We start from the raw sequence: 378917 nt of genomic DNA, 5'->3' as shown, positions 1-378917 counted from the left end.
GGTCGGCACCACAAGATAAGAAATAGCCGTTGGGAGTGGAAGGGGAGTTTAAAAAAAAGGATTGGGCATCCCCGGCTCGATGACCAATGAAGTGGAGCGCTGTGGGGTGGGGGTGTTGGTTTAAGCTATGAAATGTATAGCAAAGGCTTTCTTTTTAGCCATTGTTTATTTTCTGTTCAAATTCTTCGATTGTTATAAGTCCCACTCGGCTTAAAGCCATTGAAAAGTATGGCTCATACTGATTCCATTTTTCTTGTTTTTTCATATCAGTCAGCATCGGAGTCAAATCGGGATGCTTTTTGAAGTGATGTATTCTCTTCAGTGCAGCGAAATTTACGTTTTTGTCTTGATCGTAGAGAATGGAAAACTGAAGCAACTTAAAAACTTTTCGGTCTCCTGTGTCGCCCAATATCATAACGTCTTTTATTCTCATGTCAGCTGACTTTGCAGAGAATAGTTCAATTTGTCTTTTTTCTGAATCGGTCAATTCCAAGTCGATTTGAGTCCAATCAATTCCTTTCGGTTTTCTTCTAAAGAGTCGGTTCAGCATTCTTTTTATTTTGGTTCCAATAATAGAATAAAACACACTACCGCGCATTTACTCACTTTTGCCAAGGAGCATTCGCTCGTTGAGACGAAGTCCAAATAGATGAACGTCATTGCAATGGTATTGTACACTTCGCAGCAGATAGTGGAACTCCATAGGTATCTCTTGAAATAGGGCAGAGGGCAAATCTGTTGAGCATAGGGTCTTTTGCAGTCATCATGTAATGGTCAAAAAGCAGGAGCTCGCAGAAAGGGCTGTGGTGTTATTCTGCTTCTGCAACTTCTAAAATTGTTTCACAAATATGGCGAAATGCCGTTCCTCTTTCAGGACTCCACCTTACGGCTATGAAGTAATCTCTTTTGACGGGGTTATGGGCCAAAGGGTCAAAAGCCTCCAGCCAATAGTGCCCGCCGTCAAGTCCTTTGCGGTCTATTTTTACGGGCATGGTCCAAAAGCAACTTGAATCGAAAGCCTTTTCTATAGTACTCCATTCGTCAGAAGTTAACGTTCTGATTAGTGTTGTGTCGTTCACCCCTTCAGACTCTTTGTACGCTTTGGTGTAAGTTTTTTTGAGGGTAAGTAATCCGCCTTCCGATTGCTTTTCAAAACGGTAAGACCATATTTTTTTCTCCCAACTGAAGGAATTCATCAGGCGATATGTTTTTGTGCTGCACCGATTCATGTCAGGTTCATCAACCGCATACAGGTAGTTCTCGTAACTTTCCTTAAAGCCTTCTCGAGCCAATAGACTGTCATTGACCAAGAGGATTTGATCATCTATGCTGCACTCGTATGGATTGTGGTTCTGACAAGCGTACAACAGGCCCGTGGCCAAAAAGAGTATGGTATATTTCATATGATGACGGAGTGATTATATAGACGTAGACTTAGGCGACAGAAAGCATACCGAAGAGAATGGGGGGTAGCCGTCTTTAGCGGTTCTTCTGTTGAGGTCCTAAATACTTTGTCCAAATGTCAATAGGTTATTGTCAGGGTCAAGCAAGGCAAATTCTTTTTGTCCCCATGGTTTGATTTGCAATGCGCCGTTCGGATGAATTTTAGTTTTACTATCCAGCATCGATTGATAAACGCCGTCAATGTTGTCGGTTCTAACATAGACTTGACCATAATTCTCCTTGGGGTCTAGCTCTTTAAATTCAAAGAAGTGGATTTCCACATGATCCTTTCGAACCATTAAATACCCTTCATAGTCGCCTATTTCTTTAAAACCCAATTGGCTGATGTAGAAATGTCTGGTAGCAGACTTATCGCGCATAGGTAGTTTTGGGTTGATGTCGGTTAGCATGGTTCTGTTTTTGGTTTTAACCCTCACTTAGGTCGGGATCACGATTGGCCTAAGATACCAAATCGACCTTTTATGAACTAACCGTTGCTATCGGCTTTTTTCTTTCCAATCAGTACCAATGAGTCTCCATCTTCAAATTCTGCATATTCTTCAATCAAAAGAATTTCAAAGTTGTTCTCAAAGAGATCCTTCAATGATTTCTTAGTGTGATAGTTCACGAAGAGTCCTTTGAAAATTTCTGAACCTTCTCCTTTCCAGAAAGAATGACAGATGATTCCGTTGGTATTTAAAACATCAAACTGTCTTTGTATGGAATCCTTGAGTTCGTCATCGTGCAAATGATGCATTACCTTGTTAGAATAAATACCGTCAAACTTTTCTTCTAATCTCAGTGTGGTAGCATCTAATTCAATGAATCTGCCTTTAGGATTAGCAGAAACGAGATGACATAGAAATTCGGCTGAATTATCAGAACCTACGACTTCATAATCAAGGTTGAGGATGTTCCAGTCAGTTCCCGGGCCTGTGCCGATTTCAAGTAAGGAAGAATTTAATGGTAGGAAATTCTTTAGCTTATTAATCAGTTCCCCTCCATTAACACCCTTTGCTAATCTGATGTATTCTTCAACCGACTCTTTAGTTTTGTAGAACGTTCCACTCATAATTTTATTCTATGCATCGCAATAGCATGGCTATGTGCATTGTCCCGGAGGGCATTATGTCTGGGAAATGTTGTTCTCAATTTTTCTTTTTTTTCTTCCCATGATAAAAATAGCGACCTGTAATTATTCCACATGGACCTATTACGCTATTTAATTTATCAAACTCTTCTTCCGATATTCTTTGGCCCTCAAAGTCGTAATATTTCGTTGATATTAAGTCTCCATGTCCAAACGTTTCAGTCTTGTAGTATCCATTTTCAAGGTAAGAGGTTCTGTCTCCATGATAGACGATACTATCAAGCCGTATTTCGGTCTTGAATACATTTCCAAGAATACTGTATTTCGGCCGCTCTTGCACTATAGGAAGGAGAAAGGCTTGAGCGTGTTCGCTTAAACTTGAGTCAGAATAAGCCTTGTATTCCACCAATGTCTTATCAACAATCTGCTTAAGCGTGTCTATCTCAGTCCAAGTCGATTGATCTTGAGCAAATACAACCCGCACCATCAAAGTTAAAATCGCTATAGAGAGGAATCTTTTCATTTTTTAATTTGGCACTCCGCATAGAATAAAGATACTCTGTTTTCACTTTGGCTTTATTTCTTGTAGAAGCAGGTTACTAATCCACTATTTGAGATGTTGTTTGAGCTGATCGATCAGTGATTTTTCAAAACTGGGTCTATACGCGTCTCTTTCCAAGATTTGTCCACTTGGGTCGATCACAAGATATCTCGGAATTGCGAAGCTTTTCCCATTATTTAGTTCACTTTGCATTGATTCCAGCAGTTGTTTGTTTACCATATAGTGATCACCCTCCAAAGAATAGAATCTAATGATCTTAGCACAATCTTCGATTTTTGTAGGGTCATCAATGGAGATATAGATTCTTTGGATTCCCGATTCTTGAAAGAATTGGTTGAGCTCAGAGCTTTGATTTTCAAATTCCTCTTTGCATGGACCACACCAGCTAGCCCATATATCTAAATACAATAGTTTGTTCGGATATTTTTTCGTCAGTTCATTCAAGTCTGCAAATTCTTCGCTTTCAAAAACTGATGGAAGACTTGTATTCAAATCTTGAAACTTCACTATCTCGGCAAATTCAACTTCTAACTCCGGTAAAAATGGACTGTCCGGATAATCTGATCGAAACCTGATAAATTGGTCTTGCACTGAAGCTGAAAATTTGTTCTTTATTCCATTGCTCTTTATCGTGTATGCCAGATGTTGTTCTTTCACCTTACCGGTAAAATACGTAGAGACCAGTTCATAAACTAAGCTGTCTTTTTTATCAGGATCACAGTTTCTAATTGTGGTCAAGGCATCTTCAAAATACATAGGCCATGTGGCGTTCTTGTACTCATTGTACCGGTACGAGCCTAAAGCTGTAGAATTGTCGATTTCAGTATTCGTAAAAACGTTTTCCAGCTGCTCGTTCCATTGACGAACGATACTTATATCCGTTTCTTCATCTAATGTGAGGTTATTTACGTTCCAGGCAATGAAAAACAATTGGGCATGGTAATACCTGATGTCCTCTCTCAGAATTGACAAGAACTGTTTTTTCAAAGCATGTTTCTTCTCATACGCTAGTATTATTTCTAGTTCTTCCTTCTCCATTATTTGAAGTGTGTCAAATAAGGCGACTGCATCTTTGCCATGCATTAAAGATTGTAGGAATTTGGAATCGCCCCAATAGTCAACAGTATATCTTTTAAGCGCACTTAATAGTTCGTTTTCAGCGACATGGTCCCCTTTGAACATAAGCGATTCAAACTCCCTGTTTTTTTCGAGAGTTATGTCAATTTGATCGCCTGGCTGTGCAAAGAATTGAATGCAATTGCTTCTACCGATCCAAGGGAGATAATTGAGCCAAATTTGACAGAAACCTGCACTGTCCAGTGATAGCGTAACGTCTAGTTTACCCTTATTATCTGTTTTCAGTTTTGCCCATTTCCCAACGAAAAAGCTGCCACTTATGGGAGTAGATATGTTAACAGATGCACTGAATCCGTTTATTAAATTCAGTTTAATGTGAATGGAATCTTGATTTGTCTTATCGCCAGCAGTGGAATGCTGAGCGATTAAGATTACAGGGCAAAGCAGAAGTAGGATAAAAAATGGTTTCACTTCGTTTATTCAATTTACCACAGCAAATAGGGTGGCACGCACTAGTGTGCCTTATTTCGCTTGTGGAATTACCTCAGCCCGAATAGCACAAGCAGCTTTTTCGATTTTGCCCTGCTCTATAATTCGGCAGTACCACCGTTGTATATTCCCAAAACCAAACAGAAAAACCTAACCCTTTCTAATTCAGCCTTTGGTCGGCATCACAAGATAAGAAATAGCCGTTGGGAGAGAAGCGGGTACTGTTAAGCATGGAAAGTTTGCTACCGGCTAGATGACAAACCTCCCAAGGCAGATGCTTTGCAGGCATGCGAGTTATCCAGCCTTAATACCCGAAAGGGACTACTTCTTCCGTCTCAACGGTATCCTTTGGAATGGGGCGTTCTTTCGTGTATTCGTTTAGGGTGAGCTCGGTAATCTTTGAATCTCTGTCAGCACCGTATTGGACGTCAAACCCGAAAATATGATTGGTATCATCAATGTCGGTCAGGTGTATCCGGAAATGTCCCGTTTCTCGCATAATGGCTATGACCTCTAAGGAACCTGTCCAGCGCAACTCTTGTAAGTTGCTTCGTTCTGAATGGAGTAGGGGTTCTATGGTGCCCCAAAAAGCCGGGGCGATATAATCCTGCAGCTCTTGGGTGCTGTCTGCCAGCATCAGGTCGCGCATGAAGTTATGCAGCTCTACAAAGCGTTTATGCTTCAGCTTATCGTCTATGTATTTCACATTCTCGACTGCAAATAGACGATTGTAATCGGGACAGAGTAGAGAGAGGTAGAGATTGACATACCCGTCGTAGGCAAAGCCTTCAATGCCTTTTGCCTCGAGTTTTTTCATATGGTACATCCCTGCACTGGCCGCTTCCAAGCCTTGGCCTTGCTTTGCTCGCAACGTGCCTGCCCCCCTCGCTGTTAAGGATTCTATCGGGATCTCACTCTCTGCAATTCGTAAGCAGATATATTCGGCCTCCACGTTGAGATATTCATCGGGCCCCGTTTGGGCATCTTGGGCATGGAGTGATCCGAACAGTAATGAAAGCAAAAAGAGGGTTTTCATATGTCTATTTTAAGCGCTGATCATCCGACTTCCAAAATTTACGCCACTTCGGCTAAACAAACCTCAACTTGTACTTCCCGCATATCTCACTCACCTTTTGCATATCGGGTGGTCCTGCAGGGAGCGCAGCCAATTCACCAAACATTCCTTCCAATCCGGCAGGAAAAATACTTAGCATAGCTCGGGCCTTTTCTTTTCCCACTACTTTCCAAGAATGGGGCACTCCTTTCGGGCAAAATATCAGATCGCCCGGATGGAGCGTCGTCAGTTGATCGCCAATGCTCATCTCTACTTCCCCTTCCAGGACTTGAAACACTTCGTCCTCATTTTCGTGAACGTGGGGCGGAATTCCGATACCCGGATCGTTGTACTGTTCTATCAAGGTGTATTGCCCGTCGGTGTCTTCACCAGTCAATTTGATGTTTTGATGGTCGCCCAAAACATTGAGCATTTTCCCTTGGTCGCTTTTGACAATCTTGGGTTCGGTATTTTCTCCACTTTTTGTTTTAACAGTATTCGACATGCTATTGCTAGGTATTTTGGTTTATCGGCAATGCAAGATAGAAAATAGCGCATACTGCGTAAAGAAAAGTTTGCTAACCACAATTCCTTAAGGGAAATTGAGATATTACTGCCTCATTTTGTTTGGATGTGTTGATCGTGTTCCTTTTAATCAATCGGGATCCATCAAAGCTCCGACCACTTTATTGACCATATACGACTCGTCCCAATCGTCAGGCCTTTCGCCAATGCGCACCAGCACAAGCTCAAATTCAGGTACAATGTATACCACCTGGTGGTGTGTTCCATCTATCGCGGCGTTTTTGGCTAGAAAAGGCGTGGTTCGTTCCTTCTCGCGGGCCCCGCCGTCTTCGTAATTCAACCAGATTTGGTAGCCATAATCTTTTTCTAAAGAACTTTGGGTCAGCATTTTATTGATCCAGCTTTCAGAGACTACTTGTTGCCCGTTCCACGATCCCTTCTGTAAGAATAACTGCCCTAGGATCATCCAATCCTCTGCTTGGGCAAAGTAGCAGCAAAAAGTCCTGGGCATGCCTCCTTCGCGATCGAGCCACCATCCCGCATTAGCCGCTCCTATGGGTTTCCATAGTTTTGACGAAGCATAGCTTTCTACAGATTGTCCCGTGGCCCGTTCCAGTATGATTCCTAATAGTTGTGTATTGGCATTATTGTACTCAAAGACGGTGGCAGGCTCTTTTTCCAGGGGTATGTTGAGGGCGGTTTTCTCTACTTCCGTACCCATATACAAGCTGACGATATCTGAAAATAAATTCTCCGTATTGTCGTCGTTTAGCAAACCCGATTGCATCAACAAAAGGTCTTCGATGGTAATGTTCTTTCTTTCATCATTTGCCCACTCGGAAAGATACGCAGAGGCGGGTTCTGTTTCACTCTTCATATGACCTTCGTCTATGGCTATTCCAATTAGAAGGGCCGTAATTGTTTTTGCCATCGACATGGAATTCGACGTAGATTCTTTGGTCGTTTCATTCCAGTAGTGTTCCAATTGCAATTGGCCCTTGTGTAGTACCAGCAATGCGTTACTATTTCGGGTTTCAGCGTAATGGCTGATGTCTTCCAAAACGGATGGATCAATACTCAAACTATCTGTCAATACGTAATTTGTGGCATCGTTGCCCTCGATGATCCCTTTAGGTGTATACCATTCGCTATTCGAAATCTCATTGGTAGCAGGGTAGGTGGCACCCCTTTTTAATAGCGTATAGTTGAACGCAATAAAGATTCCCAGAAGTACGAGTATTAGCAATACTGCACCTCCAATGTACTTGAGTATTTTTTTCATTTTGGGTCTTTTGGTTGCGTTGCTGCAAAGGGTCGCTTCCACCGTTTAAAAGTGCTTTTGCATCTCTTCTGGCTTACACGCCACATCCCTTGGTCGGTAGCGCAAGATAGAGTTTCGCACGTCACGGGCAATCTCTATCATTACTTGAAATAGACGTTGAATTGTGGTTTGCGTCCACAACCATGGTCTCTGCTCATGCCGTGGTCATGTCTGCCTACTGATACAAAACATACCTAGGTGGCTTGATTCCATTGAGCCGCAGGTAAACAAGCATTTGTCCTCTGTGATGGGTGATGTGATCGGCGAGCAGTAGGAAAATTTGTCTTTTCGTGCGATCCAAGCCCAGATAGTTCAGCCTGTCGTTGAAGGTGGTCGTATCAAATGCGGAGATGAGTTTGATGGTTTCATCGAAAGCATGGTCAACCGCCGCAATCATTTCCTTTTTGGATTTATGGTCCACTTTCAATGTGGTGTCTGTTTCCCAATCTCTTGCAGGGCGATCGCCAAGCAAAGTTTGACTGTGCCAATCCATGGCCCAGGCTATGTGCATCAAGTTTTCGGCAAAGCTCATCGACTCTGGTGTGGCCTTAAAGGAGAACTCGTCTTCCGGCATTTTTTCCGCCACCAGAATCATATACTCCCGTGAGTTTTCCAACCGCTCCAAATAGTCTTTTATAAAGTCATTTTGCTGCGCCAATGCAGGCGAAGAGCCAAAGCAGAAGAGAAGAGCTAAGGTGAGAATGAAGGTCGGTTTCGCGGCTTTATCTCTAAACTGTATGATTCGTTCCATTGAGTTCTCCTTCCTCTTTTATAGGAAGGTATCGCAAGGTACCAAATAGCCCTCGGGCTCAATTCAGTCTCTGTTAAGATTAGATAAAAGCGCACAAGTTTTTAGGCTCCTGCTCAGAGCAAAGCGAAAATAGAAAGGTCGAGTATACCTATGCCGTCAAACGATATGGCTCATACCACGGTATAGCCTTGGCTTCTTTGCGAATAAACATATACTCGTGCAATTCGGGAATGGAAAGAATCATACTTCCTTTGGTACCATTGCACCTGCGGCAAAGAATCTGTCCGTTGCTATTGCAATCAGGACCACCCTTGCTTTTAGGGTATACATGATCAAAAGTGAGTTGCTTGTCCGTACCGCAGCAAAGGGAGTAAGGTGGATGTCCGTTGTCGATGAGTACTTCTACTCTAGGAGGTATTCTGCACACGATTACTAGTTAAGGGGTTAAGTAACATACGTGTGAGACAAACTTGGGTTTCATTTACTGTTTTCGAATGAACAAAGCTTCGTCTTGGCGCGATGCAGGATAGGTCGAACTCGGGTTGTACCCTTTGACTTTTTGCCTTAATCTGGCACTATCCTACTGAATTCAATATTGTTGGCACCGCCTGAGTCTAGAAGAAATCCAGTTGCTTCTTTGTTTTCTACACGGAATTTCAACACCGGAGTGCGACCGGATAGCTGCAAGCTATTGATATGGTAGAGTGGTGCCTTGGCCGTAGTTTTATCGATCCACGAGAGTTCCATCTCATCTAAATTGCCTGCATTCAGCATCAGGCTATTATTGTCATCAAGCGATAGGAAGTAAGTGGCGTCGATGGTCTCGCTGTAGTATGTTCCTACGAAAGCCGCCAGCTTTTTCGATCTCTTGTATTTGGACGGGCTATTAATCAGTGATTCGGGATAAATGCTTTCTCGATGCTCGGTCTTTTCATTGTTTTGTGAGGACGGCCTGCTCGCAATCTCTTTTTTGAAGATCATAGAAGAAATAGCGAGAAGAGATGCCTTGCGATCCAACTCTGGATTGTTTTTGAAAAAAACGTAAGTGAGATTGTATTCGGGAAATCTAGCATAAAAAGATTCATAGCCCCAGTCATAATCGAGGCCGCCGTGGCTTTCTTCTCTAATACCCTCATACTCGCCCAATACTTGGCCATAGGCATAACTGGTTTCGGCGCCGTTTCGCAATGCATACGAGGTTTGCAAAAGTTTGTGATGCTCAGCCGTCAAAATGGTCTCGTTTTGCATAGCCTGATCCCATTTCTGGAAATCATCAACCGTCGTGTAAACTCCCACAGGGCCCAAGTGAGTGACTTGGCTGTTCCTCTTTTCAAATTCGCCATCGTGGTTGTAGACATAGCCAGAGGCCATGTTGGCAATGGGCTTATTCGGATCGGGTCGATAAAAAGTATTGGACATGCCGAGCTTAGAGAAGAGTTCCGCTTCCGCAAAATCAGGAAGGGACTGTCCGCTCACTCGACTTACAAGTTCACCTGCCAGCCTAAAAGAGGTGTTGGAGTATCGAAAGTAATGACCCGGTTCGTATTCCAAATGGCCATGGTCGACAAGCCACCCAAGCGGCGATTTTTCAAATTTATAAATGCGGTATCCCCTCATGGTAGCAGCAGAAGGCCAGCTCGCAATTCCACTCGTATGATTTAGTAGATCTTTAATCAACACTCCATGAGCGTATGATTCGAGTTCGGGGAAATACTCAACCAATTCGTCATCGAGTTTCAAGCGTCCTTCTTCGACCAATTTCAACACACATATGGCTGTCATGTGCTTCGTCATGGAGGAGATTGGGAATAGCGTGCCTGTAGTAAATTGCTGTTGCGTTTCAATATCGGCATAGCCGAATCCCCTGGAATAGATGGTCTCCTCACCCTTGAAAATGGCTAGGTATCCTCCGGGACTGTCAGGCTCATCCCACGACATAATCAAACTGTCCAGACCCTTTATATCGATCTCTTGTCCAGCCAAGGAAAGACCGTAAAGAAGCTGGAATAAGAAGACAAAGGAACGAAGCAGATATATTCTCATTAATGCAAGGATTTTATCAAATGAAATGTCGGTTCAGATCAATGTTAGAATAATCCGATCAAAATACGGTTAGTAATTTAATAATGAGTTTATTAAATAAAAAAAAAATCAAGTTGTGAATTTATCAATCAGGTGGCTGATTAGCCACTCTCAATATGAATTGATCTTAGTCAACTGCTTCAATCTTGAGAGCGCTGTCTTTAATCTTCTCAAGCGTTTTCTTTAATCTACCCACCAATTCTTCGATTTCAAATTCATTATGAGCAGCAAAACCAACCCGAATGGCATTGTGTCCTATGTTGGCACTGTCGTAGCGCTGCCATTGCCCTATTTCGAGCTTCTGCTTTCGAGCGATTTCAGCAACATCATCCCAAGAGTATTTTGAATGCAATTTTACCCAAACGGCCATGCCTCCTTTTGGTATTTCAAATTCAAAGAAATCACTCAGTTGATCTTTCAGCAGTGCACAGAATAGATCCCGACGTTGCTTGTAAATCTTCATCACCCTGCGGATATGCCTGTCCAAATCACCTGATTTGATGAAATCGGCAAAGGTTAGTTCCAACAAGGCATCTCCTTGCCGATCTATTAAGCCTCTTAGCTTCGAGGCCTCATCTACAAACTCTTTTGGGGCAATCAAATACCCAATTCTAAAAACGGGTGCCACGGTTTTACAAATCGATCCGATGTAAATGACATTTCCATTAGCATCGTGACTTGCCAGCGGTAGGATCGGAGCGTGGTTGTAATGGAAATCGTAATCGTAGTCGTCCTCGATAATAGCAAAATTGTGCTGCTTCGCAAGATTTAAAAGGTGGAGCCTTCTTTTTGCCGAAAGTGTTACTGTGGTGGGGTGGTGGTGATGAGATGTGACGTAAACCGCTTTGACTTTTTGCTTTTTACAAAGCTTCTCAATCTCATCAGTGACCAATCCATCTTCATCTACCGAAACCCGCTTTAGATTGGCGCCATGGTGTAAAAACGTAGTGTCTGCAGAGCCGTAATTGGTATTTCCTACAACAATATTTTCCCCTTTGTGTAGGACGATCTGAGATGAAATCCAGATACCCATCTGGCTTCCGCGGGTGATCAAAATACTGTCTTTGGTGATGTGCAATCCTCTCGTCGCATTGAGATACTTGACCAAGACATCCCGAAGCGTATCATTTCCATAGGTAGAGCCATAGGAGAGGTGGTCATACACATTTTTTCGAGCTGAAATTCTTCGGTACGTCCGTGCGATTTCTTCGATCGGTGTGAGCCTTCCATCTGAAACCCCATCATCGATGTATATGAAGTCTTCTTTGTCTCTTTTTAGTTTTTCGTTGAGCAAAGAGTTCTTATCAAAGTGAAACCCCGCATTTGCCTTGAGTTGAAGACAACCCTCGTCACTAATTTTCTGTGTACTCAGTTCTGGGAGATCTCTTTTAATAAAAGTTCCTTTTTTGGGAATGCTTTCAATCCAGCCTTGCTGCAGTAAATCCTCATAACAGGCGACAATAGTTTTTCGATGTAGATTCAGTTGTTCAGCAAGCGTTCGGCTACCTGGGAGCTTCGTTTCAGGTGGCAAGGTTCGGTCTTTAATTAAGTCTATAAATTGATTGGACAATTGAAGATACAGTGGCTGTTTACTCGCTCTGTCAAGCCGAATACTTGTTTTATAAGGGAACATCTGGACTACTGGTTATATTAATTCTGGGTTATTGGAGACATCCAGCAATGTAGTAATTTCGAATTGGATAATCAGGATTTTTACTTCTTGTAGGAGGAGTTTTCTCAGTAAATGAGATCTCTTTTTCAAAGCTGAAATCATTGATTTATCACCTACTTTTCGAAAAACCAGATCAATTATGAATGCGATTATAATAGATGTAATAGGGTACTTCGGTCTGGCGCTCAATCTTTACTCTATGTCTACCAAAGGCGAGTTTAAACTGCGGGCGGTCTCATTAATCGCAAACGTGATTTACATTTTTTACGGATCATTAATTAGTGCGACACCCATCATTGTAGGATGCACCATAGCCGTATTTCTTCATGGCTACCATCTACGGAGGTTGCGGTTAAAAAAGGAGGAATGATAAAGATCAGATCTGCCACAGAAGAGGATATTGAGATTTTAGCACTCCTTGGACGAATCACTTATTCAGAGTCTCACGGTGCTTTTATTCACGATAGAAACGATTTATTAGAATACAACAAAAAGGCTTTTGCAGTTTCGAAAATTAAAGAGGATCTGAGAAATAAAAAGAATCTTTTTTATATCGCTTATGCAGATGATTTTCCTGTCGCATTTGCGAAGTTGATTTTAAATGAATTCCACGAAAGTGTTGATTCTAAAAACACATGTTTACTCGATAAAATTTATGTTTTGAATGAATTTATTCCTTTAAAAATCGGCCAAGTTTTGTTTGATTTTCTCGAAGGAGAAATAAGGCGTTTTGATTGCGATACCATTTGGCTCGATGTTTATCTTCAGAACTATCGAGCAATTCGATTTTATCAAAAAAACGCTTTTGTTCCCACGGGTAGGCAGGACTTTTTAGTCAATGGCACCCCTTATGAAACCATCGTTTTCTCAAAAAGAATACTGCTATGAGAGATTATCCAAAATCGAAATTGAACAGAGTAAAACGAGGCCAAAAAAGAGCCACTTACGATGTAGAGAGCATCAATGGCATTCTGGATGCTGGTTTTATTGGCCACGTGGCATACGTCTATGAAGGAAGAGCTCTTAACTTGCCAATGGCGTATGGACGGTCAGAAAACAAAATCTACTTGCACGGTTCTCAAGGCAATAGAATGTTTTCGGCCCTTCTCGAATCCCAAGAGATGAGTATGACAGTAATGCACCTTGATGCCTTGGTTTTGGCACGGTCGGGACTGCACCATTCTGTAAATTACCGTTCGGCTACCTTGTTTGGTAGTGTCAAGAAAATTGAGTCCGATGAAGAGAAGGAGTCAGCACTAAAATGTTTTATGGATCATATGATGAAGGGTCGCTGGGAAGGAATCAGATCCATGCATAAGGCGGAACTCGATAGAACTTTGGTGGTAGAAATGACCATTGAAACTGCCTCAGCTAAAATTCGAGACGTGGGCGTTGCCGATGAGCCTGAAGATTACGATTTAGATGTTTGGGCGGGGTTGGTTCCCTTAAAGCAGGTAGCTCAATACCCTATTGCTGATGATGGTTTACCAAAGAATATGGATATTCCGAATCATGTTTTGGACTATTATCACGAACGCAAATACGGAGAGACATCATGAAGAAGCATCATTACACGAATTCACTCGAGTGGACTGGAAATGAAGGTGAGGGCACGAAGAGCTATCGTTCATACAATAGAAATCACGTGATTTGTATTGACGGAAAGCAGCATCCAATAATGGGTTCTTCCGATCCTTCATTTTCGGGAGATCGGTCTCGATACAACCCTGAGGAATTGTTTCTCTCCTCCATTTCCTCATGTCACATGCTTTGGTATTTGCATTTGTGCTCAGTTCATAAAATCATCGTTACTGAGTATTTAGATCAGGCGACAGGAATAATGGAAGAAGACGAGCGTGGAAGTGGCCAATTTATGGAAGTGACACTCTACCCCAAAGTGAAAGTAGCGGAATCGGGAATGATCCATAAAGCTCAGGAACTTCATAAAGAAGCCAACAAAATGTGTTTTATTGCCAATTCCTGCAATTTCAAAATTGGTCACAAGCCAAAGACATTGGTTAACTAAAGCGAATCATGGAAATCAAGAAAGTCAATCTTTCCGAAAAACTAAGCACCTTCACCGATCATTGGTCGCCAAAAATCATTGGAGAACTCAACAACCAGCATGTAAAAGTGGCCAAGTTTAAGGGCAATTTTACCATGCATCATCATGAACATGAGGATGAACTCTTTTATGTGATCGGGGGGGAACTATTTATTGAGCTCGAGAACAAAACGCTGCACTTGAGAACGGGAGAGTTTGTAATCATTCCCAAAGGAATGGCGCACAAGCCATACGCTCCAGAAGAAGTCCACGTCATGCTTTTCGAGCCTGCATCGACGCTCAATACAGGGAATATTGAAAATGAGAAGACCCAACGAGCTCTAGATAGACTGTAAAATCAATGATACGATTTGCCCATACCAACATCGTCAGCAGCGACTGGAAGAAGCTTGCCGACTTCTACATAAAAACCTTCGGTTGTAAGCTCGTCCCTCCTGTTCGAAATCAGTCAGGTGACTGGCTCGATAAAGGCACCGGGCTGCGAAATGCTCATATAGAAGGTGCTCATTTACGCCTTCCTGGTCATGGTGAGAATGGCCCCACTTTGGAGATTTATCAGTACCAACATATGGAAAGCCAAGAGTTCGTTTCTCCAAATAAACGCGGCTTTGGACACATTGCCTTTGAGGTAAGTGATGTAGAAATGATGCTTGAAAAGTTGATCAAAAATGGAGGCCAGACTATTGGCGAAATCGTGAAAAGAGAAGTAAATGGAGTGGGGGAACTCACCTTTGTTTATGCTCGAGATTCAGAAGGAAATAGTATTGAATTGCAGCAATGGAACTAAGAGAGAAAAGCTTACGGAATATGAATGTACACCTCTATAAATGCAATGAGTAAGAAAATAGAAACCTATATCGTCGACTCTTTTACCGATCAAGCCTTCAAAGGAAATCCTGCGGGAGTTTGTGTATTAGATACGCCTCTGTCGGATGAAAAAATGCAAACCATTGCTAGGGAATTGGGCCTTTCCGAAACGGCTTTCGTAAAACCCATCACAGGAAAAGAGGCATTTTCGATTCGCTATTTTTCTCCTAAGATGGAAATTCCACTCTGTGGTCATGCAACCTTGGCTTCGGCAAAAGTGCTCTTTGAGATTGAATCCGAGATGGACAGAATCCACTTTCAAAATCTGGATGGTTTAGACTTGTTGATAGTGAAGGATCGAGAAATCATTGAAATGGAATTTCCCGTTTATTCTACGAGCCCTCAAGGGGCTCCAGATGAACTGCTGAGAGCCTTGGGGATCAAAGTCCTTGTAAATTCTGCCTTCAATAGAGAAACAAATATCCTTTTATTGGAAATTGAGAGCAGCTCGGTCTTAGAGGGGTTGGCACCTGATTTTGAGAAGCTAAAACGCGCTCATGATTCTATAAATGGAGTTTTGGTTACCGCTCCTTCGCAAAGAACGGATTATGATTTTGAGTCGAGATACTTTTGGCCGTGGAGCGGCACCAACGAAGATCCTGTAACGGGTGGAACCCATACTTTCTTGGCGAAGTACTGGGGAGAGCGATTAAACAAGTACAAAATGAGGTCATACCAATGTTCGGCAAGATCGGGATTTATGGAAGTAGAACTGGTTAGTGGATCCAAACTACTGATCAGGAGTGAAGCTCAAATCGTTCTCAAAGGCGAAATGCGGGTGTGAATAGTTTGCAATAGTGAAATGGAACCTCACAAGAGTAGGGCACATAATTAAGACAAGAATGAATTACGACGGAAAAAAATTCAGGCCAGTACAGAATACCGAAAATGGAGAGACTTCAGCAGAAACCACTTTTGAGTATCGGCAGATAGGTAATATTCTGACTTCTGAATACAGTGGTGGTCAAATTTTAAAAGGTCATCTTATTGGCTTAGTGGCTGAAGACGGCAGCATTGATATGCGGTATCATCAGGTAAACACAAAAGGAAATTTGATGACTGGGAGGTGTTATTCAAGACCAGAAAGGATGACTGATGGAAGAATTAGACTTCACGAAAACTGGGAATGGACATCGGGCGATAAATCTAAAGGGATGTCGGTTCTGGAAGAAATACAAACTGAAATCAAATGAAAGTATGTCTCGTCCAATCGCAATCACGACCAGGAGAAATAGATTTTAACATTCAGAATCACATAAATCTTATCCAAGTTGCTCTTCAGTCAAAGCCCGATTTGATTGTGTTTCCAGAACTTTCTCTCACTGGATACGAACCTCAAATGGCAGAAGAGCTAGCTTTTGGCGTGGAAGATCAACGGCTAAAACCATTTCAAGACATAGCAGATTTTCACAAAGTGATCGTTTCGATAGGATTGCCCATACGTCAGTTCGAAGAAGTACATATCAGTGCGGTTTTCTTCCTACCTGGGAAAGACCGATTACTCTATTTAAAGACACTGCTCCATGAAGATGAACTTGGCTTTTTTTCAGAAGGTAAAAATCAGCCTCTTCTTTTGGACATTGCTAAAAAGGCCGCTTTTGGGATCTGCTACGAGAGCTTAAAAAGAGCCTTCTATGAAAAAGTGTTGGAGAATCATGCCGAAATGTACATAGCGAGCGTCGCTAAATCAATCGAAGGGGTCGAATGCGCGTATGCCCAGTTCCCAGAAATTGCTCGAGTTTACAATGTACCCGTGTTGATGTCAAATTGTGTTGGTAATTCCGATGATTTTGTGAGCTCAGGCCAATCGGCTGTTTGGAATCAGCAAGGTGACCTCATGGGACAGCTCGATGGGGAAAGTCAAGGGTTATTGTTCTACGACATGCAAACGGAAGAAGTGAAAATAATCCAAGATTTATAAAAAACAGGAAATAGGATGGAGATTAGACTCAATTGTGAAAACTGTGATAAACCGCTTCTCAATGATAGCACGGAAGCGATGATTTGTTCGTTCGACTGCACTTTTTGTCAGGAGTGTGTTGAGGACATTCTACAGAATGTTTGCCCCAATTGTGGAGGCGGATTTGAAAAAAGACCCACAAGGCCTCGAGCATTCCTCAAAGCTCATCCACCTTCAGCGAAGAAGGTATTGAAACCTGTAAGAATGGAAGTTTTTCAAACCATGCTTGTAGAGTATGAGAACGTTCACCCCTCCGAGAGATAGGTCTCACTTAATTATTCACCACATGAAAATTGAAAATAGCACACTTGAAGACATCCCTAGAATATTCGAATTCTACCGAATAGCCACTGCATACATGAAATCAAAAAATCAAGTGCATTGGCCCGAATTCTCAATCGATTTAATCATGCATGAGATCAATGAGCATAGGCAGTGGAAATTAGTAATGGATCAAGAGATTGCCTGTATATGGGCCACTACACTAGAAGACGAACTAATTTGGGGGCATAATTCCAAGGATCCTGCGCTTTACATCCATCGAATAGCTGTGAATCCAGATTTTAGAGGCAAGAACTTGGTTAATGAACTTGCAAGATGGGCCAATGATTTTGGACATAGCCTAGACTTAAAGTATATCCGTATAGACACAGTAGGTTATAACCAAGCCTTGATTAGCCATTACGAAAAAGTAGGTTTTGAATTTTTAGGTATGAGAAAGCTCGCAAATAACGCAGGTCTTCTCGATCATTACAAAGAAGGAGAGGTGTGCTATTTTCAAAAGGAAATCCGCAACCAATCTAATGCCATGCGCGAGTCTTAGCGAGTTGATTAACAATAGGTGTGAAGATTCAAAAATCAGTTTGCAAACGGAGAAAAGTCATATTTCGAGTACAACGATACATTTTGTTTCTACACCAGCCTCAACTCATCTTGATAAATCCATCCTTGAGCGCCGCTGCCAATCTCCACTTCATACCATTCGCCTTCTTGGCTCAAGATTTCAACTTTGGTGCCTGCGTGTAAAACAAATACATTGACACTACCGCCGCGTGGCTCGCTCTTCACGTCTACCTTATCGGTAAATACGATCGCCGATTTTTCTGCATAGCGATAGTTCTCAGCCGATACGGCCAAAGTGTAAGTCAGCACCAAGAAGATAAAGGTCAGTATACTGCCAAAGAACCCAAAGCGGCGAAGACCGGTGGAATGACTGAAGTAGTAGAGTAAAAAGAGCAGAACGGATACAAAGGCCAATGCAATGCAAATCTCTGCCCATCCATCAGGGCCCAGACTGTAGCGGAAAGTCTTCCACCAAATCTGCAGCTTGCTTTTTGGCAATACCTCGATCTTGTCGGCAATCATGTCATTGGCTATGCTCAGATTGTACTGCACATCCTCATTGGACGGATCAAACCGCAAAGCACGTTCATAATGAAGGATGCTCTCGGGTATTTCGCCTAATTTGAAATAGGCGTTACCGAGGTTGTAGTTGATGGCTAATCCTTCGGTACTAGGCTCTGCTTCCAGAAAGTGATTCAAAGCGGTTTCGTAATCACCTTTCATGTAGGCTTCGTTACCCAGCGTGAATTGATCGCGGGCATAATCCAAGCTTTGGCCTTTGCCTGTTGCCGCTAAAATCAAGACTGAAAAGAAAAGGATGAGCTTTTTCATTTTAATCTTCCCTCCAAGTTTTCAATGAGTTCTGCCGTACGCTTGTAAAATACTTCGTCGCTTGTTTCTGTTACCGGAGCAAAACGAGCCATTTCGCACGTGTCAATCACATAAGTCACATCATTTACAGTGGCCTCTTTGACCCCGTTGCGCTGAAGCTCAGAGAGGATCTTTTGACGCGATAAAGCCCCGATTGGGATGCCTAGCTTATCGCCAAGGTAACCGTAAAGCGCTTTGAAAATTTCTTGATAGAAAACAGGGGAGTCTCCGCTTTTAAGAGCGGCCTCAGCTGCTTTTAGTCGCTTATGTGCCATCCGGCTTGCACCTCGTTTCTTTCTACCTCTTACATCTTTGTCCAAGGCTTCTTTTCTTCTTCGGTAAATCAAGAAGATAAGCAGCAGCGCAAAAGGACCTGCCGTACCTGACCAGAAAAGAGGAGTGCCGAAAAACTGACTCCGTGTGGCAGAAAGCAAATTCTCGTCTGTAATGATGTAGCGTACATCCAATCCCGATAGCTCTACGATATTCTTTGCCCTTGGCACACCCGCTGTTGGTACATTACCGTCATCATCAGAAATCGTGAAATCGAAAGGACCTGCCGTTGCCGTTTGGAATTTACCCGTGTTCGTATTGAAGAAAGAGAATTCCAATTGGGGAATGCTATACTCGCCGGGATACCGCGGAATGATGAGATACTGAAAGCTTCGAGAACCTCTCACACCACCTGTCGAGACGGAAACACGGTCATCGGTTTCAGGGTCGTAAACTTCAAAATCCTCGGGGAATTTAAATTGAGGCTCGTCTATCAATCTCAGGTTTCCCGCTCCCGTTACTTTCACTTTGAGGTTGATGGGCTCATTGGCCTTCGCTTCTGACTTGTCTACCGTAGCCGTGAAGTCAAAAGTCCCTACGGCGCCATTAAATGATTTAGGTGCCCCATCGGGCAGTTCCTTTACCGTTATGGTAGGTGAGTTACTTCTTACGGTTATGTTTTCACCCGGATTAAAGAAAGAGCGATTCACATTGGCCGAAAGGGTCAAGGGTTCTATTTGGAGTCTTCCGGTCCTTTGAGGGAAAATAACTTGCTGCTTGAGAATGGCTTTTCGGTATTGGACTCCGTTGATGATCTCTAAATTGGGCTCCCAGGAAGTTTGTCGCTCGGGGAAATCCTCGGTCCAAAATCCGTTAAGAGTTGGAAAGTCCATTTCTCCCAGATCAATATTGTTGTAGCGGCTAAGCAGAACAAATGAAATCACGACTTGCTCACCTTTGTAAACCGTGCTTTTGGAGAGTTGGGTTTTTACCAAAAGGTTCTGATTGGTACTAGGCGTTTGGGTAGATTGTGTGCTTCCTCTTTGATTCTGTCCCGATGAAGATGAAGTGCTGGCGCCCTTCACCACCTGAATCTTAATGGGAGAGGAGGTGAGTACTTTTCCGTCTACATTGGCTTTGGCCACGCCTATTTCAAAAGTTCCCGTTTCCTTAGGCTTTAAAGTGTACGAAAAAGTGATGGAACTCGACTGCTGCCCGTTCACGATGCGGTAGCTTGACGAACGCGATGGTCCGAATACTACTCTGAAGTCGTTCAAGTCAGGTGATTCGATATTTCCCTTCCCATTGGTGAGGGTTATTTTCAACGTGAAGACATCGCTAACGGAGACGGGGTTTTTGTCAACGGTAGCTACTAACGAAGCCGTCTGCCCCCATGAAAATAGCGGGAGGAGAAACAATGAAAGTAATACGACCCAATTATATCTACCAGTCCTTTTCAATTTTTACCCTTTGCGCTTTTTGTTTTTTCTTCTTTTTCAAATCCTCTTGCAAGTCTTTTTCCTGTTTCATCAGAGCTTGGAGCAATTGCTCGGCCTCTTCTTTTGAGAGCTGCTGAGGCTGCTGTTGCTCTTGTTGTTCCTGCTGATCCTGTTTTTGTTGCTCCTGATTCTGCTCTTGTTCCTTTTTCTCTTGATCTTGCTGTTGGTCCTGCTTCTGATCTTGTTGCTGCTGTTGTTGCTGCTGCTCTTGCTGTTTCTTCAAATGTTGTGCGTAAGCCAGATTGTAGCGTGCATCATCGTCGCTCGGCACCTTTCTCAGCGCTTCTTTGTAAGCCTCAATGCTCGCTTCGAGTTCTCCGCTCATTAGGCGAGAGTTACCCAAATTGTACTGTGCTTTGTTAATCTCCTCATTGGTTTTCGCCATTTTGGCTACAGAGGCAAATTGTGAAGCAGCCTTGTCGCTGGCCGTTTTGGCACCTTCCATGAGTTTCTTCTTTTCTTCTTCCGACTGAGTATTTTGAGCTTGCTCCTGAAGACGTCTCGACATTTGCTGCAATGCGTTGCCCGTATTGAACAGCGCCTCCATGTATTCGGGATCATTTTCCAATGCCTCAGTGTAGTCCTGAATGGCTTCTTCGTAGCGTCCACTCGCGTAATCTTCGTTTCCCTCTTTGGTGTTGATCTTCTCCTTTTGGCTCCAAGCCGAAAAGGGAAGAAGAAGGCAAATCAATATGCTCAGTTTTATCCTCATCTGTCGAATAGTTTTAAGCGTTTGGCCACTCTTCCTTTTTGATTGCCCAAGAAAAATTCCAAAATCAGACAAGCCAAAGCTAAGGCCAGAAAGATCTGAAAGCGATCTTCGTATTCGGCGTAAGCTACTGTGCCCATATCGGTTTTCTCGATCTGATTAAGTTCGGCGAGCAGTGGCTCAAGGCCAACTTCGGCATTCGATGCACGGATATAAGCGCCATTTCCTGCTTTTGCGATTTCACGCAGCATTTGCTCGTTGAGCTTAGTAACTACGATATTTCCTTCTTGGTCTTTTTTGAATCCGGTTCTGGTCTTTCCATTGTACTGCGGAATAGGCGTACCGTCGGGAGAACCCATTCCAATGGTAAACACGCGAATCCCTTCCTTGGCTGCTTCTTGGGCGGCCACTACAGCATCAGCCTCGTGATTCTCTCCGTCGGTGATGACTACGATGGCTTTCTGTGCAGGGCTGTCATCGCTGAAGCTCTTCATCGATAGGTCAATGGCCGCGCCAATATCAGTTCCCTGAACGGGTACCACATCGGTATCAATGGTTGAGAGAAACAGCTTTCCTGCTGAATAATCGCTGGTGATAGGCAATTGCACAAAGGCTTGGCCTGCAAAGACGATGATACCAACGCGATCTCCCTGAAGCTTCTCGAGCATTTTAGAAATGGCTCTATTGGCGGCTACCAGTCGGTTGGGGCTAAGATCTTCGGCCATCATACTATTGCTCACGTCAAGTGCTACGATGATGTCTATTCCCTTCACCTTGGCTTCAGCCATCTTTGAGCCGAGTTGTGGATTGATTAAAGCCAGCACCAGAAAGCCTGCCGCCAATCGCCATAAGATGTACTTAATTCCTGTGTTGACGCTGGATAATTCTGTCACCAAAGAACTCAGCAAGCTGCTGTCACCAAAGCGGTCAAGTCTTCGGTTCTTGGACCAAATCGAGATCCAAAAGAAGAGAAACATCACGGGGCCCAGTAAAAATAGCCACCATAGTTCAGGTCGGCCGATGCGCAATCCGGGTACGGCGTCCATTACCACCAAATACACCACACCAAAGATCAGCCAGAACACAACTTCTAAAATAGAAGCGGCAATCAGGATTCCCGTGAGGTTGTATTTTGCTGTGTTTTTCAACTATGGTAGCATTTGTAAAATAGTTTTTCTAAAAAAGAATTCAGACAATAAGAGTAGGCTGCCAATGAGAGCGATAAAGTAGTACTCTTCAGCTTTGCGGCTATGCTCAGTAACGTTAATTTTTGTTTTCTCCAGTCGGTCAATTTGTGCGTAGATCTTTGCCAAAGCTTTTTCATCCGTGGCACGGAAGTAAGCGCCGTCGGTCATCTTGGCGATTTCTTTCAATGTGGGTTCGTCAATTTTGACTTCTACATAATCATATTTGTATCGCCCGTCTGGGTATACAGCAACAGGGGAGAGGGCTCGACCTTCCGAGCCGACACCTATGGTGTATACTCGGATTCCAAAGCTCTTCGCAATTTCTGCAGCGGTAAGCGGGGCGATTGAGCCCGCATTATTGTCTCCATCAGTAAGTAGTATGATGACCTTGCTCTTGGCATCGCTGTCGCGAAGACGGTTAACAGCTGTGGCCAAACCCATTCCAATAGCGGTACCACCTTGCACCATTCCCGTTTTGATATCCTTAAAAAGATTGACCAACACTCGGTGATCAGTGGTAAGTGGACTTTGCGTAAAACTCTCTCCTTCGTAAACGACCAATCCCATGCGGTCGTTTGGTCGTGCTTCGATAAAGTCGATGGCTACTTGTTTTGAACTCTCGAGTCGATTGGGCTTAAAATCCTGAGCCAGCATCGAAGCCGAAATGTCCATGGCCACTACGATATCAATTCCCTCGGTGCTGGTGTTTTGCCAGCTCAAACTGGATTGTGGTCTTGCTAAAGCAATAATTACCATGGCTAGCCCCAAGCTTCTTAACAGCAGTGGTGTATGAATTAATAATTCATTCGTGAAAGCTCCGTCTGTCGGGAACTGACTCAAGGACGAAAGTGTGACTTTGGGCGATTTCCCCGGAAGGGAGAATACGTGATAAAAGCCAAGTACGGGAATGATTAAAAGTAACCAGAACACAATAGGAAAGGCGTAAGTATACTCTCCGCGGAAGTAAAACCATAGCGCTCCTGCGCCGATTGTAGACAGCACGGCGAATACCAACCCTATTTGCTGACTTCTATTCATTGATCTCTTTGTCCATTAACATTCTGGCAGCAGTGGTAGTTACGAAGCTTAATGCTTGTGCTGCTGCTTCCTCATTCTCATTATTATCGGGGCGATCCTTGGCAAACTTTACCATATCAGCTCGGTTCAAGACTACTCGCAATTGCAGCGATTCCTGATCTGTAAGGCCCACGTACTTCAGCCTGGTCAAGATCTCATTGGAGGTGAGCTCATGAGCAGGGATTTCATAAATAATCTCCAAGTAGTCGCGAAGTACATCGGTAATCTCCGTATGGTACTGTTTGATTTTACCCTTTTGATAAATCTTTTCGCTTTGAATAGCGAGCAATGCTTCTTTCGCGAGCTCGTCTGCAGGCCTTGTGGGCTCAGACTTCTCGATCACGGGTCTTGCCAATCTCTTTTTGCGTTGAGCCCGAACCAATAGAATGACTGCCACCAAGAGGCCAGCCAATGCTAAAGCACCGGCAGGGTAATACCAGTAAGCCTGTGCGTAGTCCTGCCAACCAACTTCTACTTCGTAAATTTCAGCGGGTGGTTTAATACCTGCGGTGGTATCAATTTCTACTGTCTTCACTGTGAGCAGAAAAGCCTCGGTACTTTGCTTCTCGCCGTTGATGGTGATCTCGACAGGCGGAATGGCATAGAATCCTGTATCCCAAGAGGTGAGGTAGAGTTTCTTCTCCAGTCGCGTTTCAGTTACGTCATCCGCCGTAGCTAGTGTATCCACATCCGTTGCGCGAACAATCTCCACATTAGTGATCAGGGTATCTCCAAAAAGCGGAAATACCACTTGAGGCATTTGATCTTTCTGATAGCTCACGCTGAGGGTCATTACCGCCTGCTCTCCGATTAGGATTTCTTTTGGCGTAAGGGTGGCATCAGCCTTTTGAGCCTTAAGCCCGATGGCCATCAGAGTGGCCAGCATTAAAATCGATATGTGTTTGAATCGCAACACTATGATCGTTTGCTAAAAAGGTTTCTTAAGGGTTGAATGTATGATTCGTCAGTAGCAATGGCTGCGGTGTCTATTCCTGCTCTACGCAGCGCATTGTCGGCTTTTGATTCGCGGTTCAAAGCCGCTTGGTGGTATGCTTCACGAACTTTTCGGGAGGAGGTATTCACCCATCTCACTTCACCCGTTTCAGGATCAGTGAACTGAGCCATGCCGACATTGGGCATTTCGGCTTCTCGCTTGTCATGAATGCGAAGGGCGACCATGTCGTGCTTCTTATTTGCCAACTTTAATGCGTCTTCGTATTCCGTATCCATGAAGTCGGAGATGAGGAAAGCGATGCTTCGTTTTTTTACGACATTATTCAAATAGCGCAGCGCCTCACTGATATTGGTTCCACTCTCCTCAGGCTTGAACTCAATCAATTCCCGAATGATCCGAAGGATATGAGATTTCCCTTTTTTCGGCGTGATGAATTTCTCCACCTTATTGCTGAAAAAGATGACTCCGATCTTATCGTTATTGGTTATTGCCGAAAAGGCCAAAACCGCGCAGATCTCGGTAATGAGAGATTTCTTGATTTGAGAAGTGCTTCCAAAGCTATCACTGGCCGATACGTCTACCACTAAGATTACCGTGAGCTCCCGTTCTTCTTCAAAAATTTTGACGTAGGGATGACCGAAGCGAGCAGTTACGTTCCAATCGATGGTTCGTACTTCATCGCCCACAGCGTATTCACGCACTTCGCTAAAAGCCATTCCTCGTCCTTTAAACGCCGAGTGGTACTCTCCTGAGAATATCTGATTGGAGAGACCTTTGGTCTTCAGCTCGATGCGCCTAACTTTTTTAAGAAGCTCTGCGGTATCTGTGGCCATCTACGGTACTTCTACTGTGTTCAGTACTTGTTGAATAACTTCGTCTACACTCACGTTTTCGGCTTCAGCCTCATAGGTGAGTCCGATGCGGTGGCGCATCACGTCCGGCGCTACGGCGCGGACATCCTCAGGAATTACAAATCCACGTTGGTTCATGAAAGCAAACGCTTTAGCCGCCATTGCCATGCTGATGCTGGCGCGTGGTGAAGCTCCGAATCCGATCAGTTCTTTAAGGTTCTTCAAATTGTAGTCTTCCGGGTTTCGCGTAGCGTAAACCAAGTCTACAATGTATCTCTCGATTTTCTCGTCCATATAGACTTCCCTAACGATATTCCTTGCTCGAATGATTTGATCGGGGTTTACCACATTCTTGGTTTTCGGGAAAGGTGCTAGCGAAACGTTGTTTCGAATGATCATGCTTTCCTCTTCCTTTTTCGGGTAATCCAATACCACCTTAAGCATGAATCGGTCTACCTGCGCCTCAGGGAGAGGGTAGGTACCTTCTTGCTCAATCGGGTTTTGTGTGGCCAATACCAAGAATGGCTCGGGCAATTTAAACGTTTCGCCACCAATGGTGACCTGGCGCTCCTGCATGGCTTCAAGTAAGGCACTCTGTACTTTAGCAGGGGCTCGGTTGATTTCATCTGCCAAAACGAAGTTGGCGAAGACAGGCCCTTTCTTTACACTGAAGCCTTGATCTTTTGGGCTGTAAACCATAGTCCCAACTACATCGGCAGGAAGAAGGTCTGGTGTAAACTGAACGCGACTAAAGTCAACGTTTATACAACCCGCCAAGGCTTTGATGGCAAGTGTTTTTGCTAGTCCGGGCACTCCTTCCAGTAGAATGTGGCCATCAGCCAATAGTGCGATCAGTAGCTTGTCTACCATATCGTGCTGACCGATAATGACTTTTTCCATTTCGAGAGTAACTAACTTGACAAAGGCACTCTCTCTTTGGATCTTTTCGTTCAACGCTTTAATGTCAACTGTCCCTGTGGTAGCTCCTTGATTTAAAGGAGTCTCAGTAGTGTCGTTCATTTCTTCGGTGTTCATACCGCGAATTTAAGTTTCAGCAATGAAAATTTAGGTTTTCCGCCGCAAAGTTAAGAAGCGACTTTTGAACAACGCAAAAATGAGAGTAATGCCTTTCTTGGAGCAAGATACCGCAGTTAAAAGATGTTAAGCATTCTAGTATTGACGGGGCTTTGAGCAAAAATAGATAGTTATCCACATGGAGTAAAATGGAATGGGTGAATTTATATTTTCGTGAAAACGAGTTGATATGACCCTAAACGATGCCATAGAGAAGGTGCGTGAATTCCACGATGCCTTCGGAATTAAGAACGCCGAGAAGCCAACTGCTCAACTTTCTGAATTGGATATCATTCTGCGCTACAAGTTGATGCGTGAAGAAAATGAAGAATACCTTGAAGCGGCAGAGCAAGGGGATTTAGTTGAGATTGCTGATGCCTTGGGCGATATGCTCTACATTCTTTGCGGAACGATTCTTTCTCACGGTCTTGAAGGAAAGATAGCTGAAGTCTTTGAAGAGATTCAGCGAAGCAATATGAGCAAGCTCGACAAGGATGGAAAGCCTATATACCGAGAAGATGGAAAGGTGCTCAAAAGCGATTTGTACTTTAAGCCTGACTTGGAGTCAATATTAGGGAATTGAGAGAGGGTTGCTAATATTTTAGGAAAAGATTTTCTGTAGTCATTAGAGAACACGTCATGCACTGTATAAAATCAATACAAGTGCTATGTAAAAGTGCCAACCTTCTCACATACCAAATAAATAAATGGGAAATCTACTCGTTCTCGTCCGTAAAAGACTTAGACAACTGACTTTTCAAATACGCCATCTTCACTGCGGCAATAGCTGATTCCACTCCCTTGTTGCCGTGCTTACCACCGCTACGAGCTTTGGCTTGTGCTACAGTGTCATCAGTCAGAACACAGAAGATAACGGGAACACCTGTTTGTAGGCTAACGTCTTTGATACCTTGGGCCACTGCTTGGCAAACAAATTCAAAATGACGCGTTTCTCCTTGGATTACCGATCCGATGGCGATTACCGCATCGTATTGTGCGGATTCGATCAATAGCTTGGCAGCGATAGGCAATTCGAAACTACCGGGCACTTTTTTCACATCTACGTGGTAACGTCGCGCTCCGAGTTCAATAAGCGTTTCGCCTGCGCCTTGAGTCAAAGGGTCTGTAATCTCGGCATTCCATTCTGCCGAAACTATACCAAAACGAAAAGGAGCCGCTGAGGGCGTGCTCCTTTTATCTAATTCAGAAAGATTTTTACCAGCTGTGGCCATAACTATCCGCCGTATTTGGCGATGTATGAATCTATGGTACGCGCCTCAGAGCTGCTTGGGAAGTCTTCTTTGATTCGCTCAAATTTGGCCAAGGCATCTTTAAAATCTCCTTTTTCAATTTGAACCAAAGCTGCCTTTTTCAAGTAGATCGGTGTAGTGAGTAAGTTAGCAGAAGTCTCAATAGCATCTTCATAATAATTCAAGGCGTCACCGATGTTTCCCAATTCTACGTAGCAGTCTCCTATGGCCCCTTTGGCCACAGCCGACGTAAGGTCATCATCCAAGTCAGCATCCTTCAAGAATTCAATGGCTAGACCAAAATCTCCTTGATTCATATAAATAATGCCTGTGTAGTAAGACGCAAGTTCTCCGGCTTGTGTTCCGTCGTACTCATCAGCCAGGTATTCGAAACCGTAGTAAGACTCGTTTCCTACGAGTGCTTTATCCAATGAATCGATTTCATACCAATACTCAGCTTTCCAGAGCAGGTTCATTCCCTCCTCGTTTTTAGGCATGAGGTAGAGACGGGTAAATGCAAAATATCCCGCAAACAATGCCACTAAAAGGGCGGCAACGATGATGATCGTGTTGCGGTTTTCGTCGACGTATCGCTCTGTTTTAGAGTATACTTCTTGTACGTCTACTATCGTTTCTTCGCTTTGATTTTTCTTCTTCGCCATTACGGGCTTTTTTTATTGCAGGTGCAAAAATAGACTTTTTTAATTGCCAATGCATATGCCCCCCAAGGAATTGGTAATTTTGGGGGTTCAATATGACGTTAGACCAGCTAAGTGTACTGAATTTCAAGAACTACGGAGAAGCAACCATTTATCCCGATCCGCATGTCAATATCTTCACAGGATTGAACGGACAGGGAAAAACCAATCTTCTCGACGCGATTCATTACCTCTCTTTTTGCAAGAGCTATTTCAATCCCATTGACAGTCAGAATATCCGACATGGTGAAGACTTCTTTGTGGTAGAAGGTGTTTTCGCCCAACACGGCGATAAGGATAAGATTTACTGCGGTGTTAAGAAAGGGCAGAAGAAGACCTTCAAGAAAAACAAAACAGAGTACGAGCGATTGGCAGAGCATATTGGTCAGTTTCCTTCGGTGGTGATTTCGCCTTACGATAAGGACTTAATAAGCGAAGGGAGTGAGGTGCGCCGAAAGTTTATGGATAGCATTATATCCCAATACAATCGACCTTACCTCGATGACTTGATTTCGTACAACCAGGTTTTGCGTCAGCGCAATAGTCTGCTCAAGTATTTTTGGGAAAACCGAACTTTCGATGCCGATAATCTGGAGGTGTGGAGTATGCAATTAGCTGAACTGGCTAGTCGTATTTTCGCTGAAAGGAAAAAGTTTGTCGAGTCCTTTGAGCCAATATTCCAAGAACATTACGCCGCTATCAGCGGAAAAGCTGAGGAGGTGGATATTCGGTACCGATCGCATTTGAGCGAAGGTGATTTCACGGAAGTGCTAAAAGAAAGCCTTGATAAAGATCGACGTTCGCACTACACCAACGTGGGTGCACACAAAGACGATTTGAAATTTGGTATCGGTGGGGGACACCCTCTGAAAAAATTTGGATCTCAAGGTCAGCAGAAGACATTCTTGATTGCGCTGAAGCTGGCCCAATTCGACTTGGTAAAAGAGGTGACGAATAAAGTCCCGGTGCTCTTACTCGACGATATCTTCGATAAGATAGACGATGTGCGCGTACAACACTTGATGCAATTGGTAAGCGATCACAACTTCGGACAGATTTTCATAACGGATACTCACTCGGAGCGGATAGAGCGTATATTTGAAGAAATCACCGATAGCGTTAAAGTATTTCACATCGAAAAAGGGGAAGTCAATGCGTAGAGACAAAAACGAGGAAGAACTGGGTGACGTAATCAACCGACTGCTGAAGGCTTACGGACTGGAAGAAGGCTACTACACCGCCGCCGTCACGACCTATTGGGAAAAGCTGATGGGCCCTGCTGTGGCTCGCCATACTGGAAAAATCAAGATTGAAAAGGGGATATTAAAAGTGCAGGTGACCTCGGCTGCATTACGTCAGGAGTTGAGTTACGACAAGGAGAATATCGTACGGACCATCAACAAGGAGATTGGACATCGATTGATTACCGGGGTGGAGATTCATTGAGATGCTACGGGGTAGTGGGAATTGAGATTTGTAGAGAACAGCTAATTCCCTTGTAATACAAACCGCTTGGTTAAGGTTCCCTTTTCAAATTCCATTCTTAACAGGTATGTGCCTTCTGGCAATTCGGAGGTATCGACTTGATTGATCGAGATTCCTCCGATTATTGACATCACCGTTCTTCCTGTCAAATCAAGAATCTCTATAGCAATTGGAGAGTCTAAGTCTGATTTTGAGTCCCAATTCAAAAGGCCATTAGACGGATTCGGGTATAAGGCTATTTCTGACTCGTCCATGACATTCGAAGTAGAGAGAACCAATTGTGTTCCCCATTCTTCGCCAGTTTCAGATTTATAGAAATAAACTAAACTACTACTGATATCATCATAGACCAGACCGTAGTTTTCATAGTTGATATATTTCGGGGCGCCTAACCCTAGAACATACTCGGCTTTATTCAAGCTAGTTAGTTCACCATCTTCCGATATAGTAGAATCGTAAAGCAAATGAATTGTCTTTCCTAAATATCTTTCAGGATCAATATACGTGCTGTCAGCTCCAAGAATATAATCGTCTAGATTGGTAGAGTAGAATGTTTCGTTAATCTCGTTGAGGAGAACTTCTTCTGTAGATTCATTAAGCTTGAGTCCTTCCCTGTGATAAAAGACTGTATCACCGTCAGCTGAGAATGTCTTTGATACAATGGTGAATTTACGTGAGGTGAAGACATAATATTGTGACCCGTACCAATTAGTAGCAAGATATGAACCAGTGTAGTGAAATTCATCACCAACATCAAAATTGAACGCTTCTCCATAGGTAATGCTGGTTTGGGCAAAAGAAAAATTGATAAAAGCACAGAAGAACAAGAATAGTATCAGTTTCATAGCCATAAGCTTTAGTATTCTCAAATATAATCAACAAATCTTCGAATATGCTTTCGCTGTTTTTAACTATTTGATATTCTTGAAAGCACAGTCTGTCCTAAAGCAAAAAAAGCCACCCGATCTCTCAAGTGGCTTTTATTAGCTCCTAGTCGATAGAAGCTGGTATCTAGAATGCTACAAATAATAGCTAGCGACTAAAGACTAGCTGCTATTTACTAACCCACCATCTCTCTTCCGGAGAAGTGGAAGTTGCTTTCTATTTCTGCGTTTTCGTCGCTGTCAGAACCGTGAACGGCATTCTTTGCTTTAGATTCTGCGTATTTCTTACGGATCGTTCCTTCTTCAGCTTCAGTAGGGTCAGTAGCTCCGATCAATTTGCGGAAGTCGGCTACGGCATTGTCTTTTTCCAAGATAGCAGCGATGATAGGACCACTTGTCATATACTCTACCAATTCGCCGTAAAACGGACGCTCGCTGTGAACCGCGTAGAATTCTTTCGCCTCGCTTTCGTTGAGGTGAGTCAATTTCATTGCTTTGATTTCGAATCCTGCTTCGATGATCATGTCGATGATTTTACCTGTGTTTTTCGCTTCAACCGCATCGGGCTTAAGCATTGTAAATGTTCTATTCGTTGCCATTTTTCGAGGTCTTTATTGTGATTTCTTTGAAAATTCGGCGCGAAGGTAGGGATTTGAAGGATTGTATGAAGTATTAAGTACAAAGTATTAAGCCTTGTACATCTTCTTAATACTGCCGTCTTAATAATTTAGCGGTATTAATTACAAAGTATTAAGAACTCGTAAATCCTCTTAGTACTTAATACTACCGTCTTAATACTTGATACTTCTGTCTTAATACTACTTCACCGGATACCTCCACTGGAGCATCTTTTGAAAAACTTCGGTGGGGAGAACACGATTCAATGAGATGGAAAGCCTTTGTACGAAAGTGGCAGCGGGATAACGCATCTTGGGCGAATCGGACTTGATGATCTTCTCTACGATTTTGGCTACGATGATCGGATCTTTAGCGGTAGCAACCTCTTCGCTGATTTGTTTGTAGAGTTTGGAGAAAATCTTGTGATATGGAGAATCTTCAGAGTGGCTCTTGGCGGCAGTAATTCGGGTATTGTTAATATTGGTTTTGATGTCGCCCGGCTGAATAGTGCTCACGTAAATATTCCAAGGGCTCAATTCCATTCGCAGGGTTTCTGAGAATCGATCCAAGGCGCTTTTGGCCGCTGAGTATATTCCCCGAAAGGGTAGGCCAAATTCACCACCAATACTGGATATGTTGATAATTTTCCCCGAACTATTTTTTCTCATTGTTGGGATTACTGCTCTCGAAACATCGAGGGCACCGAACACGATCAATCTGAAAATGTAGTCTATTTCTTCGGTCGTAGCATCTTCTACGGCACCTGCCATACCTGTACCGGCGTTATTGACCAAGACATCAATAGTGTCTTCTTTTTCTAGAATAAAATCTATGGCTGTTTGGATTGAGGTGCGGTCGGTGATTTCCATCTGAACCATGTCGAAACCGTGGGGACGATCACCGTTAGTTACCTTTCTACTGGTTCCGTATACCGTGAATCCTTGGTGGGAGAGATGTTTGCAGATGGAGAGCCCTATTCCCGATGAGCCTCCCGTGACGAGTACTACTTTTCGATTCATGGCAAAAAAAAGTGGGCAAGCTACTCATGTCGCACCGCTACGACCACGTACCCTTGCTCCCTTCCGGGCCTGGGGGAGTTCCGCAGGAGCTGGTCGCATGAGACTTGCCCGCCGCAAATGTATAAAACAAAATTGCTTCACCATAAAAAACTTAATTTTCCTGTGCGTTTCTATATTTGTCGAGAACTAAACTAAACAGATCATGAATAAAAATGCGCTTAACCTAGGGATTACAATGGGAGTACTTGGCATACTCCTCTTCTTGTTAATGGTAGTTTTAGAGCCTGGAATGGTTGTTCTTTCAATCATCGGCATCGTAGGATTTCTGATTGCCATAATTCTTCCTGTTATTTTTATTCGAAAAGAGAGAGAAGGCAACGGTGGATTTATCACTTTTGGAGAGGCATTCAAGCTGAGCTTCGTTGGGTTGTTAATTGGTGGTGCAATTGGAGTGATTTTTCAGTTGCTTTACATTCAGGTTATCGACACTGAATTTCCTGAGAGAATGACTGCTCAAACGCTTGAAATGACCAATAACTTTATGGGAGGGATGGATGATGAAATGCGTGAACAGGTTTTGCGTGATGCAGAAGCTGATTCACTTGAGAGATACACAGTTTTGGGTCAAATCAAGAGTTTTGGTATCGCTTTGATTTTTTACGCGGTGATTAGTCTCATATTGTCAGCCATTCTAAAGCGCAACCCCGAAGGAGGCGCAGAAACACTTGACGGATAGGTATTGAAGAAAATTTCCATTTGTATTCCGCTTCTAAATGAAGCCGAGTCCCTGCCTGAGTTGGTGAGTTGGATAGATCGGGTTTTTAAAGAAAATTCGCTCGAAGGGGAAATTATTTTGCTTGATGATGGCAGTACCGACGAGAGTTGGGAGGTCATCCTGAAACTTTCGGAACAATTTCCTGAAGTTAGAGGCATTCGCTTTGCGCGGAACTACGGTAAAGCCGCAGGCCTCCAGACAGCTTTTCAAGCCGCCACCGGAGATGTGGTCATCACCATGGATGCTGACCTTCAGGATTCTCCTGATGAGATTCCAGAGTTGGTGCGCATGATTCGGGAAGATGATTACGATCTGGTATCGGGATGGAAAAAGAAACGCTACGATCCCATTACCAAGACCGTTCCTACGAAGCTTTACAATTGGGCTACCCGCAAGATGTCGGGTATTTACCTTCATGATTTCAATTGTGGACTGAAAGCCTATAAAAAGAAGGTGGTCAAAAACGTGGAGCTCTACGGCGATATGCACCGCTACATTCCCGTATTGGCGAAAAGAGCAGGCTACACCAAAATAGGAGAGAAGGTGGTCGAACACCGCGCTCGTCAATACGGAACGACCAAATTCGGGATCTCCCGTTTTATCAATGGCCCGCTCGATTTGCTCACCGTCAGTTTTGTTTCCCGCTACGGAAAAAGGCCCATGCACCTTTTCGGAACTTATGGCGCATTGATGTTCTTGATTGGATTTGGCGTATTCGCTTATCTGGGCGCCTACAAGCTTTGGGCTTTGTCGCAGGGTATTCTCGCCAGAAACATTGCCGACATGTCACTATTCTACGTCGCCTTAACGGCAATGATCATTGGGACTCAGCTTTTCATAGGAGGCTTTTTGGCGGAATTGACCAGAAGTATTTCACCTGATCGAAATCGGTATGTGGTAGAAGAGAAGGTAGGTTTTACGCAATAACTCCCGAGCCAATCAGCTCCTCACCCTCATACCACGCCACAAACTGTCCCGGAGCTACACCTCGTTGGGCGTCTTTGAAAATAACCCGCATCTCGTCAGCAGTCTGAATTAGGGTGGCTTCTTCCAACGCTTGTCGGTAGCGGATTCTAGCCAAATACATTCGCTCTTCTCCCTTTGTCATTTTGAGATCTTCCCGTATCCAGTGAACCTCGTCATTCTTAATAGAAAGTCCCTTTCGGTAAAGTCCTGGATGGTCATCTCCTTGGCCTGTATAGATGCGATTGCTTTCCACATCGGTGCCAATTACAAATAGTGGTTTCGGTGTGCCGCCCACCTTCAAGCCTCTGCGCTGACCTACTGTGAAGTAGTGCGCTCCGCTGTGCTCACCGACTACCTTACCCATTTCCGGCTTAAATTCATGGGGAGCAATCATTGCCTCAACGGTAGCCGAACCATTGGTTTGGTGCACAGCTTCCGAAGGAATCTCGACAATCTCTCCGGTTTTCGGCTCTAACTGTTGCTGAAGGAAGTCAGGGAGTTTTACTTTCCCGATAAAGCATAGCCCCTGAGAATCTTTCTTTTCGGCGGTAGCCAACCCTTGCTCAGCCGCGATCTTGCGCACCTCCGATTTCTCCATTTCGCCAATAGGGAAGAGGGCTTTCGCCAATTGATCTTGCGATACCTGGCAGAGAAAATAGCTTTGGTCTTTGTTGTCATCTTTCCCCGCAAGAAGTCGGTACACAGGCTTTCCGTCCACTTCTGTTTCGGCCTTTCGGCAATAGTGACCCGTTGCGACATAGTCTGCTCCAAGACTCAAAGCCGTTTTTAGAAACACGTCAAATTTTATTTCTCTGTTGCAGAGCACATCAGGATTTGGTGTGCGTCCTGCCTGATACTCGGCAAACATGTAGTCGACGATCCGCTCTTTGTATTGCTCGCTTAGGTCAATTACCTGAAAGGGAATACCCAGCGATTGTGCCACCAGCATGGCGTCGTTGCTGTCCTCAATCCACGGGCACTCATTGGCTATGATAACTGATTCGTCGTGCCAATTCTTCATGAAAAGCCCCACCACATCGTAGCCCTGCTCTTTAAGCAAGTATGCCGTAACACTGGAATCAACACCGCCCGAAAGGCCTACAACTACTCTTTTCATAGTGAATAAAATGGACGGGCAAAGGTATGGATTTTCTATCCTAAAAACCCCGGATAAAGAGTATGTCCAAGAATCAATTCGCTAAGTCGGGGCTGTTTTCTAATTATTCTCTATTTGAATTTTTTGGGTAGCCGATTTACCGGATTCCGTACTGATTTGGAGAATGTACATTCCTGCCGGAGCATTCAAATGGTATGAAATTATTTCCGAGTGGGAGTTCATGCTTTTCGAATCAATTAATCTTCCCGTTATATCGTAAACCCTGATCTCGCTAATGGACTCTTCACCCAATTCGATATTGAATGCGCCCATAGTCGGATTTGGAAAGACATGAAAATTCAATATTGGCTCAGTAGAGCTTGAACTAAGAAATTCAAAAGGATCAAAACGAACTAGGGCTCCCGCCGAAGGTGGAAAGTCCAGACCTTCCAGCTGACCCGCGACGTAGAGCATTCCGTTCTCATCTTCGAAAATAGCATTTGCCTCTGAATTATTGTTCGTGTACCGAATCTCAGAACCAAGCAATAATCCATTTGGATCAAAGACGGCCACCATAATACCTCTTGACCATGTAATGACGTCTACCGTATCTGAGATAACGCCTCCGACTGCGATGTTACCGTCTGCTAATCTAGTCACGGCAAAAAATGCTTCGCGCTCAGTTGGAGAGATGGAGCCCAAAACAAAACCATCATCGCCAAAATCTTCAATGATCTCTCCATCATTGTCAACCCTGAATATAGTGTGCTTTGCTGCACCTTCTACAGTTTGGAAACCTGCGATAAGAAGCTCTGCTTCTTCGGGAACCATATCAAATTGTGGTGCCATTTGACCCTCGAATACTATGGATGATACTCCGTCAGTGCCAAAATCGGTTATTAGTTGACCTTGAGCATCTATCCTTGTTAGTTTGAAATCAGTGAAAACGTAAAACGCCAAAGAAATGTCTCCATTCGGATGCAAAGTAGCGTTCATGAAATTATCATTGTCGAAATGGTCAATTGTGACAACACCACCTTCACCATACTCATCGGCCAAGGTTCCGTCTGGATTCAACTTTACAACGAAGAGATCACTAAAATCTCCACCTGCCAAGAATATTTCCCCATCGTCGTTTAACAGCATTTTTTCGATCGTCATAAAGTCGGTAGCTGCGTCGATGAAGACTTTTCCATTTTCTCCAAACGAAGGGTTTAACCCACTTCCATCCGCCAAGACCTCGTAAACTATACCAGCCGTACCGTCATTGAAAGAAGTCTGGGCAGCCATCAAGTAATTCCCATCACTCGTCATAGCTATGCCTTTAGGGGCGAAGCTTTCATCTCCTTCGATCATGAAAATTCCGTCATCCCCGAAATTCGTATTTCTGGTTCCATCCAAGTTGTATATGACAATTCCGGGATCATTCACTGCAGGCTCGAAAGAGAGTTGATGAATCGCTGTCACAATATCATTACCAAGTATCAACCGGGCTTCTGTAGTTTCCGTGGAAAAGACTCCCAACGCAGTGAGGACAACATCATCACCTTCAAAAGAGTCGACTGTCTCCTCCTCAAAATCCATATTGTTTCGAGGTAATAATTTATGATTTGAAAATGATTCACTTAGAATACCTTGAACAAAGTCAAAAGAATCGCCTGCATTGACTACTATGGGATCTACTTGCATTTGCCCTGAATTGTTAAACCAAAGCTCATCGTTCACATAGGAAACGTTGAGTGAGGATAGCAATGAGGATGTCACCCTACCCGAAAGCACGCGACAACCTTCTTGAGGATTATCCAATGAGCGACCTACGCGCCACTCTCCAAAATTGGAACTTCCATCTGCATTTTGTTCGGTAACCAAGAGTGGGTCGGGTAAGTTTTGAAAGACCACTACCATGCCCTCGTATTGTTCTGCTTCATAATTCCAACTTTCAAAAATTGCAGGGTCTGGATATTGAGGATTTACGAAGTGTGAAGCATCTTCCGAAAGAACTTCAATATTGGATACAGATTCTAAAACAGTTTCACCATCTACCTCACTTACCATTCCGTCAACACGAATAGAGTCGCCTATATTCAGTGCCTCCAAACCCTCACCACTAAACAAACGTAATCCGCCCCATGCAGCTGCAAATGCTTGTTGAATATAAACTGCTCCCAAATTGTCCCCGCCTATTGTTGAGGTAACAATACCGCTGGTTGTGACAGTCTGGCCCAGAAGAGTGGATGCATCTCCGCCACCTTCTGGTACAGTTTGAATTTGAATAATGGTTACGTTCTGTGCAAGAAGCGCATGGGCGAAGAGCATCAAGAGTGCTAAGTATAGGTACCTCATAATTCATGTTTACATGAATATCGAAAAAAAATCAAAAAGGTGAACAGCAAAATCTAAAAGGTTGCTTATTCAAGTTAACTGTCCTTTTGCGCTTTTAGATCTTAGCGGCCTTGCTATCAAGCTCCATGCTTTCGGAAAGATTGATTACTTTTCACTGACCGTTAAACTGAACCAATCATGAAAAAACTGCTGGCTATTCTCTTTCTGCTGAATCTCACTGTTTCAGCCCAAACTATTTTCGAAAAATCATGGAATTCTCCATATTCATTGACCGTCAGTGATGTGGCTACGGATGGCATGAGTAATAGTTATTTTGCCTGTTCCGGCAACAATATGTTCATTGACTCCACAATGTCGGTGGTCGTTAAAGTAAATGCTGACTTTGAGGTAGCCTGGGCAAATTGGTACCGCACGCTTCGAAGAGATGATTTGGGAAGCATTGAAGTGCTCGCCGATGGAAATATTCTCCTTGGCGGGACGATGCGGCAAGAATTTGCCTTTGATGTTGGAGGAGGCCTAATCAAGATCGATCCTGACGGTGCTGTAATTTGGCAAAAGATGTACAATGGATCTTTTGATGAACGGATTTTCACACATCAGAAATGGCTTCAGGCAATATTGTCTCTGTGATTCGCTATGGCGTTTCTAGTCAACCATCCTCAGTATTGGTAACCGATTCAGAGGGAAGTCTCCAAGCCCGCTATGAGCTTTTTGACGATGGGACAGGAGTTCAAATAGAAGATGTAGTCAAATCCGACAGCGATACCTTCTATGCCACCGGTGAAATATTCGATAATTCAGTTAGCAGAAATGTACCGTTCATTTTGGCCTTTACAGAAACGGAAGCGTTGTGGTTCAAGAAATACGACGTCGGAGAAACGAGTGCGGCTTATTCGATTTCTGTAAATGAGAATAGCGACATATCTATTGCCGGGACCAGGTTTGATCCTGAATCTTCAGGAAAGAGTGTCAACGGTCTGATTTTAAGAACTGATGTCGACGGTGTTGTTTACGATGCAGTTAGAATTTACCGAGAAGGGAATGGATTCAACGAGAGTACTTCTGGAATAGAAATAAGGGACAACGGAAGTGTAGTAGTGGGATTAAACTTTTTATCTGAAAATGGCTTTCTTCCTATTCTTGCAGAAATCAACCTTGACGCAATACTCAATTGGTCGTCAGCGATTGAAAGTGGAGGAGGAACATCGTTTTCCTTTCGGTTGACGTTGGAAGACAACAGATTACTAACGGTTGGTCGCAACTTAATTGGTCAAGTAAGGTTGAATGCCCGTGCCAGTGATGGACAAGCTCCTTGCAATGAAGTGTCCGTGGATATAGATTTGGAGGAAATCACTCCAATGGTAATAAACAGTCCCTTAGAGTTTGACTTGGTCAAGGCATTTACAACCGAACTGCCCATCGAGGTGATACCATGGGAAATCGACGAATCAGAGATCTGCTCCGAGGTCGTTTCCACAAAAGAATATGTTGAGATTCCAGTCGAAGTATTCCCGAATCCAGCGCAGGATAGGGTTCAATTGATCATTCCATCGGGTTACGACAAGTTGGAAATCTATTCGATCGATGGGAAGAAAATCGATCAAGTGAATGTAAGCATAGGCATGAATCAGCTTGATATTGCCGATTTTCCATCTGGGATGTACATCCTCCTTTTTTCTGGTGATTCAGGAATGGTCAGCACAAAGATTTCCAAGCTATAAGAGAGAAGTCTTTTGCTATGAGCTGTTAAAAATGACCAAGGCTAAACGGCTCACTCGCAAATTATCAATACATTTCTCGATATAACGTAGAATTTAACCCAACACTCAAGCTATGACCTTTGCTCTAACCTGTCTAAGAAGCGGTTTCATTTTATTTCTTTCGTTTTTGGTATTGGCTGTTTCGGCCCAGTCCGACAATACGGTGGCCATTGGGGAAAGGATTAGCATCAACTCAGAGGTACTCGGTGAAGAAAGATTCCTGTGGATTCACACACCAATGGGAATGGCTGAAAATTCAGAGATTCCCGTAGTCTATTTGCTAGATGGGTCTGCGCATTTTCAGTCGGTAAGCGCACTAGTAGATTATATGGCTGGCAATGATTTGTGTCCACCTATGATCGTTGTGGGAATAGAAAACACCGATAGAAGTAGAGATTTGAGTCCGACCAAGGCAGATACCACACATCCTTATTCAGCCGGTGGCCGTTTTGCTACAGCAGGTGGGGGGCCTGCTTTCATGAAGTTTATTGAGACAGAATTGTTTCCTTACATCGAAAGCAATTATCCTACAGCGCCTTATCGCATGTTTATTGGTCACTCATTGGGTGGCTTAACCACCATGGATGCATTGCTCCATTACACGGATCTGTTCGACGCATTTATTTCAATAGACCCGTCGATGTGGTGGAGTGATCAATCTCTTCTCAAGGAATTGGAAGCTCAAAACAAAAAGGGCATGTACAAGGGGAAGTCGATGTATTTGGGAATAGCCAATACCCTAAGTCGTGGAACTTCCATTGAATCTGCCAAGGCCGATACATCTATGGATAGCGGACACATTCGAGCGATTATCGCAACCGATGAATTCTTTAAAGCACACCCCGAGAATGACTTGAAGTATGGCAGTAAATACTATCCTCAAGAAGACCATGGATCAGTACCCTTGATCACTGAATACGATGCCTTTCGTTTCATCTTTGATTTTTATCGATTCTATCCGTCAGAATTTAATGATTCTACGCTTGAGAATTTCATCGTGCACAACAAGGTCGTTTCGAAAAACATGGGGTATGACGTAACGCCTTCCGAAGTAATGATAAACGGAATGGGATACGGTTACCTGCAGGAGGAGAAGTTTGAACTGGCTGAGACCGCGTTTCTTCTCAATGTAAAAAATTACCCGAAAAGCGGGAATGTATATGACTCATTAGGCGATTATTATTCGGCTGTCGGCAAAAATGAAAAGGCCATTGAAAGCTTTCAAAAAGCACTGGACATAGAAGAGGCAGCGCATACACGCGAAAAGCTTGAGAGCTTGAAAAATCCTGAGTGATTTCGCTTTCAGATTTCATTTGTCAACCCAATGTTCTTTTGATTCCTTAGTGCATTCCCCCTATTGTAGGCAGCAATCGAGATCAAAATCGCATTATATTCGCCACGATGAATGCTACCGTGATTTCTAAAACGCTCAACTTAGCTGAGCGAAACGTTGCCAGAACACTTACTTTATTGGAAGGTGGTGCGACCATTCCTTTTATTTCGCGGTACCGAAAGGAAATGACGGGAGGGCTGGATGAAGTTCAAATCGAAGCCATTCAGAAATCAAACAGCCAATTGGTCGAGTTTGAGAAGCGCAAGAAAACCATCCTTGAAGCTATTGCGGATCAAGGAAAACTCACCGATGAATTAAAGGAGAGTATTGCCCGAGCAAGAGATCTGAATGCGCTCGAAGATATCTACCTTCCCTTTAAGCAAAAGCGAAAAACCAAGGCCAGCGAAGCGAGGGAAAAGGGACTTGAAGTCTTAGCTGCCGTTATCATGAAGCAGGATGTCAATGACGTTGAATCGACGGCTAGGCGTTTCGTCAAAGGCCAAGTGAAGAATACCGAAGAAGCGCTGGAAGGAGCGCGCTACATCATGGCTGAGTGGATGAACGAGCGCCCGCGAGCCAGAAACGCTATTAGAATTCTATTTGCCAAAAAGGCTGAGATCAGATCAAAGTTGATTAAGGGTAGAGAAGAAGAGGCTCAGAAGTACCGAGACTATTTTGCTTTCTCTGAATTGTTGAGACGCATTCCTGGCCATAGATTGCTGGCCATACGTCGGGCCGAGACCGAGGGCTTCTTACGCGTCTCGATCGAGCCATCAAAAGAGGAAGCAATGGAATCGCTTGAACGAATTTTCGTAAAAGGGACGAGTGAGTCTTCCGCTCAGGTAGCCTTGGCTGTGAAAGATGCCTACAAGCGACTGATCAAGCCGTCAATCGAAACCGAGTTCAAAAATAACAGTAAGGAAAAAGCGGATGACGAGGCCATTCGAATATTTGTCGAGAACCTGCGCCAGCTTCTGCTAACGCCACCAGTAGGGCAGAAGCGAACCTTGGGAATTGATCCTGGATTTAAAAGTGGCTGCAAGACGGTATGCCTCGATGAGCAAGGAACACTGCTTCACAACGAAAACATTTATCCCCATCCACCGCAAAACGATAAGGCAAAGGCCGCAGCTAAGATTGGTCAATTGGTAGAATCTTATCGAATCGACGCTATCGCCATTGGCAACGGTACGGCTGGGAGAGAAACGGAGGACTTCATCAAGAGTCGGGTGCGATTTCGGAAGGATGTAGAAGTGTATGTAGTCAATGAGGCAGGTGCTTCCATCTATTCAGCCTCTTCGGTGGCGCGGAAGGAGTTTCCCGATTACGACGTAACGGTTAGAGGTGCGGTGAGTATTGGAAGGAGATTGATGGATCCTTTGGCCGAATTGGTGAAGATTGACCCAAAGAGCATTGGCGTAGGTCAGTACCAGCACGATGTGGATCAGAATAAACTCAAGGAGGCGCTGGACAGAACAGTGGAAAGTGTGGTGAATCGGGTAGGAGTTGAGCTCAACACGGCCAGTGAGCATTTACTGGCTTATGTATCGGGGCTCGGGCCTAAGCTAGCCGAAAACATCATTGAGTATCGAAGTCAAAACGGTGCCTTTTCCAGTAGGACTGACTTGAAAAATGTGAAAGGAATGGGTCCAAAGGCATTTGAGCAAGCTGCGGGCTTTTTAAGAATAGGAGACGCGAAGAATCCGCTTGACAATTCCGCCGTGCATCCCGAGAGTTATCACGTAGTAAAACGAATCGCCAAGGATCTCGGTCAGCCCGTTTCCGCTTTGGTGGGAGCAAGGGAGGTGCTCAACAGCCTTGATCCGAAAAAATACACCGATGAGAAAGCAGGTCTTCCGACCGTTACCTCCATTATCGAAGAGCTCGGTAAAATAGGTCGAGACCCAAGGGGCAAGCCGAAGATGTTTCAGTTTGATCCGAGGTTGCGGAAGATTGAAGATCTGGAAGTTGGTATGAAAGTGCCCGGTATCGTTACCAACATCGCCAAGTTCGGCGCATTTGTGGATGTGGGTGTGAAGCAAGATGGGCTGATCCATGTGAGTCAAATGGCCGATCGATTTATCAGCGATCCGAATGAGATCGTCAAGCTGCAGCAGCAGCTTGAAGTGAAGGTGGTAGAAGTGGATGTGAAAAGGAAGAGGATTCAGTTGTCGCTAAAGTTTTAACATAGCCAACTGATGATAAGAAATCAGCTCTCTTCCCTGAAGTAGACCTTGTAAAACTTCCCGTTTTCATCCTCATCTCGGGTAATTAGGTTCGGATTTCCGTGAACGTAAATGTGGAAGTTCTTGTCGAGTTTGATGATACTCTTGAAGTTCTTCGTTGACTTTTTAACCGCACGTGGCGAAATATCAAAATCATCTTCAAAGCTGAGTCCTCTTTCTTCAGCTGCTTTGTTTCTAAAGGAGTTAAACTCTTCGATCACCTCGGGCTGAGCGATCACTTCTTCGCTGAAATTGTTCACGTTGAAATTGTCGTTCGTCTTGAAGAATTTCATCGAGTTGGCGAGTAGTTCTGCTTGTTCGGCCTTTGAAACTTCAAACTCCCGATTCATTCCTTCCTTGATGAAGTTCTGGCAGAGATCCATCGCATTCTTGGTCTGGTGGAACTCATCTTTTCGCTCTTTGAGTTGTAAGAAATCATCCATCCAGTATCGAGCTTCCGTGTTTTTATTGGTATTGTCTACCACCGAAACGACATATCCCTCTTCGCGCTCCATATTGTAGATCATGCAGCCTTTGTCGAGCTTATTGATATTCACGCCTTCTTGGCTCTCGATCACAAAACTACCCGCATGTCTTTTTACTTTGATAAACTTGTCCTTGCTCTCTGATTTGAAAAGGCCTACAGCGTCTATTACATTACCTTCTACTTGGCAATTCGTAAAGTAAACCACGTAGAATTCGCCGCTCTTTATCTTGGGGTGTTCACTGATATCATAGAGATGCTTTGCGAGCTTTACCGATTGTTCTTGAAGCGAATCGGAGTTCTCAAATATCTTCGTAACGTATTGGTAAACCTCATTCATCTCCAGCTCATTCACATGACTCAAACGGTGAAAATCCCTTTCGCCGAAAGGCTTAGTGAAATATACTGTTAAACTTTCCAGTGCTTCTTCTGAAACATCAAGTACCTTATCCGAAAGGGTAAGTTCTTCTTCTTTGTACTTATTGCCGACTTGGTGAACGGTGATTCTTTGAATGTCCATTTACAGTGAATGATTTGCTAAGTGAGTAACACTCGTTTTGATTTAGCTGGTCAGCCAAAAGTAGACAATCACAGGACGTTCATTGAAGAAAAAAAGCTGAAAAATGTGGTTTAAACCACCGAGTTGGATTGGGCAGCGGAATGGTTTTGACGAAATCGTTTTCGAATAGCTGTCTCTACTTCGATAGGCAGAACCGGTAAGTTCAAAACATCCCATACACATCGAGCCATAGCCAAACGTACAATACCGGAAACGCTCGAAGCGTCATCAATCAATACAACAGAGTTCCGAGAACTGCGTCTGAAATCTTGATCGAGTAATCGAACAAATTTATTGGCTTCCACTGAAGAGCAGGTGCTATCCAGATAGATCTGCAGAGTGTCTGGTTTTATTCCAATTTGATTCAATAACAAAATGGCCTCACGAACATTGCTCGTGTGATGGACTTTGATATTGCTACCAATTGACGCTACTGCTTGTGATACAGAACGGAATAGACTTTTATTGGGAGAAATAACGAGTACTGAGATTTCATGTTTCATAAGCATTGGTTTTTGGTTAAGGGCATTTTATAGACAATCTTCGCTTTGATTTCCCTTCTTTCGTTTTCACTAGCGGAGTGATTATGTATAAGAGCTTTGGAAAGCTAAGGGCATGCTCAAAACATGTAAGTGCTCTATATCAAAGCGATATCTGCTAATTTGAATTTATTCGAAAAAATAAAAACCAGATAGAAAGCAGTTTTCAGACAACCACTAATGTAAATGCGACGTTACTCTCACAGATAAAGAATTGTTTTTGGTTAATAGTTCAATTTATCTGGCAAATCAAGAGGTTTTGGTTAGCCACATAGGTGCCTGAGTATCCTGTAATCTTGAGATGCAAAAGCCTCGCCTTCCGGTGAGGTTTTTTCTTTTTCCTACTTTGTTTTATAGACTATAAGTAGATTCCCTATCTTCGGGAGATGAGACAACCGCGGGTATTTTCTCTTTTCTTTTTTTTAGTTCTCGCTATACTCGTCTTAGGGTGCACCGAAAAGGTAGATTCTTCAAAGACCGAAAATAAAAAGCACTCTTCTAAGAAGCCTGTTGCTGATTTGTCTGAGATTAAGAATCGCGGCGTGCTGAGAGCAATGACTACTTATAGCGCGACCAGTTATTTCCTATACCGAGGAGAGCCAATGGGATATGAGTATGAGCTTCTGGAGCGATTTGCCGACTACTTGGAGGTGGACTTGGAAATCGTGGTAAGTGACAATATTGACTCGATGTTTTACCATCTTAACAATGGTGAGATAGATCTGATAGCTCACGGACTCACGATTACTCAAGAACGGAAGGAAGATGTGAGCTTTAGCGATTACCTCTATTTGGTGAATCAAGTCTTGGTTCAGCGAAAGCCCGAAAACTGGCGAAAAATGAGGTGGAGCAGAATCGAACGTGATTTGATCAAAGATCCGATAGAATTGATTGAAGATACCGTTTCAGTTAGAAAAAACACCTCCTATTTCGCTCGAATTAAAAATCTATCAGATGAGATTGGTGGAGAGATTCACATTGACACATTGCCGGGAAGACTATCTACGGATGAAATAATTCAGATGGTCGTAAACGGGGACATTGAATATACCATTGCAGACAATAACATCGCGGCTATAAATGCATCATATTACCCCATCCTCGATATCACTGTACCTATAAGCTTTTCACAACGAATTGCTTGGGCTGTCGATAAAAATTCGGATGAGTTATTGACCTCTATGAATGAATGGATCGGTGAAATGAAAAAAGAAACCGACTACTACGTGATCTACGACAAGTATTTCAAGAATAAGCGAGATTTCCGGCGACGGGTGAAGAGCGAGTTTTACAGCATCAATAACAACCGAATCAGCGAGTACGATCCTTTAATTCAAAAGTATGCAAACGAGATAGGTTGGGACTGGAGGCTACTGGCTTCACTGGTCTACCAAGAATCCAGATTTAAACCCGAAGCATCCTCATGGGCTGAAGCTGAAGGATTGATGCAAATCATGCCTTCCACAGCGGAAGAATTGGGAATAGACGATCGATCAGATCCTGAGCAAAGTATAAGTGGAGGTACGAGGTATTTGTACCAGCTGTATTCAAATTTTGAAGAAGTGCCTGATTCTTTGGAGCGAATCAAGTTTACAATGGCTTCATTTAATGCAGGTTTGGGCCATGTGGAAGATGCAAGAAGATTGGCCGAGAAAAGGGGTTTAAACCCGAATGTTTGGGAACGAAATGTGGCAGAGATGATTCTCGCCTTGAGTTACCCTAAAAGTTTCAATGATCCCGTTGTGAGGCACGGTTATTTGCGAGGTATTGAACCGTATACCTATATTTCTCAGATAATGGAGCGCTATAGGCATTACGTCCAATTCATTAATCAAGACGTGGAAAGTTCTCTTGCCTTCATTGAATAACAATAATACACCATATGCTCCCTAAAAAAGTAATCGCTCTGCTCACTTTGGTTTTCGTGAGTGGCCTAATGTCGGGATGTTCATCAGATTGGAAAATTGCTGAAGGTTCTGTTCCTGCAAGTGAATCGTTTGATAAATACATTGACGGAAGTCCTATTTCTGTTGAGTCAAACCATAAGTATTATTCAAACATTCCTTACGGAAATGAGGAGCGAAATGTGTTGGATTTGTGGGTGTCTGAATCAGATGAGCAGAGACCCTTGATTGTCTATATTCATGGAGGGGGATTCCAAGGCGGCGATAAAAGTTCTGCTTGGAACCAACCTTCGAAATATGGGATTGGCCCCGAACAGATCAACGACTTTCTGGAACAAGGCTTCTCTTTTGCTTCGATTAATTATCGCCTCCTCCAGAAGACAGATAAGGAGGGAGTTCTGAAATGCCTGAACGACAGCAAACGAGCCATTCAATTTTTACGGTATCATTCTTCCGAGTTGAATATTAATGCTGAATCAATTGGGTTGGTCGGAACATCGGCGGGAGCTGGAACGGCTTTGTGGATTGGCTTTCATGATGAAATGGCTGAAGCGGGAAGCGATGATCCCGTTACTCAACAATCGAGCCGAGTACAGGCTATAGCAGCGCAAGAAACCCAGAGCACTTATGATATCTTGAGATGGTCGGAAGATGTTTTTCCGAATGGAATATTCACAATGGATAAAATCAGAGGAACAGCTTTGGGAAATCGATTGATGGTGTTTTACGGCGTTGACGATTTTAATCAACTGGAAAGTGACCAAATTGTGAAATACCGAAAAGAGGTGGACATGCTTTCAATGGTCGATTCCGGAGATCCTCCTGTTTACATCTTGAACAAGAAAGACTTCAAGCCCGACAATGGAAATCGAGTGGGGAATCTACTTCACTCGCCTTATCATGCGGTAGCTCTCAGAAAGGTTCTGACAGAAGCGGGCGTATCTCGTCAGATATTTATCCCTGCGGAAGGCAATAAACCGAATCAATCAGCCGCTGATTTTCTTATTGAGCAGTTATCTGCAAAGTGAAATTGCTTCGGGAAGGTTAAATACACTTGAAATAGTCGAAAGTCTCTAAGCAATCATCGCAGCGATAAAGCGCCTTACACGCCGTACTTCCAAACTGAGAAATCAATGACGTTTCTTCGCTTTTGCAGCGCGGACAGCGCACTACTTTTGCTTTAGCGAATAAAGACGCTTTATCCGCAGTAGTTTCCGCAGGGGGTGCGATGCCATAATCTTCAAGCTTTTGTCGCCCTTCTTCCGTCATCCAGTCTGTAGTCCAAGCGGGCGAAATCTTGGTAATGACTTCCACATCAAGTCCTTCTCCGATCAGTTTTTCCTTGACTTCTCTTTCGATTGTATCCATGGCCGGACAACCTGAATAAGTAGGAGTAATGGTCACGGCTACTTTGCCTTCCGGAGAAATGGTAACATCTCTAAGTATTCCTAAATCTCGAACTGAAAGAACGGGAATTTCAGGATCTTTCACATCTTCTAGAAGTGTGTAGATATTTTCTATGGTTCGTTCAACTGGCATTGATTACCACTTTGCGTCGGGCATCATTCGTGGGTAGTATTGCATTTCTGCCAAGATGTACCCCAAGTATTCTGTGTGATTTCCTTTCCGACTTCCGGAAGCCATATATCCTTTGGTGTCGGGAATAGACAGTGTCGCCTTTTCTAATGCGGCAATCATGTCTTTTTCCCAAAGCGCTTTTATTTCATTCAGGTCGGGAACCATTCCTTCCGCCATCAGAATCTCGTCAGCTTCTGTCATTTCAAATAGCTCACCTGTGTATTCCCACAAGAGGTCAACGGCATTTTGCATTTTATCATGACTTACTTCCGTGCCGTCTCCAAGTCTTACCACAAAGTCGGCGCTCAGCTCCCGATGATACGTCACTTCTTTAATGCTCTTCAGAGCAAAGGCTTGCAGGAATTCGCTTTTGCTTGTCTTTAGAGCCTGCAGCAGGTGATAGTAGAACCCATCAAAAAAGAACTGCCGAGTGATAGTTTGTGCGAAATCGCCATTCGCCATTTCTACCAAAAGGTTGTTTCTGAAATCAAACTCATTTCTGTGAAAAGCGAGATCATCTTCCGTTCTGCCTTTTCCTTCTACAACTCCCGCTTCGGTGAGCAGCATTCGCGCTTGTCCGATTAAATCCAATGAAACATTGGTCATGGCTATATCGCTTTCCAATTGGTGAGCGTGTCCGCACCATTCTCCCAAGCGCTGACCCAAAATCAGGGCGTTGTCGCCCAATCGGATCAGGTATTCGTATAAAGCTTCTTCTTTAGTCATCTTACAAATATTTCACTCCTTCAGGAATGGTGTAGAAAGTAGGATGTCGATAGGCTTTGTCATCGGCAGGATCAAAGAATGATTCCGCCTCTTCTTCAGTCGTGGCGTGAATCATGTTGGAAGGAACTACCCAAAGGCTGACGCCTTCTCTTCTACGTGTGTAGACGTCTCGAGCTGCTTTCAATGCCATTTCTGCATCGTGCGCATGAACGCTTCCTGCGTGCTTGTGTGGTATTCCCGGTTTTGATTGAATAAAGACTTCCCAAAGGATGCCTTGTTCGCTTTGATTCGTTTGTTCTTCAGACATGGTGTTAGAGTAGTAGGTAGTTGATGGTATGTTGGTTAAGCCGCAGTTGATTTGCGTGCTTTTTGTTTTTCAGCATAAGCTTTCATGGCATCTCTCACCCACTTACCTTCTCCTTCTGCCTTTTTTCTGGCTTCCATTCTTTTGTGGTTGCAAGGGCCATTTCCTTTTATTACTTGGAAAAATTCTTCCCATTCGATTTCTCCTATTTCCCAGTGTTGTGTTTCCTCATTGAATTTCAAATCTGGATCGGGAATAGTCAAACCTGCGGCTTCTGCCTGTGGAACCGTGCGATCAATGAAGCGCTGACGAATGGTGTCATTGCTCTCCACTTTAATGTTCCACTTCATGGTTTCGGCGCTGTTTTTCGACTGTGCATCAGATGGACCCAGCATTTGAATGGAAGGCCACCACCAGCGGTTCAAGGCGTCTTGAGCCATTTTTTTCTGCTCTGCTGTTCCATTGGCCAGTTGGTATATGATTTCATACCCTTGTCTGTTGTGGAAACTTTCTTCTTTGCAGATACGAACCATCGCACGCGAGTAGGGTCCGTAGGAACCTCGTGCAAGCATGGTCTGGTTTACAATGGCTGCTCCGTCTACCAACCAACCGATGGCGCCAATGTCGGCCCAGGAAAGGGTGGGGTAGTTGAAAATACTGGAGTACTTTGCTTTTCCCGAGAGCAATTGATCGATCATTGTTTGACGATCCACTCCCAACGTTTCAGCGGCACTGTATAGGTAGAGGCCATGACCGGCTTCGTCTTGGACCTTGGCCAGTAGTACTGCCTTTCGGCGAAGGCTTGGGGCGCGTGTTATCCAGTTTCCTTCAGGGAGCATCCCCACAATCTCACTGTGGGCGTGCTGGGAAATCATCCGGATAAGTTGCTTTCGGTAGTTTTCGGGCATCCACTCTTTTGCTTCAATCTTCTGCCCTTTGTCGATCTTCTCTTGAAACAATTCTTCGCGTTCTGCTAAATTCATAATATCAGTTTGATGGTGGCGTAAAAATAACGCATTACACATTCATAACAAAGAAAGCAGACCGTTGTTGGCGCAAGGACTTAGCGAGAGAGTACCAGCTTTTTTGTAGCGGTGTCTCCTGAGGCAGTAGTCAGGCTAATGCTGTAGATACCTGCAGGTAATTGGCTCAAATCAAAAGAGCTATTTTTGGCGCTACCTTGATTCGTGTTTGCAAATACCATTCTTCCCATTTGGTCAAATACGCGGATTGCTTCGATAGGCGATGACCCTTTTGAGCTCACCTGCACTAAACCTTTACTGGGGTTGGGGTAAACTGAAAAGATGTTTGCATCTGAGTTATTCAGACCATCAGAAAGGGTAGTGGTCGAGGGATCAAATCCAAACCCAACAGGCAGGTGATCAGAAACGTTACTGTCATATCCATTGAACCCGCCTGGAAATAAATCATCGATTTGTATGGTAGTAATTTGTGATTCGGGATCCTCCAAAGCAGCAAAGAGTTCATCACTTACCAAAATATGATCGAGGTGAGAAGGCCAGCTTGGGTAAGACCATTGAGATGGGCTAGCCATAGCTATATCCATATCTGCAAAGCGATAATTGGTAGGATCATCAATGTATACCTGAAAAACATTGTTTTGCGGTGCATCGGTCAAGAGATCATTCAAGTCACCTAACATTATTAGGTTTTCCTCACCAAAATGGAAGTCCATATAATCCTTAAGCAATTCCGAAGCATAAGCTCTTCGGGTTTCTTCGTCCCAAAAATCATCGGGATCCAAAATTGTATTGCCGCAACATTTAAAGTGATTATTGATAACCACAAAATCATGCTCACCCATAAACGTCAATTCCATGACCAAAGGTGGGCGAGGAAATGGATTGCCATAGCTACCGTTATCGAAAATCTCGTATTGCTCGTTTACCGTTACGGATTGGGTGTTGTATATAAATCCTAGTCGGGCGTATTCACCGTCTTGGTAATAGCCGTCGTAACCTTGCAGAAGACTCAGGAGATATTCAAATTGTTCCGGCTCATCTATTTCCTGAATGGCGATGACGTCTAATTCGAGCTCTTCGATGATTTCAACCACATATTCAATGGTCGTTTCTCCGTTTTTTGGAAACCATTCAATATTCCAGGTGGCAACATCAAAATGGTTTACCGTTCCAAACTCCAAGTCAATCAAGTCATTGGATTGAGCATTGGAAATGAAACAAGTAAAAAATAAAAAGAAACTGAGGCTTGCAGCACGTATCATAGTAGTCATCAACACATATTTTAGAACGCAAATATGCAATATTTCTCTTCTTAGCGGTAAACAGAAAGTCCAACTGAATAAGACTCTTAAATCAACAAAAGATGTAAACTATCCCTTTAAGGACATCAGATTCGGACAAGTCAATATTGAATTAAAGTAATGACCTGACTAGTCTGGTTATATCAAGTGATTTTGAATAATAGAGGTTCTATTTTAATAAGTATCAAATCACGGGACGAGCTTATTCCTTTAGAATTCCCGGTTTTCGACGAACAAGACAAACACAAAATTGATGTCTGCTTAACATTCCAATGATTGCTCATTTTGTAGTTTCTTTTACTTGCAGTCAAAGCTCAGGTAAGTCTAAAAAGATAAGAGAAACTTATGATCAGAAAAGGCTCAAGAAAATGGGTAGGGTATAAAATCTCGAAAGCCCTTCACGTTTGAAGGGCTTTCGAGGCTATGAAACAGAAAAACTATCTTGGAACACCGTGAGACGATTTAGAGTGAGACGATGAAAGAATGATATCCCACAGTGCTGTTTTCCAAGCATGATGCTAAGGTAGTAATATCTCTTGCATTTATGCAAGGAGAACAAGAAAAAAATCCTAAAAGTGGGAATCGGAAGGTTTTGCAGTTAAAATTGGTCTAGGTGATTTTAAAGAGAATGAAGATATTTCGATTCGAGATAAGCAATATCAATCATCACAATTGGCATTTCTTGATATTAATTGATGTGAATCTTATAGGATTGAGTCATTAATTCAAATCAGATTGCTCGATATATAAAACTTACTTATGTCTTCGTGGGTGGGAACTTTCTAAAGTAGAAATTCAAGAAAGACTCGTTTCATGTCTAAAAAAAGAATGTCGATTCCTAGAGATCAATAATTAAGATGATGCTTCTACACCATCAGTTGTTAAAAAGCGGTAAAGCTGGAACTAAGTTAACAGAGGCATTATTTTTCAATCTATATTTCCGCTTAATACCCGTACGCTGGTTTTCCGAAATCCGGATTCTCGAGTTGGTTTAAATCCAGATAAATTGAAAATTACTGCTTCTTACAATTGCAATGTCTTTTTGTTAATTCTTGGACTTGTTTTGAGTCAACTTTGTTCGGGACAGAATGATACCATTCCTTTTCGGTTGACGAACCACAATAATATTTTGGTTGAGGCGATAGTAAATACTGAAGATTCTCTAACGCTAATGTTTCATACTGCCGGGGGCTCCGTCTCTTTAACGAAGGAGGGAGCTTCAAAACTAAAGTCCATTGCATGGACCTCCGATCAAGAGGTATATAGCTGGGGTGGGCAGAGTCAATCTCGAGTCAGTGAGAACAATTCATTCACAATCGGTGCGATGGTTGTTGATAGTCTCCACCTAAGGGAAACGACAAATTCAGGTCCTGAGTCAGATGGTAAGGTCGGTTTGGATTTTTTTTTCGGGAAAGCGGTCGAGATAAATTTCACGAAGCAGATTCTGGTCATACATCCCGTCACACCTACTTTGCCTCAAGGGTATACCAAAATACCGACAGATTATGTAGATGGGATGATATTTTTGACAGCTTCTGCCGTATTGAACCATCAAGTGTATCAAAATCAATTTTTAATTCATTCGGGTTATGGAGGAGCCATTCTTTTCGATGATGGTTTTGCTAAGGACAACGACCTAAGCAGTCGAATTGAAATTACCTCCGAGCAAAAGCTACAGGATTCTTATGGAAATACTCTGTTGACTAAGAAAGGAAGTCTACCCGAATTTAGGCTTGGGGAGGTGTCTTTTAAAAATATTCCGGTTGGTTTTTTTGAAGGATCCCTTGATCAGCAAAAAGTAAGCTTGATGGGAGGAGATTTAATCAAGAGATTCGACATAATTATAGATACCGATAGGGAGTACTTATATCTCAAATCGAATGAGAAGAAGGATGAGGCGTACACCATTTTTTATTAAGTAAAGCTAGAGCACTCTGGCCTTCAATAACGGCCCACTAATAATTCGCATCCTTCTTATTCCATAAAACTGTTATTCTGATCCGTTCGGGTGACAGCTGTAACAAGCGTTACTTTCGTAGACATAGCCGGACACTTCATCGTGATCATCCGCTAAGTCGCCCGGGTTATCGTGTTCGTGGCATTGGATGCAGCTGAAAAGACTGTAATTGCCAGGTGTGGTGTGGCATTCGTCGCAGGTGTTCCATTCTTCATCGTGTTTCCCGGAGAAAATAGGGAAGTACATCCCATCGTGTTGGTCGAAAATAGCCGACTCCCAATTATTGGTGGTGTGGCACTCGAGGCAGTTTGTGCCGAAACCCGCATCTATGTGATCCGGAGAATCTACATTGTTAAAGTCGTCCTCGTGACACGAGATGCATTCCGGCGAAGCCGCAGCATAATCATTTCCATCGTGACATTGATTGCAATCCTGAATATCGTGTCCTCCTTCTAGCGGGAAGAATAAGTGGAAGCTTTCAGATCCCCAGTTCTCAGCGGTCGGGCTGTGGCATTCGAGACAATCCGTTGAGAAACCTGCAGCTTCATGGTCAGGTTCGTCGGTGGATTGAAAATCGTCAAGGTGGCATGATACACATTCCGGTGAGGCCGCAGCATAGTCAGTACCCTCGTGGCATTCATTGCAATCCTGGATATCGTGGCCCCCTTCGAGCGGAAAGAACATATGAAAATCACCGGTTCCGCCCCAACCCGGTGTAAAGGGATCATGGCATTGCGCGCAGTCAGTTGAGAAACCGGCATCTTGATGATTGGGCTCAGAGGTAGCGTCAAAGTCATCTTGGTGGCAAGACACGCACTCGGGTGATGTATTGGCGTAATTGTCGTCCAGGTGGCATGCGGCACAGTCGTCAATATCGTGACCTCCTTCCAGCGGGAAGAAAACGTGGAAATCATCGACCATCCAGTCTTGTGCCAAGGGTGCATGACATTCGGTGCACTCGGTCGAGAATCCCGCCAATTGGTGGTTGGGCTCCAAAGCAGCCATGTAGTCTTCCATGTGACAAGACACGCATTCGTTGCCTATTCGACTCCATTCGAGTTCACTCTCATCGAGGTGGCAGTCCGTGCAGTCGGCTACCCGGTGTTGTCCCAAAAGCGGGAAACCATTTTGCTCATGCAATTCGGGTATGTTATTGACCAACCAACTTTCTGAATCGTGGCAGCGTACGCAATCATTTCCTACCGACATGTTGTGGATATCGGTGTGACAGTCCACACAATCATTGCCAACTTCGTCGAATACCAAGGTGGTATGGCAGTCTTTGCAGGTAATTTCTTCGTGACGACCTTCCAGCTCAAAACCAACCGAGTCGTGTGAAAAGGTCATAGTCTCTAAATCCACAGACCAACCGCCCGGGTTATGGCAGTCTTTACAGTCTACGATAAAATCATTACCGTGAGGGTTCTGCGCCGAAACAGAACCTGCGACCACTAAAACTAGGAGTGCTATGAATGATAGTCTTAGCATTCGAATTTTTCACATTTGTAATTTATTTGCACCATGTTGTTTTCAAACTTTTTCGACCAAAGGTGTAAACGGCAATCATCAAGGTAATATTTCTCACTGATAATTCCATCGTGAATGTCTTCGTGGCAATTTTTGAAGAGAATAAAACCTGAACCCGATAAATCTCAAGCCCGAATGAATCCTGTCAATTCTCTTTGCATTAGCATACATTTTAAGTACTGCCTTCATTCTTAGTAATAGAACAATAGACCTCATGCCCCAACAGCTTTTTTGCGCCAATAGGCGAAAGCGCTAATTACCGCCACGATCGTTACGGCTAAGTATACCCAGTCGGGAATCGGAACGGGATCTCCCGCGGCATACGAGTGCAATCCCGAGAGGTAGTAGTTTACCCCGAAGTAGGTCATAATGACCGAGGACAAACCGAAAAGCGTGGCGAAATTATAAGCGAAAAGACTCTTCAATCCGGGAATCAGCCGCATGTGCAAAATGAATGCATAGACCAGAATCGAAACGAGAGCCCAGGTTTCTTTGGCGTCCCAGCCCCAATAGCGTCCCCATGATTCGTTGGCCCACACTCCACCGAGATAAGTTCCCACACTAAGCATTACAATGCCTCCGATCAGGGTCATTTCGCTGATATAAGACATTTCTTTAATCATGCGAAGTATTCGCTTTTTGCTGGCTTTACGCATTACCGCGTAAAGCATCAGGTTGATCAATCCGATAATGGCTCCGAGCATGAGGAACCCATAGCTACCCGCCTCCAGGCTCACGTGAATGGTAAGCCAGTACGAGCGTAGAACGGGAACCAATGGGGTGATTTCTGGGTCGAGGTAACTTAAAAGCGCTATTAGCAAAACAGTTCCTGACAGCACCAAGGTAGCTGCCATTCCGCCCAATGAACGTCGGGTGAATAACAATCCTGCCAAGGTGGCCGTCCAGCCAATGTAGATCATGGACTCGTATCCGTTGCTCCACGGTGCTCGTCCCGAAACATACCAGCGCAAGCCTAATCCTGCGGTGTGAGCCACAAAACCAATGACCACCAGCGCGAGGAAAATATTCTGCATGCGTGAAATGCCCGAGTTCGGACGGAAAACCGTGTAAAAAAGCAATACGAGGAATAGGAGACCCAGAGAAAAGTAATAAAGCGCTAGGCGATTAAAGACCTTCGATTTATTCAGGATGATCTCTGTTTTCAATTTTGCAGATGAAGGTATTACGGCTTTACCATAGGTGTTTTGATAATCTTTCAATTCTGCAAGGATCTGATTGGGATAGTTGTAATTGCCTTCATGAAGAGCCGAATGCAGGGATTGACGGTATTCTTTAAAGAATTTGGTTGCTACGGAACGATCCTGTTCTTGATGGCCCTGGAAGCGTTCTGATACCCACGTGTTATTGGGATCATTTTCCAACGGGATGACTCGAAAGAAGCTACCTGAAAAAACCATGGTGACAATATTCAATCGCTCGTCAACCTTTATGATTTGTTTTTCAAATATCCCGCGCTCCGCGGGTTTCGTATTGTTTGCTTCTTGGACTGCATTTCCCAGCTTATACTTGCCATCCCGACTAAAGAAATCGCGGTAAGCTGCCTTCTCTCCGTCTTTTATACCGATCAATTCACTCACTCCATTGTGGGCACCTATTGAAATTAGAGGTACGGCATACCAAGATGTTTTGTCGGCATACATCGACAGAACCACTTGATCGGCGTTAAAGCCCCTGTAACTTTCACTTCCTGAAATTTTTCTGAGCAGCTCACGGTTAAGCGTATGCAAAGGCTTCATCCTGCCTCGAAAGTCTTGCACCACAATTCGACTTGCCAATTCTGCATGACTGGCGTCAACGACCTTCAATTGAGGCGCAACTGCTTGTTGAGCGTTTAAATCTGCAGAAGTCAGACCCATGAAAAGGAACAGTGGAAGTAAAACGGCAGCACCTCTTAGTTTCTTAATATTTTGCGTTAATTGATGAAAACGCGTGTTTTTGCTGAAGAATACCAGCACCAAGCCAAGCGTCAGTAGGATGTATCCAATGTAGGTCACCACCGTTCCGGGCGCGTCGTAGTTTACACTCAGGTAGGAGCCTAGCTCATCGCGGTCGTAAGATGATTGAAAGAAGCGATAGCCCGCATAGTCCAAGACATTATTCATGTAAATACGGTAATCCTCCTCAAGACCGGCGCGAGAATCTGTCAGTGTGACTTCTGATGCAAAGGAAGCAGGGCTATTGGTTCCGGGGTAGCGATCAATGATGAAGTCGTTTAAATAAATACTAAACGGCAGCTCGATTATCCTGGAGCCATAAGAAACCGATAGAAGCAAGCCTTCACCGGCAAATACTTCCGGTCGACCGAGTGTTCCCTTTGATCCCATTACGTAACGCTCAAAGTTTTGATCGCCAATCGATACTTTCAATAAAATGGCTATCGTGCTCGAGTTTTCGATCTTTTGGTCTCCCGCTTTCATTTGAACCTTCGCCGCGGGCAGAAAATCGCCGAATACGAAAGCTTGAGAACCATTGTTATAAAGCGACCTCAGTTTAAGCGGATGGCGGACGAAGGCCGCAAGTGTATCAACGCTGCGATCTGCCATAACCATCTGCACCAAATCGCGGTCAGTTTGTAAAGAGAGTTGACCATCAATCAATCGAATATTAACAGCACCGGGAATGTCTTCTTCCGTAAAGTTGAATTTCACTCCTTGCAGCTGTTGTTTGTCGCCCGGATGTAAAAAGTATTCCTCGCGGCCCATCTCACTCCCGAAAACTACCTTCAAGGTTGCCGGCCCTTTCGGGTCAGACACCATTGACTGAACGGGATTGGGAATCACTTCTCTTACGACTACGTTTACCTTCTGGTCTCCGACGAGGTAAGTTTCATCCATTTCATTGTCACCTATAGACGCGAAAAGGACAGATTCATAAAATTGAAAATCCTGCCCTTTGTATTGAGCCTTGTAATTCAGGTAGGTGTCATTTGAATAGATCACATTGGAGGACTCGGTCTCTCGAATGTGCATCACACCCTCATAACCGAAATACCTCGTGATACCGGCTCCAATAATGATCACAACCATAGCCGAATGGAATATCAACAAAGCCCATTTGCGTCTTTGAACGAACCTGAATTGAATCACATTGACGATTAGGGTAATGCAGAACAACACCAACAAAACCTCAAACCACGTAGATTGATAAATCAGTTTTTGTGCAGCAGAAGTGCCAAAGTCGTTTTCGATAAAGGTGGCCGTTCCTATAGCTGCTGCAAAAATAATGAGATAGGCTCCCGCAGCCTTTGTGTTGAAGAGCGTCAACAAAATTTTGGAAAAGGAACTTTTTGCTTTTGCCATTTAGGGTTGCGGTTGAGCGTTTTCCATGATGAGGTCGTAAACATAGCCGGCACCAAAGTCGCGGCTTAGCGATATGGTTCCTTCAAATATCATGGAGTGACCGACAGGAACGGATGTTTGAGAGGTGAGCACAAAATCGAATTCATCGGCTGTCCCATCCTTTATGTGCAGCCAATTGCGGTCCATGATATTGGCGTTGACTTTTACCACTTCCCCATAAACTTTAATCTTTTGGTCCTTGTATTTCTCGGGATCATTTACCACTTCAGCAAGATCTACGATATCTTCCTGATCGGGCTTCTTAAATTGATTTCCAACTGTTTTAGGAGCTTCATCAGCGCTCTTGGTCAAAGGGACTGCCTGCCCGTCGAGTAGTCTGATCTTCGAGACAAGGTAGAGCCTATCAAAGACGCGGTCGTATTCCGTACTTTTAAAATTGGTCTTTAAAAGGCCTCCTTCGTAAATGATTTTCTGACCTTCTTGAAATTCTGATTTCATCGATGCGATCCAATAAGGTTCTTCTTCGCCTTTCCGCACGCGCAAGTAGGAGTACTTCGAGGTTTTCAAAACTTCCACGATCTCTACCTCGTGGATGTTGTTATTGGACAATTCATCAGGTGTGATGGCTCCATTTCCGGGAGAGTCACCAAAGATGCCGGTCGATGAAGATCCGCTGCTACTTTTGTTTTCTGGTTCTACCCTTTGTTCCCCCGAGCAAGCAGCTAAAAACATCAGGAGAATGAAAGAATGACGAATGAGTGAAGTGTGTTTCATTATTAGAATCTCTTAATCAAGTTTGTGTTGAATCGATGGTATATAAAATCGCCTCTTTGCGAATATTCGTAATCAGCTCCGATACTCAGGTTTTTCGCAATGTCGTAATCCAAATCCAGAGAGAGGTATGTCTGATTGAAGGCAGCCCCATCGAAGTTGATGTAGTTGTAAGAGACAAGTCTGGCGTTAGGGGATACCGATAGTTTCCCTTTGAAAAAATCCCGGGTATACCGAGTAGAAAATGAGTTGTATGTGTAGTAAGTGTTCTGATTTGTGGTAAAAACATTCGACCAGCGTCCACCAATGATTGGAATTCTTGCAAAGCTTAAAAACACGTTGATGCTGGTAAAAGTGTTGTGGTTGTCGCTTTGTGTGCGCTGACTAAAACCTGCTCCTGTATAAATGCTGCGAGAAAGATTGTAATTCACTCGAAGCCGATAACCATTTCGATACGGGTCATTAGTGATCAGGCGGTTGAGGCTTTCAGAATAGGATGCGTACAAGATTCGGTTTCGACGCATATCGTAAGAAGCTGTAATACGCAGTTTGCGTGATACCCTGTAATTGGCCATGACGTAAAAAGAGGTAGGTCTAACTCCGCTTTCCTCGTTACCGATAACGTCTGTTTTGTAAATGTCCATCTCAGCGGTAGCAAATAAATTGATATTATCGCCAATTCGGTTGCGGTGCTGGGCAAAAACATAGCGACGGTCGGTGGCTCCCGTGTTGCGTTGGTCGATTACTCCGAAGGTTGTGCTACTTATCTTTTTCTTGTCGTGGTAGAGGCCGACGTATGCACCGTATTGAAATAAGTCCGGGTTGACGCCATAGGTCCTGGGATCCGTTCGGGAACCTACCACTGCGCCGACATAGGAGTTGCGAAATCGCTTTTCTGCGTTCAGGCCATCCATTGCACCTACCGATAACATTCGGTTATTGATCTGTCTACCGATACTTACCGTCAGACTGGAGTCAGCATCGTACTGCAGGGCCAACTCGTAAATACTCATACGGCTGTCATTACTCCGGAGGCCGTTGCGTTCAATTTTATTGTAGCGAAAGCGTGAATAGCTGTAAAACGAAAACTTCGATCCGCCGATATTTTCTGCATCCAGAGCTAGTCGACCCAACGTGCGGCTATTGAGATCGCCGTTTCCCGCAGTAGTATTGTTTGCCAAAGAAATTCGCCCGTCGATATGATCTGTAAGGACTTTTTTAGGAGGGGCATTCACCTTCACGGAGTTCGTATCCACTGCTAGAGAATCTTTGACAAAGTCCGAGGCTTGCTCGATTTCTTCTTTATCGTCCTTCTTCACGGAAGGAGTATAGAAATACACCACTTTATCGCCTTTTTCAAATTTACAGTCTGAAATAGGCTCAGCAATGCAAGAAACAGATGATTTCTGCTTTAGTACGAGGCAAGGCTGATTCTTTCCTCCTACATTTTGATAGATGGTGTCGTTGAGTTGAAGTAGGTCTGTATTGTCAAAGCGCAAATAGACATTTTGTGAAGTAATGAAACTCACGGTACCATAAAGCGCTTCCTCCTGTGCGATCAATTCCGCACTAGGAAACATCAAAACTGTGGTCAGCAATGTTGCTATCCGAATCCAGTGTTCGTTAAGACCTATTCGCTTCATTCATTTTCATTTAGACTAATCTGAGCCGGTTGGATGACAATCAATACAACTAAAAAACCATAATTCTCAGGCGTCGCATGGCAGTCTTTACATTCCAAAATCATCCCTTCACCATGCGGATTTTGCGCCGATGCCGAACCTACATAAACCAGTAGGAGCACGATTATGAATGACAGTCTATACATTCAAATTTTTCAATCTTATAATCAGTTCGCTCTACATTGTCTTCAAATATTTTTGCCTTGTGGCAAGCCTTACAGTCAATTTCAAGATGCTTTCCTTCCAAGGGGAAACGCGTACTGCTGTGATCGAATCCATCAGCGTTCCACGTTTTTGCTACCGTATGGCAACGCGTGCAATCGGTTACACCATCCACTTCGAACTGCGAACCGTGCACGTTTTCGTGGCAAGTGATGCATGCATTATCCAATCCACTAAACTCTTGATTTAACAGCTCTCCTGATTCGGAAAAATCGAGGTGACACGCGCGGCAGGAAATCTCGTTGTGCCTGCCCTCCAACTCGTAATTCGTTGTGCCGTGATCAAAGATTACTTCTTTCCACGTGTCCGAATTGTGGCATTGGGTACAGTCATCATCAGGGTAATACTTCTCGCTGATAACTCCATCGTGTATATCGTCGTGGCAATCGACGCAGCTTTCGCCAATTCCTTCAAATTCCCATCGGTCTTCGCTCACATGGCAGGCAAAGCAAGGGGTCGCAATGTGTGCACCTTCCAGAAGAAAAGAAGATTCTTGGTGCTCAGAGAGGCCGTAAAGGGTATATGAAAACGGAGATTCCAGTGTATGGCAGTCTTGACAATCGGCAGTGGGATTGTCATCCGTCAATTGTCCACGGTGATAATCTTTGTGGCAACTCTTGCACTTGCTGTGATCAATGTTCTTCGTGTATGAGCCCGATGTGTGGCACTTACGGCAATCTAAACTGACATGCATTCCTTCCAGAGGGTAATCGGTGAGGTTGTGGTCAAACTTAATCCCCGATTTAAGCACATGCCAGTCGTTTTCGCCATGGCAATCGGTGCATTTGGCACCGAAACTACCGTCGTGCGGATCGTTATGACAGTCGGTGCAATTGGCGAATTCCAGATCCGTGAACTCTTGGAATTCCTTTCCGTTGCGGGTTGTTTCCTTGTGACATTCTATGCAATCTACTTCGCGGTGAGCCCCTTTTAGCTTAAAGTCTGCCTGATCGTGGTCAAATCCTGATGCAGGCCGCCATTTATCGAAGTCGTGACATTGAGCACAATCTTTTTCGAGGGTACCTTGGTGAAAATCGTCGTGGCAATTCAAACAGGCCTTCTCGAGTCCTAAAAAAGTGCCATCGCGCTTCCGCAAATCGGCAATGGTAATGTTATCAGGCTTATGGCAATCGCGACAGTCGATCACTTCGTGTTTGCCTTCGAGCAGATAACCCGTGAGCTGGTGGTCAAAAGCGTCTTGGTCAAATCGATCCATTTCGAACTTACGGCCGTGGTGTTCGCTGTGGCAATCGATACAAGTTTTAGCCTGCACTTCTTTCGACGCATGATAGCCGCGGTCTGCGGAGATCAGCGTTTGAACTTCTTTGTGGCAGTCGAGGCATTTTTGATCGGGCACCTTTTTGCCGATGGAGTGGCACTCCGTGCAGTTGCTAATTCCCTCGAGGTGCTTGTGTGCCTCCGACAGATCGCCCGGTGAAAGTTGCGCCACTGCAAGGTGGGCCACTAACACACAACAAACTGATATGAAGATGTTCTTCATCAAGGGCTAACGATATTTCTTAACTATTTTCCCAAACTTCTTCTCCACTTCGATTCCTGCACTCTTCAAAAACTGAATCGGCAGCTCACCTCCCGCAAATATGTAAACGCGATTATTCGGTATTTCTATGTCTTGGCGATCATCATTAAATGACATTGTCACGGTTTCATTTTTGATCTCCAGCACGTTAGAGTCGTACATCACTTCAATGTGACCATCGGCGATGGCGGCATCGATCTTTTCTCGGTTTTTGGGCTTGATCCGAGAAAATTGATCCTTACGGTAAGAAATGATCACGTCGTTATCGTCCATCAACAGCATGGCCGACTCAACAGCCGAATCACCTCCACCGACAACTAATACCTTTTCTCCTGAGATGCGCTCGGGCTCGAGCAAGCGGTAAGCCACTTTCGTCGACTCTTCGCCTGGGACATTCAGCTTGCGCGGTGAACCCCGACGACCTATGGCTATTAATACGTTTTGCGCGATGACTTCCTCGCCGTTGGCAATCTTTAATCTGAAATCCCCATTTTCTAAGGGTTCAACCTCCTCAACTTTTGCGTGCTCCTTTATGATGATGTTGTTCTCTTTCAGCACACCTTGCCATATTCCCAGCAATTCTTGTTTACTGGTATCGCGAAGTTTGATTTTGCCGTGTAATGGCAGATCCATTGGCTGGGTCATCACAACCTTATCACGAGGAAAGGTAAAAACGGTACCACCGAGTGAGTCTTGCTCGAGTACCTTAAAATTCAGTTTGTTCTTCTTTGCGCTAAGCGCCGCAGTGATACCGGCAGGCCCTGCGCCGATAATGGCTACGTCGAGAATACCTTCCTTTCCGACCTTTTTGCTTTTCATGATACTGTCGATGGCTTGCTTTCCTTGCTCGGCACTGTTCTTTATAAGCCCCATGCCTCCGAGTTCACCGGCGATATAAATACCGTGAACATTGGTCTCGTAGTTGGGCTTTACGTGAGGTAAGTCTACCCCGCGTTTCTCGGTGCCAATGCGCAGACTGATGGCTTCTACAGGGCAGGCGTGGAAACAAGCACCGTGGCCCACACAGCTTGTAGCATTGATGACGGTGGCAATACCGTTGACAATACCTAGAATATCTTTCTCGGGGCAGGCTTTTATGCAGGCGCCGCTGCCAATGCAAAGGTTTACATCGATGTAAGGGTGAAGTGATACGGGTTCAAACCGACCTTCTTCTTTGGCGGTAGCTACTTTTTCGGCTATGGCGCTTGACTTTTTCTTTTCGCTGCGGATGTAAAACACCACGGCAGCGATGCAGAAGAGCCCCGTAATTCCGTAAATCAGTATTTCTTCCCAGAGCACTCCCATCAGAAAATCCATTTGTAGCCTAGGGCTAGGGTTACAATGACGTGGACTATTACTACCACGAGCATTATTAGGGCAAAGGGTTTATGTGCTACGTGCCAATAGCCAAATAATTTCTGCATTTGGTTCAAGTTGCGAATCCTGCGGTTGAGCGTGCGCTCGTCTTTCATCACTTTTAAGACTTTTTTTCGCTGATCCCTCGCGGCGGATTTTTCGCTTAGCATTTTCTTGGCACCCTTGACTCTGGCATTGCCCTTTTCAGGAATCTTGAACAAGGCGTCCAACTCTTCTTGCGAAAACAATTCTGCCTTACGGAGACCTTTAACCATCTCAGCACGCATTTCCAAAAGTTGGTCGCGGCCGAGCTCTTTACCTTGAATATTGCGCGGGATCTGATTGTAAATGAACCGTCCGACAACGCCGCTGGCCACTACGGCCACCATACTCCAGAAAGCTATGCTCACAATCCCTCCAAACTTAAAGGAGGTGTGAAACAGCACTAATATTGGTCCTAGCGTGCAAAGGAAAATGTGGAATTCCAAGAGGTATTTGATACGGATAAATCGCTCCATGAAGCCATGGTTCTTTCGAGCAATGTAAATGACCACGCCGAAGAGAATCATTAATGTGCCCACTATGCCGAGGCAGTGGCCAAATGCTCCGGACGGTTTAAACCAATCGTACTGAGGGTGGTAAAAACGCTCCTCAATCGGTAATTCATAATAAGAATAGCCAACGTAAGACAAATACGCGGTCACCGCCACCACTATAGTAGCCATGGTGCCGATGTATATTCCGTGTACGGTTTTTGTCATTTAGTCTGGTCGGGTGAGTAATAGACAAGGGGAAGTTAGCCATTCAAAAGGAGCATGACACAATTATCAAACATGATTCTTATCAGTTTTTGACCCATTTGCATCGTCAAATATTTCGCGTAGAAATCATGAGTAAATGCCTGTTTTATAGGTGAAGGGAATAAATGAGCCTTTAACTAAATCAGCTAAATGTTGGATATACTTTTATCGGCTATCATATATTAACAACTACCTTTAAATATGCCTGCAAATCACGTTAACATAGAAGGCCTGAGCAGCAAGGAGGTCATTCACGCAAGGGAAAAATTTGGCTCCAATACATTAGATTACAAGAAAGAAAATACCTTCTTAGATACCGTGGTACGGATTGCCCGGGATCCGATGATCATTCTGTTGTTGGTGGCTGCGTCCATTTACTTTATCAGTGGTCAGGTAGGCGACGGAATTTTCCTGGTTGCTGCCATCGTTTTAATAGCTTCCATTTCACTGTATCAAGATTCCAGAAGCAAGAATGCACTGGAAAAGCTGAAAGAATACTCTCAGCCCAAGTGCAAAGTCATTCGAAACGGAGAAGAGGGAGAGATCAAAAGCGAAGATTTGGTGGTGGGCGACAGCCTGATGGTAGAGGAAGGGAAAGCAATTACTGCAGATGGTGTGATCGTTCACTCGAATGATTTTTCGGTAAACGAATCCATTCTCACGGGCGAATCGCTTTCCCTTTACAAGGATAAAACCAAGGAAGATAAATTCATTTACAGCGGCACAACTGTGAACAGTGGATTGGCCATTGCGACCATAACGGCTGTCGGCAATGAAACCAAGCTCGGGAAGATCGGAACGAGCTTGGAAGGCATCAGCGAAGAGAAAACACCTCTGGAAAAACAGATTGCCAACTTCGTGAAGAAGATGGCCATAGCAGGGGCGGTGGTCTTTGCCATTGTCTGGGCCATTAATTATTGGCAATCGCACGATGTGTTGAAAAGTCTACTGCAATCCCTCACCTTGGCCATGAGTATTCTTCCCGAAGAAATACCCGTGGCTTTTACCACATTTATGGCCTTGGGAGCTTGGCGCCTGATGAAAATGCGAATTGTGGTGAAGCAAATGAAAACGGTGGAGACCTTGGGAAGTGCAACCGTAATCTGCACCGACAAAACAGGAACAATTACGGAGAATAGAATGAGTTTGGCCAAGCTGTTTTTGCTTTCGGCAGATAAAATTTACCCGCCGAAAGATTCCCAATCCGAAGAAGAAAAAGAGCTCATCAAATTGGCGATGTGGGCCAGTGAGCCCATACCGTTTGACCCCATGGAAGTAGCCTTGCACCAAAGTTATAAGGAGGTTATTCAAGAGGACGAAAGACCCGATTATAAGATGGTTCACGAATACCCTTTAGGCGGTAAGCCTCCCATGATGACCCATGTTTTTGAAAACTCGGAAGGCGATAGGATTCTCGCCGCCAAAGGTGCTCCCGAAGCCTTGATCAATGCCTCGAATCTGACGGAAAGCGAAAAGCAAAAAGTACATGCAGCCATCGAAGTCTTGGCTACTGACGGTTACCGGGTGTTGGGAGTGGGGATGGCTGACTTCACAGGGAGCGACTACCCCGAAGAACAAGAGGATTTGCCTTTTAAATTCAAAGGCATTGTCGCTTTTTACGACCCGCCGAAAGAGAATATCCAAAAGGTCTTGGAAGACTTTTATACCGCGGGTATTGCTGTAAAGATTATCACAGGCGACAATGCAGCAACCACTACGTCTATCGCCAAACAAATTGAATTCAGAGGTTACGAGAAAAGCATTTCGGGTGACGAATTGATGGAGTTGAGTGAGGACGAATTAAAAACTTGTGTGATGGACACGGCAATTTTCACGCGGATGTTTCCGGATGCCAAATTGAAAATAATCAATGCCCTGAAGGCAAACCACCAAATTGTGGCCATGACGGGCGATGGCATGAATGACGGGCCCGCCTTAAAGGCTGCGCACATCGGCATTGCCATGGGACAGAAAGGAACGGAGATAGCCAAGCAAGCGGCCTCCTTGATTTTATTGGAAGATGATTTGTCCAAAATGGTCGATGCCGTTGGGATGGGGCGAAAGATTTACACCAATCTGAAAAAAGCCATTCAATACATCATATCCATTCACATCCCGATCATCTTGACGGTGTTTATTCCGCTGGCCTTGGGTTTGATTTACTCCAATATATTTTCACCCATTCATATTATATTTTTAGAATTAATTATGGGTCCTACCTGTTCCATTATTTATGAAAATGAACCGATGGAACCCAACACAATGTCGAAAAAACCCAAACCGTTGACCAATACTTTTTTCAATTGGAAGGAGCTATCGGTAAGTATCGTGCAAGGATTGGTAATCACCGCAGGAACGCTTTTTGTTTACCAATATGCCGTGATGAATGGTTATGGAGAGGCGCTCACGAGGACGATGACTTTTTCGGTGCTGATCGCGGCTAATATCTTTCTAACCCTGATCAACCGATCTTTTTACTATTCCATACTCACCACTTTGAAGTACAAGAACAATATGGTTTTGTACATCATTCTGATCACCGTGGCTATCGTGGGATTGATTCTCTACATCAAACCGCTGACTTCATTTTTTGAATTTGAAGGCTTGGATTTATTCCAATTGGGAATCTGTGTAGGAATTGGGTTTGTTTCAGTAATCTGGTTTGAAGTGGTAAAAGTGATTAAGAGAATGAATAAACCATTGAGTGATACGTAATCAATGAAAAAGCATATCTTCAACATTTATAAGTATTATTTTTGAAAACGGATCGTTTGCATCTTGTTTTGACGATTTATTAGCCATTTCATATGGCGGTATTTTAGATGCTAAACCGAAGAAGTCAATTTCGACTGATTTGTTTTACTTTTCCCATCCAAGAAACGGCAATTTATGGCAAGGAAGAAATTAAGCTTTTTAGACAAAAATCTCACGCTGTGGATCTTTGTGGCCATGGCCATCGGAGTGGGGATCGGTTACTTCATTCCTAGTTTTCCCGATACGATCAATTCCATGAGCAAGGGAACGACGAATATCCCCATTGCCATTGGTTTGATAATGATGATGTACCCTCCTTTGGCAAAGGTGAACTATGCGCTGTTGCCCAAAGTGTTTAAAAACACCAAGATTCTTTCTATTTCGCTCGTCCTGAATTGGATTATCGGCCCGGTTTTAATGTTTCTGCTGGCCATCACCTTTTTGCGGGATTACCCCGAGTACATGGTCGGACTTATTTTGATCGGTTTGGCGCGGTGCATTGCCATGGTTTTGGTTTGGAATGACTTGGCTGAAGGAAGCAGCGAATACGGGGCTGGCTTGGTGGCCCTCAATAGTATTTTTCAAGTCTTTGCTTATAGCTTTTACGCCTGGATTTTCATCACTATTCTACCGCCATACTTCGGCTTCGAAGGGGCTATCGTAGATATTTCCATTGCCACCATTGCCGAAAGTGTGGCCATTTACTTGGGTATTCCATTCTTGATGGGGATTTTAAGCCGTTTGATTTTGGTCAAACTAAAAGGGGAGGAGTGGTACAACAACAAATTCATCCCGACCATTTCGCCGTTGACCTTGATGGCTCTCTTGTTTACCATCGTGGTGATGTTTTCACTGAAGGGAGAGTTGATTGTCGAAATTCCATTGGATGTCGCGATCATCGCGGTTCCATTGCTGATCTATTTCACCCTGATGTTCCTCATCGGCTTTTTCATTACCAGAGCCATGGGCGCGTCTTACGACAAGACGGCTTCGGTGGCCTTTACCGCGGCGGGCAATAACTTCGAATTGGCAATAGCCGTGGCCATCGCGGTTTTCGGATTGAATTCGGGCCAAGCCTTTGCCGGAGTTATCGGTCCTTTGGTTGAGGTCCCCGCTTTGATTTTACTGGTTAGGGTTTCCTTTTGGTTGAGGAAGAAGTATTTTGTTGGTGTGGTGGATTGAAGGAATTGTAAAAAAATACACAAATAGTAATGAATACTTCCTTGGGAAAGGGATTCGATATGTCCGTACTAGACTCATCTTCAGAATTTTTCCGATTATTGTCTAACCAGCAGATTAAAAATCTTCGAATGGAATGAAAGAAACCATAAAGCCATGGATCGAACGTGGGTATAAAGTGTTTGCCTATGGTGGCCCTCAGGATTTGAAAGTAGAAGCATTAAGCAAAGATGTAGGCAAGAATAAGTCTTCCTTTTACCACCACTTTGCTGATACGGAGGTCTTCGTGACCATGTTGCTGGAAGAGCACTTGCGGCAGAACTACCTTATTGCCGAGAAGGAAGCACAGTGCGAATCGTTGGAGGAGTTGATTGATGTCATCGTAGAACACAGGGTGGACTTGTTATTTAGCCGTCAATTGCGAATTCACCGAGAGAACAAAGAGTTTGCACAATGCTTCCAAAAATCAAATGAGATCACCGCCGAAGCAATAGCGGGAGTGTGGGCTGCATCTTTGGGATTGACCGATCAATCTTATCTGGCGGGACTGGTTCTCAAACTCAGCTTGGAGAATTTCTTTCTTCAGATTACCGACGAAACGCTGAACAAAAAATGGCTTCAGAATTATTTCAACGAGATCAAGGCCTTGATCGCTGCATTTAAAAGCGGAGTTGCAATCCCCAAATTGGACGGTAGCGTCTAAAATTCACCACTGAGCCTGTCTATCATTGTATCGAAAAATCGAAGCAATGGTAGAGTCAACCACAGAGATACCGAAGTACAGAACCCAAGTATTTCATAAATTCTGGCTGAAGATAACTGCCATTGTGGTGGGTTCTTTTGGCCCCGTTTTCTTTTTGGGTACGATGGTCGAAACAATCGAGCCTCCGAGATTTACCCTTGACCTCTTGAGTTGGCCAATCGATGGAAACATCACCTACGCCTCTCCCGATACGCGTTTTCTTTCCGCCCTTTCAGGAGGCTTCCTATTTGGTTGGGGTGTTCTGATCTGGTGTTTATCCTCGATGGTTTACGACAAGGCTCCCGACTTTGTAAGAAAGAGCGTGCTTATTGGTCTTTTTGCCTGGTTTATTCTGGATAGCTCGGGATCAATTGCCTCAGGAAACCCTTCCAATGCCTTGTTCAATCTCATCATTTTATTGATGGCCGTTGGCCCTATGTGGCTTCCTGCCAAAGACTAAACTAAATCTTGCGCTATGTCTATCGAAACAAAGAACCAAACACCACTTAAAGTCCTTCTTGCACTTTTAACTTTTGGCGTACTTGTTTACACAGTCATTGCCATTCAAAACGACGGGACAGACTTTTTTAACAAAGCCGTTGACTTTGTGACCTCCCTTACTTGGATGGGGCAATTTGCCCTTGACTTCAGTGCTTACCTCTTGCTATCGGCACTTTGGATTATGTGGAGAGGAAAGTTTTCAGTTGGATCAATCGCATTCGGATTGGTGGCGATGGTCATGGGAATCGTCGTTTTTGCTCCTTATTTGATTTACTTAATCGCAATAGAGAAAGGTGATTTGAAGAGAGTACTTTGTGGGTCAAATCTTACAGAATACACTTAATCCTTTTCCGGTAACCTAGTCTAATGTCAAATCAGGACACAAAACTTTTGACCAAGTGGTAAACCTCCTTTTCAAAAATGGCATATGTGCTGCCATTAAAAACCACTTATCATGAGTACAAAAAAACAAATACCTGCAACGTCCACTGCTCATGCAAAAGAGCAGAGCTTATTTCCTTAGTATACTTTCTCACCAAGACTCTTTATTTTGAAGTTTATTAGCATATTGCAGACTGACCCGAATCAATACTAAACTACTAATGAACATTCAAACCATATTTAAGAATAATGAGGACTGGGTGAAGCAGAAGCTAAGCCTTGACCCTAAATACTTTTCAGACCTCTCAAAAGGACAAAATCCCGAGATCCTATACATAGGTTGTTCAGATAGCCGCGTAACGGCAGAAGAACTCATGGGCGGGCAGCCGGGTGATGTATTCGTGCATAGAAACATTGCCAACCTGGTTCCCAACACTGACCTCAGCGCGATGTCCGTCATCGAATATGCCGTGGGAACGCTGGAGGTGAAGCACATTGTGGTATGTGGCCATTACTATTGTGGTGGAGTGAAGGCAGCCATGCAAGCGGCGGATTTGGGATTGCTAAACTCCTGGTTGAGAAACATACGCGACGTGTATCGTATTCACAAAACCGAGCTGAATGCCATAGCTGATGAAGAGCAAAAGTACAAGAGGCTAGTTGAACTCAATGTGCAGGAACAGTGCATCAATGTTTTAAAAACAGCCAAAGTGCAAAAGGCCTATATCGATAGGGGATTGACTGTTCACGGCTGGGTATTTGATATCCACTCGGGCAAATTGGTTGATTTGAAAATCAACTTTCGCGAGATTCTTTCCGAGATTCAAGAAATCTACCGCCTGAGTTGATCACCTTCGAAAGGTCGAAGTGTTTGTTTCATTCTGTTTTTCTCCAACAATCAACCGCTTTAATCATCAATCATGGCCGCAACCACTCGAGTACTTAGGGTAGCCGAATTCAATCCCAAAATAAGAACGTACCAATTCATTATGGTGGCGTTCCTTCTTACTATCTCATTTATTGGTATCCCTTTACTCATTTTTTGGTTCTTGGGCTTTGGTCAATATTATTCGCGCAGGCACTACAAAGGCCTTATGTGTCAATTGACTGATAGAAATTTGGAGTTCAAAAAAGGTGTGTTGTTTAGGGTAGAAAAGACGATTCCTCTTGAGAATATTCAAGACCTTACTTTCATTGACAATCCTATATTGCGTTGGTTAGACCTGCGCATACTCAAAATAGAAACAGCCGGCCAGAGCAATCCGCAGGGTAGTGATATGAAGCTAGTGGGTATCATTGATACCAATGATTTTAAAGAAGCTGTTTTGGAACAGCGAGAAGTTATTCGCGCTGAAAAGAATTATGGTCATCAGCCTGCACAATCAGACAGTAATGAGCTTATGGATGTTCTCAAAGACATCAAGGGATTGCTCGAGGAGATTAAGAATAAATAGAGATGAATAGGAAGGTGAATAAATCGTTAGCTCTATTTGTTTTAGCCATAATACTTTTTGGCTGTAAAGGCGAAAATGAAAATAAGGCCGATTCTGTCAATGGCCTTGGAGCTTTTATGGGGATGATCAAGACCTCCACTCCCAAACTCCTCAACCCGGATTTAATTGCGAGTCCCCTTGATGAATACAATGGAACGTTCTCTCCTGACGGCGATGAGTTTTATTTTACTACTTATTCTCCTGGTTTGGGAATTATTTCCTACACCGAAATGGATGAATCAGGTAATTGGTCGCAACCAAGAGTGGCAGAATTTTCCGGAGAATACTCTGAATACGATCCACTCTTTTCGCCTGACGGCAATCGACTTTATTTCTCCTCTGAAAGGCCTATCTCCAGTGGCGCTGAAGAGGGAAAGACCAATATCTGGTACATCGAACGAACTGATTCTTCATGGAGTGCGCCAAATCTCGTTTGGCTCGACTCAAGGAGTACATATTACAGTTCAATGACTAGCAATGGATTGATGTACTTCAATATTTGGGATACAGGCGATATGTACAAAGCCATACCCAATAAGAATGAACATGACGTAGTTCTTTTGGATAGCCTTTTGAATACGAGCAATGGAGAAGGAGATCCATTCATTTCTCCGGATGAAAGCTACCTGATTTACCGAGGGTACAATAATTCGCTTGGGCGGGGTGACTTGTACATTAGTTTTAATATTGACGGTGAGTGGACGGCGCCTGAGAATTTGGGCGCGCCGATCAACTCCGACGCACATGAGATGTGTCCTTATGTTACTACGGACGGAGATTTTTTCATTTTCGCCAGTGCCAGGATGAGTCGCGAATTTGAATCAAGTTCAGGAGCGGGACTAGCTGAAGTCCGCGAAAAATTCAATTCGTATGACAACGGACAATTGAATATCTTTTATATGTCCGCTGATTTCATCGATGAGATGAGAAAGAAGTATCAGTAAGTGCATAACTGCCAACTCTCTTTGACATTTTCGGCCGCGCGCGATGTCCGGAAATGGAGTCTTATATTTGACTCTGCCATTCTTAATCAACCGTTTTAGATGATCACCCGCAAAAGGTCTCGAGTTTGTCCGATGGTGCTGTTGAGTTCTGTTGTTCTGATTTTTTGCTTTTTGGCAAATTCTATGGCATTAGCTCAAGGCTCAACCATTGCAGCTATTGAGCAGGAACAAAAGCACCTTTACGGCCTAGACAAGCTGAAAGCGCTGAATACACTGGCGCAATACTACTTTGATTTGGATGAATCCAAGGCATACAAATATGCCAAGCAGGCAGCGCCACTTGGCGATCAAATTTTTGTAGAAAGCAATACCGTCGTCGATCAAAATCAGCGCTATGAACAAGTGAGCGCTCACTTGCTTCTGGGGAAAATTTTATACCGTCGAGAGGATTTTTTCGATTCTCGAGAAAGTCTCCTCAAGGCGAAATCCATTGCCATCGAAATCAATCATATGGCTTATAAAAATGAAGCAGATGATTATTTAATCCAAATTCAAGAATTAATTGACTCGGGTGAAATTAAGGAATCGCTCTTTTCCAAAACGTTTGGGGATATAAAAGTGGGCCGAGTGATCGACTATACAGCTAATAATATAGCCATTCAGACTGAAGTCAAAAAAGCCGAACTCAAAGAGAACAAAGGGGATTATCAAGGAGCCATTGACAACTACAAGCAGGTAATCAACCTACTCAGAAACGAAGGCGATTCGGAAAGAATCAAACTCTTTCAACTCAAAATAGCCGCCCTTTTAGATTCATTGGACGAGCACGTGGAAGCTCAAAAATTCTTGAACGATGCCATTCTGGAAATCGAGATTCAAGATCAATTCGATTCAAGTCAAAAGGCGTCCGTATCCACACTAAGTACAATGGATTCGGAGACGATTTCTGAAGATAGCCTTAATGCTATGCGCCAAAGTAGGTCAGAACTCAAAAGGATGGCTGGTGAACTTACTTCCAAAGAGCAGTACGATGAGGCTCTTATATACGAAAAGATGTACCACGAGCTTTCTCGAAAAATTGAAACGGATAGTCTGAAACTAGAGGTCGAGAAAACCAAGACAAATAATGAAATAATCCTCCTGAAGCAGCAAAAGCGTATAGCTGATCTCAATGTAAATGAGATTGAGCGGGAAAAAGAGAAGCAAAAGCGTTTTAAAAATATCTTATTGATGATCGCACTACTGATTTTCGGAAGCGCCGTCGTGATTTACTATTTCTACTCTGCTAAGCGAAAGGAGCACCAAAAATTGACAATCACATACAATGAGTTGGACCATACGAAGAGCAAGTTGGTCTCTGCTGAAAAAAAGATCACCAATCTTTTAAAAGAGCAACTTTCAGGTGATATCGCTACAGAGCTCATGCAGCACGGTACTGATGGAGTGGGGAAGAAGCGCTTCGTATGCATCATGTTCTTGGATATCCGAGGCTTTACGCCTATAGCCGAAAAGATGAGTCCCGAGAAGCTTATCAGTTTTCAGAATACTGTTTTCGGTCCCATGATCGAAGCCGTCGAGCAGAATCACGGGAACATCAATCAGCTGCTGGGCGATGGCTTTATGGCCACTTTCGGTGCTCCGATATCTCATGGCAATGATTGCCAAAATGCCCTTCTCACTGCCAAGCAGATTCTCACTGATTTGGCCGATAGAATTAAAAAGGGACTCATCCCGGAAATTAAAATCGGGATTGGGCTCCATGCGGGTGATGTAGTTACAGGTAATGTTGGAAGTAAAACCAGAAGGCAGTACTCCGTTACGGGAAACCCTGTTATCATCGCCAGTCGAGTAGAGCAGCTTAACAAAGAGTACGGCAGTCAGCTCATTTTCACCGAAGAGGTTTACACCCAATTAGAGAGTTTTAAAGTTCCTGAGGAGGGATTTGCTGAAGTCTTTGTCAAGGGTAGATCCGAACCAATCAAAATTTTGAAGTTTAAAAGTGCAGATGAGATGGTTTAGTAAAGAGAACGGTATAATTAAGCTTGGAAAAAGAGTTTAGGGTTAATTGAGATTCATGAAAAAAGAAGTCAAAGTATTCTTTGTCGCATTCTTCGTTTCAGGTGGTCTTTAGGCTGCACTGATGTCTATTTGGAAGTTCCGGGATGTGGGAGAGTTCTCGCTAGGTGAGTTTTTGTTGACCTTCTTACTTTGGGGAATGTTTCAGGGTTTTTTGTTCGTCTGGATATTTAGAAGAAGAGGTAAAATGGACTTGAACCAAAAGGACGAAGAAAAAATTGAACCGAAATAGTCATTGGCTAGTGCCGATATTTAAGTCATTCCTAATTGCAAATTCTTAATTCTTAATTGAACATTCTGAATTGCTAATTCCTAATTGTACATTGTTCATTCATCACTGATATCTGAATAATGTCCAAGTATATTTTATCCCTAGATCAAGGAACCACCAGCTCTCGAGCCATTGTGGTAGATCACTCCGGAGAAATTGTCGCAATAGCCCAAAAGGAGTTTAAACAATACTTTCCTCAATCGGGTTGGGTAGAACACGATCCTGTTGAAATCTGGTCATCTCAAAAATCAGTGGTCACAGAGGCCACGGCAAAATTGGGAATAGACATTTCCGACATTGCTGCTATTGGAATAACAAATCAAAGGGAAACGACTGTTCTTTGGGATCGGAAAACTGGCAAACCCGTTCACAACGCCATAGTATGGCAAGATCGGCGTACATCCGAATTCTGCGATGAGCTTCGCGACAGAGGCCACGCCGAATTGATTCAGTCAAAAACGGGATTGGTGATCGATTCCTATTTCTCAGGTACCAAGCTCAAGTGGATACTTGACAACGTGAAAGGAGCTCGCGAAAGAGCCGAAGCAGGGGAGTTGGCTTTCGGTACTGTTGACTCCTGGCTGATTTGGAAGCTCACCAAGGGAAAGCTGCACATCACTGATGTGTCGAATGCCAGCCGTACCATGCTTTACAACATTCATACATTACAATGGGATGATGAGCTGTTGGAACTTCTGGACATTCCCAACAGTCTACTTCCTGTGGTGAAGTCAAGCAGTGAAGTTTATGGCGACAGCAGCTTTGGAATACCCATTGCCGGTATAGCCGGCGATCAACAAGCTAGCCTTTTCGGGCAAATGGCATTGGATCCGGGAATGGTCAAAAACACATACGGCACAGGCTGCTTCCTGATGGCCAATACCGGCGAAAAACCTGTTGCTTCCAAAAACAACTTATTGACGACCATCGCCTGGCAAATAGGCGGAAAGACTATTTATGCCCTGGAAGGCAGCATTTTTATCGCAGGGGCAGTAGTGCAGTGGATGCGTGATGAAATGGACTTTATCCGAACTTCGGAAGACATTGAGAAGCTCGCGAAATCCGTCCCCGACAATGGTGGGGTGTTTATGGTGCCTGCTTTTGCAGGACTGGGCGCTCCGCACTGGAATCAGTATGCTCGAGGAATCATCGCGGGAATATCCAGAGGAACGAAAAAGGGCCATATTGCGAGAGCAGCTCTGGAAGCCATTTGTTACCAATCAAAAGACGTAATGGAAGCGATGCAAGGTGATGCTGAGATTCCCATAAAAGAAGTTAGAGTGGATGGTGGCGCAGCCGTAAATGATGCCTTGATGCAATTTCAAGCGGATATTCTCGACATTAATGTGGTGAGACCACAAATGCACGAAACAACTGCACTAGGGGCCGCGTATTTAGCAGGTTTAGCAGTAAACTTCTGGACGCTCAACGAGCTTAAGAGCCAATGGCAAGAAGATAAAGTATTTAAACCAAATATGGACGTGAGCGAACGCAAGGCAAAATATTCCAGATGGCTAAAGGCTGTGGAGTTATCAAAGGACTGGCTTTAAACAGATCATAAACGGAGACGAAGATGAAGAGAGAAGAGATGATCAAACAACTCGGTGCTCACCAAGGTAAGTCTTGGGATGTGTTGGTTATTGGTGGTGGTGCCTCAGGATTGGGAGCAGCACTAGAGGCAGCGAGCCGCGGATTTAAAACTCTTTTGCTTGAACAAGCTGATTTTGCCAAAGGCACCTCTAGTCGCAGCACCAAGTTGATACACGGAGGTGTGCGTTACTTGGCTCAAGGCGATATTGCACTCGTTTTTGAAGCCCTCCATGAACGAGGTTTGCTGATGAAAAATGCTCCTCACTTGGTCAGCAACCAAACTTTCGTCATTCCCAATTACGATTGGTGGGAAGGCCCATACTACACCCTCGGCTTAAAGGTCTACGATATGATGGCGGGAAAGCTCGGTCTCGGTCCATCAGTGAGCATCAGCAAAGAAGAAACCAAGAAGGCCATTCCCAATATAAGAGAAGAAGGACTGAGAGGAGGAGTGATTTACCAAGATGGTCAATTTGACGATTCACGATTAGCCATCAACCTGGCCCAGACCATAGCAGATTTGGAAGGGACTGTTTTGAATCACATGAAAGTAACGGGTTTGCTCAAAAATGCGGAAATTGTCAATGGAGTGACCGCTGTAGACCAAGAAACGCGTCAAGAGTATAGTGTTGAGGCAAAAGTGGTTATTAATGCAACGGGGGTTTTCGTTGATGATATTCTGCGAATGGACGATGCCCAATCTCGCAAAACCATCGTTCCTAGTCAGGGTGTTCATATCGTATTGGAAAAAGAATTTTTACAGGGTGACTCTGCCATCCTTATCCCCAAAACTGATGATGGGCGAGTACTCTTTGCCGTGCCGTGGTGTGGAAAAGTAGTGGTCGGAACCACCGATACCATGGTGAAAGAGCCGTCCCTGGAGCCAAGAGCATTCGATGAAGAAGTTGAGTTTATTCTCAAAACGGCCGGTGATTATTTGACTAGGGTACCCTCTCGAAAAGATGTGCTCTCGGTATTTGCCGGCTTGAGGCCTTTAGCAGCTCCAAAGGAAGATAGCGCCAAAACCAAGGAGATTTCTCGGGGACATAAGATCATTGTTTCCCTATCGGGTTTAATCACCATGACAGGAGGAAAATGGACGACTTATCGAAAAATGGGAGAGGATGCTATTGACCAGGCCATCATCGTGGCAGATCTGGATGAGAGGAGTTCGTCGACCAAATTTATGCCCATTCATGGTCACGATGAAGAAATTGTCGATGGCGAACAATTGCGCTTTTACGGAAGTGATCGACATAAAATTCTTAAGCTGATTGAAAAAGACCCGTCGTTGGGAGAAAAGCTTCATCCCAAACTGGACTTTATCAAGGCAGAGGTGGTTTGGGCGGTGCGTGAAGAAATGGCTCATACCATTGAGGACGTTTTGGCTAGAAGAGTTAGAGCACTATTCCTAGATGCTCGAGCCAGCATGGAAATGGCCGAAGAAGTTGCAGAACTCATGGCCCCTCACTTGGGTTGGGACGAGCAGAGAATTATCAAAGAAATTGTGAAGTATAAGTCACTTGCCGAGGGGTATGTTCTCTGATCTCCATCAATGACCTTAAGCGTAAGCCGATCTTTTTTCCCATATTCACCAGCTAAATGACAGCCTATCTATTCGAATTTATCGGTACTGCCATTCTGATTCTTTTTGGGAATGGCGTAGTGGCCAACCTGGTGCTGAAAGGTACTAAAGGATCTGATCTGGGCTGGGTAGGAATAGCTACAGCTTGGGGTATCGCAGTCTTTGTAGCGGTTTATGTCAGCGCAGGAAAAAGTGGAGCACATATCAATCCTGCTGTAACCATTGGATTGGCCACGGCTGGAAAATTTGATTGGCAATTGGTACCAGGTTATATGCTTGCTCAAGTTCTGGGAGCTATGTTTGGAAACACCCTGGTATGGTTGACCTACAAAAAGCAATATGACGCCACGGAAGATCAAGAAGCTTTGAGGGCCACCTTTTGCACTTCACCAGCAATCCGCAATCCGTTTTGGAATTTTGCTACGGAGTTCATCGGGACGTTTGCTTTGGTTTTCGGTGTGTTTTTTATCGCAGGAGGAAACTTCTCAGGTGAAGCAGTTTCACTGGGATCATTGGATGCATTGCCGGTCGCACTATTGGTAGTTGGTATTGGCTTCAGCCTGGGCGGACCTACAGGCTACGCTATCAATCCCGCTCGTGATTTCGGTCCGCGCATCATGCACGCCATACTTCCTCTAAAGAATAAGGGAAAAAGCGATTGGTCATACTCCTGGATTCCGATTATTGCTCCGCTCACAGGAGGTGTTTTAGCAGCTTTGGCCTATGCGTTCGTAGAAGCCATATAAGCTGCTAAGGTCTAATGTTATCAAGTCTTTCTTAAAGTTTTACAAACGGTTTACATCCTTTTACAGGGATTCGAATCTTTCGCAATTCATCTGCGATACATTTGGTTCAAACATTAAACAAGACGAATATGAAAAAGCATCTTCTCATTATTAGTACACTCGCATTTGCGGCAGGATTAACTGCTTTTGGATTTATAAAAGACAACGAATTGAACCAAAAGGTGGTAGAAAGTCCTTGCGAACCCATTGAAGAATCGGTAAAATCTGTCTCGAAAGCTTCCTGTCAAGCTGTATTTTCATCTACCAATTCCATCACCGAAATCACAAAGCCCAAAACATTAACCGATTTCTTCTACGACTTCGGTACTAGATTCAACCCCATTACCAAAGAAGATTTATCAAAGGCCAGAAATGTCTCAGATTTCATTGATAGAAAAGAGATTAAACTATACGACGGTGTTGGTTCGACAACTTTAATAATAATTGAGGATGATGTTCAAACGGAGGATAGATTTTATGGAGAGGGTGAGAAATTATCGAAAGAGCAATTGAAAATAATGAAGTCCATGGATTACTCTTCTCATTTTTTGCTAAGAGCAGAATTGAAGACAGATGACAAGGAAATGATTGCAAGAGAAGAAAATATTTATCGCCCGCATATGACTATTGTTCCAAAAATACAGGCATCGTATGAGGGAGGAAAAGATGGTTTACTGTCCTATATAAGACAAGAGAATGAAAAGAATATTTACAATCTAGACGAAAAGAAATTGCAACTGGCAAAGCTTTCATTCACCGTAACTAAGGATGGAATTGTTGAAGATGCATTACTTGACCGAACGTCTGGTTATTCAAGAATTGATGAAGCCATCATCAGCTTGGTAAGTAACCTTCCGGGAAAATGGGAGCCGGCTGAAAACGCCAATGGTGAAAAGATTGATCAGGTATTGGTATTATCTTTTGGAATGGTGGGTTGTTAAAAACACATTCAGCTCGAGATTACAAAGGCTTCCATACTGCAATATGGAAGCCTTTGTCTGTTTTGATTCATATGAATTAACCATTTCTGGCAAACGGACTAATCATAAACCAATAAACATAGGATTACCATAAAACTTTAACAATCCTATACATGTCATAAACACGACAAAGCTTTTCGTGTTATTCGTTGGTACATGGGCTATCTTTCGGCTCGCGAAAAACTTGTAACGAATGAAAATATCTACTTTGGCTTCTGCCATTATTGCAGCCGTATTGTCGTTAAGTGCTGTTGGTCAAAACGATAATATCGAAAAAATCTCAAGACAACTTCAAACTGTTTATCCTGATCTGAAAGCTTCAGATGTTATTGGATTATATGTCGACGCGAGTCATGTATCCTCGACAAGCGGTGTTGAGCATGTTTATTTGAACCAAACGATAAATGGAATTCGAATTAAGAATTCTACGATTAATGCGGCTTTTAATGTTGATAACGAATTGGTTAACCTAGTTGGGAAGCCAATAGGCAATATTGCTTCAAGAGCTGAGAGTTCACAACCAAGTATTTCATTAGCACAGGCTATTGAAAGCACCGTGGCGAAGTTGGGAATCCAAGGTTCTGTTTCTGTTCAACAGTTGGATGGAACTAATTATTCTACAGTAATCGATGCCGGCAATTATCTCCACGAAACAACGGCTGAATTGGTTTACTGGTATACCAATGAAGAAGAGTTAAAGCTGGTATGGAACTTTAATGTTGACCTGCCTGACGAGACTCATTGGTTTGATTTTATGATTAGCGCCCAAACGGGAGAAGAGTTAGAACGAATTGATTGGCAAGTATCATGTACACATAATGGAAGTCATTCTCATGATGTTAATGGGTGCAACAACTTTGAAGATGAGAATACGCTTACCACCGTGAAAAGAACCACTTTGGATGGTTCAGTGTACAACGTATTTCCATTTCCGGTGGAAAGCCCGAATCACGGTAGTAGAGAATTATTGTCTGAGCCCGCAGAGTCAATAGCTTCGCCATTTGGATGGCATGATAATGATGGAATTCCTGGAGGAGATTTTACCATCACCAGAGGGAATAATGTACACGCTTATGAAGATGCATCTGATATTAATTCAGGGCAAAGTGCTGATGGAGGAGATGAGTTGAATTTTGATTTTCCATTGAATATTTCGAACAATCCTGATACATATCAAGATGCCGCTATTACCAATCTGTTTTACGCAAACAATGTCATTCACGACATTTTGTATGCATATGGTTTTGATGAAGCTTCGGGAAACTTCCAAGATAATAATTATGGAAATGGCGGGAATTCAAACGATGAAGTTCGAGCAGAAGCTCAAGATGGGGGAGGAACTAACAATGCCAATATGGCAACGCCTGGAGATGGCTCCAATCCTCGCATGCAAATGTACTTATGGAACACGGGAACAGCTTCGGGAAGTTTCACAGTAAATGCGCCTTCTTCTATTGCGGCTACATATCCTTCATCTGCCGCAGCAACTTTTGGTCCTGCCTTTCCCGCTGAAGGGCTAACCGGAAATTTGATCTTAGTAGAAGATGCCGATAATCCGATTAATAATGGTTGCTCGGAAATCACAAACCCCGACGCAGTCAATGGCAACATTGCTATTCTATATCGAGGTGGGTGCAGTTTCGTAGAAAAAGCAATATTTGCCCAAGAGGCAGGTGCAACAGCCATGATCATTATTAATAATGTGTTGGGAGAGGATCCATTCACACCAGGTGGTACTTCTGATGAAGTAACCATTCCTTCTTTGATGGTCTCGTTTGAGGTAGCTGAAATCCTGTTAGATGCTCTCGATGAAGGCGAAGAGGTAAATGTTACTCTGGAAGACTCCGATGGAAGCACACAGAAAGACGGAAGCTTTGATAACGGGATTATCGTACACGAATATGTTCACGGTCTGTCTAATAGACTGACGGGAGGTGGAAATAATTCCGGTTGTTTATTTGGTGATGAGCAAATGGGAGAAGGTTGGAGCGACTACTACGCCATCATGTTGACAATGGATTTGAGTGTGGATAATCCTGTCTACAGACCAATGGGAACTTTCGCTAGTGGAGACCCTATCGATGGAAATGGAATTCGACCTGTACCTTATGACACTTCTTTCGCTGTAAACGCTTTCACGTATGCTTCGGTACCTAACCAAGGTTTGACTATTCCTCACGGAGTAGGATTTGTGTGGTGTACCATGCTTTGGGACATGACTTGGGATCTCATAGACGTTTACGGTTATGACCCTGATTTAATTAATGGAACGGCCGGTAACAACATCGCCTTAAACTTGGTGACAGAAGGTATGAAATTACAGCCTTGCGGCCCCGGGTTTGTAGATGGTAGAGATGCTATTCTGTTGGCTGATGAACTTCTTTACGATGGTGCTAACCAATGCCTTATTTGGAATGCATTTGCTAAAAGAGGTCTTGGCTTTAGCGCAGATCAGGGCTCTGCTCAGAGCCGCACAGACGGAACAGCGGCTTTCGATGTACCACCAATTTGCCAAGAAGTATTTGTTCCGCCAACGGCTGCTTTCTCTGTTTCTTCTGAAACAGTTTGTACGGGAATTGTAGAGTTCTTCGACGAAAGTACGGATATACCACAGTCTTGGTTTTGGGATTTTGGCGATGGCAATTCCAGTGAAGAACAAAACCCAATACACCAGTACGAGGAACAAGGTTCTTACTCAGTTTCACTAACCGTTACCAATACCTTGGGTGAAGATGAAATTTTGCAATCTAATTTGATCAACTACACATTTCCTGAAGAACCAGAAGCTTTCGGAGCTTCAGGTTGCGCCGGAGAGACTGTAGAATTAACGTCGTCATCTCCCGATGGAAATCAAATCAGATGGTTGAATGCTGACTTAGAGCAGGTAGGACTGGGTGATAGTTTTGAGGCAACTATCGGGTCGGAAAATGAATCGTATTTCGCTCAAAATTACTCTGAGTTGCCACTTCTCGACTTTGTCGGCCCCGACGATAATGATTTTGGAACAGGAGGGAATCACGGTTCTGCCTTTGTAGGTACGATCATATTCGAAGTGTTCGAACCAATAACCATAGAATCGGCATTGGTTTACAGCGGCGGAGTTGGAAGCAGACCGATATCACTATTTGAGGGTGCTTCAAATGAAGGTGCGCCAATTCAAACATTGAGTGTCGATGTAGATTTTACAGGAGAGGGAAGAATAGATTTAGGTTTTGTAATTGATGAGCCTGGTATTTACAGCATGGGGCTTGATCAAGCAGATCTATACCGAAATGATGCAGGTGCCAACTATCCGTATGATATTGATGGTGTAATGTCCATCATTGGCAGTCCTGCGGGTCCTGATTTTTATTACTATTTCTACGATGTTGAAGTTTCTACCAATGGCTGTGTTAGCGATTTAGTAGAAGTTGTCGCAGAAGTTACGGGAGAAGCGACTTTCAGCTTTGAAGAGAGTGATTTGTCGATTACGTTTGTTGATGAGTCAGCAGATGCGACTTCTTGGTCATGGGATTTTGGAGATGGAAACTCATCTGATGAGCAAAATCCTACCCATACCTATCAAAACGCGGGAACTTACATGGTCACTCTTACCATAAATGATGGCTGTTCAATGACAATGGAGATATCTGTCGGTACAAACTCAACGAGTGATATCGGTGCTGCAAAAGGTTTTGCAGTTTACCCGAATCCTTCATCAGGAATGGTATTCTTGGACAATCAGGAATTTGGTAGCGATCGCTTAACGTTGCGTCTGCATGACGTGAGTGGAAAGGAAGTCATAAACAGAGATTTTGTCGGGGAGCGAATTGAATTAAACCTTGAAGGGTTGAATTCAGGCCTATACTTTATTTCTGTTAGCGAAAGAGGGGAGAACAACATTCTCTTCCGAGATAAGCTGACTATTGCAGAATAGTCTTATTTTTCCCCTATGAAAAACCAAATTTCCAAAGCTTTTGGGGTGTTCGTCTTTATGATGTGCACCCCTTTTTTTTCAATGGCAGCGCATATCACGGGTGGTGATTTTACCGTAAGGCATATTGAAGGAAACACATTTGAAGCAACCTTGACTCTTTACCGAGACTGTGCCTCGGGTGGTGCCGATTTTGACCCTGTTGTGGAGATTACTGTCTTCGACGCATTAACAAATGAGCATCTCACTGCTTTGGATTTTGTTTTTGACGGGTTTGAAACAGTCGTTCCTGAACTTGGTAATTCTTGTTTTGTACCTGACGTTTGTTTAGAAATCGGGATTTATCAAACTCAATTTGAATTGCCCGACAATCCGAATGGATATTACCTATCGAAGGAGAGATGTTGCAGAAATAATCTCAGTTTGAATCTTGATGGAAATGATCTTGGTTTTGTATTCACAGTAGATGTTCCCGACCCTGTATTGCAAAACTCAACTCCCGAATTCGGAGAGTATCCTTCAGAAGCTTACCTCTGCGTAAATGGTGAAAACATTATTGACTTTGGAGCTACAGACACCGATGGTGATTCTTTGGTTTACTCATTTACTGAGCCATTCAATGGAGAGTCGAGCTTTTTTGCGCCGAACCCGCCCGTTGCGAGTTCAAAGCCATATTCTACCATATTTTGGGCTCCGGGTTTTTCTACCGATGACCAAGTCGGGGGTGCAACACCAATTACCATAAACCCTGAGACCGGCTTAATTATCGCTCAACCTGATCAGGTCGGTGTATTTACAGTTGCAGTTCAGGTTCAGGAATTTCGAGATGGAGTGTTAATCGGTACCGTGAGAAGAGAGCTGCAGCTCACATCAACTGTTTGTGTTCTAGACTTACCGTCTGTAATTAACACCCCGAATGGTGATACCATTTTTGATGTCTTAGCCAATACGGAAATTTGTGTACCAATCGTTGTTACCGATCCAAATCTAGGAGACACTTTGTTCCTGCAAGGAGAGGGGAGTATCCTCGATGGTACAGTAATTCCTCAGGCCAATTTCCCTGATGCAAATGGCTTTTCTACTATCGAGCAAGACTTCTGTTGGTCCCCTGTTTGTGAAAACCTGCAGGACGATCTTTATATGGTCACACTCACGGCTTTTTCCCTTGGATGCGCAAACGAGGTATTAATTACAGAGCAAAACATCTATTTCAACGTCATTTTGGAGGATGATGAGTCTACCTTGCTCGAAGAGCCACTGGAAGGTGAAGTGACCATAGATCTTTATGATCCCTCCACTCACTGCTTCAACTTTGTCTTTGTTGACCCCAACGAAGCCGATACATTAATTGTCAATCCTAGCTCAGAGATTTTTGATTTATCAAATGTGACGGAACTGGAACCTGAAATTGATCAAAGTGACGTTACACTGCCTTTTTGCTGGAACGTGATATGCGAAGATGTCAGTGACGAACCTTATTTTATTGATTTTGAAGTAATCGCCACCAACTGTGAAGTTCAGGACACGGTTAATTTTTCAGTTCCTATTGAAGTCGTTGTCCCTCCCGATGAGCCCGCCACATTTGTTCAACCCTTTGACACGATTTTCTGGGAGTTTTACTCTACGGATACCTTCTGTATGCCCGTCACTTTTGTTGACCCCAATTTCTTTGATACACTCGAGGTGACGGCGACATCTGAGATTTTCAACCTTCCTGACAACCCTGCTTCACTTGATACGCTTGAAGGGCTGATACAGCTTAACGGAAACTTGTGCTGGGCTCCGAAATGCTCAGATGTTCGACCTGAGCCTTACCTGATCAATTTCACAGGGACGTCTGAAAGCTGTAAGACCAACGAAGTCGTTGAGAAGACAGTGGTGCTTTATCTTAGCCTACCTCCTGAGTCCCCACCTGTATTCGAGCTGCCGCTTTTTGGATTCGAAGTGGATCATAGCGTGGGTGATGAGCCAATTGATTTCAGTGTGTCAGTAACAGATGTAAATCCATACGATACATTGACTTTAACGGCTCAAGGGTCTGTCTTCACAGAGGTCACTAATTTGGCATTGTTTGAGGGTTTTTTGGTAAACACTGAAGCCGTATTTGGTCAATTCACTTGGGTGCCAGATTGTCCCGATGTAGAGGTTGATCCTTACTTGGTTACTTTTACCGTAGTGTCTAGTAGTTGTCAGAAGTCCGTTACCAGAACGTTTGAAGTCCCTATATCCGTGACAACACCTACTATGGGCATCATCGAACCCATTCAAAATATTTATACGCCAAACGGCGATGGACTCAACGATGTTTGGACCATTGAAAATAAAGACGATCCATGTCTTCTCAATTTCAATAGCGTAGTATATGATCGTTGGGGGAAAGAAGTTTTTCAGACCAATGATCCCGCATTTATCTGGGAAGGGGATTATGGAAATGGAAATGATGCCGGTGAGGGTCAATATTTCCACACCATAGAGTTTTTCTACAAAGATTCGGGTCAGAGCTACAATGGTACAATTACCCTTAGTCGATAAAAACAGCCTATCGGTAGAATGAAACAATATATCGGGCGAGCCGTAAGATGCTCAGAGCAACTAAGTCTCTCCCTTTAGCATCATATTTTTGATGCTTACCATCATGGATAGCGCGACAGGTATTTCATATTTGTCGCGTTTTTCATTTATTGCCTCTCTCTTTGAGTCTTGTCCATGTTTCAGTTCTGCCCAGGAGCCCGAATGAATCCAAGCTTCCGCGAAGGTTGAGTGTATCGTGATCCTCCATCTCCATAGATCCGTGATACGTCTTTCCAATTTCTGCATCGTAAACCGTTCCGTCTACCCATTCGTCCTCTTCAAAAACAAAACCACTAACTACCTCCATTTCGAGAATGGGCTCCCCATTAGGGTCGGTAATGGGTTTACCGTTTTCGTCATATGGCTCTTCTAGCCATGTTACTCGCCCAAAGTACTTTCCGTCCTTTTTGAAGATGCGCACATAAGCATCTTTGTCTTGAACCAACCAAAGACCTAAAACATCATCCGCACTTTGAGCGAATAGGGTAGAGAAAGCAAAGGCAAAAACGAGACTCAATAATGATTTCATCGTGAGAAAAAGTTGTTAAGATTTTAGATCACAAAATTAACTCGGTGAATTTAAATCGAGGATGTTTTACTATATTGATTGAAATCAACCTTTTAAAGCCATGGTCAAAAGTTTTACCGGAGTACGTAAAGCTCCAAAAAAGGAAATCCAACAAATTAAAGCCGAAGACTTTATGACGGCAAAACTAGTTACGTTTCATCCTGATCAGCATATGGGTGAGGTTTTTAAGAAACTATTGGATAAGAATATTTCCGGTGGCCCCGTACTTGATGATAACGGGAATCTCGTTGGAATCATATCCGAAGGTGACTGCCTGAAAGAAGTTGTAAAAGGGAAATACAACAATTCGCCAAATAAAGTCGGTACAGTAGGGGACTTGATGGCGAAAGAAGTTCATACCATTCCGCCTGATATGCCGATCTTGGATGTAGCTAATAAATTTTTAACGCTTAAGGTTAGGCGGTTTCCAATTATGAGTGACGGGAAATTAGTAGGCCAAATCAGCCAAAGAGATGTAATGCGTGCCGTAAGCGAATTGAAAAACGAAACTTGGTAAGAAATCTGTTTGAAAATGAACTTTTTCGGCTTTCCTTTGTCAGTTCATTGAGAAATGCTATTTTCATTGTGAGTCTGAACAATTTGGACTCTTAACACCAAATATTATTAATGGGTAGATCACACGAATCCTTCAGCAAGAGGGAAAAAGAAAAAAAGAAACAGAAGCGAAAAGAAGACAAGCTAAAGCGTAAAGAAGAGCGCAAAGAAGAAGGAGCGACTAGTTTTGACGACATGATTGCGTATGTAGACGAAAACGGAAGAATCGTAGATACGCCACCGGATCCGGCAGAGAAGGAAGAAATCGAAGCCGAAGATATCGTTCTCGGTATTCCGAAAAAGAGCGAAAGTGATGAAGTAATGGTCAATGAAGGAACTGTATCGTTCTTTGATGAGTCTAAAGGATTTGGATTTATTAAAGTCAAAGGTTCTCAAGAAAGCCTCTTCACACACGTATCCAGACACGAAGACGAAATCAAAGAAGGAAACAAAGTTTCATTTGACGTTGAACCGGGAGACAGAGGTCCCGTAGCGGTCAATGTTCGAATTATGAAATAAGTGATCCTCACAGATATTATAAATCCATCTCTTTTGGGATGGATTTTTTTGTTTTAGTTGAGATCATTTATTGAGTCATGTGGTTTTACACCGACAGTCAGAACCAGAGGAGGAATTTGCTGTTTAAAGGGTAAAGAAATGGTAATGGAGAATACAAAAAAGGTATACCTGGCAGGTGGTTGTTTCTGGGGAGTAGAAGATCTCTTTAGAGTTCGTCCCGGTATAATCGATACCGAAGTGGGTTACCTAGGTGGTAGCAACGATCATCCCACCTACAGAAATCATCCTGGGCATGCCGAGGGGATAGAAATTGTATACGACCCCACTGTGACTGATTACGAAGCAATCCTAGATTATTTCTTTCGTATTCATGATCCTACGACGGTTGATCGCCAGGGGAATGACCGTGGCTCAAGCTACCGATCAGCTGTATTCTTCCAAAATGAAGAAGAGAAAAAGACTGCTGATGATTTCATTCAAGTAGTAAACGAGTCAAACAGGTGGCCTTCAAAAGTGGTTACTACATTAGAGCCTTTTACCAAGTTTTGGCCTGCCGAGCCAGAGCATCAGGACTATCTGGTACGTATTCCCAATGGTTATACCTGTCATTTCGAACGATTTGGCCCTTATGAAAGGGCTTTATAATGAGCCCAATCATTGGGCTAGGAGGGAGCTGTCATTGGTGTACGGAAGGGATTTTCGGTTCAGTTATCGGGGTCGAAAAGGTCCGGCAAGGCTGGATATCAGCAGCTGCACCGCATAATTCATTTTCAGAAGCGATCTTATTTGAGTTCGATCCTCAACGAATTTCATTGCCTAATTTGATAGCCATTCATTTGCACTCGCATAGCTGTACCAGTGCGCACTGTATGCGAAAAAAATACCGATCGGCAATTTATGTGTTCAGTGCTGATCAGGAATTGTCATGCCTTCAAGCGCTGAAAAATCTTCAAGCCGAATTTGACGAAAAGATTATTACCGAAGTGCTGTATTTCAAAGATTTCAGATTGAATTCAGAGGAGTATCGGGATTATTACCACAACAATCCAGAGAAGCCTTTTTGCCAAAAGTTTATCGAACCGAAGTTGAATAGATTGTTGGAAAAATATTCGAGTAGCTTTAAGAGAAAAAGAACAGCTCAGTTAGATAGTAGTTCTATATATCAAAGGCCGTAAAATGTAAATGAATAAATGCAATCCGGAATGACTCATAATTTATATTATGTTAAGTAGGGTTTACGCTGCGCAGAGTAGCCTATTTATTCATAATACTATCTCTTTTCGCGTAAAGCTCCCCTAGTACTTTCTCTTGGTTTCTTAGATTGACTTCAGCATCTCGTATGATGACTCGCTTCTCGTTGATGTCATTTCGGATTTTATCTTTCATTCCTTCACTATTCGCCTTGTCAATATTTCCTTCCATAATATTGATCATACGCTCTTGGTCTTCGATGATCTTATATTCGGCTTGCTGACGATCTTCTATAGCCGTTATAGCGCGTTCCAAATCTTTAATCGTCTGCTCACCATTTTCTCCATTGCCATTTCCACAGCCTACAGCTAAAAAAATAATAATTGGAAGTATGTACCTCATAATTACCTTGTTCATATTGCATAAATAAACCCATCACAAAGGCGATGGGTTTACTTAACATAATATATTTCGACCTGTTTCCTTATTCAGCTTTCGCCGATTCAAGCTTTGTTTTCATCTCTTGGTACTTGTCGGTCATTTCCAAGAGAGCGTACAATTGTTGTAAAGAAGCCATAGCACCTACATCAGTCGGGTCCAATTGATGAGCCTTCTCTAAATGCGGTAGACCTTTTTCAAATTCCGCTTTAGCCTCTGCTCTCTTCGCTTCGTAAGCCTTATTGTCTTCAATTTCGTTTGCGGCATTGTTCATTTCTACACCATTGTTGAAGTAGAAAGCGCCCAAGTTGTAAACTGCATCAAAGTATTCAGGATCGATTTCAATAGCCTTTTTATAAGCTTTCACTGCTTCTTCGGTATTTCCAAGCTCCTGGTAAACCACACCAAGTGAGAAATACAACTGCTTATTATCCGGCTCTTTTTCGATGGCCAAAAGCAGGTTGTTCTTCGCTTCGTCAAACTTCTTACTCTGCAGATAATAATTCAATTCGTAAACGATCAAGTCGGCATCTTCCGGATACGCTTTCCTCCCTTCCTGAATTATGGCGAGGTAACCATCCGTATCCTCTTGACGCTGGTACAAGTTCGCCATGTAGAGATACATTTTTGCTCCTAAATAATTGATTTCCGTGGCCTTGCGATACTGAGTCAAAGCCATTTCAAAATTACCTGCTTGTTCTGCTGCCAATCCTGCATTGTATAAAGCGAGAGTATCTACTACCCCTAGATTTGCTGCAGCTTCCTCCCCCACCAAAAAGAGATTAGCGGACTTTTCGAATTCAGAGGCATTGTAAGCAGCGATTCCCATGTTCACGGCAAGGTTTTGTGCTTGTGCCAAACCGGAAAGGTTTTCCTGCTTCCATTTGTTCTTTACATCAAGTTCCATCGCCTTTTCAAAAGACTCAATGGCTGTTTTGATGGCGTCTGCCTTGTCAATTCCCTCGTAATCGTTTTGAGCTAAACCGGTATAAATCTGACCTCGGTATCTCCAAGTCTTGTCGTCTACACCTGTCTTGGAATCAGTAATGGCTTCATCGATGGGCTCCTTAGCTTTTAAGAATTCACCATCAGACATATAGTTGTAAGCTGATACTCTTTTTGCGCTTTGAGCGAATGTGGTGGCCGCCGCCAAAACAAGAGTAAATAATATCAAAATGCGTTTCATGGATTTCGTTTTTTTATTTGTGGGCTTATTGACAAAGTGCGTGCCAAGTAAAAATCTCTCTACTTAACCAGGGCAAAAATAAGGGTTTAGAGTCCTTCTCCAAAGATTTCTTAAATTACTATGCGAAGCGCAATTCCAATTGGTATTTCTTGCACATTTCGAATCTAATTAACCACTATTAAATATATCATGAAAATCAAGATCTTTATTTTCTTAACAGGTTTAATCTTAGTCAAATCTGCAAGTGCTCAGATTGATTTAATTGGTGAATACCAAGCAGATCAGTCCCAACTGGTCCTCGTAGATGATAACCTTCTCAAAGTATTTACTTCCAATTATGATGAAGGATCATTTACACTATACAACTTGGACAATACGATTTACCGCGAAATCGACATTCCACAAGTGGGTATCTCAGGTACTCACTTTGTCTATTTTATCTCTAGAAGTCTTTTCGATTGTGACACAACAACAGTCGAGTATGTCCTATACAATGCTGACATGAGCCCCATGGGTGGGGTCGACAACAGGTGGGTAAGAGTGTATCGAGAAGATGGAACTGAATTGCTTTATGTCGCAGATGCTACCATAGCAGGAACCCCTACCTCATACTCTGTGGTGAATACGGGGTGGATTCAGAATAGTGAAATGGGGGCAGTTTTAAAAATCGGTTTGGTAAGTGATTTTAATCCCTTGCCCGAAACTCATCAGTACTATCAGCTCTGCGGAAGCGTACCTATCATGAATCGGTCTGCGGTGATGGGCGAACTGACGGGATTATGGGAAGCAGGTTCTGGATCTGATGACAGATTTGTGATATATCCTAATCCTACAGAATCTGATATTATTCAATTTGAGCTGGATGAGTATTCGAAGGGACAAGATGGTGTCATCCGATTTTTCAATATGAACGGTCAGCTGGTCAAAGAAGAACAGATTTATTTCCTTGACTCGCTCCAAAGCATAGATGTCTCTGACCTGTCATTTGGAACCTATCTCCTCAACGTGCAACTAGTCGATGGAACCATCGTCAATGAAAAGCTAGTTAAGCTCTAATAAAAACCATTTCCAATTCAACCTAAGCCCGCTTCGTATTCGAAGCGGGCTTTCCTTTTAGAAAGCATTTGGATTCGCCTTTTTCATTAGATTTATCCGATCAAAATTTGTGCATTTCAAGGTTGAATTAGCGTATCTTTGCGGCCGCAAAAAATCACCCTATTCAAATGGAATCTATTACCGGCTTTGCCATTCTGGCCTTTACTTCATTCTTTACGCTCATCAATCCACTGGGTACCATGCCCGTATTTATGACCATGACTGCTGGTCTCGATAAACACGGAAAAAAACAAACGGCATTGAAAGCTGTGTTGGTTGCCTTCGGTGCACTGCTCTTTTTTGCATTTACAGGTCATCTTCTCTTCAAGTTCTTCGGGATTTCGGTAGATAGTTTTCGCGTCGTGGGTGGAATCATCTTCTTCATGATGGGCTATGATATGCTGCAAGCTCGACTTTCTTCGGTGAAAGTGCGCAAAGAGGATAAGAAGTCTTACGTAACCGATATTTCTGTGACGCCTTTAGGCATACCAATGATTTGCGGACCCGGCTCAATCACAAACATGATCGTTTTGATGGATCTCGCCGAAGGTCCTGCTCAAAAAGCAACCTTGATAGCAACTGTAGCGCTGGTTCTTATATTGACGCTTTTAATTCTTGTGAGCTCTTCAAAAATCAGCGAGAAGCTGGGTGAAACCGGCAATAAGGTTTTGATGCGAATGATGGGGCTAATTGTGATGGTGATAGCAGTAGAATTCCTTTTCAGCGGACTTCGACCTATTCTCGTACGGATCATTCAGGAAGGAATTGCGGCTTAGCGATCCAGCCATTGCTTAAACTCTCTTGTTTTTTCTCGACTTAACACGATATCTTGATCATCCCAATCGTGAAGAGTCACCTTGAGTCGACTATTGGAATAACTGAGCATTTCATCCACAGCTTCAAAACGGGCGATGTACTTTCGGTTTAACCGAAAGAACTCCGCCGGATCGAGCATAGCTTCAACCTGCTCAAGAGTGTAGTCCACCAAATAGTTTTTTCCTTCTTTGCTACGGAGATAGGTCCCTTTGTTCTCGCTGTAAGCGAAATTAGCATCACTCACCTCCAAGGTTTGCAACCGATCCCCTACTCTTGTTACAAATCGTTTTTTGTACTTGTTTTGGTAGTCGCTCTTGATTTGTTCTGGCCAGTCATTTCCAAAAACCTTGACGGGATGGTTGAGAAAATGCATTTGGAATTTTTCGATGGCGCCCGAAAGATCATCTTCGCCGATTGGCTTTAGCAAATAATCGACCGAATTGAGCTTGAAAGCTCGAATAGCATATTGATCGTAAGCTGTGGTGAAGATGATGGGACAAGAAACTTTGACCTTCTCTCCTATTTCAAAGCTCAATCCATCGGCCAAGTGGATATCGAAAAAAGCCAGGTCGGGTTTTGGATTTTCAGAAAACCATTGAACGGCTTCTTTAACGGATTCACAAGGTCCGTGAATAAAGGCCTTAGGCACCAGCGCGGAAATTAGTCGCTTCAAGCGCTTAGCAGCTTGCTCTTCATCTTCGATAATGAGAAAATTCATCACGACAGCGTTTTGGTTAGCAGTGGTATGTTGACTTCAAATAGCGCTTCATTCTGATCGATCACCACCTCCCGATTTGAAAGGAAACTATAGCGCTCTTTGATGTTTTTTAATCCGATTCCTGACTCTTCAGGCTCAGTAGTCCTTGGGTTAAATGTATTGGTCACCTTCAATTGGTCGTCTTCCTGAATGATGGAAATAATAAGTGGCTTATCCTTGGTAGCCGCATTGTGCTTAACGGCATTTTCCAATAGCAGCTGGAGGGTAAGCGGCGGAATAGCGTATTTCACCGAGTCATTAACTCTAATGACATAACTGATTTTGCTGCCAAAGCGTAGCTCCTGTAGTTCGAGGTAGTTTTTGGCGAAAGCCAACTCTTGATCCAATTCTACCAGCTCCTCATATTGTACGTCGAGTACATACCGATAAATCTTCGATAGCTTTTCGATAAAGGCATTGGCCTGATCGGCATCCTCGTAAACGAGATTACTCAAAACATTGAGAGAATTGAAGAGAAAATGAGGGTTCAACTGATCTTTCAAGCTTTGATACTTCCAAGCCAGACGCTCGGTTCTCATTTGCTCAGCATCGATAGCCGCTTGCCTCCACTCCATCAAAAAACTTCTACTGGTCAGAATTAATGTAATGCTCAATGCAATGATGATGGGCATTTTCGTAGAGTTCACCATTCCTTCCCAACCGACTTCATCCAATTTAAAGTAATCCCATACGTAAACGGAAAAGATAGTTGCCAGACAAAGACTAACTACAAAAGTGTAAGTAGTCACCACCAAAATATCGAAAACCAACCTGCTGAATGGAGCATCCAGCCAGGGGAAGTATTTATCGGCCTTCTCAATAATAAACCCAATACCACCGCTGAGGAAACAAGACAAGAGGAAAGAGTAGACAAAGTCATCTATATTCTTCAGAAAAATTCCTGCATCTGTAAAGCAGGATGGGCAAAAGCTGAGTTGGATCCCTGCAGCCAGAGCGAGATTGATCAGGAGAAATCGACCGATTTTCTTTGTACGAAATGGATTCTGACTATTCACGATGGCTAATTTATGGTTGTTTGTGAGATCCGTCATGATTTTCTTTCCAGAGTTATTCATAAGACGCTGAGAACATTGAGGCCATTAAAATTTAAAGCTCAGAATAAAGAGATAACAGATGAACGCAAGCATTCAAATGAGAATCACACGAAAAAGTGTCTAAATTCACTTTTCACTCATCGCGACGGTGTACTCTTACTTTTCAGAAAATCCTGATTCATCATAAGGACTGTTAGTTCGGAAAAAACCCTTTTCTCTTCAGTTTTCGCTGCCGTTTAGGACTCGATTAGAGCCCTAAATGTGATGCTTAATTCAATATTTCGATCTTGTTGAATCTGTAAGATTCCATCGTTCAAAAAGCATTCGTAGTAGATATTGAAATTGTCTGTGTTTGTGAATATGCCTTTCACATTAACATTTTGTAGATTTCCATTAAAACTCGCTTCAGAAAGTTTTTCTGGTCCAACTGAAGAAATGAATAGCGCATTTTCTGGAATTCCGTATTCGGCAGTTTCATCTAGGTTTCTCGAGGCCATATGTATAGCTAAACTATCGAGGTAAGAAAACGTTGATACATCCGAAGATCTGATAGCTAAGTTCACAATTTCGAGTCTTACTAAAGAAGCGTTGTCATGCTCCTTGAGCTCGGTATTGATAGCATAGTTAATTCCCGAATCAATGTCCTCTTCCCATATTATGGTATCTCCGGGAATAAAGGAGAAAGGCACTGTAAAAGACAGATCGGCTGCATGGTCAATATTACCGCTATACCCTCCCTCTTTTTTACAAGAAAAAGTAAGTATGCAGATAGTTACAAGTGTAATTGCTTTGATAAAATTAATATATATGAATTTCATTTTTGAAGCTTTTGATGTGTTATATGTTCGGGTCAATGAGAACATGAAAAATTGAGCTATTGGATTTCATTTCTGCAATGATTTAATAGGTCCTACCAAGAATCTATGGTCTTTTGCAAGATCAGACATAATGAAGTTTTTAATAATGCTGCCAACGCTTAATCCACTGGTAGCAGGTATTGAATGAATTAGTGATTACATCCCTCTAAGATCTCCTGAGCAGAATCCATACCCCAAGAAGGTTGTAGCTCATCAGAAGGCTTTTCGTTTTTCAGCAATTCAGCACTTTGACGTGCCAATTCACAAGCTCTCGGACTATCCGTTCCCATAAATTGAGCCGTTCCCTTTTCCATTTGAGCCATCATCACTTTCGCGCGTGGATTCTCAGGATTCATCGCCATCGCCTTTCCAAAGCTTTGCATGATTTGAGGGCTGTAAGATTGCGCGCGGTTCATAGGGTCTACGGTCATCTTGGCCATAAGAGCATATCCGTATAGAACTTCCACTTCATCATTATTTGGTGAAATGGCTTGTGCCTTTTTTACTTGCTCCATGGCACGTTCGATAACTTCATCGCGCTTGGCAGGGTCCTGCAATGTCCAATTGTAGTTGAGGAGATTTAAAGCGGCATAGTAGCTTGGCAAGTATTCGTCAGTTGCTTTTTGACCAATGCGCTCAAATGTATTCGCTGCAGCCAACATAGCATCGGGTGATTGGGCATCTTCCATTTCAGTCAGTGCTTTTTTCATGGCTCTTTCATAGGCTCCGTCTTGTGCAGAGAGTGAAAATACTGTTACCATAATTAGGATAATTGTTGTTGTTAGAGTTTTCATAATAAATTGATTTTTAGAGTTTATAAGTTGTTTAGTTGATTTGCTGATTTATCTGATGAAAGAGTCCAAAACACACCAATGAAAGCAAAGAATGGAGCGGCTTGACCATTGGGTTCTCGTTCGTAAAACCCGTTTTCATTGGGCTCATTCGCGTAGCGATATCCGAAGACATTTTCGCGCCCCGTTACGTTACTCACTGAAGCGTGTATGATCAAATTCTGTCGAAAGAGGTAGCTCCAATTCAATGAAAGCGAAGCATAGTCTGGAGAAAGTGACTCCATCTCCCCTGCTCTGTTCGGGCTGTCGTAAGGGTGCCCGCTATTCCAGCTAAAAGTTCCTCCTACTTGTGATTTCAAGTCTGCAATCCAATACTTCATCACAGCGCTGAAGTTGTGTTGTGGAGCGTAGTTTGGTCTTACCTGGGTCTCAAAACCGTTGAAGCGTCGCTTGCTATCCACATAACTGTAAGTCAACCAGAAGTCGGCATTCTTGATCAGTGATTGCTCGCGGTAAAAGAGATCAAAACCTCTGGCGTATCCATCTCCTGCGGCTTGAATGCCTTCAGCTTCGATGGTGGCGAAATCGTTGTAATCCTTGTAGTAAGCTTCAGCGCGCAATGTTCTCTTTTGAGTAGCGTGCTGGAAGCTCAATTGAATATGATCCGCCTTTGACGGGTCGATGCCCGGAGCCATCACACGATTGCTACTGGCTTGTGGCTGACTGAACCTTCCCGCTGCTATCGATATGGTTCCATGTTCATATGGCTGATAGGCAGCTGCCAATCTTGGTTCTACTCGACTTATATCGCTTTCGCTGAAATTTGATCCGCGTAGTCCACCCCTCACGGTCCAGTTAGGGTTGATGTACCACTCAGCTTCAGTCCATGCTGAAGAGCGTAACTCCTCAAAACCTCTTTCGGCATTGAGTTCTACGATGGTCTCGGCATATTCAAGAAAGAAAACTTCGGCACCGATTTTCACCTTAAAAGATTCAGTGAGGTAATGTGTAGCCTTCTGCTTTACATGCAATAAGTTGTTGTCTATATCAAATGAGGCCGTATCCAAATCATAGTGATCTCTATTGAGGCTAAGCGATGTTCCTCCTTCAAGGAGCCATTTGTCATTGAGCGGCAGCTCATACGTTGCATTTCCGAAGCCGAAGGTGTTCTCCACTCCCAGCCTGTTCCCTTGGTCTTCAGATCCGACTTTTTGCTGATAAAGCGCCATTTCGCTTTTCGATCCCATTACAAAACCCTTGATGATTCCGTCTTTCCCGAGATCGTGTCGATAAATCACCTGACCATCTATCGTCTCAGGAGCCTTGTCCCAATCGAAGTTTTGCTCCACCACGTTTTGGTATGGAGCCAAGTTGATATAGCCTCCCTGTGCGGTAACCGATTGCTTCTCTCCCACAAAAGTGGACGAGGCAGTCGCTCCGACACTCATAAACGAAAAGTCGCTCTGGTTTCTAACCGGTCGATCAACCGTTTCCAGTGCCAATACCGATGAAAGTGCGTCGCCAAACTCAGCCGAGTAGCCACCAGTGCTGAAGAAAGTTCCTTTAAATAGTACGGGGCTGAATCGGTTTCTAGTTGGCACATTTCCCGTGGTTGAGCCATAGGCGTTTCCAACTCGAAGCCCGTCAAAAAAGATAGCTGTTTCGGAGGCGTCTCCCCCTCTTACGAAAAGTCTCCCGTCATTTCCCACAGTAGCTGTCCCGGGCAATGTCGCTAAGGCGCCCGTGATATCGCCAAGTGCTCCTGCGGTGGTAAGAATATCGAGAGGTTTCATCACAACCGATGTCGCTTTTTCATTTACTTCAATGGTACCGGCTGTAATGGATACAGCATTTAGTTCGTTCACCAAAGTTTTTAAAGTGATGGTCAAATTGGTTGTCTCCTTGAGCGTGATTTCAGTTTGGTGAAAACCAACGGATGAAAGTATGAGAACAAGGCTATCAGCCGCTTCCGTTTCGAACGAGAACTCTCCAACGGCATTGGTTGAGGCACCGTCGAAAGAATCTTTGATCCAAACGTTCACCCCGGGAATGCTTTCGCTTTTGGAGTCGCGTACTGTTCCCGAAACCTGTATCTGTGCCCAAGTTGGGAGAGCTATAAAAACGAATATGATGGAAAGCAGTCGCATGGTCGTTGGCATTAAATCCGATACGAATATGCCGCGAACCAAGGGGCAATGAAAAAGAGACTGACCGAATCTACTTATTCAATCGATGAATCTACGTGAGGGGTTTAGAGCAGTCGGTAAAGGGGAATAAGAAGAAAGGAAACAATACTTTGATAAGCGTCTCAACGAACGTTTAATTGACTTTTTGCTTGATTCATTTTTTCTGAAATCACCTTTTTGAGCTTCAGGTGTTTTTTCGTGGAATAGGTTTCCATTCCTAAGCGGGCCAATCCCATAGCGATGATGGGGATTCGATAGTCGAGTTGATAAAGAGCAGACGAAAAAAGACCTACTGCGATCACTCCCAGCACCGTGAGTGTCTGCAGCCTGAATTCTCGATCCAGAAACTCCATTTGTTTTATCTTCTCCATTTGCAAGACTTCCGCCAAAAGCGCTGCAAGCACGCCAATGAAAGTGAATGATATCGGGATAAAATTATCGATGAAAGGCTCCAAGGGATTGACATTTGCCTCTTGACCTCTAATGGGTTCAGGGATTTCTTCAACAGCGACTCCCAGATAGTAGGCTATGATACAGAATAGAAAAACGAAAAGTGCACCTCCTGGAATATTGAGCATATGAGTAATATAGTTGCCATCATGTCTCATTTTATAAAAAGTGAAAACCAAGATGATTGCTGCAAATTCGGCGGTGAGGTAGGCCACCATCAAATAGGTCAAAGGCTCAGTTCCTAAAAGAAATCCAAGCTGAGCGAAATAGACAAGAAATATTATTCGGTTCTTCGTGAGCATAACCAACCTCAAAAATGAGTATTTTTCTGCATCTATTGAAGCTATGAGTACAAGTGACGACATCGCAACGCTAGCCGCCAGGTTTATCAACTCTACCTCTCAGCATGTATTCCTTACGGGAAAAGCAGGGACGGGAAAGACAACTTTCCTCAAAAGTCTTAGTGAAAAAACACATAAGCGCTTTATTGTAGTAGCTCCTACGGGCATTGCCGCGCTAAATGCAGGCGGTGTTACCATTCACTCGCAGTTTCTGCTGCCGCTTGGCTCCTACGTACCTGATGAGACTGTCCAAGCAGATTGGGGAGCGTTCTTTAATAACTCTATCCTCGCTAGAAAAAACCCGCTTAATTCGGATCGGAAGAAAGTCCTTCGCGAGATTGATTTATTGGTTATTGACGAGGTGAGCATGCTACGAGCCGATATTCTCGACGCACTGGACTACAGACTCAGAGCGGCGAGAGGTAATTATAGAAAACCATTTGGTGGAGTTCAGCTACTACTGATTGGTGATCTTTTCCAGCTTCCGCCAATTGTGCGTGACAGGGAATGGAGTGTCCTACAGAAGTTCTACTCTTCAATTCACTTCTTTGAATCTACTGCTTTGAAAAAGTCAGGCTTCGTTTATCTGGAGTTGGACAAGGTTTTTCGACAAGAGGATCAATCATTTATTGAGATTCTGAATAGACTCCGAACCAACAAAAGTACTGAAGCTGATATCGCTGCCTTGAATCGGCACTACGGGAAAGAGCCGCCCGAAAAGGCAATCACGCTTTGTACGCATAACGCCCAAGCTGATAAAATCAACCAAGGCGAACTCGAATCACTCAAGGGGAAGTCATTTGTTTATGAAGCAGAGATTGAAAAGGATTTTCCCGAAAAGCTTTACCCCATTGCCGAAAAGATGGAACTCAAAGTGGGTGCACGGGTCATGTTTATCAAAAATGATAACGTCAGCAATCTCTTCTACAACGGGAAGTTAGCAACGGTGACAGAATTGACAAACGACTCGATCAAAGTAGATCTTGACGATGAAGACCGCGAGATCGAAGTGGAACGAATGAGCTGGACGAACTCGAAATTTACGGTCAATTCCGACAACGAACTTCAGGAAGAAGTTTTGGGTAATTTCTCACATTTCCCGCTGAAATACGCCTGGGCGGTAACGGTACACAAGAGCCAAGGATTGACCTTTGATCAAGCCGTTATCGACGTAGGGCGAGCATTCGCACCTGGTCAGGTATACGTGGCCTTATCGCGTTTAAGAAGTTTGGAGGGACTGTTTTTGCGAACGAAGATTCATTCAGGAGCTATATCGGGAGATCATCAAGTGACCCGATTCGCTGAGCGAAAAGAAGCACAAGCACCACCGGAAGAAATTCTCGAAAGAGGTCGTCAAGTCTATCTCATCGAAAGTTTGGATGAGACTTTTAATTTTGATGAGATTCCAAAACGAGTAGATTATGTCTTGAACAAGGCTGGCGATAAAGGTCGGTTTTCCGATCCCGAGATGAACACCACACTTGTCAGTATCAAGCGCGCTGTTGAAGCCGAAAAAGAGAATACCATTAAGTTCAGGCGGCAATTGCACCAATTGGTGACTGCAGGTGATAATGAGAAGCTACTCGACCGTATTGAGAAAGGTACTCAATACTACCGCAATAAGCTGTTTGACGAGTTGGAGAATCTCTTGAAGCATTTGGAGTTTGTAAGAGGTCTGTCAAAGACGGTTACCTACCTGAGACTGGCAGAAGAGATTGATCACACTTTGATGAATCAGATCACCAAGCTTTGGCTTGCCAAGCCCATCGCTGAAGGGATTTTGCAAAATCAAATGTCGCTGGATACAGAAAAGTACGATGCCCTGAAGAAAGCGCGCAGAGAGAAAATTTTGGAAAAGGTGAAGCTTGAGTTGGGAAAGAACCCCATTAAAGATGCTTCCCGAAAGGAAAAAAAGAAACCTGCAAAAAAGGGTGCAACCTATCAGGAAACTTATCGCTTGCTAAAAGATGGATTGACACCTGCGCAAATTGCCATTAAGCGATCGTTGGCTGAATCAACCATCTGGACACACGTGGCGAATGGAATTAAAGAAGGTGTGCTCAAACTGGATAAATACATGGGAACTGAGGATATTGCCAAAATTCGTGAGGCTTTGATCGAATACGGCTCAGGCGGAACCTCTGCGGTACATCGCGCTCTTGACGGGGAGTACCAGTACCACCATATCAGAATGGTGGTCAATTCGCTCCAGATAGAGAAAAGTGAAGATTGAATAGTCCTTTATAAGCCCTCAATGAATGTAAGATTTCAGTCTTTCGCTTTCACGATAAACGTCCCAACTCAGTATAAGATTGAAATGAGCCTGTTACACAGGTCAGTACTCTTCGGTGCCGGTCAGTCTTTTTCGAATGGCTTTTTCCAAATAAACGATGATGAAAAGCCCCACTCCGGCGGCCATTATTCTTAACCAAGAGTCCAGACTAATGGGAGCTGAATAGAATAATGCATTCATAAACGGTGCATGAATGAAAATGAGCTGTAGACCCAGCATGGCGAACGCCCCATAGTACACCCACATGTTTGAAAACAAACCGATTTCTCTAACCGACCTACGCAAAGAGCGGCAATTGAACAGGTAAAATGTTTCCATGGCAACAAATACCGTGGCAGCAACCGTTTGCGCTTCTGCAAATTCAGACCCTATCATAAGTTCATATTGAAACAAGAGAAAGGCAGCCAAAGTGATCAAGGAGCCTACGAGGAGCGTCCGCATTATCAAAGGAAAGGAAAGAATGGGTCTCCGAGATGGAACAGGAGGCCTATCCATTATGCCCGGCTCCTTGGGTTCAAAGGCCAACATCAAGCCCAATAAAACTGCAGTGGTCATATTGATCCACAAAATCTGAACAGGAGCCAGTGGTAGTCTGGTGGAAAATATTATGCTGGCGAGGATGACCAGTGCTTCGCCCAAATTGGTTGGGAGGGTCCAAACAATGAACTTTGTCAGGTTATCCAGAACTCCCCGCCCCTCCTCCACTGCGGCTTCGATAGATGCGAAATTGTCATCTGTCAAAACCATATCTGAAGCATCTTTTGCTACTTCCGTGCCCATGATTCCCATGGCTACCCCGATGTCTGCTTGCTTCAGAGCGGGGCCATCGTTTACACCGTCGCCCGTCATGGCTACCACCTTATCGGTGGCCTGGAGGGCTTTTACCAATCTTAGTTTTTGGTCAGGACTCACTCTGGCGAATACTGAAAAATCATTGGCCATTTTCTCCATTTCATTTTCCGAAAGTTTCCCGAGTTCCACCCCGGTCAAGGCTTGCAGCTTGCCACCTTTCTTTTTTCCTTCAACCCCCAATTGATCTGCGATAGTAGCTGCGGTCAAAGCATGGTCGCCGGTGATCATCTTGACGTGAATGCCCGCTTGTTGACAAAGCGCTACAGCTTCAATAGCCTCCTTTCTCGGCGGGTCGATCATTCCTTGAAGACCGATAAAAACCATTTCCTCAGCTACATCTTCGTGGTCTACATCTTCTTTTTCGGAATCAAAGGTCTTGTATGCAAATGCCAAAACTCGTAGACCCTCAGCAGCCCATTGCTCAGCTTTTTTTCGCAATATGGGCTCATCAATTTTTATATGATGCCCTTCAGGATCCATCATGTAGTCGGAAGAGCGCAAGATTGCTTCCACGGAACCTTTCATGAAAAGGAGATTCTCATCGTGCCGATGCAAAGTGGCCATATACTGGTATTCCGATTGAAAGGGAATCTCGTCGATCAATGGGAAATATCGGTCGATGTAGTGGTCTTTGATACCCGTTTTTTCCGCGGCGCTAATCAGAGCTGCCTCCGTAGGATCTCCTTCAGCAACCCATCTGCCATTCTCTTCCACAATACGGCTGTGATTGCATAATACACTGGCCCTCAGTAAAAGATGAATGGCGGGTTTTTTTGAAAGGGTAACTTCCTCACCTTCAAAAAGAACTTTTCCTTCTGGCTTGTACCCTATTCCTGTTACATCAAAATGGTCGCCTCCCGCCAATATCTTTTGAACCGTCATTTGATTTTCGGTGAGGGTTCCCGTTTTGTCAGAACAGATGACGTTGGTACTCCCCAAGGTTTCTACAGCTACGAGTTTGCGAATTATTGCTTGCTTTTTCGCCATTTTACCCACACCGATGGCGAGCATAATGGTCACTGCAGCGGGAAGACCTTCAGGTATAGCCCCCACCATCAACGCCACCGCAACCATAAAAGCTTCGGCCAAATCTTCACCGCGCAAATACGCTACCGCAAGGATAATAAAGGCAAGACTCAAAATTATCCACAACAAAGTATGGCTGAAGTTTTTGATTTTCAGGGTTAATGGAGTATCGAGCTCTTTGGTCGAGGCGATGGTTTTGTTTATCTCTCCGACCTCAGTGCGATCACCCGTGCTGATCACAATGCCTCTACCTGTGCCATAAGTAACAACTGTTGTAGCGAAACCCATATTAAGACGATCACCGAGAATGGCATCCTCAGCGACTGTTTCAATACTCTTTTCCGTGGCTACCGATTCGCCCGTAAGCGCAGATTCATCGACCTGTAAGTTTTTGATCGATACCAAGCGCAGGTCAGCAGGCATTTTATCTCCGGGTTGCACCTTCACGATATCTCCCGGAACCAAATTTATACTGTTCACTACGGATGATTTCCCATCTCGGACTACCGTAGCTGTGGTACTCATGCTCTTTGAAAGGGAGTCGATAGCCTTCAATGCTCGGGTTTCTTGGATGTAGCCAATAATGGAGTTGACCAGGACCACGGCAAAGATGACGGCTGCATCCGGATATTCTTTCAGCAAAAGCGTAACCAAAGTTGCACCTAAAAGGATATAAATCAACGGTTGATTGAACTGCAGTATAAAACGGACCAAATCGCTTTGTCGTTTTTTGGTGGTTATGCGATTTTCACCGTATTGTTCGAGGCGAGATTTGGCTTCCTCCTTGGAAAGACCATTACTCAAATCAGTCTTCAGGTGGTCTGCAATTTCCTTACTAGCAAGAGTGTGCCAGTTCAAACTGCGTACTTTGTGATTTGTATTCAATTTCACCATCGATTTTCTTTTCTCTTTTTTTCTCTTCCTGAATTGAATTTTATCAATGAATGGTTATTCCGAAATTTAGGAAATAAGAAGCAAAGCCGATCCTTGATCAAATAGTTAGAACAACATACCCGATCTTTTTTCAAAAAAATGATCACGGCAAGACCACCAACTTTACCTCTATGAAAACGACTATACTTTTATTTTCACTTTTATTGATTTTCGATCTTTCAGCCCAAAACCCGAACTACGATGCCGATCTTGCGAAGCAACTCGGTGCCGACGATTACGGGATGAAAATGTATAGTTTGGTAATCCTCAAAACAGGCACAAATCAGGTAACTGATAAAGACTCTTAGGCAGTTTTGATGCGTGGTCATCTCGATAATATTACTCGACTGGCGGAACAAAATATGCTCTCAGTTGCAGGTCCTTTTGGAGAAAACGACTTGAAATACCGCGGTCTGTTTATCCTAAATGCTGCTACTACGGAAGAAGCAGAAGAACTACTAAGCACTGACCCGTCCATTGCAGCAGGAGTCTTCGAAACGGAAATTATTCCTTGGTACGGTTCGGCGGCACTCCCCACCTATCTTGAAAATTACGAAAAAATTGAGAAAACCAGACCTTAAAATTAGTCTCTAAACAAGGTCAAATTTCCCTGCTGCTCAAAAGCTCGCCCTTCAAAATCATTTACTCGAATGATGTAGAAGTAAACTCCTTCGGAGCAGAGTTCTCCTGACTTGTCATTCGTGCCGTCCCAATAAGTCGTAAAGTCTTTACTCTCGTAAACGATTCTTCCCCAGCGGTTGTAAACGACCACCTCAAAAAACAAGGGCTGATCAAGTCCGATGATCCATTCATCGTTTAATCCGTCGCCATTGGGTGTAATTACATTAGGAATTTGGATGGTGCAATCGGCAAATTGAATAATGATAATATCAACCGATCGACAACCGTTGAAATCCGTAGCGACTAAGCTTACCATCAGTGACGATTCGAGCTCCGGATTGTAAATAGAATCATTGGTACCATCAGACCACTGGTAGCTATCAAAGAGGGTATCGGGAGCGACGATGAAATCGGGTCGATAACACAATGACGTATCAGGAGGAAGATTGACTTGTCGCGTTTCAAACAGGCTGACATCGATCCCTGCGGTATCACTAATGCAGTCTTCCAGATTGGCGTAAGCCAGGTACTCCCCTTCTTGATCCAATGCTGATATGCTGTAAGAAACTATATCGCCTTGCAAGACGTCACCCGTTGGTGTAAGCCAGACGTAATCTACGCCGCCAGCCGCATTGAGCACTTCGAGGGATAAGCTTTCTCCGGTACAAACGGGTGCGTCAGTTGCTATGATTGGTTCTTCGGGAAATGGCTTTGGTCCAACGGTAATTGAGTCAATTGGTCCATCACAAAGTTCCGTATTGAGGTATACGTAAAAGGTGGTATCACTTAAAAATTCGGAGATGAAAACGGTGCTTTCATTTGAGATGATCTCTCCATCAGCGCTTTCCAAAAAGTTGATTTGAAGATTTGAATTCACTTCTATCGTAAAAGGCTCTCCTTCACAAACAGGTGTAAAGTCGAAGGTGGGCAATGGTGGAACTTCTTCAAAATTGATTTCGATTTGATTCGAAGCCAATTCACATCCGTATTCGTCTATGCCCACAACGAAAACAGTTCCATTTTCGGTAAACCACTCCTCCTCTTCGCTCCCTTCGGGAAACCACTGGTAGGTTTCCAGACCAGGTGTAGCGGCTATCAGAATACTATCGCCGTCGCAGGTCGGTTCAGGGTCTATCACTTCAATATCTACGCTGTATTCCGTTAATTCTACTTCTATGAAAAGTTCAATCTCCACATCACATCCCGTCACTATTACAGAGTAGATTCCAGGTTCTGTGACCGTCTGTACGGTATCACTTCCCGAAAAGGGCGCTTGCCACTCGATGGCATCTAATGAGGAACTAACAATACTTATATCGACTTCGCCACCTGGGCAAAGAACCGCATTGGATCCATCCAAAAAGGGAGTGGCAAATTCAGATACCTCAATGGTATTGGACACAAGTCCGCATCCTTCATAAAATTCAACTTCTGCGAAATAGAGTCCTGGTTCTTGCACATAAATGTCTGACTGCCCTTCGAAGGTTCCTGATGGGCCTTGCCATGTAATAGACCCCGGACTAGTAGTTATTATCTGAACGCTATCGCCGGGGCAAACTACGGCCTCTTCGGGATTGGTGAATATTTCGGGCGTTTGAACTTCTTGAACCAATATAAAATCTGTTGCCAAATCAGAACATCCGAATTCATTTGTCGCGGTTGCAGTGATTTGATAAAACCCGGGAGCAGCAACATAAATACTATCTCCAAAATTTTCTACAGGTTCAAAATCTTCGAAAGTTAAAAGCCCGTCATATTCGAGAAAGAACACCAATGTATCTCCCGGGCAGAAGAACTCGGGCCCCATGATTTCAATGGAGGCCTCAGGAACCGGAACAACTTCCACATAGATCGAATCTGAGGTAAATTGGGTGAGTATCTCATCTGTACAAGGATTCTCCTGAGAGATTAACTCAACAGTTACCACATACCAGCCTGCCTCTTCAGGAGTAACAGTGGCTGACCCTGATGTACCGATAATCGTACCCGGCGTCACGGACCATGTTATTTGGTATTGTTGAGTTGGATAAGGATCAGCGGTAAGGGAATCTAAGAGGTTAACAGGAAAGGAGCCTCCATCGCAAAGCTGAATGGTATCATTTGAAAGAGGAAATGCAATCAAGGGGGGAGTGTCTACAGGAATATCGTAGAATATAACGCTGATCACATTAAACGTGCTGCAACCGTCAGGAGTAGTAACAGAGATGAAGTATGCGCCTTCTTCGGTGACTGAAATTTCTTCAGTAAAAACAGGGTTGGCCCCAAACTGTCCACCCGACCATTGAAAAGAGTAGTCGTCAGGAAATTCGGCAGAAATGACAACAGTCTCTCCAGGGCACACAAAAACAGGTGTTGTCAACGATGCCGAGTTATTCACTCCTTCACTATCTGTTATTAAAGGTAGCACAGGCTCGGGGTAAACATCTACTTCAATATCAGCTGAAACAGAGTAACATCCGTCTTGGGAAGTAATGGTCACACTTTCGCTGGCCGCTGAAGTTACCAAAGACACAACTCCCGTGGAACCTGAGAAGCTCCATTGGTAATTTTCGGCGAAAGTGATTCCCGTTAATGAGTAGTTTGAAGCTGTGATGGCATATGGCGGACACGCTATTGTGCTTTCAGGACATGGCTCGGGAACAGACGGTGAGGAATTCAGATAAATACACGCGTCAGGAATGGTCAGGTCGCACCCACCACCCGAACGCTGATAGAAATCCATTGGTCTTCTCGAAGGGTCTATAGCCTTGAGAACAAAACCATCCAAACCTCCTGAACCCTCCAATGAGCGGTAGTTTCCGTAGTTCGAATCTCCGCAATAATTTATTCCTGAATTCTCATTATCGATCAAATCGGACATTCCGTTTACCGGAGCGTTTGTTACGGGAACGATTAATCCGCTGCCTCCATTAGATCCTGCTACTACCACGAAACCATCGGGCAAGAGAGTTATCGAATTGCATTGCTCATCAGATCCCGCGCCAAAGTTTCGGGCCCATTGGAATGATCCCGACGACGAATAAATGGCCGCAAATGCATCTTTTGATCCGAGAGAATTAAATGCAGCTTCGCCATATTCGTCGCTGTAAGAATCGAAAGTGCATTCGAACCATCCCGCTATGGCGATATTTCCCGATGAGAAATCGATTCCGCGTGAAGAAACATTGCTATTGCTACCCGCAGCCTCACCCCAAGAGAAACCTCCCGATCCTGAAATACTCAATAGAAATACGGAACTGGAAAATCCCGAAGTGAGGGTAACTGTAGATCCGGTTCCGAAAAAGTTCAAAGTTGTACCGAAATCTCCCGTTAGAAAAACCGAATTTCCATCTGAGGCAATGTCGTAGGAAATACTTTCCTCGCTTCCCCCACCCCATCGAAACCATTCTTCATTCCCGGCTGAGGAATACTTGATGAGAAAAATGGCATTTTGAATGGTATTGGAGTAGCTATTATCAAAGCTGATGTCGCCACTGAATTGTCCCGTTGCATACACAGCCCCTGAATTGTCAGTGGTTATTCCCAAGCCTCGATCGAGTGCTTCACCTGTGCCTTGCTTTGCCCACTGCTCATTTCCGTTGCTATCGTACTTAAGGATAAAGGCATCATTGGTACCATCAGTGGCATCGAGCGTGAATGCACCAAAATCGGCAGCCCCAGAAAACTGTCCTGTGATGATTACGTTTCCCGAACCATCTACTGCTACAGCGTTGGCTCTGTCCGAGTTGCCTGAGCTTCCTCCTGTTCTAGCCCAAATGGCATTTCCGTTGGCATCGAGCTTTAATACAAACGCATCTTGCCCACCATTGGAAGTTAAAGAAACGCCATTGCCAAAATTAATGCTACCGGTGTAGAAACCGCAAACCAATACATTACCAACTCCATCGACTGCTACCCCTAACCCCCGATCTGATTGGCTTCCGCCAAAGGACTCGGACCAAAGATTGACACCATTTGAAGAGACTTTTGTTACGAATATATCTGTAAGTCCCTGAACCGAATAAGTTGTTTCGTTGATCTGAGCTGAAGAGCTGAAATAGCCCGTTGAATAAGAGTTTCCTAGTCCGTCGCTTGCAATATCCAAGGTCTCGTCTACATTTCCGCCTGCCTGTTTTTTTGCCCAAAAAGACTGGGAAAAAGCCCCCTGAAAGGAAAGCGTGAAGATGATTAGAACGATTAGGTTTTTCACTAGGGTTTAGGGATTAGGACTCTTTTGAATTTGCATCATGAACAACTCATTTAACTGCATTTCTTCAATTCTATTGAATTTTCGGCAAGATAAGTATCGGTCGTAATAGTCAATTATTGATTGGCTCAATTCTCAAAGCTAAGACGTTCCTTTTCGTAAATAGTTGAAGAAAAGAACCTTGTTTCGGTCTAATCTCTCAAAATTGTCAGACTTCCTTGCTCTTCTATTAGTCTACCTTCAAAATCATTTACTTGTAACACATAGAAATATGTCCCTTCGGGGCAAGGCTCTCCTGAGTGTGAGTTTGTACCATCCCAGCCTGCTGTGGGATCGTTTCCTTGATACACTTTTCTCCCTGAACGGTTATAGACGATGACCTGATAGAATTGTGGTTGATCCAGCTCAATGATCCATAAGTCATTTATCCCATCTCCGTTTGGCGTGATAATATTGGGTACAACCACTAAGCAATTAATGAAATTCACCGTTACAAAGTCTACCGATTCACAACCATTAAAATCGGTAGCAACAAGAAATATTTGACCCGGATTATCTTCGGATGGGTAGAAAATAGAATCAGTGCTATTGTCTGACCACAAGTATGAGGCGAAGATTGTGTCGGCCTCAATAAAGAAATCTTCTATGAAACACAGCGAAGTATCAGGCGGAAGGTCCACCTGTCTGGTTTCAAAAAGATTCACATCGATTCCAACCGTATCGCTCAAACAGCCTTCTAAATCGGCGTATGCCAGATATGCGCCCTCTTGGGAGAGATCGTAAATTCCATATGTTATTAACTCTCCTCCTTGGAGCATATCTCCGTTTGGCGTAAGCCACGTATATATAACATCTGCCTCAGCATTTAATACTTCCAAAGTAAGATCTGTTCCCGTACAAACAGGAGCATCTGTCAATGGAATCGGCTCATCCGGATAAGGCTTGGGGGAAAGGTCTAAAGCTACTGTGTCTCCATTGCAATAAGGTGAAGCTAGAAAGACGTATAAGGTGGTATCGTTCCATAGCTGCTCTATCTCTTGTATGGAGTCATTTGAAATGACAAAACCTCCGAGGTCATTTAGCACATTGACTTCGAGGTCAGACGACACAAGGATTTCCATGGGCTCTCCTTCACAAGGCAGTTCGAATTGAAACGTCGGATCAGGTGGAATTGGTTCGAATGTTAGTTCAAGCGTGTTGGAAACAGCTTGACAGCCCTCATCGGTGAAAGCAGTAACAAAAACAGAACCTTCATCTTCAAACCATTGAGACTGTTCTTGTCCCACAGGGCTCCATTCATACTCTTCAAAACCTTCAGTTGCAGATACCAGAATACTATCGCCTGTGCATACCGGAGTAGAATCGGCGAGAGCAATGAATACTTCGGGTTCTAAAGATTCGATTTCAATACTGATATCGGTAGTAATATCGCAACCCGTCACAGTGACTGAATAAATCCCAGGATCAAATACTGTGACGATACTATCCCCACCAGATAATGGAGGAAGCCATTCTATTGTTTCTAAGCTATTCGAAAAAACCCAGATATCGGTACTACCACCCATGCAAACAGTCTCGTCTTCAGCATAGAGAAAAGGAGTTGCATATTCTGTGAGTTGTAAGGTGTTGGATACCAACACACATCCTTCATACAGCGTGACTTCTGCAAAGTACAGCCCTGACTCTTCTACCCACAAGCTATTCTCGCCATCAATTGACCCAAGCGGTCCTTGCCAAAGAAAGGAGCCTTCGTTGTCAGATAAAATCTGCACACTATCGCCCGGACAGATTACAGCGTTCGGAGGATCTGTAAATATTTGTGGACTTGAAATAAATGAAACCTGTTGGTTTGTGCTAGCACTACCCGTGCAGCCATTTGGAGCAATGGAGTCTGTCCAGAATGAATAGAATCCGGGAGAGTCAATGTAGACACTGTCGGTGAAATTCTCTGCAACCAAATTAGTAATACCTACAGTCCCTGTATAATCCAATTGTAAAACGATTGTATCCCCTGGACATAATTCAGACGGGCCTGAAACGGAAATAGAAACTTCGGGACTGGGAAGGACTTCTACATAAATAGAATCAATATCAGTGTATAAGAATGGAAACTCGTTGCATTGATTCAGAATAGGTTGGACTGAATGAGTGACTATGTGCCAACCATCTTGAATCGGACCAATGTTAGTATTCGAACTACCTGAACCAATACTCGCACCTAAATTCACCGTCCAATTTTGAATATATCCATCGTCAGGATGCAAATCATCTGTCCCTTCGATAAGAGCCATTGCCGCTATACTACCAAAGGTCTCGCCGTCACAAATACTAACCGTATCAGATTCATAAGGGAAAAAGATATCTACACCTAATTCCTCCACCACAGGTATTACCTCTACTTCCACTTGGTTTAAAGATGAACATCCAAATTCATTGGTTACGATAAGGTTGAATAGATCATCAGCAAAAACGGTCAGTGTGTCTTCTTCTTCAATATTGTCTAGACTCCAAGCAGTCCAAGTACCCGAGAGTGTATCGGGATATGTAGCCCAAATCAGGACGCTATCCCCCTCACAAAATTCAATAAGTTCAGTATCCAATGCCTCATTATTAACCACAATGTCGTCTGATATCAATCCGGCTTCAACAGCAGGAGCAAGCGTTACATAGATTTCATCCATATACGTGTAGCAACCATCTTCACTCTCGATTTCCAACGAAAACACTCCTTCACTGGTTACCTGACTATTGGACAAGCCATTAGGGTTGTTCCAATTATAGTCGTAATCGAATGCTATTTCATTGGAGTATGTCAGTGATGAGAAGCCCAGCGATTTTTCGGGGCATACCGTAATGGTATCCTGACAGTTAAAAACATCATTATTGGGAGAAGTTAATTCAAAAATACATGGGTTCATTACTGTGGGGTCGCAGACTGTAGATGGCTCACGTAGAAAAAAGTCGTACGGGGACCTGTTTTCGGTGAGCACTTTTACCAGAAATCCATCTTGCTCTGAATTTCCACTAAGTCTGTAAAATGACCCATAAGACAGATCTCCACATATTTCTTGATTCGAAATATTTCCCACCTGGCTGAGGTTGGTTCCAAAAATAAAGCCCGCCGAGGGCAATACCAGAGCATCTTTGAAAACGCCACCTACAACTTCATAACCATCCGTTAAAATTGAAACAGCAAGCGCTTGCTCGTCACTCTGCGAACCAAAATTTCTCGACCATAAAAAATCACCGTTCTCAGATGAGTAGCGAGCTGTAAATGCATCTTCAAAGCCTATGGAATTGAACGTTCCGGATCCATATTCTTGGCTGTAAGATTCAAACGTGCAACGGTAATAACCTGCGATACTCAGTTCACCATCGCGTTGTGATATAGCCCTGGACGAAACCAAGCTTTCGCTGCCAGCCGAAGCAGACCACAAGTGATCCCCTTGAGGTGAGAAAGCCATTATAAAGACTGACTCTGAAAATCCTGACTCAATAGTAATAGGTATCCCATTTCCCAGAATGCTAATGCTTTCTCCATAATCTCCCGTTACATATACGTTTTCTCCGTCCGAAGTAATGCCATAACCCACAGACTCTTCAGTCCCTCCCGCCATTCGAAACCACTGCTCAACTCCTTCAGCCGAGTGCTTTATCAGGAAGACTGCATTCAGAACATTGTTGTCATAGGTATTATCAAAATTAATGTCACCGCTAAATTGTCCCGTTGTGTAAACCGCACCTTCACTATCGGTGGCTATTCCCATTCCTCTGTCAAGACTCTCACCAGTGCCTTGTTTTGCCCATATTTCATTTCCGTCTGCATCATATTTAACAATGAATGCGTCTATTGAACCGTCGATGGTATTGAGGTTGAAGGAATCAAAAATGGCTTCTCCTGAGAATTGACCGGTGATTAGTACATTTCCCAGAGAATCAGCAGCAACTGCATTTGCGCGATCTGAATTTTGATTGCTTCCGCCGCCTTTGGCCCAAAGAACTTCTCCGTTTTGATCCAGCTTTAAGACAAAAGCATCTTGTCCGCCATTGGAAGTTAGAGTTACACCATTCCCGAAGTCTATATTCCCCGTATAAAACCCGCAAACGAGGATGTTGCCTAATTTATCCACAGCTATACCAAGGCCTCTGTCTGACTGGTTTCCCCCAAATGATACAGACCATTCGGTAAATCCACCTAGTGAAACCTTGGATACAAATACATCGGTGAGACCCTGAACATTCAGGTTTTCTCCATTTATATCTGCGGTTGTGCTGAAATAGCCTGTTGAATATGAGTTGCCTTCATTATCACTGGCTACTCCGAGTGTTTCATCTACATTTCCACCCGCTTGCCTTTTTGCCCAGAAGGTTTGACTAAAGGTTGATTGACAAAGGAAGAGGGTAACAAGGGTTAGTACAATTGGTCTCACTATTGGTCGTTTTGGTGCTTTGAAGCTAAGAAATTATCATAAACAAAGCGGCCTCATAGCACAGTCATTTTGTCCGAATCATTGGCTTCCTACTGCCATTTTTTCCGCTTTTATGAGAAAAATCGAAACGGCTCAAGATTTGACGACAAGAAAACATAATTAATCAGTTATGGACTTTCAAAAAATGACAATCAAGTCCCAGCAAGCCATCCAAGATGCTCAGCAACTTGTGACGGAAAAGGGACAGCAAAGCATCGAAACTGCACACCTATTAAGGGTGATGCTCGATGCAGATAAAAACGTAATCCCTTATTTACTTAAGAAACTTTCAGTTAATACAGACCTTTTAGAACAGGCGCTGGACAAACAAATTGAATCATTTCCAAAAGTGAGTGGCGGACAAGTTCAGTTGAGTCGATCGGCTACTGAAGCAGTGAATCGCTCCTTTACATACCTTAAGGAATTCGGAGACGAATTCGTTTCGTTGGAACACCTATTACTTGCCATTCTCGATGGTAAGGACTCGACGGCTCAAATGCTCAAGGATATGGGCATTACAAGAAAGGCTTTGAAACAAGGCATTCTTGAACTCCGAAAAGGTGAAAAGGTAACGTCAGCGAGTCAGGAAGACACATACAATTCTTTGGATAAATACGCCAAGAATCTGAACGATTTGGTTCAAAATGGTAAGCTCGACCCTGTAATCGGTAGAGATGAAGAGATACGTCGGGTGTTGCAAATTTTGACCAGGCGGACCAAAAACAATCCTATATTAGTAGGTGAGCCAGGAACGGGTAAAACAGCCATCGTAGAAGGAATCGCCCACCGAATTGTGAGTGGCGATGTACCTGAAAACTTGAAGGACAAAATTGTTTATAGCTTGGACATGGCTGCACTAATAGCGGGTGCGAAATACAAGGGGGAATTTGAAGAGAGACTCAAAGCTGTGGTGAATGAAGTCACCAAGGCCGAAGGACAAATTATCCTTTTCATTGATGAGATTCACACCCTTGTAGGTGCCGGAGGTGGCGAAGGTGCAATGGATGCTGCAAACATTTTGAAGCCTGCTTTGGCCCGTGGAGAGCTGAGAGCGGTGGGTGCGACTACGCTTAATGAGTACCAGAAGTTCTTTGAAAAAGACAAAGCCTTGGAGCGACGGTTCCAAAAAGTAATCGTGAATGAACCTGATCGTGAATCGGCGATTTCGATATTACGAGGGATCAAAGAAAAGTACGAGGCGCATCATAAAGTGCGGATCAAAGATTCTGCAATCATATCAGCCGTAGAGCTTTCGCAGCGCTACATTACTGATCGATTCTTGCCGGATAAAGCCATCGACTTGATTGACGAGGCTGCTTCAAAGCTCAGAATGGAGATCAATTCCAAGCCTGAAGAGCTCGATGAGATCGAAAGAAGAATCATGCAGCTCGAAATTGAACGAGAAGCGATAAAAAGAGAGAAAGATCAATTTAAGCTGAAAGGCTTAGGCGAAGAATTGGCCAATCTTAATGAGAAACGAGACCAGCTCAAAGCCAAATGGGAAGCTGAGAAAGGATTGGTGGAAGCCATACAACAGGAGAAGGAAAATATTGAGCAACTTAAGTTTGAGGCCGAGAGAGCGGAGCGAGAAGGTAATTACGGAGAGGTAGCCGAAATTCGATACGGAAAGCTGAAAGAAGCCGAAGAGAGGCTGGAAGAATCGAGAAAGCTATTGATCGATGAACAGTCCAATTCTAAGATGATCAAGGAGGAAGTAGACGAAGAAGAAATTGCTGACGTGGTGAGCCGCTGGACGGGAATTCCCGTGACAAAGATGCTTGAAAGCGAACGCGAGAAGCTGCTGAATCTCGAAGACCATTTGCACGAAAGAGTTGTTGGTCAGGAAGAAGCGGTAGAAGCCGTCTCCGATGCAGTTAGAAGGTCTCGCTCGGGACTGCAAGATGAGAAGCGCCCTATTGGATCCTTTATTTTTATGGGAACAACCGGTGTTGGTAAAACCGAATTGGCAAAAGCCTTAAGCGAATACCTCTTTAACGACGAGCATGCCATGACGCGAATCGATATGAGCGAATACCAAGAGCGGCACAGCGTGAGTCGATTGGTGGGAGCTCCTCCGGGATATGTAGGGTACGATGAGGGCGGACAGCTTACCGAAGCGGTTAGAAGAAAACCCTACAGTGTAGTACTTCTAGATGAGATTGAGAAAGCTCACCCCGATGTGTTTAACGTGCTGCTACAAGTATTGGATGATGGTGTATTGACCGATAACAAAGGAAGAAAGGTGAACTTTAAGAACACCATCATCATTATGACTTCTAATACGGGATCTGATATCATTCAGCAGCGATTTGACGAAGCAAAAGGAAAAATGGATGAGAAGACGCAAGAAAAGACCAAGATGGAGGTTTTTGAAATGCTCAAGGCTTCCATGCGACCTGAGTTCTTAAACAGAATAGATGAGATAATTATGTTCAAGCCACTCAACAGGAAGGATATTTTGGAGATCGTTAAGCTTCAAATTGATCTTCTCTCGGCAAAAATGGAGCATATGGGAATCGATCTCACGGCCTCAAAAGAAGCTATGGAGTATATCGCGGAAAAAGGTTTTGACCCTCAGTTTGGAGCTAGACCTGTGAAGCGACTTATTCAGAAAGAGGTATTGAACACTTTGAGCAAGCAACTCTTGGCTGGTACGATTGATCGGGAAGAACCAATTGTGATGGATGTATTCGACGGAGAGGTCGTCTTTCGGAAACCACTGAAAGAAGAATTGGAAAAACTGATTTCATAATTAATACCAACAAGCAATCGAAAGTCGGCTCGTGAATTAAATCATAGGCCGGCTTTCGTATTTTTGGGAATATGAAAACCATCTACTTCAACCGTCACGCAAAGTCCGACTGGTCCAATGAGGGACTTAGTGATTATGATCGTCCTTTAAATACTCGCGGTTTACGCGATGCACCAAAAATGGGCAAACGTCTGACAGTTCGAGAAGAAAACATAGAACTCTTCGTCAGTAGTCCTGCCAATCGAGCCATTAGCACGGCGCGAATCATGTCAAAGGAATTTGGTTATGATTTGGAAAACATCGTCGAAGTAGACAGGCTATATCTCCCTTCTGTTCGAGACTTTTTGCATTCTATTTCAGAAACAGACAACAGTTACGGCTCCATTATTCTCTTTGCTCACAATCCAGGAATTACCGATGTCGTGGAGTACTTGACGAATGAATCTCTTGGAAACATTCCTACTTGTGGAATTGCGAAAGTTGAATTTTCTAATGCAGACTCTTGGGAAGAAATCTCTAAAGGAACAGGTCAGTTGGTCTTTTTCGATTATCCCAAAAAGGAATTTTAGCAACTAGATATCCTGATTTTCTTAAAAAAAGCGCCCCGATTTCTCAGGGCGCTTTTTGCATTCGAGTTGTAGGTGGTACTATGATAATTCGATCATCCATTCGTGCGGATCGTCAATTCTGAATTTTTTAAGATCTACGAAGTATTTCATCAGTCGATTAGACAATTTACGGTCTTCAACTTTAGGCAACTGATATACTTTGTCTCCATCAGCAATTGCTTCGATATGTGCTATGGTCGCGGCTGTTCCACATCCAAAAGCTTCTTCTAATGTATCGCTTTTCATGGCTTCTTGAAGTTCCGCTACAGAGACTCTTCTCTCCTCTACTTCCACTCCCCAATCTCTTGCCAATTGCAAAGCACTTCGGCGTGTTACCCCGTCAAGAATTGTTTCTCCAAGCTCAGGTGTGATCAATTTCCCATCAATAACGAACATAACGTTCATCGTGCCGCTTTCTTCAATGTAAGCGTGCTCTTTTGCGTCTGTCCATAGGAGTTGGTCGTAGCCTTGATCGTTGGCCAATTTTGCAGGGTATAAAGAGCCTGCATAATTTCCTGCAGTCTTAGCGTAGCCGGTTCCTCCTTTAGCAGCGCGAGTAAATTCCCTTTCAATTTTGATTCTTACGGGCTTTACATAGTATGCATTTACCGGTGCTGCCAAAATCATAAAGCGGTAGCTCTGACTAGCCTTGACGCCAATGTATTCATCGATGGCAAAAAGCACCGGGCGCAAGTATAGAGAAGAAAGCTCCAATGTCGGTATCCATTCGTTCTCTAGTCGGACAAGCTCATTCAGAGCGTCCATAAAAATATTCTCAGGAATCTCAGGCATACACATTCGCACCGCTGATTTGTTCATCCTTTTGATATTCAAGTCAGGGCGGAATAGTCCGTAGCGCCCATCTTCATTCTTGAAAGCTTTCAGCCCTTCAAAAATGCTCTGACCGTAGTGAATCACCAAAGAAGCGGGCGACATGGTCATATTCTGAAAAGGCATGATGGTAGGCTGTTGCCATTTTCCGTCTACATAATCCATCACAAACATGTGATCTGAAAATGTTTGACCGAATTTTAAGTTCTTAAAATCTGTGGTATCTAGTTTACTCTGAGTAGTTTTCTGAATTTTTATGGTCTGTGTATCGATCATTTTATGTCTTCAATTGGACTGCAAAAATAGCTATTTTCAAGGTGTGTTCAAAGCAGAAACGATTAACAATCAGCAAAGTGTGTCTTCGACACTTTAAGCTTCTGCCCACTGTTTGCTTTGAACCTAAGCACGTTAATCTTATCATAGGGTCGAAAGATTAATCGCGTTCCAAACGTCAATATTTGTTATTTTGTTTTCCGGAGAAGAATAGATTTGGAAAAGGAAATACTCTACATACTAAAGAAATACTGGGGACATCAAAGCTTCAGACCTCTACAAGAGGAAATTATCCAATCTATATACAGTGGCGAGGATACATTGGCTTTGCTACCAACTGGTGGAGGCAAGTCCATTTGCTTTCAAGTACCCGCCATGGCTATGGAAGGAGTTTGCCTCGTCATCTCCCCGCTTATTGCTTTGATGCGGGATCAGGTTCAAAATCTCCGAAAAAGAGGGATTACTGCGGCCGCGCTTACCAGCGCTCAATCTCCAAGAGAAATCGATATCACCATGGATAATGCCGTTCATGGCGGACTAAAGTTTCTCTACCTCTCTCCCGAAAGGCTAAAGACGGATCTGTTCCTAGCTCGGCTCCAAAAAATGAAGGTGTCAATGGTAGCCATTGATGAGGCGCATTGCATCTCTGAATGGGGGCATGATTTTCGACCACCTTATCGGGAAATAGCCCAAATTCGAGAGCTATTACCTAAAAACACCCCATTCATAGCACTTACAGCTACTGCTACTGCAGAGGTCATTTCTGATATTGCCGAGAAGCTCGAATTGAGAAGTCCGGCGGTATTCAAAAAGAGTTTTGTCAGAGATAACCTTGTTTATGTGGTTCTGGAGGAGAATCATAAACTCAACCGAATGATCGGAGCCATTAAGAACCTTGGTGGCAGCGGTATAGTTTACGTTGGTACTCGACGAGAAACTGTGCGGCAATCTCATTTGCTGAGGGCCAATGGTATCGGAGCATTACCCTACCATGGCGGATTATCGAGTAAAGAGCGTCAAGACACCCAAGATCTTTGGATCGCCAATAAGGCTCAAGTAGTTGTTGCCACCAATGCCTTTGGTATGGGAATCGATAAGCCTGATGTACGATTTGTGATTCACCTCGACTTACCGCCAGGGCTAGAGGCTTATTTTCAGGAGGCAGGTCGCGCCGGACGCGATGGGAACCAGGCGTATGCCATTTGTTTGGTCAATGAAAACGATCGTCAAGTTTTGCAGGAAAGAGTTGAGTCTCAAATTCCAAAAAAGGAAGACGTTAAACAAGTTTATCGTGCTTTGGTAAACTTCTTCCAATTGGCCGCAGGATCCGTCATGTCGGACAATGTTCCTTTTGACTTAAAGGCTTTCGCCAAAAGATACGACCTCTCTCCCGCCAAAACTCTGCACTGCCTGAAAATCCTCGAATACGAGGAGCGAATCACTTTGTCTGATGCGGTTTACAATCCCTCCAAAGTTCAGTTTATTCAGAATACGAAGGAGCTCTACAGCTTCGAAATCGGGCATCCCAAGTTTGAGCCGATCATTCGAGTTTTGTTACGCTCATATGAAGGTCTGTTCGACCATCCGGTCCGAATTGATGAATTGGCTTTGGCCAAAAGGACAAAATCTAACTACGGAGATGTTCGAAAAATGATCGAGTATCTTGCGGAAATGAAGGTTTTGACCTATCAGCCCCACACAGACCTGCCATTTATCACTTTTCCCAAAGAACGCCCCAAAGTTGATCAACTGAATCTCGATGAAGTTCGGCTCAAGAAGCACAAGCAGAGGCTCGAAGACAAAATGAGGGCTGTCTTACGTTACACGGAAAATGATGTAATCTGCCGCAGCAGACAATTGGTGGCATATTTCGACGATTATACCGCCACAGATTGCGGTCAATGCGATGTGTGTCTGGCAAAAAAGAAGGCATTCGATCTGGTTGGAGCAAACTCTTCTATATACCTCAAATTGAAAAAAGAAATCATTGAAGAGCCCCGATCACTGGCCTATCTTTCTCGGCTTCCGGGGTTAAAATCCATTGACGTTTCCAATACCTTGCGCTGGATGTCTGATAACCGTGAAATCGATATTAATCACGAGAATGTCGTGACGCTGCTTTCGCAATAATCCAATTACCTTTGCCGGCAATGAATTATACCGTTCTTCAACTCAAAGACAAAAGCTTGAAAAGCATCCACCGACGGCACCCTTGGGTGTTTTCCGGTGGCATATTTACCGATACTCACAAACTTGTGGAAGGTGACAAAGTGCAGATTTCTGATCGTTCAGGAAAAATCCTCGGGACAGGGCATTTCGGTGATCGCAGCATAGCCGTAAGACTCTTGAGCTTTGACAACTCCGAAATCAATACAGCGTTCTACAAAGAAAAGCTTCAAAACGCTCTAGATATGCGTCTGTCCATCTGTTTACCTTCTGCCGAAACCGATGCTTTCAGATTGGTGCATGGGGAGGGTGACGGATTGCCCGGGCTCATCATAGACATCTATCGCAAGTCAGCAGTCGTTCAAACCCACAGCGGTGGGATGTCTCGTGATATTGGCCTGATTCAAGACGCTCTTTTGGGCTTATCGGGATTACAAATCGATGAAACGATCCACATTTCGGCGGAGACAAAAAGCCAAGGCAGTTGGGATACCGAAAAATCAGAAGGCAGCAAATTCTTGGAAAACGGACATCGTTTCTACGCAAACTGGAAGGACGGTCAGAAAACAGGGTTTTTCATCGATCAACGTGAGAATAGAGCATTGTTGGGATCGCTTTCGAAAGACAAAAAAGTCTTGAACGCTTTCAGCTATACGGGAGGTTTTTCGGTCTACGCGTTGAACGCCGGGGCCGAAATGGTGCATAGCTTGGACAGTTCGCGTGGAGCTTTAGATCTTGGGGAAGAGCATCTAAAAATGAATGACTTAAGTAATTCATGTCATGAAAGTATTCAAGCTGATGCACTCGAGTTTTTCAGCAAAGGAGATATTGCCGAATACGACATCATTGTATTGGATCCTCCTGCTTTCGCAAAGCATCGATCCGCGAGACATCGAGCGGTACAGGCTTATAAAAGACTGAATGCGATGGCCATGAAGAAAGCCAAGAAAGGAAGTTTACTTTTCACTTTCAGTTGTAGCCAAGTGGTCACGCCCGACCTCTTTGCTCATACTGTAGCTGCCGCAGCGATGGAAACAGGGAGAAGTATGCGAATTCTTCGCCACTTGCATCAGCCACCCGACCACCCGGTAGGAATCTATCATCCTGAAGGCGAATATTTGAAAGGACTACTTATAAGAATCGATTAAAAAGAACTACCCGAATGAAGATTGTTTTCATGGGAACCCCTGATTTTGCAGTGCCATCTATGCGTAAGCTAGCCGCTGAGCATGAGATTGCAGGTGTGATCACCGCTCCCGATAAACCTGCTGGCCGTGGGAAGAAACTTCGTGAATCGGCCGTGAAAGAAGCGGCGAATCAACTCGGGCTTCATGTGCTACAGCCTACCAATCTCAAAGACGAGGAATTTATAGAAGAGCTTAAGAGTCTTGAAGCCGACCTTTTTGTTGTGGTTGCATTCCGCATGCTCCCAACCCAAGTTTGGTCGATTCCACCAAAAGGGACGATCAATCTTCATGGCTCTCTCCTGCCCGATTACCGAGGCGCAGCTCCGATTAATCGTGCCATCATGAATGGTGAAAAGCAAACAGGGTTAACCACCTTCTTTATTAATGAGAATATCGACACGGGAGCAATCATTGATAATGTGGTTTCACCGATTGGTGAAAACGAGACCGCAGGCGAGCTTCACGATCAGATGATGGAGTTGGGTGCCAACCTACTTTTAGAAACGGTAGGAAAGATTGAAACCGGAACGGCAATTTCGAAGCCTCAGCCACAATCAGGTGAGCAAAAGGCCGCCCCGAAGATCTTTAAGGAAGATTGCCAGATTAATTGGGGGCAGACGGCACAAGTCGTTCATGACCATATAAGAGGTTTGAGCCCTTATCCCGCGGCTTACACATTGGTCACAGGTGCAGATTACGAGCGAATGAAAATATTCGAATCTCGAGTGAGCGAGCTACGAGCCTCTCTTCCCCCGGGAACGGTAGAAGCATCGAAACACAAGATGTTTGTTCATACGATCGATCACCTTATCGAAATCGAGGATGTTCAGGTGCCAGGCAAGAAAAGAATGTCCATTGAGGCATTTCTAAATGGATACCAGCCTGATGATTCCTTTAAATTCCAGTCATGAAGTTTATCGTAACTCTTTTAGTCTCTGCTCTTATTTGGACAGGAGCTTTTTGCCAAACAGATATTTCCAATTGGTCAAAAGAGACTAGCGACAATATATCGGTCGAAAGACTGGCTGGTGATAGCCTTACCACCTCATTCTTGATTCAAATCAAAGAGGAAGTCCCTTGCACTACCACGCCTATCATAGTGAACACGTTTATATTCTAGCGGGTGCAGGCGAGTTTGTTTTAAATGATGATACCACCATGGTTTCAGAGGGAATGTATTTGTTTATTCCATCCGAAAGCCAGCATTATGTTAAAGTAACTTCAGACATTCCAATGAGGGTTTTAAGCATCCAGTGTCCTGAATTCACAGGAAAGGATAGAATCAAAGTTCCTTAAAGGCCTCTACATTGCAAGGATTCAAGTGATTTGGGCCGTACTTTTCAACAAATGACCCATTTTATTAACAAACGCCCCTCCAGCGGCCGCAATCGCTTGTCCCGCTTGGTTATTCGTGTAAATTTGCTCCAATTCAACGATATTTTTGTTTAATCTAAATTACTTATTCAAATGAACAAAGCAGAATTGGTAGAAGCAATGGCAGCAGATGCCGGCCTATCTAAAGCAGATGCTAAAAAAGCACTAGACGGATTCATTAACACTACAACTTCGGCCCTTAAGAAAGGTGACAGAGTTGCATTGGTAGGATTCGGTTCTTTCTCAGTTAGCACTCGTGCGGCTCGTAAAGGACGTAACCCGCAAACTGGAAAAGAAATTAACATCAAAGCTAAAAAGGTAGTTAAGTTCAAGGCAGGTGCTGACTTGTCTGACAAAGTGAAGTAATTCACCCTTTTATCTTACTTTAAAGTCTCTTCCTCAGGAAGAGACTTTTTTGTTTTCTAACCTATGCAAAAAGACCTACGTGATCATTTAATGGAAATGATCTCTCCGAATCGCCAAGAACTCTTTCTGGAGCTGGTTGATAAAAGAACCAAAAAGATAGCGATGGTTCTCGAAGACATTTTTCAGTCGCACAATGCTGCTGCTGTCCTTCGCTCATGCGACTGCTTTGGAATACAAGATGTCCATATTATCGAAAACCGCAATCAGTTTAAACCACATAAGGACATAGAACTTGGAAGTTCCAAATGGTTGAACATATCTCGGTACGGGGAAAAAGAACAGAATACGGAGGATTGCTTAAAAGAACTTAAGGCCAATGGGTATGCGATTGCAGCCACTACTCCTCATACGCATATGACCATTGATGAATTGCCCACTGATCAGCCAATCGCTTTGGTCTTGGGAACTGAAAAACAAGGAATTTCACAAACGGTAATTGACCATGCCGATCATCTCGTTCGAATACCGATGTACGGCTTTACCGAAAGTTTTAATATCAGCGTAGCTGCGGCCGTTAGTTTGCATTCGCTCCGCAGCAAGTTTATTCGCGACTCGCAAGACTTATCTATGACAGAAGCTGAAAAAATAGAAGTACTAATCGGATGGTGCCGCAATACCATCAAGCGCGGCAATAAAGTAATTGAAGAGTACAACAGGCGAAGTCAAGACAATTAGATTTGTATATTTGGATTTCATCTTAAATTAAATAGAACAATGGGAAAAGGAGATAGAAAATCCAAAAAAGGAAAACGATTTATGGGATCTTACGGAAAACGCCGACAACGAGGGTCTCAATCCGCATTCATTCCCGAACAACCGAAACCGAAAAAGGCTAAAACTGTAGAAGAAGTAGCCGAGGAACCGAAAGCAAAAAAAGCAGCTCCTAAGAAGGCAGCGACTAAAAAAGCTCCTGCAAAAAAGGCTGCGCCAAAAAAAGCTACAGCTAAAAAAGAAGTAGCAGAAAAAGCTCCTAAAGCTGAGGCTAAAGCCGAAAAAGCTGCTGAGACAGCTGAAAAAACTGAAGAGAAAAAAGACGAGTAATACTTAACGTTTATTTTGCTTTAGTGAAAAGCAAAGAAACAACCATAAAAGCCCCGTTTTAGTCGGGGTTTTTTTATGTCAAAATTCTCACTGATACGGGCGACTCTCCTCTATCCAGTTTTCTGAAAACTTCGAGTAGCTCATCAATAGAGCCAATATCATCCACATTTGGGTAACCGATATTTCTGAGAAGATCCAAAGCGGCAAGTTCCACCCTCACATTGGGGTGCGTATTATCTCGAACAAAATGCACGAACTTCAATACCATAAAAGCATTGAACCATCGGAAAAAGCGCTTTTCAAAACTGTGGAGTCCTTTGCTGTTTTTAGCAATTTCCAGAATACGATCATCAAAGAAGTAGCTGCTGAGAAAATCTATCATGACGTAGGGCACTTGTCCGCCAAGTGTTACCAGCTCTGGTTTTGTAATGTAAAACTCGGGGATATTCTTAAAGAATCCGGCCAAGTATTTAAATGCCTGTAGATTATAAGTGTAATAGCCGGTATTTGGATTTTTAAGGAAGGAATTGATGGCTTTTCCTGTGCCAAAAGGTACCCGATCTGAGGGGCGTGGTGATGGATAGACAATTGTGGAATTCAATTCCGTAAACTCTCCCAATTCGATGATCTTGTGCAAAAAATAGAAGTCCTCCCCTGCCTTGCGGCGGTTCATTCCACCTTGTTTTTGATAAGCAGATGATAGCACCGCCATCGATGAGCCAACCGTATGGTAAGCGTATGGCACGCCTGTCGCTTTCATAGCTTGATTGTAATACCTCAAGTGAAGCTCATAATAAGTGACGGCTAAATAAGTCTTTGGCTCAAACTCGCTACCAAAGGTGGGATGCTCGTATCTAATGGAGCAACCAGGTGTCCCGGGGTTTTTCTTGAAGTGTTTGTAGAGTTCAGTCAAATAATCAGATCGGCAGCTACTATCGGCATCAAAGCAAGCGATGATCCCATCTTCTTTTCCTGTTGTTTGAAATCTCCTGACCGCCTCATCCATTCCGATTTTTCTCGCAAAACCAACACCTGCGTGCTTTTTGGGAAGCTCTTTTTCAAGAATGGCAAAGACGCTGAAACCCGGATCTCCCGATCCAATCGTTCGCTCCTCCCATTTCTTCACCTCCTCAAAAGTCCGATAATTGATCGCTGAGATTTCCTCATTCTCAACCTCACTTTGATTCACCACTACAATGACTTCTACCTCACAAGGAGGTCGTGAGCAGCTTTGCAGGGAAAGTAGCGCGTAATTGATAGATGGCTCGGCATATGACGGTATAACCACTACTATGCCCAAACCCTCAGGTGGGTCGGTTTGAATCAACCGTGGCCGAAATGAATACTTCTCGAGATAGTCTTTCAATGTCAAGGAGATAAGCGCTGCTTAACCCAATCTCCGTCACTGTTTCGGGTATAAAGAATTCTGTCGTGGAGTCGGCTTTCTCTTCCTTGCCAAAATTCGACGCGCTCTGGTTTGATCAAATAGCCACCCCAATGTTCCGGACGAGGAACATCCTCGCCTTCGAATTTTTTCGTTAACGATTCGATTTTGTCAAGCAATTCTTGACGATTTTTCAATTTTGAACTTTGGTCGCTAGCCCAAGCACCTATTTGACTGCCCCGAGGACGCGAATTAAAATAGGCATCAGACTCTTCTGTAGTGAGCTTTTCGGCCACTCCTGAAAATCTAATCTGTCGTTCCAATTCCATCCAAAAGATATTAGCCGTGCACTTCGGATTCTCCAACAAATCACTTCCCTTATCACTGTCGTAATTGGTGAAAAAGGAAATGCCGCGCTTGGTGACATCACGCATATATACTACGCGAGCCGAGGGGTAACCATTCTTATTTGCTGTAGCTAAAGTAAATGCATATGGCTCCTGAATTTCCGATTTCAGCGCCTGCTCAAACCATTTTTCGAATTGATCGAATGGATTTTCTGCCATGTTTGACTCCTCGAGAGTTTCATTTTTAAAATCTCTCCTGTCTTGTTGAACGAATGAGCGAAGTTCCTCTTTCATGGGGCTTAGTTGTTTGGAGGCACAAAAATACAAAGCCCAAGTGCGTTCCCAAAGCCTCTTGAACTCTTTGTTAAATGTTATTTTTGCACCAAAACAAAACAATTTGAAGCTTTCTTTAGACCTCGCATATAAAACTCCACCCGAATGGGCAGAACAAGTCATGACCGATTTTGACAGCTTTCTGCAAGATCATGCAGATTGCGAGCGCAAGGCATCTTCAATGGCTATGAGCTTTGTAGCAAAATGTCCTGATAAAGTTGAAATCATTCCCGAGTTAATCGACACGGCTTTAGAAGAGCTTGAGCATTTTCAATCAGTGTATCAGTTAATGGAAAAGCGTGGTATTCGTCTACCCGACCGCATGCCTAAGGATACCTACGTAGATCGGTTGATCAAGCTGTGCCGTTCATCTGTTGAAGAACGGTTGATGGATCGATTGCTGATCGCTTCTATCTTGGAGTGCAGAGGGGCTGAGCGGTTTAAACTAGTCGCTGATGCAGCCGAGGATGAAGAGATTAAAAAGTTCTACAAAAAGCTTTGGACTTCCGAAGCGAAGCATGGACACATTTTTGTTAAGTTTGCTTTGAACTACTGGCCTGAAAACGAAGTTTATGAACGTCTTAATTTCCTCAATGACGAGGAAGGTAAGATTTGTAAGTCAACACCTTGGAGAGCCGCACTGCACTAGAATTTGGATTTCAAACCAGAAAATATCGAAAGCCCCGCAAAGGGTAAGCTGCTGATCTCTGATCCGTTTATGGGAGATCCCTATTTCAATCGTTTGGTGATTTTGCTTTGTGAGCACAATAAAGAAGGCTCCTTTGGTTTTATCCTGAACAAGTACATTGAGATGGACTTAACCGACGTGATGGAGGATGTTCCCGAAATATCCAATCGCGTAAGCATTGGAGGGCCTGTTGAAAATGATCAGCTCTATTTTCTTCATACTCTCGGCGACCGTCTGCCCGGGAGTGCTGAAGTTGCTTCGGGGCTATATTTTGGTGGAGACTTTGAAATACTCAGAAGCTTACTAGCCACAAAGTCGATTGGTGAAGATGAAGTACGCTTTTTTGTGGGTTACAGTGGCTGGAGCGAAGGCCAGCTCCTTGAAGAAATGAAAGAAGAGAGTTGGTACGTGAGCGATATCAATGATTTGCCTTTGATGGATACATCACGAGATGACCTTTGGTCTTTGGCGTTCAAGAAGATGGGAGGATCTTTTTCTGTTCTGGCCAACTTTCCATCTGACCCGAGTTTGAATTAGACCTCTACCCCGCTTTTTACCCGCTCATTCAGAGCATCTACCAGGAAGTCACTCAGTTTGTGATAGAAGCGCTTATGTCTAAAACTACCAACCCATTGGACTCCGATAATAGCATTGGAGAAGAAGACTTCCTCAGCAGCTAGAATATCAGTTTCATCCAAATCTGATTCGTACACAGGTATTCCTTCTTGGAGGCAAACATTGATTAAGGCCATTCGCATGACACCGGCCACGCCACCTTCTTTTAAGCCAGGGGTTCTTACTTTGCCTCCTTTCACCGTGAAGATATTCCCTGAAGTCGTTTCAGCAATACGACCTGAATCGTTCAGAATAAGAGCCTCTGAGAATTTCTCGGCCTTAGCCCACGCCGCTGCCTGAAGGGAATAGTGGTTTCCCATCAATTTGAATTTCGACAGTTTTCCCGGAGTCTTCTGAAGATCAGTAAAGGTTCCTAAGGATGCCCCTCGATCAGGAACAACAAAGCGATTTGGGAAATAAGAAACTACTTCTGCCACATATCCGGCTCGGTTGGAATCAGAGGTGTATGCACCTCCACCTTCTCTGAAAACGGTTATTCTCAGGCGACCGCCTTCACGTATTTGTTGGGCTGAAATCAATTCTTGCAACGACTTGCGAAGAAACTTGGATTCAAACACAGGTGACATCTCCATTCGCAGGGCTTTACAGGTAGCCGAAAGCCTCTTGTAATGCGCATCCCAAAACGGAATATGACCATCGACGACTCGGATCGTTTCAAAGAAACCATCGCCCAAGCGAAAAGCTCTATTGCGACTCAGAAAGTCACTTTCAGCTCCTTCGCTCAAATAGCCGTTAATCAAATATTTAGGTTGCGTTAAGCTCATGAATTTTCAAAAGTTCGGCAAATTTAAGAGAGACCAATGAAGGAACCAATCAATTCTAGAAATCGAAGACCGAAATAGGGTTTTATAATAAGTAGCAAGGCCAAACCATACACAGCTCCAAAATAATGGGCATCATGTGCGATGCGCCCTTGACTATTCTTGCTCATATAGTACTCGTAACCAAGGTATGCTCCCCCGACGATAAATGCGGGAATACCAATCGGGATGAAGAATATGTAAATATCCATCGTAGGCAATAATAGTATAGCAGCAAGAACCACGGCCGACACAGCTCCTGAAGCTCCCAGTGAATTGTAATGAGGGTTATCCCCATGCTTTTTCAAAGAAGGAAGTGTGGCGAAGACAATTCCGCCTAAATAGAGTAAAAGGTAATAAAGGTAGCCTGTAGACGTTCCCCAAAACTCCAACTCAGGAAAATAGAAGCTGAAAGCACTAGGGTTGGTGAAAATGGTTTCAATCAAGCCTCCAAAGCTCCAGAGCACGTACATATTGAAGAATAAATGCATGAAATCACCGTGGATAAATGCGTGAGTGATCACTCGATAGTATTCCTTTCTATGCTTTACCTGATAGGCATTAAACATCAATTTCGACATCAAATCCTGATTTTGAAAAGCAAGCAGCGAAACCACTACGTTGATGATGACAATGATGGTATTGAGCGATAATTCCATTTAACTAGTATGATCGTGTATGATTTTCCATTCCCCGTTTACCTTTTCCCAAATCAACGTGAAATAACCTGAAGGATTGTCAGATTCTCTTTGTAGCGACCATTCACCAATTATATATGCTGAACTCGATGAAAGCTGATGAAATTCCAATACGTTAAAATTCAGAGATCCCATCTTTTCAGGAGTATCGTAATTATTCAGGTATCGATCTAAGACCTGTTGATGTCCTTTAGTCACTCCACTCGCTCCTGCAAAAGTCAACCCTTCACTCTTCAAGTAGTGATTCATGAAACCATTCACATCACCCTGATTCCATGATTCTTGCTGAAGTTTAAGAACGTTAACGATTTCTTCTTCTGCTGTTGGTTCCATAATACAAGAGTAGCACATCAAAAAGGCGAAAAGGAAAAGTAAATAGGCTCTCATTTAAAGTTGAATTTTTTTAATTCGATCATCGGATAGCATATTGCGAATTACTGCTCGCGCCGCAGGGCTGTCGGGAGCGGCTTCAAGTTGATTTTCGAAATACTCGATATTCGACTCCGTTTTTCCTTTTATCTTCCCATAACCACGATAGCGTCCATCTTTGATTAACGCATAACGTTTAGCGGTAGATTCAATTAAAGCAAAGGAGCGACTTTTTTCATTAAAACACCTTTGAACAAAAGCTTCGAAAGCATCTGACTCATCTTGACCATCGAACATTTCAAAATCTTCAGAAAGTGGCAATCCTGCTCTTCGTGGATTAATCCCGAACTCCATGAATGCTTTGTATACCCAGCTTTTGGCGGAGTGAAGTGAATTGAACCAAGCCAATACATCGGGCTCTGCACCGGGCTTATTGACGAAAGCAAGCCGACTTACTCCAGCTCTGTCAGTGTATGGCACTACTCCTATCGCTCCTGTTTTCTCTTTCTGAGCACGATTGTAGCGAGGCCAATGCTTCTTTATCTCAGCGTCTTCCAGCAGCAAGGCATGATATTCGCTATCAGTCTCGCGATACTCCAGCCTATGCACTTGCCTTTGAAATAGCTGTTTCCTTCGCGTTGATCCCGAAGAGGTAAAATGACTTATCACCCTTTTTTTCAGCGATTTGGCCTTTCCGATATAAATGGGTTTAGCTCCAATACCGTACATGTAATACACCCCCGGCCTATCCGGGAGGCTTAAAACTTCCTGTTCATCCAAATTGGCTGGTAAAACCAAATGGTGTTCTCCTCTTCCCAACAGTTTTTTAAGTGTTGAAGCATTGTTATCCTTCTCGAGCAATTGAAGCAAGAGTTGAGCGGTGGCCATAGCATCTCCATGAGCTCGGTGCTGCGCTTCATTTACGATTCCTAATCGATCGCAGAGCTCTCCAAGTCGGTGGGTAGTAAATTCTGGAAATATCTTCCTGGCATACCTCAAAGTACACAGCCGCTTGTGCCGAAAAGGCTTATTATTCTTATCGAAAACCGACTTGAGAAACTGATAATCAAAATTGACATTGTGCGCGACAAAGACTTTCTCATTTAGAATGTCGGCCAACTCGTCTATCGAATCCTCGATCGGCAATGCCTCGGATACCATCTTGGTATTGATGCCGGTTATCGCCTCAATAGATGCAGGTACATCTCTGCCCGGATTGAAAAGCCTGTGATAAAGCGGTTTAATCTTTCCTTCCTCGACCAAGACCACAGATACTTCTGTAATGCCATGTCCTTGATGGAATAGCCCTGTGGTTTCGATATCTACTACAGCGAATTGCAAGTGTGGATAGGAGTTTAGCCAAAGATGGGAATAAAAAAAGAGAGGCGAAAACCTCTCTTTTTTATTTGTAGCGAGATCGAGATTTGAACTCGAGACCTCACGATTATGAGTCGTGCGCTCTAACCAACTGAGCTACCTCGCCATAAGAAATTGCGGGCGCAAATATATAATTTTGACGGGATGACACAAAGCTGAAATGAAAGAGTTTGTGAAAATGATGCATCCTGCATTTTTGGTGAGTCAGAGATTTTATAATTCATATATTGTCCCTCCCGAATTTAAACAGATTAATTGCCCATGTCTGAGAGACAAAAAGTTGAACTTGAATACCTTCTAAAGACTTCTCCGAAGATCTTATATACAATGATATCAACCCCTAGCGGGTTATCTGAGTGGTTTGCAGATAATGTAAACATACGTGACAACGTTATGACCTTTTTCTGGGATGGCTCCGAAGAAAAAGCGAAGGTTTTGTCGAAGGTGAAAGACCAATTCATTCGTTTTCAATGGGAGTACGACGAAGGAGAAGACGTTTACTTCGAATTGAGAATTAAAATCGACGCGATTACACGCGAGGTAGCCTTGATTGTGACTGATTTCCCTGATGCCGGTGATGATGAAGATAGCGTTTCGGGACTTTGGGAAAGCCAAGTCGATGACTTGCGCCGAGTACTTGGAGCATAGGCTTGCCGGAAGGCATGGTTTTTGTCAACTTTGCCCTCTTATATGAAGAAGCTTCACCTTCTAATTATTAAGTCCTACATAGGGCCTTTCATAATGACTTTTTTCATCGTGATGTTCATACTGCTTATGCAGTTTGTATGGACATATATTGATGATTTTGTCGGTAAGGGTTTGGAGTGGTACGTTATCGCAGAATTGCTAGTTTATGCTTCAGCAAACTTGGTGACTATGGCCCTTCCCTTGGCCGTGCTTTTGAGTAGTATCATGACTTTTGGTGGTATGGCGGAGCACTATGAGCTGGTAGCCATGAAGTCAAGTGGCCTATCACTCATTCGGATCATGCTTCCGCTCATAGTTTTTACCGGATTACTGTCATTGGGTGCTTTTTACTTTTCCAATACGATTTCGCCACATGCCACTTTGAAATTCAAATCACTGCTGTGGGACGTTAGAAAGAAGAAGCCAACACTGGATTTACGGGAAGATGTTTTTTACAATGGTCTTGAAGGCTACTCCATTCGTGTAAGCGATAAAGATGAAGAAACGGGAATGCTCAACGATTTGATCATTTACCGTCATGATAGATCTCAGCCTGGAAACCGTCATGTGATTCGCGCTAAGCAAGGCAAAATGCTCAAGTCAGAAAGCGGTCGGTACTTAACGCTAGAACTCACTGATGGGGTAAGCTACGATGAAGCGGGAAATCGACGAAGAGACGAAGGAGTGCCGCACATTACCAGCGAATTTGAAAAAGACTTAATTCTATTGGATTTGTCGGCATTTGACTTGCAGAGAACCGACGAAGATCTTTGGAAAAACCATATGAAGATGCTCTCGTTAGAACAACTTCAAGTGGCTATCGATTCTTTGGAAAATCAAAAAGAATCCAGACAGGAAGACTTATTGAATTACATGGATCGCTCTGTCTCGCTGAGCGACAGTATGAAAACTGATTTGAGAATTGGTGAGCTTCAGTCCGCTTCATTTGATTCTCTTGAAATTCTGGAGAAAAGGAGGGTAGTCAATGTAGCCATCAATATGACGCGAAACTCCAAGAACTTCATGAACCGCACCAAGGAAGAGATGAAGGGACGAGTTGAGTACATCGATAAGCACAAGATCGAATGGCACCGCAAGCTCACTTTATCCATCGCCTGTCTCCTACTCTTCTTTATTGGAGCTCCATTGGGTGCGATCATCAAAAAAGGCGGACTCGGTCTGCCCGTAATTTTTTCGGTAGTCTTTTTCTTGATTTGGCATATTTCTTCGATTTCGGGAGAAAAGATGATAGAATCAGGAGTACTTACCGCTGCTGAAGGCATGTGGATGAGCTCATTGATATTGCTACCTATTTCTCTCTTTCTAACCTACAAGGCTGCAAAAGATGCTGCTCTCTTTGATCGGGATACCTACACGAAGTTTGCAGATCGTGTAAAGGCATATTTTGAGAGTAAACGTAGAAAGTCGGTCCAATAAAAGATCGCCAAAAAGGGTTTACCTTTGCGGCCAAATGAAGCTTCTAGTCATCCTAAGCCGATTGCCCTACCCACTTGAAAAGGGCGATAAACTGAGAGCCTACCACCAGTTGCGTGAGTTGAACAAGAAGAATGAGGTGATTTTATGTTGCCTCACCACTGAGGACAGTGAAGAAAGGCATATGGCCGAAGTGAGAAAAGTTTGCAGCGAACTGCATGTATTTAAGCTTTCGACATGGAGAATCTATCTTAACTTATTTTTCGCATTCTTTTCGCGAAAGCCCTTCCAAGTTCACTACTTCTATCAAAGATCCATTCATAAGTCCATACGGAAGATCATAGCCGAATCAGAGCCTGATCATATATTCTGTCAGTTGCTGCGCACCGCTGAGTATGCAAAGGATGAGCACAATTACCGAAAGACCATCGACTATCAAGATGCTTTTTCGAAAGGCATGGAACGGCGAGCAGATCGCGCAAGTTTTCCTTTTCGGGAGATTTTTAACCTGGAGAGAAAGCGCTTAGTAGCCTATGAAAACATCATATTCGAATACTTCGAAACCAAAGTGATCATTTCCGACGAGGATCGGAAGTACATCTATCATCCCGAAAGACAGTACATTCATATCATAACCAATGGTATTGATACTGATTTTTTCCATCCGGGGGCAAATAGGAATGAAGAATTCGATCTGGTTTTTGTAGGAAACATGTCCTACCCTCCTAATATTGAAACAGCCGAATTTATAGTAGAAAAAGTGCTGCCCCTTTTAAAGCCGGATTTTCCAAACATCAAACTTCTTTTGGCAGGAGCTGACCCTGCGAAGAGAGTTCAATTATTGGCAAACCAAAAGGGAGTTGAATTAAAAGCAGGTCTTGAAGATATTCGAGAAGCTTACGGTTCGGGTAAGATCTTCTTCGCACCGATGCTGATAGGCACGGGACTACAAAATAAACTTCTCGAAGCCATGGCTATGGAAAATCCGTGCGTAACTTCTGATCTGGCCAATAAGGCACTTATGGCTACTCATCGCGAGAATATTTTGGTTGGAGAAACACCCGAAGACTATGCCAAACTTATTTCCGAACTCATGGGAAACCCCGATCTTTGTAAAAGATTAGGAGAAAACGGAAGAAAATATGTCCGAGAAAACTTTTCTTGGGAATCATCAACTCATGAACTTGCAGAACTAATGTTCGCACAATCTGAAGAATTGGTTGTTTAAATTACACAAAGACTAACATGGCCGAAAACAAAATAGCTTTAGACACCATTGAGGAAGCAATTGCCGATATCAAAGATGGTAAAGTAGTAATCGTTGTAGACGACGAAGACCGCGAAAATGAAGGGGACTTTCTGGCCGCGGCTCGATGTGTAACTCCCGAAATGATCAACTTCATGGCTACTCATGGTCGAGGCTTAATCTGCACTCCCTTGATAGAAAGCCGATGCGAAGAGTTGGGTCTCGAATTAATGGTTCAAAGCAACAACGCTCTACACGAAACCCCTTTCACCGTTTCTGTGGACCTGCTTGGGCACGGTTGCACCACGGGCATTTCAGCAGCTGATCGAGCTAAGACCGTACAGGCATTGATCGACCCGGACGTTGATCCGAACGATTTGGGAAAGCCCGGGCATATTTTCCCTCTGAAAGCGAGAAGCGGTGGAGTGCTTCGACGTGCCGGTCATACTGAAGCAGCTATAGACCTGGCAAGACTAGCGGGTTTTGAACCCGCAGGTGTGATCGTAGAAATCATGAATGAAGACGGCACCATGGCGCGACTCCCTGAGTTGCGCAAAATTGCTGATCGCTTTAGTTTGAAATTGGTTTCCATTCAAGATTTGATCTCATATCGACTAAAACACGAGTCGTTGATTTCAAAAGATATAGCGGTAGAAATGCCGACTGAATGGGGCGATTTCCAACTCCACCTTTACACCCAAAAAACCACCGGAGAAAAGCATATTGCTCTTGTTAAGGGAGAATGGAATGAGGATGAGCCCGTTTTGGTACGTGTGCACAGCAGTTGTGTCACGGGAGATATATTTGGCTCTTGCCGTTGCGATTGTGGGCCTCAACTCACTAGTGCTATGCAGAAAGTGGAGGAAGAGGGAAAAGGCATCGTCGTTTATATGAATCAAGAAGGTCGAGGAATCGGTTTATTGAATAAGTTGAAAGCTTATAAGCTTCAAGAGCAAGGGTTTGATACGGTAGAAGCTAACTTAAAATTGGGTTTCAAAATGGACGAAAGAGACTATGGAGTTGGTGCACAAATTCTACGTGACCTAGGTGTCAAAAAGATGAGATTGATGACCAATAATCCGAAGAAGCGCACAGGATTGGTGGGTTACGGATTGGAGATTACCGAAATATGTCCTTTAGAGATCAAGGCCAACAAGCACAACCGCAAGTACTTGGAAACTAAGAGAGACAAAATGGGTCATTCTCTTAACTTGGATGAGGACACACGAACAGCCTGATGAAGTTTAGGGGATCATTGAAGTTTTTAATTTAGGCTCAAATAAAAGCATCTGATTGAAATGACCTTCGCTGAAAAACAACGTTTCACCCATTGGTGGCTTTGGGCCATACTCCTGTCCTTGGCAGTAGTAGCAACCTTGGGTTTGTATCAGCAGCTTTATAGAGGAGAACCTTTTGGCGACAACCCAATGTCCGATACCGGATTGATAGTTTTCGCAGTTTCCATGTACACTTTTCCCGTTCTATTTGGAATCCTTCGTTTAGATACAACAATTGATAGTGAGAGTATCAGCTTCCATTTTGTTCCTTTTTTAAAAAAGTCTTTCAAATGGACCAATGTTGAATCTGCCAAAGTCTTAGAGTACGGAACCGAGGGCGGCTGGGGAATCAAGCACAGCTCGAAGTACGGTACAGTTTATTCAACGGGTGGAGACTACGGAATGGCAGTCAAAATGAAGGATGGTCGCAAATTCGTCATCGGAACTCAAAAAGAAGAAGAGTTAAAAGGCTTTCTAGAAAAGTCAGCACATCTTGTTCAGTCCTGAGTTAGATTTATCAAATGATTTAAGGAACCTCCTCAGCTTTATCGTCTTTGAACAACTCCCCTACTTTTCGGAAGAATTCATCAATGGTATCAAAGTCTTCTTGATAAATTAAACCGACTCCTTGGGTGTACATAGAGGTAGAAGTTGAGAAGACTTCGTACGGATTGGTTTCGTTGAATACTTTTAGTCTGATTTTTCCATCCTTTGTTAGCATGTATTCAAGCAGGAAGTCTCCTAGTATTCCGCTTTGACCTTGGGATATTTGAGCGTCGGTGGCTTGGGTAACGCCAAAACTCCCGCTGACCAAAAGTCGTTCATCAAAAAGTTGAGTGCTCAAGGCCACGGCAATTTCTTGATTGGTAATAACATCGCCTGAACGATAGTTCAATCCTATATCAAATTCGTTGCTAATCTCGCTCAGCCATCCGCTCAATTGATTGCTGATAAATTCAGATGTACTTGTATTGGTAAAAGCAGCTACACCTGAAACAACTCCTGTTCCTGCCTGATCTTGAGCTGCTATGGGGATAAACTTGTTTAGAATCAAAAGCGAGAATACTTGCTGATTCAACTGGTTAACGGTACTCACAGCACTTGCCAACTGCGTCCGCTCATTCTCAGTTGCTTGAGGTAATTCTATTTCAAAACCGATGGAAGGCGTAAGAAGCTTACCTGTAAGAGCCATCGAAACATTTACCAGTTCTCGAGAACGATAAATGTTTTGATCTTCAATCATAATGGGTTGAAGAGGAGTTCGAATGGCGTACACTGCCGACAAATCCAAATCGGCATTATAAGGATCACCATACCAACCGATAGTTCCACCAGCTCTCAAATTAAATCTTTTACTAATCAGGCTTTTAAGTGTGAAATTGTAATCTCCATTGAAAATCTCGTACCGCCCGAACATATTGAACTCGCCTGACTCTGTGGTTTCCAGAGAAATTTTTCCAGCACCCCTTCCTTGGAGGATATCTCCTGACTTCTCGTCAAATATGATTCGGAATAAAGCGTCAGGAGTGGCATCTACATTCAAGCGCATACTCACACCCGAAAGGTCAACTTCACGCTCGGTATCAAGTTCTCTGTCTTCATTTACAAAGTGCACAAAATTCTCGAGGGCAACTTCTTCATTTTCATCCAGTGGTAAATTGATCGTTGTACCTTTTTCGGTTGTAGCATCGATATTGACTTCCAGCTTACCCTCATATCCACCCAGCTGCACGGAACCTGTAGCAAAAGCTTGACCGAAATAGAGTTTATTTTCTTCTCGTGTAGTATTCAGAATGTAGAAATTATTGACATCAGCACTGATATCATATGACCAATTTGCGAAGTCCTCGTGAAAGGCAGAAGCTACCACAAAACCTTTGTTTCCCTTTGAATCAAGAAGCGGCTTATAATCTATACCAAAGAAATCAGGTTCAACCCTGACGCGATCATCAAAGACAAAATACGTATTGAGGTAATCGATCTTGAACAGGGCCTTATCAAAATCAATATGGCCCTTTAGTTGAGGTTTTGCGAGTACACCCTCAACTTGAATCTGTCCATCAGCTCTACCTGAAAAATCTGAGACTTGGGGTATTCCAAGCTCATTCAAAATATCTAAGTTAAAATCATCGAGAATTAAGTCACCATGCATCTCGTCGTCTCCTTTTGTGTTGTACACTCCATCGAAAGTTACGAGCTTTCTACCCTCGTTAACCAGAGTAGCGTTAATTTTCAAATCTTCCGAATCACCTTGATACGCGCTCGAGAAGATTAAATTGCCAATACTCCGTTTTCCAAACACAAAATTTTCAACATCACCCTCTGCTTCAATAGCAGTTGACTCGTAGAAATTTGATACAGCTCCTTTAAGATTAACAAGTCCCGCTATGTCCTTCTGCATTCCGAGGCCCATCGAATCCAGAGAAGCCAAATCGAAGTTTTCAATATTAAAATGGATGGTGTCTAATCGACTCAGGCCTATTTTTCCGTCCAAGATTACCGTTTGCTCTCCTGAATGAATTAAAAAGGAATCGAAAATCATGGATGTACTATCTTTCTCAAAAATGGCTCTTTCATCAATATCCCATCTCAAATCTCTGATGTTGAAATATCCGGGTTCAAGCTCCACTATAAAGTGGTCCTTACTGAAGAAGTCCGCATGCAATTCGAGCTCTGCAGAGTTATTTCCAGTCGCCGCAAACCAGCCTGTTTTAAGTTCTATAAAATCATTGTAGGCTTCTATGTCTACATCGGGATTTCCAAAGTTGAGACTGTCTATGAAAAAATTATTGGCGAATATTCTGCCCTTAAAGATTTCACCATTCTTGCCCATATCAGCTGAAATGTTTTCAACCGAAAACTTGCCGTAGTCAACTCCCGGACTTAAAAAGGATAGCTCAAGCTTTCTCTGCTCCGAATCGAAACTTCCGTAAAGCGAGGTGTTTGCATCGATTTTCAAGCCCGGAATCAGCAAAGATGTAATAGCATTATCAGTAGAATAATTGATACTAAACTGAAAGACTTCTTTTGCGTCTAGAAGGACTGGCTCTGCTAAAGAGGGCATCACCTCGGCAACAAGGTTTCTAAAGGCATCAGGAAGTTCTAATGGATTGAAAACTCCTGTGATGGATATATCAACTATGTCACTATCGAAACTCACTTTTCGGTTTATCGAATCTCCATATATGGTAAATACCAGATCATTCATTGCTACAGAACTATCTCCATAGCAAAGAAGACTTTGGGTGGCTACGAGTTTCCCCGCAGCATTATCTATGCTACTTCCACGACCATCAAGAGATAGATTGGTCATGACACTCAACTCTTGTTTTAAATTGACCATATTTAGGGCCGTGAGATTTAGATTGAAAATCTCAGCATCAAAGTCATAGTATGGAACAGCTTGAGAAAGATCTACCAGGCCTTTGAAGTTCAACGCTACATTCGGGTCATCAGATCTGATCGAACCTGAAAACCGCTGTTTCGATAATTTACCATCCAATGTAATGTCCTGATAGTTGTAATCTCGATAGCCAAACTCAGTAATGGTTCCTTGGATATCTGCAAATTCAAATGTCTCTTGCGAAAAGGCCTTCACAGTGAAGTCACCTGATACCAACCCAAGGCTGTCCACATCAAATAAAAAGCCTGCATTAACAGCATTCGCTTGTAGCGCCCCTACATATTTTAGCCCATCCTTAATCGTATCACGCTCCAAGTTAAGGTCAAGTCCAAAAGAGCCCGCTTCGGTTTGAAGGGTTCCGAATGTCACAAAATCCTGAGGGAATCCGGTAAAAAAACCATTGTACATAAGATCTCCGGCTCGATCAACTTCGATGGGCAACACCTCTGCCAATGACTCCTCTATGGGTAGAGCCCTCCCAATATTGAGAAGATCTTGATAATCTGTTCTGAGCTCTCCGATTCTGAAATCAATGAAGGTATTTTCAAAATCGGGTAAGCCCGTTAGATCGATATCTCCGCGCAACACTGTTCGATCACCTGCAAGGATAAGCATGCGCCGTCCATTGAGGTTGGATATGGGCCCATTGATCAATCCATGAACAATCAAATCCACATCAACACCATATAAACCACTGGTGAAGTATCCTATATCCTGCAGATCGACCTGACTTGCAGAAAATTCAGCATCCCATTCAATGGAAGTCATAAACTCAGAATAGTCAGGAAGGGAATCGTGAAGAAGGCCTATTCTACCTTGAATATTGCTATTGGCTGTTTTCAATGACAATTGATGGGCATAGATCCCTGTAGAGTCTATTTTCAGATTTGATTGAAAGTCTTTGACGCCAAAACCTGATTGCTCTTCGAAAATCAGTTGATTTATATCTACTTTCAACGAATCTCCTTCTGCTCTGAAAGCACTGAATTGAGCATTAATTGAAACTATTTTCAGGTTGTTGAAGTCAATGCCGTTCTCGGCGTTCTGCCCGAAGAGATTTTCATAAACGAATTGGGAGCCTTTTATATTCAGCGATTCGGCAAAGAGAGAAACTGATCCGCTCTTGTCCTTTGTCGGTTCTTCAGTTCGGAAGTAATCCGTTAGAAAATCCAAATTTGTAGTACCTGCGGAATCAATACGGTAAAGGAAAAATTTGGCATTCGTAAGATTCAGTTCCTCGAACGAAAAAACTCCTTTTTTGAAATCCAGTTTTTCAATTTCTGTTTCAAGCGTTTCCGCAAAGAGCAAGGTGTCTGATCTTTGGTCCTTGACCAGGAAGCCCTTTAACGTAAAACCGTTGAATGGCCTGAAATCCAATTTCTCTACTTGAACCTCGGCATTGAGTTGCCCCGAAAGATAAATAGCTGCTCCCCGTGCGAGTCTCGTTTGAACAAAGCTCGACTTCAGGGCTAGTGCCAAAAAAAGCGTGACCAAGAGAATCATGATCCCTAATGCGATCGCTATTTTTTTGAGTTTCTTAATTGTCGTAACCTTGTAGTTTTGCGAAATTAACACAACGCAACCACCTTTGAACGAGAGAGAGCCTTTTATTGTATTGGGAATCGAATCTTCTTGCGACGATACTTCCGCTTCGGTGATCAAGAATGACAGAATTCTTGCCAACGTTGTTGCCACCCAAACCATTCACGAAGCATATGGAGGCGTAGTTCCCGAACTCGCATCTCGGGCTCATCAAAAGAGTATTATTCCAGTTGTCGACGCTGCTTTGAAAGAGGCAGGTATTCACGCTAAAGAGCTGTCAGCCATTGCGTACACAAGAGGTCCGGGTTTGCTAGGATCACTTTTAGTCGGCAGCTCATTTGCCAAGAGCATGGCTCAGTCATTGGGTATTCCCGCGCTACCGATACATCATATGAAGGCCCATGTTTTAGCGCACTTCATCAATGACGGAAGTGCTACTCCACCTTTTCCATTTTTATGCCTTACTGTAAGTGGTGGACATACTCAGCTGATCAAAGTACAAAACGCCGATTCATTCATCATTTTGGGAGAGACTATGGATGACGCAGCGGGAGAAGCATTTGACAAAGCCGCAAAAATGATGGGCTTGCCATATCCGGGAGGGCCTGAGGTTGATCAGTTAGCAGAGAAGGGCGATCCGCTGTCCCATATATTTTCGTGGCCCAAGGTTAACGGTCACAATTTCAGTTTCAGCGGATTGAAAACAAATATCCTCAACTATCTCGAAAAAAACAGACGACGGGACCCTGATTTCGTAAAAATGAATCTGGAAGATTTGTGCGCTTCCGTTAGGTATACCATCGTCGAAATCCTGATGAAAGAGCTGGTAGAAGTAGCGCGAGAACAAGGTCTTAAACACATTGCGCTTGCCGGAGGCGTATCGGCAAACCGAGGATTGAGAAAAGCTCTTGAAGAGAAAGCTGTAGAATTAGGTTGGACCACTTATGTTCCGAAGATGGAATACTGCACTGACAATGGCGCTATGATCGCAATTGCAGGGTATTATAAACTAATTGCCGGTGAGACCGGCCAGATGGATGTAGCTGCAACAGCTCGCTGGAAAATGGATTAACCTGCAATAAAATCAATCGTGTGATCTGCTAATGCCTTCAATTTTGTAGGAAGCGTTTCTTCTTTCCATGGATGGGTCCCCCCGAATGTGTGACCGGCTTTCTGGATAATCAGAAATTTTGCGTCCTGATTCAAAGACTTGAGATAGTCTGCATTTGATAAACAAACAGCTTCGTCACTTTGACCATGTGCAATAAGCCAAGGAATCTTGACCTTTTTTGCTGCAACGGGAATATCCAATTCATTCCGATGTTCAATAAAATCGGTATAAAAAGAGAAGTTATGAGGAAGCATTTGTCCTGTGCGACTATTCTTTACATGTGCAACTCCGTCAGATTTCCACTTATCCAAGTTGAAATTAAAGCGTTTGCTAAAGTCCGAAACTGCTGCCCAAGTTATGAGTTTGTCAATTTGAACATACTTAGTGGCTGCCAGAATTGCCATACCTCCTCCTCTACTATGGCCGATTAAATGAATTTGATCATATTTTCTCAACTCACCATTTACTTGAAAACCTCCTTCAACTCTATTAAGGATGTATCCGATGTCTTCCAATTCTTTAGAATAAGTGTTTTTTGCGAACGCTTCAGTATCGGGGAAATCAATCGAATCTTCAACGGTTCCGCCATTGTGCGAAAAATTGAATTTTAGAAAATCATAGCCTGATGAAGCAAATTGCTGTGCGACCAAATTCCAAGGCCCCCAGTCCTTAAACCCCTTATAACCATGGCAGAAGATAACTAAATCTTGATTTTTCCGTATAGGAGAATAAGTCATATCAAAAGTTGACCGCCTTCCTGAGGCGCCGACGAAGAGTGATTTAAACTTCATTAGCCATGATTAGCTCTTGAATTTCGTAAAAATTGCCTCAATAAAATAAAATAAGTCACCCAAATGTTCTCACCCCGCTCGATTTTTCTAGTTCTCTTTCTGCTGATCTATACTCAAAGCCAGAGTCAAACACATTACGATTTTCACCAGATGGCGAAGTTATCGAAGCAACAACTTGACTATCAGGGCGCCATAAAAATGATGAATAAAGCCATAGAGCTTGCACCCGATCAGTGCGAATATTATGTGGAGAGAGGACATGTCTACCTAGGTTTAGAGAAAAACAAAAAAGCATATCAAGACTTTAAGGTGGCCATGAGTATTGATTCGATGAATGTAGAACCTTGGATTGGAAAGAGCCTTTGCCACATGTACAATGAAGAATTGGATTCTGCCTTAATGGTTGCACACATCGCCTACATTTTGGCAGAAAGTCAATACGAACAAGCACGCGCAGGTTCTTTATTAGGTGAAGTCTTTTTGAGTAAACATCAAGAGGTCAAAGCCTTTGAATACTTTTCTGAAAGTCTCCAACTGGACACCACAAACAATAGAGGATTTAAGAAAGCAGCTCTCATTGCAATGGGACAAGGAGATTTTAAACAGGCCGAAGTTCTTTTATTGAAAGCTCTGACTAATGATTCAAGAGATTTGGAGGTTTTAATCAATCTAGCTTATACCTATAATAACCTCGAGTACTATCGTCAATCTGTTGAATATTGCAATATGGCACTGACTTTTGATCCGGCCGAGCCCCTCGCAAGGAGCAATAGGGCATTAGCATATTTTCAACTAGGAGAGACAGACAGAGCTCTTGAGGACATAAACCAGTCCATTCGAAGTGATAGAACTAACCCTCTGGCGTACAAGTGTAAAGGTGAAATTCTTCTCGCTATGGAAGAAGAAACGAGTAAAGCTTGTAAGTGCTTTGACAAAGCAATTAACCTAGGCTATGATCAAGCAAGCGAAAGTGCCCTGGCTGCTCTTGTCGCTGTCCATTGCCCTGAAATGCTAGAAGACTAAAATAGCGTAGCCTGTCCTCCACTCGAATCGTCTGAATTTTCTGATTCTGTGTTTTCAGAGGCTTGATCGGATTTCAATCCTTCTTTGTTTTCTTCAATATCAGGTTCTTCTGTAGGCATTTCAGGTTCAATCCTGTCAATCGCTTTCACCTTATTCGGTGTAAGTCGATTTCCCATTGCTGAAATACCTTTTACCGAAATGAATTCGGCTAGCTCAACTTCCTCATCTTCGAGGTCTGCACTTCGTTTATCAAATTGAATTTTCGCAATGGGCGCCGGATGAGTAGTCGCAAACTCCAACCTTGAATTTTCGTGTTCAGTAATAAACTCAACAGGCTTCTGCGAAAGCTCGGGGTTGAAGCGCTTTACATTATACTGCTCCTTCTCTCCCTCCCAATAAACGGCTGTAACAACCATTTCAGGATCAAATTTTTCAATCAGAATCAAGTCTTCGTCAAAACGGGTGCTGAGATCATATCCGCTGATTCGGTAGTAACCGCCTTGATAAACCGATAGTATTTTATTGTCTCCTTTAAACGAACCTAAGAATGTTCCTCTGCCGTCGGGATTAAGACGCTGGACGACATCATCAAACCAAATTTTTCGTGGAGCCAAGGTACTTGCTCCCTCTTCCTTCATTTCTACCTTTCTGATCAGATGCTTCGAAAGTGTATTCCCCTTTGCACCTCGACCTTTTATCGCTAAATCGGCAAAGTCGTAATCAAATTTTGCCTTTCGCAAATTGGCCTTCGGGCGCAAAAGAACTTGCACGACCTCTGCTTCACCATTTGGGTTTGCTGTAAAATAGAGAAGCTTCGATCCTTTATTACCTGCAGTGAGGTCGTATTCTTTATCACGCGTAATGCTGTTTACAGGAAACCGCTTTACATAGGCAGCACCTTTTGGTCCGTCTTGGTAGACCATATTGTAAATGGTGCGTTTGTCCCCTTTTTTCCAGACACCTACATGCACAATATCCTTTCCCACAAATTTCTTCGTGTCCACTTTTGTCACCATCATGGTGCCGTCATTGCGGAAAACGATGATATCGTCAATGTCAGAACAGTCGCAGACAAACTCATCTTTACGCAATCCGTATCCGATAAAGCCTTCTTCACGATTAACGTACAGCTTCTTATTGGCCACGACTACTTTAGCGGCTTCAATGCTGTCGAAAATTTTAATCTCTGTTTTTCGGTCTCGACCTTCTCCGTACTTCTTTTTGAGTTTTTTGTAATAGTCGATGGCATAGTCGACCAAGTTATCAAGGTAATTCTGAACCTCCTCAAGTTCAGCTTCCAATCCAGCGATTTTTTCGTCGGCCTTGAATTTATCAAATTTGGAAATACGCTTGATTCTGATTTCAGTAAGGCGAACAATATCATCTTCAGTTACAGCTCTTTTAAGATGTTTGATATGTGGCTTTAAACCTTCATCAATATTGCCAATCACTTCTTCCCAAGTCTCAGCTTCCTCTATATCACGGTATATTCGGTTTTCGATGAAAATTTTCTCGAGCGATGAAAAATGCCATTGTTCCTCAAGTTCGCTTTTGCGTATATCCAGCTCTTGCTTGAGCAATTCAACTGTTTGTTCGGTATTGATTTTGAGAATTTCGTTTACCCCGACAAATCGAGGCTTCTCGTTTTCGATAACACAGGAGTTAGGAGAAATACTCACTTCACAATCCGTGAAAGCATAAAGCGCATCCATGGTTTTGTCAGGTGAGATATTCGGCGGAAGGTGAACTATGATTTCGGCTTTGTCAGAAGTATTGTCCTCGATCTTCTTGATCTTAATCTTCCCTTTGTCATTGGCTTTGATGATACTTTCGATCAACGAGCCCGTCGTTGTTCCATGGGGAATCTCGTCGATGATTAAGGTCTTCTTGTCTTGCTGACGCATTTTAGCTCGAATTCGAACTTTGCCACCTCGAAGACCATCATTGTAATTGGTGAAATCAGCCATTCCGCCATTTGGAAAATCAGGCAGGATATTGGGCTTCTTTCCCCTGAGGATGCCAATACTTGCATCAATGAGCTCATTGAAGTTGTGCGGAAGAATCTTACACGCAAGCCCCACAGCAATGCCCTCAGCACCTTGAGCGAGTAGCAACGGAAACTTTACAGGGAGGAAAAAAGGCTCTTTGTTTCGACCATCATAAGACAAGCCCCACTTAGTGGTCTTATGGTTGAAGACCACTTCCAGCGCAAACTTGGATAGGCGTGCTTCGATGTACCGCGGTGCAGCCGAACCATCACCCGTTAAAGTATTTCCCCAGTTTCCCTGGGTATCGATCAGCAGATCTTTTTGTCCTAGTTGAACCAGAGCGTCTCCGATGGAGGCATCACCGTGAGGGTGATATTTCATTGTATGACCGATGATGTTGGCTACCTTGTTGTAGCGCCCATCATCCAAATCCTTCATGGCATGAAGGATACGGCGCTGAACAGGCTTCAAGCCATCGTTTACGGCAGGTACAGCTCTTTCTAGAATAACATAAGATGCGTAATCCAGAAACCAGTTTTTATACAGCCCTTTTACCTGTATTACCTCCTCGTCAGTACGAGCGTCCAAAAAGCCCTCAGGTTCTTGTCCGTTTAAATCTTCTTTTTCTTCTTCAGCCATTTAGTGCTTAAGCATTTACTTCTTCAATTAATTCCTCTACTTCTTCAACTGAATCCTTCTCCACACGTAGATTTTCGATAATAAATTCTTGCCTTTCCTGGGTATTCTTTCCCATATAGAATCTCAATAGCTCAGCCAACTGAGAATCTTTATTGAGAACTACAGGCTCTAACCGGATATCGTCTCCAATGAAATTTTTAAACTCATCCGGAGAAATCTCACCTAGCCCTTTAAATCGGGTTATCTCAGCAGATTTCCCGATATGCTCAATTGCATTTACCCTCTCAACTTCTGAATAGCAATAAATCGTTTCTTTCTTGTTTCTCACGCGAAACAGCGGCGTTTGCAAAATGTAAAGGTGGTTATTCTTCACCAGGTCAGGGAAAAACTGCAGGAAGAATGTCATCAGCAATAGTCGTATGTGCATGCCATCAACATCAGCATCCGTGGCTATCACGATTTTGTTGTACCGTAATCCTTCTAAACCATCTTCGATATTCAAAGCTGCTTGAACCAAGTTAAACTCTTCGTTTTCGTAAACGATCTTTTTCGTTAGTCCATAGCTGTTTAACGGCTTTCCCTTTAAGGAAAAAACCGCTTGAGTATTGACATCTCGCGACTTGGTAATGGAACCTGATGCCGAATCTCCCTCTGTGATGAAGAGCATCGTTTCTTTTCCTTTCTCACCGCTTTTCGCATCATTGTAATGTTGGCGGCAATCGCGTAACTTCTTGTTGTGAAGATTGGCCTTCTTAGCGCGCTCCTTGGCAAGCTTTCTAATTCCCGCTAAGTCTTTTCTTTCCTTCTCGTTTGCTTTTATCTTCTTTTCGATGATCTCAGCCACATCAGGATTCTTATGCAAGAAATTGTCGAGCTTCTCCTTCAAGAAGTCACCGATAAAGGCGCGCATGCTCTTACCTCCGGGCTCTATTTCGTGAGAACCGAGTTTGGTTTTGGTCTGAGACTCAAAAACAGGCTCAATCACTTTTACGGCTATAGCAGCCGAAACACTAGAACGAATGTCGGTAGGCTCGTAATTCTTACCATAGAAATCCTTGATCACTCTGGCGAATGCTTCACGAAACGCTCCCTGATGGGTACCTCCTTGTGTGGTGTGCTGACCATTCACAAAACTGTAATACTCCTCTCCATAAGACCCGGAGTGTGTAAATGCCACCTCGATATCATCGCCTTTGAGGTGCACTATCGGGTACAAAGGCTCGTCAGACGACTTCTCTTCCAGAAGGTCTTTCAGCCCATTCTTTGAATGAAATCTAGTTCCATTGAACCAAATGCTAAGCCCCGTATTAAGGTAGCAGTAGTTCCAAAGTAGCCTTTCAATATATTCAGACTTGAACTTGTAACTCTTAAATACTTCAGCATCCGGACGAAAGTAAACTCGAGTTCCGTTTCTCTCATCGGGCGCTTTGAAGCTTTCTTCTGAAATAAGTACTCCCCTTTCAAAAATGGCTTTTTTCCCTTCTCCTTCTCGGAACGAGTCAATCTCGAAGTAGTCAGATAAAGCATTAACTGCTTTGGTTCCTACACCGTTCAGACCTACAGATTTCTTAAATGCTTTGCTGTCGTATTTGGCTCCGGTATTGATTTTACTAACTACATCTACCAACTTGCCCAGGGGAATACCTCGGCCGTAGTCACGCACCAATACATGGCCGTCTTTTACCGTGATATCGATTTTCTTTCCATTCCCCATAACGAATTCGTCGATGGAGTTGTCCAGAACTTCCTTGATCAGAATGTATATCCCGTCATCGTATGCACTCCCGTTTCCGAGCTTACCAATGTACATTCCGGGCCTGAGGCGAATGTGCTCCTTCCAGTCCAGGGATTTAATATCATCTTCAGTATAATCAGTGGTTTCCGCCATGCAATTCGATCAAGATTTTAAATCAGAAAAAGGGAGAGAATTTCGACCTTCTAAAATACCGCGTTTGGAGGTAGCTCTGAGCGAGTTTTATCAACAATCGCGGCTACTTATCCACGAAAGAGCGGAAAACAGTCCTAATACGTCGGATGTGCACGTACTAATGGCGGTGAAGGATAGAAAAGGTGGAATTGGTTAGCGCGGTAATAGCGTGGAGGAAATTGAAAAATGTTGAAGTAGAAAGTTAAAAAATCATGAGGTCTGAGAGAATCGCAGTCGCGATTGAAGGAGAAGCAAAACTAAATAGCTTCGTCCAGCTCATAAGCGTGCTTGCACGCCTCTGTGTACTCAGTGCACAGATAGCAAATCTCAAAATAAGGCTCTAGTGTTTGAGTTCTCTTCTTATACGTTGAAACGGAAGTGCATAATGTCGCCATCTTCCACAACGTATTCTTTTCCCTCGACTCCGAGCTTCCCTGCCTCTTTAACCGCGGGCTCCGAACCTAGGGAGATGTAATCATTGTACTTGATCACCTCCGCACGGATAAAACCTTTTTCGAAATCGCTGTGGATTACACCAGCAGCCTGCGGAGCCGTAAATCCATTATTAATAGTCCAAGCTCTCACTTCTTTAACTCCTGCTGTAAAATAGGTTCTTAAATTGAGTAAGTGGTATGCGGCTTTGATAAGCTTACTCACACCGGGTTGATCCAATCCGAGATCGGATAGAAACTCCTGACGTTCCTCATAAGTCTCCAATTCAGCAATGTCTGCTTCGATTGCCGCTCCGATGATAAGGATCTCGGCATTCTCATCCTTTACAGCTTCACGCACCTGATCCACATACTGATTTCCGTCGGCTACTGACCCCTCATCTACATTGCAGACGTATAGAATTGGCTTATTCGTCAGTAATTGTAACTCTTTTGAAAACGGTAAGTCTGTATCATCAACCTCCACTGTTCTGGCAGATTTACCCGCCTCCAATGCCTGAGAATAACGTTCCAAAAGGGCTAATTGCTTTTGAGCGACCTTATCTCCTGCCTTTGCAGCTCTGGCTGATGCTTCCGCTCTTTTCTGCACAGTCTCAAGATCTTTTAGCTGTAATTCAATATCGATGATTTCTTTATCACGGACCGGATTAACAGAACCATCCACATGGGTGACGTTATCATCGTCAAAGCATCGCAAAACGTGGATTATTGCATCAGTCTCTCGAATATTTCCTAAGAATTTGTTTCCGAGACCTTCACCTTTGCTGGCTCCTTTTACCAGACCCGCGATATCAACAATTTCAATCGTTGTTGGAACAATTCTCTCAGGGTTAACCAACTCGCTGAGTTTATTCAGGCGCTCATCAGGAACAGTTATTGTTCCCACATTTGGCTCAATGGTACAAAAAGGAAAGTTTGCCGACTGAGCTTTCGCATTGGACAAACAGTTAAAGAGAGTCGATTTTCCAACATTGGGTAATCCAACGATTCCGCACTTAAGAGCCATAAAAAGAAATTTGGGCGCAAAAGTAGGTGTTTTTGACTGTATTAAATGCGTTATCCTTTCTCTAAAATCAGGATCGACCTTCGCGTAAGTTTTACAAGTGTGGAAAATGCAGGGAAATTCTTAATAAGTAAGCGCAAATCACTCCCTCAAAATTTAGTCTTTATTCTACTTTTGCAGCCAAAGCGCACTGTTAATCTCTTTCCATGAGCAATATTGAAAACCTTAAATCCCTCGCCAACCAAGTGCGACGGGACATCGTTCGTATGGTACACGCCGTAAACTCAGGGCATCCTGGTGGAAGCCTTGGTTGTACCGACTATTTCGTGGCTCTCTACGGCGAAATCATGAAATATGACCCCAATAACTTTAGCATGGACGGAAAAGGTGAGGACCTTTTCTTTCTCTCCAATGGACACATATCACCTGTATGGTACAGCGTCCTAGCGCGAAACGGCTTTTTCGAAGTAGACGAGCTCAACACGTTTAGAAAACTCAATACTCGCCTTCAGGGCCACCCAACTACTCACGAAGGTTTACCTGGTGTTCGGGTGGCTTCCGGCTCACTAGGGCAAGGACTTTCTGTAGCCTTAGGTGCTGCGATGGCAAAGAAATTAAACGGAGATGACAGAATTGTTTACAGCCTTCACGGTGATGGCGAATTGCAAGAAGGTCAGATTTGGGAAGCGGCTATGTTTGGCGCCCACAATAAGGTGGACAATATCATTTCAACTATTGATTTCAACAATAGACAAATAGACGGTGACGTTTCTGATGTACTCAGTCTGGGCGACCTAAATGCAAAATGGTCCGCTTTTGGATGGGACGTGCTTGAAATGAACGGCAACCATATGGAGGAAGTCATCTCAAAGCTCAAGGAAGCCAAGGCCAGAACGGGAAAAGGAAAGCCCGTGATGATTATCATGAAAACCGAAATGGGTGCTGGTGTTGACTTTATGATGGGAACGCATAAGTGGCACGGTGTTGCTCCCAATGATGAGCAGCTGAAAGACGCCCTTTCCCAACTTCCCGAAACTATGGGAGACTACTAAATTTAATGAAGCGTATTTTATTTGCCATAGCGATTCTATTACTCAGCTTTTCTTTTGAGTCATATGCTCAAGGTGAACAGCTGACGCGATTGCTCTTTGTCTTTGACGCGAGCAACAGCATGAATGCAACTTGGCAAAGCGATCGTAAAATAACCGTAGCAAGAAGACTATTGTCTGAATCCGTTCGCGAATTGGATGGCAATCCAAATGTGGAAATGGGACTTCGCGTATATGGGCATCAAGTAGCCATTGCTCCGGGCAAGCAAGATTGTGAGGATACCAAACTTGAAGTGTCGTTCAGACCGAATAATGGTCTTCTGATCGAGAAGACCTTGGACCGAATTAGTTGTAAGGGTACCACACCTATTGCGCGATCGCTGGAAAAAGCCGCAGGAGATTTTCCAGAGTGCCCGGATTGTAGAAACATTATCATTCTCATCACCGATGGTATTGAAGCTTGTGATGGAGATCCTTGTGCCATTTCCAGAGCGTTGCAACGGCGAGGGGTGATCCTAAAGCCGTTCGTGATCGGAGTTGGCTTGGAAGATGAATTCAAAGACACCTTTAACTGTGTGGGGAATTACTACGATGCTACCAACGAAGAGACTTTTGAAAATATTCTGGACATCGTAGTTACACAAGCCCTGAATAACACTACTGCACAAGTTAATCTAATCGACGATTTTGGAAAGCCTTCTGAGTCGAATGTAACGGTAAATCTCTTCGACGAGAACACTGAAGAGCTGGCATATGGATTTGTACACACCCTCAACCACAAGGGGAACCCTGACACGCTGAGTCTGGATCCTATCATTACCTACCGAGTGGAAGCGCACACCATTCCTACACTCACAAAGGAACATGTTAAAATCACCGCAGGTCAGCACAACATTATTGCTCTCGATGCCGGTCAGGGCGATTTGGTCATAAAGGTTGGCGGAAATCTCGCCAAGGATGTGCCTATTATCGTAAGGAAAAAAGGTAAGGCGGAAACGGCACACGTGATGTCTACCAATGTCAAAGAAAGACTCTTGACCGATTTCTATGATCTGGAAATTTTGACGCTTCCACGAACTAAGATTCCTAACATTGAAGTGAATCAGAATAAGACTACTACCATTACCATTGCCGAGCCAGGCGTTTTGAATCTCTCACTGGCATCTGCAGGATATGGTAGCATCGCCTTGGAAAATGGAAGTGATTTGGAATGGGTCATTAATATCGACAACTCGAATCTTCAGCAGCAATTCCAACTTCAACCGGGGAAGTACAAACTGACCTACAGGTCAAAAAATAGCAAACAAGTCATTTACACCATAGAAAGAGCTTTTACTATAACGTCAGGCTCTTCTACCAATTTAAAACTCTGATGAAAGAATTTACCGTTCAGAACACTCAAGATACAAGAAGCGGCTTTGGCGCCGGGCTTTTAGAATTAGGAAGAACAAACCCTAATGTGGTTGGACTTTGTGCTGATTTGATCGGCTCATTAAAAATGGGCGATTTCAAAAAAGAATTCCCGGATAGATTTATTCAGTGTGGTGTAGCTGAAGCCAATATGATGGGTGTGGCAGCTGGACTTACTGTCGGAGGCAAGATTCCCTTCACGGGAACCTTCGCTAATTTTTCGACCGGGAGAGTTTACGATCAAATTCGTCAATCTATCGCCTATTCAGATAAGAACGTGAAGATTTGTGCTTCTCATGCGGGGTTGACTTTGGGTGAAGACGGCGCCACACACCAGATCTTGGAAGACTTGGGAATGATGAAGATGCTTCCCGGAATGACGGTAATCAATCCTTGTGACTACAACCAAACGAAGGCAGCGACGATTGCGATTGCCGATCATGTAGGCCCTGTTTACCTTAGGTTTGGTCGACCGAAAGTGGCCAACTTCACACCCGTAGATCAGGATTTTCAAATTGGTAAAGCACTGATGCTTTCAGAAGGAACGGATGTTTCCATCTTTGCTACGGGCCATTTGGTATGGAAAGCCATTGAGGCAGGCCATATTCTCGCAGAACAAGGAATAAGTGCGGAAATAATAAATATCCACACGATTAAACCTTTGGATGTTGAGGCAGTCATAAATTCGGTGAAGAAAACGGGATGTGTCGTTTCGGCGGAGGAACATATGGTTCTTGGCGGTCTAGGCGAAAGCATCGCTTCGGTATTGTCGAGAAACTATCCGGCTCCAATGGAAATTGTAGCTGTGAATGACAGCTTTGGCGAAAGCGGCACACCGGAAGAGCTCATGACAAAATATGGCATTGATACTCCGAATGTTGTTGAGGCAGCTAAGAAGGCTATCTCACGCAAATAACACTTCCTCTCCCGTTCACCGGAACTGAAGATGAAGTCCGAAGAACGGGAAATACTTAAGGGTCTCCGAAACAAGCGAACCAAGGAGGCAGCCTTTGTACAAATGATGAATTTGTACAAAAAGCCTCTCTATGCTCATCTTCGATCGATGACGGGCAATCATCCTGACGCTGACGACTCTCTCCAAAATGCTTTTGTGAAGGTGTGGAAACACATCGATGGATTCAAAGGCGACTCAGCACTTTATACTTGGCTTTACCGCATAGCTACGAATGAGGCCTTAACTCTATTGAGCAAGCGTAATAAAATGCACGCTGTAGATATGGAAGAAAGTTACCACAGTGGCGGACAGACTGACGGACCTGACGGTGACGAAATCAGAATGAAGCTGGATGAGGCGGTTCTGAGCTTACCCGAGAAACAACAGCGGGTTTTTCAAATGAAGTACTTCTCTGAAATGAAATACGAGGAAATATCGAAAATTACGGGGACAAGTGTGGGAGCTCTTAAAGCAAGTTATTTTCATGCTGTGCGCAAAATTGAAGCATTTCTAACAGGAGATTAAACCATTTGACAAAGGAATAGTCATAGAAACAGAGCTACACGATTACGCTCAAAAGAATTGAATACTGAAAAATGTCAGAACAGGATAAAAAAGAAAAGAACTACCTAAAAGAGCTAGCGCCTCGCTTATTCTCAAAAGAAATGGATGAGATGCGTGAGATTCCGGAGGACTACTTTGATTCTCTGGAAGATCAAGTTATAGCAAAGATCAAGAAAGTATCTGAACATAAGCCCTCAGGCAAAGTTCGCTCTTTGATTAATTTCAGGAATCTTTCCGTTGCAGCCGGATTGGCTCTTCTGCTCGCGCTTGTTCCACTTTTGAAGGATAATAATGTCCAGAATTCCTCAGAATTGATGGTTTCTTTTGACCATCAATTAAATGCTATTTCTGAAGACGCGGCTTCCTTGTATTTGGCTGAAGAATACGATCTCGAAGCGATTGCTGCAGACATTGAATTGGATGAAGCTGAAGTCTCGTCAAATGAAGATCTTACTGAAGAAGAAATTTTGAATTACCTACTTGACTCCGAAATATCTGAGTCTGTTTTATACGAATCACTTTAGAACAACTGATATGAAAAACGCAATAATCACTCTACTAGTTCTGCTTCCCGCAATAGTCTGGGGGCAAATGGGACACCCTTCTGAACTCTCTCCTGAAAAAAGAAAAGAGATCGAAGGAATGAAAGTGGCTTACCTCACTTCGCAAATGGATTTGTCGCCTGAAGAAGCGCAAGTCTTTTGGCCTGTTTACAATCAATTCCGCGATGAGATGGATGCACATAGAAGTGAGGGAAGAAAGAAGTACCAACTATTTAAGATCAATGAATCCGAACTGTCTGACGAGGAATTGATCGAGCAGATGGAATCGAGGTTTGATCACGAACGAGAACGCATTGCCATTGAGGAAAAGTACTTCAAGCAGTTTGTCGAGATTCTCTCACCGCAGAAAGTTTTGGCAATGATGGAGGCCGAGGAAGGTTTTAAGCGGGAATTGTTACGGAAAGTCAGAGGGGAAAGGCCTGAGAGAGGCAGTGGCGGAAGGTGATCTCGACTTTTTTATTCCAGGAGTTAAAGAATTAGATTAATTATATCTCCAAAGATTGTTGAAGCTTACCTTTGCCCCAATGAATCTTCGAGATGATTTCTTCGCGCTCCAAGCCCAAACTTCACCTTTCCCCATCGGGATAGAGGTAAGCCACGCTGCGGGTTGCTACATCTACGATACCGCAGGCAAGAGCTTCCTCGATATGATTTCAGGGATTGCCGTGACGAATGTCGGACATCGACACCCGACCGTGGTGAAGGCAATCAAAGATCAAGTAGATCGCTACCTCCACGTGATGCCTTACGGCGAATTTATTCAAGGTCCGCAGGTAGAGTTGGCTCGAAAGCTTACTTCCCTCCTGCCCGATTCACTCAATGCCTGTTACTTTGTGAACAGCGGTACCGAAGCCATCGAAGCTGCCCTAAAACTGGCCAAACGGTTTACGGGTAGACGGAAAATCGTCTCTTGCCACAAGGCCTACCACGGGTCTACGCATGGCTCGCTCAGTGTTTCTGGAAATGAAAAAAAGAAATACGCCTTTCGCCCCTTACTACCCGAGGTCTACTTTATGCGGTACGGTGAATTGAACGACTTGAGTTTAATCGATGAGTCCACCGCATGTGTCATCATCGAGACGGTGCAAGGTGATGCTGGTGTGAGAATACCTTCGAAGGCATTTATGCTGGCTCTCCGCGCCCGCTGCACGGAGGTTGGTGCTTTGCTCATATTGGATGAAATCCAAACGGGCTTTGGCCGAACGGGTAAACTATTTGCCTTTGAACATTTTGGAATTACTCCCGACATTTTAACCATCGCCAAAAGCATGGCAGGCGGAATGGCTATGGGTGCTTTTGTGAGTGATCGAGAGATTATGGCCTGCCTGAAAGAAGATCCCATTCTGGGGCACATCACCACTTTTGGTGGTCACCCCGTTTGCTGCGCCGCGGCATTGGGAAATATCCAAGCCATTGAAGAAGGCAACTTGATAGAAACTGCCGAAGAAAAAGGTGAACTATTGGAATCACTTCTCGATCATCCTGCAATTGTTGAAGTGAGACGAATTGGGATGATGTTTGCCGTAGAGTTTGAATCAGCCGATTTGGTATATAAAATCGTTGAGAAGTGTTTGGAAAAGGGAGTGATCACCTTTTATTTCTTGTCTTGTCCTGAGAGCTTTAGGTTGGCTCCTCCCCTCACCATTTCCGATGAAGAAATTCGCTTAGCGGCGAAGGCGATTAATGAGGCGATTCAGGAGGCTGTTCCAGACCTTCTTTGAAATGAGCTTTTCTCATTCCACTTTTTCTTGATAAAAAGTGGAGCAAAAATCAAGGACGTCGAAAGGCAATTTTTGCGCTATGAAAGTCCTTGTATTAGAACAATTTGGGTGAGCGCAAAACCCCAGTTAAAAACGGACGCACGCAGTTGCACAGTTAAACTATTCCGATGGATAAGAATTACTACCATGTTTAGCTTGTCTCTAATCCCTTTTTACTGGTATTGCTGGACGACGTCCAATCTATGGTTAAGGGACAATTCCGCCTTAGGGTCTAAAAAGTGTGCGGGCTTGAGCCGAAAAAGCTGGCCAGCAAAGACTGAATGGAAGATCCCATAAGAATCCAATAAAGGGGGTTGTCTTTTTGTTTAATTAATCGACTATATGGAAAATCAGATCACTAAAGTAATTAAAAGTTGACTTAGTAATTCCCCATAGAAAGGAGAACGAGCGTGCAAGCCTCCTCTACTTCAATTCCTTCTTTTGTCAGCTCTTCTTGAAAGGCATCATTTTCCGTTCCCGGATTAAAGATGACCCTATTTGGCTTCAAAGATTTGATGTACTCTTTCCAGTGCTCCTGATTTCGCGGACCAACATACAGTGTTACCGTATCCACATTAGGAAATGGTTTGAGCTCTGTGGATATAGAAACGCCTGAAATTTCTCCTTGACGAAGACCGACGGCCTCAACAGGGTGATCAGCTGACTTGAGCATCTCTACAGCGCGATAAGCGTATCGCATGGGGTTTGGACTGGCGCCGATTACAACGGTATTCTTTTTTTCCATTTATCCTCTTAACAAAAAGCCCCGATCAAAGTTGATCAGGGCTTCACTTTGGGGTTTCTAATATTTATTCGGCGCTATCGCTGTCGTTTTCACCGCTAGGTGCAGCTCCTAAGTCATCTGAATTTCCGCCTTCCTCATTCAGGTCATCTGTCATGTCTTCATCATCCTCAGAAACCACCACTTTGGCCACAGCCGCAATCGCGTCATTTCCCTTGAGGTTGATCAATCGAACTCCCTGAGTTGCTCTACCCATCACACGAAGATCTGCAACGCTCATTCGGATGGTTAGGCCGCTCCTGTTGATGATCATCAAGTCATCATCGTCAGTAACAGATTTGATGGAAATCAAAGCTCCCGTCTTTTCCGTTACGTTCAGGGTTTTTACACCTTTTCCTCCACGGTTGGTAATGCGGTATTCCTCAACATCACTTCGCTTGCCGTAGCCTTTTTCGGAAACAACCAGAACATTGGTTGAAGTATCGCTGATACAAATCATACCAATTACCTCGTCATCTTTACTTTCAAGGGTAACACCCTTTACTCCTTGCGAAGTACGACCTACAGCTCTAACCTTTTCTTCGTTGAAACGAATGGCTTTACCGCTCTTCTTTGCAAGTATGATTTCGCTACTTCCGTTGGTTAGCTTTGCTTCCAGTAGTTGGTCACCATCCTTAATAGTAATGGCGTTGATTCCATTTTGACGCGGACGAGAGTATGCTTCGAGCGATGTCTTCTTAACTACACCATTCTTTGTTGCCATAATCACATTGTGGCTATTGATGTAATCCTCGTCTCTTAAGTCTTGCGTATTAATGTAAGCCATGATCTTATCGTCTTGTTCGATGTTGATCAGGTTTTGAATGGCTCTTCCTTTAGATGTTTTAGACCCTTCGGGAATTTCAAAAATTCGCATCCAGTAGCACTTCCCTTTCTCTGTAAAGATCAAGAGATAATTGTGGTTGGTCGCTACGAACAGGTGCTCCAAGAAATCTTCATCTCTTGTTTTGCTTCCACGAGAACCAACTCCACCCCTTGCTTGAGTCTTGTATTCATTCAAAGAAGTACGCTTGATATAGCCCAAGTGAGAGATGGTAATTACCACATCTTCATCGGGAATCAAATCCTCAATACTCATTTCACTAGCAGAGTACTCGATTCGTGAACGACGCTCATCACCGTATTTGTCCTTGATCTCAATGAGTTCATCCTTGATAATCTGCATTCTCAACCCTTCATCACTAAGAATCTGTCTTAAGTGATCAATCAATTTCATCAAGTCGGCATGCTCTTCTCGAATCTTTTCGCTTTCCAAACCGGTAAGCTTTTGTAGACGCATATCGAGGATAGCTCTGGCTTGAAGCTCAGAAAGAGCAAACTTCTCCATCAAACCGTTGCGGGCTTCTTCAGGGTTCTGGCTTGCACGAATTAAAGCAATCACCTCGTCAATATTGTCAAGGGCGATTAGCAATCCTTCTAAAATATGGGCTCTTTCTTCCGCTTTACGCAGTTCGTATGTTGTACGGCGAACCACCACATCGTGACGGTGCTCTACGAAATTGAAGATCATATCCTTGAGATTCAACATCTCTGGACGCCCCTTCACTAGCGCGATATTGTTTACTGAAAATGAGGTCTGTAGAGCGGTATACTTATACAGCTTATTTAGCACTACATTCGGAATGGAATCACGCTTCAACTCATAAACGATTCGCATCCCTTTACGGTCGGACTCATCCCGAATATCACTGATGCCTTCAATCTTTTTGTCGACAACCAAATCGGCTGTCTTGCGGATCATTTCCGCTTTATTCACCTGATAGGGGATTTCGGTAACGATGATTGCTTCGCGACCCTCACGGATTTCTTCAATATTTGCTTTAGCTCGCATTACAACACGACCACGGCCTGTCTCAAATGCTTGCTTTACACCTTCGTAACCGTAAATAATACCACCTGTTGGAAAATCAGGAGCTTTAATGTGCTCCATGAGCCCCGCGATGTCTATATCTCTATTATCAATAAAAGCTATGGTTCCATCAATCACCTCAGAGAGGTTGTGTGGAGGCATATTTGTTGCCATACCCACAGCGATACCGCTGGCGCCATTGGCCAAAAGGTTCGGAATTCGGGTAGGCAAAACAGTTGGCTCCTTTAAAGAATCGTCAAAGTTGAGCTGGTAGTCAACGGTTTCTTTGTCGATATCCGAGAGCATTTCTTCTGCAATCTTTTGCAGACGTGCCTCAGTATAACGCATTGCCGCAGGGCTGTCACCATCTACCGAACCGAAGTTTCCTTGCCCATCTACAAGCATGTAGCGCATAGACCAAGGCTGAGCCATACGCACCATAGTGTCGTAGACTGAGCTATCTCCGTGTGGGTGAAATTTACCCAATACCTCCCCGACAATACGGGCAGATTTCTTGTAGGATCTGTTAGAATAGACACCTAACTCCATCATTCCGTAGAGAACACGGCGATGAACAGGTTTCAAACCGTCCCTTACATCAGGGAGGGCTCTGGAAACGATAACCGACATCGAGTAATCGATGTAGGCCGACTGCATTTCATCTTCAATATTGATCGGTATGATCTTTTCTCCTTCTGCCATTTTATAATGTCAATTGAAAAATTGTACGGTTTTTGCACTACGCAAAGCCAATTGCCGAAAGTAGTGATATAACAAGGTTTGTCTGCGGTTTTAAAGGGTGTTTTATCAACAAAAATCTGTGAAATAATCTACCCCTAAATGACAGCTTGTCAGAATCGACAGACTTATATTTGAAAATACTCATTATCGGTGTAACTTTAGAACAACCTTTGCCTGAAACGAGTTATAATGAGAGAGTGCAAAGTTAATTAGAAAGGAAGGATTTCATGGAAGCAAAATTTTCTCCCAGAGTAAAAGACGTAATCAGCTATAGCAGGGAAGAAGCCCTAAGACTAGGGCATGATTTTATAGGTGTTGAACACTTACTGCTGGGCATCATCCGAGAGGGTGAAGGCACGGCGATTCAAATAATGAAAAATTTAGGGATTGATCTGAAAGAACTGCGACGAGCTGTTGAATCAAGTACGCGCTCGGCTTCTGCCAAGTCAGGTAACTTGGGTAATATACCTTTGGTTAAACAGGCCGAAAAAGTTTTGAAGATCACGTACCTCGAAGCAAAGCTCTTCAAAAGCCCAACTATAGGCACTGAGCATCTTCTACTGAGTATACTCAAGGATGAAGACAATGTCGCAACTAGAGCTTTATCGAAATTCAGAGTCGAGTACGATACAGTACGAGACGAACTAGAAACGATGGGCACTGGCGATGAATTATCAGGCAGCAGCATGAATAGTCCGCGAGCTGAGTTCCCTAGCGCATCTGATGATGACGATGATGATATGGGTGGTGGTTTCTCAGGTGGATCCGGTGGCGGCGGAGCTCGTCGCGTTTCAGATTCTAAATCGAAGACTCCGGTCCTAGACAACTTTGGTCGCGATCTCACGAAAATGGCTGAAGACAACAAGCTAGACCCGATTGTGGGCCGTGAAAAAGAAATAGAGCGGGTGTCTCAAGTACTTTCAAGAAGAAAGAAAAATAACCCTGTATTAATAGGTGAGCCTGGTGTGGGTAAATCTGCGATTGCGGAAGGCCTTGCACTCAGAATTGTTCAGCGCAAGGTATCACGAGTATTATTTGACAAAAGAATTGTTTCGCTTGACGTAGCTTCATTGGTGGCAGGTACCAAGTACCGTGGCCAGTTTGAAGAACGGATGAAAGCGGTGATGAACGAATTGGAAAAGTCTCCTGAGGTCATTCTCTTTATCGATGAGATTCACACTATTGTCGGAGCCGGGGGAGCGAGTGGCTCTTTGGATGCATCCAATATGTTTAAGCCCGCCCTCGCTCGAGGCGAAATACAATGCATCGGTGCCACAACATTGGATGAATACCGACAATACATTGAAAAAGATGGAGCTCTGGAACGTCGATTCCAAAAGGTAATGGTAGAACCTACCAATGAAGAAGAGACCATTCAGATTCTCAATAACATTAAGGAAAAATATGAGGAGCACCACAGTGTAAACTACACTGACGATGCCATTAAAGCTTGTGTTACCCTCACTAGCAGATATATTTCTGACAGACACCTTCCGGACAAAGCGATTGATGCTTTGGATGAAGTAGGTTCACGCGTGCACATCACGAATATCAAGGTGCCAAAAGAGATTATCGAAGCGGAGAAGGCGATTGAAGAAATTAAGGAAGAAAAGAATCGAGTAGTTCGAAGTCAGAAGTATGAAGAGGCGGCGAAATTACGTGATAAAGAGCGAAGCTTGATTGAAGAGCTCGAAACGGCGAAGGCTAAGTGGGAAGCAGAAGCCAAGAATCACCGTGTTACGGTAACAGTAGACCATGTAGAGGAAGTCGTTGCAATGATGACGGGGATTCCGATGCAAAGAATTGCTGAAAAAGAAAGTGGTCGACTGGCCAAGATGAACGAAGAGCTTCACGACTCTGTAATCGGACAATCAGGTGCTGTAGGTAAAGTGGTAAAGGCTATTCAGAGAAACAGAGCGGGATTGAAAGATCCCAATAAGCCGATCGGATCCTTTATATTTTTAGGACCTACTGGAGTTGGTAAAACTCAATTGGCAAAAGAACTATCCAAGTATTTATTTCACTCGGAAGACTCACTTATAAGAATCGACATGAGCGAGTACATGGAGAAATTTGCCATCAGCCGATTGATCGGAGCACCTCCTGGCTATATTGGTTACGAAGAAGGTGGTCAGCTTACAGAAAAAGTGAGAAGACACCCCTACTCGATCATTTTGCTTGATGAGATCGAAAAGGCGCACCCTGACGTTTTCAACTTATTGCTACAAGCGTTGGATGATGGCCAACTTACAGATAGTTTGGGTCGTAAAATAGACTTCAGAAATACAATTCTTATTATGACTTCTAATATTGGAGCTAGACAACTCTCTGATTTTGGAACGGGCGTAGGATTTGGTACCAGAGCGCGTATTGAAAATGAAAACTCTGCTCAAGCGGCAGTGATTCAAAATGCCTTGAAAAAGGCGTTTGCACCTGAATTCTTAAACAGAATTGACGATGTGGTCATCTTCAACTCTTTATCGAAAGAAGATATCCATAAGATCATCGACATCGAACTGGGCAAACTTTACAAGAGAATAAACTCTTTGGGTTACGAGGTGAAGTTGAGTGAAGCCGCAAAAGATTTCATTGCAGAGAAAGGATATGACGAAAAGTTTGGCGCTCGTCCGTTAAAGAGAGCTATACAGAAATACGTCGAAGATCCGATGGCAGAGGAAATCATTAATTCCAATCTGGAAGAAGGCGATACCATTCATATCGGAAAGAAAAAGGACTCAGATGAAATAAACATTCGCATCACTAAAGGCAAGAAGCCTAAGAAGGAGGAAAACTGATACTCAATAATCTATAAAATAGAAAGCCATCGGAAAATATCTGATGGCTTTTTTATGTTCTAACGCTTGACAAAAACGAAAACAACGCTATTCTTAGGATAACTACTTTAGCTCAATTTCAATCGCACTCTCGCTGTCTACCTGAAAAGCGACATCCGTCCAATGTGGAGGCTTTATTAATGGCCTAAAGTTGTTCGAGAAACCAAAAGGCTCAGAAGGGTAAGCGAAAAAATTTCGATCTAAATCGCCATTCTTATTCTTGTCTTGAAATACAGCAATGGCGTATTCACCTTTAGCCAGTTTGAATTCCACTTCCGTTTCTGTAAAATTCTTTACTGCGATTACTTCTTGCCTATGCATGTCCTCCGTCAAAAAGGTATCATAGCTTCTGAAGACAGCTATCATGATATTCGAATCTTCATTTTCTACATTCTTAATTCTGACCTTGAGCGAGATCAGCTCTTCAGAACCGTTGGAGGCAGAAAAGAAGCCCATGAGGGCTATACAAAGGCTTAAAATAATTTTCATGTAGGTTTAATTACTCCTGTTAGTACAAAGAGGGCATTGTGATTCCCTAATGAAGACAAATTTAATCTAAACTCTAAGCTATTCATAGACAACACAATAATCGATGAATTATTTTTTTTCATCGATGGAGGGCAACCATTCCAAGATGGCCCGTCTTAAAAGCAACCAATGATTTTGATTACGAAATCAAGATGCTAACTTACACTTGCTCCGCCTAACCAGCGGAGCTTTTTTGTTTTGGGGCTTTATTGACATCGTATAGTGTACAAGCACTATTTAAACAAGATTCGTGTTCAATCGTTAAAGCTACATTCGAACCCAAAATAAATATACCATGAAAAGAGTATTGAGCGTTACATTAAGCCTTACGTTAGGATTATTTTTGTTTTCCTGCGGAGGAGGAGCTACTGAGGAATCTACCGGAACGGAAGACACTTCAATGAATGAAGAAACAACAGAAACTGAAGGTCCATCAGGGGCTTATTCGCTTTCTCAGGATGAGAGTCAAATGATTTGGGCAGGTAACATGCTTAAGGTCGGAGGTGTGAGTCTATACGGCCATACCGGAACTATCGATTTCCAAAAAGGAATGATGACAATGACTGACGGTAAAATTACTGATGGTACTTTCGTTATTGACATGAGTACAATTACTCCTACTGATGACTCATATAAACCCGAGGAAGGCAGTACACCTGAAAAATTAGTTGGGCATCTTTCTTCACCTGACTTTTTTGCCGTTGACTCATTTCCTACAGCTACTTTCAAGGTTACGGGAATGGAAGATGGAAAAATTATGGGAGATATGACCATCCGCGGAATCACAAACGCCGAAACGATCGAAGGAGTGGTTATGGAAACAATGAACGGAAAGGTGAAAGCCACGGGTTCTATGACATTGGATCGTCAGAAGTACAATGTTGCTTTTGATATGGGAGCTGAAGACAAAATCCTTTCTGATGATCTAGATTTGGAATTTACAATTGTTGCAACAGCCGATGCTGCCATGTAAGTATTGATAACAATCTTATTTCAAAACCCTGATCAAATGATCAGGGTTTTTTATTTTTGGATATGCCCAAGCAAACCGCCTTCGGTGGAGATAACAACTTTCAGGATTTCAAGTCTGAAGGTGTCAGAATCGTAAATGAAGCTGACACAGAAAAGCTGATGGAATGGTTGGATAAACTAAGATCAGACGAGTCGATCGAGGTTCAACAAGCCGCAGCTGTGTGTCATGCGATTAGCGATGTTTCTCCTACTCTCTTTGAGCAATTTCAAAAGGAACTAATTGAAGTCATAAGAAAGAATGTCCACACGGCCGGGCCGAGGTTCACTTATCGAGTGCTTGCAGAGATTCTTATCGATGAAGAAAATCTTGGAGAGGTAATAGATCTCTCTTTTGAGTCCCTTAAGGACTCCCATTCACCCATTGCAATTCAGGTATTTTCAATGACGGTAATAGCCAATCAAATGAAGCGATACCCCGAGCTAGGCGTAGAGCTTGAAGCCGCTATTCAATTCAGGTTTAACACAGGTTCTGCAGGATTCAAAAACAGAGCATTGAAAATCGCCAAAGCATACGGGCTTAAGATTGAGGAAAATATGTAAATTCCGCATTCTTCTTATAATAAATGAACAGACTGATTACAACCATTGTCGCAGGAATTATAGCCTTGTCAACCATCTATGGTAGCGTAGGTCTTAGGTTTGATGAAAAAATCAATTCTGCTCTAATGGATTGTGCGGAAGAATCGGAGAGTGAAATTGAATCGGTTGATCTCCGTTTATCGATGATCCAGGTGATAGCTCAGGATTGCTTAGATCGTTCAATAGACGATGATACAGTCGCTTATTCTGAGAACTTAATCTTCATCAACTTTCCTGAGGTCCCTATTCCACCCCCCAAAGTGTAAGTACAGCACCCCCAAATTCTTTCACCGACTTCACTCACTCTTCACCCGTTTGTTTTATGATTTTTTCTCACATTAAGCGAGATTTCGCTTCATCCATTGTAGTTTTTTTAGTCGCTCTCCCACTCTGTTTGGGAATTGCCTTGGCATCTGGCGTCCCTCTTTTTTCAGGATTAATTTCAGGTATCATTGGTGGAATAATCATTGGCTCCTTGAGTCAATCTTCTACCAGTGTTAGTGGACCCGCAGCAGGACTAGTTGTGATCGTTTTAAATGCCCTCGATACGCTTGGAACAATAGAAGGGTTTATGCTTGCCGTAGTTATAGCGGGAGTTTTACAGTTGATTTTAGGCTTCGCAAAGGCAGGTGTTATCGGACTATATTTCCCTTCTGCAGTGATCAAGGGCATGCTTGCCGCCATCGGTCTCATACTGATTCTCAAGCAAATTCCTCACCTGATCGGATTTGATAATGACGCTTTCGGGGAAATGGAGTTCTTACAGCGCGATGGTAGCAATACGTTCACAGGGATACTCGACGCCATCGATAATATGCAAGTAGGGAGTGCCATCATCGGCTTTGTTTCCTTGGCGCTTATGTTTATCTGGGCCACTCCTACTTTGAAAAAGATTCCCGTTCTAAAGGATATTCCCGGTGGTGTATTGGTAGTGGTTATTGGCGTTTTTGTCAATTTGTTATTCGAAAGTTTCATTCCCGAACTAGCCATTGATGCAACACATCTGGTCTCATTACCAATAATCAATGATTTTACCGAGCTAAAGAGTGAAATGATCCATCCCGATTGGTCTATGTTTACCAATCTCGATGTCTATATCGTTGCAGTCACTCTGGCTATTGTAGCTAGTTTGGAAACACTCTTGAGTTTGGAAGCGGCTGATAGATTAGATCCTGAAAAAAGACATTCACCTCAAAACAGCGAATTGAAAGCTCAAGGTATAGGTAATATATTAAGTGGACTGATCGGTGGGCTCCCAATTACGGCTGTAATAGTTAGGAGTTCTACCAACATTGAAGCCGGAGCAAAAACGAAGCTCTCTGCCATATTACACGGAATATTTCTTTTAGTGGCAGTAGCACTCATCCCGGGAGTGATGGAGATGATACCACTTGCTTCACTGGCAGGGATATTAATCTACGTCGGATTTAAATTGACGAAACCATCCATTTACAAGAGTTATCTCAAAATGGGTAATAAGCAGTTTATTCCTTTTATCGTTACTGTAGTTTCCATCATGTTTACAGATCTCTTGATCGGAATTCTAATCGGGATGAGCATTGGAATATTTTACATTATACGCAGCAATTACCATACACCGTACACTTATATGGACGAAACCGGTAAAGACGGCAAAACTGATCAAATAAGAATAGGGCTGAGTGAACACGTATCCTTCTTAAACAAAGCGGATTTGAGAACAACTCTGGACAGGATTCCCGATAACAGTATTGTAGTTTTGGATGGATCCAGAACGAAGCAAATAGATCATGATGCGCTTGAAGTCATCCATGAATTTATTGACACTGCTCCAAAGCGAGAAATAATGGTGGAGAGCATTGATATTCCTTTGCTAGAATGATTGTACTTAAGCGGTATTGAAGAGATAGAAGGTTATCCATCCAGCACCGCTACTTTGCTAAACCAAAAAGCACTGAAATCGTTACTTTTATGCATTAAATAAGTGTAGTATGGATAAGATGCTGTTGTTTTTTGAAACGATGCCGACTTGGCAAAAGCTGGCTTGGGTAATCGGTTGTATCGGTGTATGTTGGCTCGCTGAAGGAGTTTACCCGCTTGTTTCGCACGGCTACAAAAAATGGAAGCATGCTAAGGTTAATCTCATTTTCCTTTCCACTACTTTGGTCATCAACGTGCTTTTCGGTATTTTGACTGTTGGTGTCTTTAGCTGGACACAGCAACACGAGTTCGGCCTTCTGTTTCTATTTGATTTTCCGCTTTGGGTCAACCTTATTATTTCCTTGTTGGCGTTTGACTTAGTTGCTCAATATTTTGTTCATTTCCTTCTTCACAAAGTCAGTTTCATGTGGCGGTTTCACATGGTACACCATAGTGATACGGAGGTGGATGTAACGAGCGGCACGCGTCATCACCCGGGAGACTATATGTTCAGGGAGTTGTTTTCACTACTTGCGGCCTTAATCATAGGCGCACCCCTCTCCTTTTACCTGATGTACAGGATCATCACAGTGTTTTTCACCTACACAACTCATGCCAATATCACGGTTCCTTCGTGGGTGGATAATACAATTGGGTTGGTCTTTGTAACTCCTAACATGCACAAGTTTCATCATCATTTTGAGCGCCCTTGGACCGATAGCAATTATGGCAATATCTTTTCTATTTGGGACCGAATATTTGGCACATTGGTTATCGGAGATCCAAAGCAAGTAAAGTATGGTCTCGATGTATTAGACGATTCTACTTCGGGCGATTTAGGGTATCAATTTAAGGTGCCTTTTAATAAGAAGATCAAGACCGATTACTAAGGAACAATGAAGTTCGACTCATTATCCTTAATGTTAAAGTGAGCTCGAATATGCCCTTCACGACTTAATTGAAGCGCCTCCATTTCCATTACGTTGCATTCCAATACGCAGAATTCACTGTCGTCAAACTTCTCTTTTAACTCTGAGTAGGGATTTTTCTCTGCGTTGATTGCGGAGCCAGGTGCTTTAACCGTATTGTAGGATTCTCTTCCTCTCTCTCCTATTGAATGGTAATGTTGAGCTGCCATTTTATCGTTTTGGTGAATGACCACCTTGGTTTTCAGCTTGAGCTGAAATTTGGAAGTTGGATGCCAAAACAGGAATGAAGCATGCGGGTTGGCTTTCAGTTCAGCAATTTTACCTGATCGATTATCCGTGTAAACCAATATTGACAATGGATCTTGCTTCAGTTTTCTCAAAATCACCATTCGGATATTCGGCACACCATCCACCGTAGCCATTGCCACCTCTCGAAATGGATGGTTTTTCTTTTGGACGCCTCTCGCCAGCTGTCCGATGCAGAGCCTGCGTACCGTTTCTAAGTCGTGGTGGGCTTCAATTACCTTTCCCATGAGGATAAAACAAATAAGGCGCAGCTAAAGTTTGAACTGATCTACTTCTTTTACTTCCCCTACCTGAAGACCTTTGAGCCATGTGGATCCTATTCTTATTCGAACCAAACGCAATGTTGGGAAACCCACGGCAGCGGTCATCTTGCGTACCTGCCTGAACTTGCCTTCAGTAAGTGTGACAGAAATCCAAGAGGTAGGCCCGTGCCGATCATCGCGCACATGATTGGATTCGCCTAGAAATGAGGGTATTTCTTTCAATATTCTCGCTTCACAAGGTGTGGTAACGTATGGCTCCTTCTTAACTGTGATCTTCACTCCTACTTTTAAACGGTCAACTGCCGTTTGATCAATTACCCCATCCACCTGCACGTAATACTCTTTCTCAAACTTGTTGCTACTAATCAGCTTACTCACCTTGCCATTCGTGGTGAGAAGCAATAGTCCCTCCGACTTTTCGTCGAGCCTGCCAATGGACATTGTGCCGGGTGGAAAATCGAATAGCTCTCCTAATAAGCGTTTGTTTTTCCTGCGTTCTTGGTTATTGATCAATTGAGACAAATAGCCATGAGGTTTGTGCAAAACGAAATGACGGAATTGACCTGCCGAGCCTGAGTCTGCTTTTAGTGAATCCGTCAAAACTAAAGGAGATCTAATTCTTTGGCGAAAGCCAGGCCCTCTGATGAATGGCTGATCAATCGAACATTTACGTCTTGGTTCGCCTCTATCAAGGCTTTGACTCTTCTCATGCGCTTCTTGTGTTTTACCGTTCGGATGAAAATACTGTGGATTTGATCGGGGTATTCTCGTGCTAGCTGCAGGTAGATATCCGTATCCGCTTCCGCAGAATCGCCTGAAAGGACAAACTTCATGTCGGGAAAGGCATCGATGATTTCTCTTACTCTGCCATATTTACCACCGTGTTCGGTGTGTTCCATCGGCTTTACACCGATATCCCGAAGGATGAGCGGGCCTTTCGGAAATGCGTGATAATTCAGAAAAGTATTGAGGTAGCCGAACAAATTCCAAGGGCTATTTGAAACGTAGAATACCGGGTTCGTTGGCTTACCTGACTTCCCTTCGTGGAGAGCCTGGTAGAAATCGCGAACGCCTAGCAAGGGTCTTCGAATAAATGGGTTCTTCACCAGGGAGTTCACCAAAAGTCGCCACTTCAGTCGCGAGGCCACGCCGGTGTGGATGATCGTGTCGTCTATGTCGGAGATCAATGCAAACTCTGCCGATTTCCCTGGCTGTAATATTTTAGTTGAAAACGGATGATCAGCTTGCTCATCGCTTAACTTAAATTCCAAATCAAGCCAATCATTTGATGATGGTAAGCTGCCCAATCCGTGCGCTGCATTGAGATTGATATACCCTTCTCTGTCTGACACAAGCTCCTTGTGCCCACCGTTCCAGCTTACTTCTACCTGCATTCCCTTCTTCTCATCGCTACCCATTCTCTTGTAGAAGTTCCTGAGCGTTCTCAGCATTCCATCAGTTTCCAAATGCTCTATTCCCTTGTCTTCGAGTACTCTCGCTTTCGCGAAAAATCGAGCATCATTGGCGTAACCTCCGTAAGGACGAATAACAATGGGGTTGCTCTTTTTAGAAAATAAAAACACAGATCGGGATAACTAGAAGACGATTTTACAAAAGAAAAATTGACTTTTCCTGCTAAAGGCGCTGAATCTCGAATCAATCCAAGAAATGACATGTACCCGACTATTTCTAAATGTGATAAGCATCTGACCTCGCGTACTTCTTTTATCTTCGCGGCACAAACCAAAAAAAACCACAACTCATGATCCATAAAGTGTGTAAGACAATCGCCCTATCTGCTATAGCTATTGCGGTAATGAGTTGTGGAACTGAACAAAAAGAACAAAGCGCCGAAAAGGAAATGAAAGCACCGATAGCCAAAAAAGTAGCAGAAGAATTGACGACCCACGGCGACACTCGAATTGACAACTATTTCTGGATGCGTTTGAGTGATGAGCAGAAAGAAGCAGAAACGCCGGATGCCCAAACTCAGGATGTGTTGGACTACCTGAATGAGGAGAATGCTTATACCAAAGCGATGCTCAAGCATACCGAGCCACTTCAGGACAAGCTCTTCAATGAAATCAAATCCAGAATAAAAGAAGACGATCAGTCTGTCCCTGTTTCCACGAATGGCTACAGCTACTACTCCCGCTACGAATTAGGTGGCGACTATGCGCTTTATTGCCGAAAGGCCTTAACCGAAGGAGCTGAAGAAGAGATCTTGCTCAACGGAAACGAAATGGGCAAGGACAAAAGCTACTTTGCCATAGGCGGATATGAAGTGAGCGAAGACAATAAGATGATGGCTTACAGCACTGATTATGTATCACGAAGAGAATACACGATACACATCAAAAATCTCGAGACAGGTGAAATCCTTTCGGACGAAATAGCCGAAACCACTGGCGGAATCACTTGGGCGAATGACAATAAGACCATTTTCTACACGAAGCAAGACCCGGTAACGCTGCGTTCTTATCGGATTTACAAACACAAATTAGGTACCGACATCTCCGAAGACGAGCTGGTTTACGAGGAGAAAGATGACACCTTTGGAACGTTTATCTACAAGACCAAATCAAGGAAATACCTTATCATAGGATCTTATCAAACGATGAGCAATGAGTACCGTTTCCTCGATGCCGATACTCCCGATGGGGAGTGGACTATGATTCAACCACGAGTTCGTGGATTGGAATACGGTGTGGATCATTTTGGGGACGACTTCTACATTGTATGCAACGAGAATGCGAAGAACTTCAAGCTTGTAAAAGCACCTGTTTCAAACCCGGGCAAAGAGAATTGGAAAGATATCATCCCTCATCGAGCGGATGTTTTGCTCGAGGGAATCGACATTTTCAAGAACCACCTTGTGGTGACCGAGCGCAAGCAAGGGTTGATCAACCTTCGGGTGATGCCTTGGAACGGAAGTGAAGAGCACTACATCGAATTCAACGATCCGACTTATACCGCTTACACCACCGGAAACCCTGAGTTTGAAACGGAAACACTTCGTTTTGGCTACACCTCCATGACCACTCCGAGAACGACCTACGATTACAATATGGTGACCAAGGAGAGGGAAATCTTGAAACAACAAGAAGTTCTGGGCGGTGAGTTTGATGCCGCGAACTACGTTTCTGAAAGATTGATGGCGCCTGCTCGCGATGGCAAAATGGTTCCAATCTCAGTAGTTTACAAGAAAGGATACGAGAAAAACGGCAAGGCTCCTCTCCTGCTTTATGCTTACGGATCATACGGTGCCACAATGGATCCAACGTTCAGTTCCGTGCGCCTTAGTTTGCTCGATCGCGGATTTGCTTTTGCCATCGCGCACATTCGCGGAGGCCAAGATTTAGGTCGCGAGTGGTACGAAGACGGAAAACTTCTGAACAAGAAGAACACATTCACGGATTTCATTGACTGCGGACAATTCTTAATTGATGAGCAGTTCACCAATGCTGATCACCTCTACGCGCAAGGTGGAAGTGCAGGAGGATTGCTGATGGGTGCCATCGCTAACATGGCTCCCGATATGTGGAATGGTGTGATTGCTCAAGTTCCTTTCGTCGATGTGATTTCTACTATGCTTGATGAGTCTATTCCTCTAACTACAGGAGAATTTGACGAATGGGGAAATCCAAAAGATGCCGAGTATTATACCTACATCAAGTCTTATTCTCCTTACGATAATGTAGAAGCAAAGGATTATCCAAACATGCTGGTAACGACCGGATATTGGGACAGCCAAGTGCAGTATTGGGAACCCGCAAAATGGGTAGCCAAGCTAAGAGAGCTAAAAACGGATGACAATCTTCTCGTCATGGACTGCAACATGAAAGTAGGACATGGCGGAGCTTCAGGACGATTTGATCGCTACAAAGAAATCGCTTTGGAGTATGCTTTCGTTTTGGATCTGGAAGGGCTTAAGGAGTAATCGAGTCTTAAAAGATTGAGGCATGGTTTGTGGTATTTGGGAGGGAAAATAAATCCAACTCCCATGAAACACCTTGCCTTAACACTGTCCATTCTAAGTATTGGACTATCTGGTTTTTCCCAGACAAAACTTATTGCGCACAAGAGTCACAGCGGAACGGCTGAGAATTTTCAGCTTGCCTTGAACAGCGATGATTTCAATCCAATTGAATCAAACTTTGGTGAAGCACCCGATCGCTATGTGATAAATGCTCAGCTCGACAGCGTGATCTATGTCGATGAACACCGGGTGATATTGGTCACAAGCTACTTTAACGAGGAAATAAAGACGAAGAAAAGCAAGAAGGACAAATCTAGCTGGAAGCCAGATCGGGAGTATGTGTATAACCATCCGCTTTTTTCGCGACAGCATTCGCTTGATAGCATCAAGATGGTAGTAAAGCGAGACTATCACTTCAAAAACGACATTGATAAGGTAGTATTCGTGGGCTACGACAATGAAGAAAAGGCAACTGACGAGAACGAGATCATTCCCTTTTCAACCTTTCCTCCGCGTGGCAATACTCCACTCATACTGCTATTGGTTCTAGCTTTGACAGGTATCGCTTATTCCGTAAGCGCTAAATCATGGGCGGCAGCGAAGATTTGAAATCGCGACTATTCAAGCATCTTTGGCAAGCCGGATTATTCTATTCGGCTCTTGCCATTGTTTTAATTCCCGGGCCACTAGATTTCCTTGGTTGGCAAAAATCCCTGGCAGATGCACTTTTATTACCACTGCTAAAGTTCGCGGGTGGATTCTTTTACCAAACAGAGAATTGGATTCAAGAGATTTCTTCAGACAGTAGCTTTATGTGGCTGCTGCTAGCTCTGGTTGTACCATTTTCAATGATTTTGGGCTTTCGCCAAAAGCACAATAGTCGATTGATGGCTTCGGTTCAAATCGTGCTGACTTATTTCTTAGCATTCGTTTTACTGAATTATGGAGTGGACAAAGTCTTTAAAGCGCAGTTTTATCTTCCGGAGCCCAATATTCTATTTACTCCCTTTGGGATGCTCGACAAGGACATCTTGTACTGGAGCACGATGGGCATTTCATATGAATACAATCTCTTTTTGGGTTGGGCCGAAGTGCTGGCTGCTATGCTTTTACTCGTTCGGAAGACGCGCGTCATTGGTCTTATTCTGGCACTCGGCATTCTGGTGAATGTGGTCGCAGTGAACTTTAGTTTTGATATTTCGGTGAAAGCCCTTTCGCTTTTACTGCTGCTGATATCTGTAGTTCTCTTGGCTCCATTCGCACGTAGTTTTTTGGCGGTTTTCTCTTATCAAGAAAACGCAAAGCTCACCGAATTACCTACGCTTCCCTCCGATTGGAATTCTTCCAAGATTCAGGTAATCGCGAAGGTGATCATCATTGGAATCGCTCTGATCCAATCAATCCTACCCTTTTGGCAAAATGGAGTTTACAACGACGATCTTGCCGAAAGGCCTTTTCTCCATGGAGCTTATGAAGTGACGGATTCTTCAGACCCAAATTTGAAAATGATCTTCATCCATCGAGATGGTTATTTGATTTTTCAAGACAATGACTTCAGGATGAAAGATTACAAACTGGAGATCGATCCGATTGAGAAATCCATGAACTTAATTGATTACAACAGAGAAGAGAATATTCTCCATTACACATACAACGGGACCACGGGAGAGCTGAGGATCGCTAATGGATCGAACAGTTTTTATGCAATATCTGAGTCGGTCAATTGGCGAGAATTACCCGCCTTAAAGCCACAAATGCACCTTAGCATAGATTGATCTTAGGCCTTCCGCACAAACTCGGACTTCAGTCCCATCGCTCCAAATCCATCGATCTTACAAGCGATATTGTGGTCGCCCTCTACCAGTTTGATGTTCTTGACCTTGGTTCCAACTTTGATTGGCGAAGAAGAGCCTTTTACCGGCAGTTGTTTAATTACAATGACAGAATCACCGTCGTTGAGAACATTTCCATTGGAATCTTTCACCAAACTTTCCTCGGCTAGTTCTTCAGGGTTCCACTCATGACCGCATTCCGGGCAAGCCATAAGGCCTGTTCCAGTAGGGTAACCATAGGGTGATTTACATTCTGGGCAAGGGATCGATTCGTCGGACATACGACCAAAGTAAATAAAGTTGTCGATTCTACTGTCCTTGGATTTCTTCTACTCTTCTTTTGAGTGCAATATTCATTTCTTCGAAACCAGTTTTGATTTTCCCATCTAGACTTTTCGCGAAAAGCGGAACGAGTATGCCACCGAACTTTTCGCTTTGCTCAAAGCATACACCGTCTTTGTTTTCAGTTAAAAGGAAGCGGTGCTCCCCGTCAAAGAGTCCTTTGATCCAAAGGTGTCCGAGCCATTTGAGCTCTATATTCTCTTCGAAAACGAGCACTTCGGGTTTGAAAGTCGTTCCGGCAACCTTGGCCGTTATCCTTTTTCCTGCCGCGACTTCTCCTTTAAGTGAGGTGATCAATGGGTTCCATTCGGGATACTTGTCAAAATCAGTTAATACTTTCCAAACCAGCTCCTTGCTGGCTTTGATTTGAATCGATGTGAATAGTTCTTTTGCCATGTTTTGTTGTTTGCTGTGGCAAAGTTGGAGTATACCGTTTGCTATTCACTTGATCTATATCAAGAAACCTTTTTGGCGCGTATTCTACTGAATGTTTCGGGCGTCATTCCCAGCATCGAAGCGAGATATTGCTGTGGGACATGCTGAAACAAGTCCTTATTGAAGGTGTAAAGCTGATCATAGCGTTCCTCTGCGCTAAGAGAAAGATGATTGAAAACTCTGTTTTCCAAGGTGATAAAACAGGACGAAATAAACTGCTTTTCCATAGCAGGCCAGTTGGGAACTACGGTAGCCAGGTTTTTGTAGTCTTCTCCTTCTATGGTGAACAATTCTACATCAGTTATGGCTTGAATGTTCCACCGCGATTGAGTCCCAAAAATCAAACTAGAAAGATCGGCAATAAAATAGCCTTTGGAAGATATCCATTGCGTGACCTCTTTTGAATCGGTATAAGCAAAAACGCGAACGAATCCGGACTGGACAAAACTAAGGCGCTCACAACGTTCGCCAATTCGGGCAAAGTATTGCCCCTTTTCTAATTTGGAAGGTTTGAAAAGGGAAGCGGCCTTAGCTACATCGCATTGCGCTATGCCCAGATGTGAGTTGATGTATTTTTCAAGTTCTGTCAATGCTTGTCGCGTTCAGTGCGGACATCAAATTTACTATTTGTTCAGGATAGATATCTGCCGCAAAATTGGATTCGATCTATCTTATTAGCCAATTTTTAGCAGCTGCCACTGCCAAATCACTAGGTAAACTAGCTGCAGGGACGAATCGAATTTCTTCATCCACATCAACATTGGTGGTATAGACTTTTCCACTTCGATCTTTGTAATAACTCACCGAAATACTCATCACAGTCGACTTATCTATAGGATGATAATCCGTTGCGGTGATCATGCCATAGCTGTTGTTTCCGAAAAAACGGGTATCAGGACGTCCTTTCAAAATAACCGCTAGGGCTTCTCCTGAACTTGCTGTATAGCTGCTCGTCAAAACCGCGATTTTTGGTAGCTCTTCCAGCGGACATCTATTGTCAATTGCTACATTTTGTTCGTCGTAGTAGAAATCTCCATCTTCAATTTTCCAGACAGAGCTTTCCTCTTCAGTGACACCCTTGGTGCCACCTACTGGCCCATCACCGATTATCGAGGTGAGACCTTCTACCATCGGAAACATATTGCCACCGCCATTGTATCGCAAATCGATGATCCATTTGGTAGCGCCATTTTTAATTATCTCACAAACAGCATCTTGGATATCATTTGACATTTTTTGATTGTCGCCCATGGGCAGACCGACGATACGTACATATCCAATTTCGTTCTCTAGATTCTCGGCGATAAATGGATAGACCTGAGCAGATTGAATGTCCGTGTATACATCCCAGTCAAAACCGTCGGGCCTCGATGGTCGATTGCCTGTGTGATAAGCCAGGTATTGGTTGTTGTGAAAAACACGACCATGGGTGTCGTTGAGTTCGTTGAGCATTAATTCCAACGCTGGTTTTAATTGCGAAATTGAGTCGGCTTCTTCCGCTAAAGCATACATTTCCTGCTTGACAGAATTCCAGTCTACACCATCGCGGTAAAGCGATGACTCTTCAGCATGGGAAATTATTTCGTCTAGTATAGATTTGACTTCCTTTGATTTTTGAGCGAGGCAATCGAACGGTGAGCATTGGAATAGAAATACGAAGGCGACTGACCAAAAAAAAGTAGAATATATTAACTGACTTTTCATTCTCTCAAATTACTATTTCGGGGAGACTTCGAGAAAGTTAATTCTTTATCCCGTAAAACCTGGCAATTTCATTTCTCTTTTCGACCGTAGCCAAATCTACGTTCATTCCCGCCTGAGAACCAAAAACTTGATAGCCATGGGCTAAAGCATAGTAGCGATCTATGGTCATTTTTAACATGGCTTCACCCATATCTCCGCGAGCTAACGATTCTTTCATGACAGGGAGGTATTTCTTCATCATAGCCTCATTGGAGTGTTGGATAACAGCCCACATCACAGATTCAAACTTGGGTCCGACCATGCTTTTGCCAAGGTACTTTTCGTGCACCGCGAATAGCGAATCGATGTTCCGTTGGTTTTCCATATCCAGTAGTCGCTGATCGTCTTTATGGTTATCGAAATCTCCTTTTCGGTATAGCTTATCTTTCGTATCGACCTCTGAAATTAACATCACAAGTTTCGAGTCTAATTTGTACTCTAAACAGTAGTTATCCAACTCAAAGCTAGCCTTGGGAGTATCATCGCGTTTGCATTCCGCAATCTTTGCCTCAAAACTCTTACGGATGGTTTGAAATGATTCCTTAGCTAGCAGTTCGTCTCCAAAACTTAAGAAATATTCACACGATCCATCCGAATTACTCAGTTTGGCGAAGGCCAAATCAATATTCTCTTTTGATTCCTTTAATGCCAAAAAAGCCGTAAGGACATTCATGTAGTCAGCCCGATTGAATCCCTCTTCGTCCCCTCTTACTACCAGCTTAGTCTCACGAATAACCATTGAAGCGAAGTTGAAATCCTTATCAGAGACATTTTGCCTCTGTTTCGGTTCGTAGTTCATTACCACCTCTTCAAAATTTGTTGCTGTCATATCCGACTGCGCGCAGAGAGAGTTTACAATGATAAAACCACTTAGAAAGAATGAGATTTGAATGCAGCGCTTTGTCATATCCTCAGTAATTTATTTCCAAACTTAAGGCTCAGACTACGGCAAAAACGCAACGCGCAATTAAATAATGAATTCTTAACACTCTTCGTGCATGATTTCCAGCTTTATTCCACTGGGATCTTTGAAGAACAAGGCATAGTATTTCTCCCCATGTTGAGGATAGTATTGAGGCGGTTCTACGATGTTTGCCCCTGCCTCAACGACTTTTGGATAAAGCCGATCAATTTCTTCTGTAGATTCAGCTCGAAAGGCCAAGTGGTGCAAGGATCCTGGTTTGCGGCGATGCACATCATCATCTTTGAACTGCTCTCGAGGAGAGTTAATCCCCAAGGTTATGTTGGGGTGAACATATTCGATCACATCAAAATCGTGGGCCTCTACTCTACCCTTTCCTTTTTTGCTTAGATCAAAACCAAGAAGCGGTAAAAATGCATCGTAGAATGCCTCCGCTTTTTCGAGATTTTTAACGGTAATCTGGATGTGGTCAATAATTGGTTCCATGGCCGATGAGATTGGGCTTTTCGATCTATCAATAATAAGTTATCTGATTCTCTTGTTGAAATTTTCTTCACTTTTTGTTGGCCCAAAAAGTAAACAAAAAAGGCCCCGAAAAATCCAAATTCGAGCTTGACCTTTACACGCAGCCTTCCCGTAGGCTGGTCAACTCGAACTTCGCACATTTTTCGTCTAACCACCGCACGGTCTCTGATCTCTAACTTCTAGGTCAGGTGATTTTCGTGACTTTTCTTTTTCAAGCAACCTTCATTGCCGAGATTTCCAAACTACTGGTATGCTTCTGGGGAATCACTATAAGTTAAATCGATCTTATAGCTTTGTGCCATGGCAAAACAAATTCTCTTAGTCAGCACATCTACGGTACACGGAAGCCCATACTTGAGCTACGTTATGCCCGATGTGGTTCGCTTTTTTTCAGGATGCACGAATCTACTTTTCATTCCCTACGCCAGGCCAGGTGGAATCAGTATCGAAGAATACTCCAATGCCGCTTCGAAAGCATTTGCAGATGCAGGAATATCGATAAAGGGAATTCACAATTGGAACACTCCTCAAAAAGCGATTGATGAATGCGATGGGATTTTCACCGGTGGTGGAAATACTTTTTTACTCTTAAAGACTCTTCAAGAGAATGGCTTAGTCGAACCGCTTCGAGATAAGGTATTGTCAGGAACCCCATACATGGGAACCAGCGCGGGCTCAAACATTGCTGGAAAAACGATCAACAACACCAACGATATGCCGATTGTTTACCCCCAGTCTTTTGAAGCATTGGGGTTGGTTCCTTTCAATCTCAACCCCCACTTCCTCGATCCCGACCCTACCAGCAAACACATGGGCGAAACACGAGAAACCCGCATCAAAGAATTTCACACTCAAAGCGATATTCCCGTCTTTGGCATTCGAGAAGGGTCGGCGATTGAGATTCAAGATGAAGAATGGAAGATTATCGGAGAGCACACGGTTCGAGTTTTCACCAAGGGGAAAGAGCCTTTTGAAACATTCGAAGTTCAAGATCTGAAAGATTCCCTTTAAGAGAATCGAGACTATTGTGTTAGAGAATACTGCTATTGATCAAATAGATATCCATTGGATGCGGCGTGCTCTTCAATAGAGTCAAGACCTATTTCAGACCTTCGCTCATTTACATTCTTCACATCGCGAATCGGCTGAATCACATTTTTCTTAAGCTCATCATCCCACAATGCCTGGGTGCCATAAACTTGCTTTTCTCCCTTCCTGACTGAAACGCGATCTTGGAGGTAGGCCAACTGCCAGCCTTCCGATTCACCTTCTCGAACAGAAGCGATCAAAAGGGGCAGATATTTTTCTTGTGTTGGAAGTGACGCATGTTGGATGATTAGCCAAATGGCCTGATTGGCCTCGGGTCCAACTCTGCTTTTGCCGACCCATCCTTCATCTTCCAAAATAGTCAGTAGCTTCTTGGTACAGATACTGTCTTGTTGATCGATCAATGCCCACATGTGTTTATACTCTCTGGAGTCACGTCCAAAAAGCTCTTCAGTCTCAGGAAGAAGTTTTCTGAGCATCTGATCCTGAATACCCAGCATTTCCAATTCTTCAGCTAAAAGGCTGTCGGGATTGAGATTTTCTTTCAGAATCAACTCTATTCCAGCATCGAGCACTTCGTCAGTTGAAAGGCTCGTTTGTGAAACATAATTCACAGGCACATATGATTCTCTGATAGTACCGTTGATATGAAATAGCTTGGCAGTAGAGATTTTGTATCCGTATGATTGGTGCTTAAAGCCAAAGTTGTACACCTCACCTGCCAAGCGCCTCATTTCGCTCCCGACAACTTTGGCTCTACCCATCCCTTCAAAACCGATAGCCATCCCTTCACCCATGCTTCCCGTCCAGCGGCCAACTAAAATCACGACAGGTTTTTTGTATTGAATACCTCTGGGGGTAACATATTCTATGAAGTAGCGCTCCACCGCTGGAGTGGTTTCTCCTGTTTCGAAAAAAGAATGACGCTGGTAAGGACTGGGTTCGTCAACAAAACGACTCATAATGCCACGAGCCTCGTAGGTATCTCCTCCGGAGAGTGTATTTCTCAAGTCGATAATCAACCCTTTGGTATCCCAAAGCGAATCCAACGCTGCATCGAAAGCATTGATCACTTCATCCCTTCCTAGGGAATTATTTATTCGGATGATACCAATGTCTTCTTTGATGGTATGGCTTAATAAGTTTTTATCCTCATTGAATTTCACACGATCCAAATCAAAGTAGAATATGGTTCCATCAGACATTTTAAGGGTTAGTATTCTAGGCTTATTGTACCTCCCTGAAATGATTTTATTGACTATCCATTCGCGCACTTCAGGATCATCCTTGTCTTGGCAATGCGTTGGGAAATCAATAATCTGTTGATCGAGAGTAACCCCGTTAAATGCCACGAGTTCCGCTCCCAAAAGCTCTTGCACAAAACCACTGCTTTGAGAGAGCCATAAACTCGATACCACGGCGCGATCATTCTGCATCGAGAGATAAATCGGTGCAAAAAGGCGATATGACGAACTCCTGTTGGTCATCAACATCAAATGATTGTCATAAAACTCGTCCAGGAGGTACTCAAAGAACAAGACGGTTTCTTCTTCAGACTTAATTCTTTCAATCTGCGAAAAGTAAAATGCCTTTATACATTCCAAATCCACCTTCTTGTCTTGCAGATAGATGTAATTCTGCTCGATGTCATTGAGTATTTCTGAGAGGTCTTCTCGAATCTCTTGGTGATTGGGTTGAGCCAGACAGACTAGGCTAGAGAAAATGGAAAAGACAAATAAGAGGACGATTGTAGATTTCGTTCGTAAATTTGTTGTGGAGCTCATGGTGCTAAAGATGCAGTCTTTATTGGTACTTGGCCAATCCACTTAACAAACTTTATTTTCAAACTATTAAAATCGAGATTGTAAGAGTTTTGCTTGAATTTTCAGATTTAAGCTATCTCGCAGATCATTTTATGTGATTCTCGTAATACACAGAAAGTGAGGCTGGATCCTTCCCCATCAGCGCTTTCAGGTGAATAACCGCAAAGTGAAAGTATAGTCTCATAGTTCCATTCTCCTGAAATCGGCGGCTCGATGTAACCACATAATCATTAAGAATTTCAAAGTCATGCTTTCTCTTAATGCGGTTGATAAACTCCACATCTTCATAGATTTTGTAACGCTCATCAAAACCTCCGAGAGACTCAAACACTTCTCTTTCGATGAATAGTGACTGATCTCCACCCCTAAATAAGAACGAGTCAAATTTTGTAAACCAAGGAGCCAGTCTAAGCCAGAGAGAATTGGCTGGATCAAACCTGAGTCTGAAGCATCCCGATTCGGCTTTGGACTGCACAATCATTTGCTCAAACCCTTTGGGTGGAAATGAATCGGCGTGAAGAAAATACAGGATCTCACCTTTCGCAATAGCAGCACCCGCGTTCAATTGCAGCGCTCTGCCTTTTTCGGATTGTACAACAACCACCCCACCTATTTTACGCATCATCTCGAGAGAACCATCCGTGCTACCGCCATCTACCAGAATAATCTCCGCAACCATCTCCTGTAGTACTACTTCGAAAAGGAATTTGACAATCTTCTCAATGGTTGAGGCCTCATTGAGCACGGGAATGATAATTGAGATTTGCGCTTGGTTCATTCGGAAGTATTGCAACTACAAATTTACTCGCTACCGAATTGGGAGAATTTTCCAATAAGATATGCACCTCCAAAGCCATTCCAACGGCCCGAATTTGAACCGACTCAACCACCACTTGCTTATGATTATTTGCAAGGAGAAAATCACAATAACGATCAGCACGCATTCTGCAATACTCAATGTATCATATCTATTAAACGTCCTCATGATAAAATAGCCCAGAAGACTTTGGAGAATGTAATTGGAAAGCGCCATTCGCCCCACATTTGCCAGCGGTTGAAGGAGCTTTCGTGGAAAAGGATGTTGGAGGACAAGAGCTAAGAACCATAAATAGCAAAGGGAGATAATCAGGTCTGCCAAATAATAAATGGTCATTAAAAAAGTGGCCAAACCTGAACCAGGTGTGACGTCAAAATTGGGTTTGACGTAATAGAGAAGAATGAGGCGGTAGGCCAGAAAGAAAACAAAGGCAGCAGGCATGATAATCCTGCCCTTTCGAACCCACATTGTCAAATTGTTTAGCATTCCTTTTTTCACGAAAGCTCCACCCAACAGCATCATGGCAAGAGCAGCAGGAATCATAGCGGCATAAACGTAGATCATCACAAAGGAGTATTCCTTCAACCGCAATGAAATGCCACTGAGGTAGGATCCATTGTGCTTCAGCTCTGCCAGTTGCTCTCTTGAAAAATCAGCCAAAGGTGCCATGTGATCAAACCCCAACTGATTATTGATCAACCACTCAACGAGTTGGAAATAAAATGGAAAGAGGAAGATTATCGAAGCAATCCAAATAAGACTCTTTGCCTTGAGCCTGAAAAATGCGAGAAGGAGAAACCCCAAAGCACCATAGATGTGGAGAATATCGCCCGACCAAATAAAAAGGATGTGCGCTACCCCAAATACAAAAAGACTGAAAAATCTCCTGACGAAAAATAAATTTGAAAAGCTTCCTTTTTCCTTGGCTTTAGAAATCTGAAGGGCCACGCCTGCTCCGAATAGGAAAGAGAAAATGGTAAAGAACTTGCCAAAGAAAAGCTCTTCCAAAATGAACCTTGGAATGTCTTGAATCCAACCTGTTTGTTCTGTCACCCATTCACCGCGATAGACAAATGAGATATCCATCACCAAAATATTCACCATGAAAATCCCGAATATGGCAAAGCCTCGGAAGATGTCGAGTTCTTGGATTCTGTTTTGTCGAGAGGTTGGATTAATCAAACTATTATTTGCCAAAATTCGTGGATGTTTTTTCGCTACGAAGCTACTTTTTTGTGAATTTAAATCAGTCAATGGTGCAAAGAATCAATCAATAAGGCAATGAACCTTTGCGCCGACATTTTTTTTTCACCTGAATGGAATGTCTTACACAAGTGATGACACGAATTCATTTTAGACTCTCAAAGGTCGATTAAGCGCAATTATTCTGAGTTTAGATTTATATCTAGAGTTTTTTGTGTTTATATATGGATCATTCTCTGAACCATACTGCTCATTCACTTGTCGTAAGGGTAGTATTTTCACTAAGTTTAGCCAATAGTTACAATTAGCCTTATTAGAATGCCTCTTATCCCAAAGAAACCAATTCGCACCAACGTTTGCGGTATCACACTGTTCTTCATATTACTCCAAAGTTGTGGGAATAGTCCTGAGCCGGTAAAAGCCGATGTAGTAGTAAAATCGAAGATTGTAAAAGTACAGGGTGTGCATCCTGTGATGAATCTATCCGGAGAAATCACGGCCTCTTCTCAGCACGAGCTTTCCTTTTTAGTGCCCGGCAAGATTTCCGATATTCTGGTAAAAGAAGGGGATGAAATAAAGGAAGGGCAAAATTTAGCAAAGCTAAATCCCATTGACTATGATCAGGCGCTAAGCATTGCCAAGTCAAAGCTTGACGAAGCAAATGATCAATATGATCGACTGTCGAATATGTATGCTTCAGGAAGCTTACCGGAAGCAGAATATGAAAAAATCAAACTATTAAGAGCTGAGGCACAGGCCAACTACAAGCTTTATCAAAACAAGAGATCCTACACTGAAATAAAGTCGCCGATTGACGGTATAGTACAACGCATATGGGCCCGCAAAGGCAGCGGGGTTGAGCAAGGGCAGCCTGTGATTTCCGTAATCAATGCCGAATCTGTCTATGCTAAGGTGGGAATCCCTGAAAAGAGCATTTACTTGGTTGACCTCAATGATTCATGCACCATTGAGATCCCTGCAATTCGAGACACCTTGTATGGAACGATTTATAAGATTAGCCCATCTGCCTCAAGGCTTACGAGAACCTACGAAGCCTCTGTTGCCATAATCAATCAAGACCTGAAATTGAAAGACGGCATGCTTTGTAACGTACAAGTCAAGGAGCACGCAACGGATTCCGTGATTCAAGTTCCTGTTTCCAATGTAAAGTCAGATCCCAACGGGTTGAAATTTGTATTTGTAAACCGCGACGGAATTGCCAGAAAGCAAAGAGTGGTGCCAGAGAGGATTGTTGGTGATAACGCTATTCTGGCTACTGGCTTAAACCCGGGAGATGAACTTATAGTCAACCCTCCCATTGATTTATTGGATGGTACACCCATAAAAGTTGAATAGATGTCTTTTATCAAAAATGCACTCGACAACAAACAGGTTGTACTGAGTATTACATTCCTCATTTTTGCTTTCGGGATATACGCCTTGCTTACAATGCCAAGGCGAGAAGACCCTAAGTTCAATATTCGACAAGGCCTCATTGTTGCCGCCTATCCCGGAGCATCTGCTTCGCAAATGGATAATGAGGTGACAGAAGAAATTGAGCGAATTCTATTTTCATACGAAGAGGTACGAAAAGAAAAAACCTACGCAAATTCCAGACAAGGTGTGCTCTACATCGTTGTAGAGCTTGAGTCTTTCGTAACCAATGCTGATCTCTTTTGGTCCAAACTCCAACATAGACTCAATCTGTTGAAACTAACTGAACTTCCGATTGGACTGGTGGGCCCGATTGTCGAATCAGATTTTGGCGACACCATTGCGCTGTTGATTAGCTTCCAAAGCGACAAGAGAGATAGCCGCGAATTAGAAACATATCTGGAAGAACTCGGTGATCGGTTGAGGGCCATAAGATCACTTTCAAAGATCAAAAAGATAGGCGCCGAAAAGGAATGTTTCTTCGTCAATATTGACAACCAAAAATTGAGTGAGTATAAAATCTTTTTACCGCAAGTATTAGCAGCTATCAAGGGAGACAATACCGTGTTTCCTTCCGGCAAAGTGACTTCGGACGGCATGACCTTAAATGTTAGAAATCCTAATCGCTTTGAGAATATTGAGGATTTAAGGAACCAAATTATTGGAGTGAATCCACTCGGCGGTGCGATTAATTTGGCTTCTGTCGCGACCATTGAACGCGGATATGAAGAACCGAAACAATTCATCAGAGTCAATGGCACCTCAAGCGTACTGATGTCGCTCGAAATGCAGAATGGTTTCAACATAGTGGATTTTGGGAAAGAGGTCGAGAGTGTAATTGATGGTTTTAAATCAGAGATCCCAGATGATGTAGAGATCGTAGAAATTGTAAACCAACCACAGAATGTTTCTGAGAGTATCAATGATTTTATACGTGAGTTTTTCATAGCGATCATAGCCGTGGTGGTAGTGATTCTCTTATTGCTACCGTTCCGTGTGGCAATAATTGCTGCAGCTGCCATTCCAGTGACGGTGGCCTTAACTTTTACCATTCTGGACGGAGTGGGAATTCAGCTTCAACAAGTTTCTCTCGCGTCGCTCATTGTAGTGCTGGGAATGCTGGTGGACGACGCAGTCGTGATTGCCGATAATTACGTTGAGAAACTAGATGAAGGCATGGATAATTATTCAGCGGCATGGAAATCAGCAGATCAGCTTAAGATCCCCATGTTTACAGCAGGACTTACGATCGTTGGTGCCTTCGCTCCTCTCCTGTTTCTTACCGGTTACGTGGGCGAATTCATACAGTCCTTACCAATTACGGTGGCGATTGCGATAAATGCCTCATTTGTAGTGGCCATGTTTCTCACGCCCTATCTATGCTATACGTTCATCAAGGGTGGCCTGAAGAAAAAAGCCAGCAGTCGAAAGAGCTTTCTGGATTATCTTCAGATTGGATTTGACAAAGCGCTCGACTTCTCCTTTAGAAAACCTGGTTTGATTTTCGGTTTTGCTTTGATCTCAGTCATTGCAGGTGGGGGTGTATTTCTGCTCCTCAATCAAAAGCTATTCCCTGCGGCGGAAAGAGATCAATTCGTTCTTGAATTACGTGCGATTGAAGGGACATCTATCAATCAAATGGATGGTTACGTCAAAAAGGTTGAAAATTACATTAAAGATGATGAACGGATTGAAGACTACGCATCTTTCGTAGGAACATCAGCACCTCGGTTCTATTATAACTATGCCGCCAAATTCCCACAGTCAAATCAGGCTCAAATCTTAATAAATACGCATAGTATAGACGATACCGAGTCTATGGTTCTCGACCTAGAGGAGTCAATTGGAGCTCAGTTTCCTGAAATGGATGTTATCGTTAAGAAAATGCAACAGGGATCAACGGTAGGAGCACCGGTAGAATTGAGGCTTTCAGGCCCCGACCTACTTACCCTGCAAGCCATAGGGGATAGCTTGAAATCAATCCTTTCCAATGCGACCAATTCATCTCATGTCGTTTCTGATTTTTATGAAAACAGACCAACGATTCGGGTTGAGACGAATCGGTCTGCTGCGAACCAGCTAGGTTTTTCGGATGGTGCCATTTCGCGCGAATTAGCGGTAGCCTATCAAGGACTGCCGGTTGGAGAGATCTATGAAGGAGACAATCCTTTGAGCATCATCATTCAAGATGGTGTGGCACAGTCAAAGTCTATAGACGGTATGCGCAACTTTTACTTAACCTCGCCCATCAGCGGAGCAAGCGTACCCTTAAGTGAGCTAGCTGAAATTGAAACAGAATGGGAAGCATCCAATATTCTAAGAAGAAACGGTGTGCACACGCTAACCGTTCAGTCACAAGCGGCAAGCACTGTTCTGCCCTCAACTATTCTCAGTTCAATCGACGATAAGCTTTCAGCGTTTGAACTTCCTGCGGGGTATACTATGAGTGTAGGAGGAGAAGACGAGAGCCAAAGAGAGACCTTTGCTGAGATGAATCAGGTTATTCTTTACAGCGTTTTCATCATCTTCATTGTCATTCTTATTCAGTTCAAATACTTGAATCAAGTATTCATTGTTCTGGCCGCCATTCCACTGAGTATTTTCGGAGCCTTCTTCGGTCTTTACATTACGGGATATCCTTTCGGATTCACGGCTTTTGTAGGTTTGGCAAGCCTTATCGGAGTCTCGGTGAGAAACTCCATCATACTGGTAGATTATGCAAATGAATTGGTAAAAACCCAAAACATGGACATGAAAACTGCCGCAATAAATGCGGGCAAGAGACGAATCAGACCAATCTTCTTAACAACAATGGCCGCAGCGATTGGGGTAACCCCCATGATCATTTCAGGCTCACCATTGTGGGCTCCTTTGGCCACTGTCCTTGCAGTTGGGCTCATATTCTCAATGGTAATGACACTACTGGTTATTCCAGTGCTGTATTGGAAATTCGGTAAGGTTTCCAAAGGTATTTCAGCAAAAGTCGTGGCAACAACTGTCCTACTTTTTGTTGTTTCTATTCCAGCCAAGGCTCAGGAAATTAGTATAGAAGAATGCATCCTAATTGCACAGGAAGAAGACAAGGACTTGCAATTGCTTCAGATGGAAATCGAAAAAAAGCAAATCGAAATCGATCAGGTCCGAACCAATTTTTTACCCAAGGTTAATTTAGACGGTGGCTATTTTTGGTACTACAATTCTGAAAGAACCACCGACGTGGAAATATCCATAACCGATCTACCACTGATTGGAGGTATTTCGCCCATTGGCTTGGGAACGGAGTTTACTATCCCCGAGAGCAACCGTTTTATTGGGATGGCCAATCTGGGTATCTATCAGCCTATCACACAAATTTTTAAAGTCAATGCTGCGTCAGATGTAAAAGAAGACGAAAAGTCAATTCTCGAAAATCAATACAACGAGGTTTCGAGTAAGATCAAAGAAGCCGTCGCCAAGCTATACGCAGGGATGGTCATTGAATCCATGAAAATTGAGAACATGACGGCTCAGTCTGATTTGGTCTCAGAACAACTGAGGCAAGCAGAAAGTGCCATTAAAGAAGGTGAAGTTTTAAAGCTCTATGAACTAGGGCTTACTGCAGACTTATTGGATAAGAAAACGCAAATAGAACAGGCCAAGATTGATCGAGCGACTTACCTTATGAAGCTCAATCAAATACTTAGTTTCAAAAGCGACTCCATATGGTCAGCTACGGATATTCCAATTGATACCGTTGCTATTCAGAACCTCTTGTTTCTAGCTGCTGATGACAGTTTGGTGCTCAATAATTATCAGTTTAAAAATGCCCAGCTTACCGAGAGACTGGCGCAGAGTGGTGTGAGCTACTACAAGAACCAGCTTATCCCTGATTTGACTTTTACAGCCCAAGGATTCTACTTGGAGAATTTACCCATCGTTCCGAGAAACAATGTTTTCGTTGGAGCAACCTTGAGCTGGCCTATTCTTCAGTGGGGTAAACAACAAATGGATGTAAAACAGGCCGATATTCAGCTCAAGCAGGCTGGCCTGCAGCTTGAGCAGTCAAAGCAATCAGCCGAAATTGATATCCAAACGAAAGTTTTAGAATTAAGAAATTCTCTTAATCTTCTGAATACTGCAAATCGTGCCTACGACTTTCGCCAGGAAGAACTACGCATAAAAACGGATGCGTTTAAAAATGGATTATTGGCTTACAATGACTACTCTGAAGTTCAAAAGAAAAACCTCGAAAGTCTTACCACTCTTACTCGCGCCAAGGCCAATATTATTATCAAGCAATTTGAATTAAAAGCACTGCTAGGTCTTAACGAATGAGATTTTCGAAATTGACGTCAGCATTGCATTCATCCAAAAAAATGGATTCTACAATTCAGCTCACATCGTATGATGTCTTAGGATAACGCAAATACTACTATGTCCAATCCAAAAAATAGAATAAGCGTTTTCTCTGCTGCAGCTCTGGGTGTAGGCTCAATGATAGGCGCAGGAATTTTTACACTGCTAGGCGAAGCAGGTGCAATGGCGGGTTCGGCCACTTACCTATCGTTTTTAATCGCTGGGGTTATCGCCCTTCTTTCGGGCTATTCTTATGGCAAGATTGGTGCTCGTTTTCCCAGTTCGGGAGGTATCATTGAATACTTACACAGAGGTTTGGGAAACAATTCAAAGTCGGCTACGGCCTCCATGCTGTTTATGGTTTCCATGTTGATCGGATTAGCGATGGTAGCCAAAACCTTTGGGAATTATGCGGTTTCTGTTTTCCATCTGGAAGGGAGCGTCTACGCAGCTGATGCATTAACCGTCGGGGTAATCTGCATTTTCATATTCCTAAACTTTATAGGAAGCAGTGTGGTAAGTAAAGCAGAAGGGATCATCGTCGTAATCAAAGTAATTATCCTCACCGTGTTTATGATCGCCGGGCTCACTTATGCCGATTGGTATAGCTTCGCACCTGCCACTTATCCAGGCTCACAGAGTATTTTCGGGAGCCTTGCCATCACTTATTTTGCTTTTACGGGATTCGCGGTAATCACTACCACAGCGGGAGACATGGCCAATCCGAAGAAGGATTTGATGAAGGCTATTTTATTGGCAATTGGTTTCACCACAGTACTCTATGTTGGTTTAGCCTTAGTTGTATTTGGAAATATGACTCCCGACGAGGTCATGGTTTCTAAAGAAACGGCCCTGGCACAAGCAGCCTTACCCGCCTTCGGTAAGATAGGATTTTCAATTATGGCTATCACTGCCCTCCTCTCCACCTCTAGCGCAATCAATGCCAATATCTTTGCATTGCTCCGTATGTCGGAAGATGAATCAGCCTATGGCGATTTGACCAAAACCTTCGTAAAGCGAATCTGGAAGCAAGGAACCGACGGATTGGTGATCATTGCTGTTCTCACTATTGCTCTGGCTCTTTTTGTGGATCTAACGACTATTGCCATTCTTGGAAGTATCGCCAACCTAATCGTCACTACTGCCATCCATATTGGTCATTTCCGTATTCGAAAAACGACCGAGGCTAAAACAGTTCCTCTTCTTGCGGCTGTATTGCTAAACATGGGAATAGTACTACTCTTCTTCTACTCTGCCGACGAAGCTGAGCGTTCTCGCCTCCTTATAGGGGTTGCAATTATGATCCTGTTAAGTACTGTCTTAGAATTTGTAATTCATAAGATCAACAAAAGTAGAAAAGACACAGCCCTAGAAAATTCATCGAAAGATGAATAAGTTTTCGCCCAATCTTCGATGGTGCCAGCTAAATCTCTCTCGGAAAAAGTCTTCTTAAGCCTGTTGAAGTTCAAATATGGTAATCTCTGGCCTTACATTAAAACGTACTTGCCGCAAATGACCCAGCGCGCGATTGATATAAAGTCTGCGCCCATCGTGCAAGTCAATTTCACCAGCAGTGTAGCGATCATTTCTTACAGGAATTATGGGTGGATCGAGAAATGGTGGTTTGCATTGACCGCCGTGGGTATGTCCTGACAAAATCCAGCCTTGATGATCTTTCCAAACATCCAGATCGCATACGTCGGGATTGTGACACAAGACAATATTCGCTTTTGAAGAGTCGTATTGGTTCATCACTTCGTATGGCGCGAAATTGAGCGACCAGTAGTCATCGAATCCAATGATGTTAAGTCCACCCACTTTCGCTTGATCATTGCTCAAGATTTCAACACCCGCTCCTTCCATTATGGCAGTGATTTCGTTTGCCACGGGTTGCTCCGACCACTTCTCTCCGTAATCGTGATTTCCCAGAACACCAAAGGTGCCAGTACTTCCACGAACTGCATGTTCCATCACAGTTTTCAACTGAGTAAACTGCTCTTCGTTTTCATAGCTCACATAATCGCCTGTGTACACCACATAATCGGGACTCATGGCTTGTGCTTTCTTAAATGAATCTATGAGGTAGTTGTAATCGAATCGATTGCCCACGTGAATGTCACTAATCTGAAGCAGTGTTTTACCGACTAGCTGATCGGGTAAATTGGTTATCGGCATCCTCACCTTCACAAACTCCAGCCAAAACGGCTCGACTTGCCATGTGTACATTCCGCCGAGGAAGCCCACTCCTACTGCTCCTATTGCCGATCTTTTGAGAAATTTCCTCCTGTTCATCTTTCCGATTTAAAAAATGAACGCCGAGCTTCAACTCAAGTTGCAATGGGTGAAACCAAATTCTGTTAATAGAGAGAATCGAAACTAACTCATCTTGGTGATGCCTTTCCCCAGCAACCAAATAACACCCATCCCTGCTACCATCACTCCGAGCAATCCTGCTGAGTTGATCAAAACCTGATTGAAGCCTAGTTCACCAACGTTTAGGAACGGATAGGGATAAAACCCTGAAAGACCTCCTCGCCAGATCACAAAGGAGATGTAGACCAAAGGATAGATCAGCCAGAGCAGCATTGACTTAAATCGACACGGTATTGTGCTTTGAAAAAGAGCCAATAGATAAGTGTGCCCAGCGGCACAATCGTATGGTGGATTTCGCTGAGAACCATTGTGAAACCTTTAGGATTCCATATTGGCTTCAAGGCAATATGATAAACCACTCCTACGATCAAAATAAATACTGTCAGCGAAAAAATGGTCGACTGCTGCTTAAATAGCCCGATGCCTTTCCCTTTTACAAGCTCATTGGTAAAGTAGATGGTGACCAGTAAATTGGTCAGAATCGTAAAATAGCTGAAGTATTGTATGAATGATTCGATCGGCTCTACTTCTTCCGTTTGCAAGCGAAGTACAAGTCTAATGAAGAAGGTAGACCAACCGATAATGGTAAGGGAAATAGCCAGAAGTTTTCTCATTTTCAAAAAATCTCTTGCAAATAAAGAAAAACTTCAAAGTGCTAAATTGTTTTAGTTGAAGAAGTTTACGCTGGAATCGGCAGCCAATACTTGCACCTTATCGGTAAACTCAGCGTGAATGACCATGGCATTTTTATGATGATGCTCCAACTCTGCCAATTTTGTTCGATCGAGCATGATTACGCTAGAACGGCCACGGTTGTCATTCTTATCCAAAACAGTTGTCTTGTTGAAATCGCATTGCCAATGTGTTCCTCGTGTTTCTTGAGAATATGAAAGTTCCACCGTGGGAACTTGGTAGTAATGATGCTCACCGATGTTTTCAAAATCAAAAACAATTCGCGCAAAACCACCATCAAAATTTAGGTCTTCATCCTTAAGACCTAATTCGGTAAATGAAATTTTACCTGCGGCGGGTTCATTAAAAAAGACTTTTACTTCTCCGGGATTGACTTCGGTTTTAAAATTCATATTGTTCAATTGATTAGGTTGGAGTTGATATTGAATTTGAGATTTGGATTATTGTTTTCTCAGGTGGAAAGATAAGTGAAAAGTGATTTTTCATCTAATGGAATCACCTGATTTATATCAGTATTCGAGCTTTTACAATTCGTTTACATGGTTTTACCATCTATTCTAGTCAGTACGGAATGAAATCGTCAAATTCGTTGCAGTTAACGATAAAACGCGAAACAAAATGACTGCTTCTAAAATCGTCATCTTCTCACTTTTATGTCTCTGCCTTCAGGCGAAAGCACAAAACTCTTGGACGGATTTTATCCCGCCAAAGGCTGAAGTACTCTACACTAATTACGCGGCCATACTTTTTGAAGGAGTGCCATTGTGGGATGGTGAATCAAAAAAGAACCCGTTGAAGGTCTTACAACTCAGAGGTAAGGTGACAGTAAATGCCGTAGACCGTAAAACCAATAAACCGATCGAGGGCAAAGCACTGGGTTTTATGATTGGACTAAAAGATTACGACACCAATACCGTCTGGATGCTTTCGGAGAAAGTGTATCACGAAATTGATTTGGAGGAACTGCAGGGAAAGTTCGATTATGGCGACGTGTTGCTGATTATGACCGTTGACAGAGCCTATCGACTTCCTCGCCATGAGTTGATTCTTGAGGGAGGTTGCTAAATATTTTGGATTAAAATCTTTGTTCGATGAGCTACAGAGGCTAGGCAGTATCCTTAAGCTTATCGAACATACCCATTTGGTACATTACAGCTGCCATAATAACTGTGGCAACGACAAATAGCAGAAGCATGATGAGTAAAAAAAGCAACGTTCTCAAGAAAATCTGCATCACCGTTAGCCCATAGACTCGCTTGAGTGCATAAACGAAATATCCAAACTGAAACAACAAAACCAACATTCCATAGCCGGTGAACGAAATAAAATCAATTAAGCCGATTAAGGGAAGTAAAAGCACTGAGGCTATCGAAATATGAGCTTGGGTGTAGAGAAAAACGACTAGGAGCTCAGTGTAATTGAACTTCTTGTATTTCCGAAATATCAACTTTGCGAGTAAAGCATAGAATGGAATATACATCATCATTACCAAGGATTGATAATCAGAAGTATACTTGTAAATGGCTTCTGTAAATGCTTGCTGCTGCTTTCCAACTTCTGTGCTGGTATCCCATGCGCTTGACATGTCAATATCCAGCCGTGACAATACGAATAATTGAAGTCCTGAAAGCGTTATTGCCAAAGCAAAGTATGCCACGACATCAACATACTTTTTGCGCGTGCCGTCGATGTATCCTACTATCACATCTTCGGGCTTTGTGAATAGACCTAAGAATGTACGTAGCAACTTATTGTCGAAATTGAAAAATGTCTCGTTGATATGGTGAAAGAGACTTTTCAGCGTCAAGCGATTTCTAATAACTCGGCCACCGCAGTGGCTGCAGTAGTCATCAGATTCTTCGAGTGAGGTTTGACAGTTTTTACAATTCATTCTTGGATCGGATGAAATTTTGGCGAGGATTTTTGCTCTTGTACTCTGTTTAACGTGTTATTCCAGACAATTTAAATGACAATCAAGTAGATAAGCAAATAATCGATAATACATTTCTGTTTAATTTCAAAAAATAACCGAATTTCAGGCTAGAATAATCAATGAGGTGGAAAAAAAGCCCTGAAGAGATGTTCTTCAGGGCTTGCTTTCACTTTAAGATTCTAAGATCTAGAAACGGAGGGAGCTTGGGTAGTTAAATAACTCGGGCAACACTTCAATCGAAAGAATAAAAGTAGATAAGGCAATATAAACCAATGCTACCAATACTATCGGAATTGCAAATAATAGCTTCAATGAGAATGTTAACTTGTCTATTATCGCCAAGACGATGGCAACATAGAGTACCACCAATACTGAAAATCCTATGTAAGACAATAGATATTGCTCGGTAAGGCAAGATGTAATTGAGAGCGGTAGAAGAAGAACTCCCAGTCCTTCCAGCAGAAAGGCTAAGCCCAATACATTCTTAAAGGTAAGTGTACGATACCATCTCCAATACCGCATATTTCTTTCAAAATTTCCTTGAATCATGGTTCTCAATTCTTTATTTGGTCGCTACTGTCCTTTGGTACCAATTAATATTCCTGGTGAAGTACATCGTTAATCCTAAGATTACACTAAGTCCGATGCTTCCCAAGAGCAAAGCGTAGTCAGACAATTGTAATGTCACGAATAAGAAGCCATAGAGAGCCGTTAAGATGGTGAACAAGACAGCAGAAAGTTTTATCTTTTTGAAAACACTAATGGAGTAAAGTGAGATCATCCCTACAATGCCGATGGTTGAAATTCCATAGGCCAGATTGAAATCAATATGCTCGGAAATAGAAACGAGGAGAACATAAAACAGACACAAGGCTAAACCTACCAGAGCATATTGAAATGGGTGAATTCGTTGCTTATTAGTGACCTCCACGAGGAAGAAGAGAAGGAATGTAAGCGAGATAACCAACACAGCATATTTGGCCGATCTAAACGATTTCTGATAGTCGTCCAAAGGGAGAATAAAATCGACCCCAAAAGCGGATTCATTGAAAAGCCCGAAGTTTCCTGATCCTATCCACGATTGAGGGAAATTTCGATTGAGCTCCAGAACTGTCCATGATGCCTCAAAACCGTCATCAGTCACTTCTCGAGTGGTGGGTAGGAAACTTCCTTGAAACGAAGGAGCTGACCATGGAGAACTGACTTGAACTTCAGTCCTGCTTCCAAGCGGAACAAAAGATAGGTTGCCACTGCCTTGAAGCGCCAAATCAAAGTCAAAATCGTACGACTTCTGCTCCTCTTTGTTTATCTCGGGTAAATAAACAGTGATACCGGAATTTGTCATCTCCGACACTTTAGAACCTGGATCTGTGTCGAGCTTACGCCCATTCCAGTTTACCTTTATGTCGTTTTTAACTCCTCGCAAATCATTTATTCCTACCGTAAGAAAGGCTTTATCGTATTGTATCTCCTTTAGATGATTGGGATCAGGCTTACTGCCTAAATCAAATCTTCCTGATAGTTCAAGTGCCGATTTATAGACAACAACTTCATAAATACCTCGCTTCAATGTTTCAGGACTTACATCTCCGTTTATCCTTAACTCTTCGGGGAGAATATGCCAGTACTTAGTTGTCTCCGCCGTATCCTTGCCTATTTTTTGCGCGTAGATCAATGGAATGGTGAGCACGGGCCCCTCTACCCTTTGCTGCTTTGCCCATATCGCACTTACTTCATTCGTTGCGGTTTGATTTAATCGCTCTCTTTCCTGAATTATGGATTTGACCATCGATGTTGGAATCAAAAGAAGTAGCATCAATACGGTGACCACAATTAGTTTCACGGTTATTGACCCTTTAATCATGTTTCCTACTCTGTCGATGTTGGTGTTGTTGTTGTTCGTGTTTTCAGTTGTCATTGGATTTCAGATTTAAAAGTACTTTGTATTTCAAAGTGAATGAATAAAAAAATTATTTCAGGAGTTGTTCTATTGCTGCTATATGCTGTTTAAAGGCCACTTCACCTTTTTTAGTAACCATGTATTTAGTATTGGGCTTGCGCCCGAGAAAGTCTTTTCTAAACTCGGTGTAGCCACTTTTTTCGAGCGACTTTAGGTGACTGGCTAGATTCCCATCAGTAACGCCTAATAAGTCCTTAAGTGCGTTAAAGTCCAAGTGATCATTGACCATCAAAGCCGACATGATCCCAAGTCTTACCTTGTTCTCAAATGCCTTATCCAATTTATTTAAGATGCTTTTCACGACTTGTATTTCAAGTGCATTGATACACCATAAATTATATGAAGTGCCCCGAATCCAATAGCCCAGAAAAGGAGTCCATAGCCAATAAAATAGGTAGCAAATAGCCCTAAAATAACTTCAAGCATACCGAGACTTCTAACTTCAGGCAAGGTGTATTTACTGGCATTCACTAGTGCCAAACCGTAAAAAATCAGCGTGAGCGGTGCAATCACTCCGACGTATCCTTTTACCAGTAAAATCAAGCAAAGTATCCCACCCGTTATCATCGGGATGGCGAAATTTATTAGAAGTCGTTTTGTTTGAGCATCCCATATTTTCTCGTTCCGCTTTTTAGATTCTCGAGTGGTAAAGTAAATTCCTGAACCAATTCCAAGAGTGATGGTGACAAGAGCAATGATTAGCAGTTGAAAAATCACATTCCAAGACAGCAAGGCAACACGATAACCCATGTAGTCTTGACCATCATACACGGTAACGTATGCCCAGTACGCTCCGATTAGTGCGAAAATTCCAGCTGATATGCCCGACAAGCCGCTAAGGGAAATAAACCGTGATGATCGGTTCATGATCTCCTTGATGTCTTTGAGATCTTGTAGATAGGATTCCTTCATTTAAAAGTACTTTGAAATACAAAGTAAATTGAATAATCCGATCTAACTAAATTATTCATTCCCAAATAATGCAAATTGATGAAGTGGCTTATCTGACTAGCACCACAGTGGCAAACCCCTCTTTCAAGACATTCTCACCAAAATCGATAGAGTAGCGAACGGCATAAACACCTGCCGGGCAGTAAAACTCATTATTTTGAAAGCTTCCGTTCCAACCTTCATTAGGATCGTTAGATTCAAAAACCAATTCTCCGTTTCGGTTATAAATCAGCAGTTCATAAGTCAGGAAATTGTCTATCACAGGTTTGTACAAATCATTCAAACCGTCGCCATCTGGAGTAAAGGCATTCGGCAAAAAGAAGAGGTCAAAGCACTCCTCTTCCCCTACTTGGAACGATCGTGAGGTAGTTCCGCATTCGTTAGTCAATTCGACCGTGATTGTTCCCAACTCTTTGATTCTAGCCGTGCCACCTGATGACCCATCGCTCCATTCAAGATTGATATCGTCGCTCGATTCGGCACTTACCAAAATAAACTCCTCTTCTTGACACCTTAGTAAATCCTCGATGGGATCAATTCTCGGCAAACTCAATCCTGAAATGAAAATCGTTTTTTGTGTGCTACACTCATCTTCATTACTTGCAAGGACCGAATAAAGTCCAGGCTGGGTAACGACTATTTCTGCTTCTGAATCCCCTGTTGACCAAACGATTGGTGCATTACTGACAGCAGTCAGTAGTCCTTCTTCTCCGGGGCACAGACTCTCAATGCCTGACAGCTCCAAGCTCGGAACAGGCGAAGTGGTCACCAGCAGCGTATCTGAGAAAGTACATCCGTTGTTATTGGCCAAAGCCCAATAGATGCCCGCTTCACTAACGGAAATATTAGTTCCCGAACTGCCATCACTCCAAGTGATCTCTGCATCAGGAGCATCCGCAATGACCACCACCGAAGTTTCTTCGCAGATGTTTAAATCAGGACCCAATTCAAACTCTGGAATGAGGGTCACATCAACTTCTACTTGAAAATCGGTAGTACACTCGCCATCAATCAATTCAAATGGATAAACTCCGGTTTGATCAAAAACCCGAGTTTCGTCTTCTGCGCCATCAAACCAAAGAATGTCATAATTGGCTGCTCCCAAGTCAAATGTGAATTCTTCGCCCTCACAAATATCAGCGTCGGTTTCACCATTAAAAACAGGTGTGGCATTAAACAATACTTCGACAGTATCAGACGCTTCGCAATTACCCGTGAAGACATCTGCCCAGTAAGTTCCTGTTTCAGTCACAGCTAAATTATTCGATTGACTATTGTCAGACCAAACAATATCTTCGAAAGCTGTTCCCGATGCAGTGAGAATTACATTGCCTCCCTGGCACTCAGTTATGTCAGGGCCGAGATTAAAGCCTGAAAGATCCGTTACCTCAATTTCCAACTCGTAATCAGCGGAACAGCCCCCTTGAGACAAAACGAAGGGATAGGTACCGGCTTGATCAAAAGATCGAGTTTCGTCATCGGCACCATCAAACCATTCGATATCTGAAGAGCCTGGAGCTATTTCAAAGACATACTCCTCCCCTTCACATAGTTCGATATTCGTTTCTTCGACATAAGTAGGAGAAGAATTGATCTCGACCTCTACGGTATCTGACGCTTGGCAAACACCTAACACCACATCGGCCCAATAAGTGCCTGAATCATTAATGTCGAGCGTATTCTCATTACTATCGTCAGACCAACTTATATCATCGAAGTCTCCCATTGCAGTAATGATAATTTCATCTCCTTCGCACCCTGAAATATCAGCGCCCAGATCAATCGATGGATCGCTCACGACAACCATCGTTTCCTGAGTCTGAACATTTCCGCAGAGGTCTTCAAATGTCAGCGTAAACTCAGTATCCTCATCCACAGTGGCGATAGGGCTAAATGAAGTCGGATCGTCCAAAAACTCTGCAGGCTCCCATGAAACTGTTCCAAAACCAGCAGGCGGAGCTTCCAATTGAACGGGTTCATTCACACAACCTTCAAAAGTCTCGGGCAAACCCAAAATGAAGGGATCAAGGCAAATTCGTTGTTCGTTGAACTCCCCACCCGTCGCACCTGTAAAGCCCCAAAATACTTCTGGATTACCTGGAAACACAGCAAATTGAAGACTTATATTTACTTGTAGGCGAATCTCACAATTGACAGAAACAGTAAACTGATTTAAGGAAGGTTCCCAAGAAATGTCAATAATGTATTCCTGTCCATCCTCCACATTGCCACTAGTTGGAGAAATAGGAACAGGCCCTGCGAGATTTCCGGGAAGATTGTGATTGGGATTACCATTGGTAGATATGGCCATATGATCGAAGACAGGATCTCCAAAACCGACGTTTTGAAAAGAGTCAAACTCTACTCCCAAAGAAGGTGAAAAACCCTCAAATCCCATTCCACCGCCAGGCACACCGATAACGTCATTCCCGACTTGCTGCATTACGAAAACCATTCCGTCAGCTCCAGCCGCGTCTAATGTTCCAAAGCTCGCCGTAAATTGCAAATTGAAAGGCTCAGTTATGTTTATCGCCTCATCATACCAAATAGCTCCGTTCTGCCAAGGAGTTGGTTGAGTCAGAATAAAACAATCGCCGGCAGCCTGAGTGCTATTTCCAACTAAGTTGTAACCCTGCCCGAGGGAAACAAAGGACAAGAGCATTACTGCCACAAGTGAAAAAACGTATTTCAAGGTGTCAAACATACACTTATACAAAGCTATACAATTTCGCTTGAGCTTATCACCCCGCACACTTTAGAATTGGTTCAATTAATACTTCTTTAATACATCAAAACGACATTTCCCCTTTTTCGACCTGAATCGACATACTCATGAGCTGATGATAAATCTTTGAAGTGATATGAACGATCTATGTAAGGAACGAAACGCCCCAGCTCCAAGAGTTGTTTTAGAAGTAGCAAATCCTTCTTTTTATCTTTTGGATTCCTAAGACCCGTTGCCGCAACTCTAGCCTTCTTTCCTCCTCCGAAAGCAGTCCTGAGAACGGAACCAAACGTTTTCACCCCAACAGCCGCTTCGAGGAATACACCATTCTCATTTAGGTTTGACTTTGTCCTGCCGAAGTTGAGGTTTCCCACGGTATCGAAAATGATATCATAGGTCTCGTCTGTTTTGGTAAAGTCATTCGTCGTGTAATCAATGACGTGATCAGCTCCTAGCCCCATCACTATCGCTCGGTTTCTTCCGCTACAGACTCCGGTTACTTGCGCACCGAAGAATTTTGCGATTTGAACAGCAGCGGATCCAACGCTACCTGATGCCCCATTGATCAATATCGATTGTCCTTTTTGAATTTCACCGGTATCCCGAAGAAACGGTAGCGCAGTCATAAATCCATCTACAGCTGCGACTGCCTCATCGAATGTCATACTGCTTGGCTTGTGCGCGAGAACTCCCTTTTTTCCAATTAAAGCATATTCGCCATTGGCACCGAAGTCAGGGCCTGCTATTCCAAATACGGAATCTCCTTTCTTAAATTCTTTGTGATCGGGCCCTACCTCCTCAACTATACCAGCTACCATCTCTCCTAGCCTCTTTAATTTAGGACTTCTCAGCCCCGTAAAAAGTCTGGTGAAATAGGGCTCACCTTTTCGGAAAGTCACTTCAGTGGCAGTAACTGTCGAAGCTTTCATCTTTACCAAAACTTCATCTTTCTTAGGTTTTGGTATTTCGACGTCGATCATCTTAAGAACTTCAGGAGATCCGTAATTTTCGTATTCAAATGCTTTCATGAGATTAGTATTTGTTGGTTTGTGAAGCAAAACTATCTCAGCAAAAGCGCGCCAACGTTCGGAATTTGTCCGAGGAGGTTCACTTTTGCAAATCCGAACAAACTAAATCGATGGGGTACTGAAATCTATTGAAGCGATTTGAGGTAGCCTCTTGGCGTTAAGCCCATGTGCTTTTTAAAGAAGGTATTGAATACGGTCTTTGAATTGAACCCACTCTCGTAGGCCAAGCCTTCGATGGTGAGATGACTATTCTCCTTGTTTGCAGCTATTTCTTTGAATGCTTCCAAACGGAGCGAGTTGATAAACTCGTTGTAGTTACTTCCCATTTTTTGGTTGAGCACCCATGAAAGCTGATTGGAATGCACTTGCAGCCTTTCGGCTAGCTTCCTCAGTGATAGATCAGGATCAAGGTATATCTTCTCTTCACGGATGAGATGAGAAAGCTTCTGTTCTATTTGGTCCGCTAAGTCTCGATCTACTCCGGCAGAATTAATGGTTTTGACTTTTTCGGTTTCGGCAGTACCATAAATCTTTTCGTGCAAGATATTGTATCGCTTATCGTTCCTGAAATTTTTAGCCAGAGGATCGGTATAACGCAACAGCAGTAAGGAGGATTTTTTCTCAAGGGCCTGTTCTACCCATTCAAATGCTTTGTCGTTATCGCCTTGAATGGCATAAACAAAAAACAAAAGTGAATCACCGGCAAACCCTTCAGGCTTTTGTGCCAGGGCGTGAAGGGATTCTAAATGTCGCGTACTCTCTTCCTGATGTCCACCCAAGATATGACCAAGCGTTATAAGCCCAAGCTTTTCGCCATCAGGCATGGTATTGTCCGGCACTTTATCGAGAAATGAAAAGAACTCTACTACTTTGCCTTGAGCGAGGAGGACTTGCGATTTAATGGAAGTGGCGGGAATATTCTTGGGATTCTTTTCGAGAATACCATTGAGTATGCCTAAGGCAACTTCGTACTCCTCAATCATGTAATGCAAGTAGGCTTTGAAAAAACGCGTCTCATCGGAAAGTGGATTGATCCCGACCGCCTGCTCGACTTCATCGAAAGCACCCTCCTTATCTCCTTTAAGAATCAAAAGGAAAGACAAGAATTCCCGAGCAGTGGCATTGTTGGGGTTCAGCTCGACGGCTTTATTCATCTCTGAGAGTGACTTCTCAAAATCTGACTCTATGAAAAAAGCGAGATTAGACAATTGATAGTGAATTCCCGAAAGGTTGCCGTTCAAGTGCAGCGCTTGCTGTGTGTACTCTGCTGTTTTCTGCCAACCCTCTTCATATGAGAGGACACCTGTTGTGCCCAAGAACCCATAGCTATTGGCTAGCCCCAAGAATGCATCGGCATAATTCGGATCTACCTCCAACGCTTTTCTGTAGAGTTTGATGGCGGCTTGCATATCAACGGGGTTCCACTTGTTTTCCAAATATCTGGCACGTAGAAAACAATCGTAGGCCGTAACGCTTTCCGTTTCCTTCTCTACCAAGTGGTCTTTGATAACCAGGTGACCGAATTGCTCCCTGATTTTTTCAGCTATTAAGAGGCTTATTTCGTCCTGAATATCGAAGAGGTCTTCCATGCTTCTATCCCAGGTTTCTGACCAGAAATGGAAATCATCTTCCACTTGAATGAGCTGCGCGGTGATTCTCAACTTAGTTCCCGAAAGGCGCACACTACCTTCCAAAATACTCGCCACACCCAGCTGACGACCGATTTCTTTGATGGGTAAGTTCTTGTCTTTGAAGAAAAAAGAAGAAGTACGTGAAGTCACCTTCAGTCCATCGATCTTCGCCAAGGCATTGATAATCTCTTCGGAAATCCCATCACTGAAATAAGCATTTTCCTTATCGGAACTCATATTTACAAAGGGAAGAACGGCTATAGACTTGTCTTTCCTGCCTTCATCGGTTGAAAAAGATGGCAAGACAATACCCTCGTTACTGATAGCGAAGACTTCAACAGGATTCACGATATTTTTGAACTGGTATACTCCTATTGATTGGGTACTAATGTCCTTTTGATTCTGCAGTTCCTCGTTGAGTCTTCCCGATACCAAAATCGATCCGGCAGTTGCGATGTTTTCAATACGAGAGGCCAAATTCACGCCGTCCCCATAAACTTCCTGATCTGAATGAACCACATCTCCGAGGTGAATTCCAATTCGCAGATCGACCTTTGGTGATCTGTCTCTCAGGCTTTTTTGAATTTTAATGGCACAGGCTACCGCATCTACTGCGCTGCTGAATACACTTAAGGTGCCATCGCCGTAGTACTGTAGAATGTCACCATTAAAATCGCTGTGGCTCTGATTGAATACTTCTCGATGTCGAGCCCTCACTTCCACGGCTCGCTCTTCATCCGCCTGCATCAAGGCTGTATACCCTACGATATCGGTGAACATGATGGCGGTGAGCTTTCGAGACTTTTTCATTGAGCGATAAATATACGGGTAGTCGCTATCGAATTGCAAAGTAAATGGAATCCTTTTCCCTACACACTTACGCCAAACAAATAACCCACGAGTGCGGTGAGTCCCATGGCGATAGTACCCCAGAAGGTGATTCTCATAACAGCCGTAGAAATGCGGGAACCTCCAGCCTTAGCGGAAAAACTCCCCAACAAGATCAGAAAGAACAAAGCCGAACCATAGAGGGTATACACCATGAATTGAAGTGGAAAAAAAAGGGCTACCAAAAATGGCAGAGCTCCTCCAACGGTAAATGCCGATCCCGATGAAAAGGCCGCTTGTATGGGGTTTGCCTTGTTCATTTCATTGATACCCAATTCATCGCGAACGTGGGCGCCGAGCGCATCGTGTTCGGTGAGTTCTTTGGCTACGAGCAGGGCGGTTTCTTTCTTGAGTCCTCTTGTTTCGTAGATATGTGTGAGTCTTTGCAGTTCCAATTCAGGCGTATCCCTGAGCTCTTGGCGCTCTCTTTCAATGTCGGCATCCTCCACATCTGTTTGAGAGCTGACTGATACATACTCGCCTGCTGCCATGGAAAGAGCCCCGGCCACCAATCCCGCCAAACTTGCTAGAACAATCGGTTCCCTCCCGTCACTAGCTGCTGCCACACCTATCGCGATGGAAGCAGTTGAGAGAATCCCATCATTCGCCCCAAGTACAGCGGCTCTAAGCCAATTGCTCTTGTGGATGTAGTGGTTCTCAATGTGGGCTTCTAATTCTTCTTCGGGGTTCTTCATTTGAAGCTAAAGCTTAATTAATACCGAAAGGTAATTGATTCAAGTCAACGTTTCCTCCCGTGATGATAATACCAATTTTCTGATGTTGGAATTGCTCCTTTTCTTTGATCAAGGCAGCCAGTGGAACGGCGCAGGAAGGCTCGCAGACTATTTTCAATCTTGTCCAAATGAGGCGCATGGCATCCACGATTTCGACTTCGGATACCCGAATGATACGCTCTACTCCTTTCTGAATAATGGGAAAGTTTTGATCTCCCAGATTCGTTCTCAATCCGTCGGCAATGGTATTGGCCGTTTCGTTGGTTTCAATTTTTCCGCTTTGAAGCGAACGGAAGGCATCATCGGCCTCCATGGGCTCGCCACCGTATACTTTACAATCAGTACCGAAGAACTCAGCGGCCAATGCTGTGCCTGCTATCAGTCCGCCTCCACCTATCGGGGCGAAAATCGCGTTAAGCTGAGGGTATTCCTCTAACAATTCTTTGGCCGAGGTACCTTGACCAATAATTACTTCCAAATCATTGGAAGGATGGATGAAGGTGGCCCCCTTCTCGCTGGTGATTTTAGCGGCAGCCGCTTCACGCGCTTCCAATGTAGCTTCGCATTCGGTGATGATTCCGCCGTATCCGCTTACGGCATCCTTCTTCACCTGCGGCGCATTCGCAGGCATTACGATGTAGGCTTTTACACCAATACTTCTTGCGGCCAAGGCCAGCGCTTGACCGTGATTTCCCGATGAATGGGTCACCACTCCCCTGCTTCGCTGCTCATCGGTAAGCTGTAAAACGGCATTTGTGGCTCCGCGCATTTTAAAGGCACCCATCTTTTGGAAGTTCTCGCATTTGAAGAAAACTTCGGCCCCAACCAACTCGTTGATCAGTGTAGAAGTGAGCACGGGTGTATGATGAATAAAGGGACGAATTCTATCGTGAGCAGCGAGTAGTCGATTGCGGTTCATAAGGCAAAGCTATAAAATGAGGAGCTGCTTTTGCCCTAGGCTTCGATTGCCAATTGCCTGCCTTCTTCGGCAGCCTTCTTGTCCTTCTGAGTTCCAACCGCCATTCCAAATGGTATTCCTATGGGCAGGCCAATTGCAAACATTCCCATATTACCTGCTCCTCCTGCGATGGCCATGCCAATAGGAAGACCGAAAATGACCATCCCGAGTGCCATCCATAAATTGCGGTAGTGATTCTTGGCAACCAGCTTTTCCTTCTTTTCCAGTACCTGAAGGATATTGTAGCGTTTCTTTTGCAGTTGTGATTTCAGCTTCTTCGAATCTTCTACCTCATTTACCAATGCGGTATTCTTGTTGATCTCATCGATTGTCTCCGGCTTCAGATCCTTGTTTTCGATAGCGCTGAGAACTTCCACAAAACGATCGTATGCTGTCTTCAGACCTTTTTCAGGATCTGAAACAGCAAGGGGGCTTAAGCTTATCAAACTCATAGTAACGTTGAGGCTAGGTTTTTTAGAGAACTGCGAAAATACAATTTATCGCGGTGACCTCCGAGAAACCAATGTTCTCCTTAAACCTGAACTAATGGATCAATAGAGTTCTCTCTTCGGGAACTACTCGACCATCAGCTTTAGCGCACCCACCTTACTGACAGTGGATATCTGCGCGACGTATAGTCCGCTTGGCAGAGCAGACACATCCATCGATACATTCTGATTGTTTGGCTGCAACGCCAAAACTTCTCTTCCTTGAATATCAAATAGGATGATGGTGTTGATCTGCTCGCTATCTGAAGAGATCGTTACCTGATTCTTAGCAGGATTCGGGTAGCTGCGCACTCCATCGAGCTTGGAGAATTCAAATAAGCTATTCGGACCTGATTGCTGGATATCATCGAAGTAAAAAGTAGCAGTTGGCGAAGCATCGTTGGGCGTGCTGTATCCCAGCATCAAGGTGAGCACATTGTAAACAGGTGGATCTCCGGCGAAGTCCCAGTAGTAGGTCGCCCATTCGCCTGAAACAGTTGTGAAAACATCGCGCTCATTGGCAAATTCGTTGTTGGGAGCCTGTACTTTGAACTTCAGCAAAGTTCCTACCGGTGCGTCAGTGTAGACTTTCATGGAAATAGAAGTCAAGGTAGAAAAGTCAATAAAGCCGGTTAGGTTAAGTCGGCTCTGTGCCCATGGTGCTCCTCCGCTTCTTACGAAACGACCCACGGTAGCGCTGGGGTTTTCATCGGTTACAAACGGATTGGCGATAACATCCGTTACGGCACCAAACTCATTGGTAAAGTCGGAAGTAACGACGCTCTCTTCAAAATCTACGGGAAAGGTAGTGGCCACCGGATCGGGAATAGCGGGTCCTACAACCAGCTCCCAATCGTCAAATAGGAATGTCGAAGTGGCTGAGCCATCACCTACATTTCCAAAATCAAAACTGAGGTTTATCTCGTTGAACGGCAAAGTCTGCCCGTCAAAATTCCAAGTGGCTATTTCCCATTCACCGGACACGGTGGTGAGGTAATCCAGATTGTACAATCCTTCGGGACCTTGCAGTTCCATTTTGATGCGCGTACCAACGGGAGCGCTGGTAAAGACCTTCATGGACATTACCCAAGAGGTTGAGAGATCAAGGTTATCGGCAAGTAGTAGCTTACTACCCGCCCAGAACTGACCGCCATCTTTTACCACTTCGCAAACTGTATTACTCGTGTTGATTCCTCCTACTTCAGGATTTGGGATAACTGCTGCAACGGCGCCCGCGTAATTCAGAAAATCGCTGCTTACCACATCTCCTTCAAAATCGATGGGCAAAGTAGCCGGTATCGGTGCCGGAGGTCCTGCGATTTGCTCCACATCGTCAAAGTAGAACGTTGACGCTTCCGAACCATCACCTACATTTCCGAAGTCAAACATGAATACTACTTCGTTTAAGGTGTTGGGCGTTCCCGCGAAAACCCATTCGATGGTTTCCCACTCGCCCGAAACCGTAGTAGGCATATCTACTTCGGCAAAACCGTTGGCGCTTTCTAGCTTGAATTTAACGATCGTTCCAACAGGAGCAGTCGTGTAGACCTTCATGGAAAGAACTGTATTCACTGAAAAGTCCAGGTTATCGTCCAAGATAATTTTGCTTCCGCCAAAAATGTCGCCTCCGTCTCTTACGATTTGAGCTACCGTAGCGCTCGTATTGATTCCCGTGGCAGATGGATTGGCCAAAACAGTGGCTACACCTCCATCGAAGTCAACAAAGTCAGAAGTCGTAATGTCTCCTTCAAAATCGAAGGGTAGGCTTTGTGAAAAAACAAAGGAAGATGTGAAGAGGCCAAGAATGAGGGCGATTTTTTTCATGATGACAAGCTAAAAAGTGATGGGATAGAAACGTGTTGATAGATTTAAGACCGTCTTCTCAATAAAGGAATAGTCATGACCAATTTTAGTCAGGGACGAAGCTAAATAAAATAGTTATTGTCCAATGGACATTAACCCCATAGAAAAAGGGTTTTAAAGAAATGATGTAGTGAAGATGTGATTGATGTAGGTGTGAGGTTTGTATTGCGTAGTCCGTAATGATCAGTAGTTTGTCTTTAGTACTACTGAAAATCCATACAAGCAGGGAAAAGTATGGCCGAAAGGATTTAGTCTTTATCTACTATTGTCATTGTTCTGGAGTAGCCATCGTGCATGCCGTAGGCCCCAACCCAATAAGAGAGCACATCGAAATGGAAAAATCTACAAAGAGATCTAACCGCAATATTCTTAGACTTCGGTGGCTCTCCATCCAGATCTACAACCTTCGTGTTGGTCATCATTTTGCCAATTGTCTTTTGATACTTCAACTCGAGGATGTAGTAGTAGAAAAACGAAAAGAAGAAATAGGACAACACCTCGTAGACATTGCTTGTAACAAAATCATAAATTGACGTTATCACTACAACAATAAACGTGTCAACCATCAGATTGATAACCCGATATGGCTTATCTGCCTGCGTCAAGTCTTACCTATTCTGCCGGTACAGGAAATCCTCGGTCGCGCATCAATGCATCGATCTTGGCATCGCGGCCTCTGAACAAGCGGTATGCTTCTGCAGGATCCATGGCATTCCGAGGAGCGAAGAGATACTTCACCATTTTGTCGGCTAGTTCCTCGTCGTAAAATCCTCCCGGTGCTTCGGCAAATGCTTCTACTGCATCGGAAGTAAGCACATCGGCCCACATGTATCCATAGTAAGCGGTGGCATAGCCCTCACCTGAGAATACGTGACCAAACTGCGGTGTGCGGTGACGCATCGGCAATTCAGATGGCATGTTGAGGTCTGCAAGCGTTTCGCGTTCAAACTTGTCGATATCGATATTCTCGGGATCAGCCAGGTGAAGTTTCATATCCATCAAGGCGGAAGCCAAGTACTCAGTTGTTGAGAACCCTTGATTGAATGTCGATGCTTTCTTGATTTTCGCGACTAGCTCGGCTGGCATCGGTTCGCCTGTTTCGCTGCTAACCAAGTAATTGTCGATGACTTCGTCAGTGGCTAGCCAGCGCTCTAGCAGCTGCGACTGGAACTCAGTGTAGTCGCGCACTCCGCCGTTAAGTGTAGGGTACTTTACATTGGCAGAAAAGAAGTGCAACGCGTGGCCAAACTCGTGGAAGAAGGTAGTGGCATCATCCCACGATACCAAGAGCGCTTCGCCCGGAGCGGGCTTTACAAAATTGGAGTTATTGGAGGCGAGTACATTCTTCTCTCCGTCAAAATTGGAATAGCTGCGGTACGTGGTAGCCCAAGCTCCTGATCGTTTTCCTTCACGGGCATATGGGTCAAGGTACCAAAGTCCTACATTCTCTCCGGTGGTCTTGTCGTTTACTTCCCACACTTTAACGTCTTCGTGGAAAACGGGAACCGTACCTTCGGGAACGGGTGTAAATGAATAATTGAACAGTCTGCCCGCCACGTAGTGCATGGCTTCCGTCAGGTTATCCAACTGAAGGTATTTCTTCACCTCGTCCGAATCGAGGTCGTATTTCTCCTGACGAACTTTTTCCGCGTAATAGCGGTAGTCCCAAGGTTCGATGGTGATGTCGGCGCCATTCTGATCGGCTACGGCTTGCATATCGGCTACCTCTTCTGCTACGCGCGCAATGGCGGCGGGCCAAACGGCTTCCATCAGTCCCATGGCGTTTTCAGGAGTTTTGGCCATACGGTCTTGGAGGCGCCACTCGGCGTAGTTTTCGTAACCCAAGAGTTCTACGCGCTCTCTGCGCAACTTGAGCATCTCGGCAATCAGGGCATTGTTGTCGTATTCATCTCCATTGTCCCCGCGGGAGTAGTAGTTTTCCCATACCTGTCTGCGCAATCCGCGCTCGGTAGAATAGGTAAGAAAAGGATCCATCGACGAACGTGTGTTGGTAATGGCGTACTTCCCTTCTTGTCCTTTGTCGGTGGCAATTCTGGCAGCCGATTTGACAAATCCATCAGACAATCCACCCAATTGATCTTCGGTCAGGTAAGTCACGTAGTTTTCCTCGTCGTGCAATACATTGTTGGAGAACTTGGTGTACAAGCTCGATAGCTCTTTGTTGATCTCCGCATAGCGTTCTTTCTTGGCTTCATCAAGCTCTGCACCGTTCATTTCAAACTGCTTGTAAGTCAAGTCGACCACCCGTTGCTGATCGGCGGGCAGTGGCGTAGTTTGCGAAGCATCATAAACAGCTTTGATGCGCTGAAAAAGCTTTTCGTTTTGCGAAATCTTTGAACGAAACTCCGAGAATAGCGGTGCTAACTCAGATTGAATTTCCCGAAACTCAGGGCTGGACATATTGCTGCTCCAGATTCCGTAGTAGGTGGAAGCGAGGTTGAGCTCCTCTCCCGCTCTTTCCATCGCCACAATGGTATTCTCAAAGGTGGGAGGCTCAGGATTATTGGCAATGGCCTCGATATCTTCCAAGTTCATTTCCATTCCTTTCAGCATCGCGGGCTTAACATCCGCTACATTCATTTGGTCAAATGCTGGAACACCTCCGTAAGGTCCCGTCCATTCTTTGAGGAGAATATTGTCGACTGTTGTTTCGGTGGTTTCTTCGTTTGATGTAGTCGGTTCTTGCGTACAGCTAGCCATGGCCATGATGCTTAGTGAAAGGAAAAATAAGGGTATGGGTCTTGAACGAAATATCATGATGGAAATTTTGCCCGCAAGGTAACGAGAAAATTGGGGGTGAGAAGGTAGCACCGCGCAAAAACCATTCGGCTGAGGCGAAAGAAGATTCTAGTCTTTCATTGGAATTGACGAGGGTGGATGAATTAGTGTGATCAGTCCACCTCCGACCTTTTTTTCGTGCCTCAAAAAAGCCCACCTGAGTCACTTGCTGCGCTGCGTGAGAGCGCTTCGATTAGCTCTCCGAAGAGGGTAATAGCCCAGATTTTAGCAAATATTCAGTTTGCTCATTAAATTGACCTTTTGTCTTCCTTTTGTCTTGATACAAAAGGAACAAAAAATCAGAACCGAAAAATGCTTCTGCCCGCTTTTCGGTTCGGGCCTGCGCACTGTTAGATCGAGGCAGTGAATCAATATTACATCAATAAAAAGCCTCATTTCGCTGTGCCTTAATACTTTTAACTGGTCTGGATTCGGAAACTCAAGTCAAAGAATAAAATGATAGAAAAGGCGAAAGGCTTTTTTGCATTTGTGTGGGTCGTCAGACTCCAAAGGAGGACAGGTGCCCAACGTGATTTTTGGTATAGTTAAAATCTGGATTAAGATAGAAATTAGATTAAAAATAGGTACGCGGTGCTTGTCTCCCTTTGGACCTGTCTGCCTCATGCGTGAGGGAGTGGATTTGACGGAGCTTGCGGAGGAGAAGTCGAGGGTGGATAAAATTTCGTGTGTTCTCACTTCAAACTTAGCAAGGAAAGAACAATCTCAGCTAGCGCATAACTGTGTGTAAGGAGTAACTCCAGAAATGTTGATTAAAATTATTTATTGGAATTGACGAAGGTGGAAACATCCCACCAGTGCATTATGGATAGGCCGTTCCTTTGTTATAGATCACAGGCATCTGTCCTTTCCACTTGTTCCAAGTATCCGCATCTGTAATAAGGTCGGCCATAAAGTGGCCCACGTTGATTCGACTGACTTCGCCATCGTCAACGATACTTCTGGTCGGCGAGGGATACACTTCTATTTCAGATGCCTTGTCGGCATCAATCAATGATGATGGGCGAACGGCAACCCATTCGATGGCTTTATCGTTTTGACCAATCACCGTTCTTAGGTGTTCTGCTGCTTTTTCATTGTCCACTTGCGGAGGAAGCACAATTCTCAGAAATCCGATCAAACACTTTTGGGCAAATGGAACAGATTCATGGAGATCTCGATTGCGGTTGGCCACCGTATTCATCAGGACGTATTTGGTCGGGACTTCGGATGGACTGGCCTTGATAGCAGCACACAACCGCTGAGTAGCCTCCGTGACAAGTCGGCGCGGTTTGCCAAAAATTCCCTTTAAGGTTATGTTGTGCCCAAGGCAAGAAGCTACTGCGCCGCATCCTGAGACATGTTGTTGCATCTCTGCATCCGATAGTTCAAGAATACTTGCACGGATGATGGTCAAGCCCTCGTGATTCTTTACCGTATCCGGAAGCTTTTCAGGAGACCGCACGATCACCTTGACATGCTGATTGCGGTTGAGCAATTCTTCTACTAACCTTGTACCGGTTGCGCCGCTCGCTCCTACTACCATGGTGTTTAGTTCTTTCATGTTATCTCTTTATTTCGAGCTTTTTAATTAGGGTGATATGTCCCTTTTATTATCTCGTGGCATCAGGCCAAGTGTTCTCTACGCTACGAAAGAACCTGCCGGCAGGCAGGCGAACTCACCAAAGATAAACTCAAAGGAGCAGGTGACTTTCTCTACGGTCTTTTTCTTTCGTTATTCTTTTAGTTCGTGTTGATAGACATTCAAATCATCAATCAAGAGATCAATTCCTTCCGAGGCCTGTTTGAATCGACTATTTAGGCGAAGTATCCCATCTCTATAAACCTCTAAGTAAGAAATATACTCTATGCTGTTATCTTTTATTAGCAAATGGATTTCCTCCGTGCTCAAGCTACTGTCGGCAAGCCCGTTTGGTATGAGAAAATCAAACTTAAATTGAGTGGAATATTCCGTTATTTTCTCATAAGCTGCTTTCAGTCCGGTGAAATTACCTCTGTAAACATCATCCACTTGTTTTAACAAACTATCGGGCAATCGCTCCCATAGGTCAGAGTTTGTTAAACTCTCTAGTGCGGGTGATTTTTCAATGAAAAACGCTCCATCACCACTAAGGATAAAAATTGAGCGTTTTAGATTCAGCGTATCAATACTTTTATACTTAGCCCAATGATCAATTATGATATCGGTTTGGCTAATCAAGGATTTTCCATATTCAAAATCAGAAATGATTTCTTCATCCTTCGCCTTTAGATCAGATATTAATGCTCTGATTGATTGATAATCTGACTTTTTTTCTACTCTGCCATTGTTCCAGTTGTTAATCTGCAGTGCAATCAATATCCCGATAACTACAAGAATAATTTCTCCAATAGCATATTTCAAATATTTACCTGTTTTTCCTTCCATGAATAGTTGCTGCCTGATTTGTCTGAATACTTTAATCATTGATTCATGTTTGGTTCGATGAAGACTCTATATTTAAAACACGCACAGCTGTGCAAGCTATTCAGTTATTAGAAATGCCTTTCTTGACAATCACCACATTGCTGCAATCCCCCAAATATCTAAATAATCCGCTGCGCTGGGCTTAAGTCGCCCATAAGGTGAGCCCATAGATGATAAATCGGTAGAATAAATTCACCAACAGAATGGAGAGCATCACGCCAAAGCCAGCGGGTATGGACCAGTACCAGCGAATGGCCATAAATCGTTTGATGCTAAGCGTGGCGTAAATCAGCGGGATCACGAGTATAAAGAATGTACTGGGCAAAACGGAGTAAAGGAAGGTACTGACGTCTTCCGGGAAAAGATCAAACAGGTCGTAAACCCAATCAAGCAGCACCAAACTGAATAGAAACAGAGAGAAAAAGTGGAAGGTAAAAATCAGGCTATCGTAATAAAACCGACGCTTCTTAAAGGCCACCAAGTAAACAAAAAATGCAACCAAGGGAACATTGATAATCAGGATGGACTTGGAAATGGTGTCGCTCATCTTTTGATAAGATACTGCATAGGTATTCCCGTCCAGACCTTCATTCTGGATTTTGGCAATGGCCCATTCTTTCGTCCATTCGCTGTAGGGTTGTGAATAAATCTGATCATACAACGACAACGAGTAATCTGATAGTGGATTGACCAAGAAATACACCAAGTTGAACAGCAGGAACAAACTGATAGGCGAGATAAACTTCTTGCGTTTTCCCGCCAAAAACTCTACGGTCATCTGTCCTGGCTTGGCAAAAGAATACCAGAGACTGATCAAAAGGCGGTTGTCTAAAAAGAAGATGCTACTGAAAAACTCGCCAAATAGCCGACCAACCGAACGATCGGAATTATCGCGCATGCTCTGCCCACAGTTGCTGCAGAAGTTTCCTTCTATGGAAGCGCCGCAGTTTAAGCAGGTGGTTGGTACAATGTCTTGGCCGTTCTCCATTTGATTGCGCTAAAAGTAATAAAGTGGAGGGTAGTTTGGGGGGGATGAATATTGTGCAGAACAAATGGCGCCACCGCTTTTTGATGTTGTCAACCGAGGAACTACCTTGGTAGAAACCTGCAGACATCAGGTTAAATCTTGTTGGAAAACCGATTTGGTTTTACTCTAGAATACAGGGCGAATACACGCTTTTGCACAAAAAAAACCCTCACCAATACGGCAAGGGTTTTTTCGTTTTCAGATGGCTTTCCTGTTTCATAGCTCATCATCAGTGGCACACGCGTCTCACTACGCGGCCATTATAAGTGCTACATCGCTGTAGGCACTTTGCTTTTGACCGTTTATGGCCTTTACGCGGAAGCGGTATTGAGTACCCATATTCAAATCGGTAACCAAGGCGCGACTTTGCGAGGTAACCACTCCCGGTGTCCATACGGCTGCGGGATTGGCGGGGTCATCACTCGTGTATTCTACTTGGTAAGCCTTGGCATACGGCACTACTTTCCAATCCAGATTGATCTCACCTGCCTTATCGCTGCGTTTGGCTATCAGGTCAATGGGTTGTGAAAGGTTTCCGGATGGTTCGGGTAGTTTTTGCACTTCGAAGCCCGAGCTTAGGATAACGTCCTTATCGCCCTTGGCGGTGAAGCTTACATAAGCGGATAGTTCTTTGAGCAACTCGCGCAGCTGATCTGCTGCCTGGTCGCGTCGGCTGATGGCGCGTCTATCGCCAAAGGCCGATTTCTCGTTCCACTCTTTGAGTACATTCGACGCGGCCAGTACATCGGCCAGATCGGGCTCGGGAGTGGGGAAACTCGCGTTTCCATTCATGTTTACCATGATCAACTCGGCTTTATCAACCAGTTGACTTGAATTGAGGCCTGTCAGGCCCATCTTTAGTCTCCTTTTCATAGCGTTATTAATTTGGAGGGTTTATAAAATTCTTTCATGTTATGTCCTTCTCACGTGACAATAATTTCTACCAAAAGCCGAAAAAAAAGGTTGCAAAAAAATCAAGAAAAATACAGAAATTAGTTTACTTGAGCTTTTAAAGTGCAGATAATCAGTAGGTCGAGAAGGTTAAAAAAATAAAGAAAATTGTCTCACACTTCATTTTTTTTGATTCCTGCAACTGTTTTCTGGTACCAAGATTTACTTTTTTGATACCAAGATTTGCTTTTTTGATACCATGATTTGGTTTCTCGGTACCGAGATTTAATTTTTTGGTACCGAGATCGCGGCTATTGATGTCACTGACGGGACGATAAGTACTGAAATTGCCGCAACTGATATCGAAAATGCCTCGGTGCATGCCGATGCCGCCTCAATAGCTAGTAGAAAGTTGGTGACCACGATAATGGCGGGTAGATTAGTGCAGGGTGGTATACCCTACGCAGCGGATTTTCTTATTTTTGAGGATGACCAAAGCCGATTGGATGAAGTGGGATCTCGACAGGAATGTTTTGGTAGTGGACTACCGCAGGGTTACAAACCCAGCGGAGCAGGGTAGGTCAAATCCTATAATTAAGTACAACGCCATGGCTATGCTCAGTGTCCCGAAGGGCATTGCGTATAGGCGATGTTGTGCTTAGTTATTCAATTTTCTGTTCCATAGTATTCATCACATTCCGAACAAACTCCATTAGCGTTATCTAATTCCAATTCTTTATCACAGCGTGCACAATTATTTTTTCTGTGAATTTTTTTGTCTCTTATTTCCAAATGGTCTAAAATCACAGAATCGGATATTTCAAGTTTACAAAATTGACATTTTAGTTTTTTAACCTCGAATCCAATTATAATCTCATCTTTCTCAAAAGGGTTATATTCTTTAATAGGTTTTAAATAGATAACTGCACTGTTTTCGCAAGAAGGACATTTTGTTGTTTCTTTGAATGAAGTACTCAAGATGTTTTTAGTAACTTCTTCTTTGTCAGATATGAACCCATCGTTTCCTTTTAATGATAACCAGGTTTCTTGTTGTGCCTCAAGGATGAGTTTTAATTTCTTTTCTAAATCAGTTTGTAAAGTGCTTGATAGTTTTGAAAGTTTAATGTGTGAACCATCAAAGAAATGTCCCTTTTTTATAGATAATTCAGTTGAAATCTCCTTTAAGAAAGGATAAAAATCTCTCTGAAGAATTTCTTTCAAAGAGTTAATATCTAGTCGATTGAGTTCGTGGTGCACAATTATATCTCTGGCATTCGAAATATTGAATAGGAGATTTTTATTGTCATAACAAACTTTTGAAATGTGTTGAGCTCTTAACAGGCTATTGCGGAACGTTATTACATCTTCATTTGGGTTGGCTGCTAGTTCCTTTGATGTTTTACTTTCCGCAATGATTTTTTCTTCGTAAAGGCATTGCAAAGAATGTTTGAAATCTGGTTCAATTAATATATAAATTGGATTGATGTCATATAAAATACCCTTCAATAATCTTTCTAAACCCAAAGCAAAATTTAAAGTCAACTGAATTACTTGAAAATCATCCAAATTCTTTTGGATTCCGATTGAAACCAATTTAAAAAACTTTCCAGAGTCAGAGAGATATGTATTCATTCAATTCATTTTTTCTAATTGCCCACAACGGTTGTATATTAGCAGTAGCGTCAAGCAGGGCGCTATTGCTTCGGTTTTGTTGTGCATAGTCTTTTATTTCTTCCAATTATAAGTGAGCTCACCCTTTTTGCAACTTACTTGTTTAGCTCCTTCATCATAATATCGAAGTGAAACAGGTGAACTACATACATTACAATTAAACAACTTCTCGAAGTCAAGCACATCTTGCCAAAAAGCCTTCATATCCCCAAAAGATGGGTCTGTGGTGCTGTCATGTGAATCCTTATTGCCGATGAACAATGAGCCTAACAACCTACCAATAACTGGTTCTGTCTGCAACTCGGTACATTTCCGCTTGGCGATAGTCCCTGTGAGTTCTGTTAACATTTCAAACGCCATGCGGTCTTCATTGACGTCATTAAACCTGTAAGATACCTTAACTTCTAAGTTAAAAGCAATATGCTTAAGGAGATGTTCTAAGTATTTTCTAGTATCATTTCCCAGTCCGTATTCATCACGGTCGGATATTTTCTTTTCTATTCTCTCCCTGAGTGACTGCGGAGATTCGTCCATATAGGTTCCTTTGACCTCATTGTGCTTGATTGTCTTTACTTCCCAGTTCTTGTTACGTACTAGGTTCTTGACTATATCGAACCACGTCTTTTCGTGGGTTAGTAGAATAATTTGGTAGTCACCATACTTTTCAATGAGAAGATCCGCAAATCTTTTCCTATGATTTGCATCGAAACTGGAAATAACATCATCCAGTATCATGAACTTATTTTCTTTGTTAAAGGCCTCTACTGAAGTAAGAAAAAATGCTAGCCCCAAGCAGTTTATATGCGATTCACTTAAAAACTTGTGGGGTGGAGTAACATCTTTATTATCGAGAAAATCAAATTGAATAGTAATACCCGAAAGCTCGTTGTTCTTTTCGAGGGGAATCAGCTTAATATTCTCAACCTTTTCACCTGGATTCAGGAATTGATATATCTCATCTATTTTTTCAGAAAAGTTGTCTAAAAAGGCATCCAATGCTTCCTTCTGCTTGTTCAGAAATCTGCGATAAACTACTTCCAAGGTATCACGCTGTTTTTCGTAGGCATTTTTCTCTTTTCGCAAACGAAGGATTTGAGCGAATGCACGGGATGCGGTATAAATTTTCCCATAAGCTTCCCACTTAGGGTCTTTTTTTCTCGATTTCTTTATTTCTTCTAACTGAGCTTTGCAATCACTTGATAAGGTGTCAATAGGTTTCCTTCGCACTATCAAGTCAGCTTCGCTCTCGAGTTTGCTTTCACTGCCCACCTTGACTTTCACTGACCCTTGGTACTTATTAATTGCCTTGATAAGTGTCTCAATGTTAGATTTGAGGGCGGAATTTCCTGTTTCCCCGATGAGTTTGTCGTCCAATAAAGATTGTAATGGTCTTAAGGTATTTCTTATCTGTTGTTGGAATGATGTATTTGCATCATTTAGCTCCTTTGTCTCTTTTTTAATTTCTTCCAGCTCGGCTATCCTCGCTTCAATTTCATTGAGCAGAGCTTCTTTATCTTTATCCTGCTCACAGAGCGGACAGATGTTTTCGATATAGCTCTCTTTAGATACTAATTCCTTACCAGTAGTCAGAAGTTGTTCAATAGTTAGCTTCCGCAATTTGTCGATGTCAGAAACGATTGCATCGAACTTGGATTTGTAATCATTATACTGAGTTTCTACTTCTTCGAGATTAGTAGGAAGATTCACTAGGCTTTCTTCAATTTTTAGTAGAAAGGCTTCCTGCTTAACCACCTTACTATCGTCTGGCTTTTTAATTTTCTTAAGTACTTCGTTAATGTCTTTCAATACCTTGATTTCAATACCAAGATTAAAAGGTTCGACTATTTCATTTACAACTCCGATGAACTGTTCTGCCGTTGTTACATTTTGTCCAAACTGCTCGATGATTTGACTTTGCTGATGATTTATCAAATTGTCAAACCCTTTTGTTTTTATCTCCTTAGATAATCTATTGTAAACACCTCTTAGTGCATCTCTTGTGTCAGTTACTTTTGAATACCCAATTATCTCTGACAATGCGCGCAGTTTGTCAGTTTTTGAAGAAAGTACAAATGTCACCAACTCCTTATATCGAAGTGTGAGATTTTCTTCATGGGAATTTCTGAGATACGTTGCAAACTCATCTGAATCATTCGATAAAGTGGATTTTAGGCTCCCGTTCTTCAACTCAATAGTCTTTGCGCTATCTAATTGATATTTACTAAATTTCAATTCTAGTGTGCCAGGTTCCTCTTCATTTAAGAAAATATTTCGCAGTGCTTCGTATCCCTTACGCCCAATTTCTTCTCCCGCTAAGTGATCTATACGGTCGTAGAAGAACCAATCGAGGACGTCCGACAGAGAACTCTTTCCAGAACCATTATCACCATATAGCAAGGCCGACTTTCCGTTTAAATAAATTGAAAGGTCATTGCGAACACCACGCAGTCCTTTAACGCCTATGTTATTTAGTTTTACCATTTTCTTTCTTCTCCCTTAGCTCGGCAAGAGCATTGGTTAAATTACGGTCAGTAAGCTTCCCAGTTTCGTATAAGTTGATGATTGTTTCAGATGTTTCTTGATTGAGTTCCTCGTCCGCCTTTAAGTCCTCGAAAAACTCATCCAAAATTTCTTTTCCGCTTTTAATTTGAGTGTTCATTATTCAAAGTATTTCCAATCTACTGTAAGGACACTGTTTAAATCACTTTGTAGAATGTGATGGCCAGATTTGTTGTTGCAAATCGGATATACACCATAACGTTTAACAAAGTCTAGGATGAAGTAACTCTCCAAGTTCTCAATACTCAACGGCCACATTCTTTTAAGCATCTCAAAATTGATATAAGTGAAGTATAGGCTATTGACCTTACCATAACTAACAATTCCTTCATTACCAGATGTGCCTTCCAAATGTCCCTGTAGGCGTTTACCAATGCTATTTGTCTTTTTCTCACTCATCCCTATATATATCAACCTTGATTTATCGAAGGGGTAATGAACCTTAATCTCATTATTGAATATGAAGTAAAGGCCAGCAATCCCAACTAAGGGTTTGATGTTGCGAGGTTCAAATTTTTGTCCTTCATCAAAAAATATTTTAATCTCGGTCACTTGATTAGATTAAGCACAACGGTTTGCATATGGCTTGTGGCGGTTTAGAAGCACTTTCCTGTGCACCGAAACCAAAGCTGGCAACAGAGCGAAAACCTTGCTGTGGCCGTTCACCCGCCATAGGCTATATGCGTTGTTGTGTGTAGTTTTTTTTAAATTTTCTGTATGTCAATTTTATATCCTTTGGTCGCCATTTCTTTAGCCAAAGTAAGTCCTGCTTCCGCAACATTATCTTTAAAAGAAATGTAAATCAATCCTTGTATGTCAGATGGTCTTTCCATTTCGGTTTGACTTTTCAAGAGAATAGCAACTCTGTCCCTACCTAATTTTGATAAGAGCATTCCCATTTCGAGTACTACATTTTGTCTCGCTCTGAAAGCTTTTTCGTCAGGATGTTCTTTTCTAAAACCTTCATCATCTGGTGTTGCTAATACTATTCCGAATTCACCGCGTTCTGTGTAGTTTTCTAACTTTTCAATTATAGTCTGTCCTTCTGAAGGTAGTTGGTCAAGAATTAGCGGCTCAAGTCCCCAACGTCTCAACATTGCTTCTAATTGGTCTCTCGCTTCTTTATCGTGTCCGTAGACTACAAATACCTCATTGGATTTTTTTCCTTGTGGTTCAGCGGTAATCTTAACTTCTGCTTTTGGATTTGATAGTCCTATTACGGATTCAATTTCCGATTTTATTGCCGCCTTACCTTGAACTTGAATTTTACCTTTATCAAAACAAGTCACGGTCGCACCGTTGGTCAATTTTAATTGTCGCCCGTATGGAATTTCTTTCTCTGTGTTTATAGCGTAACCTTTTTCAGAAAGGAGCTTTTTTAATTCTTCTATTGTCATTTCTATGTGGTTCTTTTAATTACACACAACAATCAAATAACAAGCACTAGTGCACTAATATTCCCTAAATCTGCGGATAACACGCACTCGCGTGTGTGTTATTCAGCTTCCGGAGGCACCTACTTGTTCAATCCCAAAGTTACCAAACCTTCCCCGCCTACCCCACAGGAAAAACCCTGTACTTTTTCAGGTTTTTACCCCCCTAATGGTTGCGGGTTTCCCTATTTGGGTGTCCTTCTCCCAACCTTTCGTTTCATTAGTCAAGTGTTGATCGTACGTTCACACAACAAATCAGCTTAGGACACTTGCACTATCAATCGGGGTACATGCTATAGGATCATGGCTTAATGGATGTATATCCTTAGGCTGCCCGTTGCATAAAAGTATGTTGCATTCTGTAATGGGCTAGGTCGCTTTTTGTAAAAGGGTAAGTCAACTGCTTCGCTGTGTCTGCATCCCTGCGGAACTAGAATAAATACCGCTGGGTCACAGACTCGGCGGAGCGGGTATTGTTGTGGTGTCGTATTTCTTCTTTATTTAAAATCAGGCTTTCCATTTTTCCTGTACTTATCTAAAGCTTCGTTCCAATAATGAACCATTGAACTGTCGGCAGGTATTACCAATGCAGGATTTAACCTTTTGACAGGTTCGCATGCGCTTAAAATATCTGACAATTCAAATGCACCACCTGATAAATCATAGTGTTCTTTCAGGAAATAGAACATGGTCCAGAAACCGTCCTCACTCGAAATTTGCTTGTCTTCAAATTTAGTTCCCATATTATTCAATTCAATTTTTTAAATAGTCCATACAAGTTTGGTCAAAATTGCTTCTATCAGCACATTCATTGTATGTTAGTGTTGTTTGGGTATCATCTTTTATCTTTCCCCATAAATTAGCTCAAAAATTGAATCACATTTTTCATCTGGCCGCACTGTCAGACTCGCACTACCTGTACTCAAAATGTATTCATGGTCTATTCCAAGACAAGATTTAGACATGATTTTAGCCGTGTCATTCGTGTTATAAGCATGCCTGATGAAACTTCTGACTAATGATTGTGCGGCTGTTGTAGAATCTGGCTGAATCAAAAATTCCGTTCTATTATCACTTAGTTCAAAATAAAAAACGTCTTCTCCATATCCCGCAAGACCGCCGTAGAAATTTCTCTGAATTTTCAAGTGATCAGATTCTAAAAGACGTTCCAATTTTTCTTGCTCAGTCAGAGGAGAGCAAGCGCAAAGCAGAATTAGTGTAAAGAGTATTATCAGTCTCATTTCTTTATGCACCACAACGTTCCGTATAAGCGGTCGTTTTATTGCCGCTTATACATTGTTGTGTGCAGTTTCAATTTGTTTAAAAATTATTTCTCCAGGAAATGATTCATTTTCATTAACAGGAGGAACAAAATATATACCTGAAGCTAACACTTCTAAAAGCGAATCTAATTTGGGGTTTTCGTCATCTTCTTTTCCTCCAAAATTTGTATTGCCAAGCCAAGTGGGTTGGGTCAACATTCGTTGGATTCTTTCAGGGGTATCTTGAAATGAAATGAAATTCAATCCAGCCGAAAACCCAGGATATTCATCAATATGTTCTAAAAACTCATACCCCTGTCTGAATACTCTGAGAGAGTCGCGACTGGATGAAGGTGAACGATGCTGATTAGCTCTTTGTACATGGCTTAACCTTGTTTCTAAATCAACGGTTACAGGTGGCTCAAAAAAGGATTTGTTAACATACTTACCATTAATTTTATCAGTTATTGAATTTGTACCAGTGAACGGACACCCTAAGCTTGGGAACGCTACACTATCTTTAATTTTCTCTACTGGACAACCTGTAAGTTTCATCCTTCCAACTGCAATTTCTTGTTCTTTTAATGACAGGTATCTCCATTCCTTTAAATTTACTGATAGCCTTATAAAAGTTAAATAAGTTCCAAGCTCTGTCCAATTGTCCAGGCCAGTAGAAGGTTTAATTGAAATAGCATCGAATCTTTCATCTCCACTTTTCATATTAGAGATTCCATCATGAAAATCAATCCAACTACGATGGTCTTCTCTTTGAAACCCTTTATAGAATTTAGATAATTCAATATCATTATCTGTATCAGAAATAAACTTCCAAATTTCTACTACAGGTCTGCTGACAGACAACTCTGTATCACCTATAAATTGCAAGACAATGTCTTCCGTTGCAACATTTTTGTATACTTTATTAGAATATGATAGACCTGACCCTATCAATAATTTACCACCTCCATTTGCTTTTGGTTTGCGAAAACTTCCAAATTGGTTCAAATCAGAAGGGATAGTTTTGTTCAAACCATCTATTGAGAAAATATTTTTACCATAGCCGATTAAAATGGATAGGCTTTCTATTGGTAAGTCTACGCCAGGTAAGTCCTTAATTCGACCTTTTTTTAATTCATGGCAAATCTTCCAAAGTCCTTCTATATCTTGACGAATATTTTCTGTACTTTTATCCTTGTTTAAACGGAGAAATATTAGGGACAGATGTTTACCTGGTGTTGTCCCTTTTTGATAATATATTCCTTCCTGTAACATTAGACAATTTGTCGATTTAATCTATTGTCTATCTTATTTTTTGAGTTGGAATACTCTGAATACAGGCGTTGCATAAGGTTGCATATGTTGGCTTCAGAACAATTAATTCCATCAAGGTTTTCATTAATTAAAACGTAATCTGAATCTGACATTGGTTTTGGTTCTCCGATATGAACATAAGGTCCAACTTCAACATTTTTAACAATCTGATATCCACCAGTAACAGGTACATCATTACCACCTTCTGCTAATATTATATCGTCTAGAAAGATATCCTCATTGTCAGATGGCCCAAATTCTAACCTCTGATACATACCTTCTTCACCTCTACTAAATTTTATCCACGCAGACGGAATTTCATTGTCATTATACAAATATCTGTTACTTGCAAAAGAATGAATATACATACCTAGGTTTTTAGTAAACGCAACCTTTTGACCATTGAAAGCTGCACCATGTGCACCCATTGCTGCTGCGGGGTCAGCATGTCGACAAGCTAGCTGAGTAACGTTGAACTGTTTGAATATTGATTCCTTGTCTGCAGGAATAATACTCCCGTCTTTTTGTATCGCGTATGGTTGTGCTCCAAAAAGTACAATGTAGATTAAATCATCAAGACCATTTATAGGATGAGTCATAAATAGTGCGTTTTCTCGATTAATATCACCTTCTGGTTGACTGGGTACACCTATATCCGCTAAAGACCTATCATTGCCATGACCTGCTACAATTCTTGAAAATTTAACTTCACGTTCCCTTAAACTTAACGAAGTTGGGTCAGTGATTCCGTAAAGTTCTAAAAACGAAACTTCACGATTCAAAACTTGGCTCGCTATTTCAGCTAATTTATTGGGTGAGTGCATTGCTAATGTTACCCAATATTCTCTTAGTTCAGTTGTAACTTGAATCCTTTTTGGACGCTTTTTACCGAGTGAATCGAATCCGTAGATTATTGAATACTCACAATATTCATTATGAGTATTGTGTCTTCCTTTTATACCCCAATCTGAAAGTTTTTGAGCAATATCTTTACTTAAACAAAACGCAGGTTCTGCTGGGTCGCCAAACCATTTAATTGAAACTGTTGATGCATTATTAATATCGGCAGGAGCAAATTCAAAGTATTCGGATGGATAACTTCTAATTAGGCTGTCGTAGTTATTCTTAATTACTTGATTCCATTTCTGAAGTAGTTCCTTACTCAGATTATCAGCGTTTCCAGGTGTAGTAAAAATGTTATTCATAATTCTTGCTTTTTATTTATTGCTCTAACCTCTTCATAAATTTAGCGAGCACTCCCTTTTAAATTGAATTAAATGTTATTTATCTCACTAGAATTTGCTTATCGGTTAGATTTCTCATTGAGATTATCTCCTAATTAGTGGGTTTTATGTTATCAGTATATTTCCACCTTGATTAAACCCAGAGCCAAGGTTTCCGTTTTCCTTAATCATTTCTAAAACAGCACTACTCACAGATTCGGGTAAATGAAATTTTACAGATTTTTCTTGGGTGTGGTATTCTCCCTTGACGAGAGTCAGTAAGTCCTGACTTGATATTTCAAGTGCCTTCTTAAACTCTCCTGTAATCTCTTCCAAAGCCCAACTTACAAGTGAAACAGAGTCGTATGTTGTAACTGGGTCTAGACATCTTTGAATCTGTTGACCATTTTCAACAATACATACAGCCATTTGGTGTGGTTCACATACGACTTTTCCACCAGGTGGGTTAGGGCATTCACATACGTTATTCATTGTTCCGTTTTTTCGATTTTATAAAGATCCTCTAGTTGAGTTACTGAGTACGGTGGGATTGATGGATTTAGATACTTAAGTTTTTTAATGCCTTCCAGTGCAGACTTGCCATTAACTTGCCTACTCTCAAGGGGAAGCTGTAAATCTTCTTCACTAAATCCAGTGAATTCAGCAAAACCATTTACTGATTTTGCAATTGTGCTGATAGTTGAGCCAAATAATTGATTTTCACCAACCGAGTAGTTAAATGCATTTCTAATGGTTTGTGTGTATTCAGGGAAATAGAACCAAACAGTGAAAAATAAAGCAACTCCACTTGTTCCAGAAATTGCAAATTTGAACCCATTCGCTAGTGTTCCATCAAGGCTAAATATTGCTGTCCCTGCTAAAAATCCACCAGAAAATCCAGCGCTTAAAGCAATAAGAAATTTCAGTATTGCGTACTGTTGTCGACTGATTTCATTCTTAAAAAAAAATGCTAACATCAGAAAGATTACAAGAGTAATAAGGAAGCCAAGTCCTATCCATAAAGTTGCTGTCATAGTTATTCGAGATAAGGTTTATCTGGGTTTGACCGATCATTTTTTATTTGATTTAAAGCTTTTTGAACTGTTTTTGGTAAAGAGAATGAGACTTTCGTTCCACCAATAGTAGTCAAGTTACCAGCTTCAAGTCTTTTGATGTATTTCTTAATAGTCCTTTTACTTCTGGGTTTGAATTCTCTATCCAAAATTCGATTGAGAGTCCAATTAATAATCACGTATGGATTCATTGAATCAACTGGGTCAAGACATCTTTGAATAGCCTTCCCGTCTTTAACATGACAAATTGCAAGCTGGTCGGGTTCACAAATTACTGTGCCACCAGGAGGATTAGGACATTCACATACATTATTTGACATATTCTAAAATACCTAATTTGTTATATACTTCAACGGATGGCTCGTACATATTGCACACAACAATCAAATAACAAGCACTAGTGCACTAATATTCCCTAAATCTGCGGATAACACGCACTCGCGTGTGTGTTATTCAGCTTATGAGCTTCATCTTGTTCTTGAAACATTTTCATTCCATGTTTTTTACTCTGTTCTGCTATGGCGTCAAAAGTTTCTGCATGGAATTCTTGGTTACATGCTCCCCCTAATTGTTTGCAGGTCATGGTTTTCATAATTGTCAGTTTAGTTGATTAGCTAATTATTCTCATTTTTTAGTACTTAAACTTTCGAGACAAAGTACATATCGATTTCTCCCTTTCCTTTCACCTTAATTTTACCACGACTTTCAAACTCAAATCGGGAGTCATTCTTCAGTATTTCATAGGTTGACTGGCTGATGTTTACTTTACCCACTTCGCCCGAGCTTTCCATTCGGCTGGCAGTATTCACGGTATCTCCCCATATATCGTACTGGAATTTCTTAACGCCTACGATCCCAGCTACCACAGGTCCTGTATGAATACCTATTCTGATTTCAAAGTACGGTTGTTTGGCTTCGATCTTCTTTGCCTTTCCTGCCCTTATGAAGTCGCGCATTTCAAAGGCTGCTCGCACCACGTTTTCGGCGTGGAGTGCATCGGGCAATGGCAAGCCTCCCGCAGCCATGTATGAGTCTCCGATGGTTTTAATCTTCTCGATGCCATACTTGTCCATGATCGCATCAAAAGCCGAAAAACAATCATTAAGATCTCTCACCAATTCTTTCGGGCTGAGCTTTTCGCTTATGGCCGTAAAGCCCTTGAAGTCGCTGAACAGCACCGTCGCGTGGTCAATCAACTGTGCTTCGGCTTCCCCTTTTTCTTTGAGCTCCTCAGCCACTTCCTTCGGGAGGATGTTGAGAAGCAAGGTTTCACTTCGATCACGCTCTTTTTGGATGATACCACGAGAATTTCGCATGAACGCCAGTCGATTCCACAGTCCAAAAGCAAAGGCTACCAGCAGCACCGCCAGCACAACCAAGAGAATTTTAATAAGCCGATCTCTCTGATGAGCCTGCATCTCGAGTTCAGCCTTTTTCTCCAAGCTGGCGATTTGCTCTTCTTTCTTCTCGGTCTCGTATTGGGTTCTGAGTTCTGAGAGTGTGTGATCCTTCTGTGTCGTAAATATGCTATCCTTGGTAGTATTGTACTTGCGGTACCACTTCAGTGATTTCTCAAACTGCCCCAATTCCTCGTAGGCCTTGGATATGTGCATGTAGTTCTCAACGATGTTCAACCTGTTGTCCGAGGCTTCCATCATCTCTACGGCCGTGAATAGATAGGGCAATGACTTTTCGTATTCTTCCATCAAAATATACACATGGCCAATGTTTGCGGTCGGTGCCATAATGCCGAGTTCGGAGCCCTGTGCTTTCGATATCTCCAGACATCTCATGTAATCTGCCAGCGCATTGTCGTAGTCTCCCATGTGCTTGTACACATTGCCTCTGCCATTTATGGCACTGCCGATGCTTAATGGCGAACTTCCGATGGCCGTTCGGATATCTAGGGTGCGATTCATATACGTCAGTGCGGTGTCGAGATCGCCCAGTATCAAATAGCTATATCCGATCTCGAGGTAAGCATCAGCCACACTTTCCCGATCGTTGGTTTGTTTTAAAAACTCCAAGGCCTTCATCCCATATTCTATGGAGCCTTCATAGTTCTTTTGTTGGTACAGAATGGCGGACAGCTTTACATAAGCATCGGCAATTCCTACCGAGTCTTTGAGCTTTTCTGATATTCTCAACGCTTCAAAGGCATATTCCATGGCCTCAGTATACCGTGCCGAAATTTCAGCGGTATAGGCTTTTCGGAGCAAGACAGTTGCCACGCCCGAACTATCATTCAGCTCTTGATACGTTGCTATAGACATATCGAAATAAGCGTATGCAGAATCATACTTCCCTAAGTCGATATAGAGACTTGCCTTATCAATAAAGCTTTTTGCCAACTGATCTTTTGCTCCGATTTCTGTAAACAGCTCCATGCTTCTATCGAAATATTCAGAAGCTTGGGTGTACTCGCCCTTGAGGTTGAGCGCACGTGCTTGTAGAAGCAATGCCTCACCTTTTTGCATTTGAAGATCTGCGCTGTGGGCAAACTCATATTGAAGACCCGCTAAATAAAATGCCGAATCGGGATCTGAGTTGAGGTATTTGTTTCGGATATATTCATGAAAGGCATGGAGCCGATCAGGCTCAGCTTGGTTCTTATCCTGCCAAACAGAGTAGAGCGAATCAAGATTGGTTTGGGCATCCAGCGTCGATCCGAAGCAAATAAGGAGAAGTACGAGTACTGATGTTCTCATGGGTACTTGGGTTAGCTGGTCTTACCTCAACCACGTCCCGAGAGAACATGGTTAGTAAATTGAATTGCTTTAAATGTAGGATTTTTCGAGGAGGGGCCAACGTATAGGCCATGCTGTGATAGCAGAAGGTAAGAAACGATGTATTCTTATGCACTGTTGTGATTGGTTTAATCTCTTAATTGATACTTATTCAAGTAGATAAGTCCAAGAATTATCAAAGAGCCCCATCTGGCTACACCAATCCACATGTGCATCCATCCGTAAAACTCTAAAAGCTCGGAAGCGCTTCCAGTTAATCGAACAGGGCCAAATTCGCCGAACAGACCGCTTAATCTATTCGTTATTGGATTTAATACAACCCCTGCAATCAATAAGGTTATGAATAACCGTTTAGGAAATTCAGTCAACAGAATGCCACTCACGGAGGAGTCTATTTTAAATTTTTTCAGAAGCAATACAATTGCTAGCAGATAGAAAGATACAGTGACAGCGGGTAACAGGAAATTCAAAATTGAATATGACATCCCAATGGATAAGGTTGCGAAATAAACCAGATGTATAGCGAGATACAGCAATGAGTCCACCGCTTGGATAAACACAAACCCAAAAATTATCCAAAGAATTAACAATGTTCTTTCCTTGTTCATCTTACCTGATTGAATTATGCATTTATTCTTTTTCTTTTTTAATTGTAAACAGCCTCATCGAAAAGGTTAAGTTTCCACGGTCGATCGGCTCATAATCCCTATTTGTGATGCGGATATGTGGGTTTATGGAAATTCGGAACCTGTATGAGCCAAAGCCTATCATCGGAATGATTCTAAATGTCCCTTCTTCGAAATCAGTGAAATAGGCCATATCAATTCCTGTAAAAAAAGGACCGTAAGAGAACTGTCCCCCTACTACCGGGCTAACCAAAAACTTGTCCGTGTTTATTCCGACCATGAGTCCTGCACTCAGGTTACCGAAATGCCCATGGTGACCGCCATATCTCTGTTTTTGAATTCGCGCCTCAATGAGATGATAGTTGCGCGAATTAGGCTCAGCAAAACTGTAGTCGTATCCGATTGAGATTGACAACTCTTCGTAAAAACCTTTATCGAGAAACAACGTGTCCTGCCCAACGCAAACAGCCTGCAATATAAGCGCAACAACAAAAGTGTAAAGATGTCTCCTTTTCATGCTCTGTAACAATGTGGTAGCACGCAATCAAATAGTTTATTATGGGTAGTTCTTAATTTTTGTCATAGTTGTATCTCGTATATATAGCACTCGCCGGTCAAGGTGTCTCGAAAATATCGAGAGCCTTGGTCAAAGTCCTCACCACCGCCATACCGTATAGAGTGATCGGACGGCCTGAACCACGTTGGAGCGTCGCCGGGTTTTGTCCATTCATCTGTGTCAGGAGATATTAAGTTTTGATTTAGAAACGCATCCCACCATTCGTCAGTCGGTTCTAGTTTGAGATAGAGGACGTATTCCTTTGTCCAATGCGCCGATTGCCAATATTGTCCATTCACTATTTTCAGGTCATCGGGTGGTTTAGCCCCTGCCCAATACTTGTATGAATCCAACGGGTCTGTTGTGTTCACCTCCGTGCAACTTATTAGTAGTAATGCCGTGAGAAGCAACATTGCCGGTTTCCTCATTGTCTTTTTAGAATTGCCTTCGGTTTGCATATTGCTTATGGCGGTTTCGGAGCCCATTGATGTCTAATTGCTACTAGCGCTGCTTACTAAGTTGTGGTATGCGACTAGAGGGAATTATGCCTTTCACCGAATGTTGGCCAATGTTTATCTCTTTTTATCTAAGCTCAAAATGAATGTAATCCTGAATTATGTATGGAGTTTTCTCATCTTGTCCATTCACGAGGATTCGCCACTTTCCTTCAGTATTTTTGAATTTCTCACTAACTATACTGTCAAGGCGGTGATCTATTCCACGCATTATTTTGAAATCTGAAATTTGTCCCACAGTGTCAATAACCGCCTCAATATAAATGCGTCCGACAATTCCTTCTGGTTTTATTTCTGAAGGGTAATAAATCTGATTCCTAAAGTCTCTTTGATAACCTTTAAAGCCGTCTTTGTATAATGAATCTATTTGTTCATTTCTACCTGAGAGTTTAGTAGTTGATTGTCCATTTGAGGATAAAGCCAACGCAAAGAGTATAATTGTCGCTATATTTTTCATTTTAAATAGTTGCCAACATTCTGGTTAAAGCTAGTGGGGCTTTCCGTAAATTCCTACATAACTGAGATCGCGATGGTCAAGCGCGAATGAAGTGCTATCAGTTTTTATTTCTTCCTACCCGAAAGGTCATTGACTATCCTTTTTCTGAAGTCACTTTAAGACGTACTCACCAAGCTGTTCTGCGTTAAAGAAAAATCAGTCCTTTCAATTACCTTTCTCGAAGACCACCTCTCCCCTGCGTATGGACTTTAATACCGTGATCTGATTGATTTCTATCGGATCAATTTTTATCGGGTTTCTTTCCAGAATCACAAAATCGGCATATTTCCCAACCTCAAGAGTCCCTTTGGTTTCTTCCTCGAAATATTGGTAAGCCGCCCAATCGGTAAGTGTCTTCAAACCCTCGTAAGGAGTCAGTTTTTGATCGGGGCCCAGCACTTTTCCGCTGCGGGTTGTGCGATTGACTGTAGCGTCCAGAACCCGCATCGATTTCGGAAAGGTAACGGGAGCATCGTGATGAGAAGTGATGTTTAAGCCCGCGTTTAAGGCATCGCGACAGGGAGAAATATAATCGGCCCGAGGGTGACCGAGTACTGACTCCACATGCCAATCGCCCCAGTAGAAGGTATGCATGGGAAAGAGTGAGGCGTCCACGCCCATCGATGCGGCTCTTTCGATTTGATCTTCGCGAATGGTTTGTCCGTGAATGATAACCGTTCTATGATCGGGATAGGCATATTGAGCTTGAGCCTTTTCGATGGCATTCAGGTATTGCTGTATGGCCGCATCTCCATTCGTGTGACAGAGGATTTGCCATTGATTCTTAAAGGCATCTTCCACATATTGATTTGCCATGGAATCGCTCATAATCGGATAACCATGGTAATCGGGATCTTCGCCTGCGGGAGGCACGTGGTAGTGTTTAGATAGCCAGGCAGTTTTTCCTTGAGGAGAACCATCGAGTGTGAGTTTTACTCCCCCTACCCTAAAATTGTTTGAATAGCTGTGATCATCGTCGTGTCCGCCGTTAGAAAGCAGATCGTAAGCTCCCTCCATTCTCATATCCGGATAGGATACAATGTCGATATAGAGATCTCCATTGGCAGCAGCTCTCTCCAAAGACTTTACCTGCTCGGGAGTAGACCTTCCCTCTTGGGCAGTTAAATAGCCGTTTTGGGCATATTGCTCTTGGCCGAGTTTAATGGCCTTGGCTTCTACTTCAGGATCCAATTTGTTTAATACCGCAAATAGAACCGTGAAGAAAGCGTTTTCTTCGAGCACTCCGTTTGGTGTACCATCAGCATTTCTGCGGAGTTTCCCTTCTTCAGGATTTGGTGTTTCAGCAGCTGTCCAACCCATTAATTCCAATCCTTTGCTATTGATCGAACCCAAATGGCCTGACTGATGCATGATGAGCACGGGCAGCTCTGTGCTTATCTTATCCAAGTCCGTTGACTTAGGGTGATCTTTCTCCGTAAGTTGAGAATCATCGTATCCATTGCCGATAATCCACTTGAACTTTTCTGAGGCCCATTGTCCATCTTCGCTGCTATTAAATTCAGTCATTGTTTGCACAATACTATTGAAGTCGGCGCCGGGTCCATCGGGAGGTGGCAGTAAATTGGCAAATAAAGAAACGACACCAGTGAAGTAGACATGGCCGTGTCCATCAAGAAAGGCAGGCAACATGGTGGCACCATTGAGGTCAACTTTGTTAGCTATTCCATAATTCTTTTGTGCCTCGCTCAGAGTGCCCACAAAAACAATGTTTCCTTCTTGCTCGACAACGGCCTCTACGTATTCCGCCTGATCTCCAACCATGGTGATAATGTCTCCATTGTGGTAAAGGGTTGAGGGTTCATCGATGTTTTTGTCCAGAGTTTGAGGTTTCTGATCGGTGCATGCGACCAGAATCAAAAACAGAAATAATATGGATCTAGAACTATTTTGTAACATATCTGCTGAAATTTGTATTCTAAAAAGTCTCATTTACGTTCAAGTAAAACCCTTGAGCTCCGTAGGCGCCCCAGGCATAATCTAGCGTTAAATTGGTGCGTGCGTTTTTGTCCAACATGATTCGCAGCCCCAGCCCCACTCCGGGGTCTACATACTCGAACAAGTCAATATTCCCATTTCGATTGGAAGCTGTGGTTCCATTGGCAAAGACTACCCCACCAAAAGTCTCTTTTTCTTTTTGCAGAGGGAATCGGTACTCTACTTCTGAATAGAGGATGTCTTCTCCTCTAAACCTTCCTTGTGGATAGGCTCTTCCGGATCTTCCAAATTGATCCCAACCGACTGCAGGCAAATCCAGATAAGGAACACTACCTGAGGTAACGAAGTTTCCATAAGCCCAGAAACCAATCAAATGCCGCGGTCTGTTTTCATCAAGATTAAAATAATCGCGGTATTCCAACCAGAGCATAGACGACGATTGGGAGCTCCCTAAAAACTCAGGATTGATGCGCAAGTTTGCGAAGGCATACCTCCCTGAATATGGATTGATGGCATTGTCTCGACTGTCGTAGAGCGCATTGATCGAAACACCTGAAGCAGTGTACTCTTCGGGATTAAATCCTTCAACTATTGAATGGCCGTAGTGAGAGGTAATGGTCGGTGGGACTGAATCCAGATCCAACAAGGGGTCTTCAATCTTGGAGTGGATATCCAAATGATAACCGACCCCCACAAAAAAGCGTGTGTCTTCGATTCGCTTCAGCGCCGACTGATGAAACCGAAAATAGTTGAACTCCATCATTTGGGCTTCGTCAATTCCGTTTGTAAAATTGCCATCATCGTACTCTATCCCTTGAGAAACCAGCTTGGAAGTCTGAGGCCCCGTCCCTAGGCCAAAGGTTGGTTGTGAAGTAATGAAATAGCGCCAGTCACCCAAAAGATTCCATTTATCATCTTTGGTAAAAACATTGGATTTCATGGTAATGAGCAGCTGATTCATGGTCGTGTAGACTACCGAGCCCACAAAAGAAGAACGATGTGTCATTTCTGTGGGGCCCATCATCCAGCTACCCGAAGGTGCTACGCCATACATAAATCCTACGGCAGGATTGGCAGCTAAAACAGGGAGCGGAATAAATTTGAATTCTTGAATAAACGCCGAGGTATCCCGATCTTCTTGGCCAAACGAAATACTTGACAGTCCAAGAGAACATAACAATAACAGAATCGCCTTTTTCATAGGAATCGTTTTGTCGATCGGCCCTTAGCGGGTAGTGAAAAGACTCAATCCAATTGGAAGTTTGATTAGGAAAACAAAATAAGAATTTTGACTTGCTCGTCAATGGGGAATTGTGAATACTTTAATCAGTTCAAATCCAGCAGATCATCCAGATCATAATACAATTCTTCTTGTTGACGCTCTATGGCAGCCTTAGCATCATAAACACCTTTGTTGTATATATCAGCTCCTGCCTTGTCCAAAAAGAAATTGAGGATTTGTTCGGCGGCTAGGACTCCGATTTTTTCGTCACGCTCGTTAGTAAAGAACGAGACGATCTCATCGATCAATTCTTGCCTTTTCTCGTCAGAGATTTTATCTCCTTTCCGATTGACTCGTGCCATGCCGACTAAGCTAAAATGATTTCTACAGATCGCAATGCCCGGTGCACAAAATTATCGCCTTCTGCCCGAGTAGGTCATCGCCTCTCCTTTTCCGAAACCATAGCTGATGCCCAAGGTGTAGAAAGTGCCGCGCTGCGAAAAGTCGTATGCGGTAAAGTCGGCTTGGCGCGTAAAAGTTTCGCGAATACGTGAGGAAAAAATGTCTCGGATCGCAAAATTAGCTACGATCTTTCCATTGAGGAATTTCTTGCGCAAGCCCATATTGGCAAAAGCAAATCCCGATTGGGATCCCTGGATGGTTTCAAATCCTGATTGGTAATTTCCCGTTACCTCAAAGTCGATATCATTGGTGAATTTGAACTTGGCCGTCACCTCCGTTGTCCACTGATCGTCGGCAAAGTCGAAGCTCTGCCCTTCAAATTCACCATCTCGATTGAAGTATCCCCAGTTGAAATCCCAGTTCAAAGTGAGCCAATCTACTGCACTGTACTTTCCGTTTAGCTCCAACCCTACTTTGTCTTGCGTGCCAATGTTAAGCGGCTTGGTGATGTTTCGGTTGTCTTCCGAAAAAGTCACCCGTTCGATCTTCTCGGTGGTGTACAGGTAGTAAATACTAGAATTGAAAGACACCGTACCCAAAAGCAAAATTCCTGTGATTTCATACGAATCCGAATACTCCGGCAAGAGCTCAGGATTTCCCTGACGAATATTGAAGTTGTTTCGAATATTGAAGAAGGGATTCAAGTCCCAAAGTCTCGGTCGGTAGATTCTGCGCGAATACCCCGTTTGCAACGAGAACTTTTCGCTCCACTTATACGAGGCGTGCAAGGACGGAAATAAATCGGTGAAGTTTTGCACATTGCGCTCATCGGTATTGGTGAGGAATGTTTGCAAATCCGTATTTTCCACGCGAAGTCCCCCTTTTACGCCCCAACCATTGGCTTCGTAGCCCAGAGTTCCATAGACTCCCAATACTTTCTGATTGTATTCAAAATTATTGGTAAAGCTGGAATCAGGAATAAACTCGCCATCGACCTCATTGAACACGGCAAAGTCGTTTCCTACGTTTTTAATTTCATAAAGCGTTCCCGCTTCCAAGCTCCAACGTTCTTTGATGGGCTTGGCATAGTCAAGCTTGAAAAGAAACCGTCGCTCGAAGAAGTCGGTCTGTGTCTTTTGATTCGGTTCTACCTCTGCATCCAGCAGAGAAGTATTCTCAAAAGAGGAGAAACTCTCCTTCCCAAAAAAGTTTCCCAAAGAACTAAACTGCAGGGTATGGTCTTCCGAATCGGCAAATTCTCTCTTGTAGTTGAAATCGTATTGGTATTTCGGATTGTCGGCTTCGGTGGTTTCTTCCCTCAACCATTTGGACTCAAGCAGGCCGTTTTCGCCAAAAAAGGAGAATTCCGTTTCGCTGGGCTGGTCTTCATCCTCAAAGGCAAAACTTCCCGAAAGGGTAATGACATCGCGCTCAGACAGATAGTAATCGGTCCCTAGGGTAATATTGTAGAACGCCTCGTTGCGGTATTCCGTTCCATCGGATTTTAGAAGATTTCCTGTAGTAAGATCAAGGTTCTCGCTTTCGCGGAAACGCGGTAATGAACGATAGCCCGCACCAAACTGAGTGAAGAAGTTGAAATTCTCAGTTCTGAGATTCATACTTCCGCCAAGGCTGTGGTTATCGGGAATACCGGTATTGGCCGAGATGGAGCCATTTAGCCCTTTCTTCTCGTCTTTCTTCAAAATAATGTTGATGATACCCGCTGTTCCCTCAGCCTCGTACTTAGCCCCGGGATTGGTAATGACCTCCACCTGCTCAATCATATCGGCAGTGATGGATCCCAGTGCATTTCCTTCGGGATCGGCAAGAACCGAAGGCTTTCCATTTATCAGAATTTGAACACCCGAGTTCCCCCTTAAGCTCACCTGCCCTTCAATGTCTACATTCACTGATGGAACATTATCAAGCAATTCCATTGCACCCATCCCTGTAGAACTAATGTCTTGGCCCACGTTGAATACGCGCTTGTCAAGTTTGAATTCCATCTGGGACTTTTCGGCTACAATCTCTACTTCATCTAGGCCTGTGGCCGATGATTCAATGGTGATCATTCCGAAGTCCAATTTTCCGCCTGCTACAGCAGGAGCATCAATTATTCTATCCTCATACCCAATAAAGGTGATTTGGATTTTGACATTGGATGAGGCCGCTTTCAATTCAAACTTACCCTCTACATCGGTAGTCGTTCCGGATAAGATTTCATTGGATGGCGATTGCAGCAATGCCACAGTGGCAAAAGGAATGGGCTCATTGTTGTCCCCATCTACTACCGTACCTTGCACAGTAAGATCCTGGGCATAAAGACCCAAGCCCGAAAAAAGGGCTGATAAAAGAAGAAGAACTCTTATTAAACGCATATCGGATGACGCTTCTTGGCAGATTAAAGAGATAAGACAAAAGTAAGACAGAGAAGTTTAATCTAAGAGTAAGAAATTTTGAGATGTGACTTTCAACAAGCACTTATTTAAGACATGATTTCAGTTGATCACCGACTCGCAATGCCCTCCATTTGTCAATGTTTTTTTGAGCAATCGCGAGACTAAGAGGTGTTGTTATTTGACAAAGGTGTGTCTAAAGACCTTAAACAAAAGAACTCTAGCTCACTGAACACGAAGTTCTTTACGTACATTTTCAAACACGTATTTCATCTCAGTAGCGATTTGAAGACTCCTTTCGGCGTACTTTTCTGCTTGCTGCGGTTTGTCGTCATAGCGCTTCGGGTCTTCATATGTCACGGGAATGCGCACCTCGGCACCTGCAATAAAGGGACAAGCTTCATCAGCTTGGGAGCAGGTGAGTATTGCAGCAAACTCTGATTGCGGATTGAAATCGTGATCCCATTTTTTTGAAAAGCCAATAACAGGTGGCTCATTTCTCGAATACTTCATGGCATAGATGGGATTCTGACTTTCGGAAATGGTTTCTATCTGAAAACCCTGTTTACGCAATGTCTCCGCTACCATTGGGTAAAGCGCCGTGCTTTCCGTTCCTCCTGAATAAGAAAACACATTTCCAAAACCGCAGCGATAAGCTATGGCTTGCGCCCAAATCTGCGAAAGATGACTTCTGCGAGAGTTATGGGTACAGATGAAGTTGAGGCGTGCAGATAGGCCTTTGATCACCTGCTCTCGAATGTAATACACAAGAGGCTGCAAGATTTTTCTACGCTCGAGAGGTACTGTCGCCAAATCAATCTTCGATACCGTTTCTTCAATTTGTGGATACAAAGCCATACCAATGGGAATAATGGTTAAATGATTTAGCAGCATCCGCCGCCGGGAACACAATCATTGGACTCTGTTACCATCATTTTCTCTTCAGGAATACCACAATTGTCCTTTGCCAGGCAATCGGTCTGCTTGGTGGTGAGTAGAAAGTTGGTTCCGTCAAAATCTAAACCGAATTTGCCGATGGTCTCTGCTTGGTATTCTACCTCGATATCGAGATCGCCTATGGCCAGCTTATCTTGCGAGAGTTCGATGATCTTCAGCAACTTTTCGGGGTGCAAACGGTGGTCATAGTCGTTGGCATTCCAAAGCTGGAAGTTTACGACTTCCTCGTTTCTCACCGTTCCACCACAGTCGATAAAGTGCTTGGTGATTTTCCCCACTTCCGTTACGTGGAAGTGCGAAGGCACCAACTCGCCATTGGGTAGTTGGAATGCGATTTTATCCAATTGATTCAGGGCAGATTTAACTTGTGATAATTTCATTTTCTTTTTTTTAGTTCGATTAAAGCCGTCTTAGCAGCAAGATTCATTTATTATGTCTTGATCCAAAAACCGAAGCATCACTCCTTTCATGGCGGTCCATTTCTCGTTATCGATGCAGTAGCAAACACTTGTGCCTTCAACATTTCCTTTAATCAACCCAAGGCTTTTCAGTTCCTTGAGGTGCTGTGAAATGGTGGGTTGTGCGAGCCCTATCTCATTAACCAAATCGCCACAAACACAAGTGTTGATTTTAAAAAGGTGCTCGAGAATGGCCACTCTGGCGGGATGTCCAAATGCCTTTGCAAATAAGGCAACCTCATTTTGTACTTCGGAAAACATCTCTGTTTTGGCGAGACCCATATTATCTTTATTTGTTCATTGCAATATTACGATGAATTAGAATCGAATACTACATATTTTAAAAAAACTTTTGAGAAGATTAGAGGCTTTGTTTCGTATTCTGCTGTTCCACTTACTTTACTAATGCTTTCCTAAGCGGTCTGAAAACCAAAACCAATGAAGCAATCATCAGTAATGCTCCAACAGCGAATGGTGCTCCTGGAAAATCGGCTATCGCATTCTCTCCCGTGAAGATGTAAAAGGTGTAGGTCATCAATGGCGGACCGAGAATGGAAGTCAAGCTCATGATACTTGTGAGAATTCCTTGGAGGCGGCCTTGCATGGTGTCAGGCACCAAATTAGACATGATTCCCTGCAAAGTAGGTCCTGCCACACCACCCAAACAATACGGCAAGATATAAGCAAACATCATCCATTCGCGATTGGCGGAAGCAAAGAGAATTAAGCCCAAAGACCAAAGTGACATACCGATGATGACGGTAAGCTTTTCTCCTATGGCTCTTACAACATGTTTTACCAATCCTCCTTGAACAATGGCGACAATTATTCCCACCACTGCCAAAGAGTAACCAACAGTAGCTTCGTCCCAATCGAATCGGTACATGGTGTAAAAGGTCCAAGTCGATTGCACCGAATGACCCGCTATATAGATTAGGAAAAAAGGAATCATAAACCCAATGAGCGCAGGAAATGCTTTGAAGTTTTTGAAGGTTGAGAAAGGATTGGCTTTGCGCCAATTGATCTCGGTGATGCGCTTTTCGGGAGGCAATGACTCTGGCAAAACAAAGAAGCCGTAGAGGAAATTTACCAAGCTGAGACCTGCTGCTACCAAGAAGGGAACACGAACACCATACTCCGCTGTAACTCCACCTATAACGGGGCCTAGAATAAAGCCCAACCCAAATGCCGCCCCAACCAAACCAAAGTTCTGTGCTTTTTTCTCGGGGGTGCTGATATCAGCGATGTAAGCCGTGGCAACCGTAAAACTAGCCCCTGTAACTCCTGCCAGCAAACGACCTACGAATAACCAAGTGATGGTAGGTGCCCATGCATGAAAGATATAGTCGATTCCCAACCCGAGCAGCGCAATCAAAATGATGGGGCGACGGCCGTAGCGATCGCTCAACGCTCCCAAAACAGGTGCGAAAAAGAATTGCATCAAAGCGTAAGCGCCGAGCAGCCACCCTCCTATTCGTGAGGCTTCGCTAAGTCCCTCACCTGACAACTCTGTGAGGAGAGATGGCAAGACAGGAATGATCACCCCCACACCGATCACATCAATCAAGATGGTAATGAAGATAAAAACCAATGATGCTTGTGAACCTTTGCGCGCCAACCTGATAAAGAATTAAAAAAGCTACAATTCGGAATGTGAGATGACTTAAAAGTCAATTCCTAGTGAATTGTTTGCAGAAACCCTTGTAAGGGTCAGGCGGCAAAAGTAGTTTTTCTACAAATCACTTAATGTTAATCCTCTAGACAATTGATAGCAGTCTTAATTTATAATAGTTCAATAAAAGACTCTTTCACCATAATAGCTCCCTTTGAATTAGGCGTATTCCCCAAGGAGAAATGCCCCGCCAGGAGTAACTCATCTCATGAAAAACGGCTAACACCTTAAGAATTAATACTCAGTAATCGGATGCACGGCTTTTTCGCCAAGACTTTCAATGAGAATCTTGTTCAGCGCTTCATCACTTCCTTGCGCATCACCGTGCATTTGGTCCAATGTCTCAGCGATATGTGGCATACCCAACTCCAAAGCATAGGTTCGACAAGTACGGTATCCGGAAATGTCATGGTGCTTGATGTGCTGCACTGCCACGGCTATTCCCACGTCGATAATTTCTTCGTCAACGGAGCGGCTTATGACCTCCATGGCTTCATGGATCAGTGCCTGAGTCCCCTCACAGGTTTCACCTTCGGCACTGCGTTCTATCGCATCAAAAATCTCAGGGAGCTCTTTGAGGTGCTCACGATTATTGAGCACAATGGTAGAAATGATATTCTTGAGTTCATGATCCGTGATACGGTTAATCAGCTTCGGTAAGAATTGATCTTGTTGCTTGGCAGCATCGAATCGATCGCGGAGTTGCTCTGTAAATAAGTCTCTTAGGTTGACTATGGTGGATCCTTTTTCCATGATACTAGTTTTAGGTGGTTTAGTACTACCTAAATGTAGGAATTGTGACTCAACTAAAACCTGACAAAAGTCAACCCTTGGTTCGGTAGAGGTCTTTAAGCTTAGCGTATTTCAAAAAGACTGAGTGTGCGGAATTTCTCGCGATAACGTATCCGTAAAATCCGTCGCGAAATCCACCTTTGATCACCATATCGCGAAAGAAACGGAATGCGGGATTTACAATGAAGTTGTACCAATGGGCTTTCTTGCCTCGCTCATACATGACTTGCGCCTTTATGGACGAAAACTTATTGATGGTGTCTAAGTGCTGATCGATTGTATAAAAGGAGTAATGCAAAAGGTCACCGTTTAAGTGCGCTCTCATGCTTCCTTGGTCCAACTCGCAGCGATCATGTGGGTTACGTCCAGCCCAACGTGCTTTTCGTTTATCAAAGAGACGCAACTTCTTATCGGGATACCATCCAGTATGTCGAATCCACTTCCCGCAGTAGTTTGTGAGGCGGTTCATCTCGTAACCCGTTGCTATGAAATTGGTTTTCGCCTGCAGAACTGATTCCCTTAATTCAGGTGACAAAGCCTCATCGGCGTCCATAGAAAGTACATGGTCATACTTCGATTTCGTCAGAGCATAATTCTTCTGCTCGATATATCCGCCAAACGGGTGCTGAACGAATCTTACACCCTTCTCTCTGCAAATGGCCTCGGTTTTATCGGTCGAGAAACTATCGACTACGACAATGTCTTCTGCCACTCCTTCCAAGCTATCAAGGCATCGGCCAATGTTCTTTTCCTCGTTGAATGTTATGATTACCGCTGAGATCGGAGTCATATTTTGTTTTAGTTATTGCTTCAATGTTTCGTCTAACCATCGAAAGAATTCGCTTTGCCAAACGATTCCGTTTTGAGGGGAAAGCACCCAGTGGTTTTCTTCCGGAAGGTAAAGCAAACGGCTTTTGATTCCTTGCTGCTGAGCCGCTGTAAAGGCCTCAAGGCCTTGTCCGATAGGTACTCTATAGTCCTTTCCACCTTGGATAATCAGGATGGGCGTATCCCAATTGTCGACAAAATTGACCGGATTAAATTCCTCGTAGGTTTTTTGTGCAGCTGCATTTTCTTTTTCCCAATATGGGCCGCCTGCATCCCAGTTCACAAAGAAAAGTTCTTCGGTGGTTCCGTACATACTTTCGAGGTTGAAAACCCCATCATGAGCAATGAAAGACTTAAATCGGCCCTCGTGAATTCCTGCCAGGAAGAATGCCGAATAACCGCCGTAGCTCGCTCCTACGCAACCCAAACGAGCTTTGTCTACATAGGATTCTTTGGCTACATCATCGATAGCCGATAAGTAGTCGTCCATCACTTGACCACCCCAGTCTTTGGAGATGGCTTCGTTCCACTCCACGCCGTGCCCGGGCATTCCGCGACGGTTTGGCGCTACTACGATGTAGCCCTGCGACGCCATGATTTGAAAATTCCAGCGGAAGCTGTAAAACTGACTCAATGCTGATTGCGGCCCGCCTTGCGTGTAAAGCAGTGTTGGGTATTTTTTTGCGGGATCAAAATCGGGTGGAAAAATCACCCAAGTCGTCATTTCCTTTCCGTCGGTGGTCGCTACCATGCGCTTTTCCACTTTAGGCAGTTTCATGCTCGCATAAGTTTCTGTATTGACTTTCGTCAAGGGGCGCATTGTTCCTTTCTTTAGGTTAATTGCATAGTACTCACGGGCGTGATTCATGTCGTTTCGTCCACAAATCAACTCTTTGCCCACTTGTCCGACGATACCCGACACGTCAAACTGACCTTCGGTAATCTGAGTTACGGCAGTTTTGCCTTCCACTTTTGCAGGAACGGTTAAGCGAAACAACTGAACTGTTCCTCCTGTAGCAGCCGTGAAGTATATCTCTTTGGAATCATCGCTCCAAACAAACTCTCTTACGGTCCCATCCCAATACTCAGTAAGATTAATTGGTGTTCCATCGTAAAGCACTTTTATGTCGTTCTTATCGGCTTCGTACCCGTCTCTCTCCATTGACAGATAAGCCAGTCTACCGTCTCTTGAAAAGACAGGACTCGTATCGTACCCCTTATTGCTTTCGGTGAGATTGGTTGTTTCGGCTGAAGCCAAATCGTATTGATAAAGATCGGTGTTCGTGCTATTTACGTACTCCGTTCCAAACAATTTCTTGCAGACATAAACTACTGCACTTCCATCGGCATTCCACGTATAATCTTCCGGTCCTCCGAAGGGAACAGTGGGTGTATGGTAAGGCATTCCTTCGAGCAAATCCGTTTTGTCTCCTGTCTCGACGTTTTTGATGATTACATGGTTGTAGTCTCCATAATCCCAAGCATCCCAATGACGGATGTGGAGATCATCGTAAATCATAGCGTCACTCTTCTCTAGCTGAGGATAGATATCGGAAGACCGCACATCTCTCACTTGAACTCTTTCGTCCATCAATACGTATTTGCCATCTGGCGAAAGCTTAGAATCTACAAGAAGAGAAGCAGGATTTTTAAGGTCTGCCATTTCGCCTGTTTTGATATCAACAGCGTAGGTTTCTTTGTTGAAAGTATTGCCCGCCACATCGGGAATGGTAACGGAGTAGACGAGGTACTTCCCGTCTTCGGTAATGCCTTTGGCACCTACCCTTCCGAGTTCCCATAGTTTTTCGGGTGTCATGACTTGGGCCGCCACTGCGAAGGGCAAAAGGAAGAAAATAAGGATTGAAGTCTTTTTCATGGTTAAAGCCATTTTTTACGGTAAAAGAAATAAAGCATGAGACATGCTATTGAAATGAGTAAAGTCCAAAAAATCGGATAGGAATATTTATATTCCAGCTCGGGAAAGTACTTAAAGTTGGTGCCATAAACGCCTGACAAAAAACTCAGCGGGATAAAAATAACCGAGAAAACGGTGAGAACGCGCATGGTATCGTTCAATCGATTGCTCATAGAGGTATGGTAGAACGAGAGTTCGTCATTGAGCAATTCCTTATAAATCTCAATGGCTTCAGTGGCTTGAACCACGTGGTCTTGTAAGTCTTTTATAAAAGGAATCGTCTTAGAGTCGAGATGAGGTGACTCGCTCTTTTCGTATTGAAAAACAATCTCTAAAACAGGCCTGACGATTCGACGAAGGGAGCTGATTTCTCTCTTATATGTATTTATCCTCGGTAGTATTTCAGGTTCTATCCTTACCAGCATTTCGGCCTCTAAGTTTTCAATCTCATTACCAAAGTACTCAATACTAACAATGTAGTTATCCACAATGGCATCGAGCATGGCAAAAGCGAGGTAGTCACTATCTCGCTCCCTGATTTTCGTGGTTTGATTTAGAATTCTCTGCCGAATGCTTTCGAATACATCACCTTTTACCTCTTGAAAGCAAAGGAGGTAATTTTTTCCGGCGACGATGGAGACCTGCTCGGTGAGCACTGCCGAGTGATCACGATCAACCGATAGCATCTTTAAAATGAAGGTGTTGTGCTCCGAATACTCCTCATATTTGGGGCGTTGCTCAGTGTTGAGCACATCCTCCTGAAGGAGCGGATGCATGTTGAATTTATCTCCAAAGGCTTGAATCACGTCGGGATCGTGAAGACCGAAAACGTCAATCCAAGTTAAACTACCCTCCTGCACTATACCACCTATTTCCTCGAGCTTTGCATCAGGAAATGACTCGTAACTCTCCGCATTGTAGCGAATAGCATGGATTGATACTACATCAGACCTTTTATTTCCCACGAAAATCAGAGAACCGGGCGCTGTGCCTATCTTCTTTGCTTCGTGTTTAAGGAATCTAGCCATTGTTTTTCAACTTGATGTTCTGCGCAGGAACAGGGATTTCAATGCCTTCTCTGCGAAAGCGTTCGGATATCGACTTGTAAAGATCAGTTTTTAACTCGAATCCACTAATGTGATCTTTGCTCCAAACCTGTGCCCTTAATTCGAAGTAATAATCTCGCCAGCCTAGCACGCGCACATCAATTTTTGGTTCTCCCGCTTTTTTCTGCTCATCAGTTCTTGGATCAGTCAGAACAGGGTGTTTCTCTGCCTCCTCCCTGATCAACCGGATTACCTGATCTAAGTCTGCATCAAAATTGGCGTGGATGTAAAGGAAGTTGCCGATTTCCTCTTCCATGATGGCCGAATTGTGAATTACTTCCGAGTCGATCATGGAATTTGGAATGACATATCGTTTGTTCTCAAAGTCTTTAATTATGGTGTGCCTCAATGTAATGTCTTCTACGATGCCCAACATGTCATTTTTTACCGTGACCACATCGCCTACCCGAAAAGGTTTGAACACCACCAAGAAGACACCTGATACAATATTTGAAAAAGCGGCTTGCGAAGCAAAACCGATAATGGCAGCGACTATTCCAGCTCCTGCAAAGAGCGACAAGCCCAACTCTTTCAACTCAGGAATAGTATATAAAATGACGATGAGAGCCGTTAAAACAATCAGAAAACGCAAGGCATTTTTCAGAAAAACGTAGTGGGTTGGGTCGTTTCTCATTTGCCTCGACGATTCGTTTAAGTAACGTGATAATATTGCCCGTAAAATCCTGTGGACTAGAAACGAAACGAGCAGTACTATAAAGATAAACAGGGCGTAATCGGCGAATTTAACACCAATCAAATCGAGCATAAATACAGTTTTGGCGAATAAGTTAACAAAAGGAATGGTAGCCGAAAGAAACTATGAGATCTCCACGATTTAATTGACATTAGAGACTCTAATCGGTCTGCGAACCGTTTGATTCGGAAAGGTGACTTTAAGCTCGTATGAACCCGATGGTAACGATGAAACATCAAAAGCCATGATATGGATGCCTTGCTGAATTTCCTGATCAAACGCTATGAGAAGTCGTTCATCAGATTCGCTGTACACTTCAGCTCTCACCTGAGAGGCATAGGGCATATCGAACTTTAGCAACTCCTCTCCTGATAAAACTTCGTGTTCAAGGGGAAATACATACGGAAAAGGATCATTGATGTCCTTTCTTCTGAGGTACTTCATTAGCCATTTGTAGAAAACGATTACGAACAGCACAATGGCGGATACGAGTAAAAATCGTTGAAGTGTCTCCATAATTCTATAGAGCTATTAAGCCCTCAATATTGTAGGCCTTCTTGTAGCAATTGATCACCTCTTCGGCGCTTGTCATCACCTCACGAGCTGTCACGCTGGTGTAGTTCCCATTTTTGGATTGCCTCAATCTAATCTCGGCCGTTTCAGCATTAAACAGGGCTTCTACTTGAGCCACTCTCTGGTTGTCACTGGGAACGATGAATTTAAAAAGATACATGCTCGGCCAGTCGTGGACTTGATCGAGTGCAATTTTAAGCTTTACGAGTTTTGAATTGTCCATTGACGGCAAAGGTAACGATGAGATTTCAGAGTATTGTTTATCTCTTTACTGATTTCGGCATTAATCAAACTAATACCTGACTTTCTTAACTTCGAAAACTCATTTTGAACGCATTGGACTTTTGCGTGTACAGTAAATTAAAAACCATGAAGTCAGTATTGTTAGCGCTTTTATTTATTTCATCGTTGGCTGTAGGCCAAAACGCCGCCATTCCTTTTGAATTGGAGCGCTTTAAGGAGTACCCGATGATTGACAAAGAAGTCTCAGATAATCTGGAAGATATGACTGCAGGCGAATTGCTCCTTGTTTTTCATGCTGAATACAAGAGGATTAGGGCAAAGAAACCTTCACATTACTTTCCCGAATTATCAGATCTTCAAAAAGAAATCAAAGACCTGATTGAATCAAAGTATCCGGATCATGAAGCCAATGCCTTGGTTCAATTTCTCGAATCGGGTTGTATAAAGGAGAATTTACAGAACCTGATTTCTCACCCCGCTGAAATCAAGGTACTTCTACCCTATCAGTTCATGGCGGCCTTTGCGCTTGAGGAGACAAAAATGGAAAAAACGTACATCGACGCCATGCTCCGAGAAGGAATGTTTTCAGATGTATTAAAGACGTGGGGAGAATTGGCCGTTAAGAGCTCCGATGGGCTTGAATCTATTATGACCAACGGAATGCAAGATCTGCTAGCCGTACGTTATGCTCAACAGATCAAGAACATTAGTCCCGATATGATGGTGGCAAACAAATTCGTTCAAAAATGCGGATTGTCAGAAGAGGCTTCTGCTTTCGGGAGATTGTGGTTCGCCCCTACTTTGGAGAAAAACGTAATCTCTCCTTTTTCAGCGAGACTCAAAGTGGTCGGTATCGGATTTGCTTTCGAGAGCCCTGCCGGTAGTAATCTGATGAAACAAACCGCCATTCGGATTTTACAAGGCTCAGTATCTCAAACTCCTGCCGACCAAGGCTTGGTTAGCAGCTATGGCTACTTGCAAAAGGCATTGGCGGAAGCGGGAATAATAACAGAAGCAGAACAACTGAAAAAATACATCGATAAAGAAGGCATGTAGCCTATGAGCAACGGCGAACTGACGGATGAAGATTTAATGATTCGTGCGGCGAAAGGAGATCGTCGTGCCTTCGAAGGGATTTATGATCGCTACGCCGGCAGGCTGTACAATTACTTTTTAAAGATGCTCTATCAAGACGAAGAACGAGCCAAAGACCAAACTCAAGAGCTCTTTATGAAGCTTGTAGAAAAAGGCCATCAATACGATGGAAGACGAGCTTTTAAAACATGGGTCTTCAGCATTGCCAATAACATGTGCAAGAACATTTACCGAAGTGAAGAAGTGAAAAAAAGGGCAAATACCGAATTGAAAATAGAGTCTGAAATGGCTGAGCCGCAGAAGATGGAAAACATCGATCGCAAGGCATTCAAAACCGCATTGTCTGAGGAATTGGAAAAGTTTGACGCTGAACGGAAAAGCATTTTTATTTTGCGGTTTAAGCACCAACTAAGCATCAAAGAAATCGCGGAAACTACAGGGGTTGCCGAGGGAACGGTAAAATCGAAGCTGTTCTACACTCTCAAAAAACTTTCCACCCAATTGGTTTCATTTAATCCGAAGTGATGAACGAAAACGAAGAAAAGATATACGACCTGATTAGCTCGAAGTCCTTCGCGGAACTCACTGAAGAAGAGAGGGCATTGGTTCTTGGCTCTTTAGGTTCAGCAGAACTTTATGAGAAAATGCGGGAGGCCAATTTGGCCGCAGAAAAAGCACTTTCGGATGATCTCATTCCTCCTGCAGAGATAAAGGCATCCGTGATGGCCGCGTTTGACGAGAAAGACGAGAAGCGCGGAATAATATGGTGGAAGTACGCGGCAGCTGTGGCCATTCTGGTTGTTGGCGCGTTTGTATTCTGGCCTTCGGGAAATTTGGAGAGAGAGCCCATTGCCGAAAACGCGGAGAGGAAGGACAGCACAGAACAGAAAAAAGAAAGTCAGCATGAAACCAAAAAGGCAGATGATATTGTAATTGAAAATGAAGAACCAGAAGAGAAAATTGAACCTCAAACAGAAACACCAGAAGCACCAACCATTACTTCAACTGAATCATCTGAAGTATCTGATGAAATGATAGTTGTCAAAATTGATGACATTGAACTAGAAGACACCGAGGAGGAGATCGAGATGGATTTTCCTAATGAATCAGCTGAAAATTATAGTGCTCCTGAAGAAGATAAACAACCCATGCCGACCTTAGCTCAAGATGGTGCGTCAAAGAAAACAACCCATGAGCCGCCTCTCCCTGAAATTTCAAAGGACTCCAAGATAGTGGACTCTTCCATCGTTAGGAACCAAGATTATGCCACTCCGAATATGAACGTTGTAGCTGCTCGCTCGGCAAAAACCAGTATGACTCATGGTTTGACCGATCAGGACACCTCTTTCGAAGGCATTACACTAGAAAGTATTGGTGGCTCTGATAAAAAAGCTTATGTGGCCTATTAACTTTGCGAAACAATCCGAAAAGATCCGAGTTAATACTCTCGAACTTAGACCATGAAAAACTACTTACCTCTGATCTTCTTCATTGCCATTCTATTGGTAATTGATCTATACGCCTTTAAGTCGCTAAGGCTAATTTCATCAGGCTGGACGAAAGCCGTCTGGAGAAATAGCGCTCAAATGGCCTATTGGGTTTCCTCAGTAACAGCCTATGGCATATTGATCTATGCCATTTTAACCTACAGGGAAGCTCAAGCCAAAATGGACTACTACCTGTTCTTCATGGGTTTTGGCGTATTGATGTTGATTTTCATCCCTAAGATGGTGGCCGCTATTTTCCATCTCACTGACGATATTATCCATATTTTCCGACGTATTACGGCTTATTTCGTGCGAACCTTCGAACCGACTGAAACAGCCATATCCTCCACTTCAGGAATCAGCAGATGGCAATTTATTACGCGCATCGGATGGGTAGCAGCTGCTATTCCATTTTTCAGCATTCTCTACGGTATCGGTCGAGGCCGCTATCGCTTTCGCACCGAAAAGGTAAGTCTCTCTTTCGATCACCTCCCTGAGTCGTTCCGAGGATTTAAGATTGTACACATCTCAGACATCCACATAGGTAGCTTCTTCAATAATTACGATGCCGTGCAGCACGGAGTCGACATGGTAAACGCTCTGGAGCCCGATCTCATCCTTTTCACCGGTGATATGGTGAATAACTACGCCGATGAAGTAGCGGGTTGGGAAGAAGTGCTGGGCGGACTTAAAGCCAAACACGGAAAGTTTAGCGTCTTTGGAAACCACGATTACGGTGACTATGTTCAGTGGGAAAGCGATGCAGCCAAGAAAGCCAACCTCGAAAAGCTCGCGGACTATCACGGAAAAATGGGGTTTAAACTGTTAACCAATGAATGGACGGAGTTTCGTTCTGCTGAAGGAGAAGCTATCGAAATTATCGGGATGGAAAATTGGGGCCTTGGTGGTTTTAGTAAATACGGCGATCTCTCCAAAGCGATGGACGGCACGAACCCCGATCGTTTTCAAATCTTAATGTCTCATGACCCGTCTCATTGGGATGCCGAGGTGATGAACAAGACGAAGATTGACTTGGCACTGGCAGGACATACTCATGGAATGCAGTTTGGTGTAGAAATCCCAGGCTGGATCAAATGGAGTCCTGTAAAGTACCGATATCCGCGTTGGGGCGGACTCTACACCGAAGGAAAGCAGCACCTGTATGTGAACCGCGGCTTCGGTTACATCGGTTTCCCCGGAAGAGTGGGAATGCCTCCTGAGATTACGCTGATTGAGCTAAGCTAAGTGTCTTTTTAAATCCGCTCAATGATCTAAAGAGGAAACACATCAGCTGCCGCGAGAAGAGCCTGATCGACCTTCGCTTGATTTACCCCCGTTGTTACTTCTCTTTCATCAAAATAACTCAGCATCTTCTCCATCGGCATATTTCCGGTTAAGTCATCTTTAGCCATCGGGCATCCGCCGTAGCCTTTTAAAGCCCCGTCAAATCGACGGCAACCTGCCTGATAGGCAGCATCGACTTTCTCGCGCCAAGTTTCAGGAGTAGTGTGTAAATGAGCTCCGAAATTAACGTCGGGCAACTCAGGGATCAAGGCATTAAACAAGCGATCAATGCTCCCTCGACTAGAAGTCCCGATGGTATCGCTCAAGGCTAAAATTTCAATTCCGAATTCGCGGTGAAGGCGCTCCGCCCATCTGATCACATTATCAGGGTTCCACTCTTCACCATAAGGGTTTCCAAAGGCCATGGATAAGTAAACCACCATTTCTTTATTGGCCCTATCAGCAATGGCCTTGATCTCTCCAACTCTGGCCACAGACTCCTCTAGCGTCGCATTAGTATTTCTCTTCTGAAACTCTTCAGAGACAGAGAACGGGTAACCTAAATAGGTAATCTCGTCAAATTGAGAAGCGTCCTGTGCTCCTCGCTTATTGGCGATGATGGCCAAGAGTTTTGTTTTATCGTTGAGCTTTAGCCCTTTCAGCACCTCGGCCGTATCTGCCATTTGGGGTATCGCCTTGGGACTCACGAATGAGCCAAAATCGATGGTATGAAAACCCGCCTCAATCAGCAGATTGATGTATTCAATCTTCTTATGAGTCGGAATAAATTCCTTGATGCCCTGCATCGCATCACGCGGACATTCAATGAGTTCGAGCATCTTCGATAATTTTTTGGTTGATTTTTTTCACCAGCCCGGGACCTTCGTAAACAAAGCCAGTGTAGAGCTGCACCAATGAAGCTCCGGCTGCAAGCTTCTCAAGCGCGTCTTCGGCGGTGTGAATCCCCCCGACGCCAACGATTGGAATGGAACCATTTGACTTTTGGTGAATGTAGCGAATTACTTCGGTAGAACGATTGGTTAAGGGTTTACCGCTCAGTCCGCCAGCTCCGATTTCTTCTACTTCCATTTCGGATGTTTTCAATCCAGATCGGTCGATAGTTGTGTTGGTAGCGATGATTCCATCTACTTTGGTTTCGGATACAATCTCAACAATATCGTCGAGTTGCGAATCGGTAAGATCGGGAGCAATCTTGAGCAAGATGGGCTTATTGACAGGCTTTGCAGCAGCTTCTTCTTTGAGCGCTCTTAAAAGCTTGGTGAGTGGCTCCTTTTCTTGGAGCTCCCTCAAGCCAGGCGTATTTGGTGAGGAGACATTTACCGTAAAGTAATCTACCACATCATACAATTCATTGAGGAGGAACAGGTAATCGTCTAAAGCATTTTCGTTTGGAGTGACTTTGTTCTTCCCTATATTACCGCCAATGATCACAGTGCTGTAGCGGGTTTTAAGTCGACGGACAATCTTTTTTACCCCATCATTGTTGAAGCCCATTCGATTGATCAATCCTTGATCTTCCGGCAATCGGAAGAGCCTTGGTTTTGGATTTCCTGCCTGAGGTTTTGGGGTAACCGTACCGATTTCCACAAAACCGAATCCCATGAAAGAAAACTCATTGAAGAGCTTGGCATTCTTGTCGAAACCAGCTGCCAGCCCCACAGGGTTTTTGAATTTAATTCCGAACACTTCGCGCTCCAGCGATGGGTGATTGACATTGAAAGCCCCGTAAAACAGGCTTTTCACCATCGGCAATTGAAAGATGACTTTCAGAAATCCGAATGAAAAATTGTGCGCCTGCTCGGCACTCAGTTTAAAAAGAGTCTTTCGAAGAATAGATTTGTACATCGCGGCAAAAGTACGCTGTAAATTCTCATATTCAACTTCAGAGAGCTATCTGATTTCATTCTAATTACTCTTAGTCAAAATTCAATGCAATTCATGCTTTGATAGTCAATCCATGGAATTGAGTCTATCGCTCAATAAGCACACTCTATCCGAAAAATGAGGTCTTTCCAGGAACTAATTCTACTTTTGACTGTTCAATTACAAACCTAAAAAAATACAACACATGTCATTTCAATTACCTGATTTACCATACGCTTTTGATGCACTCGAACCGCACATTGATGCACGCACTATGGAAATCCACCACGATAAACACCATGCCGGATATACTTCAAAATTGAATGCAGCTATTGAAGGTACTGAACACGCAAACAAAACCATTGAGGAATTATTGGCCCATGCCGACAAGCTAGGTGCGGGAATCAGAAATAACGGAGGGGGATTTTATAACCATTCCCTTTTCTGGAAAGTTATGAGCCCTGATGGCGGAGGAAATCCGACAGGATCATTGGCCAGTGCAATAGACACTGACCTCGGTGGAATGGATAAACTTAAAGAGTCTTTTAACAATGCTGCTGCCACGCAGTTTGGTTCCGGCTGGGCATGGGTAATCTTTGGTGAAGACGGAAAGCTTCACGTGACGCACACTCCAAATCAAGACAACAACTTGATGCCTGTAACGGACAAGAAGGGTACGCCTATTCTCGGACTTGACGTTTGGGAGCACGCCTATTACCTGAATTACCAAAACAGACGACCTGACTATATTTCAGCTTTTTGGAATGTAATCAACTGGAAGCAAGTAGCCGAAAACTACGAAGCACTCAAAGGATAATAAAATACCGCAAACGAAAAGTCGTCCTCTCTATTGGGAGGGCGGCTTTTTTATTTGGCTTAAATTTGCAGCATGGCTTCACCCAAAGAAGTAAACATTAAAAATAAAAAAGCGAGCTACGAGTACGAGCTTATCGACAAGTACGATGCAGGAATTCAACTCACGGGTCCCGAAATAAAAAGCGTTCGTGCGGGTAAAGCCAGTATTTCTGAAGCCTACTGTTTTCTGCGGAAGCATGAGCTATGGATCAAGTCCATGCACATTTCTCCTTACGAACCGGCGAGCTACAACAATCCGATATCCCCTACTCGCGATAGAAAACTCTTACTGAACAAGAAAGAAATTGAAAAACTGGAAAAGGCGATGAAAAACAAAGGGTTGACCATTGTACCGCTGAAAGTTTTTATTGCAGGTTCGGGATATGCCAAGGTGAAGATATCTTTGGCAAGAGGTAAAAAACAGCACGATAAGCGGCACGACCTCAAAGACAAACAAGACAAACGCGCTATGGATCGAGCGCTGAAAGTCTAGTTTTTTAGCTTGATTAATCGAGCACACTCCATACTAATCAATTGCTTCTTCTGCTCTTGAGAGGAATTTCTGTACTCCACGAAAATAGGCGCCTCAGTAAGCCTCACGCCGAGAGTATCCTTTTGGGGTATCTCGCAAAAAGAAATAAACCTTTCCGTGTAGGCTTTAAACAAATGAACCCAAGACTCATAAAGATTTATAGCTTCAGCAGAGCTTGAAGTATTTGCCAGACCCAACTTAATTTGAGTTTCACTTTGATTGTATGCTTCCAAGACTTCTTGATGACCTTTGACTGAGCTAAAGTCAATGAGGATGGAATGATCCTTTTCCCTCACATCTAGGCCAAGTGATTTCGAGGCAAGATCAATCTTCTCTAGCCTCGCTATACGGGCCTTCGCCAGCTTCGGAATGAAAACCCGACGCATAAAAAAGGAAGCCTGTTCGAAAACGGCTTCCTCATATGCTTCTACAATGTCTTCTTTATCTGCGGATGTCTTCACACCCAAGACCATTCGAGCTTCGCTCTCTGTCATTGTTTGATCAGGCGTTTTGTAATAGATGAACCATTTACTCTAATCTCAACCAGGTAAACTCCTTGATTCAGATTACTGATGTCTAGTTTGATCTTCTGGGTTGGATCATTGTATTCCCCTTCAAATATCGTTTGGCCGATAATATTGATAACCTTGATCTCCACCGAATTACCAGTTATGTCTTTTAGCTGAACAAATACCTGATCAATAGCAGGAACGGGATAGAGATTAATGTTCTTGTCGCTTAATTCAATGCCCGCACTCAAATCGAAGGCATATGAAAACTCTGCAAAGAAGGCATCTTCAAAACCCTCGGCATCTATCACCTCTCCTTCTACCAAACCCAAAGATGAGCTAAACTGACCAACGATTACCATTCCTTCAGCTCCGGCAAAAAAAGCGTCGTTTGCTCGCTCTCCTCCAACACCACCAAATGTTTCAGCATCAACAAAATCTCCGGACTCAGCTTCATAAACGGATACAAAAACGTCAGATGCTCCGTTCGATGGGATTTGCGTACCAAAATCGCCTGGAACAAACGTTGCCAATACATCAAATGAACCTGCCAGAAAAACTACACCGTTGTTCTCATGAACTCCTGCGCAATGATCAGCCGTAGAGCTTGACTCAACATATTTGGCCCACGCCAGACTTCCATCTGCCGTAGAGTGCTTTGAAATAAATGGGTCTGCAAAAAGGGGGGAAATGATTTCTTCATTTACTGAAGGGTCAAAGTCCGTATCTTCCTGAATACGACCTCCCAAGTAAATGTTTGCTTCATCTTCAGAAAAGGAAATGTGGGATATGGCGTTTGCTTGACCCTGATTTTGGAAATCATAAGACCATTGTTCCGTCCCGTCTGAGTTAAGAACCCCGGCGAGCATGCTTTGCACAGGGATACCCGTTGTGACTCCTTTTACCAATGCTCCCATAGCAACATCGCCATTGGCATTGACCGCCAAAGCTGATACCGCTTCATTGTTTACATCCGGAGCAACCAGGTATGACCAATCAAAATTTCCGTCAGCATCCAACTTTACTACTGCAGCGTCCAGCCCACCAACAGGAGTGACCAAATTTTCACCTTCTTCGGATGGATCAAGATCAATTTCACCTCCAAATCGAACACCAATCAGTTTGTTGTCCTGATCATCAATTGCCATAGCTGAAATCAAATCAGAACCTGTACCACCAAACTGCTTTACCCAAACAAGCTGAGCCATAGGATCATATTTGGCAACGAATCCATCCTGCCCTTGAACTGCAGTCAAGTTGCTAGTAAGTGTAGAAGGGTCAAAATCTACTGTAAGCGAAAAACCACCTGATATGATCACATTATTCTCAGAATCTACTCCCAACCCATGAGCCGTCATACCATCGTTCAATCCTATACGACCAAGGTTAAAAGCCCAATTTAAGCTTCCGTCAGCGCTATAAGAGGCCAGAAAAATATCGGGAGAACCAAGCGGTTCAACAATGAATTCCGTAACTCCCTGGTCGAAGTCAATCTCTTCACTAAAAGTCCCATAAACGATTCGATTTCCTTCAGAGTCGATAACAGTATGCACTGCATTATCAATCAAGGTACTGCCAATTGCAGACTGGCTCCCTACGGAAACCAAAGGATCTTGACTAAAACCAGAATTCAATAGAAAAGTAAAAAAGACTGCGAGGAGTAAATATTTTTTCATGATACAAGTTGATCTAATGAATTTTACCTTACGTTAAGTAGTAGAGAATGTTTGACAAAATTCGTGCAAATTTGGGTAATATGAAATCCCCTAGTGATGGGGTTATCAGAAAAATACCAACAGTACTATTCAGTAATCACCAAAACTCCTTTACTAACAGGTGTTTACAAGACAGATGACTCATTGGTATTACAAATCAATAATTTCAACTGACATCTAACTCCAGATAAAATGATAGAAAGATAATTGTCACATGATATCGGGAAAAGCACTTTTCAGGATGCGATTACGGTTGTGATTCAAGGAAAAACCAACTATTGTGAAATCATCATTCTTGTCGGGTTGACAACAAATATGCTTGATGACAAAACCAAAAGCCCCCTCTCAAGCGTTAATAATTCAAAGCAAAAAAATGAAACACTATTTCATCATCATTAGCTCACTCCTTTTTGCGCTTACAGCTTGCAGCCAAAATGCAGAGACTACAGAATCTGAGCATGAACACTATGAAGTATCCAAAACGGACGAAGAGTGGAAGGAACTGCTGACTCCTCAAGAGTATGAGGTTCTTCGTCAAAAAGGAACAGAACGAGCGTTTACGGGAGATTTATTGGACAACAAAGAAGAAGGAACTTATATCTGCGCCGCCTGTGCATTCCCACTTTTTGATTCAAAGACAAAATTTAAATCAGGTACCGGATGGCCAAGCTTTTACACCTTTGTCGGAGACACAAACGTTGTTGAGATTGCAGATCGAAGCTACGGGATGGTTCGAACTGAGGTTGTTTGTGGGCAGTGTGGAGGACATTTGGGCCATGTCTTCGAAGATGGGCCAAAACCCACGGGATTACGTTATTGCATTAACTCGGTAAGTCTGGACTTTAAAAAGGACTGATATTTAAGTTCATCAATTGTTCAAAATTTTCTCCCTTCATAGAAATTCGTCGTATGGCGAACTCAGCGAATAGCTCCTCCTTATACCAATTTCTTTCCCTTGTTTTCTTTACTACTTCTGCGTGGGGAGTATTTGTGTAGGCCGTTTCTTTCAAGCTCTTCAGGTTCTCCCATATGCTAAACGTTGCCTGCATGAAAATGGGGTATTCACCTATTCCAATTTGATGAAGTGCAGGTGCGGAATGCATGAATGACGAAACTTTCGGAACGTTTCTCCAGAAATCGGGCAAGGCCTTTGTGCGAATGGTAGCTCTTGTAATGACCGCCAGAGGCTCTGAATCAGTGAGTACACTGTTGTCATAATCGAAGGGCACTTCCCCCGCCCAAGATCCATGTCCCTTGAATGGAATCAAAAGAGCCTGCATGTGCTGGTCAGCACTGGACAAATACCAATTGTATTTCTGATTTTCGATCAAAAAGTCCTTTGCGCTTTGCTCTGATTCGAAAAAAGACAAGATCGCATACCGCTTAAAATTGGGCCAAATGCTAAATCCTTTGCCACTACCCGTCCCCATCATTTTTGTTTGCAAAAGGCCTGGAGCTGAAAAAAGGTCTGAGCCTCGGCCAATATTCTTGAAAGCCTCAAAAGCTTTGGACGAGGATTGAAAAAGAAATTCGCTATAGAGGAGGTATCGCACTGCTGTGAATGTACAACGCTAGTTTGAGAGCTTTGTTAAATCTATCGTTTGCAATGATTGATTGACATCTATCTTAATCCCTTTGACACCAGCTCCTTCCGCAGCTTCAAGATCACGCCATTTATCTCCGATCATCAAGGATTGATCAGGGTTAACACCATATCTCGCAATGGCCTTTTCAATCATTCCCGAGTGAGGCTTGCGGCAAAGACAGTGGCTAATAGCATCATGATGAGGGCAGAAATAAGTATCCAGGTATGCGACACCTGCCTCCAAAAATTTCGCTTGCATGTACTCATCTATCTCATAGAAATCCTCTAAGGTATAGCGCTCCTTGGCAATTCCGCCTTGATTGGTTATCACAATGATGACATAGCCTTGGTCAGACCATTTCACTAGAGTAGGTATTACATCTGGTAGAATAGTGAATTCAGTAATTGAGGTGGTATAATCTCCCGGGTCGTGGTTGATTACTCCGTCGCGGTCTAAAAAAATGGCCTTTTTCATTGAGAACTGGGATTGTAAGTCTCAAAGGTATGGTCTGAGTAAAATATGACAATCTTTTCGATGGATCTTTCTTTGGATGAATTGGAATTTAATGCTTCTAAAACAGGATTTGATGGCTTCCCCCCCTCCTTTGGCGCTTGACTCATTTGAGTTGAGGGTTTCTCCGGCGATTTCCCTGTCAACAGCCAGCCGGCATCTACCCGCGGAAAGGCTTCAACTACTTTCAGAAGAAAGTCCATCGATGGTCGATTACGACCATTGAGAATGTGAGAAACGCCCGACCGCTGGACACCAATCTTATCAGCAAATGACGAAGTGGTTAAATTGTTAACCGTGATTATTGTCTTAATTCTATCAGCTAAATTCATTTGTACATCTGTATCATTTTTTTTACCCATAACGCAAATGACCCCTTACCATTCTTGGCACCATTACAGTATTTTGTTTAAATATAATTTTAAATAGAACGCACATTAATGTCTAGTAATCAGTAATATATAAAACCGATCAAAAGCCTTCGAAAACTTGTTACAACTTCACACAAAAATAGGCATGAAATCAACAACTTCGTACACATATGTAATCAATCTCTGCTCAGACTTGTTACATATGTATCGCTGAACATTTGACATAAGCGGATGTTGTGGTTGGTAATGAATTTAGCGCAAGCAAAAGAAGTTTTAAGTCAACATCTCCACCCCTATTTCCACCATAAGAAATACATGGAGAAGCAACCTCTCGTTTACGAGAGACAAACCCGTTTTGGCAGTTCCGTATTTGTAGCCACCATTTCGGGAGACGAAAAAATGGCTTATGTCAAATTCTTCGTTGGTCTTAGACATGATTTGATAGAACTTACTTTGACCAATACCTTCGGTTTAGAAGATTATTTTCGAAATTCTAGTTACTCGCTCCTTTTGAATTGGAATCAGCTCGATTCTCGGTTAGCCTCTTCTCTTCCGTCTAAGGAATTGAATGATATGACAACGATAGGCGATATGGCCATTGATTTCATGGATCACAAGGGATTTGACTTCCTCAATCATTACAAGCACTTGGCTAACCTTGATAGGTTGTACAATGATCACCCTACCAAGGCAGCTAAGTGGAACAATCACAGCTACTTGCACCGATTCAGGGCGATGGCCATAGCCAAGTTGGTTGGTCGTCAAGACTATGATCGCCTCTTAAGAGTTCATCGCGAATATCTCGAGAGTCGCGGATTGACAGGCCCTATCATTGCAAAATTTGACACTACCTTTGCCCATCTGAAGAAACTATCATTTAATTGATGTCACAAGACAATAGCCAAAAAGACTTCGTCAATCCGATTGACCCTGATAAGATCACCGAAAATCCCGGATTGATTCCTTATCCGCATCATGTAGGTAGCCCTGCCTTCACCCCTACCGAAAAAGGTGTGATAAAGAGTCGCTCGATGAAAGCCATGGAAGAGCAAAGTAATATGCAGCTCCAGCAAATTCAAGAGCAAATTGCACTTCTTGCGAAACAAGCGGAGAAATTGAAAAACCGTGTGGAGGTGTCGAAGGCTGTTTACCTGGCGGATATGAATTTTGATCCGATCGTAGGTTCAGAGTATCACCTGTACGCCCGTGAAGAAGATGCATTTGTGCTCTCCATGGTTTCTCCTGAAGAATGGGGCAAAAAGCCGCCGTTCAAGCACTTCGTTGCTTCCGTTCGGCTCTTAGCCGATCGTACTTGGGAGGTAACGCGAGAAGAACTCTAGAAGTCTTTTTTCTTCAAAATCAAGAAGATCAAAAAAGTAATCACACTGCCCCATGCACTAGCTTTGAGGACATCTTGCCATGAAATGAAATCAGGTGTCTCCATTAGAATGTACTTCGAGAAAGGCACTCTTACAATTGAGGACATTGTATCCAAAGGAACGAGAAACCTGAATGCCGGATGATTTTCACCTACGTATATGCTGACAATCCACTCAATGAAAATATAGATAAGGAAAACTACAATTGTGATTCCTGACCGACGTATCAGTAGTGCAAGAAGCATAGCAAATAAGAAAGTAAAGAATAGTTCCAAAGCGTGCCCTGGAATAAATATCAGGGTATTCCCAAAGGCTTCCATACCCGATTCTGAGTGAGCGACCCCTAAAATTAGTCCCAAGACAAACAGGGCAATTGCTGAAGCAATGGCCAGAAAAGCGGCAAAACTGAGCTTTGATAAGAAGAACTCCGTTCTAGAGAGCCCGTCAATTATATTCTGTCGATGAGTTTTGAATGAAAACTCATTGCAGATCGAGATGATTAAAAGAAAAGCAGGGAATACCGAAAAATAGTAAGCGATATAGGCCAAGTTGTGCCAAATATCTTCCCAGTCATAGATGGGAAAAAGAGAAGGGTTAATCCCTCTGAAATCCAATCCTTCTCTTGTCAGATAATCCAAGAATGCTCCTAATCCTATTACAGTTGCTGAAATAGCAACAAAGTAGAGTCCTAAAAGTATCCAGAGAGCCTTGTTCGACTTCAACTTGAGGTATTCAATCCTTACCAACCTAAGCATGGTCTTCTGCTTTTAGAATTTCCAAAAATCTTTTTTCGAGTGAGTTTGCTTGTGGAACGAGCCTATTCAGCACGACACCTTTCTCTATGAGGTAAGCGTTGAGGTCAGACGCATTTTTAGTATTATCAAGCATTACGACAAATGCATCACCTTCTTTACGATGTGACGAAATAAACTCTCCACTAACTAGAGCTGCGGTCAAAGCAGGTTCATCCTCTGCCCATATTTCGTACCTGGCTTTCTCTTGGTCGAGTTCGTTGACTTTGCCTTGGTATATCTTCTTACCCGATTTGAGCACTGCGAAATCGGTGCAGATTCGCTGTACTTCAGAAAGCATATGGCTCGCGGTAATGATGGTTCGCCCTTCATTGGCTAAGTCAATTATTAGATTACGGATTTCAGCAATCCCCTGCGGATCCAAACCATTCGTCGGTTCGTCCAAAATCATTACCTCAGGATCAGAAAGTAATGCGGAACCTATGGCCAAACGCTGTTTCATCCCAAGCGAGAAGGATCGGAAGGGATCGTCTTTCCTGGAAAGGAGGCCTACCCTATCGAGAACTTCGTTTATGCGGCTTTCCGATGTTTCTTTGATGGCCGCGGCGACCTTTAGATTTTCAGCAGCTGAGAGATAATGATAAAAGCACGGTGCTTCCAAAATTGCTCCGATTTTCTTACGAACCTGATGTCCTTGCTCTCCTTCAAACCAATCGTAGGAGCCCGACGTGGGATTAACAACTCCTAGAACCATTCCTAAGGTAGTTGATTTTCCGCTGCCGTTTGGCCCGAGAATACCGAAGACAGAACCTTTTGGAACATTAAGTTCCAAGTTGTCCACAGCAGTCAGACGACCAAACTTTTTGGTAAGGCCTGTTATATTAAGTACAGATGTCAATTCTCGACTTTTATTGTTTCAGTGCTCAAGGTATCAGATTCATCCTTCTCTTCTGACTCATTCACAATCTCCTCTTTGTCAGTATCAGTGATGTTCAAAAGAGACATTACTTTATTTGAATTCAAATCTGAAAGTCCCTGAATAGTTTCTATTGAAATCTCGCCTTTCAACTCAACGAGCATTGTTGTCACATCAGCACCTCCTATCATTACCACGTAACGATCGATTGACAAATCTCTGATGTAGGCGATGGATTTCGTATCACCGGATCTGAATTCTGCCAAGAGCTCGAAACCTTCAGATTCAAGACCCGATCTCAATTCTTTCATATCTCTCCGGAGAATGTCGATCGAGTCTGAATTTGTATAGAACAGTCTTCCCTCCTTTACTCCTTCCAGCATTCCCCCCTCTCCATTGCTAATGAACTTATCCAGCATTCGCACGGTCGTTGGATAGAAATAGAGTCCGACAACTTCCTGATCTACTTCCGGACGTTCTACGTACTCATCCAGGGTTTTGCTGGGAGGATTGACTTGCGTGCAACTTGCTCCTATGAGCAAGATGAGAAACAAAGAAATACTAATTGGTCTTCTTATCTTCATCTAAGCTCTCGAGGTAGTTCATACCTCCGATATCCATGTTCTTAGAAATCTTGGAAATTTTTTCCAAGTCGATAATTCCCGAAATGCTCATTAAGAAGAGATTTCCTTTACCTCCGACAATCATAAACAATTCGGCAATTTGTCCTGACTCTTCTCGCACGAAAAATCGAACCTTTTCGTCCTTATCGTCCACGCTCATCAGCATTTCATATTCCTTACCGATCACCTTAATGGCCGCCTGATAATCAACGTTTGATTCAGAATCATCACTTGAGATAATTCTTATCCCCGTGAGATCTTTCATAGCATCAAGAACCTCTTTATTATCAGGGTCGTCAGTTTCAATATTCGAAAAAAGACCGAACATCTTGCTACTTATCGTAATGGATGTAAACTCAGGATCATCGGCGTATTTCGAGAAGTATCGATCTATAGCATCCTGAGCCATCACTGAAAAGGTCATGGCTACCGTCGCAACGGAAAGAATTAGCTTTTTATTCATCGCTTTCATTTGTTGAATCTTTTACTGTCTTGTTGTAACTCACACCAGCTACACTTAGCGTAGCTTGGTGAAACTTTTCAATATTCTGAACAGGCTTTTTTGCCTTATTTAATTTGGATGAAGCAAAGGATAGGGCTTGCTTGGCCTCCTCGAAAGCTTTCTCAGGAGATTCAAACTGCTCCTCTTGCTGGACTGAGGCCACTACAGCGGCTTGATCGGTATCTCCCACAGCATACCAAATGGCAAAACTAAAGCAGAGAAGAACGACTGCGGCTGCTGCGTATCGCACAAATTCAAGAGGAGTAAATCTCCCTCTAACTATTTTCGGATCATTCTTTTCCTCAACTGCTTCCCAAAAATCTGATTCGAAAGAATCATCAAGTTGGACATCTGACTTATCGGCTTCATCGCTGATAGCGGCCATAAGCTCACTGAATTCAGGCGACAAATCTTCACAACCTTCAATAGCAGCCGACTTCAGTTCTCTCTCTTCTTCAAGAGACGTTTCGCCCTTCCAGTATTTCTCTTCGAGTTGTTTTAGCCTAAAATCACTCATAACTATAGCGTTTTTTTAATTCGTCTTTTATGGTGTTTCGTGCGCGAAAAATGCTCACTTTAACCTGACTCATGCTTATTTCCATTATATCGCATATTTCCAAATAACTAAACCCTTGTATTTCGCGCAATGTGAATGCGGTTTTTTGTTTTTCAGGTAGTTCATCAGTTATCTTCTTTACATTTTCGATCGACTCCTTTTCGGTGACCACCTGCAATGGGCTATGATTGGTAGCATGTGCAGGTTCGTGATGAATCTCAAGCTTCTCATTTCGTTTCCTTCCTGCCCTCTTTAACGCATCAAGTGATTTATTTCTGGTCAGGGTCATACACCAAGCTTCGAGATTATTTACATTCTCCAGATCCGATCGAGTCTCCCATAACTTCATTAGAACCTCTTGTACAACATCCTTAGCTTCTTCTTCATTCTTAAGGTAGGACAAGGCAAACCGATACATTTTATTGCGGTGGACAAATACATCTTTCTGAAAATCGCCTTTCTGCATCGGTAAGCTTTGGTTCGGTCAGTTCTACTGAATGATGAACTTTCCTGAAACTTCTTTATCTCCTTTATCGGCTCTGATCACATAAACACCTTTTTCAAGTCCTGAAACGTTGATGGAATTCATGCCTGATTGAGCTTTGAACGCTTTTACTTCGACTCCTGAAGAGTTGAATATGCGAACTTGAGATGAGGTCAAATCTTCAGAGAAGTTCACGTTCAGTTCTCCATTTTTATTCACCGGGTTTGGAAATACCTTAATATCCGATGTCATGCCTTCCAAACCTGAAAAAGCCGATGAGCTGGCCTTAGCCAGTTGCTGTGTCATCTGCCCTACATCGCTCATTTTCATATTTCCAACAAGACTCATAATGGCAAAAGTATTCTCACTACCTACTATACCGACTAACTCTCTTACTACTCCTCCTTCTTCGTCGATGAGTAGTTTGAACCGAGTATCTTTTTCCTTAACCGTGATTAATTCTTCAAAATTCGACGGTAGCCTTTTTAAGGCCTCTTTAGCCGTTTGCATTGCCGAAGGGTCATTTTCGTCCACAATTACTCTGAGCCCTGTGATCTGAGAAGCCATCTCTTTGTATTCTTTCAGGTCTTCCTCTTCTACATCGATTTGACCTACCAATTCAAAAGCTTTACCCGAAAGCATCACCGCAGTTACGTCTTCTCTTCCTTCGTATTCTGAGAAGTAAGAGGAAATTACATCTGTTTGAGCAGATGTTGAAAAGGCCATCATAATCAAGCCAATGAGGGTATAAATTTGCTTCTTCATGTTAGTTTGTTTTTGGATTTCAAAACAGAGACGATTCATCAATGACTTTGTTACAAACATCCTTTTTTTATTCCTCTCCCTCGTTAATCAATGAAAGCTAACTACCTTTGCAGGCCTCAAACGGAGTCTGTTAGCTTACTAATTAAAGGAAAGTATGATCAATAAAATAATTAAATACGTTCTAATTGCCTTGGCCTTAGCCTGGAGTATCTATCAATTTACCATTGGCAATATCGGAAATGGAATTCTTTTCATACTGCTGGCAGGATTGGTAGTTCTTTTCCTTTTCAGGCACGAACTGATCTTACTAGCGTTTCTCCATGTTCGACGAGGGAAATTTGATAAGGCTGAGAAGACATTGGCTAAGATCAAGCAGCCCGATCAGTTGATGAATTCTCAAGAAGCATATTACTACTACCTCATGGGCATGATTGAAGCTCAATCCAGAGGGGCTACTAAGTCTGAAAGATATTTCCGTAAAGCACTTTCGCTTGGTTTAAGAATGAAAACAGATCAAGCTGTTGCTAAGCTAAACTTAGCTGGAATTGCTGTAATGAAAAGAAAGAAGAGAGAAGCTATTAACTTGCTGGCAGAGGTTAAAAAGCTTGATACCAGAAATCTCTTGGACGATCAGGTAAAAATGATCAAATCGCAAATGAAGCGAATCTAATATTAGAGTCCTTTGCTTCTGATCAATTTCTGACGATTGGTGCCAGGCCCGTTAAAGGTGGTTCGATAACCGATCACCAACTCTACTCCTCCTTGTCCATTGTTATTTTCTGATAATTGAGAGGCGGTGAAGTCATAGCTAACACCCAGAGAGAGGTCATAGTAATTAACACGACCGATAAAATAAATGGCGTCTTGCACACGGTAATATGCACCTAAATTCATAGAAAGGTTATTTCTATGATCAGTAAACTCAGTTCGCTCCCAAAGAGAAAACTCAATTTCAGAACCTACATCGATAATTCGATTTGGACCTTGAAACATTACGAACACATTTGGATAATAAATTACGCTTTGAGTTTCAGGTGCGACGGCCAAACTCACGTGACCGGTGTACTTTCTAAGAAGATCATTTTGTTGGCCTAATAATTCCATAGATGGCGTATTGGCATTTAGGACAGCTGCTCCTGCGAGTATTCGTGCATTGTCACTGAAAGCATTAAACCAAGAGATTCCACCACCTAACGAAACATTCGATTCAGTCAAGTCTCCGACATAAGCCTCACCACTGGATGTAGATTGATTGAAATTAGTACCAGTCCATTGCGTTTCCCATGTTGAATTAGTAAAATTCATGGATCGCTGAATAAAGGCCACCTGCAATCCCAAAGAGATGTAATGAGGATTTTGCTCGGTTCCACCCAAATCTATCGCGTAAGCTGCAGAACCTGCAATATGTAATTGGTTGAAATCGATTGTTCCTGCATTATCATTAACCACAGTTAAACCAACACCCAGAAAGTTTTGGTCGTAGGCATCATTGGATATTTTTATCGGAGCATCTACCGATAAACCGAAGGTTTTGTAGGGCTCCGCCACCGAGCCGTACTGGCTGCGATAGTTCAAAGTCCCACGAATATCATCTTCGAAAGCTCCTGTATTCGCTGGATTATAAGTAATTGGCGAAGCAAAAAACTGTGAATAATGGAAGTCCTGCTGAGCCTGCGAAGTCAGAAGCGCGGTGAAAAAAGCAAGTGTCAGAGCCGTTTTTCTCATAAGCTGATTTATCGAACAAGATTTACATCACCGGTATATACCTCACGATTACCCTCTGCGAAGGTTACCTCAAGTGTGTACACAAATGTGCCTGCGTTTAGTTCTTTTTCGTTGTGTAATCCGTCCCAACCTTCATTTTGATTTGTCGTTTCAAAAACCAGTTGACCGTATCGATTGAATATTTTGAATTCCATTCGTGTTATGCCTTGCCCCAATACTCGAAGTACATCATTTCTTCCGTCACCATTGGGTGAGAATGAATTCGGCACTCCAATAGCAGCTACAAAATTCACCGTAACATTTACAGTATCGATGGCAGTACAAGAGCTATCTTGATCATAATAGACAATAAATGCTGTCGTTTCTTCAGGTGATATCTGCACTGTTTGTGCCCTAAAGTTGTCTACTTGATCAAAAGGTTGCCATAAGAATGTTCCATTCGGCACTTGACCTCCAAGGCTAGCTGTAAGTTCTACAACTGCTCCTGAATTGATGGTAATATCCGGTCCTGCATTCAATGGAGGGCGCTCACCGGCGAAAATCGTTTGAATCACAGGAGGTGCTTCACCCGACTCATTGTAGGCTTGAAGTACAATCAAGAAGTCTCCAACTTCCGGAAAGCATACCAGGCCAGGTTCGAAAGCTGTACTCGTTTCAGGAGTACCTCCCGTGAAGGTCCATCGCACAGAATCTGCATCGATAAAGTCTGCAGAAAAGAAGGCACAATCTCCTGCACAAATAGTGTCAGGAATGTTAGGGATAATAGTTGGGCGACACTCAGGAGTATTGACAACGGTTACCACATCAGTAAAGACTTGAGTAGCACTATCAGGAACACTCAGTCTTTTCACTTTTAGCACTACATCGTATGTTCCCGGGTTGTTGTAGCAAATTTGAGAAGGGTTCGCATCTGTAGACGTTTCACTCCCTTCCACTGCACCAGCAAAAGTCCATTCATGCTCGAAGAATTCGCTTCCCAATCCGGTACTTTCGTCGAAGAAATCAACACATTTTCCCGCACAGATGGTATCTTGACTCACCGAAATTCTTGGTACAGGAGGATTGATGCAATTTTCTACAACGATGAAGTCCGTCTTGATAATCTGTTCAGGGATGTCAATTCCATTCTCTACAATCAAAGTGACATCATAAGAACCAGGCGACTCATAACAAATCACCTGAGGATTTGCTTCAGTCGATGTTTGATTGATACCACCAAAAATCCATGTGTAGTCCGTTTGAAACCCTAATGATTGATTTTGGAAATCAACACAATCCCCTGCGCATATCAATGTATCTGAAGCACCAAAGTCTGCCACAATAGGACCTGTGCAAGGATCAACGGTAATCAGGATGCTATCAGGTCTTGCTGTTGGCCCTTGAGCATCGGTAGCCGACAATACTGCCCAATATGAACCCGGGATATCATAACACACTTCGGGATTTTGTTGGGTAGAGATACCCGGCTCTGTTTCACCGACAGCTTGCCCTCCCGGAAGTGTCCAGTTCCATGCGGTTATTGGACTGCTTGAAGTAGATTCATCAGTAAACTGGACACAAGTTCCTACGCAGAACACTTGTTGAGAAACTGAGAAGGCAATTTCAGGACCTGTACAATCCAACACTTCAATATAGTTTGGCAATTCTACTACTTCCGGAATACCCGCAAAATTGGAAACAGAAACCGAGACATCATAAAAACCAATCTCGTTAAGGCAAATATTGGTCGGATTGGCTTGGTTTGAACTCACAATATCCAGACCACTTGCACTGGTAAAGATCCATTGCCAAGTAGCCGGATTGATATCACCAATTGAGTTATCAGATGTTAAATTCACACATTCTTCTCCTGAGCATGGCGTAGCATTATCAATTTCAACAACGATAGTCGGACCACAATCCTGCACCGTGATATATCCGTTTTGAATAAGCGGCCCCCCGGTTCCTATATTATCAGTGACTGTAAGAGTTACATCGTATGTTCCGGGCTCGTTATAGCATATATTCGATGGATTTTGCAGAGCACTTGTAGCTGGAACAGCTCCTTCAAACTCCCAAGCATAGGTCGCAGAACCTGCACCTGTAGAAAAAGGATCAAAAACAGTTTCACTAATAAAGGTGATGCAAGAGAGCTCGCAGAAATCAGTATTTCCATCCAACACAGAAAACGCGGGAGCCGGCGCACTCGGAGGTGGACCTGCATCAACACGAACAAAATCTACAGCTACAGAAGCTCTTAGACCTGCCCCTATTTCACTATCATCATTGAACCAAGTAAAACCAATGCGCACATTTGCGTTATTATTAGCAGAGGCGGGTAAAGGAATGGTAACTTCATCCCAAATCAGATTGGGACCACCGAAGCACAGGCCTGAATTGGTGAAGTTTTGTAACGTATTCCAATTAACCCCGTCGAAGTATTCTATTCGAGCAAAATCGGCGATATTCAAAGAGTTGTGCGCAAAACGGACAGTTACTGTATTAGTAAATGAACCTGAACAATCAATTACGGGAGATTCAGCTCGAGTTGCCGTCAAAAAAGGAAATCCATTTCCCGGCTCATCATAGAAGGCACCTGAATCCACATTCCCGCTGGCATTACCAATATGAAGTGTTCGTTGACCTCCGAAGAAGCAGTCATCTACACAACCTCCTAAAAAACCATTGCCGACCGCAGAGTTACTAATATACCATCTATTCGCAATTGGACCATTTGTTCCAACTTGAGTAACATTCCAAGCACCTTGGCCCGGATCAAAACCATTTGCTAAGGTACCTTGTCCCCCACATCCAAATGGATCATCGCCAAAGTCTTCTTCATAAATCTGGGCACTTCCAGACGTTGAAGCACCAAGTGTGAATAACAGTAAAAACGCGATTGTAAGAAACCCAACAGTCCTCATAGAATTGAAAAAACGTTCACTTTGTGTGAAAATTAAGCGCCAAATATTTGAATTAATTCCGTGAAAATAAGGATTTACATTTGTACGGCTACTCATTGCATCAGTATTAACAGGTCAATCATTGGTAATGGTTGAGCTCACGCGACCAAAGATGAAAACTTAGGGGACGCACAAGCACCAAAGAATCAAGAGTTTTCCACATCTACTTCCTTATAGATACTCTTTCTCTTCTTTCTCGTTCAACTGACGAAAAAAAAATAAAATGGATGCCGTGAATCACGACTCCATTTTATTTCAATTCATATGGCTATTGCTTGATAAGCTTGGATTGAGCGATGGAATTGCCGTAAACATCTAGTAAATTTAGAATATATGCACCTTTTGTGTACTTGTTCAAATTCAATTCCAAACGGTTTGTGTTTACCCGCTCCACTCGAATCAATCTCCCATCAATGGAGTAAATCGCTAATGAATGTGCGTCCAGACTGTAGCTTTCAAAATCAATCATAACTGATTCTTTAGCAGGGTTCGGGAAAACAGTCAATGGGTTTCTTGCAATGGAATAGTCACGGTTACTTAATGAAGTAACCTCAATGGTGGACTCAACTTGACAGCCGTTTTCACTGGTTATCACTAATGTATATTCTCCAACTTCGGTTAATTCCAGCTGAGCAGCACTACCTACCTGCTCACCATCTAAAAACCACTCATATGAAGCACCATCCAATGTTGAAGTAAGCACACTGCCTGATTGAACTATAGGGTCTACCAACTCATCTTCCGGATCAATAAGGCGGTGAATACCATTGCTATTTGAAAAATATACTTCTCCCCAGACATCCTCGCCGAAAGTGGAAACAAAGCTTTGTCCTATTGTTCCGAACTCTTGAATTTCAGTTACCTCTCCATTTTGAACTACAGCCCAAAATTGTCCTGAACATAAATCTGTGTAGAAGTACCATCCGTCAAAAGATTCAAACGAAGGGCCACGATAAATTCTTCCTCCTGTTACAGAACAATTCCCTCCTGTATGAGGATAATCTAATATTGGAAAGACATAATCTGAAGCTGTACAGCCCGATAAAATATTATCAGCATTACCTTCATAACAGCGCCATCCGTAATTGATGCCTCCCTCAGCATCAACGGGTTCGAAATTCACTTCTTCGAATGCGTTTTGACCGACATCTGCGATGTACATATTGCCTGTTTCCCTATCAAAAGCGAACTTCCAAGGATTTCTTAAACCAAAAGACCATATCTCATCTTGGCCGAAGTCATCAAATATGTATGGATTATCAGAAGGAATCTCATAACCCGTTTCTGGGCTCACATCGATGCGAAGCATTTTGCCCAAATAAGATGTAATATCTTGAGATCTATTGTTTGGGTCATTACCCGATCCGCCATCGCCTGTTGCTATATAAAGTAGCCCATTGGAGCCAAACTCAATATGTCCTCCGTTGTGATTGTTAAAATCTTGATTAAACTGAATCAGAATTTCTTCAGAATTCGGATCACCAAAGGCAGGATTTTCTGAATCAATTGTAAAACGTGATATGCGCGTAACCAGTCCACCATCCTGAGCAGTATAATTCACGTAAAAGCGACCAGACTCACAAAAATCCGGAGCGAATGCCAAACCTAGAAGGCCTCTTTCACCGCCGGAAGTAACCCTATCTTCAATATCCATGAAAGGCTCGTCTTCAACGGATCCATCCCGATAAAAAATTCTGATTTGACCCGACTGTTCTGTAGCGAATATTCTCTCATCCCCCGCATGAGTAATCGTTGTAGCAGAGGATATTTCAGTTAAGATGGTTTCCTCGTCGATTGAAAAATTACCTGAACCCTCCGTTCCATTTTCGGTGTTATCATCTTCACCAGATTGGTATTTAAGCTCATTTGAAGATAGCTGAGAAACTTCTCCGCTTTGCGAGAAGCAAGCAAATGAGAACATTAGAGTAAATGCAGTGATGGAAAATTTTGTCATAACAGGTTGAATTTTTTTACAAAACTAATAAACGAACAAGTATGGCTCTAGAATCATTAATTTTGCGGCCGAATAGGATTCTTATGAAACTAAAAGAAGCACTTTCCACCCGAAAGACCTTTGCCATCATATCTCACCCTGATGCGGGCAAAACAACCCTGACTGAGAAATTCCTCCTTTTCGGAGGTGCCATTCAGACTGCAGGTGCTGTTAAGTCCAATAAAATCAAAAAGACTGCTACTTCCGATTTTATGGAAATAGAGCGTCAAAGAGGAATATCCGTTGCTACCTCCGTAATGGGATTCAATTACAATGGGATGCAGGTCAATATTCTTGACACTCCCGGTCACAAGGATTTTGCTGAGGATACTTACAGAACACTGACGGCTGTAGACAGTGTAATCTTGGTAATCGACTGTCAAAAAGGTGTTGAGGCGCAAACAGAAAGACTCATGGAAGTGTGTCGAATGCGAAATACACCTGTAATTATTTTTGTGAATAAAATGGACCGCGATGGTAAGGACCCGTTTGATCTTTTGGATGAGCTCGAAGCAAAGCTATCCATAAATGTACGCCCTTTGAGTTGGCCCATCGGAATAGGCCCCACGTTCCAGGGCGTATTCGACTTGTACAATAAAAACCTCAAGTTATTCTCTGTCAATAAAACCAAGATAGCTTCAGATACAGTCGAAATTAAAGATTTGGACTCAGAGCAACTTGACGATATCATCGGCACCGAGCCTGCCGATACTTTGCGAGAAGAAGTAGAAATGATTGACGGGGTTTACGAGCCTTTCGAACGCGAAACCTATCTCAAAGGAGATTTAGCACCCGTCTTTTTTGGAAGTGCACTGAACAACTTCGGGGTGAAAGAACTTCTGGAGACATTTATTGATGTAGCGCCACAACCCTTGGCTCGCTCAACAGATAAAAGAGAAGTAGAACCATTAGAAGAAAAATTCAGCGGTTTTGTGTTTAAAATTCACGCAAACCTCGACCCTAAGCACCGAGATAGAATTGCATTCTTGCGGGTTTGCTCCGGCAAATTTGAAAGAAACACATTCTTTCATCATGTAAGGCTGGACAAGAATATAAAATTCTCGAATCCGTCGAGCTTTATGGCCAGTGAAAAGAGTACCATTGAGGAAGCCTACCCCGGTGATGTAATCGGCCTCTACGACACGGGCAACTTCAAGATTGGCGACACGTTAACTGAAGGTGAAGTGATGAGCTTCAAAGGTATCCCCAGTTTTTCTCCTGAAATATTTAAGGAGTTGGAAAACAAAGATCCCATGAAGACCAAGCAACTCGAAAAAGGTGTAAGACAGCTTACTGATGAAGGTGTTGCCCAGCTTTTTGTTAGAGAGATGGGGAGCAAGAAAATCATCGGAACCGTTGGCGAACTTCAGTTTGACGTAATCAAATACAGATTGGAACACGAATACGGAGCGAAGTGCGAATTTCGTGGAATGAACTATTACAAGGCTTGCTGGTTGACTTCTGATAACGAAGAAAAACTAAATGAATTCATTCGAATAAAGGCTAGCGACATTGTAAAGGATAAAGACGGAAATGACGTGTTCTTGGCGCCAAGCGCGTGGATTCTGAAACTTGAACAACAAAACTATCCTGAAATTAATTTTCATTATACGAGTGAATTCAAAAAAGAAGCAATGGCTTCTTGATTTAGCATGGTTATTGGTTAATCCTGAAAAATTGAAATTAAACATGAAGCATTTACTGTTCTTTCTATTACTCATCGGAAATGTAGCCCTGGCTCAAGATGATGCCTATAAATTCCAAATAGTTGGAGCTGAGGATACGGTTATTTACTTGGCAAACTACTACGGTGAAAAGCTCTATTATGCTGACACAGCATATACTGATATTCAAGGCAAGTGTTCTTTTAGAGCTGTTGCAGATGAAGCACAAGGAAAGTACGCCGTTGTAGCTCCCGGACCAAAATTTTTCGAACTAGTAATAGCAGACGGAGAAAACATACACATGAAATCAGATACCTCTGATCTGACGGGAAACATGGAAGTTCTGGAATCTGAGAACAATAAAATCATGTACGGGTATCTCAACTATTTAACTGCAAAAAAAGAACAGCGTGAGAAATTGATAGCCGAGATGGAGGAAAACAAAGACAATCCGAAAGTTGCCGAGAAAGTAAAAGAAAAATATAGCGAGCTGAATACTGAAGTGATGGATTATCAAAAATCCATAAAGGAGAAGTACCCCAATAAATTTGCAGCAGATGAGATTTATATGTCCATTGATCCTGAAGTGCCTGAAGAATTGAGAGAAGACCGAGAAGCGGGCTATTATTGGTTTAAGAATCACTACTTCGATAATATTGACTTGACCGACGATCGAATCGTCAGAACTCCTATTTACCATACCAAGCTGGTAACATTCTTGAATAAAACGGTCATTCAAACACCGGATACGCTAATGCCCGCAATAGATGATTTAATTGAGAAATTAGACCCCAATTCGGAAGTTTTCAAATACACGGTTCATTACACCACCTATAACTTTGAAACGTCAAAGATTATGGGGCTGGATGAGGTATTTGTTCACATGGTTGACAAATACTACAAGACGGGAATGGCTCACTGGATGGATGAGGAAAAACTAAAAACCATTATCGAAAAGGCCGATTCCAAAAGAAAGACGCTTATCGGGCAGAAATCGCCCAACCTGACATTAGCCGATACGACAGGAGAGAATTGGATCAGCATTTACAGAGACATAAAAACGAAATACGTTGTTCTGTTTTTCTACGATCCCGACTGTGGTCATTGTAAGAAGGAAACTCCAAAACTCGTTGAGTTTTTCAATACATATGAAGGGGATGATTTAGCCGTTTTCGCCGTAAGTTCTGACAACAGCAACAAGTGGAATAAATTCATAAAAAAAAATGAGATGAGTTTTTACAATGTGGCCATACCACAACTGGCCTTTGAAAGTGCCGATTTTGCTACTCGCTTAATCACTACCGGGAAAACCAACTACGAGAGCTTGAAGTTTCAAGAGACTTTTGACATCTTCTCTACCCCTAAAATATTCGTTTTGGATGAGGAAAGAATTATACGAGCAAAGGATATCGGTGTAGAACAGATAGGAGATTTCTTGCAAAGATTTAAAGAAGCTACCAAGGAAGATAAAGACGCAGAGTAAAATTAGCGTTTACCCTTTCTGATCTTTACATCTATTGCCTCTACTCCTTTTTTTCCTTCTGATGGAGTGTAATAGACTTTGGAACCCTTTTTAATTTCATCGATCAGACCTGATACAGGAATGTAAATCTCCTCTCCTGTGTTGTCATCAGTAAGGAAGCCAAAAAGCTTCTCATCGATGTAAAACTTAACCGTACCCTCCTGCTCTTCGCTCTTTTCCATCCGATTTAATCTTTGCTTTTATTGAAGGCGTCAATAGTTTCTCGATTCCATGTATTCTCTGAAATGGAGAGTCCATTTTTGAAATAGTATTCACCCGCTTTATCTACTACTTTTTTGTACTCATCACCTTTCTTTCCGCTCACCACAATCCGAGTGATAATGACTTTATTTCCAAGAGTCGAGCTCTCCTCGGTCACTCCTTGCGGATAATTCTCAGCCAATTCAGAACGGTACACATCACTTGAGATGGTGGAGCTCGAACCTCTACCCGCGTAGCGATCTGTCAGCTCCTGCTTATTCTGCTTGGCATTCACAATGCTCTTCTCGTTCAAATCTGCGATATAATCATTGTATTCACCACTTTGTTTGCGCAACTCTGCAGCCTTCTCTCTTCTTTGCTCAGCCAACTGTTCGCTTTCTCTATATCGTTCTTCAGTTCTCTCTTGAAACTCCTTATTGGCTGTCACTCTCTCGTTGTAGCTCATTGACGATTTTGACTCAACATCAGCCAATACTTCTGTCGATTTTTGGTACTCTTGGCGTATCAGCTTGTCTTCGGCTGCACTCATTTCTGCCTTCCATCTGGCTATCTCTTCTTCAAGAGACATGATTTCAGCGTACTGATCGTCATTTCTCACCTTATCCATTTCGCTCGGTCGACTTGCCGCACCTAAAAGTGCATTTTTGTACTTAACCGAATTACCGACTTTGGATTCCTGAACTTCAATAGGTTCTTTATACTGATCAGCAAACTTTCTACGATAAGCCTCAAAGCTCAGGTAGTTTGCCATTCGTACTTCAGCAGATTGATCTTCATACTGAACGAGATTATCCTCCTCCCGAATTTTCATTTTCTTGATTCGCTCGTAGCGCTCGTTTTCTTCAGCTTCTCTAGCCTCCCGCATAAATTGCTCTGCCTGGTCTTCAGAATCGGTATTCACTCGATTCAATTCTTCACGCCTCTTCTCACGCGCCAACCTTCGCTCTTCTTCCAACGAAGCTAAGCGCTCCCTCTCGCGTTCTGCATTTGCCGCCTCTTCAATTTTTAAATCAATTCGTTCCAGCTGACCTTTTGGGTATGTCTCGTCGGGTTTTAACTTCAGAGCCTCATTGTAACCTGCTCTGGCTTCATCAAAACTATTGGAAGCAAAGGCCCCGTCACCTTTATCGATGGCAGCCTGATAAGCGCGGTCCAGTGCATCTTTTTCATTAGCTAACTCCTTTAAGCGTTGCTTTTCCAAAATCAAGTCAATCTCAACCATCTTGTTTTTCGGATACTCCTCATTGGGCATAATGTCTGATGCATCGCTATACTTCAGTCTAGCCATTTCGTAGCTCTCTCCTTTAAAAAGATCATCCGCCTCATCGATGGCAGCATTGTAGTTATTCATGGCAGCTCTATCTGCCTCAAGCTCTCCCAGTGCTTCTTGAGCAGCTTTAACCTTTTGCCTAGCCAACTCATTATCAGGAAGCAAGTTCAAAGCCAATTGGTACTCTTCCAACGCATTCTCAAACTTAGTCTTATTGAATTGTTTGTCCCCTGCCGCAATCAGTTTGTCAAAGTCCTTTTTAAGCTCAGCCTCGCGTTCCAACCTTTCGGCCTCAGCAACAGCATCCAACTTCAGATTTATTTCATCAATACGCTCCTTCGGATATGCTTCATTTGGTTTAATCTCTAGAGCCGCTTCATAACCAGCTAAAGCACTCTCCCATTGTTGTTTGTCAAAAGAACTATTCCCTACATCAATAGCTTCAATATAGGCTTGCTCCAGCGCTTCAGATTCTTGTTTAGCCAACAATGCCGCTTCAGCTTCACTTAGCTTTTCACCAACATCTTCCCTTTCGGGTAAAATCTTCAAAGCCTCCTCAAATTTACCAATCGCAGTAGCGAATTCACTCTGCCCGAAACTCGCATCTCCCTCCGCCACCAGCGCATTTACACGAGCCTCTCTTTCGGCTTGTAAAGCAGCTATAGCAGCCTCATCGGCCTCAGCAATCTTTTGCTCGATCAATGAAATTTGATCTTTCGGATAAGACTCATCGGGTAGAATCTCTCCGGCAGTTTCGTACAAAGATCTTGCGGCATCCCAGTTCTCTTGACCAAAATCAACATCCGCTTCGGCAATGGTTTCCTCATAACGCTTTTGTTTGGCCTGAGCGTCTTCAAATTGATTTCGCGCAGATTGAGCCGCTGCCATTTTTTCTTCTACTTCCGCACTCTCCATTACTTCTAGTGCCAGCTCATATTGTGCAATTCCTTCATCAAAAGATTTGTTAACAACGAAATTATCTCCAGCTGCCACAAATGCGTCAAACTCTGCTTGTCTCTCAGCTTCTTCAGCTGCAATAGACTCATCGATCAGGGCTATGCGGTCTTTCGGATATTGCTCGTCAGGCTTAATTTCAGATGCAGCCTCGTAGCTTGATTTTGCCTCCAACCATGCCTTTTCTGCAAATAAAGCATCGGCACTTGCGATGGCTTCATCATATTGTTCGCCTATGCTCTGTTGCTCCTTGAATTCATCCTTAAGTTTCCGGGCATTAGCTATTTTATCTTCTACTTCCGTACTTTCCATTATGGCCAAAGCCTCTTCGTACTTTTCAATGGAGGGATCGAACGACTTTTCTTCCAACAGCTTATCACCCAATGCTACCAGCGCATCAAAATCAGCTTGAAGCTCGGCTTGTCGAGCTGCTTCTTCGGCAACGATGGTTTCTTCTATGAGAGCTATTCGATCTTTTGGGTACTGCTCATCCTGTTTTATTTCTAAAGCAGCCTTGTAGCTTGATTTAGCTTCCAACCATGCCTTTTCGGCAAATAGCGCATCGGCACTTGCAATGGCTTCATCGTATTGCTCTCCTATGCTCTGTTGCTTTTTAAATTCCTCCCTGAGTTTTTCAGCATTCGCTATTTTATTTTCTACCTCTGCACTTTCCAAGATAGTCAATGCCTCTTGGAAATTCGCAATGGCCGAGTCAAACGAATTATCTTCTAAAGCTTTGTCTCCCTCGGCAACCAAGCCATCAAACTGAGCTTGAAGCTCGGCCTGTGCTGCTGCTTCAGCAGCATTAATTTCTTCTGTGGCAAGAGCCAATTGGTCAACGGGATAATCCTCTTCAGGCTTTAAAGCACTCGCTGCCTCGTATAGTTCGATCGACTTTTCCCAATCTTGTGCTTGGAATTTCTCATCTGCCTTGGCGAGGGCATCATCATACTGTTCTTGCAATCCTTGAGCAGCCATATATGCCTTTTTGGCTTCTTCTGCCTCGGCAAGTTTAGCCTCTACCTCAGGGCTTTCCATTAGTTTCAAAGCCTCTTCGTATTTCTGAATTGACGTATCAAAATCTTCCACTCCAAGGGCATTGTCACCTTCTGCAACTAAAGCATCAAAAGCCGCTTGCAATTCCGCCGCTTCTGCCTCAGATTTCTCTTTTTCAATATTTGCATTCGCCTCTTCTATCCTTTCTTGTGGGTACGGTTCATCTTTTAGAACGGCCAATGCTGCTTCGTAATCAGCGATGGCCTCAGTCCAGTTAGCAGCGTCAAATTTTGAATCTGCCGATGAAATCAATGTGTTGTATTGTTCTTTTAGAGCCATCCCTGCCTGCTGCTCGGCAAGAGCTTCATTCGCACTTGCCAATTCTTTGGTGGCATCCTTATCATCGGGAATAGCTACCAAGGCATCTTGAAAATGTCCGACTGCAGATGAATAGTCTTCTGACTCCATTGAGCTGGCTCCCGCTGCCATCGCAGAATCATATGCTTCTTGAGCAGCTTTCTCACCGGCCAATTCAGCTAGAATTGCATCAATTTTTACAATCTGATCCAATGGATATGTTTGCTCAGGAATAAGCTGCTTGGCTTCTTGGTATTTAGTTTTCGCTAAATCATATGATTCATCAGAGAAGGCATCGTCGGCTTCCTTGATCATTGCATCATAGTTTTCTTGCTTTTCCTTCTCAGCCAACAATTCGCCAAGAAGACCTTTGGCTTCTGCCAATTTAGAAACTGCGGACTCCTCTCCTGGAATCAACCCCAATGCTTCTTCATACTTCCCTACCGCCTTCTCATAGTCCGTGCCAGTCATAGCCTCGTCTCCCTCGGCAACCAGCTCGTCAAATGCCTCTTTCTTTTCAGCGGCATCCGCTAAAGCGCTCAATTTAGCATCACATGCCTCAATCTGAGTTTTTGGATAAGCTTCGTCGGGAAGAACATCCGACGCTTCTTCGTAAGTGGATTTTGCTTCTTCGTATTTGTCAGCCTTAAAAGCTGCATCAGCCGACGCAATTAGCTCTTCATACTGAGCCTTCTTTGCTGCATTCTCTTCAATATTTGCCAATGCATCCTGCGCCTTCGCAAGTTTACTCTCAGCTTCGCTATTGCCCGGAATAACGACCAATGCCTCTTCGTACTTGGCTATCGCTTCAACAAACTTCTCTTCATCAGAAAAACCATCAGCTTCGGCCATCAACTTATTGAATTGCTCTTGGTTGGCCATGGCGGCTGCGAGTTCTTCAATAATTCTTTCTGCCTCGGCAATTTGATCTTTGGGATAGCTTTCTTCAGGTCGAAGTTCAAGAGCTTCTTTGTAATTTTCGACGGCGTTTTCGTACTCTTCAGTTCTCATGAAGCTATCACCGGCATCCAAAGCCGCTGAGTAATCAGCATCGAGTTTCTGTTGAGCTTTTTGATCATTCCACTTCGTCTGAGCATCGCCTAATTTGGCTTGAACAGCGCCATCACCAGGCTTTAAGTCCAGTGCAGCTTGATAGTTGAGAACCGCATCTTCATAATCAACGGCAGCCATGGCATCATCACCTTTCTTAACGAACTCGTTGAATTTCTCTTCGAGCTCCATGGCAGCTTTCTCCTCTGCAGTGGCTTCCTTTTCAAGTTCCTTTTGCTTCTTTTCTACGTCGCGAATAAATTTGAAAATATCGCTTTTTACTTGATTCGTGTAGGCAAAATCCCAAATCAGATCGGCCTGCGCCGGATCGTAGGAAGCTTTTCCAATGGGTTTGTCAAAAACGCTTAAGTCGGCACCCTCCATGGCCTCAGTGATCTCATACATACTCATGTCCGTAGGCATGATTATACCTGCACCGATGATTTCTTCCGGAACTCCTTTTGAGTTGATCTTGATGGACCGATCGACGTATCCGTCTTTCTTGAAAATGAACTCATAATCTGCACCGCAGTCCAGATAGAACTCATATTTACCATTAGCACGAGTAGTAAAACTGTCGTGAACGCTGCCGTCTTTCTTTACTGTAACTTTTACATCTCCAAGCTTTGAAGATGTCATCGCATCAGAGACTACCCCGTGAATATTCAGGTCGTCCTGGGCGAAAATACCGAGAGGCATCACCAACAAGAAAAACATGCCTATCAGGCAAGTACGGAAAGTTTGAATAAGACTTGTCACAAATAGCCCTTGCAGGTGCTTCAATTTGGCACAAATATCGAAGAATTTCTTCGTTCTTTAGTGCCTTTAACGTTTAACTGTGTTAACGAGAAATGAAGCATTATAGTTACTGGGAAACCAAGCATTTCATTCATCATTGGGACACATTGATTATTGGTTCAGGTATAACGGGTTTAACTACCGGAATATTCTTGAAAAGAAAATTTCCGAATTGGAAGGTAGCAATCTTAGAAAGAGGTGTCCTGCCATCTGGCGCCAGCACTAGGAATGCGGGCTTTGCCTGTTTCGGAAGTGTCTCGGAGATTCTCGATGATTTGACTACCATGCACGAGAATGAAGTGTTTGATCTCGTAGCAAAAAGATATGAAGGGCTCAATTTGCTGAGAGAATTATTAAGTGACGATCAACTGGATTATAAGCCAACCGGAGGTTTTGAGGTTTTCAGGAAAGGCAATGAAGAAATCTACAGGGAATGTCTGGGTAGCCTGAGCTACATCAATGCCGAACTAGTACAATGCATTCGCAAGCAAGCTTTTAAAGATAGTTCCAATCTAATAGAAAGTTTTGGGTTTTCGGATGTAGACAATATGATTGTCAATGAACTAGAAGGAACCGTCGATACAGGGTTAATGATGAAGAATCTGGTTTCGCTGGCCAGAGAATCAGGTGTAGAGATTTTTAATGGGATCGAAGTAAAAGCTTTGGACTCTTCCGCATCCAAATGCGTTTTGGATACCAATATCGGCGAGATATTAAGTAAAAGAACCATCGTGGCGACTAACGGTTTTGCGAAACAACTCCTTCCCGAAGCTGAAGTTGAACCATGTAGAGCTCAAGTTTTGATAACCAGCCCTATAAAAAACTTAAAGTGGAGTGGCAGTTTCCATCATGATCGCGGATATGACTATTTCCGAGACATTGACGGGAGGGTCTTATTAGGCGGTGGCAGACATCTGGCAAAAGAATGCGAGCAAACTGATCAAGAAGGAACCACAGCTATTATTCAGGATCACCTTGAAAAAATTCTGAGAGAAGTCATCCTCCCTGAGCAAGAGTTTAAGATTGATATGCGTTGGTCGGGAACAATGGGAATGGGGAGTTCAAAGAAATACATTGCCAAAAAGCTCAATGATCGAGTCTATTGTGCCGTTAGATTCGGAGGAATGGGTGTTGCGCTCGCTTCTTCTGTTAGTAAATCTTTAGTCGACTTGATCGATTAATCAACGCACTACCGTTACACTACCCTTTTTATCAATGATTTGAGAGTTGAATCCTTTGGCCAACACTCGATAATTGTACACTAGATTTTGTGCTGCAAAGTCTGCTTTTGGATCAGAGCCATCCCAACCCTTTTTAGGGCTTTTCGAGTGGAAGACCACGTTCCCCCATCGGTCAAAAACCCAAAGTTCAAATTCATTGATGAAAGTGCCTTCTGCCTTGAAAATATCGTTGAGACCATCACCATCAGGAGTGAATGCACTCGGAACGAAGACATTGAGAGGCGGCTCGTAGAAATCAATCTTCGAATCTGAACAGCCCACCGGATGGGTCACTTCGAGTGAGACCAATTGGTCTTGATCGACGTCAGGCTGAAATATTGGCTCAAAAAGTGTGCTTGTTTCACCGCCCGGGAGTACCCAGAAATAATTCAAGCCATCTGCAGAAAGGTTCATTATGGGTCGAGAGTCAGAATCATAGTCAAATTCAAATTCTGCCTCAACCGCAACAAGGGAAACATTCATGCTTTCTTCTGCCGTCTTAAGGCATTCATCGGTCACCCTTAAAGTGTATGTCTCATCTCTTCTTGGTATGATATTAAGCGGCAGAGTATCGCTCTCACGCTCTATCCAAAAGTAATCGTACTCTCCCACTCCACCGTAAACCTCAGGTGTAAATACCAGTCTCCTTCCTTCACAAATCATTGTATCAGAAGGCATTCCTATTTGAATGGGATCATGGTCAACAAATATGTTTAAGGTGTCAAAAGCCTGTTGCCCGCATTCGTCAATAACTTGAAGACTAACAATACTGGAGGATATTGGTGTGAAAGTGAAGCTTTGAGCGCTGCTCTGAAGTGCGAAATTTCTTTTCCATTTGAAAGTCAGCGCTCCAAATCCACCCTCAACCTGCGGAACAATTGTGACTTCCTCATTGCAGAATCCCTGAAAATCTTCACCGATTTCGGCAGAAACAGGGTTTTGGAGTAACTCCAACGTGGTCATAACAGTATCTGCGGCTACACAGCCGTCATTCACAATAAGAGATAATTGTCCCTCTTCAGGCGATTGAACTTCCAGCTCACTAGATTCTGAGATCATATTATCTTCAAATATCCATCGATAGGAATAATCACCCCTTCCACCTATAATCCAAGGCTCTAGAAGCAGTGGCTCCAAGCAATTGATAGAGATCATTTCGGGAAGTACGACTTCCAAAGCATCATATTGAATAGGCTCGTAAATGATCGAAACATCCTCCTGATTTAAATCGCACTGATCGGTTATCATCGCTTGGATTGTAAGCGGCTCTTGACCGTTTAATTCAAATTGGTAACCTGAATAATTTTCCTCCCATTCAATGCTGTATGGCGGTATACCGCCAATGACTTGAATATCTACCAAACCTACTTCATCACAAGTAACTATTAAAGAATCCTGATAAGAAATATCAATGGGTGGTGCGTCCGTGAATGAAAGTGCTAAACTCGTTTCGGCAGTGTCCAAGCCACAAACTTCAGGCTGAAGAAAAGAAATGTCTATGATCCTTTCTCCATCAAAAACACCATCATGATGGATGGGAAGTTCCCAATTCAAGTATCCTTGTTGTGGATAAAAGACCAGGCTATCCGGGAAATCAGGAAAAACTTCGGGATTGGCAAAAGCCATCTCGCTTTTTAAGTAGACCACTTTAGTATTCGTGCTGTCATTTCTAACCAACTTGAACGCATAGCTACTACAACCCTCTATTGCCTGGCTGTTTACAGGATTTAAAACCTCATAATCAACTTCGAGTGGAGCTTGACTGGCAAAACTGCCCGATTTGATAAATACGGCAGAATCGTTTTTACCATCAACGGCATCAGCAATAGCCATTTTAATGTGGTAGGTTCCACCACATTCAACTGGAACTTCTACTGTAAATACTGTTGTAAATCCATCAAATTGGGTGGTATTTAAAGACGTATTTGACTCATTGTCCACAAAGTATTGGCTGTTTTCTTGCCAATTGATGTCAGCGCCATTGCAAATGGCCATGCTACCGTATGTTCCGGGAATCCCTCGATTTACGGTATTGATAGCCACGGGTACATCTCTTTCGGGAATCTTGGCGACATTAATGGCGTTGTTGGTAAATGTACCGTCACCGGTAATCCCCGGTCCGGAAATGAAAAAGCCAAAAGCGTCATTATACGGTGAACAGGTGTGCTCATTGTACTCCTCGCTGGCAAAAACGTAAGAAAATCTTAAGGTATCTCCGCTAGCTACAAAATCAAATTCGAGTACTGCGGCATCGTTTATTTCAGCCGAAGCCCCCATTAATTCAGCCAAGTCGACATCCTCCGTAAGTTCATCGTCCTCCTCTATTGCCTCGTAGGCTGTCGGTAAATCATTGGGTCCTTCAGCAATGGTAGCTTGACCTGTAGCGATAATGATTCCATCGGAAATACCAATAGCTTCCCAGCCATTTGAAAAGGTTCCTATCTGAGGGTTTGTAGCGGTTCCTGATTGCCCATTGAAGGAAACATCAATGAGATCAACTCCTTCACCAAGAAGTTGGTTTTGAACAATTGATTGAGGATTATCGCTTAAATCTACCTGCAGTTGTGCTGAAGCGCAAATGGGCAATAGAAAGAAAGCAAGAAGAATTCTTATACTAGCCAAGGGGTTGGTTTTAGCCATATTTTACCCCGTAAAGTCTCTTTTTGTTACATCATTCCTCCTCTTTTTCAGGAGGTAGCAGCATCAAGAGATTATTTGATTTCTTGATTTCAGCCTTATTCATTTTCATTTTTCGGAATTCTCCTCTTACATACATCTCTGCCTGGTCGCTGTAATACGGACTCATTACATTACCGCTGTTACCCGTTGGTAAAATCGAAGTAGCATTTTCGATATCTGCAAAATCGATGACGATACGCATTGCAGGGCCGTAATGAGCAGTGTAAGTGCCATTTCCATTAAATATGAAAGAGGCATTATTAATAGTCTCATTTCCGCCCGGAGCAGGAAATGGACCGATATGGAAAAACTGTTTTAGAACAGAAATATCTGAAAACGGATGAGGATGCTCAATAAAGTGGACTCTCTGCCATTGCCAAGTGGCAATATCGCTTCCCAGCTCTTCGTTGATTTCCATCACCGCCTTCTTGAAAGATTTAATGAAAATTATTTCTCTTGTTTCAGTAAGACCAACTGTTTGCAGATCGTCCCACCATGGCGACTCGTCATTTACCATTAGTGCTGGATAGCTGCGCTTGAGTAGATGCGTCTTAAATAGTTTTTGAAATTTCTCATCGCCCATTTCATCTTCCATCGAGTTTTTCAACACATAGTAAAGGGTCTTGTAGTATATGGTAGGCTCAACGTCTTCCAAATCATGAGAGCCCAACCATACTTCAATTTCCTCGAGCGCCATTTCTTCAAGGTCGGTGAGTACTTCGTTCGATCGACGAATAACTCTGGCTATTTCGTGAGCGATATCTGCTTCGGTGGTCGATACGTTGTCGAGGGTCATGTTTTGGATGCTTTCGACAGTCGCCGTTGTTTGAAGTTTCATTAACTCCTCAATTCGATTGGCTCGCGTGTTTGGCGCGTAATAGCCAGGGTATAAAATACCTGACGTTGAATCATGAAATTGATTAGCCGAATGAACAAAACCTACAAACGGTTCTTCAACTTGTGGATTATCCTCAAAGTCGTAGAAGCCTTTGTAGTTGGCATTGGGTGAATAGCCTTCGGCAAAGTGTTTTCCGTCTACCGAATCAGGTCTGATCAAGAGTTTACTTGCAGACCAGTGTGCTATATTTCCTGATGCATCACCGTAGGTAATATTCAAGCCCACAGTTGTAATCATCTCTACCCCTTTCTTGAATTCAGCAATATTGTCCGCTCGATTCAATCTGTAGAAAGCTTCCAATAGCTGGTTATCCATATTGGTATAATTCCAATACATGGACACGGGACGGTCCTGTTCTATGGGAAGAATATCATTTACCAGTACACCGTGTACCGTTTCGTAAACCGTGAATGACGTGTCAGGTTCTCCTTTGATGGAAAGCGTCTCTTTGAATTTCCTAACGGGCGCATTCAAGCTATCGCGGTAATCAGTGTAGCTGCTATCAGGTTCTGAGAATCGCTCGAAGAAGAAATCTGAATCATCGTCTTCAAACATAGTGAGGCCCCAAGCGTGATTTCGACTATGACCGACTAGTGCGATCGGCACACCTGCGATAAAATTTCCGTAGAAACCAAAACCCGGATATTCTATGTGGGCTTCATACCAAACGGCCGGTGCAGAATATTTGATGTGTGTGTCATTTGCGAGCATCACCTTTCCCGAAAGGGTGCGCGACGGACCTATTGCCCAACTATTACTCCCCTGCAAAGTCGGGATAGGAAGCATATCGGGTAAATGGGGTCGTGTCATACTCAAACTCGGCCTTGGTGTGATTGAGTCGGTAACCAAGGTATCCGAACGTGTAGTATCCACTGGCAAGAGGTCAACCGTTACCGCCAAATCCAACGACCTTAAGTAATCGGGTCCCAGACTGGTAGAAATGTCTTGTACCAAAGGGTCTGTTCTCAAAGCATACGCAAAGCTGTAGGCCATGTAAGCCGAAATGCAATACACATCTTCAACCGTAAATGTATCGGGCTCGACGCGAAGCAACTTATACTCCAGCGGGTGTTTCCCTGTCTGTATGAATGAATTTACCCCTTCGAGGTAAGCAACAGTAATGGATCTCACTTTCTCCGGAAGTTCATCAAATTTGGCTGCATCTTTTACGGCTTGTCGATTGGTCCCTAAGGTTCGGAAGAACATATCGGCTTCTTTCATATCGGGGCCAATGATTTCTGAGAGTCGGCCTCCACCCGCTCGTCTCATCAAATCCATTTGAAGAAGCCTGTCTTGAGCGTGCACGTAACCAAAAGCACGGTAAGCATCTTCGGCATTATCAGCATAGATATGGGGAATACCATACTCATCGAAGTAAACTTCAACAGGCGCTTCAAGTGTGGCGATGTCAAGCTTCCCCTTCAGCACAGGCTGGTGGCTCTGTATGAAGACCCAAAAGATTAGTATTACCGCTAAGGCGGTTAACAAGAAGTACTTTAATAATTTACCCATGCGCTCTTTGAAATAGTAATAATCCCCAAAGGTATAACTCCCGACCAAGTCGGTGCATTTAAAGTTTTACCTTCGAATCAACTCAATTGAAAAGGCTTTGAAATCAAAAAAGATCGAATTTAAAAATAAAGAAGGTTTGACCCTAAGCGCCAAACTTGAACTTCCAATTACCAAACCGCCGCAATACTTTGCAGTCTTTGCCCATTGCTTTACCTGTGGAAAAAATGCTCGAGCGGCCACCTACATATCTCGTGAGCTCACTCAATACGGTGTTGGGGTTCTTCGGTTTGACTTTACCGGATTGGGTATGAGCGAAGGTGAATTCGGTGAGACGGATTTCACGTCAAACATTTCCGATCTTGAATCTGCGGCTGAATTTTTGGCCGAAAACTACAAAGCGCCTAAACTCTTAATTGGCCATTCACTGGGAGGAACAGCAGTACTTCATGCCGCAAAACGAATAGAGTCAATCGATGCGGTATGCACAATCGGTGCTCCTTCTGAAGCAGAACATGTGCTGCATCATTTTGAAGAAAGCCGAGAAGAGATTGAACAGAAGAACATTTCGGAGGTCAATATTGGCGGAAGACCATTTAATATCGGTGTGCAATTCATTCGAGATGTTGAGAGTCAAAAAACGGCCGCCTTACTTCCAAAACTCAAAAAGGCCTTGTTGATATTGCATTCTCCGCAAGATCAAATTGTAAGTATTGACAACGCCGCAGAAATCTATATGTCTGCGCGCCACCCAAAAAGCTTTATCACGTTAGATGGTGCTAATCACTTACTCACCGACAAGAATGACGCCTCATACGCTGCTAAAATGATTGGTGCTTGGGTGAGTCGCTACTTACCGCTTGAGATTGAGAAGAAAGAGCCCTCAGAAGATGTGCTGGTTCAACTAGGGTCTGATGGATTCACTACTGAAATCTCTGCGGGAGATCATGTTTTCCTGGCAGATGAACCTGAGGAAGTTGGTGGAAACAACATGGGCCCTACACCCTATCAATTGCTCAATGCCTCATTGGGAACTTGCACAGCAATGACACTTAAAATGTACGCTGAGCGCAAATCATGGCCTTTAGAAAAGGTAACCGTATCGCTAAGAAACAGCAAGATGCACGTGGAGGACAGCGCAAACCCTGAAGGGAAAAAGAGCAAGGTGGAAGTGTTCAAACGACGTATCTCCATTGAAGGAGATTTGGATGCTGAGCAAAGACGGAGACTGCTGGAAATCGCCAATAAATGCCCTGTGCATAGAACGCTTACTGAGAGTGATGTGAAGGTAGAAACGGAGCTCATAGAATAGCATTCCTCCGATTATGAGTTTTCATTTTCCAAACTGAAATGACGCTATCAAGCTTCAATTTTTGTTAATGACATTGGGAAGTCTTTGCTCTCGTTCAGCCAACACTCTCTTTAAAATCCCTATTTTCGTGGCCTCAAATCACCACCTATAATGAGACTCGAAAATTACGTTTTAGGAAAATGGACTCCGGGCGACGGGGAAGGCAAGATGCTCTACAACGCCATCAATGGATCTGAAGTAGCAGTTGCCGATAGTTCCGGATTGGACTTTGGCGATATTCTTCAATACGGACGCAAGGTTGGAAATCCCGCTTTGCGCAAAATGACTTTTCAAGAGCGCGGGCTTATGCTCAAAGCATTGGCTCTCCACCTCTTTTCGATGAAGGAAAAGTTCTACGAACTTTCTTACCTCACCGGAGCGACGAAGATGGACAGCTGGATCGATATTGAAGGAGGAATTGGAAACTTGTTCGCCTATGCCAGCCTAAGGAGACAATTCCCCAATGAACCGTTCTATGTGGACGGTGAAGCGGCTCCCATGTCAAAAGGCGGGACTTTCATAGGTCATCACATCATGGTGCCCAAAGAAGGAGTAGCCGTTCATATTAATGCTTTCAATTTCCCGGTATGGGGAATGCTCGAAAAAGTGGCCGTCAACTTTTTGGCAGGAGTGCCTGCTGTGGTAAAGCCTGCCACCGTTACCTCCTACCTTACGGAATTGGTCGTTCGCGAAATTATCGCATCGAAAATATTGCCGGAAGGCGCACTTCAACTGATCTGCGGATCGGCAAGAGGAATTATAGACCACGTAGAATCTCAAGATGTGGTCACTTTTACGGGATCTGCCGTAACGGGAAAGATGCTCAAGTCAAACAAGCGCATCGTAGACGAAGCCGTACCTTTTAATATGGAGGCGGACTCGCTTAATTCGAGCGTGCTGGGACTTGATGTGGAGCCGGGAAGCCCAGAATTTGATCTTTTCATCAAAGAAGTGCAGCGAGAGATGACGGTGAAGTGCGGACAGAAATGCACGGCTATACGGAGGGTGATCGTTCCCGAAGATAGAATAGAAGACGTACAGATTGCCTTAGCCAATCGCTTGGCGAAAACGACAATTGGCGACCCTCAGATTGAAGGAGTAAGAATGGGCGCCCTTGCGGGACAAGAGCAAGTCCGCGAAGTGCGCGACCAAATAGAGAAGCTTCTCGAAAGCTCAGAATTGGTTTATGGAAACATGGACAAGGTGAAGGCTCAAGGCGATGGAACCGACAATGGTGCTTTCATTTCTCCAATCGTTCTCTTGAACAATGATCCATTCAACAATCATGCGACCCACGAAGTGGAAGCATTTGGTCCTGTGAGTACGCTCCTCCCCTACAAAACACTCGACGAGGCCATCGAAATCACGAAGATGGGTAAGGGCTCTTTGGTTTGCTCTTTAGCCACTTACGACGACAATATCGCAAAGAATTTTGTTTTGGGTGCGGCCAGTCACCACGGAAGAATATTGGTGCTAAACCGCGACTGTGCCAAAGAAAGCACTGGGCACGGTTCGCCAATGCCTATGCTCACTCACGGTGGCCCGGGGAGAGCAGGTGGTGGTGAAGAAATGGGCGGAAAACGAGGAGTTTTCCATTACATGCAGCGAACGTCTATTCAAGGCTCTCCTACCACTCTCACGAGAATTACCAACCAATACCAGGTTGGTGGTAAACAAAACGAAACGGAAGTGCATGTCTTCCGAAAGCACTTTGAGGATTTAGTAGTTGGCGATACGGTAATTACCGCGAAGCATACGGTTACTGAGGCTGACATCACGAATTTTGCCAATGTTAGCGGCGACAATTTTTACGCACACGTGGACGCCACTTCACTGGAGGGCACCATCTTCGAGCAGAGAGTCGCTCATGGATATTTCGTCTTGAGTAAAGCTGCCGGATTGTTTGTTGAAGCCAAAAAGGGTCCTGTGCTATTGAACTACGGAATCGAGGAATGTCGATTCACCAAACCTGTCTACCCCGGAATGACAATCGGCGTAAAGCTTACGGTTAAAGAAAAAATAGAACAGGAAAAGAAAAGTGAAGAGGACATCGCAAAAGGAATTGTGAAATTTTTGGTTGACGTTTACGACGATGAAGGTGAGACTGTGGCCATTGCGACGATACTTACTATGGTCAAGAAGAAGAATCAGGAATAATCCCGTCATCATTTTACGCGATCAACTTGATCTAATTAAAAACATCCCAAATGAATTCAACTGATTTCCCAAACGGAAACGTTACTCTCACAAAAAATGATGGAATTGGAACCATCGAGTTCTTTCATCCTGCCAGCAATTCCCTACCTGGAGTCATACTCAAATTGCTTGCAGATACCATTGCGGAAGCAGGAAATGACAATGAAATTCATGTAATCGTTATAAAATCGAGTGGAGACCGTGCGTTCTGCGCAGGGGCTAGTTTTGACGAGTTGATGTCCATAAATAATGAAGAAGTTGGAAAGGAGTTTTTTATGGGTTTTGCCAGAGTAATCAACGCAATGCGTAAAGCTCCCAAATTCGTCATCGGGCGTGTTCAGGGAAAAACAGTAGGCGGAGGGGTTGGCCTGGCTTCATCGGTAGATTATTGTTTTGCAACCAAATTCGCTTCTGTCAAGCTTAGTGAATTGGCCATCGGCATCGGGCCTTTCGTAGTCGGGCCTGCCGTCCAGCGAAAGCTAGGCATTTCAGTCATGTCACAATTGGCAGTTGACGCATCAAGTTGGCGAACGGCCGACTGGGCGGAAAGCCACGGGTTGTTTGCCCAAGTCTTTGAATCTACCGAGGAAATGGACGGCCACGTTGAGGGACTCGCTCAGAAATTAGCCAAAAGCAATCCCGAAGCCATGGAAGCATTAAAGAATAACTTCTGGTCAGGAACGGAACATTGGGATGAACTTCTTGAAGAACGCGCCGCAATGAGCGGTAAGTTGGTATTAAGTGAGTTTACACGAAATGCTATTTCTGCATTCAAAGCAGGCCAAAGGTAGGAGGTCAAGACTCGACATATTTTAGTTATACGCTAGAGCAAACCTTTTGGGGTACCTTACGTACTACAGGTTCTGACATCCCCTTTATGTCTCACTTGATCTCAAAAATTACGTTCAAAATTTTTATGCTCATTCTGGGCGTAATGATTGTACTCACCGGGTTTTTTGCTATCGTTTCTTACTACGATACCATTAACGGCTTTGAGAAAGCGGAGATGAATCGTTTAAAGACCATCATCAAAACTCAGGCTCATTTCATAGAGGCTTTGGAAATAGGCCGTTCCATTGGATCCTCAGAAGAGCATCAACAACTTATACGATCTAAGCTGCAGGACTTATTGACCAGCACGAATAGACTGAACGAACTGGAGCAAGGTGTATCTCTGGTTTTGATTCGAAATCATGATGGTCAAAAGGAAATTATCTCTTCAGGAGATATTGTTTCAATAGAAAAATCCAATCAGAAAATTCATTCGTTTTTCGAATCCACTACCCGAGAGCGATTTGAACAAGACATTAGCGCGGCGAGCACTGAAGAAAGTCTTCTCTTCGCCTACCCGATCATTTTTGAGCAATTGACAGGTTATCGGGGTTACCTCTTTGTAGAGGAAAATATTAGTGCAAAGCTCTCAACGGCTAGGTATAAGCTGATGCAAAGGTTAGGGATGGCTTTGGCAATGATTGTCTTCTTAGGCATCATTGGAAGCAAGTATCTCAATAGAATTCTACGCCATGAAGTCCATGCAAAGAGAAAACTTAAAGATTACGCCGCCTTGGCTGAGGAGAGAAACAAAGAGCTGGAAAGACTTTCATTCGTAATGGGAAAAAGTGAAACACTGATACTCCTAACCGATCAAAACGGAAAGATCGAATGGCTAAATCAAAAAGCGAAAAAGACGAACAACTATAGTGTTGAAGAATTAAATGACTTCATTGGTCGTGAGTTGGCAGAAGTGAGTCGCTATCCCCAAATCAAGGATGCCATCGAAATAGTCAATCGGACGAAGAAGAAACACATTTACGAAACGAAATCTTACGACGAAAACAAGCGCGCCTTCTGGGCAAGTACGACTATTACCCCCATTCTCAATGAGTATGGAGAAGTTGACAATCTTCTTTTTGTAGACGCTGATATCACGAAACTTAAGAGAGCTGAAAAAGAAATTTCGAAACTAGCCAACTTTGCAAGAGAGAACACCAATGCATTGATGCGCTTTTCTAAAACAGGAGAAGTTCTATTTGCAAATGACCCCGGAAAAGAGCTACTCAGTCAGTGGGGCTCACGAGTAGATGGACTCCTTAAAAAACCTTCAATTCTCAATACGATCAGACTTGCATCGGATCTCGAGCAGGAGCAAAAACTCAATCTCGAATCGAATCACAGAATCTATAGCCTTCGCTTCCACCCCGTCTGTGGAAAAGACTATGTGAATGTATACGCAGAAGATATTACGGAAGTAAAACTTGCCGAGAAGGCTTATCGCGATCGCGCTTCAATGATTGAAAAGCACAATCTAAACATCACAGACAGCATCAATTATGCAAAGCGCATTCAAGATGCCATAATCCCCGGTGAGGATCACATCAGAAAATATTTTACGGACTCTTTTCTAATTTATCGACCCAAGGATATTGTCAGCGGAGATTTTGTTTGGTTGCACGAAATCAAGCCGCAGGAAGAATACTTACTTGCACTGGCCGATTGCACAGGTCATGGGGTTCCCGGTGCCATGATGTCGATAATCGGCCATAGTTTGCTCAATGAAATCGTGGAAGGAGAAGAAATTACAGATCCTGCTCTTATTTTGGAAGAATTGAACAAGGAGGTAATCAAAACACTTCGTCAAAAAACGGATGGAGAATCAAGTGATGGAATGGATGTGAGTATTGTTAAGATCAATATCCCCGAATTGACCATCACTTTTGCAGGAGCTTACCAAGACATCTACTGGATGAATGGTAAGCTCAACACCGTGAAAGGAGACAGACAACCCATTGGTGGAAAGCACCATATTATTGACAGAAAATTTCAGAATCAGCAATTCAAAATCACTAAAGGAGACTCGATTTTCTTGGCCAGTGATGGATTTGCAGACCAGTTTGGTGGCCCTGAGGACAAAAAGTTTCTGAAAAAACGCTTATCGGAGCTTATCAGTTCCAACTACAAGTACAGCATGCAAGCTCAATCATTTATCTATGAAAAGGCTTTCGAAAATTGGAAAGGAGCTCATGAGCAAATTGACGATGTCTCCGTAGTTGGAATCAAGTTTTAGCCATTCGTACTGCTAAATCGCTATTGTTTTTCACATTTCATTCAAGGTTTGGGTTGAAAACTCCTGAATCTGTTGGTTAATTCCCTAAATTGGTAATCGAGAAAAGATCAATTAATATGAAATCCGAAATCCTCACCCGTCTGAAAGAATTGGCCAGTTCTGATGATGTGCTAGCCAACAAAAAAGAGTTTAACGAACTTAAATCACAACTTCAAAACCTTCTTGATCACGGAATAGCTTCCGTACATGAAGAAGGTTCTGATGCTGAAGAGAATAACGCAGTATCCCCAGCGGATAATGTAGCTGAAGCGACAGTAGAAGAAGATACGAATGCTCCTGAACAAACTACCGAAACGATTGAATCCACTGAAGTTCCCAAGGAGGAAGTAACTAAGGCATCCGATGTGGAAACAACCGAAACCGTCATTAGCGAAGATTCTGAAGGGCTTTCGGAAATAAGAAAAGAGCTGCAAGAGCTTTCGGATAAATTCAAAGAAAAGCTGAAGCAGATCAGAGAATCCAAAGCTAAGCTTGAAAAAGAGACCGTAGAAGAAGCCAGAAAGATACTGGCAGAGATGAAAGAGCTGGTAGCAGAAGAAGAAAATATCGGTAAAGCTTTTGCTCGATTCAATGAGATCATGGAGCATTGGAAGTCACTTCCAAAAGTCAGTAATGATGATTACAGAGAGCTCAATACAGACTACAATAAATATGTTGAGCAATTTTTCTACAATATCAACATCTACAAGGAACTCAAAGAGCTTGACTTAAAGCATAATCTCGATGAAAAAAATGCCGTATTGGCTGATCAAAAGAAACTTTTGGAAGAGAATGACATTCGCTTATTGGAAGTAGAGGTCAGACTGAATCAAGACCGTTGGAACGAAATCGGCCCGACGTTTAAAGAGGAATGGAATAAAATAAAGGGAGAGTTTTGGCAGACTACAAGGGGCATATACAGTAAGATCCAAGAATTCTATGACGGCAGAAGAGAAGAACAAGAGGAAAATTTAGAAGCCAAAAAGCAGTTGCTCGAAAAAGTGCGACACCTCGAGTCACTCGAGCTTAAATCGACCAAGAAATGGCAAGATAAATCCAATGAATTAATTCAAATTCAAAAAGATTGGAAAATGATTGGGTTCGTTCCGAAAGCTCAGTCAAGTGCACTATGGAAAGAGTTTAAGAGCCTCTGCGACTCCTTTTTTGCGAATAAGAGAAAGCACTTTGAAGAATTAAGAACTGTCCAGAATGAAAACAAGGATAACAAGCAAGCACTGCTGAAGCAGGCTAACGAATTGAAGGATAGTGAAGATTGGAAAGAAGCTTCACACGCTTTGATTCAAATTCAACAGAAATGGAAAGAAATAGGTCCTGCTCACCAAAGAGATGAAAACAGACTATGGCGTCAATTCAGAGAGTCGTGTGATGAATTCTTCAAAAGAAGAAATGAAAACAGAGCTGGTAGAGGTGATAGAGAAAAGGAAAACCTTCAGGCGAAAGAGGCTCTATTAGCAGAAATCACTGCCTGGACTCCCGAAAAAGGAAAGAGAAACGAGAATATAGCTGCGCTGAAAGATTTTGGCGAAAAATGGCGACACATCGGTTTTGTGCCGTTTGCCAAGAAGGATGAAGTTGGCGCCAAGTACAAAGAGCTTATGGATGAAAAATACGGAGCTCTGGATATTGACAACAACGAGCGTAAAAAAATCAGGCTTGAGGAAAAGATTGAAACCCTCAAAGAGTCTGACAAGAGCGACGTATTGCTTAGACGCGAATCGGACCATGTGCGCAATAAAATCTCAAAACTCAACAGCGACATTATTCAGTTTGAAAACAACATGGGATTTTTCGCTAAATCGAAGGGAGCAGATAAATTGAAAGAGGAAGTTGAAAAGAAAATAGAACGAGCCAGAAAAGAAATCGAAGCGCTTAAAGAACAGCTAAGTATTCTAAGGGATGCTTAAATCTACCATTAAGATCTCGCTGGCCCTTTTCTTATTCATTTCGTGTGCAGAGTCGAGTACAAAAAGAGAAGAGCCAAGACCTCTCGTTTATGAAGGCATGTCAGCTGATGAACTCCGCGGAGTATTAGGAGAGCCCAAAGAAATCGATGATAGAGGTGAGATTTTCGATGCTCAATCGATGACTAAGATGTCACTGCAACACTGGATATACGATAAGAGGGTCGTTATATTGATTAACGACACAGTTAAAGACCCAAACCTTAATTGAGGTGAAGTAGGTTGATACTCTCCAAATAGGTTTCTGATTCGAAAATATTATTGACAGCTCTTATATATTGAACCTTACGATCAAATCGGTAGCTCACTTCTACGTAGAAACCGAATAAATCATGAATTAATATTTTCGCCCCTTCGGGTGAGTTTCTTTCATCGAGGTATCTTCCATACTTAGTCAACAAGGAAGCCTTGCCGTCAAAAGTAAGAGAGTTAAATTCACTTATGGTCATAGCATCATACTTTATACTCAAAGGTAGAGCAGGTTCCAGCCAAAGTCAATACCACTCCCTCCTATTAACATTTTCAGAGACTAAACTAGTTGAGGTAGAGTGTGAAAAAATTCATCTGATGAATAATTAGCTTTGAGTTAATAATTACTTAACCTTGCGCCACTGCGGTAGCGCTGTGATTTTCATTAGAATTGTAGCCGCTATCTAGTTTAGCATTAAAATAGTCAAGACTTTGGCTATAAAACGCTTACGTATATGCACTTGCATTAGAATAGATTCTGCTAATGGATTATTACCTGATTCTGGTAATTGCATTGTTAATTTTGGCTGTAGCTGACCTCATGGTAGGCGTAAGCAACGATGCCGTAAACTTTTTAAATTCTGCTATTGGCTCCAAAGTAGCCTCCAAGCGAGTAATTCTAGGAATTGCTGCTGCAGGAGTCTTTGTAGGGGCTTCTTTCAGCAGTGGCATGATGGAAGTGGCCAGAAAAGGAATCTTCAACCCCGAGTACTTCTCCTACGCCGATGTTATGGTCATTTTCATGGCTGTAATGATCACCGACATCTTGTTACTCGACCTATTCAATACTCTCGGAATGCCTACAAGTACAACGGTTTCCATTGTATTTGAACTACTTGGAGCATCCGTAGTTACAGGGTTATTGGCCCTCTCTGCAAATCCAGACGTGGCTTCTTCTATTTGGGAGCTTATCAATTACGAAAAGGCCTCACAAATTATTGCAGGAATCTTTCTCAGCATCGGCGTTGCCTTCAGTATTGGTGCTATTGTTCAGTTTTTTACCCGTCTACTATTTACCTTCAGATTTGAAAAAAGACTCAAGAAATATGGAGCACTTTTCGCAGGTTTTGCCATTTCCATCATCGTATACTTCATGTTGGTTAAAGGGATAAAAGGTGCCGTATTCGTTACCCCTGAACTTGCTGAAACCATCAGCAATAGTGGTTTAGTCATTGTTTTATCAACCTTCCTCACTTCTACAATTCTTGTATTTATTTTGGAGCGCACCTTTAAGATAAACCCCTTAAAACTGGTCGTTCTACTAGGAACTTTTTCTCTTGCTATGGCCTTTGCAGGAAATGATTTGGTCAATTTTATCGGTGTACCAATCACAGGCTACCAATCCTATTTTATGTGGCTTGATTCAGGAGTTGCCGCTGAAAATTTCATGATGTCAACTCTTTCAAAGGCAGTCTCTGCGCCTCCTTTGATGCTTTATGGAGCAGGCGTCATTATGGTTCTCACCTTGTGGTTTTCGGCTAAAGCCAAAAAAGTAACCGAGACTTCGGTCAACCTAGGAGCTCAAGGAGCTGTAGACGAACGTTTTCGCCCTAATATTCTTTCCAAAGGGATAGTCAATTCAGCTAATTCTTTTGCGGCTTTTTTTAATGGTGTAGTTCCTAGGAAAACAGCGACAATAGTGAATTGGAGATTTCGTTCGCTCCGTCAAAGTGCCAATGAACAACCCGCGTTTGATTTGGTAAGGGCCAGCGTAAACCTAATGATAGCGAGTATTCTTATCGCTTTTGCTTCGTCTTTAAAACTCCCACTTTCGACAACCTATGTTTCATTCATGGTCGCTATGGGGGCATCACTTGCAGATCGAGCTTGGGGTGAAGGTAGTGCACCTTACCGAGTGGCAGGAGTGGTCAACGTAATCGGTGGGTGGTTTTTAACGGCATTTGGGGCATTCACCGCTGCCGGTGTTGTTGCCTTGTGCATTTACTTCGGTGGATTCTGGGTAACCATTATTCTGTTTTCAGTAGCTTTCTTCATCCTACTCAAATCAAATTTACCGAAGGCATTGAAAAAAGCGGCAAAGAATTAATTCCCACTCCATCAACAGAAGAACTAAAACCCATGCTCCATGTACTCGTGGTACTTCTCTTGATTGAACTTAAATAACCTTGGCTTCCGTCCCGGATTAGAAGTGTCTTCATGACCTTCGGCCGTAAGAATATCGAGTTTCGTCAATTTTTTTCTGAAGTTTCTTTTGTCCAGCGGACGATCTAAAATTTCTTCATAAAGCTGCTGCAATTCCGTTAATGTAAACTCTTGCGGAAGCAGTTTGAAGCCAATTGGCCTGTTAATTAGTCGGCGTTTTAACCTTTGAGAAGCGAGTTTAAGAACATCGTTGTGATCATAAGCCAATTGAGGTACTTCCTTAATTGGAATCCACATGTTCTCCTTATCGGTTCTCTGAGCCTTAATATCCTCAGGCATATTAATCAACCCGTAGAAGGCCACGTCAATGACTCTTCCCAGTGGATGTCTATATATCTTTCCGAACGCATTTAACTGCTCCAGGTATATATCCTTGTTTCCAATGACTTCCATTACAATCCCCTCCGATGCCTCAACCAAACTTTCCTCGGGTAAGATTAATTTCCCCGGCAATGACCATGCATTCGCATATGGATTGGTACGGATTTTTTGAATGTATACTTGAAGCTTACCTGATTCGAAGCCGTACAAAACTACGGTAACGGATACTCCTAATTTGAAGTACTCATCGAGGAGAATATCTTTCATCTTACTAATTCGCTGAAGGTTAATTTCTGGGTTTGTAGTATTTCATCGCCTCATCCATGAAGGCATTGAGCTCGTCAATTCGTGTTTCATGGCTTGGGTGTGTACTCATGAATTCCGGTGGTTGCTGGCCACCGAGTTGTGCCATTCTCTCCCAAACTTTTACGGCTTCGCGCGGGTCGTAACCTGCAATAGCCATAAAAATCAAACCCATTTTATCCGCTTCGCTTTCGTGCTGTCTGGAGTATGCCAATACTCCAAACTGAGATCCCATTCCAAAAGCCTGAAGTGCCAAATCATGTGTGAGAGCAGGTTGCTCCTGCAAGACAGCGCTAAGACTCATGCCGGCACCTTGGAGTGCCAATTGCTGACTCATTCTTTCATTACCATGCCGCGCCACCGCATGTGCTACCTCATGGCCCATAACGGCTGCTATCCCATTGTCATTTTTACAAACGGGAAGAATCCCTGCATAAAACACGACTCTCCCACCGGGCATACACCAAGCGTTGAGGGTTTCATCATCCACGAGATTAAATGTCCAGTCAAAATCTGACACCAAACCTTCATGACCGTTTTCATTCAAGTACTTTTCTGTAGCAGCAGCAATATCAGCACCGATCTGCTTAATTCGTTGAGCTTCCGGATCAGAGGCAGGGAGTGGCGGATTCTGAGCTAAAAATTTATCATACTCCGTTGCACTCATCGCTTGCATTTCAGAACTTGGCAAGAGCTTGAGTTGTTTTCTCCCTGTTACGGGTACAGTGGAGCATGCCTGTGCAATGATTGCTACGGCAAGAATGGAGAAGATTTTTCTTTTCATCTTAGATTATTTCAGCAGTTAGTCCCCTTTCTAGTAAAGCCGATACCATTGGCTTAAGTTTGGACATATTGCCTCTTTTTACACCACACTTACCATTGTAATGAACAATGTGGGTGCACTGTTCTGCTTGAATAGCAGAATGCTGACATACTTTTATCAGGCTTTCGATTACAAAATCGAAGGTGTTGAAGTCATCATCGTAAAGAACAATCTCCTTCGTTTCTTCCGTGATCTCCTTTGTCAGGATATCTAATTCTTCTTCTATCAGGGTGTCAATATTGACCATTGATCTTTGTATTTCATACAAAGATATAAATACAATACCGATGCTCTAAAAATCTTAATCGATTTGTACAGAAGTGATTTGACCGTTTTTCATCTTACCAATGGTGGCAGAACGAATATTGAGCTTTCTGCACTCTTCAAGAAGTTTCTTAGCGTCTTCCAGGGTCTCGATATCTTCCGAAAGATAAATGGCGCCATTTCCAGGCCCTTGAATCTTACGAATGCCCCAAGACTTATTCTCCAAAAAGAGATCTGCCAATTCTTGTGGCACATCACTGGCAAAGGTGCCCATGATAACCACATAGGATTCATCGTTTTCTTTTTCAGCAGTATTTTTGGGTTCTATTGATTCCACTTCTGTCTTAGATGCTTGATCTGCCAGAATACCCACTCCTTCTGTTGCAAGGGCTCTTTCTGCTTCTGCTAAAGAAATACGCTTTCCGTTGTAATAGGCCGTAATAAATGCATCAGAAACTCCTTTTTCTCGAGCAAGTTCTTTACGGCTGGTAGCTTCCTTAAGGTCAGCAAACCTTCCTGTAGTATATCTGATTACTCCAGAGCCAGTCAATTCACTGTTGAGCTCAGTAAGGTTAAACAGTTGATCTAGCTTTACAGGCTTGCTGTAGACTCCCACCTGAACGGTGTAGAATAACCCTGTGATAACTTCAACTTGAGCAGCTTCGGCTGCTTCAGGGTCATTGTAGTACTCGGTGTTTAGCTTTGGAGTTTCCTCAACAATTTCTGAGATATCTACAAGAGGCTCGTCGGTAGGTACTCCCGAAACCAATTCAACACTGATGGTTTCTTTGGCTTTGGCTTGAGCCAAGATATCACGTGCTTCTGCTCCGGTTAGCTTTTCGCCATTTACATAAACCACTACGAAAGCATCGCTATACCCCTTTTCTCTAATCTCGTTTCTCGCTTGGATGGCTTCATTATACTTTTTGAATAATCCTGCACGGTACCTGGTGATACCATTGTCGAGCTTCTGCCCCATTATAGGCGCATAAGGACCGAAAAGGTCTTGTGGTATAGGATTGCGGTAAGCACCAACCTGTACTTGGAATATCAATCCATCAGGCATCACGGGGTCAACGGGAATGGGTTTGTCTGCTGAATACACGCTGACGGGTGCCTCCGCAAACATTGAGCCTTCTACATCAGAGAAATCATCTTTCTCAGCAATGATTTCAACCATGCCCAGCCAGTTACCTTTAAGTGCATCCAAGCCGTTAGTTGAAGTACTCGATTTGGAAACTTCAGTTTTCTCTGCAGGCATCTCTTTTTCTACCCTTGGAGTTTCTTCAACAATCCTTGTGGAAGTACCCTCAGCTAACTCTTCGGCAGACTCCTCAGATGGAATAATTCGATAGCCAGGCTTTAAGAGCAAATCATCAAGCGCTCTTCTTTGCTTGAAGGAAAGATCGGTTGAAAGTGCAATAAGTTCTTGGTCATTATCGGACCTTTTCGCTCGAGCCATCTCAGCTTGTTGCGCTGCCACTGCAGATTTTTCGTACAAAACTTCGGCCTCTTGCTCCAGCTTCTTAGCGCGAGCTTTTACGCTCTCACGATCACGATCAGTTTCCTGATTAGGCAACATTTTGAGCAGTCTATCAGCTTCTGCACTTCTTTCGATAGCTTGATTTTGTTTCATTTCAGCGTAGGCTGCACTATTCCGCTCCAGCGACTTCAGGCTATCAGCGCGCACCATAGCGACCAGATAGTCAAGTTGGTCAGGAGATTCGGCCAAAAGATTCAATCCGATTGCATCAACCTTTGTATTGCCGGCGATCAATTCTTTCTTAACATCTACTGAATTTGTTTCTGAAAAATCGAGATTCACTTTCAGGATCTCATCTTGAGTCATCAATTCTTCCCGACGCTCCTCAGTCATATTACTTACCATGACCGATTGCATTTCCGTGAGGTAAGCCTTATTGGGCAGAGTCTCGTGACTTTCAGGTAGCAAAAGCGCCGATGTCATGTCTTCCAAGATGACACTATCATCAGTTTCTGTATCTGCCTGAGTAAATGATCCCAGGGAAGTATTAACCTCCGCCAATTCAGCAATCAATTGCATTTGCTCATCCGTATTATCACCCAGTTCAAGCTCGGTCACTTTAGAATTTAATTCGGTAGCTTTAGCCTGGAGGGCAATCATTTCTTCCCGATTTGCCGAGGCATTCGGATCCAAGTGAGAAATGATTCTCTCATTCTCGTTTCGGTAGAATTCGATCTCTGCAAAATTTGATTGATTGATTCCCTCAGTCAATTCTGTATTGATTCTTTCTATATCAGCCAAGGAAGCTGAGCGTTCAGCCTCCGTAGTCAAATCAGCGTACTCTCTTTTCAGCTGATTCAATGAATCTGATTTTGATTTCAATCCATTTCTGATCATCGAGGCATTTAGAGATTTGTACTGAATAGTAGATAAATCAGGGGTTTTTATTTCTGAAATGCGCTCGTCGAAGTCTTCAACAAGAGTATTCGACTCTTCCGCTATGGCAGGAGCCTTGGTTTGGGCCATCTCCATCAATTCGGCCTCAGCCATCAGTCGATCAGATTCTTGTTGCTTATCCGCACTGAGCGCTTGAAGCTCAAGGATTTCCTCATCAATCACATTTTGGAACTCCTCATCTCCCTCATATTTGATCGATTCCAGGGAATCTACCTTGTTCTCAATGGATTCAACAAATGCATCGTTTAATCGTGCAAGAGCTATCAGTTCCCGCTCTTCAACGTCAGTATCTTTAATAACGACCGTGGCCTTCTGATCAAAATCGATGACAAAACCTTCTGATATACTGAGAATATCTTCAAATTCTTTGCGTTGAGCTTCGGTGATTGGAGTTTCGGTCTCATCCGTGCTTTGCGCTATTTCGCTCGATTCTTTGTCATCGCCTCCCACCGCTGTTAGTGCTTCACCCACGGGCACATTAGCCGATGTCTCAAGTCCGGTTTCTGTCAATTCACTCACAGGAGTCTCGTCAGATTCCTCTGCCATGTCCTCTTCCAGTTCCACTGGGCTTTTTTCCGCGGTTAGTTCCTGTGTTGACCTATTCTCAGCTAATATTTGATCTTGCGCTGAGGCGGACAGTTCGGTTTGGAAAGCTTGTAGCTTTTGAATTTCCACTTGAACGGCATCTCGATTCACCTTTGCTTGCGGGTCATCGAGAATAGCGACATATTCGTCTATCTGATCCGACACCAATTCATTTGCTTCATCAATTTCAAATTGAGTCGGCGCTTGATCTGTTTCGTTATCAATCGAAATGGCACTCACACGAAGGACTGTGATTAAAGAGTCTGCTGAAATCTGAATTTCTTCATCAGCTATTTCATCACTTTCGAAAGCCATTAACGTAGCTTTATCGCTATTGACCTCATCAATCATATCAGATCTTTCACGAAGTAGCTCAGTATACCTCTCAACCAGTTGAGGGTCTGGGCTCTCTGCCGCGTCAACCGCAGCTTTGTAGATGGATATTTCCGATTGAAGTCGTATTAAAAAATCTTCTTTCACCTTCACACGTTGTGCTTGGGCTATTTGTGGATTGGTGGTGAGCTCAGCTTCTTCTAGTAAGGCAGAGTAGTCCGGTAAAACAGACTCTCTTGAATAGTCATTTTGAAGCGACTGCGCCATGGCAGGACTAAGCTCTGTATACTCGCTTTCAGACTCAATTTCATTTGGAATCTCTTCTATATCTTCTTCTTGTTTAATCAGCTCAGCATAACTCTTTGCTTCTTCCGATCTCGGGACAAAAACAGCCTTTCCTTCCATGACCTCCTCATCTTGTCGGAGTTCGAGCATTTTGACTCTTCGCATCTCGACAAGGTCCTCTTCAGATACTTCTGAGTCGATTCCCTCATTAAGAATTTGATCAATGTCTGCTATAAAACCTTCATTGAGCTCGATTCGCTTCTCAGCCATTTCGGGAGCACTCAGACCTGAAATTTCTATCTCAGCGAGAGTTGGAAGGTAGTTTCTGTTAATTGCACTTACCGACCTTATGGACTTTATCTCGGTAGAATAGTCAGGAATTTTTGATTCTAGCCTGGCGACAAACGAAGGGCTCAAAGTGTCTAGGTCAGCTCCTGCCCGAGCCAAAGCCTCAGCTGTAGGCACATCAGAAATCTCATTTTCCCAAGCAGATATGAGCTCTTGCCTTTGTCCAATTTCAGATGCCTTTTGATCTCGCAGCTTTCTGTAATCCGCAAGTTGCTCCTCCACGTCTTCTTCGCCCCCTACTCCACTCTCAAGTTGTTCAATGGACTCATCTATGATAGCAACCCAATCTTCTGCAGCTTGTATTTTCAACTCTTCGGCTTCGATGCGTTTTTCTACAGGAAGGCTTTCGTCGTATTCAATTGCCAAATCTTCGGATTCTTCAACTTCAGCTTCTTCTGTAGAATTTTCTCCTCCAAGAAGTCCCGTTCCTACAACTGCAGCAGCTCCTACTGCTCCTTCCATAATAGTGTTTGTTTCGGAATCCGGATTCTGACTTATGTCATTAGACTTACTGTCAGAAGGTGTTTCCGATGAAGCCACTTCCTGTTCAGGTTGATTAGAATCCGTTTGTGAATTGTCGGCTATCAAGCTTTCTGACTCACCCTGCTTTGAAGCAATCATTGCCACATCATCGGTCGTTTCATTTCCGGCACCATAAGTCCGTCGGAAATTCATGGCCATAGCCTCTGAATCCATTTGATCGAAGACCTCTGGATGTTCGCTTGTATAAGCCGCTATTGCCGCATTGTCAATTGGCAAATCTCTTAGACTCTCTGCCAATAGTTTTTGTTCCGGATCAGACCAAGAAACAACCGGCTCTGATTCCTCAGGAACAAGTGTCGGATCATTGGAATCCGCAATTTCTTTGAGAATTTCAAATTCTTGAATTTCATTGTCAGCTAGAATCTGAGCATCCTCAGCTTGCTTAAAGGCTCTCTCGGTCCTTCGCTTGGCACTTTCAATATCTGATTCCAGAACGGTAATCTCTTCCTCTACTTGCTTAAGATCTTTACCCTTCATTTTTGTGCTCTGCGTCCGCCTTGTAATTAGCGTTGCATTAAGCTGTTCCTCTTGATCTCTCAAGCTCTGAGCTTTTTCCAATAGCTTTTGTGCTTCGGAGTTTGATTTTAAACCACTTCTGCGAATATCTTGAACGGGATCAAATCGGTCTTCGATTTGGTCAATGCTCTCTCTCTTTTCTCTTTCGGCTACTAAGCCTGCGTAAATACCATCGTAGTCATTGGAATCGATGGCTTCTCTCAAAGAGTCAACACGGGCTTTCTCAGCCTCATATTCCTCTTTTGCTACAGTCGCCTTTTGATAAAGTTCGTCCTTCAGGCTTTTAGAATTAGTCGCTTTACGCAAAGCCGTTTCTGCCTCAAGTTTAGCGAATGCCGCACTATACATCGATGAGTTTCGATTTTCAGAACTAGCAGAATTCGCTTCGGTGACCAAACTCTCGGCTTTATTGCCCTTGTCTTGTGCATTGGTAAAATATGCATCAGAAGATCGAGCTGCCCCTTCTGCCAGTTGAGCCGTGAGCAGTTGCCTATCTTTTAGTTCTTCAACACGTGCTTCAGCTTGTTCCAGAATGGTTTCATTGGTCATTCCCGCGCCAAATCCTGCATCAGAATAAGCCAAAGCCGGATCTTTCTCGACGTCGGGTGTATCTGTTACGGTAGGCTCGGCATTTGGGTCGAAATTGACATCAAGCGCTGCACGTTGGCGTAGCATCTTCTGAGCCAAGGCCATTACATCGCCATCGTAAGTCTGATCAAACAAGTTGTTGATCATCAGTTTCTCCACACCTACCGATGAAATGAGTTCCATTTCTTGGAGATAGGCATTCACACCGGCTGAAGATGGAACATCTACAAGACCAGCGTGAATTTTGTCGCTGCTCTTTTCCTCAACCAAGAACTTGTACTTTCCACCTTTTGGAAAACTGAGCACGTATTCTCCCGTAGTGGGATCAGTATATTGAATGTCTACCTCTTTATTAGTGGTAGCATCAATAGTGGTAATCTTTGCTAATTTCTTACTCGGATCTATTTGATTAATGAATGTACCTTTGATCAAAGTAATATCGATTGGAGCACTCTTAACCAGTACTTTATACACATCAAGCTGTCCCTGCTTACTGCTTCGTGCAGAAGCAAAATAGGCCATCTCGTTTAAGGAGTCGGCCAAGTAAAACAGATCATCGTCGGGAGTATTGACGGCAAAGTCTAAATTGACGGGAGTGCTAAATACTCCACTGGCTTTACTAAACCCGGATTTGTAGACATCGTAGCCCCCCATACTTCCGTGACCTTTTGAAGAAAAGTAAAAGGTTTTATCGTCAGGATGCAGGTAGGGAAAATCTTCGTCGTAAGGCGTATTGATGGAACCTTGAACGGCTACAGGATCAGTGTAAGAGCCATCTGGAAGTACATCTGCATGGTAGATATCCAAACCATTCTTTCCACTCTTGCCATAACTGGAAAAGTAGATTGTAGTACCCGCTCCTCTAAAGTGGATCAGAGAGCGGTGATTGCGTTTTTTGTCTTCAGAAGAAAGGAGTTCTTCGGGAGTTACTAAGATTTTACCTCCGATATCGCTCAGATCGTAAATCCTGAAAAACGACTCGACAGATGATTGTTTCTTATCAAGAACCTTGATCTCTTTGATTTGCGAAAGCAGGTTCTGGCCGCTCTTGGCCATTGAAATTTTTAAGCCAACTTCTTTCTCCTCAAGATCACTATTAGATGCCAAGGTCTTGTACTTCTCATATGCTGATATGGCATCTTGAAACAAATAGTTGAGGTGATAAGCCCTACCGAGATAGTACCAACTTTGGTCGTCAACATTGGGTTTCCCAACTGAAAACTTGAGGTACTTGATGGCCTCTTCTTTCTTTTCAGCATCACCATATAGCGCCGTAGCACCGTACTTGTAATTAAAAACCGGATTTGTAGGGTTGAGACTTAAAAGTTGCGAGTACAGCGGCATTGCTTCAGCAAATTCACCTTTGTCAAAAAGTGCGTTTGCTTCTTCAATTAAGTCTTGCTCACTGTACTGTGCTCTAACGTGGATAGCAGCCATCAGGCTAATCACCACCAAACACAGGGAGTATTTGATTTTTGAAGCCAAGTTATAGTTTAAAGGTATCGCCTATACGTCCGCTTCAGACGAATGTTTCAACGAAGAAACCAATAATTTGGTTGATCTTAAAATGCGAATTGATCCAAGAATATACTCCGCTTGCTTTTTGATCCCAACATATATAGGTAATTGTCTTCTTTTTTGTCGCCTGCTTGCTTTCGCTTGTCTTCTTTTTCTTCCAGAAGAATCGCGTTAAATTCCTTGCTACCGGAGTATGATTGAAGCACTCCTCTCTTGTACGTAAAGTAGTACCAATTGGCATCATTTACTTCAAGATAAAGGTGCATTACATCTCCACTAGCTTTTTTCTCCACTACAAATTTACCCGGTACTTTACGGAAAAGTTGATCCTTACCAATAGCAGCAATTCCGATGTCTCCTTCCGAAATAAATGACTCCATTACAGGGTCCCAAACCATTTTAACATCTGAAATAAAGAAGGTCTTATTCAACTCATCAGGAACTTTTTTGATGGTTCCGCTCAAGCTCAACTCAGAGATGACTTTGTCAGAAGCTTCGAGCCCCATGAGCTCTCTAATGGCATACTCATACCTCGATTTGGTAAAATCTACCGGTTTGAGATCCGAAACCGTGGAGAGGTATTTCAGCATCTCATCTAAGGCTGAACTACTAAAATAGAAGTTGAGCGCTATCGATGAGTTAATCACTACTTTATCATTAACCGGATCGTAATTGAGTTCTCCCAGAGCATCAAGGCCAACTTGCCCCAAATCATCGGCTAAATCCAATCGCCCCAGACCGGTCAATGCACAGCTTCCCTTTTTCAGAGAGACGTAATTACCAGGAAGGGAATTCTGATTCAGCTTGTCAGTAGCCGCTACCTCGTAAGTCTGATCCTTTTTGTTGAATTTCAAAAATCCTCTTGAGGTCACGATACTTTCGTTCGTATCGTCTTTTTTATCCGAAAGGAAAGTTCCATATACGATGTAAGGGTCTTTCTCGGCCATTAGGCCCACCTCAACGGGGTTTCCTCTATCATCTGTCAATAGTGTATCTACAGGGATTAAGACATTCTCAGGATCAATGATGGAATTGAACTTCATCCAGTTTCGAGCCAGTCTGTCGCAGTCGTGAATGATTCTCGTACTTCCGTCGAAGGTGAGGAACTTATCGTTCGACTTCAAATTCACCGTTCCTTGGTATTCAAAATGAGGACTTAAGAAAAACTCATCGATGGATAGGATTTTACCCGAACCTACCGTTTGAAGGGAGGTGTCGACTCCAATGGACTCCAACGTTATGAGTCGTTCCAGTTTGTTTTCATCCACATAAGCGTACTGACCTGAAGCCTTGTAATCGAATCTCGAATTGATTTTGACAGTGGCACTTTGTACGGTGTGGTATTGCGTGATGAAATTTGCCAAAATGGTAGCATCTTCCAATTCGTCCATCTGCGCTCTTCGGCGAATAACCACCCGCCCACTATCTGGTGTAATCTTAGCGTCAGCCACGCGGATCCAAGGTATCTGATCGGCGGTGATAGTATATGTATCAAGATCATAGATTGCCTTTGGCGACATGAAGTTGAGCGAGTCTTGATCTTCATTAATACTAAAAAAGTTAGAACGACTCATATCGAGCTCGGTATCGATTACGAAGTCAGAGGCCATCTCTCGAGAGGTTTCGAGAGAGATGTCGTTTTTGTCCATAAACCACTTGAACTCATCCATGAAACAGATGTACTGGTTTACAGGGAACTCTACCGTGGTTTCCTCATCATTGGACTTAAACTCTCCTACCCGATTTTCAAAGTCAATATGAGCGCTTACGTTATTGGTTTTAAATGCCAAATTGGCCTCAGACAGGGCCAGTAAACGGAAGTCGGAGGTATCTGCATCGAAGGTTTGGTAATTGTATCGGATGGAATCCGACTCCAATTCTGCTCCCGAAAACTCAACGATTCCTCTTCCTGTCATTCCTTTCGGAGTTAAATCAAGCGTTCCTTTTTTGGCCATAGCCTGACCACTGAACATATTGATGGGCTCGCGCATTACCTCGGCGCTCAGCTGGTCAGCGAGCGGCAGGTACGTGAGGTCAACCTCAGTGGCATTGGCTTCGGGGATTTCAGTACCCGTAGAAACGGAAGTATTCGTAAAGGAATTGGTAATCCCTCGTGTACTATCAGGGAAGAAGGTGAATTGCTCCGAATTGGCAGTAGCCGTAAAGTATTCCAGCTGTCCGTCTCCTTGAATTCCATTGTAATTGACAACAATGTCATTCTTGAAAGTTGCTTTATTGCCATAAAGCGGTAAACCTTCTGCAGGAGTAGATCGCACGAAACCGAGAGAGTAGTCTTCCTGAATTTTGAGACTCTCATCGAGTTCAGGAAAAATTCCTCCTGAAACAAAGCGCCCACTAAACGCCACCTGCTCGGTAGCAAAATTGTCCAAACTATCCAAGATGAAAGGCTCAAGCTCATAAAACACCTCACTCCTTTCATACACCCCTTGCTGAATATTGACATTGTCGTAGTAAACAAATGATTCCTTATCAGCCGTGAGAATGGGGAATTCGGTAAACTCTTCTTGAAGACCTGATTTATTGAAGGGGTTATCGATTTGAATGGTCCCCGTGATTCCTTCAATTACGTTCTTTACACGGCGCAGGCTGGTGTATTCAGGCCTGAAGTCTTCGACGTAAAGTCGGCAGGAGTCAACGGTGATCAAATCGATCTGAAACTTGTCGTAATCGAAAGCGAATTCCTCTCCATAAAACTCAAATTTTCCCGAGCGGATAACCCCTCCTAGGTTAAAATCTCGATTCTTCCGCACGTTGACCAATCCGTCTTTTGGAAATATGGCCACTTGCTGAGAGTCAGATAGTAGAATCCGATCTACTCCCTTGAGCACCAAATCAAAATTGATCAAGTTGAGTTCCGCATTGTCGCCATCAGCCACGTCAGAGTTGAACATCAACACATCGTAGTCGATATTACCTGCCTCCGCAGCAATGTAGTCGTAGAGCTTCTGCTTTACCTCAATGGTCTGGGTAGGGATATCGTAATTGATAAATCCCTTGTTTGCCATTTCAATCAGGCGTGGCATATAGCTTTCCAGCCTGAAACGCAGATCATCACAAAGTCCTTGGGCTCCAAAAGTTTCGTCATTGATCTTACGAGCGTATTGCCGGATGGCATATAAGGGATTTACCCGATCCATTCCCGTGAGTTCATGGTAAAGCTGCTTTTTAAAGAAATTGGAAGAGATAAATGCAGCTCTGGTTTCCGTACTTCCGAAGAGATTTCCCATCCGAATAATCGGATCATCAATATTCCAATAGAATGCCTCAAAGTAAAGCTCCAGGTCGTGGTAGGTATCGAAATAGGGAGACTTACTCAGCCCTTCATTGCTCCGAATCAGAGTAAGCAGGCGAGTTTCATTCTTGAATCTTAACTGCAGGCTTGGGTGAACGATGGAATCATTATTAAGTAGGATGATGACCTTAGCATCTTGGGAAGCCACTGCATCGGGCTTGATGGTGTAAAACTGTGAATAGGTAACTACCTGCGGAGTATTGTCTCTTTTGAAGGTGAGGGTTGCAGGCTCGCTTTTGGAACCAAACCCTTGGAGATTGGCCCCTTCCATTCGGAATCCTCCGTTGTAATCTACCTTATCTACAATGTTCTCGATAGCCAATCTCTTATCGTAAGATGAAAACTGCGGATAAGTCGCTTTATCCGGAGTTACATTGGCCAGAATCTTGTCTTCGACCGTACCAAGAAGCGGATACTGAAAGAAACCATTGAAGAAAAGAACGGAATCAATTTTGAAAAAAGCAGAACGTGTGTTGAGCTCGTAAGGCTGCTGAATTACGGCATAAGTCTCATTGGGGTCCAGCGCAGCCCGCTCCCAGGTGATTTTCCCTTCTTCACCTTTCCACTTTTCTTTTTGCTGATCAAAAACTCCTTTGGTGGCGTATATCACCGAACTATCTCCTTTCGAAAGACAGATCAAATCAGTAGAAGGAAAAACGATAAAATACTCTTTGTCTTCCAGTCGAAACTGCCACCCGGCATTCGTTCCTTTCCAAATGGTAGAAGGAGATTCGTAGAAGGTATTGCTCGTCAAGAGTCCTTCCGTCATCGTCAGAAACTCCTCAATCTTTTTCTTGCTGCCATTTTCCAGAACCTTGACTATTTCTACCCATGTATCAAACCCTTCACCTTCTTGAGGTGACCCTGGAAAAGACATGAGGGAGATAATGAACGACTTGTAAAATGGAAAAGGGCGCAATCGCTTCTTGAGCATGAGGTCGGCCACATCGTAGATTTTCGCTTTCTGCTCATCATTGTAAATGTCGCCATTGAGCCAAAAGGGACCGAAGGTTTCTTCCATCAGCGCCTTGCCTTCCTTTTTGTCGGCTTCTACAAGTAGTTTTTCGAGCTCGTCATAGAAGGCTTGCTTTTCGCGGGTAAACTCGCGAAGTTGCGAAAAGCCCTGAAGGGAGAGTGCTGTGAATAGAGTGAGGATAAAAATGCGTTTCAGCATACCTACGATTTTATAAGTTTGATTAATGCCCAATCGTTCTTGGTTTGTACGGCTACTTTCGTCAAATGATGCCTTTCGGCGAAAGCCACCAAATCATCCACATCGGTTTTGAAAAAGCCGCTTAGGAATAAGTACCCTTTGGGTTCGAGTGCTTTGGCAAAATGCGGAATATCGTTCAATAGGACATTTTTGTTGATGTTGGCCAAAACCACGCCAAAAGTAGATTGGCCGATCACCGAGACATCTCCTTTTAAGATCTCCATCTCCATTTTATTTAACGCGATGTTCTCCAGGGTATTTTGGTAGGCCCACTCTTCAATGTCATAAGCCAGAATTCGATGGGCACCCAGTTTTCGGGCGGCAATAGCCAGCACTCCCGTACCGCTACCCGCGTCCAGTAGTGATCGACCCTCCCACTCGATGGTCTCCATCTCGTTGAGCATAAGCCAAGTGGTTTCGTGATGGCCCGTACCAAATGACATTTGGGGTTGTATCAAGATGTCGTGCTCAAAAGAAGGATCGACTTGATGGAACGGTGCCCGCACTCTGAATTTCTTTTCTACGCAAACGGGTTCATAATCGGCTTCCCATTGGGCATTCCAGTTTTGCTCGGGAATTTCTTCCCGCAAGTAACTCACGTTGCCTTCCAATGTTCCGATCAAGACTTTCACCTCTGATTCCGATTCTGAATTAGCGGGAACATACGCGTCCGTTCCCGTTTCTGTATCGATAAAGCTTTCAAAGCCGAGCCCCGCCAACTGAGCGGTAAGAATCTCGGTGGTGGGCTTTAAAGGATCGCACGAAAAACGGTATACGAAGTAGTTCATTCAAAGGGAGCGTTGGGTATAAAGGTCGAAGTTCGGAAGAATTGTGAGTTGGTTTTGCGTAAGGGTTTGAGCGTTGTCCACAAAGGCGTATTGATGGTTTAGATGATGAACCAGAACCCTATATAGCATAAGTTAAAGGTTCTACTTCCTAAGCTCTATCTTTCTGTTTTCAAAAACATTGTAATTCGGAAACTCACTAAGTGTTTTCATTAGGGAGTATACAATCAGCTCTTCGGCATTGACCCTTTCAATTGAAAAGTATAAAGGAGTACCATCTTTAGGAGTTAATACAATGTATCTTCCCATTGGGCCTACCTCCCACTCGCCTCTTGTCTCTTCTTCCAGAGGAATGGAATCACCATACTTTAGCACAGTACCCGATTTCAACATGCTGAAACTCCCGTCGGCATCGAAAGTGATTTCAAAAGACTGGTAAGAAAGGAAGCCGAACTCAATGGCGGGATCGTAAAACAGCGGTTCATTAACCGCCTCCCACGTGCCGACAATGTCTTTTTTAATCTTTTCTGAATTGTCAGATCTTTCTGCAGAGGCCAGAGTGGTATAAAGCTGCGGTGGTTTAGTGCCCATTAGAGCGGCATTATTATAGGTGCCACCTATCAAGGCATTGGCTGAATCTCCGTAAAAAAAGTAGAGCTGCATTTTCTCAAAGTGATTGTCGAAAAAGGAGAAAAAGAGAGTATTTCCAATCCATCGGCTATGCCATGTGCCACGAACAGTGTATGGCATCCCTTCCTTAGTACCTGTAATGACAACTTGCCTCGCATCGATAAAGTCCAATTGATAGTTCCTGTCAAGGGTATCAGAAACGAAGAGTTCCAAATGAGCACCCGTTTTTGGGAAGGCCAATTCAAAATCTTCTTTATCCAAAATAGAATCGGGTAGCCTGTGGAAGTGATATTCATGCCAAAAGGAATCATAGAATTTCCTTGTCAATAAGAGATCTGAGTCACTCATTACCTCGAGGTAAAAAGAATCCCTTTCAAAGCGGAGCATCTCGCCATCCTTGGAATGTTTTGCCTTTTGCATGCTAGAGCGTATGTCGGAAAGAAACTCAATCTGATTGGCTGAATCTGCCATCAAAATCCATCCGCCTTCTGAGTAGACCGAGTCTTCACTCAGGTAGTTTTTCATAGCAGATAAAATTTGCTGATCCTCAATATTTAAATCCTGATAAGTACCGACTCTTAATTCATGAGAAGTCACCCACACTCCTTGGGGAGTTTGAGCTGTAGCGATAGCTACACTTAAATGACTTAATAGAAAACCAAACAATGCCCTCAAACCGATTGGGAAATTAGTCAAATGAAATAGATACCATCCCCTCCGACTTCAGGTAATTTGAAATGCAAATCCCCTTCAATTTTTGCCGGCACAATGACTCTAAAGAATTATTCGGGATGAAAAGTGAAAATATTTTTTTGATGCAAAAGGATAGAAACATAAGTATTATCAATATTTCCAGACAATACATAACATATGTCAATACATATTATAAATTCTTTTGATGTATTTCTGATTGTCATAACTGACCATTATATTTCCTTTGTCTCAATAAATCAAAAACACTTCACCTAATACAAATCAAAATGAAAACAAAAACAAATTTTCTTTCAGCTTTTCAGTTCTTCGCTATGTGCTTTGCGCTCATCGCTTTTACATCTTGTGAAAAAGATACGGATGACTCCCCTGCTACTGCTTCTAACGAGGCTACGATGGGTGACCCAAAAAATGCTTCCGGATCGGGATCAAGTTGCTATGAAATCACTCAATTTGTAGAAGCAGGAATAGACGAGACTTCAGATTACAGCAACTTCGTTTTCGAATTTTTCAATAACGGAACCGTTGTAGCACGAAATGGTGTTCAAGACTATTCAGGACAATGGGCTATTGGTTTTGATGATGGCGTTCAAAAGTTCTTCTTGAACTTTAATGGCACCATTCCATTGTTAAATGAACTCACTGACGATTGGAACATCGTGGCACTCAACAGAACTGCTCCTTCTTTCATTGAAGATGTGAACAATAACCCGGGTGTTCTATCTTTTGCAAAAGTTACGGATTGCACAGGTGGTGGACCGGTTGAGCCTTCTCCTGAGCTCGATGCATTCAATGAAAACCTTACTACAGGAGGTGCTTGGAGCGTATCAAACTTCACCGATAACGGAGTGAATGACACAAACGATTACAACAATGTTAGCTTCACATTTAACGCTGACGGATCGGTAACGGCTCAGAGAAATGCACAATCAAGAACTGGTCAATGGATTTCTACGATCGACAATGGCATCATTGAATTGACCATTGGATTCCAAGGCCCTGCAGTACTCAATGAATTGAACGAAGATTGGGTAGTTGCTTCTTCATCAGCTACGACTATTGATCTGGAAGACATCGGCGCAGGTGATAATGACTTCCTGACTTTGTCAAGAAACTAAACTTAAGCTGCAAAAACTTTAAGTTAGTACGTGAGAACAAAAGCCCCCGCCACTGTATTGGCGGGGGCTTTTTCAGTTCAGGTGATGCCTTACGGCAATTGAAATTAGTGAACTGCAATTTTTAAACGTTTGCGGTAAGCTCGCATCAATTCAAACTCACCTCAGGTCTTTTCACTTCTTTTTTCAAGACCTTATTCATTACATCTTCTTTACTTAGTTTTTTAGTGCAGAAGAACCAGTCTTTGCAGTCGAGTTCTCCGTCTTCCATTCTTTCTTTTGCCGTTCCGCAAGAACCTGCAGGGCTCACAATCACATCGTCGCCCGGACGCCAATCGGCAGGGGTGGCTACCCCAAACTCATCGGCTGTCTTTAAGGCAAGAACTACCCGATACAATTCGTCAAAGTTTCTTCCCAAACTGAGGGGATAGTAAATAATCGCTCTGATGACTCCTTTGGGATCGATGAAAAAAACGGCTCTTACGGCTTTTGTAGAATCTTCATTGGGCTGAATCATTCCGTATTTCTTGGCTACATCCATCTTGATGTCTTCAATCAACGGGAAGTTTACTTCCACATCTTTCATCCCCTTGTATTCTATTTTCTCCTTGATGGTCCTCAACCAAGCTATGTGACTGTATAGCCCGTCGATAGAAAGTCCCACCAGTTTGCAGTTGGCTTCATTGAATTTCTCCTCCATCGTAGCGAAGGTCATAAACTCTGAGGTGCACACGGGAGTAAAATCGGCAGGGTGGCTAAAAAGAATGACCCAACTACCGCTGTAATCAGCAGGGAAATTGATTTTTCCTTGGGTGGTCACAGCTTCAAATTTCGGTGCAGCATCGCCAATTCTTGGCATGCTCACTACTTCATATTCTTGTGTTTCATCCATGGCTTTTGTGTTAAGGGATTTTTCCTGTTTAAAGGTAGGCAAGGTCATGGCATTCAAATGTGACAGCGGTTACGTATGCTCCCGAATGGCAAATTTTTACCTAAGGAAACAGATAATGGAATCGATCGGATACTACTCGAGCATTCCGATGATATGATCCACTATGCTTCTTCCCAAGTTACTTTGTTCGCTCTCCAAAACAAATACGGCGATAGAGGTATCCAATTCGGGGAAGTAGAAAACCATGGTTCCCCAAAACCCCGTATGGGCGTATGCTTTATGTCCTGAAAATTCATAATTCGACAATCCGAAACCGTAATGGCTCGGTACGGTATCCTGAGTGGGGATTTCGGTGAATATCAAATTAAGAGTAGCGGTGTCTCCCACGACTTGATAATTGAAAAGTTTATAGGCAAAATTAGACAGGTCGCTTGTGGTAGAAGCTATACCACCGCCGCCGTACAAATCGGCAGAGACATCTACTTCGTAAGAATCCCAGTCGGAGTCATCGTCGTACTGGTGTGCCAATTCTTTTGTCTGCTCGGGCTTTTCTTCGAGCGAGGGCATCCACGTCTTGTTCAGCCCAAGCTCCTCATAGCGCAAAAGCTCGCGCATAGCAGTGTAGAAAGGCTTATCGGTGAGGCTTTCGATGATTTCGGTGAGCAAAAGGTAGTTTGCATCGGCGTAGCTAAAGGTATATTCAGGGCTGCCAAGAGGCCCTCCTGCCTTAATGCTCCATTTCAATTGCTCATCGCGGGTCCACCTGTGGCTTTTGTTTTGGTCTACAAAGTCGATGTAGGCATCATTGACATAATCTCTCACTCCACTGGTTTGAGACAGCAGGTGCTTCACCTTGATGGCATTCAAGTCGTATCCCCCACCCTCAAAAAGCGTTCGCGTTTTCTCAGAGAATAAAGGGCCCACGGGATCATCGACTGACAGTTGCCCCATTTCAACCAACCTCAAGATAGCGGCGGAGACAAAGGTTTTGGTATTGCTGGCCAATAAGGCGGGCTGGTCCGGTTCTAAGGGATTATTGGCGTCTTTTGACGAAAATCCACTGGCCATGCTGAAGGAAATATTCCTTTGGGGCGACTCTACGTGAACCATGATTCCTACCGACGACGGATTTGCCCTGTAGACGGAATCACAAAACGCCTGTAAGTTGTTTTCGAAAGGTTGGGCAGTAGCCCAAGCAAACGGGAACAGCAAGCAGAAGAAGGATAATTTGAGTCGGTTGTTCATTATCGAGTGTTTGATAAAAGCTCGAAAGAAATCGATTTTTTGTGATAAAAGGTGACTTAATTCGATACAAAAATGCTTGACTTTGACTAAAGAAGGATTGGTTTTGACTGAAAAGAGAATTTTTCATCCCGATGTAAAGACGAGTTATGCGTCGCGTCTATTTTTAGACTACAATGAATCCACTCGTGCGGCGAGATAGGTAGATTTGAGAATTCAGTGTTTATTGTAATTTAATTTGGAAACCTCAGGGTTGTAAATCCTGAGAGGCGAGGATAAACCCAGTGCAGGGTTTCCCCTAAAACCGAATCAAAACATTCCCGTTCTGGTTGAACGTATTCTGGATAGAGGGTGGAATGGGGTTTCTCTGAATGTCGAGGTATTTGAGCTGATTCATTTTTTGAATACTCTGGGGTATCTCGTGCAAGTCATTGTCATTTAAGTACAGGTTCTCTAGCTTTTCCAATTTGAAAATATTCTCTGGAAATTCGGAAATGTGATCGTTTTCGAGGTGAAGAATCTTCAGGTTGGGTAGCTTACTCAATACGTCAATAGATTGGGTAAAATTCAAGCGCTTCTCGTCGTTGAGATAAAGCTCCTCCAGATTCTTCAATTTAAAGAATTCCTCAGGCAATTCTGTGAAGTCATTTCCACTCAAGTCCAATACGCGCAATTGCTCCAATTCCAAGATTTCTATTGGAAGTTGCTCCAAGTGATCGTTTCTCAAACTCAAAAATTCCATGTTTTTAAACTCGCGCAAAGACTTTAGAGAAAAGTCGATTTCCTGATCACTCAAATCCAGTCGAATGACTTGATTTGGGGTTTTTAACGCTTCTTCTATACTTGTAAAAGTGGCAGTTGTATCCTGCGAGATTCCCATAATTGGAACGAGTAGAAACAAAAAAGAAAGATATTGGATGGTTTTCATTTTTATGATTTTTACGAACTATCTTGAACAATCAAAATCAGGACGCTCGTTGCGGTGATATAACTCTCAATCGTTTGGTATTGTTTCTAAATGTACGGAAAGCTTTTGCCGAAAACTCAAGAATAATATCTGCCCGACGCAAATAGCGTTGAGGAATCTTACCTCTCCATATTCTTGTGCTTCGAAACACGGTCAACTCACTGTGAATTTCATCGTGAAAACTTCTGTTTATTTAGTCATTTATCATTCCTACACCGAAAATAAATGGGCTAAGTTTATACCTCAAAAACGACCTCTTCATGAACACAGTCGATACAGCCCCCTCGCCCAATGGCAACTCTACTACTCAAAAGAAAACCGACCTCACAAGTCTGCAGCAAAAGCACATCGCATTGCTCAAAGACGTACTAATTGACAAGGGAAATGCGAACAGATACCAGCTCACACCCTATCCTCCAGGCCAAACGAATTTTCTCAAGCGCTTTGTTGTCAATGCAGTGATCAATGGCTTGGCCAAGAAAAATATGCTGATCACAGGGGTGATTCGTGATGGTGAGCGACTCCGCGAAAACGGGCTAGGCTGGCCGATCAATGGATATTCCATGATCGGCACCAAACGACTGAACAACATTCAGTACTGCATTGAGAGTGTGGTTAAAAACGACGTACAGGGCGACTTTATAGAAACAGGAGTTTGGAGAGGTGGTGCTTGCATTTTTGCCAAAACACTATTTGATATATACGAGCAAGACCGCAATGTCTGGGTAGCTGACTCCTTCGAAGGCTTACCGAAACCGAATGTGGAGGAATATCCCGAAGATGCAGGAGATGACCTCTACTCCTTGGAGCAACTGCGCATATCGAAGGAGCAGGTGGAAGAGAATTTTAGAAAGTTTGACCTTCTGGATGATAAGGTGAAGTTTCTGAAAGGATGGTTCAAAGATACCCTCCCCGATGCACCCATCGACAAGCTGGCCATTATGCGATTGGATGGTGATATGTACGAATCGACCATGGACGGCCTGGTAAATCTTTACTACAAGCTCTCTCCGGGAGGATTCGTAATCATTGACGACTACGGCGTGATTCCTGCTTGCAAAAAGGCCGTTCACGATTTCCGCGAAAAACATGGCATCACAGAAGAGCTGATCAACATAGATGATTCAGGCTATTACTGGCAGAAGAAAGCTTGACCAAAAACAAACTGAGAGTCGATGGATCGTTGATTTTTCTTTTCTCGCAGGTGTCCATGCTTCTTTAATTGCATTTCCCTCAACCGATAGATAACAGTACTTAATCTTTTTTAGATCCGTACTTCAGCTACAGATTTTTAGGTTTGTTAGAGAAAAAAGCCCCCGTCACAGCTGTGACGGGGGCTTTTGTGTTTCAGGCGAAACCTGAATAACCCTTTAACTACGAATCTACTACTTTCATCTATTCGGAGTAAGCTGAATTAATTCAAACTCACTTTGGGTCTTTTCGCCTCTTTGTTCAGAACTTTGTTCATCACGTCTTCTTTACTCAGCTTTTTCGTACAGAAGAACCAATCTTTGCAGTCAAGCTCACCGTCTTCCATTCTATCCTTTGCAGTACCGCAAGATCCTGCGGGGCTTACGATCACATCATCGCCCGGTCGCCAATCTGCCGGAGTCGCTACCCCAAACTCATCTGCTGCCTTCAGGGCAAGAACTACCCTGTGCAGTTCGTCAAAATTTCTTCCCAGACTGAGAGGATAGTAGATGATCGCTCTGATCATTCCCTTGGGATCGATAAAGAAAACCGCTCTCACCGCTTTTGTAGAGTCTTCATTGGGTTGAATCATTCCGTATTTCTTGGCTACATCCATCTTGATGTCCTCAATCAACGGGAAGTTCACTTCCACGTCTTTCATCCCTTTGTACTCTATTTTCTCTTTGATGGTCCTCAACCATGCAATGTGACTGTAGAGTCCGTCGATAGAAAGTCCCACCAGTTTGCAATTGGCTTCATTAAACTTTTCCTCCATCGTAGCGAAGGTCATAAACTCTGAGGTGCACACGGGGGTAAAATCAGCAGGGTGGCTAAAAAGTATTACCCAACTACCACTGTAATCATCGGGGAAAGTGATATCTCCCTGTGTGGTTACAGCTTCAAATTTCGGAGCAGCATCGCCAATTCTGGGCATGCTGACTACTTCATATTCGCGTGTATCTTCCATGGCTTTTGTTTTAAGGAATTTTCATCCTACTCAAAGGTGGATTGAGCCATGCTTATTCTTTGTGATAACAGTTACACTAGCAAACGCTGTAGAGATAATGCTCTTGTCTTAATATGAGATTGTGTTTTCAGTTTAACGCTAGTCTTCCAACAATCCAATAATGTGATCGATTATTCCCGATGTCAAACTGCGACGGTCACGCTCAAGAACGAATACAGCAATGGAAGTATCCAATTCTGGGATATAGATCACCTTCGTTCCCCAAAAACCGCCATGTCCATAAGCGGTATATCCTGAAACATCGTAACGAGTCAATCCAAAACCGTAATGGCTTGGAACGGTGTCCTGAGTGGGGATCTTCGTATATATCAAATTGAATGTGGTCGTATCCTCCACGATTTCGCAATGGAAAAGCTTGTACGCAAAGTTGGCCAAGTCGCTTGTGGTGGATGCTATTCCACCACCACCGTATAAATCAGCGGATACATCTACCTCGTAAGAATCCCAACCCAAGCTTTCGTTATATTGGTACACCAAGGTCTTGGTTTGTTTGGGTTTTTCTTCAAGCGAAGGCATCCATGTATTATTCAATCCCAAATCTTCATAGCGCAGAAGCTCACGCATGGCTGTGTAAAATGGCTTTTCGGTTATTCCTTCGATGATTTCGGTAAGCAAAAGATAGTTCGCATCAGCATAGCTAAAGGTATATTCAGGATTTCCAAGAGGCTCTCCGGCCGCGATGCTCCTTTCCAATTGCTCGTCGCGGGTCCACCTATAGCCTTGGTTTTGATCTACAAAGTTGATGTATTCTTCATCGACATAATCCCGCACACCACTGGTATGAGACATTAAGTGCTTCACCTTGATGGCATTCAAGTCGTATCCCCCACCCTCAAAAAGCGTTCGCGTTTTCTCAGAAAGCAAAAGGCCTGTAGGATCATCTACCGATAAGCGCCCCATCTCGACCAACCTCAAGATGGCTGCTGAGACAAAGGTTTTGGTATTGCTGGCCAATAAGGCGGGCTGGTCAGGATTCAAGTCTGTGCGGACATCTTTTGACGAAACTCCGCTGGCCGTGCTAAATGAAATATTCCGTTGAGGGGATTCGACATGTACCATTATTCCCACCGAAGAGGGATTGGCCTCGTGGACGGAATCACAAAAGGCCTCTAAGCTATTTTCGAAAGACTGGGCTTTTGCCCAAATAGCAGTACAAAGCAAGCAGAATATAGTAAATTTGAATCGGGTAGTCATTATGAAGGGTTTACTAGACCAGCTAAAGAAATCGTTTTTATTATCAAAAACAGACTTAACTCACTACAAAAAAGCCTGACTTTGACTCCAAATGAGTTGATTTTGACTGCTGAAAAAGATTTTTTGTCCTACGGGAGGTTTTTTTGACTTCAAGAAAGATCTTTTTGATGTCAAAGAAGACTTTTTTTTGACACCACATTCATCAAAGGAAAAGAGACACATAGTTTGTGATTCGGGAAGCCTCAGAGTGACCGCTAAGCGACTCAGGAGCGGTTTAACCAAATGCAAATAAGTACAGAGAAATACGGAAACGACTTGATGCAGCATTGCCCATCTCCGCGGCAGGACAAACAAGAATATATAGCTTTGCAACGCTCAGCAATTGAATTGAGGTATATGATGAAACTTCCTGAACTTAAATCTCGGCAGACAGCTGTTCCTTTAAAAGCTTTAATCACTCTTGTCTATTTGTTTTTTGGAGTGGCAATTGTTTACAGCCAAGATGAACCAACCACTTATACAATCGTCGAGTCGATGCCTTACTTCAATGGTGGCCGTGAAGCTATGAGTAAGTATTTGAGTGACAATATTCGCTACACGGAATCAGCCGAAAAAGCCAATGTATCAGGAACCATTTACGTCACCTTTGTAGTAGATGAAGACGGTAGGACAACCGAAACCAAAATTCTCAGATCCTTACATCCCGACCTGGATAGTATTGCCATAGCTATGATAGAACGCATGCCTGATTGGAACCCCGGGATGCAAAGAGGAAAAAAAGTACGCGTTCAGTACAACCTGCCAATCGTTTTAGTCTGACAGAGCATGACCGATATTCTCGGCCTAAACCTTCAGCGTATTGGAGTAAAAAAGGGAAGAAAAAGTTTTATGCCCTTTGCACCGAAGATCTGAAAAAGTCCGAAGAAGAGTGTGACTGCCGCTACAACTACATCATATGGAATTACAATGGCAGCACCTTAGAAGATTTGGATAGAGAGCAAAGCTTTGAAGGAAGTAACTGTGAATAAGAAGATTTCATTTGATGAGGGGCACTAAGCCACGGGAGAGCGCTCTTACCATAAGCAAACCCTGAGGAGTGGTGTCAGCAACAGGCGCAGTGAGGGAAAGTCTGCAGAGCCGCTGAGTAGTGTCAATATCTCGTAGCGGATGATCCTATTTAGTGCCCTGTTTTCACTCTTGTGCATGTTGATATTCTTAAAAATGTTAAATCTGACAGGGGTCTATTCATTAAACGTATTTTCGACGCAAATTGATAACCATGAAAAGAACAATAGCCATTTTATCCTTTATCTTCTGTTTTGCTGTTTATGCCAATGCCCAAGACTGGAGCACGGACGTATACCGATACGGTGAAGAATACCCGGGATACGTTATTGAAGAAGACGGAACCAAGAAAGAAGGCTTCATCACCTATAACAATCGGTACACCATGCAAAATGAAGTAGTATTCTATGGTGAAAAAGGAAACAAGAAGACCAAAGAAAAATATAAGACTGCCGATCTTAAAGAATACAAGGTGGCAGATAAGGTGTATCACTGCATCAGCTACTCCGGAGGATTACTCAAAAAGCCTGTCCGTGCGAATCTATTAATCAAGGAAGGCTGCATCAATCAATATGTCTGGTACAATAGAGCAGACAATTATTTGGTGATGCAACAAGGAGAAAATGAAACTGATGAGGAATTCAACAAGCGGAAATATCCACCGGTGTGGGTGATCAATATAGCGGGCACCAATGAACCTAAGTCTATCGATCAATTTGGCCTCAAGTTTAAGAGCAAAATGGCAGAATTCGTTGCTGCGAACCCTGAACTTGCGAAAAAAATAGAGGAAGGTGAAAAAGGATACGGAATGCTTGCGTTCGAAAAGATTATTGACGAATACAATGCTCAATGCAAAGAGTAATGACGACTGTAAAACGGCTATTCCTACTGACCCTTGCGATGCACTTGGGTCAGTTTTGTTTTGGACAAGAGCCTGCGTACCATTGGGGCGAACCCGCTACCAATGATTATTTGGAAAGACGCATTGACAAGCTGCTTGTACTCGATCAACAAGGTTTTGTACTCCTCAGAAAGTACACCAACGAGACGTTCACCTCTTTTTATTGGATAGAATCGTACTCGCCCGAACTCAAGCTTCAAAGCACCGTACCCATTGAGTTTAACGGAGGTGTGATGGGCGACTCTTACGACATCGAAGATATTTTGGTAGCCAATGGAAAAATCTTCGCCTTTATTTCTCACTGGAACAAATCCACAGGCAAACACACCTTGTCCGTAAGTCAATTGAGCCTCTCGGGAGAACTCAAGCACATGAAGGATCTCGACATTATTCCTGCTAAAAAAATGGGGAATCGAGGATTTTTCAATTTCTTTTTGTCTGAGAACCAGCAAAAGCTCGTACTCCTTTCCGAGCAGCCATTCGTCAAAAAGACGATGGAAAAAATGCGGCTGACTTGTTTTGACACTGATGATTTCAGTATTGACTGGACCTACGATCACGAGTATTCCATAGAATCTTCCAAAGCTCTGCACCATAATGTAGTAGTGGATAACAACGGGAGGGCTTTTCTATTCAAAAAGACCTATGCGAAGGGCTGGTATTACTATCTCTACTCGTACTCTGTCGATACGAAATGGCAAGAGTACCAAGTTGAAGGACTCGAGGGCTTAGCCGTGCTCGATCACAAGATGGGAACGAACATTAACGGGGAGTTCTATCTATTTGCGACCTACACTGAGAAGGAGTCAAGTTTTAAAAAGCACCTTGACGGCTACTGGTACTTTGCACTGAACAAGGGTCTGGAGCAAAAGACACAACTTCGCAGCACATGGGATGCCGAACTACTGGCAGGCTACTTGCTGTTCAGAAAAACAGTAGACGATCCGGAAGAAGAAAAGCTTCAAGACTTCTACATCAAGGATGTATTGGCTCGAAAAGATGGCAATCTGCTCATTCTGATGGAGCAATTGACGACGAGAAGCAGCACCATAGAAGGCACTTCTCCCCTGCAGTATCAGTATGAGCGATACTATGACGACCTCTTAGTTCTCAACTTGGATGCATCCGATGGTGAGACCATCTGGTGGCAATGCTTTAAGAAAGACCAAACCCTGAGAAACAAGTACGAAGTAGATGAGTACGGCTCATTTGTTTATCATTTTAAAGAGGATCGACTCTTCATACTTTGGAGCAACCCGAGGCTTTCTCTACCGAGTATCCCCCCGGCGGGGTGGACCGAACCTGATGGCACCAAGTACGTGAAGAAAAAAGCCTTTGATGAAAAGACGGGCTACGCCACTTTTATGCGGGTCGTTGAGCCTAACGGTGAGTTGGCTTACCCTAACCGAAAGTATGGACTGCCTCTGTTGAACTTGCATCGCGGTGCCGTTTTTGAAATGAGTCTGACCACTCCGTTTTTCTTTTCTTTAGAAGGAGACCTAGTGGTTCTTGCCACGATGAACAATGGCGGCAAGCGGTACCGATTTGGGTTTATCGACCTCTAGTTTTAGCTTGCATCCATCTGTTCTTGAGCTTTCCTGAAGGCATTTACCTGAACAAAAGCGAATTGTTACTCTACCAGGCCTAAGCCAAACACTTTTTTTTGCTGCTAGATGCGTCTAGTGCGGCGAATGAATGTCTTCTTTCCTTACGCGAAGACCTTAACGCCTCATATGATCGTCTTCTTTTTTTCTTTCAGGTCCATCATTGCCCTACTTGAACCCTTTCTTTAATTGATTAAAGGCTTCATTGTGTCTTGTGATCTTTTTCTTGTGATGTGTGAATAACCTTTTTCCTCGAGTGAAAATACCTTTGTCGGTTTAATAATGGCCCTTTTAGCAATTGGAGATCCCAAGGCTTTCTCCATGAGCAAAATAAACCTGTAAATTACACAGGGTTGCTAATTAGCGCAGCGTTCTCATGCAGCGAAGCAAGTAAATCCTAAGCAGCAGTTATAATCTCAGGCATTTATGGATCGGCCACATAGGAGGTAATCCAGGATAAGCGGGTGGAATAATCTACAGATTGAAAAAGGGTTGAGCTCGCTACTTTTTGGCAGGAGGAGGCGGCGGTGGCGGAACGGCAGCGTTCTTCAGAATCTTAACCTGTCCGTCTTCCGTCAACTGTACGACCGTGCCTTTTGGCAAAGGGCTAATTGCAGTTGCAGAACCATCCAGACTTGGTGGCGAAGGTGGAAGCGGTGGAATTTTGCCCTTCTCGGCTTCAGTAAGAGCCTGATAAGGCTTGTAGACTTTCGGCCCATCACCGTCTGAACATACGAAGGTGGCATCTTTAAAATAGCTGTCGATTGATGATCTCAGCTCTGCGTCACTAGCCGTGCTGTCATCTTGCGCAAATGTTGTTTTGCCGAAGAGTAGAACCAACGCTGCCATGAGGGGCAAAGTGGCCGAAATAAAAAACCGTGCACGCATTTTCTCTGTTGATTTTGTCATCATTTTCAATCGTTTTTTAGTGAGCCTGTATGTGAAATTGCTGGTAAGGTGAATCTTCGTTTTGCCTGCTACTTTATCCAATAGTAAGCGCTGATAATGTGCAACGCCTTGATGTGAATTAATTACTTCCCGATCAGCTAAATACTCATGATTGGCTTGAACAGCTCGCTTCATGAAAGGGAGAAATGGATTAAACCAAAATACGATGCGCAAAAGCTCTATGGCCAGTATGTCAAGAGAATGGCCTTGGCGAACATGCGTCAATTCATGCGTGAGCAGTTCAGGCTCAAGCTCCTTGCTCAAGTAATCGGAATGGGCAATGAAAATATAATGGCAAAAAGAGTATGGTACTATGCGCTCGTTCACTAGTACCAGAGTAGCGTTTTTGAAGGGGATATTTCTGTTTTGCCTTGCTTTGCGAATAAGCGCGACTATCCCTACGATGAATCGCACCAAGAACACAACGGTAATCAGCAAATACAATACAGAAAATAGCAATGACACATCAAATTTAGGTGATGCAGATGACGCTGCTGCATTGCCGGAGAGTACTTCTACTAGGTACTGTCCGCTTTCGGATGTGTCAATCATATACTCGGATTGCCCGATGGTGATGAGTGGAATCAAGAATGAAAACCCCAGACCACTCAACAAAAAGAACCGCTTAAAGTGATGCATGCTCTCCCGCTCCAAAAGCAAGTAATAGATGCCTAGAATCGAACCAAGACATAGCGTTGATTTTATGAGATAGAGGATCATGTCTTCTTTTTGGCTATTTCTTGGTCTATGATTTCGCGAAGGTCTTCCAGCTCTTTTTGGGTTAGATCAGTTGACTTGGTAAAAAACGAGGCAAACTGCGCCGCAGAATTGCCGAAGAAGTTCTGGAGCATTCCGCTGAATTGACCTTTGAAATAATCTGATTTATTGATCAGCGCAAAATACTGTCTGGAATTGCCTTGCACTTCGTAATCTATAAAGCCCTTGTCCTTCATTCGTTTTAGCAGGGTAGCAATGGTAGTCGTAGCAGGTTTGGGTGGCTCGTACTCTTGAATGAGGTCTTTCATAAAGGCCTTGTCCAATTTCCACAAATGGTGAATAACCTGTTCTTCTGCTTTTGATAATTTCATTTTCTAAGAATGTCGTTTCTGCTCTACAAATGTAGAATAATACTTTTACTCTACAAATGTAGAGCTATGTTAATTTGGAATTGTGGAGCTTCAAATACGTACAAGCAGTCGTAAAACTTGCTTTGTTTACAAGAAAATAGAGAATAATGCTTTGGATGAAAAGTATCTTTTTCGAGTCAAAAGAAGGTTTGTACTGACTCAAAAAAGTTTGGCCTTGACTGAGTAATAATTCTTTTCGACCAAAAAGAGGTTGGTTTTGGGTAAAAAAAGTTCTGCTTTGATTAAAAGAATGTTCGTTTTGGGCAAAGAAGGGTTTTCTTCGACTAAAAACAGGTTCGCTTTGACTAAAAAAAGTTCTTCTTTGACTAAAGAAGGACTGGCTTTGACTAAAAAAAAGTCTGCTTTGGGTAAAAAAAGAATTTTTTCAACTAAAAAAAGGTTCGCTTTGACCAAAAAAAGTTCTGTTTTAGTCAAGGAAAGGATGGTTTTGACTGAATAAAGATTTTTTCGCCACGAACGACATGTAAATTGTCGCACCTATTTCAAACTGCAATATGTTCACTTAGAGGCGAGTTAAGTAGAATTGAGAATGGGGTGTTTCTTATAAATCAGCTTGGATACTTCAGAGTTGCCACTAAGCGGTAAATGAGTAATCTTAACAAAGGTGAATCCTGAGTAGCTCGGGAAAGGGATAGAATTATCAATCAGCTTTGCTCCTACGTTGTTTTCTCTTCTTCCGAACGAGGTAAACGAAATAGGGTATGTTTAACAGTCCGATCAGAAGAACAATGTTGATCCACACTATTCTCCAGAAAATCCCCTCCTGAGTCAGCGTGATTAGTTCAGGGGTGGCACCATTCAACTCCGAAATGTTTTCTATTTCAATATAGTTTCTCCCATCTTCATAAACTGCAGGCATATCTAAGTATTCACCGTCTTGCCGCTCGATAATAATTCCCTCCAAGTACGCATCGTCATCATCATACAAAAACCACTTGCTATCCTTTGGCTCCATTTCAAAATCAGCTATTCTCCATGAGGATATCAAGAAAGGATATCGACTAAAATAGAGAGGCAGTTGTACATAGTTGCTCTCACCGTACCCCTCGCTATATGGAGTTATTCTTATAGTCTCATCGGTGGAATTGCGAATTTCGAATCCCGCTAAAAAATAAGTACCAAACGTCCACATCACTAATATATCCAAGCACGTCAGGATACTGGGCAATAGAAGTACCGAGCTGATGATCAACTTAACATTCAATTTCATCACGGGTCCAAGGTAAGTATAAGCTGAAATAGCTTATTCAATACTTTTGCTACGCAGGATTTGTAATCCTGCGTAGCAGGGATTCTCTTTTACCTCAGGTGTTTTCTTTTTTTCCTTGATCCTTTGTCTTCGCTCCAAAGAACTTGTAATCCTGCGCTTTGAAACTACCTGGCAGCCTCAACCACCTTCAAAAAATCATCCGCATTCAAACTAGCGCCAGCACAGCAAAGATTGATTTGGAATACAGACTAAGTTTGATCCCATCCCGAAAGAAATGTAAAAAGATAGGCTACGATGAAATGATAAAAAAGGCCCTTTGAATTTCAGAGCCATTTAATTAGTGAGCGTTCCGAACAGACAATTTTCTTCGCAATAATGCACTCAAATTTTCGGCTTAAACCTGTTACAACCAATTTGAATTTTCACTAACTTAAGGGTTCACTTTGAACTATTTATCAGCCAATAAAAAACCTATCAAATGCCACGCAAGTTTTTCATTTTCGTCAGTTTTTCATCGCTTACGCTCGCCGTTTATTCACAAGGCCTAGAACCTTCTCAGGGAGATGGTTCCCCCGGAGATCCTTACCAAATTGAAAACATTGATCACCTGATCTGGATGAGCGAAAATTTTGAAGCTTTGGATAAGTCTTACATCCAAACCACGGATATAGACGCCGCCTCTTCTTCTAGCCTAAACGAGGGTGCTGGTTTTAAACCAATAGGGACTTTTGTATTTAACCAATATGAGTACGCCTTCTCAGGAGAGTATAACGGAGATGGCTACAGCATCTCAAATTTGACAATAAACCGTCCGGATACAAGCGAATATCAAGGGTTATTTGGCTGCATTGCCAATGGATCCATTTCAAGTCTCACCCTAGAAAATGCTGCTATAACGGGAAACATTTATGTGGGAATTCTCTGTGGTTACCTTTTTCTCAATTCATCGGTCACAGATTGCTCTACATCGGGAGATGTATTAGGCACAGACTCAAACATCGGAGGCATGTTTGGAGCGATTGGCGGAAGCCTTGACGTCGCCGAAATTACCAATTGCACTGCCAATGTTACCATTACCGCTACGGGAATAGGTATAGAGAGAGAACACGTTGGAGGCTTTTCGGGTTTAATCGATTCTGCAGAGCTCCTAGAGTGCAATGTAGAAACAAATATAAGTGCGCCTACATACGCCAAGGTAGGTGGTTTTACAGGAAGTGGTAGTGAGGCTATAATGCGGCATAATGAGGTCTCAGGAGCAGTCCTTGGAGGATCACTTGTAGGAGGGTTTGTGGGCAATACATCCTCAACAGCGATAGACTCTTGCCAAAGCCAAACGTCCGTTGAATCCATAGGAACAGGCTGTGGCGGATTTTCGGGGCAAATTATCTTAAGCAACGTGAAGCACTGTTATGCTCTAGGCGATGTTACAGGAGGTGGATCAGCCGTTGGTGGCTTCAGTGGAAGCGTCGCATCTTCTACTATTCTGCAAGAATCATTTTCGAACTCCAACGTGGTGGGACTGGGAAACTACGTCGGCGGTTTTATTGGTAATATGCAACAAGGAGGGTTAGTTAAAAACTGTTACGCCCGAGGTTCGGTAGAATCAAGCGATGACTATTCGGGCGGCTTCGTCGGCATCAACAATATGTTATCAGATATCGTAAATTGCTACAGTACGGGAAACACCAGTGGTACCGAAGAAGCTGGTGGCTTCGGTGGTTACAAATTCGGTACAATAAGCGATTGCTTTTGGGATACAGAAAGTTCGGGAATCGAAGAGGGTTTGGCAGTCTCTGGAGGAACAGAACCAGTACAGCTTACTGGAAAAAACACACAAGCCATGAAGGACGAAGAAACCTATACCCTTCTATCGGAGGGTGAGCTTTCCACACCTTGGGATTTTGTGGAAAACCCTTTTGACGATACTGCCGACGAGGACATTTGGGCCATTGATCCTCAGATCAACAATGGGTATCCTTACCTCACAAAAAACATCACTCCTCAAGGGGTTATTACCTCGGTATCTGACTTTAACGACATTTATAATCGAGCTGGATTCGATTTAGTGCTATTCCCGAATCCCTACAACCCTGCATCACAGCAATTGAATATTTCCATTCCCTCAATCCATTTCGAATCGGGTTTATACACTTTTGTAATTCTTGATGTACAGGGTAAAATTCTCCATCGCAAGGATCAAACCATCCAATTGAGTTCGAGCGGACAGGATGAGGGAATCGTTTCTTTCGACTTAGCAGAAGGGCTAGAGTCGGGAGTGTATTGTGTTGTTCTCTTCCGTGAAGAGCAATTTGTTGCTCAGGGAAGGCTCGTAGTGCAAGATTAGGAAGCGCGTTTTTAGGATTGCGAATAGGATACGTTTAACCAGCCCCGATAATTTTATTCTATGTGGCTGCTCAATCAACCTCTTCCAATAGAGAAGGACACTGATGAAACCCAATTTTTAGTTAGCTAGGGTTAGCCTACTCCAAAAAACTCAGCATTACACCGCTAGAGAACTACTCGCTACAATCTACTATCGATCAGGTACCATCGACTATTACCCCGCAGCCTCAACCACCTTCAAAAAGTCATCCGCCTTCAAACTCGCTCCTCCGATCAATCCACCATCCACATCGGGTTGGGCAAATAGCTCGGCAGCATTGGCTGGCTTGGCGCTTCCGCCGTAAAGGATGCGAATGCTATTGGCAAAATCGGAATTGAAAAGCTCACCAAGAACATTGCGGATCTCCGCGTGCATCTCTTGCGCTTGTTCGCTACTGGCTGTCTTTCCCGTACCAATGGCCCAAACGGGTTCGTAGGCTACCACGAGATCTTTGAGTTCGCTGGCAGAGAATCCTTCCAAAGCGGTTTTTACTTGATGCGATACCACTGATACGTGTTGGCCACTCTCCCGCTCTTCCAACTTTTCGCCACAGCAATAAACGGGACGAATTCCCGCCGCTACGCAGGCGGCAATCTTTTCGCGGATCTCCTCGTCGGTTTCGCCGTGGTATTCGCGGCGCTCGCTGTGTCCTACGATGGCGTAGCGCACCCCCGCAGATTGGAGCATAACCGCCGAAAACTCGCCCGTAAAGGCTCCGTCCTCTTCCTGAGTGCTGACGTCTTGCGAACCTATCGCAACGGCATCATTGGCATGAGCCGCCATTTCCGAAAGGTAAAGCGAAGGTGGCGCCACCATCACATCTACCCCGCTCGGGATTTCACTCGATCGATCAACCAATGCTTGCAAAAGAGCCTTTGCATCGGCGTGATTTTTATTCATTTTCCAATTTCCTGCTACTAGGGGTTTTCTCATGGTTATGTGTTGTTTGATACTTCTTTAAAGTCAGGGGTAAATATAGCTTTCTAAATTCGTTCAGCGTGACGAGTTCACGCTCCGATTGTCGTCTCAACCCCCCGAGGCAAAACGTATATCAAGTGATAGAATGAATTGGTTTTTCTTTTCCCTTAGATGAAAAGAAACAAAAATCATTTGTTTTCCCAAGGTGCGTCTTCGGTCGCTTTTGAAAATTTAAGCGACCTCCCGACTCGCTCAGTCAAATTATTCGCTCCCTATCGGTCGTCTGCATAATTTGCCTCGAGCTGCACTGTGGGAAAACGCTTATAATACATCAGGCATCGAGCCTGATGTATTTAATTATGACCGTGACGTGACAGTCATAACTAAGTTTAGCCTATTCGCACCCTGGGATCAAGGAGTCCATAAATGATATCCACAAAAATATTGATCACCACAAAACTTGCCGCAATCACCAAAACACTTCCCATCACCACGGGAAAGTCATCATTTTGCAAGGATTGAAATACTTGCAGTCCAAGCCCTTTCCAGTTGAAAACAAACTCGACGAATACCGCTCCTGCCAACATGGAGGCAAACCATCCCGATACGGCCGTCACCACGGGATTCAATGCGTTTCGTAAGGCGTGCTTAAATACCACTGCATTGGGCGAAAGCCCCTTGGCACGAGCGGTACGGGTATAGTCTTTCGACAACTCCTCCAGCAGCGCATTTCGCGTAAGCTGCACCACAATGGCCAACGGACGAATTCCGAGAGTGATCATCGGTAAAATGAGATTGCCCAAGGCTAGATACTCGCCCGTAAAGACGTCTACATCGTAGAGGGAACCCGTCATACCCAATCCTGTTCCAGGCAACGTTAAGGCAGCATCACGAAAGAGGAGGAAATTAAAGTCGAAGAGCAATACCGTAAGCGAATTGACCACCAACAAGACCACACCCAAAAGTGCGCCTTTGATAAGCCACTCCACCGATTTGATCCACGATCGCGGTTTTCGAGTCAAGGAAATTCCCAAACCAATCAAGGCTAAAACAATCGGAATAGCGGGCAAGGTAGTCTGCACCGACCAGAGGTAGCCACCGATCCACGAGATGATAATGGCACTGAAAAACGAAGGCGCACTCATGCCCAACACCGCCGAGAATAGAGAGAACCCGTCGATAAAACGGCCTTTGTATACTGCGGTGACGACTCCCAGCAGTATCCCGAAAAACAAGGCGAAGAAGATGGCACCTACGGCCAAGACCACCGTACCGGGTAGCGCCTCGGCGATGATCTCGCTCACTTGCTTTTTGGACTGGTACGAGCGCCGCAAGTAAGGTGACTTGAGCACCAAGACCGTTTCGCCAAAATCGACAAGCTGCACAAAATTGTACTTCGACTCATCGAGGTAAACACGACTCTCGGGCACTTCATTGTGCAGCGATAGTGGACTGATGTCATTCATGTATAGCGCGTACTGCTTGCCCCACGGCAGGTCTAGGGCCAGTTCTCGCCTCACCCGCTCTATCGCCTCTTCATCGGCGCGCTGTCCGAGCAGCATCGCGGCGGGATCGCCTGGATTGATGCTGAAAATAGCGAACACTAGCGTCACTACTCCCCAGAGAACCAGAAGGCCGTAACCGATTTTTTTGAGGATGTAGTTAGTCATTGTAGATGGTCGATGGTCATTAGTCGATGGTCGGTTGTAATCAGCAAAAAAACAAAGATTTATACTGAGTACTATGTACTATCGACTATCTACCAATTATACGTCAAATCTTTCCAAAATTAATCGCTTCAGATAAAGCCGATATTCCTCATTTAAGATAAACACCTTCCACCTCTTCAAAACTCGGCGTATCATTCCCATGCCACTTCTTGATGATCTCTCCGTTTTTCATCAGGAGAATTCCCGGGTTGGCGCGAATGATGGTTTTCAAAAAGATCTCATCGCCCGTATGGAATGGAAAAGCCAGTGAATTTTCGTGACGTAGTTCTTCGTATTCCTCGTAGGGAGAAGAAGTCATCGCGTAGAAGTCGTAGCCTGCTCCTTCAGCGGCTAGTGCCAATTCATTGAGCTTCGCAAGGTTCTCTGTTTTGGCTTTCCCAACATCGTAAAGCACTACCATAAAGCTGTAGTTCTCATCGTTGAGCAGCTCTTCGCCAATGTCGTAGTCTTCAGCATCCATTACATTGAATGTCGCGATAGGCGGCTCGTAGCCACGTTCGATCACTATCGGGTTGGGACTTGTGTAGACGATCTTCCAGGACTTATCCTTCCAGATTTCTTGTTTCAAATATTCATCGGAGTTCATCGCCATGGTCTCACCCGTTTCGGAGTTCTCCAGCTTGTAAACGTTGGCGTACTTGGTGGGTGTCACACCCAATTCGGTCGCCGATTTCATTTGGTCTTTGATGTTCTTGCCTTCGGCATAGGGACGGTAGTCTTTTATGGGCAAGTGATTGTATGTGTATGAAATAAAGGCGTAAGTGATGACTGATAAACCCATTCCCAGAAAGAACTCCAACTTTGACGATTTCAACTTCATCGCCTTCAGGAGATAAAAGATTAGGATAGACACCACTGTAAAATAAGTTGGGAACATCCATCCGAATAACCAGCCGCCAAAGACCAAGACAATCAAAATGGAGAAAGGGAAGATGATCAGATCTTCTTTCTTCGTATTGACTTTGATGAAGCTGTTTCTGATCACCACAACGAGCGTCAGGAAGAAAAGACCCAAATCTTTGTAGAATGATTCCCACGGTGTCAGCGACCTCCCTACGGAGCCTCTCAATGCATCTCCGAAGCAACCGCAATCCGTCACGCAAACACGATCGAAAGCTTCACCAGCTGAGATGGCGGCCATTTGAGCATCGTTGCACTCGGCGGTGAAATAGGTGAGCCATCCGAAGAACAGCGTCATTCCCAAAAGGGTAAACGACACCACGCGGGCGGCCGCGCCAAAGAGCAATGCGAGACCCAACAAGACTTCAATTCCCGAAACGAAAATGGCTATTGCCAGCGCGTAATCGTGGAAAATAGCCCAGAATGCTCCCAGTGCATTTTCGTCAAAGTACTCTTCGAGTTTGATACCGAAACCGACGGTGTCGTTGGCTTTGATCAATCCCGAAACGATGAACACAGAACCTACAACGATCCGAGCGAAAAATGTTGCCGCTTCGGGTTTCTTGGCCATGATCAAGATACCCGGAACGAGTGCCAATACGGTCGCGATCCAATACACATTAAACTCATCTACAGCTTCGGGATTGGCAAATCCCAAAACAATGAGGAAAAGGCCTGCGGCCAAAAGAAACAATCCCAATACGCGGTTGCTAGTTGACATATTTTTATTTTAAATTATTCTTCGTTTTCCGAACATATTCTTCGTGTGTAAGGACAAAATATAACGTTCAATTTTCTTTACTTCTGTTCTTTTCCTGTGGAAGAGAACCAAAATTCATTTTTTTTCCTAATGTGTGTCTTCGGTCGCTTTTTGAAAAGCTAAGCGACCTTTCGACTCGCTAAGTCAAATTATTCGCTCCCGAGGGTCGTCTGCATAATTTGCCTTGAGCTGCACCGAGGAAAACGTTGATAATTGATTCGGCATTGAGCCCAATCAATTTCATTGTGCCTAAGGCGTGACATCTACGGCTTAATTGAGTCTCGCAAATAAACCTATCAATTTGATGCGCAATGTCATTTCTCAAAAAGTTATTTGAATAAGATCCTGGCATTGTATTAATCGTTCTCAGTTTCATTCAGGTGAATCATCGCAAATACTGCATAATTTACAATGTCGTAGTAATTGGCATCGATGCCTTCAGAGATCAAGGTCTTCCCAAGATTATCCTCGATTTGCTTAATGCGAAGCAATTTCATCAAGATCAGATCAGTGAGTGAAGAAACGCGCATATCTCGCCAAGCCTCACCGTAGTCGTGATTTTTCTTCTTCATCAACTCATATGATTCGTTGATGTACTTATTGTACAATGCTTTGGCCTTATTCTCGTCCAAATCCAATTCATCGTCTTCCATGAGCTCCAACTGAATCAAAGCCATCACGCTATAATTGATGATCCCGATGAACTCGGGGCGTATCCCTTCATCTACAAGCGATTGCTTCAAGTCCTGAATGGTACGAATGCGATTGGCTTTAATGAAAATCTGGTCTGTAATAGAACTGGTGCGAAGAATGCGCCAAGCGGTTCCGTAATCGCTCATTTTCTTAAAGAAAATATCTTTGCATTCGTCTACTACTCGGTTGTACTGTTCGGAAGTTTTATCGGACATTTATACCTCTTAATTACAAATAGATTTCAGCCGTGAAAGATACCGGTTTTTCGAAAGACCAAACTATGAAGATCAACGGGGAAATACGAGTTTTTAACAAGCCGTTAACGATGGGAATCCTCAACCTCACAGATGATTCCTTCTATGCAGGTAGCCGAGTGTCGGGCCGTGAATCCATTTTGGCGAAAGCCGAAGAGATGCTGATACAAGGGGCAGATATTTTGGATTTGGGCGCCTACTCCACCCGTCCAGGTGCAGATGATATTTCCGCAGCCCAAGAAACGGAGCGCCTGATTGGCGGGATTAAAGCCATCAAAGACAAGTTTCCCGAGGCCATCCTTTCGGCTGACACCTTTAGAGCCGAGATTGCCCGAAAGGCAGTAGAAGCGGGCGTGGCTATCATCAACGATGTAGGCAGCGGAGTAGTCGACCAGGAGATGTTTGATACGGTCGCTGATCTTGGTGTTCCCTACGTGCTGATGCACAATCGCGGCACTCCCAAAACAATGAACTCCCTGGCAAACTATACCGATGTAGTCAATGAAGTCGTTTTTGAGCTTTCTCAAAAACTAGATGTGCTTCGAAGAAAGGGAGTGGCTGATGTGATCATCGATCCAGGATTTGGGTTTGCCAAAACGGTGGATCACAATTTTGAAATGCTCCTCCGATTGGATGAATTCAAGATGCTCGGATGCCCCATATTGGTAGGGGTTTCACGAAAATCAATGATCTGGAGAACGCTGGGTACAAGTGCTGAAGAAGCGCTGAATGGGACTACCGCATTGAACATGGTTGCGCTGCAAAAGGGAGCGAGCATTTTGAGGGTGCACGATGTGAAGGAGGCGCGGGAGTGCGTTGAATTGGCGTTTCGGCACCTCGGCTACAGTTCGGCTCCGCTCACTGACCGCGCTCGGTGACCTTCAATCGGTTTTCAAATCACAAGAAGTACTGAGGTGATTGAGCGGAGCCGAAGTAACTGGCATTTCGGCTTCGCTCAATGGCCTTAAAACCTCTTGCTAATGGAGAACGAGATTGTTTGTTCAATTACGAATATCTAAGGTCGTTGAGCGGAGCCGAAACGCCGATTCATTCACCCTTATCCCCAAAATAACTTGAATTCTGACAAACCGCCAACTCATGCAGCAGATCAGGGGCTCCTGCCATAAGAGCTTCTTTCTTTTTCCGCGACCAACCTTGGACTTGTTTTTCCCTGTGAAATGCAAGGTCGACTCGATTGTACTCTTCAAAGTAGATCAATTCGATAGGCAATCTTTTCTTGGTATAGATTGCTCCAAACCCCTTTGAGTGTTCAAGAACTCTTTTGTCTATATCATTCGTGCTACCTGTGTAGTACGTTCCATCGCAGCATTGGAGAATATACATCCAGCCTTTCATGGTGTTAAAATACGGCGTTTCGGCTCCGCTCAGCGGCCTTAGACCATCTTGTTGTGAAAATAGGAAATTCTAGGTGACTGAGCGGAGCCGAAGTAACCGGCATTTCGGCTCCGCTCAATGTCCTTGGATCATGATGTTGTGACCACAGGAAATTCCAGGTGATTGAGCGGAGCCGAAATAACCGACTCGTCAACTTCAATTCAGCCTCGCACAATGGCCTGGCTCGCTGACTTGCGACTCTTGCATAGATCATTGGATATCCCTTGAGAATTAATTAGCTTTATAAATTGGAGTGAGGAAAGAGATCAACAACCGATCAAATATTCCGTCATATTCAATTCACTTACACTGATCGCTTTTAACCATTTTCCAATTAAAACAACCGCCATGAATCCAGTACTACCAAAAACTATATACCACTTTATTTTAAGCGGAATTATGATTTTGTGCTTTACGCTTAATGCCCAAAGTCAAATTACATTCCTAGAAGTCTTACCCGAAGAAGGCGCTGATTTTAATGAAATAGGAAAGGATAGCCCATCTATTGCTTTCTCTGATGTAGATGGTGATGGGGATGAAGATGTCTTGATTTCAGGGAATTTCGGAATTACCCCGCAAGGTCCTGTACCTGGGTTTCCCAAACTCTACACGAATGATGATGGGACGTTCACCCTTGTAGAAAACACACCATTTGAGCTAATTTACGCCAGCACTCTTGCCTTTTCAGATATAGACGGAGACGGAGATGAAGACTTGCTGATTACTGGAGGAAATGGAAATGCGTCTGATCAAACCTTAGCGAAACTTTATTCAAATGATGGAGGCACCTTTAATTTAATTGAAGATACCCCATTCACAGGTGTTATTGACGGCTCAATTGCCTTTTCTGATGTAGATGGAGACGGGGATGAAGACTTGTTTATAACAGGATCGAATACAACAGGGGGAACCGTATCGGCCAATCTCTATACAAATGACGGAGGGAGTTTCAATTTGATAGAGGACACGCCTTTCGTCGGTGTTCGTTATGGCGACATTGCCTTTGCCGACATAGATGGAGATGGTGATGAAGATCTTTTAATTACGGGGCGAAATCAGTCATTCAGCCCCGTTGCCGAGCTCTATTCAAATGATGGAGGAAATTTTTCTCTGATAGAGGACACTCCCTTTGAGGCAGTTTCCTATAGCTCTGCTGCATTCTCTGATATAGATGGAGACGGAGATAAGGATGTTTTGATTACGGGTTCAAACTCTATGGGCCAAGGAAGTGTGGGTCTTTATACAAATGACGGCGGAAACTTCACTTTGGTAACTGGTACTCCGTTCTCACCAGGAATTTCGGGCTCTGTTGACTTCGCGGATGTTGACGGAGACGGTGATGAAGATGTATTAATTACGGGACGACCCTCGGTCTTTTCAGGTCGGACGAGTCTCTATTCCAATGAAGGAGGAAATTTTACGCTAGTTCCGGATGACCCTTTCACTGATGTAAGTCAAAGTGCTGCCGCCTTTTCGGATGTAGATGAAGACGGTGATGAGGATGTTCTAATAGTAGGTAGGGCAAATGTGATCATTGGTTACATAGCTAAACTTTACCGAAATACAACCGACGAATGTATTGACCCTTTTCCCGCAGTGGACGAATCGAGCTTAAACACAACCTTTCTGGGAGATTCTTATTTGGTAGAATGGGATCCTGTGCCTGGCCAAATTGCTTGCCAATTGCAATTGTTGACTGCAGATGGAGAAGGGATAAAAAGAACAACACTTTTTGGCGATGATGTTGACAGTGCCGTTATACCTGATTTTCTTTTGGAACCGAATACCGAATACAAGTGGCGAGTTCGCTGCGGCTGTTCTGTCGAACCCATTATAGCCGGTCCTTTTAGTTCGTTTCAGTTTTTTACGACTCCTGGGGTCCCCCCGATGATTTCATCATCCCCGAATCCTTCTGAAGGTCAGGCATTCGTAAATTTCACCGTGGTGGAAGAAGGTTATGCTACCCTTGAAGTCTTCGATATGAGCGGTCGCTTGGTTGATGTCATCTTTGCAGGTTTGGCTCAGCCAAATGCTGATTACCGCTTTGAATATGACGGTTCAGCTTTGCCAAACGGAGTTTACCTCTACCTCTTGACGACAGAAAACGAAGTTGTAACCGAGAAATTTATGATCGCGCGTTAAAGCCAAGCTTTAATTGATGCGATTCAATTCAACTGATCAGCGTTTCGGCTCCGCTCAGCGGCCTTAGACCATCTTGTTGTGAAAATAGGAAATTCTAGGTGACTGAGCGGAGCCGAAGTAACTGGCATTTCGGCTCCGCTCAATGTCCTTGGATCATGATGTTGTGACCACAGGAAATTCCAGGTGATTGAGCGGAGCCGAAGTAACCGGCGTTTCGGCTCCGCTCAACGACCTTAGACCATCTTGTTGTGAAAATAGGAAATTCTAGGTGACTGAGCGGAGTCGAAGTAACCGGCGTTTCGGCTCCGCTCAACGGCCTTAAACCATCTTGTTGTAAAATAGGAAATTCCAGGTGACTGAGCGGAGCAAAAGTAACCGGCTCGAAAACCAGATAAACCCTAAATTTGTGAGTCAAGTCAATTGTGTAAAACAAATGACCACGCCAGAGAGTTAGGAAAATATGGATTACACCGAAAAAAATATACCTGTTATCATAGTCGGCGGTGGCCCATGCGGAATAGCCGCAGGTGCCGAGTTGAAAAAGCGCGGTATTGAATCGCTCATAATCGAAAAAGGAAGTGTGACGGAATCTATCCGCAGGTATCCTTTACGCATGACGTTTTTTAGCACCGCCGAGAATATCGAGATCGGCGGAATTCCTTTTGCCACGAGCAATGTCAAAGCTAATCGCAACGAAGCTCTGCAGTATTACCGAAAGGTGGCGGCTTATTTCCATTTGAATTTCAGTCTGAATACTGAAGTTACGAGTATAAAGAAACAAGGTGAGCAATTCCATGTGGATACGACCAAAGGAGTCTTCACCGCTCAGAAAGTAGTTCTAGCGACGGGCTACTTCGATATAGCTCGGCTGCTCAATATCAAAGGAGAAAACCTGCCTCACGTCAGCCATTATTACGACGAGCCTTATCGTCACTCTTTCCAGAAGGTAGTGATCGTAGGTGGCGGAAATAGCGGTATCGAAGCGGCACTCGAGTTGTACCGTCACGATGTAGACGTGACCATGGTGGTGCGCGGTGAGAGCTTGAAGCCTACCGCCAAATATTGGCTCGTTCCTGACATTACCAATCGAATCAAAGAGGGAAAGATTAAAGTCATTTCCAACTCGACCGCAAGGGAAATCAGAGAAGGTGAGATCGATGTTGAGACGCCCGATGGTTTGCAAACATTGGAAGCCGATTTCGTTTATTTGTTAGTTGGCTATTTGCCAGACGAAAAACTGCTGCGAAACTCTGCTCTAGATCCTGACGAGCAATTGCTGGTAAAGCATAACGAAAAGACCTACGAGACAGATGTAAAAGGACTCTACCTCTGCGGAACCGTTCTGGCGGGTGTGCGCACCGAAAAGGTCTTTATCGAAAACGGCCGAGATCATGCCATCGCTATTGCGGATGATATAGTAAAGAAGTACGCCAAAGTCTTAGTCGAAGAATGACCGAAATCGCCGCGCTGTTTGAAGATTTCGAAACGAATTACCCTTCGGATATTCGTGAAATAGAACTGAGTCGAGGTGACTTTTTAATTCGTCAGGGACAAGTGGAGCGGCACACGTACTTTGTACTTTCAGGTGCTGTAGCCGTCAAGCTTTTCAAAGAGAGCGAAAGCCATACGATCCGTTTTGGCTACACGGGATCTTTCTTAAACTCCATACCTTCCTTCTTCGATAATTCGCCTTCGCACTTCGATATCGTGGCTTTGAAGAAAACCAGGGTCAAAGCTTTTGCCAAAAGCGCACTATTTGAGCTTATCGCTTCGAGCGAAACATACAAGGACGCGTACATTTCGGTTCTAGAAAACCTGACCACTCACTTCGTCGAGCGGGAAATAGATCTGCTAGCCTCCTCTCCTGCCGAGCGTTATCAGCGCGTCTTGGAGCGCAGCCCCATGCTCTTTGAAGAAATTCCGCTTAAGCACATTGCCGACTACCTGCGCATGACTCCCGAGACGTTGAGTCGCCTGCGAAAATCTTGATTTGAATCAATGTTCCTTACCTTTTACTCATCTTACTTTGTCATATGAAAAAAGATGAATTTCTTGATCTACTCGATCAACGCTTAGCCGATATTGATTCAGCACTAATCCAATTTGAAAAGGAAACGGAAAAAGCATTGTCCAAACCTCCCGAAGAGGGAAAATGGAGTGTGCTTGGAAATCTTGAGCACTTGCATCGCTACAACGAATTCTACATCCCTGAATTTCGCAAGGTGATGAAACGCGCACCCATAACCGAATCTCAAGAAATGCAGAGAGGCAGGTTTGGAATGAAGTCCGCCATATCCATGCTTCCCACAGAGTCAGGCGTGGACAACCCGATGAAGACATTTAAGTCCAAAAACCCTTTGTATGCAGATATTCCACTGAGCGTTATTGATGTTTTCAAATCCGAACAGGCAGAACTAAAGGCGATCATCTCAGAAGCTCGAAACCGCGACATCGGAGCCATCAAGTGTAAGACCACCCTCCCATTAATTCGATTTAGACTTTGTGATGCCTTGGAATTTGTTATCAACCACGAGGTGAGGCATATTGCCCAAGCAAAAAGAGCGCTAGAAAGCGCTCTTCAAATTTCATAATACAAGTCTTAGAGAACTATTTCTTCTCGTTCTCCTTTTTTGTCAATACGATTCCGTCTTTCAACATTTGGTAAGCAATGGTTTCTGCATACTCAATAGAGAAAGAATTTATAGAACTAGGATCCATGGTTTCCGATCTTGCAGACCAAACCAATGCTTCAGTTTCTAAATCATGAAGAACGGCTTCCAAGGTATAAACGGTGCTGGAGGTATAATACCCTTCTTGGTATACTTGAGGAGAGTGGTATCCGTAATAACCCCAGTAACTGCCATAGTAACCATAATTCATAGGGTAATAACCTCCGTATCCCCCATAACCCGCTGTAGAATATGTGGCAGGCACATAGTTTTCTTTCTCATCAATAGATACCAAGGCAAAGGTTAGGATACTATCGAATCCTTTACTTTTCAATTCGTCAGAAATTTCTTTTTTCTTGGCATCGGTCAAATCCATATCAGGGGTAATCGTTCCCTTTATGGCTTGTGCGTTGACTTTTCTTTTTTGGAGCATATCAACCAAATCAGCTGCTATACTCTTGTCAGTCAATTGATCTCCAACTAGTCCCACTACGAAGATATCGTCATATGGTCCCTTTGCCTCCGGAGATTTATATGTTCCTATGATCTTAGTGGAATTACACCCTACTAATATGGCAATCAGGGGAATAACAGCTAAACTATTTAATATTGTAGACTTCATTTTGAATCTTCTTTCTGTAATTACGGCAACCATCTCAGCCCAAGTTGAAATGCTAAAAAGCTGTGCGCCTGTAAACTCTTGCTTTCAAAGGATTGGTGATAGGTAGATACGAACAGTAAATCAGTGGATGGTGAAATTTCAAGCCCCACACCTATTTCCGGCTGAATCCCAAAACGGAATGATGTTTCGTCAAATTGAAATCCCGCAAACTCTCTGCGTTCATCTACCCAATGAAAACCAGCTCCAAAACCAACATGAGGTGTAACTACTCCATAGCGATCAAAGTGATACTTACCCATCATAATTGCAGGAATCATATTAAGGTATCGAAACTCTTCTCCTGTTACGGTTAGTGTCTCCACATTATAACTTTGAGAACCTAGCTCTTCGTAAAACGTTTGAACACCTGTAGAAAAACCAAGGCTCCATTCATCATTCAAGAAGTAATCACCCGTAACTGCAAAACCTCTAAAACTGGTTTCGCCGATATAATCAGCTGATGTTCCCATAGGGATAGCCACGCTGTACATGACTGATGTCATTCCATCTCCTTGCCCGAAAGAGCAGAATGGAATAAGGCTGAGAATAAATAATAGCTTTTTCATAATTACTCGGCTACTTTTAAATAAGGAGATTGATTAAAACACTTGTCAATCCCGCTTTCAATTCTGGTTTTGACGTCATTTCTATTGTCAGACAGGGCTCCATTAAGCGCTCCTGACCAAACAATGGGTATAAACTCTTCTTCGGGATCGATACCCTCAACATCTACCATATCCATAAGAAGCGTACCATATGTATAGCTGTATACATAACCGCCCCATGGATAATAGGGATAGCCAAACCAAGGATAGTAACCACCCCAATAATAACCATAGTCATAAATCACTCCCGTAGAAGTAGCACTCCAAACTGCGGGCTTAATAATAAGATCAGCGTCAAAAGGATCATCCACTCTTGTGTAACCTCGCACATCCATATTCATCTCAATAGCGTCCAAGATTGTCTGATCGTAGGTTCTGTCGATAACGGGATCACGATCTTCAGGATCAACTATGTGCACTACAGAGTCAGGCATAGCATAATTCACATCGCTGGTAAAATCATAACCTGAATCATAGTTGGTCGCTACCAAATCTGAATCGGAGTAGTAAACGGGCCCCTTTGGGTAGCACCCACCAAGAAGGGCTATAATGGCCAATCCGAGGGGAAATCTAAATAATGTTGACTTCATAAAATAGTTTTTGCGAGCGTCAAATCTACACTTATTTCGTTTATTTGCGACAAAATTGATCATCATGAAAACAGTTCTCAGTCTTCTGCTTGCACTATTTAGTTTATCTACGTTCGCTCAATATGGAGGAGATGATTCCAATGGAATTGAAATTTCCGGTTTTTACGGATACCGATTCGGTGGTAAAGTTGATGTGTTTTACGGACCCGACTTAGGCTACGTCAAAATAAATGACAATGCTGCTTATGGAGTTGATTTAAGTTATCGAATAAGAGATAAATTTTTCGTAAACCTGCAGTGGAGCAGGCAAGACACCGACATGGACTTTTACGGATATCAAGAGATCGGAGCAGAATCATTGGGTGATGTGGCTATTGAATACTTTATGGTTTCAGCGTTGAGTGACTTAGGTGATCCTTACGGTCAAGTTGTCCCTTTTGGTGGGGCAGGGATCGGGATGATGGTAGGTACACCAGACAATAGAGAGCTTGGACTAGATGCTTCTTATCGTTTTGCATTCACACTTCAAGCCGGCCTGAGAATTTGGTTAAGCGACAGAGTAGGACTTAGACTGAGAGGCGCGATGTTAGCTCCTATGCAGTGGGGTTCAGGTGGACTATTTTGTGGAACAGGGTCAGGGTGTTCTGTAGGAGTTGGTGCCTCTACGACTATTCTCCAAGGAGAATTCACAGGAGGAGTCGTTGTTAAGCTCTAAGAGACTTTTAACTCAATAACTTCTGTCTTAAGTAGAATTCCAACTGGCTGTTTACCCTTTTCAATTCTGCCACTAATCTTTTATTTTCCTTTCTCAAGTCATAAATTTCGATGGCTTGATTGATGGTTGACACCATGCCTGGAGCATCCCAAGGCTTGGTAAGGTAACGATACACCTCACCTTGATTAATGGCATCTACTACTGCCTGCATATCGCTATATCCAGTTAGGAGAATTCGAATGGGTTCAGGGTGTGTTTTCTTCAATTCTGCGAAAAATTCAACACCCGTTATTTTGGGCATTCTTTGGTCAGAAACCACAACTTTCAAGTCTTCCTTATCCAGATATTCTAGAGCTGCTTCAGGACTAATTGCCGTGTAAACACTGAACTCTCGCCTCAAAGAAGCTTTAAAGGATATCAGGTTGTGCTCTTCGTCATCAATATACAGCACACCGGGTTTTTTTATAATATTCTTCTCTTCATTTTCGTCCATGATAGCGTAAATAAGGGGTTTTGTCGAAAAAATAGAAGCTTTCCTATATTTCTTTCTAGTTTAGACTTTGGAAATAAATTTTGATAATGATACGGGAAAAACTCCTGAAAGATACTCTAGCCACTGCAAAACATAGCGACGTCACTACGTGGATGCCAATTTTCTATCGATTGGAATTCGTATCAGAGCAAGATGAGTTGACCCATTTAATTAATAGCAAGTCGCCAGCGGTTACCGATGATATCCAAAGTCAATTGGCTGAGCTCATTAAGGCTCGACACCCGAAGAAAAAATTAACACCATCAGAAATTGAAAGCGCCATTTTAACGCACCTTGGAGGTACCGACATTACCAGCTATGGATTGTGGACTTACTTCCCTTGGTCAAATCGATTGGTGCACTTGCTCCCCGAAAAGGAATTCATTGAAGTACGAACAAATAGAAATCACTATAAAATAAGTCCTGCGGAAGAGAAGGTTTTGGCAAAGAAAAAAGTAGGACTTATCGGTTTGTCTGTAGGTCAATCCGTAGCAGTTACAATGGCCATGGAGCGGAGTTTCGGAGAGTTGCGATTAGCAGATTTTGACTCTTTAGAACTTACCAATCTAAACCGTATCAGGACAGGTGTGCACAACCTTGGAGTTTCCAAAGTCATATCAGTAGCCAGAGAGATTCTAGAAATAGACCCTTTCTTAAATATCAAGTGTTTTACGGATGGCCTCACTGAAAACAATATCGAGGAGTTCTTTCACCAAGGAGGAGACTTGGACCTCTTGATTGATGAATGCGATGGTTTGGACATGAAAATCATCTCCAGATGGAAAGCTCGGGAGATGAAGATTCCCGTAGTGATGGAGGCTAGCGATCGAGGAATGGTGGATGTTGAGCGATTCGACCTTGAACCTGACCGTCCTCTACTCCATGGTATGGTCGAAGACTTGAGTCCGGAGAAACTCAAGACCTTAGAAACAAATGAAGACAAGATACCCTATATGCTTGCCATCGTAGGTGCTGATACCATCTCGACCCGAGCCAAAGCATCGATGCTTGAAATCGGTGAGACGATCTCGACGTGGCCGCAATTGGCTTCAGCGGTGACCCTGGGTGGTGGAATAACCGCCGATGTAGTCAGAAGAATCTTTCTGGATAAATACCATGAATCGGGAAGGTACTACATGGATGTAGAAGAGATTATCGGAGATAGGCATGCTGGAACCAAGGAAGAGTCCAAAATCAAATTGCCAAAACCAGACGAAGACTTTGGTCCTGAGTTGAAGCACGAAGGGAAAATATCACTTGATGATCAAGTAGTAGAACGAATAGTTAAAACGGCTTGTCACGCGCCTTCAGGAGGAAATCTGCAGCCTTGGAAATGGACAAATAAGAATGAGGTATTTCAACTGAAATTTGACAGAAATCTCACTAGTTCATTCCTCGATCATCATGAGATTGCTTCGATGATTGCCTTGGGTGCATCATTGGAAAATGCATGTCTGGAAGGAATAAATCAAGGCTATGAAAATTCAGTTTCATTCTTCCCAAATCAAGATGAAAAAGACATTGTCGCACACCTTTGCTTAACCGAAAGCAAAACGTCAAGTGAACTTGATAAATGGCTGGGTGAAAATGTATTGAACAGAGAAACCAATCGCAATTTAGAGCAGAGCATCCCGCTATCCCAAAGCGACATAAAGAAATTAAAAACAGCTAGCCAAAAGAACGGATCAAACCTAATCATAGTCGAACCTGGTGAGGAGTTTGATCGACTGGCTGCATTAATAGCACGAACTGAACGATTCAGAATAATGCATCCGACGGGGCACCGCAATTTTACCGAAGAGATGCGATGGACGAAGGAAGAAGTAGAATCAACCAAAGATGGGATCGATATTGCCACAGTTGATTTGACAATCGGGGAGCTGACGGGGTTTAAGCTCGCCAGAAACCGAGAAGTGATCGATAAGCTTGTAGAATGGAAAGGTGGTTCGGCATTTGAAAAGCTTTCTAGAAAGTCCACTTCAGCTGCGGCAGCTTTGGGTATCATTACCAGGCCTAAACGTTCGAGGTTAGATTACCTCCAAGCAGGTATGGATATGGAAAGGGCTTGGATTGCTGCAAATGCCTTGAATATGGGCTTTCAGCCGCAATCTCCACTCTCACTCTTACTTCCTCGATTAGAAGACGGTAGCGACCTCAGTTCTGATCAGTTTCACGAGTTCACAACCATTGCTAAAGAACTTCAAGAAATTATGCCAGTTTACACAGAGGAGGAGCCTATCTTTATTTTCAGATTGTTTTACAAACAAAAAGACGTGGTCAAGAGCCTTAGGCGTGAATTGAGTCTGCACTTTAAAAAGAATAAATGATTCATCTGCGTGCTTACCGAGCCATTGACGAAGAGGAGAGCTGTTTGACCTATGCCATGGGACATCGTAAGGTTCTTGAAGGCTTCAACTTGGGTAATATTACCACCAACAATTACGATTGGGCCTATAATCCTCATGTCTATGTGGTAGAAGCGATTGATAAGGAGTCAGGCGAACTTCTGGGTGGAATTCGCGTACAGGTAGCTGATGGAAGGACAGATCTACCCGTCCAAGAAGCAGTTGATCACTTTGACCCAAATATTAATGAAATGGTAAGGCATTACGCCGTTAGCGGAGGCACCTCAGAGTTGTGCGGTTTATGGAATAGCAGGTCAATGGCACCAAATACAGGTGTAACCATGAATTTGGCAGTAGCAGGTATGGCCATTTGCAATCAATTACCCATCACATCCATTTTCACCATTTGTGCTCAATACACGTTAAAAATTGCCATGAGACTGGGTTTCAGAGTTGAAACAGGTTTAGGAAATAAGGGAGAGTTTATTTATCCCAATAGTAACTATGTTGCGAGGGTTCTTTCTGCAGACCCACAATCCTTGAAGGACGTTTCTCAAATTTACTACGACAAGATTCTAAAACTCAGGGCAAATCCTGAAATTGAACTAATGGAGGATGTTGGTAATGATAAAAAGATTCTATACAGTCATGATCTTCAACTCAAATCGGTAGGACAATTGGAATGGGTAGAATAGGTGTTTTTCTCTTTGGCTTATCCCTTCTGCTGAGTGCTGATGGCCTTCAGGCAGGAGACACGCTAAAACTTACCCCTGATTTCGAAAAAAGGGTCTTGGGCAGAGAACTATCCGTCCTCAGAGAAACGATCTTCTCCTCTACTATTGATGATGTTCTAAGTCAAGACTTTGAGGATTTGAAAGCGCCAAGGCCAAATCTTGGCTTTAATACAGGCGCTTTATGGGTTAAAACATCCGTTCAAAATCTCGCCGAAAATCAGCACTACAGGATTCAAATCCATCAACCTCTACTCGATACTGTAAAAATCTTCGTGCTAGATGAAAAGGGAGAGATCATCTGTGAAAAGCTCTTTGGTGAAAGCTTAAACTTTGACCACAGAAAATACAGTGCTCCACCGTTTATCCTTGACCTTACTATTCCTCAGGGTGATGTTCTAACCATTCTGATCAGGGTTACCACCGCCGAGCAAATCGTATTGCCAATTTATGTAACAACTATTGCAGCTTCTGAAAAGCTGCTCCTCATTTCCAACTTGCTCTTTGGTGCATACTTCGGACTTATTTTGGTGATGGCATTCTACAACTTCTTTATATTCCTTACTGTACGTGACAGGAGTTACCTGATTTATGTACTGTACATCATTGCAGTCGGGTCTACCCAAGCTGTGCTGGAAGGATACATGCAGCAATTCTTGTGGCCCGATAATGCTTGGCTTGCTTCCAGAAGCCCCTATTTATTTACTGCCCTTGTAAGCATTACCTCCGTTATCTTTCTTCAAGACTTTTTGAGAACCAAAGTATATGCACGGAGGGTAAATCGTTTCGCACAGTTTATTTATGGGTATTTTACTTTGGTATTCATTGCGGCTCTTTTCGGCGCAAGTCCATTTGTCCATATGGCCACTCAGGTGGGCATTACTGTTCTTTCCTTTTACATTTTGGCTGCCGGTATAATCGTCTACCGAAAGGGATATTCTCCGGCAAAATTCTTCATCTTAGCATGGAGCGTTCTGGTAGCGGGAATTATCGTTTATGCTTTGCAAGACTCGGGAGTTATCCCTTCTAATCCGGTAACCAATTATATGATGCTTTTTGGAAGTGCCGTAGAAGCTGTATTGCTATCGATCGCTCTTGCTGACCGTATCAATATTCTCAAGAAAGAAAAAAGTGAGTCACAAGAGCAGGCTCTGCGCGTTTCTCTCGAGAATGAGAGAATAGTGAAAGAGCAGAACATCGTCTTAGAAGAAAAGGTAAGCGAGCGAACGGCAGACTTGGAAAATACAAACTCCAAACTGAATACCGCCATTTCTGAACTCAAAGAAACTCAATCACAACTAGTACAGGCTGAGAAGATGGCCTCACTAGGTCAGCTTACTGCGGGCGTAGCCCATGAAATCAATAATCCGATCAATTTTGTAAGTGCCAACATTCAGCCATTGCGCTACGACGTGAAAGATATCTTGGACGTTCTGGATATGTATGATTCCATTAATGACTCCACTTCTTTTCAAGAAAAGAAGCAATCCATTGAAAAATTCAAACAAGAAATAGATCTGACTTACAGCAGGCAGGAGGTTGATGAACTTCTCAAGGGAATCGAAGAAGGTGCCAAACGAACGGCTGAAATCGTAAAAGGACTTAAGAACTTTAGTCGAATTGACGAATCCAACGTCAAAGAATCTAATCTTAATGAAGGTATTCAATCGACTTTGAGTATCCTAAAAAGCTCAATTCCCGCTACAGTTGAAGTAAATATAGACTTGGCAGAACACTTACCCCTTGTAGAGTGTATGGGCGGAAAAGTCAATCAAGTTTTTCTAAATATCGTAAATAACGGTCTTCAGGCAATGGAAGAAAACCCACCTGAAAGACCTTCTGTTCTCACGATCAGAACAAGTGCTGATGATGAATACGCAACAATAGAAATCAGTGATACGGGTGAGGGAATGGATGAAGGTACGAAGAGCCGCATATTCGAACCATTCTTCACCACAAAAGATGTGGGTCAGGGAACCGGATTGGGTTTGAGTATTGTCTTCAAGATTATTGAAACCCACCATGGCAAGATTAACGTAGAAACTGAACCTGGAAAAGGCACAAAATTTATTCTTAAATTTCCCATTAAGGCTAGAATAAAGTCCGAACTTGAACTATAATGTCCGAAAACGAGAAAATAAGCATTCTTTACCTCGATGATGAGGAACCCAACTTGAGTGCCTTTAAAGCCACTTTCAGAAGAACGCATTCCATCAGAACGGCCAATTCTGCAGAAAAAGCATTGGCATTAATTGAAGAAGAAGAACCGCATATCATCATTGCGGATCAGCGCATGCCTAAAGTAAGCGGGGTAGAATTTTTTCAAATGGTGTGCAAATCACACCCCGATCCACAAAGAATACTTTTAACAGCCTACACGAGTTCTCAAACCGTAATAGATGCCGTAAATAAGGGCCATATTGACAGGTACCTGGTTAAGCCTTGGGATCGTGATATGATGGAGAAAACGCTTGACACTGTTTATGAGTCATACAAAACCAAGGTCGAGCTAAAGCGAAAAAATGAAGAGTTATTTAGAGTAAATTCTGAACTGAATCGCTTTGTTTACAGCGTTTCTCACGATTTACGTGCTCCCCTACTCTCGTTGCTGGGACTGGTTGACCTTAGTCGTGATGAAAAAGATCCGGATCAGATTCAAGAGTATTTTGAACTCATGAACAGTAGTATTCGAAAAATGGATGATTACATCCAAACTACTCTGCAATACTATCGGAATCTAAAGACCAATCTGATCCTTGAACACGTTAATTTAAATCAGCTTGTAAATGAGATTATCGAGCCATTGATGAATTACAATAGTGATGTTAGTTTTAAGGTGAATGTTGATCTAGAAACCGTCATTTTCACAGATCGGGTTCGGTTGAAAATAGCCCTGAATAATCTTATCACGAACGCTGTCAAGTACGGTTTTAGAGAAAAAAATACACCTTATCAGATCTGTGTGAGTGTTGAAAACACAGGAGGAGGCTACAAAATAATTGTTGGAGACGAAGGGAAAGGCATACCGCCTGAACAATTGAAAAAGATCTTTGAGATATTCTTCTCAGAGGGTGCTGCAACAACTGTAGAAAGTAGCGGCTTGGGATTATATCTGGTCAGACAGGCAATCGATAAAATTCAAGGAAACGTTTCTGTCAGGTCTAAAGTCAATGTAGGCACCGAGTTTGAAATCAATCTTCCCAGCCTTGAAACGAACAACTAGGCTCTAATTTCATATCAGGCTATTACCAAAATCAAGTGTATATCTAGGAATGCAGCATGCAGCAGTCCTTAAATTTCTTTCCGCTTCCGCATGGACATTTATCATTTCGACCTATTGTTCTCAGCGGCATATCACCATCTAATGTCTCTGCCAAATCTGTATTGAAAATTTTACTCAATACCTCATATAGCTCAGGATGTTTCTCCTTTAATAATCGAGGACGCTGAAAAAAATACTCTGAAGTCACCGCCAGAAATTCCTGGCTATTAGTCGCACCATAGGGATTTATATCACTATTCCCTCTCAGCATCTCAGCCATATTTTCGTGTATCAGTTTTACCCAAGGCAAGAGAGCCTGATTATCCATATATACTTTAGGAATGCCATCTATTTGACCATCTTCTTTATCGAAAAGATGCACAAACTCATGTATTCCGACATTATGCTTATCCGTGATATTATCGAATCCATTATGCAGCGCTGGCTTAGAAAAAATTACTACCCGATTCATGACTCCCCCACTACCTACCATACCGCTGATACTGCGTTTCTTTGAATCCAGATTGAAGGAGGCATCAAACAAATCAGGATATAGAAGCACCTCATGCAAAGTACTATACTCCCATTCAGGGAAGGCAAATACGGGGATTACTGCACTAGACGCTACGAGCAAACGATCTTGATCGTCTACCGTAGTTTGCACTCCGGTAATCCGTACGCGTTTTAAAAAGTTCAAAACGTCTTTTTCGAAAACGGCCTTATCGGTTTTACTAAGCGCAGCATAAAAGTTGACCTCGGTAAGCAAATAGGTGCGCCATTCGAGTGGAAATACTTCGGGAACGTCCAAGCCACTCTTTACCTCTTTCGAACGAAATAAGAGCCAAACAAAAAAACTACCAAAAACAACAGCAACTAGAACAGACAACAATCTTCAGTTTATACTAAGTCCAAAAATAGGTCAAATCAAGTAGATCATCTTAAAGGATCGATGTCGAGATAGATTGATTTGTAAACTGCAGGTTACCCCGAAATAAACCCACTTAACACTGGGTAAACCCAGGCGATAAAATTTCACTTCTAAAAAGCTGATTTTATGGAACACTTTCCATAAAACGTCAGTAGTTGCGGCCTCCAAGCTTAAGGATTTAATAAGGCTTTCTTAAACAGCCCAAGTCGACATACCGGAGTGGTCAGCACTAATTTTGACCACTCACAAACCAATCTAAAAATTTAAGGTATGATGCTCAAATCTATTTTATTGGGTGGTCTTTCCCTGCTGACTTTCGGAGTCTTCGGGCAAAGCGATCTCATTATTTCTGCCGTTTACGACGGCCCCCTTTTGGGTGGGACTCCAAAGGGAGTGGAACTTTACGCGATCAATGACATTGCTGATCTCAGCGCCTACGGAGTTGGGTCTGCCAACAACGGCGGCGGCTCTGATGGCGAAGAATTCACTTTATCAGGGTCTGCTTCAGCAGGCGATTACATTTATGTCGCTTCAGAAATGCCACAATTCACGGCTTTCTTTGGATTTGCACCCAATTACGCCGACGGCGCTATGGCCATCAACGGTGATGATGCCGTAGAATTATTCAAAGACGGCGCAGCCGTTGACGTATTCGGAGCCATTGACGTAGATGGTTCAGGCGAGGCTTGGGAATACGCTGACTCTTGGGCACGTCGCAACGATGACTCCACTCCTTCCACTACGTTTGAATTAAGCGACTGGACTTTTGGTGGAGTTGACGCACTCGACGGTGAAGTGGACAACGCTACCGCTGCTACTCCCGTGCCTCTGGGAACTTTCATAACCCCTGGTGGCGTTACCCCTCCATCAAGCGGTCCAACGGCTTTCGAAAATCAGTTAAACCTCAGTCTACTCGGCACCTATGCTACAGGAGTTTTCGACGAAAGTGCAGCAGAAATTGCTGCTCATGACCCGGCTACTCAAAGAGTTTTCTTTGTGAACAGCAATGACAATACGGTAGAAGTACTGGATATCTCAAACCCTGCTTCACCTGTGTTGATCAATAGCATTGACGTATCTGCTTATGGCGCTGCACCTAATAGTGTTGCCGTTTCAAATGGAGTAATAGCAGTGGCAGTTGAAGCTGTGGTTAAACAAGACCCCGGAGCGGTCGTATTTTACGATGCTGACGGAAACTACATCAACGATGTAACCGTGGGTGCGCTTCCCGATATGTTGACCTTCACCCCTGACGGAAACAAAGTGGTGGTAGCCAACGAAGGTGAGCCAAACGATGCTTACGATGTAGACCCTGAAGGAAGCGTCTCTGTAATAGACGTATCAGGCGGTGCAGCCTCAGCTACGGTAGAAACGGTAGGATTTGACTCATTGACCATGGCCGATGTAGAAGGCGTTCGAATCTTCGGCCCCAACGCAAGCATCGCACAAGATTTGGAGCCCGAATACATCACGGTTTCTGACGATTCTCAAACAGCTTACGCGGTTTGTCAGGAAAACAATGGAATCATTGTGGTTGACCTAATGACAAATACCATCGCTGATGTGTGGGCACTTGGCACAAAAGATTACAACCTTCCCGGCAATGGGATTGACGCCAGCAATGATGGGGAAGGAATCGAAATTCAAAACTGGCCGGTAAAGAGCTACTACATGCCTGATGCCATGACTTCTTACTCGGTAGGCGGAAGCACTTACATTCTTACGGCCAATGAAGGTGACGCGCGTGACTACGATGGGTACAGCGAAGAAGACCGCGTGAGAGACCTCACGTTGGATTCAGTAGCGTTCCCAAATTACGCCGAACTTCAAATGGATGAGAACCTCGGTCGGTTGAACATCACGCTTACTGCTGGTGATACAGACAATGACGGAGAGTACGAAGAAATATTCGGTTACGGAGCGCGCTCCTTTTCTATTTGGGATGAAGCGGGAAACCTTGTGTGGGACAGTGCCGATGATTTCGAGCAAATCACTGCCGACTACCTCGCTCCTTTCTTCAACTCAAACAACGATGACAACGATTCTTTCAAAAGCCGCAGTGATGACAAAGGCCCCGAGCCCGAAGCCATCGCGGTAACTGAAATCAACGGAAAACCATACGCTTTCATCGGATTGGAAAGAGTGGGCGGAGTGATGATCTACGACATTACCGACCCTACCGCTCCTAAGTTTGAGAACTACATCAACAACCGAGACTTTAGCGTAGACGCTGAAGATCCTGCCGCAGGAGATCTAGGTCCTGAAGACATTAAAGTAATCGATGCTGCGGACAGTCCAACCGGTGAAACCATCATCATGGTAGCCAACGAGGTAAGCGGAACCGTTTCTTTCTTCGGTGTTTCCTCTCCCGATTACACACTGCAAATTCTACACGCATCTGACTTGGAAGGAGGAGTTGACGCCATCGGTCGTGCGCCCAACTTTGCCGCTATCGTAGATGTGCTCGAAGATAAGTACACCAACACCGTTCGCATCTCTTCAGGTGACAACTATATTCCGGGCCCGTTCTTCAATGCTTCTTCAGATGGAAGCATCAGAGCGGTGCTTCAGGATTTAAACCAAGACCTCTTTGGTGAGCCCGGCTTGAACAACTTGCGCGAAGCCGGTGGAAGAGCAGATATCACCATTACCAACATCATTGGCTTTGATGCGTCTACACTCGGAAACCACGAGTTTGACAATGGAACCGCAATCGTAGAGGAGATTATCGCTACGGATATCCGCGGAGCAGGCTTGGGAGATGTACGCTGGTTGGGAGCTCAATTCCCCTACCTCAGTGCCAATCTCGACTTCTCAGGAGACGATAACCTATCGGGGTTGTTTACCGATGAGCTATTGCCAAACACCGCTTTCCAATCGTTGCCATCAGATCTTGATGCAGCAGGTGCAGCACCAAAGATTGCCCCTTCTACACTGATTGAGCGCAACGGCGAATTGATCGGAGTAGTGGGTGCCACGACACAAGTATTGGAGTCGATCACTACCACCAACGGTGTGAGCGTCATCAACGGAGGAAGCAATGATATGCCTGCTTTGGCGGCCATCTTGCAGCCTGTAATCGACGACCTCATTGCCGCTGGATCAAACAAAATCATTTTGGCTACTCACTTGCAGCAGTTCTCTCTCGAGCAGGAGCTCGTAGGATTGCTCAGCGGTGTAGACATCGTATTGGCGGGTGGTTCTGACAGAATCTTGGCTGACCAAACAGACAGACTGCGCAGCGGCGACGAGGCGGAAGACAACTATCCTTTTGTTTCACAAAACCTAGACGGAGAGCCTGCACTAATCGTAAGCACCGATGGTGAGTACAGCTATGTAGGTCGCTTGGTAGTAGGATTCGACGCAGCGGGAGTTGTACTTCTTTCTTCATTGAACGAAGGTGTAAATGGAATCTACGCTACCGACGACGAGATGATCGCTCAGGTATATGACGATCCTTCAATGGCTTTCGCTGAAAACTCAAAAGGAGAATTGGTAAGTCGATTGACCAATGCGGTAAACGATGTCGTGATTTCAAAAGACGGAAACATCTTGGGATTGACCGATGTGTACCTCGACGGACGACGTGAGCGTGTGCGCACCGAGGAAACCAATATGGGTAATATCTCTGCCGATGCCAACCTCTTCGTAGCGAAAGAGTATGACTCAGAAGTGGTTGTCTCAATCAAAAACGGTGGTGGTATCAGAGCGGCCATTGGCGAGGTAGACGAAGTAGCTCCGGGTGTATTTGAGTTCTTGCCTCCACAAGCCAACGCCATTTCAGGAAAACTGGAAGGAGAAGTATCTCAGCTGGATGTGGAGAACACCCTTCGATTTAACAACAGACTTTCTGTTTTAGAATTGAGCGCATCTGATCTTCTCGCGGTGATGGAGCATGGCTTCAGCGCCACGGAAGAAGGAGCTACACCGGGTCAATTTCCACAAATCGGTGGTATGAAGGTCTCTTTTGATCCCATCGTGGCGCCTGGTTCGCGCATCCAAAACCTGGTCATTGTAGATGAGGCAGGCTTGCCTTTGGACTCTGTGGTAATCGATGGAGAAATAAGCGGCGATTCCCAAAGAGTCTTTAAGGTGGTTACCCTGAATTTCCTCGCAGGAGGTGGAGACGGATACCCTTTTGAAGAACTTGGAGAAAATCGAGTAGATCTGGACACGGCAGGATTGGACGTGGGAACATTTGACTTCGCCCCTGCGGGAAGCGAGCAAGATGCCTTCGCTGAATACCTGAACACCTTCTTTTCTGAAACACCTTACATGGACGCTGAAACGCCAATCGATGAAGACGAAAGAATCCAGAACATCAACGAGCGCGACGACGATGTATTCGTATTCTGCGCCGAAGGATTCTTCCCCGCTCCTGAGCAAGTAGGCGTATTGCAAAACTCCAGTTCAGACTTTGTGGTGATCAAGTGGACACCGGTACCAGGTTCCACGGTTTGTCAAGTACGGGGAGGATTGATTGACGGCCCTCAACAGACCATATTCGTATATGCTGATGAAGACGGCACTGAACCATTCCGAAGAAAGATACCAAAGTCTCAGCTTCAAATCGGCCAGACTTACCAAGTGGAAGTGCGCTGCGCTTGTTCTGAGGAGCCATTGGTTGTGAGCGAGTATTCTGCCACTGAGTTCTTTATTCCATTGGGTGGTGCGGCTATTGCCGAAATCAATGGAAACGGAATTCATGCGAATGCGGCTCAAGGCAGCATGGCCATGACGGTATTCCCTAATCCATCCAATGTGGGGCACATCAACCTAAACCTAAGCAATGCCGATGGCATGGCTACAGAAGGTTTGATAGAGATGAGAGACATCACTGGACGCACCTTGACACAGCAGCGTGTAGCTGTTGAGTCAAACCAAACCCTGCGTTTGGAAACAAATGGTATCCCTGCGGGAATTTATACAGTATCCTATACATCAGGAGCCGAAAGAGTTACCCAGAGATTTATCATCAAATAGAATAACCAATCTGACATTACCAATCGGATCTAAAACGAAGACCGCCTCCTGAAAAGGGGGCGGTTTTTTTTTGTGGCAAATATTCTACGACTTAAAACAGCAAAATGGCGACCCTTGGAATTCTTGTTTTGTGCCTTTTATGTGGAGAGCATTCGACTAATGATAGTCTTAACCAATTTTCTTTCTCTACCTTTCCAATAGATTTATCAGAATTACAATTGTCTATTCTACCGATACTTCCCGATAAAAAAGGTGTCAAGTGATTATTGGGTTCGGTTCGTTTACTTACTTATATGTTCATAATAAACCTTAAATAAATAGTGAATAGTGTCGCTCATTACTTTGATTTTCCTAAATCCTGCGTCTTCATGCGAAGGAAGATTGGATCGCATTAAAATTGCCCGCTACTTCGTCTAAGAACTAAAATAGAAGAATGACCCTCGAAGATCTAGGATACAACAGTGTATTTGAAGAATCCCGAAAGAAACAAAACCTGAAATCTTTTGGAATTGGACGGGTAATAAAAGAGCATAAGGAGCGGTATACGGTCAAAACTGAATCGAACAAGTTGGATTGTGAATTGATTGGAAATCTAAGATTCACGGTTACTGATAAGAACCAATTGCCTTCAGTTGGAGATTGGGTGGCGGTTTCAGAATATGATGAGGGCAAAGCATTAATTTATGGAGTACTTCCAAGAAGTTCAGTCTTAAAAAGAAAGCTAGTTGGAACGTTGAGTCAAACCCAGATTATAGCCGTCAATATTGATGTCGGAATAATCGTTCAATCCGTCAATAGAGATTTCAGCGTAAATAGACTTGAGCGCTACTTAACCATTTGTTACGACTCCAAAATTGATCCTATAATCGTTTTAAGTAAAATAGATTTGATCGAGGAGTCAGAGCTGGCAGGTTTGTTAAGTAAAGTACGCGCAAGAATTAAACATGTGCCTATCATCCCAATTAGCAACGAGTCAAATGTCGGGATTGAAAAAATTAATTCGAGGCTAATCCGAGGAAAAACCTACTGTTTTCTAGGTTCTTCGGGTGTTGGGAAATCGACGTTAATCAATACAATCATTGGCGAGAAAGTGGCTGAAACGGGTGCAATAAGCGAAAGTATAGACCGAGGAAAGCATGTGACTACACATAGAGAGTTAATTGTTTTTGAAAAAGGAGTACTAATCGACAATCCGGGAATGCGGGAAATAGGTATGACCGATTCTTCCGAAGGGCTTGAAATGACTTTTGAGGAAGTATTGAATCTGTCGCAAAACTGCAAGTACAATGATTGTAAGCACACAAATGAAGATGAATGCGCAGTATTAACTGCCTTGGAAAATGATGAACTGAACACCGAAACCTACGAGAATTTTCTCAAGATGGAAAAAGAGAGAAGGCATTTTGAGTCAAATGCTCGTGAAAGAAAAAAGAAAGGAAAAGACTTGGGAAAATTAATCAAGAACATGAAAAAGAATAGCGACAAATACTAGTATAAATCGCCTTAAAGCATGCTCTTCACGCTGCTCATCGTGGCTAAGATGTCTTCCAAAAAATTAAAACTAAAGCACCTTATGGCAAACAATAAACTGCTCGTAGATGAAAGACAAGCTGACCTCGGTAATTTTATGGTAGGCCGTCTGCTTCCTTTTAGAAAGAAACGTCAGGTCGGGCCTTTTACATTTATAGACCATATGGGCCCGGCAAAACTTGGGAATGGAAAATATGTAGATGTCGACCAGCATCCGCACATTGGGTTGAGCACCTTGACTTATCTTTTCGAAGGAGAAATAGAGCATCGAGATAGCATCGGCACGGTACAAGTGATCAGCCCGGGTGATGTAGGTTTTATGACGGCAGGAAGCGGAGTGACGCATACCGAAAGAACGCCGAAACCGAAAAGAACTCAAGATGAATTTATCATGCACGGATACCAAATATGGGTGGCCTTGCCAACTGAAATGGAGGAAATGGGTCCGCGATTTGACTTCTACCCGAGCACTGATATTCCCACCTGGAAAACAGATACGCTGACCTTCAAATTGGTTGCGGGGACTGCCTTTGCAAAATCAGCTCCACTCCAAGGTTTCTCCCCTTTATTTATGGTCGATATCCATGCCGAAAAAGCGACCACATTAAATCTACGAGGACAACTCACGGGGGAAGTGGCCTTTGTTATCGTCAAAGGTTCGATTACCGAAGGAGATCAAAAAGTTGAAGCGGGACAGATGCTGATCAGCAAGACAAATGATGCATGCGAAATTCGCCTGGACAAAAATACTCAGGTCTTACTTTTTGGAGGTGAGCCTTTGCCGGAAGAACACTTCTTGTTGTGGAATTTTGTATCACATAGCAAAGACCGCCTGAAACGGGCAAAAGAAGATTGGATCGCTAAAAAATTCCCCGAAGTGGATGGAGACGATACGTATATACCTATTCCTTACTAGGAGCTTAAGACACAAAGTATCGAACCAACTAAAATCAAGCTACCACCGCAGGCCTTCCCTCCCACTCTGCCTTAAATCCTTTTAAGTCATTCTCGGATCCAAAGACAATAATCTCGTCTCCTGCATGGAGCTGTGTGGCACCGTCGAGTTTCGATACAAAGTGACCGTTTCTGTAAAAGCCTATCATCCGTACTTTGTACTTTTCCATCATGGGCGTTTCGCAGAGGTTCTTTCCCGTGAAGGGACAAGAATCAGTCAAGACTAGATTCAACGCTTGAATTTCGTTGAGTTCCAGAGCATCCTTTTTATAATAGTGATAATTAGAATGAACTTCTGAGTAGGCCTCGTCGCGTACCATATCTATAAAGCCATCTATCTCGTCAGGTTTAATCAAGAATTGATTGAGCATTCTGGCAAAAACTTCTACAGAAGCTTCAAATTCCTGGCTGATGGCCTCACTGGCTCCAATGTGCAAGAGCTCCTCCGTTTCGGGTATGCTTTGGCTGCGTGCAATGATGTGAACCGTATTGCATATTTCTCGAATATTTGCTACGACTTCCAATGCACGTTGGTGGTCATTGATGGCTACCACGGCCACGCGTGCTTGATAAATATGCACGTATTCCAAAATAAAGGGATTGCTGCCGTCGCCAAATATGATGTGCTCCCCTTTTTCCCTTGCAGTGGTTACAGTGTCAGCGTCATGATCTATGATGACGTAAGGAATCTTGGCCTCCTTGGCCGTCCTTGCCGCATTACGACCATTGGTTCCATAACCAATGATAACGAGGTGAGCTTTTAGTGTTGCGACCAACTCCGTCGATTGCTCAGTCTCGGTTGGATCAGTGTCATTGACAAATTTGCTCATCGGTGTCCGCATCAGGAAATTGGCAATGCGTTCGCCGAAGTCGATAAGGAATGGAGTGACGGCCATCGTTAGAATCGAAACAGAAAGGAAGTACTGATTGGTCAGCTCAGAAATCAATCCGGCTTCCATACCCGTGCGGGAAAGAATAAAGGCAAATTCACCGATTTGCAATAAGCTAAGCCCTACAAGGATACTGGTCTTTAGTGAAAACCTCAAAACCCGAGCAGCCAGCACGAGCACGCCAAACTTTACGATGGCTGCCATAACGGTAAAAAGCAGCACGAGTGGCAAGTTCATCACCAGGAAATTGAGGTCTAGCAGCATTCCGATTGATACGAAGAAGAAGCTGGTAAATATTTCTCGAAAGGGAATAATCAAACCTGTAGCCTGATGGCTGTACTCCGACTCACTGATGCATAGACCCGCCATAAAGGCACCGAGTGCGAGCGAAAGTCCCATGAGTGAAGTAACGAAGGCCACCGCAAAACAGATGACAATAATGGTGATCAGAAATAACTCTCGGCTTCTGGTCCTTGCAATCTCGTGTAAGAGTTTCGGCACTAAGTACCTCGCAGAAACATAAATCGCTACCACAAGGAAAAGCGCCTTTCCCGAAAGGATAGCTAATGCTCCCCAAACATTGCTCTCCTGCCCCGAAATGATGGGAACCAATAGAATCATCGGAACGACGATAATATCTTGGAAAATCAATATCCCTAAGCTGATTCTACCATGATTGCTGCGCATGAGTCCCTTCTCTTGAAGTAGCTTCAGTACAATAGCCGTGCTACTCAAGGCAAAAAGAAATCCCAGCATGACCGCTTCGGTGAGCTCGTAACCGAGTAGGAAACTAATGCCCGCCGTGATGGCGATGGTAAGCAAGACTTGGATGGAGCCACCTATAAAAACCACCTTTCGGATGGACATCAAGTTCTTGAGACTGAACTCCAAACCGATAATAAACAATAGTAAGATGACCCCGATTTCGCTCAGCATTTCGATCTCGGATCCACGACTTGCCAGTCCTAAGGCATTGGGTCCGAATAGAATCCCCGTGGCGAGAAAACCAAGTATAGCCGGCAGCTTAATTTTTCGGAAGATGTAGATGACCAGAACTGAAAGCCCGAGTATGAGGACGATCTCTTTCAGAAAGGGAATATCAGTAGTACCGGCAAGAAGTATAGCGATCAGGCTCATCAAAGTTCGGTTTCAAAAGTTCTGTTCATTTTTAAATGCTAGGCCAGAGTTGATCGACTTTGGTAGTATTCGAGGCAATTCCAGTTTCGTTTCAACATCTAAATAGTATGGTGCAATTTCGCTATCTTTTCGGAAAGAGATGCTACTCGAGGTGTCACTTTTGGTAATTTATTAAACGCATAAATCACTCAGCCTGGTTTTGAATAATTTTTCAGAAATGCGCCAATGCATTGAACGATCTTTCATCTTATTTGACCTCAATATGAAATCTATCTTAAAATTAAACCATGATTGCTCTTTTGACCAATGAAGATTATACCTTTGGCTTACGTTTGTCTATTGACAATGAAATCTATCTGAATCATGAAAGAAATCAGCCCCGCAGAATTACAACAGTGGATAGAGAATAAAGAAAACTTCCAACTCGTAGATGTTCGTGAACGCTACGAGTACGAAATATCAAACCTAGGTGGAATACTCATTCCCATGCAATACATCACCGAGAAATTGGAAGAGATAGCCAAGGATAAAAAAGTAGTGATTATGTGCCGCAGTGGCGTAAGAAGTGCCAATGCCATTCAATACCTTGAACAAAACCAAGGATTTGATAATTTATACAATTTGGAAGGTGGAATACTCGCGTACAGCGACGAAATAGACTCGACGGTAGCTAAGTACTGATGAAAGCATAAAGCTCCGGCGACTTTCTCATTTCCGTTTGTCCAGTTCTTAAATTAATTTCCATTGGCTAGATTTGTCCAATATGGAACAAGACCTTAACGTTTTCGGCGAAAAACTCATTACCTGCAGCACGAACCCTATGACAGGGTTTTACAGAAACGGCTGTTGCAGCACAGGCAATGAAGATCAAGGAACTCATACGGTTTGCTGTATCATGACGCTCGAGTTCTTGCGTTTTACCAAAGCCATGGGCAATGATCTATCGACTCCTGTTCCGGAATTCGAGTTTCCAGGCCTAAAGCCTGGAGACCACTGGTGCCTTTGTGCTTTGAGGTGGCAAGAAGCCTATCGCCATGGAGCCGCACCGAAGGTGATATTGGAAGCTACCAATGAGAAGACCTTGGAGTATGTGAGCATGGATGAGCTGATCGAGCACGCGTACAAAACAGTGGAATGATCAGGGTACTTCAGCGCCCTTTCCCGCCTCTTGTCGAAAAGTCTCAGCGTCTGAGGTCGGCATTTCTCATTGCCTTTTTCGTATTTGGTTTTCTCTTCGTGTTCAAACCTTTTGGTCTTAACCAGCTGGAAGAAGGTTTATTGGCCGTTGCGGCTTTATACGGATTGGTTACACTGAGCTTTCTGCTGATCACTCAAATGATTTTCCCTTTTCTCTTCGGGCAGTTTTACAACGATCAAAAGTGGACTGTTGGCAGGGAGATTACCCATTCCATGTGTAATGTGTTGCTCATTGCCGTTGGCAACTTCCTTTTGAGTTGCTACATGGATTTCTTTCCTTGGAGCTTTGATACGTTCATTCTTTTTGTGGGATTTACTTTTGCCATTGGCATTATTCCTATTGCCATTCAGGCATTGGTGAGGCAAAACATCTACCACCACCGAAATGTCAAAGCAGTATTCGACGACAATCGAATCATTGCAGAAAGGCAGGGAATTACTCTTACTTCTTCAATACTGAGTATCTCAGGAGAAGATGGAGAGGTGGCGTTTCAGGGAAGTGCCAAGGACGTATTGGCTATCGAGAGTTCGGGCAACTACATCGAAATTCATCGGAAAGAAGGAAAGGCGGTGTTGATTCGGAAATCGCTGAACGCTACTGAGCAAGAATTGCCCCATGGATTCTTTCGGACGCACAGATCGTGGATTGTCAATATGTCGCTGGTCAATCACGTCGACGGAAATGCTCGGGGATATACGTTGACTTTTCTCCATTCTGAAGTGGTGGCACTGGTCAGCCGAGGAAAGCTCAAGTCGTTTGATTCGGAGCTAAAGAAAACATCCGGCTGAGAAACCAACCTTCCCGTTCGTCCCATTCCTTCCCAACAATACCAAACCCTTCCCATTCGTCCCTTTGGTTTGCCATCAGCGGCTTTGTGCCCGTATCATTGTATGAAATCATTTGCGACATGGAAAAGATATTTGCAGCGATAGTGATCTTGATGACTTCCGTTTCGGGATACGGACAAAAGGACAAGTACAAATTTGCCCAGACATATGTAGGGGCTCAATTGGATGCTTTCGGTGGGTCAAACTCACCCGAATACATGGCAGGGCGCTTGCTCATGGGAGGTACTCACTTTTGGCAAAAAGCCGATTTCTACATTTCCATACCGTTGTTCACCTCTCGTATCGGCGGCGAGGATTGGCACTACAGCGAGGGAGTAATCACGGGCTTTCGCTACTTGCCATTTGGCTTAAGCCGAAAAGGACCACGACCTTTCATTGGAGTTCAATGGATCACTCCTGAATTGCGCATCGGCGATGGACCGCTTTTCGAAACCAGTCGTTTTGGATTGGAAGTAGGGCTCAATATTGTCTTCGGTTCTTTTTATACCCTGGAGCTTTCGACGCATCACGTCTTTAACAATGAAGTGAACTACGCCATTTCCCGAGAAGGCAGTGCACCGATCGAAGCATCGGATTTCGGATTGTCCATTGCATTGAAAAAGTACTTCGATACCACTGCTAATCTTTCTTCCGAGAAATCGAAAGCAGACGTAAAGCAACGCTACGATGGTTTTGCAGAAGAGGGAAAGCTCAGCACATGGAACGTAGCCATCGGCCTTTCGGCAAATGTATCGGTAAGCGATGTGCCCATGCTCGAAGCATACGACTTTATGCCCGACAGACCACCTTTGACCTTATATCCCGATGTTGCCGTGGGCTATTACTTCCATGAATTGGATGCAGGAGTTCGCGCTTCGTGGCGGCCTATGAAGCTACAAGATGAAGCTTACAGTCTAGATTACATCATCAGACAACACCGACTTGGCTTAGAGGGATTCAAATTCCTTTTCGATTACAAAGGTTTTGTTCCTTTTCTCGGATTCAGCGTGGGAAGTGACTATATAAAGGCAGAAATCAACGATGGTGACTTGCCAAAGATCCAAGACGACTATTCGGCGCTTTCTTACGGCATTTCCTTTGGGTGGGACATTCGCCCTACCGATACCGAAGCTTGGATTTTGCGCACCAACTTGCGCTATTTGATCCAATCCGATTCGAATGCGGATATTGCCAATGCCACCGGCAGAAATTTGGAAATTAATTTTATACAAATGGTAATTTACCCTAGCAGATGGAAATAAAATACGAGTACATACTTTATGCACATATCGCCACTGGAGGTCTTGCGCTCGCAACAGGCTTGATTTCCGCTTTTCTCAAAAAGGGAAGTAAAAGGCACAGTAATTTCGGAAAAGTCTTTGCACTATCTATGGCGACATCTGCAGCAATCGCAGTGGCCCTTTCCATTTTCCACCCTAATCCATTTCTGCTAGGTATCGGCTTCTTCACGCTCTACTTAGTAAGCTCGGGATGGGTATGGATCAGGCGAATGCCATTTGACAAAAAGCTAAAACTGACAAAAGCTATCGGGGCAGCGGGAATTCTCACAGCGGCTTATATGATCTACATTGGGATTATCAACCCTTTGGGAGCGATTATTCTATATGTCTTGGGAGGAATTCTCGCTACTTTATCCTTCACTGACTTAGTTTTGAAAACCACTCCTGATAAGGCCGCAGGTAAACACGGTGGCAGAATGGGTGGGGCACTGATCGCAGCCATAACCGCATTTTTAGTAACCAACTTTCCAAATTTAGACTCACTACATCCACTAGTGATCTGGCTCGGCCCTACAGTTATAGGAACGCCCCTTATTATACTCGGAATCAGGAGATTTTACAAAAGGAAAACCAAGACTGTGGCTAAGTCTTAAGTGATAGTATTGTCCTCATACAATACTTTTTATTAATTCAACTTCGGTCCAATTCCCAGCACTATTCAACCGAAGCTTTAGGGCTCTTTGGCCTTCGCTTGGTCTGTATGATTCCGCCAAACACAACATTTACCTGAGTGAAAAAGAAGTTGTGATTGGCTTTATCAGCGGAAGAAGTTGTCGTTCTCACCTTCGGCAAATCGATAAACCCTCCTTTCACCTCAGACTGAATAAAGAATCCATTGAAGAAAGTGAAGTTGACTCCAAGAACAGCTCCTATTCCATAACCCGATAGGTGAAACTCGTCATACCGATCTGTTCCCCATAGAGTGGTGTTGGTCTTTGGCAAGAGAATTCCACCTCCTATACCTTCAATCAAGTTAATTTGAACTTTGTTCTTCTCAAAAATTACGTCAGTATGCCTGAGCTCAATGTTCAGATAATTTAGCCCGTCTGTATGCTCAAACTTCAAGAAATCCTCATCCAAAACGATGTCATCGTTATCATATAATCCGTCGTAATCAGATCGATTAGTGCTTATTTCTCCCGATATTTTTACTGTTTGATAATTCTTCATCACATACTTCATGTGGTCGATTCCAAAAGAAATATCCCAATCATTCTTAAAGTAATAACCTATCCGAAAATTGTATTGCGGAATGGTCATGACTGTGGGATTCAAATAGGCATCAACTGAAAAGTCGGACTGTCGATCGGCGGAGACTACATCTTTTAAAGTGAAATCATAGTCAGTTCCACTAAAGTGTAAATCAGATTTGGTAAACCAATCTTGGTTCCAACCCCAATAGAAATATAGGCTACCCCTTTTAGAGCTATTATGCTGTAAATCTGCCGTTTGACCGAGCCCAATATGAGAAAAGGAGACGGATAGTAAAACCAGAAGGAAAAATCTCATTCAATAAAGCAAACCTGCAGATATCATGAATATGGAATTCCATATCCGAATACCTACCCTATCGTTTGCATGCCGGGCTTGATCGTTAGTAATGCTAGATTATTTGCGTACAAAACTAGTTAAAATCCAAGTTGACCACACAAAAGCTAGAATTCCGCTAAGAAATCAAGGAAAGTAGACCTCTAATCGTCGTCACTTTCGTGTTCCACCACTGCGGCATCGTCTCTAATCTCAGTATGCCTGATCTCACCACCGCTGGTTCCTACATATGTCGCTGAGACACCCGCTGCAATGGCAAACAAAAGAATGAGAACTGTGAGAAAATTGGCGAACTTGAGTTTTTTTACTTCTGCTATGAATCCAATCAAAGACAATGCTCCTAAGATCATAGCAAGGACTAAGAACGTCTCCGCATACTCTTCATGAGTATGTATGAGTGAATGACTAATACCGGCAATCTCTTCAAGAATCTCTTCAGCTTCTTCACCGGTTTTATTGGCCATCGCAGATGCAATGGCACTAAAAATATAGATTCCGAAAGCGGTAAGTTTTACTTCTGTTTTTTTTAGCAACAACCCGGCAATAAGCACGAGGGTTCCAATAAACAAGCCCACAATAGGAAAGTGATTTACGATTAAATGAAGATGTGCGTCATTCATGTCTATTCTGATATGAGATTAAAAACTGATTTCAATAATTATTGAATTTTCAGGGTAGAGTTTTCGGAATTAACCAATCATCGAACCACACTATGAATCGGTAAACTTAGATTCTTAATTTACAAATACCAATATTCTTGGGTTAACCAATTAGACTTTCCTACATTTCGCTCAATAGCATCAGTAGATTTTTTCAAGCCTTTACATTCCTTAACAACAAGAGAGTGATAAAAAGCATCTCAAAAGAAAGCCGTTGATGAATCTATATCAACCTTTGAATTTTTCAATCTCCCTGACCATTTCATCGATTTGCTTTTGGCCAAGGCCAAAAATTTCAAGACTATTTCCAAACTTCAGATAGAGGCCTAAATCACTGTTTTTCTTGACCATTTGAAGCTCAGCCTTCAAATCAGCAAACTCCTTCTTGCCTTCCATTTGAATGTACAAATCCGTGTACATTCTAAAGTTTTCGCGGGAAGGCTTTTCAAATTGGGAGGCAAACATGGTCAAGTAATGATTGAGGTATCCCTTCGGATACTTCTCCTCCAGAAGCTCCATTAGTCCGTTGTCATATTTGAAGCTGCAATCCATAGCAAGACATTCAAAAATTTGGTCCCTAAAAAAGAAGATGAAGTGTCTCAGTTCTTTCTTATCAATTTGGTCATCCAGCACCTTTTTATCCTCGGGGAAATCCTTCCAATTGATATTCGGAAGCTCATAAAACTCTCCCCAAGGAAGTTGGTCGTTCTGAAATCTAAAGTTGCCGTCTACGTATACATTCTGATCAGTCGGATCCAACGTGTATGCATATACTCGATCGAGTAGGACTTTGCCCATCTCGCCCTCATCGATATGCTCAAAGCCCTTGGGATCCAAAACAAATGATAATTGAATTCCTCCATCAATCGGCGATACCTTTAGATCAGGAGCGCCTGGATCAGCATTCCAATTTCTATTGAGCTTGGTGTATTTCATATTAGACTAGCTTGCTGCACTCGGCGTCCTATACCTCTGCGTGCTTACTGAAAACAGGATCTAAACCAAAAAACACCAGAGCAGGAAAAAAATGCATTGGAATGGCCAGCCCCGGAAATAGCTCGGGAAATTCGACATCCAGCGGTAACGTCATGGCCAATGGACTTAGAATACTGGCGAAGCTCAAAACCACGATCAGTGCATTCAACCAAACCTTGAGATTAGGCTTCTTGAATTTGCCCAATAACCAATACCCAATTGCCATGAGAAGACACCCAAAAACAGAGGCGCCAATAATTGATCCTACATTGATCACTTTGCTGAAATCGAGGTACATAGCATTTTCATAAACGGACTGGTATACCACACCCGCAATTCCTGATAAGAGTCCTGCTGCCAATCCATGGAATAATTGAACCTTCATGCTCTTAATTTTTAGTTACGGGAATAGACACATCGAGTTTAATCTCGTTGGACACCTTCTTCATCATGCCTTTCATGCTGCCTATTTCATAATCCAGGCGATTGACCGAAAACATGGCCTTGAAGGTATCGTCTTCAAAAGTGAATGGAATGGTTACTTCTTTTTCGATTCCGCGCATTTTCAGGGTACCGGTAGCTTCATAACCTGATGCGGTTTTTGTGAAGGTGTCGGATATGAATTCAATGTAGGGATATGTTTCGGCATCAAACCACTTATCGCTTTTGGCGTGTTTGTTTTTCATTCCATTGCCCGTATTGATGGAGTTTACATCGATTTTAAGTGCACAAGTCGATGCCGTCAAATCGGCTTCATCCCATTGAACATCTCCTGACATGGAGGCAAATACACCTTCAGCATCAGTTCCCGAAAAGTTTATGGCATGTCCGTCCGCAATGACCCAGTTGGTGGACTCAATAGTAGTATAAGCTGATAGCACGAGGATTAAACCTGCCGGAATAAGGGTTTTGAACTTTTTCATGATGACTTATTTTTTTGCCAAAGATGAAGACTAAGATAATGCAATCCATTGATGCAGGTTAAGAAATCAATGTATCTTCATTCTTTGACAGATGGGCTAACTTCTTGCGAATAGCCCAGAATTACATCAGGCCATTTTCTTAACCGGACTCAGGCAGTTTTCCATGATTTGATGAATGTTTTCATCTTCTACCTCACGCAGACGGTCTGCAAATTCCAGAAATTCCTCATAGACATCATCTAGCTGGAGCTTGGTCAATTCGTAGCCTAACTTCTTGGCTCTGTAAGCCAGTGCAGCACGTCCACTGCGAGCAGTAAGGATGATAGCAGAATCGGAAACCCCAACATCTGTAGGATTAATGATTTCGTAAGTCTCGCGATTCTTGATCATTCCATCTTGGTGAATGCCCGAGCTGTGCGCAAAAGCATTTGCACCGACAATGGCCTTATTCGGCTGCACGGGTATGCCCATAATCTCAGAAACCATGGTACTGGTGCCGTAGAGCAGTTTAGATTTTACTCCCGTATCCAAATTCAAAAGGGGATGCTGACGAAGTACCATGACTACCTCTTCTAAAGATGTATTTCCGGCTCTCTCCCCTATTCCGTTTATGGTGCATTCGATTTGCCTCGCTCCATTCATCACCCCTGAAATGGAATTGGCTGTAGCCAAACCTAAATCATTATGGCAATGGCAAGAGATAATTGCTTTCTCAATCCCTACCACATTCTCTTTTAAGTATTTGATTTTAGCCCCATAATCATGGGGAAGGCAATAGCCCGTAGTATCGGGAATATTCAATACTGTAGCTCCTGCTGCAATGGCTTGAGAACAGATATACGCCAGAAATTCATTGTCGGTACGACCTGCATCTTCTGCGTAAAACTCCACATCATCTACAAAGGACTTCGCATAAGCAACGGCTTCTATGGCTCTTTCCACAACTTCCTCTCGCGTTGCATTGAATTTGTGCTTGATATGAGAGTCTGACGTTCCAATACCTGTGTGGATGCGTGGCTTTACGGCATGTTCAAGTGCTCTTGCTGCTGCTTCTATATCACTCTTTACCGCTCTTGATAGCCCACAAACGGTGGCGTTCTTTACTGTCTTGGCAATGGCCTGAACTGACTTAAAATCTCCGGGACTGGAAATAGGAAAACCTGCTTCTATTATATCTACTCCTAATTCATCAAGCCTTCGAGCTATAACCAACTTTTGCGCTGTATCTAGTTTACAACCCGGTACCTGCTCTCCATCCCGTAGGGTAGTGTCAAAAATTTGAACTTTCTCTACACTCATATCGATAATTTAAGGCCAAATGATAGATTTGTTTCGCGCGAACTTAAAGTCTTCCTTACTTTTAGTGCAGTGCCCACCCACTGATCTTACAATGTTTAAACACCATTAATGCTTATCACATGACTGATAAGCAGCTAACTAAACGTGGATTTAATACGATGATCAAGCGGCACAAAGACTCCCTGTATATATTGATCAAGGCACTTACGAAGTCTGAAAAGCGCCAATTCAAACTATATGTAAACAGACTTGGGGTAAATTCTGAATCCAAGTTTATGGCTTTATTCAGTCACCTTGAAAAAGCCGCTGAATACGATGAAGAAGCCATCCTAAAGTCAGGAATTGTAAAGAAACAGCAGCTCCCTAATCTGAAGGCCCACTTGTACCGTCAAATATTGGTTAGCCTTCGCCTGTCTCCATCTCATCAAAACATACGCATACAGCTTCGTGAGCAGCTCGACTTTGCCGTAATCCTCTACCAAAAAGGGCTCTACAAGCAGAGCCTGAAGTTGCTGGAAAAAGCAAAACTTCTGGCCATAGAAAACGAACAGAAATCCATCGCACTCGAGATCGTCGAATTTGAAAAGGTAATTGAATCACAATACATTACCAGAAGTATAAGCGGCCGTGCAGACCAACTGGTGACTGAAGCCAATGAGCTGAGCCAAATGAATACAATTGCCGGACGGCTATCCAATCTGTCTTTGCAGCTTTATGGCATCATGCTAAAATCGGGATATGCAAAGAATGATGCCGAAATGCAGCGCTTGACTAGCTTCTTCCATGAACGAATGCCGGAAATCCAGCGGAACCAATTGGGTTTTAGAGAGAAGCTTTGGTTTTACAAGGCCAATTTGTGGCATAGCCTTTTGACCCAAAATGTTTTGGCGAGTTACAAAAATGCTACCCGCTGGGTGGAGCTTTTTTACGCCGATACCAAAATGATCGTTCAAAACCCCGTTTGGTTCCTTAAAGGCAATCATTACCTGCTCGAGTCGCTCTTCCTGATGCGTCATGTGTCGAAGTTTAAAGCGTCGCTGCAAGCACTTGAGAAAACGATTGGAGACAAACGATTTCCCATAAACGAAAACAATGCTGCTTTATCCTTTCTATACATCTATATCAATAAACTTAACCTGCACTTCTTGGATGGGTCATTCACGGATGGGCGCTATCTTGTAGCTGGGATCGATGAAGGGATCGAAGTGCACCGCGACCGATTGGACGATCATCACGTTATGCTGTTTTACTACAAAATCGCCTGTCTCTATTTCGGGATGGGCAATCATGCGCTCTGCATTGCTTACTTGGAAAAGATCATTACTAACAAAGACTTGAGCATGCGCGAAGACCTGATGTGCTTTGCCAGGATTTTGAACTTGCTGGCCCGCTACGAAGCTGGATTGGATGAGAATTTTGATAGTTACTTAAAGAGCACTTACAAGTACTTGATCAAGATGAACGAGTTGCATGAAGTCCAACAGGAAATCATTCGCTTTTTACGCCAACTAGATTTGGGTAATGTCCTACCCCATCAACTCAAAACTGAATTTGAACAGCTACTGATCAGACTTAAGATCTACGAGACTCATCCCTACGAGAAGCGCGCCTTCCTTTACCTCGACTTAATCTCCTGGCTGGAGAGCAAAATTGAAAATCGTCCCGTAAGCAGCGTGATAACAGAAAAAACCAAACTCTTGGGACGATCTTGAAAGGCCGGGTTTAAGAAACGTTGGCAGAGATTGCAGCATTAAGAAATAAGGGAAAAGCCGCCGTATCATCTACGGCGGCTTTATTTTATTCGAGTGTTCCGTTATCTCGACTAGTTTACGATAAGGTACTCCTCTTTGCTATGCCGATATACTTTGTAGCAAGAGTCATCAACCAATACTTCGATGAAATAATTTTCTCCTAGGTGGTACTCACCCTGTAGAATGAATAAGGCGCCAAGCTACGCCTTGTTCGGTTCCTAATGTTACCTTCCAAATCGAGAACATTAAACTCGACGCTATCACTCCTATTGTTGTAGATAATGTAATTTGCTCTCATGCTGATAAGTTCATTTGTCTCAACCAATGGCTCTCCAATTTCGAGCTCTATAAATAGTCTTAAACTAACCCCCTCAAAAATGCTTCTATGCCACTTGAAAATTGAACTTCGAGTTCAATCTCTAGTTTTGGACTTAATCAGTATTGAGCTACAATCCCTCGTGTTAAACCCGAACGAAGGCTGGTCAATTTCTTCTAAATAGTCTACTATACCCTAAAAGTCATCCAAGTATTTCAGTACTCGGATAATACGCACTCGAGTGCGTGTTATCCGGCTTATGAGATATAGTGTACCTGCCTCCAATTGGTGGTTTTTTTCGATCCCAAAATAGGGAATGTGACTTTCTATACGAGAATCGAATCAGGTAATGATGACGGGGCTTTGGCAGTGCTAACTCATCACCTCCATCAGTAAGATGATTTTTGGAATGAAAATAATCAAACCAATTCCAAAGGATACAATCGCCGAGATCAGAACTGCTGCAGCGGCTTGGTCTTTGGCTTTTTTGATAAAACTGTTTTTCTCCGGAGAAACCAGATCCGAAAGATTCTCAATGGCGCTATTCAACAACTCCATGGCAAACACAAAGCCTATCGCGAAGAGTAATGCGATCCATTCCGATTGTGTTATGCCAAAAAAGAAACCCGCAGCAATAGCAATTGCAGCAGCCACGAGGTGAATTCTTGAATTCGGTTCTTCCTTAAGAAGCGTTCTAAACCCCTCAAAGGCATATTTAAAACTATGGAGTCTTTTCTTCAAAGCGTTTACTTTTATTTCATTTCTCTCAAAGATTGAATACGCGAATAAGTTAAAAACACGGACTTTGATGTTTAATTGTTCGGCTACAAAAAGTAAAGCCTCCAAAGCGTCCTTACCTCCCCTTCTTCTTCCTGTTTTGAATCTTGTCACCGCGCTTCTGGGGCTTCTTGTACTTCTCCTTCAACTTGCGGTGGTAAGCCTTCTCGGTGGCTTTTTCTTTGCTATTCTTGGCCGACTTCTCGTGAAATGAGGGCCCCACGGCAATGGATAAATCCTTGTGTGGCGACTCAACGGGCTCCTCGATCTTGGGCTTTTCTTCGGGAGTGAGTTGGGTGGTTACCTGCACCTCCATGGGAAATGGGGTGACGGGAATGGAGTAATTCATCAAGCTTTCGATGGCTCCCTTCTGGTCTGTCTCTTTCTCCCTGTGTAAGAGTATGGACCTTCCCTCCTGCTCTGCCCTTCCCGTACGGCCGATGCGGTGAATGTAGTTTTCGGGGTAGTGTGGTGTGTCGAAACTGATGACGGTGCCCACCTTCTCGATGTCAATTCCTCTTGATATCACATCAGTAGCTATCAGGATTCTGCTTGTGCCGTCTTCAAATCGCTCAATGGATTTGCTGCGGTAGTTCTGCTCTTTCCCCGAGTGAATAAGCGCCAACTCAGAACCGAACTCCAAAGTTTCGAAAAGTCGGTCGGCGGCCACCCTGGTAGCTACAAAGATCAAAACCTTGCCGTAAGCCTCCTTGTCTGCCAGGAGATGATTCAGCAAGTTGACCTTGGTGTAAAAATTGGGCACCGAATAAGCCTCTTGGCTGATGGTGTCCAAAGGCGTTCCGCTGATAGAGATCGTTTTCTTCTCGGGATTGACAAGAAAACCATCGATCAATTCATCAACATAAGTGGTCATCGTGGCCGAGAAGAGTATGTTTTGCCTTTTCGATGGCAGGTAATCAAAGATGTTTCTCAGCTGAGTCTTGTAGCCAAAGTCGAGCATGATGTCTGCCTCATCAATCACTAGCTTTTTGACAGAATTGAGTCGCAAAACATTGGTGAGCGCCAAGTCATAGAGTCGTCGCGGTGTACCCACTATGATATCGAGGCCCTCTACTATTGCTTTTTTCTGCGTGTTGATATTTGTACCTCCGTATACGCCCAGCGTCCGCACACTCAGGTAGGCCGTTAGTTTTTCAATTTCCTTTACGATTTGGATCACCAACTCTCTGGTGGGCACCAATATCAAAATCCGCGGGTGGGGCTGTTCGGAATACTTTAAGTCTTGCAAGATGGGAAGCAAGTAGGCCATGGTTTTACCTGTTCCCGTTTGGGCGATTCCCACAAAATCGCGCCCTGCCAAAATCGCTGAATACGACTCCAACTGAATGGGCGTCGGTTTCTCAAAACCTAAGTCAGCAATGGCATTAAACAATTGCTTTTTGATCTTGAAATCTTCGAAGGTTTGCATGCCGTTCTCTACCATTACATTTTCTTCTACCCGTTTGAGCTACCCATCAATTCGGGTTGTTTGGTCCATGATTCTCTCAAACAAAGAATTCAGCCTGCGAAGGTACCCAACTGTTTTCGGATTTGACTGATGTCAACCAAAGAGTGATATAACACATGGGTGCAAAGATCATTCTTAACTCGAGCTTTGATCGAGGCAGTTGTATTATTTCAATGAGAATGAAGGCCTATTCAAAATCCAAAGGGCTCATAAAAACTGCTCTGAGCCGATCTGCGATTAAGAGTTTTGGAGGTTTCGACCCTTTCGTTAAATCTTCTACGGTCAATCGGGTCCAATACCGCACACGCCAATTTGGATCATGAAGGTGCTTCTTCAAGTGATCGATCAAGTCATGATCGTTCCTTTCCATAAAATCGGCAATGCCGCTTATAGCGCAATACCGAAACGTCGGGTGGGGATTGTCCAGTTCTTTTTTCAAAATTTCAATAAAGTCATTGCTGTACTTGAATTGATCAGCTTTTATGAACGAAAATTCCTGAATATGATTCAAAACGGTCCTGGGCCTTGCAGATTTACGCGCTGCTGCCAGCAATCGGTTCAGCTCCTCCAAAAAGAAGTCGCTCCAATTGTCCAGATCATGCGATAGTGCTTCATAATAGATCGGAAGTTGATTCAACTCGTTGAACTCTTCATTGTGAATGATCTCTTTGAACTTCTGAGGATTAGCATTGGCGAAGGCGAGCACCTCTCGCAGCGTATCATCTTGCTTTTCGACAGGCTGATCGTAAAATGAATCAATTTTGACAATGAGCTCGCTTGTCATTTGTTTAACATTTAAAAAGTAGTGAAAGGTACAGGTTACGCAAAGAGTACGCTATCACCTTGTCGATCAAGAGCATTTCCCAAAAGCAAGCATGGCCATTTTCGAAATGCCGAGAACCGTGTAAAGTGAAATGACATCGAGCGTCCTATTCATGGCGGAATCTAAAACTCAAAGGTTCCCACGGCTTTTTCGCAGCCTTCCCAAAAGGTTTGAATATTCTCGGGGTTATAGAGCAACTCTTCAGGAGTTAACACCTCGGGGAATCCGCTCCATCCTGCCGCAGGACCGTAGAAGTTTCCCGACTCGGCCTCGGGGTCCATGGCGGCTCTGATAATGCCCGCTGCACCATCTTCTGCAGATTGGGCTTGGTTCATAAATTCAGCGTCTTTGTCCATTCCACCCGTAGAGGCTGATGTGACTTGAAGCTGCGTGAGGGCCAAACCAGGATGAGCAAGAAGTGCCATCACATTCTTTATGTCTGCCTGCTCCAACTTATCCTTAAGGACGTAAGTAAAGACGGCATTGGCCAATTTAGTTTGGTGGTAGCGCTCCCACCGCGGACCTTGAAACTGAAAGTTTTCTTCTTCAGTTCCGTCACCACCGAGGTTGCCACCGTTCTTCCCGAAGTATTCGCTCTGTAGCGGACCTCCAAGTCGCGCTCCCGAGCTGTGATTCACGATTCTCCCTTCTTTGCTTTTCGCAATTAGTGGAAAGAGCTCTTTGGTGAGTAAAAAGTGCGAAAGCACGTTGGTTTGCATCTGTACGTCGTACCCATCAGCAGTGGCTCTGTCTTCCAAAGCCATCACTCCTGCATTGTTGACCAATGCATCAATAACGTCGTATTTGGACTTGATCCATGCAATGGCATCTTCGACGCTGGAAAAACTTTGCAAGTCGCATTCAATGGATTCGAATTGACCATCGGGAACTTCAGATTGGAGTTCTTTGATCGCCTTTTCCGCGCGCTCACTTTTCCGATTGAGGAGAACCACCTTCGCCCCTTTCTTGGCTACTTCGCGGGCACAGATGTATCCCGTGCCTGAGGTGGTACCCGTTATGACAATGACCTTGCCGGTCATGTCTTGGGAGTGGTCGGCAATGACTGTAGGGAGGTGTTTGGTTTCTATGGTAGTAGACATAATTCAGTTTTTATTTTCCTAAAGATCGGGAAATGATTAGTAATCTTAATGGATAATTTAGGAGTTGCATATTCGATCAATGGCTATTGGTCTTTGGATCAATGCCGAATCATTAAGAAAGCAGTTGCTCAAAAAACCCGCCGATCTCCAACTCTCGATCGATCAGGTGGATCTCGTAAATCCAAAACCGCTCATGACCGTTTTGGTCGAGGGCACTCATTTTCTTGTGGTTATTGGGATGGATATAATTGATCTCGTCCTCTCCTACTATCTTCTCATGCGGGAACTTACCAATCAAGTGTCCACAGTGGATATTGCCATAATCCCAGCCATACTTCTTGGCCAATTCGGAAGTGTATTGGTAAAAGTCGGCTCCCGTCAAGGAATCTTTGTATTGATCGTAGTAGGCTTTACCTTCGTGCCAAGCCAGTTCTACATCTCGTTTTAGTTTGTGCTTTCGCTCGTCCTTTCCGATAACGTAGGTCTTGCCCAAATCGGCTTCCCACTCTTCGAAGATTGGCCCGAAGTCGAAGAAGAGGATATCGTCGTCTTGGATGGTGAGGTCGGGCGGATTGTCGTGGTAAGGCAATAGGGTATTCTTACCGGCCCGTACGATGCGCTTGTGCCAGAACTTCTTGATGCCAAGGAGTTCGTCGGCCAATGCGAATACCGCTTCGTTGAGTTGTTTCTCTGTTTTTCCCGCCTCAACGAGCCGGCGGCCTTCAATGGCTTGGAAGAGCAGCTCAGCTTTGCGCTCTGCTTCGATCAGGTTTTGGAGGGTGGTATTCAAGGAAATTCAATTTTGACTGCAATATAAGGCCGTTTGTGGCTTTTGAAATTCAGAGCGATCTGCTAAGTCCGTTCAAATCTCTTTCCCGATCGGCTTTCCATTTCGGCTCCACTCGCTCCAGCTACCTACGTAAAGTTTGGGGATCTTAAATCCTGCGGAAACCAGGGCCAGTATGGTGTGGCAAGCCGTTACGCCCGATCCGCAGTGGATGGTGGCATCGTATTCATGCAGAATGGCTCCGTACTTTTTTCGAAGCAATGATGGCGACAGGAACAGACCGTTCTCGTCCAAATTTTCTTGCAGGGGAATATTGACCGCTCCGGGAATATGTCCGGCTACTAGATCGATAGGCTCCGACTCACCTTTGTAGCGATACGCTTCGCGCACGTCGATGATCACTGATTGGCGGGTGATGGAAGATCTTTCAACCTCATCAATAGTCGAGGTAGGCCATTGCCAATCGGTTACGGGATAAGCTTCTGTGGATTCGACCTTGTCCTTCGCATCGTTGACCGGCAAGCCTTGATGCTCGGCGGCTTGGAGTCCGCCGTTGAGCACTTGTGCTTTTTCGTGTCCGATGGAGCGCAGCATCCACCATAAACGTGCAGCGGCATTTGCTCCGCCTTTATCGTCGTAGATCACCACATGGCTACCTTGCCTAATTCCTACCTTCCCCAGCATATTTCCAAAGTCGGTTGCTGTAGGCAAAGGATGTCGGCCACCATCAGCTGCATCTTCTTTTATTTCAGAGAGATCTTCGTTCAAATCAATGTATATCGCTCCTTTGATGTGCCTCTTAGCGTATGATTCCTTGGCAGGAGCGCCTGCCCCCGCATCGATTAATATAAGATCAGTTGAGTCAAGAAGTGCCTCCAGGTCGGAAGCTGATAAGAGTGGGTGTAAGCTGGTTTTCATTGAAGAATCTTCTGATTACCAAAGAAAGGGAATTTTAGCAGTCAATCGAGGATGTAGAATCATCTGATTTGAGATTGAAGCTTACTTTGCGTGTCAAATTCATTTTAAGATGTCCTCCCTCGTCTTTGGCTCCCTAAACATTACCAAATCCACTCCCACCGGAGGGAGACAATCCTAGAACTCAATTCTTCGGTTAAGTTTGATCCTAGCAAGTACACTCCCCAATGATCACGACTTTGTAATCAAAGAACGGAACGAGAGCATCTGAAGCTATTTGGTCAAGAGATTCTGTCAGTTCTTCGATTTGTGCTTCAATTTCGTGGTATTCCGTTCCATCGACGTATTTCAAGTCTTCTTCGAGTTGCGCTATTTCGTCCTCGACTTTCTTTAGTTGAGTTTCGGCATCGGCAATTGCCTTTTCGAGATCAGTATTCCATTCATGAAAGAAGAGTTGGTAGGAACAAAGGTATCCTCCGAAAGTGCGGTACTCGAGATGATCTGCCTTCATCCAAACCGTATCGGCCATCTGGTGTGTGCTCACGACGCCCGTTATATACGAATAGGGAATGATCTCCGAGACAGCAATGCTTCTTACGGCAGCGGTGTCAATGGACTGTTTATCTATCAATGTAAAGATGAAGTGTCGATTCCCGGGGGTGCCTCCCCATTCATACTTGATCCGATTTTGAAAAAAGGCGTAGTCCCCCAGCCCATCTTGAAAGTGATTGTTGAGAAGGAGATCTTTTCTTCCCTCGATATACTCTTCCAGCGACATATCGTCAGATGTGGAAATATAGCCTGTGAGGTATTGATAACCGTGTACAGTCTCTCCCGAGCTAAGCGTCAAATCAAACTCTATGTGGTACCCGTTGTATTCTGCTTTCGCGAAAAGGGAGCCAAAGAAAAACAGAAAGAGTGCAACGGTTTTTAAGTATGCCATGCTTCTAACCCAAACTCAAAAGGACTATCTCAATTGTTCTTCAGGTATAGAGACAGTGATGGATTTAACTTTTCCCGTTCGATGAAAGATAGCCGTTGAGTTTTCGCTGTCCAGCTCGTTTCCGATCATTTCCAAAACGCTACCATCGTTCATTTCTATCTTCAATCCAGCATCACCACTGAGATGATAGGTAACAGGTACTTGACAACACGTGAACCCTAAGGAATGCGCCGGCAGGTTCACGTCAGTAAGTTCTTGGTTGAGAGAGCTGTATTCAAAACTCTCAGCATCAGCCAAGAACTCTGTTTTCTTGAGCAGGAACGGGTCGAATTTCAATCGTCCGTCGCCAATGGCAATACCCAATTCTCCAAAGCGAACCAAGACATCCTCTTTGACCTGACCTGTCATACCGGGCTGTTGAGCTCCGCGATGCCAGGGCGTATGAGAGTACGGATCTGTTGGAAAAGCGCCGTAAAGCTTGGGTTCTTTGTACAAACCTATTCCCAAACCGATCTCATCGAAATGATGGGCCAAAGCGTCTCTCGTTTTCTTGTCGCCGTCTTCATAATGGGCTTGCTCGCATACCTCGAAGACTGCCAAGTGCAACTTCGAAACCATGTGCCAATAAATCGAACCCAAACCTTCATAGCCGAAGAAAGTACCCGACCGACCGGTGAAGGCTTTGTGATTGAATACCTCCTCAAAGATATCGAGAATCACAGATTCTTCGGCTTCTGCCAAAGGGGCATATTCCGTATTGGAGAGGGCCTGCAACCCTTCTTTCAGGTCATTTGAATTCCTAAAGTTACCATTGAAGTGAAAGCCTCCATCTACATCTTTTACAATGATTTGAGAATTTCTATTGATAATCATTCTTTGCAATAGCTTGGACTTATCAATGGAATATTTTGCCACGTTGTTCTTCTCCAAGAACCCGGGCAATTGCTTATTCGGATAGAGGATATAGCTGTTCTGATCTTTTCGGTAGAGTGCACTTTTTCTAAGTGCATTGAGTACTTCGAGGGCATCCTTCGAACTCAAGCTTCCCGAACTCAGCACAGCTACTTGACCTTCTAGCATTTCATCAAGGTAAGAGATGGAAATCCCTGTTTCGGTCATGCTCATCAAGTTGTACGCGTGGTATAGCTTGTCTTCGCGTTGATTGGCTTTAATGGAATGCTCCATGTATTTGAGCGCCACGGATACAAAGTACCGAACGGCACTCACTTTTACCCCAACCTTGTCGCCACTGAAGCCATGGTCATAAATTTTTTCACGGAAGTCACTGGCTGCCTTACCAAGGCCTTCGGTGATGGTTTTGCGCAACTCGTCACCCATTGGCTCATCCAGTGTATCTTCATACTCTTTCAGCACATTGAGGATGTGCGTAAACATGGTAGACATTTCCTCAGAGAGGTCCACTCTTTCGTCTTTTACATCGTCGAGTGCTTCGTCCATAAACTTCAAGAAGCGACGCAAGTAATACAGCGTCACCATAGAAACTCCATTGCCCACTAAGGCATTGTTGGCGTCGTTCCACTCGGGGCGTTGCGTGTTGAGCCAAATTCCCGCTTCGGGAATCAGGTTGGAAACCTTGGCAAGTGCCGTTGCCAAAATCTTCTCTATAAAGTTCACCCGGTGTATCGCATCTTTTCTGCTGCTGCGCAATGCACCGTCAGCGCCGAGTTCTACAACGCTTTCACGAATTGCTTTATCTGATTCTTCATCAAATTCGATGGTATCTTTGGGGTCTTTGATGATTTCGCTGTACGGCTTTATGCGGTATGGCACATTGGCATAAACGAAACAATTCTTTGCAAAAAGGTCATTGAATCCCGACGGGCGATAATCTCGATGAAATTCCAGAAACTTCAGCAAGTAGATAATCTGGTGGTCGCCCCAATAGCCGATATACGACCATGGATCGTCCGGCTCGCTGATCTCCCAGTCGAAACCGTCTTTGGTAACGCGGTATGGGTTGTATCCATCAAAAGTCGATGCATTGAGAAATTTGGAGATCATACCCTCAATAAAGTCGGGGTATGATTGAACCAGTGCTTCCCAGTTTTGGAAAATATCTCTCCAATTCCCTTCGTAGTCGAGGATTTTGGATCCATCTATCTCGCTATTGGTATTGATGGAGAATTTGTTCCACGGTCTACTCGGATCGCCATGTCGACGGCTAAATCGCAGCGGGAGGTATTCTTCGCTGAGGCGAAGAAGGTCATTGTCGTTTATGGCAGCTAGCTTTTGCATGAGCACTGACTTATCAAACACCTCATCCAATCCGTCAACAAAAGATTGGTGCTTGGCAAACAATGCCCGGTTGGCTTTTTCCAAGTACGCACTGAAATCCTTCTTCTCTATTTGGTAATTGTGATCGAAGATTCCTCCGCGCATCACATTAAAAAGCACGTTGGCAAAGTGACGTGTATCGCGCAGACTATCAGAGGTAAGCTCTAGTCCATCGGCTGCTCCTACTATGGATTTGAGGTTTTCAGTACCCAGCTCCACATTGGCCCATACCTCTTCGCGAAGCTTTTTATTGGTCATGATCTCTCGGTTCAGGGCAATCACATCGGCTTGCGATTGATTGACATTGGCTACCATGGTCCAGTCTTGTTTTCCTTTCGGAGCCAGATTAACACGTGCTGAGATGAAGTAGGCTCCCTTCTCCCCTTTCATGTCGGCCTCTTCCGTTACAGGCTTTCCTTTTCGGAAATCGGCCAATTGAAATGACGAAAGCAGGTGTTTGGGGTTTTTTAGCCCCAGCGACCAAACGGTATTGGCCTTTAAGGCTTCGCTAGGCTCGGCTCGGTCTACTATGATGGCGCTCAGGGCAAATATGCCCAAACCCGACTCTTTGGCCAGCTCGCTGCGCTTGTAGGCGTCTACCAAGTTGCTTTGGCGCTTTTGCAAATCACTATCTACACCGTAAGGCAGGATATTTTGAAGACCATCCAGCATATTGACCGATTGCTTGCGGTCGGCATCGTTGATAATTGCAGCGTTTCGCACAAAGCCGTAGCTATTGCTCGAGCACCACTCATACCAGAAGGTCAGGTCCAGATCGTGGTTAACTTCCTCAAAGAGAACTTTATTCCCATGACGATTCTTGTAGAGATTTCGAGTGGTATTGAATTCTACAGAACTCAAATTTGAAAAGGGTTCCCAGATTTGGGTACCACCATCCGTTTCGACTTGAAAGATGGTTTTGGGGCCCGTATTGTGCGCCAGCTCAGTAATCTTATCGTCAGAATAATAAGGAAACAA

General features: G+C 43.4%; 327 protein-coding genes, 1 tRNA gene, 1 other RNA gene and 2 pseudogenes (1 of these 331 only partly in view). 131 read left to right on the top strand and 200 right to left on the bottom strand.

The features are described 5' to 3' along the window. Positions 1-154: 154 nt before the first annotated feature. The 13 genes from O3Q51_06970 to O3Q51_06910 form a co-directional block, all read right to left on the bottom strand. Complete coding sequence (locus tag O3Q51_06970; protein ID MCZ4408542.1) at positions 155-550, bottom strand: hypothetical protein; 396 nt, start codon at positions 548-550, stop codon at positions 155-157. A gap of 259 nt (positions 551-809) precedes the next feature. Then, a complete protein-coding gene (locus O3Q51_06965; GenBank protein ID MCZ4408541.1) occupies positions 810-1403 on the bottom strand; it encodes a hypothetical protein in 594 nt (197 codons plus the stop codon). 99 nt (positions 1404-1502) lie between these two features. Further along, a complete protein-coding gene (locus tag O3Q51_06960) occupies positions 1503-1853 on the bottom strand; it encodes a VOC family protein (GenBank protein ID MCZ4408540.1) in 351 nt (116 codons plus the stop codon). Between the two features lie 77 nt (positions 1854-1930). Further along, on the bottom strand, positions 1931-2515 hold the full coding sequence (locus tag O3Q51_06955) for a class I SAM-dependent methyltransferase (protein MCZ4408539.1): 585 nt from the start codon (positions 2513-2515) through the stop codon (positions 1931-1933). A 76-nt stretch (positions 2516-2591) separates the two neighbouring features. Next, positions 2592-3056, bottom strand: a complete 465-nt coding sequence (locus O3Q51_06950) for a hypothetical protein (GenBank protein ID MCZ4408538.1) — start codon at positions 3054-3056, stop codon at positions 2592-2594. An 84-nt stretch (positions 3057-3140) separates the two neighbouring features. Beyond that, positions 3141-4643 carry a TlpA disulfide reductase family protein gene (locus O3Q51_06945; protein MCZ4408537.1) on the bottom strand — a complete coding sequence of 501 codons (1503 nt, stop codon included), beginning with the start codon at positions 4641-4643 and terminating at the stop codon, positions 3141-3143. 322 nt (positions 4644-4965) lie between these two features. Next, on the bottom strand, positions 4966-5697 hold the full coding sequence (locus tag O3Q51_06940; protein ID MCZ4408536.1) for a hypothetical protein: 732 nt from the start codon (positions 5695-5697) through the stop codon (positions 4966-4968). 52 nt (positions 5698-5749) lie between these two features. After that, a complete protein-coding gene (locus O3Q51_06935; GenBank protein ID MCZ4408535.1) occupies positions 5750-6220 on the bottom strand; it encodes a cupin domain-containing protein in 471 nt (156 codons plus the stop codon). Between the two features lie 150 nt (positions 6221-6370). After that, positions 6371-7522: a serine hydrolase gene (locus O3Q51_06930; GenBank protein ID MCZ4408534.1), complete on the bottom strand. Its 1152-nt coding sequence runs from the start codon at positions 7520-7522 to the stop codon at positions 6371-6373. Positions 7523-7736: 214 nt separating this feature from the next. Further along, entirely contained in the window at positions 7737-8312 is a 576-nt protein-coding gene (locus O3Q51_06925; GenBank protein ID MCZ4408533.1) for a DinB family protein, read from the bottom strand. A gap of 148 nt (positions 8313-8460) precedes the next feature. Further along, entirely contained in the window at positions 8461-8739 is a 279-nt protein-coding gene (locus O3Q51_06920) for an HNH endonuclease (protein MCZ4408532.1), read from the bottom strand. A gap of 137 nt (positions 8740-8876) precedes the next feature. Then, on the bottom strand, positions 8877-10355 hold the full coding sequence (locus tag O3Q51_06915) for a serine hydrolase (protein MCZ4408531.1): 1479 nt from the start codon (positions 10353-10355) through the stop codon (positions 8877-8879). Between the two features lie 166 nt (positions 10356-10521). After that, on the bottom strand, positions 10522-12027 hold the full coding sequence (locus O3Q51_06910) for a PLP-dependent aminotransferase family protein (GenBank protein ID MCZ4408530.1): 1506 nt from the start codon (positions 12025-12027) through the stop codon (positions 10522-10524). A 405-nt stretch (positions 12028-12432) separates the two neighbouring features. Between O3Q51_06910 and O3Q51_06905 the strand changes: the two genes are divergently transcribed. From O3Q51_06905 to O3Q51_06860, 10 genes are read left to right on the top strand one after another with little or no spacing between them, the layout of a single operon-like run. Continuing rightward, on the top strand, positions 12433-12954 hold the full coding sequence (locus tag O3Q51_06905; GenBank protein MCZ4408529.1) for a GNAT family N-acetyltransferase: 522 nt from the start codon (positions 12433-12435) through the stop codon (positions 12952-12954). Continuing rightward, positions 12951-13625, top strand: coding sequence for a pyridoxamine 5'-phosphate oxidase family protein (locus tag O3Q51_06900; GenBank protein MCZ4408528.1), 675 nt, complete (start codon positions 12951-12953; stop codon positions 13623-13625). The genes O3Q51_06905 and O3Q51_06900 overlap by 4 nt, the downstream gene beginning before the upstream one ends. Further along, a complete protein-coding gene (locus O3Q51_06895; GenBank protein ID MCZ4408527.1) occupies positions 13622-14092 on the top strand; it encodes an OsmC family protein in 471 nt (156 codons plus the stop codon). Before O3Q51_06900 ends, O3Q51_06895 begins: the two co-directional genes overlap by 4 nt. Before the next feature lie 8 nt (positions 14093-14100). Continuing rightward, entirely contained in the window at positions 14101-14466 is a 366-nt protein-coding gene (locus O3Q51_06890; GenBank protein MCZ4408526.1) for a cupin domain-containing protein, read from the top strand. 5 nt (positions 14467-14471) lie between these two features. Beyond that, complete coding sequence (locus O3Q51_06885) at positions 14472-14918, top strand: VOC family protein (protein MCZ4408525.1); 447 nt, start codon at positions 14472-14474, stop codon at positions 14916-14918. A gap of 45 nt (positions 14919-14963) precedes the next feature. Then, entirely contained in the window at positions 14964-15782 is an 819-nt protein-coding gene (locus O3Q51_06880) for a PhzF family phenazine biosynthesis isomerase (protein MCZ4408524.1), read from the top strand. A gap of 58 nt (positions 15783-15840) precedes the next feature. Next, positions 15841-16191, top strand: a complete 351-nt coding sequence (locus tag O3Q51_06875; protein MCZ4408523.1) for a n-acetylglutamate synthase — start codon at positions 15841-15843, stop codon at positions 16189-16191. Beyond that, a complete protein-coding gene (locus O3Q51_06870) occupies positions 16188-16919 on the top strand; it encodes a carbon-nitrogen hydrolase family protein (protein ID MCZ4408522.1) in 732 nt (243 codons plus the stop codon). Before O3Q51_06875 ends, O3Q51_06870 begins: the two co-directional genes overlap by 4 nt. A gap of 15 nt (positions 16920-16934) precedes the next feature. After that, positions 16935-17222, top strand: a complete 288-nt coding sequence (locus tag O3Q51_06865; protein ID MCZ4408521.1) for a DUF1272 domain-containing protein — start codon at positions 16935-16937, stop codon at positions 17220-17222. Between the two features lie 22 nt (positions 17223-17244). Further along, positions 17245-17781, top strand: a complete 537-nt coding sequence (locus O3Q51_06860) for a GNAT family N-acetyltransferase (protein ID MCZ4408520.1) — start codon at positions 17245-17247, stop codon at positions 17779-17781. Between the two features lie 89 nt (positions 17782-17870). On the opposite strand, the gene O3Q51_06855 is transcribed toward O3Q51_06860, so the two are convergent. Genes O3Q51_06855 through O3Q51_06820 form a run of 8 tightly spaced genes read right to left on the bottom strand, consistent with a single transcriptional unit; the run spans position 17871 to position 26242 of the window. Next, positions 17871-18632 (bottom strand): tetratricopeptide repeat protein, encoded by a 762-nt coding sequence (locus O3Q51_06855; GenBank protein ID MCZ4408519.1) that lies wholly within the window; start codon positions 18630-18632, stop codon positions 17871-17873. Further along, on the bottom strand, positions 18629-20404 hold the full coding sequence (locus O3Q51_06850) for a BatD family protein (GenBank protein MCZ4408518.1): 1776 nt from the start codon (positions 20402-20404) through the stop codon (positions 18629-18631). Before O3Q51_06850 ends, O3Q51_06855 begins: the two co-directional genes overlap by 4 nt. Next, positions 20388-21155, bottom strand: coding sequence for a tetratricopeptide repeat protein (locus O3Q51_06845; GenBank protein ID MCZ4408517.1), 768 nt, complete (start codon positions 21153-21155; stop codon positions 20388-20390). The genes O3Q51_06850 and O3Q51_06845 overlap by 17 nt, the downstream gene beginning before the upstream one ends. After that, positions 21152-22300: a VWA domain-containing protein gene (locus O3Q51_06840; protein ID MCZ4408516.1), complete on the bottom strand. Its 1149-nt coding sequence runs from the start codon at positions 22298-22300 to the stop codon at positions 21152-21154. The genes O3Q51_06845 and O3Q51_06840 overlap by 4 nt, the downstream gene beginning before the upstream one ends. Beyond that, positions 22301-23377, bottom strand: a complete 1077-nt coding sequence (locus O3Q51_06835; GenBank protein ID MCZ4408515.1) for a VWA domain-containing protein — start codon at positions 23375-23377, stop codon at positions 22301-22303. After that, positions 23370-24302, bottom strand: coding sequence for a hypothetical protein (locus tag O3Q51_06830; GenBank protein ID MCZ4408514.1), 933 nt, complete (start codon positions 24300-24302; stop codon positions 23370-23372). The genes O3Q51_06835 and O3Q51_06830 overlap by 8 nt, the downstream gene beginning before the upstream one ends. Positions 24303-24331: 29 nt before the next feature. Next, complete coding sequence (locus O3Q51_06825) at positions 24332-25204, bottom strand: DUF58 domain-containing protein (protein ID MCZ4408513.1); 873 nt, start codon at positions 25202-25204, stop codon at positions 24332-24334. Beyond that, on the bottom strand, positions 25205-26242 hold the full coding sequence (locus O3Q51_06820; GenBank protein MCZ4408512.1) for a MoxR family ATPase: 1038 nt from the start codon (positions 26240-26242) through the stop codon (positions 25205-25207). 244 nt (positions 26243-26486) lie between these two features. Between O3Q51_06820 and O3Q51_06815 the strand changes: the two genes are divergently transcribed. Beyond that, entirely contained in the window at positions 26487-26879 is a 393-nt protein-coding gene (locus O3Q51_06815) for a nucleoside triphosphate pyrophosphohydrolase family protein (GenBank protein MCZ4408511.1), read from the top strand. A gap of 133 nt (positions 26880-27012) precedes the next feature. Here O3Q51_06815 and ribH read toward each other — a convergent pair whose 3' ends face one another. Together ribH and O3Q51_06805 are read right to left on the bottom strand one after the other, a co-directional pair. After that, the gene (ribH, locus tag O3Q51_06810) at positions 27013-27528 is read right to left on the bottom strand and encodes a 6,7-dimethyl-8-ribityllumazine synthase (GenBank protein MCZ4408510.1); all 516 of its coding nucleotides are present in this window, start codon (positions 27526-27528) and stop codon (positions 27013-27015) included. A 2-nt stretch (positions 27529-27530) separates the two neighbouring features. Continuing rightward, complete coding sequence (locus tag O3Q51_06805; protein MCZ4408509.1) at positions 27531-28208, bottom strand: tetratricopeptide repeat protein; 678 nt, start codon at positions 28206-28208, stop codon at positions 27531-27533. 92 nt (positions 28209-28300) lie between these two features. Here O3Q51_06805 and O3Q51_06800 point away from each other — a divergent pair, with 92 nt between their 5' ends. Both O3Q51_06800 and O3Q51_06795 read left to right on the top strand, forming a co-directional pair. Further along, positions 28301-29404: a DNA replication/repair protein RecF gene (locus tag O3Q51_06800; GenBank protein MCZ4408508.1), complete on the top strand. Its 1104-nt coding sequence runs from the start codon at positions 28301-28303 to the stop codon at positions 29402-29404. After that, complete coding sequence (locus O3Q51_06795) at positions 29397-29690, top strand: DUF721 domain-containing protein (GenBank protein MCZ4408507.1); 294 nt, start codon at positions 29397-29399, stop codon at positions 29688-29690. The genes O3Q51_06800 and O3Q51_06795 overlap by 8 nt, the downstream gene beginning before the upstream one ends. 41 nt (positions 29691-29731) lie before the next feature. On the opposite strand, the gene O3Q51_06790 is transcribed toward O3Q51_06795, so the two are convergent. The 4 genes from O3Q51_06790 to ffs all read right to left on the bottom strand — a co-directional run bounded on the left by O3Q51_06790 (position 29732) and on the right by ffs (position 32360). Next, on the bottom strand, positions 29732-30574 hold the full coding sequence (locus O3Q51_06790) for a T9SS type A sorting domain-containing protein (GenBank protein ID MCZ4408506.1): 843 nt from the start codon (positions 30572-30574) through the stop codon (positions 29732-29734). Between the two features lie 215 nt (positions 30575-30789). Further along, the gene (locus tag O3Q51_06785) at positions 30790-31212 is read right to left on the bottom strand and encodes a nucleoside-diphosphate kinase (GenBank protein ID MCZ4408505.1); all 423 of its coding nucleotides are present in this window, start codon (positions 31210-31212) and stop codon (positions 30790-30792) included. A 219-nt stretch (positions 31213-31431) separates the two neighbouring features. Beyond that, positions 31432-32250, bottom strand: a complete 819-nt coding sequence (locus tag O3Q51_06780) for an SDR family oxidoreductase (protein MCZ4408504.1) — start codon at positions 32248-32250, stop codon at positions 31432-31434. Between the two features lie 10 nt (positions 32251-32260). Continuing rightward, an RNA gene (ffs, locus tag O3Q51_06775) (signal recognition particle sRNA small type) lies at positions 32261-32360 on the bottom strand. Between the two features lie 92 nt (positions 32361-32452). Here ffs and O3Q51_06770 point away from each other — a divergent pair. Next, positions 32453-32986 carry a DUF4199 domain-containing protein gene (locus tag O3Q51_06770; GenBank protein MCZ4408503.1) on the top strand — a complete coding sequence of 178 codons (534 nt, stop codon included), beginning with the start codon at positions 32453-32455 and terminating at the stop codon, positions 32984-32986. Between the two features lie 3 nt (positions 32987-32989). Continuing rightward, positions 32990-33952 carry a glycosyltransferase family 2 protein gene (locus tag O3Q51_06765; GenBank protein MCZ4408502.1) on the top strand — a complete coding sequence of 321 codons (963 nt, stop codon included), beginning with the start codon at positions 32990-32992 and terminating at the stop codon, positions 33950-33952. On the opposite strand, the gene mnmA is transcribed toward O3Q51_06765, so the two are convergent. Both mnmA and O3Q51_06755 read right to left on the bottom strand, forming a co-directional pair. After that, a complete protein-coding gene (gene mnmA / locus O3Q51_06760; protein ID MCZ4408501.1) occupies positions 33942-35108 on the bottom strand; it encodes a tRNA 2-thiouridine(34) synthase MnmA in 1167 nt (388 codons plus the stop codon). The two genes, O3Q51_06765 and mnmA, sit on opposite strands and share 11 nt — an antisense overlap. A 99-nt stretch (positions 35109-35207) precedes the next feature. Beyond that, positions 35208-37430 carry a T9SS type A sorting domain-containing protein gene (locus tag O3Q51_06755; protein ID MCZ4408500.1) on the bottom strand — a complete coding sequence of 741 codons (2223 nt, stop codon included), beginning with the start codon at positions 37428-37430 and terminating at the stop codon, positions 35208-35210. Between the two features lie 177 nt (positions 37431-37607). Between O3Q51_06755 and O3Q51_06750 the strand changes: the two genes are divergently transcribed. The 4 genes from O3Q51_06750 to O3Q51_06735 all read left to right on the top strand — a co-directional run bounded on the left by O3Q51_06750 (position 37608) and on the right by O3Q51_06735 (position 42709). Further along, on the top strand, positions 37608-38060 hold the full coding sequence (locus O3Q51_06750) for a hypothetical protein (GenBank protein MCZ4408499.1): 453 nt from the start codon (positions 37608-37610) through the stop codon (positions 38058-38060). Continuing rightward, a complete protein-coding gene (locus O3Q51_06745) occupies positions 38033-39151 on the top strand; it encodes a T9SS type A sorting domain-containing protein (protein MCZ4408498.1) in 1119 nt (372 codons plus the stop codon). The genes O3Q51_06750 and O3Q51_06745 overlap by 28 nt, the downstream gene beginning before the upstream one ends. A 112-nt stretch (positions 39152-39263) precedes the next feature. Beyond that, positions 39264-40484 carry an alpha/beta hydrolase-fold protein gene (locus O3Q51_06740; protein ID MCZ4408497.1) on the top strand — a complete coding sequence of 407 codons (1221 nt, stop codon included), beginning with the start codon at positions 39264-39266 and terminating at the stop codon, positions 40482-40484. A 107-nt stretch (positions 40485-40591) separates the two neighbouring features. Beyond that, on the top strand, positions 40592-42709 hold the full coding sequence (locus tag O3Q51_06735; protein ID MCZ4408496.1) for a Tex family protein: 2118 nt from the start codon (positions 40592-40594) through the stop codon (positions 42707-42709). Between the two features lie 23 nt (positions 42710-42732). Here the strand turns inward: O3Q51_06735 and O3Q51_06730 are convergent, their stop codons facing one another. Together O3Q51_06730 and O3Q51_06725 are read right to left on the bottom strand one after the other, a co-directional pair. Continuing rightward, entirely contained in the window at positions 42733-43752 is a 1020-nt protein-coding gene (locus O3Q51_06730) for a nucleoid-associated protein (protein ID MCZ4408495.1), read from the bottom strand. 110 nt (positions 43753-43862) lie between these two features. Further along, positions 43863-44294, bottom strand: coding sequence for a hypothetical protein (locus O3Q51_06725; GenBank protein ID MCZ4408494.1), 432 nt, complete (start codon positions 44292-44294; stop codon positions 43863-43865). Between the two features lie 422 nt (positions 44295-44716). Here O3Q51_06725 and mltF point away from each other — a divergent pair, with 422 nt between their 5' ends. Both mltF and O3Q51_06715 read left to right on the top strand, forming a co-directional pair. After that, on the top strand, positions 44717-46198 hold the full coding sequence (mltF, locus tag O3Q51_06720; protein ID MCZ4408493.1) for a membrane-bound lytic murein transglycosylase MltF: 1482 nt from the start codon (positions 44717-44719) through the stop codon (positions 46196-46198). 14 nt (positions 46199-46212) lie between these two features. Then, positions 46213-47262 (top strand): alpha/beta hydrolase, encoded by a 1050-nt coding sequence (locus O3Q51_06715; protein ID MCZ4408492.1) that lies wholly within the window; start codon positions 46213-46215, stop codon positions 47260-47262. 16 nt (positions 47263-47278) lie between these two features. Here the strand turns inward: O3Q51_06715 and paaJ are convergent, their stop codons facing one another. The 5 genes from paaJ to O3Q51_06690 all read right to left on the bottom strand — a co-directional run bounded on the left by paaJ (position 47279) and on the right by O3Q51_06690 (position 51096). Further along, entirely contained in the window at positions 47279-47773 is a 495-nt protein-coding gene (gene paaJ, locus O3Q51_06710) for a phenylacetate-CoA oxygenase subunit PaaJ (GenBank protein MCZ4408491.1), read from the bottom strand. Positions 47774-47776: 3 nt separating this feature from the next. Then, positions 47777-48538 (bottom strand): phenylacetate-CoA oxygenase subunit PaaC, encoded by a 762-nt coding sequence (paaC, locus tag O3Q51_06705; GenBank protein ID MCZ4408490.1) that lies wholly within the window; start codon positions 48536-48538, stop codon positions 47777-47779. Position 48539: 1 nt separating this feature from the next. Then, positions 48540-48845, bottom strand: a complete 306-nt coding sequence (gene paaB, locus O3Q51_06700; protein ID MCZ4408489.1) for a 1,2-phenylacetyl-CoA epoxidase subunit B — start codon at positions 48843-48845, stop codon at positions 48540-48542. Between the two features lie 35 nt (positions 48846-48880). Continuing rightward, positions 48881-49825, bottom strand: a complete 945-nt coding sequence (paaA, locus tag O3Q51_06695) for a 1,2-phenylacetyl-CoA epoxidase subunit A (GenBank protein ID MCZ4408488.1) — start codon at positions 49823-49825, stop codon at positions 48881-48883. A gap of 80 nt (positions 49826-49905) precedes the next feature. Next, complete coding sequence (locus O3Q51_06690; GenBank protein ID MCZ4408487.1) at positions 49906-51096, bottom strand: T9SS type A sorting domain-containing protein; 1191 nt, start codon at positions 51094-51096, stop codon at positions 49906-49908. 1036 nt (positions 51097-52132) lie between these two features. Between O3Q51_06690 and O3Q51_06685 the strand changes: the two genes are divergently transcribed. Next, positions 52133-53044: a hypothetical protein gene (locus O3Q51_06685; GenBank protein ID MCZ4408486.1), complete on the top strand. Its 912-nt coding sequence runs from the start codon at positions 52133-52135 to the stop codon at positions 53042-53044. A 72-nt stretch (positions 53045-53116) separates the two neighbouring features. On the opposite strand, the gene O3Q51_06680 is transcribed toward O3Q51_06685, so the two are convergent. From O3Q51_06680 to O3Q51_06645, 8 genes are all read right to left on the bottom strand, one after another. Next, positions 53117-54571, bottom strand: coding sequence for a hypothetical protein (locus O3Q51_06680; GenBank protein ID MCZ4408485.1), 1455 nt, complete (start codon positions 54569-54571; stop codon positions 53117-53119). A gap of 251 nt (positions 54572-54822) precedes the next feature. Continuing rightward, complete coding sequence (gene ccsA / locus O3Q51_06675) at positions 54823-57930, bottom strand: cytochrome c biogenesis protein CcsA (GenBank protein ID MCZ4408484.1); 3108 nt, start codon at positions 57928-57930, stop codon at positions 54823-54825. Then, positions 57931-58704: a GW dipeptide domain-containing protein gene (locus O3Q51_06670; GenBank protein ID MCZ4408483.1), complete on the bottom strand. Its 774-nt coding sequence runs from the start codon at positions 58702-58704 to the stop codon at positions 57931-57933. Positions 58705-58706: 2 nt separating this feature from the next. Further along, positions 58707-60344 carry a hypothetical protein gene (locus O3Q51_06665; protein ID MCZ4408482.1) on the bottom strand — a complete coding sequence of 546 codons (1638 nt, stop codon included), beginning with the start codon at positions 60342-60344 and terminating at the stop codon, positions 58707-58709. After that, complete coding sequence (locus O3Q51_06660; protein MCZ4408481.1) at positions 60341-60529, bottom strand: hypothetical protein; 189 nt, start codon at positions 60527-60529, stop codon at positions 60341-60343. The genes O3Q51_06665 and O3Q51_06660 overlap by 4 nt, the downstream gene beginning before the upstream one ends. Then, positions 60508-62106, bottom strand: a complete 1599-nt coding sequence (locus tag O3Q51_06655; protein MCZ4408480.1) for a hypothetical protein — start codon at positions 62104-62106, stop codon at positions 60508-60510. Before O3Q51_06655 ends, O3Q51_06660 begins: the two co-directional genes overlap by 22 nt. 6 nt (positions 62107-62112) lie before the next feature. After that, on the bottom strand, positions 62113-63462 hold the full coding sequence (locus tag O3Q51_06650) for an NAD(P)-binding domain-containing protein (protein MCZ4408479.1): 1350 nt from the start codon (positions 63460-63462) through the stop codon (positions 62113-62115). Continuing rightward, positions 63450-64262, bottom strand: coding sequence for a hypothetical protein (locus tag O3Q51_06645; GenBank protein ID MCZ4408478.1), 813 nt, complete (start codon positions 64260-64262; stop codon positions 63450-63452). The genes O3Q51_06650 and O3Q51_06645 overlap by 13 nt, the downstream gene beginning before the upstream one ends. A gap of 240 nt (positions 64263-64502) precedes the next feature. On the opposite strand from O3Q51_06645, the gene O3Q51_06640 reads away from it, so the two are divergent. The 15 genes from O3Q51_06640 to O3Q51_06570 all read left to right on the top strand — a co-directional run bounded on the left by O3Q51_06640 (position 64503) and on the right by O3Q51_06570 (position 86027). Further along, positions 64503-67016: a cation-translocating P-type ATPase gene (locus O3Q51_06640; GenBank protein MCZ4408477.1), complete on the top strand. Its 2514-nt coding sequence runs from the start codon at positions 64503-64505 to the stop codon at positions 67014-67016. 174 nt (positions 67017-67190) lie between these two features. Then, positions 67191-68237 (top strand): ACR3 family arsenite efflux transporter, encoded by a 1047-nt coding sequence (gene arsB, locus O3Q51_06635; GenBank protein ID MCZ4408476.1) that lies wholly within the window; start codon positions 67191-67193, stop codon positions 68235-68237. A 133-nt stretch (positions 68238-68370) separates the two neighbouring features. Beyond that, entirely contained in the window at positions 68371-68937 is a 567-nt protein-coding gene (locus O3Q51_06630) for a TetR/AcrR family transcriptional regulator (GenBank protein MCZ4408475.1), read from the top strand. Between the two features lie 46 nt (positions 68938-68983). Next, on the top strand, positions 68984-69436 hold the full coding sequence (locus O3Q51_06625; protein ID MCZ4408474.1) for a hypothetical protein: 453 nt from the start codon (positions 68984-68986) through the stop codon (positions 69434-69436). 15 nt (positions 69437-69451) lie between these two features. Then, positions 69452-69820, top strand: a complete 369-nt coding sequence (locus O3Q51_06620) for a hypothetical protein (protein MCZ4408473.1) — start codon at positions 69452-69454, stop codon at positions 69818-69820. Between the two features lie 259 nt (positions 69821-70079). Continuing rightward, positions 70080-70706: a carbonic anhydrase gene (locus O3Q51_06615; GenBank protein MCZ4408472.1), complete on the top strand. Its 627-nt coding sequence runs from the start codon at positions 70080-70082 to the stop codon at positions 70704-70706. 72 nt (positions 70707-70778) lie between these two features. Beyond that, on the top strand, positions 70779-71312 hold the full coding sequence (locus O3Q51_06610; protein MCZ4408471.1) for a PH domain-containing protein: 534 nt from the start codon (positions 70779-70781) through the stop codon (positions 71310-71312). A 2-nt stretch (positions 71313-71314) separates the two neighbouring features. Further along, on the top strand, positions 71315-72295 hold the full coding sequence (locus O3Q51_06605) for a hypothetical protein (protein MCZ4408470.1): 981 nt from the start codon (positions 71315-71317) through the stop codon (positions 72293-72295). Between the two features lie 183 nt (positions 72296-72478). Then, complete coding sequence (locus tag O3Q51_06600) at positions 72479-74314, top strand: hypothetical protein (protein MCZ4408469.1); 1836 nt, start codon at positions 72479-72481, stop codon at positions 74312-74314. A gap of 408 nt (positions 74315-74722) precedes the next feature. Next, the gene (gene glpK, locus O3Q51_06595; GenBank protein ID MCZ4408468.1) at positions 74723-76192 is read left to right on the top strand and encodes a glycerol kinase GlpK; all 1470 of its coding nucleotides are present in this window, start codon (positions 74723-74725) and stop codon (positions 76190-76192) included. A 23-nt stretch (positions 76193-76215) separates the two neighbouring features. Beyond that, on the top strand, positions 76216-77778 hold the full coding sequence (locus tag O3Q51_06590; GenBank protein ID MCZ4408467.1) for a glycerol-3-phosphate dehydrogenase/oxidase: 1563 nt from the start codon (positions 76216-76218) through the stop codon (positions 77776-77778). Positions 77779-77834: 56 nt separating this feature from the next. Beyond that, positions 77835-78563, top strand: a complete 729-nt coding sequence (locus O3Q51_06585; GenBank protein MCZ4408466.1) for an aquaporin family protein — start codon at positions 77835-77837, stop codon at positions 78561-78563. Positions 78564-78691: 128 nt separating this feature from the next. Then, positions 78692-79543: a hypothetical protein gene (locus O3Q51_06580; protein MCZ4408465.1), complete on the top strand. Its 852-nt coding sequence runs from the start codon at positions 78692-78694 to the stop codon at positions 79541-79543. A 232-nt stretch (positions 79544-79775) separates the two neighbouring features. After that, positions 79776-83498, top strand: coding sequence for a T9SS-dependent M36 family metallopeptidase (locus tag O3Q51_06575; protein MCZ4408464.1), 3723 nt, complete (start codon positions 79776-79778; stop codon positions 83496-83498). A 15-nt stretch (positions 83499-83513) separates the two neighbouring features. Further along, positions 83514-86027 (top strand): gliding motility-associated C-terminal domain-containing protein, encoded by a 2514-nt coding sequence (locus tag O3Q51_06570; protein ID MCZ4408463.1) that lies wholly within the window; start codon positions 83514-83516, stop codon positions 86025-86027. Between the two features lie 142 nt (positions 86028-86169). Here the strand turns inward: O3Q51_06570 and O3Q51_06565 are convergent, their stop codons facing one another. Continuing rightward, the gene (locus O3Q51_06565; GenBank protein ID MCZ4408462.1) at positions 86170-86595 is read right to left on the bottom strand and encodes a DUF2147 domain-containing protein; all 426 of its coding nucleotides are present in this window, start codon (positions 86593-86595) and stop codon (positions 86170-86172) included. Between the two features lie 100 nt (positions 86596-86695). Between O3Q51_06565 and O3Q51_06560 the strand changes: the two genes are divergently transcribed. From O3Q51_06560 to O3Q51_06545, 4 genes are all read left to right on the top strand, one after another. Then, on the top strand, positions 86696-87151 hold the full coding sequence (locus tag O3Q51_06560; GenBank protein MCZ4408461.1) for a CBS domain-containing protein: 456 nt from the start codon (positions 86696-86698) through the stop codon (positions 87149-87151). Positions 87152-87261: 110 nt separating this feature from the next. Continuing rightward, entirely contained in the window at positions 87262-87708 is a 447-nt protein-coding gene (locus tag O3Q51_06555) for a cold shock domain-containing protein (protein ID MCZ4408460.1), read from the top strand. Positions 87709-87852: 144 nt separating this feature from the next. Next, a complete protein-coding gene (gene msrA, locus O3Q51_06550; protein MCZ4408459.1) occupies positions 87853-88353 on the top strand; it encodes a peptide-methionine (S)-S-oxide reductase MsrA in 501 nt (166 codons plus the stop codon). Further along, entirely contained in the window at positions 88353-88883 is a 531-nt protein-coding gene (locus tag O3Q51_06545; protein ID MCZ4408458.1) for a peptide-methionine (S)-S-oxide reductase, read from the top strand. The genes msrA and O3Q51_06545 overlap by 1 nt, the downstream gene beginning before the upstream one ends. Positions 88884-88962: 79 nt before the next feature. Here O3Q51_06545 and O3Q51_06540 read toward each other — a convergent pair whose 3' ends face one another. Together O3Q51_06540 and O3Q51_06535 are read right to left on the bottom strand one after the other, a co-directional pair. Beyond that, a complete protein-coding gene (locus O3Q51_06540) occupies positions 88963-89301 on the bottom strand; it encodes a hypothetical protein (GenBank protein MCZ4408457.1) in 339 nt (112 codons plus the stop codon). An 82-nt stretch (positions 89302-89383) separates the two neighbouring features. Further along, a complete protein-coding gene (locus tag O3Q51_06535) occupies positions 89384-90523 on the bottom strand; it encodes a tetratricopeptide repeat protein (GenBank protein ID MCZ4408456.1) in 1140 nt (379 codons plus the stop codon). A 189-nt stretch (positions 90524-90712) separates the two neighbouring features. Between O3Q51_06535 and O3Q51_06530 the strand changes: the two genes are divergently transcribed. Both O3Q51_06530 and O3Q51_06525 read left to right on the top strand, forming a co-directional pair. Continuing rightward, entirely contained in the window at positions 90713-91579 is an 867-nt protein-coding gene (locus tag O3Q51_06530; GenBank protein ID MCZ4408455.1) for a T9SS type A sorting domain-containing protein, read from the top strand. 167 nt (positions 91580-91746) lie between these two features. After that, positions 91747-92394 carry a MarC family protein gene (locus O3Q51_06525; protein ID MCZ4408454.1) on the top strand — a complete coding sequence of 216 codons (648 nt, stop codon included), beginning with the start codon at positions 91747-91749 and terminating at the stop codon, positions 92392-92394. On the opposite strand, the gene O3Q51_06520 is transcribed toward O3Q51_06525, so the two are convergent. From O3Q51_06520 to O3Q51_06495, 6 genes are all read right to left on the bottom strand, one after another. Then, positions 92391-93152 (bottom strand): LytTR family DNA-binding domain-containing protein, encoded by a 762-nt coding sequence (locus O3Q51_06520; GenBank protein MCZ4408453.1) that lies wholly within the window; start codon positions 93150-93152, stop codon positions 92391-92393. The two genes, O3Q51_06525 and O3Q51_06520, sit on opposite strands and share 4 nt — an antisense overlap. After that, complete coding sequence (locus O3Q51_06515; protein ID MCZ4408452.1) at positions 93152-94243, bottom strand: histidine kinase; 1092 nt, start codon at positions 94241-94243, stop codon at positions 93152-93154. Before O3Q51_06515 ends, O3Q51_06520 begins: the two co-directional genes overlap by 1 nt. Positions 94244-94482: 239 nt before the next feature. Then, the gene (locus tag O3Q51_06510) at positions 94483-95064 is read right to left on the bottom strand and encodes a hypothetical protein (GenBank protein MCZ4408451.1); all 582 of its coding nucleotides are present in this window, start codon (positions 95062-95064) and stop codon (positions 94483-94485) included. Between the two features lie 188 nt (positions 95065-95252). Then, a complete protein-coding gene (locus tag O3Q51_06505; GenBank protein MCZ4408450.1) occupies positions 95253-95897 on the bottom strand; it encodes a hypothetical protein in 645 nt (214 codons plus the stop codon). Positions 95898-95917: 20 nt separating this feature from the next. Next, the gene (locus O3Q51_06500; GenBank protein ID MCZ4408449.1) at positions 95918-98053 is read right to left on the bottom strand and encodes a TonB-dependent receptor; all 2136 of its coding nucleotides are present in this window, start codon (positions 98051-98053) and stop codon (positions 95918-95920) included. 149 nt (positions 98054-98202) lie between these two features. Continuing rightward, on the bottom strand, positions 98203-98832 hold the full coding sequence (locus O3Q51_06495; protein MCZ4408448.1) for a hypothetical protein: 630 nt from the start codon (positions 98830-98832) through the stop codon (positions 98203-98205). Between the two features lie 43 nt (positions 98833-98875). Here O3Q51_06495 and O3Q51_06490 point away from each other — a divergent pair, with 43 nt between their 5' ends. Beyond that, on the top strand, positions 98876-101104 hold the full coding sequence (locus O3Q51_06490) for a helix-turn-helix domain-containing protein (GenBank protein ID MCZ4408447.1): 2229 nt from the start codon (positions 98876-98878) through the stop codon (positions 101102-101104). 102 nt (positions 101105-101206) lie between these two features. Here O3Q51_06490 and O3Q51_06485 read toward each other — a convergent pair whose 3' ends face one another. Continuing rightward, positions 101207-103927: a cation-transporting P-type ATPase gene (locus tag O3Q51_06485; GenBank protein MCZ4408446.1), complete on the bottom strand. Its 2721-nt coding sequence runs from the start codon at positions 103925-103927 to the stop codon at positions 101207-101209. Positions 103928-104106: 179 nt separating this feature from the next. Between O3Q51_06485 and O3Q51_06480 the strand changes: the two genes are divergently transcribed. Continuing rightward, complete coding sequence (locus O3Q51_06480) at positions 104107-104283, top strand: hypothetical protein (GenBank protein MCZ4408445.1); 177 nt, start codon at positions 104107-104109, stop codon at positions 104281-104283. Positions 104284-104292: 9 nt separating this feature from the next. After that, positions 104293-104556, top strand: coding sequence for a YciI family protein (locus O3Q51_06475; GenBank protein MCZ4408444.1), 264 nt, complete (start codon positions 104293-104295; stop codon positions 104554-104556). Between the two features lie 2 nt (positions 104557-104558). Here O3Q51_06475 and O3Q51_06470 read toward each other — a convergent pair whose 3' ends face one another. Together O3Q51_06470 and O3Q51_06465 are read right to left on the bottom strand one after the other, a co-directional pair. Further along, a complete protein-coding gene (locus O3Q51_06470; protein ID MCZ4408443.1) occupies positions 104559-108785 on the bottom strand; it encodes a gliding motility-associated C-terminal domain-containing protein in 4227 nt (1408 codons plus the stop codon). 188 nt (positions 108786-108973) lie between these two features. Continuing rightward, positions 108974-113212, bottom strand: a complete 4239-nt coding sequence (locus tag O3Q51_06465; protein ID MCZ4408442.1) for a gliding motility-associated C-terminal domain-containing protein — start codon at positions 113210-113212, stop codon at positions 108974-108976. 169 nt (positions 113213-113381) lie between these two features. On the opposite strand from O3Q51_06465, the gene clpB reads away from it, so the two are divergent. Further along, positions 113382-116003, top strand: coding sequence for an ATP-dependent chaperone ClpB (gene clpB, locus O3Q51_06460; protein MCZ4408441.1), 2622 nt, complete (start codon positions 113382-113384; stop codon positions 116001-116003). Between the two features lie 71 nt (positions 116004-116074). Further along, positions 116075-116572 carry a histidine phosphatase family protein gene (locus tag O3Q51_06455; GenBank protein ID MCZ4408440.1) on the top strand — a complete coding sequence of 166 codons (498 nt, stop codon included), beginning with the start codon at positions 116075-116077 and terminating at the stop codon, positions 116570-116572. Positions 116573-116650: 78 nt separating this feature from the next. Here the strand turns inward: O3Q51_06455 and O3Q51_06450 are convergent, their stop codons facing one another. Continuing rightward, a complete protein-coding gene (locus O3Q51_06450) occupies positions 116651-117718 on the bottom strand; it encodes a branched-chain amino acid aminotransferase (GenBank protein MCZ4408439.1) in 1068 nt (355 codons plus the stop codon). A 213-nt stretch (positions 117719-117931) separates the two neighbouring features. On the opposite strand from O3Q51_06450, the gene O3Q51_06445 reads away from it, so the two are divergent. The 7 genes and pseudogenes from O3Q51_06445 (at position 117932) to O3Q51_06415 (ending at position 123654) form a co-directional block, all read left to right on the top strand. After that, positions 117932-119845: a RecQ family ATP-dependent DNA helicase gene (locus O3Q51_06445; protein ID MCZ4408438.1), complete on the top strand. Its 1914-nt coding sequence runs from the start codon at positions 117932-117934 to the stop codon at positions 119843-119845. Between the two features lie 20 nt (positions 119846-119865). Continuing rightward, complete coding sequence (locus O3Q51_06440; protein ID MCZ4408437.1) at positions 119866-121029, top strand: class I SAM-dependent rRNA methyltransferase; 1164 nt, start codon at positions 119866-119868, stop codon at positions 121027-121029. A 14-nt stretch (positions 121030-121043) separates the two neighbouring features. Then, positions 121044-121979, top strand: coding sequence for a methionyl-tRNA formyltransferase (gene fmt / locus O3Q51_06435; GenBank protein MCZ4408436.1), 936 nt, complete (start codon positions 121044-121046; stop codon positions 121977-121979). After that, the gene (locus O3Q51_06430) at positions 121976-122188 is read left to right on the top strand and encodes a hypothetical protein (GenBank protein ID MCZ4408435.1); all 213 of its coding nucleotides are present in this window, start codon (positions 121976-121978) and stop codon (positions 122186-122188) included. Before fmt ends, O3Q51_06430 begins: the two co-directional genes overlap by 4 nt. A 347-nt stretch (positions 122189-122535) precedes the next feature. Then, positions 122536-122808: an HU family DNA-binding protein gene (locus O3Q51_06425; protein MCZ4408434.1), complete on the top strand. Its 273-nt coding sequence runs from the start codon at positions 122536-122538 to the stop codon at positions 122806-122808. A gap of 63 nt (positions 122809-122871) precedes the next feature. Continuing rightward, positions 122872-123543, top strand: coding sequence for an RNA methyltransferase (locus tag O3Q51_06420; GenBank protein ID MCZ4408433.1), 672 nt, complete (start codon positions 122872-122874; stop codon positions 123541-123543). A 39-nt stretch (positions 123544-123582) separates the two neighbouring features. Continuing rightward, positions 123583-123654 (top strand): annotated as a pseudogene (locus tag O3Q51_06415) (30S ribosomal protein THX). 328 nt (positions 123655-123982) lie between these two features. Here the strand turns inward: O3Q51_06415 and O3Q51_06410 are convergent. Continuing rightward, the gene (locus tag O3Q51_06410; GenBank protein ID MCZ4408432.1) at positions 123983-125275 is read right to left on the bottom strand and encodes a glycosyltransferase family A protein; all 1293 of its coding nucleotides are present in this window, start codon (positions 125273-125275) and stop codon (positions 123983-123985) included. 2 nt (positions 125276-125277) lie between these two features. Then, a complete protein-coding gene (pdxH, locus tag O3Q51_06405) occupies positions 125278-125934 on the bottom strand; it encodes a pyridoxamine 5'-phosphate oxidase (protein MCZ4408431.1) in 657 nt (218 codons plus the stop codon). Positions 125935-125947: 13 nt separating this feature from the next. Between pdxH and O3Q51_06400 the strand changes: the two genes are divergently transcribed. Then, entirely contained in the window at positions 125948-126622 is a 675-nt protein-coding gene (locus O3Q51_06400; GenBank protein MCZ4408430.1) for a tRNA-(ms[2]io[6]A)-hydroxylase, read from the top strand. 3 nt (positions 126623-126625) lie between these two features. Further along, positions 126626-127198: a YqgE/AlgH family protein gene (locus tag O3Q51_06395; protein ID MCZ4408429.1), complete on the top strand. Its 573-nt coding sequence runs from the start codon at positions 126626-126628 to the stop codon at positions 127196-127198. Here O3Q51_06395 and O3Q51_06390 read toward each other — a convergent pair. The 5 genes from O3Q51_06390 to O3Q51_06370 all read right to left on the bottom strand — a co-directional run bounded on the left by O3Q51_06390 (position 127195) and on the right by O3Q51_06370 (position 130647). Continuing rightward, on the bottom strand, positions 127195-128061 hold the full coding sequence (locus O3Q51_06390) for an aminotransferase class IV (GenBank protein ID MCZ4408428.1): 867 nt from the start codon (positions 128059-128061) through the stop codon (positions 127195-127197). The genes O3Q51_06395 and O3Q51_06390 overlap by 4 nt on opposite strands. Before the next feature lie 23 nt (positions 128062-128084). Then, complete coding sequence (locus O3Q51_06385) at positions 128085-128756, bottom strand: rhomboid family intramembrane serine protease (GenBank protein ID MCZ4408427.1); 672 nt, start codon at positions 128754-128756, stop codon at positions 128085-128087. Continuing rightward, positions 128757-129128: a nuclear transport factor 2 family protein gene (locus O3Q51_06380; GenBank protein MCZ4408426.1), complete on the bottom strand. Its 372-nt coding sequence runs from the start codon at positions 129126-129128 to the stop codon at positions 128757-128759. It abuts the gene before it with no gap. A 54-nt stretch (positions 129129-129182) separates the two neighbouring features. After that, a complete protein-coding gene (locus O3Q51_06375) occupies positions 129183-130505 on the bottom strand; it encodes an exonuclease domain-containing protein (GenBank protein ID MCZ4408425.1) in 1323 nt (440 codons plus the stop codon). A gap of 68 nt (positions 130506-130573) precedes the next feature. After that, a tRNA-Met gene (locus O3Q51_06370) sits at positions 130574-130647 on the bottom strand. Between the two features lie 155 nt (positions 130648-130802). On the opposite strand from O3Q51_06370, the gene O3Q51_06365 reads away from it, so the two are divergent. Genes O3Q51_06365 through O3Q51_06345 form a run of 5 tightly spaced genes read left to right on the top strand, consistent with a single transcriptional unit; the run spans position 130803 to position 135692 of the window. Further along, entirely contained in the window at positions 130803-131189 is a 387-nt protein-coding gene (locus O3Q51_06365; GenBank protein MCZ4408424.1) for an START-like domain-containing protein, read from the top strand. Positions 131190-131231: 42 nt separating this feature from the next. Continuing rightward, positions 131232-132665 (top strand): LptF/LptG family permease, encoded by a 1434-nt coding sequence (locus O3Q51_06360; protein ID MCZ4408423.1) that lies wholly within the window; start codon positions 131232-131234, stop codon positions 132663-132665. Between the two features lie 34 nt (positions 132666-132699). After that, entirely contained in the window at positions 132700-133890 is a 1191-nt protein-coding gene (locus O3Q51_06355) for a glycosyltransferase (GenBank protein ID MCZ4408422.1), read from the top strand. Between the two features lie 17 nt (positions 133891-133907). After that, complete coding sequence (locus O3Q51_06350) at positions 133908-135146, top strand: bifunctional 3,4-dihydroxy-2-butanone-4-phosphate synthase/GTP cyclohydrolase II (protein MCZ4408421.1); 1239 nt, start codon at positions 133908-133910, stop codon at positions 135144-135146. Positions 135147-135206: 60 nt separating this feature from the next. Next, positions 135207-135692 carry a hypothetical protein gene (locus O3Q51_06345; protein ID MCZ4408420.1) on the top strand — a complete coding sequence of 162 codons (486 nt, stop codon included), beginning with the start codon at positions 135207-135209 and terminating at the stop codon, positions 135690-135692. Between the two features lie 19 nt (positions 135693-135711). Here O3Q51_06345 and O3Q51_06340 read toward each other — a convergent pair whose 3' ends face one another. Then, on the bottom strand, positions 135712-140091 hold the full coding sequence (locus tag O3Q51_06340) for a translocation/assembly module TamB domain-containing protein (protein MCZ4408419.1): 4380 nt from the start codon (positions 140089-140091) through the stop codon (positions 135712-135714). An 85-nt stretch (positions 140092-140176) separates the two neighbouring features. On the opposite strand from O3Q51_06340, the gene tsaD reads away from it, so the two are divergent. Continuing rightward, positions 140177-141202, top strand: coding sequence for a tRNA (adenosine(37)-N6)-threonylcarbamoyltransferase complex transferase subunit TsaD (gene tsaD, locus O3Q51_06335; GenBank protein ID MCZ4408418.1), 1026 nt, complete (start codon positions 140177-140179; stop codon positions 141200-141202). Here tsaD and O3Q51_06330 read toward each other — a convergent pair. After that, positions 141199-142032 carry an alpha/beta hydrolase gene (locus tag O3Q51_06330; GenBank protein MCZ4408417.1) on the bottom strand — a complete coding sequence of 278 codons (834 nt, stop codon included), beginning with the start codon at positions 142030-142032 and terminating at the stop codon, positions 141199-141201. The genes tsaD and O3Q51_06330 overlap by 4 nt on opposite strands. Positions 142033-142182: 150 nt before the next feature. Here O3Q51_06330 and O3Q51_06325 point away from each other — a divergent pair, with 150 nt between their 5' ends. After that, positions 142183-143055: a hypothetical protein gene (locus tag O3Q51_06325; GenBank protein ID MCZ4408416.1), complete on the top strand. Its 873-nt coding sequence runs from the start codon at positions 142183-142185 to the stop codon at positions 143053-143055. On the opposite strand, the gene O3Q51_06320 is transcribed toward O3Q51_06325, so the two are convergent. After that, positions 143052-145682: a DNA gyrase/topoisomerase IV subunit A gene (locus O3Q51_06320; GenBank protein ID MCZ4408415.1), complete on the bottom strand. Its 2631-nt coding sequence runs from the start codon at positions 145680-145682 to the stop codon at positions 143052-143054. The genes O3Q51_06325 and O3Q51_06320 overlap by 4 nt on opposite strands. A 7-nt stretch (positions 145683-145689) precedes the next feature. Next, on the bottom strand, positions 145690-147570 hold the full coding sequence (locus tag O3Q51_06315; GenBank protein MCZ4408414.1) for a DNA topoisomerase IV subunit B: 1881 nt from the start codon (positions 147568-147570) through the stop codon (positions 145690-145692). Here O3Q51_06315 and O3Q51_06310 point away from each other — a divergent pair. Beyond that, positions 147569-147766, top strand: coding sequence for a hypothetical protein (locus O3Q51_06310; protein ID MCZ4408413.1), 198 nt, complete (start codon positions 147569-147571; stop codon positions 147764-147766). The two genes, O3Q51_06315 and O3Q51_06310, sit on opposite strands and share 2 nt — an antisense overlap. A 203-nt stretch (positions 147767-147969) precedes the next feature. On the opposite strand, the gene ychF is transcribed toward O3Q51_06310, so the two are convergent. Continuing rightward, positions 147970-149067 (bottom strand): redox-regulated ATPase YchF, encoded by a 1098-nt coding sequence (gene ychF / locus O3Q51_06305; protein MCZ4408412.1) that lies wholly within the window; start codon positions 149065-149067, stop codon positions 147970-147972. A gap of 203 nt (positions 149068-149270) precedes the next feature. Between ychF and O3Q51_06300 the strand changes: the two genes are divergently transcribed. The 7 genes from O3Q51_06300 (at position 149271) to O3Q51_06270 (ending at position 155326) form a co-directional block, all read left to right on the top strand. Next, the gene (locus O3Q51_06300) at positions 149271-150116 is read left to right on the top strand and encodes a transketolase (protein MCZ4408411.1); all 846 of its coding nucleotides are present in this window, start codon (positions 149271-149273) and stop codon (positions 150114-150116) included. A gap of 5 nt (positions 150117-150121) precedes the next feature. Next, positions 150122-151486, top strand: coding sequence for a VWA domain-containing protein (locus O3Q51_06295; protein ID MCZ4408410.1), 1365 nt, complete (start codon positions 150122-150124; stop codon positions 151484-151486). Further along, the gene (locus O3Q51_06290) at positions 151486-152439 is read left to right on the top strand and encodes a transketolase family protein (GenBank protein MCZ4408409.1); all 954 of its coding nucleotides are present in this window, start codon (positions 151486-151488) and stop codon (positions 152437-152439) included. Before O3Q51_06295 ends, O3Q51_06290 begins: the two co-directional genes overlap by 1 nt. 30 nt (positions 152440-152469) lie before the next feature. Then, positions 152470-153003 (top strand): RNA polymerase sigma factor, encoded by a 534-nt coding sequence (locus tag O3Q51_06285; protein ID MCZ4408408.1) that lies wholly within the window; start codon positions 152470-152472, stop codon positions 153001-153003. 71 nt (positions 153004-153074) lie between these two features. Beyond that, the gene (locus O3Q51_06280) at positions 153075-153566 is read left to right on the top strand and encodes a hypothetical protein (protein MCZ4408407.1); all 492 of its coding nucleotides are present in this window, start codon (positions 153075-153077) and stop codon (positions 153564-153566) included. 10 nt (positions 153567-153576) lie between these two features. Beyond that, positions 153577-154050, top strand: coding sequence for a hypothetical protein (locus O3Q51_06275; GenBank protein ID MCZ4408406.1), 474 nt, complete (start codon positions 153577-153579; stop codon positions 154048-154050). Positions 154051-154129: 79 nt separating this feature from the next. Next, positions 154130-155326: an aspartate aminotransferase family protein gene (locus O3Q51_06270; protein MCZ4408405.1), complete on the top strand. Its 1197-nt coding sequence runs from the start codon at positions 154130-154132 to the stop codon at positions 155324-155326. A 418-nt stretch (positions 155327-155744) separates the two neighbouring features. Here the strand turns inward: O3Q51_06270 and O3Q51_06265 are convergent, their stop codons facing one another. Both O3Q51_06265 and gyrA read right to left on the bottom strand, forming a co-directional pair. After that, complete coding sequence (locus tag O3Q51_06265) at positions 155745-156110, bottom strand: CoA-binding protein (protein ID MCZ4408404.1); 366 nt, start codon at positions 156108-156110, stop codon at positions 155745-155747. A gap of 64 nt (positions 156111-156174) precedes the next feature. Continuing rightward, a complete protein-coding gene (gene gyrA, locus O3Q51_06260) occupies positions 156175-158718 on the bottom strand; it encodes a DNA gyrase subunit A (GenBank protein ID MCZ4408403.1) in 2544 nt (847 codons plus the stop codon). 266 nt (positions 158719-158984) lie between these two features. Here gyrA and O3Q51_06255 point away from each other — a divergent pair, with 266 nt between their 5' ends. Further along, positions 158985-161552 carry an ATP-dependent Clp protease ATP-binding subunit gene (locus O3Q51_06255; GenBank protein ID MCZ4408402.1) on the top strand — a complete coding sequence of 856 codons (2568 nt, stop codon included), beginning with the start codon at positions 158985-158987 and terminating at the stop codon, positions 161550-161552. Positions 161553-161654: 102 nt separating this feature from the next. Here the strand turns inward: O3Q51_06255 and O3Q51_06250 are convergent, their stop codons facing one another. Continuing rightward, positions 161655-162080: a DUF2141 domain-containing protein gene (locus tag O3Q51_06250; GenBank protein MCZ4408401.1), complete on the bottom strand. Its 426-nt coding sequence runs from the start codon at positions 162078-162080 to the stop codon at positions 161655-161657. A gap of 334 nt (positions 162081-162414) precedes the next feature. Between O3Q51_06250 and O3Q51_06245 the strand changes: the two genes are divergently transcribed. The 5 genes from O3Q51_06245 (at position 162415) to O3Q51_06225 (ending at position 166519) form a co-directional block, all read left to right on the top strand. Next, entirely contained in the window at positions 162415-163092 is a 678-nt protein-coding gene (locus tag O3Q51_06245) for a YceI family protein (GenBank protein MCZ4408400.1), read from the top strand. Positions 163093-163154: 62 nt separating this feature from the next. After that, the gene (locus tag O3Q51_06240) at positions 163155-163691 is read left to right on the top strand and encodes a hypothetical protein (protein ID MCZ4408399.1); all 537 of its coding nucleotides are present in this window, start codon (positions 163155-163157) and stop codon (positions 163689-163691) included. Positions 163692-163714: 23 nt separating this feature from the next. Then, positions 163715-163996: a hypothetical protein gene (locus tag O3Q51_06235; protein MCZ4408398.1), complete on the top strand. Its 282-nt coding sequence runs from the start codon at positions 163715-163717 to the stop codon at positions 163994-163996. 56 nt (positions 163997-164052) lie between these two features. Continuing rightward, complete coding sequence (locus O3Q51_06230) at positions 164053-165591, top strand: SulP family inorganic anion transporter (GenBank protein ID MCZ4408397.1); 1539 nt, start codon at positions 164053-164055, stop codon at positions 165589-165591. Positions 165592-165700: 109 nt separating this feature from the next. Next, a complete protein-coding gene (locus O3Q51_06225) occupies positions 165701-166519 on the top strand; it encodes a sterol desaturase family protein (protein MCZ4408396.1) in 819 nt (272 codons plus the stop codon). On the opposite strand, the gene O3Q51_06220 is transcribed toward O3Q51_06225, so the two are convergent. From O3Q51_06220 to O3Q51_06210, 3 genes are read right to left on the bottom strand one after another with little or no spacing between them, the layout of a single operon-like run. After that, positions 166516-167091: a pyridoxamine 5'-phosphate oxidase family protein gene (locus O3Q51_06220; protein MCZ4408395.1), complete on the bottom strand. Its 576-nt coding sequence runs from the start codon at positions 167089-167091 to the stop codon at positions 166516-166518. The two genes, O3Q51_06225 and O3Q51_06220, sit on opposite strands and share 4 nt — an antisense overlap. Positions 167092-167115: 24 nt before the next feature. After that, a complete protein-coding gene (locus tag O3Q51_06215; GenBank protein ID MCZ4408394.1) occupies positions 167116-167727 on the bottom strand; it encodes a pseudouridine synthase in 612 nt (203 codons plus the stop codon). 2 nt (positions 167728-167729) lie between these two features. Beyond that, positions 167730-168710 (bottom strand): DUF2183 domain-containing protein, encoded by a 981-nt coding sequence (locus O3Q51_06210; protein MCZ4408393.1) that lies wholly within the window; start codon positions 168708-168710, stop codon positions 167730-167732. Positions 168711-168943: 233 nt separating this feature from the next. Between O3Q51_06210 and O3Q51_06205 the strand changes: the two genes are divergently transcribed. The 3 genes from O3Q51_06205 (at position 168944) to O3Q51_06195 (ending at position 172881) form a co-directional block, all read left to right on the top strand. Next, on the top strand, positions 168944-171067 hold the full coding sequence (locus O3Q51_06205; GenBank protein ID MCZ4408392.1) for a S9 family peptidase: 2124 nt from the start codon (positions 168944-168946) through the stop codon (positions 171065-171067). Between the two features lie 63 nt (positions 171068-171130). After that, positions 171131-171715: a hypothetical protein gene (locus O3Q51_06200; GenBank protein ID MCZ4408391.1), complete on the top strand. Its 585-nt coding sequence runs from the start codon at positions 171131-171133 to the stop codon at positions 171713-171715. Further along, complete coding sequence (locus O3Q51_06195; GenBank protein ID MCZ4408390.1) at positions 171694-172881, top strand: hypothetical protein; 1188 nt, start codon at positions 171694-171696, stop codon at positions 172879-172881. Before O3Q51_06200 ends, O3Q51_06195 begins: the two co-directional genes overlap by 22 nt. Positions 172882-172883: 2 nt before the next feature. On the opposite strand, the gene O3Q51_06190 is transcribed toward O3Q51_06195, so the two are convergent. The 6 genes from O3Q51_06190 to O3Q51_06165 form a co-directional block, all read right to left on the bottom strand. Then, positions 172884-173219: a zinc ribbon domain-containing protein YjdM gene (locus O3Q51_06190; GenBank protein MCZ4408389.1), complete on the bottom strand. Its 336-nt coding sequence runs from the start codon at positions 173217-173219 to the stop codon at positions 172884-172886. A 28-nt stretch (positions 173220-173247) separates the two neighbouring features. Then, on the bottom strand, positions 173248-173676 hold the full coding sequence (locus O3Q51_06185) for an SRPBCC domain-containing protein (protein ID MCZ4408388.1): 429 nt from the start codon (positions 173674-173676) through the stop codon (positions 173248-173250). A gap of 59 nt (positions 173677-173735) precedes the next feature. After that, positions 173736-174305, bottom strand: a complete 570-nt coding sequence (locus O3Q51_06180; protein MCZ4408387.1) for a Crp/Fnr family transcriptional regulator — start codon at positions 174303-174305, stop codon at positions 173736-173738. A 76-nt stretch (positions 174306-174381) separates the two neighbouring features. After that, positions 174382-175419 (bottom strand): S41 family peptidase, encoded by a 1038-nt coding sequence (locus O3Q51_06175; GenBank protein ID MCZ4408386.1) that lies wholly within the window; start codon positions 175417-175419, stop codon positions 174382-174384. 37 nt (positions 175420-175456) lie between these two features. Continuing rightward, positions 175457-176365, bottom strand: a complete 909-nt coding sequence (locus O3Q51_06170) for a hypothetical protein (GenBank protein MCZ4408385.1) — start codon at positions 176363-176365, stop codon at positions 175457-175459. A 75-nt stretch (positions 176366-176440) separates the two neighbouring features. Continuing rightward, positions 176441-176866, bottom strand: coding sequence for a VOC family protein (locus O3Q51_06165; GenBank protein MCZ4408384.1), 426 nt, complete (start codon positions 176864-176866; stop codon positions 176441-176443). 339 nt (positions 176867-177205) lie between these two features. Between O3Q51_06165 and pepE the strand changes: the two genes are divergently transcribed. Beyond that, entirely contained in the window at positions 177206-177916 is a 711-nt protein-coding gene (gene pepE / locus O3Q51_06160) for a dipeptidase PepE (protein MCZ4408383.1), read from the top strand. A gap of 32 nt (positions 177917-177948) precedes the next feature. Here pepE and O3Q51_06155 read toward each other — a convergent pair whose 3' ends face one another. The 3 genes from O3Q51_06155 to O3Q51_06145 all read right to left on the bottom strand — a co-directional run bounded on the left by O3Q51_06155 (position 177949) and on the right by O3Q51_06145 (position 181789). Then, entirely contained in the window at positions 177949-179736 is a 1788-nt protein-coding gene (locus O3Q51_06155; protein ID MCZ4408382.1) for a S41 family peptidase, read from the bottom strand. Positions 179737-179860: 124 nt separating this feature from the next. Then, positions 179861-180553, bottom strand: a complete 693-nt coding sequence (locus O3Q51_06150; protein MCZ4408381.1) for a TIGR04283 family arsenosugar biosynthesis glycosyltransferase — start codon at positions 180551-180553, stop codon at positions 179861-179863. A gap of 30 nt (positions 180554-180583) precedes the next feature. Continuing rightward, complete coding sequence (locus tag O3Q51_06145; protein ID MCZ4408380.1) at positions 180584-181789, bottom strand: DUF418 domain-containing protein; 1206 nt, start codon at positions 181787-181789, stop codon at positions 180584-180586. Positions 181790-182113: 324 nt separating this feature from the next. Between O3Q51_06145 and O3Q51_06140 the strand changes: the two genes are divergently transcribed. The 3 genes from O3Q51_06140 (at position 182114) to O3Q51_06130 (ending at position 188959) form a co-directional block, all read left to right on the top strand. Next, positions 182114-183151, top strand: coding sequence for an efflux RND transporter periplasmic adaptor subunit (locus O3Q51_06140; protein MCZ4408379.1), 1038 nt, complete (start codon positions 182114-182116; stop codon positions 183149-183151). Next, entirely contained in the window at positions 183152-187543 is a 4392-nt protein-coding gene (locus tag O3Q51_06135) for an efflux RND transporter permease subunit (GenBank protein ID MCZ4408378.1), read from the top strand. Positions 187544-187642: 99 nt separating this feature from the next. After that, positions 187643-188959, top strand: a complete 1317-nt coding sequence (locus tag O3Q51_06130) for an APC family permease (GenBank protein MCZ4408377.1) — start codon at positions 187643-187645, stop codon at positions 188957-188959. 54 nt (positions 188960-189013) lie between these two features. On the opposite strand, the gene O3Q51_06125 is transcribed toward O3Q51_06130, so the two are convergent. The 3 genes and pseudogenes from O3Q51_06125 to O3Q51_06115 form a co-directional block, all read right to left on the bottom strand. Beyond that, positions 189014-189856 (bottom strand): metallophosphoesterase, encoded by an 843-nt coding sequence (locus O3Q51_06125; GenBank protein ID MCZ4408376.1) that lies wholly within the window; start codon positions 189854-189856, stop codon positions 189014-189016. Between the two features lie 84 nt (positions 189857-189940). Next, a pseudogene (locus tag O3Q51_06120) lies at positions 189941-190551 on the bottom strand (Pr6Pr family membrane protein). A gap of 51 nt (positions 190552-190602) precedes the next feature. Next, positions 190603-191022 carry a hypothetical protein gene (locus O3Q51_06115; protein ID MCZ4408375.1) on the bottom strand — a complete coding sequence of 140 codons (420 nt, stop codon included), beginning with the start codon at positions 191020-191022 and terminating at the stop codon, positions 190603-190605. A 226-nt stretch (positions 191023-191248) separates the two neighbouring features. On the opposite strand from O3Q51_06115, the gene O3Q51_06110 reads away from it, so the two are divergent. Then, complete coding sequence (locus O3Q51_06110; GenBank protein MCZ4408374.1) at positions 191249-191695, top strand: hypothetical protein; 447 nt, start codon at positions 191249-191251, stop codon at positions 191693-191695. 40 nt (positions 191696-191735) lie between these two features. Here the strand turns inward: O3Q51_06110 and O3Q51_06105 are convergent, their stop codons facing one another. The 50 genes from O3Q51_06105 to O3Q51_05860 form a co-directional block, all read right to left on the bottom strand. Further along, entirely contained in the window at positions 191736-192521 is a 786-nt protein-coding gene (locus O3Q51_06105; protein ID MCZ4408373.1) for a DUF3667 domain-containing protein, read from the bottom strand. A 228-nt stretch (positions 192522-192749) separates the two neighbouring features. Beyond that, positions 192750-193112: a hypothetical protein gene (locus O3Q51_06100; protein MCZ4408372.1), complete on the bottom strand. Its 363-nt coding sequence runs from the start codon at positions 193110-193112 to the stop codon at positions 192750-192752. Between the two features lie 13 nt (positions 193113-193125). Further along, the gene (gene creD / locus O3Q51_06095) at positions 193126-194481 is read right to left on the bottom strand and encodes a cell envelope integrity protein CreD (protein ID MCZ4408371.1); all 1356 of its coding nucleotides are present in this window, start codon (positions 194479-194481) and stop codon (positions 193126-193128) included. 52 nt (positions 194482-194533) lie between these two features. Continuing rightward, the gene (locus O3Q51_06090) at positions 194534-194824 is read right to left on the bottom strand and encodes a transcriptional regulator (protein ID MCZ4408370.1); all 291 of its coding nucleotides are present in this window, start codon (positions 194822-194824) and stop codon (positions 194534-194536) included. Continuing rightward, on the bottom strand, positions 194821-195435 hold the full coding sequence (locus O3Q51_06085) for a hypothetical protein (protein MCZ4408369.1): 615 nt from the start codon (positions 195433-195435) through the stop codon (positions 194821-194823). The genes O3Q51_06090 and O3Q51_06085 overlap by 4 nt, the downstream gene beginning before the upstream one ends. An 88-nt stretch (positions 195436-195523) precedes the next feature. Then, positions 195524-198166 carry a gliding motility-associated C-terminal domain-containing protein gene (locus tag O3Q51_06080; protein MCZ4408368.1) on the bottom strand — a complete coding sequence of 881 codons (2643 nt, stop codon included), beginning with the start codon at positions 198164-198166 and terminating at the stop codon, positions 195524-195526. An 89-nt stretch (positions 198167-198255) separates the two neighbouring features. After that, positions 198256-199227 (bottom strand): NAD(P)-dependent alcohol dehydrogenase, encoded by a 972-nt coding sequence (locus O3Q51_06075; GenBank protein ID MCZ4408367.1) that lies wholly within the window; start codon positions 199225-199227, stop codon positions 198256-198258. A gap of 125 nt (positions 199228-199352) precedes the next feature. Then, positions 199353-201668: a helix-turn-helix domain-containing protein gene (locus O3Q51_06070; GenBank protein ID MCZ4408366.1), complete on the bottom strand. Its 2316-nt coding sequence runs from the start codon at positions 201666-201668 to the stop codon at positions 199353-199355. A gap of 59 nt (positions 201669-201727) precedes the next feature. Further along, positions 201728-202441 carry a VIT family protein gene (locus O3Q51_06065; GenBank protein ID MCZ4408365.1) on the bottom strand — a complete coding sequence of 238 codons (714 nt, stop codon included), beginning with the start codon at positions 202439-202441 and terminating at the stop codon, positions 201728-201730. A 13-nt stretch (positions 202442-202454) separates the two neighbouring features. Next, positions 202455-203399 (bottom strand): pyridoxal-phosphate dependent enzyme, encoded by a 945-nt coding sequence (locus O3Q51_06060; GenBank protein ID MCZ4408364.1) that lies wholly within the window; start codon positions 203397-203399, stop codon positions 202455-202457. 35 nt (positions 203400-203434) lie between these two features. Then, positions 203435-203890 carry a hypothetical protein gene (locus O3Q51_06055; GenBank protein ID MCZ4408363.1) on the bottom strand — a complete coding sequence of 152 codons (456 nt, stop codon included), beginning with the start codon at positions 203888-203890 and terminating at the stop codon, positions 203435-203437. Between the two features lie 123 nt (positions 203891-204013). Then, a complete protein-coding gene (locus O3Q51_06050; GenBank protein ID MCZ4408362.1) occupies positions 204014-205750 on the bottom strand; it encodes a T9SS type A sorting domain-containing protein in 1737 nt (578 codons plus the stop codon). Between the two features lie 287 nt (positions 205751-206037). Then, entirely contained in the window at positions 206038-206394 is a 357-nt protein-coding gene (locus tag O3Q51_06045) for an RDD family protein (GenBank protein MCZ4408361.1), read from the bottom strand. 7 nt (positions 206395-206401) lie between these two features. Beyond that, positions 206402-208510: a M3 family metallopeptidase gene (locus O3Q51_06040; protein ID MCZ4408360.1), complete on the bottom strand. Its 2109-nt coding sequence runs from the start codon at positions 208508-208510 to the stop codon at positions 206402-206404. A gap of 898 nt (positions 208511-209408) precedes the next feature. Then, positions 209409-210149 carry an SDR family oxidoreductase gene (locus O3Q51_06035; GenBank protein ID MCZ4408359.1) on the bottom strand — a complete coding sequence of 247 codons (741 nt, stop codon included), beginning with the start codon at positions 210147-210149 and terminating at the stop codon, positions 209409-209411. 171 nt (positions 210150-210320) lie between these two features. Continuing rightward, positions 210321-211052, bottom strand: a complete 732-nt coding sequence (locus tag O3Q51_06030) for a DUF6090 family protein (protein MCZ4408358.1) — start codon at positions 211050-211052, stop codon at positions 210321-210323. Positions 211053-211194: 142 nt separating this feature from the next. Next, positions 211195-212040 (bottom strand): DUF3667 domain-containing protein, encoded by an 846-nt coding sequence (locus tag O3Q51_06025; GenBank protein MCZ4408357.1) that lies wholly within the window; start codon positions 212038-212040, stop codon positions 211195-211197. Positions 212041-212328: 288 nt separating this feature from the next. Then, complete coding sequence (locus tag O3Q51_06020) at positions 212329-212952, bottom strand: fibronectin type III domain-containing protein (protein ID MCZ4408356.1); 624 nt, start codon at positions 212950-212952, stop codon at positions 212329-212331. A 684-nt stretch (positions 212953-213636) separates the two neighbouring features. Continuing rightward, the gene (locus tag O3Q51_06015) at positions 213637-214602 is read right to left on the bottom strand and encodes a hypothetical protein (protein MCZ4408355.1); all 966 of its coding nucleotides are present in this window, start codon (positions 214600-214602) and stop codon (positions 213637-213639) included. A 93-nt stretch (positions 214603-214695) separates the two neighbouring features. After that, a complete protein-coding gene (locus O3Q51_06010; GenBank protein MCZ4408354.1) occupies positions 214696-217122 on the bottom strand; it encodes an AAA family ATPase in 2427 nt (808 codons plus the stop codon). Beyond that, positions 217106-217300 (bottom strand): hypothetical protein, encoded by a 195-nt coding sequence (locus tag O3Q51_06005; protein MCZ4408353.1) that lies wholly within the window; start codon positions 217298-217300, stop codon positions 217106-217108. The genes O3Q51_06010 and O3Q51_06005 overlap by 17 nt, the downstream gene beginning before the upstream one ends. Continuing rightward, positions 217300-217752, bottom strand: coding sequence for a hypothetical protein (locus O3Q51_06000; GenBank protein ID MCZ4408352.1), 453 nt, complete (start codon positions 217750-217752; stop codon positions 217300-217302). The genes O3Q51_06005 and O3Q51_06000 overlap by 1 nt, the downstream gene beginning before the upstream one ends. A 152-nt stretch (positions 217753-217904) precedes the next feature. Next, positions 217905-218597 (bottom strand): nucleotide-binding protein, encoded by a 693-nt coding sequence (locus O3Q51_05995; GenBank protein MCZ4408351.1) that lies wholly within the window; start codon positions 218595-218597, stop codon positions 217905-217907. A 533-nt stretch (positions 218598-219130) separates the two neighbouring features. Beyond that, complete coding sequence (locus O3Q51_05990; protein ID MCZ4408350.1) at positions 219131-219376, bottom strand: hypothetical protein; 246 nt, start codon at positions 219374-219376, stop codon at positions 219131-219133. Between the two features lie 546 nt (positions 219377-219922). After that, positions 219923-221167, bottom strand: coding sequence for a Dyp-type peroxidase (locus O3Q51_05985; GenBank protein MCZ4408349.1), 1245 nt, complete (start codon positions 221165-221167; stop codon positions 219923-219925). Then, complete coding sequence (locus tag O3Q51_05980) at positions 221167-222411, bottom strand: hypothetical protein (protein ID MCZ4408348.1); 1245 nt, start codon at positions 222409-222411, stop codon at positions 221167-221169. The genes O3Q51_05985 and O3Q51_05980 overlap by 1 nt, the downstream gene beginning before the upstream one ends. A gap of 144 nt (positions 222412-222555) precedes the next feature. Continuing rightward, positions 222556-222921 carry a hypothetical protein gene (locus O3Q51_05975; GenBank protein MCZ4408347.1) on the bottom strand — a complete coding sequence of 122 codons (366 nt, stop codon included), beginning with the start codon at positions 222919-222921 and terminating at the stop codon, positions 222556-222558. Then, the gene (locus O3Q51_05970) at positions 222918-223463 is read right to left on the bottom strand and encodes a hypothetical protein (protein MCZ4408346.1); all 546 of its coding nucleotides are present in this window, start codon (positions 223461-223463) and stop codon (positions 222918-222920) included. Before O3Q51_05970 ends, O3Q51_05975 begins: the two co-directional genes overlap by 4 nt. A 2-nt stretch (positions 223464-223465) precedes the next feature. Beyond that, entirely contained in the window at positions 223466-223822 is a 357-nt protein-coding gene (locus O3Q51_05965; protein MCZ4408345.1) for a hypothetical protein, read from the bottom strand. Positions 223823-223917: 95 nt separating this feature from the next. Beyond that, a complete protein-coding gene (locus O3Q51_05960) occupies positions 223918-224094 on the bottom strand; it encodes a hypothetical protein (GenBank protein ID MCZ4408344.1) in 177 nt (58 codons plus the stop codon). Positions 224095-224140: 46 nt separating this feature from the next. Continuing rightward, entirely contained in the window at positions 224141-226210 is a 2070-nt protein-coding gene (locus O3Q51_05955; protein MCZ4408343.1) for a tetratricopeptide repeat protein, read from the bottom strand. A 167-nt stretch (positions 226211-226377) separates the two neighbouring features. Further along, positions 226378-226857, bottom strand: a complete 480-nt coding sequence (locus tag O3Q51_05950) for a hypothetical protein (protein MCZ4408342.1) — start codon at positions 226855-226857, stop codon at positions 226378-226380. A 22-nt stretch (positions 226858-226879) separates the two neighbouring features. Further along, positions 226880-227392 (bottom strand): hypothetical protein, encoded by a 513-nt coding sequence (locus O3Q51_05945; GenBank protein MCZ4408341.1) that lies wholly within the window; start codon positions 227390-227392, stop codon positions 226880-226882. Between the two features lie 62 nt (positions 227393-227454). Continuing rightward, positions 227455-227916 (bottom strand): hypothetical protein, encoded by a 462-nt coding sequence (locus tag O3Q51_05940; protein MCZ4408340.1) that lies wholly within the window; start codon positions 227914-227916, stop codon positions 227455-227457. A 97-nt stretch (positions 227917-228013) separates the two neighbouring features. Then, entirely contained in the window at positions 228014-228403 is a 390-nt protein-coding gene (locus O3Q51_05935) for an energy transducer TonB (protein MCZ4408339.1), read from the bottom strand. Between the two features lie 204 nt (positions 228404-228607). Further along, a complete protein-coding gene (locus tag O3Q51_05930) occupies positions 228608-230359 on the bottom strand; it encodes an amidohydrolase (protein MCZ4408338.1) in 1752 nt (583 codons plus the stop codon). 19 nt (positions 230360-230378) lie between these two features. Next, complete coding sequence (locus O3Q51_05925; protein MCZ4408337.1) at positions 230379-231599, bottom strand: BamA/TamA family outer membrane protein; 1221 nt, start codon at positions 231597-231599, stop codon at positions 230379-230381. Between the two features lie 125 nt (positions 231600-231724). Next, positions 231725-231982 carry a DUF2164 domain-containing protein gene (locus O3Q51_05920; GenBank protein ID MCZ4408336.1) on the bottom strand — a complete coding sequence of 86 codons (258 nt, stop codon included), beginning with the start codon at positions 231980-231982 and terminating at the stop codon, positions 231725-231727. Between the two features lie 51 nt (positions 231983-232033). Then, the gene (locus O3Q51_05915; protein ID MCZ4408335.1) at positions 232034-234400 is read right to left on the bottom strand and encodes an outer membrane beta-barrel family protein; all 2367 of its coding nucleotides are present in this window, start codon (positions 234398-234400) and stop codon (positions 232034-232036) included. A 243-nt stretch (positions 234401-234643) separates the two neighbouring features. After that, positions 234644-235276, bottom strand: a complete 633-nt coding sequence (locus O3Q51_05910; protein MCZ4408334.1) for a protein-tyrosine-phosphatase — start codon at positions 235274-235276, stop codon at positions 234644-234646. Positions 235277-235302: 26 nt separating this feature from the next. Further along, positions 235303-235755 (bottom strand): DUF6428 family protein, encoded by a 453-nt coding sequence (locus O3Q51_05905; protein ID MCZ4408333.1) that lies wholly within the window; start codon positions 235753-235755, stop codon positions 235303-235305. Between the two features lie 30 nt (positions 235756-235785). Next, the gene (locus tag O3Q51_05900) at positions 235786-236115 is read right to left on the bottom strand and encodes a metalloregulator ArsR/SmtB family transcription factor (protein MCZ4408332.1); all 330 of its coding nucleotides are present in this window, start codon (positions 236113-236115) and stop codon (positions 235786-235788) included. A 112-nt stretch (positions 236116-236227) separates the two neighbouring features. Next, positions 236228-237451, bottom strand: a complete 1224-nt coding sequence (locus O3Q51_05895; protein ID MCZ4408331.1) for a TCR/Tet family MFS transporter — start codon at positions 237449-237451, stop codon at positions 236228-236230. A 288-nt stretch (positions 237452-237739) separates the two neighbouring features. Then, complete coding sequence (locus tag O3Q51_05890; protein MCZ4408330.1) at positions 237740-238258, bottom strand: DUF892 family protein; 519 nt, start codon at positions 238256-238258, stop codon at positions 237740-237742. 70 nt (positions 238259-238328) lie between these two features. Continuing rightward, complete coding sequence (locus O3Q51_05885) at positions 238329-239087, bottom strand: glycosyltransferase family 2 protein (GenBank protein MCZ4408329.1); 759 nt, start codon at positions 239085-239087, stop codon at positions 238329-238331. A gap of 12 nt (positions 239088-239099) precedes the next feature. Further along, a complete protein-coding gene (locus O3Q51_05880) occupies positions 239100-241001 on the bottom strand; it encodes a S9 family peptidase (protein ID MCZ4408328.1) in 1902 nt (633 codons plus the stop codon). A 2-nt stretch (positions 241002-241003) separates the two neighbouring features. After that, the gene (gene corA, locus O3Q51_05875) at positions 241004-242068 is read right to left on the bottom strand and encodes a magnesium/cobalt transporter CorA (GenBank protein MCZ4408327.1); all 1065 of its coding nucleotides are present in this window, start codon (positions 242066-242068) and stop codon (positions 241004-241006) included. Next, a complete protein-coding gene (locus tag O3Q51_05870) occupies positions 242061-242780 on the bottom strand; it encodes a mechanosensitive ion channel family protein (GenBank protein ID MCZ4408326.1) in 720 nt (239 codons plus the stop codon). Before O3Q51_05870 ends, corA begins: the two co-directional genes overlap by 8 nt. Before the next feature lie 201 nt (positions 242781-242981). Beyond that, positions 242982-243356, bottom strand: a complete 375-nt coding sequence (locus O3Q51_05865; GenBank protein MCZ4408325.1) for a hypothetical protein — start codon at positions 243354-243356, stop codon at positions 242982-242984. Between the two features lie 4 nt (positions 243357-243360). Continuing rightward, positions 243361-243636 carry a DUF493 family protein gene (locus O3Q51_05860; GenBank protein MCZ4408324.1) on the bottom strand — a complete coding sequence of 92 codons (276 nt, stop codon included), beginning with the start codon at positions 243634-243636 and terminating at the stop codon, positions 243361-243363. Positions 243637-243782: 146 nt separating this feature from the next. Here O3Q51_05860 and O3Q51_05855 point away from each other — a divergent pair, with 146 nt between their 5' ends. The 4 genes from O3Q51_05855 to O3Q51_05840 are packed head-to-tail and all read left to right on the top strand — an operon-like array spanning position 243783 to position 247483. Continuing rightward, positions 243783-244712, top strand: coding sequence for a hypothetical protein (locus O3Q51_05855; protein MCZ4408323.1), 930 nt, complete (start codon positions 243783-243785; stop codon positions 244710-244712). Positions 244713-244715: 3 nt separating this feature from the next. Continuing rightward, entirely contained in the window at positions 244716-245276 is a 561-nt protein-coding gene (locus tag O3Q51_05850; protein ID MCZ4408322.1) for a sigma-70 family RNA polymerase sigma factor, read from the top strand. Further along, positions 245276-246160 (top strand): hypothetical protein, encoded by an 885-nt coding sequence (locus O3Q51_05845; GenBank protein ID MCZ4408321.1) that lies wholly within the window; start codon positions 245276-245278, stop codon positions 246158-246160. Before O3Q51_05850 ends, O3Q51_05845 begins: the two co-directional genes overlap by 1 nt. A gap of 51 nt (positions 246161-246211) precedes the next feature. Then, complete coding sequence (locus O3Q51_05840; GenBank protein MCZ4408320.1) at positions 246212-247483, top strand: metallophosphoesterase; 1272 nt, start codon at positions 246212-246214, stop codon at positions 247481-247483. A 26-nt stretch (positions 247484-247509) separates the two neighbouring features. Here the strand turns inward: O3Q51_05840 and O3Q51_05835 are convergent, their stop codons facing one another. After that, positions 247510-248361, bottom strand: coding sequence for a hydroxymethylglutaryl-CoA lyase (locus tag O3Q51_05835; protein ID MCZ4408319.1), 852 nt, complete (start codon positions 248359-248361; stop codon positions 247510-247512). Continuing rightward, positions 248345-249388 (bottom strand): quinone-dependent dihydroorotate dehydrogenase, encoded by a 1044-nt coding sequence (locus O3Q51_05830; GenBank protein ID MCZ4408318.1) that lies wholly within the window; start codon positions 249386-249388, stop codon positions 248345-248347. Before O3Q51_05830 ends, O3Q51_05835 begins: the two co-directional genes overlap by 17 nt. A 223-nt stretch (positions 249389-249611) precedes the next feature. Between O3Q51_05830 and O3Q51_05825 the strand changes: the two genes are divergently transcribed. Both O3Q51_05825 and smpB read left to right on the top strand, forming a co-directional pair. Next, positions 249612-250223 carry a superoxide dismutase gene (locus tag O3Q51_05825; protein MCZ4408317.1) on the top strand — a complete coding sequence of 204 codons (612 nt, stop codon included), beginning with the start codon at positions 249612-249614 and terminating at the stop codon, positions 250221-250223. A gap of 72 nt (positions 250224-250295) precedes the next feature. Next, on the top strand, positions 250296-250754 hold the full coding sequence (gene smpB, locus O3Q51_05820; protein MCZ4408316.1) for an SsrA-binding protein SmpB: 459 nt from the start codon (positions 250296-250298) through the stop codon (positions 250752-250754). On the opposite strand, the gene O3Q51_05815 is transcribed toward smpB, so the two are convergent. Then, complete coding sequence (locus O3Q51_05815; GenBank protein MCZ4408315.1) at positions 250751-251287, bottom strand: hypothetical protein; 537 nt, start codon at positions 251285-251287, stop codon at positions 250751-250753. The two genes, smpB and O3Q51_05815, sit on opposite strands and share 4 nt — an antisense overlap. Further along, the gene (locus O3Q51_05810; protein MCZ4408314.1) at positions 251284-252978 is read right to left on the bottom strand and encodes a T9SS type A sorting domain-containing protein; all 1695 of its coding nucleotides are present in this window, start codon (positions 252976-252978) and stop codon (positions 251284-251286) included. The genes O3Q51_05815 and O3Q51_05810 overlap by 4 nt, the downstream gene beginning before the upstream one ends. 412 nt (positions 252979-253390) lie before the next feature. Here O3Q51_05810 and msrB point away from each other — a divergent pair, with 412 nt between their 5' ends. Then, positions 253391-253873 (top strand): peptide-methionine (R)-S-oxide reductase MsrB, encoded by a 483-nt coding sequence (gene msrB / locus O3Q51_05805; GenBank protein ID MCZ4408313.1) that lies wholly within the window; start codon positions 253391-253393, stop codon positions 253871-253873. Here the strand turns inward: msrB and O3Q51_05800 are convergent. The 3 genes from O3Q51_05800 to O3Q51_05790 are packed head-to-tail and all read right to left on the bottom strand — an operon-like array spanning position 253860 to position 255445. Continuing rightward, a complete protein-coding gene (locus tag O3Q51_05800; protein ID MCZ4408312.1) occupies positions 253860-254570 on the bottom strand; it encodes a hypothetical protein in 711 nt (236 codons plus the stop codon). The two genes, msrB and O3Q51_05800, sit on opposite strands and share 14 nt — an antisense overlap. Positions 254571-254588: 18 nt before the next feature. Then, positions 254589-255077 carry an HAD family hydrolase gene (locus tag O3Q51_05795; protein ID MCZ4408311.1) on the bottom strand — a complete coding sequence of 163 codons (489 nt, stop codon included), beginning with the start codon at positions 255075-255077 and terminating at the stop codon, positions 254589-254591. Then, positions 255074-255445, bottom strand: coding sequence for a helix-turn-helix transcriptional regulator (locus tag O3Q51_05790; protein ID MCZ4408310.1), 372 nt, complete (start codon positions 255443-255445; stop codon positions 255074-255076). Before O3Q51_05790 ends, O3Q51_05795 begins: the two co-directional genes overlap by 4 nt. Positions 255446-255799: 354 nt before the next feature. Here O3Q51_05790 and O3Q51_05785 point away from each other — a divergent pair, with 354 nt between their 5' ends. Beyond that, positions 255800-256369, top strand: coding sequence for a hypothetical protein (locus tag O3Q51_05785; protein ID MCZ4408309.1), 570 nt, complete (start codon positions 255800-255802; stop codon positions 256367-256369). Beyond that, positions 256369-256824 (top strand): DUF2452 domain-containing protein, encoded by a 456-nt coding sequence (locus O3Q51_05780; GenBank protein ID MCZ4408308.1) that lies wholly within the window; start codon positions 256369-256371, stop codon positions 256822-256824. Before O3Q51_05785 ends, O3Q51_05780 begins: the two co-directional genes overlap by 1 nt. On the opposite strand, the gene O3Q51_05775 is transcribed toward O3Q51_05780, so the two are convergent. From O3Q51_05775 to O3Q51_05745, 7 genes are read right to left on the bottom strand one after another with little or no spacing between them, the layout of a single operon-like run. Beyond that, the gene (locus O3Q51_05775) at positions 256821-257618 is read right to left on the bottom strand and encodes an ABC transporter permease (GenBank protein MCZ4408307.1); all 798 of its coding nucleotides are present in this window, start codon (positions 257616-257618) and stop codon (positions 256821-256823) included. The two genes, O3Q51_05780 and O3Q51_05775, sit on opposite strands and share 4 nt — an antisense overlap. Then, positions 257611-258513 carry an ATP-binding cassette domain-containing protein gene (locus O3Q51_05770; GenBank protein MCZ4408306.1) on the bottom strand — a complete coding sequence of 301 codons (903 nt, stop codon included), beginning with the start codon at positions 258511-258513 and terminating at the stop codon, positions 257611-257613. The genes O3Q51_05775 and O3Q51_05770 overlap by 8 nt, the downstream gene beginning before the upstream one ends. Further along, positions 258510-259085 carry a DUF4252 domain-containing protein gene (locus O3Q51_05765; protein ID MCZ4408305.1) on the bottom strand — a complete coding sequence of 192 codons (576 nt, stop codon included), beginning with the start codon at positions 259083-259085 and terminating at the stop codon, positions 258510-258512. Before O3Q51_05765 ends, O3Q51_05770 begins: the two co-directional genes overlap by 4 nt. A gap of 7 nt (positions 259086-259092) precedes the next feature. Next, positions 259093-259617, bottom strand: a complete 525-nt coding sequence (locus O3Q51_05760) for a DUF4252 domain-containing protein (protein ID MCZ4408304.1) — start codon at positions 259615-259617, stop codon at positions 259093-259095. After that, positions 259610-260173, bottom strand: coding sequence for a hypothetical protein (locus tag O3Q51_05755; GenBank protein ID MCZ4408303.1), 564 nt, complete (start codon positions 260171-260173; stop codon positions 259610-259612). Before O3Q51_05755 ends, O3Q51_05760 begins: the two co-directional genes overlap by 8 nt. After that, positions 260166-260678 (bottom strand): RNA polymerase sigma factor, encoded by a 513-nt coding sequence (locus O3Q51_05750; GenBank protein MCZ4408302.1) that lies wholly within the window; start codon positions 260676-260678, stop codon positions 260166-260168. The genes O3Q51_05755 and O3Q51_05750 overlap by 8 nt, the downstream gene beginning before the upstream one ends. A gap of 24 nt (positions 260679-260702) precedes the next feature. Continuing rightward, positions 260703-261461 (bottom strand): DUF4252 domain-containing protein, encoded by a 759-nt coding sequence (locus tag O3Q51_05745; GenBank protein ID MCZ4408301.1) that lies wholly within the window; start codon positions 261459-261461, stop codon positions 260703-260705. Positions 261462-261615: 154 nt separating this feature from the next. Between O3Q51_05745 and O3Q51_05740 the strand changes: the two genes are divergently transcribed. Further along, entirely contained in the window at positions 261616-262131 is a 516-nt protein-coding gene (locus tag O3Q51_05740) for a DUF2892 domain-containing protein (GenBank protein ID MCZ4408300.1), read from the top strand. A gap of 2 nt (positions 262132-262133) precedes the next feature. On the opposite strand, the gene O3Q51_05735 is transcribed toward O3Q51_05740, so the two are convergent. The 3 genes from O3Q51_05735 to O3Q51_05725 all read right to left on the bottom strand — a co-directional run bounded on the left by O3Q51_05735 (position 262134) and on the right by O3Q51_05725 (position 268082). Further along, a complete protein-coding gene (locus O3Q51_05735) occupies positions 262134-263186 on the bottom strand; it encodes a PorP/SprF family type IX secretion system membrane protein (protein MCZ4408299.1) in 1053 nt (350 codons plus the stop codon). Between the two features lie 8 nt (positions 263187-263194). Next, the gene (locus O3Q51_05730) at positions 263195-266185 is read right to left on the bottom strand and encodes a PKD domain-containing protein (protein ID MCZ4408298.1); all 2991 of its coding nucleotides are present in this window, start codon (positions 266183-266185) and stop codon (positions 263195-263197) included. Positions 266186-266396: 211 nt separating this feature from the next. Continuing rightward, entirely contained in the window at positions 266397-268082 is a 1686-nt protein-coding gene (locus O3Q51_05725; protein MCZ4408297.1) for a PQQ-dependent sugar dehydrogenase, read from the bottom strand. An 83-nt stretch (positions 268083-268165) separates the two neighbouring features. On the opposite strand from O3Q51_05725, the gene O3Q51_05720 reads away from it, so the two are divergent. Both O3Q51_05720 and O3Q51_05715 read left to right on the top strand, forming a co-directional pair. Beyond that, complete coding sequence (locus O3Q51_05720; protein ID MCZ4408296.1) at positions 268166-269767, top strand: peptide chain release factor 3; 1602 nt, start codon at positions 268166-268168, stop codon at positions 269765-269767. 43 nt (positions 269768-269810) lie between these two features. Then, positions 269811-271268 (top strand): DUF5106 domain-containing protein, encoded by a 1458-nt coding sequence (locus O3Q51_05715; protein MCZ4408295.1) that lies wholly within the window; start codon positions 269811-269813, stop codon positions 271266-271268. A 2-nt stretch (positions 271269-271270) separates the two neighbouring features. On the opposite strand, the gene O3Q51_05710 is transcribed toward O3Q51_05715, so the two are convergent. Further along, positions 271271-271489, bottom strand: a complete 219-nt coding sequence (locus O3Q51_05710; protein MCZ4408294.1) for a cold shock domain-containing protein — start codon at positions 271487-271489, stop codon at positions 271271-271273. A 5-nt stretch (positions 271490-271494) separates the two neighbouring features. After that, positions 271495-276873 (bottom strand): hypothetical protein, encoded by a 5379-nt coding sequence (locus tag O3Q51_05705; protein ID MCZ4408293.1) that lies wholly within the window; start codon positions 276871-276873, stop codon positions 271495-271497. 134 nt (positions 276874-277007) lie between these two features. On the opposite strand from O3Q51_05705, the gene O3Q51_05700 reads away from it, so the two are divergent. Next, positions 277008-278135, top strand: coding sequence for an FAD-dependent oxidoreductase (locus O3Q51_05700; GenBank protein ID MCZ4408292.1), 1128 nt, complete (start codon positions 277008-277010; stop codon positions 278133-278135). Here the strand turns inward: O3Q51_05700 and O3Q51_05695 are convergent, their stop codons facing one another. Then, positions 278136-280796 (bottom strand): choice-of-anchor L domain-containing protein, encoded by a 2661-nt coding sequence (locus O3Q51_05695; GenBank protein MCZ4408291.1) that lies wholly within the window; start codon positions 280794-280796, stop codon positions 278136-278138. A gap of 49 nt (positions 280797-280845) precedes the next feature. After that, a complete protein-coding gene (locus O3Q51_05690; protein ID MCZ4408290.1) occupies positions 280846-283263 on the bottom strand; it encodes a penicillin acylase family protein in 2418 nt (805 codons plus the stop codon). Between the two features lie 97 nt (positions 283264-283360). Here O3Q51_05690 and O3Q51_05685 point away from each other — a divergent pair, with 97 nt between their 5' ends. The 6 genes from O3Q51_05685 to O3Q51_05660 all read left to right on the top strand — a co-directional run bounded on the left by O3Q51_05685 (position 283361) and on the right by O3Q51_05660 (position 292103). Then, positions 283361-284572: a bifunctional alpha/beta hydrolase/OsmC family protein gene (locus O3Q51_05685; GenBank protein MCZ4408289.1), complete on the top strand. Its 1212-nt coding sequence runs from the start codon at positions 283361-283363 to the stop codon at positions 284570-284572. A 150-nt stretch (positions 284573-284722) separates the two neighbouring features. Continuing rightward, entirely contained in the window at positions 284723-286768 is a 2046-nt protein-coding gene (gene paaZ, locus O3Q51_05680; protein ID MCZ4408288.1) for a phenylacetic acid degradation bifunctional protein PaaZ, read from the top strand. A 50-nt stretch (positions 286769-286818) separates the two neighbouring features. Then, positions 286819-287598, top strand: coding sequence for an enoyl-CoA hydratase/isomerase family protein (locus O3Q51_05675; GenBank protein ID MCZ4408287.1), 780 nt, complete (start codon positions 286819-286821; stop codon positions 287596-287598). A gap of 143 nt (positions 287599-287741) precedes the next feature. Further along, the gene (locus O3Q51_05670; protein MCZ4408286.1) at positions 287742-289871 is read left to right on the top strand and encodes a SpoIIE family protein phosphatase; all 2130 of its coding nucleotides are present in this window, start codon (positions 287742-287744) and stop codon (positions 289869-289871) included. 116 nt (positions 289872-289987) lie between these two features. After that, positions 289988-291835, top strand: a complete 1848-nt coding sequence (locus O3Q51_05665) for a DUF349 domain-containing protein (GenBank protein ID MCZ4408285.1) — start codon at positions 289988-289990, stop codon at positions 291833-291835. Beyond that, a complete protein-coding gene (locus tag O3Q51_05660) occupies positions 291828-292103 on the top strand; it encodes a hypothetical protein (GenBank protein MCZ4408284.1) in 276 nt (91 codons plus the stop codon). Before O3Q51_05665 ends, O3Q51_05660 begins: the two co-directional genes overlap by 8 nt. Here O3Q51_05660 and O3Q51_05655 read toward each other — a convergent pair. Next, a complete protein-coding gene (locus O3Q51_05655; protein ID MCZ4408283.1) occupies positions 292096-292341 on the bottom strand; it encodes a hypothetical protein in 246 nt (81 codons plus the stop codon). The two genes, O3Q51_05660 and O3Q51_05655, sit on opposite strands and share 8 nt — an antisense overlap. Positions 292342-292625: 284 nt before the next feature. On the opposite strand from O3Q51_05655, the gene O3Q51_05650 reads away from it, so the two are divergent. After that, positions 292626-294188 carry an inorganic phosphate transporter gene (locus O3Q51_05650; protein MCZ4408282.1) on the top strand — a complete coding sequence of 521 codons (1563 nt, stop codon included), beginning with the start codon at positions 292626-292628 and terminating at the stop codon, positions 294186-294188. 23 nt (positions 294189-294211) lie between these two features. Here O3Q51_05650 and O3Q51_05645 read toward each other — a convergent pair whose 3' ends face one another. From O3Q51_05645 to O3Q51_05615, 7 genes are all read right to left on the bottom strand, one after another. Beyond that, a complete protein-coding gene (locus O3Q51_05645; protein MCZ4408281.1) occupies positions 294212-294892 on the bottom strand; it encodes an NUDIX hydrolase in 681 nt (226 codons plus the stop codon). A gap of 19 nt (positions 294893-294911) precedes the next feature. Then, entirely contained in the window at positions 294912-295712 is an 801-nt protein-coding gene (locus tag O3Q51_05640; GenBank protein ID MCZ4408280.1) for a M48 family metallopeptidase, read from the bottom strand. Between the two features lies 1 nt (position 295713). Then, positions 295714-295998, bottom strand: a complete 285-nt coding sequence (locus O3Q51_05635) for an ATP-dependent Clp protease adaptor ClpS (protein ID MCZ4408279.1) — start codon at positions 295996-295998, stop codon at positions 295714-295716. 54 nt (positions 295999-296052) lie between these two features. Then, on the bottom strand, positions 296053-303138 hold the full coding sequence (locus O3Q51_05630) for a hypothetical protein (protein MCZ4408278.1): 7086 nt from the start codon (positions 303136-303138) through the stop codon (positions 296053-296055). A gap of 77 nt (positions 303139-303215) precedes the next feature. After that, a complete protein-coding gene (locus O3Q51_05625) occupies positions 303216-307658 on the bottom strand; it encodes a hypothetical protein (protein ID MCZ4408277.1) in 4443 nt (1480 codons plus the stop codon). 2 nt (positions 307659-307660) lie between these two features. Then, the gene (prmA, locus tag O3Q51_05620; protein MCZ4408276.1) at positions 307661-308485 is read right to left on the bottom strand and encodes a 50S ribosomal protein L11 methyltransferase; all 825 of its coding nucleotides are present in this window, start codon (positions 308483-308485) and stop codon (positions 307661-307663) included. Positions 308486-308626: 141 nt separating this feature from the next. Then, the gene (locus O3Q51_05615) at positions 308627-309637 is read right to left on the bottom strand and encodes a hypothetical protein (protein MCZ4408275.1); all 1011 of its coding nucleotides are present in this window, start codon (positions 309635-309637) and stop codon (positions 308627-308629) included. Between the two features lie 455 nt (positions 309638-310092). Here O3Q51_05615 and O3Q51_05610 point away from each other — a divergent pair, with 455 nt between their 5' ends. Continuing rightward, a complete protein-coding gene (locus tag O3Q51_05610) occupies positions 310093-310941 on the top strand; it encodes a hypothetical protein (protein MCZ4408274.1) in 849 nt (282 codons plus the stop codon). A 145-nt stretch (positions 310942-311086) separates the two neighbouring features. Here the strand turns inward: O3Q51_05610 and O3Q51_05605 are convergent, their stop codons facing one another. The 3 genes from O3Q51_05605 to O3Q51_05595 form a co-directional block, all read right to left on the bottom strand. Continuing rightward, positions 311087-311830: a peroxiredoxin gene (locus O3Q51_05605; GenBank protein ID MCZ4408273.1), complete on the bottom strand. Its 744-nt coding sequence runs from the start codon at positions 311828-311830 to the stop codon at positions 311087-311089. Positions 311831-311962: 132 nt separating this feature from the next. Next, positions 311963-313075 (bottom strand): serine hydrolase, encoded by a 1113-nt coding sequence (locus O3Q51_05600; GenBank protein ID MCZ4408272.1) that lies wholly within the window; start codon positions 313073-313075, stop codon positions 311963-311965. A gap of 295 nt (positions 313076-313370) precedes the next feature. Next, positions 313371-314000: a leucine-rich repeat domain-containing protein gene (locus O3Q51_05595; protein MCZ4408271.1), complete on the bottom strand. Its 630-nt coding sequence runs from the start codon at positions 313998-314000 to the stop codon at positions 313371-313373. 299 nt (positions 314001-314299) lie between these two features. Between O3Q51_05595 and O3Q51_05590 the strand changes: the two genes are divergently transcribed. Continuing rightward, the gene (locus O3Q51_05590; GenBank protein ID MCZ4408270.1) at positions 314300-315193 is read left to right on the top strand and encodes a class I SAM-dependent methyltransferase; all 894 of its coding nucleotides are present in this window, start codon (positions 314300-314302) and stop codon (positions 315191-315193) included. A 260-nt stretch (positions 315194-315453) separates the two neighbouring features. Here the strand turns inward: O3Q51_05590 and O3Q51_05585 are convergent, their stop codons facing one another. After that, positions 315454-316197 (bottom strand): peroxiredoxin, encoded by a 744-nt coding sequence (locus O3Q51_05585; GenBank protein ID MCZ4408269.1) that lies wholly within the window; start codon positions 316195-316197, stop codon positions 315454-315456. 138 nt (positions 316198-316335) lie between these two features. Then, the gene (locus tag O3Q51_05580; protein MCZ4408268.1) at positions 316336-317451 is read right to left on the bottom strand and encodes a serine hydrolase; all 1116 of its coding nucleotides are present in this window, start codon (positions 317449-317451) and stop codon (positions 316336-316338) included. 282 nt (positions 317452-317733) lie between these two features. On the opposite strand from O3Q51_05580, the gene O3Q51_05575 reads away from it, so the two are divergent. From O3Q51_05575 to O3Q51_05565, 3 genes are all read left to right on the top strand, one after another. Next, positions 317734-318270 (top strand): energy transducer TonB, encoded by a 537-nt coding sequence (locus tag O3Q51_05575; protein MCZ4408267.1) that lies wholly within the window; start codon positions 317734-317736, stop codon positions 318268-318270. Positions 318271-318730: 460 nt separating this feature from the next. After that, positions 318731-319378, top strand: coding sequence for a hypothetical protein (locus O3Q51_05570; GenBank protein MCZ4408266.1), 648 nt, complete (start codon positions 318731-318733; stop codon positions 319376-319378). After that, a complete protein-coding gene (locus O3Q51_05565; GenBank protein ID MCZ4408265.1) occupies positions 319366-320982 on the top strand; it encodes a hypothetical protein in 1617 nt (538 codons plus the stop codon). Before O3Q51_05570 ends, O3Q51_05565 begins: the two co-directional genes overlap by 13 nt. A 540-nt stretch (positions 320983-321522) precedes the next feature. Here the strand turns inward: O3Q51_05565 and O3Q51_05560 are convergent. From O3Q51_05560 to O3Q51_05545, 4 genes are all read right to left on the bottom strand, one after another. Further along, positions 321523-322689 (bottom strand): M56 family metallopeptidase, encoded by a 1167-nt coding sequence (locus O3Q51_05560; GenBank protein ID MCZ4408264.1) that lies wholly within the window; start codon positions 322687-322689, stop codon positions 321523-321525. Continuing rightward, a complete protein-coding gene (locus O3Q51_05555; GenBank protein ID MCZ4408263.1) occupies positions 322686-323057 on the bottom strand; it encodes a BlaI/MecI/CopY family transcriptional regulator in 372 nt (123 codons plus the stop codon). The genes O3Q51_05560 and O3Q51_05555 overlap by 4 nt, the downstream gene beginning before the upstream one ends. A gap of 198 nt (positions 323058-323255) precedes the next feature. Continuing rightward, positions 323256-323531 carry a hypothetical protein gene (locus O3Q51_05550; protein ID MCZ4408262.1) on the bottom strand — a complete coding sequence of 92 codons (276 nt, stop codon included), beginning with the start codon at positions 323529-323531 and terminating at the stop codon, positions 323256-323258. A gap of 226 nt (positions 323532-323757) precedes the next feature. After that, positions 323758-324327 carry a hypothetical protein gene (locus tag O3Q51_05545; GenBank protein ID MCZ4408261.1) on the bottom strand — a complete coding sequence of 190 codons (570 nt, stop codon included), beginning with the start codon at positions 324325-324327 and terminating at the stop codon, positions 323758-323760. A 478-nt stretch (positions 324328-324805) separates the two neighbouring features. Here O3Q51_05545 and O3Q51_05540 point away from each other — a divergent pair, with 478 nt between their 5' ends. Then, complete coding sequence (locus O3Q51_05540) at positions 324806-326671, top strand: hypothetical protein (protein ID MCZ4408260.1); 1866 nt, start codon at positions 324806-324808, stop codon at positions 326669-326671. A gap of 213 nt (positions 326672-326884) precedes the next feature. Here the strand turns inward: O3Q51_05540 and tpiA are convergent, their stop codons facing one another. The 4 genes from tpiA to O3Q51_05520 all read right to left on the bottom strand — a co-directional run bounded on the left by tpiA (position 326885) and on the right by O3Q51_05520 (position 331926). Then, the gene (tpiA, locus tag O3Q51_05535; GenBank protein MCZ4408259.1) at positions 326885-327643 is read right to left on the bottom strand and encodes a triose-phosphate isomerase; all 759 of its coding nucleotides are present in this window, start codon (positions 327641-327643) and stop codon (positions 326885-326887) included. 374 nt (positions 327644-328017) lie between these two features. Then, positions 328018-329298, bottom strand: coding sequence for an ABC transporter permease (locus O3Q51_05530; GenBank protein ID MCZ4408258.1), 1281 nt, complete (start codon positions 329296-329298; stop codon positions 328018-328020). 148 nt (positions 329299-329446) lie between these two features. Beyond that, a complete protein-coding gene (locus O3Q51_05525; GenBank protein MCZ4408257.1) occupies positions 329447-330979 on the bottom strand; it encodes a DoxX family membrane protein in 1533 nt (510 codons plus the stop codon). Between the two features lie 395 nt (positions 330980-331374). Next, entirely contained in the window at positions 331375-331926 is a 552-nt protein-coding gene (locus O3Q51_05520; GenBank protein ID MCZ4408256.1) for a DUF1599 domain-containing protein, read from the bottom strand. 65 nt (positions 331927-331991) lie between these two features. On the opposite strand from O3Q51_05520, the gene folP reads away from it, so the two are divergent. Next, a complete protein-coding gene (gene folP / locus O3Q51_05515; GenBank protein MCZ4408255.1) occupies positions 331992-332843 on the top strand; it encodes a dihydropteroate synthase in 852 nt (283 codons plus the stop codon). A gap of 169 nt (positions 332844-333012) precedes the next feature. On the opposite strand, the gene O3Q51_05510 is transcribed toward folP, so the two are convergent. Beyond that, the gene (locus O3Q51_05510; GenBank protein ID MCZ4408254.1) at positions 333013-333321 is read right to left on the bottom strand and encodes a GIY-YIG nuclease family protein; all 309 of its coding nucleotides are present in this window, start codon (positions 333319-333321) and stop codon (positions 333013-333015) included. A gap of 387 nt (positions 333322-333708) precedes the next feature. Here O3Q51_05510 and O3Q51_05505 point away from each other — a divergent pair, with 387 nt between their 5' ends. The 4 genes from O3Q51_05505 to O3Q51_05490 all read left to right on the top strand — a co-directional run bounded on the left by O3Q51_05505 (position 333709) and on the right by O3Q51_05490 (position 338093). Then, a complete protein-coding gene (locus tag O3Q51_05505; GenBank protein ID MCZ4408253.1) occupies positions 333709-335502 on the top strand; it encodes an FG-GAP-like repeat-containing protein in 1794 nt (597 codons plus the stop codon). Positions 335503-335962: 460 nt separating this feature from the next. Then, a complete protein-coding gene (locus O3Q51_05500; protein ID MCZ4408252.1) occupies positions 335963-336955 on the top strand; it encodes a YpdA family putative bacillithiol disulfide reductase in 993 nt (330 codons plus the stop codon). Beyond that, entirely contained in the window at positions 336952-337491 is a 540-nt protein-coding gene (locus O3Q51_05495) for a Crp/Fnr family transcriptional regulator (protein MCZ4408251.1), read from the top strand. Before O3Q51_05500 ends, O3Q51_05495 begins: the two co-directional genes overlap by 4 nt. Before the next feature lie 44 nt (positions 337492-337535). Then, a complete protein-coding gene (locus O3Q51_05490; GenBank protein MCZ4408250.1) occupies positions 337536-338093 on the top strand; it encodes a DinB family protein in 558 nt (185 codons plus the stop codon). A gap of 16 nt (positions 338094-338109) precedes the next feature. Here O3Q51_05490 and O3Q51_05485 read toward each other — a convergent pair whose 3' ends face one another. The 3 genes from O3Q51_05485 to O3Q51_05475 are packed head-to-tail and all read right to left on the bottom strand — an operon-like array spanning position 338110 to position 340027. After that, entirely contained in the window at positions 338110-338793 is a 684-nt protein-coding gene (locus O3Q51_05485) for a hypothetical protein (GenBank protein MCZ4408249.1), read from the bottom strand. Between the two features lie 20 nt (positions 338794-338813). After that, positions 338814-339398: an outer membrane beta-barrel protein gene (locus O3Q51_05480; protein ID MCZ4408248.1), complete on the bottom strand. Its 585-nt coding sequence runs from the start codon at positions 339396-339398 to the stop codon at positions 338814-338816. A gap of 2 nt (positions 339399-339400) precedes the next feature. Continuing rightward, the gene (locus O3Q51_05475) at positions 339401-340027 is read right to left on the bottom strand and encodes a DUF4136 domain-containing protein (GenBank protein MCZ4408247.1); all 627 of its coding nucleotides are present in this window, start codon (positions 340025-340027) and stop codon (positions 339401-339403) included. Positions 340028-340091: 64 nt separating this feature from the next. Between O3Q51_05475 and O3Q51_05470 the strand changes: the two genes are divergently transcribed. Then, positions 340092-340742, top strand: coding sequence for a hypothetical protein (locus O3Q51_05470; protein MCZ4408246.1), 651 nt, complete (start codon positions 340092-340094; stop codon positions 340740-340742). A gap of 7 nt (positions 340743-340749) precedes the next feature. Here the strand turns inward: O3Q51_05470 and O3Q51_05465 are convergent, their stop codons facing one another. Beyond that, on the bottom strand, positions 340750-341235 hold the full coding sequence (locus O3Q51_05465; GenBank protein MCZ4408245.1) for a response regulator: 486 nt from the start codon (positions 341233-341235) through the stop codon (positions 340750-340752). An 86-nt stretch (positions 341236-341321) separates the two neighbouring features. Here O3Q51_05465 and O3Q51_05460 point away from each other — a divergent pair, with 86 nt between their 5' ends. The 4 genes from O3Q51_05460 to O3Q51_05445 are packed head-to-tail and all read left to right on the top strand — an operon-like array spanning position 341322 to position 347573. Next, positions 341322-343601 (top strand): Rv1355c family protein, encoded by a 2280-nt coding sequence (locus tag O3Q51_05460; protein MCZ4408244.1) that lies wholly within the window; start codon positions 341322-341324, stop codon positions 343599-343601. Then, positions 343598-344314 carry a hypothetical protein gene (locus O3Q51_05455; GenBank protein MCZ4408243.1) on the top strand — a complete coding sequence of 239 codons (717 nt, stop codon included), beginning with the start codon at positions 343598-343600 and terminating at the stop codon, positions 344312-344314. The genes O3Q51_05460 and O3Q51_05455 overlap by 4 nt, the downstream gene beginning before the upstream one ends. Beyond that, positions 344302-346470 (top strand): ATP-binding protein, encoded by a 2169-nt coding sequence (locus tag O3Q51_05450; protein ID MCZ4408242.1) that lies wholly within the window; start codon positions 344302-344304, stop codon positions 346468-346470. The genes O3Q51_05455 and O3Q51_05450 overlap by 13 nt, the downstream gene beginning before the upstream one ends. After that, positions 346470-347573, top strand: coding sequence for a hybrid sensor histidine kinase/response regulator (locus O3Q51_05445; protein MCZ4408241.1), 1104 nt, complete (start codon positions 346470-346472; stop codon positions 347571-347573). Before O3Q51_05450 ends, O3Q51_05445 begins: the two co-directional genes overlap by 1 nt. Before the next feature lie 43 nt (positions 347574-347616). Here the strand turns inward: O3Q51_05445 and O3Q51_05440 are convergent, their stop codons facing one another. Beyond that, positions 347617-348498, bottom strand: a complete 882-nt coding sequence (locus O3Q51_05440; protein ID MCZ4408240.1) for a zinc-dependent peptidase — start codon at positions 348496-348498, stop codon at positions 347617-347619. A gap of 312 nt (positions 348499-348810) precedes the next feature. Between O3Q51_05440 and O3Q51_05435 the strand changes: the two genes are divergently transcribed. The 3 genes from O3Q51_05435 to O3Q51_05425 all read left to right on the top strand — a co-directional run bounded on the left by O3Q51_05435 (position 348811) and on the right by O3Q51_05425 (position 355969). Next, the gene (locus tag O3Q51_05435) at positions 348811-353523 is read left to right on the top strand and encodes a choice-of-anchor I family protein (protein ID MCZ4408239.1); all 4713 of its coding nucleotides are present in this window, start codon (positions 348811-348813) and stop codon (positions 353521-353523) included. 433 nt (positions 353524-353956) lie between these two features. Beyond that, the gene (gene rsgA / locus O3Q51_05430) at positions 353957-355015 is read left to right on the top strand and encodes a ribosome small subunit-dependent GTPase A (GenBank protein ID MCZ4408238.1); all 1059 of its coding nucleotides are present in this window, start codon (positions 353957-353959) and stop codon (positions 355013-355015) included. Positions 355016-355096: 81 nt separating this feature from the next. Next, positions 355097-355969 (top strand): pirin family protein, encoded by an 873-nt coding sequence (locus O3Q51_05425; GenBank protein MCZ4408237.1) that lies wholly within the window; start codon positions 355097-355099, stop codon positions 355967-355969. 34 nt (positions 355970-356003) lie between these two features. Here O3Q51_05425 and O3Q51_05420 read toward each other — a convergent pair whose 3' ends face one another. Then, the gene (locus O3Q51_05420) at positions 356004-358034 is read right to left on the bottom strand and encodes a cation:proton antiporter (protein MCZ4408236.1); all 2031 of its coding nucleotides are present in this window, start codon (positions 358032-358034) and stop codon (positions 356004-356006) included. A 363-nt stretch (positions 358035-358397) separates the two neighbouring features. On the opposite strand from O3Q51_05420, the gene O3Q51_05415 reads away from it, so the two are divergent. The 5 genes from O3Q51_05415 to O3Q51_05395 all read left to right on the top strand — a co-directional run bounded on the left by O3Q51_05415 (position 358398) and on the right by O3Q51_05395 (position 361953). Further along, positions 358398-358715: a rhodanese-like domain-containing protein gene (locus tag O3Q51_05415; protein ID MCZ4408235.1), complete on the top strand. Its 318-nt coding sequence runs from the start codon at positions 358398-358400 to the stop codon at positions 358713-358715. An 82-nt stretch (positions 358716-358797) separates the two neighbouring features. Beyond that, positions 358798-359172, top strand: coding sequence for a DUF2237 domain-containing protein (locus O3Q51_05410; GenBank protein ID MCZ4408234.1), 375 nt, complete (start codon positions 358798-358800; stop codon positions 359170-359172). Further along, positions 359169-360020: a LytTR family DNA-binding domain-containing protein gene (locus O3Q51_05405; protein MCZ4408233.1), complete on the top strand. Its 852-nt coding sequence runs from the start codon at positions 359169-359171 to the stop codon at positions 360018-360020. The genes O3Q51_05410 and O3Q51_05405 overlap by 4 nt, the downstream gene beginning before the upstream one ends. A 119-nt stretch (positions 360021-360139) precedes the next feature. Next, the gene (locus O3Q51_05400) at positions 360140-361321 is read left to right on the top strand and encodes a hypothetical protein (GenBank protein MCZ4408232.1); all 1182 of its coding nucleotides are present in this window, start codon (positions 360140-360142) and stop codon (positions 361319-361321) included. Further along, positions 361312-361953: a hypothetical protein gene (locus O3Q51_05395; protein ID MCZ4408231.1), complete on the top strand. Its 642-nt coding sequence runs from the start codon at positions 361312-361314 to the stop codon at positions 361951-361953. Before O3Q51_05400 ends, O3Q51_05395 begins: the two co-directional genes overlap by 10 nt. A gap of 61 nt (positions 361954-362014) precedes the next feature. Here O3Q51_05395 and O3Q51_05390 read toward each other — a convergent pair whose 3' ends face one another. From O3Q51_05390 to O3Q51_05365, 6 genes are all read right to left on the bottom strand, one after another. Beyond that, positions 362015-362869 (bottom strand): hypothetical protein, encoded by an 855-nt coding sequence (locus tag O3Q51_05390; GenBank protein ID MCZ4408230.1) that lies wholly within the window; start codon positions 362867-362869, stop codon positions 362015-362017. Positions 362870-363051: 182 nt separating this feature from the next. Beyond that, positions 363052-363528: a hypothetical protein gene (locus tag O3Q51_05385; GenBank protein ID MCZ4408229.1), complete on the bottom strand. Its 477-nt coding sequence runs from the start codon at positions 363526-363528 to the stop codon at positions 363052-363054. Positions 363529-363795: 267 nt separating this feature from the next. Further along, positions 363796-364503: a hypothetical protein gene (locus tag O3Q51_05380; protein MCZ4408228.1), complete on the bottom strand. Its 708-nt coding sequence runs from the start codon at positions 364501-364503 to the stop codon at positions 363796-363798. Positions 364504-364531: 28 nt separating this feature from the next. Next, positions 364532-364927, bottom strand: coding sequence for a hypothetical protein (locus O3Q51_05375; GenBank protein ID MCZ4408227.1), 396 nt, complete (start codon positions 364925-364927; stop codon positions 364532-364534). A gap of 4 nt (positions 364928-364931) precedes the next feature. Then, positions 364932-365465 (bottom strand): YceI family protein, encoded by a 534-nt coding sequence (locus tag O3Q51_05370; protein MCZ4408226.1) that lies wholly within the window; start codon positions 365463-365465, stop codon positions 364932-364934. Positions 365466-365591: 126 nt separating this feature from the next. Beyond that, a complete protein-coding gene (locus tag O3Q51_05365) occupies positions 365592-366764 on the bottom strand; it encodes a 2-isopropylmalate synthase (GenBank protein ID MCZ4408225.1) in 1173 nt (390 codons plus the stop codon). A 158-nt stretch (positions 366765-366922) separates the two neighbouring features. Between O3Q51_05365 and O3Q51_05360 the strand changes: the two genes are divergently transcribed. After that, positions 366923-368476 carry a hypothetical protein gene (locus tag O3Q51_05360; GenBank protein ID MCZ4408224.1) on the top strand — a complete coding sequence of 518 codons (1554 nt, stop codon included), beginning with the start codon at positions 366923-366925 and terminating at the stop codon, positions 368474-368476. A 727-nt stretch (positions 368477-369203) separates the two neighbouring features. Here O3Q51_05360 and O3Q51_05355 read toward each other — a convergent pair. The 8 genes from O3Q51_05355 to O3Q51_05320 all read right to left on the bottom strand — a co-directional run. Continuing rightward, entirely contained in the window at positions 369204-369572 is a 369-nt protein-coding gene (locus O3Q51_05355) for a diacylglycerol kinase family protein (protein MCZ4408223.1), read from the bottom strand. A gap of 112 nt (positions 369573-369684) precedes the next feature. Beyond that, positions 369685-371052, bottom strand: coding sequence for a DEAD/DEAH box helicase (locus O3Q51_05350; GenBank protein MCZ4408222.1), 1368 nt, complete (start codon positions 371050-371052; stop codon positions 369685-369687). 211 nt (positions 371053-371263) lie between these two features. After that, a complete protein-coding gene (locus O3Q51_05345) occupies positions 371264-371860 on the bottom strand; it encodes a hypothetical protein (protein MCZ4408221.1) in 597 nt (198 codons plus the stop codon). A 161-nt stretch (positions 371861-372021) separates the two neighbouring features. Beyond that, positions 372022-372999, bottom strand: a complete 978-nt coding sequence (locus O3Q51_05340) for an SDR family NAD(P)-dependent oxidoreductase (protein MCZ4408220.1) — start codon at positions 372997-372999, stop codon at positions 372022-372024. A 112-nt stretch (positions 373000-373111) separates the two neighbouring features. Further along, complete coding sequence (locus tag O3Q51_05335; GenBank protein ID MCZ4408219.1) at positions 373112-373789, bottom strand: M24 family metallopeptidase; 678 nt, start codon at positions 373787-373789, stop codon at positions 373112-373114. Positions 373790-373861: 72 nt separating this feature from the next. Continuing rightward, positions 373862-374704 (bottom strand): sulfurtransferase, encoded by an 843-nt coding sequence (locus tag O3Q51_05330; GenBank protein ID MCZ4408218.1) that lies wholly within the window; start codon positions 374702-374704, stop codon positions 373862-373864. A 205-nt stretch (positions 374705-374909) separates the two neighbouring features. Then, positions 374910-375644: a hypothetical protein gene (locus tag O3Q51_05325; protein ID MCZ4408217.1), complete on the bottom strand. Its 735-nt coding sequence runs from the start codon at positions 375642-375644 to the stop codon at positions 374910-374912. Positions 375645-375668: 24 nt separating this feature from the next. Then, positions 375669-378917, bottom strand: partial view of a hypothetical protein gene (locus tag O3Q51_05320; GenBank protein MCZ4408216.1) — the 3' portion only. The gene runs 165 nt beyond the window's last position; only the last 3249 of its 3414 coding nucleotides appear in the window; the start codon falls outside the window, past its right edge; the stop codon is at positions 375669-375671.

Source organism: Cryomorphaceae bacterium 1068 (assembly GCA_027214385.1).
GTDB lineage: Bacteria > Bacteroidota > Bacteroidia > Flavobacteriales_D > Cryomorphaceae > JAKVAV01.
The sequence above is the reverse complement of the archived record's forward strand: the minus strand, read 5'-3'. Positions and strand labels throughout refer to the sequence as shown.

Bases quoted from the DNA above. Each gene is read 5' to 3' on its own strand.
- O3Q51_06970 (MCZ4408542.1), bottom strand. From the start codon at position 550: ATGCTGAACCGACTCTTTAGAAGAAAACCGAAAGGAATTGATTGGACT.
- O3Q51_06965 (MCZ4408541.1), bottom strand. From the start codon at position 1,403: ATGAAATATACCATACTCTTTTTGGCCACGGGCCTGTTGTACGCTTGT.
- O3Q51_06960 (MCZ4408540.1), bottom strand. From the start codon at position 1,853: ATGCTAACCGACATCAACCCAAAACTACCTATGCGCGATAAGTCTGCT.
- O3Q51_06955 (MCZ4408539.1), bottom strand. From the start codon at position 2,515: ATGAGTGGAACGTTCTACAAAACTAAAGAGTCGGTTGAAGAATACATC.
- O3Q51_06950 (MCZ4408538.1), bottom strand. From the start codon at position 3,056: ATGAAAAGATTCCTCTCTATAGCGATTTTAACTTTGATGGTGCGGGTT.
- O3Q51_06940 (MCZ4408536.1), bottom strand. From the start codon at position 5,697: ATGAAAACCCTCTTTTTGCTTTCATTACTGTTCGGATCACTCCATGCC.
- O3Q51_06935 (MCZ4408535.1), bottom strand. From the start codon at position 6,220: ATGTCGAATACTGTTAAAACAAAAAGTGGAGAAAATACCGAACCCAAG.
- O3Q51_06930 (MCZ4408534.1), bottom strand. From the start codon at position 7,522: ATGAAAAAAATACTCAAGTACATTGGAGGTGCAGTATTGCTAATACTC.
- O3Q51_06925 (MCZ4408533.1), bottom strand. From the start codon at position 8,312: ATGGAACGAATCATACAGTTTAGAGATAAAGCCGCGAAACCGACCTTC.
- O3Q51_06915 (MCZ4408531.1), bottom strand. From the start codon at position 10,355: ATGAGAATATATCTGCTTCGTTCCTTTGTCTTCTTATTCCAGCTTCTT.
- O3Q51_06910 (MCZ4408530.1), bottom strand. From the start codon at position 12,027: ATGTTCCCTTATAAAACAAGTATTCGGCTTGACAGAGCGAGTAAACAG.
- O3Q51_06905 (MCZ4408529.1), top strand. From the start codon at position 12,433: ATGATAAAGATCAGATCTGCCACAGAAGAGGATATTGAGATTTTAGCA.
- O3Q51_06900 (MCZ4408528.1), top strand. From the start codon at position 12,951: ATGAGAGATTATCCAAAATCGAAATTGAACAGAGTAAAACGAGGCCAA.
- O3Q51_06895 (MCZ4408527.1), top strand. From the start codon at position 13,622: ATGAAGAAGCATCATTACACGAATTCACTCGAGTGGACTGGAAATGAA.
- O3Q51_06890 (MCZ4408526.1), top strand. From the start codon at position 14,101: ATGGAAATCAAGAAAGTCAATCTTTCCGAAAAACTAAGCACCTTCACC.
- O3Q51_06885 (MCZ4408525.1), top strand. From the start codon at position 14,472: ATGATACGATTTGCCCATACCAACATCGTCAGCAGCGACTGGAAGAAG.
- O3Q51_06880 (MCZ4408524.1), top strand. From the start codon at position 14,964: ATGAGTAAGAAAATAGAAACCTATATCGTCGACTCTTTTACCGATCAA.
- O3Q51_06875 (MCZ4408523.1), top strand. From the start codon at position 15,841: ATGAATTACGACGGAAAAAAATTCAGGCCAGTACAGAATACCGAAAAT.
- O3Q51_06870 (MCZ4408522.1), top strand. From the start codon at position 16,188: ATGAAAGTATGTCTCGTCCAATCGCAATCACGACCAGGAGAAATAGAT.
- O3Q51_06865 (MCZ4408521.1), top strand. From the start codon at position 16,935: ATGGAGATTAGACTCAATTGTGAAAACTGTGATAAACCGCTTCTCAAT.
- O3Q51_06860 (MCZ4408520.1), top strand. From the start codon at position 17,245: ATGAAAATTGAAAATAGCACACTTGAAGACATCCCTAGAATATTCGAA.
- O3Q51_06855 (MCZ4408519.1), bottom strand. From the start codon at position 18,632: ATGAAAAAGCTCATCCTTTTCTTTTCAGTCTTGATTTTAGCGGCAACA.
- O3Q51_06845 (MCZ4408517.1), bottom strand. From the start codon at position 21,155: ATGAGGATAAAACTGAGCATATTGATTTGCCTTCTTCTTCCCTTTTCG.
- O3Q51_06835 (MCZ4408515.1), bottom strand. From the start codon at position 23,377: ATGAATAGAAGTCAGCAAATAGGGTTGGTATTCGCCGTGCTGTCTACA.
- O3Q51_06830 (MCZ4408514.1), bottom strand. From the start codon at position 24,302: ATGCTGGCCACTCTGATGGCCATCGGGCTTAAGGCTCAAAAGGCTGAT.
- O3Q51_06825 (MCZ4408513.1), bottom strand. From the start codon at position 25,204: ATGGCCACAGATACCGCAGAGCTTCTTAAAAAAGTTAGGCGCATCGAG.
- O3Q51_06820 (MCZ4408512.1), bottom strand. From the start codon at position 26,242: ATGAACGACACTACTGAGACTCCTTTAAATCAAGGAGCTACCACAGGG.
- O3Q51_06815 (MCZ4408511.1), top strand. From the start codon at position 26,487: ATGACCCTAAACGATGCCATAGAGAAGGTGCGTGAATTCCACGATGCC.
- ribH (MCZ4408510.1), bottom strand. From the start codon at position 27,528: ATGGCCACAGCTGGTAAAAATCTTTCTGAATTAGATAAAAGGAGCACG.
- O3Q51_06805 (MCZ4408509.1), bottom strand. From the start codon at position 28,208: ATGGCGAAGAAGAAAAATCAAAGCGAAGAAACGATAGTAGACGTACAA.
- O3Q51_06800 (MCZ4408508.1), top strand. From the start codon at position 28,301: ATGACGTTAGACCAGCTAAGTGTACTGAATTTCAAGAACTACGGAGAA.
- O3Q51_06795 (MCZ4408507.1), top strand. From the start codon at position 29,397: ATGCGTAGAGACAAAAACGAGGAAGAACTGGGTGACGTAATCAACCGA.
- O3Q51_06790 (MCZ4408506.1), bottom strand. From the start codon at position 30,574: ATGAAACTGATACTATTCTTGTTCTTCTGTGCTTTTATCAATTTTTCT.
- O3Q51_06785 (MCZ4408505.1), bottom strand. From the start codon at position 31,212: ATGGCAACGAATAGAACATTTACAATGCTTAAGCCCGATGCGGTTGAA.
- O3Q51_06780 (MCZ4408504.1), bottom strand. From the start codon at position 32,250: ATGAATCGAAAAGTAGTACTCGTCACGGGAGGCTCATCGGGAATAGGG.
- O3Q51_06770 (MCZ4408503.1), top strand. From the start codon at position 32,453: ATGAATAAAAATGCGCTTAACCTAGGGATTACAATGGGAGTACTTGGC.
- mnmA (MCZ4408501.1), bottom strand. From the start codon at position 35,108: ATGAAAAGAGTAGTTGTAGGCCTTTCGGGCGGTGTTGATTCCAGTGTT.
- O3Q51_06755 (MCZ4408500.1), bottom strand. From the start codon at position 37,430: ATGAGGTACCTATACTTAGCACTCTTGATGCTCTTCGCCCATGCGCTT.
- O3Q51_06750 (MCZ4408499.1), top strand. From the start codon at position 37,608: ATGAAAAAACTGCTGGCTATTCTCTTTCTGCTGAATCTCACTGTTTCA.
- O3Q51_06745 (MCZ4408498.1), top strand. From the start codon at position 38,033: ATGGCTTCAGGCAATATTGTCTCTGTGATTCGCTATGGCGTTTCTAGT.
- O3Q51_06740 (MCZ4408497.1), top strand. From the start codon at position 39,264: ATGACCTTTGCTCTAACCTGTCTAAGAAGCGGTTTCATTTTATTTCTT.
- O3Q51_06735 (MCZ4408496.1), top strand. From the start codon at position 40,592: ATGAATGCTACCGTGATTTCTAAAACGCTCAACTTAGCTGAGCGAAAC.
- O3Q51_06730 (MCZ4408495.1), bottom strand. From the start codon at position 43,752: ATGGACATTCAAAGAATCACCGTTCACCAAGTCGGCAATAAGTACAAA.
- O3Q51_06725 (MCZ4408494.1), bottom strand. From the start codon at position 44,294: ATGAAACATGAAATCTCAGTACTCGTTATTTCTCCCAATAAAAGTCTA.
- mltF (MCZ4408493.1), top strand. From the start codon at position 44,717: ATGAGACAACCGCGGGTATTTTCTCTTTTCTTTTTTTTAGTTCTCGCT.
- O3Q51_06715 (MCZ4408492.1), top strand. From the start codon at position 46,213: ATGCTCCCTAAAAAAGTAATCGCTCTGCTCACTTTGGTTTTCGTGAGT.
- paaJ (MCZ4408491.1), bottom strand. From the start codon at position 47,773: ATGCCAGTTGAACGAACCATAGAAAATATCTACACACTTCTAGAAGAT.
- paaC (MCZ4408490.1), bottom strand. From the start codon at position 48,538: ATGACTAAAGAAGAAGCTTTATACGAATACCTGATCCGATTGGGCGAC.
- paaB (MCZ4408489.1), bottom strand. From the start codon at position 48,845: ATGTCTGAAGAACAAACGAATCAAAGCGAACAAGGCATCCTTTGGGAA.
- paaA (MCZ4408488.1), bottom strand. From the start codon at position 49,825: ATGAATTTAGCAGAACGCGAAGAATTGTTTCAAGAGAAGATCGACAAA.
- O3Q51_06690 (MCZ4408487.1), bottom strand. From the start codon at position 51,096: ATGACTACTATGATACGTGCTGCAAGCCTCAGTTTCTTTTTATTTTTT.
- O3Q51_06680 (MCZ4408485.1), bottom strand. From the start codon at position 54,571: ATGCTAAGACTATCATTCATAGCACTCCTAGTTTTAGTGGTCGCAGGT.
- ccsA (MCZ4408484.1), bottom strand. From the start codon at position 57,930: ATGGCAAAAGCAAAAAGTTCCTTTTCCAAAATTTTGTTGACGCTCTTC.
- O3Q51_06670 (MCZ4408483.1), bottom strand. From the start codon at position 58,704: ATGAAACACACTTCACTCATTCGTCATTCTTTCATTCTCCTGATGTTT.
- O3Q51_06665 (MCZ4408482.1), bottom strand. From the start codon at position 60,344: ATGAAGCGAATAGGTCTTAACGAACACTGGATTCGGATAGCAACATTG.
- O3Q51_06660 (MCZ4408481.1), bottom strand. From the start codon at position 60,529: ATGTATAGACTGTCATTCATAATCGTGCTCCTACTGGTTTATGTAGGT.
- O3Q51_06655 (MCZ4408480.1), bottom strand. From the start codon at position 62,106: ATGAAGAACATCTTCATATCAGTTTGTTGTGTGTTAGTGGCCCACCTT.
- O3Q51_06650 (MCZ4408479.1), bottom strand. From the start codon at position 63,462: ATGGATTTTCTGATGGGAGTGCTCTGGGAAGAAATACTGATTTACGGA.
- O3Q51_06645 (MCZ4408478.1), bottom strand. From the start codon at position 64,262: ATGACAAAAACCGTACACGGAATATACATCGGCACCATGGCTACTATA.
- O3Q51_06640 (MCZ4408477.1), top strand. From the start codon at position 64,503: ATGCCTGCAAATCACGTTAACATAGAAGGCCTGAGCAGCAAGGAGGTC.
- arsB (MCZ4408476.1), top strand. From the start codon at position 67,191: ATGGCAAGGAAGAAATTAAGCTTTTTAGACAAAAATCTCACGCTGTGG.
- O3Q51_06630 (MCZ4408475.1), top strand. From the start codon at position 68,371: ATGAAAGAAACCATAAAGCCATGGATCGAACGTGGGTATAAAGTGTTT.
- O3Q51_06625 (MCZ4408474.1), top strand. From the start codon at position 68,984: ATGGTAGAGTCAACCACAGAGATACCGAAGTACAGAACCCAAGTATTT.
- O3Q51_06620 (MCZ4408473.1), top strand. From the start codon at position 69,452: ATGTCTATCGAAACAAAGAACCAAACACCACTTAAAGTCCTTCTTGCA.
- O3Q51_06615 (MCZ4408472.1), top strand. From the start codon at position 70,080: ATGAACATTCAAACCATATTTAAGAATAATGAGGACTGGGTGAAGCAG.
- O3Q51_06610 (MCZ4408471.1), top strand. From the start codon at position 70,779: ATGGCCGCAACCACTCGAGTACTTAGGGTAGCCGAATTCAATCCCAAA.
- O3Q51_06605 (MCZ4408470.1), top strand. From the start codon at position 71,315: ATGAATAGGAAGGTGAATAAATCGTTAGCTCTATTTGTTTTAGCCATA.
- O3Q51_06600 (MCZ4408469.1), top strand. From the start codon at position 72,479: ATGGCATTAGCTCAAGGCTCAACCATTGCAGCTATTGAGCAGGAACAA.
- glpK (MCZ4408468.1), top strand. From the start codon at position 74,723: ATGTCCAAGTATATTTTATCCCTAGATCAAGGAACCACCAGCTCTCGA.
- O3Q51_06590 (MCZ4408467.1), top strand. From the start codon at position 76,216: ATGAAGAGAGAAGAGATGATCAAACAACTCGGTGCTCACCAAGGTAAG.
- O3Q51_06585 (MCZ4408466.1), top strand. From the start codon at position 77,835: ATGACAGCCTATCTATTCGAATTTATCGGTACTGCCATTCTGATTCTT.
- O3Q51_06580 (MCZ4408465.1), top strand. From the start codon at position 78,692: ATGAAAAAGCATCTTCTCATTATTAGTACACTCGCATTTGCGGCAGGA.
- O3Q51_06575 (MCZ4408464.1), top strand. From the start codon at position 79,776: ATGAAAATATCTACTTTGGCTTCTGCCATTATTGCAGCCGTATTGTCG.
- O3Q51_06570 (MCZ4408463.1), top strand. From the start codon at position 83,514: ATGAAAAACCAAATTTCCAAAGCTTTTGGGGTGTTCGTCTTTATGATG.
- O3Q51_06565 (MCZ4408462.1), bottom strand. From the start codon at position 86,595: ATGAAATCATTATTGAGTCTCGTTTTTGCCTTTGCTTTCTCTACCCTA.
- O3Q51_06560 (MCZ4408461.1), top strand. From the start codon at position 86,696: ATGGTCAAAAGTTTTACCGGAGTACGTAAAGCTCCAAAAAAGGAAATC.
- O3Q51_06555 (MCZ4408460.1), top strand. From the start codon at position 87,262: ATGGGTAGATCACACGAATCCTTCAGCAAGAGGGAAAAAGAAAAAAAG.
- msrA (MCZ4408459.1), top strand. From the start codon at position 87,853: ATGGAGAATACAAAAAAGGTATACCTGGCAGGTGGTTGTTTCTGGGGA.
- O3Q51_06545 (MCZ4408458.1), top strand. From the start codon at position 88,353: ATGAGCCCAATCATTGGGCTAGGAGGGAGCTGTCATTGGTGTACGGAA.
- O3Q51_06540 (MCZ4408457.1), bottom strand. From the start codon at position 89,301: ATGAGGTACATACTTCCAATTATTATTTTTTTAGCTGTAGGCTGTGGA.
- O3Q51_06535 (MCZ4408456.1), bottom strand. From the start codon at position 90,523: ATGAAACGCATTTTGATATTATTTACTCTTGTTTTGGCGGCGGCCACC.
- O3Q51_06530 (MCZ4408455.1), top strand. From the start codon at position 90,713: ATGAAAATCAAGATCTTTATTTTCTTAACAGGTTTAATCTTAGTCAAA.
- O3Q51_06525 (MCZ4408454.1), top strand. From the start codon at position 91,747: ATGGAATCTATTACCGGCTTTGCCATTCTGGCCTTTACTTCATTCTTT.
- O3Q51_06520 (MCZ4408453.1), bottom strand. From the start codon at position 93,152: ATGAATTTTCTCATTATCGAAGATGAAGAGCAAGCTGCTAAGCGCTTG.
- O3Q51_06515 (MCZ4408452.1), bottom strand. From the start codon at position 94,243: ATGACGGATCTCACAAACAACCATAAATTAGCCATCGTGAATAGTCAG.
- O3Q51_06510 (MCZ4408451.1), bottom strand. From the start codon at position 95,064: ATGAAATTCATATATATTAATTTTATCAAAGCAATTACACTTGTAACT.
- O3Q51_06505 (MCZ4408450.1), bottom strand. From the start codon at position 95,897: ATGAAAACTCTAACAACAACAATTATCCTAATTATGGTAACAGTATTT.
- O3Q51_06500 (MCZ4408449.1), bottom strand. From the start codon at position 98,053: ATGCCAACGACCATGCGACTGCTTTCCATCATATTCGTTTTTATAGCT.
- O3Q51_06495 (MCZ4408448.1), bottom strand. From the start codon at position 98,832: ATGCTCACGAAGAACCGAATAATATTTCTTGTCTATTTCGCTCAGCTT.
- O3Q51_06490 (MCZ4408447.1), top strand. From the start codon at position 98,876: ATGAGTACAAGTGACGACATCGCAACGCTAGCCGCCAGGTTTATCAAC.
- O3Q51_06480 (MCZ4408445.1), top strand. From the start codon at position 104,107: ATGAAAACGACTATACTTTTATTTTCACTTTTATTGATTTTCGATCTT.
- O3Q51_06475 (MCZ4408444.1), top strand. From the start codon at position 104,293: ATGCGTGGTCATCTCGATAATATTACTCGACTGGCGGAACAAAATATG.
- clpB (MCZ4408441.1), top strand. From the start codon at position 113,382: ATGGACTTTCAAAAAATGACAATCAAGTCCCAGCAAGCCATCCAAGAT.
- O3Q51_06455 (MCZ4408440.1), top strand. From the start codon at position 116,075: ATGAAAACCATCTACTTCAACCGTCACGCAAAGTCCGACTGGTCCAAT.
- O3Q51_06450 (MCZ4408439.1), bottom strand. From the start codon at position 117,718: ATGATCGATACACAGACCATAAAAATTCAGAAAACTACTCAGAGTAAA.
- O3Q51_06440 (MCZ4408437.1), top strand. From the start codon at position 119,866: ATGAATTATACCGTTCTTCAACTCAAAGACAAAAGCTTGAAAAGCATC.
- fmt (MCZ4408436.1), top strand. From the start codon at position 121,044: ATGAAGATTGTTTTCATGGGAACCCCTGATTTTGCAGTGCCATCTATG.
- O3Q51_06430 (MCZ4408435.1), top strand. From the start codon at position 121,976: ATGAAGTTTATCGTAACTCTTTTAGTCTCTGCTCTTATTTGGACAGGA.
- O3Q51_06425 (MCZ4408434.1), top strand. From the start codon at position 122,536: ATGAACAAAGCAGAATTGGTAGAAGCAATGGCAGCAGATGCCGGCCTA.
- O3Q51_06420 (MCZ4408433.1), top strand. From the start codon at position 122,872: ATGCAAAAAGACCTACGTGATCATTTAATGGAAATGATCTCTCCGAAT.
- pdxH (MCZ4408431.1), bottom strand. From the start codon at position 125,934: ATGAAAGAGGAACTTCGCTCATTCGTTCAACAAGACAGGAGAGATTTT.
- O3Q51_06390 (MCZ4408428.1), bottom strand. From the start codon at position 128,061: ATGAGCTTAACGCAACCTAAATATTTGATTAACGGCTATTTGAGCGAA.
- O3Q51_06385 (MCZ4408427.1), bottom strand. From the start codon at position 128,756: ATGGAATTATCGCTCAATACCATCATTGTCATCATCAACGTAGTGGTT.
- O3Q51_06380 (MCZ4408426.1), bottom strand. From the start codon at position 129,128: ATGGAACCAACAGCAGAAGAAGAAATCGTTAACGTTCTTAAACTTCAG.
- O3Q51_06365 (MCZ4408424.1), top strand. From the start codon at position 130,803: ATGTCTGAGAGACAAAAAGTTGAACTTGAATACCTTCTAAAGACTTCT.
- O3Q51_06360 (MCZ4408423.1), top strand. From the start codon at position 131,232: ATGAAGAAGCTTCACCTTCTAATTATTAAGTCCTACATAGGGCCTTTC.
- O3Q51_06355 (MCZ4408422.1), top strand. From the start codon at position 132,700: ATGAAGCTTCTAGTCATCCTAAGCCGATTGCCCTACCCACTTGAAAAG.
- O3Q51_06350 (MCZ4408421.1), top strand. From the start codon at position 133,908: ATGGCCGAAAACAAAATAGCTTTAGACACCATTGAGGAAGCAATTGCC.
- O3Q51_06345 (MCZ4408420.1), top strand. From the start codon at position 135,207: ATGACCTTCGCTGAAAAACAACGTTTCACCCATTGGTGGCTTTGGGCC.
- O3Q51_06340 (MCZ4408419.1), bottom strand. From the start codon at position 140,091: ATGATTCTCTTGGTCACGCTTTTTTTGGCACTAGCCCTGAAGTCGAGC.
- O3Q51_06330 (MCZ4408417.1), bottom strand. From the start codon at position 142,032: ATGAAGTTTAAATCACTCTTCGTCGGCGCCTCAGGAAGGCGGTCAACT.
- O3Q51_06325 (MCZ4408416.1), top strand. From the start codon at position 142,183: ATGGCGAAGTTATCGAAGCAACAACTTGACTATCAGGGCGCCATAAAA.
- O3Q51_06320 (MCZ4408415.1), bottom strand. From the start codon at position 145,682: ATGGCTGAAGAAGAAAAAGAAGATTTAAACGGACAAGAACCTGAGGGC.
- O3Q51_06310 (MCZ4408413.1), top strand. From the start codon at position 147,569: ATGCAATTCGATCAAGATTTTAAATCAGAAAAAGGGAGAGAATTTCGA.
- O3Q51_06315 (MCZ4408414.1), bottom strand. From the start codon at position 147,570: ATGGCGGAAACCACTGATTATACTGAAGATGATATTAAATCCCTGGAC.
- ychF (MCZ4408412.1), bottom strand. From the start codon at position 149,067: ATGGCTCTTAAGTGCGGAATCGTTGGATTACCCAATGTTGGAAAATCG.
- O3Q51_06300 (MCZ4408411.1), top strand. From the start codon at position 149,271: ATGAGCAATATTGAAAACCTTAAATCCCTCGCCAACCAAGTGCGACGG.
- O3Q51_06295 (MCZ4408410.1), top strand. From the start codon at position 150,122: ATGAAGCGTATTTTATTTGCCATAGCGATTCTATTACTCAGCTTTTCT.
- O3Q51_06290 (MCZ4408409.1), top strand. From the start codon at position 151,486: ATGAAAGAATTTACCGTTCAGAACACTCAAGATACAAGAAGCGGCTTT.
- O3Q51_06285 (MCZ4408408.1), top strand. From the start codon at position 152,470: ATGAAGTCCGAAGAACGGGAAATACTTAAGGGTCTCCGAAACAAGCGA.
- O3Q51_06280 (MCZ4408407.1), top strand. From the start codon at position 153,075: ATGTCAGAACAGGATAAAAAAGAAAAGAACTACCTAAAAGAGCTAGCG.
- O3Q51_06275 (MCZ4408406.1), top strand. From the start codon at position 153,577: ATGAAAAACGCAATAATCACTCTACTAGTTCTGCTTCCCGCAATAGTC.
- O3Q51_06270 (MCZ4408405.1), top strand. From the start codon at position 154,130: ATGAATCTTCGAGATGATTTCTTCGCGCTCCAAGCCCAAACTTCACCT.
- O3Q51_06265 (MCZ4408404.1), bottom strand. From the start codon at position 156,110: ATGGAAAAAAAGAATACCGTTGTAATCGGCGCCAGTCCAAACCCCATG.
- gyrA (MCZ4408403.1), bottom strand. From the start codon at position 158,718: ATGGCAGAAGGAGAAAAGATCATACCGATCAATATTGAAGATGAAATG.
- O3Q51_06255 (MCZ4408402.1), top strand. From the start codon at position 158,985: ATGGAAGCAAAATTTTCTCCCAGAGTAAAAGACGTAATCAGCTATAGC.
- O3Q51_06250 (MCZ4408401.1), bottom strand. From the start codon at position 162,080: ATGAAAATTATTTTAAGCCTTTGTATAGCCCTCATGGGCTTCTTTTCT.
- O3Q51_06245 (MCZ4408400.1), top strand. From the start codon at position 162,415: ATGAAAAGAGTATTGAGCGTTACATTAAGCCTTACGTTAGGATTATTT.
- O3Q51_06240 (MCZ4408399.1), top strand. From the start codon at position 163,155: ATGCCCAAGCAAACCGCCTTCGGTGGAGATAACAACTTTCAGGATTTC.
- O3Q51_06235 (MCZ4408398.1), top strand. From the start codon at position 163,715: ATGAACAGACTGATTACAACCATTGTCGCAGGAATTATAGCCTTGTCA.
- O3Q51_06230 (MCZ4408397.1), top strand. From the start codon at position 164,053: ATGATTTTTTCTCACATTAAGCGAGATTTCGCTTCATCCATTGTAGTT.
- O3Q51_06225 (MCZ4408396.1), top strand. From the start codon at position 165,701: ATGGATAAGATGCTGTTGTTTTTTGAAACGATGCCGACTTGGCAAAAG.
- O3Q51_06220 (MCZ4408395.1), bottom strand. From the start codon at position 167,091: ATGGGAAAGGTAATTGAAGCCCACCACGACTTAGAAACGGTACGCAGG.
- O3Q51_06205 (MCZ4408392.1), top strand. From the start codon at position 168,944: ATGAGTTGTGGAACTGAACAAAAAGAACAAAGCGCCGAAAAGGAAATG.
- O3Q51_06200 (MCZ4408391.1), top strand. From the start codon at position 171,131: ATGAAACACCTTGCCTTAACACTGTCCATTCTAAGTATTGGACTATCT.
- O3Q51_06195 (MCZ4408390.1), top strand. From the start codon at position 171,694: ATGGGCGGCAGCGAAGATTTGAAATCGCGACTATTCAAGCATCTTTGG.
- O3Q51_06190 (MCZ4408389.1), bottom strand. From the start codon at position 173,219: ATGTCCGACGAATCGATCCCTTGCCCAGAATGTAAATCACCCTATGGT.
- O3Q51_06185 (MCZ4408388.1), bottom strand. From the start codon at position 173,676: ATGGCAAAAGAACTATTCACATCGATTCAAATCAAAGCCAGCAAGGAG.
- O3Q51_06175 (MCZ4408386.1), bottom strand. From the start codon at position 175,419: ATGAAAAGTCAGTTAATATATTCTACTTTTTTTTGGTCAGTCGCCTTC.
- O3Q51_06170 (MCZ4408385.1), bottom strand. From the start codon at position 176,365: ATGACAAAGCGCTGCATTCAAATCTCATTCTTTCTAAGTGGTTTTATC.
- O3Q51_06165 (MCZ4408384.1), bottom strand. From the start codon at position 176,866: ATGGAACCAATTATTGACCACATCCAGATTACCGTTAAAAATCTCGAA.
- pepE (MCZ4408383.1), top strand. From the start codon at position 177,206: ATGGCAAAACAAATTCTCTTAGTCAGCACATCTACGGTACACGGAAGC.
- O3Q51_06155 (MCZ4408382.1), bottom strand. From the start codon at position 179,736: ATGAGCTCCACAACAAATTTACGAACGAAATCTACAATCGTCCTCTTA.
- O3Q51_06150 (MCZ4408381.1), bottom strand. From the start codon at position 180,553: ATGAACCAAGCGCAAATCTCAATTATCATTCCCGTGCTCAATGAGGCC.
- O3Q51_06140 (MCZ4408379.1), top strand. From the start codon at position 182,114: ATGCCTCTTATCCCAAAGAAACCAATTCGCACCAACGTTTGCGGTATC.
- O3Q51_06135 (MCZ4408378.1), top strand. From the start codon at position 183,152: ATGTCTTTTATCAAAAATGCACTCGACAACAAACAGGTTGTACTGAGT.
- O3Q51_06130 (MCZ4408377.1), top strand. From the start codon at position 187,643: ATGTCCAATCCAAAAAATAGAATAAGCGTTTTCTCTGCTGCAGCTCTG.
- O3Q51_06125 (MCZ4408376.1), bottom strand. From the start codon at position 189,856: ATGAACAGGAGGAAATTTCTCAAAAGATCGGCAATAGGAGCAGTAGGA.
- O3Q51_06115 (MCZ4408375.1), bottom strand. From the start codon at position 191,022: ATGAATTTTAAAACCGAAGTCAATCCCGGAGAAGTAAAAGTCTTTTTT.
- O3Q51_06110 (MCZ4408374.1), top strand. From the start codon at position 191,249: ATGACTGCTTCTAAAATCGTCATCTTCTCACTTTTATGTCTCTGCCTT.
- O3Q51_06105 (MCZ4408373.1), bottom strand. From the start codon at position 192,521: ATGAATTGTAAAAACTGTCAAACCTCACTCGAAGAATCTGATGACTAC.
- O3Q51_06100 (MCZ4408372.1), bottom strand. From the start codon at position 193,112: ATGATTCAAGGAAATTTTGAAAGAAATATGCGGTATTGGAGATGGTAT.
- creD (MCZ4408371.1), bottom strand. From the start codon at position 194,481: ATGACAACTGAAAACACGAACAACAACAACACCAACATCGACAGAGTA.
- O3Q51_06085 (MCZ4408369.1), bottom strand. From the start codon at position 195,435: ATGAAGGAATCCTATCTACAAGATCTCAAAGACATCAAGGAGATCATG.
- O3Q51_06075 (MCZ4408367.1), bottom strand. From the start codon at position 199,227: ATGAAAGCATTTGAATACGAAAATTACGGATCTCCTGAAGTTCTTAAG.
- O3Q51_06070 (MCZ4408366.1), bottom strand. From the start codon at position 201,668: ATGAAAAAGTCTCGAAAGCTCACCGCCATCATGTTCACCGATATCGTA.
- O3Q51_06065 (MCZ4408365.1), bottom strand. From the start codon at position 202,441: ATGAAGAACCCCGAAGAAGAATTAGAAGCCCACATTGAGAACCACTAC.
- O3Q51_06060 (MCZ4408364.1), bottom strand. From the start codon at position 203,399: ATGAACCGCAATCGACTACTCGCTGCTCACGATAGAATTCGTCCCTTT.
- O3Q51_06055 (MCZ4408363.1), bottom strand. From the start codon at position 203,890: ATGAGTTTGATAAGCTTAAGCCCCCTTGCTGTTTCAGATCCTGAAAAA.
- O3Q51_06050 (MCZ4408362.1), bottom strand. From the start codon at position 205,750: ATGAAAAAAATCGCCCTCATTCTTGGCCTCTTCACATCTTCCTTTGTT.
- O3Q51_06040 (MCZ4408360.1), bottom strand. From the start codon at position 208,510: ATGGCTAGCTGTACGCAAGAACCGACTACATCAAACGAAGAAACCACC.
- O3Q51_06035 (MCZ4408359.1), bottom strand. From the start codon at position 210,149: ATGAAAGAACTAAACACCATGGTAGTAGGAGCGAGCGGCGCAACCGGT.
- O3Q51_06030 (MCZ4408358.1), bottom strand. From the start codon at position 211,052: ATGATTAAAGTATTCAGACAAATCAGGCAGCAACTATTCATGGAAGGA.
- O3Q51_06025 (MCZ4408357.1), bottom strand. From the start codon at position 212,040: ATGGAGAACGGCCAAGACATTGTACCAACCACCTGCTTAAACTGCGGC.
- O3Q51_06020 (MCZ4408356.1), bottom strand. From the start codon at position 212,952: ATGAAAAGGAGACTAAAGATGGGCCTGACAGGCCTCAATTCAAGTCAA.
- O3Q51_06015 (MCZ4408355.1), bottom strand. From the start codon at position 214,602: ATGAATACATATCTCTCTGACTCTGGAAAGTTTTTTAAATTGGTTTCA.
- O3Q51_06010 (MCZ4408354.1), bottom strand. From the start codon at position 217,122: ATGGTAAAACTAAATAACATAGGCGTTAAAGGACTGCGTGGTGTTCGC.
- O3Q51_06005 (MCZ4408353.1), bottom strand. From the start codon at position 217,300: ATGAACACTCAAATTAAAAGCGGAAAAGAAATTTTGGATGAGTTTTTC.
- O3Q51_05995 (MCZ4408351.1), bottom strand. From the start codon at position 218,597: ATGACAATAGAAGAATTAAAAAAGCTCCTTTCTGAAAAAGGTTACGCT.
- O3Q51_05990 (MCZ4408350.1), bottom strand. From the start codon at position 219,376: ATGGGAACTAAATTTGAAGACAAGCAAATTTCGAGTGAGGACGGTTTC.
- O3Q51_05985 (MCZ4408349.1), bottom strand. From the start codon at position 221,167: ATGTTACAGGAAGGAATATATTATCAAAAAGGGACAACACCAGGTAAA.
- O3Q51_05980 (MCZ4408348.1), bottom strand. From the start codon at position 222,411: ATGAATAACATTTTTACTACACCTGGAAACGCTGATAATCTGAGTAAG.
- O3Q51_05975 (MCZ4408347.1), bottom strand. From the start codon at position 222,921: ATGAATAACGTATGTGAATGCCCTAACCCACCTGGTGGAAAAGTCGTA.
- O3Q51_05970 (MCZ4408346.1), bottom strand. From the start codon at position 223,463: ATGACAGCAACTTTATGGATAGGACTTGGCTTCCTTATTACTCTTGTA.
- O3Q51_05965 (MCZ4408345.1), bottom strand. From the start codon at position 223,822: ATGTCAAATAATGTATGTGAATGTCCTAATCCTCCTGGTGGCACAGTA.
- O3Q51_05960 (MCZ4408344.1), bottom strand. From the start codon at position 224,094: ATGAAAACCATGACCTGCAAACAATTAGGGGGAGCATGTAACCAAGAA.
- O3Q51_05955 (MCZ4408343.1), bottom strand. From the start codon at position 226,210: ATGAGAACATCAGTACTCGTACTTCTCCTTATTTGCTTCGGATCGACG.
- O3Q51_05950 (MCZ4408342.1), bottom strand. From the start codon at position 226,857: ATGAACAAGGAAAGAACATTGTTAATTCTTTGGATAATTTTTGGGTTT.
- O3Q51_05945 (MCZ4408341.1), bottom strand. From the start codon at position 227,392: ATGAAAAGGAGACATCTTTACACTTTTGTTGTTGCGCTTATATTGCAG.
- O3Q51_05940 (MCZ4408340.1), bottom strand. From the start codon at position 227,916: ATGGGCTCCGAAACCGCCATAAGCAATATGCAAACCGAAGGCAATTCT.
- O3Q51_05935 (MCZ4408339.1), bottom strand. From the start codon at position 228,403: ATGAAAAATATAGCGACAATTATACTCTTTGCGTTGGCTTTATCCTCA.
- O3Q51_05930 (MCZ4408338.1), bottom strand. From the start codon at position 230,359: ATGTTACAAAATAGTTCTAGATCCATATTATTTCTGTTTTTGATTCTG.
- O3Q51_05925 (MCZ4408337.1), bottom strand. From the start codon at position 231,599: ATGAAAAAGGCGATTCTGTTATTGTTATGTTCTCTTGGACTGTCAAGT.
- O3Q51_05920 (MCZ4408336.1), bottom strand. From the start codon at position 231,982: ATGGCACGAGTCAATCGGAAAGGAGATAAAATCTCTGACGAGAAAAGG.
- O3Q51_05915 (MCZ4408335.1), bottom strand. From the start codon at position 234,400: ATGCGTTTAATAAGAGTTCTTCTTCTTTTATCAGCCCTTTTTTCGGGC.
- O3Q51_05910 (MCZ4408334.1), bottom strand. From the start codon at position 235,276: ATGGCTTTGTATCCACAAATTGAAGAAACGGTATCGAAGATTGATTTG.
- O3Q51_05905 (MCZ4408333.1), bottom strand. From the start codon at position 235,755: ATGAAATTATCACAAGTTAAATCTGCCCTGAATCAATTGGATAAAATC.
- O3Q51_05900 (MCZ4408332.1), bottom strand. From the start codon at position 236,115: ATGGGTCTCGCCAAAACAGAGATGTTTTCCGAAGTACAAAATGAGGTT.
- O3Q51_05890 (MCZ4408330.1), bottom strand. From the start codon at position 238,258: ATGGAAAAAGGATCCACCATAGTCAACCTAAGAGACTTATTTACAGAG.
- O3Q51_05885 (MCZ4408329.1), bottom strand. From the start codon at position 239,087: ATGACTCCGATCTCAGCGGTAATCATAACATTCAACGAGGAAAAGAAC.
- O3Q51_05880 (MCZ4408328.1), bottom strand. From the start codon at position 241,001: ATGAAAAAGACTTCAATCCTTATTTTCTTCCTTTTGCCCTTCGCAGTG.
- corA (MCZ4408327.1), bottom strand. From the start codon at position 242,068: ATGGCTAGATTCCTTAAACACGAAGCAAAGAAGATAGGCACAGCGCCC.
- O3Q51_05870 (MCZ4408326.1), bottom strand. From the start codon at position 242,780: ATGAGAAACGACCCAACCCACTACGTTTTTCTGAAAAATGCCTTGCGT.
- O3Q51_05865 (MCZ4408325.1), bottom strand. From the start codon at position 243,356: ATGGAGACACTTCAACGATTTTTACTCGTATCCGCCATTGTGCTGTTC.
- O3Q51_05860 (MCZ4408324.1), bottom strand. From the start codon at position 243,636: ATGGACAATTCAAAACTCGTAAAGCTTAAAATTGCACTCGATCAAGTC.
- O3Q51_05855 (MCZ4408323.1), top strand. From the start codon at position 243,783: ATGAAGTCAGTATTGTTAGCGCTTTTATTTATTTCATCGTTGGCTGTA.
- O3Q51_05850 (MCZ4408322.1), top strand. From the start codon at position 244,716: ATGAGCAACGGCGAACTGACGGATGAAGATTTAATGATTCGTGCGGCG.
- O3Q51_05845 (MCZ4408321.1), top strand. From the start codon at position 245,276: ATGAACGAAAACGAAGAAAAGATATACGACCTGATTAGCTCGAAGTCC.
- O3Q51_05840 (MCZ4408320.1), top strand. From the start codon at position 246,212: ATGAAAAACTACTTACCTCTGATCTTCTTCATTGCCATTCTATTGGTA.
- O3Q51_05835 (MCZ4408319.1), bottom strand. From the start codon at position 248,361: ATGCTCGAACTCATTGAATGTCCGCGTGATGCGATGCAGGGCATCAAG.
- O3Q51_05830 (MCZ4408318.1), bottom strand. From the start codon at position 249,388: ATGTACAAATCTATTCTTCGAAAGACTCTTTTTAAACTGAGTGCCGAG.
- O3Q51_05825 (MCZ4408317.1), top strand. From the start codon at position 249,612: ATGTCATTTCAATTACCTGATTTACCATACGCTTTTGATGCACTCGAA.
- smpB (MCZ4408316.1), top strand. From the start codon at position 250,296: ATGGCTTCACCCAAAGAAGTAAACATTAAAAATAAAAAAGCGAGCTAC.
- O3Q51_05815 (MCZ4408315.1), bottom strand. From the start codon at position 251,287: ATGACAGAGAGCGAAGCTCGAATGGTCTTGGGTGTGAAGACATCCGCA.
- O3Q51_05810 (MCZ4408314.1), bottom strand. From the start codon at position 252,978: ATGAAAAAATATTTACTCCTCGCAGTCTTTTTTACTTTTCTATTGAAT.
- msrB (MCZ4408313.1), top strand. From the start codon at position 253,391: ATGAAACACTATTTCATCATCATTAGCTCACTCCTTTTTGCGCTTACA.
- O3Q51_05795 (MCZ4408311.1), bottom strand. From the start codon at position 255,077: ATGAAAAAGGCCATTTTTTTAGACCGCGACGGAGTAATCAACCACGAC.
- O3Q51_05790 (MCZ4408310.1), bottom strand. From the start codon at position 255,445: ATGAATTTAGCTGATAGAATTAAGACAATAATCACGGTTAACAATTTA.
- O3Q51_05785 (MCZ4408309.1), top strand. From the start codon at position 255,800: ATGGAGAAGCAACCTCTCGTTTACGAGAGACAAACCCGTTTTGGCAGT.
- O3Q51_05780 (MCZ4408308.1), top strand. From the start codon at position 256,369: ATGTCACAAGACAATAGCCAAAAAGACTTCGTCAATCCGATTGACCCT.
- O3Q51_05775 (MCZ4408307.1), bottom strand. From the start codon at position 257,618: ATGCTTAGGTTGGTAAGGATTGAATACCTCAAGTTGAAGTCGAACAAG.
- O3Q51_05760 (MCZ4408304.1), bottom strand. From the start codon at position 259,617: ATGAATAAAAAGCTAATTCTTTCCGTTGCGACGGTAGCCATGACCTTT.
- O3Q51_05755 (MCZ4408303.1), bottom strand. From the start codon at position 260,173: ATGAGTGATTTTAGGCTAAAACAACTCGAAGAGAAATACTGGAAGGGC.
- O3Q51_05750 (MCZ4408302.1), bottom strand. From the start codon at position 260,678: ATGCAGAAAGGCGATTTTCAGAAAGATGTATTTGTCCACCGCAATAAA.
- O3Q51_05745 (MCZ4408301.1), bottom strand. From the start codon at position 261,461: ATGAAGAAGCAAATTTATACCCTCATTGGCTTGATTATGATGGCCTTT.
- O3Q51_05740 (MCZ4408300.1), top strand. From the start codon at position 261,616: ATGATCAATAAAATAATTAAATACGTTCTAATTGCCTTGGCCTTAGCC.
- O3Q51_05735 (MCZ4408299.1), bottom strand. From the start codon at position 263,186: ATGAGAAAAACGGCTCTGACACTTGCTTTTTTCACCGCGCTTCTGACT.
- O3Q51_05730 (MCZ4408298.1), bottom strand. From the start codon at position 266,185: ATGAGTAGCCGTACAAATGTAAATCCTTATTTTCACGGAATTAATTCA.
- O3Q51_05725 (MCZ4408297.1), bottom strand. From the start codon at position 268,082: ATGACAAAATTTTCCATCACTGCATTTACTCTAATGTTCTCATTTGCT.
- O3Q51_05720 (MCZ4408296.1), top strand. From the start codon at position 268,166: ATGAAACTAAAAGAAGCACTTTCCACCCGAAAGACCTTTGCCATCATA.
- O3Q51_05715 (MCZ4408295.1), top strand. From the start codon at position 269,811: ATGAAGCATTTACTGTTCTTTCTATTACTCATCGGAAATGTAGCCCTG.
- O3Q51_05710 (MCZ4408294.1), bottom strand. From the start codon at position 271,489: ATGGAAAAGAGCGAAGAGCAGGAGGGTACGGTTAAGTTTTACATCGAT.
- O3Q51_05705 (MCZ4408293.1), bottom strand. From the start codon at position 276,873: ATGTTTTTCTTGTTGGTGATGCCTCTCGGTATTTTCGCCCAGGACGAC.
- O3Q51_05700 (MCZ4408292.1), top strand. From the start codon at position 277,008: ATGAAGCATTATAGTTACTGGGAAACCAAGCATTTCATTCATCATTGG.
- O3Q51_05690 (MCZ4408290.1), bottom strand. From the start codon at position 283,263: ATGGGTAAATTATTAAAGTACTTCTTGTTAACCGCCTTAGCGGTAATA.
- paaZ (MCZ4408288.1), top strand. From the start codon at position 284,723: ATGAGACTCGAAAATTACGTTTTAGGAAAATGGACTCCGGGCGACGGG.
- O3Q51_05675 (MCZ4408287.1), top strand. From the start codon at position 286,819: ATGAATTCAACTGATTTCCCAAACGGAAACGTTACTCTCACAAAAAAT.
- O3Q51_05670 (MCZ4408286.1), top strand. From the start codon at position 287,742: ATGATTGTACTCACCGGGTTTTTTGCTATCGTTTCTTACTACGATACC.
- O3Q51_05665 (MCZ4408285.1), top strand. From the start codon at position 289,988: ATGAAATCCGAAATCCTCACCCGTCTGAAAGAATTGGCCAGTTCTGAT.
- O3Q51_05660 (MCZ4408284.1), top strand. From the start codon at position 291,828: ATGCTTAAATCTACCATTAAGATCTCGCTGGCCCTTTTCTTATTCATT.
- O3Q51_05655 (MCZ4408283.1), bottom strand. From the start codon at position 292,341: ATGACCATAAGTGAATTTAACTCTCTTACTTTTGACGGCAAGGCTTCC.
- O3Q51_05650 (MCZ4408282.1), top strand. From the start codon at position 292,626: ATGGATTATTACCTGATTCTGGTAATTGCATTGTTAATTTTGGCTGTA.
- O3Q51_05645 (MCZ4408281.1), bottom strand. From the start codon at position 294,892: ATGAAAGATATTCTCCTCGATGAGTACTTCAAATTAGGAGTATCCGTT.
- O3Q51_05640 (MCZ4408280.1), bottom strand. From the start codon at position 295,712: ATGAAAAGAAAAATCTTCTCCATTCTTGCCGTAGCAATCATTGCACAG.
- O3Q51_05635 (MCZ4408279.1), bottom strand. From the start codon at position 295,998: ATGGTCAATATTGACACCCTGATAGAAGAAGAATTAGATATCCTGACA.
- O3Q51_05625 (MCZ4408277.1), bottom strand. From the start codon at position 307,658: ATGCTGAAACGCATTTTTATCCTCACTCTATTCACAGCACTCTCCCTT.
- prmA (MCZ4408276.1), bottom strand. From the start codon at position 308,485: ATGAACTACTTCGTATACCGTTTTTCGTGCGATCCTTTAAAGCCCACC.
- O3Q51_05615 (MCZ4408275.1), bottom strand. From the start codon at position 309,637: ATGAAAAACTACCTGAGTGAAGACTCGGTCTACTCAGAAGGCGGATGG.
- O3Q51_05610 (MCZ4408274.1), top strand. From the start codon at position 310,093: ATGAAAACAAAAACAAATTTTCTTTCAGCTTTTCAGTTCTTCGCTATG.
- O3Q51_05605 (MCZ4408273.1), bottom strand. From the start codon at position 311,830: ATGGATGAAACACAAGAATATGAAGTAGTGAGCATGCCAAGAATTGGC.
- O3Q51_05600 (MCZ4408272.1), bottom strand. From the start codon at position 313,075: ATGAACAACCGACTCAAATTATCCTTCTTCTGCTTGCTGTTCCCGTTT.
- O3Q51_05595 (MCZ4408271.1), bottom strand. From the start codon at position 314,000: ATGAAAACCATCCAATATCTTTCTTTTTTGTTTCTACTCGTTCCAATT.
- O3Q51_05590 (MCZ4408270.1), top strand. From the start codon at position 314,300: ATGAACACAGTCGATACAGCCCCCTCGCCCAATGGCAACTCTACTACT.
- O3Q51_05585 (MCZ4408269.1), bottom strand. From the start codon at position 316,197: ATGGAAGATACACGCGAATATGAAGTAGTCAGCATGCCCAGAATTGGC.
- O3Q51_05580 (MCZ4408268.1), bottom strand. From the start codon at position 317,451: ATGACTACCCGATTCAAATTTACTATATTCTGCTTGCTTTGTACTGCT.
- O3Q51_05575 (MCZ4408267.1), top strand. From the start codon at position 317,734: ATGCAAATAAGTACAGAGAAATACGGAAACGACTTGATGCAGCATTGC.
- O3Q51_05570 (MCZ4408266.1), top strand. From the start codon at position 318,731: ATGAAAAGAACAATAGCCATTTTATCCTTTATCTTCTGTTTTGCTGTT.
- O3Q51_05565 (MCZ4408265.1), top strand. From the start codon at position 319,366: ATGCAAAGAGTAATGACGACTGTAAAACGGCTATTCCTACTGACCCTT.
- O3Q51_05560 (MCZ4408264.1), bottom strand. From the start codon at position 322,689: ATGATCCTCTATCTCATAAAATCAACGCTATGTCTTGGTTCGATTCTA.
- O3Q51_05555 (MCZ4408263.1), bottom strand. From the start codon at position 323,057: ATGAAATTATCAAAAGCAGAAGAACAGGTTATTCACCATTTGTGGAAA.
- O3Q51_05545 (MCZ4408261.1), bottom strand. From the start codon at position 324,327: ATGAAATTGAATGTTAAGTTGATCATCAGCTCGGTACTTCTATTGCCC.
- O3Q51_05540 (MCZ4408260.1), top strand. From the start codon at position 324,806: ATGCCACGCAAGTTTTTCATTTTCGTCAGTTTTTCATCGCTTACGCTC.
- tpiA (MCZ4408259.1), bottom strand. From the start codon at position 327,643: ATGAGAAAACCCCTAGTAGCAGGAAATTGGAAAATGAATAAAAATCAC.
- O3Q51_05530 (MCZ4408258.1), bottom strand. From the start codon at position 329,298: ATGACTAACTACATCCTCAAAAAAATCGGTTACGGCCTTCTGGTTCTC.
- O3Q51_05525 (MCZ4408257.1), bottom strand. From the start codon at position 330,979: ATGTCAACTAGCAACCGCGTATTGGGATTGTTTCTTTTGGCCGCAGGC.
- O3Q51_05520 (MCZ4408256.1), bottom strand. From the start codon at position 331,926: ATGTCCGATAAAACTTCCGAACAGTACAACCGAGTAGTAGACGAATGC.
- folP (MCZ4408255.1), top strand. From the start codon at position 331,992: ATGAAGATCAACGGGGAAATACGAGTTTTTAACAAGCCGTTAACGATG.
- O3Q51_05510 (MCZ4408254.1), bottom strand. From the start codon at position 333,321: ATGAAAGGCTGGATGTATATTCTCCAATGCTGCGATGGAACGTACTAC.
- O3Q51_05505 (MCZ4408253.1), top strand. From the start codon at position 333,709: ATGAATCCAGTACTACCAAAAACTATATACCACTTTATTTTAAGCGGA.
- O3Q51_05500 (MCZ4408252.1), top strand. From the start codon at position 335,963: ATGGATTACACCGAAAAAAATATACCTGTTATCATAGTCGGCGGTGGC.
- O3Q51_05495 (MCZ4408251.1), top strand. From the start codon at position 336,952: ATGACCGAAATCGCCGCGCTGTTTGAAGATTTCGAAACGAATTACCCT.
- O3Q51_05490 (MCZ4408250.1), top strand. From the start codon at position 337,536: ATGAAAAAAGATGAATTTCTTGATCTACTCGATCAACGCTTAGCCGAT.
- O3Q51_05485 (MCZ4408249.1), bottom strand. From the start codon at position 338,793: ATGAAGTCTACAATATTAAATAGTTTAGCTGTTATTCCCCTGATTGCC.
- O3Q51_05480 (MCZ4408248.1), bottom strand. From the start codon at position 339,398: ATGAAAAAGCTATTATTTATTCTCAGCCTTATTCCATTCTGCTCTTTC.
- O3Q51_05475 (MCZ4408247.1), bottom strand. From the start codon at position 340,027: ATGAAGTCAACATTATTTAGATTTCCCCTCGGATTGGCCATTATAGCC.
- O3Q51_05470 (MCZ4408246.1), top strand. From the start codon at position 340,092: ATGAAAACAGTTCTCAGTCTTCTGCTTGCACTATTTAGTTTATCTACG.
- O3Q51_05465 (MCZ4408245.1), bottom strand. From the start codon at position 341,235: ATGGACGAAAATGAAGAGAAGAATATTATAAAAAAACCCGGTGTGCTG.
- O3Q51_05460 (MCZ4408244.1), top strand. From the start codon at position 341,322: ATGATACGGGAAAAACTCCTGAAAGATACTCTAGCCACTGCAAAACAT.
- O3Q51_05455 (MCZ4408243.1), top strand. From the start codon at position 343,598: ATGATTCATCTGCGTGCTTACCGAGCCATTGACGAAGAGGAGAGCTGT.
- O3Q51_05450 (MCZ4408242.1), top strand. From the start codon at position 344,302: ATGGGTAGAATAGGTGTTTTTCTCTTTGGCTTATCCCTTCTGCTGAGT.
- O3Q51_05445 (MCZ4408241.1), top strand. From the start codon at position 346,470: ATGTCCGAAAACGAGAAAATAAGCATTCTTTACCTCGATGATGAGGAA.
- O3Q51_05435 (MCZ4408239.1), top strand. From the start codon at position 348,811: ATGATGCTCAAATCTATTTTATTGGGTGGTCTTTCCCTGCTGACTTTC.
- rsgA (MCZ4408238.1), top strand. From the start codon at position 353,957: ATGACCCTCGAAGATCTAGGATACAACAGTGTATTTGAAGAATCCCGA.
- O3Q51_05425 (MCZ4408237.1), top strand. From the start codon at position 355,097: ATGGCAAACAATAAACTGCTCGTAGATGAAAGACAAGCTGACCTCGGT.
- O3Q51_05420 (MCZ4408236.1), bottom strand. From the start codon at position 358,034: ATGAGCCTGATCGCTATACTTCTTGCCGGTACTACTGATATTCCCTTT.
- O3Q51_05415 (MCZ4408235.1), top strand. From the start codon at position 358,398: ATGAAAGAAATCAGCCCCGCAGAATTACAACAGTGGATAGAGAATAAA.
- O3Q51_05410 (MCZ4408234.1), top strand. From the start codon at position 358,798: ATGGAACAAGACCTTAACGTTTTCGGCGAAAAACTCATTACCTGCAGC.
- O3Q51_05405 (MCZ4408233.1), top strand. From the start codon at position 359,169: ATGATCAGGGTACTTCAGCGCCCTTTCCCGCCTCTTGTCGAAAAGTCT.
- O3Q51_05400 (MCZ4408232.1), top strand. From the start codon at position 360,140: ATGGAAAAGATATTTGCAGCGATAGTGATCTTGATGACTTCCGTTTCG.
- O3Q51_05395 (MCZ4408231.1), top strand. From the start codon at position 361,312: ATGGAAATAAAATACGAGTACATACTTTATGCACATATCGCCACTGGA.
- O3Q51_05390 (MCZ4408230.1), bottom strand. From the start codon at position 362,869: ATGAGATTTTTCCTTCTGGTTTTACTATCCGTCTCCTTTTCTCATATT.
- O3Q51_05385 (MCZ4408229.1), bottom strand. From the start codon at position 363,528: ATGAATGACGCACATCTTCATTTAATCGTAAATCACTTTCCTATTGTG.
- O3Q51_05380 (MCZ4408228.1), bottom strand. From the start codon at position 364,503: ATGAAATACACCAAGCTCAATAGAAATTGGAATGCTGATCCAGGCGCT.
- O3Q51_05375 (MCZ4408227.1), bottom strand. From the start codon at position 364,927: ATGAAGGTTCAATTATTCCATGGATTGGCAGCAGGACTCTTATCAGGA.
- O3Q51_05370 (MCZ4408226.1), bottom strand. From the start codon at position 365,465: ATGAAAAAGTTCAAAACCCTTATTCCGGCAGGTTTAATCCTCGTGCTA.
- O3Q51_05365 (MCZ4408225.1), bottom strand. From the start codon at position 366,764: ATGAGTGTAGAGAAAGTTCAAATTTTTGACACTACCCTACGGGATGGA.
- O3Q51_05360 (MCZ4408224.1), top strand. From the start codon at position 366,923: ATGATCAAGCGGCACAAAGACTCCCTGTATATATTGATCAAGGCACTT.
- O3Q51_05350 (MCZ4408222.1), bottom strand. From the start codon at position 371,052: ATGGTAGAGAACGGCATGCAAACCTTCGAAGATTTCAAGATCAAAAAG.
- O3Q51_05345 (MCZ4408221.1), bottom strand. From the start codon at position 371,860: ATGACAAGCGAGCTCATTGTCAAAATTGATTCATTTTACGATCAGCCT.
- O3Q51_05340 (MCZ4408220.1), bottom strand. From the start codon at position 372,999: ATGTCTACTACCATAGAAACCAAACACCTCCCTACAGTCATTGCCGAC.
- O3Q51_05330 (MCZ4408218.1), bottom strand. From the start codon at position 374,704: ATGAAAACCAGCTTACACCCACTCTTATCAGCTTCCGACCTGGAGGCA.
- O3Q51_05325 (MCZ4408217.1), bottom strand. From the start codon at position 375,644: ATGGCATACTTAAAAACCGTTGCACTCTTTCTGTTTTTCTTTGGCTCC.